The sequence below is a fragment of the Shewanella sp. 492 genome, from assembly GCF_059338445.1.
This window is the reverse complement of record NZ_CM181702.1, coordinates 1,787,819-2,249,191: the sequence shown is the minus strand read 5'-3', so window position 1 is coordinate 2,249,191 and position 461,373 is coordinate 1,787,819. Positions and strand designations below refer to the sequence as shown.

At 45.6% G+C, this 461,373-nt stretch carries 374 protein-coding genes, 27 tRNA genes, 2 pseudogenes and 1 other annotated feature (2 of these 404 only partly in view); of the genes and pseudogenes, 223 read left to right on the top strand and 180 right to left on the bottom strand.

Going from position 1 to position 461,373, the window contains the following annotated elements; genetic code table 11:
* The 9 genes from pepN to AC5YBX_RS10075 form a co-directional block, all read left to right on the top strand.
* On the top strand, nucleotides 1-1,835 hold the 3' portion of the coding sequence (gene pepN, locus AC5YBX_RS10115) for an aminopeptidase N (protein WP_494518961.1). The gene continues 727 nt to the left of window position 1, outside the view; 1,835 of the gene's 2,562 nt are visible here — the last part of the coding sequence; the start codon falls outside the window, past its left edge; its stop codon occupies nucleotides 1,833-1,835.
* Nucleotides 1,836-1,897: 62 nt separating this feature from the next.
* Nucleotides 1,898-2,113, top strand: a complete 216-nt coding sequence (locus AC5YBX_RS10110; protein WP_494518962.1) for a DUF2835 domain-containing protein — start codon at nucleotides 1,898-1,900, stop codon at nucleotides 2,111-2,113.
* Between the two features lie 322 nt (nucleotides 2,114-2,435).
* Nucleotides 2,436-4,484: a DUF1302 domain-containing protein gene (locus AC5YBX_RS10105; RefSeq protein WP_494518963.1), complete on the top strand. Its 2,049-nt coding sequence runs from the start codon at nucleotides 2,436-2,438 to the stop codon at nucleotides 4,482-4,484.
* Nucleotides 4,485-4,502: 18 nt separating this feature from the next.
* Nucleotides 4,503-5,867 carry a DUF1329 domain-containing protein gene (locus AC5YBX_RS10100; protein WP_494518964.1) on the top strand — a complete coding sequence of 455 codons (1,365 nt, stop codon included), beginning with the start codon at nucleotides 4,503-4,505 and terminating at the stop codon, nucleotides 5,865-5,867.
* A gap of 52 nt (nucleotides 5,868-5,919) precedes the next feature.
* Entirely contained in the window at nucleotides 5,920-6,930 is a 1,011-nt protein-coding gene (locus AC5YBX_RS10095) for a WD40/YVTN/BNR-like repeat-containing protein (protein ID WP_494518965.1), read from the top strand.
* Between the two features lie 12 nt (nucleotides 6,931-6,942).
* On the top strand, nucleotides 6,943-9,249 hold the full coding sequence (locus AC5YBX_RS10090) for an efflux RND transporter permease subunit (protein ID WP_494523598.1): 2,307 nt from the start codon (nucleotides 6,943-6,945) through the stop codon (nucleotides 9,247-9,249).
* Between the two features lie 267 nt (nucleotides 9,250-9,516).
* A complete protein-coding gene (locus AC5YBX_RS10085) occupies nucleotides 9,517-14,361 on the top strand; it encodes an NAD-glutamate dehydrogenase (RefSeq protein WP_494518967.1) in 4,845 nt (1,614 codons plus the stop codon).
* A 60-nt stretch (nucleotides 14,362-14,421) separates the two neighbouring features.
* Nucleotides 14,422-15,447 carry a quinone-dependent dihydroorotate dehydrogenase gene (pyrD, locus tag AC5YBX_RS10080; RefSeq protein WP_494518968.1) on the top strand — a complete coding sequence of 342 codons (1,026 nt, stop codon included), beginning with the start codon at nucleotides 14,422-14,424 and terminating at the stop codon, nucleotides 15,445-15,447.
* 158 nt (nucleotides 15,448-15,605) lie between these two features.
* Entirely contained in the window at nucleotides 15,606-16,139 is a 534-nt protein-coding gene (locus tag AC5YBX_RS10075) for a cell division protein ZapC (RefSeq protein ID WP_494518969.1), read from the top strand.
* 584 nt (nucleotides 16,140-16,723) lie between these two features.
* Here the strand turns inward: AC5YBX_RS10075 and AC5YBX_RS10070 are convergent.
* From AC5YBX_RS10070 to AC5YBX_RS10055, 4 genes are all read right to left on the bottom strand, one after another.
* Nucleotides 16,724-16,800: transfer RNA gene (locus AC5YBX_RS10070), tRNA-Met, on the bottom strand.
* Between the two features lie 48 nt (nucleotides 16,801-16,848).
* Nucleotides 16,849-16,925, bottom strand: a tRNA-Met gene (locus AC5YBX_RS10065).
* 48 nt (nucleotides 16,926-16,973) lie between these two features.
* Nucleotides 16,974-17,050: transfer RNA gene (locus AC5YBX_RS10060), tRNA-Met, on the bottom strand.
* A 48-nt stretch (nucleotides 17,051-17,098) separates the two neighbouring features.
* A tRNA-Met gene (locus tag AC5YBX_RS10055) sits at nucleotides 17,099-17,175 on the bottom strand.
* A 297-nt stretch (nucleotides 17,176-17,472) separates the two neighbouring features.
* Between AC5YBX_RS10055 and rlmKL the strand changes: the two genes are divergently transcribed.
* From rlmKL to rmf, 6 genes are all read left to right on the top strand, one after another.
* A complete protein-coding gene (gene rlmKL, locus AC5YBX_RS10050; RefSeq protein ID WP_494518970.1) occupies nucleotides 17,473-19,608 on the top strand; it encodes a bifunctional 23S rRNA (guanine(2069)-N(7))-methyltransferase RlmK/23S rRNA (guanine(2445)-N(2))-methyltransferase RlmL in 2,136 nt (711 codons plus the stop codon).
* The gene (locus tag AC5YBX_RS10045; protein WP_475514125.1) at nucleotides 19,601-19,837 is read left to right on the top strand and encodes a glutaredoxin family protein; all 237 of its coding nucleotides are present in this window, start codon (nucleotides 19,601-19,603) and stop codon (nucleotides 19,835-19,837) included. The genes rlmKL and AC5YBX_RS10045 overlap by 8 nt, the downstream gene beginning before the upstream one ends.
* Before the next feature lies 1 nt (nucleotide 19,838).
* Entirely contained in the window at nucleotides 19,839-21,752 is a 1,914-nt protein-coding gene (locus AC5YBX_RS10040) for an ABC transporter ATP-binding protein (RefSeq protein WP_494518971.1), read from the top strand.
* A 27-nt stretch (nucleotides 21,753-21,779) separates the two neighbouring features.
* Nucleotides 21,780-23,618 carry a DUF3466 family protein gene (locus AC5YBX_RS10035; RefSeq protein ID WP_494523597.1) on the top strand — a complete coding sequence of 613 codons (1,839 nt, stop codon included), beginning with the start codon at nucleotides 21,780-21,782 and terminating at the stop codon, nucleotides 23,616-23,618.
* A 136-nt stretch (nucleotides 23,619-23,754) separates the two neighbouring features.
* Complete coding sequence (locus tag AC5YBX_RS10030; protein ID WP_494523596.1) at nucleotides 23,755-25,083, top strand: IS4 family transposase; 1,329 nt, start codon at nucleotides 23,755-23,757, stop codon at nucleotides 25,081-25,083.
* Nucleotides 25,084-25,250: 167 nt separating this feature from the next.
* Nucleotides 25,251-25,427, top strand: a complete 177-nt coding sequence (gene rmf, locus AC5YBX_RS10025; RefSeq protein WP_110458926.1) for a ribosome modulation factor — start codon at nucleotides 25,251-25,253, stop codon at nucleotides 25,425-25,427.
* An 82-nt stretch (nucleotides 25,428-25,509) separates the two neighbouring features.
* Here the strand turns inward: rmf and fabA are convergent, their stop codons facing one another.
* Together fabA and AC5YBX_RS10015 are read right to left on the bottom strand one after the other, a co-directional pair.
* The gene (gene fabA, locus AC5YBX_RS10020) at nucleotides 25,510-26,025 is read right to left on the bottom strand and encodes a bifunctional 3-hydroxydecanoyl-ACP dehydratase/trans-2-decenoyl-ACP isomerase (RefSeq protein WP_475514122.1); all 516 of its coding nucleotides are present in this window, start codon (nucleotides 26,023-26,025) and stop codon (nucleotides 25,510-25,512) included.
* Between the two features lie 66 nt (nucleotides 26,026-26,091).
* On the bottom strand, nucleotides 26,092-27,834 hold the full coding sequence (locus AC5YBX_RS10015; protein ID WP_494523595.1) for a S16 family serine protease: 1,743 nt from the start codon (nucleotides 27,832-27,834) through the stop codon (nucleotides 26,092-26,094).
* 209 nt (nucleotides 27,835-28,043) lie between these two features.
* Here AC5YBX_RS10015 and AC5YBX_RS10010 point away from each other — a divergent pair.
* A tRNA-Ser gene (locus AC5YBX_RS10010) sits at nucleotides 28,044-28,134 on the top strand.
* Nucleotides 28,135-28,482: 348 nt separating this feature from the next.
* Here the strand turns inward: AC5YBX_RS10010 and AC5YBX_RS10005 are convergent.
* Both AC5YBX_RS10005 and AC5YBX_RS10000 read right to left on the bottom strand, forming a co-directional pair.
* Nucleotides 28,483-29,475: a DUF2955 domain-containing protein gene (locus AC5YBX_RS10005; protein ID WP_494518974.1), complete on the bottom strand. Its 993-nt coding sequence runs from the start codon at nucleotides 29,473-29,475 to the stop codon at nucleotides 28,483-28,485.
* Nucleotides 29,465-30,574 carry an HlyD family secretion protein gene (locus AC5YBX_RS10000; RefSeq protein WP_494523594.1) on the bottom strand — a complete coding sequence of 370 codons (1,110 nt, stop codon included), beginning with the start codon at nucleotides 30,572-30,574 and terminating at the stop codon, nucleotides 29,465-29,467. Before AC5YBX_RS10000 ends, AC5YBX_RS10005 begins: the two co-directional genes overlap by 11 nt.
* Nucleotides 30,575-31,312: 738 nt before the next feature.
* On the opposite strand from AC5YBX_RS10000, the gene AC5YBX_RS09995 reads away from it, so the two are divergent.
* The 14 genes from AC5YBX_RS09995 to rplY all read left to right on the top strand — a co-directional run bounded on the left by AC5YBX_RS09995 (nucleotide 31,313) and on the right by rplY (nucleotide 45,077).
* The gene (locus AC5YBX_RS09995) at nucleotides 31,313-31,969 is read left to right on the top strand and encodes a GntR family transcriptional regulator (RefSeq protein ID WP_494523593.1); all 657 of its coding nucleotides are present in this window, start codon (nucleotides 31,313-31,315) and stop codon (nucleotides 31,967-31,969) included.
* Between the two features lie 23 nt (nucleotides 31,970-31,992).
* Nucleotides 31,993-32,871 carry a methylisocitrate lyase gene (prpB, locus tag AC5YBX_RS09990; protein ID WP_494523592.1) on the top strand — a complete coding sequence of 293 codons (879 nt, stop codon included), beginning with the start codon at nucleotides 31,993-31,995 and terminating at the stop codon, nucleotides 32,869-32,871.
* A gap of 120 nt (nucleotides 32,872-32,991) precedes the next feature.
* Complete coding sequence (prpC, locus tag AC5YBX_RS09985) at nucleotides 32,992-34,116, top strand: bifunctional 2-methylcitrate synthase/citrate synthase (protein WP_494523591.1); 1,125 nt, start codon at nucleotides 32,992-32,994, stop codon at nucleotides 34,114-34,116.
* Nucleotides 34,117-34,320: 204 nt separating this feature from the next.
* Entirely contained in the window at nucleotides 34,321-36,912 is a 2,592-nt protein-coding gene (acnD, locus tag AC5YBX_RS09980) for a Fe/S-dependent 2-methylisocitrate dehydratase AcnD (RefSeq protein WP_494523590.1), read from the top strand.
* Between the two features lie 60 nt (nucleotides 36,913-36,972).
* Complete coding sequence (gene prpF, locus AC5YBX_RS09975; RefSeq protein ID WP_494521617.1) at nucleotides 36,973-38,151, top strand: 2-methylaconitate cis-trans isomerase PrpF; 1,179 nt, start codon at nucleotides 36,973-36,975, stop codon at nucleotides 38,149-38,151.
* Between the two features lie 348 nt (nucleotides 38,152-38,499).
* Nucleotides 38,500-39,144, top strand: coding sequence for a UvrY/SirA/GacA family response regulator transcription factor (gene uvrY / locus AC5YBX_RS09970; protein WP_110458933.1), 645 nt, complete (start codon nucleotides 38,500-38,502; stop codon nucleotides 39,142-39,144).
* Between the two features lie 31 nt (nucleotides 39,145-39,175).
* Nucleotides 39,176-41,008 carry an excinuclease ABC subunit UvrC gene (gene uvrC / locus AC5YBX_RS09965; RefSeq protein ID WP_494523589.1) on the top strand — a complete coding sequence of 611 codons (1,833 nt, stop codon included), beginning with the start codon at nucleotides 39,176-39,178 and terminating at the stop codon, nucleotides 41,006-41,008.
* Nucleotides 41,009-41,055: 47 nt separating this feature from the next.
* Nucleotides 41,056-41,613, top strand: a complete 558-nt coding sequence (gene pgsA, locus AC5YBX_RS09960) for a CDP-diacylglycerol--glycerol-3-phosphate 3-phosphatidyltransferase (protein WP_494518983.1) — start codon at nucleotides 41,056-41,058, stop codon at nucleotides 41,611-41,613.
* Between the two features lie 204 nt (nucleotides 41,614-41,817).
* Nucleotides 41,818-41,893: transfer RNA gene (locus tag AC5YBX_RS09955), tRNA-Gly, on the top strand.
* Nucleotides 41,894-41,923: 30 nt separating this feature from the next.
* Nucleotides 41,924-41,997, top strand: a tRNA-Cys gene (locus AC5YBX_RS09950).
* A 39-nt stretch (nucleotides 41,998-42,036) separates the two neighbouring features.
* A tRNA-Leu gene (locus AC5YBX_RS09945) sits at nucleotides 42,037-42,122 on the top strand.
* A 374-nt stretch (nucleotides 42,123-42,496) separates the two neighbouring features.
* Complete coding sequence (locus AC5YBX_RS09940; protein ID WP_494518984.1) at nucleotides 42,497-44,017, top strand: L,D-transpeptidase family protein; 1,521 nt, start codon at nucleotides 42,497-42,499, stop codon at nucleotides 44,015-44,017.
* A gap of 90 nt (nucleotides 44,018-44,107) precedes the next feature.
* Entirely contained in the window at nucleotides 44,108-44,662 is a 555-nt protein-coding gene (gene mepK, locus AC5YBX_RS09935) for a peptidoglycan L,D-endopeptidase MepK (RefSeq protein ID WP_494523588.1), read from the top strand.
* A 127-nt stretch (nucleotides 44,663-44,789) separates the two neighbouring features.
* Nucleotides 44,790-45,077, top strand: coding sequence for a 50S ribosomal protein L25 (rplY, locus tag AC5YBX_RS09930; protein ID WP_110458937.1), 288 nt, complete (start codon nucleotides 44,790-44,792; stop codon nucleotides 45,075-45,077).
* A 72-nt stretch (nucleotides 45,078-45,149) separates the two neighbouring features.
* On the opposite strand, the gene AC5YBX_RS09925 is transcribed toward rplY, so the two are convergent.
* The 4 genes from AC5YBX_RS09925 to sodB form a co-directional block, all read right to left on the bottom strand.
* Nucleotides 45,150-46,676 carry a SpoVR family protein gene (locus AC5YBX_RS09925; protein WP_494518986.1) on the bottom strand — a complete coding sequence of 509 codons (1,527 nt, stop codon included), beginning with the start codon at nucleotides 46,674-46,676 and terminating at the stop codon, nucleotides 45,150-45,152.
* Between the two features lie 9 nt (nucleotides 46,677-46,685).
* Nucleotides 46,686-47,954: a YeaH/YhbH family protein gene (locus AC5YBX_RS09920; RefSeq protein ID WP_494518987.1), complete on the bottom strand. Its 1,269-nt coding sequence runs from the start codon at nucleotides 47,952-47,954 to the stop codon at nucleotides 46,686-46,688.
* Between the two features lie 48 nt (nucleotides 47,955-48,002).
* Nucleotides 48,003-49,937 (bottom strand): PrkA family serine protein kinase, encoded by a 1,935-nt coding sequence (locus AC5YBX_RS09915; protein ID WP_494518988.1) that lies wholly within the window; start codon nucleotides 49,935-49,937, stop codon nucleotides 48,003-48,005.
* A gap of 233 nt (nucleotides 49,938-50,170) precedes the next feature.
* Complete coding sequence (gene sodB / locus AC5YBX_RS09910; protein ID WP_494518989.1) at nucleotides 50,171-50,755, bottom strand: superoxide dismutase [Fe]; 585 nt, start codon at nucleotides 50,753-50,755, stop codon at nucleotides 50,171-50,173.
* 228 nt (nucleotides 50,756-50,983) lie between these two features.
* Between sodB and AC5YBX_RS09905 the strand changes: the two genes are divergently transcribed.
* Nucleotides 50,984-51,334 (top strand): Grx4 family monothiol glutaredoxin, encoded by a 351-nt coding sequence (locus tag AC5YBX_RS09905; protein WP_494518990.1) that lies wholly within the window; start codon nucleotides 50,984-50,986, stop codon nucleotides 51,332-51,334.
* Between the two features lie 101 nt (nucleotides 51,335-51,435).
* Here the strand turns inward: AC5YBX_RS09905 and AC5YBX_RS09900 are convergent, their stop codons facing one another.
* A complete protein-coding gene (locus AC5YBX_RS09900; RefSeq protein WP_494518991.1) occupies nucleotides 51,436-52,665 on the bottom strand; it encodes a uracil-xanthine permease family protein in 1,230 nt (409 codons plus the stop codon).
* Between the two features lie 194 nt (nucleotides 52,666-52,859).
* On the opposite strand from AC5YBX_RS09900, the gene AC5YBX_RS09895 reads away from it, so the two are divergent.
* Together AC5YBX_RS09895 and hda are read left to right on the top strand one after the other, a co-directional pair.
* Complete coding sequence (locus tag AC5YBX_RS09895; RefSeq protein WP_494518992.1) at nucleotides 52,860-53,960, top strand: DUF2066 domain-containing protein; 1,101 nt, start codon at nucleotides 52,860-52,862, stop codon at nucleotides 53,958-53,960.
* Between the two features lie 67 nt (nucleotides 53,961-54,027).
* The gene (hda, locus tag AC5YBX_RS09890; RefSeq protein ID WP_494518993.1) at nucleotides 54,028-54,738 is read left to right on the top strand and encodes a DnaA inactivator Hda; all 711 of its coding nucleotides are present in this window, start codon (nucleotides 54,028-54,030) and stop codon (nucleotides 54,736-54,738) included.
* A 123-nt stretch (nucleotides 54,739-54,861) separates the two neighbouring features.
* On the opposite strand, the gene fadE is transcribed toward hda, so the two are convergent.
* On the bottom strand, nucleotides 54,862-57,309 hold the full coding sequence (fadE, locus tag AC5YBX_RS09885) for an acyl-CoA dehydrogenase FadE (protein ID WP_494518994.1): 2,448 nt from the start codon (nucleotides 57,307-57,309) through the stop codon (nucleotides 54,862-54,864).
* Between the two features lie 242 nt (nucleotides 57,310-57,551).
* Between fadE and AC5YBX_RS09880 the strand changes: the two genes are divergently transcribed.
* Nucleotides 57,552-58,331: a class II glutamine amidotransferase gene (locus tag AC5YBX_RS09880; RefSeq protein ID WP_494518995.1), complete on the top strand. Its 780-nt coding sequence runs from the start codon at nucleotides 57,552-57,554 to the stop codon at nucleotides 58,329-58,331.
* 89 nt (nucleotides 58,332-58,420) lie between these two features.
* On the opposite strand, the gene AC5YBX_RS09875 is transcribed toward AC5YBX_RS09880, so the two are convergent.
* Together AC5YBX_RS09875 and AC5YBX_RS09870 are read right to left on the bottom strand one after the other, a co-directional pair.
* Nucleotides 58,421-59,161, bottom strand: coding sequence for a DUF3108 domain-containing protein (locus AC5YBX_RS09875; RefSeq protein WP_494521618.1), 741 nt, complete (start codon nucleotides 59,159-59,161; stop codon nucleotides 58,421-58,423).
* Between the two features lie 34 nt (nucleotides 59,162-59,195).
* On the bottom strand, nucleotides 59,196-59,540 hold the full coding sequence (locus AC5YBX_RS09870) for an MGMT family protein (RefSeq protein ID WP_494523587.1): 345 nt from the start codon (nucleotides 59,538-59,540) through the stop codon (nucleotides 59,196-59,198).
* 278 nt (nucleotides 59,541-59,818) lie between these two features.
* On the opposite strand from AC5YBX_RS09870, the gene def reads away from it, so the two are divergent.
* Nucleotides 59,819-60,310: a peptide deformylase gene (def, locus tag AC5YBX_RS09865; RefSeq protein WP_494523586.1), complete on the top strand. Its 492-nt coding sequence runs from the start codon at nucleotides 59,819-59,821 to the stop codon at nucleotides 60,308-60,310.
* Nucleotides 60,311-60,482: 172 nt separating this feature from the next.
* Nucleotides 60,483-61,025, top strand: a complete 543-nt coding sequence (locus AC5YBX_RS09860) for a DTW domain-containing protein (RefSeq protein ID WP_494518998.1) — start codon at nucleotides 60,483-60,485, stop codon at nucleotides 61,023-61,025.
* Nucleotides 61,026-61,027: 2 nt separating this feature from the next.
* Here the strand turns inward: AC5YBX_RS09860 and trhA are convergent, their stop codons facing one another.
* Entirely contained in the window at nucleotides 61,028-61,702 is a 675-nt protein-coding gene (gene trhA, locus AC5YBX_RS09855) for a PAQR family membrane homeostasis protein TrhA (protein ID WP_494521619.1), read from the bottom strand.
* Between the two features lie 309 nt (nucleotides 61,703-62,011).
* On the opposite strand from trhA, the gene AC5YBX_RS09850 reads away from it, so the two are divergent.
* Complete coding sequence (locus AC5YBX_RS09850) at nucleotides 62,012-62,275, top strand: chemotaxis protein (protein ID WP_494518999.1); 264 nt, start codon at nucleotides 62,012-62,014, stop codon at nucleotides 62,273-62,275.
* Between the two features lie 124 nt (nucleotides 62,276-62,399).
* Here AC5YBX_RS09850 and AC5YBX_RS09845 read toward each other — a convergent pair whose 3' ends face one another.
* The 8 genes from AC5YBX_RS09845 to cmoA are packed head-to-tail and all read right to left on the bottom strand — an operon-like array spanning nucleotide 62,400 to nucleotide 71,055.
* The gene (locus tag AC5YBX_RS09845; RefSeq protein ID WP_494519000.1) at nucleotides 62,400-63,293 is read right to left on the bottom strand and encodes a LysR family transcriptional regulator; all 894 of its coding nucleotides are present in this window, start codon (nucleotides 63,291-63,293) and stop codon (nucleotides 62,400-62,402) included.
* Between the two features lie 47 nt (nucleotides 63,294-63,340).
* Nucleotides 63,341-64,447 (bottom strand): DUF3541 domain-containing protein, encoded by a 1,107-nt coding sequence (locus AC5YBX_RS09840; RefSeq protein ID WP_494519001.1) that lies wholly within the window; start codon nucleotides 64,445-64,447, stop codon nucleotides 63,341-63,343.
* Entirely contained in the window at nucleotides 64,425-66,116 is a 1,692-nt protein-coding gene (locus AC5YBX_RS09835) for a peptidase M3 (RefSeq protein ID WP_494519002.1), read from the bottom strand. The genes AC5YBX_RS09840 and AC5YBX_RS09835 overlap by 23 nt, the downstream gene beginning before the upstream one ends.
* On the bottom strand, nucleotides 66,079-67,035 hold the full coding sequence (locus AC5YBX_RS09830) for an alpha-L-glutamate ligase-like protein (RefSeq protein WP_494519003.1): 957 nt from the start codon (nucleotides 67,033-67,035) through the stop codon (nucleotides 66,079-66,081). Before AC5YBX_RS09830 ends, AC5YBX_RS09835 begins: the two co-directional genes overlap by 38 nt.
* A gap of 2 nt (nucleotides 67,036-67,037) precedes the next feature.
* Nucleotides 67,038-68,543 carry an inactive transglutaminase family protein gene (locus tag AC5YBX_RS09825; RefSeq protein ID WP_494519004.1) on the bottom strand — a complete coding sequence of 502 codons (1,506 nt, stop codon included), beginning with the start codon at nucleotides 68,541-68,543 and terminating at the stop codon, nucleotides 67,038-67,040.
* A gap of 17 nt (nucleotides 68,544-68,560) precedes the next feature.
* On the bottom strand, nucleotides 68,561-69,310 hold the full coding sequence (locus tag AC5YBX_RS09820) for an ATP-dependent zinc protease family protein (protein WP_494519005.1): 750 nt from the start codon (nucleotides 69,308-69,310) through the stop codon (nucleotides 68,561-68,563).
* 24 nt (nucleotides 69,311-69,334) lie between these two features.
* Nucleotides 69,335-70,327, bottom strand: a complete 993-nt coding sequence (cmoB, locus tag AC5YBX_RS09815; protein WP_494523585.1) for a tRNA 5-methoxyuridine(34)/uridine 5-oxyacetic acid(34) synthase CmoB — start codon at nucleotides 70,325-70,327, stop codon at nucleotides 69,335-69,337.
* Nucleotides 70,324-71,055: a carboxy-S-adenosyl-L-methionine synthase CmoA gene (gene cmoA, locus AC5YBX_RS09810; RefSeq protein ID WP_494519007.1), complete on the bottom strand. Its 732-nt coding sequence runs from the start codon at nucleotides 71,053-71,055 to the stop codon at nucleotides 70,324-70,326. Before cmoA ends, cmoB begins: the two co-directional genes overlap by 4 nt.
* A gap of 149 nt (nucleotides 71,056-71,204) precedes the next feature.
* On the opposite strand from cmoA, the gene AC5YBX_RS09805 reads away from it, so the two are divergent.
* From AC5YBX_RS09805 to AC5YBX_RS09770, 8 genes and pseudogenes are all read left to right on the top strand, one after another.
* Entirely contained in the window at nucleotides 71,205-74,063 is a 2,859-nt protein-coding gene (locus AC5YBX_RS09805; RefSeq protein ID WP_494523584.1) for a transporter substrate-binding domain-containing protein, read from the top strand.
* Between the two features lie 171 nt (nucleotides 74,064-74,234).
* On the top strand, nucleotides 74,235-76,025 hold the full coding sequence (aspS, locus tag AC5YBX_RS09800) for an aspartate--tRNA ligase (protein ID WP_494519009.1): 1,791 nt from the start codon (nucleotides 74,235-74,237) through the stop codon (nucleotides 76,023-76,025).
* Between the two features lie 65 nt (nucleotides 76,026-76,090).
* On the top strand, nucleotides 76,091-76,837 hold the full coding sequence (locus tag AC5YBX_RS09795) for a YebC/PmpR family DNA-binding transcriptional regulator (protein ID WP_494523583.1): 747 nt from the start codon (nucleotides 76,091-76,093) through the stop codon (nucleotides 76,835-76,837).
* Nucleotides 76,838-76,841: 4 nt separating this feature from the next.
* Entirely contained in the window at nucleotides 76,842-77,363 is a 522-nt protein-coding gene (ruvC, locus tag AC5YBX_RS09790; protein WP_110457740.1) for a crossover junction endodeoxyribonuclease RuvC, read from the top strand.
* Nucleotides 77,360-77,977, top strand: a complete 618-nt coding sequence (gene ruvA, locus AC5YBX_RS09785; protein ID WP_494519010.1) for a Holliday junction branch migration protein RuvA — start codon at nucleotides 77,360-77,362, stop codon at nucleotides 77,975-77,977. Before ruvC ends, ruvA begins: the two co-directional genes overlap by 4 nt.
* A 19-nt stretch (nucleotides 77,978-77,996) precedes the next feature.
* The gene (ruvB, locus tag AC5YBX_RS09780; RefSeq protein ID WP_475514086.1) at nucleotides 77,997-79,010 is read left to right on the top strand and encodes a Holliday junction branch migration DNA helicase RuvB; all 1,014 of its coding nucleotides are present in this window, start codon (nucleotides 77,997-77,999) and stop codon (nucleotides 79,008-79,010) included.
* Nucleotides 79,011-79,886: 876 nt separating this feature from the next.
* Nucleotides 79,887-82,400 carry a TonB-dependent receptor plug domain-containing protein gene (locus tag AC5YBX_RS09775; protein WP_494519011.1) on the top strand — a complete coding sequence of 838 codons (2,514 nt, stop codon included), beginning with the start codon at nucleotides 79,887-79,889 and terminating at the stop codon, nucleotides 82,398-82,400.
* A gap of 164 nt (nucleotides 82,401-82,564) precedes the next feature.
* A pseudogene (locus AC5YBX_RS09770) lies at nucleotides 82,565-83,894 on the top strand (IS4 family transposase).
* 109 nt (nucleotides 83,895-84,003) lie between these two features.
* Here the strand turns inward: AC5YBX_RS09770 and gloA are convergent.
* The 14 genes from gloA to AC5YBX_RS09700 form a co-directional block, all read right to left on the bottom strand.
* Nucleotides 84,004-84,414 carry a lactoylglutathione lyase gene (gene gloA / locus AC5YBX_RS09765; protein WP_475514085.1) on the bottom strand — a complete coding sequence of 137 codons (411 nt, stop codon included), beginning with the start codon at nucleotides 84,412-84,414 and terminating at the stop codon, nucleotides 84,004-84,006.
* A gap of 665 nt (nucleotides 84,415-85,079) precedes the next feature.
* Complete coding sequence (nth, locus tag AC5YBX_RS09760) at nucleotides 85,080-85,724, bottom strand: endonuclease III (protein ID WP_475514084.1); 645 nt, start codon at nucleotides 85,722-85,724, stop codon at nucleotides 85,080-85,082.
* A 3-nt stretch (nucleotides 85,725-85,727) separates the two neighbouring features.
* Nucleotides 85,728-86,426, bottom strand: coding sequence for an electron transport complex subunit E (locus AC5YBX_RS09755; RefSeq protein ID WP_494523582.1), 699 nt, complete (start codon nucleotides 86,424-86,426; stop codon nucleotides 85,728-85,730).
* A complete protein-coding gene (gene rsxG / locus AC5YBX_RS09750; protein ID WP_475514082.1) occupies nucleotides 86,419-87,057 on the bottom strand; it encodes an electron transport complex subunit RsxG in 639 nt (212 codons plus the stop codon). Before rsxG ends, AC5YBX_RS09755 begins: the two co-directional genes overlap by 8 nt.
* A gap of 20 nt (nucleotides 87,058-87,077) precedes the next feature.
* Complete coding sequence (rsxD, locus tag AC5YBX_RS09745; RefSeq protein ID WP_475514081.1) at nucleotides 87,078-88,130, bottom strand: electron transport complex subunit RsxD; 1,053 nt, start codon at nucleotides 88,128-88,130, stop codon at nucleotides 87,078-87,080.
* Nucleotides 88,131-88,132: 2 nt separating this feature from the next.
* Nucleotides 88,133-90,331 (bottom strand): electron transport complex subunit RsxC, encoded by a 2,199-nt coding sequence (rsxC, locus tag AC5YBX_RS09740; protein WP_494523581.1) that lies wholly within the window; start codon nucleotides 90,329-90,331, stop codon nucleotides 88,133-88,135.
* Nucleotides 90,325-90,894, bottom strand: coding sequence for an electron transport complex subunit RsxB (rsxB, locus tag AC5YBX_RS09735; RefSeq protein ID WP_494519016.1), 570 nt, complete (start codon nucleotides 90,892-90,894; stop codon nucleotides 90,325-90,327). Before rsxB ends, rsxC begins: the two co-directional genes overlap by 7 nt.
* A 2-nt stretch (nucleotides 90,895-90,896) precedes the next feature.
* The gene (gene rsxA / locus AC5YBX_RS09730; protein WP_494519017.1) at nucleotides 90,897-91,475 is read right to left on the bottom strand and encodes an electron transport complex subunit RsxA; all 579 of its coding nucleotides are present in this window, start codon (nucleotides 91,473-91,475) and stop codon (nucleotides 90,897-90,899) included.
* Between the two features lie 95 nt (nucleotides 91,476-91,570).
* Nucleotides 91,571-93,481 carry an EAL domain-containing protein gene (locus AC5YBX_RS09725; RefSeq protein WP_494523580.1) on the bottom strand — a complete coding sequence of 637 codons (1,911 nt, stop codon included), beginning with the start codon at nucleotides 93,479-93,481 and terminating at the stop codon, nucleotides 91,571-91,573.
* Between the two features lie 118 nt (nucleotides 93,482-93,599).
* Nucleotides 93,600-93,675, bottom strand: a tRNA-Asn gene (locus AC5YBX_RS09720).
* A 31-nt stretch (nucleotides 93,676-93,706) separates the two neighbouring features.
* Nucleotides 93,707-93,782: transfer RNA gene (locus AC5YBX_RS09715), tRNA-Asn, on the bottom strand.
* Between the two features lie 36 nt (nucleotides 93,783-93,818).
* Nucleotides 93,819-93,894, bottom strand: a tRNA-Asn gene (locus AC5YBX_RS09710).
* Between the two features lie 64 nt (nucleotides 93,895-93,958).
* A tRNA-Asn gene (locus AC5YBX_RS09705) sits at nucleotides 93,959-94,034 on the bottom strand.
* A 35-nt stretch (nucleotides 94,035-94,069) separates the two neighbouring features.
* Nucleotides 94,070-94,145: transfer RNA gene (locus tag AC5YBX_RS09700), tRNA-Asn, on the bottom strand.
* 775 nt (nucleotides 94,146-94,920) lie between these two features.
* On the opposite strand from AC5YBX_RS09700, the gene uvrB reads away from it, so the two are divergent.
* Nucleotides 94,921-96,936 (top strand): excinuclease ABC subunit UvrB, encoded by a 2,016-nt coding sequence (gene uvrB, locus AC5YBX_RS09695; protein WP_494519019.1) that lies wholly within the window; start codon nucleotides 94,921-94,923, stop codon nucleotides 96,934-96,936.
* A gap of 105 nt (nucleotides 96,937-97,041) precedes the next feature.
* Here the strand turns inward: uvrB and rrtA are convergent, their stop codons facing one another.
* Together rrtA and queC are read right to left on the bottom strand one after the other, a co-directional pair.
* A complete protein-coding gene (gene rrtA, locus AC5YBX_RS09690; protein ID WP_475514075.1) occupies nucleotides 97,042-97,626 on the bottom strand; it encodes a rhombosortase in 585 nt (194 codons plus the stop codon).
* Nucleotides 97,620-98,303, bottom strand: coding sequence for a 7-cyano-7-deazaguanine synthase QueC (gene queC / locus AC5YBX_RS09685; protein WP_475514074.1), 684 nt, complete (start codon nucleotides 98,301-98,303; stop codon nucleotides 97,620-97,622). The genes rrtA and queC overlap by 7 nt, the downstream gene beginning before the upstream one ends.
* Before the next feature lie 186 nt (nucleotides 98,304-98,489).
* Here queC and queE point away from each other — a divergent pair, with 186 nt between their 5' ends.
* Nucleotides 98,490-99,158, top strand: a complete 669-nt coding sequence (gene queE, locus AC5YBX_RS09680; protein WP_494519020.1) for a 7-carboxy-7-deazaguanine synthase QueE — start codon at nucleotides 98,490-98,492, stop codon at nucleotides 99,156-99,158.
* Here queE and AC5YBX_RS09675 read toward each other — a convergent pair.
* The 4 genes from AC5YBX_RS09675 to AC5YBX_RS09660 all read right to left on the bottom strand — a co-directional run bounded on the left by AC5YBX_RS09675 (nucleotide 99,155) and on the right by AC5YBX_RS09660 (nucleotide 101,085).
* Nucleotides 99,155-100,216 carry a PLP-dependent cysteine synthase family protein gene (locus AC5YBX_RS09675; RefSeq protein ID WP_494523579.1) on the bottom strand — a complete coding sequence of 354 codons (1,062 nt, stop codon included), beginning with the start codon at nucleotides 100,214-100,216 and terminating at the stop codon, nucleotides 99,155-99,157. The genes queE and AC5YBX_RS09675 overlap by 4 nt on opposite strands.
* A 488-nt stretch (nucleotides 100,217-100,704) precedes the next feature.
* Nucleotides 100,705-100,789: transfer RNA gene (locus AC5YBX_RS09670), tRNA-Tyr, on the bottom strand.
* A gap of 93 nt (nucleotides 100,790-100,882) precedes the next feature.
* Nucleotides 100,883-100,967 (bottom strand) — tRNA-Tyr (locus tag AC5YBX_RS09665).
* A gap of 33 nt (nucleotides 100,968-101,000) precedes the next feature.
* Nucleotides 101,001-101,085 (bottom strand) — tRNA-Tyr (locus tag AC5YBX_RS09660).
* A gap of 125 nt (nucleotides 101,086-101,210) precedes the next feature.
* Between AC5YBX_RS09660 and AC5YBX_RS09655 the strand changes: the two genes are divergently transcribed.
* From AC5YBX_RS09655 to AC5YBX_RS09645, 3 genes are all read left to right on the top strand, one after another.
* Nucleotides 101,211-101,699 (top strand): VC2046/SO_2500 family protein, encoded by a 489-nt coding sequence (locus AC5YBX_RS09655; RefSeq protein WP_494523578.1) that lies wholly within the window; start codon nucleotides 101,211-101,213, stop codon nucleotides 101,697-101,699.
* Between the two features lie 116 nt (nucleotides 101,700-101,815).
* Nucleotides 101,816-102,103, top strand: coding sequence for a DUF406 family protein (locus AC5YBX_RS09650; protein ID WP_475514070.1), 288 nt, complete (start codon nucleotides 101,816-101,818; stop codon nucleotides 102,101-102,103).
* Nucleotides 102,104-102,239: 136 nt separating this feature from the next.
* Nucleotides 102,240-104,432 (top strand): putative bifunctional diguanylate cyclase/phosphodiesterase, encoded by a 2,193-nt coding sequence (locus tag AC5YBX_RS09645; RefSeq protein ID WP_494519022.1) that lies wholly within the window; start codon nucleotides 102,240-102,242, stop codon nucleotides 104,430-104,432.
* 124 nt (nucleotides 104,433-104,556) lie between these two features.
* Here AC5YBX_RS09645 and AC5YBX_RS09640 read toward each other — a convergent pair whose 3' ends face one another.
* On the bottom strand, nucleotides 104,557-105,084 hold the full coding sequence (locus AC5YBX_RS09640) for a YchJ family protein (RefSeq protein ID WP_494523577.1): 528 nt from the start codon (nucleotides 105,082-105,084) through the stop codon (nucleotides 104,557-104,559).
* On the bottom strand, nucleotides 105,074-105,640 hold the full coding sequence (locus AC5YBX_RS09635; RefSeq protein WP_494519024.1) for a YybH family protein: 567 nt from the start codon (nucleotides 105,638-105,640) through the stop codon (nucleotides 105,074-105,076). Before AC5YBX_RS09635 ends, AC5YBX_RS09640 begins: the two co-directional genes overlap by 11 nt.
* Before the next feature lie 294 nt (nucleotides 105,641-105,934).
* On the opposite strand from AC5YBX_RS09635, the gene AC5YBX_RS09630 reads away from it, so the two are divergent.
* From AC5YBX_RS09630 to AC5YBX_RS09620, 3 genes are all read left to right on the top strand, one after another.
* Entirely contained in the window at nucleotides 105,935-106,522 is a 588-nt protein-coding gene (locus tag AC5YBX_RS09630; RefSeq protein WP_494523576.1) for a Smr/MutS family protein, read from the top strand.
* Between the two features lie 182 nt (nucleotides 106,523-106,704).
* Nucleotides 106,705-107,343, top strand: a complete 639-nt coding sequence (gene psrA / locus AC5YBX_RS09625; protein WP_494519026.1) for a TetR family transcriptional repressor PsrA — start codon at nucleotides 106,705-106,707, stop codon at nucleotides 107,341-107,343.
* Between the two features lie 8 nt (nucleotides 107,344-107,351).
* Nucleotides 107,352-109,628, top strand: a complete 2,277-nt coding sequence (locus AC5YBX_RS09620; RefSeq protein ID WP_494519027.1) for an acyl-CoA dehydrogenase — start codon at nucleotides 107,352-107,354, stop codon at nucleotides 109,626-109,628.
* A gap of 228 nt (nucleotides 109,629-109,856) precedes the next feature.
* On the opposite strand, the gene pyk is transcribed toward AC5YBX_RS09620, so the two are convergent.
* On the bottom strand, nucleotides 109,857-111,296 hold the full coding sequence (gene pyk / locus AC5YBX_RS09615; protein ID WP_494519028.1) for a pyruvate kinase: 1,440 nt from the start codon (nucleotides 111,294-111,296) through the stop codon (nucleotides 109,857-109,859).
* A 182-nt stretch (nucleotides 111,297-111,478) separates the two neighbouring features.
* The gene (locus tag AC5YBX_RS09610) at nucleotides 111,479-112,333 is read right to left on the bottom strand and encodes a MurR/RpiR family transcriptional regulator (RefSeq protein ID WP_110457715.1); all 855 of its coding nucleotides are present in this window, start codon (nucleotides 112,331-112,333) and stop codon (nucleotides 111,479-111,481) included.
* Nucleotides 112,334-112,644: 311 nt separating this feature from the next.
* Between AC5YBX_RS09610 and zwf the strand changes: the two genes are divergently transcribed.
* From zwf to AC5YBX_RS09575, 7 genes are all read left to right on the top strand, one after another.
* Nucleotides 112,645-114,117, top strand: coding sequence for a glucose-6-phosphate dehydrogenase (gene zwf / locus AC5YBX_RS09605; protein ID WP_494519029.1), 1,473 nt, complete (start codon nucleotides 112,645-112,647; stop codon nucleotides 114,115-114,117).
* A gap of 12 nt (nucleotides 114,118-114,129) precedes the next feature.
* Nucleotides 114,130-114,828 carry a 6-phosphogluconolactonase gene (gene pgl, locus AC5YBX_RS09600; protein WP_494523575.1) on the top strand — a complete coding sequence of 233 codons (699 nt, stop codon included), beginning with the start codon at nucleotides 114,130-114,132 and terminating at the stop codon, nucleotides 114,826-114,828.
* 9 nt (nucleotides 114,829-114,837) lie between these two features.
* Complete coding sequence (gene edd / locus AC5YBX_RS09595; protein ID WP_494519031.1) at nucleotides 114,838-116,664, top strand: phosphogluconate dehydratase; 1,827 nt, start codon at nucleotides 114,838-114,840, stop codon at nucleotides 116,662-116,664.
* A 21-nt stretch (nucleotides 116,665-116,685) separates the two neighbouring features.
* Nucleotides 116,686-117,327, top strand: coding sequence for a bifunctional 4-hydroxy-2-oxoglutarate aldolase/2-dehydro-3-deoxy-phosphogluconate aldolase (locus AC5YBX_RS09590; RefSeq protein WP_494519032.1), 642 nt, complete (start codon nucleotides 116,686-116,688; stop codon nucleotides 117,325-117,327).
* Nucleotides 117,328-117,628: 301 nt separating this feature from the next.
* Nucleotides 117,629-118,648, top strand: coding sequence for a CDF family Co(II)/Ni(II) efflux transporter DmeF (gene dmeF / locus AC5YBX_RS09585; RefSeq protein WP_494523574.1), 1,020 nt, complete (start codon nucleotides 117,629-117,631; stop codon nucleotides 118,646-118,648).
* A complete protein-coding gene (locus tag AC5YBX_RS09580) occupies nucleotides 118,638-119,057 on the top strand; it encodes a MarR family winged helix-turn-helix transcriptional regulator (RefSeq protein WP_494523573.1) in 420 nt (139 codons plus the stop codon). The genes dmeF and AC5YBX_RS09580 overlap by 11 nt, the downstream gene beginning before the upstream one ends.
* Before the next feature lie 456 nt (nucleotides 119,058-119,513).
* A complete protein-coding gene (locus tag AC5YBX_RS09575; RefSeq protein ID WP_494519035.1) occupies nucleotides 119,514-120,542 on the top strand; it encodes a GGDEF domain-containing protein in 1,029 nt (342 codons plus the stop codon).
* 96 nt (nucleotides 120,543-120,638) lie between these two features.
* Here the strand turns inward: AC5YBX_RS09575 and AC5YBX_RS09570 are convergent, their stop codons facing one another.
* The 6 genes from AC5YBX_RS09570 to AC5YBX_RS09545 form a co-directional block, all read right to left on the bottom strand.
* Nucleotides 120,639-123,338: a bifunctional acetate--CoA ligase family protein/GNAT family N-acetyltransferase gene (locus AC5YBX_RS09570; protein ID WP_494523572.1), complete on the bottom strand. Its 2,700-nt coding sequence runs from the start codon at nucleotides 123,336-123,338 to the stop codon at nucleotides 120,639-120,641.
* 163 nt (nucleotides 123,339-123,501) lie between these two features.
* A tRNA-Met gene (locus tag AC5YBX_RS09565) sits at nucleotides 123,502-123,578 on the bottom strand.
* A 47-nt stretch (nucleotides 123,579-123,625) separates the two neighbouring features.
* Nucleotides 123,626-123,702 (bottom strand) — tRNA-Val (locus AC5YBX_RS09560).
* A 15-nt stretch (nucleotides 123,703-123,717) separates the two neighbouring features.
* A tRNA-Met gene (locus AC5YBX_RS09555) sits at nucleotides 123,718-123,794 on the bottom strand.
* Nucleotides 123,795-123,843: 49 nt separating this feature from the next.
* Nucleotides 123,844-123,920: transfer RNA gene (locus AC5YBX_RS09550), tRNA-Val, on the bottom strand.
* A gap of 167 nt (nucleotides 123,921-124,087) precedes the next feature.
* The gene (locus AC5YBX_RS09545; protein ID WP_494519037.1) at nucleotides 124,088-125,446 is read right to left on the bottom strand and encodes an MATE family efflux transporter; all 1,359 of its coding nucleotides are present in this window, start codon (nucleotides 125,444-125,446) and stop codon (nucleotides 124,088-124,090) included.
* A gap of 29 nt (nucleotides 125,447-125,475) precedes the next feature.
* Between AC5YBX_RS09545 and AC5YBX_RS09540 the strand changes: the two genes are divergently transcribed.
* Entirely contained in the window at nucleotides 125,476-126,099 is a 624-nt protein-coding gene (locus tag AC5YBX_RS09540; RefSeq protein WP_494519038.1) for a riboflavin synthase subunit alpha, read from the top strand.
* Nucleotides 126,100-126,375: 276 nt separating this feature from the next.
* Here AC5YBX_RS09540 and AC5YBX_RS09535 read toward each other — a convergent pair whose 3' ends face one another.
* Nucleotides 126,376-126,576, bottom strand: a complete 201-nt coding sequence (locus tag AC5YBX_RS09535; RefSeq protein WP_110457704.1) for a CPXCG motif-containing cysteine-rich protein — start codon at nucleotides 126,574-126,576, stop codon at nucleotides 126,376-126,378.
* Nucleotides 126,573-127,313 (bottom strand): SDR family oxidoreductase, encoded by a 741-nt coding sequence (locus AC5YBX_RS09530; RefSeq protein ID WP_494519039.1) that lies wholly within the window; start codon nucleotides 127,311-127,313, stop codon nucleotides 126,573-126,575. The genes AC5YBX_RS09535 and AC5YBX_RS09530 overlap by 4 nt, the downstream gene beginning before the upstream one ends.
* Before the next feature lie 626 nt (nucleotides 127,314-127,939).
* On the opposite strand from AC5YBX_RS09530, the gene thrS reads away from it, so the two are divergent.
* The 4 genes from thrS (at nucleotide 127,940) to rplT (ending at nucleotide 131,074) form a co-directional block, all read left to right on the top strand.
* On the top strand, nucleotides 127,940-129,868 hold the full coding sequence (gene thrS, locus AC5YBX_RS09525) for a threonine--tRNA ligase (protein WP_494519040.1): 1,929 nt from the start codon (nucleotides 127,940-127,942) through the stop codon (nucleotides 129,866-129,868).
* 3 nt (nucleotides 129,869-129,871) lie between these two features.
* Nucleotides 129,872-130,414, top strand: coding sequence for a translation initiation factor IF-3 (gene infC, locus AC5YBX_RS09520; protein WP_475516985.1), 543 nt, complete (start codon nucleotides 129,872-129,874; stop codon nucleotides 130,412-130,414).
* Nucleotides 130,415-130,501: 87 nt separating this feature from the next.
* Nucleotides 130,502-130,696, top strand: a complete 195-nt coding sequence (gene rpmI, locus AC5YBX_RS09515) for a 50S ribosomal protein L35 (protein ID WP_011865828.1) — start codon at nucleotides 130,502-130,504, stop codon at nucleotides 130,694-130,696.
* 18 nt (nucleotides 130,697-130,714) lie between these two features.
* Nucleotides 130,715-131,074, top strand: a complete 360-nt coding sequence (gene rplT, locus AC5YBX_RS09510) for a 50S ribosomal protein L20 (RefSeq protein WP_011865827.1) — start codon at nucleotides 130,715-130,717, stop codon at nucleotides 131,072-131,074.
* Nucleotides 131,075-131,205: 131 nt separating this feature from the next.
* Here rplT and trxB read toward each other — a convergent pair whose 3' ends face one another.
* Both trxB and ald read right to left on the bottom strand, forming a co-directional pair.
* Nucleotides 131,206-132,159, bottom strand: coding sequence for a thioredoxin-disulfide reductase (gene trxB / locus AC5YBX_RS09505; protein ID WP_494519041.1), 954 nt, complete (start codon nucleotides 132,157-132,159; stop codon nucleotides 131,206-131,208).
* 132 nt (nucleotides 132,160-132,291) lie between these two features.
* Nucleotides 132,292-133,407, bottom strand: a complete 1,116-nt coding sequence (gene ald / locus AC5YBX_RS09500; RefSeq protein ID WP_494519042.1) for an alanine dehydrogenase — start codon at nucleotides 133,405-133,407, stop codon at nucleotides 132,292-132,294.
* Nucleotides 133,408-133,585: 178 nt separating this feature from the next.
* Here ald and lrp point away from each other — a divergent pair, with 178 nt between their 5' ends.
* The 6 genes from lrp to serS all read left to right on the top strand — a co-directional run bounded on the left by lrp (nucleotide 133,586) and on the right by serS (nucleotide 140,495).
* On the top strand, nucleotides 133,586-134,089 hold the full coding sequence (lrp, locus tag AC5YBX_RS09495) for a leucine-responsive transcriptional regulator Lrp (protein ID WP_110457698.1): 504 nt from the start codon (nucleotides 133,586-133,588) through the stop codon (nucleotides 134,087-134,089).
* 179 nt (nucleotides 134,090-134,268) lie between these two features.
* Nucleotides 134,269-136,785 carry a DNA translocase FtsK gene (locus AC5YBX_RS09490; protein WP_494523571.1) on the top strand — a complete coding sequence of 839 codons (2,517 nt, stop codon included), beginning with the start codon at nucleotides 134,269-134,271 and terminating at the stop codon, nucleotides 136,783-136,785.
* A gap of 70 nt (nucleotides 136,786-136,855) precedes the next feature.
* Nucleotides 136,856-137,482 (top strand): outer membrane lipoprotein periplasmic chaperone LolA, encoded by a 627-nt coding sequence (gene lolA / locus AC5YBX_RS09485; protein ID WP_494524811.1) that lies wholly within the window; start codon nucleotides 136,856-136,858, stop codon nucleotides 137,480-137,482.
* A gap of 8 nt (nucleotides 137,483-137,490) precedes the next feature.
* Entirely contained in the window at nucleotides 137,491-138,822 is a 1,332-nt protein-coding gene (locus AC5YBX_RS09480) for a replication-associated recombination protein A (RefSeq protein ID WP_494523570.1), read from the top strand.
* Nucleotides 138,815-139,189, top strand: a complete 375-nt coding sequence (gene crcB / locus AC5YBX_RS09475) for a fluoride efflux transporter CrcB (RefSeq protein WP_494519045.1) — start codon at nucleotides 138,815-138,817, stop codon at nucleotides 139,187-139,189. The genes AC5YBX_RS09480 and crcB overlap by 8 nt, the downstream gene beginning before the upstream one ends.
* A gap of 19 nt (nucleotides 139,190-139,208) precedes the next feature.
* The gene (gene serS / locus AC5YBX_RS09470; protein WP_494523569.1) at nucleotides 139,209-140,495 is read left to right on the top strand and encodes a serine--tRNA ligase; all 1,287 of its coding nucleotides are present in this window, start codon (nucleotides 139,209-139,211) and stop codon (nucleotides 140,493-140,495) included.
* A gap of 225 nt (nucleotides 140,496-140,720) precedes the next feature.
* On the opposite strand, the gene AC5YBX_RS09465 is transcribed toward serS, so the two are convergent.
* The 6 genes from AC5YBX_RS09465 to punR all read right to left on the bottom strand — a co-directional run bounded on the left by AC5YBX_RS09465 (nucleotide 140,721) and on the right by punR (nucleotide 144,047).
* The gene (locus AC5YBX_RS09465; protein ID WP_494519047.1) at nucleotides 140,721-141,056 is read right to left on the bottom strand and encodes a TusE/DsrC/DsvC family sulfur relay protein; all 336 of its coding nucleotides are present in this window, start codon (nucleotides 141,054-141,056) and stop codon (nucleotides 140,721-140,723) included.
* Nucleotides 141,053-141,325, bottom strand: coding sequence for a sulfurtransferase complex subunit TusB (tusB, locus tag AC5YBX_RS09460; protein WP_494519048.1), 273 nt, complete (start codon nucleotides 141,323-141,325; stop codon nucleotides 141,053-141,055). The genes AC5YBX_RS09465 and tusB overlap by 4 nt, the downstream gene beginning before the upstream one ends.
* Nucleotides 141,325-141,681 carry a sulfurtransferase complex subunit TusC gene (gene tusC / locus AC5YBX_RS09455; protein ID WP_494519049.1) on the bottom strand — a complete coding sequence of 119 codons (357 nt, stop codon included), beginning with the start codon at nucleotides 141,679-141,681 and terminating at the stop codon, nucleotides 141,325-141,327. The genes tusB and tusC overlap by 1 nt, the downstream gene beginning before the upstream one ends.
* Nucleotides 141,682-141,740: 59 nt before the next feature.
* Nucleotides 141,741-142,130, bottom strand: a complete 390-nt coding sequence (gene tusD / locus AC5YBX_RS09450; protein ID WP_494519050.1) for a sulfurtransferase complex subunit TusD — start codon at nucleotides 142,128-142,130, stop codon at nucleotides 141,741-141,743.
* 127 nt (nucleotides 142,131-142,257) lie between these two features.
* A complete protein-coding gene (locus AC5YBX_RS09445; RefSeq protein WP_494519051.1) occupies nucleotides 142,258-142,917 on the bottom strand; it encodes a Bax inhibitor-1/YccA family protein in 660 nt (219 codons plus the stop codon).
* A gap of 227 nt (nucleotides 142,918-143,144) precedes the next feature.
* Entirely contained in the window at nucleotides 143,145-144,047 is a 903-nt protein-coding gene (punR, locus tag AC5YBX_RS09440) for a DNA-binding transcriptional activator PunR (protein ID WP_494519052.1), read from the bottom strand.
* A gap of 117 nt (nucleotides 144,048-144,164) precedes the next feature.
* Between punR and punC the strand changes: the two genes are divergently transcribed.
* On the top strand, nucleotides 144,165-145,430 hold the full coding sequence (gene punC, locus AC5YBX_RS09435) for a purine nucleoside transporter PunC (RefSeq protein ID WP_494523568.1): 1,266 nt from the start codon (nucleotides 144,165-144,167) through the stop codon (nucleotides 145,428-145,430).
* Between the two features lie 149 nt (nucleotides 145,431-145,579).
* Nucleotides 145,580-145,670, top strand: a tRNA-Ser gene (locus tag AC5YBX_RS09430).
* Nucleotides 145,671-146,250: 580 nt separating this feature from the next.
* Here AC5YBX_RS09430 and AC5YBX_RS09425 read toward each other — a convergent pair.
* Entirely contained in the window at nucleotides 146,251-146,523 is a 273-nt protein-coding gene (locus tag AC5YBX_RS09425) for a tyrosine-type recombinase/integrase (RefSeq protein ID WP_494523567.1), read from the bottom strand.
* A gap of 330 nt (nucleotides 146,524-146,853) precedes the next feature.
* Between AC5YBX_RS09425 and AC5YBX_RS09420 the strand changes: the two genes are divergently transcribed.
* Entirely contained in the window at nucleotides 146,854-147,975 is a 1,122-nt protein-coding gene (locus AC5YBX_RS09420) for an ISAs1 family transposase (protein WP_096035922.1), read from the top strand.
* A gap of 245 nt (nucleotides 147,976-148,220) precedes the next feature.
* Nucleotides 148,221-148,616, top strand: coding sequence for a DUF4019 domain-containing protein (locus tag AC5YBX_RS09415; RefSeq protein ID WP_494523566.1), 396 nt, complete (start codon nucleotides 148,221-148,223; stop codon nucleotides 148,614-148,616).
* Nucleotides 148,617-148,740: 124 nt separating this feature from the next.
* Here the strand turns inward: AC5YBX_RS09415 and AC5YBX_RS09410 are convergent, their stop codons facing one another.
* Complete coding sequence (locus tag AC5YBX_RS09410; protein ID WP_494523565.1) at nucleotides 148,741-149,940, bottom strand: IS4 family transposase; 1,200 nt, start codon at nucleotides 149,938-149,940, stop codon at nucleotides 148,741-148,743.
* 131 nt (nucleotides 149,941-150,071) lie between these two features.
* Here AC5YBX_RS09410 and AC5YBX_RS09405 point away from each other — a divergent pair, with 131 nt between their 5' ends.
* Nucleotides 150,072-150,599 (top strand): hypothetical protein, encoded by a 528-nt coding sequence (locus tag AC5YBX_RS09405; protein ID WP_494523564.1) that lies wholly within the window; start codon nucleotides 150,072-150,074, stop codon nucleotides 150,597-150,599.
* A gap of 301 nt (nucleotides 150,600-150,900) precedes the next feature.
* Here AC5YBX_RS09405 and AC5YBX_RS09400 read toward each other — a convergent pair.
* A pseudogene (locus AC5YBX_RS09400) lies at nucleotides 150,901-151,200 on the bottom strand (transposase); the annotation flags it as partial.
* A 156-nt stretch (nucleotides 151,201-151,356) separates the two neighbouring features.
* Between AC5YBX_RS09400 and AC5YBX_RS09395 the strand changes: the two are divergent.
* Nucleotides 151,357-151,869: a type II secretion system protein gene (locus AC5YBX_RS09395; protein WP_494523563.1), complete on the top strand. Its 513-nt coding sequence runs from the start codon at nucleotides 151,357-151,359 to the stop codon at nucleotides 151,867-151,869.
* A 489-nt stretch (nucleotides 151,870-152,358) separates the two neighbouring features.
* Entirely contained in the window at nucleotides 152,359-153,015 is a 657-nt protein-coding gene (locus tag AC5YBX_RS09390) for a glutathione S-transferase family protein (RefSeq protein ID WP_494519056.1), read from the top strand.
* 298 nt (nucleotides 153,016-153,313) lie between these two features.
* Here AC5YBX_RS09390 and msrA read toward each other — a convergent pair whose 3' ends face one another.
* Nucleotides 153,314-153,793 (bottom strand): peptide-methionine (S)-S-oxide reductase MsrA, encoded by a 480-nt coding sequence (gene msrA, locus AC5YBX_RS09385; RefSeq protein WP_494523562.1) that lies wholly within the window; start codon nucleotides 153,791-153,793, stop codon nucleotides 153,314-153,316.
* 296 nt (nucleotides 153,794-154,089) lie between these two features.
* Here msrA and astE point away from each other — a divergent pair, with 296 nt between their 5' ends.
* The 9 genes from astE (at nucleotide 154,090) to AC5YBX_RS09340 (ending at nucleotide 164,017) form a co-directional block, all read left to right on the top strand.
* Nucleotides 154,090-155,133 (top strand): succinylglutamate desuccinylase, encoded by a 1,044-nt coding sequence (astE, locus tag AC5YBX_RS09380; RefSeq protein ID WP_494519058.1) that lies wholly within the window; start codon nucleotides 154,090-154,092, stop codon nucleotides 155,131-155,133.
* A gap of 207 nt (nucleotides 155,134-155,340) precedes the next feature.
* Entirely contained in the window at nucleotides 155,341-156,519 is a 1,179-nt protein-coding gene (locus AC5YBX_RS09375; RefSeq protein ID WP_494519059.1) for a thiamine pyrophosphate-dependent dehydrogenase E1 component subunit alpha, read from the top strand.
* 3 nt (nucleotides 156,520-156,522) lie between these two features.
* Nucleotides 156,523-157,500: an alpha-ketoacid dehydrogenase subunit beta gene (locus tag AC5YBX_RS09370; protein WP_494519060.1), complete on the top strand. Its 978-nt coding sequence runs from the start codon at nucleotides 156,523-156,525 to the stop codon at nucleotides 157,498-157,500.
* Between the two features lie 10 nt (nucleotides 157,501-157,510).
* Nucleotides 157,511-159,103 carry a dihydrolipoyllysine-residue acetyltransferase gene (locus AC5YBX_RS09365; protein ID WP_494523561.1) on the top strand — a complete coding sequence of 531 codons (1,593 nt, stop codon included), beginning with the start codon at nucleotides 157,511-157,513 and terminating at the stop codon, nucleotides 159,101-159,103.
* Nucleotides 159,104-159,216: 113 nt separating this feature from the next.
* A complete protein-coding gene (gene nadA / locus AC5YBX_RS09360; protein WP_494523560.1) occupies nucleotides 159,217-160,284 on the top strand; it encodes a quinolinate synthase NadA in 1,068 nt (355 codons plus the stop codon).
* A 350-nt stretch (nucleotides 160,285-160,634) separates the two neighbouring features.
* Nucleotides 160,635-162,623: a methyl-accepting chemotaxis protein gene (locus AC5YBX_RS09355; protein WP_494519063.1), complete on the top strand. Its 1,989-nt coding sequence runs from the start codon at nucleotides 160,635-160,637 to the stop codon at nucleotides 162,621-162,623.
* Between the two features lie 262 nt (nucleotides 162,624-162,885).
* Nucleotides 162,886-162,973, top strand: a tRNA-Ser gene (locus AC5YBX_RS09350).
* 334 nt (nucleotides 162,974-163,307) lie between these two features.
* A complete protein-coding gene (locus AC5YBX_RS09345; protein WP_494519064.1) occupies nucleotides 163,308-163,499 on the top strand; it encodes a CopG family transcriptional regulator in 192 nt (63 codons plus the stop codon).
* Nucleotides 163,500-163,672: 173 nt separating this feature from the next.
* Nucleotides 163,673-164,017 carry a zinc ribbon domain-containing protein YjdM gene (locus AC5YBX_RS09340; RefSeq protein WP_110457673.1) on the top strand — a complete coding sequence of 115 codons (345 nt, stop codon included), beginning with the start codon at nucleotides 163,673-163,675 and terminating at the stop codon, nucleotides 164,015-164,017.
* A 144-nt stretch (nucleotides 164,018-164,161) separates the two neighbouring features.
* Here AC5YBX_RS09340 and cls read toward each other — a convergent pair whose 3' ends face one another.
* Complete coding sequence (gene cls, locus AC5YBX_RS09335) at nucleotides 164,162-165,616, bottom strand: cardiolipin synthase (RefSeq protein ID WP_494519065.1); 1,455 nt, start codon at nucleotides 165,614-165,616, stop codon at nucleotides 164,162-164,164.
* Between the two features lie 167 nt (nucleotides 165,617-165,783).
* Here cls and AC5YBX_RS09330 point away from each other — a divergent pair, with 167 nt between their 5' ends.
* The 7 genes from AC5YBX_RS09330 to AC5YBX_RS09300 all read left to right on the top strand — a co-directional run bounded on the left by AC5YBX_RS09330 (nucleotide 165,784) and on the right by AC5YBX_RS09300 (nucleotide 173,717).
* The gene (locus tag AC5YBX_RS09330) at nucleotides 165,784-166,590 is read left to right on the top strand and encodes an endonuclease/exonuclease/phosphatase family protein (RefSeq protein WP_494519066.1); all 807 of its coding nucleotides are present in this window, start codon (nucleotides 165,784-165,786) and stop codon (nucleotides 166,588-166,590) included.
* A 95-nt stretch (nucleotides 166,591-166,685) separates the two neighbouring features.
* Nucleotides 166,686-168,608 (top strand): RecQ family ATP-dependent DNA helicase, encoded by a 1,923-nt coding sequence (locus tag AC5YBX_RS09325; RefSeq protein WP_494523559.1) that lies wholly within the window; start codon nucleotides 166,686-166,688, stop codon nucleotides 168,606-168,608.
* A 258-nt stretch (nucleotides 168,609-168,866) separates the two neighbouring features.
* Entirely contained in the window at nucleotides 168,867-170,642 is a 1,776-nt protein-coding gene (locus AC5YBX_RS09320; RefSeq protein WP_494523558.1) for a DUF885 domain-containing protein, read from the top strand.
* A 453-nt stretch (nucleotides 170,643-171,095) separates the two neighbouring features.
* Nucleotides 171,096-171,773 (top strand): response regulator transcription factor, encoded by a 678-nt coding sequence (locus AC5YBX_RS09315; protein ID WP_494519069.1) that lies wholly within the window; start codon nucleotides 171,096-171,098, stop codon nucleotides 171,771-171,773.
* Between the two features lie 208 nt (nucleotides 171,774-171,981).
* The gene (locus tag AC5YBX_RS09310) at nucleotides 171,982-173,109 is read left to right on the top strand and encodes a M14 family metallopeptidase (RefSeq protein WP_494519070.1); all 1,128 of its coding nucleotides are present in this window, start codon (nucleotides 171,982-171,984) and stop codon (nucleotides 173,107-173,109) included.
* 12 nt (nucleotides 173,110-173,121) lie between these two features.
* Nucleotides 173,122-173,439, top strand: coding sequence for a zinc ribbon domain-containing protein (locus AC5YBX_RS09305; protein ID WP_494519071.1), 318 nt, complete (start codon nucleotides 173,122-173,124; stop codon nucleotides 173,437-173,439).
* Entirely contained in the window at nucleotides 173,436-173,717 is a 282-nt protein-coding gene (locus tag AC5YBX_RS09300) for a YeaC family protein (RefSeq protein ID WP_110457665.1), read from the top strand. Before AC5YBX_RS09305 ends, AC5YBX_RS09300 begins: the two co-directional genes overlap by 4 nt.
* Before the next feature lie 37 nt (nucleotides 173,718-173,754).
* Here the strand turns inward: AC5YBX_RS09300 and ansA are convergent, their stop codons facing one another.
* Together ansA and sppA are read right to left on the bottom strand one after the other, a co-directional pair.
* Nucleotides 173,755-174,768 (bottom strand): asparaginase, encoded by a 1,014-nt coding sequence (gene ansA, locus AC5YBX_RS09295; protein ID WP_475514018.1) that lies wholly within the window; start codon nucleotides 174,766-174,768, stop codon nucleotides 173,755-173,757.
* Between the two features lie 314 nt (nucleotides 174,769-175,082).
* Nucleotides 175,083-176,924: a signal peptide peptidase SppA gene (gene sppA / locus AC5YBX_RS09290; RefSeq protein WP_494519073.1), complete on the bottom strand. Its 1,842-nt coding sequence runs from the start codon at nucleotides 176,922-176,924 to the stop codon at nucleotides 175,083-175,085.
* A gap of 165 nt (nucleotides 176,925-177,089) precedes the next feature.
* Here sppA and AC5YBX_RS09285 point away from each other — a divergent pair, with 165 nt between their 5' ends.
* Together AC5YBX_RS09285 and AC5YBX_RS09280 are read left to right on the top strand one after the other, a co-directional pair.
* Nucleotides 177,090-179,105 (top strand): oxidoreductase, encoded by a 2,016-nt coding sequence (locus tag AC5YBX_RS09285; RefSeq protein ID WP_494519074.1) that lies wholly within the window; start codon nucleotides 177,090-177,092, stop codon nucleotides 179,103-179,105.
* A gap of 560 nt (nucleotides 179,106-179,665) precedes the next feature.
* Complete coding sequence (locus AC5YBX_RS09280; RefSeq protein ID WP_494519075.1) at nucleotides 179,666-180,355, top strand: hypothetical protein; 690 nt, start codon at nucleotides 179,666-179,668, stop codon at nucleotides 180,353-180,355.
* A 203-nt stretch (nucleotides 180,356-180,558) separates the two neighbouring features.
* Here AC5YBX_RS09280 and yfaE read toward each other — a convergent pair whose 3' ends face one another.
* From yfaE to ubiG, 5 genes are all read right to left on the bottom strand, one after another.
* Nucleotides 180,559-180,948 (bottom strand): class I ribonucleotide reductase maintenance protein YfaE, encoded by a 390-nt coding sequence (gene yfaE, locus AC5YBX_RS09275; protein ID WP_494519077.1) that lies wholly within the window; start codon nucleotides 180,946-180,948, stop codon nucleotides 180,559-180,561.
* Nucleotides 180,949-181,069: 121 nt separating this feature from the next.
* The gene (gene nrdB, locus AC5YBX_RS09270) at nucleotides 181,070-182,200 is read right to left on the bottom strand and encodes a class Ia ribonucleoside-diphosphate reductase subunit beta (RefSeq protein WP_494519078.1); all 1,131 of its coding nucleotides are present in this window, start codon (nucleotides 182,198-182,200) and stop codon (nucleotides 181,070-181,072) included.
* A 73-nt stretch (nucleotides 182,201-182,273) separates the two neighbouring features.
* Nucleotides 182,274-184,562 (bottom strand): class 1a ribonucleoside-diphosphate reductase subunit alpha, encoded by a 2,289-nt coding sequence (gene nrdA, locus AC5YBX_RS09265; RefSeq protein ID WP_494519079.1) that lies wholly within the window; start codon nucleotides 184,560-184,562, stop codon nucleotides 182,274-182,276.
* 566 nt (nucleotides 184,563-185,128) lie between these two features.
* A complete protein-coding gene (locus AC5YBX_RS09260; RefSeq protein WP_494521621.1) occupies nucleotides 185,129-185,827 on the bottom strand; it encodes an HAD family hydrolase in 699 nt (232 codons plus the stop codon).
* Nucleotides 185,820-186,536, bottom strand: coding sequence for a bifunctional 2-polyprenyl-6-hydroxyphenol methylase/3-demethylubiquinol 3-O-methyltransferase UbiG (ubiG, locus tag AC5YBX_RS09255; protein WP_494519080.1), 717 nt, complete (start codon nucleotides 186,534-186,536; stop codon nucleotides 185,820-185,822). Before ubiG ends, AC5YBX_RS09260 begins: the two co-directional genes overlap by 8 nt.
* Nucleotides 186,537-186,834: 298 nt before the next feature.
* On the opposite strand from ubiG, the gene gyrA reads away from it, so the two are divergent.
* Both gyrA and serC read left to right on the top strand, forming a co-directional pair.
* Nucleotides 186,835-189,528, top strand: coding sequence for a DNA gyrase subunit A (gene gyrA, locus AC5YBX_RS09250; RefSeq protein WP_494519081.1), 2,694 nt, complete (start codon nucleotides 186,835-186,837; stop codon nucleotides 189,526-189,528).
* Nucleotides 189,529-189,710: 182 nt separating this feature from the next.
* The gene (gene serC / locus AC5YBX_RS09245) at nucleotides 189,711-190,799 is read left to right on the top strand and encodes a 3-phosphoserine/phosphohydroxythreonine transaminase (RefSeq protein ID WP_494519082.1); all 1,089 of its coding nucleotides are present in this window, start codon (nucleotides 189,711-189,713) and stop codon (nucleotides 190,797-190,799) included.
* A gap of 73 nt (nucleotides 190,800-190,872) precedes the next feature.
* On the opposite strand, the gene AC5YBX_RS09240 is transcribed toward serC, so the two are convergent.
* Nucleotides 190,873-192,063 (bottom strand): amino acid aminotransferase, encoded by a 1,191-nt coding sequence (locus AC5YBX_RS09240; protein WP_494523557.1) that lies wholly within the window; start codon nucleotides 192,061-192,063, stop codon nucleotides 190,873-190,875.
* A gap of 389 nt (nucleotides 192,064-192,452) precedes the next feature.
* Between AC5YBX_RS09240 and aroA the strand changes: the two genes are divergently transcribed.
* The 10 genes from aroA to AC5YBX_RS09190 all read left to right on the top strand — a co-directional run bounded on the left by aroA (nucleotide 192,453) and on the right by AC5YBX_RS09190 (nucleotide 202,517).
* Nucleotides 192,453-193,733, top strand: coding sequence for a 3-phosphoshikimate 1-carboxyvinyltransferase (gene aroA, locus AC5YBX_RS09235; RefSeq protein WP_494523556.1), 1,281 nt, complete (start codon nucleotides 192,453-192,455; stop codon nucleotides 193,731-193,733).
* A gap of 185 nt (nucleotides 193,734-193,918) precedes the next feature.
* Nucleotides 193,919-194,611, top strand: coding sequence for a (d)CMP kinase (gene cmk / locus AC5YBX_RS09230; protein ID WP_494519085.1), 693 nt, complete (start codon nucleotides 193,919-193,921; stop codon nucleotides 194,609-194,611).
* Between the two features lie 99 nt (nucleotides 194,612-194,710).
* A complete protein-coding gene (gene rpsA, locus AC5YBX_RS09225; RefSeq protein WP_110457652.1) occupies nucleotides 194,711-196,378 on the top strand; it encodes a 30S ribosomal protein S1 in 1,668 nt (555 codons plus the stop codon).
* 71 nt (nucleotides 196,379-196,449) lie between these two features.
* Nucleotides 196,450-196,737 carry an integration host factor subunit beta gene (gene ihfB, locus AC5YBX_RS09220; RefSeq protein ID WP_494519086.1) on the top strand — a complete coding sequence of 96 codons (288 nt, stop codon included), beginning with the start codon at nucleotides 196,450-196,452 and terminating at the stop codon, nucleotides 196,735-196,737.
* A 122-nt stretch (nucleotides 196,738-196,859) separates the two neighbouring features.
* On the top strand, nucleotides 196,860-197,180 hold the full coding sequence (locus tag AC5YBX_RS09215) for a lipopolysaccharide assembly protein LapA domain-containing protein (protein ID WP_494519087.1): 321 nt from the start codon (nucleotides 196,860-196,862) through the stop codon (nucleotides 197,178-197,180).
* A 1-nt stretch (nucleotide 197,181) separates the two neighbouring features.
* Entirely contained in the window at nucleotides 197,182-198,342 is a 1,161-nt protein-coding gene (gene lapB, locus AC5YBX_RS09210; protein WP_494523555.1) for a lipopolysaccharide assembly protein LapB, read from the top strand.
* Nucleotides 198,343-198,375: 33 nt separating this feature from the next.
* Nucleotides 198,376-199,071 (top strand): orotidine-5'-phosphate decarboxylase, encoded by a 696-nt coding sequence (gene pyrF, locus AC5YBX_RS09205; RefSeq protein ID WP_494523554.1) that lies wholly within the window; start codon nucleotides 198,376-198,378, stop codon nucleotides 199,069-199,071.
* 78 nt (nucleotides 199,072-199,149) lie between these two features.
* Nucleotides 199,150-199,983: an SDR family oxidoreductase gene (locus AC5YBX_RS09200; protein WP_494519090.1), complete on the top strand. Its 834-nt coding sequence runs from the start codon at nucleotides 199,150-199,152 to the stop codon at nucleotides 199,981-199,983.
* Between the two features lie 83 nt (nucleotides 199,984-200,066).
* On the top strand, nucleotides 200,067-200,609 hold the full coding sequence (locus AC5YBX_RS09195) for a DUF2058 domain-containing protein (RefSeq protein WP_494523553.1): 543 nt from the start codon (nucleotides 200,067-200,069) through the stop codon (nucleotides 200,607-200,609).
* 150 nt (nucleotides 200,610-200,759) lie between these two features.
* Nucleotides 200,760-202,517 (top strand): acyl-CoA dehydrogenase C-terminal domain-containing protein, encoded by a 1,758-nt coding sequence (locus AC5YBX_RS09190; RefSeq protein WP_494523552.1) that lies wholly within the window; start codon nucleotides 200,760-200,762, stop codon nucleotides 202,515-202,517.
* Nucleotides 202,518-202,588: 71 nt separating this feature from the next.
* Here AC5YBX_RS09190 and dacB read toward each other — a convergent pair whose 3' ends face one another.
* Nucleotides 202,589-204,196: a D-alanyl-D-alanine carboxypeptidase/D-alanyl-D-alanine endopeptidase gene (gene dacB, locus AC5YBX_RS09185; RefSeq protein WP_494523551.1), complete on the bottom strand. Its 1,608-nt coding sequence runs from the start codon at nucleotides 204,194-204,196 to the stop codon at nucleotides 202,589-202,591.
* A 93-nt stretch (nucleotides 204,197-204,289) separates the two neighbouring features.
* Nucleotides 204,290-204,466, bottom strand: a complete 177-nt coding sequence (locus tag AC5YBX_RS09180; RefSeq protein WP_494519093.1) for a hypothetical protein — start codon at nucleotides 204,464-204,466, stop codon at nucleotides 204,290-204,292.
* 477 nt (nucleotides 204,467-204,943) lie between these two features.
* Here AC5YBX_RS09180 and pssA point away from each other — a divergent pair, with 477 nt between their 5' ends.
* Together pssA and AC5YBX_RS09170 are read left to right on the top strand one after the other, a co-directional pair.
* Nucleotides 204,944-206,257: a CDP-diacylglycerol--serine O-phosphatidyltransferase gene (gene pssA, locus AC5YBX_RS09175; RefSeq protein ID WP_494519094.1), complete on the top strand. Its 1,314-nt coding sequence runs from the start codon at nucleotides 204,944-204,946 to the stop codon at nucleotides 206,255-206,257.
* Between the two features lie 144 nt (nucleotides 206,258-206,401).
* The gene (locus AC5YBX_RS09170) at nucleotides 206,402-207,160 is read left to right on the top strand and encodes a tRNA-uridine aminocarboxypropyltransferase (RefSeq protein WP_475516873.1); all 759 of its coding nucleotides are present in this window, start codon (nucleotides 206,402-206,404) and stop codon (nucleotides 207,158-207,160) included.
* 601 nt (nucleotides 207,161-207,761) lie between these two features.
* On the opposite strand, the gene AC5YBX_RS09165 is transcribed toward AC5YBX_RS09170, so the two are convergent.
* The 4 genes from AC5YBX_RS09165 to AC5YBX_RS09150 all read right to left on the bottom strand — a co-directional run bounded on the left by AC5YBX_RS09165 (nucleotide 207,762) and on the right by AC5YBX_RS09150 (nucleotide 213,235).
* Nucleotides 207,762-208,964, bottom strand: coding sequence for a serine hydrolase domain-containing protein (locus tag AC5YBX_RS09165; RefSeq protein ID WP_494523550.1), 1,203 nt, complete (start codon nucleotides 208,962-208,964; stop codon nucleotides 207,762-207,764).
* 21 nt (nucleotides 208,965-208,985) lie between these two features.
* On the bottom strand, nucleotides 208,986-209,603 hold the full coding sequence (locus tag AC5YBX_RS09160; protein ID WP_494523549.1) for a response regulator transcription factor: 618 nt from the start codon (nucleotides 209,601-209,603) through the stop codon (nucleotides 208,986-208,988).
* A complete protein-coding gene (locus AC5YBX_RS09155; protein ID WP_494523548.1) occupies nucleotides 209,596-211,509 on the bottom strand; it encodes a sensor histidine kinase in 1,914 nt (637 codons plus the stop codon). Before AC5YBX_RS09155 ends, AC5YBX_RS09160 begins: the two co-directional genes overlap by 8 nt.
* 529 nt (nucleotides 211,510-212,038) lie before the next feature.
* On the bottom strand, nucleotides 212,039-213,235 hold the full coding sequence (locus tag AC5YBX_RS09150) for an FAD:protein FMN transferase (protein ID WP_494519098.1): 1,197 nt from the start codon (nucleotides 213,233-213,235) through the stop codon (nucleotides 212,039-212,041).
* A 197-nt stretch (nucleotides 213,236-213,432) separates the two neighbouring features.
* Between AC5YBX_RS09150 and AC5YBX_RS09145 the strand changes: the two genes are divergently transcribed.
* Both AC5YBX_RS09145 and AC5YBX_RS09140 read left to right on the top strand, forming a co-directional pair.
* Complete coding sequence (locus AC5YBX_RS09145; RefSeq protein WP_494519099.1) at nucleotides 213,433-214,785, top strand: FMN-binding protein; 1,353 nt, start codon at nucleotides 213,433-213,435, stop codon at nucleotides 214,783-214,785.
* Nucleotides 214,786-214,815: 30 nt separating this feature from the next.
* Nucleotides 214,816-215,856, top strand: a complete 1,041-nt coding sequence (locus AC5YBX_RS09140) for a porin (protein WP_494519100.1) — start codon at nucleotides 214,816-214,818, stop codon at nucleotides 215,854-215,856.
* 79 nt (nucleotides 215,857-215,935) lie between these two features.
* On the opposite strand, the gene AC5YBX_RS09135 is transcribed toward AC5YBX_RS09140, so the two are convergent.
* Nucleotides 215,936-216,379, bottom strand: coding sequence for an HNH endonuclease (locus tag AC5YBX_RS09135; protein WP_494519101.1), 444 nt, complete (start codon nucleotides 216,377-216,379; stop codon nucleotides 215,936-215,938).
* A 560-nt stretch (nucleotides 216,380-216,939) separates the two neighbouring features.
* Between AC5YBX_RS09135 and AC5YBX_RS09130 the strand changes: the two genes are divergently transcribed.
* Both AC5YBX_RS09130 and AC5YBX_RS09125 read left to right on the top strand, forming a co-directional pair.
* The gene (locus AC5YBX_RS09130; protein WP_494519102.1) at nucleotides 216,940-219,519 is read left to right on the top strand and encodes a M1 family metallopeptidase; all 2,580 of its coding nucleotides are present in this window, start codon (nucleotides 216,940-216,942) and stop codon (nucleotides 219,517-219,519) included.
* Between the two features lie 225 nt (nucleotides 219,520-219,744).
* Entirely contained in the window at nucleotides 219,745-220,665 is a 921-nt protein-coding gene (locus AC5YBX_RS09125; RefSeq protein WP_110457849.1) for a manganese-dependent inorganic pyrophosphatase, read from the top strand.
* A gap of 96 nt (nucleotides 220,666-220,761) precedes the next feature.
* Here AC5YBX_RS09125 and AC5YBX_RS09120 read toward each other — a convergent pair whose 3' ends face one another.
* On the bottom strand, nucleotides 220,762-223,164 hold the full coding sequence (locus AC5YBX_RS09120) for a Lon protease family protein (protein WP_494519103.1): 2,403 nt from the start codon (nucleotides 223,162-223,164) through the stop codon (nucleotides 220,762-220,764).
* A gap of 297 nt (nucleotides 223,165-223,461) precedes the next feature.
* Between AC5YBX_RS09120 and AC5YBX_RS09115 the strand changes: the two genes are divergently transcribed.
* Together AC5YBX_RS09115 and AC5YBX_RS09110 are read left to right on the top strand one after the other, a co-directional pair.
* Nucleotides 223,462-223,869: a LexA family protein gene (locus tag AC5YBX_RS09115; protein ID WP_494519104.1), complete on the top strand. Its 408-nt coding sequence runs from the start codon at nucleotides 223,462-223,464 to the stop codon at nucleotides 223,867-223,869.
* A gap of 12 nt (nucleotides 223,870-223,881) precedes the next feature.
* On the top strand, nucleotides 223,882-225,153 hold the full coding sequence (locus tag AC5YBX_RS09110) for a Y-family DNA polymerase (protein ID WP_494524779.1): 1,272 nt from the start codon (nucleotides 223,882-223,884) through the stop codon (nucleotides 225,151-225,153).
* 1,818 nt (nucleotides 225,154-226,971) lie between these two features.
* On the opposite strand, the gene AC5YBX_RS09105 is transcribed toward AC5YBX_RS09110, so the two are convergent.
* Complete coding sequence (locus AC5YBX_RS09105) at nucleotides 226,972-228,291, bottom strand: tyrosine-type recombinase/integrase (protein ID WP_475516858.1); 1,320 nt, start codon at nucleotides 228,289-228,291, stop codon at nucleotides 226,972-226,974.
* A gap of 296 nt (nucleotides 228,292-228,587) precedes the next feature.
* Nucleotides 228,588-229,091 (bottom strand): hypothetical protein, encoded by a 504-nt coding sequence (locus tag AC5YBX_RS09100; protein WP_475516857.1) that lies wholly within the window; start codon nucleotides 229,089-229,091, stop codon nucleotides 228,588-228,590.
* Nucleotides 229,092-229,357: 266 nt separating this feature from the next.
* Between AC5YBX_RS09100 and ccoN the strand changes: the two genes are divergently transcribed.
* The 11 genes from ccoN to ttcA all read left to right on the top strand — a co-directional run bounded on the left by ccoN (nucleotide 229,358) and on the right by ttcA (nucleotide 239,291).
* Entirely contained in the window at nucleotides 229,358-230,785 is a 1,428-nt protein-coding gene (ccoN, locus tag AC5YBX_RS09095) for a cytochrome-c oxidase, cbb3-type subunit I (RefSeq protein ID WP_494519106.1), read from the top strand.
* 12 nt (nucleotides 230,786-230,797) lie between these two features.
* The gene (ccoO, locus tag AC5YBX_RS09090) at nucleotides 230,798-231,403 is read left to right on the top strand and encodes a cytochrome-c oxidase, cbb3-type subunit II (protein ID WP_475516856.1); all 606 of its coding nucleotides are present in this window, start codon (nucleotides 230,798-230,800) and stop codon (nucleotides 231,401-231,403) included.
* Between the two features lie 15 nt (nucleotides 231,404-231,418).
* On the top strand, nucleotides 231,419-231,586 hold the full coding sequence (locus AC5YBX_RS09085) for a cbb3-type cytochrome oxidase subunit 3 (RefSeq protein WP_475516855.1): 168 nt from the start codon (nucleotides 231,419-231,421) through the stop codon (nucleotides 231,584-231,586).
* A gap of 2 nt (nucleotides 231,587-231,588) precedes the next feature.
* Nucleotides 231,589-232,557, top strand: coding sequence for a cytochrome-c oxidase, cbb3-type subunit III (gene ccoP, locus AC5YBX_RS09080; RefSeq protein WP_475516980.1), 969 nt, complete (start codon nucleotides 231,589-231,591; stop codon nucleotides 232,555-232,557).
* A 109-nt stretch (nucleotides 232,558-232,666) separates the two neighbouring features.
* Nucleotides 232,667-233,146 carry a FixH family protein gene (locus tag AC5YBX_RS09075; protein WP_494519107.1) on the top strand — a complete coding sequence of 160 codons (480 nt, stop codon included), beginning with the start codon at nucleotides 232,667-232,669 and terminating at the stop codon, nucleotides 233,144-233,146.
* Nucleotides 233,147-233,153: 7 nt separating this feature from the next.
* The gene (locus AC5YBX_RS09070) at nucleotides 233,154-235,553 is read left to right on the top strand and encodes a heavy metal translocating P-type ATPase (protein ID WP_494519108.1); all 2,400 of its coding nucleotides are present in this window, start codon (nucleotides 233,154-233,156) and stop codon (nucleotides 235,551-235,553) included.
* On the top strand, nucleotides 235,550-235,732 hold the full coding sequence (gene ccoS / locus AC5YBX_RS09065) for a cbb3-type cytochrome oxidase assembly protein CcoS (RefSeq protein ID WP_494519109.1): 183 nt from the start codon (nucleotides 235,550-235,552) through the stop codon (nucleotides 235,730-235,732). Before AC5YBX_RS09070 ends, ccoS begins: the two co-directional genes overlap by 4 nt.
* Entirely contained in the window at nucleotides 235,729-236,421 is a 693-nt protein-coding gene (locus AC5YBX_RS09060) for a sulfite exporter TauE/SafE family protein (RefSeq protein WP_494519110.1), read from the top strand. Before ccoS ends, AC5YBX_RS09060 begins: the two co-directional genes overlap by 4 nt.
* A gap of 55 nt (nucleotides 236,422-236,476) precedes the next feature.
* A complete protein-coding gene (etrA, locus tag AC5YBX_RS09055) occupies nucleotides 236,477-237,226 on the top strand; it encodes an electron transport transcriptional regulator EtrA (RefSeq protein WP_494519111.1) in 750 nt (249 codons plus the stop codon).
* 94 nt (nucleotides 237,227-237,320) lie between these two features.
* Nucleotides 237,321-238,253: a universal stress protein UspE gene (gene uspE / locus AC5YBX_RS09050; RefSeq protein WP_494519112.1), complete on the top strand. Its 933-nt coding sequence runs from the start codon at nucleotides 237,321-237,323 to the stop codon at nucleotides 238,251-238,253.
* An 84-nt stretch (nucleotides 238,254-238,337) separates the two neighbouring features.
* Complete coding sequence (ttcA, locus tag AC5YBX_RS09045; RefSeq protein ID WP_494519113.1) at nucleotides 238,338-239,291, top strand: tRNA 2-thiocytidine(32) synthetase TtcA; 954 nt, start codon at nucleotides 238,338-238,340, stop codon at nucleotides 239,289-239,291.
* A 130-nt stretch (nucleotides 239,292-239,421) separates the two neighbouring features.
* Here the strand turns inward: ttcA and AC5YBX_RS09040 are convergent, their stop codons facing one another.
* Both AC5YBX_RS09040 and AC5YBX_RS09035 read right to left on the bottom strand, forming a co-directional pair.
* Complete coding sequence (locus AC5YBX_RS09040) at nucleotides 239,422-240,051, bottom strand: DUF2987 domain-containing protein (RefSeq protein WP_494519114.1); 630 nt, start codon at nucleotides 240,049-240,051, stop codon at nucleotides 239,422-239,424.
* The gene (locus tag AC5YBX_RS09035) at nucleotides 240,029-240,856 is read right to left on the bottom strand and encodes a glucosaminidase domain-containing protein (protein WP_494519115.1); all 828 of its coding nucleotides are present in this window, start codon (nucleotides 240,854-240,856) and stop codon (nucleotides 240,029-240,031) included. The genes AC5YBX_RS09040 and AC5YBX_RS09035 overlap by 23 nt, the downstream gene beginning before the upstream one ends.
* 133 nt (nucleotides 240,857-240,989) lie before the next feature.
* Between AC5YBX_RS09035 and yvcK the strand changes: the two genes are divergently transcribed.
* Nucleotides 240,990-241,895 (top strand): uridine diphosphate-N-acetylglucosamine-binding protein YvcK, encoded by a 906-nt coding sequence (gene yvcK, locus AC5YBX_RS09030; RefSeq protein ID WP_494519116.1) that lies wholly within the window; start codon nucleotides 240,990-240,992, stop codon nucleotides 241,893-241,895.
* A 128-nt stretch (nucleotides 241,896-242,023) separates the two neighbouring features.
* Here the strand turns inward: yvcK and AC5YBX_RS09025 are convergent, their stop codons facing one another.
* From AC5YBX_RS09025 to AC5YBX_RS09000, 6 genes are all read right to left on the bottom strand, one after another.
* Nucleotides 242,024-243,217: an amino acid aminotransferase gene (locus tag AC5YBX_RS09025; protein WP_494519117.1), complete on the bottom strand. Its 1,194-nt coding sequence runs from the start codon at nucleotides 243,215-243,217 to the stop codon at nucleotides 242,024-242,026.
* Nucleotides 243,218-243,451: 234 nt separating this feature from the next.
* Nucleotides 243,452-244,527 (bottom strand): IS3 family transposase gene (locus AC5YBX_RS09020; RefSeq protein ID WP_494523787.1). Its coding sequence is split into 2 segments (ribosomal slippage): nucleotides 243,452-244,275 and nucleotides 244,275-244,527, totalling 1,077 coding nucleotides; the frame shifts between segments, so codons are not numbered across the junction.
* A gap of 177 nt (nucleotides 244,528-244,704) precedes the next feature.
* Nucleotides 244,705-244,790, bottom strand: a tRNA-Leu gene (locus AC5YBX_RS09015).
* A gap of 39 nt (nucleotides 244,791-244,829) precedes the next feature.
* Nucleotides 244,830-244,903, bottom strand: a tRNA-Cys gene (locus tag AC5YBX_RS09010).
* A 34-nt stretch (nucleotides 244,904-244,937) separates the two neighbouring features.
* Nucleotides 244,938-245,013 (bottom strand) — tRNA-Gly (locus AC5YBX_RS09005).
* A 243-nt stretch (nucleotides 245,014-245,256) separates the two neighbouring features.
* Nucleotides 245,257-246,693 (bottom strand): glyceraldehyde-3-phosphate dehydrogenase, encoded by a 1,437-nt coding sequence (locus tag AC5YBX_RS09000; protein ID WP_494519118.1) that lies wholly within the window; start codon nucleotides 246,691-246,693, stop codon nucleotides 245,257-245,259.
* A gap of 203 nt (nucleotides 246,694-246,896) precedes the next feature.
* On the opposite strand from AC5YBX_RS09000, the gene AC5YBX_RS08995 reads away from it, so the two are divergent.
* Complete coding sequence (locus tag AC5YBX_RS08995; protein ID WP_494519119.1) at nucleotides 246,897-247,739, top strand: DUF2989 domain-containing protein; 843 nt, start codon at nucleotides 246,897-246,899, stop codon at nucleotides 247,737-247,739.
* Nucleotides 247,740-247,961: 222 nt separating this feature from the next.
* Entirely contained in the window at nucleotides 247,962-248,972 is a 1,011-nt protein-coding gene (gene gap, locus AC5YBX_RS08990; RefSeq protein ID WP_494519120.1) for a type I glyceraldehyde-3-phosphate dehydrogenase, read from the top strand.
* A gap of 333 nt (nucleotides 248,973-249,305) precedes the next feature.
* On the opposite strand, the gene AC5YBX_RS08985 is transcribed toward gap, so the two are convergent.
* Complete coding sequence (locus AC5YBX_RS08985; protein ID WP_494519121.1) at nucleotides 249,306-249,581, bottom strand: hypothetical protein; 276 nt, start codon at nucleotides 249,579-249,581, stop codon at nucleotides 249,306-249,308.
* A gap of 221 nt (nucleotides 249,582-249,802) precedes the next feature.
* Nucleotides 249,803-250,498, bottom strand: a complete 696-nt coding sequence (locus AC5YBX_RS08980; RefSeq protein WP_494519122.1) for an SDR family oxidoreductase — start codon at nucleotides 250,496-250,498, stop codon at nucleotides 249,803-249,805.
* Between the two features lie 168 nt (nucleotides 250,499-250,666).
* Between AC5YBX_RS08980 and AC5YBX_RS08975 the strand changes: the two genes are divergently transcribed.
* From AC5YBX_RS08975 to AC5YBX_RS08965, 3 genes are all read left to right on the top strand, one after another.
* Entirely contained in the window at nucleotides 250,667-251,674 is a 1,008-nt protein-coding gene (locus AC5YBX_RS08975) for a phosphotransferase (RefSeq protein WP_494519123.1), read from the top strand.
* Between the two features lie 313 nt (nucleotides 251,675-251,987).
* Complete coding sequence (locus AC5YBX_RS08970) at nucleotides 251,988-253,175, top strand: efflux RND transporter periplasmic adaptor subunit (RefSeq protein ID WP_494524778.1); 1,188 nt, start codon at nucleotides 251,988-251,990, stop codon at nucleotides 253,173-253,175.
* Nucleotides 253,176-253,180: 5 nt separating this feature from the next.
* Nucleotides 253,181-256,366, top strand: coding sequence for an efflux RND transporter permease subunit (locus AC5YBX_RS08965; RefSeq protein WP_494519125.1), 3,186 nt, complete (start codon nucleotides 253,181-253,183; stop codon nucleotides 256,364-256,366).
* Nucleotides 256,367-256,474: 108 nt separating this feature from the next.
* On the opposite strand, the gene pgm is transcribed toward AC5YBX_RS08965, so the two are convergent.
* Both pgm and seqA read right to left on the bottom strand, forming a co-directional pair.
* Nucleotides 256,475-258,142 (bottom strand): phosphoglucomutase (alpha-D-glucose-1,6-bisphosphate-dependent), encoded by a 1,668-nt coding sequence (gene pgm, locus AC5YBX_RS08960; RefSeq protein WP_494519126.1) that lies wholly within the window; start codon nucleotides 258,140-258,142, stop codon nucleotides 256,475-256,477.
* Nucleotides 258,143-258,304: 162 nt separating this feature from the next.
* Nucleotides 258,305-258,895 (bottom strand): replication initiation negative regulator SeqA, encoded by a 591-nt coding sequence (seqA, locus tag AC5YBX_RS08955; RefSeq protein ID WP_494519127.1) that lies wholly within the window; start codon nucleotides 258,893-258,895, stop codon nucleotides 258,305-258,307.
* Between the two features lie 276 nt (nucleotides 258,896-259,171).
* Here seqA and AC5YBX_RS08950 point away from each other — a divergent pair, with 276 nt between their 5' ends.
* From AC5YBX_RS08950 to AC5YBX_RS08910, 9 genes are all read left to right on the top strand, one after another.
* Nucleotides 259,172-259,954, top strand: coding sequence for an alpha/beta fold hydrolase (locus AC5YBX_RS08950; RefSeq protein WP_494524777.1), 783 nt, complete (start codon nucleotides 259,172-259,174; stop codon nucleotides 259,952-259,954).
* A gap of 147 nt (nucleotides 259,955-260,101) precedes the next feature.
* Nucleotides 260,102-260,323, top strand: coding sequence for a DUF2788 domain-containing protein (locus tag AC5YBX_RS08945; RefSeq protein WP_475516834.1), 222 nt, complete (start codon nucleotides 260,102-260,104; stop codon nucleotides 260,321-260,323).
* Nucleotides 260,324-260,335: 12 nt separating this feature from the next.
* Nucleotides 260,336-260,608, top strand: a complete 273-nt coding sequence (gene ybfE / locus AC5YBX_RS08940; protein WP_110457905.1) for a LexA regulated protein — start codon at nucleotides 260,336-260,338, stop codon at nucleotides 260,606-260,608.
* 52 nt (nucleotides 260,609-260,660) lie between these two features.
* A complete protein-coding gene (gene fldA / locus AC5YBX_RS08935) occupies nucleotides 260,661-261,188 on the top strand; it encodes a flavodoxin FldA (protein WP_494519129.1) in 528 nt (175 codons plus the stop codon).
* A 161-nt stretch (nucleotides 261,189-261,349) separates the two neighbouring features.
* The gene (earP, locus tag AC5YBX_RS08930; RefSeq protein ID WP_494524776.1) at nucleotides 261,350-262,525 is read left to right on the top strand and encodes an elongation factor P maturation arginine rhamnosyltransferase EarP; all 1,176 of its coding nucleotides are present in this window, start codon (nucleotides 261,350-261,352) and stop codon (nucleotides 262,523-262,525) included.
* Nucleotides 262,526-262,569: 44 nt separating this feature from the next.
* Nucleotides 262,570-263,130, top strand: coding sequence for an elongation factor P (efp, locus tag AC5YBX_RS08925; protein ID WP_110457908.1), 561 nt, complete (start codon nucleotides 262,570-262,572; stop codon nucleotides 263,128-263,130).
* 273 nt (nucleotides 263,131-263,403) lie between these two features.
* Nucleotides 263,404-264,618: a pyridoxal phosphate-dependent aminotransferase gene (locus tag AC5YBX_RS08920; protein ID WP_475516831.1), complete on the top strand. Its 1,215-nt coding sequence runs from the start codon at nucleotides 263,404-263,406 to the stop codon at nucleotides 264,616-264,618.
* A gap of 203 nt (nucleotides 264,619-264,821) precedes the next feature.
* The gene (gene yfbR / locus AC5YBX_RS08915) at nucleotides 264,822-265,409 is read left to right on the top strand and encodes a 5'-deoxynucleotidase (protein WP_110457910.1); all 588 of its coding nucleotides are present in this window, start codon (nucleotides 264,822-264,824) and stop codon (nucleotides 265,407-265,409) included.
* 46 nt (nucleotides 265,410-265,455) lie between these two features.
* A complete protein-coding gene (locus AC5YBX_RS08910) occupies nucleotides 265,456-266,781 on the top strand; it encodes an anti-phage deoxyguanosine triphosphatase (RefSeq protein ID WP_494524775.1) in 1,326 nt (441 codons plus the stop codon).
* A 188-nt stretch (nucleotides 266,782-266,969) separates the two neighbouring features.
* Here the strand turns inward: AC5YBX_RS08910 and AC5YBX_RS08905 are convergent, their stop codons facing one another.
* Nucleotides 266,970-267,602: a YchE family NAAT transporter gene (locus AC5YBX_RS08905; RefSeq protein ID WP_475516829.1), complete on the bottom strand. Its 633-nt coding sequence runs from the start codon at nucleotides 267,600-267,602 to the stop codon at nucleotides 266,970-266,972.
* A gap of 565 nt (nucleotides 267,603-268,167) precedes the next feature.
* On the opposite strand from AC5YBX_RS08905, the gene adhE reads away from it, so the two are divergent.
* Both adhE and AC5YBX_RS08895 read left to right on the top strand, forming a co-directional pair.
* Nucleotides 268,168-270,768 (top strand): bifunctional acetaldehyde-CoA/alcohol dehydrogenase, encoded by a 2,601-nt coding sequence (gene adhE / locus AC5YBX_RS08900; protein ID WP_494519132.1) that lies wholly within the window; start codon nucleotides 268,168-268,170, stop codon nucleotides 270,766-270,768.
* 184 nt (nucleotides 270,769-270,952) lie between these two features.
* On the top strand, nucleotides 270,953-271,606 hold the full coding sequence (locus AC5YBX_RS08895) for a 2OG-Fe(II) oxygenase (RefSeq protein WP_494519133.1): 654 nt from the start codon (nucleotides 270,953-270,955) through the stop codon (nucleotides 271,604-271,606).
* Between the two features lie 201 nt (nucleotides 271,607-271,807).
* Here the strand turns inward: AC5YBX_RS08895 and AC5YBX_RS08890 are convergent, their stop codons facing one another.
* The 3 genes from AC5YBX_RS08890 to AC5YBX_RS08880 form a co-directional block, all read right to left on the bottom strand.
* The gene (locus tag AC5YBX_RS08890) at nucleotides 271,808-272,539 is read right to left on the bottom strand and encodes a hypothetical protein (RefSeq protein ID WP_494524774.1); all 732 of its coding nucleotides are present in this window, start codon (nucleotides 272,537-272,539) and stop codon (nucleotides 271,808-271,810) included.
* Nucleotides 272,540-272,683: 144 nt separating this feature from the next.
* Nucleotides 272,684-274,732, bottom strand: coding sequence for a dipeptidyl-peptidase 5 (locus tag AC5YBX_RS08885; RefSeq protein ID WP_494519135.1), 2,049 nt, complete (start codon nucleotides 274,730-274,732; stop codon nucleotides 272,684-272,686).
* A gap of 266 nt (nucleotides 274,733-274,998) precedes the next feature.
* Nucleotides 274,999-276,516, bottom strand: a complete 1,518-nt coding sequence (locus AC5YBX_RS08880; protein WP_494519136.1) for a fumarate hydratase — start codon at nucleotides 276,514-276,516, stop codon at nucleotides 274,999-275,001.
* Between the two features lie 130 nt (nucleotides 276,517-276,646).
* On the opposite strand from AC5YBX_RS08880, the gene pabB reads away from it, so the two are divergent.
* Together pabB and AC5YBX_RS08870 are read left to right on the top strand one after the other, a co-directional pair.
* On the top strand, nucleotides 276,647-278,089 hold the full coding sequence (pabB, locus tag AC5YBX_RS08875; protein WP_494519137.1) for an aminodeoxychorismate synthase component I: 1,443 nt from the start codon (nucleotides 276,647-276,649) through the stop codon (nucleotides 278,087-278,089).
* A complete protein-coding gene (locus AC5YBX_RS08870; protein ID WP_494519138.1) occupies nucleotides 278,070-278,660 on the top strand; it encodes a CoA pyrophosphatase in 591 nt (196 codons plus the stop codon). The genes pabB and AC5YBX_RS08870 overlap by 20 nt, the downstream gene beginning before the upstream one ends.
* Nucleotides 278,661-278,730: 70 nt before the next feature.
* Here AC5YBX_RS08870 and AC5YBX_RS08865 read toward each other — a convergent pair whose 3' ends face one another.
* Nucleotides 278,731-279,066 carry a hypothetical protein gene (locus tag AC5YBX_RS08865; RefSeq protein ID WP_494519139.1) on the bottom strand — a complete coding sequence of 112 codons (336 nt, stop codon included), beginning with the start codon at nucleotides 279,064-279,066 and terminating at the stop codon, nucleotides 278,731-278,733.
* A 462-nt stretch (nucleotides 279,067-279,528) separates the two neighbouring features.
* Here AC5YBX_RS08865 and asnS point away from each other — a divergent pair, with 462 nt between their 5' ends.
* Entirely contained in the window at nucleotides 279,529-280,929 is a 1,401-nt protein-coding gene (gene asnS, locus AC5YBX_RS08860; RefSeq protein WP_494524773.1) for an asparagine--tRNA ligase, read from the top strand.
* Nucleotides 280,930-281,108: 179 nt separating this feature from the next.
* Nucleotides 281,109-281,537, top strand: a complete 429-nt coding sequence (locus tag AC5YBX_RS08855) for a secondary thiamine-phosphate synthase enzyme YjbQ (RefSeq protein ID WP_494519141.1) — start codon at nucleotides 281,109-281,111, stop codon at nucleotides 281,535-281,537.
* 73 nt (nucleotides 281,538-281,610) lie between these two features.
* Here AC5YBX_RS08855 and AC5YBX_RS08850 read toward each other — a convergent pair whose 3' ends face one another.
* From AC5YBX_RS08850 to AC5YBX_RS08830, 5 genes are all read right to left on the bottom strand, one after another.
* Complete coding sequence (locus tag AC5YBX_RS08850; protein ID WP_494524772.1) at nucleotides 281,611-284,844, bottom strand: DEAD/DEAH box helicase; 3,234 nt, start codon at nucleotides 284,842-284,844, stop codon at nucleotides 281,611-281,613.
* Between the two features lie 233 nt (nucleotides 284,845-285,077).
* The gene (locus tag AC5YBX_RS08845; RefSeq protein ID WP_494524771.1) at nucleotides 285,078-287,336 is read right to left on the bottom strand and encodes a bifunctional diguanylate cyclase/phosphodiesterase; all 2,259 of its coding nucleotides are present in this window, start codon (nucleotides 287,334-287,336) and stop codon (nucleotides 285,078-285,080) included.
* 70 nt (nucleotides 287,337-287,406) lie between these two features.
* Nucleotides 287,407-288,621, bottom strand: a complete 1,215-nt coding sequence (locus AC5YBX_RS08840) for an RsmB/NOP family class I SAM-dependent RNA methyltransferase (RefSeq protein WP_494524770.1) — start codon at nucleotides 288,619-288,621, stop codon at nucleotides 287,407-287,409.
* 204 nt (nucleotides 288,622-288,825) lie between these two features.
* On the bottom strand, nucleotides 288,826-290,226 hold the full coding sequence (locus AC5YBX_RS08835; RefSeq protein WP_494524769.1) for a DEAD/DEAH box helicase: 1,401 nt from the start codon (nucleotides 290,224-290,226) through the stop codon (nucleotides 288,826-288,828).
* 240 nt (nucleotides 290,227-290,466) lie between these two features.
* Entirely contained in the window at nucleotides 290,467-290,835 is a 369-nt protein-coding gene (locus AC5YBX_RS08830; RefSeq protein ID WP_494519146.1) for a hypothetical protein, read from the bottom strand.
* Between the two features lie 387 nt (nucleotides 290,836-291,222).
* Between AC5YBX_RS08830 and fusA the strand changes: the two genes are divergently transcribed.
* Together fusA and AC5YBX_RS08820 are read left to right on the top strand one after the other, a co-directional pair.
* Nucleotides 291,223-293,307, top strand: coding sequence for an elongation factor G (fusA, locus tag AC5YBX_RS08825; protein WP_494519147.1), 2,085 nt, complete (start codon nucleotides 291,223-291,225; stop codon nucleotides 293,305-293,307).
* 88 nt (nucleotides 293,308-293,395) lie between these two features.
* Nucleotides 293,396-294,016 (top strand): 3'-5' exonuclease, encoded by a 621-nt coding sequence (locus AC5YBX_RS08820; RefSeq protein WP_494524768.1) that lies wholly within the window; start codon nucleotides 293,396-293,398, stop codon nucleotides 294,014-294,016.
* Nucleotides 294,017-294,193: 177 nt separating this feature from the next.
* Here AC5YBX_RS08820 and AC5YBX_RS08815 read toward each other — a convergent pair whose 3' ends face one another.
* Nucleotides 294,194-294,880: a DUF3334 family protein gene (locus AC5YBX_RS08815; protein WP_494519149.1), complete on the bottom strand. Its 687-nt coding sequence runs from the start codon at nucleotides 294,878-294,880 to the stop codon at nucleotides 294,194-294,196.
* Between the two features lie 454 nt (nucleotides 294,881-295,334).
* Between AC5YBX_RS08815 and AC5YBX_RS08810 the strand changes: the two genes are divergently transcribed.
* The 14 genes from AC5YBX_RS08810 (at nucleotide 295,335) to AC5YBX_RS08745 (ending at nucleotide 307,658) form a co-directional block, all read left to right on the top strand.
* On the top strand, nucleotides 295,335-296,963 hold the full coding sequence (locus AC5YBX_RS08810; protein ID WP_494524767.1) for a methyl-accepting chemotaxis protein: 1,629 nt from the start codon (nucleotides 295,335-295,337) through the stop codon (nucleotides 296,961-296,963).
* Between the two features lie 110 nt (nucleotides 296,964-297,073).
* The gene (locus AC5YBX_RS08805) at nucleotides 297,074-297,469 is read left to right on the top strand and encodes an ACT domain-containing protein (protein ID WP_494519151.1); all 396 of its coding nucleotides are present in this window, start codon (nucleotides 297,074-297,076) and stop codon (nucleotides 297,467-297,469) included.
* A 31-nt stretch (nucleotides 297,470-297,500) separates the two neighbouring features.
* Nucleotides 297,501-297,758 carry an HPr family phosphocarrier protein gene (locus tag AC5YBX_RS08800; RefSeq protein WP_494519152.1) on the top strand — a complete coding sequence of 86 codons (258 nt, stop codon included), beginning with the start codon at nucleotides 297,501-297,503 and terminating at the stop codon, nucleotides 297,756-297,758.
* A 13-nt stretch (nucleotides 297,759-297,771) separates the two neighbouring features.
* Nucleotides 297,772-299,478 (top strand): phosphoenolpyruvate--protein phosphotransferase, encoded by a 1,707-nt coding sequence (ptsP, locus tag AC5YBX_RS08795; RefSeq protein ID WP_494524766.1) that lies wholly within the window; start codon nucleotides 297,772-297,774, stop codon nucleotides 299,476-299,478.
* A gap of 67 nt (nucleotides 299,479-299,545) precedes the next feature.
* On the top strand, nucleotides 299,546-300,055 hold the full coding sequence (gene crr, locus AC5YBX_RS08790) for a PTS glucose transporter subunit IIA (RefSeq protein WP_494519154.1): 510 nt from the start codon (nucleotides 299,546-299,548) through the stop codon (nucleotides 300,053-300,055).
* A gap of 268 nt (nucleotides 300,056-300,323) precedes the next feature.
* Nucleotides 300,324-300,665 carry an ArsC family reductase gene (locus AC5YBX_RS08785; RefSeq protein WP_494519155.1) on the top strand — a complete coding sequence of 114 codons (342 nt, stop codon included), beginning with the start codon at nucleotides 300,324-300,326 and terminating at the stop codon, nucleotides 300,663-300,665.
* Nucleotides 300,665-301,795, top strand: coding sequence for a succinyl-diaminopimelate desuccinylase (gene dapE / locus AC5YBX_RS08780; protein WP_494519156.1), 1,131 nt, complete (start codon nucleotides 300,665-300,667; stop codon nucleotides 301,793-301,795). The genes AC5YBX_RS08785 and dapE overlap by 1 nt, the downstream gene beginning before the upstream one ends.
* A complete protein-coding gene (locus AC5YBX_RS08775) occupies nucleotides 301,789-302,466 on the top strand; it encodes a M15 family metallopeptidase (RefSeq protein ID WP_494519157.1) in 678 nt (225 codons plus the stop codon). The genes dapE and AC5YBX_RS08775 overlap by 7 nt, the downstream gene beginning before the upstream one ends.
* A gap of 25 nt (nucleotides 302,467-302,491) precedes the next feature.
* Nucleotides 302,492-303,328, top strand: coding sequence for an alpha/beta fold hydrolase (locus AC5YBX_RS08770; RefSeq protein WP_494519158.1), 837 nt, complete (start codon nucleotides 302,492-302,494; stop codon nucleotides 303,326-303,328).
* Nucleotides 303,329-303,439: 111 nt separating this feature from the next.
* Nucleotides 303,440-304,051 carry a carbonate dehydratase gene (can, locus tag AC5YBX_RS08765; protein WP_494519159.1) on the top strand — a complete coding sequence of 204 codons (612 nt, stop codon included), beginning with the start codon at nucleotides 303,440-303,442 and terminating at the stop codon, nucleotides 304,049-304,051.
* A 204-nt stretch (nucleotides 304,052-304,255) separates the two neighbouring features.
* Complete coding sequence (gene kdnA, locus AC5YBX_RS08760; RefSeq protein WP_494524765.1) at nucleotides 304,256-305,440, top strand: 8-amino-3,8-dideoxy-alpha-D-manno-octulosonate transaminase KdnA; 1,185 nt, start codon at nucleotides 304,256-304,258, stop codon at nucleotides 305,438-305,440.
* An 86-nt stretch (nucleotides 305,441-305,526) separates the two neighbouring features.
* Nucleotides 305,527-306,597 carry a 3-deoxy-alpha-D-manno-octulosonate 8-oxidase KdnB gene (gene kdnB / locus AC5YBX_RS08755; protein WP_494524764.1) on the top strand — a complete coding sequence of 357 codons (1,071 nt, stop codon included), beginning with the start codon at nucleotides 305,527-305,529 and terminating at the stop codon, nucleotides 306,595-306,597.
* A gap of 76 nt (nucleotides 306,598-306,673) precedes the next feature.
* Entirely contained in the window at nucleotides 306,674-307,411 is a 738-nt protein-coding gene (gene kdsB, locus AC5YBX_RS08750) for an 8-amino-3,8-dideoxy-manno-octulosonate cytidylyltransferase KdsB (protein ID WP_494519162.1), read from the top strand.
* Nucleotides 307,412-307,427: 16 nt separating this feature from the next.
* Nucleotides 307,428-307,658 (top strand): DUF2897 family protein, encoded by a 231-nt coding sequence (locus tag AC5YBX_RS08745; protein ID WP_494519163.1) that lies wholly within the window; start codon nucleotides 307,428-307,430, stop codon nucleotides 307,656-307,658.
* Nucleotides 307,659-307,752: 94 nt separating this feature from the next.
* Here the strand turns inward: AC5YBX_RS08745 and AC5YBX_RS08740 are convergent, their stop codons facing one another.
* The 5 genes from AC5YBX_RS08740 to dapA all read right to left on the bottom strand — a co-directional run bounded on the left by AC5YBX_RS08740 (nucleotide 307,753) and on the right by dapA (nucleotide 314,643).
* On the bottom strand, nucleotides 307,753-308,070 hold the full coding sequence (locus AC5YBX_RS08740; RefSeq protein WP_494519164.1) for a hypothetical protein: 318 nt from the start codon (nucleotides 308,068-308,070) through the stop codon (nucleotides 307,753-307,755).
* A gap of 151 nt (nucleotides 308,071-308,221) precedes the next feature.
* Entirely contained in the window at nucleotides 308,222-311,320 is a 3,099-nt protein-coding gene (locus tag AC5YBX_RS08735) for an efflux RND transporter permease subunit (RefSeq protein WP_494524763.1), read from the bottom strand.
* A complete protein-coding gene (locus tag AC5YBX_RS08730; protein ID WP_494524762.1) occupies nucleotides 311,317-312,402 on the bottom strand; it encodes an efflux RND transporter periplasmic adaptor subunit in 1,086 nt (361 codons plus the stop codon). The genes AC5YBX_RS08735 and AC5YBX_RS08730 overlap by 4 nt, the downstream gene beginning before the upstream one ends.
* A 237-nt stretch (nucleotides 312,403-312,639) precedes the next feature.
* Nucleotides 312,640-313,755, bottom strand: a complete 1,116-nt coding sequence (gene bamC, locus AC5YBX_RS08725) for an NlpB/DapX family lipoprotein (RefSeq protein ID WP_494519167.1) — start codon at nucleotides 313,753-313,755, stop codon at nucleotides 312,640-312,642.
* A gap of 3 nt (nucleotides 313,756-313,758) precedes the next feature.
* Nucleotides 313,759-314,643, bottom strand: coding sequence for a 4-hydroxy-tetrahydrodipicolinate synthase (dapA, locus tag AC5YBX_RS08720; protein WP_494519168.1), 885 nt, complete (start codon nucleotides 314,641-314,643; stop codon nucleotides 313,759-313,761).
* Between the two features lie 238 nt (nucleotides 314,644-314,881).
* Between dapA and AC5YBX_RS08715 the strand changes: the two genes are divergently transcribed.
* Together AC5YBX_RS08715 and bcp are read left to right on the top strand one after the other, a co-directional pair.
* On the top strand, nucleotides 314,882-315,436 hold the full coding sequence (locus AC5YBX_RS08715) for a glycine cleavage system transcriptional repressor (RefSeq protein ID WP_494519169.1): 555 nt from the start codon (nucleotides 314,882-314,884) through the stop codon (nucleotides 315,434-315,436).
* Complete coding sequence (bcp, locus tag AC5YBX_RS08710) at nucleotides 315,433-315,903, top strand: thioredoxin-dependent thiol peroxidase (RefSeq protein WP_494524761.1); 471 nt, start codon at nucleotides 315,433-315,435, stop codon at nucleotides 315,901-315,903. Before AC5YBX_RS08715 ends, bcp begins: the two co-directional genes overlap by 4 nt.
* Before the next feature lie 172 nt (nucleotides 315,904-316,075).
* Here bcp and AC5YBX_RS08705 read toward each other — a convergent pair whose 3' ends face one another.
* A complete protein-coding gene (locus tag AC5YBX_RS08705) occupies nucleotides 316,076-317,200 on the bottom strand; it encodes an AI-2E family transporter (protein WP_494519171.1) in 1,125 nt (374 codons plus the stop codon).
* Nucleotides 317,201-317,230: 30 nt separating this feature from the next.
* Nucleotides 317,231-317,458, bottom strand: coding sequence for a sulfurtransferase TusA family protein (locus tag AC5YBX_RS08700; protein WP_494519172.1), 228 nt, complete (start codon nucleotides 317,456-317,458; stop codon nucleotides 317,231-317,233).
* Between the two features lie 195 nt (nucleotides 317,459-317,653).
* Between AC5YBX_RS08700 and bepA the strand changes: the two genes are divergently transcribed.
* The 3 genes from bepA (at nucleotide 317,654) to AC5YBX_RS08685 (ending at nucleotide 319,927) form a co-directional block, all read left to right on the top strand.
* On the top strand, nucleotides 317,654-319,111 hold the full coding sequence (gene bepA / locus AC5YBX_RS08695) for a beta-barrel assembly-enhancing protease (protein ID WP_494524760.1): 1,458 nt from the start codon (nucleotides 317,654-317,656) through the stop codon (nucleotides 319,109-319,111).
* Between the two features lie 85 nt (nucleotides 319,112-319,196).
* Nucleotides 319,197-319,544, top strand: coding sequence for an arsenate reductase (glutaredoxin) (gene arsC, locus AC5YBX_RS08690; RefSeq protein WP_494519174.1), 348 nt, complete (start codon nucleotides 319,197-319,199; stop codon nucleotides 319,542-319,544).
* 8 nt (nucleotides 319,545-319,552) lie between these two features.
* Nucleotides 319,553-319,927: a DUF2069 domain-containing protein gene (locus AC5YBX_RS08685; RefSeq protein ID WP_494519175.1), complete on the top strand. Its 375-nt coding sequence runs from the start codon at nucleotides 319,553-319,555 to the stop codon at nucleotides 319,925-319,927.
* 221 nt (nucleotides 319,928-320,148) lie between these two features.
* Here AC5YBX_RS08685 and AC5YBX_RS08680 read toward each other — a convergent pair whose 3' ends face one another.
* The 5 genes from AC5YBX_RS08680 to dnaQ all read right to left on the bottom strand — a co-directional run bounded on the left by AC5YBX_RS08680 (nucleotide 320,149) and on the right by dnaQ (nucleotide 324,675).
* The gene (locus AC5YBX_RS08680) at nucleotides 320,149-322,026 is read right to left on the bottom strand and encodes a cation:proton antiporter (RefSeq protein WP_494524759.1); all 1,878 of its coding nucleotides are present in this window, start codon (nucleotides 322,024-322,026) and stop codon (nucleotides 320,149-320,151) included.
* Nucleotides 322,027-322,308: 282 nt separating this feature from the next.
* Nucleotides 322,309-322,385 (bottom strand) — tRNA-Asp (locus tag AC5YBX_RS08675).
* Nucleotides 322,386-322,441: 56 nt separating this feature from the next.
* A tRNA-Asp gene (locus AC5YBX_RS08670) sits at nucleotides 322,442-322,518 on the bottom strand.
* Between the two features lie 86 nt (nucleotides 322,519-322,604).
* Nucleotides 322,605-323,936 (bottom strand): TIGR03503 family protein, encoded by a 1,332-nt coding sequence (locus tag AC5YBX_RS08665; RefSeq protein WP_494524758.1) that lies wholly within the window; start codon nucleotides 323,934-323,936, stop codon nucleotides 322,605-322,607.
* Nucleotides 323,937-323,946: 10 nt separating this feature from the next.
* Nucleotides 323,947-324,675, bottom strand: a complete 729-nt coding sequence (gene dnaQ / locus AC5YBX_RS08660) for a DNA polymerase III subunit epsilon (protein ID WP_494519178.1) — start codon at nucleotides 324,673-324,675, stop codon at nucleotides 323,947-323,949.
* 68 nt (nucleotides 324,676-324,743) lie between these two features.
* Here dnaQ and rnhA point away from each other — a divergent pair, with 68 nt between their 5' ends.
* On the top strand, nucleotides 324,744-325,223 hold the full coding sequence (gene rnhA / locus AC5YBX_RS08655; protein WP_494519179.1) for a ribonuclease HI: 480 nt from the start codon (nucleotides 324,744-324,746) through the stop codon (nucleotides 325,221-325,223).
* Nucleotides 325,224-325,236: 13 nt separating this feature from the next.
* On the opposite strand, the gene AC5YBX_RS08650 is transcribed toward rnhA, so the two are convergent.
* Entirely contained in the window at nucleotides 325,237-326,133 is an 897-nt protein-coding gene (locus tag AC5YBX_RS08650) for a LysR substrate-binding domain-containing protein (protein ID WP_494519180.1), read from the bottom strand.
* A 4-nt stretch (nucleotides 326,134-326,137) separates the two neighbouring features.
* A complete protein-coding gene (locus AC5YBX_RS08645) occupies nucleotides 326,138-326,869 on the bottom strand; it encodes a methyltransferase domain-containing protein (protein WP_494521622.1) in 732 nt (243 codons plus the stop codon).
* A gap of 183 nt (nucleotides 326,870-327,052) precedes the next feature.
* Between AC5YBX_RS08645 and gloB the strand changes: the two genes are divergently transcribed.
* Nucleotides 327,053-327,832, top strand: a complete 780-nt coding sequence (gene gloB, locus AC5YBX_RS08640) for a hydroxyacylglutathione hydrolase (RefSeq protein WP_494524757.1) — start codon at nucleotides 327,053-327,055, stop codon at nucleotides 327,830-327,832.
* Nucleotides 327,833-327,918: 86 nt separating this feature from the next.
* Nucleotides 327,919-329,457, top strand: coding sequence for a lytic transglycosylase (locus AC5YBX_RS08635; protein ID WP_494524756.1), 1,539 nt, complete (start codon nucleotides 327,919-327,921; stop codon nucleotides 329,455-329,457).
* 135 nt (nucleotides 329,458-329,592) lie between these two features.
* Here the strand turns inward: AC5YBX_RS08635 and AC5YBX_RS08630 are convergent, their stop codons facing one another.
* Genes AC5YBX_RS08630 through AC5YBX_RS08620 form a run of 3 tightly spaced genes read right to left on the bottom strand, consistent with a single transcriptional unit; the run spans nucleotide 329,593 to nucleotide 332,528 of the window.
* Nucleotides 329,593-330,171, bottom strand: a complete 579-nt coding sequence (locus AC5YBX_RS08630) for a BsuPI-related putative proteinase inhibitor (RefSeq protein WP_494524755.1) — start codon at nucleotides 330,169-330,171, stop codon at nucleotides 329,593-329,595.
* Nucleotides 330,171-331,994 carry an AsmA family protein gene (locus tag AC5YBX_RS08625; protein WP_494524754.1) on the bottom strand — a complete coding sequence of 608 codons (1,824 nt, stop codon included), beginning with the start codon at nucleotides 331,992-331,994 and terminating at the stop codon, nucleotides 330,171-330,173. Before AC5YBX_RS08625 ends, AC5YBX_RS08630 begins: the two co-directional genes overlap by 1 nt.
* Nucleotides 331,995-332,039: 45 nt before the next feature.
* Complete coding sequence (locus AC5YBX_RS08620; RefSeq protein WP_494519185.1) at nucleotides 332,040-332,528, bottom strand: putative 4-hydroxy-4-methyl-2-oxoglutarate aldolase; 489 nt, start codon at nucleotides 332,526-332,528, stop codon at nucleotides 332,040-332,042.
* Between the two features lie 225 nt (nucleotides 332,529-332,753).
* On the opposite strand from AC5YBX_RS08620, the gene AC5YBX_RS08615 reads away from it, so the two are divergent.
* The 3 genes from AC5YBX_RS08615 to AC5YBX_RS08605 all read left to right on the top strand — a co-directional run bounded on the left by AC5YBX_RS08615 (nucleotide 332,754) and on the right by AC5YBX_RS08605 (nucleotide 335,922).
* Nucleotides 332,754-333,068, top strand: coding sequence for a hypothetical protein (locus AC5YBX_RS08615; protein WP_494519186.1), 315 nt, complete (start codon nucleotides 332,754-332,756; stop codon nucleotides 333,066-333,068).
* A gap of 529 nt (nucleotides 333,069-333,597) precedes the next feature.
* Nucleotides 333,598-334,578 (top strand): ABC transporter substrate-binding protein, encoded by a 981-nt coding sequence (locus AC5YBX_RS08610; RefSeq protein ID WP_494524753.1) that lies wholly within the window; start codon nucleotides 333,598-333,600, stop codon nucleotides 334,576-334,578.
* Nucleotides 334,579-334,620: 42 nt separating this feature from the next.
* On the top strand, nucleotides 334,621-335,922 hold the full coding sequence (locus tag AC5YBX_RS08605; RefSeq protein WP_494524752.1) for a diguanylate cyclase domain-containing protein: 1,302 nt from the start codon (nucleotides 334,621-334,623) through the stop codon (nucleotides 335,920-335,922).
* Nucleotides 335,923-335,962: 40 nt separating this feature from the next.
* Here AC5YBX_RS08605 and msrQ read toward each other — a convergent pair whose 3' ends face one another.
* Both msrQ and msrP read right to left on the bottom strand, forming a co-directional pair.
* A complete protein-coding gene (gene msrQ, locus AC5YBX_RS08600) occupies nucleotides 335,963-336,571 on the bottom strand; it encodes a protein-methionine-sulfoxide reductase heme-binding subunit MsrQ (RefSeq protein WP_494524751.1) in 609 nt (202 codons plus the stop codon).
* Between the two features lie 140 nt (nucleotides 336,572-336,711).
* Nucleotides 336,712-337,743: a protein-methionine-sulfoxide reductase catalytic subunit MsrP gene (gene msrP / locus AC5YBX_RS08595; protein WP_494524750.1), complete on the bottom strand. Its 1,032-nt coding sequence runs from the start codon at nucleotides 337,741-337,743 to the stop codon at nucleotides 336,712-336,714.
* A 169-nt stretch (nucleotides 337,744-337,912) separates the two neighbouring features.
* Between msrP and rmuC the strand changes: the two genes are divergently transcribed.
* The 9 genes from rmuC to AC5YBX_RS08550 all read left to right on the top strand — a co-directional run bounded on the left by rmuC (nucleotide 337,913) and on the right by AC5YBX_RS08550 (nucleotide 356,064).
* A complete protein-coding gene (gene rmuC / locus AC5YBX_RS08590; protein WP_494519191.1) occupies nucleotides 337,913-339,418 on the top strand; it encodes a DNA recombination protein RmuC in 1,506 nt (501 codons plus the stop codon).
* A 129-nt stretch (nucleotides 339,419-339,547) separates the two neighbouring features.
* Nucleotides 339,548-341,509, top strand: a complete 1,962-nt coding sequence (locus tag AC5YBX_RS08585) for a transglycosylase SLT domain-containing protein (RefSeq protein WP_494524810.1) — start codon at nucleotides 339,548-339,550, stop codon at nucleotides 341,507-341,509.
* A 242-nt stretch (nucleotides 341,510-341,751) separates the two neighbouring features.
* Nucleotides 341,752-342,663, top strand: a complete 912-nt coding sequence (locus tag AC5YBX_RS08580) for an AAA family ATPase (RefSeq protein ID WP_494524749.1) — start codon at nucleotides 341,752-341,754, stop codon at nucleotides 342,661-342,663.
* 4 nt (nucleotides 342,664-342,667) lie between these two features.
* A complete protein-coding gene (locus AC5YBX_RS08575) occupies nucleotides 342,668-343,759 on the top strand; it encodes a DUF58 domain-containing protein (protein ID WP_494524748.1) in 1,092 nt (363 codons plus the stop codon).
* The gene (locus AC5YBX_RS08570; protein WP_494524747.1) at nucleotides 343,752-345,785 is read left to right on the top strand and encodes a transglutaminase TgpA family protein; all 2,034 of its coding nucleotides are present in this window, start codon (nucleotides 343,752-343,754) and stop codon (nucleotides 345,783-345,785) included. Before AC5YBX_RS08575 ends, AC5YBX_RS08570 begins: the two co-directional genes overlap by 8 nt.
* A gap of 147 nt (nucleotides 345,786-345,932) precedes the next feature.
* Entirely contained in the window at nucleotides 345,933-349,415 is a 3,483-nt protein-coding gene (recC, locus tag AC5YBX_RS08565; RefSeq protein WP_494519195.1) for an exodeoxyribonuclease V subunit gamma, read from the top strand.
* 1 nt (nucleotide 349,416) lies between these two features.
* Nucleotides 349,417-353,010: an exodeoxyribonuclease V subunit beta gene (gene recB / locus AC5YBX_RS08560; protein ID WP_494524746.1), complete on the top strand. Its 3,594-nt coding sequence runs from the start codon at nucleotides 349,417-349,419 to the stop codon at nucleotides 353,008-353,010.
* The gene (gene recD / locus AC5YBX_RS08555) at nucleotides 353,007-354,923 is read left to right on the top strand and encodes an exodeoxyribonuclease V subunit alpha (RefSeq protein WP_494524745.1); all 1,917 of its coding nucleotides are present in this window, start codon (nucleotides 353,007-353,009) and stop codon (nucleotides 354,921-354,923) included. Before recB ends, recD begins: the two co-directional genes overlap by 4 nt.
* Before the next feature lie 130 nt (nucleotides 354,924-355,053).
* The gene (locus tag AC5YBX_RS08550; protein WP_475516756.1) at nucleotides 355,054-356,064 is read left to right on the top strand and encodes a D-alanine--D-alanine ligase; all 1,011 of its coding nucleotides are present in this window, start codon (nucleotides 355,054-355,056) and stop codon (nucleotides 356,062-356,064) included.
* A gap of 142 nt (nucleotides 356,065-356,206) precedes the next feature.
* Here AC5YBX_RS08550 and AC5YBX_RS08545 read toward each other — a convergent pair whose 3' ends face one another.
* The 3 genes from AC5YBX_RS08545 to AC5YBX_RS08535 all read right to left on the bottom strand — a co-directional run bounded on the left by AC5YBX_RS08545 (nucleotide 356,207) and on the right by AC5YBX_RS08535 (nucleotide 360,000).
* Complete coding sequence (locus AC5YBX_RS08545; RefSeq protein ID WP_475516755.1) at nucleotides 356,207-356,650, bottom strand: Hsp20 family protein; 444 nt, start codon at nucleotides 356,648-356,650, stop codon at nucleotides 356,207-356,209.
* Between the two features lie 374 nt (nucleotides 356,651-357,024).
* Nucleotides 357,025-358,740, bottom strand: coding sequence for a bifunctional UDP-sugar hydrolase/5'-nucleotidase UshA (gene ushA, locus AC5YBX_RS08540; protein ID WP_494524809.1), 1,716 nt, complete (start codon nucleotides 358,738-358,740; stop codon nucleotides 357,025-357,027).
* A gap of 588 nt (nucleotides 358,741-359,328) precedes the next feature.
* Nucleotides 359,329-360,000 carry an alpha/beta hydrolase gene (locus tag AC5YBX_RS08535; RefSeq protein ID WP_494519200.1) on the bottom strand — a complete coding sequence of 224 codons (672 nt, stop codon included), beginning with the start codon at nucleotides 359,998-360,000 and terminating at the stop codon, nucleotides 359,329-359,331.
* A 262-nt stretch (nucleotides 360,001-360,262) separates the two neighbouring features.
* On the opposite strand from AC5YBX_RS08535, the gene AC5YBX_RS08530 reads away from it, so the two are divergent.
* Complete coding sequence (locus AC5YBX_RS08530; RefSeq protein ID WP_494524744.1) at nucleotides 360,263-361,255, top strand: glutathione S-transferase family protein; 993 nt, start codon at nucleotides 360,263-360,265, stop codon at nucleotides 361,253-361,255.
* An 85-nt stretch (nucleotides 361,256-361,340) separates the two neighbouring features.
* On the opposite strand, the gene AC5YBX_RS08525 is transcribed toward AC5YBX_RS08530, so the two are convergent.
* From AC5YBX_RS08525 to AC5YBX_RS08515, 3 genes are all read right to left on the bottom strand, one after another.
* The gene (locus AC5YBX_RS08525) at nucleotides 361,341-361,565 is read right to left on the bottom strand and encodes a DUF3389 family protein (RefSeq protein WP_494519202.1); all 225 of its coding nucleotides are present in this window, start codon (nucleotides 361,563-361,565) and stop codon (nucleotides 361,341-361,343) included.
* Nucleotides 361,566-361,697: 132 nt separating this feature from the next.
* Nucleotides 361,698-362,180: an FKBP-type peptidyl-prolyl cis-trans isomerase gene (locus tag AC5YBX_RS08520; RefSeq protein WP_494519203.1), complete on the bottom strand. Its 483-nt coding sequence runs from the start codon at nucleotides 362,178-362,180 to the stop codon at nucleotides 361,698-361,700.
* A gap of 152 nt (nucleotides 362,181-362,332) precedes the next feature.
* A complete protein-coding gene (locus AC5YBX_RS08515; protein ID WP_494524808.1) occupies nucleotides 362,333-363,511 on the bottom strand; it encodes a lytic murein transglycosylase in 1,179 nt (392 codons plus the stop codon).
* Nucleotides 363,512-363,795: 284 nt separating this feature from the next.
* Here AC5YBX_RS08515 and AC5YBX_RS08510 point away from each other — a divergent pair, with 284 nt between their 5' ends.
* Both AC5YBX_RS08510 and AC5YBX_RS08505 read left to right on the top strand, forming a co-directional pair.
* Nucleotides 363,796-364,155 carry a DUF2750 domain-containing protein gene (locus AC5YBX_RS08510; protein WP_494519204.1) on the top strand — a complete coding sequence of 120 codons (360 nt, stop codon included), beginning with the start codon at nucleotides 363,796-363,798 and terminating at the stop codon, nucleotides 364,153-364,155.
* Between the two features lie 50 nt (nucleotides 364,156-364,205).
* A complete protein-coding gene (locus tag AC5YBX_RS08505) occupies nucleotides 364,206-364,853 on the top strand; it encodes a hypothetical protein (RefSeq protein WP_494524743.1) in 648 nt (215 codons plus the stop codon).
* Here the strand turns inward: AC5YBX_RS08505 and AC5YBX_RS08500 are convergent.
* Nucleotides 364,850-365,794: a chemotaxis protein CheV gene (locus AC5YBX_RS08500; RefSeq protein ID WP_494524742.1), complete on the bottom strand. Its 945-nt coding sequence runs from the start codon at nucleotides 365,792-365,794 to the stop codon at nucleotides 364,850-364,852. The genes AC5YBX_RS08505 and AC5YBX_RS08500 overlap by 4 nt on opposite strands.
* A gap of 740 nt (nucleotides 365,795-366,534) precedes the next feature.
* Here AC5YBX_RS08500 and AC5YBX_RS08495 point away from each other — a divergent pair.
* A complete protein-coding gene (locus AC5YBX_RS08495) occupies nucleotides 366,535-366,708 on the top strand; it encodes a hypothetical protein (protein ID WP_494519207.1) in 174 nt (57 codons plus the stop codon).
* Between the two features lie 147 nt (nucleotides 366,709-366,855).
* Here the strand turns inward: AC5YBX_RS08495 and AC5YBX_RS08490 are convergent, their stop codons facing one another.
* The gene (locus AC5YBX_RS08490) at nucleotides 366,856-367,776 is read right to left on the bottom strand and encodes a pyridoxal-phosphate dependent enzyme (RefSeq protein WP_494524741.1); all 921 of its coding nucleotides are present in this window, start codon (nucleotides 367,774-367,776) and stop codon (nucleotides 366,856-366,858) included.
* Between the two features lie 450 nt (nucleotides 367,777-368,226).
* On the opposite strand from AC5YBX_RS08490, the gene AC5YBX_RS08485 reads away from it, so the two are divergent.
* Nucleotides 368,227-368,637 (top strand): YccF domain-containing protein, encoded by a 411-nt coding sequence (locus tag AC5YBX_RS08485; RefSeq protein WP_494519209.1) that lies wholly within the window; start codon nucleotides 368,227-368,229, stop codon nucleotides 368,635-368,637.
* 37 nt (nucleotides 368,638-368,674) lie between these two features.
* On the top strand, nucleotides 368,675-368,905 hold the full coding sequence (locus AC5YBX_RS08480; protein WP_494519210.1) for a PGPGW domain-containing protein: 231 nt from the start codon (nucleotides 368,675-368,677) through the stop codon (nucleotides 368,903-368,905).
* 130 nt (nucleotides 368,906-369,035) lie between these two features.
* On the opposite strand, the gene AC5YBX_RS08475 is transcribed toward AC5YBX_RS08480, so the two are convergent.
* Both AC5YBX_RS08475 and AC5YBX_RS08470 read right to left on the bottom strand, forming a co-directional pair.
* Nucleotides 369,036-369,392 carry a DUF6508 domain-containing protein gene (locus tag AC5YBX_RS08475; protein ID WP_494519211.1) on the bottom strand — a complete coding sequence of 119 codons (357 nt, stop codon included), beginning with the start codon at nucleotides 369,390-369,392 and terminating at the stop codon, nucleotides 369,036-369,038.
* A 276-nt stretch (nucleotides 369,393-369,668) separates the two neighbouring features.
* On the bottom strand, nucleotides 369,669-370,568 hold the full coding sequence (locus AC5YBX_RS08470; RefSeq protein ID WP_494524740.1) for a LysR family transcriptional regulator: 900 nt from the start codon (nucleotides 370,566-370,568) through the stop codon (nucleotides 369,669-369,671).
* Between the two features lie 176 nt (nucleotides 370,569-370,744).
* On the opposite strand from AC5YBX_RS08470, the gene AC5YBX_RS08465 reads away from it, so the two are divergent.
* The 3 genes from AC5YBX_RS08465 to AC5YBX_RS08455 all read left to right on the top strand — a co-directional run bounded on the left by AC5YBX_RS08465 (nucleotide 370,745) and on the right by AC5YBX_RS08455 (nucleotide 373,783).
* Nucleotides 370,745-371,911, top strand: coding sequence for a homogentisate 1,2-dioxygenase (locus AC5YBX_RS08465; protein WP_494519213.1), 1,167 nt, complete (start codon nucleotides 370,745-370,747; stop codon nucleotides 371,909-371,911).
* 96 nt (nucleotides 371,912-372,007) lie between these two features.
* Nucleotides 372,008-373,048 (top strand): 4-hydroxyphenylpyruvate dioxygenase, encoded by a 1,041-nt coding sequence (hppD, locus tag AC5YBX_RS08460; RefSeq protein ID WP_494519214.1) that lies wholly within the window; start codon nucleotides 372,008-372,010, stop codon nucleotides 373,046-373,048.
* Between the two features lie 120 nt (nucleotides 373,049-373,168).
* On the top strand, nucleotides 373,169-373,783 hold the full coding sequence (locus AC5YBX_RS08455; protein WP_110458000.1) for a LysE family translocator: 615 nt from the start codon (nucleotides 373,169-373,171) through the stop codon (nucleotides 373,781-373,783).
* A gap of 25 nt (nucleotides 373,784-373,808) precedes the next feature.
* On the opposite strand, the gene AC5YBX_RS08450 is transcribed toward AC5YBX_RS08455, so the two are convergent.
* Entirely contained in the window at nucleotides 373,809-375,020 is a 1,212-nt protein-coding gene (locus AC5YBX_RS08450; RefSeq protein WP_494524739.1) for a GNAT family N-acetyltransferase, read from the bottom strand.
* Nucleotides 375,021-375,201: 181 nt separating this feature from the next.
* Here AC5YBX_RS08450 and ggt point away from each other — a divergent pair, with 181 nt between their 5' ends.
* Together ggt and AC5YBX_RS08440 are read left to right on the top strand one after the other, a co-directional pair.
* Nucleotides 375,202-376,932, top strand: a complete 1,731-nt coding sequence (gene ggt, locus AC5YBX_RS08445; protein WP_494519216.1) for a gamma-glutamyltransferase — start codon at nucleotides 375,202-375,204, stop codon at nucleotides 376,930-376,932.
* 110 nt (nucleotides 376,933-377,042) lie between these two features.
* Entirely contained in the window at nucleotides 377,043-377,657 is a 615-nt protein-coding gene (locus AC5YBX_RS08440) for a DUF938 domain-containing protein (protein WP_494519217.1), read from the top strand.
* A 67-nt stretch (nucleotides 377,658-377,724) separates the two neighbouring features.
* Here the strand turns inward: AC5YBX_RS08440 and AC5YBX_RS08435 are convergent, their stop codons facing one another.
* Nucleotides 377,725-379,506, bottom strand: a complete 1,782-nt coding sequence (locus AC5YBX_RS08435; protein WP_494519218.1) for an acyl-CoA dehydrogenase C-terminal domain-containing protein — start codon at nucleotides 379,504-379,506, stop codon at nucleotides 377,725-377,727.
* A gap of 357 nt (nucleotides 379,507-379,863) precedes the next feature.
* Between AC5YBX_RS08435 and AC5YBX_RS08430 the strand changes: the two genes are divergently transcribed.
* The 4 genes from AC5YBX_RS08430 (at nucleotide 379,864) to AC5YBX_RS08415 (ending at nucleotide 385,098) form a co-directional block, all read left to right on the top strand.
* Nucleotides 379,864-380,712, top strand: a complete 849-nt coding sequence (locus AC5YBX_RS08430) for a D-hexose-6-phosphate mutarotase (protein WP_494519219.1) — start codon at nucleotides 379,864-379,866, stop codon at nucleotides 380,710-380,712.
* 166 nt (nucleotides 380,713-380,878) lie between these two features.
* Entirely contained in the window at nucleotides 380,879-384,451 is a 3,573-nt protein-coding gene (locus AC5YBX_RS08425; RefSeq protein WP_494524738.1) for an intermembrane phospholipid transport YdbH family protein, read from the top strand.
* 109 nt (nucleotides 384,452-384,560) lie between these two features.
* On the top strand, nucleotides 384,561-384,752 hold the full coding sequence (locus AC5YBX_RS08420; protein WP_494521626.1) for a YnbE family lipoprotein: 192 nt from the start codon (nucleotides 384,561-384,563) through the stop codon (nucleotides 384,750-384,752).
* A gap of 25 nt (nucleotides 384,753-384,777) precedes the next feature.
* Nucleotides 384,778-385,098, top strand: a complete 321-nt coding sequence (locus AC5YBX_RS08415; RefSeq protein WP_494519221.1) for a YdbL family probable chaperone protein — start codon at nucleotides 384,778-384,780, stop codon at nucleotides 385,096-385,098.
* A gap of 80 nt (nucleotides 385,099-385,178) precedes the next feature.
* Here AC5YBX_RS08415 and AC5YBX_RS08410 read toward each other — a convergent pair whose 3' ends face one another.
* Nucleotides 385,179-386,129: a universal stress protein gene (locus AC5YBX_RS08410; RefSeq protein WP_494519222.1), complete on the bottom strand. Its 951-nt coding sequence runs from the start codon at nucleotides 386,127-386,129 to the stop codon at nucleotides 385,179-385,181.
* 448 nt (nucleotides 386,130-386,577) lie between these two features.
* On the opposite strand from AC5YBX_RS08410, the gene AC5YBX_RS08405 reads away from it, so the two are divergent.
* Nucleotides 386,578-387,882 (top strand): anaerobic C4-dicarboxylate transporter, encoded by a 1,305-nt coding sequence (locus AC5YBX_RS08405; protein ID WP_494519223.1) that lies wholly within the window; start codon nucleotides 386,578-386,580, stop codon nucleotides 387,880-387,882.
* 100 nt (nucleotides 387,883-387,982) lie between these two features.
* On the opposite strand, the gene AC5YBX_RS08400 is transcribed toward AC5YBX_RS08405, so the two are convergent.
* Entirely contained in the window at nucleotides 387,983-388,936 is a 954-nt protein-coding gene (locus AC5YBX_RS08400; RefSeq protein WP_494524737.1) for a sensor domain-containing diguanylate cyclase, read from the bottom strand.
* A 141-nt stretch (nucleotides 388,937-389,077) separates the two neighbouring features.
* Nucleotides 389,078-390,103, bottom strand: a complete 1,026-nt coding sequence (locus AC5YBX_RS08395; RefSeq protein WP_494521627.1) for an isoaspartyl peptidase/L-asparaginase family protein — start codon at nucleotides 390,101-390,103, stop codon at nucleotides 389,078-389,080.
* A 160-nt stretch (nucleotides 390,104-390,263) separates the two neighbouring features.
* Between AC5YBX_RS08395 and AC5YBX_RS08390 the strand changes: the two genes are divergently transcribed.
* Nucleotides 390,264-392,108 carry an autotransporter assembly complex protein TamA gene (locus AC5YBX_RS08390; protein WP_494519225.1) on the top strand — a complete coding sequence of 615 codons (1,845 nt, stop codon included), beginning with the start codon at nucleotides 390,264-390,266 and terminating at the stop codon, nucleotides 392,106-392,108.
* Entirely contained in the window at nucleotides 392,105-395,947 is a 3,843-nt protein-coding gene (gene tamB, locus AC5YBX_RS08385) for an autotransporter assembly complex protein TamB (protein ID WP_494519226.1), read from the top strand. Before AC5YBX_RS08390 ends, tamB begins: the two co-directional genes overlap by 4 nt.
* Nucleotides 395,948-396,182: 235 nt before the next feature.
* Here tamB and fadR read toward each other — a convergent pair whose 3' ends face one another.
* On the bottom strand, nucleotides 396,183-396,941 hold the full coding sequence (gene fadR / locus AC5YBX_RS08380; RefSeq protein WP_475516731.1) for a fatty acid metabolism transcriptional regulator FadR: 759 nt from the start codon (nucleotides 396,939-396,941) through the stop codon (nucleotides 396,183-396,185).
* A 299-nt stretch (nucleotides 396,942-397,240) separates the two neighbouring features.
* On the opposite strand from fadR, the gene nhaB reads away from it, so the two are divergent.
* Together nhaB and dsbB are read left to right on the top strand one after the other, a co-directional pair.
* A complete protein-coding gene (gene nhaB, locus AC5YBX_RS08375; RefSeq protein WP_494519227.1) occupies nucleotides 397,241-398,836 on the top strand; it encodes a sodium/proton antiporter NhaB in 1,596 nt (531 codons plus the stop codon).
* Between the two features lie 86 nt (nucleotides 398,837-398,922).
* Nucleotides 398,923-399,444 (top strand): disulfide bond formation protein DsbB, encoded by a 522-nt coding sequence (gene dsbB / locus AC5YBX_RS08370; protein ID WP_494519228.1) that lies wholly within the window; start codon nucleotides 398,923-398,925, stop codon nucleotides 399,442-399,444.
* A 155-nt stretch (nucleotides 399,445-399,599) separates the two neighbouring features.
* Here the strand turns inward: dsbB and AC5YBX_RS08365 are convergent, their stop codons facing one another.
* From AC5YBX_RS08365 to AC5YBX_RS08355, 3 genes are all read right to left on the bottom strand, one after another.
* Nucleotides 399,600-400,040: a YcgN family cysteine cluster protein gene (locus AC5YBX_RS08365; RefSeq protein ID WP_494519229.1), complete on the bottom strand. Its 441-nt coding sequence runs from the start codon at nucleotides 400,038-400,040 to the stop codon at nucleotides 399,600-399,602.
* Between the two features lie 80 nt (nucleotides 400,041-400,120).
* Nucleotides 400,121-401,110 carry a lytic murein transglycosylase gene (locus tag AC5YBX_RS08360; protein ID WP_494519230.1) on the bottom strand — a complete coding sequence of 330 codons (990 nt, stop codon included), beginning with the start codon at nucleotides 401,108-401,110 and terminating at the stop codon, nucleotides 400,121-400,123.
* Nucleotides 401,111-401,143: 33 nt separating this feature from the next.
* Nucleotides 401,144-401,425, bottom strand: a complete 282-nt coding sequence (locus AC5YBX_RS08355; protein WP_494519231.1) for a YcgL domain-containing protein — start codon at nucleotides 401,423-401,425, stop codon at nucleotides 401,144-401,146.
* 123 nt (nucleotides 401,426-401,548) lie between these two features.
* Here AC5YBX_RS08355 and minC point away from each other — a divergent pair, with 123 nt between their 5' ends.
* Genes minC through minE form a run of 3 tightly spaced genes read left to right on the top strand, consistent with a single transcriptional unit; the run spans nucleotide 401,549 to nucleotide 403,309 of the window.
* On the top strand, nucleotides 401,549-402,214 hold the full coding sequence (minC, locus tag AC5YBX_RS08350; RefSeq protein WP_494519232.1) for a septum site-determining protein MinC: 666 nt from the start codon (nucleotides 401,549-401,551) through the stop codon (nucleotides 402,212-402,214).
* 25 nt (nucleotides 402,215-402,239) lie between these two features.
* On the top strand, nucleotides 402,240-403,049 hold the full coding sequence (gene minD / locus AC5YBX_RS08345; RefSeq protein ID WP_494519233.1) for a septum site-determining protein MinD: 810 nt from the start codon (nucleotides 402,240-402,242) through the stop codon (nucleotides 403,047-403,049).
* A gap of 2 nt (nucleotides 403,050-403,051) precedes the next feature.
* Nucleotides 403,052-403,309, top strand: coding sequence for a cell division topological specificity factor MinE (gene minE, locus AC5YBX_RS08340; protein WP_110458020.1), 258 nt, complete (start codon nucleotides 403,052-403,054; stop codon nucleotides 403,307-403,309).
* A gap of 184 nt (nucleotides 403,310-403,493) precedes the next feature.
* Here the strand turns inward: minE and rnd are convergent, their stop codons facing one another.
* From rnd to tsaB, 7 genes are all read right to left on the bottom strand, one after another.
* On the bottom strand, nucleotides 403,494-404,603 hold the full coding sequence (gene rnd, locus AC5YBX_RS08335) for a ribonuclease D (RefSeq protein ID WP_494524736.1): 1,110 nt from the start codon (nucleotides 404,601-404,603) through the stop codon (nucleotides 403,494-403,496).
* A gap of 157 nt (nucleotides 404,604-404,760) precedes the next feature.
* Entirely contained in the window at nucleotides 404,761-406,434 is a 1,674-nt protein-coding gene (gene fadD / locus AC5YBX_RS08330) for a long-chain-fatty-acid--CoA ligase FadD (RefSeq protein ID WP_475516723.1), read from the bottom strand.
* 211 nt (nucleotides 406,435-406,645) lie between these two features.
* Nucleotides 406,646-407,533 carry an alpha/beta fold hydrolase gene (locus AC5YBX_RS08325; RefSeq protein ID WP_494524735.1) on the bottom strand — a complete coding sequence of 296 codons (888 nt, stop codon included), beginning with the start codon at nucleotides 407,531-407,533 and terminating at the stop codon, nucleotides 406,646-406,648.
* Nucleotides 407,534-407,539: 6 nt separating this feature from the next.
* On the bottom strand, nucleotides 407,540-408,373 hold the full coding sequence (locus AC5YBX_RS08320; protein ID WP_494519236.1) for a class I SAM-dependent methyltransferase: 834 nt from the start codon (nucleotides 408,371-408,373) through the stop codon (nucleotides 407,540-407,542).
* Nucleotides 408,374-408,450: 77 nt separating this feature from the next.
* A complete protein-coding gene (locus tag AC5YBX_RS08315; protein ID WP_494519237.1) occupies nucleotides 408,451-409,137 on the bottom strand; it encodes a M50 family metallopeptidase in 687 nt (228 codons plus the stop codon).
* 168 nt (nucleotides 409,138-409,305) lie between these two features.
* Nucleotides 409,306-409,671, bottom strand: a complete 366-nt coding sequence (locus tag AC5YBX_RS08310; RefSeq protein WP_494519238.1) for a hypothetical protein — start codon at nucleotides 409,669-409,671, stop codon at nucleotides 409,306-409,308.
* A gap of 184 nt (nucleotides 409,672-409,855) precedes the next feature.
* On the bottom strand, nucleotides 409,856-410,569 hold the full coding sequence (gene tsaB / locus AC5YBX_RS08305) for a tRNA (adenosine(37)-N6)-threonylcarbamoyltransferase complex dimerization subunit type 1 TsaB (RefSeq protein WP_494519239.1): 714 nt from the start codon (nucleotides 410,567-410,569) through the stop codon (nucleotides 409,856-409,858).
* Nucleotides 410,570-411,087: 518 nt separating this feature from the next.
* Between tsaB and AC5YBX_RS08300 the strand changes: the two genes are divergently transcribed.
* The gene (locus AC5YBX_RS08300) at nucleotides 411,088-412,386 is read left to right on the top strand and encodes an NAD(P)/FAD-dependent oxidoreductase (RefSeq protein ID WP_494519240.1); all 1,299 of its coding nucleotides are present in this window, start codon (nucleotides 411,088-411,090) and stop codon (nucleotides 412,384-412,386) included.
* Nucleotides 412,387-412,576: 190 nt separating this feature from the next.
* On the opposite strand, the gene yoaA is transcribed toward AC5YBX_RS08300, so the two are convergent.
* Nucleotides 412,577-414,511: a DNA repair helicase YoaA gene (gene yoaA / locus AC5YBX_RS08295; RefSeq protein ID WP_494519241.1), complete on the bottom strand. Its 1,935-nt coding sequence runs from the start codon at nucleotides 414,509-414,511 to the stop codon at nucleotides 412,577-412,579.
* A gap of 341 nt (nucleotides 414,512-414,852) precedes the next feature.
* Nucleotides 414,853-414,973, top strand: a sequence feature (His leader region).
* Nucleotides 414,974-415,040: 67 nt separating this feature from the next.
* On the opposite strand from yoaA, the gene hisG reads away from it, so the two are divergent.
* From hisG to AC5YBX_RS08245, 10 genes are all read left to right on the top strand, one after another.
* Nucleotides 415,041-415,940, top strand: coding sequence for an ATP phosphoribosyltransferase (gene hisG, locus AC5YBX_RS08290; RefSeq protein WP_494524734.1), 900 nt, complete (start codon nucleotides 415,041-415,043; stop codon nucleotides 415,938-415,940).
* A gap of 43 nt (nucleotides 415,941-415,983) precedes the next feature.
* Nucleotides 415,984-417,300: a histidinol dehydrogenase gene (gene hisD / locus AC5YBX_RS08285; RefSeq protein WP_494521628.1), complete on the top strand. Its 1,317-nt coding sequence runs from the start codon at nucleotides 415,984-415,986 to the stop codon at nucleotides 417,298-417,300.
* Nucleotide 417,301: 1 nt separating this feature from the next.
* Nucleotides 417,302-418,345, top strand: a complete 1,044-nt coding sequence (gene hisC, locus AC5YBX_RS08280; RefSeq protein WP_494519243.1) for a histidinol-phosphate transaminase — start codon at nucleotides 417,302-417,304, stop codon at nucleotides 418,343-418,345.
* Nucleotides 418,346-418,426: 81 nt separating this feature from the next.
* Nucleotides 418,427-419,494: a bifunctional histidinol-phosphatase/imidazoleglycerol-phosphate dehydratase HisB gene (gene hisB / locus AC5YBX_RS08275; protein ID WP_494519244.1), complete on the top strand. Its 1,068-nt coding sequence runs from the start codon at nucleotides 418,427-418,429 to the stop codon at nucleotides 419,492-419,494.
* Complete coding sequence (gene hisH / locus AC5YBX_RS08270) at nucleotides 419,491-420,162, top strand: imidazole glycerol phosphate synthase subunit HisH (RefSeq protein ID WP_494519245.1); 672 nt, start codon at nucleotides 419,491-419,493, stop codon at nucleotides 420,160-420,162. The genes hisB and hisH overlap by 4 nt, the downstream gene beginning before the upstream one ends.
* Nucleotides 420,159-420,896 (top strand): 1-(5-phosphoribosyl)-5-[(5-phosphoribosylamino)methylideneamino]imidazole-4-carboxamide isomerase, encoded by a 738-nt coding sequence (hisA, locus tag AC5YBX_RS08265; protein WP_494519246.1) that lies wholly within the window; start codon nucleotides 420,159-420,161, stop codon nucleotides 420,894-420,896. Before hisH ends, hisA begins: the two co-directional genes overlap by 4 nt.
* Entirely contained in the window at nucleotides 420,878-421,651 is a 774-nt protein-coding gene (hisF, locus tag AC5YBX_RS08260; RefSeq protein WP_494524733.1) for an imidazole glycerol phosphate synthase subunit HisF, read from the top strand. Before hisA ends, hisF begins: the two co-directional genes overlap by 19 nt.
* Nucleotides 421,652-421,681: 30 nt before the next feature.
* Complete coding sequence (gene hisIE / locus AC5YBX_RS08255; protein WP_494519248.1) at nucleotides 421,682-422,302, top strand: bifunctional phosphoribosyl-AMP cyclohydrolase/phosphoribosyl-ATP diphosphatase HisIE; 621 nt, start codon at nucleotides 421,682-421,684, stop codon at nucleotides 422,300-422,302.
* 250 nt (nucleotides 422,303-422,552) lie between these two features.
* Nucleotides 422,553-423,659 (top strand): phosphoribosylaminoimidazolesuccinocarboxamide synthase, encoded by a 1,107-nt coding sequence (locus AC5YBX_RS08250; protein WP_494519249.1) that lies wholly within the window; start codon nucleotides 422,553-422,555, stop codon nucleotides 423,657-423,659.
* A 256-nt stretch (nucleotides 423,660-423,915) separates the two neighbouring features.
* Nucleotides 423,916-424,179 carry a DUF6868 family protein gene (locus AC5YBX_RS08245; RefSeq protein ID WP_475516707.1) on the top strand — a complete coding sequence of 88 codons (264 nt, stop codon included), beginning with the start codon at nucleotides 423,916-423,918 and terminating at the stop codon, nucleotides 424,177-424,179.
* A 188-nt stretch (nucleotides 424,180-424,367) separates the two neighbouring features.
* Here the strand turns inward: AC5YBX_RS08245 and lpxM are convergent, their stop codons facing one another.
* From lpxM to pheS, 4 genes are all read right to left on the bottom strand, one after another.
* Nucleotides 424,368-425,303, bottom strand: a complete 936-nt coding sequence (gene lpxM / locus AC5YBX_RS08240; RefSeq protein WP_494519250.1) for a lauroyl-Kdo(2)-lipid IV(A) myristoyltransferase — start codon at nucleotides 425,301-425,303, stop codon at nucleotides 424,368-424,370.
* 101 nt (nucleotides 425,304-425,404) lie between these two features.
* Entirely contained in the window at nucleotides 425,405-425,704 is a 300-nt protein-coding gene (ihfA, locus tag AC5YBX_RS08235; protein WP_110458038.1) for an integration host factor subunit alpha, read from the bottom strand.
* Between the two features lie 4 nt (nucleotides 425,705-425,708).
* Entirely contained in the window at nucleotides 425,709-428,096 is a 2,388-nt protein-coding gene (gene pheT / locus AC5YBX_RS08230) for a phenylalanine--tRNA ligase subunit beta (RefSeq protein WP_494519251.1), read from the bottom strand.
* 14 nt (nucleotides 428,097-428,110) lie between these two features.
* Nucleotides 428,111-429,094, bottom strand: a complete 984-nt coding sequence (pheS, locus tag AC5YBX_RS08225) for a phenylalanine--tRNA ligase subunit alpha (protein ID WP_475516970.1) — start codon at nucleotides 429,092-429,094, stop codon at nucleotides 428,111-428,113.
* 389 nt (nucleotides 429,095-429,483) lie between these two features.
* On the opposite strand from pheS, the gene AC5YBX_RS08220 reads away from it, so the two are divergent.
* Together AC5YBX_RS08220 and AC5YBX_RS08215 are read left to right on the top strand one after the other, a co-directional pair.
* The gene (locus tag AC5YBX_RS08220) at nucleotides 429,484-430,986 is read left to right on the top strand and encodes a methyl-accepting chemotaxis protein (RefSeq protein WP_494519252.1); all 1,503 of its coding nucleotides are present in this window, start codon (nucleotides 429,484-429,486) and stop codon (nucleotides 430,984-430,986) included.
* A gap of 124 nt (nucleotides 430,987-431,110) precedes the next feature.
* Complete coding sequence (locus tag AC5YBX_RS08215; RefSeq protein ID WP_494519253.1) at nucleotides 431,111-433,783, top strand: PAS domain-containing protein; 2,673 nt, start codon at nucleotides 431,111-431,113, stop codon at nucleotides 433,781-433,783.
* A gap of 151 nt (nucleotides 433,784-433,934) precedes the next feature.
* Here AC5YBX_RS08215 and AC5YBX_RS08210 read toward each other — a convergent pair whose 3' ends face one another.
* The 5 genes from AC5YBX_RS08210 to topA form a co-directional block, all read right to left on the bottom strand.
* Complete coding sequence (locus tag AC5YBX_RS08210; protein WP_494519254.1) at nucleotides 433,935-434,804, bottom strand: putative ATP-dependent zinc protease; 870 nt, start codon at nucleotides 434,802-434,804, stop codon at nucleotides 433,935-433,937.
* A gap of 67 nt (nucleotides 434,805-434,871) precedes the next feature.
* The gene (locus AC5YBX_RS08205; protein ID WP_494519255.1) at nucleotides 434,872-435,243 is read right to left on the bottom strand and encodes a SpoIIAA family protein; all 372 of its coding nucleotides are present in this window, start codon (nucleotides 435,241-435,243) and stop codon (nucleotides 434,872-434,874) included.
* 128 nt (nucleotides 435,244-435,371) lie between these two features.
* Nucleotides 435,372-435,719, bottom strand: a complete 348-nt coding sequence (locus AC5YBX_RS08200) for a DUF3802 family protein (protein WP_494519256.1) — start codon at nucleotides 435,717-435,719, stop codon at nucleotides 435,372-435,374.
* A gap of 119 nt (nucleotides 435,720-435,838) precedes the next feature.
* Nucleotides 435,839-436,414 carry a YceI family protein gene (locus tag AC5YBX_RS08195; protein WP_494519257.1) on the bottom strand — a complete coding sequence of 192 codons (576 nt, stop codon included), beginning with the start codon at nucleotides 436,412-436,414 and terminating at the stop codon, nucleotides 435,839-435,841.
* A 159-nt stretch (nucleotides 436,415-436,573) separates the two neighbouring features.
* The gene (gene topA, locus AC5YBX_RS08190; RefSeq protein ID WP_494519258.1) at nucleotides 436,574-439,231 is read right to left on the bottom strand and encodes a type I DNA topoisomerase; all 2,658 of its coding nucleotides are present in this window, start codon (nucleotides 439,229-439,231) and stop codon (nucleotides 436,574-436,576) included.
* Nucleotides 439,232-439,579: 348 nt separating this feature from the next.
* On the opposite strand from topA, the gene astB reads away from it, so the two are divergent.
* Entirely contained in the window at nucleotides 439,580-440,917 is a 1,338-nt protein-coding gene (astB, locus tag AC5YBX_RS08185) for an N-succinylarginine dihydrolase (RefSeq protein WP_494524732.1), read from the top strand.
* A 112-nt stretch (nucleotides 440,918-441,029) separates the two neighbouring features.
* Here astB and AC5YBX_RS08180 read toward each other — a convergent pair whose 3' ends face one another.
* Complete coding sequence (locus AC5YBX_RS08180; RefSeq protein WP_494519260.1) at nucleotides 441,030-443,486, bottom strand: Ig-like domain-containing protein; 2,457 nt, start codon at nucleotides 443,484-443,486, stop codon at nucleotides 441,030-441,032.
* A gap of 226 nt (nucleotides 443,487-443,712) precedes the next feature.
* Here AC5YBX_RS08180 and AC5YBX_RS08175 point away from each other — a divergent pair, with 226 nt between their 5' ends.
* A complete protein-coding gene (locus tag AC5YBX_RS08175) occupies nucleotides 443,713-445,032 on the top strand; it encodes a dicarboxylate/amino acid:cation symporter (RefSeq protein WP_494519261.1) in 1,320 nt (439 codons plus the stop codon).
* 142 nt (nucleotides 445,033-445,174) lie between these two features.
* On the opposite strand, the gene AC5YBX_RS08170 is transcribed toward AC5YBX_RS08175, so the two are convergent.
* The 5 genes from AC5YBX_RS08170 to recR all read right to left on the bottom strand — a co-directional run bounded on the left by AC5YBX_RS08170 (nucleotide 445,175) and on the right by recR (nucleotide 451,271).
* The gene (locus AC5YBX_RS08170; protein WP_494524731.1) at nucleotides 445,175-446,479 is read right to left on the bottom strand and encodes an inosine/guanosine kinase; all 1,305 of its coding nucleotides are present in this window, start codon (nucleotides 446,477-446,479) and stop codon (nucleotides 445,175-445,177) included.
* A 328-nt stretch (nucleotides 446,480-446,807) separates the two neighbouring features.
* Complete coding sequence (gene adk, locus AC5YBX_RS08165) at nucleotides 446,808-447,452, bottom strand: adenylate kinase (RefSeq protein WP_494519263.1); 645 nt, start codon at nucleotides 447,450-447,452, stop codon at nucleotides 446,808-446,810.
* A gap of 220 nt (nucleotides 447,453-447,672) precedes the next feature.
* Nucleotides 447,673-448,518, bottom strand: a complete 846-nt coding sequence (locus AC5YBX_RS08160) for a co-chaperone YbbN (protein ID WP_475516694.1) — start codon at nucleotides 448,516-448,518, stop codon at nucleotides 447,673-447,675.
* Between the two features lie 71 nt (nucleotides 448,519-448,589).
* Nucleotides 448,590-450,509: a molecular chaperone HtpG gene (gene htpG / locus AC5YBX_RS08155; RefSeq protein ID WP_494519264.1), complete on the bottom strand. Its 1,920-nt coding sequence runs from the start codon at nucleotides 450,507-450,509 to the stop codon at nucleotides 448,590-448,592.
* Nucleotides 450,510-450,671: 162 nt separating this feature from the next.
* Nucleotides 450,672-451,271: a recombination mediator RecR gene (recR, locus tag AC5YBX_RS08150; RefSeq protein ID WP_494524730.1), complete on the bottom strand. Its 600-nt coding sequence runs from the start codon at nucleotides 451,269-451,271 to the stop codon at nucleotides 450,672-450,674.
* Between the two features lie 333 nt (nucleotides 451,272-451,604).
* Here recR and AC5YBX_RS08145 point away from each other — a divergent pair, with 333 nt between their 5' ends.
* The gene (locus tag AC5YBX_RS08145; protein ID WP_494524430.1) at nucleotides 451,605-452,726 is read left to right on the top strand and encodes an ISAs1 family transposase; all 1,122 of its coding nucleotides are present in this window, start codon (nucleotides 451,605-451,607) and stop codon (nucleotides 452,724-452,726) included.
* 316 nt (nucleotides 452,727-453,042) lie between these two features.
* Here AC5YBX_RS08145 and AC5YBX_RS08140 read toward each other — a convergent pair whose 3' ends face one another.
* The 8 genes from AC5YBX_RS08140 to AC5YBX_RS08105 all read right to left on the bottom strand — a co-directional run.
* Nucleotides 453,043-454,116 carry a DUF2955 domain-containing protein gene (locus AC5YBX_RS08140; protein ID WP_494524729.1) on the bottom strand — a complete coding sequence of 358 codons (1,074 nt, stop codon included), beginning with the start codon at nucleotides 454,114-454,116 and terminating at the stop codon, nucleotides 453,043-453,045.
* The gene (locus AC5YBX_RS08135; RefSeq protein WP_494524728.1) at nucleotides 454,058-455,122 is read right to left on the bottom strand and encodes an HlyD family secretion protein; all 1,065 of its coding nucleotides are present in this window, start codon (nucleotides 455,120-455,122) and stop codon (nucleotides 454,058-454,060) included. The genes AC5YBX_RS08140 and AC5YBX_RS08135 overlap by 59 nt, the downstream gene beginning before the upstream one ends.
* A gap of 242 nt (nucleotides 455,123-455,364) precedes the next feature.
* Complete coding sequence (locus AC5YBX_RS08130) at nucleotides 455,365-455,694, bottom strand: YbaB/EbfC family nucleoid-associated protein (protein ID WP_069672062.1); 330 nt, start codon at nucleotides 455,692-455,694, stop codon at nucleotides 455,365-455,367.
* 132 nt (nucleotides 455,695-455,826) lie between these two features.
* Nucleotides 455,827-458,547: a DNA polymerase III subunit gamma/tau gene (gene dnaX, locus AC5YBX_RS08125; RefSeq protein ID WP_494524727.1), complete on the bottom strand. Its 2,721-nt coding sequence runs from the start codon at nucleotides 458,545-458,547 to the stop codon at nucleotides 455,827-455,829.
* Nucleotides 458,548-458,817: 270 nt separating this feature from the next.
* The gene (apt, locus tag AC5YBX_RS08120; protein ID WP_494521629.1) at nucleotides 458,818-459,372 is read right to left on the bottom strand and encodes an adenine phosphoribosyltransferase; all 555 of its coding nucleotides are present in this window, start codon (nucleotides 459,370-459,372) and stop codon (nucleotides 458,818-458,820) included.
* 232 nt (nucleotides 459,373-459,604) lie between these two features.
* Entirely contained in the window at nucleotides 459,605-459,973 is a 369-nt protein-coding gene (locus tag AC5YBX_RS08115; protein ID WP_494519269.1) for a YbaN family protein, read from the bottom strand.
* A 285-nt stretch (nucleotides 459,974-460,258) separates the two neighbouring features.
* Nucleotides 460,259-461,005 (bottom strand): HvfC family RiPP maturation protein, encoded by a 747-nt coding sequence (locus AC5YBX_RS08110; protein ID WP_494519270.1) that lies wholly within the window; start codon nucleotides 461,003-461,005, stop codon nucleotides 460,259-460,261.
* Nucleotides 461,006-461,373: the final stretch of an HvfB family MNIO-type RiPP peptide maturase gene (locus AC5YBX_RS08105; protein WP_494524726.1), read on the bottom strand. The gene runs 469 nt beyond the window's last position; the window shows 368 of its 837 coding nt (coding positions 470-837); its start codon lies off the right edge, out of view; the stop codon is at nucleotides 461,006-461,008.

Below are 461,373 nucleotides of genomic sequence, written 5' to 3'. Positions count from 1 at the left end.
ACGATCTCGATATCTACATGATTGTTGCTGTCGATTTTTTCAATATGGGCGCAATGGAAAATAAAGGCCTAAACGTGTTTAACACCAAGTACGTGTTGGCCGACACCGCATCGGCAACGGATGATGATTATCATGGCATTGAGTCTGTGGTTGCCCATGAGTATTTTCATAACTGGACCGGCAATCGCATCACCTGTCGTGATTGGTTTCAATTAAGCTTGAAAGAGGGGTTAACCGTTTTTCGAGATCAAGAATTTAGCTCAGACGTTGGTTCACGGGCAGTTAATCGTATTCATGCTATTAAGGTCATTAAAAATCAACAGTTTGCCGAAGATAGCGGCCCGATGGCTCATGCCATTCGTCCCGAATCGGTAATTGAGATGAATAATTTTTATACCGTGACGGTATATAACAAGGGGGCTGAAGTGATCCGCATGATGCACACCTTGTTAGGTGAAACCGGCTTTCAGGCTGGGATGAAATGTTATGTTGAACGTCATGATGGTCAGGCGGTCACCTGTGACGATTTTGTGGCAGCGATGGAGCATGCCAGCGGCGTCGATTTAAACCAGTTTAGACGTTGGTACAGTCAATCGGGAACGCCCTTGGTCACAGTCAAAGAGGAATATGATTCTGGGGCGAAGCAATATCGCTTACATATTTCGCAGCGTACATTGCCTACCGCAGAGCAAGCAGAAAAATGGCCGTTACATATTCCGTTTGATCTCGAACTGCTGAGCGTAGAGGGTGAATCGATACTCAATCGGGTACTCGATGTCACCCAAGTAGAGCAGACTTTTGTGTTTGATGATCTGCCAAGTGCCCCTGTGCCGTCGTTATTACAAAATTTCTCGGCGCCAGTAAAATTGCTGTTTGACTACAGTATTGAGCAGTTGCTCCACTTAATCCGCTTTGCCTCGAGTGAAGTGGCTAAATGGGAAGCATCGGTGGCGTTATTTAGCCAGTCAGTGTGGCACAATGTCGCTAGCCTTCAAGCTGGCCAAAGCATGCATACCGATAGCCGTTTAATCGATGCGATAAAAGGCTTATTGCTGGAGCCCAATCTTGATCAGGCTTTATTGGCCGAAATATTACATTTTCCCAATCTGTCGACCCTGATTGAGCAAGCTAATGAGGTCGATATCGATGCCTTGTCAATGGCGCGCACATTTGTGATTGAAGAGATCGCCAGTGGCTGTGAAGATGAGTTGTTGGCTCGTTACCGAGAACTGGCGGCGATTGATGCACCTGCGGCGCGTTCGCTGAAGAATGCGGCCTTGCTATTATTGCTTAAAATGTCTGATGAACATCAAGCCTTAGCCGAAAATCAATACCGTCATTCCATGAATATGACTGACAGTTTAGGTGCATTAACGGCGCTCAATAGCGAAGACAGTGAGCTTAGACAAACGCTGCTAGATGATTTTCAGCAGCGCTGGTCTCAAACGCCTCTAGTGATGGATAAATGGCTGACGTTACAGGCCACTTGCGCAGGTGATGAGCGCATCAACGCGATTAAAACCTTGTTGCAACATCCCGCGTTTAGTCTGTCAAATCCTAACCGTGTTCGCTCGTTAATTGGAGCGTTTGCGGCGGCAAACTTGGCGGTATTCCACCGTCAAGATGGTGCGGGTTATCAATTATTAACTGAGGTCATTATTGAGTTGAACACGCTTAATCCGCAGGTTGCGGCGCGCATTATTACGCCGTTAATACAGTTTAAGAAGTTTGATGAGAGTCGGCAGGTATTGATGAGGCAGTCATTGCAGCAAATACTCGCCTTACCGCAACTATCTAACGATCTGTTTGAAAAAGTGACCAAGGCGCTAGCCTAAACCTTAAGCGACGGGGCAGTGCCTGCCCCGTCATTTCTGTTCTTATTATTGTTGATGATATTATGGTCTTTTTCTTTTCAATTTATGTCAGTTACCGTGATTTTCTAAATTATTATCAAGGATATGTAGATAAAGTCGAAGTGAAGGAAACCGGGGGGAAAACCCTGTGGATCAATGCGCGTCACTTTCGACCTTTCTTAACACCTGGTGGCCTTTCTGGTTACTTTAGATTAGAGCTTGATGATACAGGCCAGTTTCGTTCTTTGACTCGCTTATAATAATTAGAGTTATTACTTCAAACGATTGATTATAAAACTCCCCCCCATTTAAGCTCACTTTATAAATATAATTACCTGTTTATTATTGTTTTTTTGATACGCCTTCCTCACCGTTAATCTTTTGTATCTGCTTATTTAAATCGTGCGTTTGAAAAGCAGGATTTTATTTGGCTTAAGTATCCAAATATCAAGGTTATTTTCTCTTTTTACACCTTGCTCATCGATCGTAAATGCTGTAACAATAGTGTTACCTGTACGCTAACAAGATGTTGGCCACCATTCCTATAACAAAGAATCCAACAGGTTACGGAGAAGAGCTAAAATGAAAAATCTTAAAAATGGCTTTAATAAGTCAACGCTTGCTTTGGGGATTATCGCAGCGTTGAGCATTGCCACTGCACCTGTCGTTCAAGCGGTGTCCTTTGATTGGGGCGAAGTACAAGGTTCGTTTGATTCAACTTGGAGTGCTGGCGCAAGTTGGCGAGTTGAAGAGCGCAACTGGGATGATCACATTGGCAAAGTGAATCATCCACGTTTCGATTGGTCCAATTATTCCGCTTTTAACAATACCAAATATTCCTCTGCAGAGATCTGGGCTCAACCCGGTTCATATTCTAGTAACGGCGACTTGAGTAACATGCTGTATTCTCAAGGCGACGTCACTTCAATGGTGTTCAAAGGCTTACATGAGCTGTCGTTACAATATAAAAACTATGGTCTGTTTGCTCGTGGTATGTATTTCTACGATCAAAAGGCAAATGACGGCAGTTATGGTTACACCGACCCATTAACAGGTAAAGAGTACGACCCTTGTGCCGACTCCGAAGCCTCTAAGGTGCAATGTAAAGATGTGCGTCTGCTTGATGCGTTTATTTACGGTAACTTTGATTTTAATGATGGTGCAAACCCGCTAACGGTTAGAGTGGGTAACCAGGTGGTATCGTGGGGCGAAAGTACCCTTATTGCCCACGGGATTGGGGTGATAAACCCGGTGGATCTGAATATTCTTAATGCTCCAGGGGCTGAATTAAAAGAAGCATTTAGGCCGCAAGGCATGGTGTGGGCATCTTTGGGGGTCACCGACTCTCTGTCTGTAGAAGCTTTCTATCAATATGACTGGGAGCCTGTTTGGGTGCCGACACCTGGGTCGTTTTTTTCCACCAATGATTTTGCCGGTTATGGTGGTTATGCTCAAAACGCCCAGCTTGGTTTTAATGCTAACCCAGACATGAATCTCGATTTTATTGTCTCAGAATACAATAACTTGTTACAGATGATGGCCTCGGGGCAATATGATGCTGAGACTTTAGGGAAATTGGCTTTAGCCTATCCAACCAAAGCGACCTTAGTGAAAGATCAAGCCAGTGCCAGTGATTCAGGACAGTACGGTGTTAAGTTTGGTTACTATGCGCCAGAACTTGGCGAAACCGAATTTGGTTTGTATTACATGAACTATCATAGCCGCCGTCCTTTGATCAGTGGCACCGCAGCTAATTTTACTGCCGAGGCCATTGGGCGAGATTTAGCTAAGCTGGGCGCAGTTGCTGCTGCCGGAGGCACGGTCGATCGTAACACCTTATTAGGGCTAGAAACGTTTTCTAAAGCCCAAATTGAATATCCTGAAGATATTCAGCTTTACGGTTTTAGTTTTAATACTTTGGTTGGTGATACATCTGTTGCTGGTGAAATAGCCCATCGTCAAGATGAGCCGCTGCAAATTGATGACGTTGAACTGTTATTTGCCGCCATGCCTCAGCAACTCGCCAATGCCGGATTGCGCCCTGATTTAGACGGCATATCGCAAATTGAAGGTATAGGCTCTGGCGAGTCAGCCAAAGGGTATATTCTGCGTGATACTACTCAAGCACAGGTCACCTTTACGCATTTATTTGGTCCTACTTTAGGCACCAGTAACTTAACCATGTTAGCCGAAGTCGGTGGTGTGTGGATCCACGATATGCCTGGCTTTGATGAGCTGCGTTTAAATGGCCCTGGCACGGCTCGTTCTGGGGGCAACCCAGATATGCCAGGCATTATCGAAGCCCTGCATAACGGCCCAGAAACCAATCCGTTCCCTACTGACTTTTCATGGGGCTATCGAATTGTAGCCAAGGCGGATTACAACAACTTGTTTGCCGGTGTGAATATGGCACCGCGCATTATCTTCTCTCATGATGTTAAAGGGATAACTCCAGATCCTATGTTCCTATTTACCGAAGGTAAGAAAGCGGTCGCTATCGGGGTGAACTTCGATTATCAAAGCCGTTGGGGAGCCGATTTCTCCTATAACTCTTTCTTTGGTGGTGTAGGGACGACTAATCAGATGTCTGATCGTGATTACGTGTCATTTAACATCAAGTATTCAATCTAATTCACAAGGACGATAACGATGAATAAACTAGCTATATTGTCGACAGCTGTGATCGTTGCATTGAGCGCTCCTGTTGCATTTGCCAAAGTATCAGAGGCCGACGCGGCCAAATTAGGCACATCATTAACGCCACTTGGCGGCGAAAAAGCGGCTAACGCAGATGGGACTATTCCTGCATGGGATGGCGGTATCACGAAAGTGGTCGCAGGTTATGAAAAAGGGATGCATCATCCCGATCCTTTTGCTGCTGATAAAATTGAATTTACCATCACTAATGCTAACAAAGATAAGTACAAGGCAAATCTCACAGAGGGGCAGTTAAAACTGTTTGAGCTGTATCCAGACACATACAAGATGAATGTGTATCAGACTCGCAGGACGGCTTCGGTACCACAATTTGTCTACGATGCCACCAAGGCCAACGCGACTCGCGCCGAGTTAATTGCTGATGGTAATGGTATTTCAGGTGCCGCCATTGGGATCCCATTTCCAATTCCGCAAAATGGGTTAGAAGCTATCTGGAACCATGTATTGCGTTTTCGTGGTGTTGACCTTGAAACCTCGCGCAGTCAAGCGGCACCGACAGCCAGTGGCAGTTATACCTTGGTTGAAACGGCTGAAGAGCTGCGCTTTGAATATTCACGTCCAGAAATGACCTTAGATCAATTAAAGGACTCTAACACACTGTTTTATTTCAAGCAGGTCGTGACTCAGCCTGCCCGTTTAGCCGGTACCGCGTTATTGGTTAAAGAAACAATGGATCAAGAAGCCTTACCGCGTCAGGCATGGACCTACAACACGGGGCAGCGTCGAGTGCGTAAAGCGCCAAACGTGGCATTTGATACGCCTGGCACAGTATCAGACGGGCTGCGCACCACCGATGACTTTGACATGTTTAACGGCTCGCCTGTGCGTTATAACTGGGAGTTAATGGGTAAGAAAGAGATCTATATTCCTTACAATGACTATAAGTTGCATTCAGATAAGCTCAAATATGATCAAATCTTGCAGGCCGGTCATATCAACCCTGAGCACGTACGCTGGGAAAAACACCGTGTATGGGTAGTAAAAGCGCAGCTTAAAGAGGGGATGCGCCATATCTATAAAACACGCATGTTCTACATCGATGAAGACTCTTGGCAGGTTTCGTTAACCGATATGTACGATAACCGCGATGAGTTGTATCGCGTCGGCGTAGCTCATGCGATTAACTATTATGAAGTGCCTACCTTGTGGACCACCTTAGAAGTTATTCACGATCTGCAATCGCGTCGTTATCTGGCTATGGGATTAGATAACGAAGGTCGCATGTACAATTTTGATGCGCAGTTGAGTGAGGCTAACTTCACCCCAGCAGCATTACGACGTGCGGGTATTCGTTAATCACCACTTTGGGAGGGGCCGCAAGGCCTCTTCATTATAAAAGGAAGTTTGTATGTCGTTTAGCATGCTTCGATTGGTCTTGCTAACTGTGTTGCTCACCTCGAACATAAACACAGTGAGCGCCGATACAGATATGAGCTCATCCATTCAGCCATTAGCCGTGCACTCTTTAGTATTAGACTCGACCCTCAAGGCTGACACTGCCGTGGCGGTTGGCGAGCGCGGGCATCTGTTTGTATTTGATGACAACTGGCAGCAACGCCCATCACCGACTCAAGCGCATCTAACGAAAGTCTTTCTGCTTGATGACAAGCTTGGCTGGGCTGTGGGTCACGATGCCACGGTATTACACACCCAAGATAGCGGACTTAGTTGGCAGGTGCAGATGAGTTCGCCTGAAATTGAAAAACCCCTCATGGATGTGCTGTTTTTCGATGAGTTAAACGGTATCGCCATTGGGGCTTATGGCATGTTTTATCGCAGTAAAGATGGCGGTAATACGTGGGAGCCGGAGTTTCATGGTGAGCTGTTATTTGAAGAAGATATTGCCTACCTTGAAGACTTAAAAGCCGAAGATGAAGCCTTATACCTCAGTGAACGTAGTACCTTGTTGCCCCATTTTAATCGCGTGGTGCCGCTAGATGATTCGCGTTTATTAATGGTGGGTGAGTTAGGGTTAGCTGCGGTCTCAGAAGATAAAGGCATCAGTTGGCAGCGGCTCGATTTTCCTTATGACGGCTCCTTATTTAATGCTTTGGTGACAAGCAAAGGTGTCTACGTTATGGGGCTGCGTGGTCATCTGTTTAAGAGCGAGGATGGGGCAAATAGTTGGCAAGAGATAGCACTGCCGATCCAGTCGACCTTAAACGGTGGACTTATCATCGATGATAACAAAATAAGGCTCGTGGGTAATGCGGGCGTAATTATCGATGTTTATCATGATGGCGCTGTTGCAATGGTCGCGCAACGCCAAGGTGAAAACCTGGTCACTATTAGTCGGGATACTAATGGTAAACAATGGGTTGCGGGTACAAAAGGTTTCTTCGAATTAAAACAAGAATAATAAGGCCCTGATATGTTAGATAAAGTAGTTAATGGATTAGAGTCGTTCCTTTTTAGGCAACGGGGATTGGTCATTTTTGCCTTTGTAGTGGTGACACTCTTTTTGGGCTTTCAAGCCAGTCATTTACGCATGGATGCGGCGTTTATTAAAAATATTCCGCTTAATCACAGCTACATGCAAACCTATTTAAAGCATCAAAAGCAATTTGGTGGCGCCAACAGCATCATGGTGGCGGTCGAGGACACCAGCGGGAATATTTTTAATGCCAATTTTTTTGATTCGCTAAAGCAAGTACATGATCAATTGTTTTTTATCCCTGGGGTTGATAGGGCCCAAGTGAAGTCGTTGTTCTCTCCTTCGACGCGTTTTACCGAAGTGGTGGAGGATGGTTTTGCCGGCGGGCCGGTGATCCCGGCGACTTTTTCTACCACGCCAGCAGGACTGGAAGTGGTACGTAGCAACATTGAAAAAGCCGGTATCGTTGGTCGCCTTATTGCGGAAGATTATTCAGCGGCGATGGTCACTGCTCAGTTAATGGACTTTGACCCTCAAACGGGCGAGCCGTTAGACACCTTAGCCTTTGCCACTCAGTTAGAAAAAGAGCTGCGCGGGCAGTATGAAAATGAACAGATTAAAATCCATATCATCGGCTTTGCCAAAATGGCCGGTGATGTCGCCGAAGGCGCTAAAGGGGTTGTGCTGTTCTTTTTAATTGCCATTTTAGTGACGGCAATCATGGTTTACCTGTTTTCAAAATCAGTCAAATTGACCCTACTGCCATTAGCGTGCAGCTTGGTGGCGGTGGTGTGGCAATTAGGTTTATTAACTGTCATGGGCTTTGGTCTGGATCCCATGTCGATACTGATCCCGTTTTTGGTGTTCGCTATCGGGGTTAGCCATAGCGTGCAGATGATCAACGCCGTGCGCCGTCGAGTGGGTGAGGGGGAATCGACCAAAGCCGCCGCTGCGCTGGCCTTTAGAAGCTTGCTGGTGCCCGGTGGCATAGCGCTGTTGTCTGATACTGTGGGCTTTATGACTCTGCTAGCCATCGACATTGGTATTATTCGCGAACTGGCGATATCGGCATCACTGGGTGTAGCGGTCATCATTTTAACCAACCTCATTTTGCTGCCGCTATTGATCTCTTATACCAAGGTAAATCCGTTAGCGGTTAAGCCTCATGCCGGCATAGATAAACTCTGGTTACGTTTATCCTATTTTGCCACGCCTAAGTATGCTGCAGTGGTACTCGTGTTAACTGTGATGCTGTTTGGTGTTGGCTGGCAACAAGCTAATAAGATGAAAATTGGCGATTTACAAGGCGGCGCACCAGCGCTGCATTTTGATAGTCGTTATAATCAAGACACTTTTTATATTACCGACAAATTCTCGGTCACTACAGATGTGATGACGGTCATTGTCGAGGCGTTCCCTGAAGCTTGTACTTATCATGATGTATTGATACAAATCGATCAGTTTGAATGGTTAGCGGCCAATACTCCAGGGGTTGAGTCGACAGCAAGTTTGGCGTCGATTGCTAAGCGGGTTAACGCCGGCTTTAACGAGGGAAATCCCAAATGGCAGGTATTACCGCGCACCACTGCGAGTCTGGTGCAAGCGGTAGGGCAAATCCCCACCACATCGGGGCTGCTGAATGGTAATTGCTCGGTAATGCCGGTTTACCTGTTTTTAACCGACCATAAAGCCGAAACCATAGAAGTGGTGATCGACAAGGTCAAAGCGTTATCGGCGCAAATGGATAACGATAAAATCAGCTTCAAATTGGCATCTGGCCCTGTTGGCGTGATGGCTGCCACCAATGAAGCAGTTGCCGAGGCACAGCTACCTATGATGCTGTATGTTTACGGCGCCGTATTTGTGCTGTGTTTGATCAGTTTCCGCTCGTTAAGGGCAACGGTTGCGGTGATTTTACCTTTGTATGTGGTATCGACCTTAGCGCAAGCCTTAATGACTCAGCTTGATATTGGCCTCGCGGTCAGTACGCTACCCGTGATTGCATTGGGGGTGGGCATCGGTGTCGATTATGGCATTTATATCTTATCGACCATGGCTGTTAAGCTTCGTGATGGGATGCCAGTGCAAAAAGCATATCATCAAGCGTTAATCGAACGTGGTAGTGCCGTGATGTTTACTGGCTTAACGCTGGCGATTGGGGTGAGCACTTGGTTCTTTTCGGCGTTAAAATTCCAAATGGACATGGGGATCTTGCTGACATTTATGTTTTTGGTAAATATGTTAGGCGCCATAATTATTTTACCGGCGATAGGAGCGGTATTCTGGCGAAACCCAAAGCAGTAATACATTAGGAGAGCAGATGCTCTCCTTTTTTTTGCCTGTTTTTTGAATAGTTACGCTAAGTTTCCGATTGTTTTTTCATCTATTGACCTTAAACCTGCTCCACTGCGGAGTTAAGCAGGATCTACCACTGAAATAATCCTCGAAATATGGCACATTTAGTAATAGACTTCGCGCTATGACCTAGGTCACATTATTTGGCCCGTCATATGCTCTAGCATCCAGATAATTAAGAAAAGCGCTGCCATAGACCCTAAAGGAAACAGTAACATGGCCTTGAAAGATGCAATGCCTTCAGTATTACTTGAAAATGTAGTTAACCTCATTCACTCAAAAGTCCCTAATTCACAAGCTAAGCAGGTCGAACAGTTCGCCACCTGCATTTATGCGCATATGTCAAAAGATGATTTACATGCGCGTAATGACAGCGATCTTTACGGTGCGGTGCTCAGTCTTTGGAATGTCGCCAATAAAACCCCCGTAGGTGAAACCCATATCCGCGTATTTAATCCAAGCCAATCTAAGCATGGCTGGAAATCATCTCACTCAATTATTGAGGTGATCCACCCAGATATGCCGTTCTTAGTCGATTCGGTCGGCATGGCCCTTAATCGTATGGGCATTACTACCCATATGATGCTGCATACGCCGCTCACGGTGCAGCGAGATAAAGAGGCGATTATTAATGTTACCTATGGCGATGATAAAAACCAAAAATCAGAAAAAGTCGCTGTATTTCTTATCGAAATTGATCGCCTTAGCAGTGATGAAGATATCAAGAATTTAGAGAAAGAGATTGCTTCTGTGCTGGTCGATGTGTCGGCATCGGTTAATGACTGGCAGAAGATGTCAAACAAGTTAACCAGTACCATTAAAGAGTTAGCTACGCGTCCTTTCCCTGGAGAAAAACGCGATCTCGATGAAGCAATTAACTTTTTAACCTATTTAAACAACCACCATTTCACCTTGCTTGGTTATCGCCGTTATAGCCTCAATAAAGTCGAAGGTGATTTAGAGTTGGTGCCTGATAATGACACCAGTTTAGGGCTAATGAATGTACCCGGTAAGCCTAAGCATAATAAGGGCTTGTTGCTGTCGAGTCTGTCTGATACTGCTCGTAAAGAAGCCCTCGATAAGAGCTTGCTTATTTTAACCAAAAGCAGTGAAAAGAGCCGTGTACATCGTCCAGCCTATATCGATTATATCGGTATTAAACGCTTCGACAAAAAAGGTAATGTGATTGGTGAAGATCGCTTTATCGGTCTGTACGCCTCTAACTTGTATAATCGTAGCCCACGTGAGATCCCTTTATTAGCAGAAAAAATCCAACGGGTGCTTGATGCCTCAGGCTTAACAGCCGGTTCGCACGATTACAAAGCCTTAATGCATATCCTTGAGACGCTGCCACGTGATGAGATTATTCAAGCGCGTGAATCAGAACTAGCCAGCATGGCGCGTGGCGTACTTGAGATGCAAGATCGTGACAGGCTTAAACTGTTTGTGCGTAAAGATGGCTATGGCCGTTTCTTATCTTGTTTGGTTTATGTCTCAAAAGATCGCTATAACACTAAATTGCGTGAAGATACCCAACGTATTTTGGCGCAACATTTCAATACTAATGAAGACGTTGAATTCACGACTTATTTCTCCGAGTCAACGCTGGCACGTACTCATTACATTGTTAAAGTCGATAATAATAATACGGATGTAGATGTGGCTGCTATTGAAAATAATCTGATTGAAGCGGCGCGTTCTTGGGAAGATAAACTCAGTAGCGCGTTAATCTCGGCACAAGGTGAAGAGTCGGGCAATCGTTTGCTTAAGCGTTATATCGATGCATTCCCACGCAGTTATAAAGAAGATGCTTTACCGAGTTCTGCCGTGGTCGATATTGAGCACCTAGAAGCGCTTGATGATGAGCATAAATTAGGCATGCTGTTTTATCAGCCGCAAGAAACCGCATTAAACGACAATAAAGTTAGGCTTAAGCTGTTCCATAAAGATGAGCCTATCCATCTGTCAGATGTACTGCCTATGCTTGAAAACTTCGGACTTCGAGTAATTAACGAACGTCCGTATGAAGTTAAAACAGCCGATGGGGCCACTTTCTGGATTTTGGACTTCTTGATGACAGTTCAAGGGGCTGCAGTCGATAATTTAGCTGACAGTCAAGACCGGTTCCAGACTGCGTTATCGCAAGTGTGGAATAAAGAATTAGAAGATGACGGCTTTAACCGTTTAGTGTTGGCAACGGGCCTATCGGGTCGCGAAGTCTCAATTCTGCGCGCTTATGCTAAATATATGCGTCAAATCGATGCTACATTTAGCCAAGCCTACATTGAGCAAACCTTTAGTGGTTATCCACAAATCGCTGATTTGTTGGTTAAAATGTTCATTCGTAAGTTTAACCCTAAACTGAAAACACGCACATTGGCCAAGTTTGTCGAACAGATCAATCTGCGCCTAGATGATGTGTCTAGCCTTGATGATGACCGTATTATTCGTCGTTACCTCGACTTAATTAATGCGACAATGCGGACTAACTTCTATCAAACCTTGGCCGATGGCAGCAATAAGCCATACGTTTCGTTTAAGTTCTCTCCAGAGCTTATTCCTGAAATGCCACGTCCGTTGCCTAAGTTTGAAATTTTTGTGTATTCGCCGCGCGTGGAAGGGGTTCATCTACGTGGTGGTAAAGTGGCTCGTGGCGGTTTGCGTTGGTCCGATCGCCGCGAAGATTTTCGCACCGAAGTACTGGGTTTGGTCAAAGCACAACAAGTTAAGAACACCGTGATTGTGCCGGTTGGGGCTAAAGGTGGTTTTGTATGTAAGCAACTGCCAACCGAAGGTGGTCGTGATGCCTTGTTTGCCGAGGGGCAAGAGTGTTATCGCTTGTTTATCCGTGGTTTGTTGGATATCTCTGACAATATCATCGAAGGTGAAGTCGTGCCGCCAATCAATGTGGTGCGCCATGATGAAGATGATCCATATTTAGTGGTGGCGGCTGATAAAGGCACCGCGACGTTCTCTGATATCGCTAACGCTATTTCACAGGAGTATAACTTCTGGTTAGGCGATGCATTTGCATCCGGTGGCAGTAATGGTTACGACCATAAGAAGATGGGGATCACCGCGCGCGGTGCATGGGAGTCGGTTAAACGTCACTTCCGTGAGATTGGTATCGATTGCCAAACCACCGATTTTACCTGTTTAGGTATAGGTGACATGGCCGGTGATGTCTTTGGTAACGGCATGCTGTTGTCTGAGCATACATGCTTAGTCGCGGCATTTAACCATATGCATATCTTTATCGACCCAACACCAGATGCAGCCTCTAGCTACAAAGAACGTACCCGTTTGTTTAGCTTGCCGCGTTCGAGCTGGGAAGATTACAACCCAGAGTTGATTTCAAAAGGCGGTGGCATCTTCCTGCGCAGTGCTAAGTCAATCACCTTGACCCCAGAGATCAAGGCGATGTTGGACACCAAAAAAGCATCGATGACTCCTAACGAGCTGCTAAAAGAACTGCTCAAGATGCGCGTTGACCTGATTTGGAACGGTGGTATTGGTACTTATATTAAAGCGTCTAGCGAAACACATGCTGAAGTCGGCGACAGAGCCAACGACGCACTGCGCGTGAATGGCAGCGAAGTGAAGGCGCGTATTGTCGGCGAAGGTGGCAACTTAGGTTGTACCCAATTAGGCCGTATTGAATACGCTGCCACGGGTGGCCGCATTAATACCGACTTCGTTGATAACGTGGGTGGGGTTGATTGCTCAGATAACGAAGTGAATATCAAAATCTTGCTTAATGCGTTAGTGGCAGAAGGTGAGATGACATTGAAGCAGCGTAATCGTTTATTAGTCGAGATGACTGACGAAGTCAGCCGTATCGTATTGCAAGATTGTAAAGATCAAACACGTACTATCTCAGTGACACAGGTACGTGGCGTCGAGCAACTGAAAGAGCAAATTCGTTTCATTCATTATCTTGAGAAAGAAAATAAGCTCGATAGAGCATTAGAGTTCTTACCTTCAGATGATGAGTTGGCCGAACGTCTTGCTAATGGCAAAGCCATGACGCGTCCAGAGCTATCGGTATTAGTGGCTTACGCCAAAATGGTGCTCAAAGAGCAGTTATTGACCCCTGAAATCACCGAAGATAGCTTCTTGAGTCAGTTGCTGGTGGAGTACTTCCCTAAACAGCTGCAACAAAATTACAGCGATCGTATGGTAAACCATCCATTACGTGCTGAAATTATTGCGACGTCATTAGCCAATGAATTGGTTAACGATATGGGACTTAATTTTGTACAACGTATGCAAGATGAGACTGGTGCCTCAGTAGCCGAAGCTGCGATTTGTTACACTATGGCGCGTGAAGTATTTGGTTTAGCTGAATTAACTAAATCTATTACGGCACTTAATGGTATGGTTCCAGCGGCCGTTCAAGGTGAAATGCTACATCAACTACGCCGTAATTTACGCCGAGCGTGTCGTTGGTTCTTGCGTCATCGCAGCCGTAATCAAAGCATTGAACAAACCGTTGCTTTCTATAGACCCGTCTTTGAAGCACTGCGTGAAAATGTTCATCAGTATATGGTCGAAGATGAAGTCAACGAGATTGGTACTGAGATTACAGCCTTGGTTAAAGAAGGTGTGCCAGAGAAAGTCGCTACCAATGTTGTGAATATGAGTACTTTGTTCTCTGCTCTTGATATTTCACAAATTGCGCAACTTGAAGATAAGCCAGTCGCATTAGTGGCCGAAACATACTTTAAGTTAGGCGCTAAAGTGGAGTTGCATTGGTTCTTAGAACAGATCAGTGCTCAGCCTGTGGCTAACCATTGGCAAGCATTAGCTAGAGCCGCATTTAGAGAAGAGCTTGATTGGCAACAACGTGCACTGAGTTCGGTTGTACTGCGCACCTGTACCGATAGTTGTCATTCTGACACCATTATTGAGCAATGGATCGAATCCAATCAGGGCTTATTGGAGAGATGGTTCCATATGCTTGCAGACTTTAAGACATCGCAAACTCATGAGTTTGCTAAGTTTTCGGTCGCATTACGTGAGCTGAATTTGCTGATCCTCCATTGTGATGGTCAATCGTAAAATTTATAATAATAATAAGCCCTGGCAATAGCCGGGGCTTTTTTCGGTCTAGGAGAATGCATGTTTTACAAAATTGCACAAAAAGTCATGTTTCAGATGGATCCAGAGAAAGCACATAATCTGGCGATTCACAGTCTGAAATCCACGGCTAATTCACCGCTTAATTGCTTCTATGCACAGCAGATTGAGCCTACGCCTGTTGAGTTTATGGGGCTAAGCTTTCCTAATCCTGTTGGTTTAGCCGCAGGAATGGATAAAGATGGTGAATGCATCGATGCTTTTCATGCAATGGGTTTTGGTCATATTGAAGTCGGTACCGTGACTCCAAGACCGCAACCAGGAAATGAACTGCCTCGTCTTTTTAGATTAAAACCTGCTAAAGCTATCATCAATCGTATGGGCTTTAATAATAAAGGCGTCGACAACTTGGTCGCCAATTTAAAAGCGGTAAAATCGGGCGCTATGGTTGGGGTCAATATTGGTAAAAATAAAGATACGCCAGTAGAGCAGGGTAAAGATGATTACCTTATCTGTATGGAAAAGGTGTACCAGTACGCAGCCTATATTGCGGTAAATATCTCATCACCCAACACCCCCGGCTTACGTTCATTGCAATATGGTGATTTACTTGATGATCTATTGGGATCGCTCAAAGCTAAGCAGAATGATCTTGCTCAGCAGCATGGTAAATACGTACCGATCGCACTTAAAATCGCACCCGATCTGTCATTAGAGGAGATCGAGAAAATAGCGGATTCGTTAATTCGTAATGAATTCGATGGCGCGATAGCGACCAATACCACGTTAACTCGCGATGGTGTTAGTGGTTTAGTTAACTCAAATGAAGCTGGTGGCTTAAGTGGTAAGCCATTGAATTCACTATCAACAAAGGTTATTAAACAGCTTGCTACCTGTCTTAAAGGACAGATCCCCATTTTAGGGGTTGGTGGTATTAACTGTGCTGCAGATGCGCTAGATAAACTCGATGCGGGTGCCACCATGGTACAAATTTATTCTGGATTTATTTATCGTGGTCCAGAATTAATTAAAGAAATTGTTGACGCGTATCGAATTCAGCATAAATAACGATCTTGTGTCGATCTAAGATCAGGCGCGATCGGTGCAGCGATCGCGCCTGATATACATAACATACTGTTATCTATATCATAATTATAATATTTTTTTTGATATTGGATGAAATATCAACTATTATCCGACTGTATTGACAGTAATAGGTACACGTTATGTTATTAATGCCGCAAAGGGATTGGCAATGGATATATAACGACGCGTATGGAGTATTAAGCGTTTCGTTAGGTTCGGATATGGAATTTCTGACTCCCTACAAAGCAAAATTGCTCATTCCTGATGCATTAACTGCGCTGGAATTTAACGTCGAGCACGCAAAATTCTATATTGAGTTTGTCGAACGTCTGGCAAAAACGATAAATATTGCCGATGCGATTAAGGTTCAATTGGCATTAAATGCCACCGCAGCGCACTATTTATTAAAACCACAAATGCCAAAGTCATGGTTTTTTGATACGTCAGTAATATGCGTTTACAGTGAATTGGCGAAAATATTTCAGCTCAGATCGCAGGGCGTAAATGCCGATGTTATGGTTGTTGAAAGTAACATTCAAGCATCACTGGTGATGTTGCTGTCTCCAAAATTGTTACTAAGCGAGACTAAACAACTGAATCAATTCGAATGTATTAAAGTGATGAATGATAGGCTGCATCCAATAAAAGCGAGTAGACAAATCGCTGCAGCTTAAGTTATCGCTTATTCGCCTTGTAGTTCACTTTGGGCTTTGTTTTACGTTTTAAATATCATGATAGGGGCCTTAGGCCCCTTTTTTGATTTCGCATCTTAATGAATCAACTATTATCTGCAGTTATGTAATTAACGCCTTTAGCCGTTACAGCTCGCTTTCATTTTTAGCCAACAATAAATTTAGATTATCGCGGCAGGTGGTAGAAAGTAGGGCTGATTAAAATGCAAGCAGTATAAAGGAGGAGGGGAGTTAATAGAGGTTCGAAATGGGCATTTAAACAAAGAAGACAATAAAGGTTTCAAATGGTTGGTTAAGTAGGCGTATGGAAAGTTAACGTTAATGTTGAAGTATAATTATTGAAAGCTTGAATCGGTATATGTTTGCTTTTTGACTTGAATATGGCTTGCTGGAGGCAGATTGCTTATTTTTGATATTATCAACGACTTTTGTCGTTTATATAAAGTGAGCTGTTTATATAAAGTGGGCTGCTTATATGAAGTGTAGAGTCGGTTAGGGGGTGGGCTGTTTCATTCGCATCAGTAAGTACCAAACACTGTAGTGTTTTGATTCTGCTACTAAAGAATTGGTTGCGGGAGCCGGATTTGAACCGACGACCTTCGGGTTATGAGCCCGACGAGCTACCATACTGCTCCATCCCGCGTCCGTATGTATCAAACGCTGTAGTGTTTTAATTCTGCTACTAAAGAATTGGTTGCGGGAGCCGGATTTGAACCGACGACCTTCGGGTTATGAGCCCGACGAGCTACCATACTGCTCCATCCCGCGTCCGTATGTATCAAATGCTGTAGTGTTTTGATTCTGCTACTAAAGAATTGGTTGCGGGAGCCGGATTTGAACCGACGACCTTCGGGTTATGAGCCCGACGAGCTACCATACTGCTCCATCCCGCGTCCGTATGTATCAAACGCTGTAGTGTTTTAATTCTGCTACTAAAGAATTGGTTGCGGGAGCCGGATTTGAACCGACGACCTTCGGGTTATGAGCCCGACGAGCTACCATACTGCTCCATCCCGCGTCCGTATGTATCAAACGCTGTAGCCTTTTAATTCCGCTACTACAGAATTGCTTAGTCAACATGCTTAATCACTGAGTAACTAGGTGTGCTTCAAAGCGGGGCGAACTATATCGATACCAAGATGGCATTGCAAGCGGCAATCGGTTTTATCTTGTTAGACGTTCATTAAAGCGGCACTCTGCAGGCTTATTAAACGTATCGCGGAATTTATGTCTAGCTATAGCTAGAACTTTTTATCTTTTAATGGTTGGACAAGGTATAATGTCGGATTGATTTTTGAAGTGTGTCTATTTATCCATGTTGAATTTTTTTGCTGCAGCCCCACGAGGCTATGAATACGCATTATCGCTCGAATTAATCGAGCTTGGTGCCAATGACGTTAAAGAAAGTGTTGCGGGGGTGTATTTTTCGGCACCACTGGAATTGGCTTACCGTATTACCTTATGGTCTCGTCTTGCCAGCCGTATTATTTTAGTCATTTATAAAGGCCCGTGTGAAACGCCCGAGCAGCTTTATAATGCAGCATATTGTGTCGATTGGCAGACGCACTTTTCGAATAAAAGTAGCTTTAGCATCGATTTCCATGGTGTGGGTGGCTTTATCAAAAACTCCCAATTTGGTGCCTTAAAGGTTAAAGATGCGGTAGTGGATCGCTTTCGCGACGATGGTTGCGAACGTCCGAACGTCTCTCGCGTCGATGCTGACTTTAAGATTGATGCTCATTATCGCCGTGGTCAGGTGACGCTGGGGATCAATTTCTCTGGTCCAGCACTGCATCAGCGCGGCTACCGTGCCACCACGGGTGAAGCGCCATTAAAAGAAAACCTCGCGGCCAATATGCTCGTGCGCAGTGGTTGGAAAGAGGCACCGCAAGATGTGCTCGATCCTTTCTGTGGTAGCGGTACGATTTTGATTGAAGCGGCGATGATGGCCTGTGACGTAGCGCCTGCGCTTTATCGCGCTAAATTTGGTTTTCAAAAATGGTTACGTCATCAAGACGGTGTGTGGCAAGGTTTGATGGATGAAGCCAAAGCGCGTGCATCGCTGGGTATCAGCCGTTGTCAAATCAAGTTCTTTGGTTCAGACATCGACTCACGCCTGGTGGCACTGGCAAAACGTAATGCTGAAAATGCAGGCGTTGCTGGGTTAATTGAGTTCTCCGTTTCTAATGCGCTTGATGTGACGCCTCCTGTTGCCACAGGTTTTATTATCACCAACCCACCTTATGGTGAGCGTTTGGGCACAGTCACTTCACTGCTGCAGCTGTATTATCAATTAGGTGACAAATTTAAGAGTGAGTTCGGTGGCTGGAAAATCGCCGTACTCAACAGCGATATTGAGTTACTCTCGGCGCTTAAACTTAAAGCCGATAAACAGATGAAAATGTTCAATGGCGCGTTAGAGTGTGCATTTAACTTATATACACTGCACGCCGAAAGCACGCGTCGTATCGAACCGAGTCAAGTGTTGGCCCAAGGCGGTGAGATTAGCGAAGTGGCTACCTCGTTTGCTAACCGAATCAAAAAGAACTTTAAGCAATTAAGTAAGTGGGCTCAGCGCGAAGGTATCGATAGCTATCGTTTATATGATGCCGATATTCCTGAATACAATGTGGCAGTGGATAAATACCTAGATTACGTGGTTATCCAAGAATACTCAGCGCCTAAAGATATACCAGAATCAGTTACTAAGCGCCGTTTGACCGATATATTATTAGTACTGCCTAATGCCATTGGGGTCGATCCAGATAAGATTATTCTTAAGACGCGTGAGCGTCAAAAAGGCACCAATCAGTATCAAAAGCTTGATGCCAAGAAATTGGAACTGGTTACCACAGAGTATGGGGCTAAGTTTAAGTTAAACCTGAAGGATTATTTAGATACAGGTTTGTTCCTCGATCACCGTTTAACCCGTAAACTAGTGGGCGAAAAGTCAAAAGGGCGTTCGGTATTGAATTTATTTGCCTACACAGGATCGGCATCGGTACATGCCGCACTTGGTGGGGCTAAGTCGGTCACGACCGTGGATATGTCAAATACCTATTTAAGCTGGGCTCAAGATAACTTTGCTTTAAATGGACTATCTGGGCGTCAATATCAGTTTATTCAAAGCGATTGCTTACAGTGGATTGCTGATTGCCAAGAGAAGTACGATCTGATTTTTATCGATCCACCGACGTTTTCTAACTCTAAACGCATGGAAGATTCATTCGATGTGCAGCGTGACCACGTGAGTTTGCTCAGTGGATTAGTGAAGCTGCTCAATCCAAAGGGTGAGATCATCTTCTCTAATAATAAGCGTAAGTTTAAGATGGAAAGTGAGGCGCTTGCTGAGCTCGGCTTAGTGGTGACTAATATCGATAACCAGACCTTACCTATGGATTACAAACGCAATCCTCAGATCCACAATACCTGGCTTATTACCCATGCCTAATCGTATTTTATTTACCCTGTTTCACACCGATGCTTGCCATCTGTGTGAACAGGCACAAGCATTAATTGATACCTTAGGGATCGATTATGTTAAGCAAGATATCTGTGATACCGACGAATTAGCCCAGGAATACGGCACCCGTATACCTGTTTTCTTGCGTGCCGATACGCAAGCCCAATTAAATTGGCCGTTCGATATCTCACAATTAAAACAGTTTATAGGAGCGTAAATTGAGTCTGGTTCGTATTAACAATGGCTCATTAGCCTACGGTTACACGCCGTTACTGCAACACGCCGACTTTACCATAGAGCCGGGAGAACGGGTCTGTATTGTTGGTCGTAACGGTGCGGGTAAATCGAGTTTGATGAAAGTGCTGTGTGGTGATGTGTTGCTCGATGAAGGCGAATTTAACATCGCCACCGATATTAAAGTCAGCCGCTTACAACAAGATCCTCCCAAAGCAGAGCAGGGAACTGTGTATGCTTATATTGCCGCAGGTTTACAAGAAGTTGGTGAAAAATTAGAACGTTATCATCAGCTCTCCCATGATGTTGCAAGTGCCTCTGTCGATGAGATGGATCGCATGTTGAAACAGATGGAGCGTTTGCAAGAGGATATCGACCACCTTAATGGCTGGCAGTTAGACTCAAGAATTAACCAAACGTGCGAACTCTTAGGTCTTGATGCCGATGCGAGCCTGATGAGTTTATCTGGTGGTTGGCAGCGCAAAGTAGCGCTAGCGCGAGCTCTGGTCAGTGAGCCCGATCTGTTATTACTCGATGAGCCGACCAACCATTTAGATATCGATACCATTGAGTGGTTAGAAGCCTTTTTACTCAACTATCGCGGCGCTATCGTGTTTATCAGTCATGACCGTGGCTTTATTCAACGCATGGCAACCCGAATTGTCGATTTAGATCGTGGTGTGGTCACATCATGGCCGGGTAATTATCAGGCGTATCTTGACGGCAAAGCCGAATGGTTGCGCGTCGAAAGCGAAAAAAATGCCCAGTTTGATAAAAAGTTAGCCGATGAAGAAACCTGGATCCGTCAAGGCGTTAAAGCACGTCGAACCCGCAACGAAGGCCGAGTTCGGGCGTTAAAAGCGTTACGTATGGAGCGAATGGAACGGATTAATCGCCAAGGTGGCGCTAAGATGGCCGTCGCCGATACCGAACGCTCAGGCAAGTTGGTATTTGAGGTTAATGACTTAAATTACAACTTACCCGATAAAAATTTGGTTAAGAACTTCTCTACTAGTGTGATGCGTGGCGATCGTATTGCGTTAATTGGTCCTAATGGCTGTGGTAAGTCGACGTTAATTAAGCTATTGATTGGCCAATTAACCCCTCAGTCTGGCGAGATTAAAGTGGGTACCAAGCTTGAGGTGGCGTATTTTGACCAGTACCGCGAAGCGCTAGACCCAGAGAAAACAGTTGAAGAAAACGTCGGTGAAGGCAAGAAAACCGTCACCATTAATGGCCAAGATAGGCATATTTTAAGCTATCTACAAGATTTCCTGTTTTCGCCCATGCGCGCCCGTACGCCAGTTAAAGCACTGTCGGGCGGCGAAAAAAATCGTCTGCTGTTAGCGCGACTATTGCTGCGGCCTGCAAACTTAATTATTCTCGATGAGCCAACGAACGATCTTGATATTGAGACGCTTGAATTGTTAGAGTCTTTGCTAACTGATTATCAAGGTACCTTGTTGTTGGTCAGCCACGACCGTGCATTTATCGATAACACTGTGACCAGTTCATGGTGGTTCACCGGTAATGGCGGTTGGAGCGAATACGTTGGTGGTTATCAAGATGCGGTGTCGCAAGGCGCAAAATTTTATTCTGAGGAACAAGTGACGCCAGTCGCTGTCCAACCCAAAGTTGCTCAAGCCCCAGAAGCTAAGCCTGTGGTTAAACCTGAGAAAAAGTTATCCTATAAGCTACAACGAGAACTTGAAGGTTTACCGGCCAAAATGGAGCAATTAGAGGCTGAGATTGAAGCCTTACAATCGCAAATTAGTGAACCGGATTTTTATGCTCAAGCACAAGATGTCGTGAGCAGTCGTTTAAGTGAACTGGCACAGCGAGAGCAGCAGTTAGAAGTTTGTTTCGAGCGTTGGGAAGAGCTAGAAGCGCTAAAATAAACGATAAAAATAATAGGAAATTAGTGAATGAAGTTGAAGTTTAATAGCGCCTTATCATTAGTGGCGGTTGGTGTTGTCAGTGCATTACAGACAGTGTCTGCCGCACCCGTTTATGAAATTCAAAATATTGAAGATTATGATCTTAATGGTACCTTAGCCTCGACGATTAATGGTTATGGCATGTTTGTTAACCAACAAAACCAGTTGGTGGGTATCTCGCAGGGTAAGAAAAAGCTTGAAGTTAATGACGACGATAACAGCATCATCGATATTGAAGATGGAATTTCTCCTGAGCAGCTCGTCACTTACTCAATAAATGCGCCTATTGAAGCCAATAACTTCACCTTCATCGCAGAGGGAAATGGCGCATCTGGTAGCTGGCTACCCACCTTTGATTCGGTATTTGGTACTACGCCACCAAAAGATACCAACGAAGATATCCCAGAGACCATCAATTCAATTAACGCTTCTTATTATGGTATCAATAACGCTGGACTACGTGTAGGCAGCTACACTGGTCCAGAGCAAAAAGTGGCTTATACCGGCGAGACTGCCGGGCAAGAATATTGGTATTACCGCGAGTTTGAAGAGCGCGCTTTCGTTAAAAAAGCCGACGGTACCGATATCGCAATTGCGCCGCCTTATACCACTTACACAAAAGACGATACCGATGTCATTGTTGGTGGTGTGTCTGTGGCCGCAGCGATTAATGATAATAATCAGATAACTGGCTATGGCACTACAGCTCTCGCTGCAAGTAGTGCAGAACGGCTTAACGATTGTATCGCTGGCGATGTTTATCCAGTCGATGTTTGCGTGCAGCTAAATCAATATCCAGACAGTGGTGGCTTTCGCCGTATTTTGTATCAAACTCGCGCCATGGTATGGCAGCTTGATGATAGTGGCGTAGTGGCTACGGAGTTGCCACTGGGATTAACCTCGACTTCAGATGTGGTGTTTACCGCTCAAGGTTTAGGGATTAACAAGAACGGCACCGTCGCGGGGCGCTCACATGTTTATCGTAATAACGACACCGATAAACTGGCATTCGATGCTGCTTACTGGAAAAAAGACAGTAACGGCGCCTATCAATATCATTGGGTTAAGATGACGGACGATCAGCTCTCTTCTATTGCCTATGATATTAACGATAGTGGCATCCTTGTCGGTAGCTATAAGCAATACTTAGAAGGCTATGCTCGCGATAAATTTTTCTATTTAGATACCAATCAAGCGTCACCTAGCTTCGTAACACCAAATGATTTTTATCAAGGGATCTCGGATCGCAGTTCGCGCCCAAGAGATATTAATAATAAAAATCAAGTGGTGGGTTATATTGAAGCCACTAGTGAGAAAGAGAAACCAAGATTAAAGTCAGGTTTCTTGTTCGATAAAAATAGTGATGAGTTTTACGATATTAACGAACTATTGGTGTGTGAATCAAAAGGCTATACCCAAGACGACAGTGGCGATTGGACACGTAATAAAGTTGAAGTAACGGATGGCAATGGTGATTTACTCTCTTATGAAAGTGAGATCCGTATCGTTGAAGCCAACAGTATCAACGAAGACGGTACCATAGTGGGTACGGCATTTATTCGTAAACCTTCTTACCAGTTCGACAGCAATGGTAATTTGGTGATTGGTGATAATGGTAAACCGTTATTTTTACTCAATGCCGATGGCCAACCTGTGACCGCCTTTATTCCTCGAATGGTTGTTCTGCAGCCATCTAATTCAGGTGCCGCCTGTACTGTAAAAGAGAGCGATAATTCGGGTAATGGTGACTATGAGCGTAAAGGCGCAGCCAGTTTTATATGGCTTCTGACTTTACCTTTACTCTGGTTTAGACGCCGTAAAGGCTAATCATAGTTCTTAGAACAAATTGAAATAAAAATCGAGGCATATGCCTAATGCTGATCAGTTAAGCATATAAACGATCAGTTGACCGATCTTTAAAAGGCTTCAAAATCCAATATCAGAAATGATATTGGATTTTTTTATGTCTTTAGAACAAGCTTTCTGCACCGCTTTTGAATACCACCAAGAAGCCACAGCTTTTACCAATCTTAATCACTTATTGGATGAAAACATCATCCAGCAAGCCTTTGAAACTGCGGGGGTCGCCACAGTAAGAAAACGTCGCTTACCCCTTGATGCAGTTATGTGGTCTGTCATTGGTATGAGTTTTTACCGACAACAGTCTGTATGGGAGCTTGCGACTCATATGGAGTTGATGCTACCAGGTAAAAAGAAGCTCATTGCCCCCAGTGCTCTTGTTCAAGGGCGCCAGAGGTTAGGTGTGCAGAGTATGAAAAATGCCTTTCAAATGATGGCAAAACATTACTATAGCAACACTCAATTTGAGACATGGTGTGGACTGAATTTATTAGCCGTTGATGGTGTAGTCTGGCGCACTCAAGACACCGCTGATAATCGTAATGCTTTTGGCTCACCATCAAATCAACATGGTGACACCTCATTTCCTCAGGTTCGTATGGTGTGTCATATGGAGCTCACTAGCCATCAACTGATAAATAGCGCGTTTGATGGTTATAAAACGAGTGAAATGAAGCTAGCAGAAGCGCTCATACAGTCAACTCCAGACCATAGTCTCACGATGTTCGATAAAGGTTTTTACTCCTTAAACTTGCTACATCAATGGCAACTAGGTGGTGAAGAGCGGCACTGGTTAATCCCTGCGAGAAAGGGGCTTCAGTACGAGGTTTTACACTCAAATGGCCGGTTAGATAAACAGGTGAAATTGGCAATAACCGCCCAAGCCAGACAACAAAACCCAGCGCTACCGACGCATATAGAAGCGAGGCTGGTGACAAAATCAATAAAAGGTAAGACGCATCAGGTATTAACCTCAATGGTCGACCCATTACGCTTTCCAAGTGCTGACATCGTTGAGTTATATAATCATCGATGGGAAATAGAGCTTGGCTACAGAGAGATGAAACAAACCCTACTAAACAGCGAGTATACGCTAAGAAGTAAAAAATCAGAGATGGTAGAACAGGAACTTTGGGGCTTACTACTTGGCTACAACCTGATGCGTCAAGCAATGACTGAGGCCGCATCAAGAAAAGGAATATGGGCCAATCGCCTCAGCTTCAGTAATTGTGCGAGTACGATACTAAGTTACCTAGCAAGATTACCACTGATGAACCCAGGAAATTTACCCAAACATTACGAGCAACTGATAGAAATGCTAGGTAACTTCGAGCTACCAACGAAACGAGAAGATAGGGTGTACCCAAGGGCTATAAAGTCAAAACCAAGCAAATATCCCCATAAAAAGAAAAATGCCAATCAGCTTAACTGACTGGCATTAGGCATATGCCTCGATTTTTTTTAAACAACGAACTCATAAGCTTAAAAAATAACCGTTTAAAAAGCGCTTTTTTTGATTGATCTCAGCTGCAAAACGTTCTATTTGTATCCATGAGGCTTTGGCTTCGCTTCTAGGATTTTCGAACAGAGGATGCTTGCATGAAAAGACAAAAACGAGATCGTCTAGATAGAGCTTTTTCAAAAGGATTTAAGGCCGGAATAGGAGGGCGCTCTAAAGAGAATTGTCCTTATTCTACATTAGACTCAAAGTCGCATTGGTTAGGAGGATGGCGCGAAGGCGTCGATGGACGGCTAAGTGGACTGTTTAATAAATAATTAGCAGTGTGATTGAGAGTTGCCCTCTAGGTTGTAGAGGGCATTTTTATATCAAGCTCTTGCTGATAAGGAGATGATTCGATTAAAAAGTTGACGTATCAGAGAAAATACCCACTTTTAGATCTTTAGCCGAATAGATTTCTCGGCCATCCACTTCCATTACAGCATCGGCGATACCCATAACAAGCTTACGATAAACTTTACGCTTAATGGTTAACTTATAAGTGACCTTTTTGGCATCAGGCAAGACTTGACCAGTAAATTTAACTTCACCCACGCCTAATGCGCGTCCTTTGCCTTCAGCGCCTTCCCAACCAAGGAAAAAGCCGACTAATTGCCACATAGCATCAAGGCCTAAACAACCAGGCATCACGGGATCGGTTTGAAAGTGACAGTCAAAAAACCAAAGAGATGGATCAATATCCAGCTCGGCAACAATCTCACCTTTGCCAAATTCACCACCATCGGCATTAATCTTGGTAATGCGGTCAATCATCAACATATTGTCGATAGGGAGGCGAGGAGAGTTGGCGCCAAATAACGTACCGTGACCGCAAGCCACTAATTCTTCTTTGTTAAAACTGTTTGCTCTATTCATTATTAACTTCACTCCGCAATTTGAGCTGCCAAGGTTAGCGAACACGTGTAAGCTAAACAACTCCGATCAGCTAGAAAGTTTGAGTTTCGCGAGCCACTTAGTAAAAAATGAGACATCTTCGTCTGGATAACCCGCTAAGCCCTCTAAACGGTCTTGTACTAAGCGATACAAGGTGTCTTCTGGGAACTGGCCATTTTCATCAGGAATCCCCGCAGGCATCTTCATCAGTATGGTCACGGCTTCATCGATGTGTTCAACCTGGTACAAGTGAAACTGTTTACTATGGACTGCATCAATCACATCTTGGTGTAAATTCAGTTGTTGCACATTAGATTTCGGTAGAATAACGCCTTGGTTGCCAGTGAGTCCACGGCGTTGACACAGGGCAAAAAAGCCTTCAATTTTTTCATTAACACCACCGATGGCTTGCACTTGACCAAATTGGTCTATCGCGCCAGTGGCTGCAATGCCTTGCTCAATAGGATGCTCAGCAATGGCAGACATTAAGGCGCAGTATTCGGCCAATGAAGCGCTGTCACCATCAATTTCTTGATAAGACTGTTCGAACACAATATTAGCATTTAAATGCAGTGGCGCATCTTTACCGAAAATACGGTACAGGCAAGATGAGAGGATCATTAAGCCTTTTGCGTGAATATTACCGCCCAGCTCAGATTTACGTTCAATATCGGCTACCTCACCGTCACCATAATGTACCGAAGCGGTAATGCGTGCTGGCTCGCCGTAGCAATACTCGGCGGCATCCAATACGGTGAGGCCGTTTATTTGACCAATCATGGTGCCGCTGGTCGGCAGGTTAATAAAGTTATCATCAAAACTTTGTGCTGACAGGGTTTGAGAAGCGTTATGGCGCTGGGTTTGTTGTGCCAGCGCATGAGCTATTGCTGCATCAGTTAACTCTCGGCTCTGGCGATATGCGCAGGCTTGCTCCATTAACTGCACCATAGGAATGGTCATCAAGCTTAGGTGTTGCTGATGGTCTGCCAGTCGTGAACTGACGTTAAATAGCGGTGCCAATGCCGATTGCGTTAGGGTTATCCCTTTGTCACTCGCCAGCGTGACTAACCATTGGAGGTAATCTTGCTCAGAAAATTCAGGTAGGGTGAGTTCATTGACTAATTCCCCTAATAGGGAAAAGTTGCTAGCAAATAGGCGTTCTTCAATATAAGAGACACTATAAAGTGCGCTACTGCCGACTAAAATAATTTTGCAGTTAAGTGCAATCGCAGGCCAATTAGAGTGAATATTATACTCAGCGCGATCTATAGTCTGTAACACTAACTCCCATAATCCCTCGCGTTTCCATAATGATTCAGCGCAGATAAACAGGTAACGGCAATCAGCAAAGGCGCCAGGGTGATAATGCTGCGAATTGAGACTACTGATGTGCCCAATCAAGTCGCGGCGTTTAATATTGCCACTAAGGTAGCGATAGCGACGTGTGTTATCACAGAGGTTATCGTCACCGGGCTCGGCTTGCCATACAAGGTTACTATTGATTTGAGTGTTTTGAGTCGCTTGTTGATCATCTTGGATTATGCGGTTTAAATATTGCACCGTGTGAAGCGGCTGACTTTCAACCAAGGCTTGAATAAAGCGTTTTCTATCAATCCCACTTTGATCGGCTAAATACATATGCTGATCGCTGGTGCTGGCTAACAGGGAGAAAGCGTCGAGCGTTCGAGACTGGCCCAGCAGCCTTGCTTGTTGAGTGGGTACGATATTAGCAATAGATGGGATAGCAAAACAGGGTGAAAGAGAAGCTGGAGCAATTGGATTCGCGTTCATATTGGAGAGTATTATTTAAACATGCTCAGATGTTAGCACAATTTTGATGTCGCCCTATTAAGTTTCGCTATTTTGCCAATGACAGACCGATTTTTATCAATCGATGCTGGTTGAAAAATGTAGGTTGGTATATTTCTTCGACAAGTGGCACGAATTTTACGAATTTGGGTTTACATCTTAACGTTATGCTTATAGTATTGCCGGCGTTCGGAGAGATGGCAGAGTGGTCGAATGCACCGGTCTTGAAAACCGGCATGGGTTTATAGCCCATCTAGGGTTCAAATCCCTATCTCTCCGCCACATTAAACACGAGAAAAGCCGTTGATTATCAACGGCTTTTTTTGTTTTTGGCGTTTGAGGGGCTCTCCTTAAGGATTAACTCAGACAATGTACCTTTATAGAGCCCCCAATAACGTGTACTTCACACGTATCTGTTTAGCCAAGTCGTTACGCGATAAAGGCTTCCCTTTTGATATTAAAGTGTCTTTGTTGACTCGTGATAGGTCAGAAGCTGTCATGCGCAATACTGATGTCGCTGGCACACTCAAGAGAATCATTAAGTCTATTGACCATCAAACATGAATTAATGATTTTATTCGGTATGTTGATGAAATGATTAACAGTCTGCAGATAAGGCGAATTGTAAAGTTAGCTTTTATCTCTTGGGTGCAAAATGATTAAGCTCATTATCCCGAGCAAGACTGCAGCAAAAACGGAACTAAATCGAACCAAATCATCAGTAATAGCGTTAATACTGGTTGAGGTGATGCCATAAAACACCAGTACCACGTAACTGGAATAAAGTAGCTGAATTGAATTATAACTGGCTTGTTTCGCTACCGCATGAATCCCCATAAATAATGAACTTACGAGTGCAACGCCAAGGGTACCCACCAAATTGACCTGTAAAAGGCTCATTATTAGCGGTGGTATCGCATAAAGCACACTCGCGTAGGTCGTTAATAATCTTCTCAGGCCATAGTCTTTACCAATGAGGGGATCGGGATCTTTTATAACCAACGCCACTATGATGGTGATAATTGTGCTTTGCTCTAGATCTAAACCGATAGAAGAAACCATGACTATCATTATGATCAACGTCTTAACCATGGTTTGCCAATCAAAATGATATTTCATCGCAGATGATGGAGGTGTTACATTTTTAGCAAGAGGCTCCCCAGCGGGAAAAATGAAGTAAGCCAAATAAGCGGTAAATCCAGCAATAAATATATTTTTTAACAACGCCAGCGGAATTTGCTCAACACTAATCCCTTTTTGTTGGGTAAACACTGCAATCATGACGGTGGATACGATGAGCAGTATTGCCAATACGTCTTGGGCATCTTTTCTCGTCCGTTCCATACACCAATAGAAAACACCAAACAAAAACAAGTAATAAACATGAGGGTAATCGACTAATAAACTATTCATCAATGCTTGAAACCAAGCGGTGATAAACAGTATTCCCCCCATGATAAACACCATGGCGAGAGGTGGCGGCTCATGAGTTGTTGTTAAAAATACTGCGCACATTGCGGGTGCTAGCAATGGCAAGTCAGTACCGAATATATATTGCCAAAAGAGCAATAGAACAGGAAATAACGCAACTCTAATGAGGGGGTTAGCGGCACTACGATACATAACTAATATAGCTCCATGCCCAAATCCATAAATCTTGTAATTTTTCTCCAATATAGCTTTCATTTGGGTAAAAACCGACGACCGCACGTCCACTGTATCTTAGCTTGATATTATCAGGTAAGTCTGAAAACTCGATATTGACGGGAAAACGTTGTGCCTTTGGACTGCTTGTTGGTGAGGTAATAAGACCACTGCTCGCATTTTCCTCAAGGCTGCCGTTGCCACTACTCCCCCAACCAATTGAAGATATTTGACCATTAAATACTTCTCCTGGGTAAGCATCAAAAACAATTTTGACCTTATCTCCAGCTTTTAAGTGTGTTAAAGAGTTCTCTCTGACCATTGCGGTGAGCCAAAGGTGATGGTTGTTGATGAAGGTAAGTAACGGTTGTCCAGTGGCTGCATAATCTCCGACTACGACATTCATATTGGTCATCACGCCATTACCTGGTGCGACTAACTTAGTATGATTAAGATTGAGCAGCGACTGCTCTAGTTTATTTAGCACCGTTTGTATCTCTGGGTTTTCTTCGCCTCTGGGGCCAAACTCTTGTTTGGCTTTTTCGAGTGCTGATGAGGCTTGAGCGAGGTTGGCCTCTGCGGTTTGGAGTTCGGCAATAAGATCATCCATGGTGGCTTGGCTAATGGTGCCTCTTTGCGCTAATACACGGTTACGTTCCACATTTTTTTTTGCATTGTTGACCTTAACACGCGCAGCTACCTCGTTAGCTTTCGCCACGTTAATTGCAGCTGAGTCAGCTTCATAAGATTGTGCTGCTTGCTGTAAATCTAACCTTGCTGCTTTAACGGCTAATTCAAAAGGGCGAGGGTCTATAGTCACTAACACATCGCCTGTTTGCACAGGACTATTATCAACAACGTGGACCTTGGCGATAGACCCTGACACTTCAGGACTAATGCGGATCACTTGGCCATTAATTCTCGCCTGTTCGGTCATCGGGGTCATTCGATCGGCCCACAGGGTGTAGAGCCAAATACTGACCACAATTGCAAAAATGTAATAGGTGAATGAGCGAGCTTGATTGAGCTTTTTATTATCTTCTGCTGCAGGGCCCGTTACGTCGTTATTTTCTGACATTGTGTCTTCCTCAACTCATTTTTGTTTTGCTAAAGTAAATTAACCATTTTCGATAACGCTTTTATGGCTCTGACCTCCATAAGGCGAATCACAAAAGTAAACAGACAAAACAAACCAACTAATACTATAGCGGTGGAATTAGAGAGCGTTATTAAGTTTGCGTATTTAGTTCAAATAACTGCTAAAGCCACACATAAGCCAAATAATGTTTTGTAAATAATGCTCGTGAGTGCAGGCGTTAATGAGCAAGCAGCGCTTTTTAAATTGCCCTTTTAAACTAATTTAACATTAGCAGGTTATTTTTTGTTTTTGAATGCATAAATAGGAGGTGATTAACGGCAAGGTGACACCTACCCCAAATGTGAGCGAGAGGGCTTATTACATGGCCTTATTTCGAATTGATTAGCATATTTATTGCTATATGCACATTCTCTATCGGTAATAGAGTGATGGCCTGCAATAGAGCCATGGATTGCACAGTTTATCACTCCTGAGGCTGACAAAGCTTTCACTTGGTATTGACCTTTGACCCTATTGTGAATTTATTGCGATTGAGCTTTGATTCGCTATTAAGGCGTAGCTTAGCTGGAGCAGACCATCTTTTTTGTCACGATTTAATTACAACTTTAGTCTAACTATTAACGTTTTTGTCGACAATATAGCCACTTTGGGTTGAATACTTAATCCTTCGAGACTATATTGTCGACAACGTGATAATTCAGCAGGCTAACCTTAGAGATGACATTTCAACCCCTACCACCCGTTACCTCGGCAGATAAAACCTTTTATCAATTAAGGCAAGATATTGTCGAAGGGGTGATCGCTGCGGGCGCTAAGCTGAGTGAAACTGAATTGTCGACAACCTACGGCGTCAGCCGCGCGGTGATCCGTGAGGCGATAAATCGTTTGGAGTCGAGCCATATTGTCGAGCGTAAGGCAAACGTGGGTGCGAGAGTGGTGGCGTTAACCGCTGCGGGATTATCTGAATTGTATCAGATTAGAGAGTCACTCGAAGGAATGGCGGCGCGGTTGGCGGCTAAGCATATGACTGACGCTGAAATTGGTGAACTTGAAACCTTGCTGCAAAGCCATTTTAAAGATGTGAAAGAGGGGGAGTCTTATTACCAAGAAGCGGGTGATGTGGACTTTCACTATCGCATTATCTTGGGCAGTAAGAATAAACACCTTATCTCTATGCTGTTTGATGGCATCTATCATCTGGTGCGCATGTATCGAGTACAACTGGGCATGGCGGGGCCGCGAGTCACAACGGCATTTGATGAACATAAGCATATTGTTAAGGCAATCGCTAACCGCGATGAAGAGCTGGCCGAGATATTAATGCGGCGTCACATCATGTATTCAAAAAACAATATTCAAAACAAGCTTGCATAGAGTAAACATAAGAGGAATTAAGCATGAGCGCAGGAAAGAAGTTCCGTGAGGCACTGGCAAATAATAAGCCACTGCAAATTGTAGGCACGATAAACGCCTATTCCGCGATGATGGCAGAGCAAATTGGCCATCAAGCCATTTACCTCTCTGGTGGTGGCGTGGCTAACGCCTCTTATGGTTTGCCCGATCTAGGCATGACATCGCTTAATGATGTACTGGTGGATGTGCAGCGCATCACCTCAGCTTGCTCATTGCCCTTACTGGTGGATATCGATACTGGTTGGGGCGGGGCATTTAATATTGCCAAAACGATTCGCGATATGGAAAAGGCCGGCGCTGCAGCGGTACATATGGAAGATCAAGTGGCGCAAAAGCGCTGCGGTCATCGCCCCAACAAAGAGATTGTGTCGACCGAAGAGATGGTTGACCGCATTAAGGCAGCAGTCGATGCGCGCACCGATCCCGACTTTTTTATCATGGCTCGCACCGATGCGTTTGCTCAAGAAGGGTTAGAGGCGGCGATTGAACGTGCTAGGGCCTATATTGCCGCTGGCGCCGACGGTATTTTTGCCGAAGCGGTGCAAACCGAAGCTCATTACCGCGCCTTTGCCAGTGCCATAGAGGCGCCATTATTAGCGAACATTACCGAATTTGGTCAAACCGAATTATGGAACAAAGCCCAGCTTGGTGAGTGGGGCGTGGACATGGTGCTCTACCCGTTAAGTGCCTTTAGAGCGATGAACAAAGCGGCAGAAAATGTCTACACCGCGATTTTACGCGACGGCGATCAAAAGGCGGTACTCGATACGATGCAAACGCGTATGGCGCTTTATGATTATCTGGGTTATCACGATTATGAACAAAAATTAGATAGCTTATTTGCCGAAGGCAAAAATAAATAGTGTGGCTTGAGCTGCCCGGCTCATCGCTGAGTCGCGGCTCAATGAAGGACAGTATAAAACCCTACGCGCCAAGCGTGCTGCTTGGCGAATAAATAATTTAGATTCCAAAAGGAACACATTATGGTTGATAAAAAGTTAAGTGGTGCAGGTCTGCGTGGCCAAAGTGCTGGTGAAACAGCGTTATGTACAGTGGGAAAATCTGGCTCTGGCTTGACCTACTGTGGTTATGATGTGGCGGATCTGGCTGAGAATGCCACGTTTGAAGAGGTGGCTTACCTGCTATTTAATGGCGAACTGCCCACTGCCGCACAGCTCGATGGTTATAAAAATGAGCTAATGTCACTGCGTGATCTTCCGCAGGCGCTAAAAGAGGTATTGCAGCGAATTCCTCGTGACGCCCACCCGATGGATGTGATGCGCACGGGGTGCTCATTTTTGGGCAATCTTGAACCAGAAGTCGATTTTACCCAGCAATATAATGCAGCCAATCGTTTACTGGCGGCGTTTCCTGCGATTATGTGTTACTGGTATCGCTACAGCCATGATGGCGTCGATATTGATTGTACAACCGATGAAGACTCACTCGCGGGCCATTTTCTTAAGCTGCTTAATGGTAAGGCACCATCGGATCAGCATCGCCGCGTGATGGATGTATCGCTGATTTTGTATGCAGAGCATGAGTTTAATGCATCGACCTTTACCGCCCGCGTTTGTGCCTCAACCTTGTCTGACATGTTCTCCTGTATTACTGGCGCTATCGGCTCGCTGCGCGGTCCACTGCATGGCGGAGCTAATGAAGCGGCGATGGAGATGATCCAACAATTTAGCTCACCAGAAGATGCGAAAATTCAGATGGCTGGCATGCTAGAGCGCAAAGAGAAAATCATGGGGTTTGGCCATGCGATTTATCGCACTTCTGATCCTCGCAACGTGATCATCAAAGCGTGGTCTGAAAAGTTAGCCCATGAGTTTGGCGATACTTCGCTGTACGACATTTCGGTGGCATGTGAAGAGTTTATGTGGGACACCAAGAAGCTATTTTGTAATGCCGATTTTTTCCATGCATCGGCGTATCACTTTATGGGGATCCCGACCAAGTTATTCACCCCAATATTTGTCTGTTCACGCTTAACTGGCTGGGCGGCGCACGTGATGGAGCAGCGCGCTAATAATCGCATTATTCGCCCAAGCGCCGACTATGTCGGTGCCGAGCCGCGTAAAGTAGTGCCTATCGGCGAGCGATAATCTAAGCAATTAAGGTTAAACATTATGGCGATAAGTGGCTCTGTGAGCTTGGCTTATCGCCGCTTGCTACTTCATTTTTAGCGCAGTATTTCGGTCGTTATGCTGCGCTGTATGCCAATAGACGACATCGCCTTAACCTATGTCATTGTGGGCCATCAAGGTGAGTATCGACATGGCGTGCACGTAAAATCTGTGGATGACGTTATGAATACAACACACCGTAAACCCTTTCCCGGAACATCGTTTGACTATTTTGACACTCGTAGTGCTATCGAGGCGTTAAGCCCTGGCGCCTACGATAAACTGCCGTATACCGCTAAAGTGCTTGCCGAAAACTTGGTGAGGCGATGTGATCCTGCCATGCTTAACGATGCGCTATCTCAACTTATTGAGCGCAAACGCGATCTTGATTTTCCTTGGTATCCTGCTCGGGTCGTGTGTCACGACATTCTGGGGCAAACCGCACTGGTCGATTTGGCAGGGCTTCGCGATGCCATCGCCGAAAAAGGTGGCGATCCTGCCGAGGTCAACCCTGTGGTACCGACACAATTAATTGTCGACCATTCGCTTGCCGTCGAGCATGCCGGTTTCGATAAAGATGCATTTGCCAAAAACCGCGCCATTGAAGATCGCCGGAATGAAGACAGATTTCACTTTATAAACTGGACCAAAAAAGCCTTTAAAAACGTGGATGTCATTCAGCCCGGTAACGGCATCATGCATCAAATCAACCTAGAAAAAATGTCGCCGGTTATCCAAACGCGCGACGGGGTTGTCTTTCCTGACACCTTAGTGGGCACCGACAGTCACACTCCACACGTCGATGCACTAGGGGTTATCGCCATCGGTGTGGGAGGACTGGAAGCTGAAAATGTGATGCTTGGCCGTCCATCTTATATGCGTTTACCCGATATTATTGGTGTCGAGTTAACCGGTAAGCGCCAAAGTGGCATTACCGCAACCGATATAGTACTGGCATTAACCGAGTTTTTACGTGAGCAAAAGGTGGTTTCCGCCTATTTAGAGTTCTTCGGTGCAGGCGCGGCCAATTTGACCTTAGGCGATCGCGCGACCATCTCTAACATGACGCCAGAATTTGGCGCCTCTGCCGGCATGTTTTATATCGATGAGCAGACCATCGACTATCTGACGATCACCGGCCGTGATAGTGAGCAAGTGAAGCTGGTCGAAAATTACGCCAAGCACACGGGACTTTGGGCCGATGGTATGCAAGGCGCCGAGTATGAACGTGTGCTGAGCTTCGATCTCTCCAGTGTGGTGCGAAATATCGCCGGGCCATCAAACCCGCATCGGCGCGTGGCAACCAGTGACCTTGCCGCAAAAGGGATCGCAGGTACCGTCGAAAATGAAGCAGGCTTGATGCCTGATGGCGCGGTGATCATTGCCGCCATCACCAGTTGTACCAACACCAGTAATCCACGTAACGTAATTGCGGCAGGGTTATTAGCGAAAAAAGCCAATGAATTGGGCTTAACACGCAAACCTTGGGTGAAATCCTCCTTTGCACCTGGCTCAAAAGTGGCTGAGCTTTATCTTAAAGATGCCAACTTATTGCCAGAACTTGAGCAATTGGGTTTTGGCATCGTCGGCTTTGCCTGCACCACTTGTAATGGCATGAGCGGGGCATTAGACCCAGTTATTGAGCAAGAAGTGATCGACAGAGACTTATATGCCACCGCGGTATTGTCGGGCAACCGTAACTTCGATGGCCGCATCCACCCCTATGCTAAGCAGGCCTTTTTGGCTTCGCCGCCGCTGGTGGTGGCATATGCGATTGCAGGCACAATTCGATTCGATATTGAACAAGATATCCTCGGTGTCGATAAATCGGGTGAGCCCGTGTGCCTTAAAGATATCTGGCCAACTGATGAAGAGATCGATGCCATTGTGAAAGCCAGCGTCAAACCCGAGCAGTTTAGAGAGATCTATACGCCAATGTTTGATATTGCCGTGGATTATGGTGAGCAAGTTAGCCCACTGTATGATTGGCGTGCGCAAAGCACCTATATTCGTCGTCCTCCATACTGGGAAGGAGCGTTAGCAGGGGAGCGTAGCCTCAAAGGTATGCGTCCACTGGCAGTGCTGGGCGACAACATCACAACCGATCATCTATCGCCATCCAACGCCATTTTAGCCAGCAGTGCCGCCGGGGAGTACTTAACCAAAATGGGGTTACCAGAAGTTGACTTTAACTCCTACGCCACCCACCGCGGCGATCACCTTACAGCCCAGCGAGCCACGTTTGCTAATCCCAAACTCATCAATGAGATGGCCGTGGTCAACGGTGAAGTACAGCAAGGCTCACTGACTCGTATCGAACCCGAGGGCAAAGTGACGCGTATGTGGGAAGCGATTGAAACCTACATGGAGCGCAAGCAGCCCTTGATTATTGTGGCGGGCGGCGATTATGGTCAAGGTTCATCACGAGACTGGGCCGCCAAAGGTGTTCGACTGGCTGGCGTTGAAGCGATTGTGGCCGAAGGTTTTGAGCGGATCCACCGTACTAACCTCGTGGGTATGGGCGTATTACCGCTCGAATTCAAGCCCGGCGAGAGCCGTAAAACCTATGGTATTGATGGCAGTGAAACCTTCGATGTTGTCGGTGAGCCGACCCCCAGAGCCCAGTTGACCTTAGTGATTCATCGTCAAAATGGCGAGCGCATCGAGGTGTCTGTGACATGTCGATTAGACACTGCCGATGAGGTGTTGGTTTATCAAGCCGGTGGCGTATTACAGCGTTTTGCTCAAGATTTTCTCGAGGCTAAAAAGGCCTAAATGACGTCAGTTGGCGATGACATACTAGCGTTTGATGTCGTCGCTAACGCGACTACAGGAATGTCCATGAAACAGATGAAAATTGCCGCGACCTATATGCGTGGCGGCACCAGTAAAGGGGTGTTTTTTGCCTTAAACGATCTGCCTGTTGCGGCGCAAGTGCCTGGCGCGGCGCGCGATGCGCTATTATTGCGGGTGATCGGCAGTCCAGATCCTTATGGTAAACATACCGATGGGATGGGTGGAGCCACTTCGAGTACCAGTAAAACCGTGATTTTGGCTAAAAGCGGTCAACCGGATCATGACGTTGACTATCTTTTTGGCCAAGTGGCAATCGATAAACCCTTTATCGATTGGAGCGGTAATTGCGGTAACTTAACGGCGGCGGTAGGGGCTTTTGCGATCTCCCAAGGTTTAGTTGACCCCGCAAAAGTTCCTGCAAATGGCATTGCTGTGGTGCGTATTTGGCAGGCCAATATCCATAAAACCATTATTGCGCATGTGCCTATGCTCGATGGTGAAGTACTTGAGTTGGGCGATTTTGAACTCGACGGCGTGACTTTTCCAGCTGCTGAGGTGTTAGTTGAGTTTGTCGATCCCGCCGATAAAGCGGGCGCCATGTTGCCCACGGGTAATGTGGTCGATGAGCTTGATGTGCCGGGCATCGGGCATTTTGCCGTGACCCTCATTAATGCCGGGATTCCTACTATTTTCTTAAATGCACAGGAGCTGGGTTACGATGGCACCGAGTTGCAAGAGGCGATTAATGGTGATGCTGCGACTTTGGCTAAATTTGAATTAATTCGGGCATATGGCGCCCTTAAAATGGGGCTTATTCAATCGATTGATGAGGCTAAGATTCGTCAGCACACGCCTAAAATTGCCTTTGTCGCGCCGCCAAAACCCCATAGCGTATCAAGTGGTAAAACGGTGACGATAAATGATGTGGATCTGCTCGTTCGCGCCTTGTCTATGGGCAAATTACACCATGCTATGATGGGCACAGCTGCTGTGGCCATTGGCACCGCTGCGGCGATCCCTGGTACTTTAGTCAATTTGGCAGCGGGTGCTCAGGCGCGCACCAGTGTGCGTTTTGGGCATCCCTCAGGCACGTTAAAAGTGGGCGCGAGTGCCACGCAACAAGCGGGTGAGTGGCAGGTGGAAAAAGTGAGTATGAGCCGTAGTGCCCGGGTATTAATGCAAGGTTGGGTGTATATTCCGACCGATACCATCGAGTAACACAGCCTCATTATGCAGACCATACTTTGAAATGGAGTGTGCGAGCATATTAATTGTCATGGTGTGGCTTAAGCGATTCACTTGCGTAGCAATAGGCTTGTACAGGCACTGATAGTGTCGTTATGAGTCTGGTTCGATGTAGTGTTTTAGTTAGTAAACCGTTAGCTTGTAACTGGCGGTTTGCTAATTTTTTGAATGGTAAATAACTGAAATAGATTACTTATAATTCATTGGCTTAGATGAGTTCACTTTATTCTTTCTTATTAACGTGAATTGGGATAAATTACATGGTGTTATCGTATATAAACCAATGTCGGTTTAGTGTTAGCTATCAAGGTAGATTTTAAGTTGATATCTGTATATTTGGTTGATGATCATGAACTGGTAAGAACGGGCATTCGACGTATTCTTGAAGATGAGCGTGGGATTAAGGTTGTAGGTGAAGCTGGAGATGGCGAGTCTGCAGTACAGTGGAGCCGTAATAACGAAGCCGATGTGATCTTGATGGACATGAACATGCCGGGGATTGGCGGACTCGAAGCGACCCGTAAGATCTTACGCTATCAATCCCATGCCAAAATTATTGTGCTAACGATTCATACCGAAGATCCGTTTCCTACCAAAGTGATGCAAGCTGGGGCTTCTGGCTACTTAACCAAAGGCGCTACGCCGCCTGAGGTGATCCAAGCGATTCGTCAAGTGGCCCACGGACAGCGTTATCTATCGCCCGAAATTGCGCAGCAGATGGCATTGAGTCAATTTAATCAAACGGACGATAACCCGTTTAAAAGTTTATCTGAGCGCGAACTGCAGATCATGATGATGATCACCAATGGTGAGAAGGTTAGTGATATCTCTGAGCAACTTAATTTAAGCCCTAAAACCGTTAACAGCTACCGTTATCGTCTGTTTGATAAGTTGGGGATCAATGGCGATGTTGAACTGACCCGCTTAGCCATTCGTTATAAGATGTTGGATACAGGCCAGTTTTAACTGTTTCAATAGCCCCAACAAGCATTTAGGTATGACTATCTCTACATTTGATTCGTCCCGCTTTCTCAAAAGCGTCTCCTCATCCCCTGGTGTATATCGTATGTATGATGCCCAGGGGACCGTTATTTATGTGGGCAAGGCTAAAGATCTTAAGAAACGACTTAGCTCCTATTTTCGTAAAAATTTAAACAATGTTAAAACCGAAGCCTTAGTTTCGCATATTCATGATATTGACGTTACGCTGACCCACAGCGAAACCGATGCGCTGATTCTTGAAAATGATTACATCAAGCAGTACATGCCAAAATACAATGTGCTGCTGCGAGATGATAAATCTTACCCCTATATTTTGCTCAGTCAGCATCAGCATCCTCGTTTAGCCTACCATCGTGGACCTCAACGTGAGAGGGGCCAATACTTTGGCCCATACCCTAATGGCGGCGCCGTTAGAGAAAGCTTACATTTGATGCAAAAATTATTTCCTATCCGTCAATGTGACGATATCTACTATAAGGCGCGGTCCCGCCCCTGTTTGCAGTATCAAATTGGCCGTTGCAGCGCCCCTTGTGTCGGTAAAGTCTCCGATGAGGAGTACCAAGAGCAGGTTAAACTCGCCACGCTATTTTTACGCGGGCGAGATCAGCAGGTAATGGGAACGCTGGTAGGCAAGATGGAACAAGCGGCACAAGCACTTAATTATGAGGCTGCTGCGCGTTTTCGCGATCAGATAAGTGCACTGCGCCGGGTTGTCGAGCAACAAGAGGTGTCGGGCGGCAGCGGTGATATGGACGTTATTGGGGTGTACTTTGCCTCTGGCGTTGCTTGTTTTCATTTATTGTTTATTCGCGGCGGTAAAATTTTTGGGAGCCGCAGTTACTATCCCGCCGTACCGGATAAGACCGAACTCGATGAGGTGCTGCGCGCCTTTATGCTGCAGTTTTATCTTAATTTCGACAGCCAACGTACGTTGCCAAAAGAGATCATCGTTAGCCATGACTTTGATGATATCCATGAGTTGGAACAAGCGATTGAAAAGGCACTTAAAAAAAATGTGGTCATTAAGACTAAGGTACGTAGCGAACGAGCTAGTTTCTTGCGCATTGCCGATACCAACGCAAAAAATGCCGTTGAAACGCGATTATCACAGCAAAATACTATCGAGCAGCGATTCCTGTTACTCGAAGAGGCATTAGAGCTATCGACTCCGATCCGCCGTATGGAGTGCTTCGATATTAGCCATACTATGGGAGAGAGCACGGTCGCCTCTTGTGTGGTGTTTAATCGTGAAGGGCCCAATAAGTCAGAGTATCGCCGCTATAATATCAAGGGGATCACCCCTGGTGATGATTATGCGGCAATGAAGCAAGCAATTAGTCGACGGTTCGATAAAATTGATGTTAATGGCAAAATTCCTGATATTTTATTTATTGATGGTGGTATTGGGCAGCTCAGAATCGCACAGCAGGTTGTCGATGAGAAATTTGCCCATTTAGATATTGCCCCGACATTAATCGGCATAGCAAAAGGGGAAGGGCGTAAGCCTGGTTTAGAAACCCTTATTTATGGTGAAAATGAGGTTACGTTTCACTTGCCGGCTGACTCGGGAGCACTGCATTTGATCCAGCATATTCGTGATGAATCACATAGGTTTGCAATTACAGGTCACAGAAACAAACGCCAAAAAACACGTAACACCTCAACACTCGAGTCCATTACTGGAGTGGGGCCAAAACGGCGTAAGGCCTTGTTACAATATTTAGGGGGACTTCAGCAAGTTAAAGGCGCAAGTGTCGCTGAATTGGCAAAAGTCCCAGGTATTAGCTTAGAAATGGCACAAACAATACATGATGCATTGCGAGGGTAACAAAATTAAGGCAAGATTGGCGCTGCTTTTAGATAATTGGTTTCGTCATGCCGTTTAATGTACCGATAGCGCTTACGCTATTCAGGCTAGTTTTACTGCCTGTTTTTGTAGTTCTTTTTTATGTTCCTTATAGCTGGTCGCCTTTTGCAGCCGCTTTTGTGTTCTGGTTAGCAGCCGTCACAGATGCTCTGGATGGTTACGCCGCCAGAAAATTGCAACAGTCGACCCGCTTTGGTGCTTTTCTCGATCCCGTTGCCGATAAGATCATGGTGACCACAGCGTTAGTGATGCTGGTGGCTGAATATGACCATATTTGGCTAACCTTGCCTGCACTATTTATGATCGGTCGTGAAATTGTGATTTCTGCGCTGCGAGAATGGATGGCCGAAATTGGTAAGCGGGGCTCGGTTGCCGTGTCCTGGATTGGTAAGTACAAAACCGCGGCCCAGATGGTGGCGATTGTTGGTTTGATCTGGCGTCCGAATGACTTTTTGACTTATACCGCCATTGCGCTGTTTTATGTCGCGGCGATTCTGACATTTTGGTCCATGGTTAGCTATATTATGGCAGCATGGGGTGATTTAACTGACGAATCGAACAATTAGAATACAATGCGATCACTTAGTGTGCAAACGGCGTTAAATTGTAAAATAGTGCGTTGACACTGGAACTAAAATCGGTAGAATTCGATTCCGAAGTCAAGGGGAAGCAACTTAAGCTTAACCAAGATAACAACGCAACATTGTTGATTAACCTTAAGTTAAACAAGATTTGAATTAAGTTTGAAAATCAATGTAGCAAAGAGTGATGCGACATTAGCTCAGTTGGTAGAGCGATACCTTGCCAAGGTATAGGTCATCGGTTCGAACCCGATATGTCGCTCCAATTTACAATGGTAAGTTGGACATTGAATTTGGCGCGATGGCAGAATGGCTATGCTGCGGATTGCAAATCCGTCGATCTCGGTTCGACTCCGGGTCGCGCCTCCACTTTAAGTTTTAGCGCAACAGCGATAAAACGCACACATTGCCCGTGTGGTGGAATCGGTAGACACAAGGGATTTAAAATCCCTCGCTGAATAAGCGTGCCAGTTCAAGTCTGGCCACGGGTACCATCTTAAGATGACAAAAAAGCCTCAACAGTTGTTGGGGCTTTTTTGTATCTGCTGTTTATCTGTATATCCCAGATTTTTCATTGCCAGTTTGTTGTCGTCGGTTTGGGAGGTCATTATGGCCACTGTCGTTAAATGAGCTCTAGCATCGGCTCTACACTATAAAGTGTTACAACATCAAAAACGTACGGTACAACTTAGAGCAAAATATTGATATTGGTAGCTACAAGGCATGTAGGAACACAGTAGCTGAAGCGTACTTCAGTGTTTCGTTATTTAGCTATTTAGTTTGGATAAACGGCTAACTTATTCAAAATCTGTCTTTAGGCACCTCTTTGCTGTTGCGTATTTACGCCATAATTACTCAAGGAGGGATTATGATGCGAAGTATAGTTACGCTTATAGTGTTGTTGTGGGTGATGTCTACAGTCGCTGCAGTACCAAGAATGGAAGCCGCCACCACTGCGCTATTACAGCAAGTACAGCTAATATCTCTAATTGAATCTAGCGAACGTTTTTTGCGATACGAACGGATGTTAACGGCAAATAAACCTTTATCTAATGATGATTTTAATCAGATCAAATCCTCTATTGCGCAATTCTGGCAGTATCACAACATTAGCGTGATCGCGCCACATTTAATCAACGATGACGATCCCTATACTGGCGTGTTGGCGCTTGAACCTAATATTGATGGCTTTTTACCTATTAATAATCGTATTCGTTATCTTGCATGGTTGGCCAAAGTGCAACCTTGGCCACGGATCGAAATTAATGGCTGGTTAAAGCCTGGAGATAGTCATCCTTATGTTAGTAATATTATCCAGCGGCTAAAATGGTTAGGTGACTATGACGAGCAAGACAATAATGACCAGAGCGCAGGTAATGATTATCAAGATAGTCAGACAGATAGGGTGGGTTCTGAATACCGTGGTCTGTTAAATACGCCACCAACACCAAGTGCTGTAGAGGGCGTTGAGGCTTATAAATTTACCGATGTTTACGATGAGAAATTACGTCGTGCAATATTAACCTTTCAGCAGCGTCATGGACTTAAGCCTGATGCTATTATTGGACCGGCGACACTTCGCTGGCTCAACGTATCTCCTACTCAGCGTGCAAAACTGCTGGCAATCAATTTTGTAAATCGCGCTAAATACATGAGCAAGATAGGTAAACGTTATTTATTGATCAATATTCCGGCTTACGATTTGGTATTGGTCGATGATGATCGCACCGTGTTACAGTCGAAAGTTATTGTCGGAAAGCCATTTCGACCAACCCCCGTTATACAGGGAGAGATCAGCAACTTAGTCATTAATCCGAGCTGGCGCGTACCAAGACGCTTACTTAAATACGACCTACTGCCTAAAGTGCGCCAAGATGGTGGTTTTATTAGTCAGCATAACTTTGAAGTGTTTAACTATTCTGAAGAACGAGTGGTAAAAAGTAATGAGGAGTGGAGTGATCTTGCTAGAGGCCATTTTCCATATCGGTTAGTGCAGAAGCCCGGGGTTAATAACACCTTAGGTCGATATAAGTTGTATTTTCCAAATCAATATAGTGTTTACCTGCATGATACCAAAGATAAAGCGCTTTTTGCACGAAGCGATAGGGCGTTATCTTCAGGCTGTATTCGCGTTGAAAAAGTCGAGCAATTGGCTAACTGGATAGCATCGAATCTTGTGCGTGATAAACAGACTTGGGTCGACATGCAAATAGAGCGTACAAAAACCCAGTGGTTTGCCTTCGATGATAAATTACCAGTACATCTGGTTTATTGGACATCTTGGCTCGATGAACACAATATTGCCCAGTTTAGGGATGATATATATAAGAAAAATCAAAATATTATTTCTGATTTACAGGCTTACACCCACTCAACCCTTGATGAATAAAGGGCTACAGTCAAAACATTAGCTTGATCTTACCTTTAATACCGTTTAATTTATGCGCTGTTTTTGTGTGAATAATGAACGGTGGTATTAATGTCAATAGTGTGTCCTTCACGTAGGCAGTTGTTGTTAGGCCTAGGTGGTGTAGCAATATTTTCGATGTTGTCTCCTAAAGTGAAAGCGAGTCGGTCAACCAAAGGTGTACGTAGCTTGAGCTTTTATAACAGACATACAGGGGAAAAGGGGCAAGGAAGCTATTGGATTGATGGGAGTTATCAGGATAATACCCTTATAGATTTTAATCATATTTTACGAGATCATAGGCAAAATGAAGTGGCTCCAATGGATAAGCGATTATTCGATCTACTTTATTTACTCAAACAGACGTTAAATATTGATGATCAACATGAATATCATGTGATTTCTGGTTATCGGTCACCGAAGACGAATCACATGCTAGCGCAAAAGAGTAATGGGGTTGCAAAGAAAAGCTACCATATGAAAGGGATGGCAATGGATATTGCGATTCCCGATGTTAATTTAAAAGATTTGCGTGATGCGGCGGTCTCTTTAAAGTTGGGGGGAGTGGGTTTTTACCCTAATTCTGGCTTTGTACACGTAGATACTGGGCCGGTAAGAACTTGGTAATGCCAAGAGCTTAACAAGTGTTTGTACCTAAGCCATGTGTATGCTAGTATTCGCTCGCTTTAAATGAGGTCATCGTTGGTCGAAAACGATGGTCACCTAAAACTTTATTATATTAAGTGAGTAAATTATGTCTTACGCAATTACCGCACAAGCCCGTACTGAAATAGGGAAAGGTTCGAGCCGCCGCCTACGTCATGCTGGTAAAGTTCCTGCTGTTATCTATGGTGCGGGTAAAGAACCTGTTTCTATTGAATTCGAACACAAAGATATTATCAACATTCAAGCGAATGCTGATTTCTATACTTCAGATATCACTATCGTTTTAGATGGTAAAGAAGTTAAAGTTCGTGTTCAAGCTATGCAACGCCACGCATTTAAGCCTCTTATCGAGCACGTGGATTTCACTTTCGCTTAATGCGGAATTGAAATAGAAAAAGCGCCTTTATGGCGCTTTTTTATTGGCTAAAAATGAATAAGCCATCTACTACTACATATTATCCAGTTCTGATTGCTTGTCTGGACATGTTGCGATGATTTTTGTCTCTCCTTGTTCATTCAACTCTTCCAATGTGACGGCAAATCCCCATAAACGGTGCAGGTGTTTAACGACTTCTTTGCAGCTATCATCTAAGGGGATACGATTGATGGGGATGTATCTTAATATCAACGAACGGTCACCCGTTATCGCTACGTTTTGCACTTGAATATTGGGTTCAATATTGGATAGGTTGTATTGCTGTGACAACATTTGGCGGATGTCTTGATAACCTTGATCGTCATGAATGGCAGAGACATTCAGGTAGTTTTTTTGGTCATTATCAAGAATGCTAAACAACTTAAATTGGCGAATAATATTGGGTGATAGATACTGGCTAATAAAACTTTCATCTTTAAAATTTTCCATGGCAAAGTGCAAGGTATCTAACCAGTTACTCCCCGCTATCTCCGGAAACCAACGTTTGTCCTCTTCAGTGGGAGACTCACAAATACGCCGTATATCAACAAACATATTAAAACCCAATGCATAAGGGTTAATACCGCTGTAATAAGGGCTGTTGTAACTGGGCTGTGCGATAACGTTAGTGTGATTTTTTAAAAACTCTATCATAAAGCGGTCGCTGACTAAGCCATCGTCATAGAGGTGATTCAAAATGGTGTAATGCCAAAAGGTCGCCCAGCCTTCATTCATGACTTGAGTTTGTTTCTGTGGATAAAAATACTGGCTCATTTTTCTGACAATACGCACAATTTCTCGCTGCCATGATTCCAATAGTGGTGCATTTTTTTCAATAAAATAGAGAATATTTTCTTGCGGCTCGGCAGGAAAACTTGTAATTGACTGTGTCTTTTCAGTGATGGGCATTAATGGTAGTGTGCGCCATAAGTCATTTACTTGGCTTTGGAGGTATTCTTCGCGCTCCTGTTGGCGCACTTTCTCCTCTTTTAAAGATATTTCACTGGGCCTTTTATAGCGGTCGACCCCATAGTTCATTAATGCATGGCAAGAGTCGATGATCAGTTCTACTTGTTCGGTGCCATAACGCTCTTCACATTCACGAATATAGTTTTTTGCAAATACTAAGTAATCGATGATCGAGCTGGCATCGGTCCAAGTTTTAAATAAGTAGTTACCTTTAAAGAAACTATTGTGGCCAAAATTGGCGTGGGCCATCACTAAGGCTTGCATGGTGATGGTGTTCTCTTCCATTAGGTAAGCAATACAAGGATCTGAATTGATGACAATTTCGTAGGCCAGTCCCATTTGACCGCGTTTATAGCCCTGTTCAGTTTCGATAAACTTTTTGCCAAAGGACCAGTGAGTGTAGCCGATAGGCATACCGATACCCGCATAGGCGTCCATCATCTGCTCTGCAGTGATCACTTCAATTTGGTTAGGATAGGTATCGAGGCGATAGTGAGCCGCGACTCTCTCTATTTCGGTTAGATAAGATTGCAATAAGTCAAACGTCCAATCTGGACCATCATCTAATCTTTTCGCGTTAGTTAAACCCATAAGGCCCCCTTAAACAGCGTGTTTCTTAAACAGTTCTCTAAATACAGGGTAAATATCTTCTGCTCGTTTAATGTGTTGAACTGCAATATTATCGTGAGTAGCTTGAAGTCCTTCATACTCACGCCATAAGGTTTGATGGGCGCGATTGGTTATCTCGATATAGCTAAAATAGCGCACTACGGGGAGTAATTTTTTTTCTAAAATTTGGCGGCAGGCTGGCGAGTCATCAGCCCAATTATCACCATCTGATGCTTGAGCTGCGTAAATGTTCCATTCATTTTCTGGATAACGTTGTTGTTGAATCTCATGCATTAATTTAAGTGCACTCGATACTATGGTGCCACCAGTTTCTTGTGAATAGAAAAACTCATGTTCGTCGACTTCTTTAGCTTGTGTGTGGTGACGAATATAGACAACTTCGAGGTTTTTATAGGTCCGAGTGAGGAATAGGTAGAGCAAAATATAGAAACGTTTTGCCATATCTTTGGTTGCTTGATCCATCGAACCTGAAACGTCCATCAAACAAAACATCACCGCCTGGCTGGAGGGGACTTCACGTTTAGCATAGTTGTTGTAACGTAAATCGAAGGTATCGATAAATGGTACTCTGGCAATTTTTCCTTCTAACTCGGCTATCTGCTGTTGTAAGTTCATGATCTTTTCAGCTTCAGATCCCGGTGTTTGCTCCAAGTCTTCCAACTCTGCTCGTAGCTCGCTTAACAGGGCCTTTTTCGATGATGCCATGGCAATGCGCCGCGCTAACGAGGAGCGCAATGAACGCACAATATTGATATTGGCGGGTACACCATCATTGGTGAATCCTGCACGATACGTTTGGTATTCAACCAGTTTATTAAGACGATTATTTTGTAAGTTGGGGAGTTCTAGATCTTCAAACAACAACTCTAAATACTCATCTTTAGATATTTGAAAGACAAAGTCATCTTGGCCTTCACCAGTGTCAGATGCATCGCCTTGTCCGCTACCTTGCCCCTGTCCTTTGGGTGGCCGCTCAATTTTATCTCCTCGTGCAAATTGATCATTACCAGGATGTACACGTTCCTTGACGCCGCCGCGACCTTGCTGAAAAGTGGGCTCGCTAATATCTCGAGTCGGAATACCAATTTTTTCGCCTTTGTCGACATCGGTAACACTGCGCCTAGTCACCGCATCACTGACGGCTTTTTTTATTTGTTGTTTATATCGGTTGATAAAGCGTTGGCGATTGACTGTGCTTTTTCCTTTAGCATTCAAACGTCTGTCTATAAAGTTAGCCATGCGCACCTCCAAAAGACTCGTGGGGAGAGTACTCCCCATCTAATATTATCAAGATGATTTACGCACGCGTAGATACCATTCTGATAACAGTCTTACTTGTTTCTTGGTATAGCCTTTCTCCATCATTCGATTGACAAAATCATCATGTTTACGCTGATCGTCGGTCGAGGTTTTGGCATTAAATGAGATAACGGGTAACAGATCTTCAGTATTGGAGAACATTTTCTTTTCAATGACGGTGCGCAGCTTTTCGTAGCTGGTCCATAGTGGGTTTGAACCTTCATTGTTGGCTCTAGCCCGTAATACAAAGTTAACAATCTCATTGCGAAAATCTTTGGGATTACTTATTCCTGCTGGTTTTTCTATCTTTTCAAGCTCCGCATTTAGGGCGGCACGGTCAAATAGTTGGCCAGTTTCGGGATCTCTATACTCCTGATCCTGAATCCAAAAGTCAGCGTAGGTGACATAACGGTCGAAAATGTTTTGGCCATATTCTGAATAGGATTCTAAATAGGCCGTTTGAATTTCCTTACCAATAAACTCAACATACTTGGGGGTTAAGTAACCTTTTAAAAATTCTAAATATCGTTCGGCTGTGTCATTAGGAAATTGTTCTTGTTCGATTTGTCGCTCGAGCACATAAAAAAGGTGCACTGGGTTAGCGGCAATTTCACTATGATCGAAGTTAAATACCTTGGAGAGAATTTTAAAGGCAAATCGGGTCGACAATCCTTGCATTCCCTCGTCGACACCAGCGTAATCACGATATTCTTGATAGGATTTAGCCTTGGGATCTGTGTCTTTTAAGCTTTCACCATCATAGACTCGCATCTTCGAGTATACCGATGAATTGTCAGGCGTTTTAATACGAGACAACACACTAAATTGGGCCAATAATTCTAAGGTATAAGGGGCACAAGGTGCTTGTGATAATTCAGAGTTGAATAACAGTTTTTTATAGATTTGGATCTCTTCAGACACACGTAAACAGTAGGGGACCTTGACAATATAGACACGATCTAAAAACGCTTCGTTGGTTTTATTATTTCTAAAGGTGGTCCATTCAGATTCGTTTGAGTGGGCCAAAATGATGCCGTTGAAGGGCAGGGCTGAAAGGCCTTCAGTGCCGTTGTAGTTACCTTCTTGAGTGGCGGTAAGTAGTGGATGTAGTACCTTTATAGGCGCTTTAAACATCTCTACAAACTCCATTAACCCTTGATTGGCACGACACAGTGCTCCCGAATAGGAGTAAGCATCGGCATCATGTTGGGCAAAATGTTCCAGTTGACGAATATCGACTTTACCTACGAGTGAGGAGATATCTTGATTGTTTTCATCGCCAGGCTCTGTTTTGGCAATGGCTAATTGATCTAAGATATTAGGGTAGACTTTTACAACTTTGAATTGAGAAATATCACCACCAAATTCATGCAACCGCTTGACTGCCCAAGGGGACATGATGGTTTTGAGGTAGCGTCCAGGAATCGCATATTCACTCTTGAGAAGTTCAGCATCTTCATCAGGGTTGAATAAACAAAATGGATGGTCATTTACTGGGCTACGAACCCCATTGGCACTGAGTACATAAATAGGAACATGCTGCATAAGTGACTTGAGTTTTTCAGCTAGGGATGATTTACCACCACCGACAGGTCCTAAGAGATAGAGGATCTGCTTTGATTCTTCCAATCCTTGAGCAGAATGTTTCAGATAGGCCACTATCTGTTCTATTGCTTCCTCCATGCCATAAAAATCTTTAAAAGCTGGGTATCTTGAGATTAAACGATTGGAAAAGATTCGGCTTAACACCGAATCTTTTGAGGTGTCGATAACCTCAGGATCACCGATTGCAATCAACAGACGTTCGGCTGCCGATGCATATGCGATGCGGTCTTCTTTGCAAATGGCTAAAAATTCTTGTAGTGAATACTCTTCATCTAACTTTTTTTCATAGCGTTGTTGGTAATGCTCGAATATACCCATTTTCCACCCCCTGAAACAACTATCAATCTGAAGCGGTAACTGAAGTTTTAGTTACCTACTCCTAATGATAGACGGGAAATGTGAGTTGGCTAACAAAAAAGTATAATGAAAACAATAACAAAAATTGCAAATGCAATTGTTGCATATGTGGCGAGTGGCGATTTGACTCAAAAGCCTTAGATTAAAAACAAAAAAGGAGCCATTAAGGCTCCCTTTAATCAGTAGGCGATTTGTTAGCCAGCAAAGTTACTGTTAACAAATTCCCAATTAACAAGTTCCCAGAAATGAGCAAGGTAATCAGGGCGAACATTGCGGTAATCAATATAGTAAGCGTGTTCCCATACATCAACAGTCAGTAGTGGTGTTACACCATCTTCTGTTAATGGGGTGGCAGCATTACTCGTGTTGACGATGGCTAAAGAGCCATCTGCTTTTTTAACTAACCAAGTCCACGCACTACCGAAGTTGTTCACTGCTGAATCAGTAAACTGAGCTTTGAACGCATCGAAAGAACCGAAGGCTGCATCAATTGCAGCGGCGATATCGCCAGTCGCAGCACCACCGCCATTTGGCGACAGGCAGTTCCAATAAAAGGTATGGTTCCAAACTTGAGCCGCATTATTGAAAATACCACCAGTAGAGGTCTTGATGATCTCTTCTAGGCTTTTCTCGGCAAGCTCTGTACCTTCAATCAGGCCGTTTAACTTCACAACATATGTATTGTGATGCTTACCATAATGGTATTCAATCGTTTCTTGGGAAATATGGGGCTCTAATGCGTCTTTTGCATAAGGAAGTGCTGGTAATTCAAAAGCCATGTTTTTTCTCCATTGACAGTCAATTGTCTTTTCTGTTTGCTCACTGTCGCCATTCTACCTGATAAAATTGTGATGTGAATCATTGTTTGGCTGATTTTGTCGATTAATTCAATCGGTAAATTATTCTATTTGATAACCATGATAAAAGTAGGTTTTTGTTCTTCGCCATACTGACGTACAATAGGCAAAATTGTTTAAGTAGCTTTGCTGCAATATTTAGGAAAGAAGATGCAAACAAATGAAACTGTAGAAAAAATTAAACAGCAGATTGCTGAAAACCCAATCATCGTTTATATGAAAGGTTCACCAAAGTTACCAAGCTGTGGATTTTCATCTCAAGTAGCGCAGCTTATGATTAATTGTGGTGCACAATTTGCCTATGTTGATATTTTACAGCATCCAGATATTCGCTCAGAACTGCCGAAGTACGCTAACTGGCCTACATTCCCGCAGTTATGGGTAGAAGGTGAGCTTATCGGTGGCTGTGATATTTTGACTGAAATGTATCAAAAGGGTGAGCTACAAACCTTGATCAATGAAACTGCTGCAAAATATCCAGTACAAGATGCTGATGCTTAGTCATTTGTCATGACAAGTCGAAGTGCCGCGAATTAGGCATGCAGTTAATAAAAAAGCCCTTCAATTGAAGGGCTTTTTTATTAACTTAAGCTTGAGATGAATTATTCGCCGTGCGCTGCTGGCTTAGTTGCCGGAAGTAATAAGTTCATGGTAATGGCAACAATACCACATAGGCTAATTCCTGTTAGGCTGAATGACCCGATACCAAAGGCCATGCCACCGATACCGAACACTAAGGTAACGCCGACGATACACAGGTTTCTTGGCTCACCCATGTCGACCTGATTTTTGATGAGCGAGTTAAGCCCAACCGCCGCAATAGAACCAAACAGTAAACACATGATGCCGCCCATCACAGGAATAGGGATGGTTTGCATCAATGCACCGAGTTTACCCACAAAAGCTAAGGTTATTGCTGTGATGGCTGTCCATGTCATGATGCGTGGATCAAAACTTTTGGTGAGCGTTACCGCTCCAGTGACTTCTGAATATGTCGTATTTGGAGGCCCGCCAAGTGCCGATGCTGCAATGGTGGCAATGCCGTCACCGCTTAGCGTGCGATGTAGGCCTGGCTTTTTCATGTAATCTTTACCGGTCACGTTTGAAATTGCTAAAATATCACCGATATGTTCAACTGCGGGCGCTATGGCTACAGGGATCATAAAGGCGATGGCGTGCCAGTTAAACTCAGGGGCAACAAAGCTTGGAATCGCAAACCAACTGGCGTTATGTACGGGAGTGAAATCAACAATACCCATGGCTAAACTGATGCTATAGCCCACAATGATCCCGGCTAAAATCGGCATCAATTTGGCAACGCCTTTGGCAAATATGGCCACTGCGATGGTAGATAACAATGATGCGATAGAAATTATCAATGCGGAGCTGCCATCAATCAACACCATACTGCCATCACCGCTTTTACCTAAAGCCATGTTGACGGCCACGGGCGCCAACCCTAAGCCAATGACAATAATCACAGGCCCAACGACAACAGGCGGCAATAACCGTTTAATAAACCCGTCACCACGAACTTTAACCACACTCGCTAAAATCAAATAGACACAACCTGCAGCCATGAGCCCGCCCATGGTGGATGGGATCCCCCAAGTTTGTACGCCATATAGGATAGGGGCAATAAACGCGAAAGAGGAGGCGAGGAAAATAGGGATTTGACGCTGGGTGATCAGTTGAAACAACAGAGTACCCATCCCTGCGGTAAATAAGGCAACATTGGTATCAAGGCCAGTCAATAGCGGCATTAATACCAGTGCACCAAAGGCGACAAATAACATTTGCGCACCTTGTAATGGAATTGCTAAACGATTCATTTTTTCTCTCTTTTTTAGGTAAACCGGACAATTCTAACGGTTAACTATTTATTTTGCATTATCTTGATTCACATTCTTTTGTGCTCGATTAAAAAATATAATAAAAATACTTAAGAAGCCTGATACAGGCAGGTCAGGTGACGACAAACTGTGTTACACTGCAGCCATTGTATTTAGTTAAAGTATTGATACAGATGTTTAAGCGTCTTACTTATGGTTTGTTTTCTGCGGTTATTTTATTGGTTGCGCACACCGTTGCCGCTGCTGAAGTGACTGAACTTGATATGAGTATTGTCAAAGTTGCAGATCGAACAACAAAAACGAAAAATGCGGCATTGGCGCAAGCATTACAGAATGTGATACTCAAAAACTCAGGTAGGCAAAGTGCCTTAACTGTGCCAAGTATCGTATCTGCGCTTAACAATCCTACCGCGCTTATCCGTCAATTTGGTTATCAAGAAACCGACGGACAGCAATATTTACGTGCCACTTTCGATCATCAAAAAATCATCCAACTTCTTCGTGATGCTAGGCTGCCAGTATGGGGCACCCAGCGTCCGCTAACGCTTATTTGGTTAAGTTTTCAGCAAGATGGTCAACGCATAATTTTGAATGATTCATCAACCTCTGAGAGTCGAGCGTATATCGATGAGTTAGCCCAGGCTCGTGGGTTACCAGTTTTGTTGCCTATGATGGACCTTGATGATGCCATGAATGTTAACGTAAGTGATGTACGTGGCTTCTTTGTCGATGCTATAGCTCACGCCTCGGCCCGTTACAATACCGATTACTTTGTTACGGCTTCAATTGAGCTAAATGTCGACAATCAATTACATTATTCGATGGTGTTGTATCCAAGAACCTCAAGCGAGGCTTTGTTTAATCCATTGGTGCAAGATACCGGTGTGGTCGCCGATGTGGATAGTGCACTTAATCAGATGTTTTTAACGATAAGCGAATACTACGTTAGTCAGTATGCGGTGGCAGATAGTGGAGTGGCGCTCAGCACTCAGTTAAGCTTTATCGACATCACAGAGCGTAAACAACTGGTTGATATTGAAAACTACCTTAGCCAACTCAGTGCGGTTAAACAAGTAACGTTAACACGATTACAGGGGCGATCAGCTCAGTTTACTTTACAGTTATTTGGTTCTGAAGAGGATCTTAAGCGCCTACTCAGTTTGGAATCGAGAATTAAACCGCAGTCTGTGTTAATGCCTACGCCAATAGGCGGTGTTGATCCGTTAGCACCATCACAGAGTGAGACCATTAACTATATTTGGCTTGGTCATTAATGTAAGCTGGGCTCCATTATGTTTGGAACCCTTCTTTTACCGAACAAATGTTATCGAGATTTAATTAGTGGCATCCCATTCACCATTACAGTTGTCGTTACCCGTTTATCTGCCTGATGATGAAACGTTTAATAGTTATTATCCTGCAGCCGGTAACGATCAATTAATTCAAAGTTTACAAGACTGTGCCGATGGCAGTGCGGATAAAGCCGTTTATCTATGGGGGCCGGTTAAATCGGGTCGTACCCATTTAATGCATGCGACTTGTGCGCGCGCTAATGAACTTAATCGCAACAGTTTCTACTTGCCACTGGGTATCCATGCCAGTATCTCAACTGAATTGCTCGAAGGCCTAGAGCAGGTAGATCTCGTCTGTATTGATGATATCGATGCCATCGCCGGTCACCCTTTATGGGAAGAGAGTCTATTTGATCTGTATAACCGCGTCGCGGAGCAGAGAAATTGTAAATTGGTGGTCAGTGCCAGCGGCTCTGCAGTTGAAAGTGGCTTTGTGTTACCCGATTTAATCTCTAGAATGCAGTGGGGGTTAACTTATCAAGTTCAACCTATGGCCGATGATGAAAAGCTTGCGGCATTACAACGTAGGGCTGCGATGCGAGGTCTTCAGTTACCGGAGGATGTTGGTCGTTTTTTGCTGAATCGCCTAGCCCGTGATTTACGTACCTTATTTGATGTACTTGATAAATTAGATAAAGCGTCACTAGTCCACCAACGTAAATTGACCATCCCCTTCGTCAAAGAGATGCTGAGGTTGTAAGCCATACGCCTACCGTCACTAGGCTCTATATGGTTGTTATATAATGGTTTGTTGGTAACAATGCACTAAAAAAGCCCAAGCTGATGTTTGGGCTTTTTTATGACAACCGCTTACAGGGTTAGCTTATGCCGCTTGATGTTGCTCGGCAGATGCAAGGATCTGGGCTTTTAACTCGGCAGGATCAAAATCATCGACATTAATTGATTTCATCCGGCCAATTTCAGCACGTTCCAGTAAAGCAACCTCATCGTCACAGAGAATACCTAAGGCTTTTCCTTCGGCGGCTAGCTTATCTAACCACATGAAAGGATGACGCTTACCCGATGCCTTACAAATTTTATCGTGTAGCGGCTCACAAGCTAGGATATCTTTAAAGGTCTGCTCTTGAATACCGACAGCATTGAACTCAGATGGCGTCCAAAATTGACCTTTACCTAAACGATCACGACTGGCACAAGGTGTTTGCATGATCTTCGCCACTTTATGGTCCAGCACATCACTTGGACGCTTAAGTGGGCGGCCAAATGGGAATATGATGGCACGTAATACTGCGCCTAATCCCATAGGGAAGTTGTCTAACAGATCGTCAAGCGAGTCTTGTAGCTTATACAATGAATCTTCAACGGCCCATTGCACTAGGACTAAATCTTCGCTCTGGCGACCTTCATCTTGATAACGCTTTAGTGTTGCCGAGGCTAAATAAAGCTGACTCAACAAATCACCTAGGCGAGCTGAAATACGCTCTTTACGCTTAAGGCCACCGCCTAATGTCGCCATGGCTAAGTCAGACAATAAAGCTAGGTTTGCACTGAAGCGGTTCATCTGTTGGTAGTAACGTTTGGTTTTATCGTTATACGGACTGTTCGAGAAACGGCTTGAGGTTAGGCCCAACCAGAAGCTTCGAACCAAGTTGCTGATAGTAAAGCCAATATGGCCAAATAGCGCAGAATCAAAATCGTTAAGTGCTTTATTAGCATCTGGATCAAATGCCGATTCCATTTCAGCCAACACATAAGGATGGCAACGAATAGCTCCTTGACCATAGATGATCATCGAGCGAGTTAAGATATTTGCCCCTTCAACCGTAATGGCGATAGGTGCGGCTTGATAGCCGCGACCTAGGTAGTTACCTTCACCTAAACACACGCCTTTACCACCGTGGATATCCATGGCATCGATAACACATTTTTGCATTCTGTCGGTCAAGTGGTACTTAACGATAGCCGAAATCACCGAAGGTTTTTCACCTAAGTCGATAGCGGTTGTGGTTAAGGTTGTTACCGCGTCCATTAAGTAAGCATTACCGCCGATGCGAGCCATTGGCTCTTCAATACCTTCAAGTTTACCAATAGGTAGCTTAAATTGACGACGAATACGTGCATAAGCCCCCGTCGCTACCGCCGCGGTTTTCACACCACCAGCCGAGTTCGACGGCAGGGTGATCCCACGGCCAACTGACAAACATTCCACCAGCATACGCCAACCTTGTCCTGCCATTTCTGGCCCGCCGATAATAAAGCTTAAGGGGACGAACACCTCGTTGCCTCGGGTTGGACCGTTTTGGAACATGCAGTTGAGTGGGAAATGTCGACGTCCTGTTTCAACTCCTGGCACATCGGTAGGGATCAGGGCGCAGGTGATACCTAAATTTTCTTTATTGCCGAGTAATTTATCGGGATCTTGCAGCTTAAAGGCAAGACCTAACACTGTCGCAACTGGGGCAAGGGTAATATAACGCTTGTTCCAAGTGAGCTTCATACCGAGTACTTCTTCGCCTTGCCATTGGCCTTTACAGACCACGCCAAAATCAGGAATTGCGCCAGCATCACTGCCCGCTTCTGGGCTAGTTAATGCAAAGCAGGGCACTTCTAACCCTTTTGCTAAGCGAGGTAAATAGTGGTTTTGCTGCTCGGCAGTACCGTAGTGTTGTAATAATTCCCCCGGGCCTAGTGAGTTAGGCACGCCAACAGTAGAAGCCAGTTCGCTGGATACGCCAGCCAGCTTTTGCAATACGCGTGATTGTGCATAGGCTGAGTATTCGAGACCGCCGTACTTTTTCTTGATGATCATGGCAAAAAAACCGTGATCTTTTAAGTATTGCCAGATCTCAGCTGGAAGGTCTGCTAATTGATGAGACACTTGATGTTGATTAAGCATCTTACAGACTTCTTCAACGGGACCATCAAGAAAGGCTTGCTCTTCTGCGGTTAGGCGGGCAATAGGGTAGTTGTGTAATTTTTTCCAATTAGGCTTACCGGCAAATAGGTCGGCTTCCCACCAGGTGGTACCGGCTTCGATGGCTTCTTTCTCTGTTGAAGACATTTCAGGCATGATGCCTTTGTACATCTTAAGCAGTGGGCGCGTAATAACGTTTTTTCGAAAAGCACTGATATTAAGAGGAAGTACAATCGCAAAAAAGACTAGCCAAGCCAGCATGGCGATAGCATCTGTAGCGGTACCAACCACCATGATGATGGCGGCAATGATGCTTGAGGTGAGCAGAGAAACTCTTAGGTAGGCTAATGCGCCTAACGTAAAGAGCATCACGAAAATCCAAAGTAAGGTTGTCACGGTTATTCTCCTTCAATTGCGACTGTTAACTGCACTAATGTCAGCTCTTTTTATATGACTGTTATCACAATTATAGATTGTGGTCAGACCTGTGTCGCATAAAATCTAACCCTCTCGTGACATTTATACAAGCAATTTTCAAACAATTGTTTAATTTTTTTGTTGATCTTAGCATTCCACAAACAGAGTCAACTAGTTAGAATGATTTTAATGACTTGTTTGAGAGTGAAGGTGCCATTTTTATGTGTGAGTTACTGGCCATGAGTGCTAACGTGCCAACGGATATTGTTTTTAGTTTTACTGGCTTAGCCGAACGTGGTGGGGTGACGGGGCCGCATGTCGATGGGTGGGGAATAACCTTCTATGAGGGTAAAGGCAGTCGCACGTTTAAAGATGCTAAACCCAGTAGCCAGTCCCACGTGGCTAAATTAATCAAGTCGTACCCGATTAAGAGTGAGGTGGTGATAAGCCATATTCGACAAGCCAATCGCGGTTGTGTGGCGTTAGAAAACACTCATCCGTTTACGCGTGAACTCTGGGGACGATACTGGACCTACGCCCATAACGGTCAATTGAGTGATTATCAAGCCAAGTTCAACGTGGCTCGTTATCAGCCGGTAGGGGATACCGATAGTGAGCTCGCCTTTTGCTGGATCTTAGAAAAAATCGTTGCACGTTTTGGTAATACGCCCCCAAAGAATAGGTTAGATGTGTATAGTTATGTCGCCACGTTAGCCGATGAAATTCGCCAACTTGGGGTGTTTAATATGATCTTAAGTGATGGTGAACATTTAATGAGTTATTGTACTAACAACTTATGTCATATCACTAGGCGTGCGCCATTTGGTAAAGCTAAGTTAATTGATACCGATGTGGTGATCGATTTTAATCAGGAAACTACAGCTAATGATATCGTCACCGTGATAGCCACGCGTCCATTAACTGATAATGAACAATGGCAAATTTTACAACCAGGAGATTGGAAAGTGTTTGGCCGCGGTGAAATTGTTCTTGGTAGTTGAGCGTTGCAATTTTTTCAATAAGTGTTGTGGGCAATGAGTCCCTCCACTTCGGCCATTGGTGGCGTTATTCGCCGCCAACGCCTAATAGATTAGGGAGTGGCCGCCTGCTGCTCATCATGCGCGACTGGTTGATGATAAAATTGATAACTAAGTAATTTGATATCCAATTGCTTACTGCCCTTTTCAAAGTGGGTCAGTCTAACCGGTAGATAACCGAGTTGGGGGGCCATCCAAAAAAAGGTTTGTCTTTTACTGCTATCTCTAATGACCTCTATTTTCACCGTATCGTATTGGCCGCTCTCGATAACCATCCGCTCTTTGCCAATCACCTTAAAATCATACTCATCAATTTCGCCACTTTTTAGCATGGCGTAATGTAAGTTAGACACTCCGGCCATCATATCGAGCCTAAATTGTAACTGTACCATGAGGGGATCAAAGAGATTGCTATTGTAAGTAAATTTAGCCCGCTCCTCTTTATATCGACTATGGACGATGTTCTGGTCGATAACATAGGCCGATTGTTCTTGATAATGCGGGCCTGTGCCACTGCGGTCATGGGTATAACGCATAGGCACTAATCGCTCACCGTCTAAGGTAAAGGTGCTTTGCACTGTTCGCTTATCTGACAGCATAAGCAGGCTTACATCGCTGTCGAAACGGTACTGATATAAATTATTGTGTGGTGGTGGCAGTTGATAACGTGCCTTGCCGAGTTCAATACTGCCATAATTGACTTGATATTCAGCATCATGGGGGGTGAGCGGATATTGATCCGCAAGCCCATTAAAGCTTAATACCAGTAGGCTAGCGATGATGATAGGCTTCATGATTAACAAGAATATCTCCAGTATTAAGATAGCGTTAAAAAGGTAATTCAAGTATTAAGGTTGGCAGATCTGGCTGCCACTGGTATTTCGACAGCATTATCTTGCCGCGGTTCACTTCAACTTGCTCGCTTCTTAATTGTTGTACCTGCGCTATAAAGGCTGGCGTGTGTTCGGGGAAGGCAATTCTCCCTTGGCTATTAATCACTCTATGCCATGGGAGGTTAAGCTCTGCCGGTGCCAGTTTTAGTGCTCGAGAAACATACCTAGCTCTACCGGGTAATCCAGCTAAATCGGCGACTTTGCCGTAAGAGCTTATCCTACCTTCGGGAATTAAGCTGACAATGTGCCAAATACGAGCCATGGGGGGAAGGGATAACATAAGCAAGCCATATCTCCGGATGTGAACAATGTATCTGCTAATATGACACAACAAGTTATCCTAGCCTTCTTACTTGACGGCAATAGGTCAGTATGGCGTATAACAAATCAGCTAACTATGGGTATAGCCTAGTGTTTCGACTAGATCAATTCAATATACAACCAACAGCAATAAGGGGGTTAGAGTCTTGCCCAGTAAAAAAACACCAGCCAACGTTGCCTTTAGTGTCAGTTCGGTCATAATGGCGCCAAATTTTATGATTAAAATAAGCTAACATTATGCCAGTATTGGATATTCTGACTATTCCAGATGAGCGCTTAAAGCGTAAGGCCCAGCCCGTTGAAGATACCGCCACGGTGCAGCCATTTATTGATGATTTACTCGAAACCATGTATCACACCGATGATGGTATTGGCTTAGCTGCCACACAAGTCGGTAGCTTAGATGCTATTATCGTTATTGATTTGTCTGATAATAAAGATGAACCATTAGTGCTCATTAACCCTGAGTTTATTGAACGCAGTGGCGAGTTTGTTGGTGAAGAGGGCTGCTTATCGGTACCGGGTTACCGTGCTAAGGTGACTCGTTATGAGAAAGTAAAAGTTAAAGCTCTTGACCGTCAAGGCCAGAGTATTGAAATTGAAACCGATGATTTTCTCGCTATCGTTTTACAACATGAGATGGATCATCTTGATGGCAAAATTTTTATTGAGCATCTATCAACACTCAAACAGCAAATAGCCTTAAAGAAAGCCAGTAAATACCGTTAATCGAGAACGGGTCGTCAACTTAGTGTTCATCGGGGCATAGGGGGGAATGTCACCCCGATAAAAAACCGCTACAGGCTATGGTGTGCTCTGATGTTCGATAAACAGAAAAAGTGATCAGCTATTCGCATACGATAGTCGATGGATATAAACTCTTTGTGATGTTGATAAATAGATGAACATAGTGCTACTCACTCATGAGCGAGAATTGACGCGTCCAACCAATACCGGTCAGTTGGCGTTGGCACATTTCCCTCAGTATTGTACGCAGCTGGTTTGGTCTCGGGTTAACCCCGATAAGAGTCTGCAACAAGCCTGTCAAACGGGCCAAGCCTTACTGTTGTTTCCTGCTACCGATAAGCCTGCCACCTCGAATATTGACTCATCTCCTGCCTTAATTGGAGCCGATGACACAGTACTTGGTGACGCAAAAACAGTGACACAAAAGTCGATCATCATTTTGGATGCGACGTGGCAAGAAGCGCGCAAAATGGTGCGCCAAAGCCCCTATTTACAACAGGCAAATCGTCTGGAATTACAAGCGACACAAGATTCAACATATCAGTTACGACGCAATCAAGTCGAAGGCGGATTATGTACGCTCGAATGTGTGCAATTACTGTTTAGCCAAGCGGGTTTATCAGCCCAAGCGGCGCAGCTTAACGCCGCATTTGCTGAGTTTAATCGTCGTGGGTTGTCAGTTGTCCCAATAGATTAACGTTAGATAACAGTGAGGTAGACACACAGAAAGTGACTCACTGCACCGGCCAACACAAATAAATGCCAGATAGCGTGGTTATAAGGGATGCGCTTAACGACGTAAAACACCACACCACCACTGTAAAATAAGCCACCCGCGAGCAATAAGCTAAAACCTAGAGGCGTCATGGCGGCAATCAAATCGTCTAACACCACCATGCATAACCAACCCATCACTAAGTAAAGCAGTACACTAAACACTTTAAAACGATGAATAAAGATGGTTTTAAATAACACTCCACCTAAGGCAATTCCCCAGATAGCAATGAGCATAAACAGTGCCTGCTCCCCGCCCAGTTCAATCAGCAGCAGTGGTGTATAGGTTCCGGCAATCAGCAGATAAATAGCACAATGATCGGCAATCTTCAGCTTATGTTTAAGCTCAGGATCCTTAACGCTATGATAGAGTGTTGAGCAGAGGAATAACAGTATAATGCTCGCGCAGTAGATGGTTACACCTGTAAGCTGTATCGGTGTGAGATGCCCCCAGCCTTTATTGAGCGATAGGATTAATGCCACTATGCCAGCCACAATGCCTAGGCCGTGGCTAATGGTATTTGCCCGTTCCTCCTGTGGGGAATATGGCAATTTAGCTAATGAACTATCAGCAGTTATAGTTAATTCTTGGCTTGTCATAGATTTTAGCGTCATCTGGTTAAATCTCATCCATCGCAGTGTAACAGCTCATGCTCACAAATATCAATAAGCTTACACGTGTTCGCTAACTTGTGTCGCGGTTTGAATGGTAGTTGTGTTCTATTGTGTGGCATTATGACGATTATATATAGTGTAAAGTTACCTTGGAAGAGCGGTATATTGCGGTAGATATGAAGACTAGATAGGGCTCACATTAGGGCTTGCAATACTGATTATGGCTGTACTTTTTATACCATTTGACTAATAATCCAAGGTTATTTTTATAGTTAGGCTGGAGACACAATTATAATGCAGATCCCATCGAGTTTTGCCTCTGGATTGTCGGGGTTACAGAGTGCTCAATCTGGCTTGACCCAAGCAACGGTGGATGTGGCTAAACCATCTGCTCTTAACGCAAACGCGATAGCAACAGACACCTATCCCCCTGTTGAACAAACGGACCATACTGCCTTGGTATCGGCGCTGGAGTCACTTCATCAAGCACAGGCGACCACAGAGGTGATCGCGGTATCATCTGAAACACTAGGAACCGTTATCGATATTAAGGTATAACCTTGTCAATAACCCAATTATAATGCTTCTAGTTTAATAGTTTTAATCTAAAGCGTCTAAGGGTGATGAGCAATGTAAACCGGGCTATCTCATCGACAGTCGTGGAGATCAAATCCGCTTCTCATCAACTGCGCGTTTGGTGCTGGGCCAATATCAACCTTTCTAACAGTTGTGATGCAGGGCCTTGATTATCTCGATTAGGAATGACCAAGCTCAATGCCGCTTGTCTATGACTACTGCCTTGCAGCGCTAGGCGGCAAAGCTGCCCCTTATCTAATAACCCTTGCACCAGATGAGCTGGGATCCAGCAAAAACCGATACCCTTTTGTAAAATAACCAAGGCTTCATGGAAGTTGGTCACTGTCCAGCGCTGTTCGGCTTTAAGCCAGCCTGAATCGGCACGAGCGATTTGAGCCGTGTCTTTAATCACAATTTGTAAATGTTCGGCTAAAACTTGGTCATATAGAGGCTCATCGCGGTGCGCCAATGGATGATTTGGATGACAGACCAATAAAAAGTCGATATGGCACAGTGGTTCGGCGACAAACCCTTTGGGCGGTGAGCCTGCAATGGCAATATCGACCTGCTCAGATTCCACTAACTCAGTGGTACCATTGATCACCGAATCGAGAATGGTAATGCGGGTACCGCGCCCTTGGGCTTCAAATTGGCTTAGGGCGTCGATGAGTGTCTCCATCGGATAGATGATCTCGCGAGCAATGATCAATGAAGGTTCCCAGCCTTTTTCTAATTTATTGGCCAACATCTCCAACTCGGTGACAGAACGGGTTATATGGCGAGAGCGCCTGAGTAGCACTTCACCTGTTTCGGTAAGGTAGGCCTTACGGCCCTTAACTTCGAGTAGGGCGACGCCAAGCTGCAATTGTAATTTTGCGACCGCATGATTTAACGATGACTGACTTTTATTCAGTTGTTTAGCCGCTTGCGCATAGCCGCCATAATCGACTACTGCCTGCAGGATCCGCCACTGTTCTAAAGTTGATTTTGCTTGGCTCATGAATATTCAATCTCGTTACTCAAGCCGCAGCGCGGCTCGATATTAGGCTAAGGTTTAACGCTGACCTGTTTAGGCAGATATTTTTGGGTGCGCTTGAGTTCATGAAAATAAGGACCTTTATGCAAGGTCGCTGGCCAGTTCAGTAGCATCATAGCCAATACATTTCGGTGTTCACCCAGGGCGAGATCGGGATTGCCTTTAGGTGAGGGGATGATATGAAGCGTCTCATCATAGGCGTTGATAATATGCCGCTGGGTTTGTTTTACCACAGGGTGTTGCGACAAACCGGCTAAATGAAAACTGATACCAACTTCAGCAATAATATCGTCGGTAGCATCAGCTAAAATTCGCTCAATGTTGGCAGCGAAATAATCTAAAATCCAAGCAAATTCCTTTGCATCAACAGGGTGTTGGTAATATTGGCTGGCGGCAAAAATAAAGTGGGTCATACCATAGATTTTGTTTCTAAATTGTTTTTTGTTGAGCTTGCGATCGCGACTTATGGGGTAGACGTCATTAAAAGCTTGTTTGTAGTCGGCAATATAATCACCGACTTCAAGTTGTCTGGCCCAGTAGGCATAATTGATCAACTGCGCTGCCCAAGCTTCGATCATGGCTTTGTCGGTTAATCCCGTTTTGAGATCGGTGGATTTTAATGCTTTGACAAGTTTGTCATGGCAAGGGCCCTGTAAGCCAAATTCATCGATGCGGCTGGAAAAGCGTAACAGTACATCGGTATAAAACAGAAATTCAGGAAAAGGTTGTAAAGCTTTTTTGCGTGCTTTGGCACGCGGCCCATTGCCCAGTAACGCGATAGCCTCTTTAGCTTCGGTGTCGATAAACCCAGCTTTATCTAACTGGCAAGCATAAAAACTTTGTGATTCGGTTACGGCATACAGATCGACCAGTGCGGCGTTGGCATATTTAGCATCGCCTGTCATGCGGTAGAGGCGAATACCATAATGACCTTGCACTCTCGGAGGCAGTTGGTAAAGGTTTTGCTCTAAATGGGTCTGGATACTTTGGCGCACCTCCTTAGCGTTAAGCGTGTTGCTCTGTTCAACCTGCTTAGCGATACCGATGTTAGGCAGTAGCAATGCTGCACTTAGGCCAAGCACTGCGATGAAATATTTAGAGGGATGTGTGCTTAGCATGTTGGATCCTTTTAATTAAAGAGGAAGTCGACACCGGTTCGCCAAAAATAAGCGTTAATTGTTGTGTAAACGGCAGCTGCGCTTCATTAATCAGTAACAGGCTAAACAGCTCTTGCTTATCGATTGTGGCTTGTTGGTCAATTAGCCGCGCCAGGCTGCGCTGCCAAAGACGTTGATAATAGCGTGGCCCTTGGCTAACGATACCCCTGAAACTATAAATAGCCTCATTGGCTTGTGGCCAAGGCTGCGTAAAGCTCAATTCAAATTCGCGCGCGAGATCGGGGTAGGCGTGAGACCTTGTTTGATAGAGATTTAATGCCAGTTTGCTGCGAAAAACACTCAGTTGTTCGGCAAACATGGCTAAGCGTGCTTCACGGCTCTCTTTTCGTGCTGGGGCTATTAACTGTTGCTGCAAGTACAATGACAACCAATATTGACCGACTAAGCCACTGTCTTGAGTGTCTGCCAAGGTATTGATGAGATAGAAGCGTCCCCCTTTGAACAGCGGTGCAATGGCGCTGCTAAATGCCTCAATCAGTTGTGTTTGCGCGCGATGAGACTCGAGTACGTCTGGAAAGTTAAGTGATACTTGGCCAAATTGTTGTCCCACAACGCTGTGGCGGATCGGGGTGACTCGAATGCTTGTATCTTGGTTAGACTCGCCTTGGCTGAGAAATAGATCCCCGAGCAGACGCTGTCCATGCCATAGACGGATCATAGCGTCATTGACGGTTTCAACCCGAATACCAAAAGGCTTTAGCGTCTGGTAAATGCCACTTAACAACACTTGAGCAAACACTGGCTGAATAGGGGTTTTATCTGCTTGGGATAACGCAATCCCTAATTCCCAAGGAGCAAGGGTTGGCTGAGTCATTGCGTCGAGATATTGTTTCAGAAGTTGTGGCGTCGCGATATGCTGCGACGCCAAACTGAAACTGGCATAGTCGCTAAATCCCGCCTGTTCAGCCTGCTGTTGCTTAGCGGCAATTACATGGGCAAGAGCGGCTTCACTCTTACTTTTGGCCCGCAGTTGATAGGCTTGCCAGACTTGCTGACGGCAATGGGGATCACGTTGCTCAATCAAGTAACTGGCTATCGACTCACTAAAGCGCGGCACAGATGTGCTGGTGGTTTCGCTAAATTGGGTGTCATTAACGGGTTTAAGTAGGCAGCGCTCGTCACTTAGTACCAATGACAGTGCCTGTTGCCTTAGGGCGAAAGTGATACTGGCTTCGCTGGTGTGTAACGCCGCTTTATCGACAATGGCCATTTCACCTTGTAAGAGTTGTGTCAGTCGTTTTGCGACTGCTTGTTCATCGGCGCGAACACTGCTTTTTAAAGCCAGACTTAAACTGACAATGTTAGGGTCGCGATATAATTGGTCTATTTGATCCCCAAGGTGTAATTGGCATCGCAATAGGGCTTCTTGGCTCACCGAGTTGAGCGCATATTGTTGATAATAGCGTAGGCTGTCTTTAAGATTAAACAGGCCAATAAGCTCGCGTTCAAGGCTAACCACCTGCACCGATGGCGCGTTTGGTGGGTTATCCATCCATGGAGCTATCTCATAGCGAAGGCATTGCTCGGATAACAAGGTAATGGGCGAGGCGGCTTGCGCCGCCGATACCACATTAAATGTTAGGGCGATTGCTAAAATGCGTTTTAGCATAGGCGACGCGTTCTTCCACTGACATGAATTTATTTTTCATCTGCTCGACATGTTTCAAGCGAGGTAGAATGCCTTGACTGTTGGCGATTTGAATCGCTAAGCCGGGTCGAGCATTAAGCTCAAGTAGAAGTGGACCGAGCTCTTGATCCAGTACCATATCTGTGCCTAAGTAACCTAACTCACTCATTTCATAAGCTTTAGAAGCGGTGTGTAGTAAGGTGTCCCAATGGGGCACGACAATCTCGGTCAGCTTTTTATCGGTATCGGGATGGCGCTCAATAGGGCGGTCAAATTGCACCGCATGCAAGCCTTGTCCTGTCGCAATATCGAGCCCAACGCCTACCGCACCTTGGTGTAAGTTAGCCTTACCGTCAGAGGCGGCTGTCGATAAACGCAGCATTCCCATGACCGGGAAGCCTTTAAAGACAATGAGCCGAATATCGGGCACACCCTCAAAGGAGTAACCATCGAAGATGGGATCAAATTTAATCAGCCCTTCAACGATCGCCACATCGGGTTTACCCCCCAATGAAAACAACCCACTAAGAATGTTGGATATATGACGGTCGATTTCACTTGGCGTGACTTCATGACCGCTGGCTTTAAAATAGTGACCATTAGCCACTTTAGTGATAACTAAAATCCCTTTACCGCCAGAGCCTTGTGATGGCTTAATTACAAAACCACTCTGGTTATTAACCATCTCAGGTATATGTACAATCTCGTGCTGCTGCGAAACGGTGCCAATTAAGGCGGGCACCGCAATGTCATTGGCTAGGGCGAGTTGCTTAGTGGTTAGTTTGTCATCGACCCGTTTATAATATTTGCGCGGATTATAACGACCTATGTAGTCGATATTACGCTTATTCATGCCAAGGACACCATTGTCCCTTAGCGTCTTAGGACGCGCAAATAGCATGATTATTCTCCCGCCAACGGTCTAAAACGTCTGAGCTCTAATAGCTTATAACCTGTGTATTGGCCCATGAGCAACACCACGGCTAAAATCGCTAAGTGGATGCCTAAGAAGTTAAAGACCCAATGCTGCACCCAGGTAGCGCTCATGGCTAAATAGGCTAGCGTTGCAACAAATAAGCTGCCGCCACCTTGTACTAATACTTCTTTGGCGCCTTCCTCTTCCCATAAAATGGACATTCTCTCGATGGTCCAAGCCAAAATGATCATCGGGAAGAAGGTGATCGTCAGCCCTTCGCTGAGACCAAATTTATAAGAGATTAAGGTAAACAGTCCAATGATGCCTATCACCACAATGATCACCGCCGATATGCGCGAGATCAGCAGTAAGTTGAGTTCTGACAGGTAAGAGCGGATCATTAAACCAAACGCCACAATCAGCAAAAATCCGATAAGCCCGGTCAACAGGGTGGTTTGAATAAAGGCTAAGGCGATCAATACCGGCATAAAGGTGCCCGAGGTTTTAATGCCAATAATGACGCGCAAAAACACCACCATCAACACACCAATGGGGATCAGCAAGATCCCTTTAAACAGGCTCTGTTCCTCAAGCGGTAATTGATACAGTGAGAAATCCAGTGCATCTTTATTTTTGAGCATATCGATTGAGGTCGCCAGCGCCGAGCGGGTGTCCTGCAACATGGAAAAGTTGACCTGTGAATTAACGCCACCAATGACATCAAGGGTCGATTTACCTTTGCGATCCCAGATAAGCAGGTTATTTGGGCGACCTTGAGTGCCATTGGCAGGATTAAACAATAGCCATTCGCCTTGATGGTAAACCTCAACGAAGGTGGTTAACTGCTGGCGACGACGCTGATCTTCTAAAAATAGTGCGTTGACTTTTTGTGCAGGGATCCCTTTGCTATTGAGCATCTGAATAAATAGATCTGCAGGTGAATTATCCGACAGTAAAAGTTCGATGTTTTGGCTGCGATCGGTGGCGTTAAAGCTTTTGTTCAGTTGCTGAGCAAAGGAGAGGTTCGTGGCACTACGAGACCAGATCTCCTGCATAATTTGCTCTGCAGCGGCTTGCTCGGTTGCAGGCCAGCTGTATGGGATTGGTGGTTGCGGCTCCTGTTGGGCGGCGACTTGATGATTACCCGTAGGCACTAGGGTCACTTTGTAATATAAGTCTTGTTGACCTATGGCATTGCGGATAGACCACGTCGCATGACGTCCCATTTCATCTTCCGCTATAGTGAGTCCATAACCTGGAGATGTGGCATTTTCGACCAGTATTTCAAAGGCGGGATCACTTGGCAGCGAAAAGGTCACCTCTGCAGGTTCGCCTATACCTTGAAAACTCACTTTGGCGTCAACAGCCCAGCTTTGCACCTGTTCGCCGGGCAGGAAAGGCACATTGTGTTCAATGCCACGATAAACACTGGCAGCAACACCCGCTAAAAAGAGCAGCGCGACGACAATATAAAACGGTTTTCTAGAATGCATCAGCCCATTATCCTCTATTATTTTTCGTTCTGTTCAGGCAGGGTTTTACCATGAATAAAACTTTGTGCGACATCGACAACGGCGATATCTTGCATAAATTTGCGTCCCAGCAATAACTGATACTCTAAGTGGCTGCGATCGACCAGATTAAGGTCGGTTTCTGCCTTATATTGACCAATTTGTAGATGAGCGTGGATCACCGGGCGGCGATCACTTTTTTCATCTGACTCTTGTTTGATGCGTACGAAGCGTTCAACTTTAGACTCGAAGGTTTGTGATGGTTTATCGTAGCCTTGGGTAAATACATCAAAACGCACCCATTGTTTGCCATCGCGCTCGAACAAAATAATATTGTGTGCATCTAGTGAAGATGATTCGGCGCCCGTATCGATACGAGTCTCAAATCCCGCTTTGACTTCGTCCATGTAGACATTTTCTACGGCACCCAAAATAAACTTATCACCGATAGGAGAAGGATCGCACTGGGTGGGCACTGCGATGACCTGCTTTTCTGGCTGCTGTAGATTGATTTTTGCCACAGACTGATTCAAAGCATCGAGTTGCTTAGATAGACTGCTAATCGCACTGAGCGTTTGCACTTGACTGGCATGATTATTCTGTATCAAGTTGGCTAATTCGCTCTGCTGTTGGCTTAGACTGTTGTTGAGTGTGGCGGCATCAACCGGTACAGGCCTATTGGCAGTGTTCGTCGTGCACCCGATTAAGAATAGGGTTGCAACGCTAATGGCGGTTATCTGTTTTAACATAGTCGATCCCATATACTATTTTAGTTAAACCAAATCTTTATTCGGTTGATTCTTGGTGGCGATAAATGTTGCGCGTTTAGGGGCTGGGTAGCCTTCGACTGTTAAATTGATATCATTGGGATCAAGATAATCCACCAATGACTCATTCGGCATCCAGTCGGTACTGCGCTGCTCTGCTAATGAAGTGACATCAATGTCGACACAGCGTACATCGACAAAGTCGGCTTTTTTGAGCCAAGCTGCTAAGGCTTTAGCTGAAGGTAAGAACCACACATTATTCATTTTACCGTAGCGATCACTAGGGACTAATACGGTATTTTCATCACCATCGACCACTAATGTCTCTAATATTAATTCGCCACCTGCACGCAGTTGGTCCCGCAGTTGCAATAGATGATCGATAGGTGAGCGTCGATGATACAACACCCCCATAGAAAATACAGTGTCAAAGGCATCCAGTGGGGGTAACTCTTCTATGCCTAACGGGAGGAAGTGCACCGGATGATGCTCGCCAGCGATACGTTTGATGGCTTCAAACTGGCATAAAAACAAAGGTGAAGGATCAATCCCTACCACATGTTTCGCGCCTTCACCTAACATACGCCACATATGATACCCACTGCCACATCCCACATCGAGTACGGTGCGGTTGGTCAGCGGCGAAATATGCGGTTTAACTCGATCCCATTTCCAGTCTGAGCGCCATTCGGTATCAATATGGATACCGTGTAGGTGATAAGGGCCTTTGCGCCAAGGTTTGAAAATTTTCAATAAGTTTTGTAGTTTTTCACGTTCGCCATCACTGAACTGCTTGCCGCTGCCTATGGTGACACTAGTGGTAAAGTTAATCTCGTCTGGCTCAGGGTAATGCAACTTATTAAGGACCTTTTCCCACTTGGGTAAATCCCCATGTTTATTATTGCGTTGCCATTGCCCCAAAATAGCGGGCAAGGTTTCGAGCCAATGTTGTAGGCTAGAGTCGGCAATCTGTTTGTAAAACGAGCTAAAACTTATCACTTTATCGCCACCATAGAAGCAAAGTTAAAACATTGGAACCACACACTAAAATGACTAAAGCCTTGGGCTTTTAATCGCTGCTCATGCTGTGGTAACGAGTCGGGTTTCATGACATTTTCAAGTGAACTGCGTTTTTGGCTGATCTCCAGTTCGCTGTAGCCATTGGCCCGTTTGAAATCTAAATGAAGCTCATCCAGTAGTGCTTGTACAGGTGCATCTTCGAAGGTGAGCTTTTCTGATAACACCAAGATCCCGCCGGGTTGCAGACCACGATATATCTTATTGAGTAAAGTCTCTCGGTCGCTTGGGGCTAAAAACTGCATGGTGAAATTTAAAATGACCATGGAGGCATTATCAATTTCGATGTCGCGAATATCGCCGCAAATCAGGTCGACAGGCGTATCGCTAACATAGGCATTTAAGTTTTGTTGGCAGCGTTCAATCATAGATTGGCTGTTATCGACCGCAATAATACGGCAATCGCGTCCATCAAGACGACGACGTACACTAAGAGTCGCCGCGCCTAGCGAGCAGCCTAAATCATACACTCGGGTATTAGGTGAGACACATTTGTCGGCAAAATCGCCTAATGTACTGATAATTTGAGCATATCCAGGCACGGAACGTTTTATCATATCATTGAATACACCAGCAACTCTGTCATCGAATTGAAAGTCACTGATATTTTCACATGCTTGGGCGAATATTGTATCTTGAGATGAGTTCATGAGTATTGACTAGATAAGTTCGATTTTTCATTCTAGCGAAACATCAGCGCTAGCAGCAAGTCTAGCACTGGAAATTCTAGAGAAAATTCGGTCTAATACCTTAATATCAACATATATTTCACAACGCCTTGACGTTCTAGGGAAGATCATTGGAATTACTTTATCGTTTCATCCTCGCCATGGTGTTATGTATGTCGATATCGGTGTACGCCGATACGGCAAAGCCGCAGCCGTTAGTCTTAGTCATGGGCATTGACAGTTTTCCCTATCAGTTTGTTGATGATAATGGTGAACCTAAAGGCGTTTTGGTCGATTTGTGGCGTGAATGGGCGGCGCAGACGGGCAGGGCAATTGAATTTAAACCTTTAGATTGGCACGCTTCACTCGAACAATTGACCCAAGGCCATGCCGATATTCATATTGGCATGGGGTATACCGAGTCACGTGATAATACCTATGATTTTGCCGATGCCATTTCGTCGGTTAACACTTACCTTTATCTGCGTAAATCACTTAAGGATAAAACCCGTTTGCACGACTTACTGCCATACCGTATTGGCGTTGTGAGTGGCTCGTCCCATGAAGCAAATTTAATCAGCCAGTTAAGTGGTCTTAATTTTCGCTACTATGATACGCGCGATGCCTTGCTCAATGGCGTGATTAACGGCGAAGTTGATGTGTTTGCGGGAATGGAAGGGTATCTACGCGATAAGGCGGTGAGCCGAGCGGTGATGGAAGCCTTTCCATTAAGCCATCGATTATTGATTAAAACCATTCCTATTCTGCCTGCCGTTAAACAAAGTGATCAAGCATTACAGACTCGCATTAATCAAGGTTTTCAACTGATCACGCCAACTAGACGTGCTGAGATAGAAAAGCATTGGTTGGGCTTTAGCCGCGATACTAACCGTTTGATTATTGCCGCACCTGTGGGATTTGAACCTTATGTCGATATCGGTGGAGATGGTGAGCCCCATGGGTTGTATATCGATATCTGGAAGTTGTGGTCACAAAAAACGGGCATTGCCGTCGATTTTCGGGCTAAGCCTCTTAATGAAACCTTAGAAGATGTGACCTATCGCCGCGCAGATATCCACATTGGTTACCCACTTAATAAAGGGTGGCCTTCTTCAGAGGGAGCTAACCGCGACATTGAGGCCATCACTTCCGTTGCTTTGGCCGATAGCGCTTACGCTAATTTACGTCCAGTGTGGCGGACCTATCAAGTTGATCATCATCTGTTTAGTTATAAGCAGAGGTTAACCAGTCTCGACAGCTTGTTGGGCCAAGGGATTGGGGCGATTAGGTCAGAGCCTTATTTAAGCCAATTGGCTCAAGCGTTACCCAACAGTGAACTGCGCTTATATGATAATGTTCAACAGATGATTGCTGCAGTAGAGCATGGTGATATCAAAGCGTTTGTCGCGGCTGCGGCTTGGACACAACACTATTTACTTAAGGCTGACGTTTGGCAAGACTTTTACCCTTATCGGCAGCTCACATTCACCAGCGATATATTTGCTTTAACACGCAGTGAAGATGAGGGGCTAATTAAACGTATTCACGCCGGATTTAACCTCATCTCGGCGACCGAACTGGCTAATCTCGAAAGTAAATGGATATTAGACAGTCACGACAGGACGGTAAAGGCCAGCCCCACTGAGTTGCCACTCAGCCCTTTGCAGCAACACTATTTGGCCAATCTTAGGCCACTTAACCTCGGTTATCTGCAAGATTGGCCACCGATGGAATTTCAAGGTGAAGAGGGGCAGTTTCAGGGGATCAACCACGACATTAGCGAGCGTTTGGCCGCGCAATTGAATTTGAGGTTTATTCCCGTGATGTTCGGTGACTGGAGTAGCATGTTGGCAGCGCTCAAGCGAGGCGATATCGATATTGTCGGCAGTGTCGCCTTAACCGCTGAACGTGAAAAAGATCTGGTGTTTTCGGCCCCTTATTGGCCATCCCCCTGGGGCTTGGTCACTAATCTCAATAACGCTTTGGTATTTAGTTTGGCGCAGATGAGCGGGAAACGATTGGCTATCGTTGAAGGTTATCATTTGATCCCGCAGTTGATGAATAACACCTTAGGGATAGAGCTGATTTTAGTGCCCAATACGCGTGCAGGGATCGACGCTGTCTTGCAAGGCACCGCCGATGGTTTTATTGAAAAAGTGCTTAACATGGGGCTTGAGCTCAGCGACAGCGACCACAAGCAATTGAAAATGTCGGTGCTAGCCGATTACTCCGATCAGCAGAGCCATTTTGCCTTAACGCCAGAGTTGCACCCTTTAGTGCCACTGCTCGATAAAGCGATTGCGCAATTGTCTACCGCGCAGCAACAACAAATTTATCAGCGTTGGATTGAACAAGAGTCCCCCAGCACCGTTATGGCCATTGGTTGGCAACAAGCTTTTTATCTGTTGCTGGTGGTCACATTGATCTTGATGGTGGGCTTATTGTGGTTCTATGTGACAAGGCGCCCTTATGCTAGAGAGGTATTTCCCTCTTCATTGCCTTTGCAGCTCGATCCGTTAACTGGCCTGCCAAACCGCAGTTTATTAGACGACAGATTAACGCAAGCGATATTAACCCATCGCCGTGAAATGCAACCTTTTGCCGTGCTGTTTATCGGCTTTAGCAACCTAACACAGCTCCAGCAGCGCCTCGGTGCCGCTAAAACTCAGCAACTGATGGCCATAGCGCGAGATAAGGTCACCGCCTTAGTGAGAAAATCTGATACTTTGGCCAAATTTAACGATGAGCAGTGGGTGGCTATCCTGAATCACAGCAAAGAGATGACTCAGGTCTGCCAAGTGGCCGAGGCGATTATTGATAGTTGCTCGGCACCTTTTGCTATCGATGCTGAAGATGTGGCACTATCGGTCAATATTGGGGTGGCCATGTTCCCACGCGATGGCGACAGTGCGGTTGAAATACTCAAAAAAGCCGATGAGCGATTATCGCGAGCCGCTGCACAAGGTGCTAGTGGCTATCGTAGTGCGTGATCATATCGACGGTTAATCGTCAATTGCTGGATATTTGCCCACCCCACAGGTTTACTTCATGTTAAGACGATGAAGTTGTTTTGAAATCGGCAATATTTCACTATAATGCCGCTTTTGTCATGTATTGAATATTCCTCAAGCACCGCTTTGTGGATGAAAGGAAAGGGTTAGATGCGCAGTCATTATTGTGGAGACGTCAACGGGTCTCATGTTGGAGAAGAAGTCACTCTTGTCGGTTGGGTTAATCGTAGCCGTGATTTAGGTGGTGTTGTTTTTCTAGATCTCCGCGATCGTGAGGGTATTGTTCAGGTTGTGTATGATCCAGACTTGCCTGAAGTGTTTGATATTGCCAGTACTTTGCGCGGTGAGTTCTGTGTACAAGTTAAAGGGCTTGTGCGTGCTCGTCCTACAAGCCAAGTCAATGACCAGATGCGTACTGGCGAAATTGAAATTTTGGGTAAAGAGTTGCGTATTCTTAACAGCGCTGCGCCACTGCCCATCAACATGGACAAAAACCAGCATAACACCGAAGAGCAGCGTCTTAAGTATCGCTACTTAGATTTACGTCGCCCAGAAATGGCGGAGCGTATTGTATTTCGCTCAAAGGTAACCAGTGCCGTGCGTCGTTTCCTCGATGGCAATGGTTTCCTTGACATTGAAACGCCTATTTTGACCAAGGCGACACCGGAAGGCGCGCGCGATTATTTAGTGCCAAGCCGCACTTATAAAGGCCAATTCTTTGCCTTGCCACAGTCGCCACAACTGTTTAAACAGTTGTTGATGATGTCAGGTTTCGATCGATACTATCAAATTGTTAAGTGTTTCCGTGACGAAGACTTACGCGCCGACCGTCAACCTGAATTCACCCAAATCGATATCGAAACCTCGTTTATGTCATCAGCACAGGTGATGGACAAGACTGAAGAGATGGTTCGCGGTCTGTTTAAAGAGTTACTGAATGTCGACTTAGGCGAATTCCCTAAGATGACCTTTGCAGAAGCGATGCGTCGTTTCGGATCTGATAAGCCAGATCTGCGTAACCCGCTTGAATTAATTGACGTAGCAGACTTAGTTAAAGACGTCGACTTTAAGGTATTCCAAGAACCTGCTAACGATGTTGATGGTCGCGTCGCCGTATTGTGCGTGCCTGGTGGCGCTTCGCTGTCGCGTAAGCAACTTGATGAATATGGCAAATATGTCAACATCTATGGTGCCAAAGGGCTAGCCTGGATGAAGGTCAATGAGCTAGAAAAAGGGCTTGAAGGGATTCAATCTCCCGTGCTTAAGTTCCTTAGCGAAGAGGTGGTTAACGCTATTTTAAGTCGCACCAATGCAGCTAATGGCGACTTAATCTTATTTGGTGCCGATAAAGCGAATATCGTTGCCGAGGCAATGGGGGCACTACGTCTGAAAGTGGGTGAAGATTTCAACTTGCTGCAAGGTGAGTGGAAACCGCTGTGGGTTGTGGACTTCCCAATGTTTGAGCGCACATCGGATGGCGGTTTACATGCCATGCATCACCCATTCACTGCGCCAAGTGGCATCAGCCCCGCAGAGCTTGAAGCTAATCCAACGGCAGCTATCTCTGATGCATACGATATGGTGCTCAACGGTTGTGAGCTCGGTGGTGGTTCAGTGCGTATTCACAACAGTGAAATGCAGTCAGCGGTATTCCGCATTTTGGGCATTAATGATGAGGAAGCCCAAGAGAAATTTGGCTTCTTACTCGAGGCGTTAAAGTACGGCACGCCACCACATGCAGGCTTAGCCTTCGGCCTTGACCGTATCGTGATGTTGATGACTGGCGCCACGTCGATTCGTGATGTCATGGCGTTCCCTAAAACCACCACGGCGGCCTGTCCGCTAACTAATGCCCCAGGCTTTGCCAACCCGGTTCAGCTCGATGAGCTAGGCATCTCAGTGGTTGAAGCTAAACCTGAAGCCAAGCAAGACGCAGAATAACAAGATAAACATAGCCGAGCGAAAGCTCGGCTTTTTCGAGAACGTTTCGAAATAAGGAGTCAGTTATGGCCGGTCACAGTAAATGGGCCAACATCAAGCACCGTAAAGCAGCGCAAGATGCCAAACGCGGTAAATTATTCACTAAATTCATTCGCGAATTAACCGTCGCCGCCCGCGAAGGGGGCTCAGACCCCGATTCTAACCCACGTTTGCGCGCCGCTATCGATAAAGCCTTATCCAACAACATGACCCGTGACACAGTAGAGCGTGCTATTAAGCGCGGCGCTGGTGAACTCGATGGTCAAGTATTAGAAACCATTATGTACGAAGGCTATGGGCCAGGCGGCACTGCGGTGATGGTTGAGACCATGACCGACAATCGCAACCGCACCGTATCAGGCGTACGTAATGCCTTTAGTAAATCGGGTGGTAACTTAGGCACCGACGGTTCTGTCGCTTATCTGTTTGAAAAGCGCGGCGTGATCTCCTTTGATGAAGGCTGTGATGAAGACACCATTATGGACGCGGCACTCGATGCCGGCGCCGATGATGTGGTGACCCATGATGATGGCTCAATTGACGTTTACACCACCCCCGAAGATTTTGGCGCGGTTAAAGATGCGTTAGACGCAGCAGGCCTTGAAGCTGTGAATGCTGAAGTGACCATGGTACCGTCGACCAAAGCGGAATTGGATGCCGATACCGCACCTAAGTTTCTACGACTTATTGATAATCTTGAAGATCATGATGATATACAAGAGGTGTATCATAACGCAGAGATTGCCGATGATATATTACAGGCCTTAGAGTAATGCCATGCCCATCATTTTAGGTGTTGACCCAGGATCGCGGATCACAGGTTATGGCGTTATCCAGTGTCAGGGAAGACACCAAATTTACCTTGGCAGTGGTTGCATACGCACCCAAGCCGATGATTTACCCTCTCGTTTAAAAATTATATTTGATGGCATTAGCGAAATTATTCGTCAGTATCAACCCGACGAATTCGCCATTGAACGGGTTTTTATGGCAAAGAATGCTGATTCAGCATTAAAGCTGGGACAGGCGCGCGGCGCGGCGATAGTGGCCGCCACCAATGCCAATTTACCGGTAGCCGAATATTCAGCCACCCAGATAAAAAATGCCGTGGTGGGGACTGGACGGGCGCAAAAGTCTCAAGTACAACACATGATCCAGCAAATATTAACCTTACCAGCAGCGCCCCAAGCCGATGCGGCTGATGCTTTAGGCGTTGCAGTATGTCATTTTCATACCTATCAGAGCCTGATCGCCATGGGCGGTAAAGCCAGTAGCAGAACATACGGAAGATACAGATGATTGGTCGTTTACGGGGTTTATTAGTAGAGAAACAAGCGCCGGAAGTCTTGCTCGATGTTAGCGGTGTGGGCTATGAATTACAGCTACCACTGACCAGTTTTTATGAGTTACCCGACTTAAACCAAGAAGCGGTGATTTACACCCATTTTGTGGTGCGTGAGGATGCGCAGCTCTTGTACGGTTTTGTCACCAAACAAGAACGTGCATTATTTCGTTTATTGATTAAAACCAATGGGGTGGGGCCGAAATTAGCATTAACGATTCTCTCAGGTATGACTGCCAGTGAGTTTGTTAAATGCGTTGAACACGATGATATTGCGACCTTAGTTAAGTTGCCGGGCGTCGGCAAGAAAACCGCCGAACGTTTATTAGTCGAGATGCGCGATAAACTGAAGAGCCTAATGGAAGCTTCACAAGGCTCTGAGCGTGAATTTGTCTTGCAATCAAACTACTCAGCTAAGCCACAGGTCAATTCAGCCGAAGAAGATGCCATCGCGGCATTATTGTCGTTAGGTTATAAACCCGCACAAGCGAGTAAGGCTGTCTCTGGGGTGTATCAAGAAGATATGGACTCAGAAACCTTGATCAAAGCCGCGTTAAAGTCGATGTTATAGCCTGTTAAGTGAGAAAAAAATGATAGAAGCCGATCGATTAATTCAGGCGCAACCTCAAGGTATTGAGGAACGTGATGAGCAGATAGACAGAGCGATGCGACCTAAGTTACTCGATGAGTATACAGGTCAAGATGATACCCGCGCGCAGCTTAAAGTGTTTATTGAAGCCGCGCAGAAACGCGGCGAAGCGCTGGATCACATGTTGATTTATGGCCCGCCAGGTCTGGGTAAAACCACCTTAGCCATGATTGTGGCTAATGAGATGGGGGTCAATATTAAGTCCACTTCAGGCCCAGTACTGGAAAAAGCAGGCGATTTAGCCGCGTTGTTAACCAACCTTGAAGAGGGCGATGTGCTGTTTATCGACGAGATCCATCGCCTCAGTCCTGTGGTGGAAGAGATCTTGTATCCGGCAATGGAAGATTATCAGCTCGATATCATGATCGGTGAGGGACCTGCGGCGCGATCGATTAAACTGGAGTTACCGCCCTTTACCTTGATCGGCGCAACCACACGAGCGGGCGCATTAACCTCGCCACTGCGCGCGCGTTTTGGTATCCCACTGCGTTTAGAGTTCTATAATGTTGCCGATCTCAGTAGCATTGTGACCCGCTCAGCTAAGGTACTCGGCTTACCAATTGAGGATGATGGCGCTCTTGAAGTGGCGCGTCGCGCTCGCGGTACACCGCGTATCGCCAACCGTTTATTGCGCCGGGTAAGGGATTACGCCGAGGTAAAACACGATGGCGAGATCACTAAATATGTAGCCGAAAGTGCACTGGATATGCTCGATGTCGATGTTGAAGGGTTCGATTATATGGATCGTAAACTGTTACTGGCGATCATCGATAAATTTATGGGGGGCCCCGTTGGCTTAGACAATTTAGCCGCTGCGATTGGTGAGGAGCGAGAGACTATCGAAGATGTACTCGAACCGTTTTTAATCCAACAAGGCTTTATACAACGCACCCCAAGAGGGCGTATTGCTACGCCACGTGCCTATCAACATTTCAATTTGATTAAGCCTGATTAACCGAATCTCAGACTTATCAGCTTTACTTAACGACAGCGCGATTCGTTTATATTAAATGGGCCGCGCTGCGTTTTTATGTGCGTTTGCTTGTGCTTTATCTAGCGCGAGTTGACAGCGTTATCATGCTTAGGTTGTAGCATTACTCGCTAATCTTGATCTACTGGCTATTCACTATTTGTGCATGAATGATCCCCACCACTTGGATTGTTAATTAATTAACAATCGATCGAAATTTCAGTCTGCAAAGCAATAATCCAACCTTCCCCCTCTAATTGTATCGCCTTTGTTAAATGCGATGCTTTTAGTTTGTAAATTAGACGAGTGCTTCTCGGCGTCAACATTAAATAGGGCAACAAATAGAGTAAATAGGTAAATAATGACAGTATTCTCTAACTAAAGGCTATTGATTAATGCGTTAACCGCCATGGTATTTGGCGCTCAATTTAAACATATACGCGATGGTAAGCATCACATTATTAATACCAAACCTGCTAATTGTTAATTAATTAACACTGTCTTTTTTAACGTCAGTTTAGGCGGGAAGCGTCATAATAACCGGTAAAGCGTGATTTGTGTCACATTTTTTGGTATTTACGTTGTTGCTTGTATGTATGTGATTCTTGGCTTTAAAAACGTGATCGGTAGCTATTTTATAAACAAAAAACCTCAAATCACGACATTAATCTATAGTTGCGCTTAATTAATGCGCTTAGTTGTTATCATTGTTGTCATGCTTATTAACTTCTCATTATCAATGGTTAAAAGTTATGGTTGTTGACGTGTGTTAAGTGACGAGACAGTATCAGGCCCAACGCTGAATAAATATTAATAGTTAACAGCGTGCAATAATAATGAAGGCAAGGGAGTTATCGTTACATGATAAGAACAAAATTAGCATCTGCAATTAAGTTGGGATTAATTGCTTCAGTCTCTACCAGTGGTTTTATTGCCTCAAGCAATGCCATTGCTGCAGAAGAAAGCGCATCGTTTGAGCGTATTGCCGTTACTGGTTCACGTATTCAACGTAAAGACATGGAAACGGCTTCTCCTGTTACCGTTATCGACGCGGCCTCAATTAAAGCAGAAGGTTTTACTTCGGTAGACCAGATGCTACAAGCACAAACGTCTATGGCGGGCGCCGCAGTGGGCTCTAGCACCAATAACGGTGCTGACGGTATCGCTCAGGTTGATCTTCGTGGTATGGGTTCACAGCGTACGCTAGTACTGCTAAATGGCCGCCGCATGGTTAACTCGGGTTCTGGTGCCGATAGTGCAGTGGATTTGAACTCTATCCCGGTCGCTATGATCGCCCGTGTTGAAATATTAAAAGATGGTGCTTCAGCAGTTTATGGCTCTGATGCTATTGCTGGTGTGGTGAACATCATCACTAAGAAAGATTTCGAAGGTTTCCAAATCGACCTAAACGGTGGTGCTACCGATAAAGGTGATGGTGAAAACGGCGATATCAGTGCGCTATACGGTTTCAACACAGATAAAGGTAATTACACCATTGGTGCTGCTTATTCTGACCGTCGTGGTGTGATCCAGTCTGATCGTGATTGGACTACGCCTGGCGCGAGTTCATTTTTGCCAAATGGTTCATTAGGCGGTTTGATCAAAGATGAAAATGGTAACTGGGTAGAGCGTGATTGGGGTTATGATTATACCCAAGATAGCTACTATCAAACGCCGAGTGAACGTTACAGCTTGTTTGCCAACATGACACAAGAGTTGAGCGACGATATTATCTTTAACGCTGACGTGTTATACACCAAGCGTAAGTCCAGCCAACAGTTGGCGCCGCAACCAGCCAATCTAATGCTAGATGTCTGTGTGCCGGGTCAAAACACGCTCGAGTGTATCGATATCGATGCCGATATGGCCAGTGCTGGTATTGTGGCCGATGATAAAGGCCTTGTTAATTATAGAAAACGTATGAATGACGTCGGTCCACGTATCTATAAGCAAGATACTGATACTTTGCGTGCGTCAATTGGTGTTGAAGGTGCACTGGATGTGCATACTGGCATGAACTGGGACTTGTCCTACACCTATGGTAAGAACAAGGCTAGCACATCGGTTGAAAACTCAATCAATGGCGCCTTGATGACTAATGCCATCTACGCCAATCAAGATGCATGGTTCACAGGGCAGCCTGTTACCGATGCCGATTTGCTTAATAGCGTAAGCTACAGCGAACAAGCAGATGGTGGTAACGAGCAGCATGTATTATCTGCAGGTCTAAACGGTGAATTGTTTGAGCTTGATGCAGGTGCTGTTGGCTTTGCCATCGGCGCAGAATATCGCAGCGAAAGTGGTTACTATAATCCAGACCCAATCGTAGTTGCGGGTGAAAGTACCTCAGCGCAGCAAGATCCTACCGATGGCGATTATAACGTTATCTCTGTCTATCAAGAGGTGAGCGTACCTTTCACTGAGAAGTTAACTGGTGAATTTGCACTGCGTTTTGACGAGTATTCGACTTTTGGTAATGCATCAACGTGGAAAATAGGCCTGACCTATGAAGCAACTGATGATTTAATGCTGCGCGCAGTGGCTGCAACCGGTTTCCGTGCACCAAGTGTAAGCGAATTATACGGCGGTAACTCAGGTTCGTACGATTATCTTGATGATCCTTGGGGCAATGCACTAGATCCTCAGATTTTGGTTAACCGTACATCAGATGAAAACTTACAGCCAGAAGAGTCTGACTCTTATACTGCCGGTTTAGTATATTCACCAAGCTATGTTGAAGGCATGTCGTTAACGCTTGATTACTGGCGCTTTAAAGTGGATAACGCGATTGCGCGTTTAGACACACAAGCTGGCCTTAAAGACTGTTTTGCTGGCGATCAGAGCGCATGCGAAACCTTTAACATCGGTCCGAATGGCGATCTAGATAACTTAACTAACTCGCTAACTAACGTGGGTACTCAAGACACAAGCGGTATAGACTTTAACCTAGCCTACAACTTTGAAGGTTTAGGATTAGATTGGGCGATTGTTAACGATACCACTTACTTGCTTAACTTCGAGCAAGACGGTATTGACTATACCGACACTATCGACGGTAACTTCGGTGCCTATGCAGAAGTGCGTAATAACTTCAGTATTAAGGCTGGTCAAGATAGTTGGAACCTAATGTACTTCAACCGTTATATCGGTGAAATGGAAGATTTAGCCGAAGGCAATAAAGTGGATGCGATTTTGTATCACAACTTGTCGGCAACTTACTTCCTAAACGACGCGTGGACCATGAGCGCTGGTGTGAAGAACTTGACCGATGAAGAGCCATCACGTGTGTCTAACGGCAGTGACGGCGGTACGGTACCTGAAGTCTATGACACGGTAGGTCGTCAGTACTTTGCTGGTGTGACGTTCAAGTTTTAATCGATAATTAGCTTGAGGTATTCAGCGATGCATTGCTGAGTATCAAGAGCTAAAATAAAAAGCGCCTTAGGGCTAATGCTGATCAGTTAAGCATATAAACGATCAGTTGACCGATCTTTAAAAGGCTTCAAAATCCAATATCAGAAATGATATTGGATTTTTTTATGTCTTTAGAACAAGCTTTCTGCACCGCTTTTGAATACCACCAAGAAGCCACAGCTTTTACCAATCTTAATCACTTATTGGATGAAAACATCATCCAGCAAGCCTTTGAAACTGCGGGGGGTCGCCACAGTAAGAAAACGTCGCTTACCCCTTGATGCAGTTATGTGGTCTGTCATTGGTATGAGTTTTTACCGACAACAGTCTGTATGGGAGCTTGCGACTCATATGGAGTTGATGCTACCAGGTAAAAAGAAGCTCATTGCCCCCAGTGCTCTTGTTCAAGGGCGCCAGAGGTTAGGTGTGCAGAGTATGAAAAATGCCTTTCAAATGATGGCAAAACATTACTATAGCAACACTCAATTTGAGACATGGTGTGGACTGAATTTATTAGCCGTTGATGGTGTAGTCTGGCGCACTCAAGACACCGCTGATAATCGTAATGCTTTTGGCTCACCATCAAATCAACATGGTGACACCTCATTTCCTCAGGTTCGTATGGTGTGTCATATGGAGCTCACTAGCCATCAACTGATAAATAGCGCGTTTGATGGTTATAAAACGAGTGAAATGAAGCTAGCAGAAGCGCTCATACAGTCAACTCCAGACCATAGTCTCACGATGTTCGATAAAGGTTTTTACTCCTTAAACTTGCTACATCAATGGCAACTAGGTGGTGAAGAGCGGCACTGGTTAATCCCTGCGAGAAAGGGGCTTCAGTACGAGGTTTTACACTCAAATGGCCGGTTAGATAAACAGGTGAAATTGGCAATAACCGCCCAAGCCAGACAACAAAACCCAGCGCTACCGACGCATATAGAAGCGAGGCTGGTGACAAAATCAATAAAAGGTAAGACGCATCAGGTATTAACCTCAATGGTCGACCCATTACGCTTTCCAAGTGCTGACATCGTTGAGTTATATAATCATCGATGGGAAATAGAGCTTGGCTACAGAGAGATGAAACAAACCCTACTAAACAGCGAGTATACGCTAAGAAGTAAAAAATCAGAGATGGTAGAACAGGAACTTTGGGGCTTACTACTTGGCTACAACCTGATGCGTCAAGCAATGACTGAGGCCGCATCAAGAAAAGGAATATGGGCCAATCGCCTCAGCTTCAGTAATTGTGCGAGTACGATACTAAGTTACCTAGCAAGATTACCACTGATGAGCCCAGGAAATTTACCCAAACATTACGAGCAACTGATAGAAATGCTAGGTAACTTCGAGCTACCAACGAAACGAGAAGATAGGGTGTACCCAAGGGCTATAAAGTCAAAACCAAGCAAATATCCCCATAAAAAGAAAAATGCCAATCAGCTTAACTGACTGGCATTAGCCTTAGGGCGCTTTTTTTATGCTTAACTTGCTGCTTTAACATAGCTGACTTGGCGATAGCCGTTAGCGTCAGAAAACGTTATTTAAGTCAGCTAACGTTTTAGCCTAGGCCTTGTTGCGCCGAGTTAAGTTGAATAAATTCAATTTTATAGCCGTCTGGATCTTCAACGAAGGCAATTTCAGTACTACCACCGGCAACAGGGCCGGGTTGACGGGTCACTTTACCTCCGGCAGCTTCAATTGCAGCACAGCGACTGTAGATATCGGCTTCGCCAATGGCAAGGTGGCCAAACCCTGTGCCTAGATCATAGCTATCGGTATCCCAGTTATAGGTCAACTCTACCACTGCGGCACCTGTGCTTTCGTCGTCAAATCCGACAAAGGCGAGGGTATAACGGTATTCTGGGTTTTCAGATTGTCTAAGCAGTTTCATGCCAAGGATTTCAGTATAAAAATGGATGCTGCGTTCGAGATTGCCAACTCTAAGCATAGTGTGAAGAAGTTGTGCCATGAAGACCTCTTATTCTGGTTTAAGATGGCGGCCATTATACCCCTAATTAAGGTCAGTGGTCATCTCTGCCTAAAAGGTCGCTAAAGTCTTTTAAACATAGGATTAGGCTCAATAATAGTGGCCTACTACTCACCACCTGAATCAGTAGCCAATCACTTTAATAGTAACTGTGGCATTACTAAAGCATGACTAGAAAGGTGCACAGGCCTCCTGTCATATTGCCACTATAGCGCCTATGACTGAGGTCACAGAATTCAGTAAATACTTTGGTGCAAATCTGCTTTAGCCGCATAATGACTTAACGTACTTAAAGGAGTTTAATCATGTCTAGCGAATTAAAAATGGCCTTAGGCTTAGCTGTTACTATCGCTTTGGTGCTATCAATATTTTTTGTATCGATGTTCTAATCACTGTTGCTATTTGATAACTGGCGAGTCGTTTTGATGAGCAGCTTTTAAGTCAAGGCCCGAGCGCTTATGTTGAATAAGCTAAGCGACATAGGTGACGCCGCTGAACAAGCCAAAGAGCCACTGTGTGGTAAAAATGCACTGTCTCTTAGTTTGATGAGGTTATCGATATCTAAAAAAAAGCCGCATTAGCGGCTTTTTTGTTGGCAGATAGCTTGAGTCAGCTTGGGCATAAAAGCCACTTGCGATATGGCTGGGTCAGTCTTCGTCAGGGTAGACTTTGTCTTTAAACTCGCACAACTCTTCAATAATACAGCTGCCACAGCGAGGTTTACGGGCCAAGCAGGTGTAGCGACCTTGTAAGATGAACCAATGATGTACATCGACCTTAAATTCAGCTGGTACGACTTTTAACATCTTCTGCTCAACCTGATCGACATTTTTCCCCATGGCAAATTTAGTGCGATTGGCAACGCGAAAGATGTGAGTATCCACCGCAATGGTCGGCCAGCCAAAAGCGGTATTAAGTACCACATTAGCGGTTTTTCTGCCCACACCAGGTAAGGCTTCGAGGGCTTCTCTGTTCTCGGGCACTTCACCTGCATATTTTTCAACTAATATCTGGCAGGCTTTGATGACGTTAATGGCCTTATTATTATATAAGCCTATGGTTTTAATATACTGTTTTAAACCATCAACCCCTAAGTCTAAAATGGCTTGGGCGGTATTTGCCACAGGAAACAATTTATCAGTGGCCTTGTTAACACTCACATCAGTTGCTTGGGCCGACAAGGTGACGGCAACCAAAAGCTCAAACGGTGATGCAAAGTTAAGCTCTGTCTCCGGCTTAGGGTTATTGCTGCGCAGGATCTCTAATATTTGGCGGCGTTTTTCGTTATTCATCGATTAACTTACCTTGGTAATTCTAACTCTGGTCACGGCTTGCTCTGGCTCTGGAGCTGGGCGATGTGCGGCAATCTTGTCATCGATGATATTTTTGGCAGCAATTAAAAAGCCCATGGCGATAAATGCCCCCGGTGGTAGCATGGCGAGCAAGAAATTGGTGTCTACTTGCCAGAAATGGATGGTCAGATCGGCCGCCCACTCTCCAAGCAGCAGATTAGCGCCATCAAAAAGGGTGCCTTGGCCTAAAATTTCACGGCACGCCCCTAACATCATCAAGACTAAGGTAAAGCCTAGGCCCATCATTAAACCATCGAAAGCGGCTTTGCTGACGGTATTACGCGACGCAAAGGCTTCGGCACGACCGATGATCACGCAGTTAGTCACAATCAGTGGCAAAAAGATCCCCAGTGACAGATATAAACCGTAGGCGTAAGCGTTGATCAGCAGTTGCACGCAGGTCACGAGCGCCGCGATAATCATCACAAATACCGGAATACGGATCTCTTTAGGGACGAAGTCTCTCACTAGCGATACTAAGATGTTGGAGCCAACCAATACGACTAAGGTCGCTAAACCCAGCCCGATGGCGTTTGTTAGGGTAGCGGTTACGGCCAGCAATGGGCATAAGCCCAATAATTGCACCAGTCCTGGATTGTTTTTCCATAAGCCTTGCCAGGCAATATCGCGATAATTACTCATAGGAAACCTCACAATTAGCTGGGCGGTTAAGCAGTTGTGCTTGGTTAGCATTAAAATACTGCAGGGTACGTTTTACCGCGCCGACATAGGCTCTGGGGGTGATTGTTGCGCCAGTAAATTGGTCAAATTGTCCGCCGTCTTTTTTAACGGCCCACAGCTTATCATTGTCATCGTTCAGCTGCTGCTGATTAAACAGGTAGACCCAATCTGATTTACGCAACTCAATTTTATCACCCAGCCCAGGAGTTTCATTATGGGCTAGGGTGCGCACGCCGAGCACCTTACCTTGCACATCTATGGCGACAATCAATTTGATTTGGCCATTATAACCATCCGGTGCGACGGTCTCGATGGCGATGGCCACAGGTGTACCTTGTTGGCTGGCGATATAAGCGGGTAAAGGTTCATCCACGCCAAGCGCGGCAGCGTCATGGATTAAAATACAATGTTCAATTAAGGCGTTGTCATGTATCTCATCGGGAATGATCTGATGCAGAGTACGCATTAATTGCAGATCTTGTTGCTGCTTAATACGATCGGCAGTAAACAGATTAACCATGGCAACTAAGGCGGTGCACAGCAGTGCAAATAACCCCAATAAACTGCCATTTTTAACAATAGAACGTTTCAATTTACTCTCCTGAGCATGACTTAACGGCTTGCTCGATGGCCATAGGCGCGAGGCTTCACATAATAGTCGATAAACGGCGCACACAGATTGGCTAACAATACAGCAAAGGCGAATGCATCAGGATACCCCCCAAAGCTGCGAATGCTGTAAACCAATACCCCGATTAATGCACCAAATAGTAAGCGCCCTTTAACGCTGGTTGCCGCAGTAACCGGATCGGTGGCGATAAAAAAGGCTGCAATCATGGTCGCGCCAGAAAATAGATGCAGTAATGGGCCCGTATGAGTGTCGGGGCTTAATAGATAGCCGATACTGGCGCAGACAAATAAGCTGCCGATAATAGCGCCGCTAATATGCCAGCGGATCAGCTTAAGTTTAAGCATACATAAACCGCCAAACAGATAGGCGACATTAATCCATACCCAGCCAATGCCAAAGCCGTTTTCAAAGGTAGGCTTTTCCAGTGCCTCATTGATGGTCAGTCCCGTTGAAAGCGAGGTTTTAATCGCATCGAGCGGGGTCGCCATACTCATGCCGTCAAAACCGGCGCGATAGGCTAATACTTCTGCAGGGCTTATCCCTTGAAAAATAATCTGCAAGCTTGCCAATAAGCTGACATCGTTGAGCGCTGCGCCTGCTGGCGCCACCCAGGTAGTCATCTGTAAGGGAAAGGAGATCAGCAGCATGACATAAGCTGCCATCGCCGGATTAAAGATATTGTTACCTAAGCCACCATAGAGGTGTTTAACCACTAAAATGGCAAATATCACACCAATGACACTAATCCACCAAGGGGCAAGCGCAGGAATGGCCACGCCGACCAATAACCCCGTAAGTGCGGCGCTATTATCACTTAATGTTGGCCAAACTGGGCGCTTACGTAACGATAAAACCGCCGCTTCAGTGGCCATCGCAACGGCGATAGACAGTAGCACTTGGATAATCGCGCCCCAGCCGAAGAAGTAACATTGAGCCAGCACACCGGGTAGTGCACAGGCCATGACCTTGAGCATTAATGTGCTGGTTTGTGCACTCGTATTTATATGGGGCGAAGATGCCATCTTAAAAGCCATGATTAATCCTCGTGCTCATCATCTTGAGCTGCACTAGCGGCCTTGACCAGTTTTTTGGCCTTTGCTTTTGCCACTGCGGCGGCAATACGTTGTTGCTTAATCTCTGCTGCCGATAGCTCAATACTATTAGCATCAATACTATCAGCGGCTTTATCTTGCTGGTCAGCTTCACTTGTACCACTTACTGGCGTTGATGATGGGGCCTCGCTGCTTTGCGCCAGCTGGGCAACTTTTTTTGCCTTGGCTTTAGTGATCGCGGCAGCGATTTTGGCCTTTTTGGCCTCAGCCTCACTTACTGGCGCCGCTGATGGAGCGACGCTGGTGTCTGCATCATTGGTGTTAGCTTGCTCATTTTTATCGCTGCTTTGCGCCAGCTGGGCAGCTTTTTTTGCCTTGGCTTTAGCGACCGCCGCAGCGATTTTGGCCTTCTTGGCCTCGGCCTCACTCAATGGCGCCGCTGATGGAGCGTTGTTGACATTTACATCGTTTGGCTCAGCTTGTTGATGCGCATCGCTGCTTTGCGCCAGTTGAGCGGCCTTTTTTGCTTTGGCGCGGGCAATAGCGGCGGCTACTTTATCTTGGGTCGCCGTGTTGCTTGCATTTGCACTGCCCTCAGTGTTGGATGTGGGCGCAGCTGTAGTGGCAGTTTCAGCCGCCTTTTTGGCTTTTATCCGTGCCATTGCCGCGGCGACGGCATCTTTATCTGTGCCAGACATGGCGGCTTTACGTTTTTGTGCCGCTTGTTTGGCTTTTTCTTCACGGGCGCGTTTTTCTTGTTCTAAGCGCAGCATACGCGAATCGAAACGCTGTTTGGCCAGCTCTGCTTGTTTCTTCTCTTCGGCTTCAACTCGCAGTGCCGATTTAGCGACCCGGTAATATTCCACCAAGGGAATGTCACTTGGGCAGACATAACTGCAGCAACCACATTCGATGCAATCTCTAAGGTTATAGCTGGCCGCTTTATCGTATTCTTCGGCTTTGGCATGCCAAAACAGCTGCTGGGGTAACAAACCCGCAGGGCAGGCTTGGGCACACTCGCCGCAGCGAATGCATGGCATCTCTGGAGCCGGCGGAGCGATTTCATTGCTATCGGGGGCCAGTATACAGTTTGTGCCTTTAAGCAGTGGCGCTTGTCGATTGGGCAACATGTAACCCATCATCGGGCCGCCAATAATAATCGGGGAGTGATCATCCCCCTTAAATTGAGCGCAATGTAATAGGTGTTCGATGGGCGTGCCAATTGGCACCCAATAATTACCCGGTTGGCCGATATTATTACCCGTTAAGGTAACCACTCGCTCTATCAGCGGCGCGTTACAATAGACGGCTTGCTCAATGCTAAAGGCGGTGCCGACATTTTGCACCAAAATCCCTAAGTTGGCTGGAATGGCACCCGATGGCACCTCTTGACCGGTAATGATTTGGATCAGTTGTTTTTCACCGCCAGAAGGATATACCGTGGGTATGGCGGTGACCCGCGCGCACTGGGCTGGTAAGTCGCTGTTGTTGAGGGCATGTGTCATCTGCTCAATGGCTTGAGGTTTGTTGTCCTCGATGGCGATGACGATACGTTTGGGGCTTAGTAACTGATGAATAATCTCAATGCCGCGGACAATCTCGGTGCTATGTTCGCGCATCAAACGATCATCGGAGGTGATGTAGGGTTCACATTCGACACCATTGATGATCAATAGCTCAATATCACTGACCGGTTTTAATTTGATGTGGGTTGGAAACGCCGCGCCGCCAAGTCCGGCAACGCCTGCCCGTTGGACTCTGGTGAGAATCTCATCACTGGCCATCGCTTTAACGTCATCTTGGCTTAATGGCGCATGGATAGCAGGAAAAAGCCGCTGCTGATGATCGTTATCTATGATACAGCACAACACAGGCAAGCCCGAGGCGTGGTTGCTTGGGCGCGTTTCGATAGCCGCAATCTGGCCCGATACTGGTGCGTGTACAGGCAGATGACGAAAGCTGTCTCCCTGGGTGAGCCGTTGCCCTTGGGCCACCGTATCGCCGACGCCAACCGCCAAGGTGCAGCTTTCGCCCACCTGAGGGATCGGGATGATATATTGCTCAGCCAAAGGTAAACTGGCGATATTAGCTTGATTTGATAAGGTTTTAAACTCAGGCGGGTGAATTCCTCCCGCCACGCGCCACAGTGTTCCTTTATCAATTTGTTCAAATAAAGTTAACACTTGGCTTCCTCGCTAATGGTGGTGACGGGAATGGCGTTAAGTTTCCAATTCCAATTTTGAATGCTTGGGGTCACGGGCAACATGTCGATGCAGTCGACGGGGCAAGGTTCAACGCACAGATCGCAGCCAGTGCAGTAATCTGCAATGACTGTGTGCATCTGCTTGCCGGTACCTAAAATGGCATCGACAGGACAGGCCTGAATACATTTAGTGCAACCAATACACTCTTCTTCGCGAATGTAGGCCACTTTTTTGATTTGGGTTTCGGCGGTGGCGGTCAAGGGTTCAGGTTCTACGCCCATTAACTCGGCCAGCTTTTCCATGGTGGCAGTACCACCAGGTGGGCATTTGTTAATTTTTTCGCCATTGGCAATGGCTTCGGCGTAGGGGCGACAACCAGGGTAGCCACATTGGCCACATTGAGTTTGTGGTAATAAGGCTTCGGCTTGCTCGACCACGGGGTTGCCTTCGACCTTAAATTTTTCGGCGGCAAATCCTAGTAGTGCGCCAAAAAATAGCGCGAGTAATCCTAATAATATAATGGCGATGACGATCTCAAACATGGTTAATTTACCAAACCTGTAAAGCCCATAAAGGCCAGCGACATTAAACCGGCGGTGATCATGGCGATTGCGCCACCTCTAAAGGGGGATGGCACATCTGCAGCGGCAAGGCGCTCACGCATGGCGGAGAAGAGAATAAGTACCAGGGAGAAGCCTGCAGCGGCGCCAAAGCCGTAAATTGCAGACTCGATGAAATCATGGTGTTCATTAACGTTGAGCAGTGCCACCCCTAAAACGGCGCAGTTAGTGGTGATCAGCGGCAGGTAGATCCCCAGTGCGCGATGCAGAGATGCACTGGTTTTTTGGATTAACATTTCGGTGAACTGCACCACGACGGCAATCACCAAAATGAAGGCCATGGTCCGCAGGTAGCCTAATTCAAAAGGCTGTAATAAGTAGTTGTCGACCAGATAACTCAAAATGGAGGCAAGCGTAAGCACAAAGGTGGTCGCCATCGACATACCTATTGCGGACTCTAGTTTGCTGGAGACGCCCATAAAGGGACATAATCCGAGAAATTTAACTAAAACAAAGTTGTTGACCAGCACAGTGCCGACCAAAAGCAGGAGATATTCGCTCATCTCAATCGGTTATCTATATCTAATTTAACGGCTATTATCGACCTTTCGGCATCGATAAACAACACATAGAATGCAGGGATTATTTCATTTACGGTTTAACTGGCTGAGGATTGTTCATCTCGCAGTGTAATGGGATGGGGCTTAGCGATGTAATAGCCTTGCAATCCATCAACAAGTAAGTGTTCTAATAGCAGCTTTTGTTCTTGGCGTTCGATGCTTGAAGCAATAACGCTAATGGACTGTTTACGCGCCACATCGACGATCATTTTAACAAAGAAGCGATTATGGTCAGATTCAATATCTTGGGTGTAGCTACCGTCGAGCTTAATAAAATCTGGGCGTACTTCTTTAAAAAATTTAAAGGAGGTGAATCCCATACCAAAATGTTCTACTGAGACGCGAGCCCCGACACCGTGCATCTCTCTAACAAATTTGTGTGCCAGATTGATATTGGCTTGCATTCCCGCTTCATTGACCTCTAATACGATTCGACTGGCAATTTGACGCTGATGCACAAAAAGCGCTTTAAGCCAGGCAATAAAGGCGGGTTGTGTTATTGAGTTTGAACTGATGTTGATCCCAAAGGCGCCTTCTAAGTTAGGGTTGTCGATAAGTACTTTGAAGGTGCTGAGAATAATCATTTTATCTAAATCAACATTGAGCCCATGGCGCTCAGCCATAGCAATCACAGTGCCTGTGGGTAAAAACTTACCTTGGCTGCTGTAAAATCGGGCTAAAAGTTCTCGATAAATTTTATCGGCGCCGCGGCAAGGCTGAATATCTTGTGCATGAAATTTAAGGGCACGACGTTTGATGATATCGTTAATGGCCACTTTCCATTTTGAATCCCCAAATAACTCATCTCCGTTGAGTTTTTCGTGAATATGGACACTATTGGGGCCCATGGTTTGGGCAATGCTAACTGCGGCATCGCCAAGGTAAATAAGTGACAAGGCTTGATTGCCTTGCTGGTAAGGGACTAAGCCGGTATAAGCGACAGATTCAGCATCGATAGTCTGTTGAAATAGGTCAAAATTAGCCTTTAAATTATGCAGTAAAGGCTGGGCATCTTTAAGTGTCATATCGGGGATAAATAGCGCAAAGTCAGCGCTCGAAATGCGAAAACATTCTGCATAAGCAAAGTCTTGTATACTTTTTCGTATACAGGCAGCCACTCCTGCTAAATAATTATCACCGGCTTCGCGACCTTGTGATTGATTTATTTGGCCAAGCTCAGTGGCTTTAATTATTGCCATGGCTCCGAATTGCTTTCCAGGTTGGGCCAAACCGTCGAGCTTTTGGGTGAATTTAGCCCGGGTGCTAAATAATGTTATTGGATCTTGATAGGCTTCTTTGTTGAGTTTGTCATTATGTTGTTGCATCTCATCAAATGCGCGGTTAAGTGAAGTACGGCATCTCTCTAATGCTTGTCCCAGTGGGGCTAGTTCGCCGCGAAAGTAAGAGTGGGCTAATGCGTCAAATTTAAGTTCAGACAAGTTTGCAATATAGGCACTGGCATAACGGATCGCTCGACTGAGGCGCATCATCAACATACTAAACAGCAAACTAATAACTAGATAAGTTAGCCAAATGACAGTTAACGCCTGAAGAAAACGCTGTTTTGCTGAGTTGGTGATATGACGGTTATCTAACTTGACTTGCAATCTGCCCTGGGACAAGGATCGTGTGTCGTTAAGTTCTTGGTTAAAGAGCGCACCAATAATGTCATTATTTACAGGATGTAACTGACCGCTGGTGTAGCTAAGGGCTCCATCTAATTGGTGAATATATTGAAAAAATTGAAAATGATGCTCGGGACTTAAGAGAGCATAGAGGGCATGACCGTCACGAGGCAGTGAGGTCTGCCATAGTGGATTTTGCACATAGTCTTGTAATGATTGAGCGGCCATAGCCGATGCGCGTTGCTGTTCATGCTGATAACTAAAAAAGGAGATAATGCCGAATACTGTCAGCAAAATAAGGTGAAATGTTTTAGTAACGCCCATAAACAGTGAGTCCAGAATCTCTAGCGAATTAAATTGATCCCAATTGATTGACTGCTAGTCTAACTGATTATTTATTAAAGCGGAATGTTATTGTAGAAGGAGGGTATAACTAAAGAAATGGCTCCCCAGACTGGACTCGAACCAGTGACATACGGATTAACAGTCCGCCGTTCTACCAACTGAACTACAGGGGAATCGATATTTCATATTACTACGTTAATTAAGTGGCTCCCCAGACTGGACTCGAACCAGTGACATACGGATTAACAGTCCGCCGTTCTACCAACTGAACTACAGGGGAATCGATACTTAATTTTTAGTGTTTGATTTAAAAGTTTGGCTCCCCAGACTGGACTCGAACCAGTGACATACGGATTAACAGTCCGCCGTTCTACCAACTGAACTACAGGGGAAACGCTTTAACTTTTTCAATGCTAATTTACACTAACATTGTATCTTACACTGTTTGTACTGCGTTGGCTCCCCAGACTGGACTCGAACCAGTGACATACGGATTAACAGTCCGCCGTTCTACCAACTGAACTACAGGGGAAACGCATTATACTTATCTACTACATCTTATTGCTTTGGCTCCCCAGACTGGACTCGAACCAGTGACATACGGATTAACAGTCCGCCGTTCTACCAACTGAACTACAGGGGAAACGTATAAAGCAACTCGTCGTTGAAGACGGAGCGCATATTAAATCGCTCTTAGACATGAGTCAACTCATGGTGAGAAAAAAAAGAGTAATTATGTGGTTAAGTGCTCATCTAATGCCCATCATGCTGGCTTAGTGTGCACTTTGGTTATCTTGTCGACATTATTATTGGCACTACGCTTAAAGTAATAAGGTAAGCAGTTGTTCGATATCACAATAGCCTTAATAGTGATTGGGCTATTTGGGTTAACTTCGTCAAATGTAGTAAAATTACATAGATTTACCTCTCAACTTATAATCAGTCCATCTAAGGCAAAGCCGCGATGGCACTGAGGTTGTAAGAGTTATCCACTAAATCTGTGGATAAACCTGTGGGTTAGCCAAAAAATAGGCCTTCAAACCCTTGTAGATTGCGGATTGTACTTAAAATGACTAAATTTAATTGTTTTTTTATTATTTGTTTAATATCAAATGTTTAATAAAATCAATAGCCATAATCAAGATCTTTTCTGGCCGTTGTAAATATGTAATAAATTTGATGGAGTCTCTTGTGTATTAATGTCGCTACAGTGTTGGGCTTGACGCGAGTTAATGGCACTAATGCCATATTATTAACCTTGTATTAAAGTTTCATCTAGCTCGCGGGTGTGGCAATTTATCACTTAACCCCATCGGACTGTTCTTCATCTATATCGTTTGGCTAAATCCTCCTAACGCGATTGGCTAAAGTCACTCGGTCGATTAAGATGGTCTGCTGAACTAGTTAGGAGTGTCCCATTGAGTGAATCATCGTTTCAACTTGTCTCCCATTACCAGCCCGCCGGCGATCAACCTACCGCAATAAAGAAGTTGGTTGACGGCATTGAGTCAGGCCTAGCGTGCCAGACATTGCTTGGGGTGACAGGATCTGGCAAAACCTTCACCGTTGCTAATGTCATACAGCAGTTACAGCGTCCGACCATTATCATGGCACCCAATAAGACCTTGGCGGCGCAACTGTATGGCGAGATGAAAGAGTTTTTTCCTCATAATGCCGTTGAATACTTTGTTTCTTACTACGATTACTACCAACCTGAAGCCTATGTACCATCGACCAATACCTTTATCGAAAAGGATGCGTCGGTGAATGCCCATATTGAACAGATGCGCTTATCGGCAACCAAAGCACTGTTGGAGCGTAAAGATGTGGTATTGATCGCCTCGGTATCGGCTATTTATGGTCTGGGGGATCCTGATTCTTACCTGAAAATGTTGTTGCATCTGCGTCAGGGCGACTTAATGGGGCAGCGCGAGATATTGCAGCGCTTAAGTGAATTACAATATACCCGTAATGACATAGAGTTGCAGCGCGGCACGTTTAGGGTCAGAGGAGAGGTGATCGATATTTTCCCGGCTGATTCGGAGCGAGATGCGATCCGCGTTGAACTGTTTGACGATGAAATCGACAGACTTAGCCTATTTGACCCATTAACGGGGCATATCTTACAGCGTATAGCTAGAACCACGGTTTATCCCAAGACCCACTATGTGACGCCACGGGAGAAAATTATTGCCGCGACCGAAGAGATCAAGGCTGAGCTTCGTCTGCGTAAACAGTACCTATTGGATAATAATAAGCTTATTGAAGCTCAGCGGATCTCCGAGCGCGTGCAGTATGATATCGAAATGATGACCGAACTGGGCTATTGCTCGGGGATCGAGAACTACTCGCGTTACTTATCAGGTCGCCGCCCAGGAGAGGGGCCACCGACCTTGCTGGATTATCTGCCCGCTGACGGTTTACTGATCATCGATGAATCTCATGTGACCATACCGCAAATTGGCGCCATGTATAAAGGTGACCGCTCGCGTAAAATGAATCTAGTGGAATACGGTTTCCGCTTGCCGTCGGCGTTAGATAATCGCCCGCTCAAATTTGAAGAGTTTGAAGCCTTAATGCCTCAAAGCGTGTTTGTTTCAGCCACGCCTGCGCAATATGAGATCGACAAGAGTGATGGCGAAATCGCCGAGCAGGTTGTGCGCCCAACAGGGCTACTGGATCCCGAGATTGAAGTGCGTCCGGTTGGAATACAGGTCGATGACCTATTATCAGAGATTGGTAAACGGGTTGCGGTGAACGAGCGGGTATTGGTGACTACGCTGACTAAGCGCATGTCAGAAGATCTTACCGAGTACTTAGATGAACATGGAGTGAAGGTGCGCTACTTACACTCAGATATTGATACGGTAGAGCGGGTGGAGATCATTCGCGATCTACGTAAAGGGGTGTTCGATGTGCTTGTTGGGATTAACCTGCTACGTGAAGGACTCGATATGCCAGAAGTCTCCTTAGTCTGTATTTTAGATGCAGACAAAGAAGGCTTCTTACGTTCTGAGCGCTCGCTGATTCAGACCATAGGCCGCGCAGCGCGTAACGTAAACGGCAAGGTGATCCTTTATGGTGATAAGATCACTAAATCGATGGCTAAGGCGATTGATGAGACCGAAAGGCGGCGAGAAAAACAGCGTCAATATAACTTGGAACATGGCATTACCCCTAAAGGGTTGTCAAAGCGGATCACCGATGTGATGGATATCGGCGGCAACGAGCATACCGCAAGGGTGCTACCTTCCTATCATAAAGTGGCCGAACCTAAAGGGGATTATGTTGCTGCAGATGCCGCGACCCTGAGCCATCAAATTGATGAGTTGGAAAAACGCATGCATCAACATGCGCGCGATCTTGAGTTTGAACAAGCCGCGGCGCTACGTGATCAAGTCCATGCGTTAAGAGAGGCTTTAATAAAAGCCTAAATCTAATGAGCGTTGAGTCGTTAATGAGATAAAAGTAGAGTGGATAAATCCCCCCACATCCGTTAGCGGAAGGATGTAGGGGTGATGACTTATTTATTTGTCAGTTTATTTGGACCAGCGCCGAATAAGCTTATAGCCAATAAACACTAATATGCCCGTGAACACTCCGATTAAATGCGATTCGGTGGCAACGCGGGCATCGATCAGTTGGGTGATCTGCTTACTCGCCCCATAGATTTGTTCGTAAGCGACTTTAGCGCACACACCGACTAACAAGAGATAACCTGAGCGTATACCGCGTTGGATATCTTTTAGGGCACCATAGGTCACTAAGCCATGTAACATACCGCTAAGCCCTACATAACCGAGTAAAGTGGGAAACCCCCAGTAAAGCCCTACCCCCTGTAATAAGCACAACAGGACAAACAGCAGGCTAAAGTTTGCTGCGCGGTAATGCATCTCATGTAAAAACGCCAATACCCATAATCCGCCGAGATTCATCGCCAAATGCCAAGCATTGGTATGCAGCAAGTTGCCTGTCAATAAGCGCCACCATTCACCTTGGGTAATGGCCGCTTTACGATAGGCGAGGCTACTATCGAACGGGGCAAAATAGAGCGCGATACAGACAATGCTTATGAGTAGCACTAGCCCATAGGGTTTCGAACTTGATTTTAATGAACTTAGCATTGGCGGTTAAGCTCAGCCATGACTCTTGTCTTATTGTCTAAATAGTCTTGTAGCCCTTGGCTACGCAATAGACAGGCAGGGCAAGTACCACAACCATCACCTATGATGCCGTTGTAGCAGGTGAGGGTGCTATCGCGAATAAGCGCTAGGCTGTGGTATTTATCGGCCAGCGCCCAAGTTTGTGCCTTATTAAGCCACATTAATGGCGTTTCAATGGTCAAGTTGCGATCCATGCCTTGCTCTAAGGCCGATTGCATCGCCTTAACAAATTGATCTCGGCAGTCAGGATAGCCCGAAAAGTCAGTTTCACACACCCCAGTGATCACTGTATCAGCCCCCAGTTGGTAGGCATAAATCCCCGCCAAAGTGAGGAATAAAATATTTCTGCCCGGCACAAAGGTATTGGGTAATCCATTGGCCATTAGCTCGTTAGATACTTCAATGGCATCACGAGTTAATGCTGAAATTGCCAGCTCATTCAATACCGTTACATCGAGAACTTTATGGCTGATAACGCCAAGCTGCTCACCGAGTTGCTTGGCAACGTCGATCTCTTGTCGATGTCGTTGTCCATAATCAAAGGTGATAGCGTGAACTTCATCGTATTGGTTTAACGCCTGTATTAGACAGGTTGTGGAGTCTTGGCCACCACTGAACACTACAACTGCTTTAGACATGAAGGTTTATCGTTAACAAAATTTGGCGTTAGTTTAACTGACGCTGCAACGCTTGCAAAATGTCTTGTTGAGCGCAAAGCCGTTTGGAAGAGGATTTAAGCCACTTGCGAGATAAATAATCGCGTTATACTTGCCAGTGGGCGCTAAATCTTCTATAAAAGCGGCCCCATAGCGATGAGGTTAACCATGAAGTACCCGGTCAACGAAGTATTTGAAACTATTCAGGGGGAAGGTGTTTATACCGGCGTTCCCGCGATTTTTGTTCGCTTACAAGGCTGCCCAGTAGGCTGCGCCTGGTGTGATACCAAACACACATGGGAGACACTGGCTGAAAACCGCGTCGCCCCTGAGCTAGTCATCCAAGTCGATGGTGAAATTGGCCGCTGGGCAGAGCTAGATGCAGCGCAACTTTTGGTGCAATGGCAACGCAAAGGTTTTACTGCTAAACATGTGGTGATCACGGGCGGTGAGCCTTGTATTTACGATTTACGTCCATTGACACAAGCGTTATCGGAGCAAGGGTATCAATGCCAGATTGAAACCAGTGGTACCTTTGACGTGCAGTGCGATCCACGTAGCTGGGTTACCGTGTCGCCGAAAGTCAATATGAAGGGCGGTTATAAGGTGCTGGAGCAGGCATTACAACGCGCCGATGAGATAAAGCATCCGGTCGCCAAACAGAGCCATATTGATGAACTCGATGAGCTATTGACGAATATCGATACCTTGGGCAAAACCATCTGCTTACAGCCGATAAGTCAAAAGCCAAGGGCAACGCAGTTAGCCATGCAAGTCTGTATCGCGCGTAATTGGCGTTTATCGATACAGACTCATAAGTATCTCAATATCGACTAATCAAGCTTACCGGTTTGATTAAATTGTTCCAGTAGGGTCTGGTAGTGAGTGATATCACCTATGTTCTCACTCACCCACAGCCTATCGTAATAGGTATCTAAGTACCGCTCGCCTGAATCACACAACAAGGTGACGATAGAGCCCTGCTGGCCTTGACTATGCATATCACAAGCCAGTTGCAGTGCGCCAAACAGATTGGTACCCGTCGAGGGCCCGGCTTTTCTGCCAATGAGCTGTTCTAGCCAATAAATCGTAGCGATAGAGGCGGCGTCTGCAACTTTAACCATCTTATCCACCACGCCAGGAATAAATGACGGCTCTGCGCGTGGGCGACCTATACCTTCAATTTTGCTGCCCTGTGTGCAGGTGACACTGGCGTCGCCACTGATAAAATAATCATAAAATACGGAGTGTTCCGGGTCGACCACACACAGTTGTGTTTGTTCTCTTTGGTAACGAATATAGCGGCCGATCGTCGCCGAGGTGCCACCCGTGCCTGGGCTCATGACAATCCAACGAGGAACCGGGTGGGGCTCACATTTCATCTGCTCAAATATGGAATTGGCGATATTATTATTGCCACGCCAATCGGTAGCCCGTTCTGCATAGGTAAATTGATCCATATAATGGCCCGATAACTCATCGGCCAAACGTTGAGATTCGGCGTAGATCTCGCTGGAGTGTTCGACAAAATGACATTGGCCGCCATAGGCTGTGATCTGTTGGATCTTTCTTTTGGCGGTACTCTTAGGCATGACGGCAATAAAGGGTAAGCCGAGTAATCGTGCAAAATAGGCTTCAGAAACCGCAGTACTGCCTGATGACGACTCTATGATGGGCGTATTTTGCTTGATCCAGCCATTACATAAAGCATAGAGAAAGAGCGAACGCGCCAGGCGATGTTTAAGGCTGCCTGTGGGATGAGTACTTTCATCTTTTAAATAGATATCGACCCCTTGAAGCGAGGGAATATCTAAATGAATGAGATGCGTGTCTGCACTACGCTGATAATCGGCTTCAATTTTTGCGATTGCTTGGTTAACCCACGAGCGTTCCATTCGTTCTCCAATATGATTGACCTCTCTAGAAGAGGGATTGCATGCCATTCTTATATAGCTTTTGGTTATAAATTATAACGATGTTTCGTGAGCCGATACAGAGACAAGATTATCCATTTCGATTTATATCGTAACTTAAGCGTAGTGAAAAACTGACAGTTATAAATCACAGGCCGATATTATTCGAGGGTATCACCATCTTAGCGCTTTAATGGCTAGTGATAATTAATGTGTATAGTTTTTATCAGTCAGGTTTTAAGAAGGTGCTTAGTAACTGCTCAATTGCTGTTGAGTGGGATAATACCTGAGCGGCCTAAGATAGCTGGACTATCCAATTACTGATGTTCTTAACATCAATGTTAAAATTAGATTGGAGTTTAATAATCGTGAGGAGTAAATAAAGCTGATTTTAAATTGGATGAGATTGTATATCGCTTAAAACAGGATGGGCAAACATAAATATTATCACAATAGATAAACAGAAAAAGTGGTGGAGGGAGAAGGATTCGAACCTTCGAAGGCTGAGCCGTCAGATTTACAGTCTGATCCCTTTGGCCACTCGGGAACCCCTCCACATATTACCTTTCTGTTACCACAACATAATACAATGAACTTAGTATACGTTGTAAAGCCAACTACAACTAATTTAAGCATCAGAGATAAAGATGGTGGAGGGAGAAGGATTCGAACCTTCGAAGGCTGAGCCGTCAGATTTACAGTCTGATCCCTTTGGCCACTCGGGAACCCCTCCACGAATATCTCTTTATATCATATTGTACGCAAATGGTGGAGGGAGAAGGATTCGAACCTTCGAAGGCTGAGCCGTCAGATTTACAGTCTGATCCCTTTGGCCACTCGGGAACCCCTCCTCAATTGCGGCGGCAATAGTAGTCACAAACTCATCCTCTGTAAACCCCCTAATTAAAATAATTACTAAAGTTAGTGTTTAAGCGGTCGATAAAATACCAACGACTTGTTTTAGTGATGTTTTTTTATGCAAACCAATCGGTTATTAATCAATGAGGTCAATTTAGGCACCCGGCTTAATCATGCTGTTTCAGATGATAGGCGTGGGGAGTTTGCCTTATTACTTGCCATGCTTTCAGATGATGCGCGTGATATGGCTCAGTTTCATCTGCCGCACCCATTGGAAGACACCGATAGCCGCTTACGTCAGCGGTTTGAGTTACCGCGATCACAACCCTTGTTAGTTAATATTACAGAGCAAGCTGTAATCGATAATAGTGCGGTATTTCACCAACAGGGAATGAGTGCTTTTCATCTGCAGCAAAGCCTAACGCCTGAAGCTCTGGTGATCCGCGGGCACGAAAGTATAGCGATGAATGCGGTGTTAAATAATTGCGACCGTGTGACTCAGTCGCGCTATCGTGGTCAACTTAATAACCAAATTGGCATGGATGATATTGTACATTTTGCCGATCAGGTGGTGGCGCAACGTACGATGGCTGACATCATGGTATAAGCCCTATTAGACTGGGTCTGTTTTTCAAATTTAAGTTGAGATTTGACCCGTGTCTCGTATCTAACGCCAGATATCACTATAATGATGGTCTTAGTTTACTTATTAGCGTTGTGAATATGAAAAACATTCAAGAAAGACAATCAGATCTGGTTAATGATACTTGTAATGACTGCGGCAGCTATGCCGATATCGGTGCTGTGATAGATGAGCATGATAGGGTATTAACCATAGCGATTACAGGTGATGACGCCCAGGCGCAAATTGAACGCTTGGTGAATGCAGCCACAGCGCGTTTCGATAATGTAGCAGTGGAAGTGATAGACGATGAGACAGGGAAAACCCTGTCATTGACTTTCGCGTTTAGCGCCGAAAAAATGATTTATCAATTACACAACAACTTATAAATTTGTCTACTGCAGATATAGGTTTAAGTGTTGGTTAGGTTTTAATATTATTACACTTTATTTGCTTGCCCAATTAAAGCTTATTTATATCACAAAGCCTCTGCAGGCTTATCAGGCCTGTTGGTTTTAGGATGCTATGATAAAACGTAAATACCAATATCTGCTCGAGTCCATTGTCAATTCGTTAGAGAAAGAGCAAGGACTGTTTAACGAAACTGCCTTGCTAGCTGCACAACAGTTAAGCGAGCACTTAGCTATTGATTATGTTGGTGTTTGCCTGTTTTCGCTCGAACGTGATTCAACGTGTCTTGTCGCCCATTACGATAACTTATCCGTTATTGCTCTCCCACGTCCCGCTCCCTCGTTATGTCGCCATTATTTATCAGAGCTTAAGCAACATCGAATTATTGATGCCATTGCTGTGCATAATGATGAGAGGGTGCAAGAGCTTCACGACGGGTATCTGCAACCCAAAGGCATTGCCAGTACCTTAGATGTGGCTATTCGGATTAATGGTCACCTCGAAGGCGTACTGTTTTTAGAGCAGACGAAATCATATACCTGGACTGAAAGTGAACTGCATATTGCCGCCCAAGTCGCTGACCAATTGGCACTCACCTTAGCGACGGCCCGCGCTTATGAAACCGATGAACGCTTAAGCTTGTTTCTCAAGGCGATTGAACACTCAGAGCAGGTCAGTATGGTGGTTAATCTACAAACCGACATCATTGAGTATGTTAACGGTGCGCACTATGCGATGTCAGGGATCCCCAAGAAAAAGGTGATTGGAGCAGATGTTAACCGCCTCGACTTTTTTAAACAGTCACCTTGTGAGGCCAGAATGGCGCTTGCTGAGGTTAAACGAGGCGAAACCGCCAAAGGTGAAGTGCAAATTACCCGCTTAGATGGTACTCGTTATTGGATGCGGTATTCGGTTAAGCCATTTACCACCCAAAGGGGTAATGATTATGCATTGGTGACTGCAGAAGATTGTTCTGAAGCACATCAGCATCAAACAGAACTCGAACGTTTAGCATGGCGCTGCCCACTCACAGGTTTATATAACCGACGTCACTTTAGCCAACAATTAGAGAGTGTCGTTCAAGGCCATCTTATTTTGCTCGATCTTAAAGGCTTTAAACGTTTTAACGATACCTATGGGCATGCGAAAGGGGACCTGTTGCTGATAGAAATTGCCCGGCGGTTAAAGCACTTTGCCAGTGTTAGCAAAACAGATCTGCTAGCACGCGTTGGCAGTGATGAGTTTGCCTTAGTAATTGATACGCTCGACAATCAATACCGAATGGATCTACTCATTAATCGGTTATATCAGCATCTGTGTGTGCCTGTATTGATTAAGCATGAGTTGTTTGATGTTAAACCGGCCTTATCTGTGGTTTGTATCGAAACATTAGAGCAAATGTTTGCCCCGTTAACCTGTGCTGACATTGCGTTGCAGTATGCTAAAAATAAGCAAGGCGATGCCATTCAAGTGTTTAATCATGCTTTACTGAGTGCGTTTAAAGAGACCGCGATAATAGAGCGCGATCTGCAATTGGCGCTCAAAGGGCGAGAGTTTGAATTGTATTATCAACCCCTTAAAGATTTAAAACGCAATCGTTATATTGGTGCTGAAGCTTTGATCCGCTGGAATCATCCCAAGCGAGGCGTGTTATACCCAGGTGCATTTATCGATGTGGCCGAAAAGTCTGGCATGATCAATCTTATTGGTGAGTGGGTGTTAGAGGCCGCTTGCCGTCAATTGAATTTATGGCAGCGAGACAACATTAATATTTCGATGCATGTTAATGTCGCCGCCCAGCAGTTTTTTAACTCAAACCTTTATGATCAAATTTGGCAACTGGTGACCCGTTATCGCATTAAGCCAAATACGCTGATTTTAGAGATCACCGAAACTGAACTAATGGAAGATATTGTCTACGTTACTCATCTGTGCAAAGAGTTGGCTGAGCTGGGTGTTGGATTAGCCATCGATGATTTTGGTACCGGTTATAGCTCGATGCGTTACCTAAAACAGTTCCCCATTTCAAAATTAAAAATTGACCGCTCTTTCATTTCTGACATTGGTGTCAGTCATGAAAGCCGTGAAATTGTCAGTGCAATAGTCGCGATGGCCTATGCGCTTAATATTTCATTGACTGCTGAAGGGGTGGAAACCCTGGAGCAAGAAGACTTCTTATCTGAACTGTGTTGTCATCAGGCCCAAGGGTTTTTATACAGCCCAGCGTTACGAGAAGCCGAGTTTAGTCAATTTTTACGAGCCAGTATTGGTGTGTTAAATGGCATTGACACTATTAAGGCGCATTGACCGCTCGGGCTTAACGAGGAGTTAGTAGTAAATTTTGTCGCTTATAAAAAGTCATTGTGTGGCTGATTGTCGAGCTCTCCAAGCTAAGGCGCCTCTTGCACGAACACAAGCATAGTTTGGATTATCAATTCGCTAGATTTAAGCAGCACTGTTTAAATTTACGCCCGCTATAACAGATACAAGTGTCGTTACGCTTGGGGAGCTGCGGATTAAGCTGCTCACCACTGGTATACCACCATACGCCTTGCTGCCTAATGAACTGCGATACTTCGTGTATGGCATCTAGGTGATTGTCTTCTTGATACCAGGCATGAAATTCAACCAGGCCGTTATCGCCAGTGGTTGCGCTACGCTGAATACTTAAACCCAACCATAGGGTCTGATTATCGCTATTTAATATCGATTGGGTTAAGCCATTTAAGGTATCGGGATGATGAGTAGCGATCAGGTAGTCATGTAGGCGCATGACAAAGGCACTGTAGCGGCTGCGCATCAAGGTTTCTGGAGTCAGTGCTAATGCGCCTTGATGGTAAGTTTGGCAGCACGTTTGGTAGGCTAAGCGCTGTCCTTTTGCATGCTGACCGCACGGACAAAGCAGAGAGGTGTTGTCGTGGTTGAATGCTTGTTCACCTTCAGATGAATTACTTTTCATGGGTCGATTTATTACTGGCTGTGGAAAATTGGCTGCCATAATACAGGTTTGGCTGTGGTTTGGCATCGTAATAGAATGCTGGTTCCCCGCGGTTATTAGTGTCCACCGTTAAGTACCAACGTCCATCGGCTAATTTTTTTGAAACAGTGACAAATTTGCCTGCAAATTCACTCATGGGTTCCTCGCTCTCTTTTGGCGGATAAAAGCGGATAAGATAATAACCAATGTCTGTGGCACTTTGAGATGATATTTGCCTATCGATAACGCGAAAATCGACCTCAATTTGGGCATTTTTATGTTTGATCTTGCCGAAAAATTTTTGATATAGGTTAATGATATTTTCCCGCCCCATGGTGATTGCCTTGCTTTGTTGCTCAGGGATATAACAGGCATCTTCAGCATACAGATCTGCAATGACAGTGGCGTCGAGCTGGGTAAATGCACTGCTAAATTGGCTATAAAACAGGTTTAAGGCCTCATTATCGGTATGTTGTGCAATGGCTGTAGTGCAACATAGCGTGCTGCAGATAAGGACTAAGGATGTCAAAAATTTCATTAAGATATTCATTTTTACTAATACTAGCGTCACTATAATCTAAGGCCTTTTGCTGGGAAAGAGTTAGATATTAACAAAGTGTGTCACGCAGTCCTTGGCTAAAGTTGCTTCACATAATGTTCATCGATGGGGTCAAGGTTGCTTGTCCATGAGTGTTGCGGCATAAATAATCTGTATGCTTGGTGGATATTTTTTCTTGCTACAGTCAAAATAGTGCCGCTAATCGATATGTTTTAATGCTGTAGCGATAGTTATTTTATCGCCATTAATATAAGAGTAAGAGGAAACAACACCATGACTGAAGAAGAGCGCGCGATGTTTCTTGCCTCAATGGCGGATGTGGTTCCTCTTAATGTCGATAAAACAGCAGTCAGCTCACAGATTGCCTTATCGCATTCACAGCAACATAAATACTTCGAAACTAAACGCAGAGAAGCACTTTCTCGTTTAAGTGATGACTTGAGCGTGATTGAGCCTGTTGCGCCCGATGCTGTGATCAGCATGAAAAGCGAAGGAGTACAGCAACAAGTGTTTAAATTATTCCGTCAAGGTCACTATGGCATGCAAGCTGATATTGATCTTAAAGCTCATAATGTTAAGCGTGCCAAAGCCTTGCTGTTCGATTTTATTCAACGTAGTGTGGACTGTGATTATCGCAATGTCATCGTGATCCATGGTACTGGCGTTAATAACAAACCGTTTCCCGCGTTAATTAAATCTTGCTTAGTTCATTGGTTACCTTCGATTGACGGTGTGATTGGCTATCATAGCGCGCCAAGAGAGTGGGGCGGAACGGGGGCATTAATGGTGATGCTGTCCAAGTCGGATAAGGCTAGAGTCAACACGCGAGAGTTGACCAGAAAAGGGGCGCATCTTCGTTAATTACTTGGGTGGCATTTTGTGTTTAATTTGACTTGTTGCTTTGCTAATACTTGATCCACTTATCGTTAGGCTATTTAACGGCTTGATGCGTTAAGTGTGATAGCGCAATGGAATTTCATTTGACAAAAAGTATACTAGTGTTTAATTTAAACGCATGTTTAAATCAGAGTTAAGGTCACGGGATGGCAAGTCGATCCGACACTAAAACAAGAATACTGGATGCCGCCGAAAAGCTATTTGCTGAGCGTGGTTTTTCAGAAACCTCATTAAGATTGATCACCAGTAAAGCCGAGGTTAATCTTGCCTCGGTTAATTATCATTTTGGTTCAAAAAAAGAGCTGATCAGGGCGGTGCTAGCACGCTACTTAGACCGTTTTATGCCTGAAGCCTCTGATGAATTGGTGCTCATTAAGGCCAGCGGATCACCATCGTTAAATGATATCTTTTCCTCTTTAGTTAAACCGTTACTTGAATTGAACAAGTTTAAAGCGGATGGCACCAGCACTTTTTTACAATTACTTGGCCGGGGTTATATCGAAAGTCAGGGGCATCTACGCTGGTTTATCACGACTCATTACGGTGAGCACCTTAACAAGTTTGTGGAGGCGGTAGCAGAAAGTGCACCACATATTCCCCCCGCAGAGATGTTTTGGCGATTACACTTTACCTTAGGTACCGTAGTCTTCACTATGGCATCCGCCGATGCACTAACTGAAATTGCTCAGGCCGATTTTAACGAGCACTATGATATAGAGGCCGTTATTCGCAAAGTTATTCCATATCTCGCTGCCGGCGTGGCAGTGCCAGTAAGTACCCAATAGGGGGCGTTATGACTCTTTTTATTTTGGCACTATTGCTCATCATAGTGCTGTTTGGTGTTAAAAGTATTCGCATGCAGTTTATCACGCGGCCAGTGTTTGCCTTTTTCAAAAAGGTGCTACCGCCGCTGTCTGATACTGAAAAGGAAGCGATGGAAGCCGGTGATGTATGGTGGGAGGGGGAGCTATTTCGCGGTAAGCCCAATTGGGACACCTTACACAGTTACGGTAAGCCAGCCCTTAGTGAAGAAGAGAAGTCGTTTATTGATAATCAAGTGATGACGGCGCTGACGATGATCGACGATTTTGACATAGTACAAAATCGTAAGGATCTTCCGCCAGAATTGTGGCAATACTTTAAAGATGAAGGATTTTTCGCGCTTATTATTCCTAAAGAATATGGTGGTAAAGCATTTTCCGCTTACGCTAATTCAACTATTGTGAGTAAATTGGCCAGTCGCAGTGTGAGCGCCGCCGTGACCGTTATGGTGCCTAACTCATTAGGCCCTGGTGAATTACTGACCCATTATGGTACCAAAGAGCAGCGTGAACATTGGTTACCTTTGTTAGCCAGTGGTGAAGCGGTGCCTTGTTTTGCCCTGACTGGCCCCGAGGCCGGCTCTGATGCGGGTGCCATTCCTGATGAAGGGATCGTTTGTCGTAAAATCATTGATGGTGAAGAAGTATTGGGGCTAAGTCTCACGTGGGATAAACGTTATATTACCTTAGCGCCAGTCGCGACAGTATTGGGGCTCGCGTTTCAAATGCGTGATCCCGATGGGCTACTAGGCGATAACCCTGATTTTGGGATCACCTGTGCGCTTATTCCGACCGATCATCCAGGTGTTGAAATCGGTCGTCGCCATAATCCTCTGAATATGGCCTTTATGAACGGTACCACTCAGGGCAAAGAGGTGTTTATTCCGCTCGATTGGATTATCGGTGGCCCTCAATACGCTGGGCGCGGTTGGCGCATGCTGGTGGAATGCCTATCGGCAGGCCGAGGGATCTCACTGCCTGCATTGGCGACAGCATCGGGACACCTAGCCACTAAAACCACAACAGCCTATAGCTACGTTAGGCATCAGTTTGGTTTAGCTATTGGGCAATTTGAAGGCGTTCAAGAGGCGATGGCGCGGATCATTGCCAATACTTATCAGCTAGAGGCGGCGCGCCGATTAACCACCACGGGGATCGATCTTAAAGTGAAACCATCGGTGGTTACTGCAATTGCTAAATACCATATGACCGAGATGGGCCGTGATGTGTTTAACGACGCCATGGACATTCAGTCGGGTAAGGGGATCCAGCTGGGACCGAAAAACTATTTAGGTCATGGTTATATAGCAAACCCGATTTCGATCACGGTTGAAGGGGCTAATATTCTCACCCGCAGTTTAATGATCTTTGGCCAAGGCGCGACCCGTTGTCACCCTTATGTGTTAGCCGAAATGGAAGCGGCGGCAATGGACGATGACAGTGCGGCCTTAGCACGTTTTGATAACTTACTGTTAGGCCATATGGGTTATGCCTGTCGTAATGCCTTTAGTTCGTTGTTTAGTGCGCTTAGCGGTAGCCGTTTTAATACCGCGCCAGTCAGTGGCAGTACAGCACAGTATTATAAGCACATGACTCGCATCTCGGCTGCGTTGGCGTTTGTGACCGACCTTTCAATGTTGATTATGGGTGGTGATTTAAAGCGTAAAGAGATGTTATCAGCACGTTTGGGCGATGTACTCAGTGAGCTTTACTTAGGCTCTGCTACGTTAAAATTGTTTGAAGACAATGGTCGCCAGCAAGATGATTTACCCGCGGTGCACTATGTCATGCAAACTCGCTTGCATAAGGCGGCCAATGCATTGCAAGGGGCGCTGCGTAATTTCCCTAATCGCCCCGTCGCTTGGTTAATGCGCTTGCTGGTTTTTCCACTGGGGAATCATTTCAACGGCCCTGATGATAAGTTAGCGATTAATGTGTGCCAAGGCATGCTTAAACCTGGACCGGCTAGAGACAGGCTGACCTTCTTGTGTCCTAACTTTGATGGCGATGCAGGCGGTATGGCAGAAGTCGAGCAGGCATTTATGGCGCTGCATGCCTGCGGTGGATTGGTGAAAAAAATCAAACGCGCGCAAAAAGAGGGCAAGCTTGCCAAAAAGCTCGCGCCTGCGCTGCTTTATCAACAGGCCCTAGACGCTAGCATCATTAGCGATAACGAGTTTAAGCAATTGATTGAGGCCGACACGCTGCGCCAAGCGGCTATTGCGGTGGATGATTTCGAGCGTTTATAACTAAACCTTTATCAGATTAATCAATTATCCACACTGAATCGGCTAGATAAGGCTATAAGGATTCTTTGTGAGTGAGTTAAGTATGCCATAACCTGTAAGCTTAGTTTGAAATGATTGATTTAACTTGCAGGCAACATACAACAGATTGAAAAAAAGGTACGCAATGCGTACCTTTTTTATATCTAGTTGTTTTAGCTTGATGACTCTATCTCGATAAGAGTGTCATCATTACGCCACGATAAGTACTTTACAGGTATTGGTGCCACCAATGGTTTCCATCGCATCACCTTTGGTCATCAATACCATATCGCCACTGTTGAGGTAACCCGCTGCTTGTAGTGCCTCTAACGCTTTCTTGGCCAGTTCATCGGCAGCATGCGCGGTAGAGTCAAAGTAAAAAGGTTGTACCCCGCGATACAATGCCATTTTGGCCAGTGTCACATCGTGACGTGATAAGGCAAAAATAGGCAGTGCAGAACTAATGCGTGACATCAGTTGTGGTGTAGCTCCCGATTCAGTTAAAGCGACAATAGCTTTAACGCCCTCTAGATGATTGGCCGCATACATTGTTGACAGCGCGATGGTCTCTTCTACTGACGTAAAGCGCTCATCTAAACGATGTTTCGATACTTGTACGCTTGGGTGAGCTTCAGCGCCAAGACAAACATTGGCCATGGCCAATACCGTTTCTTCAGGGAAGTCACCTGCCGCCGTTTCGGCTGAAAGCATCACGGCATCAGTGCCGTCAAGCACGGCGTTAGCCACATCCATTACTTCGGCGCGAGTAGGCATTGGGCTGGTTATCATCGACTCCATCATCTGAGTCGCGGTGATCACGCTCTTATTGAGCTGACGAGAGCGGCTAATGAGTTTCTTTTGTACGGCAACCAGCGCCGCATCACCAATTTCAACCCCTAAGTCACCACGAGCAACCATTACGGCATCAGATGCTAAAATCACATCGTCCATCGCTTCGTCGGTCGCAACCGCTTCAGCGCGTTCAACTTTAGAGACGATTAATGCATTGCTCCCCGCCTTACGCGCCAATTCGCGGGCATAATTTAAGTCAGCGCCGCAGCGTGGGAATGATACTGCAAGGTAATCAACCTTAATCGCTGCTGCGGTAATAATATCTCGTTTATCTTTTTCTGTTAACGCCGCTGCAGAAAGCCCGCCGCCTTTTTTGTTGATGCCTTTATTGTTAGACAAGGGGCCAGCAACTGTCACAGTGGTGTGCACCTTGTTGCCGTCAACTTTTTCAACTCTAAGTTGTACTCGGCCATCGTCGAGCATCAAGATATCGCCAATGGTGACATCGTTTGGAAGCTCTTTATAGTCAATGCCGACTTGATGCTCGTCACCTTCACCTTTGGCTAAATCAGCATCTAGGATAAAAGGTTTGCCAAGGTCAAGTTGTACCTTCTTGTTATCTTTAAAGGTGGATACACGGATTTTGGGCCCCTGTAAATCACCTAATATAGCCACATGAACACCCAGTTCTTTGGCAATATTGCGCACATCGGTAGCGCGTTTAAGGTGATCTTCGGGTGAGCCGTGGGAGAAGTTGAGGCGGACAACGTTGGCACCAGCTTTGATAATACGACGTAAGTTGTCATCGCGATCGGTTGCGGGACCGAGTGTCGTTACAATTTTGGTTCTGCGGAACATGAGATACTCCGTTAAAGTTAAAAAATCTTACCCTATATTAACAGACAAACTTCAGTTTTGTAGGAAAATTACAAACAAAATGATCTACCTCAAGTTATTAATTTTGTGAGCCGTAGCGGCAAAAAGGTAAAAAAAAGGCGATTTGGATAAACCAACTCGCCTTTAATGCTGCTCAAGCGTACTTAGAGTATAGGATCTTTCTCTATACGTGACTCTTTAAGTACCTCTTTAACTCGTTTTAAACTCTCTCTAAAGCGGGGGCCGCGGCGCAAGGTAAAGCCTGTGGCTAACACATCTATAATGACTAACTGGGCTAAGCGAGAGGCCATGGGCAAGTACATGTCTGTGTCTTCTGGTACTTCCATTGTCACCGGTAAGGTACATTCGCTTGAGAGGGGGGAGTTACGCGAGGTGATCGCAATCACTGCCGCACCATTTTCACGCGCTAAACGGGCAATGTCGATTAAGGATTTAGTGCGTCCGGTGTGTGAAATAAGCACAACCACGTCACCTTCGGTACTATTAATACAGCTCATGCGTTGCATTAACACATCATCAAAACTGATTACGGGCACATTGAAACGAAAGAACTTATTTTGTGCATCATGAGCTACAGAAGCAGATGCCCCTAGACCAAAAAATGAGATCTTCTTTGCCTGAGTGAGAATATCCACGGCTTTATTGATGGCGGCGGTATCCATACTCTGCCTCGCCGTATCGAGCGCTGCCATTGATGATTCAAAAATCTTGGTGGTGTAAGAGTCTGGGCTATCGTCCTCTTCTACGTGGCGGCTAACATAAGGTGTACCATTAGCTAAACTTTGAGCTAGGTGCAGTTTAAAATCTGGAAATCCCTTGGTGTCTAAGCGTCTACAGAATCGGTTAACCGTTGGCTCACTCACGTCGGCCATTTTTGCCAATGTCGCAATGCTGGAGTGGATAGCGGTTTGTGGTGAGGCTAAAATGACCTCAGCGACTTTACGTTCCGATTTACTGAAATGAGTTAGGCTTTTCTGAACCTTTTCTAGGGTATTCATATGCGTACATCCACTCGATAGTAATGTAATTATATTTATTCTTTTATGTCATTCATAGAAACAAACAAAAAGTGCTAAAGTCTGGCTTTATATATCGAACTATAATCTGACTACACAGCAAACTTGCTACTATATAGAGACAGTTAATCGAGAAAAGCATATCAGATTTTGTCGTCTTGTTACTAGTTTACTGATAGGTCATTTTTTGTAAAATTTAGATGCATTTAACGAATTCTGTTGTTATATTACAACAAATATGTGAATTACTCATCGATGCGATGGGCCATTGTGGTATAGGAGACTTTTAAGCTATGGGCATGACATCAGCAGAAGCCAAAGCTTGTGATTTTGTATTGTTTGGAACCAAAGGCGATTTAGCACGGCGTAAGTTATTGCCCTCTTTATACCAGCTCGATAAGGCCGGTCTACTTAATAAAGAGACAAAAATACTTGGGGTGGCCAAAGATGAGTTTACCCAAGATGAATACCAAGACTTAGTGCACACTGCGTTAACGAGTTTTGTTAAAGAAGCATTGTGCGAACAAACCTTGGCGCGCTTCCTTAAACGCTGCATTTACATCGCTACCAATTTTACTGAGCCAGAAGGTTACGCGGCTTTTCATGATGTATTAGAGCCAGAAAAGCGCGTCATGGTTAATTATTTTGCCACTCCTCCTGCTATTTTTGGCGACATCTGTCGTTGCCTGCACCAACAAAACCTGATTTTTCCAGATACCCGAGTAGTTCTGGAAAAGCCGATTGGTTCGGATCTCGAATCATCCAAGGTGATCAACGATCAGGTCAGTGCTTATTTCAATGAAAATCAAGTGTATCGCATCGACCATTACCTAGGTAAAGAGACTGTACAAAACCTGATCGCCCTGCGATTTGCTAACTCGTTATTTGCTTCTAAATGGGATAATCGCACCATAGATCATGTGCAAATCACGGTTGCGGAAGAGGTGGGGATTGAAGGTCGTTGGGGCTATTTCGATAAAGCTGGCCAAATGCGCGATATGATCCAAAACCATTTGTTACAGGTATTGACCTTGGTGGCGATGGACCCTCCTGTAAACTTAGATGCCGACAGTATCCGTGATGAAAAAGTGAAGGTGCTTAAGTCGTTAAGAAAAATAGATGCCGACAACATTTATGAAAATACCGTCCGCGGTCAATATTCGGCCGGATTTTTAAAAGGTACACCCGTGCCAGGGTATTTAGAAGAAGAGGGCGCTAATACGCAGTCTAAAGCTGAAACCTTTGTGGCGCTCAGAGTCGATATCGATAATTGGCGTTGGGCTGGCGTACCATTTTATCTGCGCAGTGGTAAGCGTATGCCCACTAAGAGTTCTGAGATTGTTGTTTATTTCAAGAATCCACCTCATAACCTCTATCGTTCCAGCTATCGTAATCTACCAGCCAATAAATTAACTATTCGCTTACAGCCCCATGAAGGGGTCGAAATTCAGATGATGAATAAAGTGCCTGGTCTTGAGCAGAAACAGCGATTGCAAACCACCAAGCTGGATTTAAGCTTTTCAGATACCTTTAAAAACGATCGCATTGCCGATGCCTATGAACGTTTATTACTCGAGGCTATGCTGGGTAATCAGGCGCTATTTGTGCGCCGCGATGAAGTGGAACAAGCGTGGAAGTGGGTTGATGGCATTATTCAAGCGTGGGAAGAGAGTAATGAAAGACCTAAGCCCTATCCAGCAGGAAGTTGGGGCCCTGTAGCGTCAGTGGCGTTAATCGCCAAAGACGGTCGTTCGTGGGACGAATAGCAAGGAGTTGTCATGATTAAAGAATCAGTGTTTAAGTCGTTTGATAATAAAGCCGCGCTGGAACATCAGCTTGCCGAACGTATAGCCAATCAATTACAAGCGGCTATTGATGCCCGTGGTAAGGCAAGCCTCGTGGTTTCTGGTGGTTCGACACCCATAGCATTATTTGAGTTATTGAGCCATAAGGCTATTGAATGGGGTGATGTTTACATCACCTTGGCCGATGAGCGTTGGGTCGATACTGAATCAGATGACTCTAATGAACAGCTAGTTAGGCTGCATCTGTTACAGCACCGCGCAGCAGCGGCTAAATTTCGTGGACTAAAAAATATGTTCGCGACCCCAGAAGCCGGCGTTGATATGACGATTGAGCATTTAGCTAATTTCCCCAAGCCGTTTGATGTGGTGGTGTTAGGCATGGGTAACGATGGCCATACTTGTTCCTGGTTTCCTTGCGCCGCTGAAATCGAACAGGCACTGACCACTCAAGCCCTCTGTTTAGCGGTCAATCCAAGTACTGCGCCTCATGGACGCATGACCTTGTCTAAAAAAGCGGTGTTAGCTAGCCGTCAAATTTATTTACACATTGTCGGTGAACAAAAGTTAGCAGTTTACCGTCAAGCGCTCGAAAATGAAGACGAAAAAGCGATGCCTATCCGCGCCGTATTAGGCCAGCATAGCACGCCAGTCGATGTTTATTGGAGCGCCTAAGGAGTTATTATGCACGCAGTAGTCCAGTCAGTTACCGATAGAATTATCGCTCGAAGCCAGCATTCTCGTGCTCAGTATTTAGCCGCCCTTAATGAGGCTAAAATTAATGGGGTGCATCGCAGCAGTTTAAGTTGTGGCAATTTAGCCCACGGTTTTGCAGCCTGTAGCCCCACCGATAAGAGTGCCATTAAGGCATTGACCAAAGCAAACATCGGCATTGTCACGGCCTTTAATGACATGCTGTCGGCGCATCAGCCTTATGAGCATTATCCTCAGTTGCTAAAAGCGGCCTGCCAAGAAGTGGGCAGCGTTGCGCAAGTTGCAGGTGGCGTACCAGCCATGTGTGACGGGGTTACCCAAGGTCAACCAGGTATGGAGCTAAGTTTACTGAGCCGTGAAGTGATCGCGATGGCCACTGCCGTGGGTTTGTCACATAACATGTTTGATGGGGCATTATTGCTGGGTATTTGTGACAAAATCGTACCAGGGTTGCTCATCGGCGCCTTGAGTTTTGGTCACTTGCCAATGCTGTTTGTGCCAGCCGGGCCGATGAAGTCGGGGATCCCAAATAAAGAGAAAGCGCGTATTCGTCAGCAGTTTGCCCAAGGTCAAGTCGACAGAGCGGCGCTACTCGAAGCCGAGTCAAAGTCTTATCACAGCGCCGGCACTTGTACCTTTTACGGTACGGCTAACAGTAATCAGTTGATGCTTGAGGTGATGGGGCTGCAATTACCGGGGTCTTCGTTTGTTAATCCAGACGATCCACTGCGTGAAGCCTTAAACAAGATGGCGGCTAAGCAGGTTTGTCGTCTCACTGAGATGGGCACACAGTACACGCCTATCGGTGAAGTGGTGAACGAAAAATCGGTAGTTAACGGTATTGTTGCCTTACTTGCTACAGGTGGCTCAACCAATTTAACCATGCATATTGTGGCCGCTGCCCGCGCGGCCGGTATTATTGTTAATTGGGATGATTTTTCTGAGCTGTCCGATGCCGTACCGTTATTAGCACGTGTCTATCCTAATGGTCATGCTGATATTAACCATTTCCACGCCGCAGGCGGTATGGCGTTCTTGATCAAAGAGCTACTCGATGCAGGTTTACTGCACGAAGAGGTTAATACGGTAGCCGGTTTTGGTCTGCGTCGTTACACCCAAGAGCCTAAACTGATTGATAATGAACTGGTTTGGGTCGAGGGACCAAGTGAGTCGTTAGATCCTGAGGTGCTGACGAAAGTGGCACAGCCTTTCCAAGCCAATGGCGGCTTAAAACTGCTTAAGGGCAATCTAGGTCGTGCGGTGATAAAAGTCTCGGCGGTATCGCCCTCACATCGTGTGGTAGAAGCCCCAGCTATCGTCATAGACGATCAAAATAAGTTAGAAGCCTTATTTAAAGCCGGTGAGCTGGACAAAGATTGCGTTGTCGTCGTTAAGGGCCAAGGTCCTAAGGCGATAGGCATGCCTGAGTTACATAAGCTGACGCCCATTTTAGGCACATTGCAAGATAAAGGCTTTAAGGTTGCTTTGCTAACCGATGGGCGCATGTCTGGCGCATCGGGTAAAGTGCCCGCAGCTATTCACTTGACGCCAGAAGCCTTAGATGGTGGCATGATCGCTAAAGTCGAAAACGGCGATTTAATTCGCGTCGATGCCAATAGTGGTGAACTCACCTTGCTAGTAGATGAAACCGTGTTGTCGACCCGTGAGGCTGAGCGAGTTAACTTACGCAGCAGTAGTTACGGTATGGGGCGAGAACTGTTCTCGGCACTGCGATCTAACTTAAGTAGTCCTGAGACGGGTGCTCGTTGCACCACGACGATCGACGAAAATTATTAATCACTTAGGAAGACTAAAGCAATGGCTGAGAATAACTGGTCAATACAACCGCAAGATATTTTTAAACGTAGCCCAATCGTCCCTGTAATGGTGATTAATAAAATTGAAGATGCTGTGCCCTTAGCGCGGGCGCTGGTGGCGGGGGGGATCAGCGTATTAGAAGTGACACTGCGCACCCCTTGTGCATTAGAAGCGATCACTAAAATAGCCCAAGAAGTCCCTGAAGCACTGGTTGGTGCAGGCACTATTTTAAATAAAGAGCAGTTAAAGCAGGCTGTAGATGCAGGGGCTCAGTTTGTTATCACTCCAGGAGCCACCACTGAGTTGCTTAAAGCGGCGATGGAAGGGACTGTACCCTTGATCCCAGGTGTTGCCAGTATCTCTGAAGTGATGGAAGGAATGGCGCTGGGATACACCAATTTTAAGTTTTTTCCGGCAGAAGCTTCTGGTGGGGTTAATGCGTTGAAAGCTTTTTCTGGCCCATTAAGTAATATTCGTTTTTGCCCTACGGGTGGTATTACTCCCAGTAGCTATAAAGATTATTTGGCATTGGATAATGTGGATTGTATCGGTGGCAGCTGGATTGCACCAACAGATGCGATGGAGCAGGGCGACTGGGAGCGCATTACTCAATTGTGTAAAGAAGCTATCAGCGGCATTTAATTAACCGAGAATAGTTTGACGCTGATTGTTAAGCCACATAAAAAAACCTCTGCCATAGCAGAGGTTTTTTATGTGGGATTCCCCAACAACAGCACCGATAGTACTCAGATAGTTAATCACAATGGCCTGCACTTTACTTAACGCATGACTTTACCTAAGTCCAAGTATCTCCATGTGATAATTTACTTTGGTTGCTAATGTAAATTTAAGTAATAGGCTTGTTTTGCTGTTATTTTAGTTTGATAATCAAAGTATTCGAAAGACATACTATTTGTCAGCAATCTTACCGAGAAACTTACTTATGGCGAACCACAATGCCAAGCCTTGGCAACATAACCATCAATTTGCTCGTTTAAACACTGAGGGGGAGCGCAATACCCGTTATGTCTTGTATTTAACGCTAGTGACCATGGTGGCTGAAATTGTTGCTGGCACACTATATGGTTCGATGGCGTTATTGGCTGATGGTTGGCACATGGGTACCCATGCGGCAGCGTTTATGATCACCTTATTTGCTTATTACTACGCCAGAAAATACGCAGACGATCCTAAGTATGCTTTTGGTACAGGCAAGGTTGGTGTTCTCGGTGGATTCACCAGTGCCATTGCGCTAGGCCTAGTGGCATTACTTATGGTCGTAGAATCGGTTAGCCGCTTCTTGAATCCGGAGCAGATCCACTTTAATGAAGCCATATTGGTGGCTTTGCTGGGTCTAACCGTTAATGTGATATCGGCGTTGTTACTAAAAGATCATCACAGTCATAGTCACGATCATGTGCACAGTCATAAACATACCCATAATCTTGATGAACATGAGCAAAGCGAACATCATCACAGTGATGGGCCAAGTACAGCGCATGATCATAACTTACGTGCAGCTTATTTTCATGTGATGGCCGATGCGCTTACTTCACTCTTGGCTATCGGCGCGCTTTTATTCGCTAAGTACCTAGGATGGCAGTGGTTAGATCCTGCTATGGGCATTGTCGGTGCGGTCATTATTAGTCTCTGGGCTTGGGGTTTAGTTAAGCAAACTGCGCCGATTTTACTCGATGCCAGTATCGACGAAGCGTATTTACAGCAAATGGTTGATGCCGTAGAACAAGATGAGCAACATAGAGTGAGCGATATTCATGTTTGGCCTGTGAGTGCCAACCATCACGCTGCTATGGTCTCAATCGTTAGTCCACATCCCAAAGAGGTGGAGTATTTTAGGCAAAAACTAGCCTCATTTAAACGGATCGATCACCTCACCATTGAGGTGTTTACCTTAGCGGATGTGCAATCTTTCTCTGGAAGGACGGATGGTTATGGAGATTAATTATTGTAAATTAAGTCACGAGATTATTGAATTTTATGACAAGCTATCAGCGTGGGAACAGGGGGTCGTAAAAGACACTGGACATTCATTACAACAAATTCATGCCGTTGAAATTTTAGGAGTTAACGGAGTAATGCGCATGAAGGAGTTGGCTGAAAAAATGGGGGTCTCCACTGGTACGTTAACAGTACAGATAGATAAGATGGTGCATAGTGGCTTAGTTATGCGGCAAGTGCCTCAAAGTGATCGACGCGCTGTATTGGTTACACTAACGGCGGCTGGTGAAGCAATTTATAAACAACATGATGAATTACATCATCAATTGACCCAACTGTTAACGATAAAAATGAGTGACGATGAACGTCGTTGCTTATTAGGCTTGTTTAAGCGAATGAACCTTGAGTTTTAAGCTATATCAGTTCAGGTTTGCCATGTTGAGTTAGCGTGGACCTTGTTGCGCCTTGGCTCGCATCACACGACATTTTGTAGCGCTATCGACGTATTAACGCTTGCGTGGATAATGCCACAGCTTCTTCTTGTGTATAGCTTAAGTTATACATAAGTCGCGCGGTTTAAAGTTAATTTCAGCAATAAATGTTGCGTGTATTTTATTCGGCATTTGGTCATTCAATTTATGTGCTTGGCGTAATATTTATCCTTGTTTGGAGGGCTAAATTAACTTTGCACCGTAAGTTAGCAGTCGAGATAGAGAAAGCGCATGTGAGCGCAACAAGTTAGTAACAAAGTTGCTGCGTAACTACAGATAATTGTTTATGGTGGTGGTCAGGTTAATCGCAGGCTAAGACTGGCTTCTATAACAGTGGGTTTCCCCTGTGATCTCGCAACTAATCAATGGCAATAGTGAATGAATTTAGCGCAACACCTTTCTGAAACGGAACTTTCAGCGAAAATTTTACGGCATGCAGTCCCCCGCATGTCTGAACTTAGTATTCCCGTAACACCCGATAACTACGCTGTATGGTATGAGTATTTTCGTGGTGTAAACCTTGATTTAAAGCGTGCTATAGATGGATTGCTATCAAGTAAAATAGCTTTTACCCGAGATATTAATAGCAATTTACATAGCCGATTTATTCAAGAACAATCACCCAAAGTGATGCAAACGGTACAGGTTGAAACCCAGTTATTGATCAATACATTGATGACTAAGTTGTCTTTGCTCACCGAAGGTACAGCGAAGTTTGGCCAGAGCCTGAACGATTTTAGTCATGATCTACAATTGTCACCGGATCAAAAAAGCTTGGGCACACTCATCGATGCACTAGCCGAAGAAGTCAGTACTGTTGTACAGAGCAATCAGCAGATGGAGCAGAGTTTATCTATGATGAGTCAAGAGATTGTTGACCTCAAGTCTGAGATGCAAAACTTAAACTTGGTGGCAATGACTGATCAACTGACCTCTTTATATAATCGCCGTGCCTTCGATGAAGAGTTACTGACTCATATTCAATATTTTAAACAACATAATACTCATAGCAGTTTATTGATTATCGATATCGATAATTTTAAACAATTTAATGATCTCCACGGTCATCTGGTTGGCGATAAAGTGCTGGTTTATATAGCGCTGGCCCTGAAACAAGGTGTTCGAGGTGAAGATTTTGTGGCGCGTTATGGTGGTGAGGAGTTTGTGGTGTTGCTGCCAGATACTGATCAAGCAGGTGCCATGGTGGTGGCCGAGTTACTGCGAACTCGCATTGCCGAGCGGCGTTTGAGTATAGGTAAAGATAATAAGTTGTCCCTTGGCGCCATTACGGTATCTGTTGGGGTGGCTAGTTTACGCAGTGGTGATGATAGAGATAGCTATTTTATCCGTGCCGATGAATCACTGTATCGAGCCAAGTCTGCGGGACGTAACTGTGTTAAAGGTTAAGGTTGGGAGAAAGGGCTAGGTTTGTAAGGGTGCTGTTATTTGTATTGTCATCTACAGCAACCCTCATGTTATGTAATTTGCTATGTCACTAATTAGCTATTCACTTGGCTTTAATTGCATATCCATCTTGATTAAGCGTTCATCCATATCAAAGGTCACTGTAAAGCCAAGGTTCTTGGCTAGACTTGCCATATTACGATTTTCAAACATGGTAAACCCGGTTAATACTTGGGTATCATTGGCCTTGTAATAGGCTATCAACTTTTCGAGGAGCAGTTTACCCAAACCAATTCCTTGATGGTCGCTGCGAACCGCCATGGCGAACTCAGCTTCGGTATTATCAGGATCGATAGAGGCTCGTACGGCACCTAAAGTGATATCTTCCCCGTCAGGCCCTTTAGTCGTGGCAATAAACGCCATCTCTCTGGCGTAATCAATCTGAGTTAATACAGCCATCTCCTCATGGGTCATCTTAGATCGCACCCCAAAATAACGCTTATATCTGTCTTCGTCAGAGAGGGAGTTATCAAAGGCTAAATGTTTGGGTTCATCTTCAGGCAATATGGGCCGCAGCATGATCTCTAGGCCATTTTTTAATCTAGCGCGTTGCTCTAACTCTTTAGGGTATGGGCAGATCGCCAGACGATTACTGTTATCCACAACCCCCTCTTGCAGCTGGATGTTCACATCAAGCAGGGTGATTTGTTCTCCGGCGCACAGTACCGGATTGAGATCTAAGCCCGCTATTTCGGGGCAATCGATGATCAAGTGAGATATTTGCGTCAACATCACGCACAGGGCGTTCATGTCGAGCCCTAGGGGTAAGTGTCTGTCTTTGAGTTTGTGGGTCTTTAATGCTTGGATCACCATATAACGTGCCAAGGTCATGTTCAGCGGGGGCAGTGCCACCACAGCATCGGTGCTGGGTTGCCATTCTGAGCCACCTTCACCAAGTAAAATGGCCGGACCGAAAACAGCATCGTTGATCACCGCCACCCGGATCTCCTGAGCTCCAGCGGTAAGCGCCATCTTTTGCACTATCATACCTTCAATAATGGCATCGGGATTTAAGCTATGCACACGGCCGATGATGGCATCGGCTGCTTGCATCAACTCATTACGAGTCGTTAAGTTGAGTATGACACCGTGCACGTCTGATTTATGATGAATATCAGGTGATTGCACTTTTAATGCGACAGGGTAGCCTATTTGATCAGCAAGTTCAGCAGCCTGCTGCGCCGAAGTGGCGAAATGGGTTTCGATGGTATTAAGGCCATAGGCGCTCATTATCGCTGTCGCTTCGTGGGTCTCGAGCACTTGTTTATGTTTAGCTAAGGCTTGACCTAAGAGTTGCCGCGCCAGCTCGGCATCGGTGGGAATATTATCGGGGATAGACTGAGGGACTTCTTGTAATAACTTTTGGTTGCGGCGGTATTCCACCATGTGCATAAAGGCCCCCACGGCACCTTCTGATGTTCTATAGGTTGGGATCCCCGCACGGTTAAAGCATCTGCGCCCCGCATAAGCTGAATCTTCGCCACTCCAATTGGTAAGCACATTGATGCGATTACAATTAGGGTGAGAGGCGATTAACGTCGCTATACGCTCGGCAATTTCCACGCTATCACCCAGCGCCGACGGCGAGTGCAATACTAAAATCGCATCGGCAATATCGGCATTCATTAAGATGTTTAAACATTGAGTGTAGCGCTCTGCATCGGCATCACCGCCAATATCAACCGGATTTTGTCCAGACCATGTGCTCGGCAGCACAGCGTTAAGGGCTTCAGTGGTGACTTGATCCAGCTGCGCAGCTTTACCGCCGCTTAACATCAGTTGATCGAGTGCAAGTACCGCAGGGCCACCGCCGTTAGTCATAATGGCGAGACGTTCGCCTTCTAAAGCTGAAGAGTGGGCTAGGGTTTCAACGGCGGCAAATAACTCAATTAGGTCGTTAACCCTCAACATACCCGCACGTCTAAAAGCGGCCTCATAGACGGCATCATTACCACCAATCCCACCCGTATGTAATTTGGCGGCAGTGGTGCCTTCTAAGCTCCGTCCCGACTTAATCACTAAAATCGGTTTATTACGTGCGGCGGCTCTAGCAGCAGATAAAAAATGGCGCTTCTCATTGATAGAGTCGACATAGAGCAAAATGGCTGTGGTGCGAGAGTCTCGGCCGAGAAAATCCAGTAATTCGTCAAAGTCGATATCGGTAGCATCACCTAAGGAGATAAAAGAGGAAAATCCGATCCCCTTGTTATTAGCCCAGTCCAATACCGTCGTACATATGGCGGCCGATTGTGACACAAAGGCGATTTTTCCTGGCAGGGCGCTAGTGTGGGCTAAACTGGCATTGAGCCCTAAATTGGGCAGTATCATGCCCAAACTATTTGGGCCCAATAAACGCATACCATAGCGCTTTGCGTATTGGCGGGTTAACGCCAATAAATTATTGCCTTCATCATCGCTTTGCATCGCCATACCAGAGGCATTAATAATGGCCACTTTACATCCAAATTGAGCCAGTCGCTCAACAATGGCGGGCACGCGGGCGGCGGCGGTGCAGATAATCGCGAGATCGGGCTTTAAGGGTAATGATTCGATATTGGGGTAAGCTAACACACCGAGCACGGCTTCATACTTTGGGGTGACGGGCATGATTGGCCCTGAGAAGCCCCCTGACAAAAGGTTGCGCATTACGACATTACCAGCTCGTTTTTTTCCATTAGATGCACCAATAATGGCCACCGATTTGGGCTTAAATAAAGAGTGTAATGTACGCTGACTCATGCTGAGCTCCAATTGCTATTTATCCCTTAGCAGTGTAACTCAATTGATTATTTTTTCTCTAAGATTTTAGTAGGATAAGTATTAGTTATAGTGAGCGAGTTGGGGGGGCTGGTGATTTTTAGGTACAAAAAAACCAGCTTGCGCTGGCTTATCACTTTAAAATTGGTTGCGGGAGCCGGATTTGAACCGACGACCTTCGGGTTATGAGCCCGACGAGCTACCATACTGCTCCATCCCGCGTCCGTATTTTAAGTATTACAGTTGTTTTATTTCTACTGTAAAAGAAATGGTACAACCGAGTGGATTCGAACCACCGACCCCTACCATGTCAAGGTAGTGCTCTAACCAACTGAGCTACGGTTGTATCGCAATTTAAAATTGGTTGCGGGAGCCGGATTTGAACCGACGACCTTCGGGTTATGAGCCCGACGAGCTACCATACTGCTCCATCCCGCGTCCGTATTTTCAGTGCTTATCGCTCTTTTACTTCTGCCATAAAAAGAAGTGGTACAACCGAGTGGATTCGAACCACCGACCCCTACCATGTCAAGGTAGTGCTCTAACCAACTGAGCTACGGTTGTATTGTTGTTTGGCTGTTGCCATCGAACGAGCGCTATATTAAGGGGGATCTCACTGTTGTTGCAAGTAAAAAAAACAATTTTTTGCTTAAGCGGCGATTTGCTGTGCAACTTGTGGTTTTATCCTCCAAGATGGTGACCTTATCGTCACCATCTTGGCATTCTAGGGGTTATAGCTGACTGACGGCAGCGCGATGTGTTTGAATATACTTAAGGCGTAATGCGAATAGTAGCGCTGCCGAAGTCAGACCTGCAATCAGGCCAATCCAAAAACCATGTGCGCCCATTGCGGGCACAATAAGGTTCGTTTGGGCCAACAAGTAACCCAATACCATGCCGATAGCCCAGTACGACACTAACGTAATGTAAAACGCACTGCGCGTATCTTTATATCCCCTTAATGCTCCTGCAGCGACCACTTGCACCGAGTCTGATAGCTGATATAAAGCGGCTAAAAACATCAGGCTGCCTGCAAGTGTGACCACTTCAGGGTTGTTGTTATAAAGGAGTGCAATTTGAGTTCTAAAGGCGACCGTGATTATGGCGGTGACTACGGCCAATGAAAAAGCAATGATCAATCCTACTTTAGTTACCAGTTTGGCAACGACCTCTTTTTCTTGCCCTAGGTAATAACCCACCCGAATCGATACGGCAATACCAATTGACAGTGGCAACATAAATACGATCGATGAGAAGTTAAGGGCGATCTGATGACCTGCAACGACGTTAGCGCCCATAGGGGCGAGTAATAGCGCGATAATAGCAAACAGGCTGACCTCGAAGAACAACGCCATCGCAATCGGCATACCATGTTTGGTCATGGTCCAAATGGTTGACCAATTGGGGCGATGAAATGCGCTGAAGGGCGCCAGCTGTTTGAAGTGTGAATGCAGCTGCATATAAATAGTCATCGCAATTAACATGGCCCAGAAGACCAGTGCCGTCGCGATACCACAGCCAGCGCCGCCCATGGCGGGAACACCAAAGTGGCCATAGATAAAGATATAGTTGGCTGGAATATTGACCGCGAGCCCAACAAATCCGATGATCATCGTTGGTAAGGTGTAAGAGATCCCTTCACTGCATCCTCGTAGGACTTGATACAATACAAAGGCGGGCACACCCCATGCAAATCCATAGAGATATTCCACACTTAAGGCGGCAAGCTCTGGCTCTAAGCCCATCCATTTAAAGATCTGTGGCGCAAAAAACAGGAAGGAGATAACCACAAGGCTGCCAATTATGGCAATATAGGCGGCCTGAAACGCAATTGGTTGAATCGCTTTTTGATCGTTCGCACCATGATGATGGGCAAATACCGGGGTAAAGGCCATCAGTAGGCCTTGCACGAATAACAGGGCGGGTAACCAGAGACTCCCCCCGATAGCGACTGCGGCCATATCGACTGCACTGACCCGACCTGCCATCACAGTATCGATAAAGCCCATCATGGTTTGAGTGACTTGAGCGATAAGCACTGGTAGCGCTAAATGAACGAGTTTTTTGGCTTGAAAGCCGAATTGATTCATGGATAAAACCTTAATACAGCGAGTAAAATATGTTTACAGGTATTGTTCAAGCCACATGCAATGTTGTGGCGATTACTAAAAAAAATGGACTCAATACGATCGAAATCGCTTTCCCTTCACATCTTATACAGGGATTAGTGACTGGGGCGAGCGTCGCCACCAATGGCGTTTGCCTCACGGTGACTAAGGTTGCTGATGATAGGGTGTTTTTTGATGTAATGGAAGAGACATTAAAGGTCACTAATTTGACAAGCTTAAACGCAGGTTCGCAGGTGAATATCGAACGTTCACTCACCTTTGGCAGTGAGATTGGTGGGCATATACTATCGGGTCATGTCCATACACAGGCGTTGATCACTGACGTTAGCCATACCGAGCAACATTTTGACCTCACGTTAGAGGTTGATCCTAAGTGGATGAATTATATTCTTTACAAAGGCTTTGTCGGTGTAAACGGCTGTAGTCTAACGGTAGGGGAAGTGACAGAGAACAGCTTTAAGTTGCACCTGATTCCTGAAACCTTGGCATTAACCAACCTCAGTGAATGCAAGCAAGGTGACCGACTTAATATTGAAATAGACAGTCAAACCCAAGCGATTGTTGATACCGTTGAGCGGGTACTAGCCAAACGTTTTGCTGAGCAGACCAACTAGGGCATAATCGGTAGCATCGCAGTGGCCAGCCTGTTGCTAGCCTGTTGCTAGCCACTGCGCTTACATTCTGGCGGTTAACACGTTGCGTTATAAGTCATTCATATGTCGTCATTGAGATAATCTTACCGAGCTTAACGCGAGTTTCGCATTATTTCGTCACCTAGCTACAAATTTACTATCCTCGTTACATACCCTGCTCACTATGCTAATGACTCTGGCGCAAGCCCTATTATCAAGCTGCGAGGATTAACTTGAACCGTGCAAGTATTCAAGGACTTAGTAGACTTGCTCATCATCTGAGTCAATATATAGCTCCACCCTATGTTGAGCAGCATCAACGTGGGTACGCATATGGATGGGGTTGCAGCAGACACGGCAGTCATCGTAATAGTCCTGATCGCCACAGCTAATGTCGATATTAATATGTTGATGATGGCCGCAATGGGGGCAGCTGATCACTTTGTCTATAATTCTCATCCGTCGGCTCCTTGGTAACCTGTTGCGCTGCGACCACCATCTACTGCGATCACTTGACCTGTAATATAGTGCGCATCAATTAAAAAGTTTACTGCGTGGGCAATATCTTCAACGCTGCCACAGCGTCGTAGTGGGATCTGCGTTAATACTTGCGCTTGAGCAGCATCATTAGCCTGCTCTGGCCATAGTATCGCACCGGGAGAGACCCCATTTACGCGCACTTTTGCGCCAAGTTCTTGTGCTAATGAATAGGTCGCCATCTTTAACGCAGCTTTCGACATTGAGTATAGTCCATGGCCTAATAATGGCCTGTCTGCGTGGATATCTATTAAGTTAATCACACAGCCCTGATTGTCAGCCAAAAGGCGCTTTACCCCTTGTACGATAAGGTAGGGTGCCATTAGGTTTACCGATAATAGGCTGGTTAAAGCCTGGTGATCGATAACTGACTTATCGGTAGTAAATAACGATGCGTTATTGATAACGACTTTTAAGGTGGGACATTGCTGTGAGACTTGTTCGATAAGTTGTGCTATCTCTTGAGCTTGGCTCAAATCGGCTTGGAATAATCGACAGGAATTTGCTCTACTGCCATTGAGTTGATCGCAAACCGCTTCAGCATTGGACTTTGAGCGTGAATAGTGCAGCGCTATGTTGTAGCCTAATTGGTGTAGATGTAACGCAACGGCCCGACCTATTCGCTGTGCACCGCCTGTAATTAGCACCCAATGATTCATGTTTAATGACGTCCTACGTTATTCCAATATCCAATGACAAAGCATAACAGGCTGGGTGGCTTAGTCGTTAGCTATTACCGAGTTGATGTTACCACTAAGTAGATTATCGATAAGCACGAGCAATGGTCAGCCGCCTTCTAGGTTGCAACTGTTTATTATAGGCCTATCTATATTAGGTCTAGCTAGAGACCAAGCGCTCAATTTATCGTGTTGCATCAATTGTGGTTAAAGTAAGGTCACTTGCCATGTCTTTGGTAGGCCTATGGTTGATGATGTAAAAAACTAAAATGATACATTCAAAAGTGGAAGGCATGCGATAGGTCGTGATGATTTTACACCTGTAAACAGCTTCTAGAATAAGGGTTATCTGAGTAAAGTAATGGCATGACAGCTAAATGTCACCTACGGAAGCTAACGGATAGCAATTACAGGTACAGTTTTTTAGGACGTTGAGTCGAGTCAGACCTGCTTTGCTCTTGCGGTTTGTAGCTCAGCCCCCTAAAATAACCGCCTTGCATTGAAGAACCCCAAAACTTTAGTAATGTTTTGCTCTTCAGATGCTTATTTCTTTTGACTTACTAACCAAGTGGCCCTACGTGGGGGTCACCACTGGATAAGGAATTTTCATGCCTGTTATTACACTTCCTGATGGAAGCAAACGTGAGTTTGCCCATGCCGTATCTACACTTGATGTCGCCGCTGATATCGGTCCAGGTCTTGCCAAAGCCTGTATCGCAGGACGCGTTAATGGTGAGCTCAAAGATGCTTGTGACCTGATTGAATCAGATGCGGAACTTGCGATCATCACAGCCAAAGATGAAGAGGGCGTTGAGATATTACGTCACTCGTGTGCGCATCTATTAGGTCATGCCATTAAGCAGATGTGGCCAGAGACCAAGATGGCAATTGGACCTGTGATCGACAACGGTTTTTACTATGATATCGATCTTGATCATAAGTTGACCGACGATGATGTCGCCGAGCTAGAAAAACGCATGTTGGCGCTAGCAAAAACCGATTATAAAGTGATTAAGCGCGTAGTGAGCTGGCAAGAGGCACGCGACACGTTTGAGTCGCGCGGTGAAGTGTATAAGATGGCAATTTTGGATGAGAACATCAGCAAAGATGATTCGCCAGCACTTTATCATCACGAAGAATATATCGACATGTGTCGCGGACCTCATGTACCGAACATGAAGTTTTGTCATCACTTTAAGTTAATGAGTGTGGCCGGTGCTTACTGGCGCGGTAACTCTGACAATAAAATGTTACAACGTGTCTACGGTACAGCATGGGCCGATAAAAAAGCATTAAAGACCCACCTGACTCGCCTAGAAGAAGCGGCTAAACGCGACCATCGTAAAATTGGTAAGCAACTTGATTTGTACCATATGCAAGAAGAAGCACCGGGAATGGTGTTTTGGCACAATGATGGTTGGAGTCTATTCTTAGAATTAGAAAAGTTCATTCGCCAAAAGTTAGGCCAATATACTTATCAAGAAGTGAAAGGTCCATTAATGATGGATCGCGTACTTTGGGAACGCAGTGGTCATTGGGATAAATATTCTGAGGCAATGTTTACGACGCAATCAGAAAATCGTGAATATGCGGTTAAACCGATGAACTGTCCAGGTCATGTGCAGATTTTTAACCAAGGTTTAAAATCATACCGTGATCTCCCTTTACGTATGGCTGAGTTTGGCTGCTGTCATCGTAACGAGCCATCCGGCTCTTTACATGGCTTGATGCGCGTACGTGGTTTTACTCAAGATGATGCGCATATCTTCTGTACCGAAGAACAAGTGCAGCAAGAAGTTAGCGCCTGTATCAAGATGGTTTACGATACCTATGAAACATTCGGTTTCAAAGATATCGTGGTCAAGTTGTCGACGCGCCCAGAGAAACGTATTGGCGATGACGAGATGTGGGATCGTGCCGAACAAGCATTAATGGACGCATTGCAGGCAAATGAGATTGAATATGAGATTTTGCCAGGCGAAGGTGCCTTCTATGGCCCTAAAATTGAATTTACATTGCATGATTGCTTAGACAGAGCGTGGCAATGTGGTACAGTGCAGCTCGATTACGCACTGCCGGGCCGTTTAGGGGCAACTTATGTTGCCGAAGACAATAGTCGTCAAACGCCAGTGATGATCCATCGTGCTATTTTAGGCTCCTTAGAGCGCTTCCTTGGCATTTTGATTGAGGAATATGCGGGTAAATTCCCAACATGGCTTGCACCTGTGCAGGCTGTTGTAATGAATATTACCGATAAACAATCGAATTATGTGGATGAAGTTGTCAATTTATTCAAAGATCAGGGAATTCGAGCTTCGAAAGACTTGAGGAATGAGAAGATAGGCTTTAAAATACGCGAACACACACTAAGGCGTGTCCCCTATCTATTGGTCGTTGGTGACCAAGAAATGGAAAATAGGGAAGTAGCGGTGCGAACCAGAGATGGTGTTGACTTGGGTAAAATGCGAATCGAAGATTTTGCTGCCAAAGTCAAACAACAAATTTCGCTCCGTAGTCTAAAAATGTTGGAGGAATAGGTCATAAAGATCAAAAAAACAGATGCGCGCAAAGCAGCGGCAAATAGAATTAACGAACTCATTGTAGGCGTATCAGAGGTACGTTTAAGTGGGTTAGATGGTGAAGTTATCGGTATTGTCAGCCTCAAGGAAGCTCAAGAGCTTGCAGACGAAGCTGGTGCTGATCTGGTAGAGATTAGCCCTAATGCTGAGCCGCCTGTATGTCGTATTATGGACTACGGGAAGTTCATTTTTGAGAAAGGGAAAGCTCAAAAAGAACAAAAGAAGAAGCAAAAACAGATACAGGTGAAGGAAATTAAATTCCGTCCCGGTACTGATGAAAACGACTATCAGGTAAAACTACGCAACCTGACGCGTTTTCTAAATGACGGCGACAAAGCGAAAGTTACGCTGCGTTTCCGTGGTCGCGAGATGGCTCACCAGAGTCTTGGTATGAATCTTTTGAATCGTATTAAAGATGACTTGGCTGAGATAGCAGTTGTTGAGTCCTTTCCAAAAATGGAAGGACGTCAGGCTGTGATGGTACTTGCGCCGAAAAAGAAATAGTAAGGCAACCATAAAAAGTAGCAGAGACCTTTTTAGGGACTCTGCTCGCCTTGCGTTTTATTAATGTCCCAATGCGGAGTTTTAGCAATGCCTAAAATGAAAACAGACAAGGGTGTACAAAAGCGTTTTAAGAAAACCGCTAACGGTTTTAAGCGCAAACAAGCCCATTTACGTCATATTTTGACAAAGAAGAGCACTAAGCGTAAACGTCACTTACGTGCAAAATGTTTAGTTGCAAAGTCTGATGTGCCAGCAATCGCACGTCAACTACCATACGCTTAATTAAAGGAGTAAAGAACAATGCCTAGAGTTAAGCGTGGTGTAACCGCTCGTGCTCGTCACAAGAAAGTACTTAAACTAGCCAAAGGTTATTACGGAGCTCGCTCACGTACTTACCGTGTTGCAAAGCAAGCCGTAACTAAAGCTGGTCAATATGCTTACCGTGACCGTCGTCAAAAGAAACGTCAATTCCGTCAACTATGGATTGCACGTATCAATGCGGCTTCTCGTCAAAATGGTCTGTCTTATAGCCGTTTCATCAACGGTCTTAAGAAAGCGTCTATCGAAATCGATCGTAAGATTTTGGCTGACATCGCTGTATTCGACAAAGTTGTATTTGCAACTTTAGTTGAAAAAGCAAAAGAAGCATTAGCTAAGTAATTAGTATGTATTGCTTAGAAAAGGGGCCTTAGGGCCCCTTTTTTTATTTTAGATCTGTATTGATATTAGTCTCTGAATTTTAGAGACAAAAAAAGCAGACTATGTCTGCTTTTTTTCATTATGGTTGTCGGTTATTTCAATGCATCTAAATATCTTTCGGCATCGAGTGCAGCCATACAACCCGTACCGGCAGAAGTGATCGCTTGACGATAATGTTGATCCATTACATCGCCTGCGGCAAATACACCCTCAATACTGGTTTGAGTCGCATTGCCATCTAAACCACTTTGTACTTTGATGTAACCGTTGTTCATCTCGAGTTGCCCTGCAAACATCTCAGTGTTTGGCTTGTGACCAATGGCAACAAAAACGCCCATCACTTCCAGATCTGTGATTGAACCATCTTTGGTGCTCTTCATCTTGAGGCCAGTAACACCCATATTATCACCAACGACTTCCTCTAAGGTATTGTCCAGATGAAGGATGATGTTGCCGTTCTCAACTTTATCCATTAAGCGTTTGGTTAGGATCTTTTCCGAGCGGAAGCTGTCACGACGATGGATAAGATGAACTTCAGAAGCAATATTACTCAGGTAAAGCGCTTCTTCAACAGCTGTATTACCGCCGCCAATCACAGCCACTTTTTGGTTACGATAGAAGAAACCATCACACGTTGCACAGGCAGAAACCCCTTTACCTTTAAATGCTTCTTCTGATTCAAGTCCCAAGTACATAGCTGATGCACCGGTTGAGATGATTAAAGCATCACAGGTGTACTCACCACTGTCACCTTTCAATTGGAAAGGGCGCACCTGTAGATTTACTTCATTGATATGATCGAATACGATTTCAGTGTCGAACTTCTCTGCATGCTTTTGCATCCGATCCATTAATGCTGGACCAGTAAGATCATCAGCATCACCAGGCCAGTTTTCAACTTCAGTCGTGGTGGTCAACTGACCACCTTGTTGCATCCCGGTGATCATTACAGGCTTCAAGTTGGCTCTAGCTGCATATACGGCTGCAGTATATCCGGCGGGTCCAGAACCCAAAATTAGTAAGTTACAGTGTCTAGCTTGGCTCATCTTTCTCTCCGTGCCTTTAGCGAATTGCAGCGATTGTAGGGAATTTAATGGTGAGGGTAAAGGCAATCTTTTAGATTGACCTAATCGAAAAAGGGAGCCCAAAGGCTCCCTCAACGGTGTTTTACCTAGAAATTAAGCTAACAAAATGTTTGGATCGACAAATTCCAGTGCTAAGGCGTCAGCCACTTCTTTACAGGTGATCTTACCATGCATTACGTTAAGCCCGTTAAGCAAGTGTTTATCTTGTAATAAGGCATTACGATAACCTAAGTCTGCCAGTTTTATGATATAGGGCAGGGTTGCATTATTTAATGCAACCGTCGATGTCCGTGCAACTGCACCAGGCATGTTAGCCACGCAGTAGTGAACCACGTCATCCACAATATAGGTAGGATCTTGATGAGTGGTTGCGTGAGAGGTTTCAACACAACCACCTTGGTCAATAGCAACGTCGACAATCGCGCTACCAGGCTTCATCTGCTTGATGTGCTCTTTAGTGACCAGTTTCGGCGCTGCAGCGCCAGGCACTAACACTCCGCCAATCACTAAATCTGCCTCTAATACATGTTTTTCAATAGCAGCAGCTGTTGAATAGATGGCTTTAACTCGATTATCAAACTGGGCATTTAACCGGCGTAGGGCATCGATGCTGCGATCTAGAACAACCACATCAGCACCGAGACCTACCGCCATTTGCGCAGCGTTGGTACCAACCATACCGCCACCGATAATGACCACTTTTGCTGGCTCAACCCCTGGCACACCGCCAAGTAACATGCCGCGGCCACCTTTAGATTTTTCAAGTGCCATGGCACCAGCTTGAATCGACATACGACCGGCAACTTCAGACATAGGGGCCAATAGCGGTAAACCACCACGATTATCGGTGACCGTTTCGTAAGCGATACAAACGGCGCCGCTGTTAACAAGATCGTTGGTCTGTGGCAAATCTGGCGCAAGGTGAAGGTAGGTAAATAGCAGTTGGTCTTGACGCAGCATCGCGCGCTCAACGGCTTGTGGTTCTTTAACTTTGACAATCATCTCTGCTTTTTCAAACACTTCTTCTGCAGTGTTTAAAATAGATGCGCCTGCATCAATATAGTCTTGGTCATTAAAGTCAATGCCTAAACCAGCATTGGTTTCCACGTAAACAACATGACCTTTATTGGTCAATTCGCGGACACTAGACGGTACCATACCGACACGATACTCGTGGTTTTTGATTTCTTTAGGTACACCAATTATCATCTTCGAGCCTCAAAATGTAGAAAAACCCATTTTTGTGGGTTGTATTGTTATTTTATATGACCTGAACGTGATTGTTTCAGGGAAATCTAGTATAGTATCACTTCGGTAGTGAATACTGCCGTATTTCGGGTGTATGCAGAACTAAATATTGTTTTAGTGATAAAGCAAGGTCAAAAATATGCTTAATAATAAAAAGAGTCCTATAAAAGACTTAGATCGGATCGATCGTAATATTCTTAATGAGTTACAAATGGATGGCCGCATTTCTAATGTTGAGTTGTCTAAGCGTGTAGGCTTAAGCCCTACGCCTTGTTTGGAGAGAGTTAAAAGACTCGAAAAGCAGGGATATATCAATGGTTATACAGCGTTAGTAAATCCTCATTTTCTTGGGGCGTCTTTATTAGTGTTTGTTGAGATAACGCTTAATCGTGATACTGCTGAAGTATTTGATAAATTTAATCGGGCGGTTCAGTTATTAGATGATATTCAAGAATGCCATTTAGTTTCTGGAGACTTCGACTATTTGTTAAAAACCCGCGTATCAGATATGTCCGCATATCGTCGCTTGTTAGGTGAAACCTTATTGAAGTTGCCTGCCGTTTCAGATACCCGTACATACGTGGTGATGGAAGAAGTAAAGCAAACCAATAGAGTGGCAATTAACGTCACGCTCGAATCGTAGATCTTTTTAAGTCGTAAAAAGGAGCTTTTAAAGCTCCTTTTTTTTTATGCCGCATATAATTTCATCAACAACCCGATTATCGTCTTCTATTACGCTGTATCAACAGGGAAAACGCTGCACCTTGCAGATTATTTTGATATCTTAGCGCTACCTATTATTTTTTCATCATGGGTTTTCGTTTGTCTAAGGGAAATAGTGTAAAAACACTCAGCGGCATACAGCGTCTACTAGAAGGTGGACTGATTTTTTGCTGTATGGTGGCAACATTTGTGCTACTGGCGTTAAGCAGTTTTGATTCTTCCGATCCGGGATGGAGTCAATCACATTTCGACGGTGAAATAAAAAATCTGACTGGCGCGGTAGGTGCTTGGCTGGCTGATGTTTTATTCTATTTTTTTGGCTATACAGCCTATATTATACCGGTGATCGTCGCCTTAACAGGCTGGTTGCTTTTTAAACGTATCCATAAGTTACTCGAAATCGATTACTTCTCTGTTGGCCTACGGCTTATCGGTTTTCTGTTGATCATGTTTAGCCTTGCGGCACTTGCTAGCATGAATGCTAATGATATTTATGAGTTTTCAGCTGGTGGCGTATCGGGGGATGTGATCAGCAGCGCCATGTTGCCCTATTTTAATCAACTCGGTACGACCTTACTGTTACTGTGCTTTGTCGGCGCAGGCTTTACCTTACTCACTGGGGTGAGTTGGTTAACCGTTATTGATGCTATCGGCTATGCCACTATTTGGTGCTTTAGGCAATTAAAAACAATTCCTGAAAAGTTCTCTAGCGCACCCGAAACCGATGACACTAAAGGCTTTATGTCTGTGGTTAATCGCTTTAAAGAACAGCGCCGCCAACACCATGAAAACACGTTTGATGCAGATGACCAAGATGATGACTTAATAGGTGATAGGCTTGTGAGCGATAACGACAGCATCATCGATATGGCTCATATTAACTCAGATGTGGATGATGCACGGCCATTGCTGAGTAAAGAAGAGAAACAAAGTAAAGCTCAATCAAGCCAAATAGCCCACTCAATCGACGCAGAAGTTGATGATGCTGAGATCGACTTTGAGAATAGACATTCGACAGGGGCGGTGGTTGCAGCTAAGCGAGTGAAAGAGAAAGCTAAGATTGTCGACGGTGTTGTAGTCCTTCCCGGTGGCGACAGTGCACAACCCACTAAGCCCACCACGCCATTACCCGATATTTCATTGCTTGATGTCCCGAATCGCAAAGCCAATCCAATTAGTCCTGAAGAGTTGGACCAAGTGGCTAGGCTGGTTGAAGTAAAACTGGCTGACTTTAATATTGTCGCCAAAGTTGTTGGGGTTTTCCCAGGACCTGTGGTAACCCGCTTTGAATTAGAGCTCGCTCCAGGGGTTAAAGCATCTAAAATTACCAATTTATCTAAAGACTTAGCTCGCTCACTACTTGCTGAAAGTGTGCGTGTTGTCGAGGTGATCCCAGGTAAAGCTTACGTAGGTATTGAATTGCCTAATAAGTTCCGCGAAACGGTATTTATGCGTGATGTTTTGGATAGCAAAGCCTTTGCCGACAGTCAATCGCATCTGAGTATGGTACTTGGGCAAGATATTGCGGGTGAACCTGTTGTCGTTGACTTGGGTAAAATGCCTCATTTATTAGTGGCGGGTACCACTGGGTCGGGTAAGTCGGTCGGGGTCAATGTGATGATCACCAGCTTGCTATATAAGTCTGGCCCTGATGATGTGCGTTTTATTATGATTGACCCTAAAATGCTCGAATTGTCTGTCTATGAAGGCATTCCGCATTTACTGTGTGAAGTGGTGACAGACATGAAAGAGGCGGCCAATGCACTGCGCTGGTGTGTCGGTGAGATGGAGCGTCGCTATAAGTTGATGTCCGCATTAGGGGTGCGTAATCTCAAGGGCTATAACGCTAAAATTAAAGAGGCCAAGGCACAAGGCGAGGTGATAACCGATCCGCTATGGCGCTCGCAAGATAGCATGGAGGAGCAAGCGCCCGAACTGGATAAGCTGCCTTCCATTGTGGTGGTTGTGGACGAGTTTGCCGATATGATGATGATTGTCGGTAAAAAAGTGGAAGAACTTATCGCCCGTATCGCTCAAAAAGCGCGGGCAGCAGGCATCCACTTGATTTTAGCGACTCAGCGTCCTTCGGTCGATGTGATAACCGGCTTAATTAAAGCCAATATTCCAACACGTATGGCGTTTCAGGTGTCATCACGCATCGACTCACGTACCATTCTCGATCAGCAAGGGGCCGAAGCTTTGCTCGGTATGGGTGACATGCTTTACTTACCACCAGGTACGAGTGTGCCTAATCGAGTACATGGTGCATTTATTGACGACCATGAAGTCCATGCGGTTGTTGCTGATTGGCACCGCCGCGGTAAGCCACAATATATTGATGAAATTTTACAGGGCTCAGCGGAAGGTGAACAAGTCTTGTTGCCAGGTGAAGCGGCGGAAAGCGATGAAGATACTGATGCACTTTACGATGATGCCGTTGCCTTTGTTACCGAAACACGCCGCGGCTCAATCTCCAGTGTTCAACGTAAATTTAAGATTGGTTATAACCGCGCTGCGCGTATTATCGAACAGATGGAGGCGCAAGGTGTGGTGAGCTCTCAAGGACATAATGGTAATCGAGAGGTATTAGCGCCCCCGCCACCTAAAGTGTATTAAGTGATCTTGGGTGATAATGGTAGTTAAACTGCTTTGGCGCCATAGACATAAATAGGAACAGAAAATCATGATGTTGAATCGAATTGCGTTACTCGCTTTAAGCTTGCCTTTGCTGTTTACCGCGCAGGCCAGTGCCGATGATGCGGCCTCTTTAAAGCAAAGACTAAGCGATTTAAATAGTTTAAAAGCCCAATTTAGCCAAACCGTTACCGACATTAACGGTAAGGTTATCCAGCAGGGCGAGGGAACATTTGCCCTTGCCGTGCCCAATCAATTTTATTGGCATTTAACCTCACCAGATGAGTCACTCATTGTGGCTGATGGTCAAGATGTGTGGATTTACAATCCGTTTGCCGAAGAGGTGTCTGTACTTGATTTAAATCAGGCTATTGAGGCATCTCCCATCGCTTTATTGGTTCATCGTGATGACTATACTTGGCAACAATATCAGGTCATCCAAGCTGACAACTGTTATTCCATCGCGCCTAAAGATGTCGATGCTGGGGTCGCCAAGGTTGAGGTGTGTTTTAACAGTACTAGTTTACACACTATGAAACTTGAAGATCAGCAAGGTAATCTCAGTGAGTTTAACTTGTCTGAACAAGCGACATTGACCGATGCCGATAAGACCCTGTTTGAATTTACGGTACCCGAAGGTGTTGATATTGACGATCAACGCTTAAAAGCAATTAAGTAGGCTAGCTTGTGTCAACGTTAACCTTTGATTTTGGCCCCGACTTTAGGCCACTTGCGGCCAGAATGCGCCCAGAAACCATAGAGCAATATATTGGTCAAGGCCATCTGCTTGAGGCTGGAAAGCCGCTGCGCAAAGCCCTTGAGGCGGGGCGAGCCCACTCTATGATGCTGTGGGGGCCACCCGGTACAGGCAAAACCACCTTAGCTGAGTTAATTGCCAAGTACACTAACGCCCATGTTGAGCGGATTTCGGCGGTCACCTCAGGGGTTAAAGAGATCCGCACCGCCATCGAGCATGCTAAAAATGTCGCCCAGTCTCGCGGGCAGCGCACCTTATTATTTGTTGATGAGGTACATCGCTTTAATAAGAGCCAGCAAGATGCATTTTTACCATTTATTGAAGATGGTACGGTAATTTTTATCGGCGCCACCACCGAAAATCCCTCATTTGAAATTAATAACGCGCTTTTGTCCCGGGCGAGGGTTTATTTAATTAAACGCTTATCTGATGATGAGATCAAAGCCATAGTGCAGCAGGCGCTGCATGATGAGCAGCGCGGCCTGGGTAAACGTCAGTTACAGATGCCCGATATGGTGGCGACAAAGTTAGCCACTATTTGCGAAGGGGATGCGCGTAAAGCCCTTAATCTTATTGAGCTAATGAGCGACATGATTGCCGATGGCGAATCCTTTAGTGAATCGCTGTTAATTGATGTGGCAGGTCAGCAATTGGCTGGGTTCGACAAAAATGGCGATCAATATTATGACCTTATTTCAGCGGTGCATAAATCGATTCGCGGCTCTGCGCCCGATGCGGCGCTGTATTGGTTTTGCCGTATGCTAGAAGGCGGCTGCGATCCGCTTTATATCGCCAGACGATTACTGGCCATCGCCTCTGAAGATATCGGTAATGCCGATCCGGTGGCAATGACGGTGGCACTCAATGCATGGGACTGTTTTCACCGTGTGGGCCCCTCTGAAGGTGAGCGTGCTATAGCTCAAGCCATAGTGTATTTAGCCAGTGCGCCCAAAAGTAATGCGGTTTATACTGCATTTAAAGCCGCGCGAACCTTAGCGCGTGAAACCGGTCAAGCTCCAGTGCCTAACCATCTGCGTAACGCGCCAACACAATTGATGGCCGATATTGGTTTAGGCGAGGGTTACCGTTATGCCCATGACGAGCCGCAATCCTACGCCAGTGGTGAATGTTATTTCCCTGCAGAGTTAGCTCAGAGTCGTTTTTATTATCCAACCGAGCATGGGTTTGAAAAACGGATTAAGGCTAAACTCGAATTACTAGCCCAGCTCGATAGCCAAAGTGAGTTGAAACGCTATGAGTAATCTACTGTTTGTGGCAATAGGTGGCTCAATTGGGGCTGTTTTTCGTTATCTGATCTCAATATTGATGATTCAGGTATTTGGCTCAGCATTTCCTTTTGGTACACTGGTCGTCAATATGATTGGCTCATTCTTGATGGGCGTGATTTATGCGCTAGGTCAAGTCAGTCATGTCAGTCCGGAAATGAAAGCACTCGTGGCGGTAGGTTTATTAGGGGCGCTGACAACATTTTCAACCTTTTCCAATGAAACCTTGCTATTAATTCAACAAGGGCAGTGGTTGAAAGCTTTTATTAATATCGCTCTGAACCTTTGTCTATGCCTTTTCATGGTTTACATAGGGCAGCAGTTGGTTTTTTCTCGCATTTAACTATTAAGAAACTAAAAACATGTTAGATCCCAAATTTTTAAGAACAGAATTAGAAGCAACGGCCGAGCGTCTCGCAACCCGTGGGTTTATTCTTGACGTTGGTCGTTTAAGCCAGTTAGAGGAAAAGCGTAAGTCGCTGCAAGTGGCGACCGAGGAGCTACAAGCCTCCCGTAACGCCATCTCAAAGTCTATTGGTCAAGCCAAAGCTAAGGGTGAAGATGTAGCGCCTATCATGGCGCAAGTAGGCGATTTAGGCGCAGAGCTTGATAGTAAAAAAGCAGAGTTAGCAGCCTTACTTGACGAACTTAACGCGATTGCGATGAGCGTACCTAATCTACCTGACGAGTCGGCTCCGATTGGCGCGGACGAAAATGATAATGTGGAGATCCGTCGCTGGGGTGAAGCAACACAATTTGATTTTGAAGTTAAAGATCATGTTGATTTAGGTGAATTGCACAGTGGTCTTGATTTCAAGAACGCGGTTAAGATCACCGGTTCACGCTTTATCGTGATGAAGGGACAAATTGCCCGTATGCACCGTGCATTGGCGCAGTTCATGCTTGACCTGCACACCAATGAACATGGCTATACCGAAGCTTATGTTCCCTTATTGGTCAACGAAGACAGTCTGTTAGGCACTGGTCAATTGCCTAAGTTTGGTGAAGATCTGTTTCATACCAAGCCGGCTACTGAAGAGGGGCAGGGCTTAAGCTTGATCCCAACGGCAGAAGTACCGTTGACTAACCTTGCACGCGATACCATTATCGACGAAGATGAGTTGCCCGTTAAGCTTACTGCGCACACCGCGTGTTTTAGAAGTGAAGCTGGCTCATACGGTCGTGACACGCGAGGACTTATTCGTCAGCATCAATTCGATAAAGTTGAATTAGTGCAACTGGTTAAGCCTGAAGATTCGATGGCGGCGCTAGAAAGCCTAACCCAACATGCCGAAACCGTATTACAAAAGCTGGGGCTGCCTTATCGCACTGTGGTGTTATGTACTGGTGATATGGGCTTTGGCGCAGCTAAGACTTACGACATTGAAGTGTGGTTGCCTGCACAAAATACCTATCGTGAGATTTCATCTTGCAGCAATATGCAAGATTTCCAGGCTCGCCGCATGCAAGCACGTTATAAAGCCAAGTCAGCCAAAAAACCTGCATTATTGCACACACTCAATGGCTCAGGTTTAGCTGTTGGCCGTACTTTGGTCGCCGTGTTAGAGAACTATCAAAACGCCGACGGATCTATTACGGTACCCGAGGTGTTACGTCCTTATATGGGCGGCATGACCCAAATAGGCTAACGCTTAGAGAATATAGGCTTAATGGATAACGGTAGGCACTTTTTTCAGTGGCTGACCTATGTAGTCATTATCTGTATTTTCGTTGGCGTTATGCTAGCTACATTTGGTAAAGCAGTCTTGGTGATATTAAAAAACCTATAATAAAAAAGCCTAGCGATGCTAGGCTTTTTTGTATTGAATCAAGGTGCTATTGCTTATTGGTGAGTAGTCGACTCGCTACTCAATTTAAATACATTTTGCCGGTTTTGGCAGGCCTGCTACTTTCGTCGCTTGCTTGGCTGGCCCAGCAGGAAATAGCGTGTAAAGGTATTTTGAATTGCCTTTTTCGGCGCCGAGCGCCTGACCAATAGCTTTAACTAATACACGTATCGCTGGGCTGGTGTTGTATTCTAAATAAAAATTACGCACAAAATGTATCACCTCCCAATGGGCTGGCGTGAGTTCGATATTCTCACCCGCGGCGATCACCTTAGCCAACTCCTCATGCCAATCGTTGACATTTTTAAGATAGCCTTGAGCATCTGTTTCAATTTTTTCAGCTTGATATTGTATGTAGTTCACCAGCTTATCACCTTTGAATGAAGCAATGTTTGTTGCACAAACGCTTGTTGAGCAATACCTGAATAATTGACCAGCAGGTCGCCAAGTCCGCGAGCTTCAACATCGTCTTGCAACAGCAGTACGTTACGTTGTGCTACCGCTTGCTGCCATTGAGTCTGCAGTAACAGGTTGACGGCATCGCCACGCAGCAGCAGGGTATCTTGCTCAGCCATATAGCGCAAACAAGAGATTAGCGCGGTATCCGCGGTTTGAATAATATGTAATATCATTAGTATACAAACACCTCATCGGCTAGCTGTAATTGCGCGGTTATCGCCTTGGGCTCTAGTGGTTCGACCGTTATCGCACAGTGCTCAAGGTTGAGTGCTCTATCCTGTAAAGATTGATGGCAAATAAACACTTGCTCAATATCATAGAGAGGCAGAGCCTTAAAGGTTGCAATAAAATCACGGCATCCAATCTGCGCTGGCTGTTGATTAGGCAGCAGATTGAGCACACCATCATCGACAAATATTAAGGTTACTTGTTGTTCAAAACTGGCGCTAAGCAGCGCAAAATCAAGCCCTTCACGGCTACTGGCACTGCCATGAGGTGCATGGCGAAACACAACGGTGATTTTTTTCATCTTGTTCCTAAAAGAGACGCAGAAATCGAAACGTTAGCATCGAGCTAATCGCACCAAGACTAAAAGCAGACCACTCTATCAGCCTGCTCTATACCGGTCACCAACTCACCTAAACCGCCCATAACAAAAGGGCTATCACAGTTCCAATGGGCAAGTTGTTGTTCGCTGGCTTCTGTTTGCGATAACACGCCGCGTCTTAATGCGGCAGAAACGCAATTAATTAATGGGACATTATGCTGTTGGCCAAATGCTATCCAAGCCTTAGTGAGGTCGAATTCGTCAGATGCGGGACTATTTAAACCATTGGTTGATAATACGCCATCTTGATAAAAGAATACCCGCACTATTTCATGACCTTCAGCGATAGCCGCTTTGGCAAAGCACAATGCTTGAAAACTGGTATTTTGACCGTAGGCGGGTTGATTGACTTGAATTAACATTTTACTCATGAAGATCAATATTCCCAATAATAGAGCAAAAAAAGCTCCCATAATTGGGAGCTATTCTATCGTAATTTATCCCTATACCCCAAACAGACGCTGCAGTCCTTTAAGGGGGAGGTGATTAAGCGGTAAATTAATCGTCGTTACCGATCCCCATTAAGTGCAGAATAGAGATAAATAGGTTTAAGAAATCCAAGTATAGCGAGATAGTCGCACGGATATAATTGGTTTCACCGCCGTTAACGATGCGGCTGGTGTCATATAAAATGAACCCTGTCATCAGTAATGCGACACCCGCGTTAAGCGCCATAAATACGGTACCGCTGCCAATAAAGATATTGGCGATACCCGCAACGATGGCAATCACCAAACCGGCAATTAAAAAGCCACGCATGAATGAAAAATCTTTTTTAGTGGTTAGTGCATAACCAGACAGAGCGATAAACACTACTGAGGTTAAGCCTAAAGCCTGCATGATCAACTGAGGTCCGTTCGCCATGCCCGCATAGTGGTTAAGCATATAACCTAAAGACGCACCTTCCATGCCTGTAAAAGCAAACACCCAAAAAAGCCCTGCAGCAGATTCAGCTTTTCTTAATGTGACAAATAGCAGTACCAATCCGCCAAGGGATAATCCCAAAGACATCATAGGCCCAATCTGCATCGCCATGGCGAGGCCTGCACATAATGCAGAGAATGCGAGTGTCATCGACAATAGCATATAGGTATTTTTAAGCAGTTTATTAACAACTTCTGTCGAAGCATGTCCTGCGTACAGTGTTTCTTGTGTCATCTTTTTCTCCAGTGACCCGAAATAACTTTTGCTTAGCGTTATTGCTTAATCAGTGTGACTCAATGGTAAAAGTGTCCAATGATTATTTGAGTTCATTCATATTCAACAGTTCCATTAGGTGAATAGAATTTTACGCTAGTCAATGTCCATGGGTAAATCATACCTGAGCCAGCGCTGAGGTAAAAGCGCTAGTCGCTGATTAATACTAATTGGTTGATGCTAAATGATTAATGAAACCAATCTCGTTGCAATTTTTCACTGTCGCCTAAGTAATCCAATACCCACGCCATGGCCGGAGACATATTGGCATCGTTCCAGGCTAAGCAGCAAGGACTAGGGGCTTTGGGCCTCTCTAACTGTTTTTCGATAAGCGCGCCCGCCTGAATAAAAGGTGCTGCAAAATGTTTGGGCATATAACCTATACCTAAACCTTCACGGAAGCAGTTAATTGCACGTATCCAATCGGGAACGACTAAGCGGCGCTGATTTTCAAGCAACCAAGTCATGCGTTTGGGGATCTCTCGTGAGGTATCTTCAAGGCAAATGGCAGGGTAGGCCTTGAGTTCATCGTCAAGTAAAGGGCGGTCTATTGCAGCTAATGGATGATGTTTACTGACCAAGAAGGTCCAATCGATATGGCCCATATCTTTAAAACGATAATCGCCCCCAACAGGGATGGCAGTCGTTGCGCCAATGGCAATGTCGCTGCGACCTGTGGCGATAGACTCCCAAACACCATTAAACACTTCGATGCGAATGATCAGCTCGACATTGTCGAAATGGCGATAAAAATCGGCAATCAACACACTGATCTTATCCGCCCTGACAATATTATCTAGCGCGATAGATAATGTCGGCTGCCAACCATTAGCCACGCGTTTAGTATTGTCTTTTAGGTCTTCGATTTTGGTGAGCACTTGGCGAGCCTGTTTAACAAAGTGCTCGCCGGCCGGCGTTAAGCTAACACTGCGATGGTGACGTTCAAACAGCACCACGCCTAACTCATCTTCTACTTGCTTAACGGCGTAACTCACAGCAGAAGGCACTTTATGCAGCTTATTGGCTGCGGCGGTAAAGCTACCCGCGCGGGCCACCATGTCGATCAGTTTCATAGATTGTTCTGAAAGCATACTCTTGGGTCCTTGCTGTGAGAATTTTTCAAACCTGTAAGCAAAAATAAACGCTTCACAACCAATAAGCAAGTATCTACACTCCGCGACTCGTTATTTTGTTACTAGTGTGAATGTATGAATTTTATGAATAAATGCGGAAAATTGCTGTTTTTTATCTATCTTGCGTTGCTGAGTATGTTGGGTTTTGTTGCAACTGATATGTATTTACCTGCTTTCAAAGCAATTGAAGCAACATTTGGAGCGACCCCCAGCCATGTGGCAAGTTCATTGACCTTTTTCTTAGCTGGTTTGGCTATCGGTCAATTATTATATGGGCCATTGGTGCAGCGTTTTGGTAAGCGTAACAGCTTGCTATTTGGCTTAATGGTGTTTGGTTGTGCCAGTTATATGGTTGCGGTGAGTGATACTATGTGGCTGTTCAATCTTGGCCGCTTCTTCCAGGCCATTGGTGCCTGCAGCGCTGCCGTGATTTGGCAAGCCATCGTTATCGATAAATATGAAGCGACTGAAGCACAAAAAATGTTCAGTAATATTATGCCTTTGGTGGCACTCTCACCTGCGTTAGCGCCAATACTAGGTGCGTATGTATTAGAGCATAGTGAATGGCGCAGTATATTTATGCTATTGACTGGCCTCACAGTGCTGTTGATGTTGGCAACCATTATGTGGGTTAAATCGGAGCGAGTTGAAAGTAACGCTGCAGCACCTACAAAGGTGGGGGTGAGTTATCTTGATATGCTTAAGAGCCCACAATACCTGGGTAACGTATTAATATTTGGGGCTTGCTCTGCGGCGTTTTTCTCGTATCTGACGCTGTGGCCAATCACCATGGAACAACACGGTTACCAAGCCACTGAAATTGGCCTGAGCTTTATACCTCAAACAGTCATGTTTATTGTGGGAGGTTACATGAGCAAAGTGCTTATTCGCAAAATCGGTACTGAGCAGACCTTAACTATTTTATTGTTACTGTTTGGCATGTGTGTTGCTGGGATCGCCTTTAGCACCTTAGTGATGCAGGCCGACACCATTTGGCCTTTGTTGAGCATCTTTTCGGTATTAGCGGCGGCTAATGGTGCTTGTTATCCTATTGTGGTTAATTGTGCGCTGCAGGTCTTTAAGCAAGCTTCAGCGAAGGCGGCAGGTTTACAGAACTTTTTGCAGATAAGCTTAGCGTTTGGTGCATCATCAATTGTTGCGATATGGGCAATACATGCCGAAGTGACCATAGCTATTGCGATTGTGGTATCGTCGCTAGGTGTGCTGGTTGGATACAAAATGCGCCGTTTAAATAGCTGGGGCGAATTAAGAAAAAAGTTGAGTAAAGAACTGGCAACACCCGATAACTCTCGCGTTGGTATTAACAGCGACGAAAGTTAATCGCATTGATCATTCAGGGCCATCATGTTCTTTAAACATAGTTGAAAGTCAGTGATGCCCCTTAGTTGATGGTTAGTTAAGCAGTTGATGCCGCGAATACCATTTTTACTTTACATCGATTAAAGCGCGCTATATTATTCGCGGCGTTCGGAGAGATGGCAGAGTGGTCGAATGCACCGGTCTTGAAAACCGGCATGGGTTTATAGCCCATCTAGGGTTCAAATCCCTATCTCTCCGCCACATTAAAACAAAAAGCCCGTTATCGAAAGATAACGGGCTTTTTGCTGTTTGTACGACCACTACTTGTACTCGCTTATGATAGTGACTTGAACCCTAGGGTTCCTATTGTTTAAAGTCAGCTATCTCTTCGCCACATTAAAACAAAAGGCCTTATCGAAAGGTAACGGGCTTTTGCTGTTTGTACTATCACTATTTGTACTTCCGCTATAATTACTAGTTAAAGATAGCGACTTGAACCCTCGGGTTCCTATTGTTTAAAGTCAGCTATCTCTTTACCACATTAAAACAAAAGGCCTTATCGAAAGGTAACGGGCTTTTGCTGTTTGTACTATCACTATTTGTACTTCCGCTATAATTACTAGTTAAAGATAGCGACTTGAACCCTCGGGTTCCTATTGTTTAAAGTCAGCTATCTCTTTACCACATTAAAACAAAAGGCCTTATCGAAAGATAACGGGTTTTTTGCTATTTGTACGACCACTACTTGTACTCGCTTATGATAGCGACTTGACCCTAGGGTTAACTTTAAATTTTAAACAAGGCAAAATTTCAGTTCGATCCTAATGACAAGATTTAGGTTTTATCTGTCCAGTGGGCTGACGATGCCGGTTTGGTTGATACCCGCTGCATGAGTATAAATCTGGGTGGTTTTAAGATCTTTATGTCCAAGCTGTTCTTGTATGGTTCTTATATCTGTTCCATGTTGTAGAAGTTGAGTCGCGAACGAATGACTGAAAGCATGGGCTGTGACTCGCTTACCCACCTGAGCCTGTTTTGTGGCGACTCTTAATGCTCGTTGAACTTGGCTATAGCTGATGAGATAGCGCACCCAGTAAAGATAAGACTTTTCCATTTGCTAACTGTAGTGGCGAACTCTAATTTGTTCACGGATAGCTTCAATAAAAGAGGGTTTTTTCATCGGAATTGTACAACGGTAACTGTATATATACAGTCGTAATTGGTTTTTGATAAATTGCGTAAAAAAAAGTGAGCAAAAATTGATAATTTTCGCTCGATAAATCTCCGTAGAATAAGTAAGGTATTGAAAATAAGATATTTTGTAAAAGGTTGTAGAGCAGGGCGAGATCGCGAACATAATTTGAGCTATTAGGGTGATATTCGCTCAAATAGCTGGACGGGCCATATTGGCTGTGATCTTATACTCTCTTTTGTGGAGAGCCCTATGAACTCCGGTGCATTTCAACAGTTCTTTAGTTCCTTAGAAGATCCTCGTCAGTCAGCCAAAGTCGAGCATCTATTTACTGATATTTTATTCCTCGTGGTTTGTGCCTCAATAGCTGGGGCACAAGGTTGGGAAGATATCGAAGATTTTGGCGATCTCCACTTTAACTGGTTTGCCAAAAAAGGACTTTTTAAGAATGGGTTACCTGTTCATGACACTATTGCTCGAGTCATATCGAGAATAGATAGCGAGCAGTTTCAGTATTGCTTTATCGACTGGATGAAGTCTGTTGCTGAGTTATCCGACGGTCAGCTTATTGCGATAGATGGTAAACGGCTATGTGGTTCATATAATCGCGAGAACAGACTGTCAGCCATCCACATGGTAAATGCCTTCGCAACAGAAAATAACGTCGTGCTTGGGCAAGTTAAAACCGAAAGTAAGTCGAATGAAATTACCGCCATTCCCGCATTACTGGCGCTGTTGGATATAAAAGGTTGTCTGATATCAATAGATGCCATGGGATGTCAGACAGATATCGCCGAACAAATTATTGAGCGGGGTGGAGATTATTTACTTGCCGTAAAAGGTAATCAAAAAACACTGCATAATGCCGTTCGTAAGGCGCTTGGCAGCGAGATTGACGAAGAAGTGCTTTGCTTAGAGAAGCAGCACGGACGTAACGAAGCTAGAGCCTATTGTGTAATGGACGCAGGCAGCTTAGCCGACGCTTTCCCTGAATGGAAAGGGCTTAAAAGTATTGGTGTTGCGTTAAGCTATCGTCGAACGAAAAGCGGCAATGAATCCCTTGAGTACCGTTATTACATCAGTTCAGCCAAACTGAGTAAGGCTCGTTTTGCCAATGCAGTACGCAGCCACTGGGCGGTTGAAAATAGCCTGCATTGGGTATTGGACGCGTCGATGAAGGAAGACCAATGTCAAATATATAGAGGCAATGCGGCGGAGGTATTGTCCGGAGCAAGGAAGATAGCGTTGAATATGCTCCGAGCGGAAACAACTCGAAAAATCAGTATCCCACGCAAACAGAAGCGTGCACACGGCAGCACTGATTATCTGGAGCAGGTACTAACAGCAGGCTTAAAGACGTTGGGTGATATTTAAGCATTCATGCTCTCACCCTGGGTTGTAGAGACCGCTACATCAAAATGCTCAATTTTGCGGGCTTGATTTTGATAAAACTAGATGTCATTTCTATCATTTTTTATTTATAAACAGTCGGTTATATTGGGCTGATTGCGCCTAAGTTGTAATTTGAACCGGAACATTATCGAGCAGCTAGATAATAAGCTGTTAGCTGTATTTTAAGTATGGCAATATCATTAAACTTTAGAATAAAAGGAATTATTATGAAAAAACTAATATTAATCTTAACACTGTGTATTTCTTCTTTTGTTTCTGCAAATGAATCGCCAGGTTCAACAGCAGCAAGGGAATGGCTTAACATAGTTGATTCTGGTAATTACTCTGAAAGCTGGCAAAAATCAGATTCATTTTTTCAATCACAACTATCACAAGATAAATGGGATGCAGCCCTTAAAGGTGTCCGTACGCCTTTGGGTAAAGTCAATTCACGTTCAGAGCTAGGTGCTAAAGAATACACAACCCTTCCAGGTGTTCCTGACGGTGAATATCTAGTTATTCAATTTCAAACGGACTTTCAAAATAAAAAATCAGCAACTGAAACTTTAACGCTAAGTAAAAGTAGCGGTAAATGGCTTCCTGTTGGTTATTTCATTAAGTAGTATTGGTGTAGATACAGCTAACAAGAATTTAAAGCGGGACTGCTAACAGTTTGCTCGGTTTCGCTACGCTACACAGTTTTAGCAAACTACTATCAGCCCCTTAAATGGGCGCTGGGGGATCCCCTCATAATTCAGGTCTCCCTGCAGTGTGAACCAACTTGATATATTCATGCATTGCCCAGCGTAAATGCTGCGCTGTTATTTGATAGTTTTCCCTCCGCCGAACCTCTTTCCCCAATCTGACAATCGACAGCACAGGCCGGTGCCGAATGGTGTTGGCCTGAAAGTGTTTTTGCCAGCCTAGATGTAAGGCAACGATACCAATTAGCCATAAGGCAATTTCTGCCAGCATAGCGATGAGCAGCAACACATCTAGCCGCTTCGGACAACGACTTTTGCAGTGCCTCAGCCCCATGCCGTATTGTCTCTTCAAGTCTCGAAAGGTCTCTTCAATCTGCATTCGCTTAGCGTAGAGCTTTGTCACTTGGACCGAGTTAAAGTGATTAGGTGGTAAGTTGGTTGCCAATAGCCACGGCTCTTTGCTGCTTCTTCCGTAGCTTGCTTGGGCGGTATGGTTTCTTCCTGCTTTTGAGGAACGGCGGTCTTTACGACCTTTTTCTTTCGCTTTGTAGAGGTGTAAATGACAGGACAATGGGCTTTTCCTGGCGAGGTTAACACGGCCGATGTATTTGGCTTTGTTCGTTGCTGTTGGGTAAAGCGACTTATTGGAGTGCCATTGATGTGTTCCAACATGCTGATAACTGACGTCACCACGAACACGCCCTAACCAAAACCAGCCGTGACTTGCTACTTGAGCAAACCAAGTATTGCGATAGCCAGCATCGGTGACGATTAGCGGACAGCAGCTATTCGGAAGTACCTTTGCCAACTCAGTCAGAAAAACATTGTGGCTGCGAGGTGCGTTGTAATCTTTGAATTCAAAAGTACGCTCATAAAGGGTCACGCTGCGCCCTTGAACACTGATGGAGGCGCGCAATGTCATCAAGCGGAGTTGTTCTCTTACATCGGCCCAATCGACAAGCACGATAGGCATTGGGTTAGCACCGCAAAGATGCATTGCATGCCAGCGATATATCGCCATTCGGTCATTATTGAGGTGGTGATTACCGAGCAAGCGGTCAATACGTTTGATACTGTGCTTAGGTGCCACATTACCAGAGATGTTACGGCCTAGCTGGGTCAAAGAGAGTTGATCACCATCTAGTAATGATTTAGTGGCAACCATAAGAGAATTAAGACGTTTTTTGTGGATGGAAGAGCATTGATTGCTAAGAGAGTCATGTAGTATTGTAATGTCACGCATGGTGTTGTTCTAGTTTGTTTTTGGCGAAATTGATTAGATCAAACAGCACCATGCGTGTCTACTAATTGATTGTAAAAGGAATTATCTGGGGATTCCCTAGAGCCGGGCGTTATGTTTCTGAAAGGGGAATTATGGATATTAATCGTATTGCTCAGATAATCTGCTCTGTGGCTGAGAGTGAAAATAGAGAACTATCTGATATAGAACAGGGTATATTTCATATGCCTGAATTAGCTTTTGCATATGAATGCGGTAAGGCGATTGTCAAAGAGTCAAAGAATATCTTTGGTGAAACAAAAGTTGAATGGTATAGGGAATACGATCTTAAAAATGGCGGACCCACCGATTTAGTTTTTAAATTGGATTCTGGTTATACAATAGCGATTGAATTTAAGTTGCGAGATACAACTACAGCCTATCAAAATGACATTGAAAAACTTGGTCGAATCAAAGAAAAAAAGTGTATTCGATTATTTTGCGCTTTAGTTGACGTATTTAACTATCAATTACCTGACGATGGTCGCCAAGCGCATATTGAATGTCTACCAAATTATCAAGTAAAGTCACTTCATAAAGTAACGTTCGATACTAAACAAAATAGATATGTTAAACCTGTATCTTGTGTAGCGTGCGTTTGGGAAGTTGGTGAGTCGTTGTAGGGCGAAACATAACAAATAAGGATAGGCCGCGCGTAGCCGCGTCCTTATCCCGAGTGTTGAACAAGCCCGGGTTTGTAGGAAGTGATACCTTTATATAGTAAATAGCGGCGTGAGATCTCACGCTGGTTTAGGTCGGGGAGCTTAATTTACACTTTTGGCTAGCCATAGCTATCCCTTAGCACCGACAGCCAATAAGTAAGTCTATAGTTTCAAAAGCTTAATCACCACCTGCGTTTCACTTCTAGAGATCTAAAATTTCAAAATCCTGTTATCTTACCGCTTAAACAGTAGCGTTAGATTGCTAAGTGCTCTGGCTATGAAAGCTTGTCAGTCGCCCCTGCTTTTTTCCATGTACGCCCATAAATGTCATCGGCTGCTGGCAGCAAGAACAAGGCTGTATTGCCGCAATGCGTTTTGCCTCTTCGACTAGGGGAAATACCGCCCCTGCGACAACGATCATCAACTGTATTTGTTGCCTCAGTTTGCAGAAGTTCCCGCTAAGTAATCCATAATCTCGTACTCGGCGTAACCCTTTGGGCAAAACATGCTGAAGCACAAACCATAGGAACTCTATCGCGGGTAAGGTACGCACTTTATTTGAATCGCCACTGGTTTCCTAGATACCTTTTTGCTTAGGTAAAATTATCTAAAATCAACTAAAATCAACTAAAATCAACTAAAATCAATTTAAACTTATCGATAACGCCGTAGTAACCTAACACCCTAGTTAATAATGCCACCTAAAATGAGTCTTATTATGAAATCATCAGGATTTACCCTTATTGAGCTTGTTGTTGTGATCATTGTTCTTGGCATTTTAGCCGTGGTCGCTGTTCCTAAATTTATTGGCGTGACAAGTGAGGTCTTAATCGTAGAGATTCAAGATATGGAGGGCGAATTGAAAACCGCTAATAAATTGGTATTTTCTAAAGCCGCACTCGAAGGTAAGGAAGAGCTGGCTTTCAACGATATCCATAATCAAGTGGATTCATCACTGATCATCAATGGCAAAAAGGTCAGCCTGCATTATGGTCGTATCCAGGCAACCAAGTGGAATATCTATCAAGTCATGAACATTGATGAAGCTGACTGGACCGTGTTAGCTTCTTCTGGCGTTTATGCTCAAGCCTATTTCACCCCAAGAGGTGCGCCGGCGTTTGGCGCAACTAGCATACAAGAGATGGTCGATTCTAAATGTTATCTCAAGTATGGTTTCAGCCAAGAGCATTATAAAACGCCAAATTATGAGCAAGTCACCTCAGGTTGTTAGGCCTATTTAGCTAGCGCTAGTCAGTGTTAATCTATTATGACGGCCACTCAGCTCGGATTTTACTCTTTACTTTAATCATTTTTAAGCTTCGTTTTAAATAGTGGCGTGGGATCCCATTCCACATAAAAACCGATATCCATAGTTAATGACATAGACATTAGCCTCCGACTAAGCTTTGATTGAGCATGAAATCAGGAGGTTTTATGCCGCTCTCTGGCTAAACTCAAACGTGTACCTAAGACCTTTTATTATTGTTGTAGCCGTGCCGTTTGCCGTACCTTTGTGGGGGGCTCTTACACTTTAATGCGGCGTTATACGGTTTAGGATTAAGGCTTCTCCCATCCAATTTGAAGATGCACCAAAAGATATGGCTGTTTGTTATTTTAGTGGTGAAGCCGATGTGATTACTGGGCCTTGTGTTCGTAGCTTAAGGTGTATAGCATGGCTCGTTTTTAAATTAACTAATTCTAAATTAACTGAGGGTTTACGATGAGTCTGATAGTCTATGGTGTGCCGCTGTCGCCTTTTGTGCGTAAAGTATGTTTGTGCTTGGCCGAAAAGGCGCTGGATTATCAATTAGAGATAATTTCGCCGTTTGATCAGCCGTCTTGGTATAAAGAGATAAGCCCGCTTAACCGTATTCCTGCTATTAAAGATGGTGATTTCACCTTGGCAGATTCGAGTGTGATCTGCCAATACCTTGAAGAGCAATATCCGCAAGCAACAAGCTTGCTCGGCGACAATGCCGAGCAAAATGCGCGAGTGCGCTGGTTAGCTAAATATGCCGATGATGAGTTGGCACCATTAACCACCTTTAGCGTTTTTTCACAACGCATTATCCAAAAAAGCATGGGTAAAGAGTGTGACGAAGCCGCTGTGCAATTAACGCTGACAGAAAAATTACCGAGCCATTTCGATTACCTCGAACAGCAGTTAGCGGGTAATGATTATTTTGTCGCGGGAAAGCTCACCTTAGCCGATCTGGCTTTCAGTTGTCAGATGGTGAATATGGAGCACGCTGGTGAGACGATAGATGCGGCGCGCTGGCCATATTTGAGTGCCTTATATTTACGGGTTAAGGCGCGTGCATCGATGCAAGCCTTGTTACCGGCAGAGCAAACCATCATTGCCAAAATAACGGCCTAGTGATAACTCTGCTCTAGCTTTTGCTGGTGCAGGGCGCAACTAAGGCTTAGTTAGCCCGCGTGATCCTAACATTAGGTAGGCTGCAGTATAGGTTAGGCCGTTACATAAATGGCCATGATGGATAACTGATTGAATTGCCTTACAGATGAGACCAAAAAGCGGCTAATAACCTAATAGGTTAGCAGCCGCTTTTTTTGGATAAAACAAACGTACTATCTCGCTGCTCCGATCAAGAGTAACTTACTGAAAGTGGCTCTAAGAATAGCAGAGCAGGCTAAATACTGCGATTAACGGCTACTTAATAGGTCAAGTGACAACTGGGTAGCTTATTCTTTTCTAAGTAGTTTTGGTGATACTCTTCGGCGCGGTGAAACGGCATCGCTGGCACGATTTCTGTGACAATTTGGCGCTCCCCCCATTTTCCGCTTCGCGCTAAGGCAAGTTTCGATTGCTCAGCGGCCGCTTTTTGCTGCTGATCGTAAAAAAAGATCGCGCTGCGATATTGATGGCCTATGTCACCGCCTTGCATGTTGAGCATGGTCGGGTTGTGATTAGACCAAAATACGGCTAACAGTTGTTGGTAACTAACTTGGTGTTCGTCATATTCAACTTGAACCACTTCAGCGTGACCGCTATTACCTTGTTTGACTTGCTCGTAAGTGGTGCGCTTATCGTCACCGCCCATATAACCACAGCTTGCTGCTGTCACCCCTTCAATTTGTCTGAAAAAGTACTCAACACCCCAAAAACAACCAGCACCAAATGTGGCTATAGCCATTTGTACACCTCATGACTTTTAATTGATATGCCTATTCACCGGTAGAGGATGAAGCGCTTAGCATCACCTTACAACTAAAATAGACGTCTAGATGGCTTTATTGTGTGGTGGCTTGAATGAGAATGCAAGCTTAATTTATCGGTTACTGAGTTATTATGTGGTGACAAATGGCTGTCTGATCCGTTAAATGGTACTATCAGCCCTTGATAAACATAATACTAATAAATCCAAGGAGTCATGCCTATTACAGCAGATCAACATGATCTGTAAGGTATGAATAATGTAAGGAGTTTTGTGTGCCACAAGCACTAAATCTGTCGAATGACTTTTTGCAATTTACCCTCGCAAATCCAAAATCTATCCCAGAGCCGTTGACCTTTACCATAGGTGAACATACCCGCGTACATGTTTGGGATACCGGCGTGATTGCATTTGAGCCTTTATCTTGCGGCGATGCACCAGTCAAAAATATTGTATTGTCCAGTGCCATACACGGTAATGAAACCGCGCCCATTGAACTGTGTAACACGCTGATCACTCAGTTGCTCAGCGGTCAAATCATCACGCAGCAAAGGTTACTCTTTTTAATTGGTAACCCTGCGGCTATTTTAAATGGCACCCGTTTTGTCGAAGAAAACCTTAACCGGCTTTTTAGTGGGGCGCACTCCAGTGGGCAAGGACTCATCAACGCCGAGCGTGTGAGAGCCAAGAAGCTTGAACGTTATGTCGATCGCTTCTTTACTGGCGGTCAGCCTAACTCGCCGCGATATCACTACGACCTACACACCGCTATTCGCGGCTCCAAGCATGAAAAATTTGCCATTTATCCCTACCGTCAAGGTGCGCCTTATAGTGGTGAACAACTGATGTTTTTAGCCGCTTGTGGTATTAAAACAGTGTTATTTCACCATGAGCCAACCACCACCTTTAGTTATTTTTCTGCTCATAATTATCAAGCCCATGCGTTTACTATCGAACTTGGCAAGGTTATGCCGATGGGCCAAAATGATATGACACGCTTTATTGCGCTCAAAACAATGCTAATTCAATTAATTAAAGGTGAGCCTTTGGCATTACCTGCATTCGATCCTAGCCAGCTAAACCTCTATCAAGTTAATCGCTCTATCAATAAGGGTTATGATGATTTTGAGTTTACGTTTGCCAATGACGTGGAGAACTTTACCGCGTTTCCTAAAGGTTATGTGTTAGCTAAAGAGGGGGGGGCAGAGGTTAAGGTCGATGCTGCATTCGAGTCTATCGTGTTTCCTAATGCCAATGTGCCCGTTGGGCAAAGAACGGTGCTCTGTTTGGTGCCCGCAGCGGATTATCGGGTTGACTAAAGCCTTAGCGCGCTAAGGATTGTAAAGCTATATATACATCAATGTTAGATGCTAGTTATCCCCTTTAAACATGTTGGGCTTGATAGGTAGTTTACGTTAACGTAATTTAAACCTCACGTGTGAAGCATAATAATGGCCAGTGATTAAGTGTTACGCTTAATCGCTGGCAAATAAATAACAAGAAAACTCAGCTGATAAGAGAATAGTATGAGCAACACTAAGAGCACGACAGAAACTGTCCATAGGGTCAGCTTTCTTGATAAGGATTCGCTGTCAATCCCGATGTTAAAGATCCTTCAAGCAGACGGCACCACGTTTGAAGAAGCGGTATTACCTGTGATTGACCAAGCCTTAGCTGAAAAAATTCATGACACGTGCGTATTCACCCGAGTACTCGACGAACGTATGTTAGGTGCACAGCGTCAGGGCCGCATCAGCTTCTACATGACTTGCACCGGTGAAGAAGCCTCTATCGTTGGCAGCGTCGCGGCGCTCGATGATGAAGATGTTATCTTAGCGCAATACCGTGAGCATGCCGCGCTGCGTTACCGTGGATTTACCACCGAGCAGTTTATGAACCAGATGTTCAGTAATGAAAAAGATCTGGGCAAAGGCCGTCAAATGCCGATTCACTATGGTAGCAGTGCCTTACATTATCAAACCATTTCATCGCCACTGGCGACGCAAATACCACAAGCCACTGGGGTCGGTTATAGCCTTAAAATGCAGGGTAAACGTAATGTTGCTATCTGTTATTTCGGTGAAGGTGCCGCCTCTGAAGGAGATTTTCACGCCGGATTGAATATGGCCGCCGTGCTCAAGTCGCCGACGATTTTTTTCTGTCGTAACAACGGCTATGCCATCTCAACGCCGACCAGTGAGCAGTTTGCCGGCAATGGTATTGCTAGCCGAGGGGTGGGCTATGGTATGCACACCATACGCGTAGATGGTAACGACATGTTAGCTGTGCTTGCCGCTACCCAGCAAGCCAGAGCCTATGCGCTAGAGCATAATGCGCCAGTACTCATTGAAGCGATGACCTATCGCTTAGGCGCACATTCATCGTCTGATGATCCCTCTGGCTATCGCTCCAAAGAGGAAGAGGCGAAGTGGCAACAGCATGATCCCGTGCAGCGTTTTAAATTGTGGATGATCAATAAAGGTTGGCTAACCGAAAGCGATGACAGCGCACTGTATGACAAATATCGTCAAGAGGTGTTAGCCTCGGTTAAAGTGGCTGAAAAGCTGCCTGTCGTGACCATAGATGAACTGATAACCGATGTGTATGACACGCCAACGCCGCGTCTCGAACAGCAACTCAAAAATCTTAAACAACATATTAAAAAATATCCAGAGTCCTATCCAAATAGCGCAGGGAGAGTCTAAATCGTGGCAAAGATCAATATGTTACAAGCCATCAATGATGCCTTAACCATTGCAATGGAAACCGACGAAAAAACGGTATTGTTTGGTGAAGATGTAGGCCACTTTGGTGGCGTATTTCGTGCCACCTCAGGCTTACAGGAAAAATTTGGCCGCGATCGCTGTTTTAACACCCCACTGACCGAGCAAGGCATTGCCGGTTTTGCTAACGGTTTAGCCTCAAACGGCATGACCGCGATTGCCGAAATTCAGTTTGCCGATTATATCTTTCCTGCCATTGACCAAATCGTCAACGAGTCGGCCAAGTTTAGGTATCGCAGTGGTAACGAATTCAACGTCGGTGGCATCACTTACCGCACTCCTTATGGCGGAGGTATCGCTGGTGGTCATTATCATTCGCAATCACCTGAAGCTTATTTCACTCAAACCGCAGGCTTAAAAGTGGTTGTGCCACGAAATGCCTATCAGGCTAAAGGGTTATTATTAGCGTCTATTCGCGACAACAACCCTGTGGTGTTTTTCGAGCCTAAACGCTTGTACCGCGCCAGTGTCGGTGAAGTCCCTGAAGGCGCCTATGAGATAGAGCTAGGTAAAGCTGAAGTGGTTAAAGAGGGCACCGATATCACCTTACTGGCTTGGGGGGCGCAGATGGAGATCATCGAAAATGCAGCTTCGATGGCAGCCAAAAAGGGCATTTCATGCGAAATCATCGATTTACGTACACTTGCCCCATGGGATGTTGAGACCGTCGCGGCGTCAGTTAAGAAAACCGGTCGCTTGCTCATCAATCACGAAGCGCCATTAACCGGTGGTTTCGCTGGTGAAATTGCTGCCACGATTCAAGAAGAGTGTTTCTTGTATCTTGAATCTCCTATTAGCCGAGTGTGTGGCCTAGATACGCCTTACCCCTTGGTGCACGAAAAAGAATATATGCCAGATGCGCTCAAAACGTTTGAAGCGATCAAAGCATCGATGAAATATTAGGAGCGCAGGCATGATTAAAGAATTTATTTTACCCGATATAGGTGAAGGGGTCGTTGAGTGCGAACTGGTCGAATGGTTGGTAAGCGAAGGCGACATGGTGGTTGAAGACCAACCCATTGCCGATGTCATGACCGACAAAGCCTTAGTGCAAATTCCCGCACCCCATGCAGGTATTATCAAAAAACTTCATTACAAAAAAGGCGATGTCGCGAAAGTGCATGCACCACTCTACTCGGTGGAGCTGGATGATATTGCTGAGACTGAATCATCGGAGGAAGCGGCCGTTAACTCAGCTAACGTTCAAAATAATTCATCGCAAGATAATGCCAGCACAAGCGCAGTGGGCACCGCCATTGAAGAGTTTTTACTGCCTGATATTGGCGAGGGGATTGTCGAATGTGAATTAGTGGATTGGTTAGTCAAAGAAGGCGACATGGTGGTTGAAGACCAACCCATTGCCGATGTCATGACCGACAAAGCACTGGTGCAAATTCCAGCCATAAAAAGTGGCAAGGTTGTCAAACTGCATTATCGCAAAGGCCAACTGGCTCAAGTGCATTCACCGCTATTTGCTATCGAAGTGGAGGTGGAGTCGGCGCCTGCAGTTCAAGCTATGTCGCCATCGCATGCCGCTAGTGCTCATAATGCGGCGACAGATAATGACACCTTAGACGTCGAGGGGACATTACCAAGCAATGGTAAAGCACTCGCCAGCCCAGCGGTAAGACGTTTGGCGCGCAGTTATGATATTGATTTAGCCAAAGTGCCTGGTACAGGCAAACATGGCCGCGTCTATAAAGAAGATGTCGAGCGTTATCGTGGTGGCGAAGCCGTTAAAGCCAAAGCGGCTAAAGCTGCCAGCAGCGCCGAGCAGAGCGCCACACTTGAGAATAAGCAATCAGAGCGAGTCGAACCCATTCGCGGCGTTCGCGCCGTGATGGCGAAGATGATGATGGAGTCGGTATCGACCATACCGCATTTCACCTATTGCGAAGAGTTAGACTTAACTGAGTTAGTTGCCCTGCGCGAATCGTTGAAACAGCGGTATTCTAGCGATGAGTTAAAACTTACTATGATGCCGTTTTTTATGAAAGCGATGTCGTTGGCCTTGAGTCAATTCCCCGATATTAATAGCCGCGTGAATGACGACTGCACCGAGCAAACCTTCTTTGCTTCGCACAATATAGGCATGGCGGTCGACTCGAAAGTGGGCTTATTGGTGCCTAATGTTAAAGATGTACAGCTTAAATCGATTCTTGACGTGGCCAGTGAGATCACTCGGTTAACTAAAGATGCCCGAAGTGGCAGGGTGAGCCCGCAGGACCTTAAAGGTGGCACCATTTCTATCTCTAATATTGGTGCATTAGGCGGCACAGTCGCAACGCCTATTATCAATAAACCTGAGGTAGCGATTGTGGCGTTAGGTAAACTGCGAACGTTGCCGCGCTTTAATGAGCTGGGCGAGGTAGAGGCTCGTAAGATCATGCAAGTGAGTTGGTCGGGTGACCATCGCGTTATCGATGGCGGCACCATTGCACGCTTCTGTAATTTGTGGAAACAGTATCTTGAACAGCCTCAAGAGATGCTGCTGGCTATGCATTAACAAAACGTTTTTTTTGAAAAAGAGCGCTTAGCGCTCTTTTTTTTTAATGCTATTAATCTTTGGCCTGAATTAAGTATAATGACGCAAATTAATCCACTATTTTTGGTTTAAGCATGAGTCAGTTAGCTCCAAGTATATCAAACATACAATATCCATTTCCCGCTAAACCTATTCCGCTAAATGATGAGCAAAAACAGCATTATAAGGCGCGTATTAAGCAGCTTTTAAAAGAAAAGGACGCGGTGTTAGTAGCCCATTACTATACCGACCCAGAGATCCAGGCATTAGCCGAGGAGACTGGCGGTTGTGTATCTGACTCACTTGAAATGGCGCGATTTGGGCGCGATCATCCAGCTAAGACATTGATTGTAGCTGGGGTTAAATTTATGGGCGAAACCTCAAAAATCTTGAGCCCAGAAAAAACCGTGTTAATGCCCACCCTTGATGCAACTTGCTCATTGGATGTTGGTTGTCCCATCGAAACCTTCAGTGCTTTTTGCGATGCTCATCCCGATCATACCGTAGTGGTTTATGCCAATACGTCTGCAGCGGTCAAAGCCCGCGCCGATTGGGTGGTCACATCTAGTATTGCACTGGAAATTGTCGAGCATCTAGATAGCGAAGGTAAAAAAATCATCTGGGGCCCAGACAGACACTTAGGCAGTTACATTGCCAAGCAAACTGGCGCCGAGATGTTGATGTGGCAAGGTGAGTGTATTGTCCATGACGAATTTAAGGCCAAGGCCTTGCGTGAGCTTAAAGCACTGCATCCAAATGCAGCCGTGTTAGTTCATCCTGAGTCACCCGCCAGTGTGGTCGAGTTAGCCGATGCAGTGGGCTCAACCAGCCAGTTGATTAAAGCTGCACAATCAATGGATAACGACACCTTTATAGTGGCAACCGATAAAGGCATTTTCTATAAGATGCAGCAAGCTGCACCTAACAAGACATTAATCGAGGCGCCCACTGGTGGTAACGGAGCAACGTGCCGAAGTTGTGCCCATTGCCCATGGATGGCGATGAACGGCCTACAAGCCATTGAGGCAGCGTTAAGTGACAGTGACAGCGCACAACATGAGATATTTGTCGATGAGTCCTTGCGTCAAAGGGCGTTGTTGCCTTTAGACAGAATGCTCAACTTTGCCAAAACGTTAAATATGCAAATTAAAGGTAATGCCTAACACCGCCATGGAGCAGCTGAAAAGTGGTCAATAAGGCTGTAAATTATCCAACAGTTAAGTAAACTTGATATTAAGCAAAAAAAGCGCCTTTAAAGGCGCTTTTTTTATGTTTAAATTTGCTCTAATTCGGCGCAGTACTAGACCAGAGACTAACTGTGCTTGCTTGATTGAAGTGCTAAAAACAGTCCCATTTGGTGCGCCTGTCGCTGATGTTTTACTGACATTTAAATGTCATGCTAGTGTTTACAAACCCAGGCGCTATGCAGTGATTGACGAGATAATATTACGGAGCGTCTTACTCAAATGACAATACAATGGCTTAAAAAATGCGGTGTTATGGGTAACCAATCATGAATATGCAATGGATAAGTAATCTTTCAATTAAAAACAAGCTATTACTGGTGATAGTGCCACCTATTCTTGGGGCATTATTTTTTGGCTTATACGTTGTTTATGGCCAATACCAAATGCAACAAGGACTGAGTCAAATAGAAACTCTGGCTGAGTTTTCACAAGTGAACAGTAATTTAGTCCATGAATTGCAAAAAGAGCGCGGCATGAGCGCCGGATTTCTTGGATCAAAAGGTCAAGCATTTGCCGATAAGTTGCCTAGTCAACGTCAGCTAAGCGATCAACAAGTTGATACATTTAGATCCTTTACCTTAAACCATGCGATCCCACCTGATTTTGCAACTCAGATGAACAGCGTTAACAGTATGCTGAGTCAACTCGATGAGGTGCGCCGCCGTATCGATCAACAGACCATTAGTGTGGCAGAGGAGGTGCAGTATTATAGCGACCTCAATACGGCATTATTAGCGATTGTCGACCACGCCAGTCAGCAGGGGGATAGCCGCGCTATTGCCATTCAATCTGCTAGTTTCGCTGCCTATTTGCAGATGAAGGAGCGTGCTGGTATCGAACGAGCCGTATTGAGTGCCACGTTTGGTAACCCCAGTTTTAAGCCCAATATGTTTCTTAAATTTGCGACACTAGTATCAGAGCAAAATACTTATAAAGAGCGCTTTTTGGCATTGGCGACACCTAAAGTTAAAATGGCGTATCAACAACTTGCTAACTCTTCAGTATTTACCGAGGTTAACCAGTTACGTAGCATTGCATTTAGCCAAGACCCACAGCAATTACAAGCCAACAGCTCACCTCAATGGTTTGCCAAGTCGACCGCGAGAATAGAAGCCCTTCGGCAATTTGAACAGCGTTTATCTAGCGATCTGCTTGCCGATACTCGTAGTGCTTTGACTCAAGCCACCACCTTGATGATCAGCGCCATCGTGTTGATGCTGACCTCTGGTTTAATCGTGATTTTGTTGTCATTGCTTATTGGCCGTTATCTACATGGCTCACTACGCAGCCTATATAATAAAGTGACCGAATCGCAGCAACATTTTGACTTGAGCGTAAGGGTCGATATTGTTGGACGTGATGAGATTGCGCAGTTGGGGCAAGCGTTTAACCATATGATGGCTGATTTTGATACGGTTATCGGTTCGGTGCGCACTAATACCAAAGGCTTGCTCGATGCTTGTCAAGAGATGGAGGGCTACGCGCGTAATATGCGCGAAGATGTCACTCAAGGTCATAGTGAAGTGGATCAAGTTGCTTCTGCAATGACGCAGATGAGTGCCACGGTGCAAGAGATTGCTCAAAATGCGGTGCAAGCATCAGAAGCGTCTGCAAAAGCCAATAAAGAAGCCCAAGAGGGTAGTCAGGAGGTGGAACGTACGGCTCAGTCTATCAATCAGTTGGCGATTGAAATTGATGAAGCGGCGCTCGCCATTAATCACCTTGATAAAGATATTAAAGGGATTGTCGATGTGCTTAGCGTGATCAGTGGCATCGCCGAGCAAACCAATTTATTGGCACTTAATGCCGCTATTGAAGCGGCTCGTGCTGGTGAGATGGGCCGTGGGTTTGCTGTGGTGGCCGATGAAGTCAGAAGTCTGGCTCAACGGGCACAGAGTTCGACAGAAGATATTCGCAGCATGACAGAGCGCCTAGAGCGAGGCGCTCGCCTAGCGGTAAAAACGATGGAAGCGGGCAAGGCGCGAGCTGAAACCAGTGTTGTGGAGTCTCGCCGCGCAGGTGAAGAATTAGTGCGTATTGTGCGTGAGGTCAGTGTCATCGATAGCATGAACGAACAGATCGCCGCGGCAACACATCAACAGTCGGCAGTCTCTGAAGAGGTGAATCAAAATGCGATGAAGATAAGTGAGATTTATCGTAACACCCATGATGTATCCGATAAGCTCAGTCAACTTAATGAAGCCTTACTTAACGATGTCAGTGCGATGTCACAACTCGTAAGTAAATTTAAGTAACTCACTTGCTAGTGAGTAGGGCGGGCGATTTAGGTTTTCATCTGATGATTTGCATATGCATCATTTTGTGCCCTACAGAACAGATCTTAGATATTTTAACCAGAGCCTGACCAGAATAGGACAGGGAAATAGGGGAACTGGTGAACTATTATGCAAATGCTTGACGCTGTTGTTTTATTGCTTGACCCTGTTTAGTGATTTGCGTAAAGTGTCGCTCCGTTACCCGCATCGAATCCTAAGGATCCGATAAAGTTGATGATACGGTGAGATGTCCGAGTGGCCGAAGGAGCACGCCTGGAAAGTGTGTATACGGTAACGTATCGAGGGTTCGACTCCCTCTCTCACCGCCAAATTAAAAGAACGGGAATCAGTAACTTACTGGTTCCCGTTTTTGTTTGGTGCCTTTTCGTAATTTTCACCACTTTCTCTTTACCTTTTCTTGTTCGAATATCTTTCTGTTCTGCTCGCTATCGACCTATTGGCTCCCTAGCCACACCTAGCTCTTTTAGTGCCTCCGATCTATCTGAATCGGTCATTCAAGCTTGTAGACGCGATGTCAATATACATTACTGATTAACTCGTCTGAATAGTTGTCTTTTTAGAGTCAACTTATTGCAATGGTAGGCATTCAAGGGGGGATTGATTATAATCAGATGATAATGTTTAGGTGTAGGTCTACTCTCAATGGAAAATAAAACAGCGCGATTTACCGTATTACTCGATCCCGCCAAGAAACAAGCTTTTGAGCAGCTTTGCGCGTCTCAAGATTTAACCCCATCGCAAGTGGTGCGCCAGCTTATTCGTGGCTACCTTGAGCAGTATGATGTGAGCTATGGTCAACAAAAGCCGATTCATAATCCCAAAGTGAGAAGCTAATTTAGTTTTACAGCATTGTCACCAAAGTTGGCTAGCTGAAACATGATAATTTTATTATAATACTATTATCATTTTTGGTCAGAGCGAACGTCAAAGGCATCATGTATGCGAGGCGATTATTGCTATAGATAAAGCTTTGACTGTTATATTTTGTAAATTAAAGAGAATTAGTGATGAGCGATATAATCCCACCATGCCCAAAATGTGAGTCTCCTTATGCGTATTCAGATGGCACGCTATTGATCTGCCCTGAGTGTGCGAATGAATGGAATCCCAACGAAGAGATCGTTGATCCAGATGCCATCATCTTAAAAGATGCTGTGGGTAACCTATTGGCCGAAGGTGATAAGGTCACGTTGATCAAAGATCTTAAAGTGAAAGGCTCTTCACTGGTACTTAAAGTCGGTACTAAAGCTGTCATTAATCGTTTCGTCGATGGTGATCACGATATCGACTGTAAAGTTGATGGCAATGGTCAAATGATGTTGAAATCGCAGTTTGTCAGAAAACAAAACTAAATTCTTATTAGTTTTACTGTTAAAAATACCTGCAATGAGCAGGTATTTTTTTGCCTGAAATTAACTAATGAAAGTGCAGATATGAGCATTTTTAAAGGTTCTTAGCTAGGCTATTCATCGGATAATGGATGTAACGCCCCCATATCATAACAAGGGACTAAACAGATAAAATAGGTGTTCAATAAAGCGTTTATAAAGCGCTCTATTTTGCCAGCGAGTTAAATTGAGCTGCTCAGCATTATCAATATATTGCTGTTGTAATTGGGCTAATTTAGCGGCAAAAACGACATCATCAACAGCAAGCGTGAGTTCAAAATTAAGCCATAAACTGCGCATATCCATGTTAACTGTGCCGATAAGGCAGTGTTCATCATCGATCATTACCGATTTGGTGTGTAGTAGACCGCCATGAAATCGATGAATTTTAACCCCCGCTTTAAGCAACTCACCAAAGAAAGAGCGACTGGCCCATTTCACCATGGTGGAGTCGTTTTTACGTGGAATGATAATATTCACATCGACGCCGCGGTGAGCGGCGGTAGCCAATGCGTCGAGTAAGTTTTCACTGGGCACAAAGTAGGGGGTGGTGATAACAATTTTGCGTCGAGCTTCATAAAGACTTTGCAGCAACACTTGATGGATCACCTCTTCTGGCATCCCCGGCCCCGATGGGATCACTTGTACCAGAGAGGTTGAACAGGGCAATAAATGCCCATCAATAGGTTGCTGAGGCAACTCGCGCTGGTTGGTTTCCACTTCCCAGTCCCACGCGCTCACTGCGCTGACAACTGGCACCACGGGCCCTGTGATACGTACCATGACATCAATCCATTGGCCCACACCTTGAGTTTGCTTAAAGTATTGCGGATCGATGAGGTTCATTGAGCCGGTATAAGCAATGGTATTATCGATAACCACAATTTTTCGATGCAGACGTAAATCCAGACGCCGAAAGAACATTCTCAGTGGACTCACAGCTAATGCGCCGACGACTTGAATGCCATGACTGCGTAGTTGACTTGGCCATTTGGATTTGAAAAATTGGCGGCTACCGGCAGCATCAAGCAGCAGCTTTATCTTCACTCCTCTAAGGGCTGCGCTGATCAGGGCTTGGGCCACATTGTCGGCTTTACCACCTGGATGCCAAATATAAAACTCCATGATGACGCTCTGTTGGGCGGCATCGATATCGGCAATGATTGAGTTTAAGATCTGCTCTGGCGTATGTTGTAGCAACAGGTTGTTGCCGCTTAGAGAGGGAATAGCCAGTTGGCTGTCACACAATTTACTAATCGAAACACCGTAGTGACTTTGACAGTGTGGTTGGTGTTGAGGATGCTGGTACAGTTTGGCAAACCACTGGCCGTAGGGCCTAAACATCGCCTTAGACCGGCTGGCCCTTGATTTCCCTAAGTGCAACTCGCCAAACAGCATGTAAGCAACAATACCGATAAAGGGAAGAAAGTAGATAACCAGTAACCAAGAAAATGACACCCCAATGGTGCGGCGTTTAATCACTACACGTACAGCCACCGCTCCCAGTGTTAACCAATAGAGCAGTACACCCGCAATGGTCAGTATTTGATAAAAATTTTCCATAATTGTGTGGCACTTAGCCTTGGTTGTTGTAATGGAGCACGCTATGCTTGATTGTACTGATTAATCATAATAAAACGTAGCTATACACACAAATTCGAGTGAATTATAGGCTTAAGTAAGGAAAGTGATTGGTTTCAACACGAGTAAAAGTAGGCTTAGGGGCCATAATGCTTCTATTGCCATTGTGTTATGTTGTTGTCGTGCAGCAGCTTAATGGAAGTGCCGAGGTGATGATGAGCCAAGTTGAGCCGATGTTTGTGTCACAATGCCAGCATGCCGCTTCGTCAGAGGCATTAGACAGAGAGGGCTTACTCAATATCGCGGTATGGAATATTTATAAACAACAAAAACCGCAATGGCAGGCTGTGTTGCAACAACTGACGTCTCAAAGCGAGTTAGTACTATTACAAGAGGCGCGTTTAACGCGGCGTTTTGCCGGCTATTTACAACAACAGCAACAACATGTAGTGATGGCAAAAGGGTTTAAGTGGTTGAATGTGCCCATGGGAGTGATGAACCTCTCTTGGCAATCGGCCTATGAAGCCTGTGCTTTTCAAGCCCGAGAACCGCTTATCCGCTTTGCTAAATCGACCTTAATTGCTCAATATCGGCTGTCGAATGATCAATCTTTATTGGTGATTAATTTACATGGGGTGAATTTTGATTGGCGCCTTGATACTTACCAAGCTCAGTGGGAGCAGATCATTAAAAAAGTAGCGCTACACCAAGGGCCGGTGGTGCTTGCCGGTGACTTTAATACTTGGCGAGAGGGGCGGTTACGCGTTGTCGCTCAGCTTACTGAGCGGCTTAAATTGAAAGAAGCTAAGTATCATATTGATCATAGGCACAGAGTCTTTGGCTTACCGTTGGATCACCTTTATTACCGCGGCTTAACGTTACTTGAAGCCGAGTCATTTAAGACTAAGGCGTCAGATCACAACCCCATAGTGGCTAAGTTTGCACTGACCCCTTAGCGGGTTCTTATTGATATACGCAGCGATACTTGCCAATTCAAGATAGGCTAGGCAGACTGGCCTCCTTTAGGGCTTCTCAGTCATAGGCTTTTATTGTGCAGCAACTTTTACAACAGTATTTTGGTTTCGCTACGTTTCGCCCAGGTCAGCAGCAAGTGGTTGAAACCATTATGGCTGGTCGCAGTGCAGCGGCTATTTTCCCCACAGGCTCGGGTAAGTCTTTATGCTATCAATTACCCGCGTTAGCGTTACCGCATTTAACCATTGTGGTGTCACCTTTATTGGCCTTGATCCAAGATCAACTGGCTTTTTTGCATCAAAAAGGCATCGCGGCTGCAAGTATTGACTCCACCCAAACCCATGAACAAACCCAAGCGGTTATGGCAGGGATCCGCCAAGGGCAGATTAAGATTTTAATGATCTCTGTTGAGCGGTTTAACAATGAACGCTTTCGGCAATTTATCGCTAATGTGCCCATCTCATTGCTGGTGGTCGATGAAGCCCACTGTATTTCAGAGTGGGGGCACAATTTTAGGCCCGATTATTTAAAACTACCTCAATACCAACATGATCTTGGCATTCCTCAAACCTTGTTGTTAACGGCAACAGCCACACCACAAGTGATTGAGGATATGGGGGCTAAATTTAACATTCCCCGTGGTGATATTGCGCTAACCGGATTTTATCGTGCTAATTTACACCTTAATGTGAAAGGGGTGAGCGGCAAAGATAAGCTAGCGACATTGATTGACTGGCTACGACCTCGTCAGGCTCAGCACGGCATTGTCTATGTCACCTTACAGCAAAGTGCTGAGCAGGTGGCCAGTGCACTTAATCGCGCCAATATAGCGGCTAAGGCTTATCATGCGGGTATGGAGAGCGATGTTCGTCAAGCCATACAACGTGATTTTATGGCCGGAAATTGCCCGATCATTGTGGCGACCATCGCCTTTGGTATGGGGGTCGATAAACAAGATATACGATTTGTAGTGCATTATGATCTGCCTAAATCGATAGAAAACTATGCTCAAGAGATAGGACGAGCCGGACGCGATGGCTTACCATCGGACTGCTTAGTCCTTGCCAACACCGATAACCTCAATGTGTTACAAAACTTTGTGTATGGGGATACGCCCGATAAACAAGGTATTGCTTACGTGTTACATGAAATCGTCCAAACCAAACAACAGTCGTCACAATGGGAAGTGATGCTCAATACTCTCTCAATGCAATCTAATGTGCGCCTGTTAAGCTTAAAAACCTTATTGGTGTATTTAGAGATGCTTGCGGTGATCAAACCCGCTTTTAGCTATTACGCCGAATACCGTTTTAAGTTGTTGTGCAGTGAAGAGGAGCTTATTGCACGCTTTAGCGGTGAGCGTCAGGCATTTGTGCACGCATTGCTCTCTAGTGCCAATAAAGCCAGAATTTGGTATACCATCGATTTTAATGCGCTGAATCGGCATTATCCGAGTGACCGTAGCCGGGCAGTATCTGCTATCAATTATTTTGAAGAGAAAGGCTTGATAGAATTGCAAACTAAGCAAATGACTGAGGTTTATCAGCTGCTTGAGTTTGATGAAAAGATTGATGCTTTAGTCGAGAAATTATATCTGCAGTTTTTACGTAAAGAGCAAAGTGAGATTGCGCGGATCCAAGCCATGGTTGATATGCTAGGCAGTGACCAATGCCTAACCCGCAGATTGTCAGCCTATTTTGCCGATGAACAGTTGACGCAAGACTGTGGTCATTGCTCGGTATGTACACAAGGTGCGGCTGTGTTACCCCATAACACCAGATTGGCGCCACTTGCGAGCCAACCTTTTGCAGCGCTGTGTGACGGATTATTGAACCTATTAGGCGAACGAGCCGATGCCAATATGTTAGCCCGTGCCTTATGTGGCTTACCTACACCACTGTTTACCAAACTTAAATTACGCCGTGATCCTAACTTTGCAGCGCTAGAGTCATATCCGTTTGCCGATGTGAAAGCCTGTTGCCAGCAGCATTTAGGTTAGTGCGCCTAGAACGTGCAGTCGCGTTGCACCGACTGCACGTGCATTTTTAGACAGGACTTTTTGTAACAATCTTTGTCAATATTAACCCTTTAGCTGCAATTTAGCGGCTAACGTGATTAACTCAGGCGTCATTCGTCATAGTGGTAATAATCTGAGTCTCCAGCATCTATGGACTTGTGTATGTACGAGTGTTAAATACAAAATTACCCCAACCGATTAAAAATTAATAACAAAGTAAAATATATCAGGGAAGCCAAGATGAAAAAATCCTTTCTCGCAGCGGCCGTTGTGCTCGCGTTAGGCGGTTTGACTGCCTGTCAGCATCAGCTTGTAACACCGAGTGAGCCTGCCATGACGCAAGCGACACAATATCAATTTGAGCAGTTTTCACAGCAATTTATCGACGCACTTTGGCAGGAGTCACCAACGTGGGCATTGTACAGTGGCTACCATCAATATGATGCACAGTTAAAAGTACCGAATGCGGCTAATCGTGCGCTATCGCTGCAATTTATCGAACAGCAGTTGGCGCTACTCCAGCAGTTTGAGCCGCAATCACTGTCGGCGAGTCAACTGATCGATTATCGCCTGATTGAAAATTTGCTACTGCGGGATAAATGGGAGATAGAGACCTTTAAATCATGGCAATGGGATCCCTCGGCTTATAATGTCGCTGGTGGCTTTGCGCAGATCATCAATGAAGATTTTGCGCCGCTCGATGAACGCCTGCGCTCATTTTTAGGCCGCATGGAAAATGTTCCCGCTTATTACGATGCCGCGCGCGCTAACATTAACAATCCTACCCTTGAGCATACTCAGTTGGCTGTGATGCAAAATGAGGGGGCGTTTGCGGTTTTTTCTGATGAACTGCTAGGCACGGTTAAAAGCTCAGGATTAAGCGAGCAAGAAAAAGCACTGTTTGTTAGTCGTTTTAACGCGGTAACTAGCGCCATTAATGAACATATACAATGGCTTAAGTCATTAGAAAGTCAGCTTGAAAAAGAGGGCGCGCGTAGCTTTAGGATTGGTGAGTCGCTATACGAGCAAAAGTTTGCCTTTGATATTCAGTCAGGCATGACAGCAAAGGCATTGTATGAGAAAGCGTTAGCCGATAAAGATCGCGTTCAAGCTGAAATGGCCAAGATCACCGCTCAGTTGTGGTCGACTTATTTTACCACGCCTATGCCAAGCGACAGTACGGTGGCGACTCGTCAGCTGATCGATAAGTTGTCGGCCAAACATGTTAAACGGGAAGACTTTGTTGATGAGGTGCGTGCACAAATTCCTCAGTTGGTTAAGTTTGTCAACGCTAAACAGTTAGTCACATTAGATCCTAACAAGCCGTTAGTGGTGCGTGAAACACCTGAATACATGCGCGGTTTTGCGGGGGCTTCTATTAGCGCCCCAGGGCCTTATGAAAAGTCCAGCAACACTTATTACAATGTGACGCCACTCGATGACATGAGTGATGAGTCTGCTGAAAGCTATCTACGCGAATATAATCACTGGATTTTACAGGTTCTCAATATTCATGAGGCGATCCCAGGTCACTATACTCAGTTAGTTTATTCTAATGAGTCGCCAAGTTTAGTCAAAAGCCTCTTTGGTAATGGCGCTATGGTCGAAGGTTGGGCGGTGTACACTGAGCGTATGATGCTGGAAGAAGGTTACGGTAATTTTGAACCAGAAATGTGGCTAATGTATTACAAATGGAATCTGAGAGTCATTGCCAACACCATTTTAGATTATGCCATCCAAGTCAAAGGCATGACAGAGGCTGAAGCGATAGCACTGATGACGCAAGAGGCGTTTCAGCAGGAAGCCGAGGCGCAAGGTAAATGGCGCCGAGCGACATTGAGCCAAGTGCAATTAACCAGTTATTATGCCGGTTACCGTGAGATTTATGACTTTAGAGAAGAGTTAAAGCAGGTCGAGGGGGATAAGTTTGACCTTAAATCTTTCCATGAGACCTTTTTAAGTTATGGCAGTGCGCCAGTAAAATACATTCGTCAGTTGATGTTAGCGCAGCAGTAACGGCTTAATATGCATTAATCTTGTGACTTGCTATAGCAGCAGCCTCTGAATCGCGATTCAGAGGCTGCTTTTTTATGGCATTTTTATGAGGAGTTTTGACTGCATTTTATCGTTCTGAGTCAATCAGCACTAAGTGCTTTTTTATAGAGCTTAAGAGTCTAAGAGGTTACTGGCTGCAGGTGTTCACGGCCGCCTAATGTCGATAACCTACTTATTATCGATAGCCTGCCAAATATTGAGCGCAATGATAGTGCTTATACGGCTGGAGTGTTTTAGGTGCAAATGTTGGCTCGCTACTGTGGGGTATTTTGAGCTCAGGCAGGAAAAAGGGTGAGGATTGTCACGATGTGATTAAATCTTGCTTAAAAGCAGCCACTGTATATAGAAAATTAATGGCTTCGCATACTTAAAAGAGGTAACCTTAATGATAATTGTTATCATTAAGGTTGATGGATGAGCAGGGTATTACTTATCGATGACGATCTGAGCGTAAGACAGATCGTGGCTCAAGCCTTGTATTCACAAGCTTGCCAAATTGATCACGCCAGTACTGGCAAAGAAGCGCTAGACAAAGTTGAACAGCTGCAACCAGAACTTATCATACTCGATATTGATATTTCCTGTGCAGACGGCTTTGCGTTCTTAACATCTCGCCGCGATAGTTTGCCTGTCATTGTTATCTCCTCTAATGATAATGAAGAGACTCGCATCAAAGGCTACGAGCTAGGCGCTGACGATTTTATCGCAAAACCTTTTAGCACTAGAGAGTTACAGGTCAGAGTCGCCGCGTTGCAGCGTCGAATTCAACTGGCTCGTACTCAACCTCGGCCACAACGCTGTGTATTTCAGCAGATGAACTTTAATGAACTCGATTACAGTATTGAAGTGGATGAGCGCCGGGTTACTCTGACACACACAGAGTTTAAGTTGATCAAATACCTGTTTGAGCGCAAGGGAGAGGTGGTCACCAAGCAGGAGTTACAACGTGCGGTGCTCAAAAAGGAGTTAGGTCAGTTCGATCGTAACCTCGATATGCACATCAGCAATACGCGTCGAAAGCTCGCCCAGACCAATCTGCCCAAAAGCATGATTAACACGGTACGAGGACAAGGGTACAGCTTTGCAAGTTAAATGAGCTATTTGATCAAGATTGATGGTTTTTTGTGGTGGCGACTGCGAAAGTGAGCCAATTTAGTTTATCCTATGGGCATTAATATCAAGCGTACTTATAATCGGTGTCGGGCGTAACCATAGTCTGATCAGTGGGTGCATTTGATTGATAAGCGGATTTCAAATAACAACGCTGCCCTATGCGGCGATATAATATGAAGGAATGGATATGCGGATCAGTGCCAATTTCGATGGCGGTAATATTGATGTCATCAATCAAGATAATATAAATGATATACAGCTGGCGATCAGACCAGATGAAGGCGGCGAATTTTTTCAGTGGTTTAACTTTAAGTTGCAGGGCACTGTCGGCCAACACTATACCCTTAATATTATCAATGCCGGCTCAGCATCGTACACCAAGGGTTGGGAAGATTACCAAGCCGTGGCCAGTTACGATCGCCAGCAGTGGTTTCGTCTGCCAACCCGTTATCAAGACGGTAAGTTGACCATTGAGGTTGAACTCGATTGTGACGTTATTCAAATCGCCTATTTCGCGCCATACAGTTATGAGCGTCACCAAGATCTGCTCAGCACCGTTCAAGTACATCCTTTGGTGTCGCTAGAGCACCTAGGCCTCACACTTGATGAGCGCGACATAACCTTAGTCAAAGTCGGCGATGAAGATCCCGATAAAGCTAATATCTGGATCACCGCTCGCCAACATCCAGGTGAGACCATGGCCGAGTGGTTAGTTGAAGGCCTGCTGACCAACTTACTCGACGGTGATTGCCCGACAGCCAAGGCATTGTTAGACAAAGCTAATTTCTACATAGTACCGAATATGAATCCCGACGGCGGCGTTAGAGGTCATTTACGCACTAATGCTGCGGGCGTCAACCTTAACCGCGAATGGCAAACCCCTTCACTGGAGAAAAGCCCCGAGGTGTATCATGTTGTGAACAAGATGCAGCAAACTGGGGTGAATTTATATTACGACGTGCATGGTGATGAAGGCTTACCTTATGTCTTTTTGGCCGGTTGTGAAGGCGTGCCGCGCTTTAACGATAAGATGGCGCAGTTACAGCGTCGCTTTGTCGATGCTTTGCTACTGACCAGCGCCGATTTTCAAGATAAATTTGGCTACGATAAAGATGAGCCGGGCAAGGCGAATCTTACGGTTGCCTCAAATTGGGTAGCCGAAACCTTTGGCTGCTTGTCCAATACCTTGGAAATGCCCTTTAAAGATAATGCGAATATGGCTGATCCTATGTCGGGTTGGTCGCCAGAGCGCTGTATCTATTTAGGTGAAGCCTCGTTGTTGGCCATGTTGGCCGTGGTTGACGATATTAAGTAATGGAGGGCTGATATGGCGTTAATACAATGTCCAAATTGTAATAAGCGCATATCCAGCCTAGCGAAAACGTGTCCTCACTGCGCTGCTAAATCCAGTGGTGACAATGAATCGCTTAATCGGATAAGCCATATTAAACGCAGTAACCAGTTAATGAATCATAGTTTTTTTGCTATGACATTATTCATCGCTGGGGTGGTGATTTGGTTTTGGGGCGGAGAGCCTGCCGAAGGTGCGCGGGCCAACATTGCTGGTGCGTGCGTAGTGTTTGGGTTTGTGGGTTACCTCATTGCCAGAGTGCGAATAGTATTACATAAACGGAAAAGTGTATGAGTGACATTAATAAAGTAATCGATGAGATGCCAGATGAAGTGTATGCGCGCTTATTAAGCGCTGCTGAATTGGGCAAGTGGGATGATGGCAGTGTGTTGTCTGATGAACAAAAAGAGCAAACCTTACAACTGGTGATGCTCTATCAGGCAAGAAGGTTAAATCAAACTGACCATTTTACCATAGGTAATCAAGGCACCTTAAACGAGCTGTCTAAAGCAGAGCTTAAAAAACAGTTTAAAGGCGAGAGCATCGCCGCGTTTAAAGCCGAAGAATTATAATTAAATAATGCCCCTAACCATAATTAGGGGCATTTTTTTAATCTTCGGTTAACTCCCCAAACAGATCCCGCTGCATCATTTCGCGAATTTGCGCCGTACTATAATCGGTAGACAGTAAATAGTGCAGTTTGGTTAACGCCGCTTCGGTGGTCATATCAAAGCCACTGATCACCCCCGCTTGTGCCAACGCATTACCAGTGGCATAGCCACCCATGTTCACCTTTCCCTGCATGCATTGGGTTAAATTAACTAAGATCACTCCGCGTTCGTTCGCGCGGCGTAAGCAGTCGAGCAACTCAGGATTTTGCGGTGCATTACCCACGCCATAAGTTAATAAAATTAACGCTTTAACCGGTTGCTGTAAAATATTGTCGATAATGGCAGTGGTGATACCTGGATACAAGGTGACCACGCCAATCGGCTGCGGGCTGATATTGTTCACTTTAAGGGTATTGGCTTGTGATTGGCTGATCTTGCCTGCGCGCAGACGAATTTTAATCCCGGCTTCAATTAACAGCGGAAAGTTAGGCGAGGCGAAAGCGTCAAAACCGTCAGCATGGGCCTTAGTGGTTCGATTGCCTCTAAACAGCTTATTATTGAAGAACAAACACACTTCGGCCACCGGGTAGTTTGCCGCGATATACAAGGCATTAAGCAAATTAGTTTGCCCATCGGAGCGCAGCTGCGCCAATGGAATTTGCGAGCCGGTGACAATCACGGGCTTGGTGAGCCCCTGCAACATAAAAGAGAGCGCCGAGGCAGTAAAGGCCATGGTATCTGTGCCATGCAAAATCACGAAACCGTCGTATTTGTCGTAGTTAGCCTTGATATCGTTGGCGATCATCTGCCAATCGTTGGGCGCCATGTTGGATGAGTCGATTAACGGCTGGTATTCATGAATGACAAAGCTGGGCATCTCTGCATGGAAAAACTCCGGCATATCGTTAACACAATCGGTTAAAAATCCAGGCACTGGCGCGAAGCCGTTATCGGTTTTTTGCATGCCGATGGTACCGCCTGTGTAGGCAACGTAGATTGAGCGTTTTGTCATAATAATGGTGGCTGGTTAATCGCAAGGGTGGCGCGATTATACTGGGGTTGGCATTAATAAAAAAGGTTATAGCAGGTAAGCGCTTAGCAATTGCCCATAATCCGCCTCTACTTTGGTGATTCTCTGTCTGAGTGTGGCGTTACCAAAAATCTGCAGGCGCTAACATACCCACAGCTGAACACATGGAGACGGCAATATGACCTATTGCCGTGTCTTATGGGCATGATTAATGGTGAGGAGGAATAAAAAAGCCCCAGCGAAAATGCGAGGGCTTTTTGATTAACACTTGTCGTTAATGGTCAAGATCTGTGAGGTTAAAAATTACAGGTATCGCAGTAGAGATACACGCCATTTGGGTCGTCAAAGGCACTAAACTCTTGAGCAAATTTGCTCCATTGACCGATGATTCTATCTGCTAACTGGCTGTTTGATGCCGATTCAGGTAAATAGGCGCCAACGCTGGCGAACATTTCCTGAATAAATAGTTCTTGAGGTGTGAGCTCTTGCTCAATCACGCGAGTGTCAAACTTATCCAGTTTAGCCAGCTCAGACGCTTTGGTTACGGCTTGCTCGAGATCGCCGAGCGCATCCACTAATCCCAAATCGAGGGCTTTTTTACCAGACCAAACACGACCTTGGGCGATGCTGTCGACCTCGGCCAATTCCATATCGCGCTCAGTGGCGACCAGTGAAATAAAGTCATAATAGCCGCGCTCAATTTGGCGTTGAATGATCTGCTTTAACTCAGGGCTAATGCCTTTAGCGACAGAGAATGCAGCTCTGTCTGAGGTTGACACTCCATCGGTGTAAACGCCAAGGGAAGCCAGTGAATCTTCAAATGTGGCAACCATACCAAAGATACCAATAGAGCCTGTTAGGGTCGTTGGCGTGGCAAAGATATAATCGGCGCTGGCCGAGATCCAGTAACCACCAGAAGCCGCATAACTGCCCATACTGACAACCACCGGCTTACCAGCGGTTTTCAGTGCGAGCACTTCTTGGCGGATCTGCTCAGAGGCAAACGCGCTACCACCAGGACTATCGACACGTAGCACAACCGCTTTGACTTTGTCATCAAAGCGCGCCTTACGCAGCAGGGCTGAGGTGCTTTCACCGCCAATTTGGCCAGCAGGTTGACTACCATTAAGAATATTGCCTTTGGCCACAATGATGCCAACAGTGTCTTGTATCATCAGAGGTGGTAACTCTTTTACAAGCGTGCGGTAATCGTAATAATTTATTTGCTTATATTGATGACCTTCTTTGGCTTTACCCACGTTATCTATCATGGCTAAACGAAAGGCCTCGGCCGAGACCAGTTTATCGACCCAGCCCATATTCACGGCCATTTCTGCCGAGCGGCCCTTAGCTTTATCTAGCTCGGCAAGGTACTGCTCAGATGTGAGCACTAAATCACTTTGCTCAAGACCACGATTACGGGCAACCGTTTGCTCGTAACTGGTCCAAATATCGTTAAGTAAGGCGCTGTTAGCTTCTTTGGCTGCGGCTGACATATCATCGCGTACGAAGGGTTCAACCGCAGATTTAAAGGTGCCAACCCGAAACACATGCGCCTTAATTTTAAGTTTGTCTAACGCCGATTTATAATATTGGCGATAACGACTTAGGCCATCAATTTCAACTCCACCTTGTGGATTTAGATAGATGGTGTCGGCGAAAGAGGCTAAAAAATATTGATTTTGGCCATACCAGTTGCCCATGGCAATGATCGGTTTGTCTGACGCTTTAAAGCGTTCTAACGCCTCACCGATACTTTGCAGCTTACTGATCCCCGTGCCTCTGAGTTCACCAATATCGAGTACAATTGCGGCGATACGATTATCGCTGGCGGCGTTATCTATGGTGCGTAACAGATCGGCCAGTAAAATCTCACCATCGACATCGGCGCCTTGATTGCTTTTCATCACTGCTTCTATGGGATCAACTTGACGTAACTGTTCTACCACAGTGCCGGATAAATTGAGCACTAACGCAGAGCCATCTTCAACGGTAGGCAGCTCGTCACTGCTCATGGCAACCACAATGAGCGCGAGGAAACCGAAAAAGAACAGATTAAGTATTAGCTTGCGAGTACCATTAAGGCCTTTCCACAAACCGATTAAGATCCTTTTAAAAACTGAGGGTTTAGCGGACATCATCCACTCCTATATTAGCTAGATTTCCCTATGCTAACTGAAAATCCTCTTTGGGGTGAAACACAATTGTAAATGAATCTTTTCATAGCCCTTTGATTGTGTATTGAGCTTAAAACAAACAACGGGTATGCTAGTTTAAATCACTTGTTTAAAAAGGATGTTTGAATGTCGTTTCCACATTTATTAGAACCCTTAGATCTTGGATTCACTCAACTCAAGAACCGTGTACTCATGGGATCCATGCATACCGGGCTTGAAGAAGAAAAGGGCGGTTTTGAGAAACTGGCAGCATTTTATCAAGAGCGTGCTAAAGGTGGCGTAGGGCTAATTGTAACTGGCGGAATAGCCCCCAATTTGCGCGGCCGCTTAGCCCCACATGCCTGTCAATTAAGTTTTCCGTGGCAAGTGGCTAAACATAAAATAGTGACCGATGCGGTTCATGAGGCTGACGGTAAAATTTGTATGCAAATTTTACATGCCGGGCGTTATGGGTACCACCCGTTTTCACTGGCACCAAGCAAAATCAAATCGCCTATCACTCCATTTACCCCCTCGGCCATGTCATCTCGACAGGTGAAAAACACGATAAAAGATTACGCGACATCGGCGGCCTTGGCTAAAAAAGCCGGTTATGATGGCGTCGAAGTCATGGGTTCGGAAGGGTATCTGATTAACCAATTTATCTGTTCGCGTACCAATAAGCGTGAGGATGAATGGGGCGGTACATTTGACAATCGCGTTCGCTTTCCCATCGAAATCGTCAAGGCGATACGTGCTAAGGTTGGCGCTGACTTTATTATTATTTTCCGTCTATCTATGTTGGACCTGGTGGATAATGGTTCGAGCTGGGATGACGTGGTCAGTTTAGCCAAATCCCTTGAGCAGGTTGGGGTGTCGATTATCAACACAGGTATTGGCTGGCATGAAGCTAGGGTACCAACCATTGCTACCAGTGTTCCGCGCGGCGCCTTTGCTTGGGTGACGGAGCGACTCAAGCAGCAAGTAACAGTACCGTTAATTGCCACCAACCGCATTAACACGCCTGAGATAGGTGAGCAGATCATTGCCTCAGGGCAGGCCGATATGGTGTCGATGGCGCGCCCCTTTCTTGCCGATGCCGAGTTTGTTAACAAAGCCGCTGCGGGTGAAAGCGAGCTGATTAATACCTGTATTGGTTGTAATCAGGCTTGTCTGGATCATACCTTTGCCCTTAAGCGTGCGACCTGTCTGGTTAACCCAAGAGCCTGCTATGAAACTGAGCTTAACTTTACTCCAGCTGCGACCAAAAAGCGCATTGCCGTGATGGGCGCTGGCCCTGCCGGCATGGCATTTTCAATCTATGCGGCTATGCGTGGTCATCAAGTCGTGGTATTTGAGGCGAAAAGTGAGGTGGGAGGTCAGTTTAATTTAGCGCGTAAGATCCCAGGTAAAGAAGAGTTTAATGAAACCATTCGCTACTTTACTGAGCAGATGAAACGCCATCATGTTGAGCTTAGACTCAACACTCGTCTCGATGCTTCTGTGGTACGTGATGAAGCCTTTGATAAGGTTGTGATTGCGGCAGGCGTCGTGCCGCGCCGCCTAGAACTTCCTGGTTTTGATAACCCTAAGGTGGTGACCTATCAGCAGGTGCTTAGCGGTGAAATTAGCGTTGGTGAGCGGGTAGCCTTGATTGGTGCGGGCGGTATTGGCTTTGATATGGCGCATTATCTTGGTGAACGTGAGTCGAGTACACTGCAACCGGACAAGTGGTTTAAACAGTGGGGCATTGATAAGACGTATGCTGAGCCTGGCGGGCTCACTGAGCCAGAGCTATCGGCGCCTGAGCGGCAGATTTATTTACTGCAGCGTAAAACCAGTAAAATGGGTAAAGGGCTGGGTAAAACCACCGGCTGGATCCATCGCTCTGTGTTAAAACACCATCAAGTGCAAATGTTAACTGGAGTTAACTATGAACGCTTCGATGAACAAGGTTTACATATCAAGGTGGGTGATGACTCACGCGTGCTTGACGTCGATAATGTTATCTTGTGCGCTGGCCAAGAGTCGAACCGTACTTTGGTCGATGAGATGAAAGCAACGGGATTACCCGTGCACCTGATAGGCGGCGTCGATGTTGCGGCAGAGCTGGATGCTAAACGCGCGATCCGTCAGGGGGCAGAGCTGGCTATCAGCTTGTAATTAACTGAGTATGGGATAACACTTGGGTTATCCCATCTTATAATCAGATCTCAGCATAATAAGCGAATAACGTGGTGTTGCTACGACATTACTGATGCAAAAACGACTTTATTGTAGCAGTGTCGTTTGTCGATGTAGAGACTGATGGGGTACCAATCTAGAATTGGCCGTAAACGCCTAATACAATTATTGATAAACCAACCAATATAGCTTCTTCACTCCCTTCCTACATCTCAATTAGAGTGGATAATGTTATTATCTACATTATGGAAAAACCTACAACTCAGAGTGTTAACAGTTTGTTGACGTGAATCTGGCCAGTTGCTAGCATGGTTGCAATACTGTGGGCTATATTTAAATATGTTCTGTTTATAATTTTATAGGGAAATAATGATTATAAATAAATGTGACTATATATTCGCGATTTCCTTATCGAGCGGCGACTTTGCTTACGTAATTAATCCTATTCCAATATGTGAAAAATAGTTGCTTAGGCACAATCCTAGATCATTATGGTAGAACACACTAGAATTCAATAACCACTTAAGAGTTGGTAAATCATGATTGCAAATAAAAAAGTACTATCATCACTACTTATTTTAGCCATAATGTCTATTGTGTTTGTCTATTTTTATAGTTCAAGCAATGATTCATCCGTATCAGAAAGTAATGAAGTTAAAGAAAGTGAAAACCTTGATTTTGTGAGTGATGTCGGCAATGCTTTATCTAACAGTTATGAAGGTAAATCAAATAATCAGATTTCTGAAACTGATAGGCAAAGTTATAAAATAGGAGATAAGCAGATAAAAGTTAGCGACATTGGTGAAAAACTTTATCAATCGATCGTGAGTGATAATGTTGTTGATGGCGTTACTCTAGCAGCAATAATGACATCTCCTGTATATAGAGAGATTGTTAAAGAACTGCCTAATTATACAAATAAAGAGTCTGATACTGTTGAGTATGAAAACCGTATTAGCGACTATATAAACAAGTCAGATGTCAATCCACTTCTTAGCGATTATGATGTCGCGTGTAATAATGATATATGCTTTGGTTACTTTTCTTCGGAATCTAAAGATGAATTAGATAAGTTTTTTATTGAGTTTATTCGTGGGGATAGTTCACCGACTCATAAATCGGGTTTTGTTAACTCTATGGAAGTTCATAATTCCGACACTGGAATTTTTGAGTACCGTATTTCTTTTAACTCCAATCCTGACGTTAAATCCATAACCCTGCCTAGATAATAAAGTGAGCCAAATTATGGTTTCGTCACTGTCAACATAATAAAAAGGCTAACCGATGAGGTTAGCCTTTTTATTAAACCAACGGCTCGACACTGTTGAGCCAGCAATGCTGTTAACAATTTGCGATAGTCTTAATGTTGAGCCTATGTAGAACGATCGCAACTGGTAGAAATCGTTGCCCGCTTCCTGCGCAATAACAGTGTCTAAACTTGCTGGGTCGACATTTTAGTTGACTGGATATTATTGGTCGATGTGGCAGTGCTTTTTGTCGAGATTGACGCTCGTGTGACAACTACATTAACACCTTGAGTAGATAAGGCTAAGTCCACGTCGCCATCGGGATGGCAGCAACAAGGCAGACATTCATCGGCCTCCAGTTCAACTAAAGGCTCAGTATGGTATATCACCGAGCCATGATTGAGTTTGGTTTTACAGGCACCACAAAAGCCGTTTCGGCATTCTGAAAATACCTTAACGTTTTTCTGTTCTAGTGCCTGTAGCAGGCTAACGTGCTGCTCTGTATAGAGTAGCACTGGCTGGCCTTGTAGGCTGACAATGGGCGCTTTTTTAAAGGTCGCTTGCTTAAACGTCATGCTGTTAATTATCTAACATCTATTTATTGAGCTATGATTGCTCACGTTATTGTGACTAAAAATAGGATGCATCGATTTATCCATGCAGGACTATTAGCCACTCAATCACAGAGCCATATCATCACAGATCAAAATCGGCAAACTGACTTTCATCGACTGAAGAGTCAATTTGGCCCACAAGGTAAGATGATACTTCTACCTCTTGCGGTGCGACCTGTACTGAATCACTCTCTAGCCAGTTCTTCATCCAAGGCAGCGGGTTGCTCTGATCTGCGTACGGACTGACTAAGTTAACCGATTTCATACGCTCGTTAGTGATGTACTCAACGTATTGGCATAAGATCTGTTCGTTAAGACCGATCATTGAGCCATCTTTGAATAGGTATTTTGCCCACTCTTTTTCTTGCTCTGCCGCTTTGATAAAAATATCTGTGGCTATTTGCTCACACTCTTTGGCAATGTCCCCCATCTCTGGATCGTCTTTACCCGCTTGCATAATCTTAAGGATATGCTGGGTACCATTTAGGTGCAAAGCTTCATCACGGGCGATCAATCGAATAATTTTAGCGTTACCTTCCATAACTTTACGTTCAGCAAAGGCAAAAGAGCAGGCAAAACTGACGTAAAAACGAATCGCTTCCAATACGTTAACCGACACCATACACAGATACAGTGCTTTTTTGATCTCACGCTGGGTGACCACGACGTGTTTACCGTCAACCTCGTGCGTACCTTCACCAAACAAGTGGAAGGCTTGGCTAAGGACAATTAGCTTATCGTAGTACTCGGCAATATCGCTAGCACGTTTGAGGATCTCTTCATTGGCGACGATATCGTCAAATACTACCGATGGGTCGTTAACAATGTTACGGATAATGTGAGTGTATGAGCGTGAATGAATGGTTTCAGAAAACGACCAAGTTTCAATCCAGGTTTCTAACTCGGGTAATGATACCAAGGGTAAAAATGCCACGTTAGGTGAGCGGCCTTGAATCGAGTCAAGCAGAGTCTGATACTTTAAGTTTGAAATGAAAATATGCTTTTCATGATCGGGTAGTGCTGCATAGTCGATTTTGTCTTTGCTGACATCAACTTCTTCTGGTCGCCAGAAAAACGATAATTGCTTTTCGATTAGCTTTTCAAAAACTTCATATTTTTGAATATCATAACGCGCTACGTTAACCGATTGTCCCAAAAACATGGGTTCCAATGAGGCATTATTAGCGGTTTGACAAAATGTAGAATAGGCCATGTTTCTATCTTCCGACAATGGGGGCTAAGCCCCCATATATTAACGTGAAATACTGATGATAAACATCAAGTGATTAGATCTTACACGCGCCGCCAGCGCAACTATCATCTTCTTTTTCAATGGCGGTGATATCGTCATGACTATCTGAGGCGCCATCACGAGTGTTGTGATAGTAAAGTGTCTTCACACCGTATTTGTAAGCGGTCAATAGATCTTTTAGCAACACTTGCATAGGGACTTTTGACCCAGGGAAACGACTTGGGTCATAGTTAGTATTGGCTGAAATCGATTGGTCGACAAACTTCTGCATTAACCCCACTAATTGCAAATAACCATCGTTGTTCGGCATTTGCCATAATAACTCATAGCTATGCTGATACTTTTCAAAGTCAGGCACCACTTGCTTAAGCTGACCATCTTTACTGGCTTTCACGCTGATTAATCCGCGTGGAGGTTCAATGCCATTGGTCGCATTTGAGATCTGTGATGAGGTCTCTGATGGCATCAGGGCCGACAGCGTAGAGTTACGCAGGCCATGAGTCACTATCTCTTCACGCAGTGTTTCCCAATCAAGGTGCAATGGTTCGTCACAAATTTTATCCAAGTCACGCTTATAGGTGTCTATGGGTAAAATGCCTTTGGCATAATTAGTCTCATGGAACAAAGGGCAAGCGCCTTGTTCTTTCGCCAAGTTTACCGAAGCTTTCAATAGATAATATTGGATAGCTTCAAAGGTTCTGTGGGTAATGCCGTTGGCTGAGCCATCGGAGTAACGTACCCCTTCCTTAGCCAAGTAGTTGGCGAAGTTAATCACGCCTATCCCTAAGGTACGACGGTTCATCGATGCTTTATGAGCCGAGGTTATAGGGTAATCTTGATAATCGAGTAGATTATCTAACGCACGTACAGCCAGATCAGCTAATGGCTCTAGCTCTTCAAGATTCTTAATTGCACCTAAGTTAAGGGCTGATAAGGTACACAGCGCGATTTCACCGTTAGGATCGTCTACATTGTTCAGTGGTTTGGTTGGCAGAGCGATTTCTAAACACAAGTTAGATTGACGCACTGGTGCTACTTTAGAGTCGAATGGGCTGTGAGTATTACAGTGATCGACGTTTTGAATATAGATACGACCAGTAGAAGCGCGCTCTTGCATCATTAATGCAAATAGCTCAACGGCTTTAATTTGCTTCTTACGAATGTTGTCATCCGCTTCATATTGCAGATAAAGACGTTCAAACTCGGCTTGGTCTTCAAAAAACGCATCATACATACCAGGTACGTCAGATGGGCTGAATAGGCTTATCATGCCACCTTGGATCAAGCGCTGATACATCAACTTGTTGATCTGAACACCATAATCCAAATGACGAATACGGTTATCGTCAACACCACGGTTGTTTTTCAATACCAGCAGTGATTCAACTTCTAAATGCCACATAGGGTAGAAGAGGGTCGCTGCGCCGCCACGAACGCCGCCTTGTGAGCACGACTTAACCGCGGTTTGGAAATACTTATAAAAAGGTAAGCAACCGGTGTGGAAAGCTTCGCCGCCACGAATTGGGCTACCTAGCGCACGAATGCGACCAGCATTAATACCAATACCGGCACGTTGTGATACGTACTTTACAATGGCCGACGCGGTAGCATTGATTGAGTCTAAGCTATCGCCACATTCAATCAGTACGCACGAACTGAACTGACGCGTAGGGGTACGCACACCCGCCATGATGGGGGTGGGTAGCGAGATCTTAAAGGTTGAAGTCGCATCATAGAAGTTTTTTACATAATCTAGACGCGTCTCTCTTGGGTATTTGGCAAACAAACATGCCGCAACCAGGATATATAAGAACTGGGCGCTCTCATAAATCTCATGACTAACCCGGTTTTGCACTAAGTACTTGCCTTCGAGCTGTTTAACGGCTGCGTAAGAGAAGTTCATGTCGCGCCAGTGATCGATATGCTCATCAAGCAAATCTAACTCTTCGCGAGTGTAGTCACTTAGGATGTGGCTATCGTATTTGCCCATCTCCACCAGCTTAATGACATGATCATATAGCTTAGGCGGTTCAAATTGACCAAAGGCTTTCTTACGCAAATGGAAGATAGCTAAACGGGCAGAGAGAAACTGATAATCAGGTGATTCTGGCGAGATTAAATCTGCGGCAGCCTTAATAATGGTTTCATGAATTGCTTCAGTTGGAATTCCATCATAAAACTGAAGGTGAGAACGTAATTCCACTTCAGAGACAGAGACATTTTTCAGTCCATTTGCCGCCCAAGTGATCACTCGGTGGATCTTATCGAGATCGATAGTTTCACGTTCGCCACTGCGTTTAGTGACTTGCATAGTGCTGTTCATTAAAGATAAGCCTTGATTAAATATTGTGGTCATATGAGCTGGAAAATACACTCAACGTTTCCCTGTCAAAACAATCGAAAAGTTAACAAAAACTACCAAAATACAACTTAGGTTTTAGTGGCTTCGATCGTCACTCACACACAATATATGGTGTTATATAAATAATAGGATACAAGATAGTGAGGTTGGTGGCATTTTGCAAGCGGCATTTTAGGGGACAAGTTGTGGATATCTTGGGGGTAACATTAAGGGTTAGTAACGGCTAACCTTTAAGGCTTGTTTTCAATAATGCTTGCTGATTTTGAGTAAGTTTTGTGCTGCTAAATTTAATCTAATAGAACGCTAGTTTTATCATCGATCGCGACGATCGATGATTGGCAAATGGGTTGTGAGATGGCGAGCAAATCACTGTAAATATCCATCAAGGTGCTTCGATGTAAAACACTGGAAATCATAAAACGACATTTCAAAGCAACATTTTATAAAAAATCGTCAAAGCAGCGTGTTTTTAAAACCAACACCAGCAAATCGCTATAGTGCGATTTGCTGGTTATCAGTGGTTTCGTTTACGTATTATGGCTGACAGAGGCTTGAGCAAGATAGTCGATAATTGCGTATGGCTTATCAAAGCATATTTGATGTGGCCAATCAGCTGGCTTGTCATCTTTAGCGATATAGCCCCACATGGCGATCCCCCCATGCATGTGGCTATTTTGCGCCGCTTCAAGATCGCGCCGTGCATCACCGATATAGATGATGTTACCAGCATCACAGCCCAGCTGCTGCGCAGCTAACAGCATCGGCGCTGCAGCGGGTTTACCTTGGGTGGTAGAGTCGCCGCTGATAACGCTGCGTATACACTCGATAAGGGGCTGTTGCCCTAAACACAGTTTAGTTAATAAAGGGCGGGTAAATCGTGCTGCCTTATTCGTGACCACACCAAAGGCAATGCCATTCTCCATTAAATAGTGCAGTACTTCAGTCATGCCATCAAACAACCTAGCATTGTCGCCATTAATGCGTTGATAGTGCGCCAGCAGCGCCTGCTGCAGTTGGACTTTTTGCGCAGCATCGAGTGTCGGCTGCGCCGCAGTAACTAGGGCTAAACTGCCATTGGATGCGGCGTCACGTACATCTTCAAGTGCAACACTGGGGTAATCGAAATCGTGCAGAGCCAGATTCAGCGCCGCAACCAGATCGGGTGCGGTATCAGCCAAGGTGCCGTCTAAATCAAACAGCACCCCGAGGATCGTACTGTTAGGCATCGTCATTTTTGACTGTCGCTATCATATAATTGACATCGAGACTCTTGGTATAACGAAACATACCGCTTAACGGATTGTAAGTGATCCCAGTAGCGTCGCTGCAGATAAGCTCGGCATTATCTGCCATCGCGATAAGCTCAGCAGGTTTGATGTACTTATTATGATCATGGGTGCCCACGGGTAACATCTTAAGCAGATATTCTGCGCCCAGTACTGTCTCTATGTAAGCACGGATATTACGGTTAATAGTCGAGAAAAACACATAGCCGCCAGGTTTGACCATGTCGCTGCAGGCTTGAATGACTGATGCAGGATCGGGCACATGCTCCAGCATCTCCATGCAAGTAACCACATCATATGCAGCAAGGTGGTAATCGCGGTGAGCTTCGGCGGTATCTTGAATGTAATTGATCTCAACCCCGGTCTCAAGTGCATGCAAGCGAGCGACATCTAATGGCTCAGTCCCCATGTCTAACCCATCCACTTTAGCGCCAATACGGGCCATGCTTTCAGATAAGATCCCGCCGCCGCAGCCGACATCTAATACACGTTTGCCAAACAGGCCGCCGACCGTTTGGTCGATGAAGTTCAGTCGTAGCGGGTTGAGTTTGTGAATAGGCTTAAACTCGCCTTCTGGATCCCACCAGGTTTCTGCCATTTTTTCAAATTTAGCGATTTCCTGTGGATCAACATTGCTATGGTTAGACACTCTTGGACCTCTCATCGAGATTTTATTGTGGTGCTATTATACCGATAGCAATTAATAAACAAAGGATTATCAATCAGGTTGCGTAAGCTCGGTGTTGACTTTGCTGTCAAAGCATACTGGGTTTGATTTGAGTCAATGTTTATCGGTTTAATCATATATTTGCTGGGAAATATCAATAGGGTCTAGCGACAATAATTATCTGTGTTAGAATGCCAAATCACGTTTTCAGGCTTGATACAACACTGTTTTATTTTCATACAGTAGGGTGTCGGCTAAATTTCAAGGGATCGAGCAGTTTATGACTGATCTGGCTTCATCTATAACACCAATTAATATTGAAGACGAATTAAAGAATTCATATTTAGATTACGCCATGAGCGTTATCGTTGGCCGTGCTCTACCTGATGTAAGAGACGGACTCAAACCTGTTCACCGCCGCGTGTTATTTGCGATGAACGAACTCAAGAATGATTGGAATAAACCCTATAAAAAATCGGCACGTGTTGTCGGTGACGTTATCGGTAAATATCACCCACATGGTGATACCGCGGTTTATGACACTATCGTTCGTATGGCGCAGCCATTCTCGCTACGTTACACCCTAGTTGATGGCCAAGGTAACTTTGGTTCGGTCGACGGTGACTCTGCAGCAGCAATGCGTTATACCGAAATTCGTATGGAGAAGTTAGCTCACTCTTTACTGGCTGACTTAGACAAAGAAACCGTCGATTTTGTACCTAACTACGATGGCACCGAATTCATTCCGGCCGTATTACCAACGCGCGTACCTAACCTGTTAATCAATGGTTCCTCGGGTATTGCTGTTGGTATGGCGACCAATATTCCACCGCACAACTTAACCGAAGTGGTAAAAGGGTGTTTAGCGTTAATCGAAGAGCCAAGCTTATCGATTGAACAGCTAATGGAATATATTCCAGGGCCTGATTTTCCAACGGCCGCCACTATTAACGGTCGTAAAGGCATCATTGATGCTTACAATACTGGCCGAGGCCGCGCCGTCATGCGCGCTAAAGCAGAAGTCGAAACTGAAGACAATGGCCGTGAACGCATTATCGTTCATGAGATCCCTTATCAAGTGAACAAGGCTCGCTTAATCGAAAAGATTGCCGAGCTGGTTAAAGATAAGAAGATTGAAGGCATTAGCGGCCTGCGCGATGAGTCAGATAAAGACGGTATGCGTATCGTTATCGAGATCAAGCGTGGCGAAGTGGGTGAGGTTGTCCTTAATAACCTTTATGCCCAAACTCAGATGCAGTGCTCTTTTGGTATAAACATGGTGGCGTTGACCGACGGTCAGCCTAAGCTGTTTAACCTCAAAGAGATGCTCGAGTGCTTTATTTTACACCGCCGTGAAGTGGTGACTCGCCGCACCGTGTTTGAACTGCGTAAAGCTCGCGAACGTGCTCATATCTTGGAAGCACTCGCCATTGCTCTGGCAAACATCGATCCTATTATTGCGCTTATCAAAGCCTCGCCAACCCCAGCGGAAGCCAAAGTACAACTGGTGGCACAGGGCTGGGAACTGGGTCATGTACAAAGCATGCTCGAGAAGGCGGGTGATGATGCCGCACGTCCAGAATGGCTAGAGCCAGAGTTTGGTATTCGCGACGGCAAATATTACCTGACTGAGCAACAAGCTCAGGCGATTCTAGAACTGCGCTTACATCGCTTAACCGGTCTAGAACATGAGAAAATTCTATCAGAATATGAAGAACTACTGATCTTCATCGCTGGACTATTGCTTATTTTGAGCAGCCCTGAGCGTCTGATGGAAGTGATCAAAGAAGAGCTTGAAGAGATTTTAGAGCAGTACGGTGATGCACGACGCACCATCATTAATGCCAACGAAATTGACATGAGCCTTGAAGATCTGATCAACGAAGAAGACGTGGTCGTGACCCTGTCTCATCTTGGTTATGCTAAATACCAACCTCTGTCTGACTACCAAGCTCAGCGTCGTGGTGGTAAAGGTAAAGCAGCGACTAAGGTTAAAGATGAAGATTTCGTCGAAAAATTATTGGTCGCCAATACCCACGACACCATCTTATGCTTCTCTGACTTTGGTAAGATGTACTGGCTGAAGGTGTATCAACTACCGCTAGCCAGTCGTACCGCCCGTGGACGACCAATTGTTAACTTGTTGCCACTGTCTGATGGTGAACATATCACGGCAATCTTACCAGTACGTGAGTACGCTGAAGATAAGTTTATTATCATGGCGACCTCGCACGGCACGGTGAAGAAAACCGCATTGACGGCTTATAGCAACCCTCGTGCTAACGGTATCATTGCCGTTAACCTGAAAGATGGCGATCAGCTTATTGGTGTCGATATTACCGATGGTAATGACGATATCATGTTGTTCTCTAACGAAGGTAAAGTAGTTCGATTCAATGAAAAAGCCCGTAACTCTGAGACGGGTGAAGTGAAGATCGATCCTGAAACTGGCGAAGAAATTATAGCCCTGCGTGCCATGGGCCGTACGGCAACCGGTGTACGCGGTATTAAGCTAGAAGAAGGCCACAGTGTGGTTTCACTTATCGTGCCAAAAGGTGATGGTGATATCCTCACCGTGACCGAAAATGGTTATGGTAAACGTACAGCCTTGTCTGAGTACCCGGCTAAGAGTCGTGGCACTAAAGGGGTGGTTTCTATCAAGGTGAGCGAACGAAACGGTGCCGTTGTCGGTGCAGTTCAAGTTGGCGAAAATGATGAAATCATGCTGATCAGTAACAAGGGCACCTTGGTTCGTACACCAGCTACCGGCGTATCGAGCATTGGTCGTAACACTCAAGGTGTGACTATCATTCGCACCGCAGAAGATGAGAAAGTGGTCGGTCTGCAGCGTATCGATGAGATCCAAGATGAGGTTGAACTAGACGAAGAGGGTAATCCTATCTTAGTCGAGGCCCATGAAGCGCCTGTTGAGGGGGCGTCGGGTGATGCACCCGATACAGAGCCCGCTGAGTAACAGCTAGGTAAATTAACGGGCGTCCTTTGGGACGCTCGTTTTGTTTGTGCAAGCCAAACCCTGAGTACGTGAAACCTTAAAATATAGTACTTGAAATGTAGTCCCCGAAACGTATTACCCATAATTAAATATAACCATTTGTACCCACGCAATGACACATCAAAGGTCAAAGGAGAAGAGAAGTGAGCGCGACATATAATTTCTGTGCAGGCCCTGCAATGTTGCCCGCCCCCGTTATGCAACAGGCACAAGCGGAGTTATTAGATTGGAATGGCCAAGGTGTGTCGGTGATGGAAGTCAGTCATCGCAGTAAAGAGTTTATTGCGCTGGCAGAGCAAGCCGAGGCAGATCTGCGTGAGCTAATGGTTATCCCCGATAACTACCATGTTTTGTTTATGCATGGCGGCGGTCGAGGCCAGTTTGCTGCTGTGGTGAATAATTTTTTAGGCAACAATGGCAGGGCACTCTATTTAGTCGATGGTAGTTGGTCTTTAGCCGCGGCAGAAGAAGCGATTAAACTGGTAGGTGAGCAGAATATTGACGTGCTTGATATTGTCGAAAAAAGTAATAATATCAGCAGTGTTGTCGTTCCAAATCTTAGCAGTATTGATCAAGATTATCGTTACCTACATTACTGTCCTAACGAGACTGTCGATGGTATCGAAATTTTTGATGAATTAGATTCGCCATGGCCGATTGTCGCTGACATGTCATCGAACATTATGTCGCGTGACATCGATGTAAGTCGTTTTGGGGTAATTTACGCGGGTGCGCAGAAAAACATAGGTCCTTCAGGACTGAGTATTGTTATCGTAAAAGATGAGCTATTGGCTCTGCCGCAACTGCCGCAAGCTTCAATCATGGATTACCGCTTAGCCGTTAAGCATGATTCTATGTACAACACGCCGCCGACTTTTGCCTGGTACTTGGCTGCTGAAGTGTTTAAATGGCTTAAGGGTAAAGGGGGGATTGCCGAGATGGCGAAACTCAATACGCAAAAAGCCCAAGCGCTATATCAGTTTATCGATAGCAATGACTTTTATGAAAGCCGCGTAGCTAAAGCCAATCGCTCGCAAATGAATGTGACCTTTTACTTAAAAGATGAATCGCTCAACGAGCAATTTATTACTCAGGCGAAAGCGGCGGGTTTAGTAGCATTAAAGGGTCACCGCAGTGTCGGTGGTATGCGTGCCAGTATCTATAACGCCATGCCCATTGAAGGGGTTGAAGCGTTAGTCAGATTTATGCGGGATTTTGCTGAGCAACATTAGTCGCAGCTAGCTATTATAAGTGATTTATATTAAATGAGTTCCTAGGATAAAGATCCTAGGAACTTTTTTTGTTTTATAGCACTTTGGCAATTGATTCAGCTAAGTAGTCGACATTTCCTTCAGCAATTCCCGCAATACTGATACGGCTAGAATCCACCATGTAAATACTATGATCGCGTTGCAATCGCGCGACTTGCTCAGGTGTGATGCTTAAGAAAGAAAACATCCCTTTTTGCTGGGCAATAAAACTAAAATCACGGCTAACGCCTTTTTCTAGCAGTTTATTAACCAACATGGCGCGGTTACCATTGATCCGATCCCGCATCACTTTCAGTTCATCGAGCCACTGTTGTTTTAGTTCTGTGTTGCCTAAGATACTCTCTACTATCGCGGCGCCATGGGCCGGGGGCATGGAGTAAAGACAACGCACTACATATAACAATACCGATAATGTCACCTCGGCAGCCTGACTCGATGCTGCCACAATTGAACAGGCACCAATACGCTCACGATAGAGACCAAAGTTTTTTGAACAAGAGCTACATAAAATCATGTCGTCGACGTGAGTTGCCATTTGCCGAACTCCGTAGGCATCTTCGTCAACACCATCGCCAAAGCCTTGGTAAGCCATATCGATGAGCGGGGTGAACCCTTGTTGCACTGTGAGGTCAACGACCTTGTTCCACTGCGCATTGGTCAAATCCATGCCGCTTGGGTTGTGACAGCAGGCATGCAGTAACACTACATCGTCTTTGCCAATCTGTGCCAACGCCTGGAGCATCTCATCGAACTTAAGGGTTTTGTTGGCGTGATCATAATAGGGATAGGTTTTGACCCTTAACCCAGCGGCTTCAAATAGCCCTATATGGTTAGCCCATGTCGGGTCGCTAACCCATACGGTGGTATTGGGGTTAAGGCGTTTAATAAAATCTGCGGCGACACGCAGCGAGCCAGTGCCTCCTGGAGTCGACACCGTTCGGATGCGGCCCTCTTGCAAGGCTTGATGATCTTTGCCGAAAGCTAATTCGGCAATTAATTGATTAAACTCGGGTGAGCCTGTTGGGCCAATATATACCTTGGTCCGTTCGGTATCGATACGCAGTTGTTCGGCCCGCTTTACACAAGCAAGAATGGGTGTATTACCGACAGCATCTTTATAAACGCCAACGCCTAAATCGACTTTGTGCGGATGAGGGTCTTGTCGGTATTGAGCCATCAATCCTAGAATAGGATCTGCTGGCATAGGGCTCAAATTTTCAAACATATTCGATAACCTTTATTGTTGTTTTGGGCCGTAAGCGGCGAATGCGGTGAAGTGATTAAGAATAAACTAAACCCTATTCTAAGTAACAGTCAACATGATGAAATGATTTCATTGTTCAGTTGGCAATAATTCATGCCAGAGCAATTTACCCTAAGTCATTAAGGGATCACCACAGGCTACAAACCCTATTTTTAACCGCTTAGTAATAAAACGACGCAATAATGGGTAAAAATAGTAAAAAAGGGTTGAATACTGCGCGTCAATCAGTAATTTTATAACTACGAGGTTCAAAGTCTTTTGAACAGATCGCCATTTTGTCGTGATGGTAATAACGTTAATGATAACCCGCAGGCCGATAAATAGGTCGTGCAATGATAAAAGAGTGATTAATGAAGCAACTACGACTCGAGCCCATAAGCAAAGTGCAAGGTACGATTAACATCCCTGGCTCTAAGAGCATTTCTAATCGTGCATTATTATTAGCAACCTTAGCCAAAGGAACGACCACACTGACCAATCTACTCGATTCTGATGATATTGGTCATATGTTGGCTTCACTTGAACAATTAGGTGTTAACTATCGGCTTTCAGATGACAAAACCGTCTGTGAACTCGAAGGGCTTGGCGGTGCGCTCCATGCATCGCAACCTCAGTGCTTATTCTTAGGTAATGCGGGTACCGCAATGCGACCATTATGTGCGGCGCTTACCTTAGGGACAGGGCAATTTACCTTAACGGGTGAGCCCCGTATGGAAGAGCGCCCTATCGGTGACTTAGTCGATGCACTTCGGGTGCTTGGCGCTGATATTGAGTACCTTAAAAACGACGGTTTCCCCCCTCTGACGATTAATGCAACCGGCTTAAATGGCGGTGATGTCACCATTGCAGGCGATCTCTCTAGCCAGTTTTTAACGGCCTTATTAATGGTGGCGCCATTAGCAAAAGAGGCCGTTAATATTCAAATTAAGGGTGAACTCGTCTCCAAGCCCTATATCGATATCACCATCGCTTTGATGGCTCAGTTTGGTGTTCAGGTGATAAACCATAACTACCAGTGCTTTGAGATTGTTGCTGGGCAGCAATATGTATCGCCAGGAACAGTCTTAGTCGAAGGGGATGCTTCGTCTGCGTCTTACTTTTTGGCGGCCGGAGCGATAAAAGGCGGCGAAGTTAAGGTCACTGGTGTTGGGCGTAATAGCATTCAAGGCGATATTCAGTTTGCTGATGTACTGGCGAAAATGGGCGCACAGATAGAGTGGGGCGATGATTATATTATTGCCCGCGCCGCGCCATTAACTGGCGTCGACCTGGACATGAACCATATTCCCGATGCGGCGATGACAATAGCAACGACGGCCTTATTTGCTAAAGGGCCGACCACGATTCGTAATATCTATAATTGGCGCATTAAAGAAACCGACCGTTTAGCTGCCATGGCAACCGAGTTACGTAAAGTAGGCGCCGAGGTCGACGAAGGCCACGACTATATTACCGTGACGCCTCCCGCTCAGCCTCACACTGCGCAAATAGATACGTACAATGACCATCGTATGGCGATGTGTTTTTCAATGTTAGCCTTTGCCGATTGTGGTATCACTATTAATGATCCCGATTGCACTTCGAAAACCTTCCCTAATTACTTTGAAACGTTTGCTGCACTAGCAGTTTAATCTGTGTTTGTGTAAGGAAGCCGCTAGTTTATGGCTTCCTTTTTCTGAACTTAAGCTGATCATCCTCCGATTAATGCTAACTTTTTGCCGCTTTGTTGCAGGTTTTGGTTTATAATGCGCGCGCTCTTTTTTCGTGAATGGCTTTCATGATCGTTAGGGAAGACAGATTAAATTTGGAGAAACATATGTCACAACGGGCTCCTATCGTCACTATTGACGGCCCAAGCGGTGCGGGTAAAGGCACTATTAGTCAATTACTTGCTACTCGGTTAGGTTGGAAGCTGCTCGATAGCGGCGCCATATATCGTGTATTAGCCCTGGCGGCTATTCACCATAATGTCGAATTAGACAATGAAGCATCTTTAGCGTTACTCGCCGCACATCTGGATGTTCAATTTATAACATCTAATCATAACGGCATTAAAGTGGTGCTCGAAGGAGAGGATGTTTCTCACGATATTCGCAGCCAAGAATGTTCTAATGCTGCATCAAAAGTAGCAGCATTTCCGAGTGTTAGAGAAGCCTTGTTGCGCCGCCAACGCGCCTTTGCAGAAGCGCCTGGTTTAATCGCCGATGGCCGTGATATGGGCACAGTGGTATTCCCCTCAACACCCGCTAAACTTTATTTAACTGCGTCGGCGCAGGAAAGGGCGCAGCGGCGCTATAATCAGTTGCAGGACAAAGGCTTCGATGTTAATATCGAGCGTCTTTTAGCTGAGGTCATTGAGCGTGATGAGCGCGATATGAATCGCCCTGTTGCTCCTTTGATCCCAGCGGAGGATGCCCTTGTTATCGACACGACAACAAGGGGTATTGATGAAGTGGTCGAGCTTGCTCTAGCACACATCAAACAAAAATTACCCGACGTGGGTCTGTAAAGACGCGCGTTATGCTATTTGTCTCATGGATGCGACAAATGATTAATCTGACTCCACGTCTAGGATGGGCTGTGGTTTATTACTTAAAGTAAATTAAACATGACTGAATCTTTTGCTGATCTATTTGAACAATCCCTTGAAACACTTGAGTTCCGTCCAGGATCTATCGTTCGTGGTACTGTAGTATCAATCCAGAACGGTATGGTACTTGTTGACGCTGGTCTGAAGTCTGAAAGCCCAATCCCAGCTGAACAGTTCAAAAACGCACAAGGCGTTCTTGAAATCGCAGTTGGCGACGAAGTTGACGTAGCCCTAGACTCTGTTGAAGATGGTTTCGGTGAGACTCAACTTTCTCGTGAGAAAGCTAAGCGTCACGAAGCTTGGATCGTTCTAGAAAAAGCGTACGAAGATGCTGAAACTGTAATCGGTATCATCAATGGTAAGGTTAAAGGCGGTTTCACTGTTGAATTAAACGGTATCCGTGCATTCCTACCAGGTTCTCTAGTTGACGTTCGCCCTGTTCGCGATACTGCTCACCTAGAAAACAAAGAACTAGAATTCAAAGTTATCAAGCTAGACCAGAAGCGTAACAACGTTGTTGTTTCTCGTCGTGCTGTTATCGAATCTGAAAGCAGTGCAGAACGTGATGCTCTTCTTGAGAACCTACAAGAAGGTCAAGCGGTTAAAGGTATCGTTAAGAACCTTACTGACTACGGTGCATTCGTAGACTTAGGTGGCGTTGACGGTCTACTACATATCACTGATATGGCGTGGAAGCGTGTTAAGCACCCATCTGAAATCGTCAACGTTGGTGACGAAATCAACGTTAAAGTACTTAAGTACGATCGTGAGCGCACCCGTGTTTCACTAGGTCTTAAGCAACTTGGCGAAGATCCATGGTTAGAAATCAGCAAGCGCTACCCAGAAAACACTAAGTTAACTGGTCGCGTAACTAACCTAACTGACTACGGTTGTTTCGTTGAAATCGAAGAAGGTGTTGAAGGTCTAGTACACGTTTCTGAAATGGATTGGACTAACAAGAACATCCACCCATCTAAGGTTGTTAACCTAGGTGATGAAGTTGAAGTTCTAGTACTAGACATCGATGAAGAGCGTCGTCGTATTTCTCTAGGTCTTAAGCAATGTAAAGTTAACCCATGGGATGATTTTGCAGAGCGCTTCCAGAAAGGTGACAAAGTTACTGGTAAGATCAAGTCAATCACTGACTTCGGTATCTTCATCGGTCTTGACGGCGGCATCGACGGTCTAGTTCACTTGTCTGACATTTCTTGGAACGGTACTGGCGAAGAAGCTGTATCTGATTACAAGAAAGGCGACGAAATCAACGCAGTTGTACTGTCAGTTGACCCAGAACGTGAGCGTATCAGCTTAGGCGTTAAGCAAACTGAAGACGATCCATTCAACGCTTATCTTGCAGATAAGAAGAAAGGTGCTATCGTAAACGGTACTGTTGTTGCTGTTGACGCGAAAGGCGTTACCATTGAGCTGGCTGACACTGTAGAAGGTTATCTACGTGTTGCTGATATCTCACGTGAGCGTATCGAAGACGCGTCTACTGTATACTCAGTAGGTGATGCTGTTGAAGCTAAGTTCATGGGCGTTGATCGCAAGAACCGTACTATCAGCCTATCTATCAAAGCGAAAGATGAAGCTGATGAGAAGGAAGCGATGGCTAACCTGAACAAGCAAGATGACGTTGCTATGAGCAGTGCCATGGCTGAAGCGTTCAAAGCAGCTCGCAAGTAAATCGCCTGAAGTTCGGGGATGTTTCATCCCCGTTAGGTGACTGTGTTTGGCTTGATTAAAGAGGGTACAGGATGACTAAATCCGAACTAATCGAAAAACTTGCCACTAGACAGTCGCAGCTGTCGGCAAAAGAAGTTGAAAATGCAATCAAAGAGATGTTGGAGCAGATGGCAACAACATTAGAAAGCGGTGATCGTATTGAGATCCGTGGCTTTGGTAGCTTCTCGCTTCATTATCGTGCTCCACGTACCGGCCGTAATCCAAAAACTGGAACTTCAGTCGAATTGGAAGGCAAATATGTGCCGCACTTTAAGCCTGGTAAGGAACTGCGTGAGCGCGTTGATGCGATCAACTCGTAAATGACATTGTTTTAAAAGCCTCCTTTCGGAGGCTTTTTTATGTCTAAATCATAGGTATAGCTGGCTAGTTAGCTCAAATTCTTAGATAATCAATTCACCATTACGCGTTTATGGAGTGTAACGTGAAGTCATTTATTGCAACCATCCTTGTAGCTTTGTTTTTCGTGCTTGCTTTATTATTTGGTGCACGAAATGAACAGTTGGTCACCATTAGTTACTTCGTCGCCCAAGGTGAATATCGCCTCCCCGTGGTGTTAGGCGTGGTTTTTTTCGTTGGCTTTCTCGTCAGTTGGATTTTTGCCGTGTACCATATCGCTAAAATGAAGTTACTATTACGTCAAGCCAATAAAAAAATAGCCCAACTACAAGCCAAATTACCCACATCAGCCCATGAGGTGGCGGCGGTTGAAGACCAAGTAAAATCCAAAGAATTGAACGCTTAATATGTTAGAGATCCTGTTTCTGTTATTGCCTATTGCCGCCGGTTACGGATGGTATATGGGGCGTCGTAGCATACGACACAAACAGAGTAGTAAGCGTAAACAGCTTAGCCGAGATTATTTTACCGGTCTTAACTTTCTTCTTTCAAATGAATCAGATAAAGCGGTTGATCTCTTCATCTCCATGCTCGATGTTGACGATGACACCATAGACACCCATCTGTCTCTGGGGTCATTATTTCGTAAACGTGGCGAAGTCGATCGCTCAATTCGCATTCATCAAAATCTGATTGCTAGGCCAAGCTTGACCACCGAACAGCGTGATATTGCCATGATGGAACTGGGCAAAGATTATCTCGCCGCGGGTTTTTACGACCGAGCAGAAGAGATATTTTTAGCCCTAGTGCGACAAGATGATCACAGCGAAGAAGCTGAAGATCAGTTGGTGGCTATTTATCAAGTGACCAAAGACTGGCAAAAAGCCATCGATATCATCAAAACGCTCAAACGTAAACGCCAGCAAACGCTGAAGCATCTATCGGCACACCTTTATTGTGAGTTGGCTGATGAACAACAAGACAGTGAACTCAAATTAAAAATGCTGAGTCAGGCATTAAAGCAAGACAGTACTTGTGGTCGCGCCTTGTTAAATATGGCAAAAATATATCTTGATCAACAAGATGTTAGTCGGTGCAAAGAGATACTCAATCGGCTAAAAGAGGTCGATATTGAGCTGTTTCCTGAAGCACTGGCCATCGCGAAAGAAGCATACCAGGCCAAACAAGATCAACCTGCTTACCGAGAACTGTTGCGAGAAGCATTAGAGCAGGGTGCTGGCGCCAGTGTCGCTATTACGCTGGCACAGCAGATGATAGCTCAAGGTGAAATTCAAGATGCCGAAAAACTGGTACTCGATGGCTTATATCGTCACCCCACCATGAAAAGTTTCCAGCATCTGATGAAGATGCAACTGCAACATGCTGAAGATGGCCAGGCAAAGAAAAGCCTCAATATGCTAGCCGAATTGGTCGAACAACAAATTAAATTCCGTCCTAGTTACCGCTGTGTTGAGTGTGGTTTCCCGTCACACACACTCTACTGGCATTGTCCTTCGTGTAAACATTGGGGCACTATCAAGCGGATCCGCGGACTCGACGGCGAATAATACGTACTACATGCAAAGCATCAGGAGAACAAGATGAGCAGTAAACCCATTATAGTGGCGCTAGATTACGATAATAAAACCGAAGCTTTGCAGCTAATCGATCAATTAGACCCCAAGTTGTGCCGTCTCAAAGTAGGAAAAGAGATGTTTACCCTATTTGGGCCCGATTTGGTCAAAGAGATCCACCGTCGTGATTTCGACCTTTTTCTCGATTTAAAATTTCATGATATCCCCAATACCGTTGCCAAAGCGGTTACCGCAGCGGCGGAGCTTGGCGTATGGATGACTAACGTCCACGCCAGTGGTGGTTTAGCCATGATGCAAGCGGCTCAGCAAGCGCTGTTGCCTTACGGTGATAAAGCGCCATTGTTAATTGCCGTGACCGTATTGACCTCGATGAGCGATGACGATCTTAAGTTATTGGGGATCAATGTACCCGCCGCCGAGCATGTAAAACGACTTGCCGCCTTGACTCAACAAGCGGGTTTACACGGCATTGTGTGTTCGGCGCAAGAGGCTAGCATGTTAAAGGCTGAATTTGGACCTGAGTTTAAGTTGGTCACCCCAGGCATTCGCCCTTTAGGTGCCGACAAAGGCGATCAACATCGCATCATGACACCGCCACAAGCCATTGCTGCAGGCTCAGACTACCTAGTCATAGGTCGTCCAATTACCAAAGCGGCCGATCCGCTAGCGGCGCTCAGTGCTATTCACGCTTCATTAACTTAGTGCTGGCAGATACTTGACAGGCTAAGGGCAGCGCGCCTAACTTAAACGGCAACAGATGATTGGAGGGATTGAAATACCATGCAAGATAACCAAGCAATATTCGATTACTCAGGTAAACATGTCGTCGTTGTCGGTGGCACCAGTGGCATTAATTTAGGCATTGCCAAGGCATTTGCCCATGCTGGTGCTAATGTGGCAGTGGCGAGCCGTAGCCAAGATAAAGTCGATGCGGCCGTTAACCAACTGCAAAGCATTAACCCAAATGCAAACATGCTCGGTGTCAGTTTCGATGTGCGCGATCTTGAGCGGGTAAAGGCAGGCTTTGCCGTTATTGCCACTCAATATCAGCATATCGATATTTTAGTTAGTGGCGCTGCGGGTAATTTCCCCGCCTTGGCAGCTCAATTGAGCGAAAACGGCTTTAAATCTGTGATGGACATTGATTTACTGGGCAGTTTTCAGGTGTTAAAACAGGCTTATCCGTTGCTGAAAAGACCGGGTAGCAGCATCATTCAGATCTCAGCGCCTCAGGCTTATATTGCCATGCCAATGCAGGCACATGTCAGCGCTGCCAAAGCTGGCGTCGATATGTTAACCAAAAGTTTGGCATTAGAGTGGGGGAGTGAAGGGATCCGCGTTAATTCGATAGTACCAGGCCCCATTGCCGACACCGAAGGCTTTAATCGTTTAGCGCCGAGTGAGGCATTACAGCAACGGGTGGCTCAAAGCGTGCCACTGCAACGCAATGGTCAATGCCAAGACATTGCTAATGCCGCGTTATTTTTGGCATCACCCATGGCGAGCTATATCACAGGCACCATCTTACCTGTTGATGGTGGCTGGTCCCTAGGCGGCGCAAGTTTGGCTATGAGCGAACTGAGCAAATTAGCCCAGATGAGCCCTCGTGCTTAATGACTGTATTTAATAGATAGACTCATTTTATAACCCATAACGAGATAGCAGCAATGCTTGCTATCAAGGATAGTGAGAAACCCATGGCGAACCCATTTCAAGAACAACTGTTAAAAGCGGGTTTAGTAAGCAAACAAAAAGTGCGTGATACTAAAACCCAAAAACGCCGCGATCGTAAAGCCAAGGTAGACGATGGCTCAGAGGCGCTAAAGCAAGAAATCGCCGCCAAGAAGCAGGCTCAAATAGCCAAAGACAAAGCGCTCAATGAGCAACGCTTTGCCCAGGCGACAGAAAAAGGCCAAGTAAGAGGGCTTATCACCGAGTTTAAGCGTCTCGCCGTTGATGTCCCTAAAGGAGCTGAAGTTAAATTTAACTACACTCTAGGCACTAAAATTTATTCTGTTTACATTACCAACAAGCTGCAAAGCCAGCTACTTAATGGCCAACTTGGGATCGTTCGTTATGAAGAGACCAGTTATTTGGTGCCGCATAAATTAGCTGAACGAGTCCACTTATTGGTACCTGAGTGGTGCGGTTACTTGTGGCAACAAGATGCGCAAGCAGAGACAGTGGCTGAAGACGATCCTTACGCGGATTATGTGATCCCTGACGATTTAATGTGGTGATCGCTGTAAATTTTTATCAAATAGCCTCGCAATTTTTGCGGGGCTTTTTTTATGGAAGCAGCCCACGGTTCCTTAACAAAAGGCTTTATTCTGTTAACGAGTTAGTATAGATTAAAACAACTGTTTTAATTTGATGTTTGAGAGTAAAAGATGAATCCATATTACGCGCCGTTGGCCGACATGAAATTCCTGCTAGAAGGTGTATTTGATGCACCGCAAACCTGGGCTAAGCTTCCTCAACTTGCCGAGTCGGTAGACATGGACACCGCGGTGGCGATTATGGATGAAGCCGATAAAATCGCGCGTGATTTGATCCATCCTATAAACCGCAGCGGCGATGAGCAAGGCGTGCGTCATCAAGGTGATAAGGTGATCACACCCGACGGTTACAAAGCGGTGTATGAGGAGTATGCGCAGGGGGGGTGGGTCGGACTCTGCGGCGAGCCTGATTTCGGTGGTATGGGAATGCCTAAAATGCTCGGGGTTCTTGTCGATGAGATGGCTTACAGTGCCTGTAACGCTTTTACGCTGTACGGCTCATTAACGGCGGGCGCGGCTTTATGCATTAACGCTCATGGCAGTGATGCACTTAAAGCTGCCTATTTACCTCAGCTTTATAGCGGTGAATGGGCTGGAGCCATGGACATGACAGAGCCGCAAGCGGGCTCGGATCTGCGTAACATTCGCACCAAAGCAGTGCCACAAGATGATGGCAGTTATCTTATTAGCGGCAGTAAAATATTCATTACTGGTGGCGATCACGATCTCACCGACAACGTTATCCATCTGGTTTTGGCCAAGTTGCCTGACTCAAACGGTATTTCGCTATTTTTAGTGCCTAAGATTAAGGTGAATGATGACGGTGAGCTGGGTGAGACTAACGGCGTCACTGTTGGGTCGATCGAACACAAAATGGGGCTTAAGGGCTCTGCGACCTGTGTGATGAACTTTGATAATGCTCAAGGTTACCTCATTGGTAAAGCCAATCGCGGGTTAGTCTGCATGTTCACCATGATGAACTATGAGCGCTTAGCCATTGGCATTCAAGGGCTGGGTACATCTCAAGCGGCTTATCAGATGGCTGCTGAGTATGCAAAAGAGCGTACTCAAGGCGTTGCCGCTGGCGGCTCACCAACTGGGGCGATAAGCGATCCTATTTTGGTCCACGGTGATGTTAGGCGCATGTTGCTGAATATCCGTTGTTATACTGAAGCGGGCCGTGCAATGTCAGTCTATACGGGTCAACAATTGGATTTAGCCAAATATGGTGAAGGTGAAGTTAAAGCCAAAGCCGCTCGTTATGTTGGCTTGATGACTCCAGTTGCTAAGGCGTTTTTGTCCGATAGAGGTTTAGATGCCGCGGTGATGGCTCAGCAAGTGTTTGGTGGTCACGGTTATATTCGTGAAACCGGCATTGAGCAGCTAGTGCGCGACACTCGTATCGCCCAGATCTATGAGGGTACTAATGGTATCCAAGCTATCGACTTCTTAGGCCGTAAAACCACAGGCGATAATGTCACTGCATTGACTGAATTTGTCACTGAACATCAAGCAACCTTGACCGCGATGACGCACATTTGTGACGAGCATAAAAATGCGGTGGCTTCACGATTTGAAGCGCTATTAACGGTGGCGCACCAGATCAACGATAATAAATTGACTCAACCTGCATTGATCAATGCCTCGGCGGTCGACTTTCTCGATGCCTTTGGTCATCTAATGTATGGCTATTACTGGTTATTGATGGCCGATAAAGCCGCAGACCATCAAGATCAACAATTTAGCCAAACCAAACAGCAATTGGCTGATTTTTATATGGCTAAACTGTTACCTAAGGTCGATTACCATTTAGCTCAAGTCAGTAGTGGCGATGCGACGGTGATGGCAATGGATGAATCGCTATTCTAAATGCTGACGAATAGCTCTATAAAAGCGACATAAACAACGCGTCTAAGGCCAACTTAGACGCGTTTTTGTTACTAATGCTTACTGAGAGGGCGTTGGTTGGGATTCTTCAATAACGCCGTTAACCATTGCGTGCTAAAGGGCATGGGTTGTGGCTGCTTTTGCTGCGGGCCAATGCCATTTTCAAGGATCACAAATAGCAGATTATCTTCAGCATTTAAGCCTAAATAGCCTGCTAAGTTGTCGACCCCTTGCATTGAACCTGTTTTAGCCCGCACCTTATCTTGCAAGGGGGCTTGGCGGTAACCCGATTTGTATCGCAAAGAGCCGCTACGCCCGGCCAGCGGTAACTGCGCCAGTAAAGACCTAAAGCGCTCATCTTGATAAATAAGCAGTAATACCTGCGTCAGTTGCCTTGCGCTTAACAAGTTATAGCGTGATAGCCCTGAGCCATCGATAATTTGCCCATAGTCAAGGTCAATGCCTTCATCAGTTAAAACCTGTTTCATTGCTTTAGCGCCAGAGAGAAATGTGCCTGGCTGTTGATACACATCCGCGCCTAGCGCTTTGAATAGGCTATCGGCAATTAAGTTATCAGAGGTCAGTAACATGGTGCTCAGCAATTCGGGCAAGGCCGCAGAGTGATGCTGCGCCAGCAACTTGGTCTGCTTGTTGACTTGGTTGCTGAGCTGCACGTTACCGCTCAGGCGTACATTACTTTTGCCAAAAAGTTGAGTCACGACTTGCTGGGCGTAAAGGGCAGGTTCATTAATGGCGATGGCCAGCTTCAATGCTTGGTTACCCGCAAAGCAACCGCTTAAGTGAAAGTGATTGTTGGGTAAGCGTTGTAATGCCAAATCGCACAATGCCCGTTGATTATTTTTATCAAACTGGGCACTGGTCGTTAAGGTGACCGGAAGATCCTTTGGAAAATTCAACTGGCTGTGATTGCTGCCAAGTTGCGGCGTGAGTTCACCGAAAATGCAATTTCTATCAATGACAAATTGCGACACAGGCGCGGCGTAACAGATGCCTAGATCGTCCCACACCCAACCAGGAGCGCGAAGCTGCTCTTCGGCCTGACCCACCAAATAGACGTTCCCCTTAATGGTATGTACGCCTTGCTCAAAGAGCTGTTGTATTAAATAGCTTAAATCATTGCGGGTGAGGCTGGGATCGCCGCTAAAGCGTATATAGAGATCGCCATTAAGCTCTCCTTTATGGTTCACTGATTGACCATAAAGGGCGGTGGTAAAGCGAAAGGCATTGCCCAGTTGAGCCGTTGCTGCAACGGCGGTCAGCAGCTTTTGGGTGCTAGCGGGCTGCATTAAAGTATCAATATTGTGCTGATATAACGCCTGGCCTGAATGTAAGTCGACCACGCCGATGGCTAATTGGGAGTGACGTGGGGCTAACTGACGAGTCATGCTTTCAAACGTTGCCGGCTGCCATTGCTGCAATGTTACGGCGTTTGCTTGCGACTTAGATTGTGATTGAGCCTGTACTTGAAATGGTGTCTGTAATGGGAGGGGGGATGTCCGTGTGGCTGTTGTCGCTGTGCTTGCGTACTCAGTGCTGTAGCCCGTTTGTGAGACGCTGGTAAGCGCACCTACTAGAGTTAGGCTGAGCCATAATGGGTGGCGAGAAGGGAAACATTGAGTGGCGAACAGTTTAAAAGGCATGGCAATGATAACGTTGAGGCTAAAGGCCCATTATGGACAGCTCGATGCCAGCAAGCAACTTTCCTCTTTTCTAGTGAGTTTTAACTTGCGTGTTTAATCTTTATCTTCAGGCGCATCTTTTTCCATCAAGCGGTATAGGCGCAAGGTGACAAAGAGCACCAGTGCAATAAATAACGGTAATATCAGTAAACCCAACTGGGTTTTAAAATGAAAAATCCCCCAAGCGGCCAACAACGTTAAGGCTAGAGTGATAAGTAATTTGATGTTCATAGTGATCTCATTTTAACGCCAACGTTTTATTGTAGCCTTGCAGTAATATAAAAGCCGTGACGACTGCATAAATTTGACGCCGATGCACAATAATTGGGCGTCACTTAACTGTTTGGTTAAATTAAAACCATTATTTAGCTCGTCAACTCCCAATCTTGTAGAAAAACCTTGCCCCATCTAGTGTAAATCGGTAATTTCTATCCCCTTGAGAGAAGGATAGGCTCGCCATGGGGCATTATTGTGTCGATGGAGCTTCACGCATTACCACTCGGGTGGTTTGCGGATTATAAATAGCTACGCAGCTAGGCAATTTGAAGTGCTCATGTGAGACCAAGATCCTGACATACATCACGGGGCATAAGGGCACATAATCACGCTGGATTGCGTTGATTAGTTATTGAAGCCTTTAAGTCATGTATCAGGGTATTTATACCCTTGCTATTGCCGTGATGGTCACTATTTTTGAAGGAGGATACCTTGCTGGATCAGCTAGGTGGTATTGCGTTACAACCCGATGCAATTCGTTGGTTGCTAACCCCTTCGGCGCTTAAAGCCGAATTATTAACACAGATTTCTCAGGCTAAGTTTGCCATCACGATCGCCGCATTGTATCTCGAGGATGACGAAGCGGGTCGTGAAATTCTCACGGCGCTTATGGATGCCAAAGCCAACAACCCCCAATTAGATGTCACTGTCTTGGTGGATTTTCATCGTGCGCGCCGCGGACTCATTGGTCACAAAGGCGATAGTGGCAATTATTTAATGTATCGCAAGGTGATGGGACAGGCAGAATATCCGATCACCATTCTAGGGGTGCCGGTGAAATCTCGTGAGTTTATGGGGGTATTACACCTCAAGGGCTTCATTATCGACGATACCGTTATCTATAGCGGCGCCAGTTTAAATAATATTTATCTACATCAAGGCGATAAATACCGCTTCGATCGTTATCACGTGATTGATTCGCCAGAGCTCGCTCGATCAATGCGCCAAATGGTGCAAGATTACATTGTTAGCGATAAAGCGGTGACGTCATTAACTCAGCCGCAAGAGAGCGAGCTGTTACCCGATAAGGCCGATGTACGCACACTTAAATCGCGTTTAAGCGCGGCAAAATATGAGTTTACTGCCACCAAACGCGGTAATCGAGTGACGCCGTTAGTGGGACTAGGTCGTAAGCGTAATAAACTCAATCGGCTGATTGTTGATTTGGTTGCTGAATCTAAGCGCTCACTGTTTATCTGCACTCCCTATTTTAATCCGCCCTATATATTGTCTCGCGCCTTATCTAAGCACCTTAAGCAGGGAAAACGCATCGATATTGTGGTGGGTGACAAAACGGCTAACGACTTTTTTATTCCGCCAGAAGAGCAGTTCTCCACCATTGGCGCACTGCCTTACTTGTATGAACAGGCGCTGCGCAAATTTGCTAAGCGCCAGCAGTGGGCTATCGACTCAGGTCAGCTGAACATTCATTTATGGAAACATGGGCGTAATAGTTATCACCTTAAGGGAATAAGCTCGGATGAACAGTATCATCTGATCACCGGGTCTAATCTTAATCCGCGTGCTTGGGCGCTGGACTTAGAAAATGGCTTGCTTATCCACGATAAAGAGGGGTGCTGGCAATCACACTTTGCTGATGAACAGGCGCATATTCTTGAGCATACCCAGCGTTTGTATCACTACAGTCAAATTGAAACCTTAAAAGATTACCCAGCGCCGGTGCGCAAAATTATGAATCGCATTCGGCGCATTAAGGCTGACTTTTTACTGCGCCGCATACTCTAGTGGTGATAAACCCATCAAAAAGGCGAGCAGATGCTCGCTTTTTTATTGTCCTCTATAATAGAGGAACCTTTGGCGTATCGTCGACACAACGATAGATGTGGCGCCACCATTGCATTGAAATTTTTTAAAGGCAAAAAATAGATTATGGGTTTTACACCTCACGCTATCCACCAGCGGTACCAATATCGTAAAGCGATCTCAACCAGACCCTATAATGCTCGCGGTAAAAACCTGCTACGCTGCGAGGCCTGCTTATTGGCGCAGCAGTTTTGTACCTGTGAATTTCGTCGACAGCTTGACTCCAATGTCAGTTTTTTATTGATCATGTACGACGATGAAGTGTTAAAGCCCAGTAATTCGGGACGCTTAATTGCCGATCTTATTCCCGATACCCATGCTTATATTTGGTCGCGTAACTACGCTAATCGCAAACTATTGAACCTGCTTAACTCGCCGCACTATCAACCTTATGTGGTGTTTCCCAGTGAATACGCTAAACCGGGTCAAGCGGTTGTCGAGTCGGTGACCCAAACAGGCCAAGTCGAAGCGTCTCCTTCAGGAAAGCGGCCCTTATTGGTGTTACTCGATGGTAGTTGGCGAGAAGCGATTAAAATGTTCAGTAAAAGCCCTTATTTACATCAACTGCCGCTATTATCTTTTACCCCAGAGACCGCTGCGCGTTATGGCTTACGTAAGGGCAGTCGCGATTTCCAGTTAGGTACCGCCGAAGTGGCCGCGTTAGCGCTAGCAAGCGCAGGTGAAGTCGCCAACGCTAATAGCCTTAATGCCTGGTTCTCACTGTTTATTGAGTCATCATTGTTTAGTCGTAGCCGTAAAAGCACCCTAGATCTCTCACCGTTACAGGACTTACAAACAGCTTTTAAACTCAGCCTTAACCGATAATCTAAAAGAGCTAGCCGCTGTTGTTGTGATACCTAGCAACGGCACGGCGCTCTTTATCAACTCGATGGTAAAACGCTTTGACGTATTTATAGGGTAATTACGGGTATTTATTGTCTATCGTTCATGGCTTGGTGATGCTAAATGATGAATAGTTATGCCTCATTCTGAATATCGGTTAAAAATATCTCGGGGTTATATTTTTAAAAGTGCATAAAGCGGTATTTTTATTCAAATGAGTATTCTATGCGAATTTTAACCAGCTCGACATGTTATTAGCGTTAGGCTGGCATAAAAAATAGCGTTAACACAGATTAAGAGTGATCTTGTTACATTCGCGTCACGTAACGACTACCACTGCTCCGTGCCCCATCATCGTTATCGAGCATCTACTGAAGCATTTCGTATTGTGCGTTTATCGTTTGATAGGGACTGTTTTGGCTGGTTGGTATTAACCCATTTGGTTTAACGCAGTCGTTTTGGATCAAACGTATTTTTGACTATAGAGTTTATCCCTGCAGACACATTAAAGTTGAGTTTGTCCATCACCTTAGGAAGGCGCTCCTCCAAGTGACTTCCTTTTTTTATCTCTTTATCATGCCTGTTATTGTGTACCGCTATGGTTATGTAGGCTAAATACTTGATGCCAAAATTGCGCGCTAAGCTCGCTCACTACTCTCGATTCGCCATTAAGTAAAATGGCCATCCCCAGCTTAAGCTCTGGCGAATAGGCAATTTCTGCCACATAACCCGCTACCCAACCTGCATGATATATCAGCGTTTGACCTTCAAATTGATAGACTCGCCACCCTTTACCATAATGGGCATCATCAAGGTAAGGTCGCCAATCTCGTCGCCTAAGTTCTTTGGTGGTGCGTACACCTGGTGTGGTTACATCTTCAAGCACTCGTTGGGGAACCACATCGGGCCGATAACCCATATTGGCAATAAGCCATTTACTGATATCTGTGATGCTGGCATTAACCCCTGCGGCGGGGGCTAACTGATAATAATTAGGTTTAACCTTGACGCGCTTAAAACCGCTTCGGGTTTTAATATGTGGCTCGGCGCGATTGCTGGCATGATTAAACGCCGCAAAGCCGACTGAGGCCGTGTCCATTGCTAAAGGGACAAATAGTCGTTGGTTAATCAGCTCATCATAACTTTGGCCACTTTCTTGTTCGATAGCCTGCTGAATAAATGAGAAAGCAATATTTTGGTAGCTATAACACACCCCAGGAGCACAGATAGGGTTAAGCTTAACAAATTGGCTGACCACTTTATCCAGTTTGACGTTGGCATTGATTAGGTTGTCGTAGCTATTGGGCATGAGGCCGCTGCTTTGGCCGACAATATGACCTAGGGTGATCTGTTGGCTTTGCTTAGGATCGGCTAAGCGAAACTCGGGTAAGTAAGCCACGATCGGTTGCTGCCAACTCAGATTGTGCTCATGTACTAGCAGGCTGGCGAGAGTCCCAGCAAAGGTTTTCGATATCGAGGCGAGGCGAAATACCGTATTAGCATCGACCTTATCCTTGCCCCCTTTACGACGCTTACCAAAGGTAGCAAGCGTGGCAATGCTATCTCCTTGTACCACCACCATGGCACCGCCAGGAACTTTATGCTTTTTAAGTGCTTGGTGAAATTGATCATTAAAATCTTGCGCCACGGTTTGGTACGGTGACGGTTGAGCTAAGTTGGCAGGGCTGTCGACTGATAGTCTTGCCGGTGATGCCTGTGCACAGCTAAATGCAGACATGATCATGAGTGCGATGCTGTGGGTAACAAAAACCTTTTTTACATTCATGCAGTTTTCCTACTTAGGTCACTAATGTGGCACTTTGATGTCGGCATCACTTTTCGCCATCAGATACGCCAATTCAGCAATATTATTAACCTGCATTTTTTGCATCACTTTTTGTCGATGTAATTCTATGGTGCGCTGGGCGATATCAAGCTCATTGGCGATCACCTTATTAAGTTTACCTTCTAACACTTTATGCATTACTTGCCGCTCGCGCGGCGTTAAGCTAGCGATGCGCTCACTCACACTCGCTTGTTGGGTTCGCTGGGCATAGCTATTGGCGGTCTCGTGCTCGGCTAGCTTGATTAAGCTGTTAAGTTTGTCGCCATCGACTGGCTTTTCGAGAAAGTCGAGCGCCCCTTTTTGAATGGATTGCACCGCCATATTAATGGTGCCGTGGCCTGTGAGCATGATGACGGCAATTGGGCTATGGGTCGCTTTTATCCTGTCTAATAACTCGATACCATCGATACTAGGCATCTGAATATCTAAGATGGCAATGCCGGGTTGCTGCAGATTGACCTGAGCGAGAAATGCCTCTCCTGAGAGAAAACTGTGGGTTTGATGGCCCAGTCCGTCGAGCATCCAGCTCAAAGAGTCCAATACATCTTGGTCGTCGTCGACTAAATACAATTTACACATCTGTCTGCGCCTTCAGTGGAAGTGTCACGAGGATGGTTACACCACGTGGGTAAGGAGTTGCCCAGGGAGCATCACTGGTATTGAGTTCGTGATTGTTCATAGCGCGAATTTTCCCCCCGTGCTCTTCGATAATGCGTTTACACACCACCATACCCAACCCGAGCCCATGCACCTTTGATGTTTCAAAAGGGAAGAATAGTCGCTGCAGTGCCGCTTCGCTTAACCCTATACCATTATCGGTAATGGCGATGTGAGCGTCTTGCTCGGTTTGGCAGGTTAACAATGACAACTTAGGTTGCTCTATGGTTTCCATGGCATCGAGCGCATTACGCAGCAGATTAACGATCACCTGCTGCATCAAACTCACGTCAATCGATACGGTGAGTGGCATTAAGTTTAAGTGGGGGTGCAGCTTTATTCGATTAAAGTCAGGTTGCATTAAATTGAGGGTATCTTCGATAAGCTCTTGTAAGTCACAATCTTGTAGTACACTTGGCTGGTGGCAAAATTGGCGAAAACGCTTGATGGTGTTTTGCGCTCGATCCACTTGTTGAATCGCTTTGGTGAGGGCCGATTTTAACTCATCATGACCGTCTCCAAGACGATAGATACACCCTTGGGTCAGATAGCGGATCCCAGCCAGCGGTTGATTGAGTTCATGGGCGATACCAGAAGCCATTTCACCGGTTAATAATACTCGCTGCGCTCTATAAAATTGCTTTTGTTGTTCAAATAGCGTCTTTTGGGTGTTTTTGTGCTGCGCCATTTCATCGCTTAAGGCTTGAGTGCGCTTTACCACTAACCGTTTCACTCGCAGGTGGTGTAAGTATCCCAAAAGTAACACTAAGCCAGTGAGCATGGCCCAAGGCGTCATATCGGCGACCAGTCGCTGCCAGTTGGTCACAAAAGGCCAGCGATCCAGATGTTCGAGTAAGGCAAACACGTGATTATCCTGTACCGGTGCCGACCAATATTGGTAGCGCCCGGTTATCGCTTCAGCATCGTCAGCATCGATCGTCAATAGTTCACGTACTATTTGCGTTGCAACACGGTGATCAGTGTGTCCCAGCTTAGAAAAAGCATATGAGGGGTAAAGCTTGCTTGAAACCTGACATTGGAAGTCGCTGTGCACCTGCGGTAATAAAACGTGTAGTTTATCGGCCGGAATCGCTGCCCTGTTAATGGCATTTTCTAATACGCAACTGGGTAAAATGGCCACATCGGCGCGATCTTCAAGTATGTAGTTGAGTAGTTTATCTTGGGGAAAGCCAACAAAGTTAAGTTGCTTGAGATCGCTAAGCGGTGCAATACCTTGTTCAACCATCTCACCGGCAATAATTTGAAAGCCACCAAAGGCGTTAGGATCGGTTGAGATGATACCTAGTGGCTTAAGATCATTAAGGCTATTGATATTCAGATCTTTTTTAGCGATCAAGGCCGAGCCAATGGCGTGTTCTGGTGTTGCTCTAATGTGGGGGACTAAAGTCAATAAGTGACTTACTCCGTAATCTTTTTTAAACGCCACAGTAATGAGGGCGTTACCAATAATGAAGTCGAGCTCATTGTTGGCCACTCTGGCAACCAGTTGATCGGGCGTGAGCGGCACTAGTGTCAATGGGATCCCGGTGGCTTGACTCACCCGCGCCAAGGTGGGCGCCCAACGTTGATAAACCACCTCGGGTGCAGAAAATGCCAGCGCTCCCACAGTGAAGGGGCGCTCGTGGCTCTGCTCACTTACCATAGCTGTTTGTGCATCTTGACCAGAGGCAATAGCGACATCATCTTCGCCATGAGCAATCCCTATCCCCATACCCAAAGTAATGGTTATGGTCAGTAGTAAGGTAAACATCCTGAAGATAGCGTTGGTTGATAGCGATAACGCTGTATTTTGCGCGGGCAAACTCATTTAAGGGGCCAATAGCAACATATCATAGTCAGTATTATGACTTACTTTGGCTTATTTTCTTAATTGCTTAATTACAGGAGGTGATCTGGCTCACAAGGGGGCGGGGAGATAGAGGTACAAATCGTTCAAGGATAAAGGCGACTTGACTGTCAATTATCATTAGTTCGGCGCTAAGCTCAGGTGAAACGCTCTGTCTCAGAGGTAAACGTGATAAATGATAAAATCAGATTTGATATGGCAAGATAAATAAATTGGTTGTGCTCAAAAGGTGGTCAGCGTTAGCCACCATAAAAAATCACTCGTTATCAATATGGCTATTTATTTATCATTTTAGATTTCACTTAGAGAGGTGATTTAAATTTTAGGTAGATTAAATATAAATAGTAGGCTTTCATTTTAAAAATTAATAAAAAGTTTATGGATGATACTTATGAAATTAAAAAGCCAGCTTAAATTAATTAAACTGGCTTTATGATTACCATCTCATTATTCGCGTGAGTAGCATTACAAGCTTGGGGCGATTTGGGATTCAGTTCGCATTTTGCGAGGCAACCCTAAATTGATTAAAACGTTTCGACTCAACTTTTTCGCCTTGTTCATTTAAATACCAAATGGCCTCGACATAATCATGTTGATTAACAAAGTCCAACGCTTTATCTAGCGGCATTAAAAATAACATGGTTGAGATAACATCAGCATAAATCTGCTGCTCATTTAAGACTACGGTAGTCGCTATGCCATTAGGCTTAGGATAAAGGGTGGTTGGGTCAATTAAGTGATGATATTGCTGACCCTTCACCTCAAAGTAACGTAAGTAATTGCCACTACTGACGATAGTCAAGTCTTGACCTGTCACCACTTCATGGAATTGCCCCTCAAAGGTGGCGCATTTAGGCAATTGATACTCACTTTTTTTACATAGGGGATCTTCAATCGCAGTGACAAACTGGCGTCCCTCTGGATGCAGGCCAAAGTGACGAATATTACCGCCTGCATTGATCATAAATTGCTGCGCACCATCGGCTTTTAATTGGTCGTACACTTTTTCGGCCATCCAACCTTTGGCAATACCGCCTAAATCGATACTCATGCCCTCTTGTAAGCGAATGGTATTGGCTTGCCTATCAAGTTGGATCGCTTCTATGTGAGTCAATTTAGCTGCAGCAGTTAATTCTGCAGGTGTCGGAATACTGCACTGGCTGGGATCATTATTAGCCTTAATGCAAGCAAAGCGGTGATTGCGCCACAGATCGATAACGGGTGACAGCGCAATATTAAAATAGCCATTGCTCTGCTGATACCAGTCAATACCTGATGCGATAAGCTCGGTCAGCTGCGGATCGATACTATGGGTTTTACTGGGAGACTCGTTAATGGTTTTGATATTGGTTACATGAGGGTAGGTACTGTAATTGGATGCCAGATAGTGATACTCCTGGATCACGGCTAATGCGTTACACAGCGCTGTTTTTGCTTGCACATTATCCATATTGTACAGATTGATAGTGACCGAGGTGCCAAAATACTTAACCGTGTTGAGTGTCGCGACCTTGTCATCAAAACTGATTAAACCGTTGGCTTCACATTGATAAAATTGCGTTAGTGTCGCGGGCGAATATTTATCGCTAGGTAACACTTTTGCCGCGTTAACATCATTTGCTAACGCAGCAGCACTGCTACATAAAATAACCGCTGAAGCGAGTAATGTGGGGAATGAATATTTCATAATGCATCTTTATTGATTAATTGCCTGCTATAAGAAGTAGCACTAAATTAGTGGTGCTACCTATTATATTCTCGAGAAATGTTACCTTGTTCAAAGTTATTAACGTTAAGTTGCAAACCTGCGGTTTTCCGCAATTGTCGAAATATCTGGTGGGTTTATGCTGATAGCCAATGATTAAATAAAAGGGCAATCAAAAGATGACCACTCAAAAACGTTTTAAACAAAGCCTTATTTTCACCGCTATCACACTTGCTAGTTTAACTACTGTAGGTTGTGCCACCCAAGTAGCACCTGGCAAATACGTTGATGGCGTACATCAAGTACAAGCTAAGGGTAAAAAAAGCCAAATCGTACTCGAAGTCAAAGTGGAGCAGGGCAATATCGTCGATATTAAAACCCAGTCTCATAATGAAACCGAATCATTATTTCTTAATGCCGAACGTTTATTGGCAAAAGTCCTTAAAAACAATGGTCATGAAGGTATCGATGCGGTATCTGGCGCCACTTATTCATCAAACGGTATCTTAAAAGCGGTTAACAAACTACCACGTGCTAACGGTATTCAACCTGAATATGTGGCTGTTGGTTCAAAAGAAGCCTCAGGTGACGATGACTTTAAATTGAAATGGTCAATTCAACCACAACTAGGGTTAATCTCTGGTGACTATTACTATGAGGAAGCTCGTTTCCGTCAGGGCCATAAAGGCAGCATGACTGTCGTCACTAACAGCGCCAACAAAGATGACGTTATTTTAGCCGAGTTTAACGAGAGCGGCCGCCCTAACTACTACACCCGTTTATACCAAGATGTACCTAAGCGTATGTCTGAATACAACTTCACTATGGGTAAGAAAAAAGGCACGGCGTGGGTGCAATCAGCACTGACCATGGAAAAGTTGATGATGGAGAAAGACCAACTCATCTTCGAACCTAACCCAAATCACGATCCTAAATTGGCTAACAAGCTAAAAGAGCCAAACCGTTTACGCTACCTAGGTATCGATATTGTTGCGGGTGCATCAAACAGTATTCAGCAATCGATGATCCCATTAACAGCCAAAATTTATGATCAAATCCAAACTGAAGGTACCCATTACAAGTTCTATCAACACGCCGAAAAAGTGCTAGACAGCAAAGGTAAATGGACCGGGATCACTGGCATGTTACGTGTCGTAGTTGATACCGACACCAAGCAGATCGCTAAGGCGCAGTTTGATGAGATCTTCGCTGATGAAAAAGCGCAGATAACAGATGCCTCAATGAAAAAATATTATCGTCAATCAAAGTATGACTCGATCAATTATGTTGAGCCTGCACGCATCGGCTTTAACGTGATGTTTGATGCACTTAACGAACATCTTAAGGCTGGTGGATCACTATTTGACATCAATGATTTACCTGCAACAGGTGACAGCGGTAGCTACGCGGCAACCGGTTTCACTAAGCGTTCAAGTTCATGGGATCTGTACCTAAAGCATGCCGATATTCTGTATAAGCAGATGCGCGCCGATGGTGTGATTGTGGAACACAAACGTCCTGCGACTAAATAACCCTTTATACAAAGATAAGAGATGATGATTATGAAAACATTTACGCTTTCTTTATTAGCCACCAGTCTACTTATGTCACCACAGCTGTTTGCTGATGATACGGTTAATTTTTATGGTCGTTTAGACTATTCAGTGACTAACTCAGATTCGGGTAGCGCAACTCACGACGGTAAAAGTGGCACTATTTTAGAAAACAACTTCAGCCGTCTTGGGGTTAAAGGCGAAACCGCGCTTAATCCAGACTGGTCAATTTTTTATAAGGTTGAAGTGGGCGTTAACGGCGCATCACAAAGCAAGTCAAACAATCCGTTCTCTGCGCGTCCGACATTTATCGGTATTAAGCACGACAGTTTAGGCGCACTTGCGGTAGGTCGTATCGACTCTGTATTTAAGATGGGCAAAGGCTTTGCCGATGCATTTGATAATTACAGCCTAAAGCACGATCGTCTTATGCCTGGTGATAAACGCCATGGCGACTCATTCGAGTATAAGAGTCCAAAATGGAACAAGTTACAACTAGGCGCGAGCTATTTGATGGAAGACAATTACTTTGCCGAATCCGATGTTCGCAAAGACAACCCTAACTATCAAGTGGCTGTTACCTATGGTGATAAGTTCTTTAAGAGCGGTGATGTCTACCTTAACGTGGGTTACTCTGATGGTATCGAAGATATTAAAGCGACTCGTTTTGTTGGTCACATTAAATTCGATAACATAAAGCTTGGTACTATAGTGCAGCAAACTGAGTTGATGAATCCAAGCAAACCGCATTATGAAGATCGTGATGGCTTAGGCTTTATCGTCAGCGCCACGTATCAAATTGACCAACTGCTGCTAAAAGCGCAATACGGTAATGATGATTCGGGTACGGGCAAGATTGCACATCGTGTCTATGATGCGCTAGGTGATGCGGCACTAGTGGTGCCAGAAGTGAGTCAGTGGGCAGTCGGCGCTGAGTACCGTTTAGCCAAATCGACCCGTATTCATACCGAAATTGGTCAGTTTGATGTTAAACAATACTCAGACTTTGACGACACCATTGTAAGTTTAGGTCTGCGTTACGACTTCTAACGGATAGCTTATTTTCTGTTATCTCCCTGCAGAGCAGCACATGGATGTGCGCCCCCTTATTATCTAACATCAATATCACTTACCGCCAATCTTGCTCCATCGATGCCATCTTGCCTAAGTTACATGCTTCGCACAAAATCTGTAGATTGTTGATATCCAGCGCCAGTTCCGGATAACGCGATCGGGGTTTGATATGGTCAACATGCAGTACCGCGCCCGTTTGCACCGATGCGCCACAAGAGACGCAGCGGCGGCCATAGCGTTCTAAGACCTCTAACCTCAGCTTTAGCCAGGCTTTGCTTTTATAAAAATCGACGCTGTCGCTTAATGGCGATGCTTCAAAAGGAGCGTCAAAACTTAAGTGCCCCTGGGTGTCACTGAAAAATGAAGCGTTGATATCGCGCTCATCTTGATGTTTAACCAACCACTTACCAATGCCGCGCATCGCGCTTTGCTCCGTTTTGTAGTGTTTAGTACGAATACTATTGGCAATCCTGAACGTGACGCTAAAATATCGCTCCATTTATGGCTCCTACTTGTAATTTTTTGGCTCCTAACGTCCACTTAACGTACTGCTTAATGGACCCAGCATAAATCAGTTTTAACTATTTTTCATTAACTTACCTTTGGGTGCTGGCTTAAATTTAAGGCTATTATGTGTAGCTATGAAATGGCAGTCGACTCAGTAAAATATGGATAAGGAGCCTCGTTAGGCTGGCATTATCAGCCTAACGACATTAGCCGATATGATTGTCGTATGCCTAGTCGCACACTGAGTAAAGAGTGGTTCAGCGGCGTACATCCACAGCATGTGACATTACCCTTTTAGTAAGTAGATGTGTCGTCTGCTAGCTATGCTAAGCGCTCATTTGTTAACATTCGCTACAAATTTGCCACAGCCTATATTGCCTCGCGGTTTAAAGCAGCATAGCCAGCAGCAGAGATTAATTAACAATCATTAATATAAATGGTCAGTCGTAATTACGTAACATATTGATATTTAATCGTATAATATAAATATCAGCCTGTGCAGTGAACGACGATACCACCTAATCATCACTCTATTTCTAAAAAGGGGATTTCATGTACCGTATCGTTAACGGCGGACTCGTGACCGTAGCGTTGCTCAGTTGCACTAGCTTAAGTGCCAATGAATTTGTATTAAGTAAAGTCGCTAAACCTATCTCTCAAGCGGTGCAGTTGTCACTGGATCCGGCCCGCGATGATTTTTCAGGTTCGACCCAAATCTCCCTTAACGTGCTCAACGCCACCAAGGTGCTCGACATCAATGGGCTGGCCTACACTGCCAGTAATGTGACCTTGAGTGGCGATAAGCCCTGTGAAATGTCGGCCACCATGCTCGACACCGGCATAGTGAAACTCAGCTGCCCGCATACTATTACCCCTGGTGAATACACCTTGTCGCTCGATTTTACCGCCCCCTATAATCGGCAATCGGTCGGCTTATATAAGACTATCGATGGCGACTTACCTTATCTGTTTACCCAATTTGAGATGAGTGATGCACGCCGTGCATTTCCGCTATTCGATGAGCCTGAGTATAAAATCCCATTTCAGCTCACCATTAGCGCTCCTAGTCGCGAAAAGGTGTATAGCAATACACCCGAGGTCGACACGCAGCAGCAAGATGGCATGACCATACATACCTTTGCGCCAACGCAGACCATCTCCTCTTATCTGGTGGCGTTTGCGGTGGGGCAATTTGAAGAGATAGAAGTGAAGGGCATGAGTGTCCCTGGCCGGGTGATCACCACTAAAGGTAAAATTGCCTCAGCCAAATATGCCGCCGAGCAGATGCCTATTGTATTAGGAGCATTGGAGGACTACTTTGGTGTTGATTATCCTTTTGCAAAGCTGGACTCTGTCGCCGTACCTGAGTTTCCTTTTGGCGCCATGGAAAATGCCGGGTTAGTGACTTACCGTGAAGATATTTTATTGCTCGATGATGCCAGCGCCACCCAAAGTGCCCGTCAACGTACGGTCTCTATCGTAGGCCATGAGCTAGCCCATCAATGGTATGGCAACTTAGTGACCATGGCGTGGTGGAATGATTTATGGTTAAACGAAGCCTTTGCCAGCTGGATGGCCGCCAAAATTACCCATCAGACTCACCCAGAGTTTGAGTCCAACTTACGTTTGCCCAAAAACCGCGTCATGAGCCTAGATGCGCGTTTATCGACCAAGCCGATCCGCAAGCCGATTAATAATGAGGCCGATATTATGGATGGCCTAGGTTTAGCCTATAGCAAAGGGGAAGCTGTGCTTGCCATGGTTGAAAACTGGATAGGGGAAAGTGCCTTTAAGGCGGGTATTCGTCAATATATTCAAGATCATGCTTATAAAAATACCACCGCCGATGATCTGTGGAACGCGCTGGCTAAGGCCTCTGGTAAAGATGTGCCCCAAGTGCTGCGCACTTTTATCGAGCAATCATCTTACCCGCTAGTGAAAGTCAGTCTTAATGGTGATCAATTAACCTTATCTCAGCAGCGCTTTGTGAGCGCAGGGACGCAAGCTCCAGCGCAAACCTGGACAGTGCCAGTGTCGCTTAAATTTGGCGATGCGAAACAGAGTCAGCAACAAACCTTACTGCTTGATAAGCCAAGTCAAACCTTTACATTGCCCTTTGCCCCCACTTGGGTTTTCCCCGATGCCGATGGCATGGGCTATTACCGTTGGTTACTGCCAGAACCACAACTGAGTGCATTATTAGCCACAGCCAAAACGACACTCAATCCACGTGAGCGACTCGCGTTGCTGTCGGGCGCCGATGCACTGCTTGATGCAGGCTTTATTGATGGCGGCGCACTGCTCAATATTATCGGTGAATTTGTCGATGATCAGCATCCACAGGTGGTCGCCAGTGCATTAGGGCTGTTGCAGGCACAAAAACAGACCTTTATAGATGCCAGTAATCGTGAGTTATGGGCCAAGTTTGTGACCGCCAGAGCTCAGTTAGCGGTCAAGCGTTACGGTTTATCGACCGTCGATGGCGAAGATCCGCAGATCAGTAAACTGCGCCCAACACTGATCGCGCTGCTAGGGTTTGAGGGACAAGATCCCAATGTCATTGCAACAGCAACCAAACAGACACAGGCGTATTTAGCGCAAAGCGATGCGGCTGATCCCTACTTGATTGGTACTTATCTGCAGATAGCCGCGTTTAATGGCGACGACACCTTGCTTGAGCAGATGCAGCGTCAGTTTGAAACCACTAAAGATGCTCAACAACGCACCCATCTGTTGTATGCCTTAGGTTATGCGCCTGCGGGTAAGTTGCAGCAACAGATATTAGCTTACAGTCTGAGCGAGGCGATAACCGCGCCGGATCTGAGTTATCTTTATGCGGGGCAGCTGTATCGTGATGATCGCAAACAAGCTTTTCGTGATTGGGCTTATGCGCATTATGATGCGATTGCCAGTAAATTACCGCCGTTTGCACTACCTCGTTTACCAGGCTACCTTGCCAGCGGTTGTGAGCTGGCGCCACTTGAGCGGGCTGAGGTGTTTTTCACCCCAAAAGTTGAACACGTCGCCGGTTATGGCCGCAGTTTAGCTAAACTCAATGAGCAGGTTACTAACTGTGTGATGTTAAAACAGCGCGAGCAGGCCAGTGTGGTGAGTTTTCTTCAGCAGCAATAGCCTCTCAGTTGATTAAACATCATAATAAAGCCCGCATTGGCGGGCTTTTATGTGTTAGGTGACGTTTAAATAAGCGTTTATCGGCTAAGCTAGGCTCAGCGGCTGAGTACACTATTTGAATGACCAATAATGTTAATGCCAATTCCACTATTTTATCGCGTTAAGCTACTGTAAATTGATGTCGACTTTGATAAAATGCCGAAAAATTTTCATCGAGAGTTAATTATGCCAATGTACGTTGTGGGACATAAGATCCCGGATTCAGATTCTATTTGCGGCGCAATTGCGCTGGCTTACCTTAAAAATCAGATAGGCGAAGCGGCCATTGCAGCTCGTCTTGGTGAACTTTCACCAGAAACAGCCTTTATTTTAGAGCGTTTTGGTTTTGACGCGCCAGAGTTTAAAGAAAGTTATGCTGGCGAAGAAGTGTATATTGTTGACCACTCTGAATTAACCCAAGCGCCTGACGATATTGACCAAGCCACTATTGTGGGTATTGTCGACCATCACAAGCTGGGTGACTTAACCACATCGACTCCGCTTGAGTGCTGGATCCGCCCAGTGGGTTGCAGCAACACAGTGATCAAGATGATGTACGATTTCTATGGTGTTGAAATTCCTAAAGATATCGCTGGCATCATGCTATGTGCCATTTTAAGTGACACTGTGATCTTTAAATCTCCGACGTGCACCACTGCCGACATAAAATGTGTTGAAGCGCTAGCTGAAATTGCCGGTGTTGAAGATTACAAAGCCTTAGGCATGGAGATGTTTAAGGTGAAGTCTGCGGTCGAAGGCACGCCAGTACGCGATCTGGTGATGCGCGACTTTAAAGACTTCAACATGAATGGCAAACTCATCGGTATTGGTCAGCTTGAAGTGATCGATTTGTCAGTATTTGACGACATCAAAGCCGATCTTGAAGCCGATATCGCCGCCTTAAAAGCGGAAGGTAACCGTCACAGTGTGCTGTTGTTGCTCACCGATATCATGAAAGAAGGGTCTGAAATGTTGGTGGTGTCTGATGACAGCGAACTCACCACCCGCGCCTATGGCAAAGCGACCGAAAATGGCCGCGTTTGGCTTGATGGTGTGTTGAGCCGTAAAAAGCAGGTAGTTCCGCCATTACAAGATGCGCTAGCATAAAGCCACTCCCTTATATTGATAGCTTGTATTGATAATCAGTTGTAAAAAAGCCGGCAGTTGCCGGCTTTTTTTGTGGCGCGTGTTAAGGCCTATGGCTTAGTCGGCTTTTTTGGCTTGTTGCTTCGCATGCTGTCGTAATTTTTGCAGGCGTTTATCCGCTATACCTAACACTGTCTGCGGCGGATAATCTTCAAACTCAAAGTCCCGCTCGCCGCAAGCTATGCCTGTGAGTAATTCAATGGCTTCTGAAACATGATTAATCGCCCAAATGGAGAAACGGCCTTGCTTAACCGCAGCGACGATGTCATCGCGTAACATTAAATTTTGTACGTTGGCCTGTGGAATAATCACCCCTTGGCTATCGCTGCGTCCTTTTATGGTACAAACATCAAAGAAGCCTTCGATTTTTTCATTAACGCCACCGATAGGCTGAGCATGGCCAAATTGATTCATCGAGCCTGTTATCGCAATATCTTGTCTTAATGGCAGGGCCGAAAACGCCGATAAAATAGCACATAACTCGGCCATCGATGCGCTGTCGCCATCGACGCCACCGTAATTTTGCTCGAAGGTGAGGTGAGTCGACAGGGGGATTTTATCGGTTTGGCCAAACAAGGTTGCCAAGTATGCGGTTAAGATCATCACCCCTTTTGAGTGAATACTGCCACCAAGATCCACCTTGCGTTCAATATCAAATACCGCACCTTCACCATAAGCTGTGGTGGCCGTTATACGATTAGGCACCCCAAATTGATGATCCGAGGTGGCAATAACCGATAACGCATTTATCTGACCGACAACCTTATTAGCCGTGTCGATTAGAGTGGTGCCATCGACAAAACTTTGCATCACATTATCTTTTAAACGGCACACTCTAAGCTCATGATTATAAAGAGCTTGCTCTACATGGCTCACCCTTATCATATTAGCGTTGCTGGATTTTGCCACGTAATTAGCTTCACGTAATAGGTTAGCAATGTCGGCTGAATGTAGGGATAATTTATACTTTGAGTCGGCCTGACGCGCACTAAACTCAATAACCCGTTTTATAGCCCCTCGATCGCAATGCAGCATCTTATTACCACTGACAATACTGGAGATAAATTGGGCGTAAAGCGCCTCAGATTGTGCGGTGCGAGGCATTTCGTCTTCAAAATCGGCGGTCACTCTAAATAGCTCTTTAAACTCAGGATCGTAATGTTGTAATAACTGGTAGGTTTGATAATCGCCAAAGAGGATAATTTTGACATTAAGCGGCACTGGCTCGGGATCCAGCGAAATGGTCCCCGACAAGGTTACCTCTCGTTCGAGCGAGCTTAAGCTTAACTGGCGTGACCGCAGTGCGCGCTTTAATCCATCCCACACATAGGGCTGCTCTAATACCTTGATGGCATCGATCATCAACACCCCGCCATTGGCGCGATGTAGACTGCCTGGGCGGATCAAAGAGAAATCAGAAAAAATAGTGCCTTTAAAGGTCGCATTTTCGATGTAACCAAAAATATTATGATAATTAGGGCTCTCTTCCACCACGATAGGCATGGTTTTATCGGCTTGATTAACCAATACATTCACTTGATATCGGCGGGGCATTTTTTTCTGCATCGACGCATAAGCAAGCGCAACCTGTTCTTCATTTTGCTCTAAGAAAATATCCAGATTATCGATAATATCCTTATGCATATCATGCAGGTGGGTTTTAATCACGGGATAGTCAGCATAGCTTAGCTTTAACGGGTCCATTAAATGCACTAAGACATCTTGGGCCACTTGTTCGTCATGCTTTTGTTGTTGATCGCTATAACGCTCTTCCCAAGCAGTAAATTTACGCACCACTTCACGCAGTTTTGATTCTATTTCACTGATGTTATTTTCAAGCGTCTGTTGCTGTTTATGACTTAATGCCGCAAATGTGGCTTCAGAGTGGGGCTCATCACCATTCATGGCGAGTAATTCATAGCCGCCCTGAGCGGTAATACTTAGGCTGATGTGTTTAGCCGCGGCCTCTTTAGTGATCTTATTTAATGCCGCTTCTTGTTTACTGGCAAGCTGTGCTTTTAATTTGTCTGCCCGGGTATAGTAAATCTCGTTATCGAATGCCAAGGGTAGGGCTTTGACAAGCCGTTTCATCAACTCTTCAATATCTTTTTTAAATTGGGCGCCTTTACCCTGAGGCAGTTGCAGCACCTTGGGTGTGCGAGCGTCAGCAAAATTAACCACATAACACCAGTCATAAAGCGGATGATGCAAACCAGGATCATAGCGGTCTAAATAGCGCATTACCATCGTCCGCTTACCCAAACCATTACGGCCGATGGCGTAAATATTGTAGCCTTTGTCCTGCATCGACATGGCAAACTCAACGGCACTTTGGGCCCGCTCTTGGCCAACGATTTTATCTAACGGGTTAAGGCTTTTAGTCGATTTTACTTTGGCATCTAAACTGCTTAGCAGGGATGGTAGGTAAAGTTTGGCACTGGTAAGAGGGGAGATTGGCATACGCTAACTATCTCATATGAAAATATTAACTTCAGTGTAAACAGCGGTCACACAAATGACAGCAGTCATTTACTCAATTAAGGCCATATTATTAACAAATTGGTTTGTTTGATTATTTTTCATACTAAAAATAGTGTCATCTTCACGCCACACACAACTCATGCATAACTTATTAGCCTGCTGAATGACATTACTCGTTGTCAAAGCTAACCCCGCTGATAAATAAACTTGCGCCTTTGTACCTGGCTGCTAAAATACACTGTATTTATATACAGTGTATTTTGTTGGGTCTTATCTATGCGTGTTATTCCTTTTCCAGCCAGTGCTGGTATTACTGGATTCGAAAGCCCTGCGGCTGAGTATTGCCAATTAGGCTTAAGTTTAGATGAACTACTGGTAGTACATCCCAACGCGACTTTCATCGGGTTGGCACAGGGGGATTCAATGCAAGGCGTCGGCATTTTTGATGGTGATGTGATTATTGTTGACCGCCATGAATGCGCCCGCAGTGGCGATGTCATAGTGGCCAACTTTAATGGTGAGTTTGTCTGTAAAATCATCGACACCCAGCGACGTTTATTACTGTCATCTAACCAACACTATCAACCTCTTAGCATTCACGACCACGATATTTTTAATATCGAAGGCGTTGTCACTCGATCGATTCGCTGTCACCGTCAAAGCCCACTACTGGTGGATCATTAAGGTGGTGTTTTTATGTTTGCCTTAATCGATGCCAACGCATTTTATTGCAGTGCCGAGCAAGTTTTTCGTCCCGATTGGCGCGGTAAACCTATCGTCGTATTAAGTAATAACGATGGGTGTATTGTTGCCGCAAATCGACAGGCACAAGAAGCCGGCATTCAAAAATTTGTGCCTTATTTTAAAGTGAAATCCTTGTGTGATCAGCGTGGGGTCATTGCCTGCTCGTCCAACTATGAGTTGTATGCTGATTTATCCAATAAAATGATGAATATCATTGGCCGTTTTGCTCCTGAGCAGCATGTGTATTCGATTGATGAATCATTTCTCTCCTTTAAAAAGAGTTATCCGGCAATTCCATGCCTACGAACCCAAGGCCAACTCATCCGCCGTACCGTTTGGAAAGAAACCCGTTTACCGGTTTGTGTTGGTATGGGCGAAACCATGACATTGGCGAAAATCGCTAATCATGCCGCAAAGAAAATTGAAGGCTATCAAGGAGTTTGTGTTATCGATAGCGAGCAGGAACGGGTGGCCATTTTAACGCAATTGGCAGTGAGTGATGTATGGGGAATTGGACGGCGGCTAAGTAAACGGCTGCAATTAATGAAAATAACCACCGCATACGAACTTGCCACTATGCCACCAGGTGCCGCCCGTAAACAATTTGGTATCGAGGTTGAGCGCACCGTGCGAGAACTCAACGGCCAGGTATGTAAAGTGTGGGATGAAGCGCGAGCTGATAAGCAGCAGATCTTCTCCACCAGAAGTATGGGGCAACGCATTTGCGATAAGCCATCGTTATTACAAGCCTTAAGTAAACATGTTGCCATTGCTGCAGCAAAAGCGCGTAAGCAAGGCTTATGTTGTCAAACCATGCTGCTATTTGCCAATAACTCTCCCTACGACGACCAACCCACAGGATTTAAAACCACTGGCTTTAAAACCTTAGTCGAGTTGCCTTGTGCCACCAATTGCAGCGTTGAGCTAACCAAAGCCATGACCCAAGCGGCACATAAGTTATTTAGGGAAGGGGTGCGGTATTACAAAATTGGCATAGGGTTGCTTGATTTAACCAGTGACAAATACTGTCAGCTCGATTTATTTACTGTCTCAAAAGCCAATTTACCCCTCATGCAAACCTTAGATGGTATTAATCAACGTTATGGAACCGATGCAGTATTTCTTGCCGCTCAAGGTATTCAACCCAAATGGATAATGCGCCGTGACTTACTCACACCACAATACACCACCAAATGGCACTCAGTACCGCAGATAAAATGTTGATATATTCTAGCAATATGACTACGGACATCCGTAGTGTCGAAATATATATCCAACCATTGAGTATCCAGTCGATAGTTTAAATTTCCCCGTCAATAACTTTGGCAGCCTTGAGTTTAAATGTTTTGGACTAATTATCAGAAAATTGTCACAGCAGACGAACCATCTAGACATCGTTAAGGCATGACAAGCAATGCCGACGAGCGCAGGAGAAATGACGCGCCAATGCCGATAAGTATCATTAGTGGCACTTCTATATCCTCACACACATAGCTGCGCACAATGTATATTATGTTAAATCAGGTGTGCGGATGTGGAAAGCTTCACTCAATTTCAGACTCCTCTCATTCCAATTAAGGTGATTAATTACCAATGCCTTGAATCATGGGTCGATAGCTAGCGCTTTTATGTACATCAACATCGTCCAGACATAATTATCGTAGCGTCCTATAACGTCCTAGAATGAAACTGCTTTTTATCGCTTTAGACTGTCAAGCAACGTAACATTGAGTATTGAGCGTTTAGATAGACCCATTTAGATAGAGCAATGCTACTGATAATCGTCTGGTACCATGAATCATTAACTGAATCACTGCTCGGTAGTTATCCGCTGAGGTCACATTTGTTGAATACCGCAGACTAGTTATGAACGTATGCAATGCCTAAAGCACCTCTAATCAATTTCGTTTAACAGCATTTGTTGCCCTCAACACTGTAGTGAACGTTAATCGGTTGGCACTCAACTGAGTGCCAGGACACATTTTCAACGCGTCGCTACGTGAAATCTAGCCTAGGTAGACCCGCATTGATTTGTTTTATGCGCGTAGCGCCGCCTGAATTTTAAGCTATTAAACCTTTTTATACCGATATAGCTAGTCAATGACGTTAACACTCACAGTGTTGAGCGATTAATGAGAGTTATCGTTTGACTATGACACGCAAATAAGCTGAGTTTAGAAAGCATTAAAATAAGCCATAAATAAGCTTACCTTACGATTTAAAGTGTGACCGTTGAATCAATTACAAGGTTTCACTGATGTAGTGATAACCACTATTTCATACTTTTCAGGTTGATGCCTTACAAGCTAACATTAAAGATGATCGGTAATGTATTTTATTAATGATGACACTAATGTTAATAATTAAAGCCTACAAAATAGGTTGAGAAAGTCACGGAATAACGGAATAATAGTTGTGAACACAACCCCTTTTCACATTGACCTTTAATGCCGATAAGTATCATTATCGGCATTAAAATATTGGTTAAATATGGTGTAAACTTTTCTTATAATAAGCATCAAGTTCAGATGCATAGCAGATTCAAGTAAATGAATTAAAGGTGATGAACAGTACAGAAAATGTTTACCGCTATGAGTTTAAGCAGATTTGTTTTATTAAATTTTATTGAATCAACATTTTTAGCCGTAATGAGAAGGTTTACGTATAAACAATATGTAACTCTACAAGAATATTTGCGTGGATGTCATTTAAGTGGGTAATACCCTGCCCGCTCAAATAGTTATTCATTACTCTGTGTGGAACAATAAGATCCTCAAACTGAATCGAAAAAGTAAGGTCATGTTTATTTTATAAGTTTGAATAACCTTCGTTGTAACCTCTGACTAATAAGGCATACAAGCGTATAATTAGACTGCCCTAGCCCTCAAAAAAGCTCTCGCAATATACTCTAATTACGACTCAGAATATCTGTGCGATATCAACCATGCAGTCAGGTAAAAATGACTTAGAACCATAGATGAAACGGCTGACTGCCTGACTTTGCCGCCTAAACCACCAACACAACTCCCCTTGTCATTTACCTTATTTTATTCCCGATAAGGTATCTATTGGTTTATTCGCCGCACTTTGGTGGCGATCCGATTGACTGGTGTGTAAATATTGCGATGTGGTATCAATACTTTCATGTCCGGCATCGGCTTGTACATGTGATAACGGTCTGCCGTGTAAATTAATATCGTGGGTGATCCCGGTATGACGAATGTTATGTACACTCAATAATCGCATCGCTTTGGCATCTTCTATCATACCGTCAGCTTCGGCGCAGTCGGCACTATACTCGATAATTTTTTGCACTTCTTCCCTCACCTGGCGAATACCAAGATTAGCGTTGATCAGTCCGCTTTCTCTACCTCGGCCAGCAGCGCGATGACGTACAAATAGTGGTGTTTGTTCATTAGAACTTGGTAGATCGCTTAAACCTAAATATTGTCTGTATTCGATTAATGCAGTGAGTATTGCATTGGATAAAGGCACTGAACGCTGCTTGCCGCCTTTGCTTTGCGGGATATTAAAGCGCCAAATACCCGTCTGTTTATTTTGAGTAAATTGCCCCATGATGGGGCTATATCCCGCCCTTGCGCTGACATCTGATACTCGTAAATAGCAAGAGTAGATGAGCTTAATTAAAAATAAACTGCGTTGATGAGTCTCTGGTGAGGTTTGGGCAAGCCCTTCAACACTGCTAATGACATATGACCATTGCAGTTCGGTAAAAGCCAAGCTGTCGATATCGTCTTGATTGACTAAAAATTTATGCTTTTTAGCAAATCGCGAGTGATTCAGCCAAGCCTGCGCTGGATTGCGCTCACAATAATCCTCGGCCATTAAAAAACCATAGTAAGATGACAAAATCGCCATTTTGGTTTTTAAGGCATTGTCACTCAGCTCATAAATCTGCTCGACGCCAAGTTGCTTTTTACCGACAAAGGGTCGCCAAAGCGGATTAGGTAGACGCTGCCCCGTTGCTTTATCAAGTTTAAATTGCGCCACATTATAATAGCCAATAAGCGCTTTAGGGGGCTGCTGGCAATAGGCTACAAACTTGTCGATATCTCGGCGTGAGATCTGCCCGGGTGATTGCTTAACCACATCAAAACACCAATGTAAAAAGCAGCTGAGTTCACTACGGTAACTTTTATAGCTGTTTTCATTGTCGCGCAGAGAAAATAATAGGTCGCAAGAGAGCTCATAAATAAAGCCCGCATCTTCAATGCCATTTATGCTCAATGCAGTGATATGTTGATTGATAATGGGGTTGCCTTGCTCGAGAAAGTCTTTTGACTCAAATAATGGCAATACATTAGGCAATGATGTGATTGATGGAGCGTGATTGTTTGGCATTAGCAAATTACTTGGAGAGTATACCGATTGATACCGCTAATTTTATCATGATTAATGCATTTAATAGCTTAATTTAATTAATCAATTCGAGTATTTAGATTAAACGGAAAACATTGAATCAAAGCTTTACACAGGACAATAAGGTTATCGTGCTTTACTTACCCAATATTAAATCCCAACAGCAAGTTAGTTTAATAAACAGCCTCGATACGCAGCTTAAAACGAACAAGGATGGCCTGATCTTATGTTTCGTCGTTAGCCGTACTCATGATGATGGCCAATCGACAAAAAATGGATTAGCGTGGATTATCGACAGCGTGATTGTCGGCTAAAAAGTCGAACATAACATGCTGTTGTTGCTCAGCGACACTAAAGCTAACAAACATCCGCCAAACCATGTAATTACTGCTACATGAGCCATAGATTAACGTGCCTTTATAGCTGCTTTTGTCGTTTTCAGTTAAATTTAAAGGAATAACCCCCATAAACATATCTCTTCCTTCAACGCGTGCGCTCAATAATTTTACGGGTTTAGAGAAGGTTAATGAAACGGCTAAGGGCTGTTCACTTGGCGTCGAACCTGGTGAAATGCTTAAGCTGACATCAATGTCATTTATTGTTTGTTGACAAGGTTTTTGGGCAAACTGACATAAGGTTTGGTCTACGGTAAATGCAGCTATTTGTCCTGTTTCATCACCCTTTACAACACTATTATTAGGCTCGGAGCATGCACTTAATAAAAGCGTGCTAAGTAGGCTAATGACGGTAATGTTAATGCGAGTTATTTGCTTGTGTAGCACAATTTTTAACCTTTTGAATCATGGTGTTTACATTCTATACGTGGACTTTGATCTGGATCAATGTTGTACTCCGCATAATTCCTATCTTTTTTGATATTGCTCAAGTATCATTGCGATACTTAACATTAATTTACATTAATGCTGAGCAACACGTTGACTCAATCAAGTTTGTTTCGTAGGAAGCAGGCTTTTTAACGTCATTCTCTAACGGGTAAAGTGTCGCTTTACTCTAACAATAAGTACAAGTAATAAGCAGTGGAAGCAATATGATGAATCATTCCCAGCCTCAAGGCGCTGATTACAATTACACTGTTGTCCGCCAATTTGCATTAACCACAGTTTTGTGGGGAATCATTGGTATGTCAATCGGTGTATTGATCGCGGCCCAGTTAATATGGCCACAACTGAACTTTGATACTCCATGGCTAACGTACAGTCGTCTTCGACCTCTGCACACAAACGCTGTGATTTTCGCGTTCGGTACTTCAGCACTTTTTGCAACATCTTACTATATCGTCCAGCGCACCTGTCAAACCCGTCTATTTGCACCTAAGCTAGCTGCATTTACTTTCTGGGGATGGCAAGCAATCCTTTTATCAGCTGTTATTACTCTGCCACTGGGGCTAACCAGTAGCAAAGAGTATGCTGAACTAGAATGGCCTATCGATATCGCTATTGCCGTCGTTTGGGTAACTTATGCGATTGTATTCTTCGGTACCATCATTAAAAGAACAACCTCGCACATTTATGTTGCGAACTGGTTTTTTGGTGCCTTTATCATTACGGTAGCCGTACTGCACATAGTTAACTCTATGGCGATACCTGTGAGCATGTTTAAGTCTTACTCTCTCTACTCTGGCGCAGTTGATGCCATGGTGCAGTGGTGGTACGGACATAACGCGGTAGGTTTCCTACTGACAGCAGGTTTCCTAGGTATGATGTATTACTTCGTGCCTAAGCAAGCAGGTCGCCCTGTTTACTCATACCGTTTATCTATTGTTCACTTTTGGGCTTTGATTGCATTGTACATTTGGGCTGGTCCTCACCACCTACATTACACTGCTTTGCCTGACTGGACTCAATCACTGGGTATGGTCATGTCGCTTATCCTATTCGCGCCTTCTTGGGGTGGTATGATCAACGGTATTATGACGCTATCAGGTGCTTGGCATAAATTAAGAACCGATCCTATTCTACGCTTCCTCGTGGTGTCATTATCTTTCTATGGTATGTCTACCTTCGAAGGCCCAATGATGGCGATTAAGACCGTTAACGCATTGTCTCACTACACTGACTGGACCATTGGTCACGTTCACTCTGGTGCGCTTGGTTGGGTTGCGATGGTGTCGATTGGTTCGTTATATCACTTAATTCCTTCTGTTTATGGCCACGGTCGTATGTACAGCACTCAGTTGATCAACGTGCATTTCTGGTTGGCGACTATCGGTACCGTACTTTATATCGTATCTATGTGGATTTCGGGTGTTATGCAGGGTCTAATGTGGCGCGCAGTTAACTCTGACGGTACCTTGACCTACAGCTTCGTTGAAGGCTTAGAAGCATCGTATCCATTCTACTTTGTTCGTTTCTTAGGTGGCGTGTTCTTTGTCACGGGTATGTTGTTAATGGCATATAACGTGTTCAAGACCGTAAAAGCACCAAAAGAATCTTTGCCAGCACTTGCTGAAGCATAAGGGGTAGATTAGATGAAATTTAATCATGAGATAGTTGAGAAAAACATCGGTCTGCTGGGCATCTTTACCGTTATTGCAATCAGTTTCGGTGGCTTGGTACAGATCACTCCTCTACTTTTTCAAAAAGATACCACTGAACCTGTCGATGGATTACGCCCTTACACAGCCCTAGAGCTTGAAGGCCGTGATATTTATATCCGCGAAGGTTGTGTTGGTTGTCACAGCCAAATGATCCGTCCATTACGTGCAGAAACTGAACGTTATGGTCACTACTCAGTTGCTGGTGAGTCAGTGTGGGAACACCCATTCCTTTGGGGTTCTAAGCGTACTGGTCCTGATCTTGCTCGTGTAGGCGGACGTTACAGTGACAAGTGGCACGAAGTGCACTTAATCGATCCTCGTGCTGTGGTACCTCAGTCAAACATGCCTGGGTTCCCATGGTTAGCAGAAAACGTACTTGACGGTAAGTTAACTGCTCAAAAGATGGAAGTGTTCCGTGGTTTCGGTGTGCCGTACACTCAGGAAGATATCGACAATGCCAAGAAGGCCGTTGAAGGTAAAACTGAGATGCAGGCAATAATTGCATACCTACAGTCGCTAGGTCACGCACTGAAATAAATTGGAGGCATAAATATGGATTACGGCACAATACAAGGGATTATCACCATTGTTGTTATGTTGACGTTTGTCGGTATTTTTGCGTGGGCTTATAGCGGTCGTCGTAAGAATCAATTTGACGAAGCCGCTAACCTTGTTTTCTCGGATGACGAGAAAAACAAGGACTCAGGAGAGCATAAGTGATGATGAGTAGCTTCTGGAGTATTTGGATTACCGTACTCACAATCGTGGTAATCGCAGGATGTTTTATCCTATTAAGACTCGTCTCTAAAAACACTACTGGTGTTGAAGAAGGCAAGTCAATGGGCCATGCCTTTGATGGTATTGAAGAGCTCAATAACCCACTACCTAAGTGGTGGAGTTATATGTTTTATCTCACAATCGTTTTCGGTGTGATTTACCTCGCTCTTTACCCAGGTTTGGGTAACTACAAAGGCTTACTCGGCTGGTCAAGCTCGAACCAAAGCATTGGTACCGAGAATGGTATTAAAGCTGATTCTGCCGCCGCTATTGAACTAGCAGCAAAAGAAGGTCGCTGGGTGCAGTATGACCAAGAAGTGAAGAAAGCCGACGAAAAATTTGGTCCAATCTTCGCGGCTTACCTTGCAACACCGTTAGAAGAATTAGTTAAAGACGAAGAAGCATTGAAAGTCGGTGGTCGTCTCTTCCTACAAAATTGTGCACAGTGTCATGGTAGTGACGCCCGTGGTAGTACTGGCTTCCCTAACCTGACAGACAATGCATGGTTGTACGGTGGTGATTTAGCGACGATTAAAACGACGCTAATGAATGGTCGTCACGGTATGATGCCACCTAAAGGCGGTTTACCTATCGATGATAGCGAACTTGAAGGATTAGCTGAGTATGTGGTTAAGCTTTCTGGTCGTGAACACGACGCCGCACTGGCAGCTCAGGGGCAAGGCTCATTCATGAAAGGCTGTTTTGCCTGTCATGGCATGGACGGTACTGGTAACAAGTTTATGGGTGCCCCTAACCTGACTGACTCTGCTTGGTTATACGGCGGTAGTCGTGGCGTGATCGTTGAAAGCATCAAAAACGGCCGTTCTGGTGTCATGCCAGCATGGAAAGACGTTTTAGGTGAAGAGAAAGTTCACGTGATCACTGCTTACGTTTATAGCTTGTCAAACAAGTAGTTACATATAAGTAACATTAAGGCCTCGAGATGATCGGGGCCTTTTTTTTAGCTGTGCTTTTACTCAATTATCGGTAAAATGAGCCCAACAAATTCAACAGGTAGTTTTCATGAATACACCGCAAGCTTGGTATAAACAATTTTGGCCTTGGTTTCTAATTATTTTGCCCTTGTGCGCCGTCATCGCCAGCATTAATTTACTGATGGTGGCCATCGATACCCAGGACTCGCTCGTGTCTGAGGATTACTATAAAGATGGTAAAGCCATCAATATGGATCTGCGTAAAATTAAGCATGCCAAACAGTTAGGTTTACAGTTTGAGCTGATAGTTAATGATGATGAAGTGCGCATAGTGCAGCACGGTGGTGAAGCATATTTAGCGGCATTAAGCGTATCGTTTTTTCACCCCACCTTAAAGCAGCGTGACTTTAGCCAAATTACCACAGCCGATGGCAATCAGGTTTACCGTATCAAGTTGGCCGAACCTATCTCTGGCGCCTGGGAAGTACGACTCGAAGGATTCGATCAAACTTGGCGTATTCAACAGCGTCTTGATCTTAAAGACGCTGCTCAGTACTGGCTAAATTAGTTTTCACATGAATAACCTTGAGTGTTTTCATTGCAGCGAGCCAGTATTAACTGGCTCGCAGTTTGTCACCGTTATTGATAATACCCCGCAACCCATGTGCTGTCCGGGTTGCCAAGCGGTATCAAAGGCCATTATCGACGCTGGCTTGAGTAATTATTACCGTTACCGTACCGAGCCTGGTAACAAACAGACGGCACTGGTGCCTGAAGCACTCAATGCCAATTCAGCTTTTGACCTTAAAGAGGTCCAGCAAGATTTTGTCCATCAACAGGACAATATTAGTCAAGTTTCATTGACCATCGATGGCATAACCTGCGCTGCGTGTGCCTGGTTGATAGAACATAAGTTAAAGCTGGTCGATGGGATAGTGAACATTGCTGTTAACACCACCACAGAGCGAGCCTTGGTGACTTGGGACCAAAGCCGAATTAAGCTTAGTGAGATCCTCAATTTAATCAGTAATATCGGCTACCAGGCAGCGCCTTATCAAGTCGATGATGAAGAGATCCAGACCAAAAAAAATAGCCGTAAATTTTTATTAAGACTCGGGCTAGCCGGCTTTGCCACCATGCAGGTGATGATGTTCGCCCTCGCCCTCTATTCCGAATACTTTACCGATCTGGATGTTGAATACCGCGACTATTTCCGCTGGGTCAGCATGATGTTTGCCGCACCAGTGGTGTTCTACTCGGCACAGCCTTTCTATTTTAGTGCCATTCGCTCCATGCTTTCGGGGCGGTTAAATATGGACGTGTCGGTGTCGATTGCTATTTGCGGCGCCTATATTGCCAGTTGTATTGCTACCGTCAGCGGCCAAGGAGAGGTCTATTTTGAATCGGTCAGCATGTTCACTTTCTTCTTGCTGTTGGGGCGTTACCTTGAGCAAAACGCGCGTCAAAAAGCGTCCGTCAGCTCCAATAATTTACATAAACTGATCCCCTTAACCGCACATTTAGTTGATGCTGACGGCCAGCACAGTGAAGTTCCTGCGAAACGTTTACGCATTGGCGACATTATTCTCATTAAACCGGGTGAAACCATTAGCGCCGATGGCGATATTATTGAAGGTAGCAGCAGTGTTAACGAAGCAATGTTAACTGGCGAGCAGATGCCGGTGACTAAACGGATGTCGAGCCAAGTATTTGCAGGCACTATCAATGTTGACCACCCAATTAAGGTGCGCGTCACTGCCATCGGACAAGATCAGTTAGTCGCTGAGATCATTCGCCTGCAAGAAGCCGCATCCAACAACAAGCCTGCAGTAGCGTTATACGTTGATACCATCTCTAATTATTTTACTTGGACGATTTTGATTATCGCCTTGTTAACCTACCTAGTGTGGAAGGCCTATTGGCCTGAAGATGCTTTTTGGGTGACCTTATCAGTACTGGTCGCGACCTGCCCCTGCGCACTAGCGCTTGCAACCCCTACCGCCGTCACTTGCGCTACTGGGTTATTTACACGAATGGGTGTCGTAGCGCGTCAATCGGGCGTATTTGAAAAGCTGCCGCTAATTAATCATGTGGTGTTTGATAAAACAGGCACCCTCACCTGTGGCAGCCTGACGGTGGCAAACACTCGGTTACACAGTGATATTAACCAAGCGCAAGCATTGGCCTTAGCGGCGGCATTAGAGTCCACATCACTTCATCCAATCGCGCGTGCCTTTGAACGTTATCGCGCCGATGATATTCGGGTCACTGATAGCCGTAATCATGCGGGTTCAGGTATTGAAGGAATGATAAATCAGCAGCACTATATTATTGGCAGTGCTGATTTTATACACCAGCGTCTTGGTATTGAGTGCCCGCCTAGTGCGCAGCAATGTGTTTACCTTAGCCGCGATAAACAGCTCATTGCCAGCTTCGAATTAATTGATAACATTCGCCCCGATGCCTTAACGACCGTTAACTTGCTACGCGGATCAGGCTGTGAGGTGAGCATTGCCAGTGGCGATAACTCAGCTCATGTTGATGAAGTGGCTCGCGCTATGGGCATAACCAATGTGCATAAAGCACTTAAGCCACAAGACAAGTTACGCCTAATTGAACACTTGCAACAGACACAGCAAGTCGCCATGTTTGGCGATGGTATTAACGATGCACCAGTATTAGCCGGCGCGAATTTGTCTGTGGCTATGGGCAGCGGTGCTGCCATAACCAAAAACAGTGCCGATCTCATTTTACTAGGTGATCAACTGGCCCGCTTTACTGATGCAATGGTGGTTGCCAAGTTAACCGGTAAAATCATTAAGCAAAATCTCTTTTGGGCGTTGGGCTACAACTTATTTATTATTCCGTTAGCGGTCACAGGCCACGTCGTGCCCTACATCGCTGCTATCGGCATGTCAGCCAGTTCACTTATTGTCGTGGCAAACAGCCTTAGACTATTGAAGGTACGAGTATGAGTATTATCTATGTGTTAATCCCCATTGCGATGTTGTTTGTACTCATCGCGGTAGGGATTTTTTTCTGGGCAGTAAAATCTGAGCAGTTTGATGATCTTGACCGCCAAAGCGTATCAATCTTGTTTGATGATGACGTCAAGCCGTCAACGTCAAAAGACGATGAGAGCAAACCGCAGTGATCGACTTTACCGTTACTGGTGCGTTTATTGTGGGCTTGATGGGCGCTGGTCATTGTATCGGTATGTGTGGTGGACTCGTGGGGGCGATATCGCAGCAGATGCCTTCTCAAACGAAAGGCAATGCACTGGCGGCTAAACTGCAATTTATTATCAGCTATAACACCGGACGTATCCTCAGTTATACCCTAGCTGGCGCCTTAATTGGTGGCTCGGCCAGCTTACTCAGTACCCTGTTTAGTTTAGATATCTACTTGCTCACTATGCGTATGTTGGCAGGGGTAATGATGATCGCCACTGGATTATATATCGCCAAAATTTGGTCTGGCATAGTGCAAGTAGAGCGACTCGGAAAACGGGTTTGGCAGGTGTTAGGCCCCATAGCCAATCGCTTACTGCCCATTAAAAGTTTAAAACAAGCTTTTGTGGCTGGCGTAATCTGGGGCTGGTTACCTTGCGGTTTGGTTTACAGCACCTTGACCTGGGCAGTGGCGGCGAATTCGGCGCAACAAGGGGCGCTGATCATGGCGGCGTTTGGACTCGGTACTCTACCAGCACTATTCAGTGCTGGTGTCGCAGCGCAAGTGTTTGCCCAATTCGTGTTACGAAATTCGGTGCGTATGATCAGCGGCCTTCTGTTAGTTGGCTTTGGCATACACACTTTGTATATTGCAATTGCGCAGCTAAACTAGCTCACTCTATTAAATTAGTTTAACATGGGCATAACTGTGAAATTCGAGAGATATTATGACGGATACCATTAAAAATCGTCGTTCAGCAGCTCCTGGCTGCGCTATTCATTGTCATGACTGTAGTATGGGTAGCCTTTGCATACCTTTCACATTAAATAACAATGAATTAGATCAGCTCGACGAGATCATTGAGCGTAAGAAGCCGATTCAAAAAGGTGAGCAGATTTTTAAATCTGGTGACGTACTAAAATCTCTCTATGCCATTCGCTCAGGTACCATTAAAAGCTTTACCATTACCGAGCAAGGCGATGAACAGATCACAGGTTTTCATTTGGCTGGCGATGTGATCGGTTTTGATGGTATTCACTCACAAATTCATCAGAGTTTCGCCCAAGCATTAGAAACCTCAATGGTGTGTGAAATTCCCTATGAAACCCTAGACGATTTATCTGGTACCATGCCTAAATTACGTCAGCAGATCATGCGCTTAATGAGTAACGAGATTCAAAGCGACCAAGAGATGATCTTATTACTGAGTAAGAAAAATGCCGAAGAGCGCCTCGCCGCTTTTATCAGTAATCTCGCTAATCGTTTTGGTAATCGTGGTTTCTCACCTAAAGAATTTCGCTTAACCATGACCCGTGGTGATATCGGCAACTATCTTGGCTTGACGGTCGAAACCATCAGCCGACTACTCGGCCGTTTTCAAAAATCAGAATTGATTGAAGTAAAAGGGAAGTATATTACTATCATCGATTTTGAGTCACTTAATAAACTCGCGGGTAACAATAAAATCGGTCGTTAAACAAGCGAATAAATGGGTAAACTTGATCTAAAACAAGGCAATTTACCCGTTATCGACCATTATTAAATTACAACGTCAGATAAAGGAATAATCTATGAAGGACTATCATAAAATCCTTGTTGTAGTGGACCCTACAAGCGATGAGCAACCGGCACTTGCAAGAGCTGTTGAGCTTGCCGTTAAAAACCATGCCGAAATTACGGTATTCTTGTCTATATTCGATTTTTCCTACGAAATGACCTCCATACTATCGGGCCAAGAACGCGAAGCCATGCGTCAAGGCGTGATAGCGCAGCGTCAAGCATGGTTAGCCGATATTTTGTTGCAATACAAAGATAGCGGTATCGATATTCAAAGTGAAGTCGTGTGGCATAATCGCCCGTTTGAAAGCATTATTCTACATGCGATCGAAGGCGAATTTGACCTCATTGTTAAAGGTACCCATCAGCACGATAAGCTTAAATCGGTGATTTTCACCCCTACCGACTGGCACCTAATGCGTAAAGCGCCTGTGCCGGTACTGCTGGTTAAAGAACATGACTGGCCAGTAGCAGGAAAAATACTGTGTGCCATCAACGTGGCATCAGAAGATGACGATCATCAAACCCTTAATGGCAAGATAATCGAACACGGCCAAGACTTAGCCAAGAAGTTTGATGCTAAAGTGCATCTCGTTAATGGTTATCCAGGCACACCGGTAAACTTAGCGATTGAACTGCCCGACTTTGATGCACATACCTATAGCGAAACCATTCGCATGCAGCATGAACAACGAGTTTGGCATTTGGCCAATCAATATGGCATCTCAACGGATTTTTGTCATATTAAAGAAGGGTTACCTGAAGATGTTATCCCTGAACTGGCTGAACAACTCGATGCAGAACTGGTGATCCTTGGCACCGTTGGTCGTACCGGATTTTCGGCAGCATTAATTGGTAATACCGCGGAGCATGTTATCGATAGCATTAATTGTGATTTATTGGCAGTTAAACCTGATGGTTATAAGTCACCGCTCGAAGATGAGTAACAGCTAACGCACCGCTTCTTTAGACCATTGATTTAAGCTATACTACGCGCCCAGAATTTGATGATACTAGGCGCGTTTTTTATTATGTCTGATGATACTCTCTTAAAAAAACAGACCACACGGTTAAATAAGCTACAGAAGCGTCTTAGACGTGAAGTGGGTAGCGCTATCGCTGATTACAATATGATTGAAGACGGTGATACTGTCATGTGCTGCCTTTCGGGTGGCAAAGATAGTTACGCAATGCTCGACATTTTACTTAATTTACAGCAGCGTGCGCCGATCTCTTTTAAACTGGTTGCAGTCAATCTTGATCAAAAGCAACCGGGTTTCCCTGAAGATATTTTGCCAGCGTATCTTGATACGTTAAATGTACCGTATCATATTCTTGAAAAAGACACCTACTCTATCGTTAAAGATAAGATCCCTGAAGGTAAAACCACTTGCTCTTTGTGCAGTCGTTTACGCCGAGGCACCTTATACGGTTTTGCGCAGCAGATAGGTGCCAACAAAATTGCGCTTGGCCACCACCGCGACGACATTATCGAAACCCTGTTTTTAAACATGTTTTATGCGGGCAAACTAAAAGCCATGCCACCTAAATTACTCTCAGATGATGGCGCTAACGTGGTTATTCGTCCCTTGGCGTACAGCCGAGAGAAAGACATTGCCGAGTACGCCGCCTTAAAAGATTTTCCAATCATCCCTTGTAACCTGTGTGGTTCACAAGAAAATCTTAAACGCGCAGCCGTAAAAGAGATGCTTAGCACCTGGGACAAACAGTTTCCTGGCCGTATCGAAACGATTTTTACCGCTATGCAAAATACTAGCCCATCGCAAGGGGTAGACAGAGCGCAATTTGACTTTACTTCGCTTACGCGCGATCCAGACGCCCCGATGAAAGGTGATGTGGCCGAATCAGATCTGCCCGCCTTTGATTTTCTCGATATTGCCAATAACGGTCATATCGACTTAGATGCGGCTAAGCGCAATACCGATGCCTTAAAAATTGAGGTTGTCAGTACCTATACGCCTTAGCATTTAATGCCCAGAGCGCGACATAAAAAAACCTCCGATGGAGGTTTTTTTATGTCTGTGATTTTTATCCGTTATCGACGATTAACCCTCTATAAAACAACCTGTAAAGGGCTGAGTAACAAGCTATCTGTTATTTATCGCTAGCATTGACCCAAGGGCTGACGACATCAGGGCGGCGATCAAAGCTAATGCTATCTAGCTGATTGATACGTTCACGAGACAATCGGAAAATACCTTCGAAGCCAATGGTTTCGCCATCAATCTTTACTGTTGCGGCTTGGTCAAATTCAAAGTTAAGGCCACGAATATCATCAGTAAAATAACGCATAGGGAAGCCCTGCATGGTATGCAGTAGATCATCCATTTGTGCTTGCAACATGACTAAGTCAGCTTGTTGATATTGCGGCTGTGTTTGCTTGGCGCGTATTTGCATCGCAATGCCACATTGGCTGGCGTCATTTTCCATCTCTAAATGCACTAATGCCCTGTCCGATTTAAGCCTGCCATCATAGGGAATAAAAATGCGCTGCGAGTCAGTAATGGTTAATGGGAACTGCTCTTTTTCGGTCGCAATATAGCCACTTATTACCACGCAGCCTTGCGCTTTGGGTACTGAAAAAGTTAACTCAATCAACGGATAATGGCCTTTACTCACCTGTTTAAGACGTTGATAAAAACCTTGGTATTCCAGCGATATCGGCGTTGCTTGAGCAGTAATACTGCCAAGCAGTAGGCAACTAAACAGCAGAGCCTTGTTCATAGTTTTCCACCAAAAATTGATTATTGTGACGTAACATATCGAGCAATTCTTCGATATAAGCTTCTTGTCGTTCAGAATAATTGAGCAAACCATAGACTAATTTGTCAGCTCTAACGTGCTCCCCTTGAGCGCGTAGATCGGCACGAATAGATCGCAATAGCGAATAGGCGGCGTTCGAATTTAAATTACGCATGTAAGAGCCCACAGAATCATCGACACTGTTAAACACGGCGACTTCATGGCTCATCCCTTCACTGCGTGATTGTGGTACAAGACCACAGCCTTTTCTAAAGCACCATTGACCAAAAAAGTTAAGTCCCTCTTTAGCAAAGCGGCTACTGCCCCAACCCGTTTCATTGGCAGCCTGAATTAATACTAAGTCTTCTGGGATAATATCGACACGTCTAAGTAACTGATTAAGATTCTCAACGGTCACGCTGCGCATGCTGTATTGGTATTTACTGGCTAATTGCTGAATACGAAACTGCTCCGCTTCAGAAAGCACTTCTTCGTCTGCGAGATGTTGTTGCGCTGCAAGCAGAAACTTGCGCTCTTCTGCAATAATATTATTGTGATGCTGCACTGCAGGGCGTAAGAAATCAAAGAAAGCTTTTTTCTTTTCTGCCACATCGGCAATCGCTTCGAAATTTGGGATTTGGCTGTATTGACGCTTATTTTTTAATAACTGGCCTTGGCTGCTCTCTTCGCTGGGCTGCTGGTCAACCAGCAAGAGCTTCACCGCCAATAGGGCTGCCACCACAATGGCCAACGATAAGATAACTTTATTTATACTACCTGTTTTCAAATTGCTAACTCTTTTAAGGGTTTAGGAGGAGATTATATGCGATTTGTGCCGCAAAACAAAACCGCTATGCCTCAAGGCATTATTCGCTATAATATCTCGCGATATATTGGGGATTCAGGAAGGAAAAACCCGCATGCACAACTCTGCACTTAATCAATTTACAAATGTGGTTGCCATTGGTGGCGGTCATGGGCTGGGACGAGTGCTTTCTGCATTATCATTTTTAGGCCCGAGGCTGACAGGCATTGTGGCCACCACTGATAATGGTGGCTCAACGGGGCGATTAAGACAGCAGCAAGATTGCATTGCATGGGGAGATTTACGCAATTGTTTATCACAACTTGCATCGCGGCCATCTGTAGGCTCACTATTATTTGAATACCGCTTTAGTGGCCAGCATGAGTTAAATAATCATAACCTCGGCAACCTTATTTTATTGGCGCTCGATGAACTTTGTGTCCGCCCTCTTGATGCCGTTAACTTGATCCGTAAGCTGCTCAATATCGAAACCCAAGTGATCCCAATGTCGGAGCAGCCAACCCATTTAGTCGCCATACAATCTTGTGGTACTAAGATTTTAGGCGAGGTGGAAGTGGATGGTATGACAGAATCGCCTATCGCTTTATCACTTGAGCCAATGGTTGAGGCAACAGCCGAAGCCTGCAATGCGATAAAAGCCGCCGATTTGATTATTTTAGGCCCTGGTAGTTTTCTCACCAGTATCATGCCGCCCTTATTATTGCCTATCTTAAGCGAAGCTTTGGCGAGCAGTAACGGCAAGGTTATTTTTATCGATAACTTAACTGCCGAGCCGTCATCGGCAGTGGATTTTAGTCTCGAAAAACGCTTACATTGGTGCGAGCAAGTGCTGGGGAATAAAGTGATTAACCACGTATTAAGCCATGGTGAGCAGTGCCACACTGAAGGTAATATCACCTACTTTCCGCTGCGCAGTAAACATCATGTAGGCCTACATGATCGCAGCGCTTTAGCTGAAGCTATCTCCTTTATCACTCAGCTGCCTACGCTCGAATCTTAATGGCTTAACCACCACTCACATCGCTTAAACACGATACAAAGCGAAAGCACTAAAAAAACGGTTAGCGCGTAAGGCGATAACCGTTTTATGAAGAACACATGTGATCAGTACATTAGCGTCGTTGTAATTTACACCACTTGCGCGATAGCCTTGCAGATTGCTGGCATATTGTCACGGGTCATCCCCGCCACACTGATACGGCCAGATCCGACAATATAAATACCAAACTCGTCACGTAGACGTTCGACTTGGGCTTTGTTCAGCCCAGAGAAGCTAAACATGCCATTTTGCGTCGAAATAAAGCTAAAATCTTGGCTAACACCAGCGCTTTTAAGAGTATCAACAAACAGAACCCGCATCTGAGCAATACGTTCACGCATCTGTTGTAGCTCTACTTCCCACATAGCTCTTAATTCATTGTCACCCAAAATGGTGGCTACGATCAGCGCGCCATGAGCCGGAGGATTAGAATAGTTACCTCGAATAGTGCTCTTCACCTGGCTAAATGCAGTTTTAGCTGTGTCTTGATCTTTCGCCACCAAAGTAACAGCGCCAATACGTTCGTTATAGAGGCCGAAGTTTTTAGAAAATGAGTTAGCCACGATCAGTTCAGGAACGATATCGGCAACCAAACGTAACCCTTGGGCATCTTCTTCAACACCGTCACCAAAGCCTTGGTAGGCAAAATCGAATAAGGGCACTAATTCTTTTTGTAAACATAACTCAGCAACGGCTTGCCATTGGTTCTGATTAAGATCGATACCCGTTGGGTTATGACAACAGCCATGCAACAGCACTAAGTCCCCAGCTTTGGCGGTGGCTAAATCAGCCAGCATTGCGTCAAAATCCATGCTATGAGTTGGCGCATCATAATAACGATACTGTTTTACTTGCAGCTGGGCAGACTGAAAAATATTGTTGTGGTTGGCCCAGGTTGGGTTACTCACCCAAATGGTATTAGAGTCAGTATTGCGTGCCACAAATTCAGCAGCCACTCGCAGAGAACCTGTACCGCCTGGCGCCTGAGCGGTCACGGTACGTTGTTGTTGCAATACTTGATGTTGCTCACCAAAAAGCAATGTTTGTACCGCGCTGTTATAAGCCTGTACGCCATCGATACCGAGATAACTTTTACTTGTTTCATTATCAAGCAGTTTTTGCTCTGCTAATTTAACCGACTTAAGAATAGGAGTTTGACCTGACTCATCCTTATAGATCCCTACTCCCAAATTAACTTTATCTGAACGTGGGTCGGCTTTAAAAGCATCGGTAAGGCCAAGAATGGGATCGGCTGGAGCCAGTTCTACCTGGTTAAATATCATGACAGCATTCCTAAAAATTAGAGTAAATGTAGGGAGTTCGCCGCCATTTATACCATTGTCGACGACGGCTTCATAGCGGATTTTCATCAGCATCCGTTTTTTTGCGTTGCGATAGGGTTTATCTCATTTTTCTGCTTAATAACTATCGATATTGCAATATATGGGTAAGATTTTCACGTTCGGTTAATTGCGTAGGGTAATCCTCCCATTTTTAACTGCAATTAAAAATAGAAGTTAGGCAGCCATCAGTGGTGGCCTGCCGTTATTAGCTTTATGTGGTCTTTCATGATTGTAAAACCATAACCACTTAGTTGCATAGTCCTGCACCTCTTTAATTGATTCGAACAGGTACTTGCTGAGCCAACTGTACCGAATTGTTTTGTTATGCCGTTCGATATAAGCGTTTTGTTGTGGATTACCTGGTTGAATATATTCAATTCGAATATTCTGGCATTTAGCCCACGTTGTAAACTCAGTACTGATAAACTCAGGGCCGTTGTCACAGCGAATAACTGTTGGCTTAGCTCGATACTCAAATACCTGCTCTAGCGCTCTAATAACCCTTACTGCAGGAAGTGAAAATCCTGGTTCAATCACTAAAGCTTCACGCCGATAATCATCTATGACATTAAATAATCGGTAATTTCGACCATCTGATAACTGGTCATGCATAAAGTCGACAGACCATACTTGGTTAGGCTTTATCGGCTCTTTTAGTGGTTCCGGTGCATTTCGTTTGAGTCGACGTCTTGGACGAATACGCAGGTTCAGCGCTAGCTCACAGTAAATTCGGTACACTCGCTTATGATTCCATGGCTTGCCTTTTACATTACGTAAATAATCGAAGCACAGACCGAAGCCCCAATCATTTTCATCTTCGGTCAGCTTAATTAGCCAATTTGAAATCTGTGTATTTTCCGCCGATAATTTTGCTTGATAACGAAAGCATGTCTCACTGATAAAGAAAGCCGAGCAGGCCTTACTAATACTGATGTTGTGGTTAGCCACCGCAAACTGAGCGAGTTCTCTTCGCTCACAGGGCTTTACCACTTTTTTGCCATAGCTTCCTGAATGATTTCAGCTTTAAGACGCTCTTCTGCGTACATTTTTTTGAGTCGCCTATTTTCATCTTCTAGCTCTTTCATCCGAGCCATGAGTGATGCATCCATTCCCCCATATTTAGCACGCCATTTATAAAACGTTGCACTGCTCATACCGTGCTCTCGGCAAAGCTCAGGTGCGGGCGTACCAGCTTCAGCTTGCTTCAAAATCGTCATAATTTGACTATCCGTGTACCGCGACTTTTTCATATAGAACCTCCTGCGTTTAACTTACGAGAAAACTCTACTTTTAACAGCTGTTATTTTTCGGGGGGATTACCGTAGCGATGACACTCTATCACGGTTTTATATCGCGTTTAATGGCTAAGCAGATTGACGAAAACAAAAAGGCCTCAACTTAGTTGAGGCCTTTTTGTCATCTTAAGATGGTACCCGTGGCCAGACTTGAACTGGCACGCTTATTCAGCGAGGGATTTTAAATCCCTTGTGTCTACCGATTCCACCACACGGGCAATGTGTGCGTTTTATCGCTGTTGCGCTAAAACTTAAAGTGGAGGCGCGACCCGGAGTCGAACCGAGATCGACGGATTTGCAATCCGCAGCATAGCCATTCTGCCATCGCGCCTTATATTGAAGGCGTTAAGGCCAACCCTAAAGATTGGAGCGACATATCGGGTTCGAACCGATGACCTATACCTTGGCAAGGTATCGCTCTACCAACTGAGCTAATGTCGCAAGTCTTAATGCTTTCAATCTCAATCAAGTTCTACTTAAGAAGCTTTCCCCTGACTGCGGAATGGCATTCTACCGATTTACGCTCAAGAGTCAACGCTAAATTATGTAATAATCGAGATTAATTAACTGGTTGCTGCAATATTGCTCGTTGTGACTTTTTGTTAACCAATTTAGGTGATAAGCGAATAAAAAAACGCCTGAATCACTGACTCAGGCGTTTATAATCATGCATAATCGGATACGTTACAGGTTAGGCAATGACTGATATTGTAAGCCCAACATCTTTTGCATCACGCCAACAACTTGGCAGCTGTAGCCAAATTCATTGTCATACCAGACATATAAGATAGTACGATTGCCTTCGGCAATGGTGGCCTGTGAATCAACTACGCCCGCGTAACGTGAACCAACTAAGTCTGACGATACAATCTCAGTTGACTCGGTAAAATCAACTTGGTTTTGCAATTCAGATGACAAGGCCACTTTACGTAGATATTCGTTCATATCTTCTTTATTGGTTTCGCCATTGAGGTTTAGGCTGATAATCGCCATCGAGACATTGGGCGTAGGCACGCGAATGGCGTTACCTGTTAACTTACCTGCCAAAATCGGTAGCGCTTTAGCAACTGCTTTCGCAGCACCAGTTTCGGTGATCACCATATTTAATGGTGCGCTGCGGCCACGACGGTCTGCTTTATGATAGTTATCAATTAAATTTTGGTCGTTGGTATAAGAGTGGATCGTTTCAACGTGACCATTAACAATGCCGTACTTGTCATTGACCGCTTTGAGTACTGGTGTTATCGCATTTGTCGTGCAGCTTGCCGCCGATACGATAGTGTCCTCATCTAAGATATCATTCTCATTCACGCCATAAACGATATTCTTAATCGCGCCCTTCGCAGGAGCTGTCAGCAATACTTTTGCCGCGCCTTTCGACTTAAGATGAAGACCTAAACCGTCTTCATCTTTCCAAATACCGGTGTTGTCGACAACTAAGGCATTATTGATGCCATATTGGGTGTAATCAATTTCATCTGGCGAGTTGGCGTAAATAACCTGAATATAAGTGCCGTTAGCAATAATAGCATTGTTGTCTTCATCAACTTCTACTGAACCATTAAATGGTCCATGTACTGAGTCACGACGTAACAAGCTGGCACGTTTTTCTAAATCGCCTTTACGGCCACCACGAAGTACGATAGCACGCAAACATAATTTGTTGCTCACGCCCGTTCTTTCAATCAATAGGCGTGCTAATAAACGTCCGATACGACCAAAACCATACAGCACAACATCACGTGCTTGTTGATCATCTTCGTGATCGATAGCGCTTGCCAGTTCTTGGCTCATATAGGCTTCTATCTGACTTGCATCCTGATGCTCACGCCAGTAGTTGACCGCTAATTTTCCGATATCAACTTTGCATTGCTTTACTGCAAGCTTGCTGAGTGCTTCTACAAATGGGAAGCTTTCACGCAATCTGAGTTTTTCGCCAACATGACGGCGTACTAAACGATGGGATTTAATGATTTCAATAGTCGAAGCATTAAGAAGGGGTTTACCGTATAGCACGACTTCTACACCTTGATTACGGTACAGCTTACCCAACAGAGGCTGCATCGCTTCTGCCATTTCAAAACGTTCTTGCCAACTTTGTAGGTGTTTATCAGCGGTCATTTACAGATCCTTTATCTCACTTTAACTACTTTATTTGTAGAAATATTTGAGTAACAAAGAGAAAAGCCCAATAATCTACTCTTATCGGTACCAAATCCCCTTATTGGTCGGCGCTATTGTAATGAAAACAAGGCTGACGATCTAGTAAGATATTTCCCGTAAATATGTAATAATATTAGATAAAATCACCAGAGGAACTCAGCTTGCGCATAAAGTTTGTAATCATTACACCATTATTGTCGGTTTTAAGCGTTTTCACCCTTTTTGGCTGTGATAATGGCGTTAATACCAGCACCATTTGTAAAAATAATCCTGAACTTTGTGACGATTTACATCGTGACAGTTGGTGTAAATATGAAAAAGCAGACCTGATTAAACAGCGCTATGTGCTAAAAAACAGCCCATCGCCCTCTGGCGAGCAAGTTTACCAACAGCTGATCAACCTAGAAAACTACAATAAATGTATCGAACTGGCTGCAGGTGTTGAGCATATTTTGCACCCAGAGCGCACTAACGATCGCGCTAAAGCTTTTGGTGTCAGCGCACAAAACCTCTCGCAACTGCAAGCTACCACAAAAAATAATCCAGATATCTATCTGTCATTTTATCACTGGACGCGTTTAAGCGATGCTAAGGCGCAAGCACGAGTGATTAAGGCTGAGCGTGCGGGTAAGATAAATGATCCGTTAATATTGGCGCAGTTGGCTGCCTACTATCAAAAATCAGATGTGAATAAGGCAATGGCGCTATATTTTGATTTGTTAGCGTCCACCAGCCCTGAGCAGTTTAATCCCGACTGGTTATTGGGACTCGCCAGCATTTACCAGCAACAAGGCGATTTAGAGAAAACCTACCTGTTTTCTAAAGCTAACATCTTAATGACCAATAATAAGGCTTCAGCGCAAAAAATGAGTGCCTTAGTCAACGGTAATGCTAAGGTTGAGGCACTCTTAACCGAGCAAGCACAAGCCTTGGTTGTGCATCTCAATCAGGGCGACTACGCTTCTAGTGATATTCGACAGCAATTACACCCAAGTGGGCAGTAAATGCTGTTAAGGTAACTTCCGAGACATGGCGCGTTATCCGAGCTAAAAGTATTTTTTTTACAGAAAAGAACCTCTCTTTTGTAAAAAACCTGATCTTTGTAAAGGAAACAGCAAAATTGTTACGCTATTTGACCGATAATTGCTGATATTGCTTGACGATAGCTGTCATTTTGGTAATTTTACTACCAGATTACTTTTATACATTTACTTGAGGGATATGAGATGACTATCCGCGTTGCAATTAACGGCTATGGCCGTATCGGTAGAAACATACTTCGTGCGCTTTATGAAAGCGACAAAAACTATCCAATCCAGATCGTTGCCATCAATGATTTAGGCGATGCTTCTATTAATGCTCATCTCACCAAGTACGACTCTGTACATGGTCGCTTTAATGCCAAGGTTGAGCATGATGACGAAGCTATCTATGTAAACCAAGATAAAATCTTGACCTTCTCTGAGCGCGACCCAGGCAAACTACCTTGGGCAGAGTTAAATATCGATGTGGTATTTGAATGTACAGGTATCTTTACTTCCAAAGAAGCGGTACAACCACACCTAACGGCAGGCGCCAAGAAAGTGATTATTTCAGCTCCTGGGAAGAATGTTGACGCGACTGTCGTCTATGGTGTTAACAATAATGAAATCACCGCAGATATGACGGTCATTTCTAATGCTTCTTGCACCACAAACTGCCTAGCGCCTTTTGCTAAGCCATTAAACGATGAGATTGGTATCGAGTCGGGTTTGATGACCACTATCCATGCTTATACCAACGATCAACGTTTATCGGATGTGTATCACACAGACTTACGTCGTGCTCGTGCTGCGGCTATGTCGATGATCCCAACTAAAACGGGTGCAGCGGCGGCTGTTGGCCTTGTGGTACCTGAGTTAGCAGGCAAATTTGACGGACTCGCCGTGCGCGTGCCTACGGTTAACGTATCATTAGTTGATCTGTCTTTTATCGCAGCACGTGATACCTCGGTTGAAGAGATCAATGCCATCATTGAAAAAGCGGCAAGTGTTGCGCCAATGAGTGAAGTCTTAGCGGTAAATCATGAACCTTTGGTTTCTATCGATTTTAACCACAATCCTTACTCATCAAACTTTGATGCAACTCAGACTCGCGTTAATGGTCGTCTAGTGAAAGTCATGGCTTGGTACGACAACGAGTGGGGCTTTAGCAACCGTATGCTAGATAACGCCGTTGCCTTAATGAATGCTAAGTGATAATTAAGTCTCACTAACCGATAATTATTACCTAAGTCAATGATCAGCAAAAGGAGCCTAATGGCTCCTTTTTCATTTTCTCTTATTCATTTAATACACTTTTACTTCTGGGAATAGTGTCAATTAGGAGAAGTTCAATCGTTAAACAGGGTACTAACAAGCAAGGACTTTTATGAAAGGTAAAATGCTCAGTATTTTGCTTGTCTCATTACCTTAATTGATATTGCTGATGTTGATTTTTTCGTGAACGAGAGACACTTATAAAACTGATAAAAAGTGTAAGGTATAAGCTGAATTGACAGATGAGTTTACGATATAGCATGCCATTGATGCTTAAAAGCGTTTGATCCGCACAACTTTCATCACTTCAAATTCAAGTCCTGCCACGGTTTCAACCTCAGGGTAGTAGGTTATATTCACCTTATGTCCTTGTAAACTACGGTATTTTTTCGTGCGCTTAAATTTAAACGGAGCATCGCAGCCTTCTATCATTACCGTATGTTGTACCCACTCGTTGGTTTCTCTTTGAGTATGAGAAAGAATTTTCACCCCCTCTGAATGCACTAAACCATCATGTTTATCGAGCATTTTATCTACAACATGTTTCATAATCAGACCTTTTTACGATGAGTGAGTTTTAACCTACAAAAATGACAATAAAAAATTATACAACATCTCATCGACTTTGCATGCGGCCTTAAATTGTACCAAATTGAGACCGTTAACAATACCTAATCAATTACTTATTAATCGATTAGGTTATCAAGCCCTATCGTTAACGGCTTATCGAACGCAGCAACCAGTAGCACAGTAGCAAGCCAAAAGTGACCTTACCAAGGGAGTGTGCTGCCGTCGTAATTATAAAATCCACCACTGTCTACTAATACAAGCTTTTCGAAACAATGGCTTAAGCCCGCAACAGACTCTTCCACACTGATAAGTGCATTAGGGCCTCCCATTGCGGTTTGTACCCAGCCTGGGTGATATACAGCACAGGCGATACTGTTAGCATGTAAGTCAATGGCGAGACTTTTTACCGCGGCATTAAGCGCCGCTTTAGATGAACGATACAGGTATGCCCCGCCACTACTATTATCGCTAATACTACCCATTTTAGAGGAGATAAAAATCACTTTACTCTGCCTGCTTTGCTTTAAGAGCGGATAACAGGCTTGCGTCAGCATGATTGGGGCGATGGCATTAACTTGCATCACCTTAAGCCACTCTTGCTCGTCACAATGGCCAAATGCAATCCCTTTAGGGCCATAGTAACCCGCATTATTAATCAGCAGATCGATTGGCTCACCAGCAAGGCTATCAATAAACGCATTCATCTCAGCTTTAACGGTGATATCTAATTTAGTCAAGGTTAATTGAGAATACTGCTGACTTAATCGCAGCAATGCATCGGCGTGTTGCGGCGTACGGCAACACGCCGTGACGCGCATACCTTGTTTGAGGTAATGGTTAACAAACCCTAATCCTATGCCACGATTGGCACCAGTGATCACTACATGTTGACTCATATTTCCTTCCTTCTTTTGTCTGCATGTTTAACACTATGGGCGTTACACAAACGCCTTATGACATTCATTCTAGCCAGTATGTTATCTGATTTCGCGTTGGTGCCTCTGTTATCAAGAGAATGTTTTTGCCACAATATCCCCCCTTGTTCTTTTAGATGGCCATCTGCTTTGGATATTTGCCAGTATTTAGCGTCGACATTAGATGCCACTCAAGTGGTTAAAGTGGCGAGTCTACAAACCTTATGGAGCGGTTATGGTGAAATCGCCCGCTATCAGGTTCAGCTCAACGCCAAGCGACACAGTGTGATTGTGAAACATATTTGTCCACCACTTGACGTTGACCATCCCTATCAATGGCACAATGCTAATTCACACCAACGTAAGATGCGCTCCTATCAAGTTGAAGCGCATTGGTATCAACACTGGTCGCACTTATGCGGACAAGCCACGCCAATGCCAACTTATATTGGCCATTACCATGATGACAAGACTAACGAGTCGATCATGATACTGTCTGACTTAGATGCTGCAGGCTATCCACTGCGTTATCAGTCGTTAACGGTTACGCAGACCAAGGCGGTATTAAGTTGGCTCGCGGCGTTCCATGGCCAATTTATTATCCAGGATCCCGCACAGGAGTGGCCAGAAGGGTTATGGCCTCAAGGCACCTACTGGTATCTGGCCACGCGAATGCAAGAATATACCGCCATGGATGACGGCGCGCTTAAACAAGCTGCGCAAGCCATTGATGCGCGGTTAAATCTAGCTCAATTTCAAACCTTAGTGCATGGCGATGCTAAAGTGGCTAATTTTTGCTTTCAGCCTGATGCAGCTGAACATGGTGCAAGTGTGAGTGTTGCTGCCTTAGATTTTCAATATGTGGGTAAAGGTTGCGGTGTAAAAGATGTTATCTATCTCTTAGGCAGTTGCTTGGACGAAGCCATTCTCTTTACACATTATGACGAGCTCATGGAATATTACTTTAGTCAATTTCGCAAGTCAGCTAGCGCTATGTTAAGTGATGCTCAAATCAACGCAGCTATCAACGAATGGCAACAACTGCTCCCCTTTGCTTGGGCTGATTTTGAACGTTTCTTAGCGGGTTGGGCGCCATCACACCATAAGCGTCATCGTTTTAGTGACAAGATGACCCGCCAAGCACTAGCGCTGTTGTAAGTTATGTTGCTAAGTTGCCCCTCAATTGACTTGCCGTCAGTGCTCAATTTTAATTGAGTTCAGCTTCAAAACTATGGCTGCGAGCCTTGGGTCAATAACACTGAACTTACGATTCTTGTCAAGGTGGCATCCCGCCCAATAGCGGTTGTTTACCTAATTGTTACATACCTGTTTACATTATTAGGCTGTAACAAATGCGCCATTAGGCTACCATTCCAACCTTGAACTTAAACATGTCCGTATCATCGCCTCCTTATCGAGGCCGTATGACGACAAATAAGCATACCTTCGCTTCAACAAGAGGAAGCCATTTGTGGCAAGTAAAAAACAAATAATATTACCTATTGTCGTGCTCGCCGCCGGGATTGGCGGATACGCCATCATGGCATCGATGAAACAGCCACCGCAAGAGAAGCCCGCTGTTGATACTACCCCTGTGGTATCGGTCGATATTATTGAAAAGCAGCCGCTGACCTTCGCTGTTAACTCTTATGGCATAGTCTCGGCTAAATATGAAACCGAATTGGTATCTCAGGTCAATGGTGAAATCGTTTATTTAGCCGATGCCTTTGTTCGTGGGGGCTTTGTCAAACAGGGCCAAGTGCTGGCTAAGATTGACCCTAGTGATTACGAGGCGGCGTTAATTGATGCCGAGGCCACGCTGGCATCGGCCAAGGCGACCTTAGTACAAGAAAAAGCCTTTGGCAAAGTCGCCGAAGAGGAGTGGAAACGTATCGAAAATGGCGCCCCAACTCCCCTAAGTCTGCGTAAGCCCCAGCTTGCACAAGAGTTAGCTCGTCTGCATTCATCTGAAGCCGGTGTTTTGCGCGCCAAGCGCAACCTCGAGCGCACCATTATCAAAGCGCCCTACGATGCCCTAATTGAAAGCCGTCACGTCGGCCTTGGCTCTTATGTCAGTACAGGCACGGCACTTGGCAATGTACTCAGTACCCAAAAAGCCGAGATCCGCTTGCCACTACCCGATAAAGAAGTTCGCTACCTTAACGATCGTGGCATAGGTGCTAGTGTCACCCTTAAAGGCGAAATCGCTGGCTTACCACAACAATGGCAAGCCACTATAGTCCGCAGCGAGGGCGTCATCGATGACCGTAGTCGCATGACCTATCTGGTGGCTGAAGTGGTTGACCCTTATGGTTTGGTATCGCCTAAGCAGCCGCTACGTTTTGGCAGTTATATCACAGCCAATATCAAAGGCCGCCAAGCCAAAAGTGTCACGACAGTTGCACGGCATCTTATTATCGATAACAAAATTGCGTTGCTCGATGATAATAACCAACTTAAATATCAAAAGGTGCAGGTGCTACGTGAACAAGGGGCTCAAGTTGTCATAAGCGAGGGGCTTGAGTCAGGTATGAGAGTGATCACCTCTGCCCTCGACTACCCAATAGCAGGCATGGCACTGGCACTAGAAACGAGGCAACCAAAACTTGATGCGCCTCAGGCCACCCCTACCCAAATGGCAATGGACGATAAGGAATAATTTGGATGCCTGATACTCATAAAGGCATCATTGCCTGGTTTGCACGTAATAGCGTGGCAGCCAATCTGTTGATGATCATCATCATTCTGGGTGGCTTAATGACAGCCAACACCATTCGAAAACAGTTCTTCCCGCAAGTGGAAATTAACTGGGTTCAATTCAGTGCTTTCTATCCTGGGGCGGCGCCACAGGAGGTTGAAGAAGGGATCACCATAAAAGTAGAAGAGGCACTCGAGCGGGTTCAAGGCTTGAAACGGGTGATCACCTATTCAAACCGTAATTCAGCATCGGGTTACTTTCGTATCGAAGACTCCTATGATCCACAAGTGGTGCTCGATGAAATCAAATCTGAAATAGACTCCATCTCCAGCTTTCCCGATGGCATGGAGCGTCCACGGGTTGAGCGCATCAAGTTAAGGCAAGAGGTGTTTTACATCAGCTTGTATGGTGACGTTCCACCTAAACAGTTAAAAGAACTCGGCGAAAAAATTCACGATGAGCTGATGCAACTGCCGCTGGTTAATATCACTGAGTTTTATGGCGGTTTAGGCTATGAAGTTGCCATCGAAGTCAGCAAAGATAGGCTGCGTGAATATAACCTGACCTTTAGCGATGTCGCAAGCGCAGTGCGCGGTTATTCGCGCAATATGTCCGCTGGGCAAATTAAAGCGGAAAACGGTTATATCAATCTTAGGGTACAAAATCAGGCGTATGTGGGCTATGAATTTGAAAACCTGCCGCTGATCACCTTAGAAGATGGCACGAATGTGTTACTTGGGGATGTGGCCACCGTTATCGATGGTTTTGAAGAAGGGATCCAATACTCAAAATTTAACGGCAAAAACTCGGTCACTTTCTTTATTGGCGCATCCAACGATCAGAGCATGACAGATGTGGCCAAAGTCGTTAAGCAATACGTTAACGATAAACAGCAAACCTTGCCAGCAGGGCTCAAGCTAGAAACCTGGGTCGATATGACCTACTACCTTGAGGGCAGGCTCAACCTAATGCTCGACAGCATGAAAAGTGGCGCCGTATTGGTGTTTATCATGCTGGCGCTGTTTTTACGGGTACGTTTAGCGTTTTGGGTCATGATGGGGCTGCCGGTCTGTTTCCTTGGCACATTATTATTTATGCCCATGGCGATGATCGATGTCACCATTAATGTCATTAGCCTCTTTGCCTTTATCTTAGTGCTGGGGATTGTGGTCGATGATGCCATTGTGATGGGAGAAAGCGCCCACACCGAATGTGAAAAGCATGGGCAAAATATCGACAATGTGATCCGCGGGGTGAAACGGGTCGCCATGCCTGCCACCTTTGGCGTATTGACCACCATAGCGGCGTTTTTGCCTATTACGCTCGATAATGGCCCCTCGTCGGCATTTGGCCAATCTATTGGCTATGTGGTGATCTTGTGTCTGCTATTCTCTCTGGTGGAGTCTAAGCTCATTTTACCCGCACACTTAGCCCGCATGAAACCTAAAACCATTGTTAAATCCGGCTCTAAAAAGCCGCTCGACTTACTTAGATTGGCCGTCAACGCGCTGCAATCTCGAGTCGATAACGGCTTACAATATGTGATACGCCATTGGTATCATCCATCATTAACCTTAGCGGTAAAGTATCGCTACGCCGTCATCATGCTGTTTATCAGTTTTATCTTAATCTGCGCTGGGCTCTACTCTGGTGGCATTATCCGCTATGTGGGTCAGCCTAAGATCCCCCATGATTTCCCGCGGGTGAATGTTGAGATGAATGTTGATGCCTCGGAGAAAGCAACTCTGGCGGCCGCCCTCGCTATCGAACAAGCCTTATATGATGTGGATAAAGCCATAGAAGCCGAATATGGGCAAAAAATGATAGCCGATATGCAGGTTGACCTTGAAGGCCGTACCAGTGCCAATATCATGACCAAGTTGGTCGACCCTGAACTGAGGCCAATGGATACCTTTGCCCTTGCCGAGCGTTGGCGACAAGCCATGCCCACCATTGCCGGGGTCAAGTCCTTTACCATACAAGATAATTTATTTGGTGGCGGCCGTGATGACGGTGACATTAGCTTTCGTTTAGAGGGGAAAGATGACGCGCAGCTAGTCGCCGCGGCCTTGGCGTTAAAAGCGAAACTGAACACCTTAAAAGGGGTCGGCGATGTGAATGATAGCCGCCAATCCAGTGCTAAAGAGGTGCAGTTTAAGCTTAAACCCCTCGCTAACAGTGTCGGCTTAACGTTAGCTGATATTGCCGCCCAAGTGAGTGCCAGTTTCTATGGTATGGAGGCGCAGCGGATTTTACGTAACGGCGAGGAGATAAAGGTGATGCTGCGCTATCCTGAGGCGCAGCGTAATGCGATAACCCATGTGACAGAGGTGATGATCCAGACGCCCCAAGGCGCTGAGATCCCATTGTCAGAGCTGGCTGAAATCGAAGTCACTCAAGGGGTGAATGGCATTCGCCGCGAAAACGGTAATCGCACCATCAATGTGTGGGCTACCGTCGATGCTGCGCAGGCTGAACCCTTTAAATTAGCGCAAGATATTCGTGATAACTTTATTCCTGACCTATTGAAGCAATACCCAAGAGTGAAGAGTGAAGTGTCCGGTAATATTCAAGAGCAGATGGAAAGCGCCAGTACTCAGCTACGGGACTTTGTCATTTCGCTCTTGGTGATCTACAGCTTGCTTGCCGTGCCGTTAAAGTCGTACTTGCAACCCTTTATGATCATGTCGGTGATCCCCTTTGGGGTGATCGGCTCAGTTCTGGGCCATATGATCTTAGGCATAGATTTAAGTGCCTTGTCACTGTTTGGGATTATTGCCGCCGCTGGGGTGGTGGTTAACGACTCTTTGGTGATGGTGGATTACATCAATCGCTCACGCCAAAACGGCGTGGCGATGAAAGTCGCGGTGATCAATGCTGGCTGTCGTCGCTTTAGGGCCATTTTATTGACCTCGCTGACCACCTTTATCGGCTTAGTGCCCATCATGACTGAAACCAGCATGCAGGCGCAGATGGTGATCCCTATGGCGGTATCCTTGGCCTTTGGGGTGTTATTTGCGACTGTTGTCACCTTGGTATTGATCCCCTGCCTCTATCTGATGATTGAAGATATTAAGGCGTTATTTCAGCCAGCATCGACAGGAGATACTGCAATGTCACCCACAGATCTACACCCTGAGCCACAATCTTAAATGGTTTAGGCAAGTCGATGACGGTTTAACGACGCAACAAAAAAGCCAGCGAGATGCTGGCTTTTTTATGTTGACCGTCTTTTATGTGACCGTCTTAAGCAATGGCCGTTATGCCGACAGCATGGATTCTATCATCTGCTGCGCCTGTGCCAATAGCTGCTCAAGATGCTCGGCCGATACAAAGCTCTCGCCATAGAGCTTAAACAAGGCTTCGGTACCCGAGGGGCGCGCGGCAAACCAGCCATTCGCCGTCACCACCTTTACCCCCCCAATTGGCGCCTGATTGCCCGGAGCATGGGTTAAGATAGCGGTAATGGCATCGCCCGCCAAAGTATCACTTCCCAATAACTCACAAGTGACACTTTGGGTGATTAATTGATTAAATTTGGCTTTACGTTTGGGAGTTACTGGCGAATCGATGCGCTGATAAAAACTTTGGCCGTGACGCTCAACCATCTTCTGATAACGCTGCGCAGGCGTCTGGCCCGTTACCGCTACGATCTCTGCCGCCAGCAAGGCCATAATAAAACCATCTTTATCGCTACACCAAGTGCGGCCATCACGTTGCAAAAATGCCGCGCCAGCACTCTCTTCACCGCCAAAGGCCAATGTGGCCTCACTCAGGCCATCAACAAACCATTTAAAGCCCACCGGTACTTCACACAATGGCCGACCTTGCTCAAGGCATACCTTATCGATCATCGCGCTGGAGACCAAGGTTTTGCCGATGGCTAAGCTGTCAGCCCACTTGGGGCGATGGGTGAGTAAATATTCGATTGCCACCGCGAGGAAGTGATTGGGGTTCATTAAGCCGGTGCTCGGGCACACAATACCGTGACGATCATAATCGGGATCATTGCCTACACAGATATCAAACTCATGTTGATGCGCCAGCAATCCCGCCATGGCATAGGGCGATGAGCAGTCCATACGGATCTTGCCATCTTTATCTAACGGCATAAAGCTAAAGCTGGGGTCAACCTTGTCATTGACTAAGGTAATATCAAGTTGATAGCGCTTAGCAATTTTGTCCCAATAATGAATACCAGAACCCCCAAGAGGATCGACGCCAATCCGCACGCCTGCACGGCTGATGGCCTGCATATCGATAACATCGTCAAGGGTATCCACATAGGCCGACATAAAGTCGACAGGCTGAATCAAACTGGTGTGGGTCGCCAATGAATAGGTAAGCCGTTTAACGCCCTCGAGCTGCTTAGCCAAATACTGATTGGCGCGCGCTTCAATCCAGGCGGTTATCTCACCTTCTGCTGGACCACCATGTGGAGGGTTATATTTAATACCGCCATCTTGTGGCGGATTATGTGATGGGGTGATGATTAAGCCATCAGTTAATGCCGCGCCAGGTGTTGATTTAGCGCGGTTCGCCCGAACAATCCCATGGGAGATCACCGGCGTTGGCGTAAATTCATCATGGGCTGCCACTCGCGCAGTTACCGCGTTGCCGCTTAACACTTCTAAGGTGGTCACAAACGCGGCTTGTGATAACGCATGGGTATCAATGCCAACTAACATGGGGCCTGTGATCCCGGCTTGCTGACGATAATCGACCACAGCTTGAACTATGGCTAAAATATGCTTTTCATTAAAACTCTTGGCAAAAGCGCAGCCACGATGACCTGAAGTACCAAAACTAACCCGTTGTGAGTCAATGTTGACGTCGGGAGACAATCGATAATAATGGCTCATCAATTTAGGGATATTAACCAAATCCATTTGTGTTGCTGCAAGTCCTGCCCGTTTATCTATCGCCAAAATTGAATCCTGTTTTCGAACACTAAGGGAGTATACCTTGCCAAGGCAAGTACCAAGCTTGTACTGGCAATGTAGTGAATAAATCACTTTTTATAGCCTGAACTTATTACTGAACAATAAAGCCAGTACGCTCAAACTATTGGCGAATTAAAGTCGCACCACTTAAATAAGGCTGACTATCTGTTCAATCTGCTCGCCGTCCACCCCAAACTGGGTTAACACTTCACTTAATATGGTGCGCTTTTTAGCAGTATTGTTATTGGTGGTCACCCAAAAACCGCTTTGGCCAATCTCTTTCGGATTGGCTGACTTACTGGCTTTAAGCAATGAAGCTTTAGAGGTCGCAAAATAGAGACGGTCGCGGCCTTGAATTTGCAATACTTGATCAAATTGCTGTGGCATTGCTTTATAAATGGTTTCTAAACTAAATAAGAAACGACCTACCGCGCCTTTTTGTTGCGCTAAGGCTTCGGTATCGGTCAAGTTATTCACTAAGTTAGGTAACGATGTCGTCGCAACGGCAACAGAAGCAGTCTCATGATTCATCGTGGTTGATGTGACGTGCTCTTGCTGTCTATCCATGCTTGGGTGGCTGATTTTTTCTGGCGGCAGTGTCGTCACGGCCTCCACATCTACACCTTCAATATCTAGGCCCAATAGTCGACGGAGGATCTCAGAAGCACTCTCCCCTATGCGCTCAGTTTTACTTGCGATATGGCGATACAACTCTTCATCAATCTCAATATATTTCATGACCAAAATCTTCCTTAGACAGTGAAAATTAACTCATTATTATTGTTTACTTAGCGATCCATACACTCATTTGTCAGATCCTCCCAAGTGTATGCTATCTGCCCTTATGGAATAAAGAGCTGTGTAGTTAAATTTGATCCATATAGCCCAATGCACCGCAAATTATGGCCCAACAGCCTAAAAACCATGCAGCCAAACTCGGTGTAACGGAATAGCACTGTTATTTAGCCCCGTTTACAGGCACAATTTGGCGCAAATTTTCAACACCGCACACTTATGTCTACTGTCAATTACGTCGTCACAGGCCAAGGGTCGCCAGTTGTCCTGATCCATGGTCTGTTTGGTAATCTCGATAACCTCAAAGCATTAGGCGCTGCCTTGACTAATCATCAAGTGATCCGCGTTGATGTGCCTAATCATGGCCTTAGCCCCCATTGGCAGCAGATGGATTACCTCCGTTTGGCTAAGGCGATGGTTGATCTATTAGATGAGTTGTCCATTGAAGCGGCACATTTTGTTGGTCATTCTATGGGCGGTAAAATTGCCATGGCCACCGCGCTGCGCTATCCAGATCGCGTACTGAGTATGACGGCCGCCGATATTGCTCCTGTAACCTATCAACCTCGACATCAGAGCGTGTTTGCCGGCTTAACAAGCCTAGATGTAAGCCAATTAACCAATCGGGCCCAGGCGCTGGTGCAACTGACTGATGCCGGCATAGACGAAGCAACCGCCCTGTTTTTACTGAAAAACTTACAAAAGTCTGATGTTGGATTTAGTTGGAAGATGAATTTGGCAGGGCTACAAGCCTGCTATGACAACCTTATCGGCTGGCCATTTAGTGACGCCTCCCACTTCCCCCCTTATAGCGGGCCAAGCCTGTGCATTCGCGGCGCAGATTCTGACTATGTTTTAGCCGAGCATCGCCAAGCCTTTCTTGATCAGTTTCCCGCAACTCAAGCTAAAACCATCGCGGGGACGGGTCATTGGCTACATGCACAAAAACCAGCCATTTTTAATCGTATTGTCAGTGAATTTATAGCTCAAAATGATCACTAATGATAAGGGGGTTAACCACATACCTGCTGTGATTAAGGGCAAGCATTACGGCGATAGTTTTCAAATGACGTCGCATAAATCGTATAGCAGCGCGTCATTAACTGTGGTATATTCGCGCCTCTTTTTTTAACCTGAGGGAACGCGGTCATGTTATCTCAGTATATGGAACAGATAGAGGCTTTAGGTTTAAACCTGTTCTTTGCAGCGATATTTTTCTTTATAGGTATGGCGATACATGATGTGCTTAAACAGGGTGAAGTGCCCAAGTTTGGCCGTTACATTGTATGGCTGGTTTTGTTTCTCGGCTGCGCCGGATTTATAGCAAAAGGATTAATACAGATGTCCTGGGAAGGCTCAGGCATTGGTTAACATGTAGTTTCAATGGCAAAAGAATCATCTGACAGAACAACGATAGACCTGTTTGCTACTGAAAAACGTCGAGGTCGTCCTCGCAGCAACCCGTTATCCAGAGAGCAACAGTTAAAGGTCAATAAGCGCAATCAAATACAGCGCGACAGGGCTAATGGTTTAAAACGTATAGAGTTAAAGGTGTCACAAGATTTGTATGACGCCTTGAATGAAAAGGCATTGGCCAGTAACATCAGCCGCAGCCAGTTAATCGAGTCAATTTTGCAGCAGCAGGTTGATCGCTGAACACTTTGCAAATTTGCATCAATAAATTAATGAACTAGATAAAGGAAAGACAATGGCAACTGTAGGTCTTTTTTTCGGCAGTGACACAGGTAACACCGAAGCCGTCGCCAAAATGATCCAGAAGAAACTGGGTAAAAAAATGGTCGATGTTAAAGATATCGCCAAGAGTACTAAAGAGCAGATCGCCGATTACGATCTCCTCATTTTTGGTATTCCCACCTGGTATTACGGCGAAGCGCAATGTGATTGGGATGATTTTTTCCCTGAATTAGAACAAATTGACTTCGATGGTAAGCTGGTGGCCATTTTTGGTTGTGGCGATCAAGAAGACTACGCCGAATATTTCCTTGATGCGATGGGTATGGTTAACGAGATTGTTGAAGCGCGTGGTGCTGTAGTAATTGGCCATTGGCCAACCGACAGCTATGACTTTGAAGCTTCAAAAGGCTTAGCCGATGACAAGCATTTTGTGGGTCTTGGTATCGATGAAGACCGTCAACCAGAATTAACCGAAGAACGAGTTGATGCTTGGGTTAAACAGATCTACGAAGAGATGTGTCTGGCTGAACTAGAAGATTAATCTCCTGCTTTAGTAAGGATGATTGCAGATATATAAAAGCGGCTTATGGCCGCTTTTTTTAGCACATCACTATAGATAGAAACAGCTAGAAACCGCTGCAATTCTAGCCGACAACTTTTCTAGTCTTGTAGATAACCAAAGATAGCAAAGATAACAGTAAGATGGATAACAATAGCACACCTCAACATTGGGATATCTTTTGCGCTGTAGTCGATAACTATGGTGACATCGGCGTCACTTGGCGCCTTGCTAAGCAATTGGCGGCAGAATATCAACTTGAAATTAATTTGTGGGTCGATGATCTGCACAGTTTTTCGCATATTTTACCCAGTCTAGATCCAACTCTGGCGATACAATCTTTTAATGGCGTCACCATCAAGCAGTGGCATCACCCCTTGGATCTTGAGTATCGCTGCGGCGCAGTCTTGATTGAAGCCTTTGCCTGCGAGCTGCCCGAAGCAGTGATTGATACGATCACAGCTTGCCATCGCAGTAGCGAACAAAGACCGCCAGTTTGGCTTAATCTTGAATACTTAAGCGCAGAAGATTGGGTCGAAGGCTGTCATGGGCTGCCATCTCTGCAACATAGTGGTTTAAAAAAGTATTTCTACTTCCCAGGCTTCACCGCTAAAACAGGTGGACTCATCTGTGAACGCAGCTTATTCACACAAAGAGATGAGTGGCAGGCAGATCCACAAAACAAACTGGACTTGTTTAAGCAGCTAGGACTCAACGGCATTGCAGCGCAAGACACTGTGGTGAGTATCTTTAGCTACGAGACGCCCTGCCTCAATGGCTTATGCGAGTTATGGCAAACATCAGCGCAAAAGATCCATGCGCTTATCCCCCTTGGTCGCAGTTTAAACAGTCTCAGTCAATCGCTACCGGCATTGGCTAACGCCCGTGCTGGCCAGCAATTTGAATTAGGTAAGCTAACGCTACATATCCTGCCAATGACAGATCAATTGGGCTTCGATCGCTTGTTATGGAGCTGTGACATCAACATTGTACGCGGCGAAGACTCGTTTTTGCGGGCTCAATGGGCAGCAAAACCCTTCATATGGCACATTTATCCTCAAGAAGATGATTATCACCTAATAAAATTACGAGCCTTTTTGCAACTTTATTGTCATAATCTGCCCCCTGAAATAGCCAAGGGCTATGCAGCATTGAATTTGGCCTTCAATCAAGACGACACCACCACATTGATTGAACTGTGGCAAACACTTAATTTAGCCAGTAGGCCGATGATGCAACACGCAAAACAATGGCCTATTGACGCATTAAATGACACAGATCTTGCTTCGCGACTAGTTCAGTTCGTTAAAAATAGCTAAGATACTGCGTTGAAAATAGAAAAACCTAAAATAGGAAAAGTAAAATGAAAACTGCTCATGAAATCCGTCCTGGTAACGTGATCATGTTAGATGGCAGCCCATGGGTTGTGCAGAAAACTGAAACAACTCGTTCTGGCCGTAACGCGGCTATCGTTAAGATGAAGTTGAAGAACGTGTTGCAAGATTCTACAACCGAAACCACCTTCAAAGGTGAAGACAAGATGGACGATATCATTCTAGATCGTCTAGATTGCACCTACTCTTACTATGCTGATCCTATGTATGTATTCATGGACTCTGAATACAACCAGTACGATGTTGAAGCGGATAACCTAGGTGACGCAGCAGCTTATATCGTCGACGGCATGGAAGATATTTGCCAAGTGACCTTCTACGAAGGCAAAGCGATCTCTGTTGAACTACCAACGACTATCGTACGTGAAGTGACTTACACTGAGCCTTCTGCTCGTGGTGACACATCAGGTAAAGTGATGAAGCCTGCAACTATCGCTGGCGGCGCGACACTGAGCGTAGCTGACTTCGTTAAGACTGGCGATTTAATTGAAATCGATACTCGTACTAACGAATTCAAAAAACGCGCTTAATCTTATTTAAACGTGTATCAATTAAGCCAGCATAATATGCTGGCTTTTTTATTATATGCTCGCCACAAACTAGATAAAAACTCCGCGATTTACCACCAACCAGTACAATCATCTAAATGATCTATTTAAGAATGGCATAAACAGCAGTGTGTGCTGAATTTTGCGTGTCTTTTTACTTTTAGCCCCTTTCAAATCAGTGATTTTTTCGTTATTGTTCGCAGACTTAAGCTAGTACCACATTTTTAATACGCTGTTAGCATTGACGAGGTTTAGATGCGCCCAATCATTAAGTCCAACAAACTCGATACCGTCTGTTATGACATTAGAGGACCGGTACACAAAGAGGCTCGTCGCCTTGAAGATGAAGGTCATAGGATCTTAAAACTTAATATCGGCAACCCAGCCTCATTTGGTTTCGACGCCCCAGAAGAGATCGTCCGCGACGTGATCCTCAATTTACCCAGTGCTCAAGGCTATAGCGAATCTAAAGGGTTATTTTCAGCCCGTAAAGCGATCGTCCAACATTACCAAAGCCAAGGCTTATTCGGCGTCGACATCGAAGATATCTACATAGGCAATGGCGTGTCGGAACTGATTGTTATGGCCATGCAAGGCTTGCTTAATAGCGACGATGAAGTGTTAGTGCCCTCACCCGATTACCCATTATGGACCGCCGCGGTGCATCTGTCTGGCGGCAAGGCGCAGCATTATCGCTGTGATGAAGAGTCCGATTGGTTTCCCGATCTTGATGATATCAAAGCTAAGATCACTAATCGCACCCGCGGCATAGTGTTAATTAATCCCAACAACCCAACGGGCGCTGTGTATTCAAAAGCCTTGCTACTCGAGGTGATTGAGTTGTGTCGTCAGCACGACATCATTTTATTTGCCGATGAGATATACGACAAAATTTTATATGATGGCGCGGTGCATATTCCAGCATCCACTCTCTCTGATGATATCCTCACAGTGACCTTCAATGGCTTGTCAAAATCGTATCGCGCTGCCGGTTTTCGAGTGGGTTGGATGATGTTATCGGGAAACCTTAAAGCGGCGAAAAGCTATATTGAAGGCTTAGATATGCTCGCTTCGATGCGCTTATGCTCTAACGTACCCAATCAGCATGCGATTCAGACCGCGCTAGGGGGCTATCAAAGCATAAACGAATTAGTGGCGCCTCAAGGGCGACTGGCTGTGCAACGTGACATCTGTTACGAAATGCTAAATCAGATCCCTGGTGTGAGCTGTAAAAAGCCCCGCGGTGCCCTGTATGCCTTTGCAAAATTAGATGCGAAAAAGTTTAATCTACGCGACGATGAACGCTTGGTATTAGATTTACTGAGAGAGAAAAAAATTCTACTGGTACAAGGTAGCGCCTTCAATTGGCCCGAGCCCGATCACCTCAGAGTGGTGTTCTTGCCTCACAAAGAAGATTTAAGTAAAGCCATTACTGAACTGGGTGATTTTTTAGCGAACTACCGCCAATAATCACTCAATACTCAGCTAATAACTCTAACAAGCCTAAGAGAGGTGCCTAAGCGCATAGACTATGCTAAACAATACCTTACTTGGCTGAGTCCATCACTTAAAAAGCGATCAATGTGATCGCTTTTTTTATCGCCTTCCCTCTACGTTTTAATCCATTGGGTGTGTTAATGTAATCATCCAAGTCGTAGAAAATAGATTGAAGTATGAGCCATTTATTTGCCCATTTAGCCAGAATGAAATTAATACAGCGTTGGCCGCTGATGTATAACGTCCGTTCAGAGAACGTGCAGGAGCACTCGTTGCAGGTTGCCATGGTGGCACATGCCTTGGTCGTTATCAGCAATAATAAATTTGCCACAGACTTAAGCCCAGATCGCGCCGCCACCGTGGCGATATTTCATGATGCCAGCGAAATATTAACCGGTGATTTACCAACACCTGTTAAGTATTTCAATAAAGAAATTGAAGCTGAATACAAAAAAATTGAAGCCATTGCTGAACATCGACTGTTAGAGATGGTGCCCGATGATTTTAAAGATGATTATCGTGATCTACTCACAAGCGACAACATAGACCAGCAATATAAACAGATAGTTAAGTCGGCAGACACCTTATGTGCTTACCTCAAGTGTTTAGAAGAGCAACGAGCGGGTAATCACGAGTTTAACACAGCCAAACGGCGTTTATCTGAGTCACTTGCGCAAAATAACGACCCTGCTGTGAAATATTTTATCGATACTTATATTCCCAGTTTTGAACTGAACCTAGACGATATCAATCGCCTATTGTAGTGATTGCGCTAAAGCGTGAATAACACCGGCTTAATAAGGAACCAGTATGATGTCAGGCCTTTGGCATGAGCGACGTTTAGGCGAGGATAAACAGCGCCGTAACGATCACCGCAGCCCATATCAACGCGATAGAGCCCGTATATTGCATTCGGCGGCATTTAGGCGTCTGCAAGCCAAGACTCAGGTATTGGGGGTTGGCATGAATGATTTTTATCGAACCCGACTCACGCACTCTTTAGAAGTGTCGCAAATCGGCACTGGGATCTGCGCCCAGCTAAAACAAAAATACCCTGAGCTACTCTCGCTACTCGACTCTATGAGCCTGATAGAATCTTTGTGCTTGGCGCATGATTTGGGCCATCCGCCATTTGGCCACGGTGGTGAAGTCGCGCTGAACTATATAATGCGCAGCGACGGCGGTTTTGAGGGTAACGGCCAAACTTTTCGCATTTTAACCGCATTAGAGCCTTACACTGAGCACTACGGCATGAACCTATGTCGGCGCACATTACTGGGAGTATTGAAGTACCCTGCCTGTCATGGCCAACTGTATCAGTCACTGCCCAAACCGACTGTGAGCAGTTATCGGCAACTCAAACCGTCACAATGGCAGCCTGTTAAGGGTATTTTCGACGAAGATAAGCCCATTTTAGATTGGGTGCTCGCGCCATTATCAAATAATGATGCCGCGCTGTTTGTCTCTAATACCACCTTAGATCCTAATCAGCACAAACGCACCTTATACAAGTCACTCGACTGTTCCATCATGGAGCTGGCCGATGATACCGCTTATGCTATCCATGATCTTGAAGATGCCATCGTGATGGGCATTGTGACTCAAGCCATGTGGCAAGAGGATGTGGCCGATAAACTCGCTGCAAGTGATGACAGCTGGATAAGGCAAGAGTTTGTTAATATTGGCACTAAGTTGTTTGCCAGTGAACACCATCTACGTAAAGATGCTATCGGTACCCTGGTCAACGGCTTTGTCACTGCCATTGAGATTAATGACAACTCACACTTTAGTGAGCCTTTGCTGCGTTATAACGCAGTATTAGAGCCTGCATTTCAGCACGCGCTGGATATACTCAAGCAGTTTGTCTACCGACGGGTGATCCGTAAACCAGAAATTCAGATGTTAGAATACAAGGGTCAGCAAATTGTGATGGAGTTATTTGAAGCCTTCGCCTCGGATCCCCAACGCCTGCTGCCGCTCAATACCCAAGAGCGTTGGCAAACCACCTATGATAATAACGGCAATGCACATCGCGTCATCGCCGATTATATCTCTGGTATGACAGATGAATTTGCCGCAAGGCTGCATCAGCATCTGTTTAGTGCTCGTGCAGGCTCGCTTATCGATTTACAGTAACGGCTTAGTGTCATTTATCTACTCACTATGCATTCTCTACTCAATAAAAAACGCGCCGATGCGCGTTTTTTATTATTGAATAGAACCATTAGCGAGGGATAGTCACTCAACGATGACGTCACTGCATAAGATATTTTAATGAGTGAGCAGTACAAACAAGACTAGAGTCATGGCTAAAGCTTATTCCATTAGCCCATTAAAGAGGGAAATAAGCCTTTAAAACCCGCGGCAATCACTTCAATACCGATAGACAGCATTAATAGACCCATCAAACGGGTGATGACGTTAATCCCTGTTTTACCTAAGACTTTAAAAATAACTGGCGCCATTCTAAATAAAGCAAAACTGACCAGACCAAAGATAATCACAGTGATCCCCATGCCGATGTGCACCATGATGCTATCGTATCGCGCCGAAGTGACAATCACCGAGCTAATCGCACCAGGACCTGCCATCAAAGGCAAGGCTAGCGGCACAACCGCAACCGACTCCATGCCCGAAGCCTCGCGATCTTCTTCTTGGTTGCGTTTAACTTCACCCAATTTACCTTGTAACATCGACATGGCAATTAAGGCGATTAGTGATCCGCCGGCTATCCTAAAGGCAGACAGTGAAATACTGAACATATTTAAGATATGTTGCCCGGCAACGATAGTGACTAATAAAATCACCACCACGGCAAAATTAGCCACTTTGCCCGTATGATTGCGCTCAGCTTCAGTCTGATGACTGGTTAAGCTAACGAAAACCGGTAACAGGCCAATCGGATTGATAATCGCGACTAAACCAAGAAAAAATTTAACATAAAGTGTTAAATCCAATGCCATGTCCTCAGTGACTTTTAACTAGGTTAAAAAGGTTGCTGGTAGAAAAGGCGCTACTGTACATGATCCGTCAGATTTGCCAAATGAGATTTTCTAACGTGTTTCACATCTTTATCAAAATAACGCGATTTTTTGGCTTTGATAACCCCTTATATAAGCTGCCGGCACATATCGATAAGCAAGCGTCACTCTAATGTAGTCGTAAATAGTACATATCGCTAGCCAAGATAGTGAAGCTATATCCTTGATATTATTGCAAGCTCATCATTTTACCTAATGCTATGTCTGGCGCTTAACGTCCACTTTAACTGGGATGCTTATCTTTACACACTTAAGCTCTTCACCTTACGCATACCTGGTTAGTCAGGGCTTGAGTCGATGATTTTTATGGTGCCGATTTAACGTCCATTGCTCAAGCAGGTACTAATGTTGTTATTTTATTACGAAAATAGCTTAATTGTGGCGATGATCACTGTGTTTATAAGCTTATTACTGTAATTTTTATTCACAAAGAGGCTTTAGCAAAAATACATTTTTGCTAAATTTTCTTAAGGAACCCACTATGACGGTCAACAATCAACAGGAACTTAACTTACTGGTGGCAAGGGTCGCTAAGGCCCAAGCCCAATATGCCAACTATAGTCAGCAACAGGTCGATCATATCTTTCGCGCTGCGGCACTTGCTGCTGCCGATGCGCGGATCAGCTTAGCCAAAATGGCCGTGACAGAAACGGCGATGGGAGTGCTAGAAGATAAGGTGATCAAAAATCACTTTGCTTCTGAATATATTTACAATAAATATAAAGATGATAAAACTTGCGGCATCCTAGCCGAAGACCCAACCTTTGGTACCATCACCATAGCCGAGCCCGTGGGCTTAATTTGCGCTGTTGTGCCCACCACAAACCCAACGTCAACCGCGATTTTTAAAGCCTTAATTAGCCTTAAAACCCGTAACGGCATCATATTTTCGCCCCATCCACGCGCTAAAGCCTCCACCATAAAGGCTGCAAAAATTGTATTGGATGCCGCCATTGCTGCAGGTGCCCCTGCCGATATTATTGGCTGGGTTGATGAGCCCAGTGTCGCCTTGTCAAATCAGCTAATGACTCACGATAAGATCAACCTTATTCTCGCCACGGGTGGCCCTGGTATGGTGAAAGCCGCCTACTCTTCGGGTAAACCCGCTATCGGTGTCGGTGCAGGTAATACCCCCATTGTGATCGACGAAACCGCCGATATAAAACGCGCCGTTAGCTCAATATTAATGTCAAAAACCTTTGATAACGGTGTGGTATGTGCATCCGAGCAAGCTGTCATTGTCGTCGATGCCATTTATGACAGTGTCAAACAGCGCTTTGCTAGCCATGGCGGATATATCTTGTCTGCCAAAGAAACTAAAGCGATGCAAAAGGTTATCCTTAACAATGGCGCGCTCAATGCCGATATCGTCGGCCAAAGTGCGGCAACTATCGCAGCCATGGCCAACATTAAGGTGCCAGCATCGACTAAGGTGTTGATTGGCGAAGTCAGCGATATCTCGGCATTAGAAGCCTTTGCGCACGAAAAACTCTCTCCTTTACTGGCCATGTATCGCGCCGATGATTTTAATCAAGCGATGGATAAGGCTGAAGCCTTAGTGACGTTGGGCGGCATCGGCCATACTTCGGGGCTGTATACAGATCAAGATACTCAAGATGAGCGAGTAAAAGCCTTTGGTTTTAGAATGAAAACGGCGCGGATCTTAATCAACACCCCGGCATCACAAGGCGGAATTGGCGACCTGTATAACTTCAAATTAGCGCCATCATTGACCTTAGGTTGTGGCTCATGGGGAGGCAATTCCATTTCAGAGAACGTCGGCCCAAGTCACCTGATCAATAAAAAAACCGTGGCTAAGCGAGCTGAAAATATGTTGTGGCATAAACTCCCCTCTTCTATCTATTTCCGTCGTGGCAGTTTACCGATTGCCCTTGAAGAACTCAGCGATAAGAAACGCGCCTTAATCATCACAGATAAGTATCTATTTAATCATGGCTACTGCGATGAAACCATTAAGATCCTTAAAGCCCAAGGGCTTGAAACCGATGTGTTTTATGATGTCGAAGCCGATCCGACTTTGGCGATTGTGGAGCAAGGCGCCAAGATGGCGCAGAGTTTTCAGCCCGATGTCATTATCGCTCTGGGCGGTGGCTCGCCTATGGACGCGGCTAAAATTATCTGGGTCATGTATGAGCATCCAGATGTGGATTTTGCCGATCTTGCGCTGCGCTTTATGGATATTCGTAAGCGTATCTATAAATTCCCGAAATTAGGCAAAAAGGCGATAATGGTCGCAGTCCCTACGACCTCAGGGACAGGATCGGAAGTGACCCCATTTGCGGTCGTGACCGATGAGAAAACCGGCATGAAATACCCCATAGCCGATTATCAACTTACCCCAAATATGGCCATAGTGGATCCCAATTTAGTGATGGATATGCCAAAATCGTTAACCGCCTTTGGTGGTATCGATGCCATCACCCATGCATTGGAAGCCTATGTCAGCGTGATGGCGAATGAATATAGCGACGGTCAGGCACTTCAAGCGTTAGAGCTGCTGTTTGAACATCTTCCCGATGCCTATACTTTAGGCGCGAGCGCACCAATCGCACGTGAAAAAGTGCATAACGGCGCGACCATTGCGGGTATCGCCTTTGCTAATGCTTTCTTAGGGGTGTGTCACTCGATGGCCCACAAATTAGGCGCTGAATTTCACTTAGCCCATGGATTAGCCAATGCACTGCTGATAAGCAACGTGATTCGGTTTAACGCTACCGACTTGCCCACCAAGCAAGCCGCATTTAGTCAGTACGATCGTCCTAAGGCCCTTTGCCGCTATGCCAAGGTGGCTGAACATCTCAAATTAACCGGTGATAGCGATGCACAAAAAGTGGAAGCTTTGCTCGAGAAAATCAGTCAACTCAAGAAGACGATTGGCATTCCTGATTCTATCCAAGCAGCGGGCGTCAACGAAGCCGACTTCTTAGCTAAACTTGACGAACTCGCCGAAGCCGCATTTGACGACCAATGCACGGGAGCGAACCCAAGATACCCATTGATTAGTGAAATCAAGCAATTATTTATCGCGAGCTTTTACGGCAAAGACTATCAAGATAGCTAACGTAACAAGCCAAGCACGTTAACTTCATTTAATGCACGGCACGCGATTTTTATTTAGCCATTAGGCGCCCTTGCTGGGCGCCTTTTTTATATGACACCTACTGATTAAAATTTTTTGTCTACACTATAGAAATTATTCAATAGGTAAATAAGCGTAATTAGTCTATAACGCCTTACCGCGTCATATGAAACTTAAATTATTGAACTCACAAACCAACATGCAACTGACCCCAGATATTTTTGACGATATCTGCGATAGCATCGCCAGTAAAGGCTATGTCGTGTTGCCAAACCTATTTCCCTTGGCAGTACTCAACGCCTTATTAGACAATTTAACCCAATTAGACACCAGTGCGTTTAAACCTGCGGCAATTGGTCGCCATAACACACAACAGGTGATAGACACCATCCGCGGCGATAAAATCTGCTGGTTAAATAAGTCCATGAGCTTCGCCTCAACCTATTTCGATTGGTCAGAGCAACTGCGCCAAGCGGTGAATCGCTATTTTTTCTTAGGCTTGTTCGATTACGAAACCATGTTTGCCTATTATGAACCGGGCGCATTTTATAAGCGTCACGTGGATGCCTTTAAAGGCCAATCAAACCGCAAACTGACGTCCATTCTCTATCTGAACCCCAACTGGCAATCGGGGGATGGCGGCGAATTATTGATGTATCAAGCCGATGAGACCAGCCCTTTTGAGACTGTTGAACCGCGCTTTGGCACCATGGTGATTTTTTTAAGTGAACGTTTTCCCCATGAAGTACTGCTGTCGCATAAAGACCGCTACAGCCTCACCGGTTGGTATCGTATTAATGAAGGTATACCGTTAGATTGATGTTGGCATTATGCTCAATCGCAAAGGTGAGAAGCCAACATTGCTCGTGGGCTCACAAGGTTATAGTAAGTTCGGCACTTTAACGCAAAAAGGTAGCATTAGTTAATGCTACCTTTTTGCATATGCAGGGTAAGTATTCGACAAACTGCAATGAGTGAACAACCGATTAACACCATCTTCTGTTGGTTTTATTTTAAATAATTACTTATAAATATAATTAGTTATAGAGTAACTACCATTATCGACTTGAAAAATAAGAGCCGTGATATCATCAATACGTTGCACCGTGCCCAAACCGCTGTAATTACCGTTAAACTCTCCACAATTGCTGACACCAAGTGAGATGCTATATACATTGATATTCGTATCTGGAGCTTGAATAGAGCCTATATAAATACATCCTCGCGTATCACTCCCAGAAATAGCACCGCCTTTATCAATACCGATACTGGTTTGCTGATCTGCTGTTACGAATGTCCCTGCAACCCTCTCCAAACTTGCACCTAAGTGAGTGCTTGGATCAAGATTTAAGCTAACTTTACTGGTGACATTCCCATTAATGATAGTTTCAGCGTTAATAGTATCCTGAGTATAAGACCCACTAAAGCTGCCACGATATAGAAGCGAACCACTATAGCTATAAGACACCATATTACCGCTGAAAGTTTGTCCATAGAGGTTTAGTTTACCTTTCACCTGCTCACCACTATCAGCAATCAGCCTAGCTTCACCATTAGGAGCAATAAGCCCAACAACCGTATATATAGATCCATCCATTTGGTAAAGAGATGTTCCTTGCCAAACACCAGTTGGCATCATTACTCTTTGTAATAAAGCGGATGAGTTATCACTTTCAGATCCTGAATCACCACACGCGACTAAGAAAAATGCAGACAGTGCTAACGTAAAAGTTGAGATAGAAAATTTACACATTGATTTATATCCTTATAAAGTCTTATGTAACAAACCTTATTAGCTTAGCAGAACCCAACAATATTAAATTTGAAACTTGGATTTTATTGTTCACAAAAAAGCCAGAACACTTGTTCTGGCTTTTTATGATAGGGGCTCAAAAGGTTACTTTTGGGTCCAGCGATCCATCCAACCTAACACATTAGCGTACCATTGCTCTAAGTTGTCAGGGTTTAAGATCCAGTGATTTTCATCTGGGTAAATCAGTAGTTCTGACGGGATCCCTTTACGCTGCATAAAACTAAATGCCGCCAAACCTTGCCCATAAGGGACACGGAAATCTTTTTCACCGTGAATAACTAACATAGGTGTCTGCCAGTTATCGACATAGTTCACCGGATTAAACTTCTCATACAGCTCTTTATTGTCTTGATAAGGGCCACCGAATTCATATTCAGGGAACCATAACTCTTCTGTCACATAGTACATAGAGCGCATATCAAATAAGCCCGCGTGGTTAACGAGACACTTAAAACCGTCATTCCAGTTGCCTTGGATCCAGTTCATCATGTAGCCACCGTAAGAGCCGCCAAGTGCACAAGCCTTGTCAGCGTCTAACCAAGGTTGCTGCTGGGTGACCGCCGCGAGTCCTTTTTGCAGATCTTCTAACGGTTTGCCGCCCCAATCCTGTGTGATTGAGTCGGTAAAGGCTTGCCCATAACCAGTAGAGCCGTGGAAATCGATCATCACCACGCCATAACCTGCTCCCGCCCAAAGCTGTGCATTCCAGCGGCTGCTAAAAGAGTTACCGAATGAGCCTTGTGGACCACCATGCACTAAAAAGGCGATTGGATATTGTGTTCCCGCTTTGTAATTAGTCGGTTTTATCCAGTAACCGTAAACATCTTCATTGTTCCAGCCTTTAAAACTGAACTGCTCATATTCACCAAATTTAATTTGCGAGAGCTTAGCCTCGTTAACCTGTGTGAGTCGGTTAAGTTGCTGACCGTCAAGCGTCACAGTATAAAGATCGCCCGGCTCAACTAAGCTTTTGTGATTAAAGACGATGCGCTCTGGAGTCACGCCAACCACACTGTTGCTGCCTTCGTTGTAGATAGTCTTAACGTCGCCAAACTGAGTATTGACCTCAAAAATACTCACCTGCCCCACATCCTGTGCCGTCACATACAGGGTGCGATTGTCTGGTGCAAAGATTAATGAGCTGGGGCTACGATCCCACAGCGGCGCGACCTCTTTCTCTTGATTGGTCACCGTATCGCGCAACATGATGCGGTAGCGGTCGGCTTCAAAACCCGGTTTGCTCATGGCTAAGTAAGCCATATAACGGCCATCGGCCGAGAAGGTCGGCTGTGCATCCCAAGCTTTATTAGCCTCGGTCAGGTTTCTCGCCTCACCGCCAGTCACAGGCACTTGCCATAAATCGTAGTTGGTTTGCCATGCTTGCGATGAGCTAGGGGCTTTAGCGCTATAAACCACATATTTACCGTCTGGGGTAAAAGTCACCTCTTCCATACCTGAAAAAGGTTTAGGTGGCGTTTCAGTGTCTAAGCCTTGAGTCACATCGATAGGCGCCGTAATGGGCTTGCCATCGAGTTTAGCCACAAATAGGTGGCTACGGGTATGGTCGCCCCAAGTATCCCAATGACGCACCATCAACTGTTTATACTCACGCCCTGTTGAGCTGCGTTCAGCCTCGGCGGCCAACTTATCAGCCGTGCAACTTAACTGTTCACATTGTGGAAATACGCGCATATTGAGTACCACTTGCGCGCCATCTTGTGACAGCTTAAAGCCTTCAATATCCAGCGGTAACGTAGAAATCTGTTTGGCTTCACCACCATCAAGCGCCAGCTCATATAACTGTGAACTGCCATCACGGGCGGCTAGGAAATAGATTTTTTTATCATCGTGACTAAAAGCAACGCTGTGCTCTGTACCTGGCGCCGAGGTCAGCTGTTTTACAGGCTGAGAGCCGTCTAACGATTGAATGTAGAGATCTGATTGTGCCTCACCCTTGTCATCAACTTTTTTAACAGCATAAACGATTTTAGCGCCATCATTAGACAGCGCAGTCGAATGCAGCTTATTCATTTTTACTAGGTGTTGAACCGTAAAAGGCTCTGGTGACACAGCATTCGCGCCAAATGTCATGCCGGCAGTTGCCAAGGCTAATATGAGTGCAGTTTTTTTCATTGTTATTATCATCTTTTTCAAATGAACGCCGGAATAAACCCGACCCGAGAATGTATATGCGCAAGCACACTAAACAAAAATGGGGGATTAGGCAAGTTGCCTATCCCCCATTTTTATTTACTTGGTTAACACAAGTAACCAACACAAGTGACTCACGCCTATAGCGAATGTGTACTTATGCGCTTAACTTTGGTTAATAAGTGCCGCTAAAAACTAGCACACTGGCAGACTGATTAATTCAGATGCGAGTAAACTGTTAAGCGGTATTAACTCAGCTTGACTTTCCACATTGCCGGGCCCGTTTCGTGGGCATTCACACCATCACTGTCCACGGCGACAGTGACAGGCATATCTTGCACATCAAATTCATAGATAGCTTCCATACCTAAATCTTCAAATGCCACGATCCGTGACTTCTTAATCGCTTTGGATACTAAATATGCTGCGCCGCCAACCGCCATTAAATAAACGGCTTTATGCTTCTTAATCGACTCAACGGTTGCAGGTCCACGCTCAGCTTTACCTATCATGCCCATAAGCCCGGTTTTATCGAGCATAAGATCGGTGAATTTATCCATACGGGTTGCGGTTGTGGGTCCTGCTGGGCCAACCACTTCGTTGCCAACAGGATCTACTGGGCCAACGTAATAGATAAATTTACCGGTAAAGTCGACGCCTTCTGGCAAGCCTTCGCCACTTTCTATCAATGTTTGAATGCGCTTATGCGCCGCATCGCGGCCGGTAAGCATTTTACCGTTGAGTAATAGCACATCACCGCTCTTCCACTGCTCAATATCGGCTTGGGTGACGGTATCAAGGTTGACACGGCGCACATCTTCGCCCGCTTCACGGGTGATCTCTGGCCAATCGGCAAGTGATGGCGGCGTGAGCTCTGCAGGGCCAGTGCCATCTAAATGAAAGTGCACGTGGCGCGTGGCGGCGCAGTTTGGGATCATCACCACAGGTTTTGATGCCGCATGGGTTGGCGCCGATTTAATTTTAATGTCGAGCACTGTGGTTAACCCGCCGAGCCCCTGCGCGCCGATGCCTAACTTGTTAGCACGCTCGAAGATCTCCAGACGCAGCTTTTCTTCAGTGGTTTCTGCGCCGCGCGCTTGCAACTCGTGAATATCAACCGGATCCATTAATGATTCTTTGGCCATCACAGCGGCTTTCTCGGCGGTGCCGCCAATGCCTATGCCAAGCATGCCCGGTGGACACCAGCCAGCGCCCATGGTCGGTAAGGTTTTTTCGACCCATGCGGCAATATCATCCGATGGGTTTAACATCACCATCTTAGATTTGTTTTCCGATCCACCGCCTTTAGCGGCAATGGCCACTTCAACATGATTGCCAGGTACCATATCGATATGCACAACCGACGGTGTGTTATCACGGGTATTTTTACGGCTGCCAGCAGGATCGGCCACTATCGAGGCACGCAGTGGATTGTCAGGATTGGTGTAAGCACGGCGAACGCCCTCATCGACCATCTGCTGCACTGTCATGTCGGTCTTGTCCCACTGAACGCCCATGCCCACTTTAACAAAACAGGTGACGATACCCGTATCTTGACATAGTGGACGTTTGCCTTCGGCTGACATACGAGAGTTAATCAAAATCTGAGCGATCGCATCTTTAGCCGCCGCACTCTCTTCTCTGTCATAAGCTTCGGCCATGGCATCGACAAAGTCTTTTGGGTGGTAATAAGAGATATATTGCAATGCATCGGCGATGCTTTCGATAAGATCCGCTTGCTTAATAATGGGCTGTTCTATACTCACAGACGTTTCCTTGGTTGCAGTTTAGTTATTTATGCCCTGTGACAGGGTCGGCTATTTTTTTGAATCCAGTCACAATATGATACTCTTTCGCGACTTTTAGGGGAACATCACATTTTACAAAGGTTAATTGATGGTTTATTCGTCTACTCAAGGTGTTGCAGTAAAAACCTTACCGTGGAAATACTCTACCACCGAGGTATTTAGCCATTTTTCACAGCGTCCTTGGGCCATACTGCTCGACTCGGCCAATGCCGAGCATGTTGATGCCCGTTACGACATCATTTGTCTCGATCCTATCGCCACCTTAGTCACCCAAGGCGACACCACGTTTATCACTCATTTACCGCAAACCAGCGCTATGCAACAGCCACCGTTTAAGAGTGAACATGGTGTAGAGCACAGCAATGCCGATCCCTTTACCTTGCTTAAGCAGCTAATTAAGCGGTATTTTCCCGAGTCTAAAGCCTGCCACTTGCCATTCAGTGGCGGCGCCGTCGGCGCCTTTAGTTATGATTTGGGCCGGCGCTTAGAATCCTTGCCCAGCATTGCAGAAAAAGATATAGACCTACCTGAGATGAATGTCGGCATTTATCCTTGGGCGCTGATTTTTGACTATCACACCCAACAATGGTCAATGGTGCATTATCACGGTGAGGCGCAGTTACAATGGCAACTGACACAGATTGAGCAAGCATTAGCCGGTACGCCAAGCCACGCCCCTTTTGCGCTGACGAGCGACTGGCATGCACAAATCGATGTAACGGACTACCACGCTAAATTTAATGCGGTGCAAGCTTATCTGCACAGTGGTGATTGCTATCAAATTAATCTTACCCAGCGCTTTATGGCTAATTATCAGGGAGATGAATGGCTAGCCTACCAAACCCTGCGCCAAAGCAATGGTGCGCCCTTTTCAGCGTTTATACGCCTAGAACACCATGCCTTATTGTCTATATCGCCTGAGCGTTTTATTCAACTACGCGAAGATCAAATTCAAACTAAACCCATTAAGGGCACCTTACCCCGAGCAGCCGATCCCGTTGCTGACCGTAATGCTGCGGCGCAGCTTGCCAGCTCAGAGAAAGACCGCGCTGAAAACCTAATGATTGTAGACCTGCTGCGCAATGACATAGGTAAAGTGGCCAAACCTGGTAGTGTTAGCGTGCCAAGCCTGTTTGCCATCGAAAGCTTTCCGGCGGTGCATCACTTAGTCAGCACAGTCACAGCAACACTCGACGTGGGTTATCATGCTAGCGATCTGCTGCGCGCCGCATTTCCGGGCGGGTCGATCACTGGCGCACCCAAAATTCGGGCGATGGCGATCATTGAAGAGCTTGAACCTTCAAGACGCAGCCTCTATTGCGGCTCCATCGGCTATCTAAGTCAAGATGGGCAAATGGACACCAGCATCACCATTCGCACCTTAGTGGCTGAAAAGCAGCGTTTATATTGCTGGGCGGGTGGCGGTATTGTGGCAGACTCGCAAGTGGATGCCGAATATCAAGAGAGCTATGATAAGGTAAGTAAGATCCTCCCTATTTTAGCGAAGAGTCATGACACTGGACGAATTTAAGCAGCGCTACGCCCTGCAGCTGTTGCCCGAAGATAACGCCCCTCAAATCACTCGCTCGCTGCGTGAAGCGGCAGTATTGGTGGGGCTAATCGAAAAAGAGCACGAACTGCACCTTATCTTAACTAGGCGCCCGACTCACCTGCGTGCCCACCCTGGACAGATCAGTTTCCCCGGCGGAAAAGTAGAAGCGCAAGATGTGGATTATACTGCGACGGCGCTGCGCGAAGCCTTTGAGGAGATCGCCCTGCCACAAGATAATGTGCAAGTGTTGGGGCAATACCCCATGTTTAATACCTTAACGGGTTTTACCATCGCCCCCATTGTCGGCATTATTAAGCAAGAGTTTGAGATTATTTTAGATCCGGGCGAAGTGGATGAGCTCTTTACTGTGCCGCTGTCATTCTTATTAAACCCAGATAACCGCGTCATGAAGCGATTTACTCGCCGAGGGATAAGTTACCCAGTGTATTTTATTCCCTTTAATCAGCATATGATTTGGGGAGCCACTGCGGCGATGATTGATAAAATGTGTCGTCAGCTTAGTAACGATGTCGATAGAAGCATGGATTAATCCAGTGATTAATCTTTAAATTAACAACAATTATGACACTTACCTCAGTCGATAGCCTATTCACTTTAGCTTAAATCACAAAGCTCAAATAAAGCCCTGCCGCTGTCGAAGTGAGTAACAATAGCGGGATATTAAACCAGTAACCCAATCGACTACGATTCGCCACATAAAAATTAAACCCTAAATTAAGTAGACTTATGGCGGCGCAGGTCCAAATCACATATTCGAGTCGTAAGGTGATTTCAGGGTCCCAACTCAAACGCACACTAGCCCCTTTACTGATAAAGTAACCGACCGCGCGATCAGGCCTTGCTGCATCAAATAACAGCAGCGCATAAACGGCTAACGACCAGCCCAGAATCGACAGTGAGCCTAATAATACATGGAACAGCTTAATTTTTGTCATTGAGTCGCCTTTTATCTGGCATTAACAGTAGATCACTGTTGCTTAGCTCCGTTAGGCCGTCATTAGAGTGGACAATAAGCCCAGAGCCATTAACAAAGTTATCAACCATGCTTATGGATATCCATTTATTCCATCACGTAGCAATCGGCTAATCTTGAGTCTAACTCATTCAATCACCAATGAAAGATAACGATGCACTTTATGGCATCATTTTTTTGGCTGGCGAGATTTTAAACCTAACAAGTACCTCCCTTGCCCCATTGAGTATCATCATGGATTCTCATCCTGACCATAGTCTGTGCTGATAATTGCACAGACTTAACCCAAGCTAACCGTTAAACAGCAGATTATTTGCCGTCAACTGGGTTTATATGTGGTTTTTCCCTTGAGAAAAGCCGCCAGCAAGGTAAGATAAACCTCCAAAATTTTTAATAAAACGATTCGTTGGAGAACTAAGCAACAATGAGCATTGCATCTGTCGCTTCTGTATTTAAAGGTGATTTTGCGGTTGGTTCGCAAGTTACTGTGCGCGGTTGGGTAAGAACTCGCCGAGATTCCAAAGCCGGCATCTCTTTTCTTGCCGTTTATGATGGTTCCTGTTTTGACCCAATCCAGGGCGTGGTGCCAAATAGCTTAGCCAATTATGACGAAGAGGTCCTTAAACTGACCACAGGTTGTTCTGTGATAATGACGGGTGACGTCGTTGAATCACCAGGCCAAGGTCAAGCATTTGAGCTGCAAGTATCTAACATTGAAGTCACTGGTTGGGTGGATGATCCTGATACCTACCCCATGGCAGCAAAACGCCACTCTATCGAACACCTGCGAGAATTAGCGCACCTGCGTCCACGTACCAATATTATTGGTGCTGTAGCGCGCGTGCGTAACTGTCTATCACAAGCTATCCACCGTTTTTATAACGAAGAGGGCTTCATCTGGGTTTCGACTCCACTGATCACCGCATCAGATTGTGAAGGTGCCGGTGAAATGTTCCGCGTATCGACCCTGGATATGGAAAACTTACCTCGCACCGACGACGGTAAAGTCGACTATAAAGAAGACTTTTTCGGCAAAGAGGCCTTTTTAACGGTATCGGGGCAGCTTAACGCTGAAACCTACGCAAGCGCCTTGTCTAAGGTCTATACCTTTGGCCCCACTTTCCGCGCCGAGAATTCAAACACCAGCCGTCACCTTGCTGAATTTTGGATGGTCGAGCCTGAAGTGGCCTTCGCCGATTTAGATGATGTGGCCGGTCTAGCCGAGCGCATGTTGAAATACTGTTTCAAAGCCGTGCTTGAAGAACGCCCAGATGATTTAGCCTTTTTCGCCCAACGCGTCGATAAAACCGTTATTGAGCGTTTAGAAAACTTCGTTAATAGCGACTTTGCCCAAGTCGACTATACCGATGCGGTTGAGATCCTCAAAAACTGCGGTAAAAAGTTTGATTTCAATGTTGAATGGGGCATTGACCTGCAATCTGAGCATGAGCGCTATCTGGCTGAAGAACACTTCAAAGCCCCAGTGGTTGTGAAGAACTATCCAAAAGATATTAAAGCCTTCTATATGCGCCTTAACGAAGACGGCAAAACCGTTGCCGCGATGGACGTATTAGCGCCAGGTATCGGTGAGATCATCGGTGGTGCCCAGCGTGAAGAGCGTTTAGATGTGCTCGATATGCGTCTTGCTGAAATGAACCTGAGCAAAGAAGATTACTGGTGGTACCGTGATCTGCGTCGTTATGGCACGGTGCCACACGCAGGTTTTGGTCTAGGTTTTGAGCGCTTAGTCTCTTATGTGACGGGTGTGTCTAACATTCGCGATGTGATCCCTTTCCCACGCGCACCTAAATCAGCCAACTTTTAAGCGACAACCGATTAGCTTGGTGATCAAGACAAACGCCCCTAAGAGTTAATTTTAGGGGCGTTTTTTTATGGTCTTTATTGTGCGATAAGTTGTAATAGCAATTGAGAAAACATTTACGATAACCATCAGACAGTGGTTGAGAATCGTCATTTACGATTGCAATGAGGAGATAATGCCCCATGTGGATACAAAAACAGATAATCTTAACGCGTAAGCCACGCGGATTTCATCTGATAACCGATGAGGTAATGGCTGCCGTGCCAGAACTGCACAAACTTAATATTGGTCTGGCCCACCTGCTATTACAGCATACCTCGGCCGGACTGACCCTGAACGAAAATGCCGATCCCAGCGTGCGCGAGGATTTTGAGCAATATTTTAATCGCCTCGCCCCAGAAAATGCGCCTTACTATACCCACACCTATGAAGGAAGCGATGATATGCCTGCGCACCTTAAGTCATCCTTGCTGGGGGCTCAGTTGAGTGTCCCCATCACCCGCGGCCAGTTTAATTTAGGCACTTGGCAAGGGATATACCTGTGTGAGGCGAGAAACCATGCCAGCGAGCGCACGTTACTGATCACCATACAAGGTGAAGAGTCACTGTGACTTAGGTAAAGTAACAAGCCAAGTGACTAAAACCAATAATAACTAGCCAACTGACAAACCACTATTGCCAATATTAACCAGGTGGCACATCATCAATAGGTTGCAATAGCGCGAGCCAATCATCACTGTCCATCTCGGCTACCGACAGGCTTTCTGTCTGATACATGCTTTGCGCTAATGCTTGTTTGGATTGCTGCAGCTGTTGAATACGTTCTTCGACAGTATTTTGGCAAATCAACTTATATACAAACACCGGCTTTTGCTGACCAATACGGTATGCGCGATCGCTGGCTTGCTCTTCGGCCGCAGGATTCCACCAAGGGTCGACATGAATAACCACATCCGCCTCGGTCAAATTGAGGCCTGAGCCCCCCGCTTTAAGGCTAATAAGAAACACATTGACCTCGCCGCTGCGAAACCTGTCGATGCTTTTATCTCGATGGCGACTCTTACCCGTTAACATCTCATAATCGATCCCTTGCTGGTTTAGCTGGGCGGCGATGAGATCGAGCATGGTGGTAAACGATGAAAAAATAAGGATATTACGCCCATCTTCAATCATGTTAGGTAATTTATTGGCAAGCCATGCCAGCTTGGATGACACTTGTGGCCCGTCATCTGTCAGCTCAGCTAACTGAATATCTGCGCCGATAAGTTTGCCCTTGGCGGCCTCGCTAGCGTCGCTGTCATTGCCTTTACCATTATCAAGATATTCGAGCCCAAGGTATTGGGCATCCGTTGCTTGGCTTGTGTCAGACACATTGCCGAGTTTGAGCATAGCCGGATGACAACACACTTGCCGCAGCTTTAACAGTGCATTGCTTATTGCCAACCGGTTGGCCTTGGCCCCGGTTTGCAGTAAGGCCAGTTGCAGCTGCTCAGCGACCGTTAACCTAATTGTTTCATACAGATCGGCCTGTGTTTCGCTAAGTTCAATCAGGGTATTTATGACGGTTTTCTTTGGCAGTTCGGTCGCCACTTCCGCTTTGGTGCGGCGTAGCATAAAGGGCGCGATCCGCTGGGCTAACTTACGCCGCGCGGTATCGCACTGATCTTTTTCTATCGGCAGTTTAAATTGACGTTGATATTGGGCGGCAGTGCCCAGAAAGCCCGGCATCAAAAAGTTAAATAAAGACCACAGCTCACCCAAGTGATTTTCCATCGGTGTCCCCGTGAGGCACAGCCGGTGTTGGGTCTTTAACCTATTAACCAATTTAGTCACTTGGCTGCGGCTATTTTTGATGGTTTGCGCTTCATCTAAAATCACTTGATACCATTGCTGGGCTAATAACAGCTGTGCATCTTGAGCCAAGATCCCGTAACTGGTGATCACCATATCCACCTTATTAAGCTGAGATAGCTGCTCATGCCTAGCTCGTCCACTCCAGACTAAGGTCGTTAATGACGGCGCGAAGGTCGCCGCTTCACGTTGCCAGTTACTCAGTAAGCTGGTGGGCGCGATAACCAGCACAGGCGCGGTTAATAGCCCCTGTTGTTTATCTAGCAGTAAACTGCACAAGGTCTGAATGGTTTTGCCTAGCCCCATATCATCGGCCAAGATCCCGGCAAAATGGTGCTGTTTTAAAAACTGTAACCAACTGACGCCTTGGGCCTGATAAGGCCGCAGTTCAGCCTTGAGCCCTGCCGGTGCACTGAAGGCTGCCGCTTTTGGGTTAGCCCGTAAATAGGCGGTCAAGGCCTGTGCTTGTTTCTTCAGCCAAGTGGCACCGAGCCATTTAAGGGCTTTAGTGCGCTTGTCAGTTAAATCTTGGCGCATGGCATCATCTAACTGAGGTAATCGCGCTAACTGGTGACGCGGTAAGGCTAAATGTTGTGCTTCATTAAGCGGTTGCTGGTCAAATAACTCACCCAGTACGCTTAAGATCCGCGCGACTCGGGTTGCAGGCAAGATCAAAATCTCACCCGATTCGAGCTCCAGTGATACGGGCTCGCGCCCCGCTTTATCGGTTAACTTGCCTTGGCGAATAAGATTAATGAGTAAGGGAAGAATATTGACGCGCTCGCCATCTACCTCAACGCCTAAGCTCAGTTCAAACCAATCGGCATTTGGGGTATTAATTTCGGCGTACCAAGTATTGGCCGCTAATTTTACAAAACGATTTTTAGCGGCAAAATGGACATGCCACCCCACCAATGATAACTGGCGAAAGAAGACAGCATGTTCGCTAATATCATCAGGGATCACCCGCGTGCCCGCTGGCACACTCATGGCGATGGGTGGCTCAAAACAATGGCTAACTAGCGCTAACGCATTAAGTTGCAGTTGATACTGAGCGATTTGGCCTAATAAGGGTTGATGATCACAAGCGATATAAAGCAGTTGCGCTAAGGAGTATGCTACGCCGCGATGCACCATAGTAAATACCGCCACATCTAACGGCTGCATCGCCTGCACTTGCCAGGGGAAATCGATACTGTGGCGCACCACTTCGATACAGGGCTGCCATTCTCCGTCACGATCAATGTGTTCAAGCAGTTGCTGGTTTAATTCACTGTTTTGGCGCTCATCAATAACGATTGTGCAGCTTACTGGCTCGACATACACCTGGTCACTGACAGCGACAAGAAAGTGAGTATCGACATAATCTTCATCGTAGTGGACATCACAACGCAGTGGCGTCTTATCTAACGTTTGGTAGAAACTGCGGCCACTGGCACAGAGTAAGCGATAAAAATCGCTCGTCAATCTTGGCGGTAACGCTAAGTCTATCTGCTCGAACTGCGTGAGGATCTCATCGCCACTGAGCTGGGCTGTTAACAGTGACAATAACTGTTGGTCAGTTTGACTGACATACTTAGGCAATGGCGCACTACCAATGATGTCAAAACCTAACTTGCCCCTTAGCTGATAGGTGCCATTTTTATTCAAATAGCCTTTATGAACACTTAAACGCAGCGCACCTTCATCGCCATAAATCACATACAGTACCCTGTGGCGAGCCATCGCTGGGAACGGGTCAAACTGTTGATTGGCTTCACTCTTAAATAAACGAATTGCCGTATCGATGCGCCGGCTGCGTTCATTGGTATTATTGCTTTGCTGTGCAAGGTGTTCTATGGCCAAAGCGGCGATATGTGCACAGTTGGCAGCGTGGCAGCTGCAATGGCCGCTAAAGCGATCACTGGGCACAAGTGAGAGATGAGCGGCGTAGTCCCCTTGCTCGGTTGTAAAGTGCCCTGCTATCTCAGTGGCGGACAACTTAACGTCGTTAAGTTGTCCCGCTAATAGCAGTTGTAATCCCGCGAAAACTTGTTGATGGGCAAAAACCTGGGTTAGTGCAAACAATGACATCTTCCATAGCCCAATAATCAGGCCATTAATCTTTCGACAAAGGCCGAATCATAGCATTAGTTGCCCGCTTTCCCTAGCCGATAAACACCTCATTTGTCCCTGAGGAACAGATATTGCGCAATCTCGCTAAACTCAGATAAACAGCGGCTGTGGTTGAAGATAAATATAAACCCCTGACATCAGTTAGCGATGTTAAAGGCACTATAAGATCATTGATGTGGGCCATGCTACTGAGCAGAGGTTCTACCATTAACCTCACCCAAAAGCGCGATAAAATCGGCTTTAGGCAAGGGGCGAGAAAAATAATATCCTTGCACCAACTCAATGCCCAGCGACTTTACCAAATCTAATTGTTCTGTATTTTCAACACCTTCAGCAACTACACTAAGCTCTAGTGCTTGACTCATTTTAGTGATGGCATTTACTAATGCTTGTTGCTTAGTCGAGTGCTCGCAGTTATGGATAAAACTTTTATCAATTTTGAGTTGATCGCTTGGAAAGTGATACAGATAAGACAGTGATGAGTAACCTGTACCAAAGTCATCCACCGCAATACTGCAGCCCAACTGCCGTAACTGAGCTAATTGATCGACTAAACTACTCGCTTGCTGAATTAACACCGACTCGGTGATCTCTAGTGTTAAGCGCTTATAGTCAAATGGTTTATCGAGAGTGCTAACAATTGACTCAATCGAAGCCAGTACACCTAGCGGTTGCGAGTGCATCATTAACTCTTGGCTTGATACATTAACCGCGACCGAAAAATCATAACCCTCGCCATGCTCCACAATCAAGTGCATCGCCTGTTCTCGTACCCAATGACCAATATCGATAATTAAGCCGCTCGACTCTGCAACTGGTATAAATTCATCTGGGCGGATAAATTCGCCAGCATGACACCATCTTAATAACGCTTCAGCGTGTGTTATTCTACCGCTAGCGATATTAATAACGGGTTGGAAATACACTTCAAACTCATTATTCAGTAACGCCGTTTTCAGCCACGAGTACAATAACGCCAGACGCTGGGCGTTGTCGCGCATGGTTAGATCAAAAAAAGTGAACTGATTTCGGCCTGCATCTTTAGCGGCATACATGGCTTGGTCGGTGCAATTAAGTAAGGACTCTAAGCTGTCGGCGTCTTGCGGGTAAAGCGCAATTCCGATACTCGAGCTAGTGTAAACCCGTTGAGTATCACTGAGTAAATACGGCTGCGCACACGCCTCGTTTAAGGCACCGGCCAACTCGCCGATTATCTGTTTATCAAGCAGGTTGGGCAGTAGTATTGCAAATTCATCACCGCTAAGCCGACCAACAACACCTTGAGGGGGTTCGGTGTGTGACCCAATGACGTCACTGAGCCGCTGCGCGACCTGTATTAATAGTTGATCACCATAATGGTGGCCTAGGTTATCGTTAACCTGCTTAAAATTATCTAAATCCATCAGCATCAGGGTAAAACCGTAACCCAACTGACTTAGGTCAATTTCTGCTTCAATGCGTTGCAGTAGTTGGGTTCGATTGGGTAAAGATGTTAAGGCATCAAAATTAGCTTGGAAGTCTATTAGGGCTAGATCTTGTTTTCGCACACTAATATCGAAAAATAGCCAAGCATAGAGCCGTTCATCATGGCGGATATCGTCTACCAGCATGACGGTCATATCTGCATAAAATAGGCTGCCGTTCTCGCGGCTGAGCTGCACTTCACCTTGCCAATGAACATGATCATCAAGTTGATTGAATAACCCTGCCAACGGGTGTTTTTCATCGCACAAAATATGCCTGCCAGGAACGAAATGCTCACTTGCCGCCGTCGTTTGCATCAGTTGGTAATAACATGGGTTGGCATCGAGCACACGCCACTGGTCATTGGTGGTAACTAAGGCGATAGGAAGGTGGTTGAAAATAGCACTGGCTTGACGTTGAAACTCAAACGCACGGCTGCGCTCAATGGCGAGACTCGCCAAACGCGCGGCTTCTTGGATTAACAACAAATCGACGGGCTTGGGTGACTTAACTTGCCCATAATACATGGCAAACGTGCCTAAGACATTACCGTTACTGCCTTTAATGGGCTCTGACCAACACGCCAGCAAATCATTATCAAGGGCAATCTGCCGATAATTACGCCAATTGGGATGGTTGGCAATATCACTAGCGATGACGCGTTTACCCGTATAGGCCGCTTCGCCACAAGAGCCGATCCCAACGCCAATCGGAAGCCCTTCGATGGCGTGGTTATAGCGGGCTGGTAAGCTTGGGGCAATACAAAACTGCAAGTGTTGCCCATCACTGCTAAGCAACAATACCGAGCTGCGAGTACCGGGCTGTTGCTGCTCAATTAAGCGCACTAGCGCCGCCAAAATATCACTCAGCGGCGCGCCAGCTAAAAGCATATTGAGAATTTTGTTATAACGTTTAATACTTATTTCAACATCGCTGCACTCATCAATAACGACATCCGTTACGTTATCCCCTGTCTGCATAGCTTTCCTTGTTTTTAGCGCTGCCCTGCGCGCTCTTTACACTATTACTTTATTGCGCTTACTCATCAGGTTATTCGGCATCACGCTTCATTCTAGCAAGATAAAAACCATCAAATCCTGATTCAGCCACACTGATGGTTTCATCATCGATAAAGCTAAAGTGTGGATTGGCGGCCAAAAACGCATCCACTTGTTGACGATTTTCTTGTGGCATTATCGAACAGGTGGCGTAAATCAATATGCCATCGACTTTGACCATACGGCTATAACTTTGCAAAATGTCTTTTTGCAGCTGCACCAGCACAGGTAAACGTTCTGGAGTGTCACGCCATTTAGCATCGGGATTACGTTTAAGGACCCCAAGGCCTGAGCAAGGCACATCGAGCAAGACTCTATCGGCGGTCAATTTTAGGCGTTTAATGGTTTTGCTGCTGGCAATGATCCGAGTTTCGACATTATGTGCGCCGCCACGTCGAGCGCGTTGCTTAAGGCTATCGAGTTTCCACTGCTCGACATCCATCGCTAACAAGCGACCTTTACCTTGCATTTGCGCTGCGATCGACAGGGTTTTTCCGCCAGCACCGGCGCATGCATCAATGACGCGCATGCCAGGTTTGGCGTCCACAGCTGCCGCAACCAGTTGTGAACCTGCATCTTGCTGTTCAAATAATCCCGCTTTAAAACTATCGGTGCGAAACAGTGCCGAGTCAGATGTCACCTGTAGCGCCGTGTCTACGCCATCAACGCGCTGAGTTTGTACCCCTTCGCGAGCCAATTTTTGCTGTAACTCTTCTGGCTGACACTTCAATAAATTAGTACGTAAAAATCGCTGTGGCGCCATGGCTAATGCGGCGCGCTCAGCAGCCCAAAGGCTGCCCATTTGTGCCACGCCGAGTTCGTCGAGCCACTCGGGGCAACCATCAAACAGCGGCTGGTCAAGCTTGGCATGCGCTAAACGCTGGTCAAAATCGGCTTGCTCTATCGTCAAGGTATATGGCAATTTGGGCAATTCAAGCCCATGGAACATATGCCAAGCATTAAGTAACCGTGAACCTAAACGTTCAATATCTACTGGCGCCATATCTGCTAAATAACAATACAGGTTTAACCGACGTAATAAATCGCCCGCTACGGTGGTGATCCTCGCCTGTTCTGAAGGCACTAACTTTAGCCCAGAAAAATGATGCGAATAGGCTCTATCTAAGGGTTTCCCCTCATTGAGCACCATAGTGAGTACATTAATAACTAATTCGGTTGAACTTGGAGAGAGTGACGCGTTTAGCATGATAAAGCCTGTTAAGAAAAATCGGGAGGATCATAGGAGTTAGCGCGCCAATACGCAAGTACAACGCGCGTAGCTAATGTGATAAAAATAAATAACGTTTGATACTTATATAAACGTATTACCTAAGCTGTCTGCACTGATATCAACAAGCATGTGAATGCTTATTGATATCTTAAGGCCACCATTTCAGCTAATAACGTCAGGTTATGATTTATCGGTCCATGGGTTAAAGCTAGGCTGTGAAGTGGCATTATCAGCCTTTTTACTTATAGAGTTAGTTTTACTGGCACCCGGTTGATGTCGAACAGACCCTGAGAGGCCCTTATTACCATCACCTTGAATGCTGCAGGTTGATTGGCCCTTACTCTTTTGTGGCATTTTGTTACCGTCATCTGCCGATAAAGCGCCTTCTACACGCTGTTTAGGTCGATAATTTAAAATTGAGGTTGGCACGGCTTTACGCGGCGCAAACCCTTCTATTTCTCGGCGCTCCAGTAAATGCCCCAAGCGACTTTCAATCATACATAAATTTTTAAAATCATCTTTAGACACGAGTGATATCGCCTGCCCTTGAGCACCAGCACGACCAGTACGGCCAATTCGATGTACATATTCATCGGCGGGGAATGGCAAGTCATAGTTGATCACCAAAGGCAGATTATCAATATCGATGCCACGGGCAGATATTCCAGTGGAGATAAGATACTTAATCTTACCCGCCTTGAAGTCGGCTAAGATCTGCTCTCGGATCGCCTGAGCGCGGCCGCTGTGAATGCAATCGGCCTCAATGTCACGCTTCTCGAGTTGGCTAACCAACTTCGCCGCGCCATGCTTGGTCTCGATAAAGATCAGCGCCTGCGGCCAATTATGTTGTTGAATAAGGTGACTCAGTAAGGCCGACTTTTTATCTTTATCGACTGTGGTGATCCACTGCTCGATATTGGGCTTGGCTGACTCATCTTTAGTCACCGACAAATGAATGGCATTGGGAACCGTCTCTTTTGCCAATTCGCGTACTTGGCGAGATAGGGTCGCTGAAAACAACAGGTTTTGCCTATCTTGAGGCAAACTGTCGATGATTTTGGTGATATCTTCGATAAAGCCCATGTCGAGCATTCTGTCGGCTTCATCAAGCACTAACACTTCAATTTCATCAAAATGAATCGCGCGTTGGGTGTAAAGATCCCTTAAGCGACCAGGGGTGGCCACCACAATATCGACGCCATCAATGAGTTGCTGCTTTTGCGCCGCTAACTCCACACCACCATAAATCGCCATCGATTTAAGGTTAAGGTATTTACCATACAGCGCAATGCTGTTGTCGACCTGCAGAGCTAGCTCGCGCGTGGGAGTTAAGATTAATGCCCGCGCCCGTTTTTTACGTTGCGTCTCACCGGTTGCTAGACGAGTCAGAATAGGCAACACGAAACTGGCTGTTTTACCGCTACCGGTCTGGGCTGCGGCAATCAAATTTTTCCCCTTTATCGCCAGCGGAATCGCTTCGGCTTGGATAGGTGTTGGGGTCGAATAGTCTAATTCGTTAAGCGCGGTAATTATGGCGGGGTTTAGCCCGAGTGTAGCAAACCCAAGTGATGAAAATGACATGTAAAATCTCAGTGTGAGTCCTAAACCTGACTTCAAGGCGCCTTGCAAGGCAGCATTAAACGCAAAATGGGACAAAAAAATTAGCTAAATAGATTGTAGCCCTGCTAACTTAATCAACAAGTCTATCAAGAAGCGGCACCACAATCGTGGCGCGGATTATAACAGAACTCCAGCAAGTGTATAAAACCCTTTGCGGCCAGTCACTCCACTGTGTGTGACTGAGCCAATCATAAAATCGACTTAGTGACCCTGATTAATCGCAATTAACCGGGTAATAAAACGCGTTAATGCGGCTGCATCGGCAAATTTAAAGCCTAAACCGTAATGGATACCGTTAAGACTCTTTTGTACTCGCTTAGGAAAACGAGTCATCTCACTATGGTGTACGAACCCTGTTTTATGTTTTACCCCATCAAGAGCAGTCAATTCAGTTAAAAACACTTCATAGGCCGGACGAATAACCAAGAGACAATCTTTTTCAGCGCCGTAGAGATAAAAAGGCTCTTTTAACTCGGGTAACATATATTCGGTCATTTTTTTAACCGTAAAATTAGTTCTGCAGTTAAGCTCGCTCAACAGCCCGGTGATGTCACTGTGTTCAATGGCCACGCTAATACTCCTGATAGATGATGCCCCTTGCCGATGATGTCGCCAGACAAGAGGCCGTTCGTTATGTTAACAGTGCACGGTCCAATAACCTACAAAACACCGCCATTGAATACGCATCACCATCACCACATAATCTTCAGTGCTGAAAGCGGCTTACATTTAAACAAAATAATATAAGTGATAAATGGGCTCGCGCCAAACGCACAAAAAAGCACCAACCCAAGGCATGGCAAGGCTTGTAGCTAGGGGTAATCGTTTATGTATAAGGAGAAAGTTGACCTAATTGGGCAAAATTGAATGATTTTAAGAAAAATCTATAAAACAATTCTAAAAGTATTGATATACTTCCCCCCGAATTTTAGAACGTAACTCCAATAGAGTAGAAAAATGACTGATTTATCAAAGTACAGAAACATTGGTATCTTTGCTCACGTTGATGCGGGTAAAACTACTACAACTGAGCGTATCCTTAAGCTAACTGGTAAAATCCATAAATCCGGTGAAACTCATGACGGTGAATCTACAACTGACTTCATGGAACAGGAAGCTGAGCGTGGTATTACCATTCAGTCTGCTGCTGTAAGTTGTTTTTGGAAAGACCACCGTTTTAACGTTATTGACACCCCTGGCCACGTTGACTTTACAGTAGAAGTATATCGCTCTCTTAAAGTACTAGATGGTGGTATCGGTGTATTCTGTGGTTCTGGTGGTGTTGAACCACAATCAGAAACCAACTGGCGTTATGCGAACGAATCAGGTGTTGCTCGTATCATCTTCGTAAACAAGTTAGACCGTATGGGTGCTGACTTCCTACGCGTTGTTAAGCAAACTAAAGACGTACTAGCGGCTACGCCACTAGTTATGGTTCTGCCAATCGGTATCGAAGATGAGTTCAAAGGTGTTGTTGACCTACTGACTCGTAAAGCATGGGTTTGGGATGATTCTGGTGAAGCAGAAAACTACGCCATCGAAGACGTACCAGCTGACATGGTTGACCTAGTTGAAGAATACCGTGAAATGCTAATCGAGACTGCTGTTGAGCAAGACGATGACCTGATGGAAGCTTACATGGAAGGCGAAGAGCCATCTATTGAAGAGATCAAGCGTTGTATCCGTAAAGGTACACGTAATCTTGACCTATTCCCAACATACTGTGGTAGCGCATTTAAAAACAAAGGTATGCAGCTACTACTAGACGCAGTTGTTGACTACCTGCCAGCACCGACTGAAGTTGATCCTCAGCCGCTGACTGATGAAGAAGGTAACGATACAGGTGAAGTTGCCCTAGTTTCTGTAGACGAGCCACTAAAAGCACTTGCATTCAAAATCATGGATGACCGTTTTGGTGCCCTAACCTTCGTACGTATCTACTCTGGTAAGCTTAAGAAGGGTGACACCATCCTTAACAGCGCAACGGGTAAGACTGAACGTATTGGTCGTATGTGTGAAATGCAAGCTGATGAGCGTAACGAACTTGAATACGCACAAGCGGGTGACATCATCGCTATCGTTGGCATGAAAAACGTACAAACAGGTCACACACTATGTGATGTTAAGCACCCTTGTACTCTTGAAGCCATGGTATTCCCTGAGCCAGTGATCTCTATCGCTGTGGCGCCAAAAGATAAAGGCGGCAGTGAGAAAATGGGGATCGCTATCGGTAAGATGATCGCTGAAGATCCATCATTCCGCGTAGAAACTGACGAAGACTCAGGCGAAACCATCCTTAAAGGTATGGGTGAGCTTCACCTAGACATCAAAGTTGATATCCTAAAACGTACTTACGGTGTTGACCTAATTGTGGGTGAGCCACAAGTTGCTTACCGTGAAACTATCACCAAAGAAGTTGCTGATAGCTACACGCACAAGAAGCAATCAGGTGGTTCTGGTCAGTTTGGTAAAATTGACTATGTTATCCGTCCTGGCGAGCAAAACTCTGGCTTTACATTTAAGTCATCAGTTGTTGGTGGTAACGTACCAAAAGAATTCTGGCCTGCTGTTGAAAAAGGTTTCGCCAGCATGATGAATACCGGTACTGTTGCTGGTTTCCCTGTGCTTGACGTTGAACTAGAACTTACCGACGGTGCTTTCCACGCAGTTGACTCGTCAGCTATCGCGTTCGAAATCGCAGCTAAAGGTGCGTTCCGTCAGTCAATGCCTAAAGCCGGTGCACAACTTCTTGAGCCTATCATGAATGTGGATGTATTCAGCCCAGAAGACAACGTTGGTGATGTGATTGGTGACCTTAACCGTCGTCGTGGCATGATCAAAGACCAAATGGCTGGTGTTACTGGTGTTCGTATTAAAGCAGACGTACCGCTATCAGAAATGTTCGGTTACATCGGCTCATTACGTACAATGACATCGGGTCGTGGTCAGTTCTCTATGGAGTTCGCTCATTATGCACCATGTCCAAACAGCGTAGCTGAGAAAGTTATTGCTGAAGTTAAAGAAAGAAACGCTAAGAAGTAATTTTGACTTTTTAGCTTAATTCTTAAACTTAAAAACCCTGACGATGTAAATCGTCAGGGTTTTATTTTTTTAATGGATAAACAATAAGATGAACAGTGCAAACAGCGTTGTGGTATTAGATTTCGAAACCACGGGTCTCTCCCCTACTCAGGGTGATCGCGCCATCGAAATTGGTGCAGTGAAATTGCAGCAAGGTGTGATTGTTGACCGTTTTCAGCAGTTAATTAATCCGGGGTTCAAGATCACTCATTTTATTGAGCAGTACACAGGCATTACCAATGCCATGTTAAGCGAGGCGCCTAGTAGTAACGTCGTGATGCATGATTTTGCCGACTTCATGGGTGACGCTAACCTCATTGCACACAATGCCAGTTTCGACCAGCGCTTTCTTGATGCTGAATTGGCACGGATACACCGCCACTATTCTGGCCGTTTTGCCTGTTCAATGTTGGTAGCTCGGCGTATTTACCCAGAGGCCAGTAATCATCAATTATCAACCTTAGTGGCCCATAATCGTATTGAGCAACAAGGTGACTTTCACCGCGCATTAGCCGATGCAGAGATGACCGCGTTGTTATGGCAGCATATTCTCGACACTTTATGTCAATGCTGGCGGTGCGTAACACCAAGTTTTGCCATGATGACAGCGCTGCAAAAACAGCCCAAAGCTAACCTTGAGCGTTTCTTTGCCAAATATGCAAATAAGTAAATTACTACAAGCTATCTCATTTAATCACGGACAAGCGATAACGTTTATTAGCTTCAATACACTGGCATGGCCGCATTATATTGAGCGTCACTTTTATACTGACACTTTAAAGTAACTCTTACTTTCCCAGCGAAGCTGACCTGCCGTTAGTTTTATAGCGGTCAACGCTAGTGTCAATTAAATACCCAACTCCTTCATTAAGTCATCAGTATCGTCGACCACCACCGCTTGATTGACCGATTTAGCCCAAGACGTCGACGCTCCGGTACCATGTTGTGCCAATAGCGCATCGGGATCGTGCTCTTCATCATGCTCAAAATCTGCCAATTTAATAAATTCGGTTTTATCCATGGCAAATTCAAGGTAAAAAATATGGTGTTGCGCTGTCTTAAATGCCACACGCCTTGCCACGGCTTCATCAAGGTTGGTATCAATGGAAATGGTCAGCTCTTTATTAATGGTGAGCATTTTAGGTTGGCTTTGATTAATCGAGGTTTGTAGTTCTTTATTCACCTTAACGATAAAGTCGCCTAAAATCTGATTCATCAGTTCGCCCATAATATCGGCGACTTCATCTGAGGTATGTGAGAAGGCTAACTCAGACTCAGGCATCCCCATCTGCTTCATATAAGCTTGATAAAGTTCGATAGCCGCCTTAGCTGAGAAGTTGATCACCACTAAACCAGAGAAACCACCATCGAAAATAGAGAAACAACCTAGATCAGGTTTTAAGCAGGTCTTATTAATACTCTGCACCATGGCAGCATGCGAGACTGGGCTCGATGTGGCGCTCGACAGCACGTGAGAAACCGAGTGGCAAAGCTTTAATAAAATATCATCTGAGGTGATCACTTGAGATGTCATCGTTACGTTTATTCCAAAAAATACAATGTTTAATTCTGCGCGTAAATGCCATAAAAATCAAAGCTAAAACAATATATTAGTCTGTCTAATCACTAAGCTAATGACTAAATAGTAACTTTTGACTTAAGTCACTGCTCGAATTCACTTCACCTGCGCTTTATTATTACCAAGTTTGTCTGTGTTATCTAAGGTATTAGGCTTGCACACTCATATCACGCCGCCGACTGACAGTTGGGTTTAACGAATCTATTAACAACTCCTGCCTAAATAAAAAATCCATTTCAGCTGGCTAAAGTAGACCTTAGTAGTAAGGCGACCCAATGAATATATATTTCGTGAACTTGATCAATTATTTAATAATTATAACCGCTTAAATCGACTATTCATTCTCGCCCCCACCGATGACAAGGTATATTGGCTGTAGATAATGGCTTGCAACATAAGTAGGGACATCATGCTCGCGATTCTTAGACGATTTACGATACTGCAACGGCTAATTTTTATGCTAGTACTTGCCGCAATTGGCACGTTCGTTTTTGCTAGTTTTTCAATTAATGAGCAACGCAATAATTTAATTAATGAGAAATGGGTACAAAACAATGCCCAACTCGCCACCATGTTAAGCATCATCAAGTCGCATTATTTCCAAGTGGAACAAGGTAAAATCAGTGCTACTGCAGCACAAACCGAAGCCGCCGAACTGGTTAATCACGCTCAATATGGCCAACATGGTTATTTCATCTTGTTTGATGACAGCAACAGTATTATCGCTCACGGCGGCAATACTGATTTAATCGGTCAATCGATCCAGGCTCTTGGTCATGCTGAGGCCTTTAAACAGCTGTTAAGTCAGGCACAGCACGGCGAAACCGCTCAACATATGATCGATATGCTCAACCCCAGTGACGGCAGCCAAGAACAGGCATTGGTCAGTGCCCAAACTTTTACGCCTTGGGGCTGGACCTTGATAACAAATGGCTACATGAGCGATGTCAATGACACAACCATCAGTGTGATGTATGACTATTTAGGCATTATGCTGCTGATTTCTCTACCTATTTTTGCTTTCTTCTTGGTGCTTAATCACTCCATTAGTGCACCATTGACCCAAGCGATTGATGCCATGAATGATATCGCCCAAGGTGAAGGTGACTTAACCAAACGTCTGCCTACTATAGGTCAAGATGAAGTGGTTGAATTGGCCAAAGCATTTAATGTTTTTGTCGGTAAAATCAATCATATGGTCGCAGAGCTGCAACCGGTAGGACATCATCTTAACCAAGACGCCGATCGTTTACTTAATGCAGTTAGCGAATCCAATGCCAGTGTCGATCACTTACATCAAGAAACCAGCAATGTTGCCACCGCCATAAACCAAATGTTGTCGACCACCCAAGAGATGGCCAGTAATACTCAGCAAGCGGCCGATGCCGCAAACAGTGTCAAACGACAAGCCCTTGACAGTAAAACGCAAATGGATAGCACGGTTCGTAATACCCATAAGCTGGTGGAAGAGCTGCGCAGTGCTGAGATGATCACCGAACATCTTGGGGTGTCTTCACAGCAAATTGGCAATATTTTAGAGGTGATCAGAGGCATCGCAGACCAAACTAATTTGCTGGCACTCAATGCCGCTATCGAAGCAGCTCGTGCAGGAACTCATGGTCGTGGGTTCGCCGTAGTCGCCGATGAAGTACGTGCATTAGCCAACCGTACTCAAGACTCAACGAATGAAATCCAAAAAATTGTGACTGATATTCAAACCGGTGTTGCGAGTGTTATCGCCAGCAACAATCAAAATCAAGGCCAATCTGAACAGCTACAGACTCAAGCCCAAGCGGTTGGTGACTCACTCACCGCCATTTTGGAGTTAATCGCCCATATCAGCGATATGAATACTCAATTGGCCAGCGCGACAGAGGAGCAATCTTTGGTGACAGAAGAGATTAATCGTAACGTCTGTAGCATAACCGAACTATCAGAAGTCTCAGTAAAAGCTAACGAAAGTAATCGCCTAGCAGCGGAGTCACTTAAGCAAATAAGTCAGACAAGTACCCAGATCTTGGGGCAATTTAAAGTGTAAGGCTAAAGCCTATACCAGATAGAGGAGCGCGATTTAGCGCTCCTTTTTTTTAAGTAAACTGTGATAAGCTTAACGTTATTGTTACTCCCCCTTAAGCGAGAGCTAGGATTATGGCGCGCATGACATTGGCAGTTCACCCGCAGCTTTACACTATCCACAGCTTTAGTCCTGATGCAATACTTGATCCTGCCGTGTTACATCAACCAATGTTTTTTATTGGGAAAACCAAAGATGAATTGTCTGTGGTGGTCCCAGCCACATTAGCCTTAAACAGTCTTGAGCAGGAAAATGATTGGCGTTGCTTTGAAGTCGTGGGGCCGCTTGGTTTTTCAATGACAGGTATATTGGCAAATGTCTCCGCCACCCTAGCTAAGGCACAAGTGAGTATTTTTGCTATTTCAACCTTCGATACTGATTATCTACTGGTTAAAAAGAATAAGCTTGACATAGCCATCACTGCGCTCAAAAAAAATAATTATCAGATCATTCATTATCAAGGTGAGTAGCAGTATTTTTCCTGGTTAAAAGAGTCCATTTATGTACCAAAAAACAGTGACCATCATGGCTGAGCACGGCATTCATACCCGTCCAGCGGCGTTATTAGTAAAAGCGGCGAAACAGTACGATTGTGATATCCTCGTCGAGTGTCAAGGCAAACATGCTAGTGCCAAGAGCTTGTTTAAGCTACAAACATTAGGCTTATATAAAGGTGTTTCTGTCACCGTCAGTGCGGACGGTGACCAAGCACAACAAGCGGTAGAGCATGTCTCTGCACTGCTGATCACCTTAAGTTAACAAGGAATTGAAGATGAGCATTACAGGTATAGCCGTGGCGGGGGAAATTGCCTTTGGGCAGGCGAAAGTGCTCTCCCCTTATAACAGCCAACTCGATTACCATCTGTTACCGCCTGCGCAGCTGGGCATTGAACAAGCACGACTCGATAAAGCGCTCGCCTCATTAATTCACCAAATCAAGCGCAGCGCAGCGCATCTCGCTCCCAGTAGTGAACATTACCAACTAATCGAGGCTGATTTACTGCTGTTAGAAGATGCAGAGTTGCAAGCGGAACTGCACACGGCAATATACCAGCAACAGTTTTCAGCGGCATTAGCGGTGGAGCATACTTTTGCTAAGCAAGCTCAAGCACTGCAGGCGCTGGATTCCCCTTATTTAGCCAGTCGCGCTGATGATGTCTTAGCGTTAGGCCAAAGAGTTATAACCACACTGCTCACGGGTAAATGCAGTACATTAACCCAGCTGCCCAGTAACAGCATAGTGATCGCCAAAGATATCACCCCTGCAGAATTTGCCTTGTTACCGTTAGATAACATCGCTGGTCTAGTGTTGCAGACGGGGGGGATTACCAGCCATAGCGCAATTTTAGCCCGGAGCTTCAATATCCCCACTCTGGTGGGCTGTGAATGCAAGCTTGAGGATATCGCCGATGGCACCCCCCTCGCCATCGATACCCTCAATGGCTTACTGTATATCAACCCAGATGCTGAGCAGATCACTCAACTGACACTCGCCCAGCAACAAGCATCACAACGCAAAACTGAACTTCTTAAGTATAAAAACCAACCTACTCAAACCGCAGATGGTCACGCGATTACCCTACTGGCTAACGTTGGCTGCATCAGCGAAATTAATCATCTTAGCGAAGTTGGCGGTGAGGGCGTTGGGCTATTTCGCACCGAATTTATGTTGATGAACCGCCAACAACTGCCCGATGAGCAGCAACAATATCAACTCTATTGTGATGCATTGCAGCTACTTGACGGTAGAACACTGACTATTCGTACTATCGATATCGGCGCTGATAAAGAGGTACCAGCTTTATCGATGCCCGTGGAAGAAAACCCAGCATTAGGACTACGCGGTGTACGATACACCCTCGCCCATCCCCAACTATTTTGCACGCAGCTTAAAGCCATTTTGCGAGCAGCCAATCAGGGGCAGATTCGATTAATGTTCCCCATGGTCAATCAAGTAGAAGATCTTGAAGCCATATTGGCGCTTATCGACCAGTGTAAAGCTGAGCTCATTGAACAAGAAAAGGGCTATGGTTCACTATCGATAGGTATCGTCGTCGAGACCCCCGCAGCGGTATTAAATCTCGATTCGATGTTACCACTGCTGGACTTTATCAGCATAGGGACTAATGACTTAACTCAATATGCAATGGCAGCGGATAGAGGTAACCCCGAGCTGATTAAACGCTACCCGGTACTCTCACCAGCTATCGTCAAGCTCATGAGTCAAACCATTAACCAAGCCAATGTAGCCAAGGTGACAGTCTCATTATGTGGCGAATTAGCCAGTAACCCACGCGCCACCGCCCTGCTGGTAGGCCTTGGCATTGATGAGTTAAGCGTCAACTTAGCCGCGCTATTAGAGATAAAACAAGAGCTCAGCCGCTGGACTTATACCGAGTGTGTCGAACTGGCGCAACAGGCTAGAGTGATTTCGCGCATAGATACACTAAATGAGTTGTTAACACGCTGTCACTCTTGATAATTTTTGAGTATGCTATCGAAAACATATTCACCGTTCAGCTGTGCATCAGCATAGGGGAAAATTAATGGGATTTTTAAGTCGAATTCGGCGTTTAGTGTCTGGCCAGCCGCCTGTCAGTGGTGGCATAGATGTATTCGCCCCCGTTTCGGGTGAAATTGTGGCGATAGAGAAAGTACCCGATGTGGTGTTTGCCGAAAAAATAGTCGGCGATGGCATAGCTATCGCCCCAAAGGGCAAGCAAATATTAGCCCCAATCGATGGAACTATCGGGAAAATATTTGAAACAAATCACGCCTTTAGCATTGAGTCGCCTCATGGCCTAGAGTTATTTGTGCATTTTGGTGTCGGCACAGTTGAATTACGCGGTAATGGGTTTAAGCGCTTAGCCGAAGAAGGCCAGCAAGTGAAGATGGGCGATCCTATATTGGAGTTTGATCTCGATTATCTGAAAACCCATGTAGAAAGTCTGTTGACTCCTGTGGTGTTGGCCAATATGGAAGATATTAAGCGTATTGATAAGCATCAAGGTTCTATCGAGGCAGGTAAAGACATAATCTTTTCAGTGCAGTTGTGAGCATCTCCCTTAACCCTAAAGCCCGCTTTAGGGTTTACCGCTTAACAATTACAGATACCTTTGTTAAAACAGCCCTTTCCTCTTAATATAACCAACATATCATTGCGGCCAAATGATGCAATAATCTTACAGCCTTCACGCAAATCGACTGATTTTATATCATTTATTGTTACCGCCTATCGTAACGCTTGAGCCGAACTACACACAATGACACAATGATGATTCATAGCCCAGTGATAAAGCAACTCAAATAGCAAGGAGACCCATTTTGATCCTTTATGGCATTAAAAATTGCGATACCGTTAAGAAAGCCCGTAAGTGGTTAGAACAACATCAACAAGCAGTTGCTTTTCATGATTTTCGTGAGGATGGTTTAAATCGAGATGATTTAGAAGCTTGGGTCGATGCTCTAAATTGGGAGACGTTATTTAACAAACGTAGCACCAGTTTTAGAAATCTGAGTGATGACGATAAGACCGCCATAGACAAAAACAAAGCGATTGAATTGATGCTCGCACACCCGACTTTGATTAAGCGTCCGGTATTAGTCATTCAAGGTAAGGTATGGGTTGGCTTTAAAGCCGAGCAATACCAGGAGATCTTTAGCTAATGACTCAAGATGTCTTAACGCTGGCACAAGATCTGATTAGCCGTGCGTCTATCACCCCACTCGACGAAGGATGTCAGCAGGTTATGGCGGACCGCCTAGCCGCGAAAGGTTTTAATATTGAGTCAATGGTGTTTGAAGACACCACCAATATGTGGGCCAGACGCGGTAATGATGGCCCATTGTTTTGTTTTGCGGGTCACACTGATGTGGTTCCTGTTGGCGATCTCAATCGCTGGCATACGCCCCCTTTTGACCCTGTGGTGATTGACGGTTATCTGCATGGACGCGGCGCAGCTGACATGAAAGGGTCGCTCGCCGCCATGGTGGTCGCCACCGAACGCTTTGTTGAGCAACACCCCAACCATCATGGCTCAATCGCCTTTTTGATCACCAGTGATGAGGAAGGTCCATTTATTAATGGTACGCCACGCGTGATTGACACACTCGAAGCGCGCAACGAGAAAATCACTTGGTCATTGGTAGGTGAACCCTCATCGACCCATAAGTTAGGTGACATAGTCAAAAATGGTCGCCGTGGTAGCCTCACAGGTAACTTGACGGTCAAAGGGATTCAAGGCCATGTCGCCTACCCTCATCTAGCCGATAACCCGATTCATAAGGCCGCGCCCGCACTGGATGAATTGGCGCGCATGACTTGGGATAAAGGCAATGACTTTTTTCCGCCAACCAGTTTCCAAATCGCCAATATTAATGGCGGCACGGGCGCATCGAATGTGATCCCAGGTACCCTTGAGGTGATGTTTAATTTCCGTTACTCGACCGAGGTGACCGCCGAGATATTGATCCAGCGTGTGCTTAACATACTCGATGCACACGGCTTAGATTATGATATCAGTTGGATCTACAACGGCTTGCCATTTTTAACCGAAGATGGACCACTCCTGCAAGCGACCAAAGAAGCCATTAAAGAGCACACCACTCTCGATACCGATCCGCAAACTTCCGGTGGCACCTCTGATGGCCGTTTTATTGCGCCTACAGGTGCCCAAGTCATTGAAGTCGGCCCGGTAAATGCGACCATCCACAAGGTGAATGAATGCGTTAAAGTCGCCGATATTGAACAGCTGGCCTTGATATACCAGCGCATACTGGAAAAGCTATTGTGCTGAGCACTGGCCACCTTTATGGCCTTGAAAATAATCTGCTTATTGATTATCAAGGCCATAAATTACAAAGTGATACTGCTCATCAATTTGCTTTGATGCAAGCCGCGGCTGCCAAAGACAATATTGCACTGCAAATTGGCTCCGCTTATCGCGATTTTGCACGGCAACTCACCATATGGAACGCCAAAGCTAAGGGACAACGTACGGTACTCGATGCGCAATCACAGCCTATCGATATCGGTCAGCTGAGCGAGGATCAATTAATTGATGCCATCCTACATTGGTCAGCGCTGCCTGGTACATCACGCCACCACTGGGGGACTGATATTGACGTATTTGATGCTCATCAAATAGCGCGTATGCAGTTGCAACTTGTGCCCAGCGAATATCAAGCCCATGGCCCCTGCCATGCGCTGCACACTTGGCTCACCCGTTACAGTGGCGATTTTGGGTTTTATTTCCCCTTTCAAGCGGGCTTAAGCGGCGTCAGCCCTGAGCCATGGCATTTGAGTTATTATCCTAAAGCTAACGATAATCTAGCTGCGTTCGATATTCGCACCTTAGCAGCTATCTTGTCGCAGCAACCTATAGCATTAAAAAGCACGATATTAGCTAGACTCGAACACTTAGTCAGCCACTATGTGTTTCATGTTGCCCCCTCTCCTGTGGGCTAACCTTTATACTTTATATTGAGCCACCATGAACCAACATCCAACACAACACACCCAGCTTATTGACGGTCATACCATGCACTACCTTGATATAGGCCAAGGTCCGGTATTGTTATTTGGTCACAGCTATCTATGTGACAGCACAACATGGCAGGCGCAACTGACCACACTCAGTCAAGATTACCGCTGTATCGTGCCAGATCTGTGGGGACATGGTCAGTCTGATAACCTGCCAGCCTCTTGCCGCTCACTTAAACAGCTCGCCGAGCACCATTTGAGCTTGCTCGACAGACTCAATATCGACACCTTTGCCATTATTGGTCATGGTATTGGTGGCATGTGGGGAGCGGAACTCACCTTACTCGCCCCCGCTCGGGTGAACAGCCTGGTGTTGCTGGGCTGTTTTCTCGGTTTTGAACCCGAAGTAAGCCGCGCTAACTATTACGCCATGCTCGATGAGATAAATCTGGCTAAATCCATCTCTAGTGACAATATCGACCAGCTTGCAACACGTTACTTTAGCGCTGTTGCGCAGCAAGATAATCCGCGGTTAATTGAGGCTTTCAAACAACAGCTAAGCACCATTGCACCTGAGCGTATCGACTCGCTATACCGCTTAGGCCGCATCCTTCATGGTAGGCGCGATATCATGGAAGATATTGAGCAATTAACCTTACCTTGTCTTATCATGACAGGTACTGATGACAGACTGCACCCCATACTCGAAGGTTACCTGATGCACGATGCCATTGATGGCAGCCATTATATTCACCTGCCGCAAGCGGGCCACATGGCCAACCTTGAACAAGCTGAGCTAGTCAATCAACATCTGTTAGCATTTCATACTCAGCACATAAAAGGCTAAGCACTGATATAAAAGTATTTACTGTATTTTGCACTGAATAGACCAGCCAAGCTAATATTCGGTGCTAAGATCCCCAGCGAAAAACCTTTAGAAAGACACGATAGTTATAAAATGAAACTACTTAAACCCCTGTTTGACAACAATCGCCGCTGGGCGGGCCGAATTCTCGAAGAGAATCCTGATTTTTTTCAGCAACTGGCACAACAGCAGAACCCAGAATATCTGTGGATCGGCTGCTCCGACAGTCGAGTCCCCTCTAACCAGATAATCGACTTGATGCCCGGTGAAGTGTTTGTACATCGAAATATCGCCAATATGGTTATCCATACAGATTTAAACTGTTTGTCTGTACTGCAATACGCGGTAGAAGTGCTCAAAGTAAAACACATTATGGTGGTAGGCCACTATGGCTGCGGCGGCATTAAAGCGTCGATGGGCAAACAACGCTTAGGGCTGATCGACAACTGGTTAGGCCACATTCGTGATATTTACCGACTGCACGACAGCGAGCTCGCTCAGCTTGATGAAAAGACCCGCTTCGATCGTTTATGTGAGCTCAATGTCATTGAACAGGTAGGCAATGTGGTCAGCACAAACATAGTGCAAGATGCTTGGGAGAGTGGCCACAATGTGGCTGTACACGGCTGGATTTACGGTGTCGAAAATGGCTTACTGACCGATCTCGATGTCACCGTTGATAGAGATATCTTTAATCGACGTTAAGCTTACGTTTGATGAGCTAGTAAAATAAGTCAGCGCACGATTTACACATAGTGCGCTTTTTATATTCAGCCTTAAAGTTGTGCTAAAAAATAGCTATTTCAGATAAATATTGCTTAATAAACATCGCAGTTCCCCTCCTATCCCAGTTATAATCGAGTATCTTTTTTCGCGCAGTGCGCGCAGCGAACGCTAAGGAAACTTTCAATGCCTGGTTTTGAACTATTTGGTCCTGAAGAGAAGCAAGAAGTTGCAGATGTAATGGAAAACGGATTTACCTTTCGATATAACTTCGATCACATGCGTAATGACCGCTGGAAAACGCGTGAGATGGAAACCTTGCTTTGCGAAAAAATGAATGTAAAACATGCTCACTTAGTCTCAAGCGGTACCGCAGCGCTGCAAACGGCTATGGCCGCAGCGGGAATTGGCGCCGGCGATGAGGTCATTGTACCGCCATTTACCTTTGTGGCATCAGTAGAAGCGGTATTCATGGCAGGGGCCGTGCCGGTTTTTGCTGAAATTGATGAAACGCTCTGCCTATCGCCAGCAGGGATTGAAGCGGTGATTACTCCACGCACCAAGGCAATTAATTTAGTGCATATGTGCGGTTCTATGGCGAAGATGGACGACATTAAAGCCATCTGCGAGAAACACAACTTAGTGATTTTAGAAGATGCTTGCCAAGCCATTGGCGGCAGTTATAAAGGTCAAGCACTAGGCACCATTGGTGATGTTGGTTGTTACTCGTTTGACTCTGTTAAAACCATCACTTGCGGTGAAGGCGGTGCGGTGATCACCAATAATGACACCATTTATAATCATGCTCATATGTTCTCAGATCATGGTCATGATCATGTGGGTAATGATCGCGGTGCCGAAGGCCACCCTATTATGGGGCTAAATTTTCGCATTTCAGAAATGAACTCAGCAATGGGGCTGGCGCAGCTGCGTAAACTTGACAAGATTATTGAGATCCAGCGTAAGCATAAAAAATGGCTAAAAGAGGCCATGGCTGAATTACCAGAAGTCTCATTTCGGGAAATTCCCGACCCCGAAGGCGACTCAGCTGGCTTCTTAACCTTTATGATGCCCACCGAAGCCCGCACGATTGAGATCAATAAAAAGCTAGCAGAAAATGGGGTTGACGGCTGCTTCTACTGGTATGTCAATAACTGGCATTACTTACGTAATTGGAAACATATTCAAGAGCTTAAATCACCAGCGGCCTTGCCTATCACTCTCATAAAAGATAAACCTGATTACACTCAGGTTGCAGTTCCAAAATCTGATGCCATCATGAGTCGTACTATCTCGATGCTGATCAAACTCTCTTGGACAGAGGATGAGATCAAGCAACGCATCGAAAACATTAAGCGTGCTTTTGCTTAAAACACCTATTATGCCCGCCGCGCAGTAACCCTATACCAACTGCGAAGCCAGCTCTTACAGTACTAATCCCAAAGGAGAATGTGGTAATGAGTTTTAAAAATTTTAAGTGTGTTCCTAAGATGATCTTTGGTCGAGGCTCATTCGCTGAGCTTGATAAGGTAGTTGGTGCGGAGCGCCAGCAAGCCGATGACTTTGTCGTGTTTCTGGTCGATGATGTTCATCAACATAAACCCTTAGCGACACGCGTCCCGGCAAAAGCACAAGATTTAACCATTTATGTCAATGTTGATGATGAACCAACAACGGCACAAGTTGACGCATTAACTGAACAAGTTCAAAAGTTTAATACGAAGCTCCCAGTCAGTGTGGTGGGTTTAGGCGGCGGTTCTACCATGGATTTGGCTAAAGCTGTCTCTTTGATGTTAACCAATCCAGGGGGCTCTGCTATGTATCAAGGTTGGGATCTGATTAACCACCCAGCGGTGCATCATGTAGGTATTCCAACCGTATCGGGTACAGGCGCAGAAGCATCGCGTACTGCGGTATTATGTGGGCCGGTGCGAAAATTAGGCTTAAATTCAGACTACACCGTATTTGATCAAATCATCATGGATTCTGAGCTCATCGAAGGCGTACCCACAGAACAGTGGTTTTACACTGGGATGGATTGTTATATCCACTGCATTGAGTCACTACAAGGCACTTACCTCAACGAATTTGCCCGAGCCTTTGCTGAAAAGTCGATGGATCTTTGCCGCGAGGTTTTCTTAGGCGATCACCCAGAAAAAGATGACAAACTTATGATGGCGTCATATATGGGTGGGATGAGTATCGCATATAGCCAAGTCGGCGCATGCCATGCTGTTTCTTATGGTCTAGGCTATGTATTAGGCTACCACCATGGAATAGGTAACTGCTTGGCTTTTGACGTACTTGAAGAGTTTTATCCTGAAGGCGTAGCGGAATTTCGCCATATGATGAAAAAGCACAATATCGTGCTCCCCAAAAATATCTGTAAAGATCTTCCTGATGAAACCATCGCTAAGATGGTCGCTGTTACTAAGAGCATGGCTCCATTATGGGATAATGTTTACGGTAGCGGATGGGAAGAAAAAGTCACCGACGAGATGCTTACTAAGCTGTTCCGTCGTATCTAACCTCCGGCCTCACGAATTAGGCTCTATATGAGCCTTTTATCTTGAGGCCACTTACTTGCAAAAATAGGTACCTATAATGAATGTAACTCTGTTAATCCCTGCGCGCTATGGTTCTAGTCGTTTCCCCGGCAAACCGCTAGCTCCGATTAACGGTAAACCAATGATCCAGCACGTATACGAGCGTGCCGCATTGGCAAAAGGCATCACCGCGATTTATGTGGCCACTGACGATGAACGCATTAAAGCGGCGGTAGAATCCTTTGGTGGTCAAGTTGTTATGACAGATGAGAATGCCGCATCGGGCACTGACCGGATTGAAGATGCCATCACTCAACTGGGGTTAAAAGACGATGACTTAGTGATTAACCTACAAGGTGATCAACCGCTTATCGATCCCATCACCATTGAGCAGATCGTCAGTTTATTTGAGCGCCACCCAGGTGAATTTGATATGGCAACCTTAGGTGTTGAAATCACTAATGAGAGTGAGTTAAACGATCCTATGCACGTTAAAATGGTGTTTGATAACGATTATAATGCCTTGTATTTCTCCCGTGCTCGTATCCCTTTTGGCCGTGATACCAACGACTATCCAGCCTATAAACATTTAGGCATTTACGGTTACACTCGTGCCTTCATCTCGACGTTTGCTAAGCTGCCTTTAGGCCGCCTAGAAAATTTAGAGAAATTAGAACAACTACGTGCCTTAGAATACGGTTATAAAATCAAAGTGGCGATCAGTGCATTTGATTCACCAGAAGTTGACACCCCTGAAGATATTCGCATCTGCGAAGCGCGTTTAGCGGTCGACTAACAACAAGAGGTGGGTCATGTCGAATCTGGAAGTTTGGTTAATCATCATCTTAGTTATCGCTGTAATCGTCAGCAATCTTGCGGTGCTTAAATACAGTGCTAAATTTAAAATGACTCAATTTGGCAAAGATCATGCTCAAAAAACTACATCTGAGAAGCGTAAACAACGGGACGAAGATGACTCATCTCAAACGACAGCACAAAATCAAGATGATCATAGCGACAATGACGTCACACCTAAGCGTTAAAGCCAAGCTCAATCGCTAATCGCAACTATGCTGGTCTACCTTTAGCATTGTGTTACAAAAGGCTTACTCATTGGGTAAGCCTTTTCTCCCATCTCTAGCCTAATAATCGTGCGATCCACAGTTGTGGTTCACCGACTATAAATTGATATTGGCTGCCATCTTTTAAGGTGATTTCGATACCATCAGGTGTAATAGGTAAAATCCCCGCCCCTTTGCCCCAACAGGTATCAACATTAACAATATCAATTAATGGTAATAGATAAGGTCCAATGGTAGCAGACCTATTAAAAGGTTCAAACTGCAGGTAATGCCGTGTTTTGGTCAGTCGACCATCACAGCGAACCACCCCCTTTTGAGCTGCCACTATCGATGACTGAATGTTTGCCTCTGCCATATTAATGATGGATTCCATTATCTCAACATGCTCCTTGATTGCATCGCCTTAGGCGATAAAAAGTCCTTGGTCTCATTATACAAAACATTATTTACGCTGTTAATTAGCAAAACGTATAGATAAAAAAAGCCAACCTAGCAAGGTTGGCTCTTTAATTAATAGCTACAACTTAATGAGGATCTTGCAACTCTTGCGCTAACTGCCGGCTAATTGCTTCTGGCGAGCCGGTATTTTGTGCTAACAATGAATAGGCCACGGGGATCACAAGCAAGGTAAAGATGGTCGCCAGCACAATGCCTGACAACACTACAACCCCAATCACAAAACGTGTTTCAGCGCCTGCCCCTTGCGCCATGACTAAGGGAATAGCCCCTGCCGCAGTGGTGATCCCCGTCATCAAAATGGGGCGTAAACGCTGGCTTGATGCTTGCACAATAGCCTGTTGAAACGCCATACCTTTGTCACGTAGCTGGTTAGTAAATTCAACAATCAAAATACCATTTTTAGCCGCTAAGCCAACTAGCATGATAATGCCAATCTGGCTGTAAATATTGAGACTTTGTCCCGTCAGCCATAACCCTATCAGTGCGCCTAAGGTGGCAAGCGGTACTGTCAGCATGATCACTATCGGATGCACATAGCTTTCAAATTGCGCAGCCAGAACTAAAAAGACAATCCCAAGGGCCAGAAGGAAGACAAAATACATTGAGCTCCCCGACTCTTGATAATCCAACGATTGCCCTTTATAGCTAATGATCGCCTCAGCGGGTAGATAGGTGTAAGCCATCTCGTTAAGGTAATCTAACGCCTCACCTAAACTGTAGCCATCGGCTAAATTCGCCTCAATGGTAATTGAGCGCATACGGTTGTAGCGGTTAAGCTGGCTTGCATCGGCAAACTCCTCCACCGACACTAAGTTGGCTAGCGGGATCAGAGCCTTGGTGCGGTCGGAGCGAACATAGATGTTAGTTAAATCATGAGCGGTGTTTTGATTATCTCGCTCCCCTTCAATGATCACATCATACTCTTCACCGCCCTGCATGAAGGTCGTCACGAGTCTTGAGCCTAACATCGACTCCAATGTTCGACCTATATGTGAAATAGATACCCCTAGGGCTGCGGCGCGATCTTTATCGATGACCACTCGCAGCTGCGGCTTGGTTTCTTGATAGTCGTGATCTAGGCCAATAAGGTTAGGATTATCTTTGGCTTTTTCCAAAATGATGTCTCGCCATTTAGCGATCTCTTCATAGCTAGGACCACCTAAGACAAACTGCACAGGTTTACCCACCCCGCGCCCAAACGCTTGTCGCATAACCGGAAAAGCACGTACCCCGGCAAGATCGGCTAGCCGTGCACGTACATCACCGATGATCTCAAAGGCGCTACGTCGCTGTGACCAATCTTCTAATACGATAATCGCCATTCCGTTAGAGAAATCGGCACTGCGACCGAAACTGCGCGGCGCCCTGATAAGCAAACGCTTAATATCTCCGCTCTCAACCAAAGGCATCAGCCTTGACTCAATCTCATCCATATAGGGGGTGATATATTCAAAGCTAGCACCTTGAGGCCCGTTAACGATTAAGAACATAGAACCACGATCTTCACGAGGAGCAAATTCTTGTGGAACCTGAGTCATTAACCAACCGCTGCTAGCAAGTGCAATAATTACCAGAGACGACACTACAAAAGGATGCTGCATCGCCTTGGTCAGAGTAACTCGATAAAAATGAGTTAAACGTGCCATCCCAGCATCTATTTTTTTGACCAACCAAGAGTCTTGCTCTGCAGGTTTGAGTAACTTAGAGCACATCATCGGACTTAAGGTTAACGCCACAATACTTGAGAACACCACTGCAGAACTCATGGCAACTGCAAACTCTTTAAACAACTTACCTAAATCACCTTCTAGGAAAGTGATTGGCATAAAGACAGCAACTAACACTAGCGTCGTCGCGACTACGGCAAATGCCACCTCCCGTGAGCCTAAATAAGCGGCTTTTAACGGAGAGTCACCTTGTTCAATGCGTCGATGAATATTCTCTAGGACCACGATAGCATCATCAACCACCATACCAATGGCTAAAATCATCGCCAGTAGAGTTAACAAGTTAATGGTGTAACCTAAGGCGTAAAGCACGATAAACGTGGCCATTAGCGATACAGGTACGGTCAAGGCCGGAATTAACATGGCGCGCACACTGCCTAAAAACAGGTAGATCACCACTATGACTAAAAACATGGCAATAAATAAGGTGCGATACACCTCTTCAACCGAGGCTTCGATAAATACCGAGCTGTCGTATGAACGCTTAATTTCCATCCCCGCGGGTAAGGTGGGGTTAATCTTATCGACTAATGCATTAGCCGCTCGCGCCACATCTAAGGTGTTGGCGGTCGATTGTTTAGACACACCAAGACCTATCATCGACTCTTTGTTGCCTCTAAAAGTGATGCGTTCCTCTTCTGATCCCACTTCCACTCGGGCAACATCACCTAACTTAATCAGATAACCATCATCGCCTTCAGCCAAGACTAAATTGGCAAAATCGGTAGCATTTTTAAAGCTGCGCTCCAAACGCACAGTAAAATGACGATCTTGAGATTCGACCGAGCCTGCGGGTAACTCAACGTTTTCTGAGCGTAGCACTCGTTCAATATCCGCCACCGTCAGCTTACGTGCCGCTAAGGCTTGCCGATCGATCCACACCCGCATGGCATACACCTTACCGCCACCGATACGGATATTGGCCACGCCATCAATAACCGAGAATCGATCGACTAGATAACGCCGCGCATAGTCGGTCAGTTGTAGGGTATTCATCTGATCTGAGACCAAGTTAAGCCACATGATCACTTCATCGCCGCCATTGGCTTTTTGCACCTCTGGCGGATCGGCTTCCTCGGGTAGATTATTAAGTAATCCTGAGATGCGGTCTCTCACATCGTTCGCAGCCGCCTCTATGTCTCGACCAACGTCAAACTCTAAGGTCACAGACGAGCGTCCATCCCGGCTCGATGAATTTATGTTGCGGATCCCCTCGACACCACTAATACGATCTTCGACCAACTGGGTGATGCGACTTTCAACCACTGCGGCGCTTGCACCGCGATAGTTAGTTTGGACCGACACGATAGGGGGATCAATATTAGGGTATTCACGCAGCGGCAGTTTCTCAAACGCTACCAAACCGAAGACAATCAACAAGATGCTAATAACGGAAGCAAAGACCGGTCGTTTTACTGACAAATCCGTTAAGATCATACTAAGGGCTCCACCTTAGCCTGCTGAAGAAAACTAAAGTTTTCGCTCATCTGCACTTTAACTGCATCACCGGGACGGACTTTTAAAATGCCGCGGGTCACAACCTGATCACCCACTTTTAAGCCATCAATAACCTCTACCCAGCCACGTTTACGAATACCTATTTTAACTTGGCGTTGCTCTATCACATCGTCCTCATTCACGAGATAGACAAATTGATCGCGTTGGATCGGGATAATCGCCGCTTCGGGTATGATTAACGCTTCGCGGTTTTGCTTGATAAGTTTTACCTTCATCAGCATCCCAGGTAGTAAACGTAAATCTTGATTAGGCAACTCGGCGCGCACGACGACCGCGCGGGTGGTGGGATTGACTCGGCTATCGATGGAGACCACTTTACCGCTAAACATTTCGCCATCATAGGCAACCGCACTGGTTTCCACCGTCTTACCCACTTTAAGTGACTGTAAGAAACGCTCGGGCACCGAAAAATCCAGTTTAATGGTGGAGATATCATCTAGGGTGGTGATCACTGTGCCGGGAGTGACCAAACTGCCTTCACTGACTTGGCGTAAACCCAAGCGACCTGAGAATGGCGCCAGTATGCGTCTATCTTTTAACGCCGATTCCGCTTGCTCTAATTGGGCCTTAGCGGTGTCGATTAAGGTTTGCAGTCGATCCCGCTCAAGTGCGGCAACCGATTGGCTAGTCACCAGTGAGCTAATCCGTGCCAACTCCCTTTTGTGATCGTTCATCTTAACCTGCGCCACTGTAACACTGGCCATCTGCTCTCGGTCTTGCAAACGCACCAATAGACGGCCCTTTTCAACAATGTCACCGTCGTCAAAGTTAATCTCGGTGATCATGTCGGTCACTTTAGGTGTCACGGTTATCGATTCATTTGCTTTGCCTGTGCCTAATGCTTCAACCTCATCTCGGATTGGCTGCATTGCTACCTTGGCAATAACGACATTGGGTATAGGCCTAGCTTTTACTCTGACCTGGTCTGTAGACTGGGTTTGATAATAATAGGCGCCAGCGATTGCCGCTAATATGATTAAGAATATTATAGTTTTTTTCATCAATCTTCCGAATGGCATCATTTTGTTAACGGTAGTTTACCTAGGATTCAATACGCATCAAGGGGTTTTACTTTTGGTTACAAACTTAATACGTAAGATACTCAGATACAGTACGACAAGGCATTACAATGGGATCAATAACACTGGAATGAGCGAGAAAATTAACCCAATAATCAATTAGTAGACATAAAAAAAGAGGCAATATTAGCCTCTTTTTTATCATTGTGCAGTGCAAGATTAACGCACTTTACGGTCTTCTCGCATTAACTCTGCTAAGGTCTCGTAAACGGTTTCAATCACATCATTACTCAATGGTTCATCATTCATGTCATTAAGGTAAATACGGGTGTTAGCATTATCACTATCTTGTTCGATACGAAGACGATAGCCACCTTGTTCTAACGGCAGTTTATTATCGTTCCATAACGAACTCCAGAAACCAGAGTCATCATTAATACTAATAAAATAGAGCCCTTTATTACTGTCCATATCGACAATTTCAAACCCCATTTCTGGTAAGACAATGCGTAAGCGCTCCCATGTACGAGTGTAAGGTGCTTGAGCTAACCAATAAGCCACCGCAGGCTCAGTGACTGCGGAAGGCTCAGCCTTCACTAAACTCACATCAATACCTAGGCTCTGTTTCAGGCGTTTAGCCTTGATCAATTGCTCGCGCTTTATGCTCATGTAAGCGATAGTATTATTGAGCATATCGACCGTATAACGGCGCTTATCTTCACCCGTAAGGATAACATCTTGAGTTTGACCATCAAAACGCTCTTCATGATCAATAAGTTCGATAGCTAAATTACCGCTACGGCCATGGGGACGCACATTAACCGTAAAGCGATAACGTTGGCGAACTAAATAAACATCGTCATCGCCCCATAAATTAGAGTCGATTAACTCTTGGTGTTCAATCCAATCCGTTTCGATAATTCCGGCATCATCATCTTCTTTAACCATCTCAATCGATTGGCTATTAAGATATGCTTTAAGAATATCCAGCATTTCGGTTCGTAAGTCGATATCGTTATCTATCGATTCAACCACGATTTTAATGCTATCACTCGACTCCTCAACATGAGTACCTTCGGCCATGGGCAACACTTGTAATGGCGGGCGAATATCCAGTTTTTTGCCCACTAGGCTAGTGTCGACTTTATTGCCGACTGCTGGGATCTCATATTCATTACTGTATTTAGGTTGATTAAGCCCTTCGGGTATCACCAATTTAGGCTGAGACTCCAATAACACATACTCATCGCTACCATTAGCCTGACGTCTATCAATAGGTGAACTACACGCTGTAACAGCTGCGATCAGTAAAATTGGGGTGACTTGCTTTAGCATCTATTATTGAACCTCTATTCGGGCATTTTTCATCGCTTCTAGCAACAGACCATGAAACTGGGGAGAAAGTTCCGTTAAGGGTAAACGAATATCACCGTGGCTTATCAAGCCCATACGGTGCGCAGCCCATTTAACAGGAATTGGATTAGCCTCCAAGAACAGTGAACTAAACAAAGGTTTAATTTGCTCTTCTATTGCAATAGCCGTGGCCATATCTCCACTAAGGGCGGCGGCGCACATCACTTTAAACTGTTTAGGGACAATGTTATTAGTAACAGATATAACACCATCACCACCTAAGGCGAGGAACTCACGAGCCGTAGGATCATCACCACTATAGAGTTTAAAATCGTTACCACATAACTGCCGTAATCTGGCCACGCGGCTGAGATCGCCGGTTGCTTCTTTAACACCGATGATATTAGGCACGGATACGAGTTCGGCCACTGTTTCGGGTAACATATCAACCGAAGTACGGCCTGGTACGTTATATAAAATTTGTGGGATGTCGGTGGACGCTGCAACCGCACGGTAGTGGGCTATCAGGCCTTTGGGGGTGGGCTTATTATAATAGGGCGTAACACCAAGCATCGCGGCTACGCCACTGTTTGCCTGTGCCTTGGTCAGTTCTATTGCTTCGGCCGTGGCATTAGCACCATTGCCACCGATGATCGGCAGTCGTCCAGCTGCAAACTTAACCACGTGCTTGACCACTTCAATGTGTTCAGTCATGGGTAAAGTAGCTGATTCGCCAGTGGTGCCAACCGCAACAATAGCGTCAGTCCCCTGCTCTATATGGTATTCGACCAGTTTTTCTAGACTTGCATAATCGACTGAGCCATCACTATTCATTGGTGTGATTAAGGCTACAATGCTTCCGTTTATCATGTGACTTCCCCAAGGATTCAGGATTGGCTATGGTACTGATGCTAAGCGGTAAAAACAAGCATAACTCTCACTACAACGTCAGAATTTCACCATAACATTACCCAAGGTATTTGTTTGAACGTTTGTTAAGACGGGGATCGCAAAACCACTAACATGTGTTAGCATGTCGTGCTGCAAAAAACGTTATCGTTAAGTAGCGTTTATTTGTACTATTTTCACAGTAATACGGGGGAATTTCATGTCTAATCATCTGGTCGTCACCGCGCTGGGAGCGGATCGTCCCGGTATCGTCAGTAAATTTGCACGCCTTGCAAGTGAATGTGACTGCGATATTGTCGATAGTAGAATGGCCATTTTCGGCAATGAGTTTACCTTGATCATGATGATTTCTGGCTCTTGGCCTGCCATCACGAAGATGGAAGCAAACTTGCCAGCATTGAGTGTTGAACTCGGCCTGTTAAGTGTGATGAAACGGACCTCAAAACATACGCCACGCAATTATGTCTCTCGCCTGCAAGTCTCTTTTAATGGTCAAGATCAGCGTGGCACCATGAAACGCTTAACCCAATTCTTGGCTGATCGGTCATTGGATCTGGCAGCCGTGCGCTCTCACGCTGAAGAAACCGTTGACGGTGAACCCATACAAAATGTGTTTTTAACCATTAATGTGCCAGAGAAAGTGGATATCGAACAACTCGAACAAAATATCATCGAACTGGCCGACGAATTAAACCTAAGCTGCAATATTGAACGTATGCAGGGGATCGACAGCAATCAAAAGGAACGCGAATGAAAACCTTAGCCCAAGGGGATGTAGCCCCATCCTTTACCTTAAAAAATCAAAACGATGAAGCCATTTCACTTGAAGCGGCATTAAAAAACGGTCCCGTGCTGGTGTATTTTTATCCTAAGGCGCTGACCCCTGGCTGTACTGTACAGGCGTGTGGCTTAAGAGACAGTAAACCTCAGCTTGACGCCAATCAGGTCACTGTACTGGGTATCAGCCCGGACCCTGTGGCCAAGCTGGCACGTTTTGCCGATAAACATCAACTTAACTTCTCTTTATTAAGTGACGAAGACCATGCCATTGCCGATGCATTCGGGGTGTGGGGCGAGAAGAAGTTTATGGGCAAAGTGTATGACGGCATACACCGCCTCAGCTTTCTTGTTGGCCAAGATGGAAAAATCCAGCATGTATTCGATAAATTTAAAACCAAAGACCATCATGAAGTTGTAATGAAAGTTATTGATAGCCAGTAGCCAATAAGTTAAAGCGACAAAAAAAGCCAGCAAAGATGCTGGCTTTTTAATATCAAAATAATGGTTAGCTGTTTAGTTGATGGTGTGACTTGCCATTACATTAAACACGCTATTGTACCTCACCAGCCTTTTACCACCCCGAAATTATTGATGCATTGTACAGTGAATAGGCTTAGGCCGACGGCGATGCTGATGGCTGTTTATCTGGGTTATCATTCTCTGCTTTAGCCACAGTCGCCGTAGCCGAATTCACTTGAGGCCAGGCATTGAGCACCGCTTTCACTAAAGACGCCAACGGGATCGCAAAGAATACTCCCCAAACACCCCACATGCCGCCAAACACCAATACCGCTGCGATAATAAATACCGGGTGCAGGTCAACCGCATCCGAAAACAACACCGGCACTAACACATTGCCATCGAGTGCTTGAATGATGCCATAACCTAACATTAAATAACCAAACTCAGGGCTTACACCCCACTGAAAGAAGGCCACCAAGGCAATGGGCAGCGTCACCAGCGTGGCACCGACATAGGGGATCAAAACCGACAAGCCGGTAAGCACGCCAAGTAATGCCGCATAACGTAGATCCATAATGGCAAAAAATAGATAACTGACCACGCCAATAATGAAAATTTCGATGACTTTACCACGTATATAATTAAAGATTTGCTGATTCATCTCTAACCACACTTTACGCGCTAAATCGCGATTGGATGGGATAAAACGTTTGCTGCCACGGATCAGCAACTCTTTATCCTTCAGGAAAAAGAACACCAGCAAAGGTACTAAGATGGTGTAAACCATTAACACCAATAATGACGCCGAGTAACCAATAAGCTGTTTGCCTAAATCCAGTAAGTGCTGTGTATCGAGCAGTTTTTTAAGCTCGCCAACGGTTGTATCTAACTGTTCAGTACTTAAAAATTGCGGGTATTGTTCAACATACCCTTTAATCGTAATAAGCCCTTTATCGAGCATGGAGGGTAAATCCGTGACTAAGCCCAGCCCCTGCTTCCAAATGCTGGGCACTAAACCAAACATCAGCAATATCATCATGCCAATAAACAGCACTAAGACTAATGAGGCACCAGTGGTGCGGTTGATCCCAAGGCGCCCCATTTGCGCGACGGGCCACTCCAACAAAAAGGCTAACACTAAGGCAACCAGCAGTGGCGCTAATAACCCACCTGCAAAATAGAGTGCCAACGCAATACCCACAATGATGAATACCAGCGTTACCGCTTGGGGATCGCTAAATCGGTCTTTATACCAATTGCTTAATAAGGATAACATTCACACTTCCTACTCAGTAACACATTACAATTACGACCGGACCGTTTTAACCACGGCGAGCACTAATACTTGGTCATTATTTTGTTGTTCGGTGTACAGATAACCTTGTCGCGTTAAAAAACGCGGCGCATCTTGACGTGTGCCTTTATCGGCAAGACTCACCACTAGTTGCTCACCATCGCTCATCTGTTTAAGCGCCAGCTTAAGCTTAACTAAGGCTAAGGGACATCGATAAGAGGTCAAATCAATAAAAGTCATAATCAACTTGCTAAATACAAACTCAGGCTATTATCCTAAGTCTCTGACTAAACCACAAGTTATCAATGTAAGTCGCAGTAAACTTTGCCAATATCTCATGATAAGCACAATGAGATACTCGACATAAATGAACTAATGGTGTTCTATTCACTCTGATAATCAATATGATAAACAGATAACCCGCTAAGGATAAGTTTGAGTAAAATTAACACAGCCAAGTCCCTCCTTGCGGGGGCGATGTCACTGGCCTTGTTTGCCGTAGCCCCTATAGGGTTTGCTAATAATGACCTACCGGATCTGGGGACGGCCGCGGTAAACACCTTCAGTCTAGAAAAAGAAAATACCTACGGCGATGCTTATATGCGCGTCATTCGCTCGTCAGCGCCAGTGCTAAACGATCCTGTATTAAATCAATATATGACAGAGTTAGGCAATAAACTGGTGGCTCACGCTAGTGGGGTCAAAACCCCCTTTTACTTTTTTTTACTGCGCAATGATGAGATCAACGCATTTGCGTTTTTCGGCGGCCATGTCGGCGTTCATACAGGCCTGTTTTTAAACGCTGATAATGAAAGCCAGTTAGCATCGGTTATCGGCCATGAAATTACCCATGTCACTCAACGTCATTTAGCCCGCTCGATAGAGGCCAGAGATAAGAGTTCAACGGCCACTATGGTGGGCCTGCTTGGGGCCATTTTGTTGACTATTGCGGCGCCGCAGGCCGGAATGGCGGCGATGGCTACCACCCAAGCTTTGGCAACCCAATCCCAAATTAACTACACCCGCCTGCACGAGAAGGAAGCCGACCGTATTGGGATGCAAATCCTCGTCGATGCTGGGTTTGACCCTAATGGCGCCGCGGATTTTTTTGCTAAGCTGGCCACTCGCTACCGTTTTACCACTAAACCACCACAGATGTTATTGACTCACCCGCTGCCTGAATCGCGGATCAGTGAAGCGCGCAACCGCGCCGCGCAGTATCCCCATCGATATATCGCCGATAATCTCGATTTTCAGTTAGCCAAAGCCCGTATTCAGGTGCGCTTTTCAAGTTATAGCGAAGAGGCCGCATTAAGCCTATTTCAAAATCAGTTAAAAAAAGGCCAATATGAATATAAACAAGCGGCTGAGTACGGATTAGCGTTAGCGCTGCTGCGCTCAGAGCAAGCACAACAGGCCGAAAAGATCATCGATGAGCTCCTGACTCACGCGCCCAATAACGTGTTTTACTTAGATACCAAAACCGACTTACTGCTGGAACGTAAACAGCATGATCAGGCGATTGCCATGTTGGAAAAGCAGCGACAATTGAAACCCACTTCTCAAGTGATAAATATCAATTTGGCTAATGCTTATATTGAACACAAGCAGCCCCTTAAGGCGATCCCTATCTTAGAGGAGATAATTTTCCTCGATAAACAAAATCAACTGCCACTGCAGTTGCTTAGTGAAGCCTATAAAGCTGCGGGTAACAAATCGATGGAGCATTATATTAAAGCTGAAGCCATGGCCTTGGCGGCAAATTACGACGGCGCCATTGATCAACTTAATTTTGCCTATCGATTATCCGAGCAAGATCCATTGCAGTTGGCGCGTATCGAAGCCCGTATTCGCCAATTTAAACTATCGAAGAAAGCTATTGAGCAATTGTAACAACGGGCGGTGAGCGAACTCTTTGTGACTCCGCTCACCTTTTACAGTAGAATATCAGCAACTTTTGACAATCAGCAGATAACCTATGACGCAAGTTAGTATTATTCATAACCCTCGCTGTTCAAAAAGCCGTCAAACTTTGGCGCTACTTGAAGAAAATGGCTGTGATATTCAAATCATAGAGTACCTCAAGACTCCACTCACTAAGGTTGAGATCCGCGGCATTCTGACTAAATTAGCCCTCCCCCCTCGCCAATTAATGCGTACTAAAGAAGATGAATATAAGGCGTTAGGTCTCGCCGATATTGACGATGACGAACTGCTTATCCAAGCCATGGTCGATACGCCCAAACTTATCGAACGCCCCATAGTGTTAGCCAATAACCGTGCGGCGATCGGGCGCCCCCCAGAAAACGTGTTAAGTATTTTATAAGGCGTCTCATGAGCTCAAATAAGTTATTTCAAATCAGTCGAGCCTGCTACCTAGCATTACTGTTATTGATGACCGCATGGTTTGGTAATCAAGGGCTAAGTGGCGAATATTCGCTTATTTTTAGCCTGTTATGGATTTTGCCCCTGCTGGCACCATTAAAAGGGATCTTAAGCGGCGATCCCTACACATACGCTTGGGGCAGTTTTATTATCTGTCTCTATATGCTGCATGGATTAACCTTACTGTATGTAACCGACACGGCCTTTGTGTTTGCCGCGATTGAAGTGCTGCTACTGGCGATACTACTGGTAACATTGCCATTTTATGCGCGTATACGAGGCCGTGAACTGGGATTAGGATTAAAAAAGAAAAACAAGCAGTGATTGAATATCTTAACTGACTCATCAGCAACCTGTATCACTAAAAATAACCCTATGATTACCCCATAGGGCTATTTTTTATGCGAACTAATGAGTAATAAACAATGCCATTACAATTAAATAAGCGTCCTATTCGCTGATAAGCCCATAATTGATGCAGCAATACATGCTTAGATTAGAGGCTTATGTCAGGCTTTAAACAGCTACCTAATAATTTACTTCACTTACCTATTACGACTATCAGTATCACTATCAGCGGGCTTAGACTTAGCTTCTGTGACCTTTTTCCCTTTAAACTCATCGGCCACATTAGCATCACTTAGGGCCTCGACAGATAACAAGCTTATCAACTCAATGCCAACAGGTAAGTCGGTGATCGCCTCGGTAATAAGCTTCACTTTACCCTCTTGCAGATAGATAAGCGGCAATGCCAGGTCTGCGTAACGACGTTTAAAATCGGCAAAGGTGAAGTTATCGGTAATGCTGGTTACCTTGATCATGCCGCCTTTTGCCATGGTTGTGGCTAAACGTGTATAGGATACCGACTCACCAAATAAACATAAGCGCTGCCGATAAGATTCTGACAGCTTATGCCGGGCACTATTGCCTTCATTATTATTTAATCCGAACACTTTATCTTTACCCAGTACATCTTGGTAATGAAAGGTCACTAATGGATTTAACTGCCGATAAGGTGATAGCACTAATAAGCGACCCACACCGCTCATATCAATTGCATTTTCAGCATGCTCAGACGCGGGATTACCAAAATAAACCGGAATATTATCCATACGCGATAATCGAATGTTATCCCAGTTATTATCGGCCAGGATCACTGGCACATTCTTACTCAACAAGACTTTTGCAAGGGCTCTAGCAAACTTTGAGGCACCAAAAATAAGTAAACCTTGTGACGAGCCTGATTTCACCCCTAAAAAACGCGCCCAACGGCTGGCCGTGAGACTTTGGGCCACCACTGTGCCAATAATAATAAGAAACACCAGCGGCACTATCTGTTCGGCGCCGGGTAAGCCTTGGTTTTCCAGTTTAATGGCAAACAAGGATGATACCGCAGCGGCAACAATACCGCGTGGCGCCACCCAACTTAAAAACCATTTATCAGCTCTAGCTAAAGAACTGCCAATGCCACAACACCAAACGCTAACGGGCCGCGCGATAAACATTACCACACACAATAATGCGATTCCTTGCCAGCCCAAATTCAGCAGTGCTTGCGAGTCTAGGCGCGCCGCCAGTAAGATAAACAGGCCCGAAATAAATAACACTGTGAGGGTTTCTTTAAATTCAATAATATCGTCAATATCGACGCCGCGCATATTAGCCAGCCAAATCCCCATCACAGTAACAGTCAGCAGGCCCGACTCCTCCTGTAACAGATTGGATAACACAAACACACCCAGCATAATCGTTAACACGGCAGTATTTTTCAGATAATGTGGCACAAGGGCACGCCGTATCACAATACCAATAGCGTAGCCTGTACACGCTCCCAAGCCGATACCAATACCTAACATATAGACTAAAGAGTGAAGCACATGGGTAGTCGGCTCGGCTGCTACTGCAATGTATTCAAACACCAACACCGCCAGTAAAGCCCCGATGGGATCGATGACTATGCCTTCCCAACGTAAGATACTGGCTAATTGCGCTTTAGGCTTGATACTGCGGAGCATGGGCACAATTACAGTTGGGCCCGTTACGACCACTAAGGCGCCAAATAACATCGACAACTCCCAGCTGAATCCCATGATGAAATGGGTCGCACAACCTATGATGGCCCAAGTGATCAAAGTGCCAATGCTGACAAGATTGGTTACCATGCGGCCATGTTCACGGATCTCGGAAAAGTTAAGAGTGAGCGCCCCTTCAAATAAAATAACCGCCACCCCAAGGGAGATGATAGGAAACAACAGATCGCCAAAAACCACATCGGGATCGAGAATACCAAAGGCCGGCCCCACCAGAAGACCACACAGCAATAGCGGTAAAATAGCAGGTAAACGAAGTTTCCAGCCTAACCATTGGCAAAGGATGGATAACGCACCGACCAGTCCCAGCATGGCAGTGATCTGCTCAACCATTGATATGTCCTTTGATATAAACAAAAATTACACTCTATAGCATGCGTGACACATGCATACTTGTCGATTTTTTAATACCGTCCTTTTTTCAGCGCATAGCCACAACAAGTATTATCATCTCTCATCATGACAATAACAGAACCGATATTAGTTGGTATGCAATAGAAAAACCATAAGAAGAATACCCGTGCAGTCAGCTCGGCAGAAGTGCGATTAGCAGGAATGGATATTAAAAAAAGACATTAAAAAAGCCCTAGCATGGCTGCTAGGGCTTGTTTAATTTGGCGGAGCGGACGGGACTCGAACCCGCGACCCCCGGCGTGACAGGCCGGTATTCTAACCAACTGAACTACCGCTCCAAAAGGTCATGTAATGTTAAACTTACTAATACTACATTTAAAATTAGGCACTTGATTGGCGGAGCGGACGGGACTCGAACCCGCGACCCCCGGCGTGACAGGCCGGTATTCTAACCAACTGAACTACCGCTCCACATCAAGTTGCGATGCATATTACTGAGGCGATAAACCCCCGTCAATCATTTTTTAAAAAAAGCGATTTGATTAGTTAAAAATTCATCAACTTAAGCTAAAGCGATTACTTTCTGTCTTATTCCTAGGCAGATCTTCTGGCATAGAGAGGTCTATCTCATCTAACGTTGGGCCTACCTCTTGACTGCGTTGTTGATCTAACCGCGCTGCGGCCACAGCCATTGCACGATGTAGATTTTGTCGTTTACGCCAAACCACTAAAGCGATAAGGCCAACTACCAATAAGGTGCCGTTAATGGTCATTATCCAAAATAAAGCAGCATCTTTAGCTTTTGCTTCAGCTATTGCGGCTTTTTTGGCGGCAATAACCACTAACTCTTCTGGCGTTGGCGGCGGCGCTGGCGGCGGCACTAAATTAAAAAATTGCTCTGGCAGTTTAAGCACCACTTCACGCCCATTTTGCGTAGTGGAAACTACCGAGCCCGTAATTCGATAACTGCCAAACTCGGTGATTGTAGGTAGTTGCAGCTCAAAGGGGGTTACTGTGATGCTGGGCAACGGCAAATTTATCCGCAGCCCAGCCGGGCCAACAAGTTCAAACTCGAAATGGGTGTTCTCTAACGCTAATTGGCTATCATCGACCGACAGTTGTAACTGCCAACGGCCATTTAAATGATCATCGGGCTCAATGATCTGCAAGGTCACTGGCATCGGTGATAACATAAAGTCGCGACGAAACTCGCGGCTAAAAATAGTGTTTTCTGCCGTCACTTGAAAACTGTAATGGCCCCAGGGGTAAGTTAGATTGATCTCGCTGGTAAACACCCCATCATCGGGTTGCTCATCAAATTGCTCGCCATTATCTTTATAGCTGCCCACTATTAAGGTGCCTTCAGCAAAATTAGCATCGCCTGGGCGATGTTCACTGACAAAACGTACCGTCCAATTGACGAGATAATCAAGCCCAGGCATGCGTAAGCGCTGCTCATCGCCCATCAATTTGGCGACCACTTTAAGGCGCTCTCCTTGATAAACCGGCTGTGGTAATGGCTGAACATCGATATTCAGCTTGGAGACTTGCTCAACCATTGAGCCCTTTGCCACCTGCCCTAACAGTTGCCATGGGCCGGGCATGGGATCTTTGATGGTGATGATGTCGCCACTTAACCCATCGGCCCATTTAACAGACTCAGGATGACGCGATTGATACCATTTCGAGCCATCGGGTAGCACCACAATCACAGGCGAACTGCCGTAATCCCGTTGAATAAACAAGGTTACCTCATCGACCATATGATCAATTCGAAAGCGATTTTTTAATGCTTTGGCATAAGTTGCATCGACCACTTGTGCGCTTACATTGACACTCGCTAAACCTAGCATCAATATCACACTGATGGATGTTAACCATTTTTTCATAAAGTGACGCTTATCCTCGCCAAATACATTGCCCTGACTTCGCAACTAAATCTAACCTTTGTTCATGCATAGTTAGTTCATCGGCCGCAGCAGCGATCACTTTAAGTTTTGTACGATTAGGTGCTAAACGCTGAATACCACCGCCCTCTTGACCAGGCTTTTCATTGGACAATTCAAATTTAGTTTGCCCCCCTGTCATGATGAGGTAGACATCGGCCAAAATTTCAGCATCGAGTAATGCGCCATGGAGATCGCGGCGTGAGTTATCTATGCCGTAGCGTTTACATAACGCATCTAGGTTATTTTTTTGCCCAGGGTGTAAAAATTTAGCCAGTTCAAGGGAGTCGAGGATCTGACAAATATCACTGGTCTTGGGCCCCTTTGGCTGTAATAGCGAAAACTCATGATCCATAAAGCTAACGTCGAAGTTTGCGTTATGTGCCACAATTTCAGCGCCAGCAATAAAGTCGATAAAGGACTGCGATATTTGTGCAAATACGGGTTTGTTGGCGACAAATTCATTGGTGATGCCGTGAACGGCTATCGCCTCTTCATCGATCGCCTGCATAGGATTGATATATTCATGATAGTGGCGACCAGTGAGCTTGCGGTTAATCACCTCAACACAACCAATTTCAATAATACGATGGCCAAAATAAATGGCCCCAGCACCTTGGTTCATACCGGTAGTTTCGGTATCGAGAATAACTTGGCGCTTTGCGCTAGAGATAAGATTCATGTTTACGACCGCTTTTATCTAAAAATTTTGGGTATACTGCCCAGATTATTCGCTATGGTAGCAACTTGATGACTGGACTGAAACAACTGTTAATCTTCACCGATGGATCTTGCTTAGGAAATCCCGGCCCTGGTGGTTATGGCGTGGTGATGAAATATAAGGCACAGGTGAAAGAACTCGCCGAGGGTTTTGCCCTCACCACCAATAATCGTATGGAGCTGCTAGCGCCGATCATCGCCCTAGAAGCACTACATGAGCCATGCAATATTATCTTAACCAGTGACAGCCAGTATATGCGCCAAGGGATCACCCAATGGATCCACGGCTGGAAAAAACGCGGTTGGCTCACAGCCAGTAAACAACCGGTAAAGAATATCGATTTGTGGCAACGCCTCGACACGGCCACTCAATCTCACCAGATTGAGTGGCGTTGGGTAAAGGGCCACACTGGCCACCGAGAAAATGAGCGCTGCGACACATTGGCGCGTCAAGCAGCCGAAGCCAAACCCACACAAGTCGATAAAGGTTATATCGACAGCACCGAGTGATCGGCAACCGTTATCAGGGAGCGATATTTAAGAATCGCTGGCTAAAATGATCAAAGGCATCACAAAGGGCACTGGGGTTACGGCTCTTGTGACGAATACGGTAAAACTGCCGTGCTAGGCTTAAGCCGTTAACTTCAATCACTGCCAGCTCTTTACGATTTAACTCTTTCTCTAGCGTCAGCTCAGACAATACCGCAAGGCCTGCACCTTGCCTAACCGCTTGCTTAATCGCATCTGGAGTAGAAAAACTGAATTTTTCAATCGGCTGCAGATCGAGCATATTCGCCGCATTAATAAAATAATCGCGGGTGCCCGAGCCTGACTCACGCATCACCCAATGCTGGCCTCGCAGCTGCGAGGGATCTACCTGCAACCCTGCCAGAGGATGCCCTGGATGACAAAATACCAAGAGTTTATCTTTATGCCACGCCTCAACCTTAATACGACTGTCTAAACATTGCCCCTCGATAAAACCAACTTCAGCGCTGAACTCCAATACTGCTTTAATCACCGTTTGGGTATTGGTGATATTGAGATCCACCATAGATGAGGTAAATTGCTGACAAAAAGCAACCGCACTTTTCGCCAAGAGATAATTACCAATGGTGGAGCTGGCAGCCACATTTAAGGTACCGCTTAAAGAGGCTTCGGGTGATGAAAACAGTTGTTCAATTTGTTCTACTTTTTGTAGGGCTTCAGTCGCTAACGGCAACAACAAACTGCCTTGTGCATTAAGGCGTAACCGATTTCCTACCCGTTCAAACAGACGTGTATCGAGCTGTTTTTCCAACTCAGCTAGTGCCATTGAGGTCGCAGGAGCCGATAAATTAACGAGCTCAGCCGCTCTAGCGACTTGACCACTGCGTGCAACTGCCTCAAAAATCATCAGTTGCTTTAGGGTGATTCTCATTTATTCACTCTTTATTATTGCCATCAAGCCGCAACGGGCTATTACGACCAGCGGTGGGCGCCGCCGACCAATTGGGTTGCCGCACCCGCTGGCGGTCGACGATTGGGGTTAATGGGGTTTCTAGTTTACGTGCCACTAAAATATATACGGCTCCGCTGCCTGGCAGCCAGGCTTGCAGAGCATGCTGCCAAATACTTTCATCTTTGATATCTGTCATCAAGTGGTGATAGGCAAGTCGCTCATCGCCGACCACTTGGTAACCGAGTAGTCCAAGCCAGTCTTTGACCCGCGCAGGGGTAAAAAATCGACCACACCAAGGGAGACGCTCTTGATATCGGGGCAGTATTTTACCCAAAATGGCTGGACTTAACGGATTAAAGCCAACAATAAACAGGTAGCCACCTGAAATTAACACCCTATCGGTTTCGCGAAGCACACTATAGGGGTTGGTTTCAAAATCGAGTAAAAAGCTGCATATCGCCGCATCAATGACCCCATTTTGGATTGGCAGCTCACTGTAATGACCAGCAAGCGACGCTTCGCCCTCTGGTGCCATAGCAAATGTCCTGCCAATTGGTAAATTGGGTTTATCTAATGCGGCGCTGAGAGGGCCAAGATTGAGCAAGTGGTAACCAAAGACTTTAGGCCACCATGGCGCCAGCTTATCTTCAATAGCTTCTTGCAGCCATTGACCATTAGGCAGATCTTGCCATCGCTGTGGTTTGCAGGCCGTTATGAACACAATAGGCTCCCGTTTTGCTACAAGTGATATCAATAGAATGAGTTTTTGACGATTTGATTCAATGCTATTTTTATAAAATCAATATCTTGTATTAAATCGTTAAAGGGCTATACACGCAATAGCTTTGCTTATTAAACTACTTCATTAAGCTGACACATTTTTGAGGCAAACATCATTATGATTTCTGTTATTCCCATTTTAGCCTTTAACGACAACTATATTTGGTTAATCAAATCTCCAGACTCACGCAATTGCTATGTGGTAGACCCAGGTGATGCGCAGCCTGTTATCACTTACTTAGCCGAGAACCAACTTGAGTTAACGGGTATTTTAATCACGCATCATCACCATGATCACACTGGTGGTATTACTCAGTTGCAGCAACACTTTAACCAGATGCTGAAGGTTTATGGCCCCGCAAGCGAAAACATCGAGGGTATTACAGACAAGCTCACTCAAGCCACTAGTGCTATCACCTTAGAGGGCATCGATACCCCAGTGGCGATTTTTCACCTACCGGGCCACACTTTAGGGCATATTGCCTACCATATAGGCTCGCACCTGTTCTGCGGCGACACCCTGTTTAGTGGTGGTTGTGGCAGGTTATTTGAAGGCACACCTGAGCAGATGCTGAGCTCGTTGACCTTACTCAGTGAGCTCGACGATGACACGTTAGTTTATCCGGCCCATGAGTATACATTGGCCAACTTACGCTTTGCTTTGGCGGTCGACCCTAGTAATTGTGCACTAAAGACCTACATGGAGCAGGCGCAGCAATATCGAGCAGTTAATCGCCCGACACTGCCCACCACTATCGGCCATGAGAACGCAATTAATCCCTTTTTACGGGCTGATGCTCCTAAGATACAACAATCTCTAACCGCACAATTTCAACAACCTATCCCTGATAAAACCACCAGTTTCACGCTTCTTAGGCAATGGAAAGACAATTTCTAGGAAATCATTTACAATAGCGCGCTAATTTAGTCCCCTTTCTCATCCGAGGTACGATACTGGGACATATCTGTAAGGAATAATGTTTAATGCGCTTACCACTTGTCCTGATGGCGGCAGGGTTTTCCCTGCTTGCTGGTTGTCAGCACTTAACCGTACAACCCGTAACACCGCTACCATCACAGGTCGAAACGCCTGTCACCCCAGAGGTCAAACCCACTGAGCAGCAACCTGAGCCGGTGGTGATAACCGATGTATGGCAACGCATCCGCTTAGGGCTCAGCATGCCTGTGCCCGACCAAAAACTGGTTAAGCAATATCGTGATTGGTATATCAAGCATCCACAACACCTAGCTCGCGTCTCTGAGCGTGCTGAACCCTTTATGTACTTGATTGTTGAGGAAATTGAAAAGCGTAATTTACCTATAGAGCTGGCCTTATTACCGATAGTTGAAAGCGCGTTTGACCCCTTTGCCTACTCCCATGGGGCTGCATCTGGCCTATGGCAATTCACCTCGCCAATGGCGAAGTACTTTGGCTTAGAGATGAACTGGTGGTATGACGGTCGTCGTGATGTGCCAGCTGCCACCACTGCGGCACTCGATATGATGGAATACCTGTACCAAAAGACCCATCAAAATTGGTTATACGCCATTGCGGCCTATAACACGGGTGAAGGCCGAGTACTCAATGCCATCAAGCGCAACCAACGTAAAGGGATATCGAGTGACTTCTGGTCTCTGGATTTACCACGTGAAACCGAGCGTTATGTACCACAGCTAATTGCCCTTGCCGATGTCATTAACAATGCAGAAGCGTACGGTATTGAACTGCATCCGATCCCGAATCAACCACAACTTAAAGTGGTCGATATAGGCAGTCAAATCGACTTGGCACTCGCGGCTAAAATGGCCGATATGACCCTTAATCAACTGCACTCGCTTAACCCGGGTTTCAATCAATGGGCCACCGCGCCGCAAGGTCCACACAAATTAGTGTTACCCATTGATAAAGCTGAAGCATTTGAAATGGTGCTTGGCCAAAGCGCTGCCGCTGATCGCCTAACGTGGAAACGTTATAAGATCAAATCAGGCGACAGCCTAGGTACCATCGCTGAGCGCTTTAATACGACTTCAGCAGCACTGCGCGCCGTTAATGACATGCAAAGCAATACGATTATCGCTGGCAAGCACTTGCTGATCCCGGTTGCGGCGAAAGATCCTTCGCAATATCTATTATCGGCAGATCAACGCCTGCAACAACAGCAATCTCGCAGCGGTAAAGGGGTCAAACTTAATTACACCGTCAAACCCGGCGACTCTTTTTGGAAAATAGCCAAAGACCATAAGGTTAATGTATCGAGCCTTGCTAAATGGAATGCAATGGCACCAAAAGATCCCTTGAAATTGGGTAAAACCTTAGTCATTTGGCAAAAAAATAACAAGAGCAGCATTACTCGTACCGTTAATTACACCGTACGCAGGGGTGACTCTCTGGCTAAAATCGCCGCAAAGTTTAAGGTACAGGTCAACCAACTAGTGCAGTGGAATAACCTATCTGAGAAAAAATATTTGCAGCCAGGGCAAAAATTAACCGTGCATGTTGATGTCACCCGCTCCAGAGTCTAAACATAAAAACCATCTATACAAAAAAGCGATGCCTTAGGCATCGCTTTTTATTATCAATCAGTTAGTTCGTTATTCGCGTATCACTAACCTTTACTCACCGAAGCGATAACAACCTCTAATTTACACATCGCTGTCTCAACGTGGCAAAGGCGCAATAATATCTGCCAATACAACTTGACTCGACTCCGTCGCCACTCCGGCATAGCGAGCGACCAACTTGGCATCTTCAGGGAATGTTGCTAAGTCCGCCGCCGGGATGATGAAACTTGCCTTAACCTGCTGATTTGGTGCAATAATTACATCTCTTAACGCCTGAGTAAACATCATCTCATTCGACCATGCCCATAAGCGTTTACCCTTGGCATTGATAACCCACAGATCCGCCGTCATTCCTGAACGATATTGAATTGGCACGCCGTACTGATGAGGGTTGCTCACGGTTAACAACACCTTTAAACCTTTATCAGTGGCTAAAGAAGTTAGCTCACCTTTAAATAAGCTTTGCTGGGTCATTTCAGGCTCCGTTGGTTGCCCATGACTTGGGGCTGCGTCACCCGTTTGGCCTTTTACCATAGCAAGAGTGTTCGCTTGCCTCTCTATAGGCGCATCCGATGTTTGAGTCATTTTAGTGATAGGCTCAGAGGTGCTACTTTCAGTCGATTGAGAGCAGCCGACCGACACAAGTAACAAGGGCAATAACAAGATTGATTTCACTAAAAACCTCCGAACTTTTTCAATAATTCATCTTTGAGCTTATCTTTCGCTTTATCGGTTTCTTGCTTTAATTTGGCATCAAACAAGGCAGCCGTATCGAGCTTGAACTCGGGCTCGGTCATGGTTCCGGTTATCGCAAAAGGAATTTCAACACCATACAGTGCATCTCGCTCATTGCCACCTTGCCCTTCTAGTGAGCCCACCACAGAAGTCGTTAACTTATAATCTAGCCCTTGAGTAATAATGTTGGCATTGCCTTGACCACTGAGGCGAATAAGCGGTGATGCCATCGCCAGATCGGGATTATTAACCACCCCTTTTGCCACTGAGAAACTTCCCGTTAAGCTCGTAAAGTCGGTTTTTTTCTCGCCGGTGGATGTGGCATTAAGATCGCCACTTAACTTTGCTTTGGCATCACGTAACATCTGCGGGATATTGACACCGTAAAGGGCTCCATCGGTCACACTAAATTGACCCTTTGCTAGAAGGTTACTTTTAATATTGTCACTAATTAAACTGTTACCGCTACCCGATACACTTAAATTAGTGGTACCAGCTAACAGATCAACCTCTGCTGCGTCGGTTAACAATGGCCGCACTTGCACGCCAGTCACCTTAGTATCAAAACGATAGCTGGCCACCGCTTGACGTCCATCGAGACGGGCCGAAGTGGTCAAAGAGCCCTGATAAAGGTCTGCCGACAGCTGATTAACATCTAATATGCCATCTTTTATCGCCAGCTTCATTAACCAATTATTAGTGGTCAAATTATTCGCTACAATCGATTTAATACTTAATTCCAAGGCAAGATTAACCGCCTTAAGCCCAGTCAGATCTGGCTCTTGTTGCTTAGCTGAAGGTTGAGACTGCTCAGTCGCCTTACCTGCTTCATTCTTGGGCAATAAGTGATCTAAATTAACATCACCAAAAGCCAGTGCCGCAATCACATTAGGCACTGGCGCACCATAATTGATATCAAATTTACCCGTAGCAGTAATTGAGTCTATCGCCATGTGCTCTAATGTCAGCGTTGCGCGTTTGTCCTGCGTATTCACCGCCACTTGCGTCATTAAATTGATTGACATAGCTTGGTTAGGGATCCCTGCACCTTTGATGCTATTGTTGATCGCAAAATCACTTAAGCTAATTTGCTTTAGATCCTCAGACACTTTCAACTTACCCGTACCTTCGCTAAGCAGTTCCATCTCAGGCATACTCGCTGCAAACTTATACGACAAATCCGCTAACTGCCCTAAAGAGAATACCCCTAAATTAAGCTCTTCCAAAGCCAATACTTGAACCTTACCGCTTGCCTCGTCAAACAGATTTATCTGAGCATTAGTAATTGCGATACCACCAATATTAAGACTGCTTAATTGCACATTGGCTGGTACTTGCCCAGTATCGACTTGGGTTGTTTGCCCCTTTTCAGGAGAGGTTAAACCATCAAAACTACTGCGACCATCTTTGTAGGTGTCAAGGTTAACCGTTAGTCCATCTAAGTTAAGTTGTGCAATATTCACCTCTTTACTTAACAAGGGTAATAGCGCGACCTCGGCCACAATACCATCAATATTGACCATGGTTGGGTTGTTAAACCCTTGTGGATTTGACAAGGTAATATCGCCAAGTGAAATGCCGATAGCCGGAAAAAATGTCCAACTTAGATCTTGGTTAATGGATAAATCTCGTCCAGTTTGTTTTTTGACGACATCTACAATTTGGGGTTTAAAGTCATTAGGGTCGAATATGACGATTAAATATAGGGCGAGTAAAACAAACAATGAAACGACAGCAAGCAGCAACCATTTAATAAATTTCATAACAGGTTCCATCTGGTGAATAAATCGATAGCAATACGCTTAAGATTATAGTGGCAATTGCAGTGTTCTTGACGACACGGCAATCCCATTATCATCGGCGTAAAGCATCATGCCTGGTTTAATTATAACGCGGTCTATCTCTAACGGAACATTAACATCTCCAAGGTCACGCTTATCGGTTTTTATCGGGTTAGCCCCTAATGCTTGGATCCCTATTGGCATCAGTTTAAGTGCAGCGACATCACGAACATAACCATTAATAACAATACCACTCCAGCCATTATCCACTGCACTCTGGGCTATCATATCGCCTAGTAACGCGCGTCTTGTCGATGCGCCACCATCAACAACCAATATTTTTCCCTCACCGGGCTGGGCTAATATCTGTTTCACTTTTGAGTTATCTTCAAAACACTTAACGGTAACCACCTCTCCCCAAAATATCGACTTCTGACCAAATTGGCGATAATGAGGTGAAAGTAAAGATAAGTCGGACTCGTAAAGATCAAAAAGATCAGGTAATAGGTCAAGCATACGCGCCTCCATGCATCAACAAAAAGAATAGATTACTATAGCAAGGCAAATTTAAAATGAACATGAGATAAATTTGCAATTAAGTAGTTTTAGAATATCTATTATCCATCTATAATTAGACAAAATCTTCATCAGGTTCAATCTGCACCACATATTTAAGTCGTTAACGTGGTGCTAAGAGCCGTATTGACTATATTCATTCCACATCAACCTATTTGAGATAATATGACTGATAATTTTGACCTACAAGATGCCATCTCCGCGCTCGATGAATACGGCTATGAAAAGAAACAAACCAGTGGATTAGAGAATGCTCGCAATGCGAGCCAAATGGAAACGTACCTCAAATCACTTAATTATAATTTACGTCGATTAACCACATTACAAACTGTGGTCAACAAGCTAGTTGACGAAGAGCAATATAAGCAAGCGCAGAAAGAGAACATTCAAACCTATAAAACCAAGATTATTAATTTATCACGTCAATATAACCTCTCATTTGATGAAGTGATTGAGATAATGCGTCAACATGAAGGCTAACATAGTCTTTCATTAGCAGATTATAGACACGCCACTGCTGTAGACACAAAAAAACTTTTAAAACAGAGGTTTATAAGAAAAAATTAATTCACTTAATATTGCTATTCATGATCAGACGTTTAATTATGGAACGATTATCGAATATTTAGGATAGCATTTATTATGTCACAATTAATAGACGACTTCTAAGCTAGACCGCCCATCCTCCGTCAGCGATGAGATCAACCTGAACTCGGTAGCCTTTTTATGTGCACCGCCACTGTTTACTAGATTACGCGTGTCTAAGTAAGTTTTTCAGTAGCAGCTTCCACTTTCCAGGCCCCCACAAATATACTTATCGATTTAAGTCAATCAGGCTCACAACAAGCTGAAGCGCTTAAGCCAATAATTTTCCAATTTAGTTAAATGCTTACTACACTCAAGTTGGTATTGCAGCACACCTTGTACAATGGCTTGGCTAACGCCCAGTCAAACACAAGTCGATGAATTGCTAAATCATAATCATTATAATGAAGGATAAAATCGCGATATGAAATCCATAGGGATCATTATAATCTTAGCGTTAATGGTAGGGCTTACCCTATCGTTTTTGTTGCCCGAACGGTTTTCATCATCTCAATCGACACAACCCATCCGTATCGCCATATCAATCACACCTTTAAGCGCCCCTTTGATTATTGCCAAGCAGCAAGGTTTTTTTAAGCGCCATAATGTTCAAGTGCAACTAGTTCCCTTACCCGGCGGCCACCTGTGTTTTAACGCCATGATACGCGGCGACGTTGATTTAGCCACCAGCTCTGAATCTGTGGTCATGTTTAATAGTTTTACTCGCCAAGACTTTCGATTATTAGCCAGTTTTGCCGAATCCGATAATGATCTTAAGTTACTGACTTTGCGTGACCGACATCAGCCAAATATCAATCAACTTACTCACCGCAAAATCGGTGTTGTGAAAGCCAGTGCCAGTGAGTTTTTTACCGATTCATTATTGATAGTGACAGGGCAAGAGGATATAAATTTTGAAAAAGTGTATCTGTCACCACAAGCATTAGGCCCTGCACTGGTAGCCAAAGAGGTCGATGCTATTGCCGTGTGGGAACCTTATGGTTACCGACTAGTAGAGCAAGCTGGCGATGAGATATATCAATATCCAAGTAAAGGCACCTATAACTTGTCGTTTAATTTAATCAGTAATGAGGTCAACAGTTCACTGCACTACACACAACATGTAAAGATTCTACAAGCGCTCAATGAAGCGCTAGAGTATATTGCCCATTCACCTGAACTTGCCAAAAAAATCGTCAGTGATTACCTCAATATTCCCATGGCCGCAGTTGAATGGTCATGGAACGACTATATCTTTCGATTATCGTTAAACAATTCATTGCTCTCCATGTTGCAAACACAAGCACGTTGGGCGGTTGCCAGTGGTGCAGTGACTAAACAACCCTTGCCTGACTTTAGATTATATCTTGACGATTCTGCACTGATTACAGCCATCACTCACTAGGAAACTTGTCGTAAAATGATGATAACAACAAGATTGAAGTCAATGTTAATCTTAAGTTTATGCTTAACCACCCTTATTATTATTGTATTTTCTGGCTTAAAATTATTGCAACAACAGAGCCTAGAGCAGCTGACTTACATCATTGAACTCGACGAATCGGTTGATGTATTACGCAGTCGCTTGTGGGTATTACAAGAGTTTCAAGATAATGATGCCTTAGTACAAACCGAATCGGCATTATCCAATATCAACAAAAAACTGGCCCTAGATGAATTAATGCAAGCCGAGACCCAAATCTACATGATAAATCTACGCAGAATGGTCGACAATTTAACCGCACTGCTGTCCATTGCCAGCAACGACATTATCTCGCAGCCTGATCAGGGAATAACCTCAACCAATGGCATGCTCACAGCCCGCTTTAATATCACTATCCAGACCATGAGTGAAGAGTTGACCAAACTGCAACGTCAATTACTCGACCAATCATCTCAGCAGCAAGCCTTGATTCTTCTTATCGCAGTGATTGTATTACTGATAGGCTCAGTGATATTAGTGTTATTAACCATCTCAACGCTTAATAGTTTTAATCAAAGCATACTGCGTTTAACGGCCGGCATTGTTCGCTTGACGCAAGGAGACCTAGGAAACGAAATTAAAGTTAACAGTAAAAATGAGTTAGCAACGGTCACTCAACAATTTAACACCATGAGCAAACGGCTCTTGGAAACCACCGTCAAAAAAGATGCACTACAACAAGAAGTTGATGAGCAAACCAAGCAACTCACATTACAAACACAGCGATTAAAGTATGTTGCCGAACATGATGACTTAACGGGACTCTACTCACGCAGTGCATTTGAACGCCAAATAGATACCGCCTTAGCAAGATGTCAACGTACCCACTCTTTGGCGGCGATGCTGTTTATCGACTTAGATAAATTTAAGCAAGTGAACGATACCCTTGGTCATGATGTAGGCGATCGAGTATTAATCACTATCGCTAACCGTTTACAGCATACCTTAAGAAGTTCAGATATTTGTGGCCGATTAGGCGGTGATGAGTTTGTCGTATGGCTTGAACCCATCAATGGGATTGACGAGATAAAGATGGTCACCGAAAAAATTATTGACCATCTATCACCTACTATCATAGATCACGAAGTGGACATCAATTTAACCATAAGTATCGGCATTGCCGTATATCCAAGTGATGATGTCGCTCGTTTAACCTTAATCAAAATCGCCGATGAAAATATGTATGCAGCCAAAAAAGTCGCGGGGAATAGCTTTTGTTTTAGCCGATTAATCAGTGAAAAACGGTCTAACCTTCAGCTTGAATAATCAGATTAAATTGCTTTAGCCGTTAACAAGGTTAACAACCCTAGGTCCGAAGGCGTTTTATCAAGCGTTGCCAATTTATTCTGACTAAGAGTAAAACACCAAACAGAATGAGATAGATACTCGGCTCGATCACTTCAGACTTCACCGACCAATAAAAATGAATCGGCGCTAATATCGCAATCAAATAAATCCCATTATGCAAGGTTTGCCAGCGGCGGCCCATTTTTCGTTTCAAACGATTAACCGAGGTAATGGCCAATAACAACAGTAATATATACCCGCTTGCACCCACCAAAATATAAGGTCGCTTAACTACTTCACTGGCGAGTAATGTCCACTCAAACAGTAAATCTAAACTGATAAATGCGCTGATGTGTAACGTGGCATAGGCAAACACATACAGCCCTAATAAACGACGAGTCTGAATTAATAATCCAAGCTTAAACCGCTTAGCAATAGGGCTGACTAATAACACCGCCAGCAGCGAGTTTAATGCCCCCATCCCGGTAAAATGAATAATATATTCCACAGGCTCGCCACCAGCACGACCTACTAATACCGCCCACACCAAATACCCCATAGGTGATAGAGCCAATAAATGAAACAAAGACTTAATTGCAAACAAATGGCTGGCTTTTAATCTCAACAAACGACACTCCAAGGATGATATAGCGGCAAACAGCGAGTCAATTTAACAGGCTTGCCAAGCCATCACAGTCACATGACCAACAACCGCCATCGAAGGGCTAAGCGACAAGGTAACTAAACTACCCACTACAAACTACAAAGTTAATAGTACTGTTTTAAATCCATATTTTTATAGAGATGGGCGACCTGCTCGCCATAGCCATTAAAAGGTAATGTCGCGATCCGCGTCGCCGAGAAGAGACCACCTTCTCCGATCCGCCGCTCAGTGGCTTGAGACCACCTAGGATGATCGACAGCAGGATTCACATTGGCAAAGAACCCATATTCATGGGAAACCAGCTGATTCCAACTAGTTGGCGGTTGTTTATCCATCACGCGAATACGCACTACAGACTTAATGCTTTTAAAACCATATTTCCACGGCACCACCAAACGTATGGGCGCGCCATTTTGCGCCGGTAACGTTTTGCCATATAGCCCAACCGCCATAAAGGCGAGTTCATTCATCGCTTCATCTAAACGTAACCCTTCGACATAAGGGTAATGAATGCCCCCACCCATTAAACGACTGCGTTGTCCCGGCATTTGATCAGGATCGAACAAGGTTTCAAACGCCACGTGGGTCGCCCCAGCCTTGACCCCAGCCTTTTTCAGCAATGCCCCAAGCGAGAATCCTACCCAAGGGATCACCATAGACCAAGCTTCAACACAACGAAGCCGGTAAATACGCTCCTCTAACGGTAACAAGCGCGTCAAATCATCCAGATCAAGCGTCAAAGGCGTATCGACTAACCCCTCAATTTTCAACACCCAAGGATCGACTTTAAACCCTTGAGCATTATCAATAGGATCGGTTTTACTGGTACCGAATTCATAAAAGTTATTATGTGAAATCACTTTCTGCTCAGGGGTTAATATCTCTCCTTGGCCAAACGCGGCGTTTGGGCTGAAACTCAGCGGGCGAATCACAAAAGGGGTCGATGATTTTGTTTCTCCGAACAGGTCAAAAATCCCCGCCTGCACCTGTCCAGGAATACTGGCGCCTATCGCGCCAAGGCCCAGCGCTTTAATAATATTACGTCTATCGTTAAACACCGCCTTGGGTGTTACATGAGCTGCTTTTTCATTCCAGCTTGGGCTAGCTGAACCTTTAGTTGTTTTATTTATCGCCACAAGAAACCTCACCAATATACTTGTTGATATCCATTAGATAGAGATACGCGCAAAAAAATTTCAATTAAACATATTTAACCACTAATTGTTAATCATTTAACCGCAGCATACTTGAACCACACAGCCGCTCATGAGAGGCTTATGCCATCGATAAAGACAGGTCTCCCTTATGCCAACAGCTATTCCACTCACTTTACCCGAACTCATTGTTTTAGCAGCAGTAGCATTCTTATCACTATTGATTGGCGCCTTACTCAATCAAAAGTTAACTCGCAATAAATGGCAGTCAGTAAAACAGCAGTTAATTGATGAACACGCCCAAGAGATGCAGCACCGTCAGCTTGAGCTCGAGTTTATGCAAACCAGTCTCGACGATAAACAAGATCAATACCAAGCATTACAGCAAAAGTTAGACCATCAACTCAGCTTACTGGGTATGAGTCAAGCACAGGCCCAGCGCGCTAACGAACTGGAAGGACAGTTGCAACATGCTCAACGAAAACAGCTTGAAACCCAGCTTGCATTATCCAAAGCCAATGCGATGCAGCAAACTCTCACGGTGAAATTTGAAACCGAACAAAAGGCACTCGAAGACAAGATAGCTCACCTAGATCAATCAGAAGCGCGGTTGACGCAACAGTTTGAGAATTTAGCTAACAAAATTTTTGATGCTAAATCGCAAAACTTGCAAAACCAAAGTGAGCAACACCTATCAAATGTACTTTCTCCGTTTAAACAGCAGCTTGAAGGATTTAGAAAGCAAGTCCAAGAATCCTATACGGTTGAACAGGCTGAGCGCAGTGCTTTTAATCATCAACTGGAATCGTTAAAAGCCCTTAATCTACAGATGAGTCAAGATGCTATTAATCTGACTAAAGCCTTAAAAGGCGATAACAAACAGCAAGGGAATTGGGGCGAAGTGATCCTAGAACGGGTACTACAGGAAAGCGGCCTACGTGAAGGGCACGAATATGAGACTCAACAAGATCTTAAAAACGAACGAGGCCAGCGATTTAAGCCAGATGTGATCGTGCACCTACCGGAAAACAAGGATGTGGTGATCGATGCAAAAATGTCCCTCGTGGCATATGAGCGCTACTTCAATAGCGATGATGAGCTGACTAAAGCTGCCGCGATAAAAGAGCATTGCAACTCGATTAGAAATCATATCAAGGGACTCAGTCAAAAGGACTATCAACAGCTCCACGGATTAACAAGCCTAGATTATGTGCTAATGTTTATTCCACTGGAGCCTGCATTTTTACTCGCATTAGAACATGAGCCAAGTCTTATCAACTATGCTTTAGACAATAATATTATGTTAGTCAGCCCGACCAATTTACTGGTTGCCCTGCGTACCATTAATAATATTTGGCGCTATGAGTATCAAAACCAAAATGCACAACGTATCGCTAAGCAAGCAGGCAAAATATACGATAAATTATGTGGTTATCTTGAAGATATGGAACGTATTGGCCGAAGTATAGAGTCTCTAGACAAGAGCTATAACAACGCCATGGGTAAACTCAGTACTGGCAAAGGTAACTTGATCAGGCAAGCCCACCAAATGCAGCAACTGGGCGTAACTACCTCAAAACAGCTCGATAGCCAGCTACTTGATCAAGCGCTTGACGAACATTTAAGGGCGCCTCATGCAGAAATGCAGCTGAATTAATCTAACATCACGGTGGTCATCCACAAGGTGCAGCGTGACGGGATTAAATAACGGCGGTATAAGCCCTTAGGTTACGCAGAAAATATCAGCATAACGACTTGCTTTACCAAAATGGATGATTTATTTGTGATAAAAGTCATTAACATATTGAAGGGATCACCTCGATTCTGTCTACGTCACTATTCATATGTTGCTGGTTATCTTGCACTTGCCGCCGCGCTGCTCAGCGCGGTGGCTCATAGCACTACATTTTCGCCCCAACAGCAACAATACCTCGATGCTAGGGCTGCATTGTCAAAAGGTAATACAGAAGCTTATCTCGCCCTTAGGCAAGAGTTAGAAGGGTATCCCCTGACCCCTTATTTAGACTTTCATGCCAAGCTAGGCGATATACTGGAGTTACCAGCAGATCAAGCACTGAGGCAACTCAAGCGGTTTAAAGATACACCACTGTACGCGACGGCCCGTTACCGTTATTTACTGGCAGCAGGCCAAGATAAACGTTGGCAGGATTTTCTGAAAGTCTCACCCACAACACCACGTGATGTGGCTCTGCAATGCTATTTTTATCGCGCTAACTTGGCTCGACAACAATCTAAAACGGCTTATCAGGGTGCGCAGCAGTTATGGCTCTATGGTCAATCTCGTCCTAAAGCCTGCGACCCACTGTTTCATGCGTGGGAAAAAGCCGGCTATCGCACCCAAGCGTTAGTCTGGTCACGCATGTTACTCGCCTTCAATAGTGGTCAATATAGTTTGCTGCGCTACTTAGCCTCTAAGGTCCATAATCAAACCCAAGCGAAACAACTCTTGGCGATGTATAAAGATCCGCAGCGTCTGCGCCACACTCAAAAATTTATGGCGTCAGCGCCGATTAATGCTGACATTGTCGATGCAGGATTACGCCGCTTAGCCAAACAAGATCTGCAGCAAAGCGTCAAATTATACGTCACTTACCAGCAAGCCGGTCGCTTCAGTGAGCATCAAGGACGTAAACTTAGTCATTATTTGGTGAGACGCGCCCTAATTACCCAAAATGTTGATCTGCAACCTTTTGTCGATAACCTGCTGCCGTTAATTGACCGTGACGATCTTAAAGAGCTGCGTTTACGCTGGGCGATCCGAGCTAAGGATCAGCAAAATATCGACAACTACCTACCTCGTTTAAGTAGCGCTAAACAAGCCAAATCCCGTTGGCAATTTTGGGCCGCTAAACGTGCACTTAGCCAAGATGAAAAAGCGGCTAATACACTCTTATCGACCTTAAGTCAGGAGCGAAATTTTTATGGTTTCAGCGCGGCTTATTTACTCAACACTCAAGTGCAGTTGCAACACCAGACGACCGTTTTTGATGCCACTTTAGCCGCCACATTAGCCAATGACCCAGGGCTTGCGCGCGTGACCGAGTTATTAGCCTTAGATAAAGCCATCGATGCTCGGGCCGAATGGGTGTTACTACTTGGCAGGCACGATAAACCCTTGCAGGCGCAATACGCATTACTGGCACAGCAAAACCAGTGGCATGATTTAGTGGTACAAGCGACCATTCAAGGCAAACTATGGAATGACATGACACTGCGTTTTCCGTTTGCTGCAAACCGCGCTTTTGAAATCGCTAGCCAACAAACGAAAGTTGATATTGACGATTTAAGAGCCATCGCACGGCGAGAATCCGCTTTTTACCCTTATGCCACCTCGGGTGTCGGAGCCCGAGGCTTGATGCAACTCATGCCTGCAACGGCTAAAGAAACCGCCAATAAAAGTGGCCTCAAATACCGAGGTAAAAAAAGCCTCTATGACGTCCAATTTAACACCCAGCTGGGAAGCCGATATTATGCTAGCCTACTGGAGCGCTTCGATAATAACCGTGTACTGGCGACTGCGGCGTATAACGCAGGGCCCCACCGAGTGACGCGCTGGCTCGAAGAGAGTAATGGCCAACTGGATGTTATCGCCTTTATAGAGTCCATTCCGTTTCGCGAAACCCGTGAATACGTTCAAGCTGTGCTGAGTTATCGAGTGATATACCAAGTCAAACAGGACAAACCTGTCGACCTGTTTTCGGCGCAAGAATGGCAGTTCAAATATTAACTCACCCAAATATGAAACCCGCCAAAAACTCAATCAGCACTGAGCCATCACGGCACAGCCAGTGCGGAGCCTTTCACCTATACAGGTCTCATAGCCTTAAGTTAAGCAGTTGTCATTCCCTCCTTTGGTGAGTATGGTTAAACGTATCTATAAAATGTATAGACGACTGACCTAGATGGCTTTTTAGTGGCTGCTATGAAGTTACCAAGATTAGGTTACCATTGAGGCTAAAAAGGACTGATATGGCTCATCCCACCATTGCATCATTATTAACCCAACTGGAACGGGTGTTACTGGGTAAACCACAACAGATCAAATTGGCATTAGCCTGCATTTTGGCCAAAGGTCATCTATTGATAGAAGATCTACCTGGCATGGGGAAAACCAGCCTATCTCAGGGACTCGCTCAAAGTTTGGGCTTGAGTCATCAGCGGGTGCAATTTACCAGTGACATGTTGCCAGCCGACATTATTGGCGTATCAATTTTCGATAAAGAACAGTCGCAATTTGTATTCCATCCCGGGCCGATTTTCAAACAGATGATCCTCGCCGATGAAATCAATCGCGCCAGCCCTAAAACCCAAAGTGCGCTGCTCGAAGCCATGGCCGAACATCAGGTAACAGTCGATGGCATGACTCACCCACTACCCAAGCCATTTTTTGTGATCGCCACGCAAAACCCGAGCGAGCAATCGGGCACCTTTCCCTTACCAGAATCACAACTCGATCGCTTCATGATGCGCCTTACCATTGGCTACCCGAGCGCGGCGGCAGAACTGGCGATGCTTAAGGGCGAGGATTTATCACCGCAAAGTGCGCCATTGCCGCAATGCATCGATCCTGTCACCCTAAGCGCCTTGCAGCAAGAGGTCAGTACGGTCAGCGCCTCCGATGCGTTATTGCAGTATATTTTGGCTCTGGTCGATGGGTCACGTCAGTTACATGAAGGTTACGGGCTGTCGCCGCGAGCCAGTAAAGCCCTATTGAGCGCCGCCAAAGCATGGGCTTTTATTGCCGGGCGACGCTATATCGTCCCCGAAGATGTACAAGCGGTATTTGCCTCAGTGGCAGAGCATCGCCTGCGTCACACCAGCCAGCAACAAGGTGAGGCACTATCGCAAAAATTGCTTAGCAGCACGAACCCCATACGCTAATCCGATGCAACAGGCTAAGGCTGGACTCAAACCTTATCAACGCTGGTGGCAACACTGGTTGTCGCGCCGCTTACCTACGCAGTCCCCAATAACCTTAGCGCATAAGAGTATTTTCATTTTGCCGAGCGCATTTGGATTATGTTGGCTTGGGGTGGTGGTACTGTTATTTCTGTTTGGTACCAACTACCAAAACAATTTAGTGATAGGCCTAAGCCTCTTACTACTGAGTATCTTTAATACTTGTATTATCTACAGTTACCGCAATCTCGCAGGCCTTACCCTTAACGCTGCACAGGGCCCCGCGGTCTATGCGGGGGAAGATGTGCTCTATCCAGTTGAGTTAACGGCTAAGCAAGCCCAACACCAAATCCAATTGCGTTATGGCAATAATGCGCCGCTTAGCGCGGCGCGTGTCGATGATAAAAAACAGCGCTTATTATTGCCCTTTACCAATCAAGGTCGTGGCTGGATCCACCCAGGTCGATTAACCGTTGAGACTCGCTACCCGTTGGGATTATGCCGCGCTTGGTCGGTTATCGATTTGGCCAACCGCCAACTGGTGTTTGCGGCGCCTAAAGCGGTAATAACACCACTTCGCCAACATGCAACTCACGCCCATGAGCAAGCTCATCTAAAGGGAAGTTTGGCGGCGGGGGTGGAAGAATTTAATACCTTAAAGCCGTATGTCAGCGGCGAGTCGCTCAACCAAATCGCATGGAAACAGTTGGCGCAAGGCCGAGGTATGCTCACCAAATCATTTGGTGAGCCCGTGAGCGCGCCCACCTGGTTAATACTCAACGCCCAGCATCCTGACATTGAGCAGCACCTCAGTGAACTGACATGGACGGTAGACACCTTATCGCAAACTCAGCAGGTATTTGGTTTACAGCTCCCGATGCACACTATTGCTCCCAATAGCGGCGCAGCACATCGGCTGCAATGCCTCACCGCGCTAGCCGTCTACCCGGAGGTTCCCAACGCTGTCAGCTCAGGTTCACCGCACGTCATGTTCCACGCCAAGCAGCCGAGCTATACACAAGCAAATGCTACTACACCAGAGAAGCCGACAAGCTCGAAGGAGCAGCATAATGGCTGATCATCAGGAGATCATCACGCGCCACACGCTCGCCTGGTTACTACTGGTTAATATTGCCGTGCTGGCGCCACTGCACGATAAAATGACCCGTTGGACTCTCGCCATCTGCGCCATCTGTTTCGTCTGGCGTGTGGGCATTTTTAGCGCCAAAGTCGCTCGTCCACCGCGCTATCTGGTCACCCTGCTCGCGCTTGCATCGGCCGCTACGTTAGTGTTAGTCACCAGCCAAATAGGCATGCTCAATGGTTTGATTAACTTACTGATTTTAGGTTACGCACTTAAGTATATCGAGATGCGAGACCGCCGCGATGTGCGCGCGGTCGTCATGGTCGGCTTTTTCTTAATCGCCATCACCTTTATCGACAAACAAAGTCTGTGGTTTACCCTACAACTGACCCTAGTCGCCACCCTTAATTTAGCGGTGTTACTCAGTTTATACCGTGAAAATGAGGCGATGATGCATACCGCCAAGCGGGCGAGTCAGCTGCTGTTACAAAGCGTGCCACTGGCGATCCTGTTATTTATCGTGCTACCGCGATTACCCCCACTGTGGTTGGTGCCTAACGCCAATAATGCCACTACAGGACTGTCAGATACGGTTTCCTTCGGTGATATCAACCAATTAACCCGTTCACCAGCACTGGCGTTTCGGGTCAGCTTCGACAACGAACCGCCACAGCACCAACAACGCTATTGGCGCGCCTTAGTGATGGAGCATTATGACGGTAAAAGCTGGACCCCTTCTGCGGCAATAAAGCAGCTTGAAGCCAACCCCAGTCAAGCTAAAGCGGCGCAAAGGCAACGCCCTGTAGGTCAAGCATTGCAATATCAAGTGATCGCCGAGCCCAGTCATCAGCACTGGTTATTTGGCCTAGACCTTGCCTACAGCCCAAGCGATGGGGTGATTAACCTACCCGACGGTCGGCTATACGCCATAAGCTCGGTGGAGCAGCAATATCAATATCGCGTCGCCTCCTACACTGAGGCGAGTTTAGACAGCCAGTTAAGCGAGGCGCAAATCCAAGGTAATTTACAGTTACCCGCACGCAGTAATCCCAAAACGCTAGCGTTAGCCGAGCGGTTTAAGCAAAGCTATCCCGATCCTCAGCAGCGTATGGCTGCCATGATGCGCTATTTCAATGAGTCACCCTATTACTATACTTTGCAGCCGCCACCCGTTGGACCACAGCAGATAGATGATTTTCTGTTTGAAAACCAAGCGGGCTTTTGCGTGCATTATGCTAGCGCCCTCGCCTTTATGGCGCGTCAAACTGGCATTCCAGCCCGCTTAGTGACCGGATACCAAGGCGGAGAGTGGAACCAAAGCGCACAATATCTCAGCGTGTATCAATATATGGCCCATGCTTGGATCGAAGCATGGCTTCCTGGCCACGGCTGGACCCGATTTGATCCCACCGCTATGATTGCGCCAGAGCGCGTCGAACAGGGATTTGATGCCTTTTTTAATCCCGCAGATAGCTATCTACAAGAGCGTCCTTTTAGTAGTTTGCGGCTCAGACAATACCCCTTACTTAACCAGCTCAGGTTATCCATTGCCAGTATCGACTACTACTGGAGCAAATGGGTATTAGGCTTTGATAACCAGCGTCAGCAGCAACTGCTTAAACGCCTGCTGGGCGATGTTGACAGTACTAAACTGGCCATATTGATTATCTGTACCATGGCCCTTATTGGCGTCGCTATTGCCTACAGTGTTGGATTATTGCAGTTTCAACGCCAGCCAGACCGACTTAAAGCAGGCTTCGATGCCATCACCGCCTTGCTGGCAAAAAAAGGCCTGCCCCGTGAAACCGACGAACCGCCGCTGCGTTATGCTCAGCGCGTTGCAATGCACTTGCCGACACTCGCCGTCCCCTTGCAGCGGTATATCGACTGTTACATGGCGTTAAAATACCAGCCTCACAGCCCTAGTGAGCGCCAAGCGTTACAACAGCAGATAACGAGGTATCGCAGGCAGTTACGCTTGGCGATATTAAGCCTTGATAGCCGCCAAGCTACGCGCTGATGTTTTTTCAGGCAAATGTTTGTTTCACTCGATAAAATTGACCTTGATGATTGGCTATCAAGCATTAACACCATAGAATAACCCCTATAAGTTTGTCACTCTTGGCGCACACCTTCGCGCGCAGCATCATAAAGATAAAGGCCCACTATGCTTTACTTGGTTCAGTCAAATCGAATGGAATCGTTAGCCCAATTATTGGCTGATGAGCTGAAATCGCCTCAAGCCATGGACTCGCTGTTATCGTGCGAGCAAATTTTGGTGCAAAGCCCGGGCATGTCCACTTGGCTGCGTCTGGCGATTGCGCAGCACAACCACATTGCTGCGGCGCTCGAATTCCCCCTGCCTTCCAGCTTTATCTGGCAATTGTGTCACACCCTACTGCCTAACGTGCCCAAAGAAAATGCCTACACCAAAGCGGCGATGACCTGGAAATTAATGGAGCTGTTGCCGCAGTTGCTGGCACAACCTGTGTTTGCGCCCCTAAGACACTATCTAGATGATGATGCCATCACAGATGATCTCAACGCGACTCACTCGCTTAAGCTGTATCAGTTATGCGGTCAAATCGCCGATATTTTTGACCAATACTTGGTCTATCGCCCCGATTGGATTTTAGCTTGGGAGGCCAATGAGCCGTTGCTGCCACCCAAAAATGAGCGCCTTAGCCCAGCACAAGAGTGGCAACCTGTACTCTGGCGCGCGCTTATCCAATACAACAATCAAGAGTTAGGCCAAAGCACCTACCACAGGGCCAACCTGCATCAGGCACTGTTTGATACCTTAGATGATCCTAACTGCGACTTAAGTGGCTTACCTCGACGACTGTTTGTGTTTGGTATCTCATCCATGGCACCGCAAACCCTAGAGGTGCTCTATTTCTTAGCCAAACGCATCGATGTGGTGATGCTCAACCTCAGCCCTTGTCAGCATTATTGGGGCGACATTGTCGACCCTCGTCTGCGCGCCCGTATGGCGCTGCAATATGCAGATAAGCAGCAACTGTGTATGGACTGGGAAGATAAACTGGAAGTGGGTAACCCTTTGCTTGCCAATAATGGCAAGATGGGCCGTGAACTGCTGGATTTGATCCTCGAACTGCCTGAAGAAGATACCAATTTTAACTTCGAATGCTATCAAGATCCCGGCAATAACACCCTATTACACGGCGTGCAGCAAGATATTTTGGAGCTTACCACCCGCGGTAAGAGCCTTGGCCCCGATGGCGAGCTCTATTTAAGCCTCGAAGGGCGGCGACGGTTACCCGCCAATGATGACTCTATCACCCTTCGAAGCTGCCACAGTGCGCTGCGCGAAATTGAAACCCTGCATGATCATTTATTGGCGCTACTGGCACAGCAAGAGGGCAGCGAAACGCCCATCAGCCCGAAAGACATAGTGGTGATGATGCCTGATGTTGCGGCCTACGCGCCCTATATCGACGCCGTGTTTGCGGCTAAAAGTGGCGCGCACTATATCCCTTACGCCATTGCCGATCGCGGTGCCGCCCAAGAGTCGCCCTTGATCAGCAGCTTTTTACACCTGTTAACCCTAAATCAGAGCCGCTTCGCCCTCACCGATATTTTAGCCATTGTGGAAGTGCCAGCGGTACTGCGCCGCTTCGATATTAGTGATGATGAACTGGGTATTATTCGTCGTTGGTTAGAACAAGCTGGCGTGCGTTGGGGCCGTGATGCCAAGGCGCGTCAGGCACAACAACTGCCCGCCTTTGAGCAAAATTCTTGGGCCTTTGGTATTAAGCGATTGATTTTAGGTTACAGCTTTAGCGATCACGCCCCTATCTACCAAGACAACTTGGCGTTAGAGGGCATTGAAGGTCAATCGGCTCAGGCCTTAGGCAAGTTACTCAATTTTATCGAAGCGCTCGATGAATTTACTCTGGCGCTCAATCAGCCTTGCTCGCTCAATGAGCGTATCGCCCAGCTGCAGCAGTTAGTCGATGAGTTTTATGATTGTGATGAGGAGGAGCTTAATCAAGAGCAAGCCATTCGCAGCGCCATTAGCCGCCTAAGTGAAGAGCTAAACCAGAGCCAATACAGCAGCGAACTGGATATTAGCGTACTGCAAAATTGGTTTGTTAGCCAACTGTCAGAATCCCGCGTTGGTCAACGTTATTTAGCCGGTAGTGTCAATTTTTGTACCTTAATGCCGATGCGCTCTATTCCCTTTAAGGTGGTGTGTTTACTGGGGATGAACGATGGTGTCTACCCTAGGGTACAACATCCGGTAGGCTTTGATTTAGTTGCACAGTTTGGTGCGCGCAAAGGCGATCGTTCACGCCGACTCGACGACAGATACCTGTTTTTAGAAGCCATGTTATCGGCAAGGCAACAACTGTATATTAGCTACATAGGTCATAGTGAGCGCGATAACAGTGAGCGCATCCCCTCGATGCTGGTCTCAGAGCTGATAGAATATTGCCAGCTGTGTTACCTGCCTGCATCGCTCGAAGCTACGGTTAATGCGCCAGACTCTGACTCTGGCACTGTCGATATTGATGCCATTGAAAAAACCATTGCCGCGCAGTTGATAAAACAGCAGCCGCTACAGCCCTTTGATGAGCGTCTGTATCAAGCCGGCCAAGGCTTACAGCACAGTTATAGCCAGCAATGGTGCCCCGTTGCCAGTCACAGCAGCGACACGCAAGGCCAACAGAGCCGCTTTATTGAGCAAGCGCTCAAGGTTAGCAGTGATGATGACAGCCGTGAAATCGAGCTCTCGGCGTTGATCCGCTTTTATCGTAATCCCGCGCAGTATTTCTTTAACCGCTCGCTGAAACTGGATTTAGGCTTAGCTATTCAAGCCGATGACAATGATGAGCCTTTTAGCCTCAATCCATTATCTCGCTACAAGTTGCAAGCCCACTTGATTGATGATGCCATTAAGCGGCAGCAAGAGCTGCCCGACGAGCAACTGCTCCATAAACTCAAACTGGCGGGCCAACTGCCCCTAGCGCCGTTTGACGATCTGCTGCTTAATCAATATCTACACGATATTAAACCCATTATCGGCAGAGCTAACTACCTCAAAGGCGAACAATCCCACGCGCTAGAGATCGCTATCGCCCTCAACGATAGCCGCCAAAGCCACCTAGTGGGGCGGATAGACTCGCTATCGGCCAAAGGGCTCGTCAATTATCGTCCAGGCACGGCCAACGCCCGCGATCTTATTCGGGTTTATTTGCGCCACCTTTGTCTTAACGCCATGGGCACCCAAGCCATTGGCGACAGTTATCTGCTCGATATTGGCCATTTTTATGGGTTTGCCCCAATTACGTGCGAGCAAGCCATCAATCAGCTCAGTGTGTGGGTCGACTACTTTCACCGTGGCCAACATCAGCCGTTGATGTTTATTCCGCGCACGGCCATGAGCTATGTCGAAGCCGAAGGCGACCACACAGGCAAACTTGCCGAGGCGCAGAAACAGTGGCTTGATGATCAAGGTGCCATGGGTGAAGGGCTCGAACCCCATTACCAGCGCCTATTTCGTTTTCCAGAAGATTTCACTGAGGCCCAATTTGGCGAGCCTGCCACAACACTATTATCGCCCTTAATTAGCCTGCTTTATAAGGCGCCATTAAGTGAGCTGGCCACCTTTGTGGAGGGACGCTAACATGAGCACCACCATACTCAACACCCTTACCCTCCCTTTTGACGGCACCCGTCTTATTGAAGCCAGCGCCGGCACAGGTAAAACCTATACTATCGCGGGCCTATATGTGCGCCTATTGCTGGGTCATGGTTGCCCGCAGCCACTGCGCTGCGAGCAAATATTAGTGGTGACCTTTACCAATGCCGCCACAGGTGAACTGAGGGATCGCATTCGTAAAAAAATCCAGCTGGCTTATCGCTGTTTTATTGGCCTGCCCGTGAGCGATCCCCTGATTGAGCAGCTCTACGCACAGACCCCAGCAGAGCAGCTACCGCTGGCGCGTAAACGACTCGATTTGGCGCTTAAATCCCTCGATGAGGCGGCCATTTTTACTATTCATGGTTTCTGTCAGCGCATATTAGCCGACATGGCGTTTGAATCGGGTTTGCTGTTTGAGTCTGAATTTACCCTCGATGATAGTGAGTTTTTACACCATGCGGTGCGCGATTTCTGGCGAGAAACCTGCTATCCACTGCCCGGCTATCTTGCCCAAATTGTGCAAGGTAAGTTTAGCGATCCCGATGGATTGGCCCAGCAACTCAGGCCGCTGCTCGGCGCCAGTCAAGCCAAAGCGACTCCCACGCCGCAACCCTTTAAACTGATAGCCCAGGCGCTGAGCCAAAGCCTGAGTCGCTTAAGACTCATCTGGCCGCGTGAGCGCGATGCACTCGAGCAACTCTTGCTGCAGCTGCCGCTCAATGGAGTGCGGTTTGGTAAAAAAGATCAAGGTTTTCCCAAACTCGCTGCCATGTTAGCGGCGATGGACAATTGGGCTCATCATGGCCAATCACTGCCCGATAGCAAAGTGCTCGATGCGCTCGCGTTAAGCCAGCTTAAACTCAATAAAGGCGGCGAGATCCCAACGGCTGAGCAAGCGCCACTGTTGGCCCATATCGACAATCTGAATCAATTGATAACTCAGTTTGTGCCCAGCTTTCTGTTTGCGGCGCGCCAAGGGATCTCGAGCCGTTTTGCAAAGCAAAAACAAGAGCGTAATCTGCTGACACCCGACGATCTGCTGCTCACCCTTGCGGGTGCACTGAGCGCGCAGAGTAAAGATAACAACGACGCAGCGCAGAGTCTGGCTCACAGCATCGCCCAGCGTTTTCCTATTGCGCTTATCGATGAGTTTCAAGATACCGATCCACTGCAGTATCAAATTTTTAGCCACATCTATCAGCAGGGCGAAAACCTAGCGCATCCGGCGCAAAGCTTATTGATGATTGGCGATCCCAAGCAGGCCATTTACGCCTTTAGGGGCGCCGATATTCACACCTATATTGACGCTCGCCAGCAGGCTCAAGCCCACTACAGCTTAGACACTAACTTCCGCTCGAGTCGCAATATGATAGCCGGCGTTAATCAGTTATTTGGCCAACATCACGATCCCTTTATTAGCGAAGCGATTCCGTTTGAGATCGTGGCGCCCTCTCCCTTTGCCGATAACAAACGTTTAATCGAGGCCAATAGCGATAACAGTGCACTGCGGCTCAAACTGCTCGGTGAAGATCCCGACAAAGGGCTCAATAAAGCCACCGCGAGAAGTTTGCTCGCCGAAGATGCCTGTAATGAGATAGCCAGACTATTAACCGAGGCGCAGCAAGGTTTATGCCTGCTGGACGATAAACCCCTTAGGGCCAAAGACATTGCGGTGCTGGTTCGAGACCGTAACGAAGCCGCCTACATTAAAGCCGCCCTCAGCGAGCGCCAGATAGGCGCAGTGTTTCTCAGCCGTGACAGTGTATTTGCCACCCTCGAAGCTAAAGAGCTGGCACTGGTGTTGGTCGCGATTGCTAATCCAAAGGATGAGCGCGCGCTAAGAAGCGCGCTGGCCACCCAGCTGCTGGGCTACAATGCCGAAGCTATTCATCAATTTAACCTCGATGAAGACAGCCGACAGCAACTGCTGGAACAATTTAATGGCTTGCAGCAGATCTGGCAAAAACGCGGCATTATGCCCTGTTTATTGGCCATGGCCAGCGATACCGCGCTTATTCAGCGGCTGTTAAGTACCGCTGACGGCCAGCGCCGCTTAACCGACTTTAGGCATTTAGGCGAACTGTTACAGCAAAAAGCCAGCGAGCTTGACGGGATCAGCGCCCTGCTCAATTGGTATCAGCAGGCGCTGCTCGACAGCCACAGCACAGAAGAAGCGCAGCTCAGGCTCGAAAGCGAGCAAAACCTTGTGCAGATAGTCACTATCCATAAGAGTAAGGGGCTAGAATACCCAGTTTGCTTTGTGCCCTTTGTCAGCCTTGCCCGCGACAACCGCCGTAAGCCGGCCCCCATGTTGTACCACCAAGATAACCAACTGCTGTGGGACATAGAGCAGAGTGATGAGGGCTGGGCGCGGCATAAACGGGAAACGCTGGCCGAAGATTTACGCTTACTCTACGTGGCGTTGACTCGCCCCGTACTCGCCTGTTATCTGTATGTGGCAAACCACTCGCGCTACACCAAAAAAGCGGGCATTAGCAGCCAACTACACGAAACCGCCATTGGCTATCTGCTTGGCATCGAAGAGGCCAAATGTGAATTTAGCGATATACAAGCGCGTGCCCAAGCCTTGGCAAGTGATGCGCTAAGTGTCACCAGCATCGAGGAAATAGCCAGCGCCACAGTGCTGGCGCCAACGAGTGTCGATAACCTAAGCCTAGCGCCTAAGGCACTGCGACGCCTTCAAACCACCCCATGGCGGGTCGGCAGTTATTCGGGGCTGGTAAAAAACCAAGCCCATGAACGTGTCATGCCCGGCGGTGACGATGAGGCCTTTCCTGAGCTCAAGGTGATTGAAGATGATCTCGATAACCAGATGTCACGTTTCACCTTCGAGCGCGGCGCCAATGCAGGTAGCTTTATGCACTTGGTATTAGAGCTGATTGATTTTACCCGCGCCGATGTCACGCTACAGGAGCAACTGCCCATAGCGATGGAAAAATTTGGCATCGATAGTGTCTGGCAACCTGTGCTGCACCAGTGGTATATGGACCTGCTCGGTGCGCCGCTCAATGACAGTGGCCTGTGCTTGGCGCAACTTCCAGCAAGCAAAACCTTAGTCGAAATGGAATTTTACCTACCGATATCGCACTTACAGGCCAGCGCATTGAATCAACTACTTAGCGAGTTTGGTTATAGCGCCGAACTCAGCTTCGATGCACTACAGGGCATGCTAAAAGGCTTTATCGATTTAACCTTCGAATATCAGGGCCAATTTTACATTGCCGATTATAAGTCCAATCATTTGGGTAACGATGTGAGTCATTATCATCAAGGCCAGATGCAACAGGCCATTAGTAGCCACCGTTATGACTTGCAATACATCCTCTACACCTTGGCGCTGCACCGCTACCTTAAGCTGCGCTTAGCCAACTATTGTTACGATCAGCATATCGGCGGATGTTACTACCTATTTTTACGCGGTATGTCACAGCAAGCACCTGGTGCTGGGGTGTTTTATGATAAACCCAGCCAAGCCCTGATAGAGCGACTCGACCATCTATTCCAAGCCCCCCATCAGCCTTTGGGCAGTGGGACATCTACGGAGCTCGCACTATGATAACCTTAGAGCAACCCTTAACGGCGCTGTTAAAACAGTGGGAACAAGGACGACTATTAACTCCACTCGATCGCCATTTTGCACTGCAGATGAGTGAGCTGCATCCGAGCAGCAATGAGCTGTTTATCTTGATCTGCGCCCTGCTCAGCCGCCAACTGTCACTGCAGCATAGCTGCCTGCCCATTGAGCAGATCGATGTCGACAACCCCATGAGTGAGCAGCAAGCTCAGTGCCGTATCACCTTAAGTCCACATGAGATCATCGCTGAGCTGAGTCGCTGCGATGCGGTCGGCTTAGCGCCGGAGCAACTCGATAAACCGCTGATCCTTGATGGTTCCAACCTCTACTTGCAACGTTATTACCAGTTTGAATCTCGCGTGGGCCAGCAACTCAATGCCTTAGCGCAGCCCATTAGGGTGAGTGATATCGGCGCAAGCACCAATATGCTCGCCAGCTTATTTGCCCCTACCGAGAGGCAATATGACTGGCAAAAAATCGCCACGGCCACAGCGCTCACTCAAAAGCTGGCGGTGATCACGGGCGGCCCTGGGACGGGTAAAACCACCACAGTGACTAAGCTACTGTTGTTATTGTGTCAGCAAGAGACCATGACTATCCGCCTCGTTGCGCCCACGGGTAAGGCCGCAGCGCGATTAAGTGAGTCGATTAAAGCCTCTAAAGCGCGCCTAGCCACTGAACTGGCCCCCTTCAGTGACATTATCGATCTTAACGCATTGCAACAGGTGCCAGAGGAAGCCTCGACGCTACACCGTTTACTGGGGGTTATTCCCAACTCACACCGTTTCCGCCACGATAGCGACAACCCAATGCGACTGGATCTCTTGGTGGTCGATGAAGCCTCAATGGTGGATCTGCCTATGATGTATAAACTCCTTAATGCCTTGCCTAGTCATGCTCGGCTTATTTTACTTGGCGATCAGGATCAGCTGGCGTCGGTAGAAGCTGGCGCTGTGCTGGCCGATATTTGCGCTGGGTTAAAAGAGAGAAATGGTCAATGGTCAATGCGCTACTCGCAAGATAAGGCTGCATTACTCAGCCAGCTCACGGGGACAGATCTTAATGGTTTTGTCAGCGAATCACCCCAGCTCGGTGACAGTTTGGCGATGCTGATGCACAGCCACCGCTTTAAGGGGGATGCCGGTATTGGTCAACTGGCCAGCGCCGTTAACATCAGTGATTTAGCGGCCATAATGCAGGTCTGGCAGCGCGGTTATCAGGAACTGCTGTGGATTGAGCATCAGATTCATCAGCAAGCCAATTTGGGCTTAAACGCCTTGCTCGAGCGCAGCGTGACGCAATATCGTCACTACCTTGAGGCGATCACTCAAGCACAAGATGCCATGAGTATTATCGACAGCTTCAATCGTTACCGCGTGCTGTGCGCCATGCGCGCCGGCGAATATGGCGTCGATGGCATTAATGCCAGTATCACCCAAGCCCTCGCCAAGGAAAAATTGGTCAACCCGATCACTGAATTTTATGCAGGGCGGCCGGTGATCATCCAAAGTAACGATTATAACCTTGGTCTGTTTAATGGTGATATCGGCATTATTTTGCCCGATGCCCATAACCAACATCGCTTAATGGCCCATTTTGTTCAAGCCGATGGCACCTTACTCAAAGTGTTACCGGCGCGCCTGCCAAGCCACGACACCTGTTATGCGATGACAGTGCATAAAAGCCAAGGCAGCGAATTTAGCCACGTGGCGTTAGTCATGCCACCTCGCCCAAGTGTCGCCCAGCGGCAACTGCTCACCAAAGAGTTGGTTTATACGGCGATCACTCGCGCTAAACACCATTTTACCTGTTTAGGTAGCCAGCGCGTGTTTGAACAAGCATGCAGCCAAGCCACACTCCGCGCATCAGGACTGGCGAAACGCTTATGGCAGTGACAGCATAAAATAGGCTGCAAGCCTATAAAATCGTCAAACGATAACGGCCCTTGATAGCAAAACTTGCATAAAATTATTAGCGCGTCATAGTGCATCATAACATCTACATTCAGTTGTACACGGAGACCCGATGAGTCCAACCAATCTTTTATTGTTATGCGGTGGTGGCGGTGATGAACACGCTATCTCACTGTTGTCAGCTAACTATTTTGAAACTTCGCTGGCAAAATTAGACCAGGTGAATGTGCTGCGTGTCGAACTGGACGGCCATGGTCAGTACACCACCAAAGACGGCCACCGCTGTGAGCTCACTAATCGTAAAGAGATCCGTTTCGAAGATGACAGCATAGCGCCTTGGCCTGTGGATTACGTCATTCCTTGTATACATGGCTATCCGGGTGAAACGGGTGATATTCAATCCTATTTTGAACTCATAAAACTGCCCTATTTTGGCTGTAACTCAGAAGGTTCGAGTAACTGTTTTAACAAGGTCACCGCAAAAATGTGGTTTAGCGCACTGGGGATCCCCAATACCCCCTACCTGTTTTTAAATCAACTCGATGCCGATGCCATTAAACAAACGCAGCAAGCCTTGGCGGACTGGGGCTCAATTTTCATTAAAGCCGCCTCACAAGGCTCATCTGTTGGCTGCTACCGGGTGGATGATGCAGCGCTTATCCAAACTACGCTGACCGATGCCTTTAAATATTCCCCCTATGTGGTCGTTGAAAAAACCATCAAGGCACGGGAATTAGAGGTGGCTGTCTATCAATATAAAGGGCAGACAGTGGCGACCCTGCCTGGTGAAGTGATCTGTGCTGGCGACACTTTTTATACTTTCGATGAAAAATATGCAGCTAACAGTAAGGCGACTACGCAAGTGGTTGCCGATGTTTCGCCAGCTATCGCCCAGCAAATACAGCAGTATGCCATCAAAGTATTTGATGGCATGAAACTGCGTCATTTGTCACGTATCGACTTTTTCTTAACCGAGCAAGGTGAGATCTTACTCAATGAGATCAATACCTTTCCGGGCTTAACTCCAATCTCTATGTTTCCGAAGATGCTAGCCAACCATGGCGACGATTTTAGTGCGTTTTTACACGAAACCATTATGGCGGGGTTATCGGCGGCAAAATAAGCCGTTTAATGAGCTTGTCCTAAGGTGTAGGTTGTAAGGTGTTCTATGTCATTAGCACCAATTGAGAACAAAAAAGGGAGCCTAGGCTCCCTTTTTTGTTGGCGTTAGCTATGCTGGCTAAGCCGCATTCGCTAAAGCGATATTACTCTTTATTGAGCAAGCCTGAGTGGTTGATCTCAATTTTACGCGGTTTGAGCATCTCAGGGATCTCACGCTTGAGATCAATATTGAGTAAGCCGTTTTCTAAATCGGCACCAATCACGGTGACATAATCGGCTAACTGGAACGTACGCTCAAAACCACGCTCAGCAATACCTTGATATAAGTACTTGCGTTGTTCGTTGGTTTGTTCCGCCTTTGTGCCTTTCACAATCAATTTATCACCTTCGCTGGTGATCTCTAATTCTGGCATCGAAAAGCCGGCTACAGCCATAGTAATACGGTAACGGTTTTCGCTGAGTAACTCGATATTATAAGGTGGATAACCTGAGTTACCTTTGTTCGCTGCAGCATGCTCTGCAAGCTGAGCTAAACGGTCATAACCAATGGCACTGCGATAAAGGGGAGATAGATCATAATTACGCATTTTTATATCCTTGTATTAAGCAATATAGTGAAAATTTGGCCGACCGCCCATATAGTGGGCTTGAGTCGCACCGTTTGACTGCCACTTCGATCACGTTAATTCACTGAGGGTGACAGCCCTGTTAATGATCGATTGCACAGCCCCAAAGGCACTGTATTTCAATCGACCCGAAAGCCTCATTGAGCGCTTCCTACAGACTATATAGGGATAGGCCAAATTGTTTTCAAGTGATCAATGCAAAAAATTTTATCGCGTCTAACTTGTCTATTAACCGCCAATAAAAAAGCAGCCTTGCGGCTGCTTTTACGCTGTAAAGTGTAACGGTAATAACCCTAACGCCTTTGGCATAGCAAGGTGTTAGTTAAAGCATATCATTACTCTGCTGCACAACTTGCAACGACTTTACCCGCTTTAGTGAACGTGAGCTCGCCATTTACCGGCGCATAATCGGCTATCGATAGGCTTGGGTTTTTAACGAAGTAATCACGGAATACCGCGGCATCGGTCAATTGGGTGTCAATATAATTTGGGTGTTGGTTAACGATAGGATAATCATCACCACCCGCTGCACTAAAATGGATCAGTGCAAAGGTGTAATTTTGCTCTAGGTCAAAGGCGCGGCCACCTAATTGAGCAATATCGACAGTCCCTGCATCACAATTAACGTCCATTGCGACTTTGTTGAATTGTGGGTAACCACCACCGGTTTTAACAGCAACAGCGGCCAGGTAATCTTGCACTTCAGCGCCGGTCATGGTGACGTATGACACAAAGTTACCAAATGGCTGCACGGTCAGTACATCACGATAAGAAATATCACCTTGTGCAATCGATGCGCGAATACCGCCAGAGTTCATTACGCCAAAATCGGCCGTCACATTAAAGTTATTGGTCACAAATTCAGAGTATGCGGTTGTCAGTAATTGACCTAGGTTAGTTTGCTGACCACGTACTACATTTCGCTCACCTTCAAATACCCCATCGGTGTACGAGATCACCACATCAAGCAACTCTTGACCGCGCTCTTGGTAAGGCTTGAGCATGGCATACACATCTTGGTCTTGCTCAATCTCTTCGGTCACGTAGACCAATTCACCAGCGTCATCTTTGGTCTTTAAGTTAATTGGGATCAACTGATAACTTGCCAGCGTTAGCTCACCGTCTAGGTATTCAAAATCGGCGCGGCCCACATATTTGCCCCACTCATGGGCTTGCATGATATAGGTGCCATTTTGCACATCAGGTTTACACTCATCACCAGGTTTGAAGTCGGCATATTCGCTGCCTTCCATACACACTGGATTTTGCGAATGACCACCAATAATGGCTTGTAATTGGCCAGCCGCCACTGAGCGGGCTAACAACACATCACCTGCGGCCTCAGTACCATGATTACCGTTGGCGTAATGGCCCATGTGGGTTAGTGCAAATACCATATCCACAGTTTCATTTTGTTCAATTTCAGCTAATACTTTTTTAAGCTCGACCTGTGGATCGGTAAAGCTTAGTGGCTCAACATTTTCCGGGTTAACAATTTTAGGAGTATCAACGGTTGTGAAACCGACAATGGCAACTTTAACACCATCAAGCTCAAACACACGGTAGGGTTCAAAATAGCGCTCACCGCTATTTTTATGGTAAATGTTAGCCGCTAACATGGGGAATCTCGCCAGCGTTTGCTGCATATCGAGCACATCTAATGAGTTATCAAACTCATGGTTACCCACAGCCATTGCATCGTATTCCAATAAGTTCATGCCGACAAAATCGGGAATAGCCTGTTGCATATCAGACTCTGGAACACCGGTATTGATATCACCACCAGACAAAACGATGGCTTGGCCACCACGGCTTTCAACTTCGTCTTTAATCTGTTCGATGACCGTCATACGAGCGGCCATACCATATTCGCCTTTGCTGTTTTGCCAAAAACGACCGTGGTTATCGTTGGTGTGGATCACAGTAAATGTTTTACAAGCATCACCTGCAAGTTCACATGCTGTTTTAACTTGATCATCATCGCTATTACAACCAGCAAGTGCAGCGAGCACTGCTGTCGCAACTAATCCTTTAATAAGCTTATTCATTATTACATCAACCCCTAATTTTAGTTTTTAATAACCATTATTCTTGTGCCGGCGAATCGGAGTTATCGCCAGCCAATATAATAACAAACATTACACCTAAATTGTGGCATTTTTATGAACAAGCTTGAGCTAACTCATTATTTTAAAACAATTTTATCAATGCCATTGTTCGTTGACAAAAACAAGGGCATTTAAAACTAAAAAACAAACACAAACATTAGCGCTTCACTTTGAAATAAAATCGCTACATTTAAATCACTTACACAAGCCAAGCTGGCATTACCCAGCATCCTCTTTGCAAAACAACAAAGCAGTAACAACCCTCTAGTGATTGCTACGAAAATGAAACTTTTATGCTTTTTATTGGTTAACTCAAGGTCATTATTGCTGGTTAAAGCGTCAATAGGAGCGATGCCTGTGTGTGGATGCTTAACAGCACGCCACAAAAGTGATTTGCGGCGCGCTTAACTTAGGAGACTAGATAAGCGCGATATAGCGTTAACGGTTTAAGTGGAAGGTACAGCTTAACGCCGTACGGATCTGGAGCCGTTCACGTCGCAACATGGCTTAACATAAGTAGTTAATTGATGCTTAGCTCAAACACTCAGTTAACCAGCGGCCAATATCTTGTAGCTGATTAGGCAGCACGCTATGCCCCATAGGATAGGTTTGCCACTGGGTTGGATAACCTGCGGCGCGAATGAGCTCAAATGCCGCCAGCCCTAAAGATAACGGTACCACCTCATCTTGCTCACCGTGCTGCTGTAAAATAGGCGTCGTTAAATTGGCTTCACTTAGCTGCGTTGGTAATGCATTGCCTGTTGGCAGATAACAAGAAAGCGCCATGATCCCAGCTAATTTTTTAGGGTAACGTAATCCGGTAAATAGGCTCATCACCCCACCTTGACTGAAGCCTGCTAAGACAATGTTCTCTGCTGGGATCCCAGCTGCTACCTGTTGATCGATTAAAGCGGCGATTGCTCTTTCTGAATGCAACACGCCAGGCATATCGGCGCGATTATCCATGTCCATCCCTTTGATATCATACCAAGCGGGCATGACATACCCTTGGTTAATGGTCACAGCCATAGTGGGAGCATTAGGGAAAATAAACCGCACAGCTAGCGCATCTGGCATGCCCAACATGGGGACTACTGGGGCAAAACCTGCCCCTGAATCTCCCAATCCATGTAACCAGATCACGCAAGCTTTAGCGGCTGACTTGGGTTCTATGGTGATCTGCTCTAATGGCTGATTCGACATTTTTATATCCTTTAACAAGAAATGGTTGATTGTTTACGGTAGTGATGATGCAAATATTGGCGATTCACTATCAGGCAATTGAGCACACTTAAGGGGAATGGCCAACAAAGGCTAAGCCAATCCGCTGGTGCGCAATCATAACAGGAAGGCTGAATACGCCCAACTATTCGAAAAATTCGATATTTTAAGGCCGTTTTCTGGCCTTTTTATTTCGTTGGTGGGCTTATACACTCAATAGACCAGCAAATAATGAGGCAAACTAATGGGATTACTACAAGGTGGTAAGTGGGTCGACCAATGGTACGACACAGAAAAAAACGAGGGGCAATTTGTAAGAGAAGATGCCGCCTTTCGTCATTGGATAACAAAGCCAACCCCTGACAACCCTCACCCCACATTTGCACCTCAATCGGGCCGTTACCATCTCTATGTTTCGCTGGCCTGCCCGTGGGCACACCGCACCTTAATTTTTAGGTCATTAAAGTCACTGCAATCACATATCGATGTGACCGTAGTGGAGCCGCATATGTTGGCTAATGGCTGGGAGTTTAGTGGGCCAAACCAGAGTAGTGATGCCATACATATTGACGGGGCTGAGCCAGATAGCCTTAATGGCCATGATTACCTATATCAGCTGTACCAACAAGCAAAAGCGGATCATAGTGGCCGAGTTACCGTGCCAGTGTTATGGGATAAGCACCACAACACCATTGTCAGTAACGAGTCGTCGGAGATCATCCGCATGTTTAACGATACGTTTGACGATATTACGGGCAATACCACCGACTTTTACCCCAGTAAACTTCGAGCAGAAATCGATACGCTAAATGACTGGATATACCAAACCATTAATAATGGCGTCTATAAAGTGGGGTTTGCGACCACTCAACATGCCTATGCGCAGGCATTTGATACCCTGTTTAGTGCGCTCGATACTTTAGAGCAACGCCTGACGACCCAACGATATCTCACCGGTGATACCATCACCGAAGCCGATTGGCGCCTGTTTACCACGCTTATCCGTTTCGATGCTGTGTACGTGGGCCACTTTAAGACCAACCGCAACAGGCTGGCCGATATGCCTGCCATTCACGCTTATATGAAAGCACTGTATCAATACCCCGGGATTGCAGAAACGGTTAATTTTGAACACATTAAGCAGCACTACTATTTCAGCCATGGGCAAATTAATCCCACTCGAATTGTGCCTGTAGGGCCAAGGCTGGATCTACTCAGTCCCCATGGTCGTGATTAAGGTCGTTTCAATGCGCCATCAGAATATGCTTAGTGAGAGCCACCATGGTTAAATATTGATGTAGTAGCTTAAATTGCCAGCGAGCTTAGCCGTCAATGCCAAGCTCGTTTGCCACGTCATCGAACTGTTCGATAGAGTCGAGTTTAATGCTCCAACGTACTGCGCCCGCATCGGCCACTATGGTGAGCGCGCTGCGGATCAGCTTAATGTCTTCTGCCATGGCATATAAAGATACCCCCGTTGCCGAGAGCAATATTTGCACCTCCTGCATCGACACCACAATCTTACCTTGAGCGAAATTAATCACCATTATTAGACCCGTCTTCTAGCGTTGAGTAGGAACATAAAAAAACCCAAACGCTTGTCTGGGTTTTTAGCGATATGGCACTTAATTTTCACCTTAGCCTCAGTGATGAATCACTGAGGCTAAGGCATTAAAGATTTAGTGGTGATGGCCGCCAACCCCATGGGCGTGACCATGAGCAATCTCTTCGGCACTGGCTTCGCGCGCATCGACAATCGTTAAATCAAAGGTTAACTCGCGACCGGCTAAAGGATGATTAACATCCACGGTCGCCATAAACTTACCCACTTTAACCACAGTCACTTGGCGCTGACCTTGGTCAGTGTTGATAATGGCGCGCATGCCGGGTTTCCACACTTTAGCGCCCTGAAGGTGCTTAACTGAAACCCGCTGCTCTGCATCGTCATTACGAATACCGTAAGTCAACTCTGGTGGCAATGTCACTGAGAAACTGTCACCCACTTCGCGACCGGTAATGGCATTTTCGACACCGGGCATCATATTGTCATGACCATGAAGATAAGCGATGGGATCTAACCCTTCGTTGGTCTCAAGCACTTCGCCCGCTTCGTCACGTAGCGTGTAGTTAAACTGCACCACCATATCATCTTTAATGCTCATCAAGGATCCTTTGTCTCTGTTCAAAAATAAAATTCGCCAGAGCTTAACAAAACTTGTTTCATTGCTCTAGCGCTATCACTGCCTTGGCACGATTTAATTAGGCTAATGCAATAATGCCCACAGCCATGGACGCATCATGTAGCGCTCGATGATTATTCCAAACCCAGCAGCTTGAAGGTTTCATCACTTGGAAAACCATCGGCGATTAATCCCACGCTGCGCTGATAGGCCTGTAAACCGGCTCGCGAATTACTGCCAAGTACGCCATCTGGGGTACCGACATCAAACCCATTGTCATTGAGCTTAGTCTGTAACGCTTTGAGTTTGTCACGACTGATATTAGCTTGTTGCGGCGGCGCTACACGTAATGGCGGCGCGCCATTAATACGGTCTGCTAGGTGCCCTACCGCGATGGCATAAAACTCAGAGCGGTTCCAACGCATAATCACATTAAAATTGTCATAGCCTAAAAATGCAGGGCCAGTATGACCTGCCGGTAAATATAAGGCCGCTTGCATATCGGGTGTCGACAGCGGCTGGCCATTAGCTTTCGTTAGCCCAAGTGTTGCCCACTGGGTCAGTGGTAAGGTGGCTTTGCCGCCCAAATAACGATAATCATAGGCGTTAGGAACCAAGACTTCACGGCCCCAACGCTCATTACGTGCCCAGCCCAATTGCTGTAAAAAGTTGGCCGCAGAGCTAAGCGCATCGGCAGTACTGTTCCATAAGTCGGCTTTACCATCACCATCACCATCGACCGCATATTGTGCATAAGCCGACGGCATAAACTGAGTGTGCCCCATGGCGCCCGCCCAAGAGCCAACCATGTCACTGGTATCAAACTGATAGGCTTCCTTGAGCTTCAATGCCTGAAGTAATTCGCCACTAAAATAACGGCTGCGACGTTGATCGCAGGCTAACGTGGTAAGCGAATCAATCACTGGCATCTTACCTTTATAAGAGCCAAAATTAGTTTCTAGCCCCCAAAAAGCCATCAAATACTGAGGAGGAATGCCGTAGGTCTGTTGTAATTGACTCAGTAATGGACCGTGTTGCTTTAATAAACGGCGCCCTTCTTGTACACGCCAATCGGTCACGCGCTTAGTAAAATAATTTTCAAATGTTTGACTAAACTCAGGCTGCTTTTTATCCAGCTCAATAACGCGTGTCACATACTTAACCTGACCCAAGGTTTCATCAATGGTTTTGGTCGAAATGCCAGCGGCTATGGCTTGCTGCTTAAGATTATCGACGCAAACATTGAAATCTTGTTCCGCATTAATGGGGTCAACCGCCAAGGCTGAAAAAGCACTGAGACTCGAGGCAAACATGAATGAGGCAAGGGTGAACATTTTAGTCAAAATAGGGACTCCACAATACTAGGGCTGAATATACACGCTACCCAATAACTGACAGCCTAAAAAAGATGATAGCGTACTGACATCATAGCGATAGAAACTATTAATACTAAGTATTTTATGATTAATTATTGTTGGAATTGCCGCTTTTAAGAGTGAGCGTTTAAATAGTGCACTTTTTCATAAAACAATCACTTGGTCGAGCACTCACTTGGCGTATAATAGGGCCGTTTTTAATCGACTTCTAAGAGAGCAACATGACTGATAGCAATCCCGTATTAGCAAGTTTTATCGACAACGTAAAAGAACACCAAGCCGTTTGGGGTCTTCAAGACGAAACTGGCGAAGGCTGGGTGGTATGTGACTCTTCAGAATATGAAGAAACGGATGTAATGCCGCTGTGGTCAAGTGAAGCGCAGGCAAAAGTGCATTGCACCGACGAATGGCAAGATTATCAACCCACTGCCATTAACCTAGAAGAGTTTTTAGAATACTGGGTTAAAGACCTGCATGATGATGGTGTATTAGTGGGCATTGACTGGATAGCTGAGCAAGAGTGCTTAGAGTTAGATCCTATCGGCCTAGCTAAAAACTTAGTCGATATCGAGCAAGAATAATTCCTTGGCAAATCTTATTGTAGTGATGTCAGCAGCCGAGGAAACTTCCCTTGTCTGCTGATATCCCGTTAATCGATATTCCATTTGAGCAACGTCACACCTGTTGGTTTTGCAGTGAACCTTGCGATTGCGTGCTGCATTATGAAGCACAGTCTTACACTCCCCATCCCTCATTAGCCGTCCCCTGCTGTAAAGAGTGCCTCAGCATTGCCAAACGCTCGCCATTAATCTCTATTTGGGATTGCCATATGGCAGTTAAAGATGAATTAATGCGCATTTATGCTAAACATTTAGCCATTGGTGAAAACTGGACAGAGCAAGAACTCGCCGAGTCAGAGTTTTCGTGTAAGGTGTTTGAGGGGTTTAAAAAGAGTGCTTGGTTTATGTATCAAGTGGCTAAAACCCGTGTAAGTGTTGCGCCTTGGCCACTGAGCATCAATGGAGTGCTGATTGACAATCAAGATTATCAACTGGCGTTTGAATTTGATGGGGTTCAGTATCGCAGTATTGCTAATGCTGTAGAGCACTACAGCCAGATGCTGGGGTTAGACCGCCACTTTTTACATGATATTATAACGCTCGTAGGGCGAGATCGTTTTGCCTACGCGGTAAGAGTCTGCCGCCTTAATATCGTTAGTACTAAAGCCGTCAAACGGCAAATCTTGGCTGACATCGCCAGCCAAGAAACTCAAGTTTAAGCCTCGACTAACTGCCTGAGACGGTCTTGCACCACACCGACCAATAAATCCGGCTGGAACTTTGAAATAAATTGATTACAGCCCACCTTTTCGACCATAGCATGATTAAAACTACCACTGAGTGACGTATTGAGGGTGATGAATAATTCCTGCATGCGTTTGTCATTACGTATCTCATGGGTGAGCCGGTAACCGTCCATTTCAGGCATTTCTGCATCGGTTATCAACATCAAAATCTCATCGTAAACGTTAATACCTTCATCACACCAGGTTTGCAACAACTTCAGCGCTTGCAAACCGTCGGATACCTCTATCACCTCGATACCCAAGGGCATTAAGGTCTCTTTAATTTGCCGCCTAGCCGTTGAGGAGTCATCGGCAATTAAAATCTTACGCCCGACCATATTCTCAACCAATGACTCATCTAACACGCCATCCGATAGGGTGATATCGTAATGGATGATCTCAGCCAGCACCTTTTCTACATCGATAATCGACACTAATTGTGTTCCACCATCGACCTCAATTTTAGTAATAGCGGTTAAATAACTGTTGCTGCCCGCGGTTTTAGGTGGCGGCATAATGTCGCCCCAAGTCATATTAATGATATGCTCAACCTTACCCACCATAAAACCTTGCACGCTGCGGTTATATTCAGTAATGATTAAGTTTGCCTCTACGTTCTCTGCCATCGGCTGAAAGCCAATCGCTCGACGTAAATCGATCACTGGAATGGACACCCCGCGGATATTGGCCACACCTTTAATACTGTCGTGGCTACCGGGTAGATGGCTCAAGGCCGGTAGTTTCACCACCTCTTTAACTTTGAAGACATTAATGGCGAACAACTGGGTGGCATTAATACGGAACAATAAGAGCTCTAATCGATTTTCACCCACCAATTTTGTTCTTTGATCAACTGAATCTAACACCTTAGCCATACATCTTCCCGTTACTGCTTTTAAATGTGTGTATCTTAATTTGGTGTTGATTATAACCCGTATAGCCGGATTTAGAATCACCTTAAGCCATTGAAGCTCACATGTTATCTATATTTTTGATCGCATCTTCACCACTTAACCTTCTAAAACAAATTAAGCTGACTGTTTTCGCCGCCACAATGTTACTACCCTGTTACTCCAGTAACACTTGCAACATTAAACGCAGACAGTCACATAGAAATCATTCACTAATAAAATAAATCATTATAAAACAATAAGTAAATCAAGCCCACTCTAGTAAAAGCACAAGACCAGATACCAATAGCGGTGTATAACAGGCATATTCTCGAAGAAGATAAGCCTAATGAATAAATAAAACGCTAATAATGATTGTAATATGTTGACAAAAGTTAACTTGTCGATATACTCGCTCAATTGAACTTCCTGCCCCATTTGCTTGTGTAGCTCGACCCATCCGTCTTCGCATCCAACAAAATCAGCAGCATCTCTTACGTCATACTCTTGTCATCAAATGATGGTTAACTGTATGCGTTAATTAAGTCAATATTGTGATCTGTCTAACAAGAATAAAATAGATAGCCCGCAGCAAGGACTTGATTAGTAATAAAGAAATGGATAGTCTCAGTAACTTAGAATTCATCTTTCGCTAAAGCTAAGGATATTTTTATTATTAAATTTCAACTGCTAAACAAGCAGTCATCATTAAAGGAGTATGGCCAATGTCGTACAATATGAACGGTCAAGAGATCACGGTTAATTTTCCAGTGGCCTCTATATCATCAAATAAAACCTCTATCGCATTTACTGATAGAGCTGGTAAAAATAGACAAACCTTTTCTAAACGTACCGAAGCGTTACAGTTTATGAAATGGTTACTTTCAAGCAATAAATAAACCTCACGCTATTCGATACACCTCCTCTCATCGTATCGAAGGTTGCTAACGCAACAAGTAGGATTGACATCATTCGTCAACGACTCAGCACACTTCATTTGGCCTAGGTTGTATCACTTTCACAGATACTGACCTAGCCAAGTGATGCTAACCCCCATATTTTCGCCTATATCTCGGCAACATAGACTCATTCCCTAGCAACCCACCTTGATGTAGATAGAGCACCTTTTGCTTTGGATTATTTTCAAGATAGTGCAGTAATACTAGCCAACCCAGTGGATCGTAGAGTAACTCAAATTCCATCCCTGCTTGCTTAAGCTTTTGCCATACTTGAAAAAACTCGGGATAGAGCTTACCAAAATGGTAACGCTTATTCGGACTTAAAATTTGAGGAAACATTGACTCATCATCGACAAGCATTCGCCATTGCAGCTTAAGGTAATCATCACCGCCAACAACTGAGCACGTTTTAACTTGAATGCTATTATCGAGTTCGCTAAAGCTCTTATGTAAAAATAAGGCTGTGGTCCCCGTCCCTGACGGTAAGAAAACCACGAGTTCACTTAACTGCTGGGCCTGTTTCCACGCTATTATTTCACGTGCTAATTGCCGCACTCCAGACTCGGCATACTGACAGCGCCCACCTTCTGGAATAAACAACAGATCATCACGACCCGGTAATACGCATTGCTCGATATAACTGGCGCAATCGAGATCAGCCCTATCATGACACTGACTTAAATCGATAATATTGGCGCCATTTTGCAGCGCTGCACGATAATTACCCAGTGGATGCGTAAGCAGATAGCTGGCTATATGATCCACATAAAACTCTAATTGCCACCCCTTAAGCTTAGCCAGCGCTGACATCGAATAAAGTGAGTTCGCCTGAGGGGAGCCATATCCAACTAAAGTGGAGATGTCGGGAAAATCCTGCTGGAGAAAATAGGCAAATTTTCGTGCCTTATTACCAGAAAATGCCGGGTGGAGCAAATCATCACGTTTGACATAAACATCATGCCCATCAACATCAAGGGTATGCACAGGAGTCTGAGTCAGTTGTATCATAAGCAGTTCAAAGACAAAGAAATCCATTTTACACTGACTGATACACCTTGACTAACTTCAATCTCAAGTACCTTAGGGACTCAATCGCCCGGCACTCTAGATAACATGATTTGTCCCCCCACTATTAGTTAGCCTGATGGGCTAAACAGTAGTAAAAAAAACCATCTATGATTGTAATAAAAACTAAAAGTTAATAATAAACAGCAGCTTAAGTATTGGCACGATTATCGCTTGATTGCGTTTATAGATGATTAACACTTACTGACAGAGAGTGAGTGAGTGAGTGAGTGAGTGAGGCGCTTAGCCCGTACTGGCGATCGTCACCATCAGAAGTTGCTATTCATCAAGGTACATTTTAATTAACAACAGATATTCAAAAACCGATGTTTTGAACACTTTAGCTCGGCATTAAATCGATAGCATAAGTGAAAATAATAATAGGAGCGCTCAATGACCGTCATTCGTTTACTACTCAATATTGCATGGTTCATCTTAGGGGGATTGGTGATGGGGTTAGCCTGGTGGTTAGCAGGCCTACTCTGTTTTATCAGCATTATTGGCATTCCCTTTGGACGCGCCTGCTTTGTGATTGGCGAAATGGCTTTTTGGCCCTTTGGTCAAGAGAGCCACAACCGTAAATCGCTGACAGGCGTTGAGGATCTGGGTACCGGTTCACTGGGTATGATAGGCAATGTCATCTGGTTTATATTATTTGGTTTCTGGTTAGCAATAGGCCACCTGGCCCACGCACTGGCTTTATTTGTCAGTATTATTGGCATTCCATTTGGGATCCAGCATTTAAAACTGGCCATACTCAGCCTAACGCCGATAGGTCAAACCATCAAAGCTAAAGCCACTTAAACCAACATGTTGATCACTATTTGCGGAGTAATAATTAATGGATAACCAATTACATAAAATAGCTATCACCATGATAGGAGGTATCTTAGTATTGCTTGGTGCTGTGCTAATAATACTGCCAGGCCCTGCATGGCTACTACTGCCTATAGGATTAGCAGTATTGAGTATTGAATACCCATGGGCAAGGCGTTGGCTCAAACTGAGTCAACGCCAGATGAAACAATCGGCACTTTGGTTAGATAAACGCTGGGCCAATAGAAAGGGTTAACACAGTGATAACGCGCAGTAATTAGTTGCTGCGCGTTATTCATTATCAGTACAGTCAGATCGCTAAACGTCATTGCCCCGACAAGCAATTGAGCAGAAGTCTATAAACTAATGAGTTTAAATTAATTTAACTAGCGTTGTTGACCATCTGCCACCTGAGTAAGTCGCTCTAAAATAGCTAATAACACCCCTTGGTGATGCATATTGTCGAGCAAGCCTGTGCTAAAGCGCTCAAGACGCGTCATAGCGGTCAACAATAACTGACACTCTTGCAAACTAGCATCACCAATATATTCGGGTCTATCGATAAGATGGCTATTTTGATACCAATCACTCCAGTCTAATCGCTCCAGTAACAGACCACACTCTTGCAACTGCTCAGTAAAGTCATGCAGTTTACTGCTACACACAAGGTGTTCTCCTTGGGTAAAATGCTTAGCATACTCTGCATATAATGCAGCGATTTGTACTGACATAATATCACTCATACCGACCTCCTAAAGCGAAATGTCAGAACACGTGACCAACAATGTGGCGCGTAGCACTGAACTAACGAAAAAAGAGATAAGCACGTCACCTATACCAACGAATGGGGGACTAGGCTAATTCAACGCAGCTGTACCATGGCTTAACGGCTAATAATTAGTCTGGCTGATAGATCATAATTCGAGAGGCTAGCGCCGCTCAAGAGGTGATAGTCATATTAATGGACGCTCAAGTTTCACTGGCAAATTGATTAAAGCAGTCGCTGCTGATATAAGCTATTAGAGCGAGTCTTGATACAATGCAAACTCCTGTAAAATCAAATCGGTAAATAGACTACCAGCCCGACCTAAAGGCCGCTCCATGGTGGAGACAAGTTGCGGAGTAAAGCTGTAACGGCTGGCGCCGACAAAGTCCACTTCCACTAATGCTCCCGAGGCCAACTCGGTTTGAATCAAAAATTCAGGCATCCACCCAAAACCTAAACCCATCTGCAGCGCATTTTTCTTCATAATAAAACCTGATAAATAAAACACCTTATCGCCACCAAACTGTAATTGGTCACTGTGGTGCACACTGGGGGATGAATCTTGAATGGTGAGCTCGACATACTGCAATAACTCAAATAAGGCCACTTGTTGCATCGCGGCAAGTGGATGCTCGCGGGAGACCACCAGCAAACTGTTAATGACCGGCAAAGGTTGAGGGCAATAGTTAGGGCCTGAGCGATAGTCCTTCACCAGCATAAGATCGGCAGCGTCACGCTCAAACCTGTGTTGCACCCCACCCAAAAATTCAACATTAAGCTGGATCTTAGTGGGAATATTCTGCTCAGCCACTTGCTTAAGCGCGCGCATTATCGGCTCCATGGGTAATGAGCCATCGACCACCAATTCCAATGTCGGCTCCCAGCCTTGACTAAATCGGCTGGCTAAATGCTCAATATTGCCCAAATACTGCAGCAACCTTTGGCCCTCGGCCAACATAACCTTGCCTTCTGCGGTTAATTCGGCTCGATACTTATCGCGACAAAAAAGCTTTACACCTAAGTGTTGCTCTAGTTTTTTTACCTGATAGCTCACTGCCGATTGCGCCTTATGTAAACGTTCTGCCGCCTTGGCAAAGCTGCCCTCTTCGACCAGTACTTCGAGTACCTTAAATGCTTCAATATCAATTTTCATCAGCCTTCCAAAGCGTAAAGCAAATACAACCATCTAAATATTGGATTGAGTTAAGCTATTTATTATTCTTTTTTTTGTTAATGCGAGCAACTAAATTGATAACTCGATCACAAAAAACGCGTTCACCACAATAACAACAAGATCTGTGTGCAGGTAAAGCACTGAGGAAGAACATTATGCCGTTTTATGTCAAGCAGGGGCAGATCCCACACAAGCGTCACATCACCTTTAAAAAAGACAATGGTGAGCTTTATCGTGAAGAGCTGTTTTCTACCCACGGCTTTGCCAATATTTACTCTAATAAATATCACCATAATATGCCCACTAAAGCATTAACGGTGGCGCCATATGACTTAAACCACGGCGATACCTGGCAAGACCCACTGATCCAAAACTACAAACTTGACTCGAAGCAAGTGGATTGCCAAGGCCACTTTTTTTCCGCCCGTAATAAGATTTTTTTCAATCATGATGTGGCGATCTATACCGCCAAAGTCACCCAAGATACCGACGAGTTTTATCGAAATGCCTATGCCGACGAGGTGGTGTTTATTCATGAAGGGCAAGGCACGCTTTACAGCGAATATGGCACCATTAGTGTCAATAAATGGGATTATCTGGTGATCCCGCGAGGCACCACCTATCAACTTAAATTTACCGATTTGGATAATGTCCGCCTGTTGGTGATTGAGTCCTTTTCCATGGTGGAAGTCCCCAAACATTTTCGTAACGAATATGGTCAACTGACCGAATCGGCGCCCTATTGCGAGCGCGATATTCGGGTGCCAACCTTGCAAGATGCCACAGTAGAGCAAGGAACATTTCCCTTGGTGTCTAAATTTGGCGAGCGCTACCAGATAACTGAGCTGCAATGGCACCCATTTGACTTAGTCGGCTGGGATGGCTGTGTTTACCCATGGGCGTTTAACATCCAAGATTACGCGCCAAAAGTGGGGCAAATTCACCTGCCGCCCTCTGAGCATTTAGTCTTTAGTGGCCATAATTTTGTCATCTGTAATTTTGTGCCGCGCCCTTATGATTTTCATCCCCAGTCGATCCCGGCACCTTATTACCACAACAATATTGACAGTGACGAGGTGCTCTATTATGTCGACGGCGACTTCATGAGCCGAACTGGCATTGAGGCCGGTTACCTGACGTTGCATCAAAAAGGGGTACCACATGGGCCCCAACCGGGACGCACCGAAGCCTCCATTGGCAAAACTGAAACCTATGAATATGCCGTTATGGTCGATACGTTCGCCCCACTACAACTCACCCAGCACGTACAAACCTGTATGAGCCCAGATTACAACCGCTCGTGGATAGAAGAAAAACAATAACCACACATCGGCAGTCAAGCTGCCAACACCCAACACAACTCAGGCCGATGGAGCAATACACCGCGGCGAGATAACATATTGAACGAGGACATTGACATGGCAAGCGAACAAAATCCCCTAGGACTATTAGGTATCGAATTTACAGAATTTTGCACGCCTGACAGTGAGTTTATGCATCAGGTATTTATCGATTTTGGTTTCTCTAAGTTAAAAAAACATCAGCAGAAAGAGATTTTTTACTACAAACAAAATGACATCAATTTCCTGTTAAATAATGACAAAAAAGGGTTCTCATGCGCCTTTGCCAAAAAACATGGCCCAGCTATTAGCTCAATGGGCTGGCGTGTGGAAGACGCTCAATTTGCCTTTGACGGCGCCGTGGCGCGCGGTGCAAAGCCCGCTACAGAAGCTGCGAAAGATCTACCCTATCCTGCAATTTACGGTATTGGTGACAGCCTAATCTATTTTATCGACACCTTTGGTGAACCAAACAACATTTATGCCAATGACTTTATTGACTTAGATGAGCCCGTTATCACCCAAGAGAAAGGTTTTATCGAAGTCGACCACCTGACCAATAATGTCTACAAAGGCACCATGGAGCATTGGTCTAATTTCTATAAAGAGGTATTTGGCTTTACCGAGGTGCGTTATTTCGATATTAAAGGCTCGCAAACGGCGTTGATCTCCTATGCACTGCGCTCACCCGATGGCAGTTTCTGTATCCCAATCAATGAGGGTAAAGGCGATGATAGAAACCAAATTGATGAATACTTAAAAGAATATGATGGCCCGGGAGTACAACATCTGGCTTTTCGCAGCCGCGACATAGTGGCCTCGCTCGATGCGATGGAAGGCAGCTCCATTGAAACACTAGACATCATCCCCGAGTACTACGACACCATCTTTGACAAGCTGCCACAAGTCACCGAAGACAGAGAACGTATTAAGCATCACCAAATTCTGGTCGATGGCGATGAAGAGGGTTATCTATTACAGATTTTCACCAAAAACCTATTTGGGCCCATTTTTATCGAGATCATTCAACGCAAAAATAACTTAGGTTTCGGTGAAGGTAACTTTAAGGCGTTATTTGAATCCATTGAGCGCGACCAAGTGCGCCGCGGTGTGCTCTAAAGCCCACTGGCTCTCATAGGATAATAAAAACCAGCTCAAGGGCTGGTTTTTTATTGGCACCCAAGCGATAAATCACTACACTAGCGGCCTGTTTATATTCACTGATTAGTCCTTATCACCATGTCCGAACACATTCTTATTGCGGTATTTTTACCGACCTTTTTCTTTGTCTCGATAACCCCAGGTATGTGCATGACCTTAGCCATGACCTTAGGCATGAGCATTGGCGTACGCCGCACTCTGTGGATGATGATAGGTGAATTGGTGGGCGTGGCACTCGTGGCCATTGCCGCCGTCATGGGTGTGGCCAGCATGATGCTCAATTACCCCCAGATATTTGAGATCTTAAAATGGGTCGGTGGCCTCTACCTCGCCTTTATCGGGGTGCAGATGTGGCGCGCCAAAGGCAAACTCGCCCGTTTAGAAACCTCGACCTCGATCAGTAATCGCGCCCTTATTACTCAAGGCTTTGTCACCGCCATCGCTAACCCTAAGGGCTGGGCCTTTATGATCTCCTTACTGCCGCCTTTTATCAATGTCGATAACGCCATTGCGCCGCAAATGATGATGCTGTTATCCGTCATCATGTTGACCGAATTTGTTAGCATGTTGGCTTATGCCAGCGGCGGTAAATCCCTCAAACTGTTTTTAAGCCGGGGTGACAATATTAAGTGGCTCAACCGCATCGCCGGAAGCTTAATGGTGGGTGTGGGTTGCTGGCTGGCGCTAGGTTAGACGCCAGCCTCTAACGTAAACCGCTTCACTCTTGCCCTTTTTTGTAAGGCAGAGCCTGTTTAAGCTGTGTCATGTAATGCTGCACCTGTGCCCGTTCTTGCTGGGTAAAGTCGGCGATGGCGGCGCGAAATTGCCCATGGACTATCTCATGGGCCGAATAGGTTTCTACCGGTTCAAAACCCCGTAACACCTTATGTTCGCCTTGAGCCCCCGCATCAAACACCTTAAGCCCATGGGTAATAGCATACTCGATCCCCTGATAGTAACAGGCCTCAAAGTGCAACCCATCGAGCTCAACTAAGGTGCCCCAATAACGCCCATAGAGGGTGTTGTCAGAGACAAAATAGAGCGCCGCCGCAATCATAGACTCACCGCCTTCCCCTTGCTGGCTCACCAATAACAGGCGTATCGCAGCGCCCATGGTGGCCACCAGCTGAGTAAAAAAAGCTAAGTTAAGATAACCGCTATGACCTGAGCGTTTAAAATAGGTCGCTTGATAACACGCCACAAAATGTTGCAATGCATCACCGGTGATCTGCGGCCCCTCAACAAACCGAAAATGCAGCGATTTATCCTGTAACTGCCGTCGATCTTTGAGGATGTTTTTACGCTTGCGGCTGCTCATTTGCGCTAAAAACTCATTAAAATCATGATAACCACGATTATGCCAATGAAACTGAGTGCCCAAGCGGGTTAAACACCCGGTACTGGCCAAACGCTGATGCTCGGCGTGAGGATGAAACAGTTGATGCCAGCCAGAGCCTGCAACACGTGCAACCTGCTGTTCAAGGTAACGACTGAGCTGGGTTAACAACGCCTGTATCTGCGCGGCATTTAGCTGCGTCGATATTGCCAGCCGCGGCCCGGTCACTGGCGTAAAAGGGACTGCACTAACGAGTTTGGGATAGTAGTTGAGTTGATGCCTCTCATAGGCCTGCGCCCACGCCCAATCAAACACATATTCGCCATAGGAATGGGTCTTAAGATACATAGGCATGACAGCGACTACGTTAGTTTCAGCATCAATATTAGTACCGAAAGTCGCTTCATCCTGAGCCAGCTTGACGATGACATGCATTGGCTGCCATCCGGTTTCGATACTCACGCAGCCACTGTTTTCTAATGCGTGTAAAAATTCATAGCGGCTAAAGGGGTTATCACTGCCCATTAACTGCGCCCACTGCCGCTGGCCTATTTGACTTATCTGACTGACGCACGTGAAGGTAAACAAGGGCACAAGACTCCTTTATGATGATGGTTTAAGTGCAGCAACGCGCTGTGGTAAGCATCACTTACTAATGGCCACTTGATAAGCGTCTTTTTGACAGCAATGACTTGCTATTAATAATGCCAGCGGCTTGATTTTAACAGCAATAGTCGGCACATTGAGGGACAAATGTAGACACAAAGGATCAATTGTGCGCCCACTTAACACCCTCATTATCGCCCTATCGCTTTCACTGCCTTTCACCTTAGGCCAGTATAGCCACGCGGCTGAATCATCAATATACAGTAATAGCGCTACCGTCCAACCGGTATGGGCAAAGCATGGCATGGTCGCCAGCCAAGAAGCGCTCGCCACCCGAATTGGGGTGGATATTTTGCAGCAAGGAGGTAATGCCGTCGATGCTGCCGTTGCCGTTGGCTTTGCCCTAGCGGTTACCCTACCGCGCGCGGGTAACCTCGGCGGCGGAGGCTTTATGCTGGTTCATATCGCCAAAGACAATAAAACTATTGCCATCGATTATCGCGAGGTCGCGCCAGCAAAAGCCGATAAGGATATTTTTTTGAACGCGCAAGGCGACGCCGTCGCCAAGCTCAGCCGTGAACATGGCCTCGCCGTAGGCGTGCCCGGCACCGTAATGGGCATGGAGTTAGCCTTAACGCACTATGGCACCATGACCCTAGCACAAGTCATCGCCCCCGCCATCACTTTAGCCAAGCAAGGCATTGTCGTTACCCCAGATTTAGCCACCTCCCTTGCAGGCCTTAAACGTCGCATTAGCCAATGGCCTAGTTCGAAAGCAATTTTTTATCGACCCGATGGCAGTAACTTTGAGATTGGCGACACCTTAATACAACAGGATCTGGCTCACTCGCTAACACTTATCGCCGAGCAAGGCAGTAAAGGCTTCTATCAAGGCAGTACGGCTGAAAAAATCGTGGCCGCAGTAACCGACGCTGGCGGTATCATGACTCAGGCCGATCTGGCCGACTATCATGTGGTTGAGCGCGAACCCGTCAGTGGCGAATATCGCGGTTATCGGGTGGTCTCTATGCCACCGCCATCATCGGGCGGCGTGCATATCATAGAGATGCTCAACATGCTCGAACCCTTCCCCATTGATAAAATGGGCCATAACACCGCCGATACCCTGCATGTGATGTCTGAGGTGATGAAGCGCGCCTATAGCGATCGCAGCAAATACTTAGGCGATCCCGACTTTGTCTCTGTGCCGGTGGCCGAGCTTATCAGTAAGTCCTATGCCAAGCAGCGTTCTAAAACCATCACCTTAGAAACATTGACCCCAAGTCATCTTATCAACCCAGGTAAAGTCTCGGGCTATGAAAGCCCACAAACGACCCACTATTCTGTGGTCGATAAATGGGGGAACGCAGTCGCGAACACCTACACCCTTAATTTTAGTTACGGCTCTGGTTTAGTGGCTCAAGGCACGGGGATTTTACTTAATAATGAGATGGATGATTTTTCGGCAAAACCCGGCGTGCCTAACGGATATGGGTTAATTGGCGGTGATGCTAATGCGGTCGAGGGGCACAAACGCCCGTTAAGCTCAATGAGCCCGACCATAGTGATGCAAGATGGTAAACCATTTATTGTCACTGGCAGCCCGGGGGGCTCGCGGATCATCAATACCACCTTACAGGTGATCATGAATGTGATTGACCATAAGCTCAACATTGCCGAAGCCAGCTATGCCAGCCGAGTCCATCATCAATGGCTGCCCGATGAGCTGAGGGTTGAGAAAAGCCTCAATCACGACACTATTAAGCTGCTAGAGGCCAAAGGCCACAAAGTGACGATAGGCAATGCTATTGGCTCGACCCAATCGATTATGGTTACTCCTGAAGGGATCTATGGCGCATCAGATCCAAGACGTGCGGGTAGTGAAACGGCGGGTTATTAACATAGCCACTTTCGAGTGAGTCAAAATGCGCCGTCAAGGCGCTTTTTTATTGAGTCAGCCAAAGCCATTAAGGTAAAGTGAGCCATCAACACCACCACACAAGAGCTGCAATGAATCAAGCTGATGGACTGCCCTACTCCCAAGCCTGCGAAAATAATAAACAAGCCATTTTATCTGTGTTACGCCACCGTTTTGCTCAGGTCACTCAAGTATTGGAAATCGGCAGTGGCACGGGACAACATGCACTCTATTTTGCCGAGCAGTTGCCTCATCTCACTTGGCAACCAAGCGATCAAGGCGCCTATCTTGCACCGCTGTGCCTTAGAGTGAGCCTGGCGGCCCACCTTGATAATCTTGCCCTGCCGTTAACTATCGATGTTATGCAGCCTTGGCCCTGCAAGGCGCAACAATTTGATGCACTCTTTAGCGCCAATACCTTACATATTATGAGTAAAGCCATGGTAGAAGCCATGTTTGAGGGGATATCGCAGCATTTAGCTCTAGGAGGAGTATGCTGCCTGTACGGGCCGTTTAATTATCAACAAGCCTACAGCAGTGCCAGTAATCGAGAATTTGATACTTGGCTAAGGACTCGCGATCCCCTCAGTGGTATTCGCGACATTGAGTGGATAATCGAGCTTGCCGCCCGCGCAGGTATGCGTTTAATGGCTGATAATGAGATGCCTGCCAACAATCGGTTACTGCAATTTTTAAAAGAGGCGTGATCATTCCCCCCTGATATGCCGCGTGACCACGGCATATCATTATCTAGCAGTCATTAAAAATGGTGGCTTAGAAGTCGGCCTCGGTCAGTGAACAGATAAGCTCACTACTGGACTCAATTTGCGCCCTCAAACTGCGAGTTTGCACCGCCCAATACGCCATGTAAAACGCGGCGGTTTTCAGTTTATCCTGATAAAACGCCTGCTCTTGAGAGGAATGCTCGAGCGCCACCGCCGCCATCCTCGCCCACATCCAAGCTAACGCGGCAATGCCAAACATCTGCATATAGGGCATAGACGCCGCCCCGATGATATCGGGATTGTGACCAGCATGAGTACTGATATAACCTGTGGCCTGTTGCAGATCCTGCAAAGCATCGCGCAGCGGCATAATATAGGGGATCATGGCGTCATTAGCTTGATGCTCATCGATAAAGCGGGTCACTATCTCAGACCATAGGGCTAAAGCTGCACCGCCATCGCTGAGTATTTTGCGCCCAACTAAATCCAATGCCTGCACGCCATTAGTGCCTTCATAGATCATCGCAATACGACTGTCGCGTACAAATTGCTCCATGCCCCACTCATGGATATACCCATGGCCACCAAACACCTGCTGGGCATCGACACAGGCCTTAAACCCTTGGTCGGTCACAAAGCCTTTGACCACTGGGGTCAATAACGCGGCCAGCTTACTGGCATTAGCAGCCAGTGACTTATCGTTAGCGCGATGGGACTCATCGAGCCACAGTGCTTGCTGGCCCATTAAGGCTCGCGCCCCTTGATTAAAGGCCTTTTGTGCCATCAACATACGCCGAATATCACCATGAACTAAGATAGGATCGGCGGCCTGTTCGGGTGCCTTGACACCGCTCAGCGCGCGACCTTGAATCCGCTCTTTGGCATAGGCTAATGCATTTTGGTAGGCAATCTCCGATACGCCAAGGCCTTGCACTCCCACCCCAAGGCGCGCCTCATTCATCATGGTAAACATGGCACGTAAACCTTGATGGGGTTTGCCCACCAGTTCCCCCATGGCCTCATCAAACACCATCACGCAGGTTGAATTACCATGAATGCCCATTTTATGTTCCAGCGCACTGGCGACCACACCATTGTGCTCGCCTAAGCTGCCATCGTCATTGACGCGATATTTCGGCACCGCAAATAAGGAGATCCCTTTCACCCCAGCAGGTGCATCTGGCAGGCGAGCCAAGACCAAATGTACTATGTTGTCGGCCAAGTCATGATCGCCCGATGAGATAAAAATTTTCTCGCCGCTAATGGCATAATATTGCTCGTCAATCGCTTGTGCCTTGGTGCGAAGTAGCGCCAGATCGGTTCCCGCATGGGATTCAGTTAAGTTCATGGTGCCGCTCCATTCACCGCTGACCAATTTGGCTAAATATTTCGCTTTAAGCACCTCACTGCCGTGGGCATGAATCGCCGCATACGCCCCATGAGTTAAGCCGGGGTACATGGCAAAAGCCATATTGGTGGAGGTGTTCATTTCGGTGGCAAATATCCCCACAGACTCGGGAAGCCCCTGGCCACCATAATCAGGATCGCTGGTCAATGTAGCCCAGCCATTGTCTACATATTGTTGATAGGCCGCTTTAAAACCTGTTGGGGTGCGTACTTGCCCCGCGACAATTTCGCAGCCCTCGACATCGCCGCTGCTATTTAATGGCAACATCACTTCGGTAGTAAAGTCTGCAACCCCTTGTAGAATCGCGTCCACTAATGGCGCATCAATCTCATCGAATCCTTGTAGATCGCCACGCTGATAAATCGACAGTAACTCACTTAATATAAATTGATAATCTCGAAGCGGAGCTTGATAGATAGGCATTGAATCATCCTTATTAATCGCTATTTCATCCATTACGTCATACCGAGCTTAAGTTCAGTTACGTGACTGAGATGGCCGCGTCGCCACTCATGCAACCACTATTGCAGCATTACGAACCTATGCATCGAACTTGAGCGTCAATATTTTCGTCAAGATGCAAGCTAAACATGGCACTTGCTCTTGTCCTCCCACTCTAACCAAATCAGCCTAAAAATACAGCACTGATAAGACTAATAATATTGAGCGGGGATAATAAAACAGCAAAAAAAATCAAGGCGATACTTATCCTTAAATAAAAAAAACGTTAAGCTAATACCTCTGCGGCCTCAGGCCAATATTAGGCAATAGGATAAGACGATGGCTTCTGTTACCACCAAAAAACACCCTAACGGACTCGACTATGTCGAAATCGACACCCCCTTGTGCGAGGCGCGGATCTTTATGCAAGGCGCGCAGATCGACCGTTTCACCCCTAAAGGCAAGCCCCCGTTACTCTGGGTGTCGAGCGCGGATGATTATCAGCCCGGGCATGGTATTCGTGGTGGTATTCCCGTATGTTGGCCTTGGTTCGGTATGAGCAACCATCCAGAATGGCCGCAACATGGTTTTGCACGCACTCGTATTTGGACACTCGATTCGGTGCAGCTGCGCAATGACATAGCCGAACTTAAATTTAGTTTATCCATCAATGATGAAGACAGGATCAGCTGGCCCCATGACACCAAAGTCGAGCTGCTGTTTACCCTAAGCGATACCTTAAGCGTCAGCTTAATCAATACCAATCTCAGCGATGAAACCGTAAGCCTAACCCAAGCCTTGCATACTTATTTCCCTATTGACGATATTCACCAACTTAAAGCCACTGGCTTTAGTGGCGCCCATTACATTGAATTTGGTAAAGGGCCCTATCCGCAGGCCACAGATGAAGTGATATTCAACCAAGAAACCGATAGGGTTTATAACGCCCTTGGCCCACGACAGCAGCTACATACGCCCCAAGGGATAATTAATGTCTGTCGCCGCAATAGCCAGTCGGCAGTTCTGTGGAACCCATGGATTGATAAATCCAAGCGCCTAGCACGCTTTAATCATGATGATTATCTCACCATGGTATGCCTCGAAGCGGCCAATGTGCTTGAAGATAAAGTCACCCTTGCCCCCTATGGCAGTCATACCTTAACTACTGAGATCAGCTGGGCCAACTAACAGCATTGGCCATAAATAGCCAACTGAGCAGCTTATGTTGCGCCAATGGACGGCCCGCCCGACATAACTGCTAGACTGATCGTAACGACTCTATTTGTGGCGCAGCATGTTTAGCCAACGACATTAAGGGCAACAACCGAACCATATGACAAAGAGACAGGGATAGATGCGGCAGCGACTGAGTCAATCACGCCTAATGGCAGCGCTACTGATCACGGCGCTGCTAATGGTTGTCGCCCTCGGTTTAGTGGCTGCCAATCTCAGTGGTATCACCCAAAGCCTAGCGAATCGTTACCTATTACCTGCCAACACCCAAATCAGTGCCCTCAATGTTAACCTTGACGGTGTGCTCAACGGCCATGTTGCACAGTTAGATTTACAGGTCAACGACAGTCATATCGCCATCAGCGATCTGCAATTGACCTTCAATGATGCCGTTACATGGACACATTTTTCTCTCGAGAATATTGACACGCTGGCCATTAGGCACATTGAGGTGCTGTTATCACCCACGCTATTTTCTTCCAATCCCAATACAGAACTCGCCCCGACGACTAGCCCAGCGCTGTCGCTCGATATGGTAGCAATACCTAAAATAGCCATAGGACAGACGCAACTGAGTGTGCAGCAGATCCCGAGTGAACAACTGAGCCTAAGTCTGGATTATCTCAATATCGATAATCAAGGAAGAGTGACCAGCCAGTTAAGTCATCATGATAAATTACTGTTTGGCCTCGATGCGCAACTATCTGACGAGAGCTGGCAGTTCGACACTCGCTTATCCTTAGATACCCTCCAAGCATTCATGGCCCAGTGGGTAGCATCGGCGCCGGCGCAGCAGCAAGAGACGCCTCCACTGCGCCAATTTATCGCACTAAAACACCAGTTAGCTACCCAGCATATAGATATCAGCGGCCAGCTTATTTCATCGACTCGGCTCGATATTGCCAAGGCCCGCATCGATTCCAGCCATCAACTGGAGCCGTTTTCGCTAACACTTAACGGCTTGACTGGTACAGTATTTAACTCACCTTTGCAATTAGTTCCAAAAGCGCTGCCGATTGAGGGCGGTGCTGACTCAGCCTCCGTTTCGACGCCAAGCAACTCATTGCCATCAAATAGCATTGCCTTCGAGATCACCGGTCCAGTTAGCGACCTAAGCGTGAGCCTTGCGCCAAGCCAACTTGAGCTGGCAATATCGCCATTGCAACGTCAGGCATTCTATAGCGGGGCCACGACCCACGCGCCTTTGCTCAATACACTCGATAGGCTATTGAGTACAACTGCCTTGTCTGAAAGCAACGTGGCGGATAACAATTCGGCTGATAATCACCGCCAACCCTCTCCCCCAGATCAGGACGCTCTGCACTCTCAGCAATCTCTGCGCACTCTACTTGGTGAGCTAACTGGCCAGCCACTTTATCTTATGTTGCAACTTGCCAGTCCGCTTAACTATCAAATTAATTCACAACAATTAAGCATTGAGCACCTACAAGCAGAGCTGTTACTGGGTAATTTACAGCTTAATACTGAGCTAAAACATCTCAAGAGCGTGAATAAAATTGATGAAACCAGTGTCACCACCGATTGGCAGCTGACGCTGGCGCACCCATCCACCTTATGTGTCGGTTTTTCAACGCAGCAAGAAAACGCAGCCCCTATTGCTCCCTGTGATACGAGGATAGATTCGCAGCTACGCGCCGATAACATAGCGTTGTCTGCAACAGGCAGCGCCAACGCAACCTACCCCACAGCGCTGTCAGCAGGGGCTGCAACATCGAGCTTTGCCTTGACAGTGCTGCCTGAGGCACAGCTGATAATCGACGGGCCATATTATCGTCATCAGTCCCTTGATGTCGCCTCAACACAGTTCACACTTGCGCTCACTGAACCACTGAGTTTTAACACTGCTGATGAGGTTAAACTGCAATTTGGTCATATCGATATAAGTAACAGTGGCAATCAATTCACCTTCGTGCAAGCTGGCGAGCACTACCAGCTTGCGAGTCATCGCACTGAGCTGCAACTAAGCGGTGGCCAGTTCAACAAGCTAGCTAATGGCGCAAGCCAATGGTTATTGCGCCCCTTGAGTATCTCAACCCTTAACCCACAGCTAACCCAGTTAAGTAACCTCGTTGCGGCGCTGCCAGCACAAACACTGACCAGTGCCGAGCTTGTTTTCAACAGTAAAGAGACGCTACATATTAACCTCGACGCGGAGCTTAATAATAAAAACACAGGCAAACTAACGACTCAACTATATCTCCCCCCCCTCATGCTGCAACTTAATGGGACGCAACTGACGCATCGGCAAATTAGTGATGAGCAACATACAATTGCCACCACGACCAACATAGGCGTCGCTCGCTTAGATGTGGGCGCTATTGATATGGGGTACATAGCCTCCCTTACAGAGGAGAGCAGCTCAGCTGTAAACAATAAACCTGTCGCCAACACGAGCGCGCAGTCGAATCTGAGCGCACCATCACACTCACTGGCAGCTTTGGTTCTGAACGCACCATGGCAAAATCAACTTGAACTTAGCCTTGAAAATATCAGTGTTAATCAGCAGTATTATCAGCTGAAAAAACGCCGGCAACGTAATCTTTTTGCGATCACCCAGCTGGGGATGACTCAACAACTCGATTGGCAAGCCAGCGCCAGCCAATATCGGCTAAGCACAGCAGAGCAATGGACGGCTGGACAGTTATCGATGCGCAGTCAGCATCAATTGACACTGGCAAAACAACCAGATAAGGTCGCGCTACAAGGTGAGTTCGCGCTTAATAGCGATCTGCAGCAACTAATCAACCAACTCTGTAGCAGTTTTGCCCTCAACATGCCTCTTACGACCATTGGCGATATCCAGCTAGCCAGCCATCATCAACTCTCATGGCAGCCTGATGAACTCCACTTCTCCATGCAGCTGACACCAAAAATTCAAATCAGCGAAGGTAGCATTAACCTACTGCCCTTTGAACAGTTTAACCTTGATGGCAAATGTTATTTCAGTGCGAGTGCGATAAAACATAGCCCTAGCAAACGCAGCATTAACTGTAATGACCTAAGCCTTCAGACGCAGGCATTTAATCCTGGCGTGGTACTCAATAATATCAATGCCAGTACTCAACTTAATTGGTCTTCTCAAAGCGCGTCGAGCCAAGAGACTAAAGAGGCTTTGCTTCAAACAGCCGATATTAATATCAATGCCAGCGCCGATACCCTAGGTGGCCATTTGCTGCTGCCTAAATTTTCGCTCGACTTACATCAACCCTCCGAAGCGTATCTGGTGTTACAGGCGTTAGATTTAGCCCAGCTACTAACCATTCAGCCACAACAAGGCATTTATGCCGATGGTATTTTTGACGGTGTTTTACCTATGCAAATTGTCGATGGTAAAGTGTCGGTTACAGGCGGGAAATTGGCCGCGCGTGCACCAGGTGGCTTGATTAAAGTGGGCAATAATCCTGCGGTAATGCAGATGCGATCCTCTCAGCCCTATTTGGATTTTGCTTTTTCCGCCCTCGAAGAACTGCACTATAGCGAGCTATCGAGTCGTTTTGATATGGCCGCCAATGGCGATGCCGTGCTGCACGTTAATGTAAAAGGTAAGGCTAAAGATATTGAACGCCCTATTCACTTGAACTACGCTCAAGAAGAGAATATGTTGCAGTTGCTCAAGAGTTTACAAATAGGTGATCGCCTACAACAGGATATTGAACAGTCGATGGCACAATAAGCGGGCGCCAATCATGTTCAGGTTATGGTCATCTATAAAGGATTAAGCTGAGCTCACCTTGAATGATCCAGAAACGATCATCGCTACAAAAAAGGAATCACTAGTGAAGATATTGCCGACGTTAATAAGCACCACCATAGCGGCCGCGCTATTAAGTACCATAGGCTGTTCACCCACGGTTAAAATCGAGCCGCCAGATAAGCCTATTGTGATTAATCTTAATGTTAAAATTGAGCACGAGATCAAGATCAAGGTCGACAAAGAGCTTGATGAGTTACTCAATAACAATGAGCTATTTTAACCCATTTTGAGATCAGGAAATCACCATGAAACGTCAAATACTTATACTCATAACCGGATTGCTGTTGAGCCTAAATGCGTTCGCTATCTCCTTACAAGAGGCCAAGAGTCAAGGTCTTGTCGGTGAGCAGGTGAATGGTTATTTAGGACTGGTCGTTAACAATAGCCAAGCCAAACAACTGGCTGACTCGGTCAATGCTAAGCGCCGAGCCCATTATCAAAAAATTGCCACGCAAAATGGCATTAGCGTCGAAGATGTCGCCAAACTGGCAGCAGAAAAGGCCATTGCCGCCGCCGATAGAGGTGAATATATCCAAACGCCTCAAGGTAATTGGATTAAGAAATAACCTTTAACTAGATACTTAACATAGTCACCAGCTAAGCAACTAACCTCCAGCGCCTATGAGATGGGCGCCTTTTCTTTTGCCTAATGATAAACCGCTGACGAGCGAGGTTTAACCACCAGTAGATCGCAATCGATACGATCGATCACCTGCTCAGCGGTATTACCACACATGCTAGAGAGCAAATTAGACTCGCCAGCATCGCCCACAATCACTAACTCCGAATCCACCTGCTTCGCCAGCACGGCTATGGCGTCTTCAGGGAGCGCTTTAGCCACATGAAAATGACTGGCTGGCACATGATGCCGGCTCTGATCCGGTAACAGGTGATAACGACTCGAATAGAGCGACAGTTGGCGCAAATGATACTGTTCATCAGTTTCAGGCATGACAGGTTGCTGAAAAGAGATACTGGGGTTATCACCATAATAGCAATCAAGCAGATGACAATTCCCCTTTAACAGTCGGGTAAAGTGTTCGGTCGTTTGTAATACCGTTTCATTTAACGATTGATGCTGCAGCCCTTCAGCGCAAGGCTCGACCAGAGATAAAATTCGCCCGCCTGGTTGCCAAGCATGATCTTTTACTATCACCACAGGCTTCGGTGACTCTTTAAGTAATCTCACATCTAATGATTTAATCGCTAACCAGTGCCATAACTTGCGAGTCGAGGCACTAATCAAAACCGCATCAACATGAAAATCTCGGCAACACTGCAACACATCATCAATAGCGTGGCACGATGTCGATGCATATGATATTGCAACGCCTGTATGAGCAACCGAGTGGATAAAGTCAACTAAACATTGACGTTTAGCGTCGATAGTTGGTGCACCATTATCGGCATTGGCTTGTTGGGTGTCTTGACTACGATAAAAAGTATGTACAAGGCGTGAGACAAAATGACTATGTTCAAGCAACATGACTAGGATATGCGCTTGACTTTTTTTGGCCATATAGGCGGCCCTTGAGATACCTCTAAAATTAAAATCGTGTTCATCGATAACCACTAGCAATCGTTTGTAGCTGTCCATAACGGATCCATCTTGCCATGGGGGAACCCTAATTGTAGTTGAGCCTGAGACGCTATTTGAAGCTGTTTACCGCATAAACACTGGGCTAGCGCCAAACAGCTGATAATGAAAATGATTACTGTTTATAACATTTTCGACTTAAAAAATCCGTTTGCCATAATACCGACCACAACGGTAATCTCTATTAGCGCCAGTACGAATGCCATAATAAATAGGCAATACAAATGGCAGGTAATGACGACAAGTTAATCCCCCCATTTTGTGGTGTAAGGCCGTTAGCGCATCTCACCGCTGTGAACAAGTTCACAAGGTACAGAAAAAGTGAATTAGTTGGCGCTACTATAGTGATTAAAGGCGTAAAATCAGTACATCGTGCATAAGCAAGTCATACTATTAATAAGCTTCCCTGCTCTCATACCGTCCTTTTGTTTTTACACCTGGAGTTTTTATGATCGCAATAGAGCTATTTGTAGTACTGGCCTTTATCTATCTAGGTGCCAGAATGGGCGGCATTGGCATAGGGCTGGCTGGCGGCGCAGGCGTGCTGGTGCTCACCCTCATCTTAGGCCTAGATCCCGGTCATATTCCGGTGGATGTCATTTTAATCATCATGTCGGTGATCGCTGCCATTGCGGCAATGCAAGTTGCCGGAGGATTAGACTGGCTAGTACAACTCTCTGAGACCTTTTTAAGAAAAAACCCCAAACACATCACCTTTTACGCACCGATCGTCACCTATTTTATGACGCTGCTTGCAGGCACAGGTCACACCGCATTTTCAACCTTGCCCGTTATTGCACAAGTCGCTAAAGAGCAAGGGATCCGCCCATCTCGGCCACTGTCGATTTCCGTTATCGCCTCACAAATTGCCATAACAGCATCGCCTATCTCAGCCGCTGTGGTGTTTTTCTCTGGCATACTCGAACCATTAGGCGTTGATTATCTGACATTATTGGCGATCTGTATTCCGGCGACTTTTTGTGCTTGTATGGTGGGCGCTATAGTCGCCAATGTGATGGGGAGTGAACTAAAAGACGACCCCATTTACCAGCAGCGTTTGGCTCAAGGACTGGTTAGCCAACAACAAAGTTCAACACAAGTGATCGCCCCTAGCGCTAAGCTCGCTACCGCCATCTTTATCAGTGCCATTGTTTGTGTCATCGTGTATGCCACCCTGATCTCCGATTCGGTGGCGCTGATCACCGAACCCACTTTAAGCCGTAACGATGCCATCATGGTATTTATGTTAACGGCCGCCGCGGCCATTGTGACCTTTACTCATATCGATGCCAGCAAGATCTCTGAGGCTTCCACGTTTAAGTCAGGAATGAGCGCCTGTGTTTGCGTACTCGGCGTCGCTTGGCTGGGTGATACCTTAGTCGCCGGTCATATTGATGAAATTAAAGATGTCGCGGCAGCGCTATTACAGCAGTATCCTTGGCTATTGGCATTAACGCTGTTTTTGGCGTCGATGCTGCTTTACTCACAAGGGGCAACGACCACCGCATTAATGCCAGCCGCGCTAGCCATTGGCGTTGCTCCCATGACAGCGATAGCCTCTTTTGCCGCAGTCAGTGCATTGTTTGTTTTGCCAACCTACCCAACATTATTAGCCGCTGTGGAGATGGATGACACAGGCTCGACCCGCATCGGTCGTTGGGTGTTTAACCACCCCTTCTTTATCCCCGGAGTGGTGACAATCGGCACCTCAGTACTACTTGGATTTGTCTTTGGCGAGCTACTGTTAGGCTAAGGACTTAGCAACCCAGCAAACTCAGGGGGTTATAAGCGCCCCCTGATGTGGAGGACCATAGAGTGAGTGGGCAAACGGGTGGCAAGCGCAATCTATACGCTTACTCACCAAGTGCGAGTGTGACAGAGGTTAACCCTTTCTTTTGATGCTTGTGACGATACATTTGCTCATCAGCCTGTTGCAACAGTTGGGTGATATCAGCCGCCTCATCAACCGCTACGGCAACCATGCCATAGGAAAATTGCAGCGGATAAGGCAGTTGCTCTCGCAACATAACTTCGTGTAAATGTTCACCAAAACGCTTAACCGCTGTTTGTGCAACAGCCGGTGTGCAATCATGGAAAAAAGCGGCAAACTCATCGCCGCCAAAACGACCCACAATGTCTGAATCACGCAAGGCAGTTAACATTTGCTGCGCAAACAGACACAAGACTTTATCGCCTTCACCATGACCATACTGATCATTAATCGGCTTAAAGTTATCTAAGTCGAGATAAACCAAGCACGCTGGCTGTTTATTGCGCTGCATCATTTGCAAGCTTTTATCGACCAGAGCCATAAAGCCGCGTCGATTCGCTATCCCTGTCAATTCATCACTGGTCGCCAGCTCGATAGCTGCTAGCTCATCTTCAACCATCATCGCCAGATCTTTAAGTGCCAGTTTATCCTCATCCGTTAACTGTCTAGGCTGATCATCGATAATACACAAGGTTCCCATCAATTGGCCATTGGGTGCATGTAGCGGTTGCCCTGCATAAAACCGCACATGCGGCGGTTCTGTGACTAGCGGATTGTTGGCAAAGCGGCTGTCTTGGGTGGCATCGCTAATATGAAACAGCTCATCTTTTAAAATGGCATGGCCACAAAAAGAGATATCCCTTGGCGTCTGACGCACATCAGTACCTATGGCAGACTTAAACCATTGTCTCTGTTTATCAACCAGGCTAACGCAAGCTATCTTGACATTAAATAAGCGCTTAGCCACTCGAGTGACACGATCAAAACGCTCTTCTGGTGCCGTGTCGAGAATATTCAACGCGGTTAACGTTGACAACCGACACGGCTCATTTGGGGGAATACTTGGGACCTGCATATATGGCCTCTGTTATTAAAGTAGTTTAAATTATCTGAGGCCTATCCAATGGCGCGAATTAGGCTAAGCGATTATCCAACCTAATACAAACATTCATGCTGACTAATTATTGTTCCAGATCAATACCTGCGCGGGTTCGCCGCTTTTTCGAGTCGCGCGGTACATGCCTTCAGTATTAAAGGGAGTTGCGATATTGCCACGTTGGTCGATAGCAATCACTCCTCCGGCACCGCCAGCAGTGATTAAACGTTGATTAATCACCTCATCGGCGGCCTGAATAATTGATTTTTGCTGGTATTTCACTCTCGCGCAGATATCTCCCGCCACGTGATAACGAATAAAATATTCTCCATGGCCGGTCGCCGACACTGCACACACCTTATTTTCAGCATAGGTACCAGCCCCAATGACCGGCGAGTCGCCAATGCGACCAAACCGTTTGGCTGTCATGCCGCCGGTAGAGGTTCCAGCGGCTAAATTACCCTGTTTATCCAGGGCCACCGCGCCAACAGTGCCGAACTTGTAATCGAGCTCCTGTGGATCGTCAAACAACAATGATGCTTGTGACGCGCCACTAACATCACCGACCTGAGCCGCCTTTAGCTTGGCTTTGGCATCGAGTAACTGCTGATAACGATGGTCATCATCAAAATAACTGACTGGCACAAGCTCAAAACCTTGGGTCAACGCGAACTCCTCGGCGCCACTACCAGATAGCATCACATGAGGCGAATGGTCCATCACACGGCGGGCGAGCGTGATCGGGTTCTTAATGTGTTTAACTCCCGAGATGGCCCCGGCATTTAGGGTACTGCCATCCATAATGGCGGCGTCCATCTCATGTTGACCATTAAAAGTATACACTGCGCCAACCCCTGCATTAAACAAGGGGCTATCCTCTAAGATGCTAATCGCGGCAGTGACCGCACTAAGGCTATCTCCGCCTTTGTCTAATACTTGATAACCCGCATCAACTGCTTGCTTTAATTTGGTGCGATAAGCTTGTTGCTGTGCATCACTCAACGCAGCTTTTGAAATCGTGCCAGCCCCACCATGAATGGCGATAGCAAACGGCTGTGATGATGTCGCGCCCACTGTTGTAGCAACGATACTCAAGAGTGCGGTCAAGCTAAATAATTTGATTGTACTGTTCACCTAAGGCTCCTTGCTATGGTTTGTATTGTTTGTACCGATTTTAATTATTAATTACAATCATCGTCTTGCTTGACCGTAATAATCTGCGACAATAAACCTTAATCACTTTTTAAATTAGATAAAGGCGTTTTGAGTGCGAATTTTTTTCGTTAAGTCGCTTCTCATCCTTGTGGTCATTTGGCTAGGCATTCATACATCAGTAGCATCAGCAAATCAATGGCTTAATATTAATATCCTTGGTGCAGATGAGACGTTAACCAAAAATATCACCGCCCATTTAAGCCCCTTACCAACATCTGAAGTACAACGCCGCGCTTTTTTATTTAATACCGCAGACAGCCTCGATGCCGCGCTACACTCACTCGGTTACTACCATGGTGTGGTCGACCAACAATTAGACAGTCCAGAACAAGGGCCATGGCAACTGACTTTAAGAGTCACTCCAGGTGAGCCAACCCGTGTTCAATGGGTTGATATTCAACTGAGCGGTGAAATTCGCCAAGATAAAGTCGTCAACATATGGTTATCCAAACTCGAACTAAAACCTGGTGATATTCTTAACCATGGCCAGTATGAAACCATTAAGTCGCAACTGCTCACCTTGGCATTAGCCCGTGGCTATTTCGATGGCCGTTACCTGACCAATACCATAGTGGTTAACCGTGATCTCAATCGCGCGCAAATTAATCTGCATTATGATTCTGGACCGCGTTATAAAATGGGCAGTGTCAATTTTACTGGCCATACGCTGATCCCAGGATTACTCGATCAGTTAATTCCCTTTGAAGCAAACACCAATTACAGCACCGGTGCACTAGGTGGCTTAAACCGTGAGCTGGTCGACACTGGCTATTTTACAAACATCAAAGTGTTACCCCAACTGGATAAAATTGAGCAGCAACTCGTCCCCATTAAGGTTGAACTTACCCCAAAACCCAGCCATTCAATTAAATTGGGGGTGGGTGTCGATATTGGCAGTTCGGCCAACAATAGTGTTGATCCAAGAGTACGTGTCACCTGGCAAACGCCGCAGATCAATCGTTATGGACACTCACAAGAGACCAGTATTGAGTGGTCTCCCGATCGGCCAAAATTTCTTACGACTTATACCATTCCGCTTAGCCACCCGCTGGATGATCAGCTTAAAATTCGGCTTGGCTTACTACGTGACAAATATGGGGTAACCCAATTGTACGACCCCGACGAACGCCGTTATGTTAATACCGGAGAACTCGAATCCACCAAGCGCACTGCTGGTGTACTGCGGCAAAAACGCCTTAACCATAATTGGTTACTCAGTTATTCACTCGATGCCATTAAAGAGTCCTATACGCAATCGGATACCTATTATGACCCCAATTTTTTACTCTTAGGCAGTAGTCTTAGCCACACTTATCGCGGCGACAATTCGCTGGATCCGAAATCAGGTTTCTATCAATATTACAGCGTAGAATATGCCGACCCCACCCTAGGTTCAGAAGTACGCCTAACACGACTACAAGCCAAATTTAAATGGATTGACACCTTTTTCGATAAGCACCGACTCGTCACACGTATGGACTTCGGTGCTAACCTTGCCGCCGACGACGACTTAGCAAACATCCCGCCCTCTTTACGCTATTTTGCCGGTGGCGATGAGAGTATCCGTGGTTATAGTTTTAATGAACTAGGGCCTTACATAGATTATCGAACTCAAGATGATCAATTAGCTCGTATGGTCGTTGGTGGTCGCTATTTAATGGTGGGCAGTATTGAATATCAATACTATGTCACCCCCACCTGGCGAGTAGCGACCTTTGTCGACGGCGGTAATGCCTTTGATGTCGACCAAATCGACCCCATTGTCGCCGTCGGTGCTGGCATCCACTGGATCTCTCCTATTGGCCCGATCAAGCTAGATTTAGGGGTGGGCCTCAACGAGTCAGAAACCGTTGAGCGCTCATGGCGGATCCACTTGTCGATGGGGGCTGAGTTATGACCCAATCGACACACAAACCACCAATATCTGACTTACCGACCGAAGAAGCAACCGCTCAAGGCAAAACCTTCGCCACGCGATTACTTCGTTGGCTTAAAAACACCATCCGCTTCGTATTCTATGTACCGCTTTCACTGTTAGTCATTGTTGCCGTGTTATTTGGAACCCCATTTGGCAGCCGTATCGCTGTGAGTATCGCCGATACATTTATCGACGGATTAACGCTTAACTACCAATCTGGCACCCTTAACAAACAACTGAGTTTATCCCTGGCCCGTTGGCAAATGCGTGGACTGACAGTCGCAATTGATGACTTAACACTCGATTGGCGGCCACTATGCCTACTGCAACGTCAGCTCTGTGTGGAGGCATTAACGGCCACGGCCGTCAATGTCGATATCGATACTGCCGAGCTCAGCGCCGACGCTGCAGAGCCCAAAATTGACCCCGTTACAGAACAAGGCCTACTGCAACTGCCTGTCGATATTTTATTGAGTCATACGCAACTGCAACAAATTAAGGTGGCGGTCGATAAGATGCGATTTAACGCTCAGCAGCTCAGTGGCCAAGCCAGCTGGTTAACTAATGGCCTACGTATCCACTCGCTCGACAGCCTAGGACTATTAGTCTCTATCCCCAAAAATGAGGCTGAGCCACTCACAACGGTAGCCGATCCCCTGGATAGCCCATGGCCCCTTGCAAGCTTGCCGCAAGTCGCCATGCCTATGCCCATTTTTGTCGATAATTTGCAATTGAGCGACAGTCAATTGCAACTGGGCGATCGCACTGACAACTTCGCCAGTATCCACTTACAAGGTAACTACATTGACTATCTTCTTGCTGTGGATCTATTGCAAGTCACCCATGATTACGGTCAAATCACTGTCGATGGTGACATTACGCTTAGCGCCCATTACCCAATGGCCCTTCAAGTTGAGGCGACAATCGATAACATAGCTGAACTACCAAGCTTGTCTCAGCAAACCCTCGAACTAAACCTGAGTGGTGACCTACAGCGGTTGCAGCTAACGGCCGCAGGCCAAGGACATATTAACTTAGCCTTAGAAGGTGAAATTGATTTAGCCGATCCCGAGCTCCCCTACCAGCTCAAATTGACTAGCGAACAACTTATGTGGCCGCTCGATGCGCCACTATATCGAGCACAAGCTATCACGCTGGAAACGGCAGGGTCGCTTAGCCAACAACAGGCTAAAGTGAATGGCCACGTTTTGACCCCTTATCATCCTATGCTGCAGCTGGATGCTCAGTTGAGTCACAGTGAGCAAACGGTCACGATAAGCCAATTGGCCATCATTAGTGATATGGGTAACCTGCAAGCTTTAGGCTCTGTGGGTTATGGCGATGAGATCAGGTGGGACTTAGCCATAACCAGTGACTCGCTACAATTGGCATCTCTGACGCTTGATAATGAGACCACCTTACCAAATACCAATATCAGCGGTTCATTGATAAGTCAGGGCTCAGTGGCTGCTAAACAATGGCAAGTAGCCATTCGCGAGGCAGCGCTGCAAGGCCAGATAGATCAGTACCCGTTACGAGTAGAAGGAGATGTTAATCTTAACCATTTATGGCAACTTAACGCTAATCGCTTAGTGCTTCACGCGCTAGACGCAGAGTTGGCTATATCAGGAAACGTTGACCAACAATGGGCGCTCGGTGGTCAATTAGCTATTCCGGCGCTGAATTTATGGCACCCCGATGCCTCCGGAAGCATTAATGCCAAGATCACGGTTTCTGGTGACAGCCAACATCCTGAGCTGGCTCTGAATGTTGACAGTCGCGATCTTAGTTTTGCTGGTAATGCTGTAGATAAAACTCACCTAACAGCTTTTTATCGACCATTGGATGATCACCAATTTGCCTTATCAATGAACGCCTCAGCAATCGTCATGCCTGCGGTAGAATTTGACTCTATCACCCTTGGAATACAAGGCGATCAAGCGGTGCAGCAACTGAGTCTACAAAGTGAAGGCGATGTAATTTTAGACAGTGCGATAGCATCGACGTTTGATATGGACAAACAACAACTCGCACTGTCAGTCAATAAGCTAAACCTTGATTCTCTGCTTGGATTAGTCCAGCTTAATCACCCCATTGTGTTTAATTGGGATAATAATGCCCAACAAGGAAACATCGACCCATTTTGCTGGCAACATCAACACGGAAAACTGTGTCTCAACGACGATGTAGAACTTGGCAAATCTGGCGATGCCAATATTCAGTTTGCCGGGGATATTGGCGCACTGATTAAACCATTATTACCAGTAAACATGTCGTGGCAGGGCCCTGCGACTCTCGAATCACAGCTAAGTTGGGCACCGCAGCAAAAACCACAAGCACGGGTTGATTTAAACTTCAGTGCTGGGCAGGTCTTATTACAAACCAGTAAACGAAAACTGGAAAGTCGTTATCGACAACTGCAGTTTAATGCTGCATTAGACGCAGAACAATTCGTCTTAAATGCCCAGCTTGATGCGCAGGAATTGGCGCAACTTAACAGCTATGTAGCCATAGGTGTCGGTCCAGAAAAGCCCCTATCAGGTAATATCAACATCGCTAATATTGATCTGCAGGCTCTGGCCAATTTCACCCCACAATTGGCCACCTTAAATGGGCAAATCGACAGTGCACTGCAGTTATCAGGCTCCTTAAGCCAACCTCAGGTAACCGGTAACATCGATCTATCCCGGGGCAAATTACTCGCAGCGGCTAATCCAACCTTACTCGATGACATCAATATCGCTGTTCGGCTACAAGGACAAGCGGCCAGTGTTCAAGGTGGCTGGACAATGGGCAATGGTAAAGCCAACTTAAGTGGTGATCTCGATTGGGGCGGTGAAGCATTTCAAGGCAATTTAGCGGTTAACGGTGATAAGCTTGCCGTTATCCAACCGCCGATGGTCATTTTAGATGTATCACCCGACATAAACATTACCTTTGGACCAGAGCGTTTGGATGTCAGTGGGATAATTAATGTGCCCACTGGCCATATCAATATTGTTCAACTGCCCGAAGGGGGGGTAGCCGAATCCAGCGATGTGGTCTTTAACGATAGTAAAGCCAGTGAACAGCAGAAGGTCAATCCTATCGCCATCACCTCTAAAATTGACATCCAAGTAGGCGATCAGTTAACCATTGACGGTATGGGATTAACGGGTCGACTACAAGGCACCTTAACGCTTCGTCAAGAAGCCTTTAAACCCCCCTTGTTGTATGGCGATGTAAAAGTGGTTGATGGATTTTATAAATTTATGGGGCAGAAACTCGCAATCAACACCGGTGAAGTGCAATTTATAGGGCCTATCGATGTCCCTAACCTCAATATTGAAGCGGTACGAGAAATTAAAAGCGAAGATGTCATCGCCGGAGTCCGCGTCACTGGTACGCCTTTAAAACCCATTGTCACCCTCTTCTCTTCGCCAACCAAGGAGCAAGCGGAGATCTTGTCATACATTGTCAAGGGAACTGGCTTTAACAATAATAGTGACTCACAAAATAACGCCTTAATGATGGGAGCGGCATTAACCCTTGGTAACCAATTGGGTGGCGGTGCAGTCAATAACATTGGCAGTTCAGCGACAGGCATCGTTGAGAAATTTGGTCTTTCTAATGTACAGCTCGATGCTAATGATGATGGTAAGGTGGCTATTAGTGGCTTTATTGGTGATAACTTAATGGTCAAATATGGTATTGGTGTCTTTAACCCAGGTTATGAGATGACGGTGCGCTACTATTTACTGTCTCAGCTCTATTTAGAAAGTGTCTCAGGCACGGTAGAGAAATCACTCGATATCTATTACAACTTTAATATCGATTAGCCAATTTAAACTTTAATAAGTGCATCATTACTTTTCGCATTCGGTTGACGAAATAATGCCACGCCGAGAATAGCTATAGCGAAAGGTCAACCGACATCCATAAAAAACCGCAGTTCACAAACGAATGTGAATGCGGTTTTTGTGTTAATGACGTTAGCAACACTAAAAGTTAGCAGATAGCAACAAGCCTCACTATGGATGCTGCTTGGATTGGCGGTTGCAGCTTAGCTTGTCATCACAATGATTTTTCAGCCTGGAGCAAGAGATCATTTTTATGTCGTTGCCAAACTTTACCACTATTGATGCCGTAACTGCGCATCAACACAGGAATGTCATTATGATTATGCTCTTTGGCTAACGCCTCTAGTGCCTGATAAAAATCAAGCGCCAGTTCACGAGCCTGATCAATGGCAAAATACTCTTTACCAACTCGGCTATATAAACCTTTAAACCCATTTAAGATCAATACATAAAGCGGATTACCCGAATGATAGGCAAGCGCATGATGCAATTGGTAGTCGAAATCGATATAGGCCTTTGCTTCATCTTTTAATGTCGCTAATGGTGCCAACGCTTCTAATACTTTATCCGGATTATAACGCACTGCACCTTTAAAATAGATAGCGCTGATATTGGTGCGAGCCGACAAGAGTTGTTCTAGTAATACAGGCTCGCCAGCAGGGTTAAGTTCGGCAATGGTTTCTAATACATTTAAGCCAGAGGTTTCCCAAATATCATTAACCCGAGTTGGTTTACCATGTTGAATGGTTAACCAACCATCTCGTGCTAAGCGCTGTAACACTTCTCGAAGTGTAGTACGGGTAACCCCGATAAGTTCCGATAGTTCACGCTCAGCAGGCAAAATTGAACCGGGAGGAAATTTCCCTTCCCAAATAGAGCGAACAATATATTTTTCAGCAAAGCTTGCGGGCCCTTTCGCTTCAATTATATCTTTGTTTTTCGGCGGTACTGGTGCTTGGGGGACAGTTGTCATCAGGCCACTATTCCAAATAAATGAGATTATCTTAATACTGATCATACCAGAGCGACGAAAAATGGAAACCTAATCCGCGATATTAACTACTCACACCTAGAAGGACGAAGCTCTCAATTTTCACTTAAACGTGCTGCATATCAAAAAATAACCAATTCAAATTTTGTTGTAGCCCTGTGTTTTTAAACTTTAGCTTTATAAAAGTATTAATTTATAGATATCATTAGGCTACACTGTCCGAACTTCGGACCGTTCCTTGTCTATTTTTATCAAAACAATTATACATTTGAGAGGGTGCCATGCCTGTGACTATGAGTCGGGCGTTTATTGACAATTTCTTAGGAAACTCTCCTAAGTGGTTCAAATTCGCAATTATATCATTTCTAGTGATTAACCCCATTATATTCTATATCAACCCATTTATTGCCGGTTGGTTATTGGTGGTTGAGTTCATATTTACCTTGGCTATGGCCTTAAAGTGTTATCCGTTACAACCTGGGGGGCTGTTAGCCATCGAGGCCGTGATTATCGGCATGACCTCCCCCAGCCAAGTTCTGCATGAAATTGAAGCTAATCTTGAAGTATTATTATTGCTGATCTTTATGGTTGCCGGTATCTACTTCATGAAACAGTTATTGCTGTTTGTCTTCACGAAGATGATCACTAAGGTACGCTCTAAAATTGTCGTTTCTTTGATGTTCTGTATTGCATCGGCATTTTTATCGGCGTTTCTCGATGCTCTAACCGTTATTGCGGTTATCATCGCTGTAGCTGTTGGTTTCTACTCCATTTACCACAAAGTTGCGTCAGGTAAAAACTTTGCAGATGACCATGATCACACCAACGATCAACATGGTGAAGGCTTCTCTTTATGTGAAGATGAGCTCGAAGCCTTCCGCGGATTTTTGCGTAACCTATTGATGCACGCAGGTGTGGGTACGGCATTAGGTGGTGTATGTACCATGGTTGGTGAGCCACAAAACCTCATCATCGCCGCACAAGCCAATTGGCAATTTGGTGAGTTTGCCCTGCGTATGGCGCCAGTGACTGTGCCCGTGTTTATCGCGGGGATATTCACCTGTTTCTTAGTTGAAAAATTCAAAGTCTTTGGTTACGGCCAGCAATTACCTGAAGCTGTACATAAAATCTTGGCAGATTATGCTTCACATGAAGATGCTCGACGCACTAAACATGACAAAATGAAGCTGACTATTCAAGCGTTAGTCGGTGTTTGGCTCATTGTCGGGTTAGCATTCCACTTAGCGTCAGTTGGCTTAATCGGCTTGTCAGTTATTATTATCACCACCGCATTTAATGGTGTCACTAACGAACATGCCTTAGGTAAAGCGTTTGAAGAAGCCTTACCTTTCACGGCGTTACTCGCCGTGTTCTTCGCCATTGTTGGGGTGATTATCGATCAGCAACTGTTTGCCCCAGTGATTCAGTGGGCATTAAGCTATGAAGGTAATACACAGTTAGTGATTTTCTATATTGCGAATGGTTTACTGTCAATGGTCAGTGACAACGTGTTTGTTGGTACCGTTTACATTAACGAAGTCAAAGCTGCGTTACTGGATGGACAAATTACCCGAGATCAGTTTGATCTACTGGCAGTGGCCATTAATACCGGTACTAACTTACCTTCAGTAGCAACACCTAACGGCCAAGCTGCATTCTTATTCCTGCTGACTTCAGCAATCGCACCACTTATTCGTCTCTCGTACGGACGCATGGTGTGGATGGCTCTCCCCTACACTATCGTATTATCGATTATTGGAGTATTGGCGATTGAGACTGGGTATTTAGCTGACATGACGCAATACTTCTATGATTCACAGATGCTGATCCATCATTCGGTAGCGGAAGTGAGTCAAGGCGCTGTTAGCGTTCATTAAATGATAATTGACCTAAACGAACTAGTTTCGTAAAGTCTTAAAAACGCCTCTTAATGTAAGAGGCGTTTTTTATAGGAGAAGTTTGTTTGAGCCCACTAACCCGTTTTGCCCAATCCCGTGTTGCATGGATAACCTTATTCAGCAGTGCACTGGTTCTTGAATCTTGTGCTCTATATTTTCAATATGTGATGCAGTTAACCCCCTGCGTAATGTGTATTTACCAGCGCCTTGCCCTGTTTGGGGTATTGTTTGCTGGCGCATTGGGTTGCATAGGTTACCGTTATCGTTTAGTGCGGCTATTGAACATTATATTATGGGGAGTGAGCGCTGCATGGGGCTTAAAGCTCGCGATAGAACTAGTGGATATGCAAACCAATCCATCGCCTTTTTCGACCTGTTCATTTCTGCCCGAATTTCCGACTTGGATGCCATTACATGAGTGGTTACCTTCGGTATTCATGCCAACAGGTATGTGCACCGATATTCCCTGGCAACTATTTGGCGTCACTATGGGCCAATGGATGATAGTGGCATTTTCAGTCTATTTACTTGCCTTGGCTATTTTCGCCATCCCCGCTTTGAGTAAAACTAACGAGCAAGGTAATTAATCGGCGGGCCTTAGTTAAATGACCATAAAAATGCCCGGGTAGTGATACTCGGGCATTTTTATGGTGTGTATAGTGGCCAAGCGTTCTATTTAACGCTCCTTCGCACACTAACGATTAATCGTTCAGTATGGCAAAGTCAATATAGGTAGGCACAGTTACTCACAATCCTTGAGCGGCCATAACACTATATGATCTTCTAAGTATTTCACTTTAGTCTCGTTAACCACTTTATCTTGAGTCGACATACCCAGTGCATGCATCATCTGTTTATCGCCAGCGATTAACGGATGCCAACTGGGTAAACTACGACCTAAATATAGCCGGCGATATGCACAGCTGTCGGGTAACCACGTGAGATCCGCAATATTATCGAGTGTCACTTTAGTGCAGCTTGGAACGAAGTCAAAACGCTGCTCATAATGGCGACATTGGCATTGCTGGGCATCAAGTAATTGACAGGAAGCATTGGTGTAATACAACTCCTCTGTCTCGTCATCGATAACCTTATTTAAACAACATTTGCCACAACCATCACACAACAACTCCCACTCTTCACTGGTTAATTGTGCTAGAGATTTTTCATTCCAAAAAGCCATAGTTCTCATTCTACAAAATGCCTACAAACGCAGGCGAGTTTACACTATTTTAGCCTAATGCGGCAGATGCCAGTACCAAGCTACTTAATGGCTGGAAATTTAATTCGTTCGGATAGATAGGTCAAAGACAAGGCATAAAAGTCAGAAGGGTTCCATTGGGTCAATGCTCGATAATTGTCATACACCAAATACTTACGACCGTTGATGCCGTCGGGCATAATGAGCGATACTTGCATATCTTGCCTGCTTGGTAAATTGGAGCCATCGAAACGCTTAACACCTAATGCCTGCCACTGAGCAAAGCTCTTGTGCGTCTCTAAGCCAATCAGATCTCGGGGAATCGCCTTTGGCACTTGTACTTGTCGACCCCAGGTTGCCTCGTCATTCCAGCCTAATTGGTTTAAATAATAAGCCGTGGAGGCAAACGCATCACTTAGATTGCTCCAGATATCGATAACGCCATCATTATCACCATCTTTAGCAAAACGCGCATAATCGCTAGGAGTAAAGTGTGCATAGCCCATTTTGCCTAACGCGTTACTTTTAAGCTCTGCAAACTCAACCTGCTTATGCTCAATAAGCTTGAGCGCATCCATAAATGCTTGACGGTTTGCCACTTCGTTATCACCGCGATAGCCATTTGATGCCGCCACAGTTAATACGGGATAATGACCAACATCATCTCCTAGTTGAGATGTCAGCCCCCATAAAGCGATGATAAAACGAGGCTGTACGCCATATTGTTCGCCTAAAAGATCAAATTGTGTTTTATTCGCCTTATACAGGCTTCTAGAACGAGTAACGATAGACTCTGGTACTAAGTAAGATAAATATTGCTCTAAGTTAGATGGCGATTCGGGCATATTGGCATTAAACGACGCCTTCTTAAACAACTTAATTTGCGGAAATACCTGTTTGACTGTGGTCGCAGAAACCCCTTCATTTAAGGCTTGTTGTTGTAACACATCAAGATATTGCTCAAACGAGAGCTCTGAAGACTTTGCTTCGACCACTGCTATTGATAATACAGTGGATAATAGTAAGGTTCCCCACAAGGTATTTACAAACATGCATATTCCTTTATTAATTAGTCATGCAAATAATCAGTCGCGGCTATAGCCTATCTCTTGCTTATATTCTTCAAGAAGATTTTTGGGTGGTGGCGGTAACTGAAGATAATAGCCCTTCTCTTTAAGTTCAACCTTTACCTTATTAATATCGGCAATGCCTAAATGTTGACGCTTATCTAGTGGCACTATCATGACTAATTCTGGTACACCAAACATCTGCATCAGAGCCTCGGGAACCCGCTCAAATTCATTACGTTTTTCAATAAATAGATAACAGTCAGCTTTTAATCGACTTTTATATACTGCACAGATCATATTGGGGGAATTTCCTGTTTATTCAACTTGCCAGCAAATGAGGCACACTATACCATGTGGCCTAGGATTATAGTAATTTCTAACTGGCTAAGCTGGTTTATTTTATAAAGAGCAAAATTAGGAATGCAGAAACCTAGCCTCGAATTAAAAGGCTCTTCATTTACGCTTTCAGTACTGCACATTAATCATGCTGATCTCAATAAAGTTGCCGTTGAATTAGACAGTAAATTAGCTATTGCGCCGCAATTTTTTATCGGTGCACCGCTAGTGGTAAATTTAAGCAGTATTAATGATGCCAATTACCCTTTAGCGGGGCTAAAAGACTTGCTACTGTCTCGTAATTTAGTGATTGTTGGGATCACTGGGGCACCAAGCGCTATAGCCAATCAGGCCAAATCACTTGGGCTAGCCATCATTAAATCCGGTAAACAGAGTGCTAACCAACCGCAGTTACCCAGAACCACCAAAATAGTGAAACAAAACATTCGCTCAGGACAGCAGATCTACGCTCAAAATGGCGATCTCATTATTGTCGGCGCTGTGGGTAATGGTGCTGAAGTGATTGCAGATGGCAGCATACATATATACGGTAGTCTTAGAGGTAAAGCCATGGCGGGTGCCAATGGTGACAAAAATGCCGTCATTATTGCACAAACGCTGGACGCAGAACTTGTGTCCATCGCTGGACAATATTGGCTAACCGAAAATCTTCAGGCACATGCCACGATAAAAAGCGGTTGTATTCGGCTCGAAGGTGACAGCCTTACCCTCGACGCGTTATCGCTATAGCAACACATTAAGGATAGAAATGCACATGGCACAAATCATTGTTGTCACTTCAGGTAAAGGCGGAGTGGGCAAAACCACTTCTAGCGCAGCGATAGCCACTGGGTTGGCCTTAAAAGGACATAAAACAGTCGTAGTCGATTTCGATATCGGCTTACGCAACCTCGACCTAATAATGGGTTGTGAGCGTCGGGTGGTTTATGATTTCGTCAACGTGATTAACGGCGAAGCCAATTTAAACCAGACTTTAATCAAAGATAAGCGTACCAGCAATTTGTATATTTTGCCGGCTTCGCAAACTCGAGACAAGGACGCGCTGACCAAAGAAGGCGTTGGCCGAGTGCTTGACGAACTGCGTAAAGAGTTCGAGTACATTATTTGCGATTCTCCCGCCGGAATTGAAACAGGCGCAATGATGGCACTCTACTTTGCCGATATCGCTATCGTCACGACCAACCCAGAAGTTAGCTCAGTGCGCGATTCAGACCGTATCTTAGGCATGTTGCAGAGTAAATCTAAGCGCGCTGAAGACGGTTTAGAGCCTGTCAAAGAGTTCTTATTGTTAACCCGTTACTCGCCTACTCGTGTGGCAACAGGTGAAATGCTGAGCGTGGCTGACGTTGAAGAAATTTTAGCCATCCCACTTTTAGGGGTTATTCCTGAGTCTCAAGCGGTATTAAAAGCCTCAAACTCTGGTATTCCCGTCATCATAGATCAAGAGAGCGATGCTGGTCAGGCTTATGCTGACAGTGTGGCCCGTTTAGTCGGTGAAAACGTTGAGATGCGTTTTATCACCGAAGAGAAAAAAGGATTCTTAAAAAGGATATTTGGTAGCTAATTATGTCTTTACTCGATTATTTTAAAACCAAGAAAACACCGAGCACTGCAGTTACTGCCAAAGAGCGACTGCAAATCATTGTGGCCCACCAACGTGGTGAGCGCGATGTGCCTGACTATTTTCCTGCGATGAAGCAAGAGATCATCGAAGTGATCCGTAAGTATGTGCAGATTGACTCAGACCAAGTGACTGTGCAGCTAGATCAAAACGATGACCACCTATCGGTACTTGAACTGAACGTGACCTTGCCTGAAAAATAGTCCGCCATCTCACCCAACATACTGTTTAACTTGATAAGGTGGCAAACAGTAAATTGGTACCGAGACAAATAAGCCCTCATGATGAGGGCTTATTTATTATGACAACTTATTGATGAAGGCTTATCGATGGAACTTATTCATGAGTCAAACAACATCATGATGTAAGCCTAACTGCGCACTGAAGTTAAATGACCAACTGCTGCAGTTTATCTTGTACCAGTGAAGCTCGCCAACCGCACAATACTAGCGGTAAATCCCCCGTTTGCCCTTCCCAGCGCCACTGTAAATATTCATGAATATGACGTTTTGAGCCAATCAGCTCCATCGGCACATCCTGCTGCTCGGCAATCTCTGTTAAACAGTTTTTGATATTTTTAAAGGCCGACTTATAGCCCGGCTTTAATGCAATCACATCAATCGCGTTAGGCAAATTAGCCAGATCCACGGTGGCCATCACAGCCACTATCGCCTTAGCATGAACCCGCTTTTCTTGCTCAGTAAGTTCAGACATCTTAAAGATATCGGCTGTTGTTTTAGGCTGTTTTTTAGCTAGCGCGATCAATGCATGATCTTTAATCACAAAACCAAGGGCTAAATCTTTGGCAAGGGCTTTTTCAAGACGCCATTTAGCCAGCACTTTTAAATATGCCAGCTGTTTAGGGTTAAGCTGAAAAGCATTTTTCACTTTAAGGTAAGCCGCTTCACCATCGGGAGCATCAAGGCGCCCTTGCGTCATGCGCTCACCTTCTTCATAAAGCCAAGCTAATCGGCCCGTCGCCTCAAGCTTAATCACCAGTTGCGGATACAGCTGATAGAGGTATTCGACATCATTGGCCGCATAATGTAACTGCGCCTCGCTCAAAGGGCGCTTAAGCCAGTCGGTACGTGACTCACCTTTATCTAAGGTAATATTTAAACAGTGCTCTACCAACTTAGCGTAACCTAAGCCATGCCCCAAGCCACATAAGGCCGCAGCAATTTGGCTGTCGAACAAGACTTTAGGCTGGCATAGGCCATATTTTGCTAACACTTCGAGATCTTCACTACAAGAGTGCAACACTGTAATAATATCGTCACGTTGGAACAGTGCCCAAAAACTGCTGAGATCATTCACCGCCAATGGATCGATTAAGGCCAACGATTTCCCGTCATACACCTGAATTAAGCCTAAACGCGCATAATAGGTGCGTGTGCGAACAAACTCAGTATCCAGCACCAGCACACTCGCTTGACTATACTGCGCCACAAGCTCAGTTAGGCTTGCATCATCCTCTACATATTGAAACGCTAACAATCTCATCTCCCCAAACACGGCTTTACTTATCGCAGTGACATTAATTCAACGTGCGCTTGTTTAATGTCACCGCGATTAACACAAAAGCCGGCAATAAGCGCCGGCTTTGAGTTAACATTAATACGGTTAATACCTAATCTCTACTAACTAAGCTTAACTACGCAGATTTGGCCTCATCGCGGAGTTCGCGGCGTAAAATTTTGCCGACATTACTCTTAGGTAACTCATCCCTAAATTCTACCAGCTTAGGCACTTTATATCCCGTCAAATGATGACGACAATGCTTAATTAGCTGCTCTTCGGTCAAAGATTTATCATTAGCGACCACAAAAATCTTCACCAATTCGCCACTGACCTCGTGAGGTACACCAACGGCAGCGACTTCTATCACCTTTGGATGCAGTGCAACTACCTCTTCGACTTCATTAGGAAACACATTAAAACCTGACACCAAGATCATGTCTTTTTTACGATCGACAATAAAGAAAAACCCTTGCTCGTCCATGTAACCTATATCGCCGGTCGCGAGATAGCCTTGGGCATCGATGACCTTGGCCGTTTCTTCAGGACGCTGCCAATAGCCTTTCATTATCTGTGGGCCTTTAGCAAACAACTCTCCCGTTTCCCCTTGCGCTAATACATTACCGTCATCATCACGCACTTGCATATCGGTATTGGCAACAGGAAAGCCAATCGAACCGTTATAGCCTTCAAGATTATAAGGGCAGCAGGCCACCAGAGGTGAAGCTTCAGTTAGGCCATAACCTTCTAGTAATTTAGTCTTGGTGAGCCCCTGCCACTTATCGGCTACCGCACGTTGCACCGCCATACCACCGCCAATAGACAGCTTAAGCGCAGAAAACTCTAACGCCTGAAACTCTTTAGAGTTCACCAAGGCATTAAACAGGGTATTCACCCCGGTCAGTGCCGTAAATGGGTGCTTCTTTAACTCAGCCACAAACGCTGGGATATCTCTCGGGTTGGTGATCAATAGATTATTTGCTCCTTTATGTAGGAACAATAAGCAGTTAACCGTTAGTGCAAAGATGTGATATAGGGGTAGCGCCGTGACCACAAACTCTTTGCCGTTTTCCAGTAAAGGAGAGTAAGCGGCATCGGCTTGCAGTAGATTACTGACAATGTTGCCATGAGTGAGCATCGCACCTTTAGAGACGCCAGTGGTGCCACCGGTATATTGCAAAAAGGCCACGTCATCGGCATCAAGAGACGGCTTAACATACTGCATGCGGCGGCCTTTAGATAAAGAGCGACGCATCGAAATGGCATGTGGAAGGTGATATTTAGGCACCATCTTCTTAATGTATTTCACCACGAAATTCACTAAGGTGCGTTTAGGCGCGCTCAGTAAGTCACCGAGTCCGGTTAAAATTACGCTTTCAACAGCAGTGTCTTCAACCACTTCTTCCAGCGTACTGGCAAAATTAGAGACCACAACAATCGCTTTGGCACCCGAATCATTAAGCTGGTGCTTTAATTCTCTCGGGGTATACAGTGGATTGACGTTGACCACCACCATACCTGCACGCAAAATACCAAATAGCGCAATAGGATATTGCAACAAATTTGGCATCATGATGGCAACGCGATCGCCTTTTTGCAGCTTAAGTTCATTTTGTAAGTAGGCGGCAAACGCACGGCTACGCTCTTCGAGTTTACGGTAAGTCAGTGTCGCGCCCATATTCACAAATGCAGGCTGATCGGCATATTTTGCCACTGAACTTTCAAACAGATCGATTAACGAACTGTACTGTTTCTCGTTAATAATGGCGGGTACATCATCGGGTAAATTGTTCGTCCAAAGCTGTTCCACTAGTCTCTCCTAAATCCAGAGGCAGAGTTATTGTGAATGAAATCAATCACTAATCGTTTCAAATAATAGAAACTAAACACTGACTTATCAATATTGTAAGTAACACCCAAAAATCATACGGGCGTTTTAATTTTGAACATCATCACATAATTAGAGTAAAAATCCTAGACTAATTTTGCGTACCGATGATTATTCAATCGACTGACTCATGTCAGCTTAAAAATTCATAAATGTGCCTAGCCACCTGCTGTGCATTGCCCATATGCAGATGATGGTCGCCATCGAGTTCCACATGGGTTATTGCCTGATACCAATCCAATACTTGCTGAGTGATTTTCGGCTCGCGTTGATAACCATCCCGTGCAGTAATCAACAACACACGACCAGTATGGCCTTGCATTAATCCTGTCACGTGTTCAAGATTAAGCCGCATCGGCGAGTCCAAGGTAAGCCTAGGATCGGTACGCCATCGCAGAGCAGTCTCACCATTCACATTACGTTCAATGATAAGTCGACACCAAGGCGTGGCCAGTCCGGTCAAACGATGCCTAGCCGTTACGGCTCTCTCAAGTGAAAAGCTCCGTGAAGGCGCGCTCTTTTTTTCCAATAAGCGCCGATAACCTTGAAAACTTCGAGTCAATCGCTGCCGACTATTCACAGGGGTTTCAAACAGCGGCGCCATCGCTTCAATCAATATCCAGTGGGGCACTTTATCGGCAAAGGCTGCGCTATAAGCAGACGCAACAATCGCACCAAGTGAATGGCCCATCACCGCATAAACGGGTTTAATCGCCATCACAGCATCAAGCAAAATATCGACATCATAAAGATAATCAACCCAATGCAGCGGATAGGCGCCGGGTCGATGTTCTGAGCGACCATGCCCAGGCCAATCAATGGCTAACACTTGGAAGTTATCAAGATTCTGGGTTAATGGCGCAAAGCTGTTGGCATTATCTAACCATCCATGCAATGCCAGTATTAATGGCTTATCGTCACTTCCCCATACTCTTGCGGCTAAACGAATATGAGGCAACTGAATCGTCACCTCATTTTCTGCGCTGCAAGATTGCCATAGCAAGCTCTTTTTGTCAGGCATTTATTACTACTTTTTGATAAATTTGAGTGTCATGCGGTCGCTTTCGCCTATTGCGAGGTATTTTTGCTTGTCTTGCTCACCCAACCTCAGGCTTGGTGGCAAGGTCCACACCCCTTTAGGGTGATCTTTGCTGTCTTTGTCATTGGCGTTAATTTCGCTGCTAGACACTAGAGTAAAGCCTGATTTTTGCGCCAAATCGATGATCTCATCTTGCAGCATATAACCAGAGCTTAACGCCATTCCGGGCTTAGCCCTATGCTCAACAATGCCCAGTACTCCACCGGGTTTGAGCACCTGATACGCACTGTCAAACACATTTTCTAACTGGCCTGAATTGGCCCAGTTGTGCAGATTACGAAAAGTCAGCACAGCATCGACACTGTTATCTTCACCTAACTCGGTCAGGCGTGGTGGATCGAACGCCAAGAATGAAGCTTGACCAAGCACAGCGCGATTGTCATCCAGCCACTGCGCTAATGCTTTGCCTAAACGAATTTGATATCCAGGTAACTTAATCCCTTCTGGAGGGTTTGCATCGAAGTTTGCAGCGATATAGTGTCCTTCAGCGGCTAAATATGGCGCCAAAATCTCGCTATACCACCGTCCACCTGGCCACAATTCTATGACTGTATCGTTAGGTTTTATGTCAAAAAAAGTGAGTGTTTCAGCTGGATGCCTATAGGCGTCACGAGCAATATTGTCTGCTTGTCTTAAGTCATTGTTCAAGGCGGCGCTCAGATGAGTATCTACCTCGGGTTGCGCCAGTAAATGGCCACTAAATAGACTCGCTACAAGCACAGAAGGTAATAGCAGATTATTGAATAACGGCATGGATTTCATTAAATATCTCCTCAGCAAAGACTTAAACCTATCAGTCTCTATGAGGAAATTAAATAAAAACAAACAAGGAGTAATGTTTATTTTGATAAGCGGTCAACCTTACTCCAACACAACCACAACATCAGCAGGCTGGTCAATAACCAGAGTGTCACCCAAAACACAGCCGGCATCCATGTCAACTGCGCCAACATTGCGGCATCCCCCTGACCTGTTAAGCCAAATAACACCGCCGGGCTGGCCAAAGCATTGAGCATCACCATTAATGCCATCACCCTAAGTGATAGCGTCAACGGTGGGCTGTGACTTAACTTTAACGGTAATAAAAACAGCAAGGCTAATAGCGACAAAATACCCAGCGTCAACAGATCGCGCCCCCACAGTAACATGGTTAACAACACCGCTAAGCCTAACAAAGCAAAGCTAAGCCGTATCCCCTGACGCCACGTGGCTAAATTAAAAATCAGTAATCCCCATAAGGCTGCACCAAAATAACCGGCAAAACCGATGGCTACAGGCCACCCCCCTTGGCTAAAACAGAGCCCGGCACCATTAGGAAATAGCTGGATATGGCTAACGGCGCCGCCAGTTAGCAAAGTTGCCAAGCCATGAGAGAGCTCATGAAAATAACTCTCTAGCCATTTAAAGGGCACGCTGAGATAGGGAATACGCGTAAGTATCAGTGCCAGCAGTAGTTCGATAATAAATTGACCACGGCTGGGGACTGCGATGGCATTGGGCGCAGTGGATTGACTATGCAGCGCCATTAGTGACTCCACCTAGGCAAGTGACCGTTACTCAAATAACGAGTACAGGCAAAAAAATAAGCTAAGACACTAAGTGACAATAAGGATTTTTGCGCGCCATAGACAGCTAACAACAATGCGGAGACAAAAGCAGTTAAATACCACCAAAGCCTGCCCGCGCTGAGCCGCTTATGCATAAGTATCGATACCCACCATTTGCGAAATAGCTTCTCGCTGCGCGGCATGTTCATGCTGTAGGTAAGTAGAAATCGCGCCTTGCTTGGCCTGAGTATTCTGCTCATACTCGAGCTTGGCATCGAGACGGGCGTCAAGTTGCATGGCACTTGAGTTGTCTGCGTTATCAGCATTACCAAGCTCCACCTCAGTTGCGCCTGACTGGCCTTGTTGGCGCAATAGATCGCTAGACTCAATCGCTTTGACATCAATAATCGCAGGCAAAACTTGCGCCGTCTTAAGCGGCGCAATGCTGTCACTGATGTTTGTGGCGCTTGGCAATGTATTGCTGCGCAGCACATGACCGGATTGGATCTGCATAACTTACCTCACAGTGTGGCGCTTGATTCTGCTGTGCGCCACGGCAATGGTTAGATTATCGATATAGACTCATTTATAGCGAGTTACGATCACCTCGCTTTCAGCAGTATGAATTTGTTAGGCTTAACTTCAAAGACAACAACTAGCATCTACTAAAAGCCGATTGCTATAAGTTTAAAACAGATCACTCACGCCCGGGCAACTTTTTCCACGTAACGGTATCACGCAAATAGACAGGTTGAAGCCCTTCTACATCAGTCGATTGTCCAACGTCATGGGCTATCTCTGCTAGTTGCAACATATATTTAGCTTCGGGAAACTTGGCTTCTGCTGCCAGCAACATTCCCTCGATAAGCAACTCAGGATAAGCATCAAAGCCGGTGCCACAAGCCATCACCGCTTGCTGATAATCTAAAGCACGGCTGACTTCAACAGGAGCGCACACGCTTTCCCGGCCAATCAGTGTCGCTATACCCGCTTGATTGATAAATTCGCCCCAATAGACTTCGCCCATACGGGCATCGATGGCAGCCACGACTTGCGCCGCGCCATGGAGCTCAATCGTCGCCTGCGCCATCGCCTGTAAAGTTGAAATACCTACTACAGGTAAGTCTTGGCCTAACGCTAATCCTTGAGTCATTGACGTGCAGATGCGTATACCGGTAAAACTGCCAGGGCCGCGGCCATAGGCTATCAAGTCAACATCACTTAACCCAATATTGGCATCATTGAGCACCTTATCGACCATAGGTAATAGCCTTTGGCTGTGTTCACGCGGCGCATCGGCCTGCTGGGCATACACTCGCCCCTGATAGCTTAAGGCCACCGAGCAAGATTCGGTGCAGGTGTCTAGCGCAAGCAGGGTCAAGGATGAAGCATTGTCTGTATTATCAGGCATTAATCTAACCAAAATAGGAATAAAAGCAGATGTTAATCGTCAATCGATGTTCATTAAGGTAACCAGTATCGGCTAGCGATATGACTCGGTACAATAATCACAGTAATTGAGAATCACAGTAATCGAGGGACGACAACATATTTAATGACGCCGATTATAACGTAAATTCAAATCAGGTATAGCCCAAAAGCGGGCATAGACTAAAGCTAACTCAAGATATTGCGCCGCTTAGCGCACTTGTGTTCACCTTCCCGCATCATAACCTCGCTATTATAAGCGCAACATAAGCCAATAACATCAAGTAGCAGCTCATAGATCGCTACCATTACCATCACGCAACTGCGGTACGTAAAAAGGCTTTCGTATTTTGAGCCAATTGGCAAGACTCACCTTGTTGAAAATTATTTCATGGTCAAATTGATTAAAAACGATACCATAAAGGCCAAATAGCCAAAATACTCAGCCCATAAGACATTCTGACCACAAGGATCGGCACCACCATGACACAGGATACAAGTATGAGCCCACCACTTAAGATCATTATTGTGGGTGGCGGCGCTGGAGGCCTAGGCCTTGCAACCCAACTGGGGCTTAAACTAGGGAAAAAAGGCCAAGCGGAGATCACCTTAATCGATAAAAACCGCACCCATATTTGGAAGCCGCTACTCCATGAAGTCGCCACCGGCTCACTCGATGCCGATCTCGATGGTGTGGTCTATTCGGCCCATGCGGTGCGCCACGGTTATCAATTTCAATTAGGCGAGCTCAATCATGTCGATCTTAAGGCTCAGAGCATTACGCTTGCCCCGATCATAAACGCTAATGGGGAAGCCCTACTCCCCAGCAGGCAGCTCAGTTATGATAAATTAGTCATCGCTGTTGGCAGTGTCAGTAATGATTTTGGCACCCCTGGGGTACAAGAGCACTGCTACTTTTTAGACTCCCACCAGCAAGCCAATCGATTCCATAATGCACTGTTAGACAGCTTTACTCGGGTGCATCAATCGGATGAACTCGGCGCACTAAAAATTGCCATTGTTGGCGGCGGCGCCACAGGCGTTGAGCTGTCGGCAGAGCTATACCATGTCACCGAGCAACTCAAAATGTACGGTTTAAGTAAAATGACCGCCGATAAACTGAGCATCAGCTTGATTGAAGCGGGCCCGCGTATTTTACCTGCGTTACCTGAGCGGATTGCCGCCAGTGCGGCTCGTGAGTTAACGGCACTGGGCGTTAATATCAGAGAAAACACCCGTATTAATCAAGCCTCGGCGCAAGGTTTTATCACCGCCGATGATGAACTCATCGATGCGCACCTGATGTTATGGGCCGCTGGGGTTAAGGCCCCCGAGTTTATTAAACAGATTGAGGGGCTCGAACTTAACCGCGCCAACCAAATTCTGGTAAAAGGCACATTGCAAAGTACCCAAGATGATAACGTCTATGTGATTGGTGACTGCTGTGCATGCCAGCAAGCCGATGGCAGTTTTGTCCCACCGCGCGCACAATCGGCACATCAGATGGCCCAATGTGTTGAACACAATATGCTTGCCGAGATAAAACAACAGCCATTACAAGACTATGTTTATGTCGATCACGGCTCTTTAGTCAATCTATCGCGTTACAGTACCGTCGGTAGCTTGATGGGTAACTTAACCAAAAACAGCATGTTTGTTGAAGGGAAGATCGCTCGCTTTATGTATATCTCGCTATACCGTATGCATCAAAAGGCTATCCATGGCATACCGAAAACCTTGGCATTATGGATGGCAGAAAAAATGATGCGCGTGGTGCGCCCCAGAATGAAACTGCATTAAACTCAATCACTCGCATCCTCAAATAAACAGTCTGTGTGCACTGTTTATTTGAGCCGCCAAGTCGCTATTAGCATAAATAGCATAAAGACAAGATGCCATGTGATCGATTTCACTTATGCGTTTAACTTCAGCGCTTAAAAATCAGTTATCAATGCCAGCCTTAAAAGTGAGCGTTGCCGTCTGTTGGCGCTCAATCTATCTGCTGCAAAAAGGTAATCGCTTGGTCAAGATCCCGGGTGCGGTGCATAGGTGGCAAAGAGTTGATAAATGCCTGTCCGTAGGGGCGATTAACGATACGGTTATCGCATAAAATCAACACGCCGCGATCTTTTTCATCACGGATCAATCGACCTACGCCCTGATTTAAGGTGATCACGGCTTGGGGCAATGACAAACTCATAAAGGGATCGAGTCCATCACGCATTACCCCCTCGGCCCTTGCCTTATACAAGGTGTCATCGGGTGACATAAACGGCAGTTTATCGATAATGACGCAGCTTAATAGTTTACCGCGCACATCAACGCCCTCCCAAAATGCCCCCGTACCCAACAAGACGGCATTACCCAATTGGCGGTACTTTTTCAGCAAGGTTTGTTTGCCCGCCTGCCCTTGTACTAATAAGGGATATTGCACTCGCCCGTGCAGCGCTTGGGCCACCTGATTAAGCATTCGATGGCTGGTAAACAGCATAAAAGTGCGACCTTTAGCGGCATTGATGGCTTTTATCGCCACATCAACCAACTGCTTAGTGGCATTGTCGTGTTGACTGACGCTGCCGAGATGACGCGGCACACAAAATAGCGCTTGGCGCGCATAATCAAATGGACTGTCTAAGATAGCCGTTTGCGCGCTTTTTAATCCTAATGCCTGAGTAAATAAGCCTAAATCACGATTAATTTGTAACGTCGCCGAGGTGAAAATCCAACTGGTATCGGCCCTAAATAATGCCTGGCACTCTTTGGTCACATTAATTGGCGATATTCGCAGCGTCATATGCCGATAACCGTATTCAATACTGTAGGCACTGTTGTGATTATCGCATTGAAAAAACACCGCTAATTTACTTAATTGCTGATTAAGTTTCTCGACGCTATCATCAAACTCTTCATTGCGGCCAAGGTACCCCATTAACAGGGTCTGATAGGCGGTCAGCTCTTGTAACAGCGCCCATGAGGCTGTCATTATCGCTTTGTCGGCCAGCAGATAACGCCAATTGACTTGTTCGGTAGCAAAGACTTGAGCTTGCCACTGCTCAATTAAGGTGTAACAGCGGGCCGTCATCGACGCTATCTGCGCTGAGTCTGTCATCGATTCACGGTAAAGCTGGGCAAAGCGTTCGATCAGGTTAATCACGCTTTTAATATTCAGCTGCTGACCAAAGTAAGTGACTGCAATATCGGGCAGCAGATGTGCCTCGTCAAAAATAACGGCGTCGGTATCGGGCAACAACTCGGCAAAGCCAGTCTCTTTCAACACACTGTCGGCAAAAAACAGGTGATGATTAACCACAATCACCTTGGCATCCATCGCCTTTTGCCGCGCTTTACGGGTAAAACAGGCTTCATAATGCTCGCAAGCTTTACCAATACAACTCTCTTTTGAACTGAACACCAAAGGCAAGGCTGCTGAGTTTTCTGACACACTATGGATACCGCCGATATCACCATCTTGAGTATGTCCAGCCCATTGATTGATTCGCAGCAGATCGTCAAGGACTTGACTGTCCATCACATCGGCACCGTTGAGTTGCCGCTCCATATTGAGCTGGCAAAGGTAGTTGCTGCGGCCTTTGAGTAACGCGACGTTTAGTTTGATATCGAGCATCGCCAGCAATGCAGGAATATCTTTAAAGAACAATTGCTCTTGTAGGTTTTTACTGCCGGTACTGATGATAACTTGCTGACCACTGAGCAATGCTGGCACCAAATACGCGTAGGTTTTACCCACACCAGTGCCCGCTTCAACCACCAAGTTGTCTGCACGCGACATCGCTTGGCTGACTAAAGCTGCCATCTGTTGCTGCTGCGGGCGGCAACTGTAGCCGCTAACGCCTTGGGCTATAACACCGTCATCAGCGAAAATACGCGCCACTTCTTGGGTTAATCTGCTGCTCGTCAATCTCAATCCATCATAGGGTTGTCAGTGCTATTGTGTGGGCATTATCCGTGTTTCATCTCTGAGCACAAGTGGTCGGCATTATCTCACTGACAAAACTTGTTACCTTTACGGCTCACCACCCAACCGATTTTACGACGTACAAAGAGACTTCACTACGGCCAAAACCATTTTGACTATGCACAACGCCTTTTCCCGCGCAGCTTGAAGATGAAGATCACTAATTATGCAAATTAGGGGTTGCATAAACACCCAATCTTGATTAGTTTAAATACAACTCAGGCGACAGCATCGCCGCTTTAGCAAATGATTACACGAGAAAAGAACATGACCCAGCGTTTGAACACTATCCATCATCACCATCATATGCGGTAGCCTTCGGACGCTTACTGCCGGAGGACTATTTCCTTCTGGTGGTTGATTCAAGACAGATCAAAAACCCCTGGAAGGAATTCCGGGGGTTTTTAGTTTCTAGCTTAATATTTTGTTTTAAAACAGTTTTAAAAAATTATTGAATCAACCATAGAGGAAGTCAGTTATGTCAGAGTCAAGCAGATTACGTATCGCCATTCAGAAATCGGGGCGCCTGTCTAAAGAATCACAAAAGCTATTAAAAAGTTGTGGTGTTAAGTTTAACGTTAACGAGCAGCGCCTTATCGCACACTCTGACAATATGCCAATCGACCTGCTGCGGGTGCGTGATGATGATATCCCTGGCCTTGTGATGGATGGCGTGGTTGATCTGGGGATCATAGGTGAAAACGTGCTTGAAGAGGAGCAGATTGAGCGTCAAGCCATCGGCAAACCTGCTGAATGCCTTAAGCTAAGAGAGCTTGATTTTGGCGCGTGTCGACTATCACTGGCTGTACCTAATGAATTTAATTATCAAGATGCGACCTCACTCGAAGGACTGCGCATCGCCACCTCTTACCCGAACCTACTTCGCCGTTATATGCAGCAAAAGGGCATAAGTTATCGCGACTGTATGCTTAAGGGCTCGGTCGAAGTTGCCCCTCGTGCAGGCCTTTCTGATGGGATCTGCGACTTGGTATCAACTGGCGCCACCTTAGAAGCAAATGGCCTGTACGAAACTGAAGTGATCTACCGCTCTATGGCCTGCATCATTCAATCGACTCAAGAGCAAACCCCTGACAAACAAGCGCTGATCAACAAGATTCTTTCTCGTATCAATGGCGTTGTACACGCTAAAGAGAGTAAATATATTCTGCTGCACGCGCCTACCGAAACTCTCGATCAAATCGTGGCCCTATTACCTGGCGCTGAAAACCCAACCGTACTGCCCCTAAACGATGATACCAATCGCGTCGCTATCCACGCGGTAAGCACTGAAGATCTGTTCTGGGATACCATGGAGGAGCTCACTCAGCTCGGAGCCAGTTCAATACTGGTCATGCCAATCGAAAAAATGATGGGTTAACACTATGACATTAACGACGAGTACCGATGCGATTAAGGTCAAGATGCAACAACTTAAGTGGGCAGAGTTAAGCCTTGGCGAGCAACAACAAGCACTGCAACGCTCTCCCCTCGTTGGCGATTTGGCGCTAGAGCAAAGTGTCAAAACCATTATTGATAAAGTGGCTAACGAGGGAGATATCGCGCTCAAGCAATTTTCAAAGCAGTTTGATGGCGTCGAGTTGGATGAGCTTGCACTGTCTGATATTGAGATAGAAGCCGCCTGCGCAAGAGTTAGCGATGAGATAAAGACCGCCATAGCCCAAGCTATGGACAATATTGAAACCTTCCATAAAGCGCAAGCCTTTCAAGGCATTGATGTTGAAACTCAAACGGGCGTGCGCTGCGAACTTCGTAGTGAGCCCATCGAGAAAGTAGGGCTTTATATTCCTGGAGGCAGTGCGCCGCTCATATCCACCGTATTGATGCTCGCACTGCCAGCCAAAATTGCGGGATGTGAGCAACGTGTGCTCGTCAGCCCCCCGCCCATTGATGATGCCATTGTCTATGCTGCCAATGCATGTGGGATCACAGAGATTTTTCAAGTCGGTGGTGCCCAAGCCATCGCCGCCTTGGCATTAGGCACTGAGTCGATACCTGCTGTCGATAAGATTTTTGGCCCAGGTAATCGTTATGTCACCGAAGCTAAACGTCTAGTATCGCAAGATAGTCGCTGCGTGGTGAGTATCGATATGCCAGCTGGGCCTTCTGAGGTCTTAGTTATCGCAGATAAAGACGCGAACGCCAGTTTTATCGCCGCCGACCTATTGTCTCAAGCGGAGCACGGTCCAGACTCGCAAGTGATGCTGGTCACCGACAGCCAAAAACTCGCTAATGAGGTCAATCAAGCGCTGCAGCAACAACTTGCCCTGTTATCTAGAGCCGATATAGCGAAGACGGCGCTAAGTTGCAGCCGCACCTTACTGGTTAGCGATATGAATGAAGCCGCTAAAGTGTCCAACCGTTATGGCCCTGAACACTTAATTATTCAAACCAATGCACCTCGTGAACTGCTCAGACAAATTCGCGCTGCGGGCTCGGTATTTTTAGGTGCCTACACACCAGAATCCGTGGGTGATTATGCCAGTGGCACTAACCATGTGTTACCCACCTACGGCTATAGCAGAGCCGTATCTAGCCTATCACTTGCCGATTTTAGCCGCCGCTTTACCGTGCAAGAGCTCAGTGCCGAAGGCTTAATGGGGCTAGGCCAAAGCGTGATGACACTTGCCAGCGCCGAGCAACTCGATGCCCACAAGAATGCCATTGCAGTGCGCCTGCTTAGTATTGATACGGCAACAAGTACGGATAAGGGAGCTTAATATGGAGCAGAAGTTAACTATTGCCGAGCGACTAGCACGCCCAGAGCTGCTGACGCTGCAGCCCTATCAGTCTGCGCGCCGCATTGGTGGTGAAGGACAGGTTTGGGTCAATGCCAATGAGTCACCGTTTAACAATAGTGATATCGACGGCCTCAATCGCTATCCTGAATGTCAGCCACCAGCACTTATTAATGCGTATGCCAAATATGCAGGTGTGAATGCCGGTCAAGTCCTCACCAGTCGCGGTGCTGATGAAGCTATCGAGCTGTTAATTCGCACCTTTTGTGTACCCGGCAAAGATAGCATTGCCTGTTTTGGCCCGACCTATGGCATGTACGCCATTAGCGCACAAACCTTTAATGTCGGTGTTAATGCCCTGCGTCTCAATGATGGATATCAACTGCCAAATGATATCGCAGAGCAAGTTAGCGATGCCAAACTAGTGTTTATTTGTAACCCCAACAATCCTACTGGCACCGTCATTAGCCCACAGATAATAGCGCAGGTTATCACTAAGCTGCCTGATGCACTCGTCGTTGTCGATGAAGCCTATATTGAGTTTTGCCCCGACTATAGCGTTGCTAACCTTATCGACCAGTTTGATAACCTTGTGGTGCTGCGCACCTTGTCCAAAGCGTTTGCATTGGCTGGCGCACGCTGCGGCTTTATGCTCGCCAATAAGATGGTTATTGAGATGGTGATGCGAGTCATCGCGCCCTACCCTGTGCCTTTGCCAGTATCGAATCTTGCTTGCGAGGCGCTCAGCTCCCAAGGGATCGACACTATGCAACAACAGGTTAGCCAACTTAAACAGAATGGTTTACGACTCAGTGAGGCACTGCTGCGTATCGGCGCTCAAGTTCTGCCCGCCAATGGCAACTTTGTGTTGGCGACCTTTAATGATGTCACCGATATCCAACATAAACTTAAGCAAGGGGGTGTCGTGGCCCGCGCCTATAAAGATCCCGCCCTTGCTAACAGCATTCGCTTTAGTTTTGCCAGTGATGAACAAACGGATACGTTAATCAAACTGCTTGTCGATTAATGGCCGTGAAGCACTGATATTGACCCATATAACCCTAACTAGTGGCACAGAATAAGAATTGACATTGAAGGTAGAATAAAGATGAAACAAAAGATCCTTTTTATCGATAGAGATGGCACCATCATCGAAGAGCCAATCACCGACAAGCAAGTTGATAGTTTAGCCAAGTTGGTCTTTGAGCCACAGGTGATCCCTGCGCTGCTTAAGCTGCAAAAAGCGGGGTATCGACTCGTGATGGTCAGTAACCAAGATGGGTTGGGCACGCCTTCGTTCCCTAAAGATGATTTTGACACGCCGCAGAACATGATGATGCAGATCTTAACCAGCCAAGGTGTGGTCTTCGATGACGTGCTGATCTGCCCTCATTTTAATGATGAGAACTGCAGTTGCCGCAAACCTAAACTGGGGTTAGTTAAATCTTACCTTACCGAAGGCCGCGTCGACTTTACCGCCTCTGCCGTGATTGGCGACAGAGAAACCGATTTAGGTCTTGCCGATGCCATGGGAATAGCCGGACTGCAGTACAACCGTGAGACCCTAAACTGGGATGCGATTGCCGATAAGCTCCTTTGCAGCGATCGCGTCGCAACGGTCGTGCGCACCACCAAAGAAACCGACATTCGCGTCACCATTGATTTAGATAGCCAGCAGAAAAGCGACATCAATACTGGCATCGGCTTTTTTGACCACATGCTCGATCAAATTGCCACCCACGGCAGCTTTAAGATGGATGTTAGCGTCGATGGTGACTTAGAAATTGATGATCACCATAGCGTCGAAGATACCGCCTTAGCCATTGGTGACGCACTAAGGCAAGCCCTAGGTGATAAGCGCGGCATCGCCCGCTTTGGCTTTAGCATCCCTATGGATGAAGCCAGTGCCTCATGTTTGCTGGACTTATCAGGACGGCCGTTCATCAAGTTTGACGGTCAATTTGAGCGTGAAATGGTGGGCGAGATGGCCACCGAAATGGTGCCACATTTTTTCCGCTCTTTCGCCGATGGCCTGCGCTGCACCCTGCACTTATCCACCAATGGCGATAACGATCACCACAAGGTCGAAAGTCTGTTTAAAGTGCTTGGTCGCACCCTTCGCCAAGCCGTCAAAGTCGAAGGTGATGCCTTGCCATCAAGTAAAGGTGTGTTATGAGCAATGATAGAGCCAGCACCATTATCATAGACACTGGCTGTGCCAATTTAAGCTCGGTTCGCTATGCGTTTGAGCGTATCGGCGCCGATGTTCAAATCAGCGACGATTTAGCCAAGATCAAAGCCGCTACCCGCGTAGTATTGCCTGGTGTCGGTAGCGCTCAAGCGGCAATGGCCTCACTTAATGACAAAGCCCTCGTTGATACCATTAAGTCACTGAGCCAACCCGTACTCGGCGTCTGTCTTGGCATGCAGATTATGACCAACTCTTCGACTGAGCGCGGTAACTTTGCAGTAAAAAACAGCACTGACGGTTGTCGCTGCTTAGGACTTATCGACACCGAGATTAGCGATCTCGATAGCCACGGGCTGCCACTGCCGCACATGGGGTGGAACCAGATAACGCCAACGGCCCATCCACTATTTGAAGGAATTGCCGCTGGCAGTTACGTCTATTTTGTTCATAGCTACCGCGCGCCGATCAGCCAATACACCATTGCTAGCAGTCAATATGGCGAGCCCTTTAGTGCGGCCATCGCCAAGGATAACTTTATGGGGGTGCAGTTTCACCCTGAAAAAAGTGCCGCCATTGGCGCTCAGATCCTGAAAAACTTTATGAAAATGACCCGTGACAGTCTAAATCCACAAAAACCGGAGGTCGCCCAATGATTATCCCCGCAATCGATCTTATCGACGGCCAAGTGGTTCGCCTCTATCAAGGTGACTATAACCAGCAAACCACCTTTGCCTTAAGTCCATTAAGCCAACTGCAATCTTATCAAGCACAGGGCGCCCAGTGGCTACATATCGTTGACCTTACAGGCGCCAAAGATCCCGAACTACGCCAAACAGCATTGATAGCTGAGCTAGTGAACGGGCTTGATGCCAATATTCAAGTGGGCGGCGGCATTCGCAGCGAAGCCCAAGTAGCGGAGCTGCTGGATATTGGCGTCAAACGAGTGGTGATAGGCTCACTCGCGGTGAAAGAGACGGCACTGGTGCAAAGTTGGTTTACCAAATATGGTAGCGACGCCATCTGTTTAGCCCTCGATGTCAATATCAATGACGTGGGCGAGAAAATCGTTGCCGTGTCAGGCTGGCAATCGGGTGGCGGTAAAACCTTAGAGTCCTTAGTGGAAGCCTTTACACCTTATGGCCTAAAACACGCACTGGTGACCGACATTAGTCGTGATGGCACCCTGAAAGGCAGTAACACCGAATTATACCAAGAGATCGCGCAGCGTTATCCCGATATTGCATGGCAAGCGTCTGGTGGTATTGCTACTCTCGAGGACGTTGCCGCAGTAAGAGACAGTGGCGTCAGCGGTATTATTATCGGCAAAGCCCTATTAATTGAAAACTTTAGTGTCGAGGAGGCTATCCAATGTTGGCCAAACGCATAGTCCCCTGCCTCGATGTCCGCGAAGGTAAAGTGGTTAAAGGCGTCCAGTTTCGTAACCATGAAATTGTTGGCGACATAGTCCCTTTGGCCGCACGTTACGCCGTTGAGGGCGCCGATGAACTGGTGTTTTATGATATTACCGCCAGCGCACACGACCGTGTGGTTGATAAAAGTTGGGTGAGCCGGGTTGCCGAGCAGATTGATATCCCCTTCTGTGTTGCGGGCGGAATAAAAACGATTGCTCAAGCGCGAGAAAAGCTTGCCTTTGGCGCCGATAAAATCTCGATAAACTCACCCGCTTTAAGCGATCCAAATCTTATCGATCGCCTGCAAGATGAGTTTGGCCGCCAATGCATCGTCATTGGTATTGACTCCTTCTACGACGCCGACAGCAATAGCTACAAGGTCAAGCAGTTTACAGGGGATGAAGCCGCCACCAAAGATACCCAGTGGTATACCCAAGACTGGGTCGAAGAGGTGCAAAAACGCGGCTGTGGCGAGATCGTACTCAATGTGATGAACCAAGACGGCGTGCGCCAAGGCTATGATATAAAACAGCTCTCAATGATCAGAGCGATATGCGATGTCCCCTTAATTGCCTCAGGTGGTGCCGGTACTATGGCGCATTTTAAAGCAGTCTTTGAAGAGGCCAAAGTGGATGCGGCATTGGCTGCCAGTGTATTTCATAAAGGGATCATCGACATTCAAGCATTAAAACGTTACCTACAAGATAATGGCATCCAGATGCGTTTGTAACCGCAAGCTGATAAGGCTCAAGGATTAACAATGAAAAACATAGAAGATTTTTCCAATTTAGATTGGGATAAACAACAGGGACTGATCCCCGTCGTGGTACAAAACCACCTTACAGGTAAAGTATTAATGCTCGGCTATATGGATAAAGCCGCATTAGCAAAAACCTTAGACACCAAAATGGTCACCTTCTTTAGTCGCAGCAAGCAACGCCTATGGACTAAAGGTGAAACCTCAGGTAACACCCTAGATTTAGTGGCCATCGATTGTGACTGTGATGATGACAGCTTATTAGTGCAAGTGATCCCAAATGGTCCCACCTGCCACCTTGAGCGAGAAAGCTGCTGGCCTGATGGCGATGCCCATCCGTTTATCGATAACCTTGCTAAGCTAATTGCTTCACGTAAGGGCCAAGATGCCAAGTCGAGCTATACCGCCCATCTATTTGAGCGTGGCACTAAGCGTATTGCTCAAAAAGTGGGCGAAGAGGGATTGGAAACCGCATTAGCAGCCGCGACGAATGATAAACCTGAGCTAATCGATGAAGCATCCGATCTGATGTATCACTTACTCGTGCTACTAGAAGATCAAGAGTTATCGCTGGCAGACATTACGGCTAACTTATTAGCGCGCCATAGCAAACCTAGTCAGTAATACAGATCAACATGTGTTGAAAAAGAGGCCTACTTACATTAAGTAAGCCTCTTTTTTATTGGCTTTAAGCCCAATAGAAGTAAGGGATTTAGCACTTTTATACCCAGTTCTAAGAGATTGATCATCTGCTAAAGAAAACACACTGTTTTCCAACTGCTTTTATACCGAAAGAGCTGTTGTCAGTCTCGAGTTCTGCTACAATTTCGGCGTAATTTATCCCTCTACTCAATACATAAAAAAATAATACCCTATGAATCAATCAAACAAAGTTTTAGCCGTTAACGATGATCTGCCGATCCGTACCGATAAAGCAGTTCATTCAGGCAAAGTACGCAGCGTATATTGGTTAACCGCCGAGGACAGTGCCCGTCTTATTGAGCAAAAAGGATATGACGTACCCACCGATACCCCGCTAGCCATTATGGTGATAAGTGACCGTATTTCGGCCTTTGACTGTATTTGGCAAGGCGAGAATGGCCTCAATGGTGTACCTGGAAAAGGCGCCGCACTCAATGCCATCTCAAACCATTGGTTCAAACTGTTTAAAGAGAAAGGGCTAGCCGATAGTCATATTCTTGATGTGCCGCATCCATTCGTATGGATCGTCCAAAAAGCCCAGCCAGTGATGGTTGAAGCGATCGCAAGACAATACATCACCGGTTCCATGTGGCGTGCATACAGCAAAGGTGAGCGTGATTTTTGCGGTATCACCCTACCTGAAGGCCTAGAAAAAGATCAAAAGCTGGATGAAGTGTTGATCACTCCGTCAACCAAAGGGGTGTTAACGGGTCTTGAAGGCGTCCCGGAAGCTGATGATGTCAACGTCTCTCGCGCCGCTCTTGAGCGGCACCTTAAAGGCTTTAACTTTCGTTCAATAAGCGACATCGACTTATATGAGAAGCTTCTCAAAGAAGGCTTTGCCGTGATCAGTGACGCCCTAGCAGAACAAGATCAGATTTTTGTCGATACCAAGTTTGAATTTGGCTATGTAAAAGATGCCAGCGGCCAAGAAAAGCTTATCTATATGGATGAAGTTGGCACGCCCGATTCATCTCGTATTTGGGATGGTGAAGCACATCGTAATGGTAAAATCGTCGAGAAATCGAAAGAAGGGTTCCGCCAGTGGCTACTTAACCATTTCCCTGATCCTGATATTTTACTCAACAAAGAGCGTATGCCCGAGCGCTTTGCCCTCGCTCGCGATAATAAGCTGCCGACAGACGTGATGATGGATATCTCCAATACCTATGTTGGAATAGCAGAAACCATTATTGGTGAGAAACTTAATCTTAGCGACAATCCTCGCCAAGAAGTGATTGATGTGCTGCGTAATGAGTATCAACTAATTGTGGATTAATCGCTGATCCACTTTCGCATTGTCTTCTATGAAACCGTAATCGCTACTAGCATTGCGGTTTTTTTAGCCAACCCCTGCTTAACTTTGTCACTCGACATTGTTAAATGGCCCAATGATCGGCCCCTTGCTGGTTGTTATCCCATCGCAAAATCAAAGACTCTCGCTTTTAAAAAGAACAAGGCATAAATTAACGCATAAGCGACTTAATGCGAATTATAATGAAAGAATAACGACTCGTTAATAACAAGGGACGACTATGGATACTCTCCACATAGACACTATCGGTTACGTCAGTACTTTTTTAGGCTGGTGCACTGTACTGAATATTGTATTGTTTAGTTATATGGCAGTGATGCTTATCGCTTTCAACGCCCCCATTAAACGTCTACATAGCCGTATTATGCTGATCCCTAAGGAACAATTAAACGGGTTTTACTTCTCATTTTTAGCACATTATAAATTAGCGATATTACTCTTTAATCTAGTGCCTTACTGTGCCCTAAAAATCATGTCACAATGAGATGTTTGATATAACGCAGCCATTGAGTTATTTAATGGCGCATAATAAGACTATTGAGAATGGATTCAGATACTTGAAGTGTCTAGCACAATGGCAACATGTGACAATAAACAGATAAATCGCAATAGTTGCCGACTCACCTGTTTATTTAGCCTAGTTAAAGTATCAATACGAGGTAAATATTCGACTCAATAAATTGACGCCTCACCTGGTGGACGAGTACGTAATACTTTTAAAAACCACATATACTGCTCAGGATATGCACTGATCACCTGTTCTACTACGCGATTAAGCGCTAAGGCTTCATTTTCTTTGCCTTGCATCTCATCGGGAGAAATCGCCGGCATGACAGTCAACTGGAATTTGCGGCGCTGTTGATCGTAGCCAATTTTAACGGGCATTACCTGAGCGTTTCCAGCCGACGCTAATCGACCGACCACGGGCAGAGTCGCTTTTACTGTGGCAAAGAATGGTGCAAACACACTTTTTTCTGGGCCTAAATCTTCATCGGGCAGATAGAAAAAACTGTTATCCTGCTTAAGTTCGGAAAGTAATGCCCGAATGCCAGCATCGCGCATATAGATATTGCCACCTTGAGAACTACGCATACGGTTATTAAACCAATCAAAGAGCTTATTACGATGCGCTTTTGCCATAGAGACCATAGGCAACTCAAGATTCAGACGCAGCCCCGCATACTCAATTCCCCATACATGGGGCATGATGAAGATAACAGGTTGACCCGCATCACGCGCTCGCTGCACATGTTCGAAGCCATCAAGTATGACTCGGCGGCGTAAATTATCGCTTGAACGAATAAGTAACTCTGATTGTGCTAGCAAGATCATCACAAAGTTTTCGATGTTATTATCGAGTAACTGATTAATTTCACTCTCTGATTTTTCTGGGAAGCAGGTTTCTAGATTAGCCCTTGCAATGCGTAACGGCTTTTTAGCCACTTTTTTAACTAACTTAGCAATCATGCGCGCGATGGGATCACGCACGCGCGCTGGCATAGCACCAAAAATGACTAACAAGCCAATCGCCAGCCACGTTGGCCAGAGTTTAGGGTGTAATAAGCTAAGGTTGAAACGGCGGTCAAAATATTTGGGTTTTCTGGACAAGTAATTAAACCTCTAACCTTTCGAAAAATAAGATGAATCGGTAAATAAAAAACAGAAAAAGCCACTCTGTGAGTGGCCTTAAACTGTCACGCTAAGTAACGTTATTTGTCGGCTTTATTAGCCTCTTCGACTCGGCTCTTGAGCTTCTGTCCTGGACGGAAAGTCACCACACGGCGAGCAGAAATTGGAATATCCTCGCCTGTTTTTGGGTTTCTTCCCGGTCTTTGGTTTTTGTCCCTAAGGTCAAAATTGCCAAAGCCAGATAACTTGACCTGCTCACCGTTTTCGAGTGCTTGACGAATCTCTTCGAAAAACGTCTCTACCATCTCTTTTGCAACTCGCTTATTAATACCAAGTGTTTCAAAAAGATGTTCTGCCATTTCGGCTTTGGTAAGTGCCATACTTTTAATCCCTCAACAATGCGTTGAACTCTGACTTGAGTGAAGAAACTACTTTTTCGACGACTTCTGCAATTTCTTTTTCTTCAAGTGTACGAGCGTTGTCTTGTAGTGTAAGTGCTATCGCCAAGCTCTTTTTGCCTGGTTCAACACCTTTACCTTGGTATACATCGAACAAGTTTAAGCCAACCAACTGATTTTCGCCAACTTTTCTTATCAAATTTATAACATCGGCCGCAGATACCTGCTCATCAACGACGATGGCAATGTCTCTACGGTTTGCAGGAAACTTAGACACAGCCTGGGCTTGCGGCAAACTTGCATGTAATAAAGCGTCTAATTCAAGCTCAAAAATAATGGTTTTACCGTTCAATCCAAATGGCTTTTCTAAGCTAGGATGGACGGCTCCTATGACACCTATGACGCGATCATTTCTTAATATTTCAGCACATTGCCCCGGATGTAATGCCGGATGAGATGCTGATCTAAAAGTAAATTCTTCATCAGATACTGTCAAGCCGATTATGGCTTCTAAGTCACCTTTAAGGTCGAAAAAGTCGACCGTTTTCGACTCCATTGACCAATGTTCATCATGTTGGTTACCTGAAATCACCGCACCCAGCATCGCTTGCTGACGTACTTGTGATTCTGCGACTTCATCTGGTACAAAACGAAGGCCAGTTTCAAATAGACGCACACGATTTTGTTGACGACTTTGGTTATAACCTACTGCAGTCAATAAGCCAGTAAACATCGACAAACGCATCGCTGACATCTCTACCGAAATAGGATTAGGCAAAATCATCGCTGGCGCATCAGGATGAATAAGTGCTTGCTGCTTAGGATCAACAAAACTATAGGTTACCGCTTCTTGGAAACCTCGCGCCACCATCATTGCTCGCACACGCTTTAAATCGATGTCAGATTCTTTATGATCTGGCATGCGTAGCGCTGCTATTGGAGCCGTATTAGGGATATTGTTATAACCATAAATTCGCGCTACTTCTTCAATAAGGTCTTCTTCAATCGCCATATCAAAACGGTAAGTCGCCGTGGTCACATTCCAAGCGCCATCGATTGGCTCAACAATAAAGCCTAAACGTTGCAGAATTTCAGTAACGTCATTGTCGGCAATATGATGACCCAATACGCGATCAAGCTTGCTACGACGTAACGTAATGCTTACAGGCTTGGGTAAATGCGCATCAGATTTAGACTCAACCACTGGACCGGCTTCGCCGCCGCAGATATCAAGCACTAGACGCGTGGCTCTGTCCATCACTTTAGCTTGCAGTTCTGGGTCGACACCACGCTCAAAACGATGTGATGCATCAGTGTGCAAACCTAAACGACGTGATTTGCCCATAATGGCCAGCGGCGCAAAAAACGCACACTCAAGCATAATGTCTTTAGTCTCAGCGGTTACGCCCGATGCTTCACCACCAAATACACCGGCCAACGCCAATGCTTGCTGTTGATCGGCTATCACTAAAGTATCAGCCGGCACCGTAATTTCATTGCCATCAAGCAAGGTCAGTTTTTCTTCACCATCCGCCAAACGCACCACGATATCACCGTTTACGGTGGCTAAATCGAAAGCGTGCATAGGTTGACCAAACTCAATCAACACATAGTTAGTGATATCAACTATCGGATCGATAGAGCGAATACCACTACGGCGCAGCTTCTCTTGCATCCATACCGGTGTTTGTGCCTTAACGTTGATGTTTTTAACTATGCGGCCTAAATAGCGTGGGCATGCCGCTGGCGCTTGGTTATCAATAACGACAGCGTCAGTAATCGTCGGCGTTACCGCTTCCCATGTTGGCTCAGTCACCGCTTGACGATTTAATACACCCACTTCACGAGCCAGACCTACCATACCTAAACAATCTGCGCGGTTCGCCGTTAAATCAACGTCAATCACAGCATCATCTAGATCAAGGTACTCACGGACATCTGTCCCAATTGGCGCATCTAATGGCAGTTCAATAATGCCATCACTTTCGATATCGATACCCAGTTCGCCGTATGAACAAAGCATACCGAATGAAGGTTGACCACGCAGTTTGGCCTTCTTAATTTTAAAGTCGCCCGGTAATACGGCGCCAACCATAGCCACGGCCACTTTTAGTCCTAAACGACAGTTAGGTGCACCGCAAACGATGTCGATCAACTCATTTTGACCCACATTAATTTTAGTTACGCGCAATTTATCGGCATCTGGATGTTGGCCACATTCGACCACCTCACCAATAATTACGCCAGAAAACTCACCTGCAACGGCGTCGATTCCATCGACTTCAAGACCTGCCATGGTAATTTGGTGAGATAATTCTTCTCGGGTCACACTTGGGTTAACCCACTCTCGAAGCCAAGATTCGCTAAATTTCATTTTTACTCGCTCCGTTATTTGAATTGCTTAAGAAAGCGCAGATCGTTCTCGAAGAATGAACGCAAATCGTTAACGCCGTAACGTAACATCGATAAACGCTCAACCCCCATACCAAAGGCAAAGCCTTGATACTTTTCAGGATCAATTCCTACGCTGCGCAGCACATTAGGATGTACCATGCCGCAACCCAATACTTCTAACCACTTACCGTTTTTACCCATCACGTCAACTTCCGCTGAAGGCTCAGTGAAAGGAAAATAAGATGGACGGAAGCGTACTTGTAAATCTTCTTCAAAAAAGTTACGCAAGAAATCGTGCAGGATCCCTTTTAGTTCGGCAAAATTAACATGCTCATCAACTAACAAACCTTCTACCTGATGAAACATCGGCGTGTGGGTTTGATCATAGTCATTACGGTAAACGCGGCCCGGAGAGATAATTCTCAATGGCGGCTTCTCGTTTTCCATAGTACGGATCTGTACACCCGAGGTTTGGGTACGCAACATTAACTTAGGATTAAAGTAGAAAGTGTCATGATCGGCACGAGCCGGATGATGCTCCGAAATATTGAGCGCATCGAAATTATGGAAATCATCCTCAATTTCAGGCCCCTGCTTAACGCTAAAACCAAGTTCACCAAAGAAAGTTTCAATACGTTCGATAGTTCGCGTAACAGGATGTAGCCCGCCATTATCAATACGACGTCCTGGCAAGGTCACATCAATACTTTCTGCCGCTAATTTCGCTTCAAGTTCGGCTGATTTTAACCCGTCTATACGCTCAGATAACTTCTGTTGTACGGCTTGCTTAGCTTGGTTAACTGCTTGACCGAAAGCAGGCTTCTCTTCTGCACTAAGCTTACCCATCATTTTCATCATGTCGGTGATCTTACCTTTTTTACCTAGGTAATCGACACGAAGCTCATCGAGGGCTTTCAGATCATCTGTCCCTTCGATAGCCTGCAAGGCCTGTTCTACGATTTCTGTTAACTGTGACATCATCTCTTCCAGTACGCCCGGTCCCGAGTTCGAGAGCCAAGACTTTCTATATGCTGACTATTTATCTTGCGAAAATAGAAAAAGAGACAAATTTTACGTGAGCCTAAGCCGTTTGACTAGGGCTTATTTATGATTTTTCCGAAGAGTTTCACTGAACTACCCAACAGACAGAAAACGATAAGCGAGTTTGATGAGCTAATATGACAAAATAGTTACCTTGTTACCATGGCGCTACAACAAACAAATCAAGAACAGTGCAAGTAACGACTATTGAAAACAAGTTGCACAAATAAACAACAAACAAACGTAAGTGGTCATATTTTCTATTAAGTTATGACATTTCAATCCGATAAGATAGATATTATTTAGCGCAACAAACGAGTATTTCGATGAAAGAAGTCAAGTTTAGGTGGATAGATCAATACCTGATCCACATGACCTTAAAAACAAAGTTTACCATTTTAGCGATTATTCCAATCATCACCTTACTTGGCTTAGCCAGCATTTTATATGGCCAGTTCAATAATCAACTGCGTCAAAGCCATCAAGTCACAAGTGTTAACTATGCACAGCAGTTGGCCGATGTCATTGAACTCAGTTCTCAATACATACCTACTGAGCAACAAGTCGCCTTTAAACGTGCTTTAACTCAACAACAGATAGCAACATATACCGAGTCATTAACTGCTGATACGGCCCGTATTGCATCGCAAGGGGGTGGCAGTAACGTTAGTGACGACAGTGTTAACGCTTACAGCCGCGTAACCGATAGCGGACTTATCGCCATTGTTAAGGTCGATAATTTAAGTCATACACTCGATTCGGCGAAACCTTATGTATTGGCTAGCTTGTTAGTGTTGACCTTAATCATCTTAATCGCCTGTTACTATATATCGACCTTTGTTGGCGGTGCTCTATACACCAGTGTGATGGCGCTAAAACGTGCTGCCGATGGCGACCTTACGGGTCGACTTAACTTCTTCGAAGTGAAAGATGAATTTAGTATTTTGGCGATTAGCATAGATACATTGGTAGAGCGCCAGCACAACCTTGTACGCCAACTATCCCAGGCCAGCAGCCAAATTCGTAATGTCGTACAAAACTTTAGACAAACCGCTGAAGAAGGTCAGCACTTGGCAGCAGGGCAACGTCAGCATTTAGACTCACTCGCCACCGCCATGGAGCAGATGACGGCCGCGGTAAAAGAGGTAGCCCGTAACGCCGAGCTGTCATCTAGTGAAACCCAAGAAGCTAACCAACAAGTTGAGGCAGGTTCTAAAGATATTGCCATTACTGTCGATGCCATTGGTGTGCTATCAAATGAGATTGGTGACGCCGCTAATGCCGTCAATGTGCTCAATGAGAATGCCAGTAAAATTGATGAAGTGGTATCGACCATTAACGCAATTTCTGAGCAAACTAACCTACTAGCATTGAACGCTGCCATTGAAGCCGCCCGAGCCGGTGAACAGGGACGCGGCTTTGCCGTAGTTGCCGATGAGGTGCGCACATTAGCTGGGCGGACTCAAGCCGCTACTGTCGAAATTAAAACCATGATTGAAGCCTTACAAAACGGTTCACAAAATTTAACTCAAGTAATGAAGCGCACCGTGGATTTGGCACAAAATGGTAAGCAACATGTTCTCGACACAGGTAAAGACTTAACAGCGATTGCACAACATAGTGAAAAAGTGTACGAAATGAGTGTGATGATCGCGACTTCAGCAGAACAACAATCTGCCGTAGCGAATGAAATTGCCACAAATCTCATGGAAATACGTAACCAATCCCATGATGTTGAGACATCAGCCAACCAATCAGTATCTGGTTGCGACGAATTACACGCCACAGCAGAGCAATTAGATCAATTACTCATCGGCCTAAAAGTTTAACATCATAGAGTGCTGGCCTTTTTAATCACAAGGCTAGCACTCTGTTTTTGCTTTACTATTTAATCTCAGTCTGTTTTGATTTAATCTTGACCAATCGCGTTGGGTTACAGGAATTGCAGCTGAAATGGCCACACACACTAAACACAATACAACAATGCGTAATACCCAATGGAAAAACAGCCTAACGGTTAAATTTATCCTGGTTCAATTTGTGGTCGCCGTGCTCATTATTGCCTCCAGTACCTGGTTTATTTTTAACGCTGAAAAAATACATCATATGGACACCCAGCTGTCCTTAAGCCAAAGCTATGCCCGCGCGGTTATTGCTCAGTTACAACAAATTACATCGAAAGTAGAAACCTTGACCCGTTCACTGGGCACGGTTGGAGAAACTTATTATGAGCAAGCGAAGCAAATTGATAAGTTAATCTCCCCCTTGCTGACAATGGAAAACGATCAACAACTAATTGCCAGCGGTGGCATTTGGCCTGAGCCGAAACATACGACGGCTCAGGTGTCGCTCGACAGTTTTTTTTGGGCTAGGGATGACAACCAGCAATTCCGTAAAATCGATGACTACAACCTCCCAAACAATGATTTAAGATACGATGAAACGAGTTGGTATACGCCGGCAAAGTATCTACAAGACCGCCATACGCATTGGTCACAATCTTATATTGACCCCTATACCAAGGAATTAATGATCACGGCGTCTATTCCAATGCGTGTCGACCATCAATTTGTTGGCGTAGCAACCGTAGATATGGCATTAAGTGGTATTGATAAGTTGCTGACGTATTCTGACCAAAACCCATTATCAAAAGGTTATATTATCGCCTTAGATGCTTACAACAATCTGTTAAGCGACCCTTTCAAAAATAATGATAATGAATCGCCACATTTAGGAAAGTCTTTCACCCACCTAGTGAGCCATTACCCTGAATTATCCCCCTTAGCTACCGCGATAACGCAGATGGACCAAGAGTTCTATCAACAGATAATGACAAAACCTGCTTATCAAAGGGCACAGCTGCAACCATTACTCGATAGTCTCTCTTCTGAGCAACATGACAGATTGCTTGCCGTTATTAACGCATCGCTGCAACCTAAAGCCTATAAACAAGCCGTAGAGACCTTAACACTCGATACAGGCCCACTGCTCAACGAACCTGTAATTATCTCAATCCTTACCATGGAAGAAACGTTATGGAAAATCATTTTAGTCACCCCCATTTCAGGGTTATCGCAGCAAGCCAATGCCATCGCAATGAAAATTGGGGCATTTTTATTACTGTCACAACTTCTGGCACTCATCATCTTATTTGTCTTTCAACATAAGCTGTTTATTCGACCTATTTTTCAAATATCCTCGGCATTACAAAGCGGTAATCTAGGTTGGCTAGCACTTGATGCCAATACTCGCCAAGACGAGATCGGTCAGCTAGCTAAGGCCTTCGTGGCCCGCAGTAATCAACTGGAGATTGCTTACGCCAGCTTAGATGCCAGTAACCTGGCATTAGAGCAGCAATTGGCGATGCAACAACAGGCAAAAACAGAGTTGGAAAGCAAAAAAGAGCTCATTAATTCGTTACTCAACGCGTCTCAAAATCTCATTTGCATTAAAGATATGACAGGTAGATATACCTTAGTAAACGACAAGTTTTGTGAAATATTAGGCCTAGAACGCAAACAGATCTTGGGCGCAAGAGACAGTGAAATTTACCCACCGCATATTGCAGACATTATCGCGCACCATGATGCTATCGTTAAAAACAGCGATAATGGCCAAAGTTTTGAGCAGCCAATCCCCACCATTCATGGCGAGTTAACCTATTTGGTCAGTAAATACCCTATCAACGATACCGACGGCAACCTTATCGCATTGGGCGGCATGGCAATGGACATTAGTCGTTTAAAAGCGCAGCAAGTGGAAAGTGATGCCCGCATTCAGGAATTAATAACACTCAATGCACAATTACAACAGACTCTCGAGTTGACTGCGAAACAAGAATTGGCCTTTAAAGAAGACAAACAGGCTAACGCAGCTCCTAATGCCCCGATAAGTTACAACAAGTCAGTGACTCAACCTGGTAGCGAACACGACCAACAACAAATTTTGTTGCACATAGTACAGCAACTTAATAAGCAACAATTAACCGCACTTGAGCACCTGTTTACCCAACTACAAAAAGTCACCAGCCAAGGCCGCGTCGCCCCCCTAATGACAGATAAGGTTCATGCCGAACATCTAACAGAGATTCTAGCCGAGCAGATCGATATATTACGCCATACACAACCATTGCTGTTATGTGAATATCAAGAAACCAAATCAATCCAGCTTGAACAGTACTTACAAGATATGCTGGCGATGCTGGCGCCGCAACTGAAACAAAAACAGGTACAATGGCAGGTGAACAGCGAACAGTCACTGGCGGTATCTCTGCCCTCTTGGCACCTATTTTATCTAAGTTACCGCTTAATTAACAATACACTAGTACACGCTTTCCCCAATGAAGTGCCTTTCGATAGTCCAAAAACCTTACAGATTGATGTTAACTATCAAGATGGCAAGCTCACGATAATAGTGCGCGATAACGGCATCGGGCTCTCGGGCAATGCCTTAACTAAATTACAGGGACAACTGATGGATCTTGAGGGGTACGGCACACTCGTGGAACTCAACCGTTGGTTAGCCACCCATTATCAAGGCGAGCTCAGCATCGCCTCTGTCGCGAACCAATTCACGGAAATACGTTGTCAGATCCCACTGAATCGGCAACAAATTCATGGACTGTAATATTGCTTTTTTCAGGCAAAAAACAAAATCCAATGGGCATGATCTTATCAATAACTTGATTTTGTTGGGACCGATATCGAAGCGCGAATAAACAGGCGCTAAGGACACCCTAGATATATAGAGTTAAGTGACATTCGATATTAAAAGTAAATTAGCGCGAGACATCAACTATATAATGCCCTTGCAACCAATTGCGCCCAATAAGCAATTTATTGGTCATTTTTGAGCGATCTCGCAAATTCACCCTAGTCTTATACTCTTTACCTGGCTCGCCCATATTAAGCTCAATCATATAGCGGATCTCGCTGCCTTGGGCATTTCTAATCAAGGATGTTTCCACAATACGGCTACGGATACGCTGCCTTTCTCCCAGCTCATTTTCCGTGGTGAAAGTAATCATCTTACCAACATTCTGTTCCATATCAGCAACGCCAGCATCAACTTTAAGATCAACGGCATGCAGCGAATTTTCAACCGCTCCGGTATCGATGCGAGTGTTATAACGTAACCCCGCTTCTACGATATTAATCATGGCCACTGAGCCTATCAACTGCTTTTCAGCAACATCAACAATATATTTATCTTTCAGCCAATTACGTCCAATCAGTAAACGGTAATCCATGTGGCTGCGATCGCGTAGGTTCACTTTGACTTGACGCTCCTTGCCATCGAAACCAAGGTGTAATGCCACCATGTAGCGCGTTTCGCTTCCCTGTGAATTTTTCACCCTAGACACTTTGACAATTTTAGCGCTTAAACGCCGCGCTTCACCAGCTTCATTTTGCGTTGTAAACCAAAGGGTTTTGCCGATGTTATCTTTCATTTTAGCCGCGCTACCACCTTCAATCTCTAAATCGGTGGCATGCAATGAGGTGTTTGCCGCTCCCGTGTCCATGCGAGCCTCATAGATGAGATCCGCCTCTTCAACAGATAATGAAGCCGTTGGACCAATAATCTCTTTTTGTGCCGCCCAGCTTGGCATGGTAAACAATATGGCACAAAGACAAATGATTTTAAGCATCTAACACCTCATCTCTCATCAATTAAAAAGCCGACAATCTCAGTCGGCTTCATTGCAATGTCACGCGTTACGCTGTGGCATCTTGACTTGCCAGCCATTGGCGCGCCGCAAGCCTATTGTCATGCTGAAAGACTTTGACCGGACACGGCACCATGCAGGCCAACACTGTGGCCATGGGCAACTCACCGCTTGTGATGATGGCAACTCGTGAAAAATCCATCAAATGAAAAAAACCTAACTTTGCTTCATCCCACAGCGTCTCAACCGACACACCTTCAAAGTCAGCACTCAATTCATACCATAACTTAATTGTTGCATGATCTTTTAACTTGGTTTCGATAGCAGGCAATAGCTGTTGATTGAAATCGTCACTGGTGAGTACGCCATAGACTTTTATCGCCACCACTTCATGACTGAATCCCTCTAGTAACTCGATCATTTCTCACTCCTTACCAATCAAGCATCAACAACCAATGTTACGAGCTTAAACGAGAAAGTCATACACTACAACGGACAACTAATTGCGGGTATTAGAAATTAATATAAGCACACTGCGCTACATCAGGATTAGTGTAACTTGGCAATTTCCTGATCGAATAAATTTTTGATTAAGCCTGAAAATTCGGTGATGAATAGCGTCTGCTCAGAGGTAGCATAATGATCAGCCACCTTAGCCAAAATCTCTTCAAGATCATAAACAATCGCATCGACTTCTCGTATAACGGTATTACGCTGGGCAAAGGTTAATGCAGGATTTTGACCACACACCATAATAATCTGCGCCGCAAGTTGCTCTTCAAACAACTCCATCACAGTATCGCCAGCAATTAAGGAATTATCTGACGACTCAAACAGCCCCAGATGTTCGGTGAGATATTGAATGAGATGTATATATCCGTCTTTATCTGTAACCATGATTAGCCTTAACAAACATTAATTAAAGAGCATGCTCTCACCCATGCCCTTAATTCGATAATTGCCGCTATTATGGTACAAATTATGTGGTCAGTCTCGTCTAAAGTGCACGTTTTTGATTAACGGTTTAAAGTTAACACAAATGATACTGGCACCGCCTTGCTGATAGCACTTAAGCCGGCCAATTCACGCAGTTTCTCGACCCCTGCTGCCAAGTCAAAATCAGCAGCGTCGATGATAAGTGGCATTTCGCTAGTAACCAATAGCGTGTTTTGATTCAACTTGGCTACCCGCACGCTAATATCCAGCATTTTAGATTGACCGCGTAACCTGACATTAGCAGGAATGACCATAGTATCCATACTGCCCACAGCCAGTTTATCAATCGCCTTAGCATCAATATTTGCCGTTAATGCTAATGCGGGGAACTGCGAAGTTTCAAACAATACCTGCTTCATGCGCTCATCACGGATCTCAATATTGGTCCATACACTGATTAATGGAATCGATAACGAAAAATCACCATTACTATTTAATTCGCCTTTGATTTGAGTAAACTTGTGGATCTCTGCAAGGTCACCATTCTTCACCGATATAAAGTTGACCACTGAGCCTTGATTATTGACTTGCCAAGTTGAGGCAAACACACTCACGCTGACCACTGCGGCCCATAGCCCTAATAATACTGTTTTCATTTCATGCTCCATTGAGTTAGCTGTAATTCCATTAACCATTATCAAACGGCGATAATGAAGGTTATTTCTATATTAGCCTATTATAGAATGCGTTGAATCGCGAAATTAATCGCCATAAAAAAAGCCCTAACAAGGTTAGGGCTTTTTATCATCAACATACTATTTTGCTTTTGGCTTCGCCTTGGGTTTGGCTTTAGGCTTGGCCTCTGTCACCCATTCACCATCGATATATTTAGCGGTCCAACCTGTAGCCTTACCATCAACTTCGGTAGCGACATACTGCTCTTTGGTCTTACGACTAAAGCGCACGAACGCCTTATTCCCGTCATCATCTGCCACGGGTGCATCGGCAAGATATTGATATTTAGGCCATAATAGTTCGCGGTATTTAACCAACTCTTCTACTAAGGGAGCACGAGTTTCACGTGATTTAGGGAAAGTACTGGCCGCCATAAAAATACCCGCTGCACCATCACGTAATACAAAGTAACCATCAGACTTGGTACACTTGAGCTCGGGTAGATGGATCGGATCTTCTTTTGGTGGCGCCGCTTCACCGCTTTTAAGCAGTTTACGGGTATTTTTACATTCGCTATTAGTACAACCGAAATATTTACCAAATCGGCCGTTTTTAAGCTCCATGTCATTACCGCAGCGGTCACACTCTAAGATAGGACCTTCATATCCTTTAATCTTAAATTGGCCTTGTTCGACTTCATAGCCGCCGCACATAGGGTTATTACCACACACATGCAGCTTACGCTTCTCATCAATTAAGTAGCTATCCATGGCCGTGCCACAGACACCACAGCGATGTTTAGCCCGCAGCGCATCCGTCTCGGCATCTTCGCTATTTTCACTCACAGCCTCTTCACCTGGGGTCAAGTTCATGGTGGTTTTGCAACGCTCTTTAGGCGGCAAGGCATAACCAGAACACCCCAAGAACACCCCAGTGGTGCCAGTGCGGATACCCATAGGACGCTGACAAGTCGGGCATTGAATGTCGGTTAGCACCATCTCGTTAGGACGCATGCCGCCCTCTTCTGGTGGTAACTCGGCTTTTTCTAATTGCGCCGTTAAATCTTTGTAGAAGTTGTCGAGTACTTTTTTCCAATCAAGCTGACCTTGGGCCACGTTATCAAGCGTTTGCTCCATACCCGCGGTAAAGTCGTAACTCATTAACTCTTCGAAGCTGCCCACGAGGCTTTCGCTCACGATTTCACCCATTTTCTCGGCGTAGAAACGACGATTTTCCACCTTGACGTAACCACGGTCTTGGATAGTTGAGATGATCGTGGCATAGGTCGATGGACGACCAATTCCACGTTTTTCTAACTCTTTCACCAATGACGCTTCGCTGTAACGCGCGGGCGGCTTAGTGAAATGCTGTTTGGGTAGCAACTCTTCGAGCGCCAAATTGTCACCTTTGGCGACAAACGGCAAGGTGTTATCTTCTTCGTTTTTCTTCTTGATGGCGGTTTGTACGCGCGTCCAACCATCAAATTTGAGCGTACGACCGGTCGCCTTTAATTCGTAATCGGCAGCCGATACCGTTAAGCGAGTAGCATCGTATTTAGCAGGTGTCATCTGACAGGCCACAAACTGACGCCAAATAAGCTCATAAAGACGCTGAGCATCACGCTCCATGTCAGAAAGGCTCGCTGCCGTAACTTTTACGTTAGAGGGGCGAATCGCTTCGTGGGCCTCTTGTGCGCCTTCCTTGTTACCGTAACGAATCGGAGCTTCGGGTAAATACTTATCACCAAAGTCATTGGCAATCATTTCCCGAACATTATCTAACGCTTCTTGACTCAAGTTGGTTGAATCGGTACGCATATAGGTAATATGACCAGCTTCATAGAGACGCTGCGCCATCATCATGGTTTTCTTGACGCCAAAACCTAATCGGGTGCTCGCCGCTTGTTGCAAGGTCGAAGTAATATAGGGCGCAGACGGTTTACTCGACGTGCCTTTGTCCTCGCGATCGCTCACCACAAAAGTGGCATCAGATAAGGCCGCCACCGCCGCCATGGCTTGGGCTTCATTTACCGGGTTGAAGGTATCACCTTGGTACTTATTGACCTGCATTTTAAGCGATTCATTACTGAGCGTGTTTAGCTGAGCATGAATGTCCCAAAACTCTTCTGGCACAAAGGCTTTAATTTCGCTTTCGCGTTCAACCACTAAGCGAGTCGCAACCGATTGCACACGACCCGCAGATAAGCCTCTGGCCACTTTTTTCCACAACAGTGGCGATACCATAAAGCCAACAACACGGTCGAGGAAGCGACGTGCTTGTTGAGCATTAACCATATTAGTATCTAGACTAGAGGGATGGCTGAAAGCCTCTTGAATGGCAGTTTTGGTGATCTCATTAAACACAACGCGCTGATAGCGCGCCGGATCCCCACCAATCACTTCTTGTAAATGCCAGGCGATCGCCTCTCCTTCTCTATCCAAATCGGTTGCGAGAAAGATATGGTCGGCATTTTCAGCAAGAGATTGTAATTCTTTGACGACTTTTTCTTTACCGGGCAGAATTTGATACTGGGCTTTCCAGCCATTTTCAGGATCTACCCCCATGCGAGCGACGAGAGCTTGCTTGGCTTTTGCGGCTTTATAAATTGCCTTTTCTTCAGGAGACATCTTGCGCACTTCAGCGGGCGTTTTCGTCAAAGACTTCGCCTCACTGGTGGAAGATGTTGGTAGGTCACGAATGTGCCCCACACTCGATTTCACGATGTAATCTTTGCCGAGATATTTATTAATAGTCTTGGCTTTGGCCGGTGATTCGACAATAACTAGCGATTTACCCATAGAATGATCTGCGCCAAAAAGTCTCAAAATTCTGTAAATTGGCTCCATATATAGAGTGTTGTACTCCGAGTTTCAAGCAAATCCCTGTTTTATTTGTCACAGACAGCCAATTTTTAACCATTTCTTAAAAAAATGTAAAAAATAATATTTCGCCATAACATGCGAATTTTCCATTATTGTGCACTCATAAGTGATACTTATGCACTTATGACCCTATCGCTACTCCCTTGCCCAAGGCACCAACTTGTTAAGCACGTCACCTTACGTATACTGGTGCCCAAATTCAGCAAATCATCAAGTACCGTATGATGATTTGCCTACAATAATAATGATATCGAAGGAATGGGAATGAAGCATTACGAAGCAAATTTTGATGGACTCGTTGGACCAACACACAACTATGCAGGACTCTCCTTTGGCAATGTCGCCTCACTAAACAATGCCGCATCGACCTCAAGTCCAAAGTCGGCCGCTAAACAAGGTTTGAAAAAAGCCAAAGCGCTTGCTGATATGGGAATGGTTCAAGGCATACTGGCCCCTCAGGAGCGACCAGACCTACATACACTGCGTCGAATTGGTTTTTCCGGCACAGATGCGCAAGTATTAAGTAAAGCGGCTAAGCAAGCCCCTGCGGTCCTTAGAGCATGTTGCAGCGCTTCAAGCATGTGGACGGCAAATGCGGCCACGGTCTCGCCCAGTGCCGATACCCACGATGGTAAGTTACATTTTACTCCCGCTAACTTAGTCGATAAATTGCACCGCAGCATAGAACCAATCACCACAGGCAACATTCTTAAGGCCACGTTTAATAACTCTCGCTATTTTAGCCACCACCAACATCTACCAGAACAGGCCAGTTTTGGTGATGAAGGCGCGGCTAACCATACCCGTTTATGCAGTGAATATGGACATGCTGGGCTCGAGCTTTTTGTCTACGGCCAAGAAGCGACCAACCCTTTAGCGGCCAAGCCTAAGCTTTTTCCCGCTAGGCAAACCCTAGAAGCGTCACAAGCGATAGCACGCTTACACCAACTCGATGATGACAGCGCGGTATTTATCCAGCAAAATCCTGATGTGATTGATCAAGGGGTGTTTCATAACGATGTCATCGCCGTGGGTAACCAAAATGTGCTGTTTTATCATCAGCAAGCGTTTGTCGACACCCAAGCGAAAATCGCCGAGATCCAGCGTAAATTTAATGGTCAAGAACTGCACTTTATTGAGGTGCCCACCGGTAAGGTCAGCATTGACGATGCGGTTAAAAGCTACCTGTTTAATACTCAAATCATTACGCTACCCAACGGTGAAATGGCCATTATTGCCCCCACAAATTGCCAAGATAATCCAGCAGTTTCAGCTTATCTTGATGAGGTCGTTACCTTAGGCACCCCCATTAAGCAGGTCCATTACTTCGATGTGAAGCAGAGTATGCAAAATGGCGGTGGCCCAGCTTGCCTGCGTTTACGTGTAGCCATGAATGAGATGGAAGTGGCAGCCGTAAACCAGCATACATTAATGAGTGATGCGCTTTACGCTCGCCTTAATCTGTGGGTCGATAAGCATTATCGTGATGAGCTGGCCGTTGATGATCTTGCCGATCCTCAGCTTGTTATCGAGTCGCGTACCGCCCTTGATGAGCTAACGCAAATTATGAAACTGGGTAGTGTGTATCAATTTCAACAATAAGCTAAAACCTGAATCCTAAATAATCAATAAAAAAGCGCACTTTAAAGTGCGCTTTTTTTACTGACTTTACAGTCCCTTTAACTGAACTTGATGAGCTTCAGCCTTATGCTATCTAGTGAATAATCACAGGGATGGTAGCCACTTGGCTTAGTTTTCCTTTCGGTGTGACAGCCTCAATGACTAAGGTCCCAGAATCAGCTTGATCAGCGCCTTTAATCACCACGCTGTAAATACCCGCACGATTATCATTAGTCGATTCGACAATAAATTCACCTTTGCTCGCAAGGCTGCCTGCTGACGGCGTAAAGGTTATCTTAGTGCCTGCTGGTAAAGGCTGATTATGCAAATCGCCAATAATGATAGATACGCCACCGGTTGATTTACCGATAATATCCAAGGTCTGGTTATCGTTAAACCCGTCACACGGATCCACTACGTTTTTGTCATCTATGCAGCTATCTTCTATAACTGGTGTCGATGACACCGCATCACTACCTGCCATCACTAGGACAATCGATGCACGCACATTGAGTGACTTGTTAACGCTTGAACAGCCATCGTGCCCGTCGCCATTAGCATCTAACGTACATAGACTGCCGTTATATAAGTTATCAGCAATATCAAATACCTTGTTATTGTTGAAATCAACAAAGGTCTCTGCGTCACCACCCGCTTCACCGATAAACCTTGGGTTAAACAATGAGTCTTCATTATGATCGACAAATGCCTCATCTAGATCATAAGGTTTACCTGAAACATTAAGCTTGGTTCTAAAATTGACGACTTCATTGGCATCGAAGCGACCATTACCATTGAGATCAGGAAACGACTCTTCACCAATGGCTCTGGCCAAAATAGTTACCCGTCCACCATAGGGCTGGCCGATATCTGCATCTAGAGATGGCTCTTGAGCCAAATCGAATAAGGTTTTACCTGTAGGTCTTGGGTTTTGGCTGGTCCATTTAACCGAGCACACACCATTGACAGTGACACATGACGGGTCAATAACACCGCCTTCGGCGGTAAAGGTCACGGCGGTACCATCTGGCACAGGGTTATTAAAGGCATCGGCTAAGCGCGCCGTCACATTTACCTCAACACCGTCATAATCCCATCCCTCAGGATTAAGGTTGTCGGCAGACAGAGAAAAACTGTCTTGATCTGGTAAGCCAGTTGAGACAACCAATAGCTTAGATTGACTCGATATTTCAGGCGAGCTGCCATCCACAATCGCAGTGACTCTGACTGATGTAGCAACCGTCCCCGAATTAACCACTGTCTGAGCGATACCTTGAGCACTAGTGGTTGCAAATTTAGGCTCAAATTCAACATCGCCAGTATCGGTATTTAAAGAGAAAATCACATTTTGATTACTGACAGGATTACCGTTTTTATCTGATACTTTAAATCTGACTGTCGAGGACTCAGCTCCCCCAGTACCTTTAAGGTTAATTACCTCTGGTAAAGCTTCGACAAATGCAATACTACCAACACTTGCAGGCAACACATTCACTAAAGCACTGGCTGAAAGTGATTTCCCTCCCACATTAGCGCTGACATTGATTGCATCATCGCCCACACAGCCTTTAGCTAAATAGGTGGTGGTTGCCACACCATTGATCGCCAATACCGGCGAGCTAATTTCAGCTTCAGCTTTAGTTGAACATGTAGATGAAAAATTCACTTCCACAGGCTCAGTAAATACGGTACCGGTATCATCTTGCAGTGATACTGAAATACTGGCCGTGCCACCCGCTGAGACTTCTGCTGGTGAAACTGAAGCCACTCCAGCTTGAAACGGTGTGCCACTGCCCATCTCTACATTGGTCGCACCAATTTTAAAGACTAAATCTGTTTTTTCACCAGAGAGTAAAGTCGCCGTAGCAGTCCCTGCACCAGGTGCTGTGCCGGCCAAAATCTGCACCGTTGCTTTACCATTATCGGTGGCAGCGGTATCGATTGGGATCTCGCCCAAGGTGCTGGAGAACTGCACTATCGTAGTTTTAGAGATACCTGATACCGTCGCCACTAAATAACCAGGGGCTAATGATGAAATGGTATCTATCGGATTTTGAGTAATAGGGTCATCTACTAAAATAAGCGCAATTTGGGCACCATCTGTAGGTGCACCGCCGTCACCTGATGTATTAAAAGAGACCAATGCCGTTACAGTATCGCCATCAGCGGCATTATAAGTGGCAGTCACACTGCCTGACCCCAGTTTATCACCGGGCAACACATCCACCGTGACTTGGCCTGCAGTATTAGAAACACCACTACCAGGGGTTAACACTCCCTCACCTTCGAGAGTAAATACAATGCGACCACCAGAAAATGGGGTTCCATTTTTAGACAGTGTGGCTTGTAATTTACCGGGTGTGGTATTGGAAATATCGTTAATGGCTTGCCCATTAGCATCCGTTAACGCCAAAGTGAGGCGATAAACATCATCGGGCGCGGTCGGAGGAACGCCACCTGGACCATCGTCAGCTCCACCCCCTCCACCACTACAGGCTACGATAAACAACAAAAACAAATATGAGGTAAAAACTTTATACGCTGACTTCATTGTCAGACTCCCTGTTACTCAAATTATTACTATAATCATCACTGCAAGCACAAGCACGTTACCTGCTGCACACCCAGAAAAACCTTATTGTAACCATTTGAATATTATTCGCACTTATTTTTACACATGTATCCTAAATAGTATTGATATAGCCATTTCCTCACTTTTCTTTTCTTGCTAGGCTTTAGTGATAAATGAAAAGTATAAAAATAATACAGGACGCACTATGTCGCAAACTCAACAAAAGAAGCTTGGTTTAACCGGAAAAATACTCATTGGTATGGGTACTGGGATTTTATTAGGCTTGCTTCTTCGCAACTTATTTCCCGAAAGTCAGTTTATTCAAGATTATATTGCCGACGGGATCTTAAATGTTATCGGCACAATCTTTATCTCCAGCTTACAAATGCTCGTGGTTCCCTTAGTATTTATCTCACTGGTCTGCGGTACCTGCTCGTTAAGCGATCCCTCGACTCTAGGACGTCTAGGAGGAAAAACTATTGCATTTTACTTATTTACCACCGCTATCGCGCTGAGTATGGCGATTCTTATTGCACTGCTTATTCATCCTGGCAATGCCTCGTTGGCAGCAGAAAATATGCAATACAGCGTCAAGGAAGCCCCTAGTCTTGCCAATGTATTGATCAACTTAGTGCCCCGTAACCCAATACAAGCAATGACTGAAGGTAATATGCTACAAATTATTATCTTTGCCGTTATTTTTGGGTTTGCGGTTTCTCACATAGGTGAAAGAGGTAAACGGGTTGCGGCATTATTTACTGATTTAAACGAAGTGATCATGCGCGTTGTCACCCTCATTATGCAGTTAGCACCTTATGGTATTTTTGCCTTAATGGCCAAACTGGCCTTAACTCTCGGTTTAGAAACGTTCGAAAGTGTTGTTAAATACTTCTTTGTGGTATTAGGCGTATTACTCATTCATGCTTTTGTTGTTTACCCCACGTTACTAAAAGTCTTCTCAGGCCTAAGCCCACTGTTATTTATTCGCAAAATGCGCGATGTACAACTGTTTGCATTCAGTACTGCCAGTTCAAATGCAACGTTGCCAGTGACCATCGAAACCTGTGAACATCGTTTAGGTGTCGACAATAAAGTCGCTTCATTTACCTTGCCACTGGGCGCGACCATCAACATGGACGGCACGGCTATTATGCAAGGCGTGGCGACCGTATTTATCGCGCAAGTTTTCGGTATCGATTTAACCATTACCGATTATGCCATGGTCGTCGTCACCGCAACGCTGGCCTCAATTGGGACAGCGGGTGTACCAGGTGTTGGCTTAATCATGCTCGCCATGGTGCTTAACCAAGTGGGTCTTCCCGTTGAAGGGATCGCGCTTATTATGGGGGTCGATCGTCTTTTAGATATGGTACGAACGGCCGTCAACGTGACAGGTGACTCTGTGGCGACATTGGTGATTGCAAAATCAGAAGGCGCATTTAACGAAACGGTATTTCATGATACTCAAGCGGGTAAAACTGCTGGTAGCTTTGTTGACCAAGTCAATGCAGAGGTCAAAGACTAAGCTGATTTCCCGATGCATGGGCAATGATACATAACAGCGGCTCATGCAAGTAAGTGGATGTTACAGCGGCTTGATAAAAGCAAACGAAAATGAAAAAAGGCGTCCAATGGACGCCTTTTTGATTTCTATGCTACTTGGGAATTCAACGCTCCCAGTATGCCTCTTCTAAACTGTCTTCTTTTTCTGGTAAGCCACGAGAAAGACGTGGGCTGTGCTGGGCGAGCACCTCATAAGCCACGCGGTTAGCGTACTTACAGACCTGTGAAAACGAGGAGTAACATAACCCGTCTCGTTTGTGTTTACTCGAACCTGGCACGTTAGCTTTATGGTAGGTATTTGAGGCCAAATCATGCAGTAATGCTGCCAGGGCACCATCACCGGCACCGTTAGTATTGCGGATCACTTCTGGCCCACCCATGTAAGGTGGAATATGAGCAAACACCTTAATTGGGGTATCACAATCGTTTTTAAGTTTGGGTCTAGAAAACTCATAACGATTAAACTCAGGAATGATGCCAGGTAGCAAGGTATGACTGGTTTCACGTTTCTCTGATTCTTCGGTATAGCCCGCCATATATAAACCTAACGGGCCGGCGGTGGTTAACACTAAATCACACCACTCTAATGCGGCATCACTGGCGCTTAACGGATCGCGAAAACCGGTTAACGCTTCGCCTTCATCTTCATTCATCGCCAAAATAGAAACATTATCTTTGATGAAATTAATCCACCACTGTGGATCTTCCTCAATTAAAAAGCGCGTTCCTAATGTCAACACCACTGGCACATCGGCCTCTTTGGCGTATTTAATGGCCGTTAACGCTGCATCAGTTATCTGATCACCACCGCTGGCGCGCATCAGATAAGCCGTTAACACTAACGCCGATGAGCTCTGCACCACCTCTTTATCGATAAACTCAGGGGTCAACTTATCCATTGCCCCCTTACTGATAGCAAAGGTGCGCTCACCACAAGCAGAGATTAAGGTAAAACAGCGACCAATAGGGCCATCAACCGGTTGCAGGTAATTTAAATCCACTTTTGAAGAGGTGTTACAGAGGTAGCGATAGGCATAACTGCCCACTTCAATATTGTTGCTCATGACCCCAAATAACACCGAGCGATCGTCAGCTAAGATAGAGTAGTTGTGTACGGTATTGCCAATGGTACCGCCGGCAAACTCGTCACTTATCATGTTAGATTGCTTAAGTTCGGTATAAAGTTGGTGCGCCTTCTCATCGTCAATAAGCGTCGAATTACCTTTGGGTAATCCATAGCGGCTAAGCAACTCATCTTCGACTTTGGCTTCGATATCGACCAAGGTTTGATCAATACCACTGATATGGGTAGTAATATGTTGTGGCTGCAGGGTTAACTGCGCTAATAATGGATCGCGATTTTTAACTGGAAAGTAATGCTTAGACTTACGTTGACCAGGAAACTTCATACCTAACTCACTTGTGTCGCATCCATGCAAAATCGAATTGAAGTAAATAGTAAACCAGACCCTCTTAATTCACTATTTACAGAACTGAGTCAATGAAAACGACCACAGCCCTTACCCTACTAAAATGGCGGCAGATTTTACCATATAAAATGCGACTAAGCAGTGATTTATACTACGGTAATGACATTGAATGACTAACAAAACAACCAAAGGACACGGCTAAATCGTAACCATAGAGACTTAAACGCAAAAAGCCCACCGAAGTGAGCTTTTATACTGTATTACATCTGTAAGCGACTGTAAGTACACTGCCGCTAATCAAGACTAATTAGCCGATCGCCTTAACAATGGCATCACTGACAGAGGCAACGCTTTGGGTGCCGTCAAACTTATTGTAAGTCAAGCCACCTTTGGCTGCGAGGGCACCATAATATTCAATCAATGGCTTAGTTTGCTCATGATAAATCGCAAGACGCTTACGCACTGTGCTCTCTTCATCATCAGGGCGAATAGCTAAATCTTCACCTGTTACATCGTCCTTGCCTTCCACTTTAGGTGGATTAAACACCACGTGATAAACACGGCCTGAACCTGGGTGAACACGACGTCCGCTCATGCGCTTAACGATCTCTTCATCTGGCACATCGATTTCAATCACATGATCGATTTCGATGCCGCTAGCCGCCATAGCATCCGCTTGTGGAATAGTGCGTGGGAAGCCGTCCAACAGGAAACCTTTTGCACAATCGTCTTGTGCAACACGCTCCTTAACTAAGCCAATAATCAGCTCATCAGAAACCAATTGTCCTGCATCCATCACTTTCTTTGCTTCAAGGCCAAGTGGCGTTCCCGCCTTAACCGCGGCACGTAACATGTCACCCGTTGAAATTTGTGGCACACCATATTTTTCCATGATGAACTGGGCCTGAGTACCTTTACCGGCACCTGGGGCACCTAATAGCATAATGCGCATCTGAGAGTCCTCTTATTTCGCATAGAGTTGATTATTAGTTTTGATGATTCAATTGGAATTATTTTTATCATTGGGCGGCGATCTTCGCACATATGGCCGCCCTTTTGAAGTGAAGAAACCGGGGTTTTAGTTCGACTTTAGGCTGATACAGTTAAATCAACTGGCCTTTAGTCATTAAGCAGCACTAAAAGCCAAGGAGCAGATAAAAAAAGCACAATGATTAGTACAGCAAGCTGTATAACTTGCGTCGATATTGATTAGCAATCGAATTACTTTGACCCATCGCCGTCAAAATATCCATAAATAACTGCTTCAACTCACCGTTATGTGCGCCGATGTCTTGTCGCAACACAGCAAATAACCTTTCCAGTGCCTCTTCATCTCGGTTAGCACCATGCAGGGCTTTTGCCAAAGAGAGCAGTAAACTCAAGTCTTGTGGATTGGCTTCGACATTGTCCATCAATTGACGAATTTCAGGTGTGTCGGCAGCATCGAGCGCGAGGGTTAATTTCGCTCGCAAGCTTTGATAATAGCCATCTTGATCTGCCAGCCCTACGCCATCGAGAAGCACTTGAGCTTGATTGATATTACCAAGGGTTAATAGCGCATCGGCATAGACCAAGGCAACTTCCGCTTGTTGATTGGCTTGATAGGCCTGCTGCAATAGCGGTAAGGCTTGCTCAACGTCATTTGTGGCGAGTAAGGTTTTCGCCTCTGCCAGTTGTAATTGCCAAACCTGTGGCAAATGCGGCTCAAACATGGCTTCAATTTGGGCAGGCTCTTGAACGCCAGCAAAGCCATCGATTGGTTTACCATCGCGCAACAGCAAGGTCGTCGGCACACTCTGGATCTGGAAATAATTCGCAATTTCCAGCTCTGCATCGCAATTGACCTTCGCGAGTACAAAACGACCCGCCTGTGCGCTGGCCATTTGCTCTAGTGTCTGTACCAATGTCATGCTTTCAGGGCTTTGCTGACTCCAAAAAGTCAACACCACCACCTGTTGCATTGACGCATCAACCACTTGTTGGATGTTCTCTTTAGTTAAATCCAATACCGTATCCATAAGATCCCTTCGCATAGATTAAGCGCATATAAGAAGAGGCAGTTAAACTGCCTCTTGCGTTTGACGGCTAATTACTTCATGCCCGCCAGCAACATCTTGTTCATTAACTTAATGAATGCCGATGGGTCGGCTAGGCTGCCTTTTTCAGACAATTGCGCCTGTTGTAATAATAGCTCAGACCATTGGCCAAACACCTCGTCATCTTGCTCGTTATCTAAACGTGCGACCAGCGGGTGTTCTGGATTAAGTTCAAACACGGGCTTGCTTTCAGGCACTGCTTGGCCAGCGGCTTGCATCAGTTTAATCATCTGCGATGACATTTCGCCTTCACCTGCAACCACACAAGCTGGGGTATCGGTCAAACGCGTGGTGACTTTAACGTCAGAAACCTTGTCACCTAACGCCGCCTTCACTCGCTTGATCAAGCCTTCAGATTCCGTTTCCAGTTTTTTCTGCGCTTCTTTTTCCTCGGCATCTTCAAGATCGCCTAACTCTAAGTCACCACGAGTGACCGAGTGCAACTGCTTGCCCTCGAACTCGGTTAAGTGGTTAATTAACCACTCATCGATGCGCTCGGACATCAATAGCACTTCAATCCCTTTCTTGCGAAGCAACTCAAGATGTGGGCTATTCACGGCCGCTTCATGGCTGTCAGCAACAATATAATAAATCTTGCTTTGGCCCTCTTTCATGCGGCTTACGTAATCACTGAGCGATACGGTATGTGCAGCTTCATTAGTGTGAGTCGATGCAAAACGCAGCAAACCAGCGATACGATCTTTGTTGGCAAAATCTTCAGCTGGGCCTTCTTTAAGCACTTGGCCAAACTCTGCCCAGAAAGTTTGATACTTTTCAGGCTCATTTTTTGCCAGTTTCTCAAGCATACTTAATACACGCTTGGTCACAGCAGTGCGCAGTGCGGTGGTTATCTTGTTGTCTTGCAAGATCTCGCGCGATACGTTGAGCGGCAGATCGTTAGAGTCAATCAGACCTTGCACAAAGCGTAAGTAGCTTGGCATAAACTGCTCGGCATCATCCATCACAAACACGCGCTGCACAAACAGTTTTAAACCATGTTTACGATCGCGATTCCATAGATCCCACGGCGCTTTTGCAGGGATATACAGCAAGCTGGTGTACTCTTGCTTACCTTCTACGCGGTTGTGGCTCCACATGAGTGGATCAACAAAGTCATGGGAAATATGTTTGTAAAACTCTTGGTATTCTTCGTCAGTCACGTCGCTCTTATTACGAGTCCAAAGCGCGGTGGCTTTGTTCATCGGCTTCCAGTAACCCTCGGTAGCTGGAATGGCCTCGCCACCTTCTTCTGTCGCTTCTTGCGCTGGCGTTCCCTCTTGCCACATCTCTACAGGGACAGAGATATGATCTGAGTATTTAGTGATGATTGAGCGCAAACGGTAATCATTGGCAAACTCTTTTTCCTCTTCACGAAGATGCAAGATAACCTCAGTACCGCGAGTCTCTTTTACTATGTTTTCAACGGTAAATTCACCTTCGCCAGCAGATTCCCACTGCACAGCTTCATCGGCAGCATGACCGGCAGCGCGCGTGCGTACGGTTACCTTGTCGGCCACGATAAAGGCAGAGTAGAAGCCTACACCGAATTGACCAATAAGCTGTGAATCTTTTGACTCATCGCCAGATAGGTTTTTAAAGAACTCCGCAGTGCCTGATTTAGCGATGGTACCTAAGTGTTCAATCACGCCATCGCGAGTCATACCAATACCATTATCTTCAATGGTGATGGTGCCCTTTTCACTGTCGGCGCTCACACGTACGCGTAACTCACCGTCACCTTCGTACAGATCATTATTGGTCAATGCTTGGTATCTGAGCTTATCGGCAGCATCGGCGGCGTTGGAGACCAATTCACGCAAGAAAATCTCTTTGTTAGAGTACAAAGAGTGGATCATCAAATTAAGTAATTGTTTGACTTCAGTTTGAAAGCCATGGGTTTCTTGTTGTGACATCGATTATTCCTTCTTAAATTTCACAAATGACGCTCTATGGCTTAAGAGATGGGGTTAGAATTTTGCTTTTCAAGTTTAAAGTTGTCAGAGCGGTTCATTTGCTCAAAAAAAATCCAGCATCAAGGTGCTGGATTTAAAAGAGTCACGATAAACCTATGATAATTACAGAGGTAAGCGCCCGTTGAATGACAAGGCTAATGTGGTGCTATCGACATATTCAAGTTCGCCCCCCACTGGCACACCATGGGCAATGCGACTGACATTTACAGCATGTTGCCGCGCCATGTCGGCAATAAAATGTGCCGTTGCATCGCCCTCAACTGTTGGATTAGTCGCTAAAATTAACTCGCTAATCTCACCGCTGGCCAGATGCTGCTCAAGTAGACTGAGGCCTAACTCTTCGGGCCCGACGCCATCGAGGGGCGATAAATGCCCTAAGAGCACAAAATAACGACCAGAAAAATACCCGCCTGCCTCAATGGCTAACACATCCGCTGGGGTTTCCACCACACAGATAAGATCGGACTGGCCGCGGCGGCTACTGGCGCAAATAGGACACAAGGTCTCTTCAGTAAAAGTACGGCACGCGCTGCAGTGACCCACATCACTCATGGCACTGGTCAGCGCCTGCGCTAAGGTCTGCCCCGCTTTGCGATTACGCTCCAACAACTGAAACGCCATGCGCTGCGCCGACTTAGGACCGACACCGGGTAAACAGCGTAATGACTGAATTAACTCATCGACCAAGGGACTAAATTTCATAATTAAGCGGGCATCCTACTGGTTAAAACATAAAGCGTTATTGGCTATAGTGATAAGTAGTTCATTGACATGACCAATGGGTTCTCATCAAATTATGCGCAGGATATTATCATAAATCATCGGCATGATGAGCCCTAATTCATGACAAAATCATTAAGCTAATATTTAAAATTAAGCAATCAAAATGATTGCCTATCAAACTTAAACATTAATAGTATTCTTAACTCAGGGCGAGATCGCGAACATAATTTGAGCTATTAGGGTGATATTCGCTCAAATAGCTGGACGGGCCATACTGGCTGTGATCTTATGCTCTCTTTTGTGGAGAGCCCTATGAACTCCGGTGCATTTCAACAGTTCTTCAGTTCCTTAGAAGATCCTCGTCAGTCAGCCAAAGTCGAGCATCTATTTACTGATATTTTATTCCTCGTGGTTTGTGCCTCAATAGCTGGGGCGCAAGGTTGGGAAGATATCGAAGATTTTGGCGATCTCCACTTTAACTGGTTTGCCAAAAAAGGATTGTTTAAGAATGGGTTACCTGTTCATGACACTATTGCTCGAGTCATATCGAGAATAGATAGCGAGCAGTTTCAGTATTGCTTTATCGACTGGATGAAGTCTGTTGTTGAGTTATCCGACGGTCAGCTTATTGCGATAGATGGTAAACGGCTATGTAGTTCATATAATCGCGAGAACAGACTGTCAGCCATCCACATGGTAAATGCCTTCGCAACAGAAAATAACGTCGTGCTTGGGCAAGTTAAAACCGAAAGTAAGTCGAATGAAATTACCGCCATTCCCGCATTACTGGCGCTGTTGGATATAAAAGGTTGTCTGATATCAATAGATGCCATGGGATGTCAGACAGATATCGCCGAACAAATTATTGAGCGGGGTGGAGATTATTTACTTGCCGTAAAAGGTAATCAAAAAACACTGCATAATGCCGTTCGTAAGGCGCTTGGCAGCGAGATTGACGAAGAAGTGCTTTGCTTAGAGAAGCAGCACGGACGTAACGAAGCCAGAGCCTATTGTGTTATGGACGCAGGCAGCTTAGCCGACGCTTTCCCTGAATGGAAAGGGCTTAAAAGTATTGGTGTTGCGTTAAGCTATCGTCGAACGAAAAGCGGCAATGAATCCCTTGAGTACCGTTATTACATCAGTTCGGCCAAACTGAGTAAGGCTCGTTTTGCCAATGCAGTACGCAGCCACTGGGCGGTTGAAAATAGCCTGCATTGGGTATTGGACGCGTCGATGAAGGAAGACCAATGTCAAATATATAGAGGCAATGCGGCGGAGGTATTGTCTGGAGCAAGGAAGATAGCGTTGAATATGCTCCGAGCGGAAACAACTCGAAAAATCAGTATCCCACGCAAACAGAAGCGTGCACACGGCAGCACTGATTATCTGGAGCAGGTACTAACAGCAGGCTTAAAGACGTTGGGTGATATTTAAGCATTCATGCTCTCACCCTGATTCTTAACTGCTTTATTATTTTTAATTTCAGACTCTTAATAACAAAATGCATCGTCGTAGCTCATAACTGCTATTACTCGACATTATCCAATACTCATCTGTGGCGAAAACTAAGGGGATTAATTGACATCACCTCTCATCGGATGCAGGAGATAAAATATTGACATCGAAAATCATATTCAGACTTGCCTTAGCTTTAACCACCCAGGCTTTATTGCTGCCCAAATTGCATCAATATCAATATGGGCTAGCCAAACAATTTTATACCTGCTAAGCCTAAGGTAAATAAAGATAATTAACCATTTTGTTTAATCGAGCCAGCGTCAGGTTCACTAGGCATTATCGGCTGAGCGGTTAAATTTAATACAACCGCACCTAGTATTATCGCAATGATTATCGACTCCAAGCGCAATAATTGAGCCGAAAAAGAATCGATGCCTTGGTGAGTAATGATCTGATAAATTAATACCGTGAAGTTGGTAAATAATAGTTGGTAAATACTCATACGAGCTTGACGAGCAATAGCATAGCAAGCCAATTGCAGTCCACAGGCTATCGCCGCGCCGCACAACAGCCAACCAGAAGCTCCTAATGCAGATAATAGCATCACAGGTAACGTAAATAAAATCCCTATCACAGTGGTGATAATTCGATTTTTACTATAAATACTGTGTTCATGAGGACTGGGGATCTTAATCATATTAGCTAAGGTGATCGCAATTAAGATAGTTTGAGAGCCACCCAATACGATAAACACCGCTAAAACCACACACATAATGCTAGCCTTAAACACAATAGTAGTAAGTGGTACTGCTACACCTATAATCTGATTTTCGTCAGGTAAAATATCTTGCTCGTCACCAGGAAACAGTATGAAGCATACATAGGTGATCACTAGCGCAATAATAAAAGCGGCAAACAACAGCCAGGGTAAACCATCTATTGGCGTACCAAACTGCTTTGTCATGACGGTCATAATGATCACAACAATTAGGACTAATGTAGACAAAATATCTTTAGGATCTTTATGGCTACGATAAAAACTCCAACACACCAATGACCAAACAAATAATCCATATCCGAAGGGTGAATCAAGTAGCAGTTGTCCCAACAAGACTAAACCAAAGCTGACAAACAATAGTACAACCAACAGCTTAATAAGTAAGCCTAATGGTGGTTTAGAGGGCATTAGGGTTAAAAAAATCACTACGAAAACTGGTGCTAATATTGGCAAAGGTGCGCCCTGATATAATAAGTACCACAGGAGTAAGATAGGCCCTAATACCAGCCTCAATATCGGATTAGCAGCGCTACGAAACATAAGTCCACACGCTGAAGATCTCCATCCACAATGAGGCCAACCATTCACCTATGGTGCTCTGCTCCGTAAAAAAGGCGACTGTCGCTTGGGATCCAAAACGAATATTGTGGGGCACAACACCACTTTCAAAAACAATATTAATGGGATAGCGCTGCGCTTTGATACCGCCAGTATCGGCAGTTAAAAAGCCAGTTGTTTGATCAATATTATTACTCCCCCCCGTTCCCCAGCCGATACTCTCCACCGAACCTAATAATACGCGCCCAGGCAAGGCATCGAGTACTACTTTGACTTTGTTGCCAGCACGAATGTGCTCGAGTGAATTCTCCCTTACTAAAGCAGATATCCACACACTGCGCGGATCTATAAAAGTGAGTAATGGTGAGCCTGCCGTTGCCTTTTGACCCACTGTCAGCTGGACATTAGTAACGATACCTTTTGAAGGCGCTATTACCGTGGTTTTTTGCAGATCTAATTGTGCTTGCTCTAGTTTGGCCATTGCCGCCAAGATATGGGGATTATCTTGCCCTGCTGGGCCTAAGTTTTGTTTGGCTTGTGCCAGTGAAGCTTCTGCCGCTTCAAGGCTGGCTTGGGTTCGCTCCCGAGCTTCAATTGCATTATCTAAATCAGCTTTACTTAACACGCCCTGATCTGCAAGTTCGATAATCCGTGCCGCTTGCTCTCTAGCATTATTACGGGCAGCTAATGCATCAACCACTTTGGCTTGAGCCACTTCAACTGCCGCCGTACTGGCACCAATATTTTGCCCAGCTAAGGCCAAGTTAGCTTGGGCCGCTTGAAAGTTAATTTGATAATTTCGAGGGTCGATACTAAATAATGGCTCTCCAGCCTGAACAATTTGATTATCTTTCACATTCACATCAATGATGTTGCCACTGACCTCGGTGGCAATTCTTACCAAATAAGCATGCACTCTCGCGTCGGCAGAGATCGGCGTGACGCGATCAGCCCACAGACTATAAAGCCAAACCATGAGCACTAATCCAATAAGATAAAAACTGAGTTTACGCGACGATTGTTCTGCTGCTGACATGCTGAATCACCTATTAGATATACTTAGCTTATAGTAAGCATATATCAATTTTACAACAAGAGGTTAACATCACAGTGGCGTGATAAAATATCGTATCCCGTCGATAGCAGTCATCCACTCTAATTTGAATAAACTTAAAAAAACAGAGTTAAAATACCGACATAAAAAAGCCTAAGGCAGGCTTAGGCTTTTAACAATAGCAGACCTTTGCAACCACAAAGGTCTGATTTAAAAATACTTTATTAGAAAGGCATCTTCATGCCTGGTGGTAGTTGCATACCGCCAGTCACTTCAGCCATCTTCTCTTTTTGATTTTCTTCAACACGGCGCGCTGCATCATTGCAGGCTGCTGCGATCAGATCTTCTAGCATCTCTTTATCGTCTTCTAGCAGGCTAGGATCGATGTCAACCTTACGAACGCTGTGAGAGCCTGTCATAGTTACTTTTACAAGACCCGCGCCGGCTTCACCCGTCACTTCCATACGTGCAATCTCTTCTTGCACTTTGGCCATCTTGTCTTGCATCATTTGGGCCTGTTTCATCAGGTTACCCATACCGCCTTTTCCAAACATATCGAGTTCTCTTCAATATTAAAAAACTGGCTAATCTTACTTAATTAGCACCAAGAAGCAATCAATGCTGATCACCAATCTACAAACTTATGATCTAAATACCCACGAACTTAATACACATCACGATTGCCATTATGACTCTGCTTTAGCAATAAAGTTCGATTTATTAATAAGCGCAATCGTCTTGCCACGTTGACCTAATCGCTCAGGGGCATAGCTTAAACTATCAGGCTCCATCTGCGCATTCATGGTCTCACTCAACCAGCGAATGTTATCATCATTAAGCAATTCATGATGCGCTAAGCCTAACAGTTCTCGGTGAAAACGCTGCCTGATCTCAAGCGGAGTCTCACGATTGGGCTCCATGCCAACGGTAATGGTAACCGTGCATTCGCCCTCTAAGGCTTTGGATAGCGCCGCTTCCAATTGCTGCACCGCGCCAGGTGCCGCCAAATGCTTTTGGTTGGGTTTTAATACGAGCGGCAACGGGTCAACAAATTGTTGACAAACCGAGTTAACCGCTAATTGTCGTACCCTGCCCCCAATGTCGAGTGCCGACATGAGTCGGTACCATTGCAGATCGATTTCATTACCACTAATGTCAGCGGTAAGCGTGGGCAAGTGAGTCTGTTCACTTGCCTCAGGCATCTGCATACTGTCTTGATCAGCTTGAATATTTTCAGGCTCAGCTTGCTGGGACATCATTGTCTGTGTTGCACCAGCGGCAGCTGACGTCTGAGCCTGGGTTAACTGCGACTCTGGCTCATGTGACGTGTCCGGCGTCGACAACGCTTTATCGTCTGCGGTTGGAGTTGGAGCTTGAGCCTGTACAGGCGCGGCAGGCGCTTCCCATGGTGGCCTATCATCAAGCTCGTTAACCATTACGCTATTGCTAGCCGTATGGGCAAGGACAGAGGCTTGATCACTTTGATAAGGTAAAGAGGCTGAATCGCTTACGACTGCGGCCTGCTCATCAGCTTGAAATGATGACGCTTCGCGTTTAGGCGGCACGAAGGCCTGTTGTCCCGCTTCAGGCTTTTTTGTGTCACTCTCCTTAGACGAGGTTTCATCTAAGTCACTGAGCAATGATTGCCTCGCTGAAAGGACGGCATCGAGTACGTCATCATCTGAAAATAGATCAGCTTCTTGCTCAGGAGCCTTATCTAAGGGTTGCTCAGTCGGGGGGGCCGTCACAGGGGGTTGAGCAGTGTCGTTGCTGTGCATTTGGCTAGCCAGGTAGGCTTCATAATCGCCAGGATCGGCGTCATTCACCGAGTCATAATCATCCAAATACTCTTGTGGCATCGAATAATCATCAACAGCATGAGGCGCCATTGAAGGCACAATAGCAGCATCAGTTAACTCGATGCTGGGTAAATTATCATCTGTTTCTTCAGCGGCAACGGGCACGCCCTGGCTTTGCGCTTGGCTTAAAATAAGCGCTTGCTCTGCAAGTAACGCTGTGTCGTCACAATCGATATCACCCTGCTCATCTGCTTGAGTAGGCTCACTGGCATCATCGATATCGCTGCCATTTAGGAGATGTTTAGGTTGCTCATCACTCGCCTTAGTGGCAGTATCAATGGCAGGTTTGCTCACCTCAACACTGGGCTGACTGGCTAACGCTTGGCTTGTATCATTACTGCTAACATGGTCATGCTTAGCTTGACTATCATCACGCACCTCACTTGTCGCCACTTCAGCAGCGTTAGCAGTACTGGTCGGCAAAGTAACCTTATGATTAGCTTCTACTTGCCAGCGTTTCACTGGCACTTCTGGGACAAAAGCGATAGCCCGCAGTAACGCCATCTCTAATCCTGATTTAGGATCCGGTGCATGGGGCAGATCTTTACGCCCAGTTAACAGTAACTGATAGTAAAGCTGCACTTGCTCTGGGCGTAGCTGCTCGGCAAACGCCTTGATCTGCTCGGCATAACGAGATAATTGCGCGGCGGCGGGGGCAAATTGGGTTAAGGTAATTTGGTGCAACAACTCCAGTAAGCTGCGTAACACCTCAAACGGATCGGCGCCATAAGAGAGCACTTCATCAGTCACCTGCATCAAATTAGCCACATCGCCATCACACAATGCATTGAGTAATACAATGACATAGTGCTCGTCTATAGTGCCGAGCATGGTTTGCACTTGACTAAGTTGCACCTGCCCTGCACCAAAGGCAATAGCTTGATCGGCCAGACTTAAGGCATCACGCATACTGCCGTTGGCGGCCTTAGCCAATAGTTTTATCGCGCCATCATCAAACGCGATATCTTCTTGAGCCAAAATAGTAGCAAGCTGCTGGCAAATCTCATCGAGTGTTAAACTTTTTAAGTTAAATTGCAGGCAGCGCGATAGTACGGTAACTGGCAGTCGCTGAGGATCGGTGGTTGCCAGCAAAAACTTCACATGTTCTGGTGGCTCTTCTAGGGTTTTAAGCAGCGCATTAAAACTACTGCGAGACAACATGTGCACTTCATCAATAAGGTAGACTTTATAGCGACCACGTGATGGCCGATATTGCACGTTATCGAGCAATTCACGAGTATCGTCAACTTTAGTACGCGACGCCGCATCGACTTCAATAAGATCAACAAAGCGCCCCTGGGCAATTTCAACACAGCTGCTGCATTCGCCGCATGGCGTGGCCGTGATCCCTTGCTCACAGTTGAGTCCCTTAGCAAATAACCGCGCTAAACTGGTCTTACCGACACCTCGGGTGCCTGAAAACAGGTAAGCATGATGTAAGCGGTTTTGTGTCAAGGCGTTGGTCAAAGCATGTAAAACATGTGACTGGCCGACAACTTGCTCGAACTTGGCAGGGCGCCACTTTCTGGCTAACACCTGATATGACATGGAACTCCCCAACTGTGTCATCAATCAATAACGGAACTCGCTTCCGACAATGGGCAAACAATAACACGCTAAGGCGTAACTCGCTAGCAAGCAGCAGCTTGGGTAAAGGTTATTTTTAACCATTAGGTCACTGTCGCAGCATGTTTAATCGATAAAATAAAAAAGTGGCAATGAGTGTTTGAAAATCAATCAGATAAATATGAAGTTAAAAACAAAAATGCTACGGATACTTCTGCACCGTAGCATATGAGGGGCTCAAAATGACCGTGATTATTCGCCGTCAAACTCGCACAATGTCATCAGCTCAAGATCTAAATCATTCAAACGTTGTTCACCGCCTAAATCGGGTAAGGAGATCACAAAGGCAGCATGGTTCACTTGACCACCTAACTTACGGATCAGTTTTACCGTCGCTTCTATAGTGCCACCGGTCGCTAATAGATCGTCGACAACCAACACCTTATCGCCAGCATTGATTGCATCGGTATGGATCTCTAACATATCGTGACCATATTCAAGCTCATAGCTTTCGGAAATGGTTTCACGTGGTAATTTACCCGGTTTACGCACTGGCACAAATCCTAGGCCGAGTTCTAATGCCAAGGGTGCTCCAAATAAAAAGCCACGAGCTTCGGTACCGACGACTTTGGTAAATCCACAGTCTTTGTATTGTTGCACAAACATTTCAATGGTTGCTTGATAGGCATTATGATCTTCCATTAGGCTGGTCACGTCGCGAAACATGATGCCTGGTTTCGGATAATCAGGAATTGTTTTAATGCTCTCTTTGATCAAGGCTAACTTGTCTATATTCATTGCTACCATCTTTGTCAATTAAACCCCTTTACGGGAAAAACTGACCATTAAGGTCAGTTCAATTAGAATTTTCGCTAAAGCTTAAGCCCCTTTGGCAAGGGTTGCAACAACGAGTGTCACAAAGCGCAGTCAAGACTGACGTGCGATATCATCATTAGTCACTTAAGTCGTATTATAATGCGGCACTATTGCAAGCTGACGTCACTCGGCTTTTACCCAATAAACAAAACGTCACAACCTGTTACTCTTCCAACTCTGGGATCTGACGTAAATAAAGCAGTAATAGTGTTACCATGCACAGCAACATCACTTTCACCCATAGTAGTGGCACTATGGCGATACTAACACCAAAACTTAAGCTAGTTGCCACGTAAGCCTTACGTTTTAAGCCCCTGCGCATAGCGCGTTTGCTTTCCCAATCTTGCAACGCATCAGCAAACCAAGGGTGGCACAGCAACCAAGCATGTAAACGACTGCTCGAACGGGCAAAACAAAACGCCGCTAATAGAATAAATGGCACTGTTGGTAATAAAGGGACAACAATACCAATAATGCCTAATAACAAACTTATCAGGCCAACCATTAACAACAAACCACGCTTAAGCGCCATTAAACCCCCACATAAAAAACCACTCGACAATGAGTGGTTAGTATACCTGAGTTCAGAATTGAGACTACAGCAGTTGTAGTTGCTTCAACCAAGATAAGGTGGCTGGTAATGTTGGCAGCATCAATACGAGCAAAAATCCAACAAAATAAACAAGATTAAACGGGTCTTTAAACGGCTGACTCATGACTTCCTCACTCGAAATTAGTGGCTTACATTGATCTAGATCAATTTTCGCGGCCATTATAGTGAGATGTGCCCTCGATAGAAAGTCTTATGAGTAACAAATTAACCGTGCAGCGCTAAGATAATATTTTTATCACTCATCTCAGTTAACATCTGCCTGCAACCATTGACCAACATATCACCATCCATCTGATTAAATGTCTGTTTAAGCCACTGACAAACATCAATAAAGCTAACGCCATCGCACTGGCCGATATAAGCCAACACCTGCGCGGCTAATGGATTTAACTGTAAAAAGCACACTTCATCTTGTGCATCACGGTAGATACAGAAAAAATGGGGCTGGGCGCTTGGGCTCATAGGGCGATAATTGGGACTGATATTCTGCACATCATAGTGATATTGCGCCACTTGCGCCGCGACATTCAGGCACAGTGTCACGTCATTAATTTCTGCTGCGCTAAATGGATGCTGTGTAGGTTGTGTAGGCACCGTCGCCACCAACAGTTCAAGCCATTCATAGTGTGCGAGCTCAAGCATAAAGGGCGCGTCATGTTCATTAGGTTGATATTCATGCTGTAAAAACTGCAAAAATTCTTGTGCTATTTCAATAAAAATCGGTGTTTGACAATCATGATGCACAAAAAAATCTTGCACCAGCGCATTCCAATCATCCTCATCATATAAAGAACAGAGCACCGGGAAACCGTTAGACACAAACCCTTTAATATTATTGAAAAATAGCTCTCGATAAATACGCATCCGGCGTTTATCCGTCCCCGGCGGCAAAGGCAATGAGGGATCACGAATGTAATCGATAAAGGATTGCTGCACTGTTATAAAATTCATTTACGCACTTCGCTCCTGCCGTGATAATGCCGCCGTTTGGTAAGCGTGTATTTGGTTAATCTCCTGCATTAGTATCTCTGTCTTGGGGATATTAAAGTCGCGCTCTAATAACGTTGGAAAGACCCCATGGTGGGCGTAGCACTGTTGCAGCAGTTGCCACACGGGGGGGATAACGTCGCTACCGTGGGTATCAACCATTAAATCAACGGCCTCTTGATAATGGCCTGCAATGTGTAAATAAGCGATACGCTCGGTGGGCATCGCCTGTAAAAAAGATAAGGCATCATATTGATGGTTAATCGAATTAACATAAATATTGTTTATATCGAGTAATAATCGACAATCTGCCTCACTTAATACCGCTTTAA

Bases quoted from the DNA above. Each gene is read 5' to 3' on its own strand.
- AC5YBX_RS10110 (WP_494518962.1), top strand. From the start codon at position 1,898: ATGGTCTTTTTCTTTTCAATTTATGTCAGTTACCGTGATTTTCTAAAT.
- AC5YBX_RS10105 (WP_494518963.1), top strand. From the start codon at position 2,436: ATGAAAAATCTTAAAAATGGCTTTAATAAGTCAACGCTTGCTTTGGGG.
- AC5YBX_RS10100 (WP_494518964.1), top strand. From the start codon at position 4,503: ATGAATAAACTAGCTATATTGTCGACAGCTGTGATCGTTGCATTGAGC.
- AC5YBX_RS10095 (WP_494518965.1), top strand. From the start codon at position 5,920: ATGTCGTTTAGCATGCTTCGATTGGTCTTGCTAACTGTGTTGCTCACC.
- AC5YBX_RS10090 (WP_494523598.1), top strand. From the start codon at position 6,943: ATGTTAGATAAAGTAGTTAATGGATTAGAGTCGTTCCTTTTTAGGCAA.
- AC5YBX_RS10085 (WP_494518967.1), top strand. From the start codon at position 9,517: ATGGCCTTGAAAGATGCAATGCCTTCAGTATTACTTGAAAATGTAGTT.
- pyrD (WP_494518968.1), top strand. From the start codon at position 14,422: ATGTTTTACAAAATTGCACAAAAAGTCATGTTTCAGATGGATCCAGAG.
- AC5YBX_RS10075 (WP_494518969.1), top strand. From the start codon at position 15,606: ATGTTATTAATGCCGCAAAGGGATTGGCAATGGATATATAACGACGCG.
- rlmKL (WP_494518970.1), top strand. From the start codon at position 17,473: ATGTTGAATTTTTTTGCTGCAGCCCCACGAGGCTATGAATACGCATTA.
- AC5YBX_RS10045 (WP_475514125.1), top strand. From the start codon at position 19,601: ATGCCTAATCGTATTTTATTTACCCTGTTTCACACCGATGCTTGCCAT.
- AC5YBX_RS10035 (WP_494523597.1), top strand. From the start codon at position 21,780: ATGAAGTTGAAGTTTAATAGCGCCTTATCATTAGTGGCGGTTGGTGTT.
- AC5YBX_RS10030 (WP_494523596.1), top strand. From the start codon at position 23,755: ATGTCTTTAGAACAAGCTTTCTGCACCGCTTTTGAATACCACCAAGAA.
- rmf (WP_110458926.1), top strand. From the start codon at position 25,251: ATGAAAAGACAAAAACGAGATCGTCTAGATAGAGCTTTTTCAAAAGGA.
- fabA (WP_475514122.1), bottom strand. From the start codon at position 26,025: ATGAATAGAGCAAACAGTTTTAACAAAGAAGAATTAGTGGCTTGCGGT.
- AC5YBX_RS10015 (WP_494523595.1), bottom strand. From the start codon at position 27,834: ATGAACGCGAATCCAATTGCTCCAGCTTCTCTTTCACCCTGTTTTGCT.
- AC5YBX_RS10005 (WP_494518974.1), bottom strand. From the start codon at position 29,475: ATGTATCGTAGTGCCGCTAACCCCCTCATTAGAGTTGCGTTATTTCCT.
- AC5YBX_RS10000 (WP_494523594.1), bottom strand. From the start codon at position 30,574: ATGTCAGAAAATAACGACGTAACGGGCCCTGCAGCAGAAGATAATAAA.
- AC5YBX_RS09995 (WP_494523593.1), top strand. From the start codon at position 31,313: ATGACATTTCAACCCCTACCACCCGTTACCTCGGCAGATAAAACCTTT.
- prpB (WP_494523592.1), top strand. From the start codon at position 31,993: ATGAGCGCAGGAAAGAAGTTCCGTGAGGCACTGGCAAATAATAAGCCA.
- prpC (WP_494523591.1), top strand. From the start codon at position 32,992: ATGGTTGATAAAAAGTTAAGTGGTGCAGGTCTGCGTGGCCAAAGTGCT.
- acnD (WP_494523590.1), top strand. From the start codon at position 34,321: ATGAATACAACACACCGTAAACCCTTTCCCGGAACATCGTTTGACTAT.
- prpF (WP_494521617.1), top strand. From the start codon at position 36,973: ATGTCCATGAAACAGATGAAAATTGCCGCGACCTATATGCGTGGCGGC.
- uvrC (WP_494523589.1), top strand. From the start codon at position 39,176: ATGACTATCTCTACATTTGATTCGTCCCGCTTTCTCAAAAGCGTCTCC.
- pgsA (WP_494518983.1), top strand. From the start codon at position 41,056: ATGCCGTTTAATGTACCGATAGCGCTTACGCTATTCAGGCTAGTTTTA.
- AC5YBX_RS09940 (WP_494518984.1), top strand. From the start codon at position 42,497: ATGATGCGAAGTATAGTTACGCTTATAGTGTTGTTGTGGGTGATGTCT.
- mepK (WP_494523588.1), top strand. From the start codon at position 44,108: ATGTCAATAGTGTGTCCTTCACGTAGGCAGTTGTTGTTAGGCCTAGGT.
- rplY (WP_110458937.1), top strand. From the start codon at position 44,790: ATGTCTTACGCAATTACCGCACAAGCCCGTACTGAAATAGGGAAAGGT.
- AC5YBX_RS09925 (WP_494518986.1), bottom strand. From the start codon at position 46,676: ATGGGTTTAACTAACGCGAAAAGATTAGATGATGGTCCAGATTGGACG.
- AC5YBX_RS09920 (WP_494518987.1), bottom strand. From the start codon at position 47,954: ATGGCTAACTTTATAGACAGACGTTTGAATGCTAAAGGAAAAAGCACA.
- AC5YBX_RS09915 (WP_494518988.1), bottom strand. From the start codon at position 49,937: ATGGGTATATTCGAGCATTACCAACAACGCTATGAAAAAAAGTTAGAT.
- sodB (WP_494518989.1), bottom strand. From the start codon at position 50,755: ATGGCTTTTGAATTACCAGCACTTCCTTATGCAAAAGACGCATTAGAG.
- AC5YBX_RS09905 (WP_494518990.1), top strand. From the start codon at position 50,984: ATGCAAACAAATGAAACTGTAGAAAAAATTAAACAGCAGATTGCTGAA.
- AC5YBX_RS09900 (WP_494518991.1), bottom strand. From the start codon at position 52,665: ATGAATCGTTTAGCAATTCCATTACAAGGTGCGCAAATGTTATTTGTC.
- AC5YBX_RS09895 (WP_494518992.1), top strand. From the start codon at position 52,860: ATGTTTAAGCGTCTTACTTATGGTTTGTTTTCTGCGGTTATTTTATTG.
- AC5YBX_RS09880 (WP_494518995.1), top strand. From the start codon at position 57,552: ATGTGTGAGTTACTGGCCATGAGTGCTAACGTGCCAACGGATATTGTT.
- AC5YBX_RS09875 (WP_494521618.1), bottom strand. From the start codon at position 59,161: ATGAAGCCTATCATCATCGCTAGCCTACTGGTATTAAGCTTTAATGGG.
- AC5YBX_RS09870 (WP_494523587.1), bottom strand. From the start codon at position 59,540: ATGTTATCCCTTCCCCCCATGGCTCGTATTTGGCACATTGTCAGCTTA.
- def (WP_494523586.1), top strand. From the start codon at position 59,819: ATGCCAGTATTGGATATTCTGACTATTCCAGATGAGCGCTTAAAGCGT.
- AC5YBX_RS09860 (WP_494518998.1), top strand. From the start codon at position 60,483: ATGAACATAGTGCTACTCACTCATGAGCGAGAATTGACGCGTCCAACC.
- trhA (WP_494521619.1), bottom strand. From the start codon at position 61,702: ATGACAAGCCAAGAATTAACTATAACTGCTGATAGTTCATTAGCTAAA.
- AC5YBX_RS09850 (WP_494518999.1), top strand. From the start codon at position 62,012: ATGCAGATCCCATCGAGTTTTGCCTCTGGATTGTCGGGGTTACAGAGT.
- AC5YBX_RS09845 (WP_494519000.1), bottom strand. From the start codon at position 63,293: ATGAGCCAAGCAAAATCAACTTTAGAACAGTGGCGGATCCTGCAGGCA.
- AC5YBX_RS09840 (WP_494519001.1), bottom strand. From the start codon at position 64,447: ATGCTAAGCACACATCCCTCTAAATATTTCATCGCAGTGCTTGGCCTA.
- AC5YBX_RS09835 (WP_494519002.1), bottom strand. From the start codon at position 66,116: ATGCTAAAACGCATTTTAGCAATCGCCCTAACATTTAATGTGGTATCG.
- AC5YBX_RS09830 (WP_494519003.1), bottom strand. From the start codon at position 67,035: ATGCTATTTGCGCGTCCTAAGACGCTAAGGGACAATGGTGTCCTTGGC.
- AC5YBX_RS09825 (WP_494519004.1), bottom strand. From the start codon at position 68,543: ATGCATTCTAGAAAACCGTTTTATATTGTCGTCGCGCTGCTCTTTTTA.
- AC5YBX_RS09820 (WP_494519005.1), bottom strand. From the start codon at position 69,310: ATGTTAAAACAGATAACCGCCATTAGCGTTGCAACCCTATTCTTAATC.
- cmoA (WP_494519007.1), bottom strand. From the start codon at position 71,055: ATGAACTCATCTCAAGATACAATATTCGCCCAAGCATGTGAAAATATC.
- aspS (WP_494519009.1), top strand. From the start codon at position 74,235: ATGCGCAGTCATTATTGTGGAGACGTCAACGGGTCTCATGTTGGAGAA.
- AC5YBX_RS09795 (WP_494523583.1), top strand. From the start codon at position 76,091: ATGGCCGGTCACAGTAAATGGGCCAACATCAAGCACCGTAAAGCAGCG.
- ruvC (WP_110457740.1), top strand. From the start codon at position 76,842: ATGCCCATCATTTTAGGTGTTGACCCAGGATCGCGGATCACAGGTTAT.
- ruvA (WP_494519010.1), top strand. From the start codon at position 77,360: ATGATTGGTCGTTTACGGGGTTTATTAGTAGAGAAACAAGCGCCGGAA.
- ruvB (WP_475514086.1), top strand. From the start codon at position 77,997: ATGATAGAAGCCGATCGATTAATTCAGGCGCAACCTCAAGGTATTGAG.
- AC5YBX_RS09775 (WP_494519011.1), top strand. From the start codon at position 79,887: ATGATAAGAACAAAATTAGCATCTGCAATTAAGTTGGGATTAATTGCT.
- gloA (WP_475514085.1), bottom strand. From the start codon at position 84,414: ATGGCACAACTTCTTCACACTATGCTTAGAGTTGGCAATCTCGAACGC.
- nth (WP_475514084.1), bottom strand. From the start codon at position 85,724: ATGAATAACGAAAAACGCCGCCAAATATTAGAGATCCTGCGCAGCAAT.
- AC5YBX_RS09755 (WP_494523582.1), bottom strand. From the start codon at position 86,426: ATGAGTAATTATCGCGATATTGCCTGGCAAGGCTTATGGAAAAACAAT.
- rsxD (WP_475514081.1), bottom strand. From the start codon at position 88,130: ATGGCTTTTAAGATGGCATCTTCGCCCCATATAAATACGAGTGCACAA.
- rsxB (WP_494519016.1), bottom strand. From the start codon at position 90,894: ATGTTTGAGATCGTCATCGCCATTATATTATTAGGATTACTCGCGCTA.
- rsxA (WP_494519017.1), bottom strand. From the start codon at position 91,475: ATGAGCGAATATCTCCTGCTTTTGGTCGGCACTGTGCTGGTCAACAAC.
- AC5YBX_RS09725 (WP_494523580.1), bottom strand. From the start codon at position 93,481: ATGGGCGTTACTAAAACATTTCACCTTATTTTGCTGACAGTATTCGGC.
- rrtA (WP_475514075.1), bottom strand. From the start codon at position 97,626: ATGCTAAGTTCATTAAAATCAAGTTCGAAACCCTATGGGCTAGTGCTA.
- queC (WP_475514074.1), bottom strand. From the start codon at position 98,303: ATGTCTAAAGCAGTTGTAGTGTTCAGTGGTGGCCAAGACTCCACAACC.
- queE (WP_494519020.1), top strand. From the start codon at position 98,490: ATGAAGTACCCGGTCAACGAAGTATTTGAAACTATTCAGGGGGAAGGT.
- AC5YBX_RS09675 (WP_494523579.1), bottom strand. From the start codon at position 100,216: ATGGAACGCTCGTGGGTTAACCAAGCAATCGCAAAAATTGAAGCCGAT.
- AC5YBX_RS09655 (WP_494523578.1), top strand. From the start codon at position 101,211: ATGCAAACCAATCGGTTATTAATCAATGAGGTCAATTTAGGCACCCGG.
- AC5YBX_RS09650 (WP_475514070.1), top strand. From the start codon at position 101,816: ATGAAAAACATTCAAGAAAGACAATCAGATCTGGTTAATGATACTTGT.
- AC5YBX_RS09645 (WP_494519022.1), top strand. From the start codon at position 102,240: ATGATAAAACGTAAATACCAATATCTGCTCGAGTCCATTGTCAATTCG.
- AC5YBX_RS09640 (WP_494523577.1), bottom strand. From the start codon at position 105,084: ATGAAAAGTAATTCATCTGAAGGTGAACAAGCATTCAACCACGACAAC.
- AC5YBX_RS09635 (WP_494519024.1), bottom strand. From the start codon at position 105,640: ATGAAATTTTTGACATCCTTAGTCCTTATCTGCAGCACGCTATGTTGC.
- AC5YBX_RS09630 (WP_494523576.1), top strand. From the start codon at position 105,935: ATGACTGAAGAAGAGCGCGCGATGTTTCTTGCCTCAATGGCGGATGTG.
- psrA (WP_494519026.1), top strand. From the start codon at position 106,705: ATGGCAAGTCGATCCGACACTAAAACAAGAATACTGGATGCCGCCGAA.
- AC5YBX_RS09620 (WP_494519027.1), top strand. From the start codon at position 107,352: ATGACTCTTTTTATTTTGGCACTATTGCTCATCATAGTGCTGTTTGGT.
- pyk (WP_494519028.1), bottom strand. From the start codon at position 111,296: ATGTTCCGCAGAACCAAAATTGTAACGACACTCGGTCCCGCAACCGAT.
- AC5YBX_RS09610 (WP_110457715.1), bottom strand. From the start codon at position 112,333: ATGAATACCCTAGAAAAGGTTCAGAAAAGCCTAACTCATTTCAGTAAA.
- zwf (WP_494519029.1), top strand. From the start codon at position 112,645: ATGGGCATGACATCAGCAGAAGCCAAAGCTTGTGATTTTGTATTGTTT.
- pgl (WP_494523575.1), top strand. From the start codon at position 114,130: ATGATTAAAGAATCAGTGTTTAAGTCGTTTGATAATAAAGCCGCGCTG.
- edd (WP_494519031.1), top strand. From the start codon at position 114,838: ATGCACGCAGTAGTCCAGTCAGTTACCGATAGAATTATCGCTCGAAGC.
- AC5YBX_RS09590 (WP_494519032.1), top strand. From the start codon at position 116,686: ATGGCTGAGAATAACTGGTCAATACAACCGCAAGATATTTTTAAACGT.
- dmeF (WP_494523574.1), top strand. From the start codon at position 117,629: ATGGCGAACCACAATGCCAAGCCTTGGCAACATAACCATCAATTTGCT.
- AC5YBX_RS09580 (WP_494523573.1), top strand. From the start codon at position 118,638: ATGGAGATTAATTATTGTAAATTAAGTCACGAGATTATTGAATTTTAT.
- AC5YBX_RS09575 (WP_494519035.1), top strand. From the start codon at position 119,514: ATGAATTTAGCGCAACACCTTTCTGAAACGGAACTTTCAGCGAAAATT.
- AC5YBX_RS09570 (WP_494523572.1), bottom strand. From the start codon at position 123,338: ATGAGTCAGCGTACATTACACTCTTTATTTAAGCCCAAATCGGTGGCC.
- AC5YBX_RS09545 (WP_494519037.1), bottom strand. From the start codon at position 125,446: ATGAATCAATTCGGCTTTCAAGCCAAAAAACTCGTTCATTTAGCGCTA.
- AC5YBX_RS09540 (WP_494519038.1), top strand. From the start codon at position 125,476: ATGTTTACAGGTATTGTTCAAGCCACATGCAATGTTGTGGCGATTACT.
- AC5YBX_RS09535 (WP_110457704.1), bottom strand. From the start codon at position 126,576: ATGAGAATTATAGACAAAGTGATCAGCTGCCCCCATTGCGGCCATCAT.
- AC5YBX_RS09530 (WP_494519039.1), bottom strand. From the start codon at position 127,313: ATGAATCATTGGGTGCTAATTACAGGCGGTGCACAGCGAATAGGTCGG.
- thrS (WP_494519040.1), top strand. From the start codon at position 127,940: ATGCCTGTTATTACACTTCCTGATGGAAGCAAACGTGAGTTTGCCCAT.
- rpmI (WP_011865828.1), top strand. From the start codon at position 130,502: ATGCCTAAAATGAAAACAGACAAGGGTGTACAAAAGCGTTTTAAGAAA.
- rplT (WP_011865827.1), top strand. From the start codon at position 130,715: ATGCCTAGAGTTAAGCGTGGTGTAACCGCTCGTGCTCGTCACAAGAAA.
- trxB (WP_494519041.1), bottom strand. From the start codon at position 132,159: ATGAGCCAAGCTAGACACTGTAACTTACTAATTTTGGGTTCTGGACCC.
- ald (WP_494519042.1), bottom strand. From the start codon at position 133,407: ATGATAATTGGTGTACCTAAAGAAATCAAAAACCACGAGTATCGTGTC.
- lrp (WP_110457698.1), top strand. From the start codon at position 133,586: ATGCTTAATAATAAAAAGAGTCCTATAAAAGACTTAGATCGGATCGAT.
- lolA (WP_494524811.1), top strand. From the start codon at position 136,856: ATGTTGAATCGAATTGCGTTACTCGCTTTAAGCTTGCCTTTGCTGTTT.
- crcB (WP_494519045.1), top strand. From the start codon at position 138,815: ATGAGTAATCTACTGTTTGTGGCAATAGGTGGCTCAATTGGGGCTGTT.
- serS (WP_494523569.1), top strand. From the start codon at position 139,209: ATGTTAGATCCCAAATTTTTAAGAACAGAATTAGAAGCAACGGCCGAG.
- tusB (WP_494519048.1), bottom strand. From the start codon at position 141,325: ATGATATTACATATTATTCAAACCGCGGATACCGCGCTAATCTCTTGT.
- tusC (WP_494519049.1), bottom strand. From the start codon at position 141,681: ATGAAAAAAATCACCGTTGTGTTTCGCCATGCACCTCATGGCAGTGCC.
- tusD (WP_494519050.1), bottom strand. From the start codon at position 142,130: ATGAGTAAAATGTTAATTCAAGTCAATCAACCCGCCTACGGTCAAAAT.
- AC5YBX_RS09445 (WP_494519051.1), bottom strand. From the start codon at position 142,917: ATGACACAAGAAACACTGTACGCAGGACATGCTTCGACAGAAGTTGTT.
- punR (WP_494519052.1), bottom strand. From the start codon at position 144,047: ATGCTTTCAGAACAATCTATGAAACTGATCGACATGGTGGCCCGCGCG.
- punC (WP_494523568.1), top strand. From the start codon at position 144,165: ATGAATTTTATGAATAAATGCGGAAAATTGCTGTTTTTTATCTATCTT.
- AC5YBX_RS09425 (WP_494523567.1), bottom strand. From the start codon at position 146,523: ATGGAAAAGTCTTATCTTTACTGGGTGCGCTATCTCATCAGCTATAGC.
- AC5YBX_RS09420 (WP_096035922.1), top strand. From the start codon at position 146,854: ATGAACTCCGGTGCATTTCAACAGTTCTTTAGTTCCTTAGAAGATCCT.
- AC5YBX_RS09415 (WP_494523566.1), top strand. From the start codon at position 148,221: ATGAAAAAACTAATATTAATCTTAACACTGTGTATTTCTTCTTTTGTT.
- AC5YBX_RS09410 (WP_494523565.1), bottom strand. From the start codon at position 149,940: ATGCGTGACATTACAATACTACATGACTCTCTTAGCAATCAATGCTCT.
- AC5YBX_RS09405 (WP_494523564.1), top strand. From the start codon at position 150,072: ATGGATATTAATCGTATTGCTCAGATAATCTGCTCTGTGGCTGAGAGT.
- AC5YBX_RS09395 (WP_494523563.1), top strand. From the start codon at position 151,357: ATGAAATCATCAGGATTTACCCTTATTGAGCTTGTTGTTGTGATCATT.
- AC5YBX_RS09390 (WP_494519056.1), top strand. From the start codon at position 152,359: ATGAGTCTGATAGTCTATGGTGTGCCGCTGTCGCCTTTTGTGCGTAAA.
- msrA (WP_494523562.1), bottom strand. From the start codon at position 153,793: ATGGCTATAGCCACATTTGGTGCTGGTTGTTTTTGGGGTGTTGAGTAC.
- AC5YBX_RS09375 (WP_494519059.1), top strand. From the start codon at position 155,341: ATGAGCAACACTAAGAGCACGACAGAAACTGTCCATAGGGTCAGCTTT.
- AC5YBX_RS09365 (WP_494523561.1), top strand. From the start codon at position 157,511: ATGATTAAAGAATTTATTTTACCCGATATAGGTGAAGGGGTCGTTGAG.
- nadA (WP_494523560.1), top strand. From the start codon at position 159,217: ATGAGTCAGTTAGCTCCAAGTATATCAAACATACAATATCCATTTCCC.
- AC5YBX_RS09355 (WP_494519063.1), top strand. From the start codon at position 160,635: ATGAATATGCAATGGATAAGTAATCTTTCAATTAAAAACAAGCTATTA.
- AC5YBX_RS09345 (WP_494519064.1), top strand. From the start codon at position 163,308: ATGGAAAATAAAACAGCGCGATTTACCGTATTACTCGATCCCGCCAAG.
- AC5YBX_RS09340 (WP_110457673.1), top strand. From the start codon at position 163,673: ATGAGCGATATAATCCCACCATGCCCAAAATGTGAGTCTCCTTATGCG.
- cls (WP_494519065.1), bottom strand. From the start codon at position 165,616: ATGGAAAATTTTTATCAAATACTGACCATTGCGGGTGTACTGCTCTAT.
- AC5YBX_RS09330 (WP_494519066.1), top strand. From the start codon at position 165,784: ATGCTTCTATTGCCATTGTGTTATGTTGTTGTCGTGCAGCAGCTTAAT.
- AC5YBX_RS09320 (WP_494523558.1), top strand. From the start codon at position 168,867: ATGAAAAAATCCTTTCTCGCAGCGGCCGTTGTGCTCGCGTTAGGCGGT.
- AC5YBX_RS09315 (WP_494519069.1), top strand. From the start codon at position 171,096: ATGAGCAGGGTATTACTTATCGATGACGATCTGAGCGTAAGACAGATC.
- AC5YBX_RS09310 (WP_494519070.1), top strand. From the start codon at position 171,982: ATGCGGATCAGTGCCAATTTCGATGGCGGTAATATTGATGTCATCAAT.
- AC5YBX_RS09305 (WP_494519071.1), top strand. From the start codon at position 173,122: ATGGCGTTAATACAATGTCCAAATTGTAATAAGCGCATATCCAGCCTA.
- AC5YBX_RS09300 (WP_110457665.1), top strand. From the start codon at position 173,436: ATGAGTGACATTAATAAAGTAATCGATGAGATGCCAGATGAAGTGTAT.
- ansA (WP_475514018.1), bottom strand. From the start codon at position 174,768: ATGACAAAACGCTCAATCTACGTTGCCTACACAGGCGGTACCATCGGC.
- sppA (WP_494519073.1), bottom strand. From the start codon at position 176,924: ATGTCCGCTAAACCCTCAGTTTTTAAAAGGATCTTAATCGGTTTGTGG.
- AC5YBX_RS09285 (WP_494519074.1), top strand. From the start codon at position 177,090: ATGTCGTTTCCACATTTATTAGAACCCTTAGATCTTGGATTCACTCAA.
- AC5YBX_RS09280 (WP_494519075.1), top strand. From the start codon at position 179,666: ATGATTGCAAATAAAAAAGTACTATCATCACTACTTATTTTAGCCATA.
- yfaE (WP_494519077.1), bottom strand. From the start codon at position 180,948: ATGACGTTTAAGCAAGCGACCTTTAAAAAAGCGCCCATTGTCAGCCTA.
- nrdB (WP_494519078.1), bottom strand. From the start codon at position 182,200: ATGGCCTATTCTACATTTTGTCAAACCGCTAATAATGCCTCATTGGAA.
- nrdA (WP_494519079.1), bottom strand. From the start codon at position 184,562: ATGAACAGCACTATGCAAGTCACTAAACGCAGTGGCGAACGTGAAACT.
- AC5YBX_RS09260 (WP_494521621.1), bottom strand. From the start codon at position 185,827: ATGCCTAACAGTACGATCCTCGGGGTGCTGTTTGATTTAGACGGCACC.
- gyrA (WP_494519081.1), top strand. From the start codon at position 186,835: ATGACTGATCTGGCTTCATCTATAACACCAATTAATATTGAAGACGAA.
- AC5YBX_RS09240 (WP_494523557.1), bottom strand. From the start codon at position 192,063: ATGTTTGAAAATTTGAGCCCTATGCCAGCAGATCCTATTCTAGGATTG.
- aroA (WP_494523556.1), top strand. From the start codon at position 192,453: ATGAAGCAACTACGACTCGAGCCCATAAGCAAAGTGCAAGGTACGATT.
- cmk (WP_494519085.1), top strand. From the start codon at position 193,919: ATGTCACAACGGGCTCCTATCGTCACTATTGACGGCCCAAGCGGTGCG.
- rpsA (WP_110457652.1), top strand. From the start codon at position 194,711: ATGACTGAATCTTTTGCTGATCTATTTGAACAATCCCTTGAAACACTT.
- ihfB (WP_494519086.1), top strand. From the start codon at position 196,450: ATGACTAAATCCGAACTAATCGAAAAACTTGCCACTAGACAGTCGCAG.
- lapB (WP_494523555.1), top strand. From the start codon at position 197,182: ATGTTAGAGATCCTGTTTCTGTTATTGCCTATTGCCGCCGGTTACGGA.
- pyrF (WP_494523554.1), top strand. From the start codon at position 198,376: ATGAGCAGTAAACCCATTATAGTGGCGCTAGATTACGATAATAAAACC.
- AC5YBX_RS09200 (WP_494519090.1), top strand. From the start codon at position 199,150: ATGCAAGATAACCAAGCAATATTCGATTACTCAGGTAAACATGTCGTC.
- AC5YBX_RS09195 (WP_494523553.1), top strand. From the start codon at position 200,067: ATGGCGAACCCATTTCAAGAACAACTGTTAAAAGCGGGTTTAGTAAGC.
- AC5YBX_RS09190 (WP_494523552.1), top strand. From the start codon at position 200,760: ATGAATCCATATTACGCGCCGTTGGCCGACATGAAATTCCTGCTAGAA.
- dacB (WP_494523551.1), bottom strand. From the start codon at position 204,196: ATGCCTTTTAAACTGTTCGCCACTCAATGTTTCCCTTCTCGCCACCCA.
- AC5YBX_RS09180 (WP_494519093.1), bottom strand. From the start codon at position 204,466: ATGAACATCAAATTACTTATCACTCTAGCCTTAACGTTGTTGGCCGCT.
- AC5YBX_RS09170 (WP_475516873.1), top strand. From the start codon at position 206,402: ATGGGTTTTACACCTCACGCTATCCACCAGCGGTACCAATATCGTAAA.
- AC5YBX_RS09165 (WP_494523550.1), bottom strand. From the start codon at position 208,964: ATGAATGTAAAAAAGGTTTTTGTTACCCACAGCATCGCACTCATGATC.
- AC5YBX_RS09160 (WP_494523549.1), bottom strand. From the start codon at position 209,603: ATGTGTAAATTGTATTTAGTCGACGACGACCAAGATGTATTGGACTCT.
- AC5YBX_RS09155 (WP_494523548.1), bottom strand. From the start codon at position 211,509: ATGAGTTTGCCCGCGCAAAATACAGCGTTATCGCTATCAACCAACGCT.
- AC5YBX_RS09150 (WP_494519098.1), bottom strand. From the start codon at position 213,235: ATGAAATATTCATTCCCCACATTACTCGCTTCAGCGGTTATTTTATGT.
- AC5YBX_RS09145 (WP_494519099.1), top strand. From the start codon at position 213,433: ATGACCACTCAAAAACGTTTTAAACAAAGCCTTATTTTCACCGCTATC.
- AC5YBX_RS09140 (WP_494519100.1), top strand. From the start codon at position 214,816: ATGAAAACATTTACGCTTTCTTTATTAGCCACCAGTCTACTTATGTCA.
- AC5YBX_RS09135 (WP_494519101.1), bottom strand. From the start codon at position 216,379: ATGGAGCGATATTTTAGCGTCACGTTCAGGATTGCCAATAGTATTCGT.
- AC5YBX_RS09130 (WP_494519102.1), top strand. From the start codon at position 216,940: ATGTACCGTATCGTTAACGGCGGACTCGTGACCGTAGCGTTGCTCAGT.
- AC5YBX_RS09125 (WP_110457849.1), top strand. From the start codon at position 219,745: ATGCCAATGTACGTTGTGGGACATAAGATCCCGGATTCAGATTCTATT.
- AC5YBX_RS09120 (WP_494519103.1), bottom strand. From the start codon at position 223,164: ATGCCAATCTCCCCTCTTACCAGTGCCAAACTTTACCTACCATCCCTG.
- AC5YBX_RS09115 (WP_494519104.1), top strand. From the start codon at position 223,462: ATGCGTGTTATTCCTTTTCCAGCCAGTGCTGGTATTACTGGATTCGAA.
- AC5YBX_RS09110 (WP_494524779.1), top strand. From the start codon at position 223,882: ATGTTTGCCTTAATCGATGCCAACGCATTTTATTGCAGTGCCGAGCAA.
- AC5YBX_RS09105 (WP_475516858.1), bottom strand. From the start codon at position 228,291: ATGCCAAACAATCACGCTCCATCAATCACATCATTGCCTAATGTATTG.
- ccoN (WP_494519106.1), top strand. From the start codon at position 229,358: ATGATGAATCATTCCCAGCCTCAAGGCGCTGATTACAATTACACTGTT.
- ccoO (WP_475516856.1), top strand. From the start codon at position 230,798: ATGAAATTTAATCATGAGATAGTTGAGAAAAACATCGGTCTGCTGGGC.
- AC5YBX_RS09085 (WP_475516855.1), top strand. From the start codon at position 231,419: ATGGATTACGGCACAATACAAGGGATTATCACCATTGTTGTTATGTTG.
- ccoP (WP_475516980.1), top strand. From the start codon at position 231,589: ATGAGTAGCTTCTGGAGTATTTGGATTACCGTACTCACAATCGTGGTA.
- AC5YBX_RS09075 (WP_494519107.1), top strand. From the start codon at position 232,667: ATGAATACACCGCAAGCTTGGTATAAACAATTTTGGCCTTGGTTTCTA.
- AC5YBX_RS09070 (WP_494519108.1), top strand. From the start codon at position 233,154: ATGAATAACCTTGAGTGTTTTCATTGCAGCGAGCCAGTATTAACTGGC.
- ccoS (WP_494519109.1), top strand. From the start codon at position 235,550: ATGAGTATTATCTATGTGTTAATCCCCATTGCGATGTTGTTTGTACTC.
- etrA (WP_494519111.1), top strand. From the start codon at position 236,477: ATGACGGATACCATTAAAAATCGTCGTTCAGCAGCTCCTGGCTGCGCT.
- uspE (WP_494519112.1), top strand. From the start codon at position 237,321: ATGAAGGACTATCATAAAATCCTTGTTGTAGTGGACCCTACAAGCGAT.
- ttcA (WP_494519113.1), top strand. From the start codon at position 238,338: ATGTCTGATGATACTCTCTTAAAAAAACAGACCACACGGTTAAATAAG.
- AC5YBX_RS09040 (WP_494519114.1), bottom strand. From the start codon at position 240,051: ATGAACAAGGCTCTGCTGTTTAGTTGCCTACTGCTTGGCAGTATTACT.
- yvcK (WP_494519116.1), top strand. From the start codon at position 240,990: ATGCACAACTCTGCACTTAATCAATTTACAAATGTGGTTGCCATTGGT.
- AC5YBX_RS09025 (WP_494519117.1), bottom strand. From the start codon at position 243,217: ATGATATTTAACCAGGTAGAACTGGCTCCAGCCGATCCCATTCTTGGC.
- AC5YBX_RS09000 (WP_494519118.1), bottom strand. From the start codon at position 246,693: ATGACCGCTGATAAACACCTACAAAGTTGGCAAGAACGTTTTGAAATG.
- gap (WP_494519120.1), top strand. From the start codon at position 247,962: ATGACTATCCGCGTTGCAATTAACGGCTATGGCCGTATCGGTAGAAAC.
- AC5YBX_RS08985 (WP_494519121.1), bottom strand. From the start codon at position 249,581: ATGAAACATGTTGTAGATAAAATGCTCGATAAACATGATGGTTTAGTG.
- AC5YBX_RS08980 (WP_494519122.1), bottom strand. From the start codon at position 250,498: ATGAGTCAACATGTAGTGATCACTGGTGCCAATCGTGGCATAGGATTA.
- AC5YBX_RS08965 (WP_494519125.1), top strand. From the start codon at position 253,181: ATGCCTGATACTCATAAAGGCATCATTGCCTGGTTTGCACGTAATAGC.
- seqA (WP_494519127.1), bottom strand. From the start codon at position 258,895: ATGAAATATATTGAGATTGATGAAGAGTTGTATCGCCATATCGCAAGT.
- AC5YBX_RS08950 (WP_494524777.1), top strand. From the start codon at position 259,172: ATGTCTACTGTCAATTACGTCGTCACAGGCCAAGGGTCGCCAGTTGTC.
- AC5YBX_RS08945 (WP_475516834.1), top strand. From the start codon at position 260,102: ATGTTATCTCAGTATATGGAACAGATAGAGGCTTTAGGTTTAAACCTG.
- ybfE (WP_110457905.1), top strand. From the start codon at position 260,336: ATGGCAAAAGAATCATCTGACAGAACAACGATAGACCTGTTTGCTACT.
- fldA (WP_494519129.1), top strand. From the start codon at position 260,661: ATGGCAACTGTAGGTCTTTTTTTCGGCAGTGACACAGGTAACACCGAA.
- earP (WP_494524776.1), top strand. From the start codon at position 261,350: ATGGATAACAATAGCACACCTCAACATTGGGATATCTTTTGCGCTGTA.
- efp (WP_110457908.1), top strand. From the start codon at position 262,570: ATGAAAACTGCTCATGAAATCCGTCCTGGTAACGTGATCATGTTAGAT.
- AC5YBX_RS08920 (WP_475516831.1), top strand. From the start codon at position 263,404: ATGCGCCCAATCATTAAGTCCAACAAACTCGATACCGTCTGTTATGAC.
- yfbR (WP_110457910.1), top strand. From the start codon at position 264,822: ATGAGCCATTTATTTGCCCATTTAGCCAGAATGAAATTAATACAGCGT.
- AC5YBX_RS08910 (WP_494524775.1), top strand. From the start codon at position 265,456: ATGATGTCAGGCCTTTGGCATGAGCGACGTTTAGGCGAGGATAAACAG.
- adhE (WP_494519132.1), top strand. From the start codon at position 268,168: ATGACGGTCAACAATCAACAGGAACTTAACTTACTGGTGGCAAGGGTC.
- AC5YBX_RS08895 (WP_494519133.1), top strand. From the start codon at position 270,953: ATGAAACTTAAATTATTGAACTCACAAACCAACATGCAACTGACCCCA.
- AC5YBX_RS08890 (WP_494524774.1), bottom strand. From the start codon at position 272,539: ATGTGTAAATTTTCTATCTCAACTTTTACGTTAGCACTGTCTGCATTT.
- AC5YBX_RS08885 (WP_494519135.1), bottom strand. From the start codon at position 274,732: ATGAAAAAAACTGCACTCATATTAGCCTTGGCAACTGCCGGCATGACA.
- pabB (WP_494519137.1), top strand. From the start codon at position 276,647: ATGGTTTATTCGTCTACTCAAGGTGTTGCAGTAAAAACCTTACCGTGG.
- AC5YBX_RS08870 (WP_494519138.1), top strand. From the start codon at position 278,070: ATGACACTGGACGAATTTAAGCAGCGCTACGCCCTGCAGCTGTTGCCC.
- AC5YBX_RS08865 (WP_494519139.1), bottom strand. From the start codon at position 279,066: ATGACAAAAATTAAGCTGTTCCATGTATTATTAGGCTCACTGTCGATT.
- asnS (WP_494524773.1), top strand. From the start codon at position 279,529: ATGAGCATTGCATCTGTCGCTTCTGTATTTAAAGGTGATTTTGCGGTT.
- AC5YBX_RS08855 (WP_494519141.1), top strand. From the start codon at position 281,109: ATGTGGATACAAAAACAGATAATCTTAACGCGTAAGCCACGCGGATTT.
- AC5YBX_RS08845 (WP_494524771.1), bottom strand. From the start codon at position 287,336: ATGCAGACAGGGGATAACGTAACGGATGTCGTTATTGATGAGTGCAGC.
- AC5YBX_RS08840 (WP_494524770.1), bottom strand. From the start codon at position 288,621: ATGCTAAACGCGTCACTCTCTCCAAGTTCAACCGAATTAGTTATTAAT.
- AC5YBX_RS08835 (WP_494524769.1), bottom strand. From the start codon at position 290,226: ATGTCATTTTCATCACTTGGGTTTGCTACACTCGGGCTAAACCCCGCC.
- fusA (WP_494519147.1), top strand. From the start codon at position 291,223: ATGACTGATTTATCAAAGTACAGAAACATTGGTATCTTTGCTCACGTT.
- AC5YBX_RS08820 (WP_494524768.1), top strand. From the start codon at position 293,396: ATGAACAGTGCAAACAGCGTTGTGGTATTAGATTTCGAAACCACGGGT.
- AC5YBX_RS08815 (WP_494519149.1), bottom strand. From the start codon at position 294,880: ATGACATCTCAAGTGATCACCTCAGATGATATTTTATTAAAGCTTTGC.
- AC5YBX_RS08810 (WP_494524767.1), top strand. From the start codon at position 295,335: ATGCTCGCGATTCTTAGACGATTTACGATACTGCAACGGCTAATTTTT.
- AC5YBX_RS08805 (WP_494519151.1), top strand. From the start codon at position 297,074: ATGGCGCGCATGACATTGGCAGTTCACCCGCAGCTTTACACTATCCAC.
- AC5YBX_RS08800 (WP_494519152.1), top strand. From the start codon at position 297,501: ATGTACCAAAAAACAGTGACCATCATGGCTGAGCACGGCATTCATACC.
- ptsP (WP_494524766.1), top strand. From the start codon at position 297,772: ATGAGCATTACAGGTATAGCCGTGGCGGGGGAAATTGCCTTTGGGCAG.
- crr (WP_494519154.1), top strand. From the start codon at position 299,546: ATGGGATTTTTAAGTCGAATTCGGCGTTTAGTGTCTGGCCAGCCGCCT.
- dapE (WP_494519156.1), top strand. From the start codon at position 300,665: ATGACTCAAGATGTCTTAACGCTGGCACAAGATCTGATTAGCCGTGCG.
- AC5YBX_RS08770 (WP_494519158.1), top strand. From the start codon at position 302,492: ATGAACCAACATCCAACACAACACACCCAGCTTATTGACGGTCATACC.
- can (WP_494519159.1), top strand. From the start codon at position 303,440: ATGAAACTACTTAAACCCCTGTTTGACAACAATCGCCGCTGGGCGGGC.
- kdnA (WP_494524765.1), top strand. From the start codon at position 304,256: ATGCCTGGTTTTGAACTATTTGGTCCTGAAGAGAAGCAAGAAGTTGCA.
- kdnB (WP_494524764.1), top strand. From the start codon at position 305,527: ATGAGTTTTAAAAATTTTAAGTGTGTTCCTAAGATGATCTTTGGTCGA.
- kdsB (WP_494519162.1), top strand. From the start codon at position 306,674: ATGAATGTAACTCTGTTAATCCCTGCGCGCTATGGTTCTAGTCGTTTC.
- AC5YBX_RS08745 (WP_494519163.1), top strand. From the start codon at position 307,428: ATGTCGAATCTGGAAGTTTGGTTAATCATCATCTTAGTTATCGCTGTA.
- AC5YBX_RS08740 (WP_494519164.1), bottom strand. From the start codon at position 308,070: ATGGAATCCATCATTAATATGGCAGAGGCAAACATTCAGTCATCGATA.
- AC5YBX_RS08735 (WP_494524763.1), bottom strand. From the start codon at position 311,320: ATGATCTTAACGGATTTGTCAGTAAAACGACCGGTCTTTGCTTCCGTT.
- AC5YBX_RS08730 (WP_494524762.1), bottom strand. From the start codon at position 312,402: ATGAAAAAAACTATAATATTCTTAATCATATTAGCGGCAATCGCTGGC.
- bamC (WP_494519167.1), bottom strand. From the start codon at position 313,755: ATGCTAAAGCAAGTCACCCCAATTTTACTGATCGCAGCTGTTACAGCG.
- dapA (WP_494519168.1), bottom strand. From the start codon at position 314,643: ATGATAAACGGAAGCATTGTAGCCTTAATCACACCAATGAATAGTGAT.
- AC5YBX_RS08715 (WP_494519169.1), top strand. From the start codon at position 314,882: ATGTCTAATCATCTGGTCGTCACCGCGCTGGGAGCGGATCGTCCCGGT.
- bcp (WP_494524761.1), top strand. From the start codon at position 315,433: ATGAAAACCTTAGCCCAAGGGGATGTAGCCCCATCCTTTACCTTAAAA.
- AC5YBX_RS08705 (WP_494519171.1), bottom strand. From the start codon at position 317,200: ATGTTATCCTTATTAAGCAATTGGTATAAAGACCGATTTAGCGATCCC.
- AC5YBX_RS08700 (WP_494519172.1), bottom strand. From the start codon at position 317,458: ATGACTTTTATTGATTTGACCTCTTATCGATGTCCCTTAGCCTTAGTT.
- arsC (WP_494519174.1), top strand. From the start codon at position 319,197: ATGACGCAAGTTAGTATTATTCATAACCCTCGCTGTTCAAAAAGCCGT.
- AC5YBX_RS08685 (WP_494519175.1), top strand. From the start codon at position 319,553: ATGAGCTCAAATAAGTTATTTCAAATCAGTCGAGCCTGCTACCTAGCA.
- AC5YBX_RS08680 (WP_494524759.1), bottom strand. From the start codon at position 322,026: ATGGTTGAGCAGATCACTGCCATGCTGGGACTGGTCGGTGCGTTATCC.
- AC5YBX_RS08665 (WP_494524758.1), bottom strand. From the start codon at position 323,936: ATGAAAAAATGGTTAACATCCATCAGTGTGATATTGATGCTAGGTTTA.
- dnaQ (WP_494519178.1), bottom strand. From the start codon at position 324,675: ATGAATCTTATCTCTAGCGCAAAGCGCCAAGTTATTCTCGATACCGAA.
- rnhA (WP_494519179.1), top strand. From the start codon at position 324,744: ATGACTGGACTGAAACAACTGTTAATCTTCACCGATGGATCTTGCTTA.
- AC5YBX_RS08650 (WP_494519180.1), bottom strand. From the start codon at position 326,133: ATGAGAATCACCCTAAAGCAACTGATGATTTTTGAGGCAGTTGCACGC.
- gloB (WP_494524757.1), top strand. From the start codon at position 327,053: ATGATTTCTGTTATTCCCATTTTAGCCTTTAACGACAACTATATTTGG.
- AC5YBX_RS08635 (WP_494524756.1), top strand. From the start codon at position 327,919: ATGCGCTTACCACTTGTCCTGATGGCGGCAGGGTTTTCCCTGCTTGCT.
- AC5YBX_RS08625 (WP_494524754.1), bottom strand. From the start codon at position 331,994: ATGAAATTTATTAAATGGTTGCTGCTTGCTGTCGTTTCATTGTTTGTT.
- AC5YBX_RS08620 (WP_494519185.1), bottom strand. From the start codon at position 332,528: ATGCTTGACCTATTACCTGATCTTTTTGATCTTTACGAGTCCGACTTA.
- AC5YBX_RS08615 (WP_494519186.1), top strand. From the start codon at position 332,754: ATGACTGATAATTTTGACCTACAAGATGCCATCTCCGCGCTCGATGAA.
- AC5YBX_RS08610 (WP_494524753.1), top strand. From the start codon at position 333,598: ATGAAATCCATAGGGATCATTATAATCTTAGCGTTAATGGTAGGGCTT.
- AC5YBX_RS08605 (WP_494524752.1), top strand. From the start codon at position 334,621: ATGTTAATCTTAAGTTTATGCTTAACCACCCTTATTATTATTGTATTT.
- rmuC (WP_494519191.1), top strand. From the start codon at position 337,913: ATGCCAACAGCTATTCCACTCACTTTACCCGAACTCATTGTTTTAGCA.
- AC5YBX_RS08580 (WP_494524749.1), top strand. From the start codon at position 341,752: ATGGCTCATCCCACCATTGCATCATTATTAACCCAACTGGAACGGGTG.
- AC5YBX_RS08575 (WP_494524748.1), top strand. From the start codon at position 342,668: ATGCAACAGGCTAAGGCTGGACTCAAACCTTATCAACGCTGGTGGCAA.
- AC5YBX_RS08570 (WP_494524747.1), top strand. From the start codon at position 343,752: ATGGCTGATCATCAGGAGATCATCACGCGCCACACGCTCGCCTGGTTA.
- recC (WP_494519195.1), top strand. From the start codon at position 345,933: ATGCTTTACTTGGTTCAGTCAAATCGAATGGAATCGTTAGCCCAATTA.
- recB (WP_494524746.1), top strand. From the start codon at position 349,417: ATGAGCACCACCATACTCAACACCCTTACCCTCCCTTTTGACGGCACC.
- recD (WP_494524745.1), top strand. From the start codon at position 353,007: ATGATAACCTTAGAGCAACCCTTAACGGCGCTGTTAAAACAGTGGGAA.
- AC5YBX_RS08550 (WP_475516756.1), top strand. From the start codon at position 355,054: ATGAGTCCAACCAATCTTTTATTGTTATGCGGTGGTGGCGGTGATGAA.
- AC5YBX_RS08545 (WP_475516755.1), bottom strand. From the start codon at position 356,650: ATGCGTAATTATGATCTATCTCCCCTTTATCGCAGTGCCATTGGTTAT.
- AC5YBX_RS08535 (WP_494519200.1), bottom strand. From the start codon at position 360,000: ATGTCGAATCAGCCATTAGAGCAGATCACCATAGAACCCAAGTCAGCC.
- AC5YBX_RS08530 (WP_494524744.1), top strand. From the start codon at position 360,263: ATGGGATTACTACAAGGTGGTAAGTGGGTCGACCAATGGTACGACACA.
- AC5YBX_RS08525 (WP_494519202.1), bottom strand. From the start codon at position 361,565: ATGGTGATTAATTTCGCTCAAGGTAAGATTGTGGTGTCGATGCAGGAG.
- AC5YBX_RS08520 (WP_494519203.1), bottom strand. From the start codon at position 362,180: ATGAGCATTAAAGATGATATGGTGGTGCAGTTTAACTACACGCTACGT.
- AC5YBX_RS08515 (WP_494524808.1), bottom strand. From the start codon at position 363,511: ATGTTTGCCTCGAGTCTCAGTGCTTTTTCAGCCTTGGCGGTTGACCCC.
- AC5YBX_RS08510 (WP_494519204.1), top strand. From the start codon at position 363,796: ATGACTGATAGCAATCCCGTATTAGCAAGTTTTATCGACAACGTAAAA.
- AC5YBX_RS08500 (WP_494524742.1), bottom strand. From the start codon at position 365,794: ATGGCTAAGGTGTTAGATTCAGTTGATCAAAGAACAAAATTGGTGGGT.
- AC5YBX_RS08495 (WP_494519207.1), top strand. From the start codon at position 366,535: ATGTCGTACAATATGAACGGTCAAGAGATCACGGTTAATTTTCCAGTG.
- AC5YBX_RS08490 (WP_494524741.1), bottom strand. From the start codon at position 367,776: ATGATACAACTGACTCAGACTCCTGTGCATACCCTTGATGTTGATGGG.
- AC5YBX_RS08485 (WP_494519209.1), top strand. From the start codon at position 368,227: ATGACCGTCATTCGTTTACTACTCAATATTGCATGGTTCATCTTAGGG.
- AC5YBX_RS08480 (WP_494519210.1), top strand. From the start codon at position 368,675: ATGGATAACCAATTACATAAAATAGCTATCACCATGATAGGAGGTATC.
- AC5YBX_RS08475 (WP_494519211.1), bottom strand. From the start codon at position 369,392: ATGAGTGATATTATGTCAGTACAAATCGCTGCATTATATGCAGAGTAT.
- AC5YBX_RS08470 (WP_494524740.1), bottom strand. From the start codon at position 370,568: ATGAAAATTGATATTGAAGCATTTAAGGTACTCGAAGTACTGGTCGAA.
- AC5YBX_RS08465 (WP_494519213.1), top strand. From the start codon at position 370,745: ATGCCGTTTTATGTCAAGCAGGGGCAGATCCCACACAAGCGTCACATC.
- hppD (WP_494519214.1), top strand. From the start codon at position 372,008: ATGGCAAGCGAACAAAATCCCCTAGGACTATTAGGTATCGAATTTACA.
- AC5YBX_RS08455 (WP_110458000.1), top strand. From the start codon at position 373,169: ATGTCCGAACACATTCTTATTGCGGTATTTTTACCGACCTTTTTCTTT.
- AC5YBX_RS08440 (WP_494519217.1), top strand. From the start codon at position 377,043: ATGAATCAAGCTGATGGACTGCCCTACTCCCAAGCCTGCGAAAATAAT.
- AC5YBX_RS08435 (WP_494519218.1), bottom strand. From the start codon at position 379,506: ATGCCTATCTATCAAGCTCCGCTTCGAGATTATCAATTTATATTAAGT.
- AC5YBX_RS08430 (WP_494519219.1), top strand. From the start codon at position 379,864: ATGGCTTCTGTTACCACCAAAAAACACCCTAACGGACTCGACTATGTC.
- AC5YBX_RS08425 (WP_494524738.1), top strand. From the start codon at position 380,879: ATGCGGCAGCGACTGAGTCAATCACGCCTAATGGCAGCGCTACTGATC.
- AC5YBX_RS08415 (WP_494519221.1), top strand. From the start codon at position 384,778: ATGAAACGTCAAATACTTATACTCATAACCGGATTGCTGTTGAGCCTA.
- AC5YBX_RS08410 (WP_494519222.1), bottom strand. From the start codon at position 386,129: ATGGACAGCTACAAACGATTGCTAGTGGTTATCGATGAACACGATTTT.
- AC5YBX_RS08405 (WP_494519223.1), top strand. From the start codon at position 386,578: ATGATCGCAATAGAGCTATTTGTAGTACTGGCCTTTATCTATCTAGGT.
- tamB (WP_494519226.1), top strand. From the start codon at position 392,105: ATGACCCAATCGACACACAAACCACCAATATCTGACTTACCGACCGAA.
- fadR (WP_475516731.1), bottom strand. From the start codon at position 396,941: ATGACAACTGTCCCCCAAGCACCAGTACCGCCGAAAAACAAAGATATA.
- nhaB (WP_494519227.1), top strand. From the start codon at position 397,241: ATGCCTGTGACTATGAGTCGGGCGTTTATTGACAATTTCTTAGGAAAC.
- AC5YBX_RS08365 (WP_494519229.1), bottom strand. From the start codon at position 400,040: ATGGCTTTTTGGAATGAAAAATCTCTAGCACAATTAACCAGTGAAGAG.
- AC5YBX_RS08360 (WP_494519230.1), bottom strand. From the start codon at position 401,110: ATGTTTGTAAATACCTTGTGGGGAACCTTACTATTATCCACTGTATTA.
- AC5YBX_RS08355 (WP_494519231.1), bottom strand. From the start codon at position 401,425: ATGATCTGTGCAGTATATAAAAGTCGATTAAAAGCTGACTGTTATCTA.
- minC (WP_494519232.1), top strand. From the start codon at position 401,549: ATGCAGAAACCTAGCCTCGAATTAAAAGGCTCTTCATTTACGCTTTCA.
- minD (WP_494519233.1), top strand. From the start codon at position 402,240: ATGGCACAAATCATTGTTGTCACTTCAGGTAAAGGCGGAGTGGGCAAA.
- minE (WP_110458020.1), top strand. From the start codon at position 403,052: ATGTCTTTACTCGATTATTTTAAAACCAAGAAAACACCGAGCACTGCA.
- AC5YBX_RS08325 (WP_494524735.1), bottom strand. From the start codon at position 407,533: ATGCCTGACAAAAAGAGCTTGCTATGGCAATCTTGCAGCGCAGAAAAT.
- AC5YBX_RS08320 (WP_494519236.1), bottom strand. From the start codon at position 408,373: ATGAAATCCATGCCGTTATTCAATAATCTGCTATTACCTTCTGTGCTT.
- AC5YBX_RS08315 (WP_494519237.1), bottom strand. From the start codon at position 409,137: ATGGCGCTGCATAGTCAATCCACTGCGCCCAATGCCATCGCAGTCCCC.
- AC5YBX_RS08310 (WP_494519238.1), bottom strand. From the start codon at position 409,671: ATGCAGATCCAATCCGGTCATGTGCTGCGCAGCAATACATTGCCAAGC.
- tsaB (WP_494519239.1), bottom strand. From the start codon at position 410,569: ATGCCTGATAATACAGACAATGCTTCATCCTTGACCCTGCTTGCGCTA.
- AC5YBX_RS08300 (WP_494519240.1), top strand. From the start codon at position 411,088: ATGAGCCCACCACTTAAGATCATTATTGTGGGTGGCGGCGCTGGAGGC.
- hisG (WP_494524734.1), top strand. From the start codon at position 415,041: ATGTCAGAGTCAAGCAGATTACGTATCGCCATTCAGAAATCGGGGCGC.
- hisD (WP_494521628.1), top strand. From the start codon at position 415,984: ATGCAACAACTTAAGTGGGCAGAGTTAAGCCTTGGCGAGCAACAACAA.
- hisC (WP_494519243.1), top strand. From the start codon at position 417,302: ATGGAGCAGAAGTTAACTATTGCCGAGCGACTAGCACGCCCAGAGCTG.
- hisB (WP_494519244.1), top strand. From the start codon at position 418,427: ATGAAACAAAAGATCCTTTTTATCGATAGAGATGGCACCATCATCGAA.
- hisH (WP_494519245.1), top strand. From the start codon at position 419,491: ATGAGCAATGATAGAGCCAGCACCATTATCATAGACACTGGCTGTGCC.
- hisA (WP_494519246.1), top strand. From the start codon at position 420,159: ATGATTATCCCCGCAATCGATCTTATCGACGGCCAAGTGGTTCGCCTC.
- hisF (WP_494524733.1), top strand. From the start codon at position 420,878: ATGTTGGCCAAACGCATAGTCCCCTGCCTCGATGTCCGCGAAGGTAAA.
- hisIE (WP_494519248.1), top strand. From the start codon at position 421,682: ATGAAAAACATAGAAGATTTTTCCAATTTAGATTGGGATAAACAACAG.
- AC5YBX_RS08250 (WP_494519249.1), top strand. From the start codon at position 422,553: ATGAATCAATCAAACAAAGTTTTAGCCGTTAACGATGATCTGCCGATC.
- AC5YBX_RS08245 (WP_475516707.1), top strand. From the start codon at position 423,916: ATGGATACTCTCCACATAGACACTATCGGTTACGTCAGTACTTTTTTA.
- ihfA (WP_110458038.1), bottom strand. From the start codon at position 425,704: ATGGCACTTACCAAAGCCGAAATGGCAGAACATCTTTTTGAAACACTT.
- pheT (WP_494519251.1), bottom strand. From the start codon at position 428,096: ATGAAATTTAGCGAATCTTGGCTTCGAGAGTGGGTTAACCCAAGTGTG.
- pheS (WP_475516970.1), bottom strand. From the start codon at position 429,094: ATGTCACAGTTAACAGAAATCGTAGAACAGGCCTTGCAGGCTATCGAA.
- AC5YBX_RS08220 (WP_494519252.1), top strand. From the start codon at position 429,484: ATGAAAGAAGTCAAGTTTAGGTGGATAGATCAATACCTGATCCACATG.
- AC5YBX_RS08215 (WP_494519253.1), top strand. From the start codon at position 431,111: ATGGCCACACACACTAAACACAATACAACAATGCGTAATACCCAATGG.
- AC5YBX_RS08210 (WP_494519254.1), bottom strand. From the start codon at position 434,804: ATGCTTAAAATCATTTGTCTTTGTGCCATATTGTTTACCATGCCAAGC.
- AC5YBX_RS08205 (WP_494519255.1), bottom strand. From the start codon at position 435,243: ATGATCGAGTTACTAGAGGGATTCAGTCATGAAGTGGTGGCGATAAAA.
- AC5YBX_RS08200 (WP_494519256.1), bottom strand. From the start codon at position 435,719: ATGGTTACAGATAAAGACGGATATATACATCTCATTCAATATCTCACC.
- AC5YBX_RS08195 (WP_494519257.1), bottom strand. From the start codon at position 436,414: ATGAAAACAGTATTATTAGGGCTATGGGCCGCAGTGGTCAGCGTGAGT.
- topA (WP_494519258.1), bottom strand. From the start codon at position 439,231: ATGGGTAAATCGCTAGTTATTGTCGAATCACCGGCCAAAGCCAAGACT.
- astB (WP_494524732.1), top strand. From the start codon at position 439,580: ATGAAGCATTACGAAGCAAATTTTGATGGACTCGTTGGACCAACACAC.
- AC5YBX_RS08180 (WP_494519260.1), bottom strand. From the start codon at position 443,486: ATGAAGTCAGCGTATAAAGTTTTTACCTCATATTTGTTTTTGTTGTTT.
- AC5YBX_RS08175 (WP_494519261.1), top strand. From the start codon at position 443,713: ATGTCGCAAACTCAACAAAAGAAGCTTGGTTTAACCGGAAAAATACTC.
- AC5YBX_RS08170 (WP_494524731.1), bottom strand. From the start codon at position 446,479: ATGAAGTTTCCTGGTCAACGTAAGTCTAAGCATTACTTTCCAGTTAAA.
- adk (WP_494519263.1), bottom strand. From the start codon at position 447,452: ATGCGCATTATGCTATTAGGTGCCCCAGGTGCCGGTAAAGGTACTCAG.
- AC5YBX_RS08160 (WP_475516694.1), bottom strand. From the start codon at position 448,518: ATGGATACGGTATTGGATTTAACTAAAGAGAACATCCAACAAGTGGTT.
- htpG (WP_494519264.1), bottom strand. From the start codon at position 450,509: ATGTCACAACAAGAAACCCATGGCTTTCAAACTGAAGTCAAACAATTA.
- recR (WP_494524730.1), bottom strand. From the start codon at position 451,271: ATGAAATTTAGTCCCTTGGTCGATGAGTTAATTCAGTCATTACGCTGT.
- AC5YBX_RS08145 (WP_494524430.1), top strand. From the start codon at position 451,605: ATGAACTCCGGTGCATTTCAACAGTTCTTCAGTTCCTTAGAAGATCCT.
- AC5YBX_RS08135 (WP_494524728.1), bottom strand. From the start codon at position 455,122: ATGTCAGCAGCAGAACAATCGTCGCGTAAACTCAGTTTTTATCTTATT.
- AC5YBX_RS08130 (WP_069672062.1), bottom strand. From the start codon at position 455,694: ATGTTTGGAAAAGGCGGTATGGGTAACCTGATGAAACAGGCCCAAATG.
- dnaX (WP_494524727.1), bottom strand. From the start codon at position 458,547: ATGTCATATCAGGTGTTAGCCAGAAAGTGGCGCCCTGCCAAGTTCGAG.
- apt (WP_494521629.1), bottom strand. From the start codon at position 459,372: ATGGTAGCAATGAATATAGACAAGTTAGCCTTGATCAAAGAGAGCATT.
- AC5YBX_RS08115 (WP_494519269.1), bottom strand. From the start codon at position 459,973: ATGGCGCTTAAGCGTGGTTTGTTGTTAATGGTTGGCCTGATAAGTTTG.
- AC5YBX_RS08110 (WP_494519270.1), bottom strand. From the start codon at position 461,005: ATGAATTTTATAACAGTGCAGCAATCCTTTATCGATTACATTCGTGAT.